Source organism: Mesorhizobium sp. M0751 (assembly GCF_040320265.1).
In the GTDB taxonomy this organism is placed as follows: domain Bacteria; phylum Pseudomonadota; class Alphaproteobacteria; order Rhizobiales; family Rhizobiaceae; genus Mesorhizobium.
The window spans coordinates 1-446,439 of the sequence record NZ_JAMYPH010000004.1 but is presented as its reverse complement, the minus strand read 5'-3'; the positions used below and the strand labels follow the sequence as shown (position 1 = coordinate 446,439).

General features: G+C 63.1%; 444 protein-coding genes, 3 tRNA genes, 3 pseudogenes and 1 riboswitch. Of the genes and pseudogenes, 221 read left to right on the top strand and 229 right to left on the bottom strand.

Annotation, left to right across the window (positions count from 1 at the left end; genetic code table 11):
• The first annotated feature begins 168 nt into the window (after window positions 1-168).
• From NKI19_RS09935 to NKI19_RS09885, 11 genes are all read left to right on the top strand, one after another.
• A complete protein-coding gene (locus NKI19_RS09935) occupies window positions 169-360 on the top strand; it encodes a DUF3606 domain-containing protein (protein WP_352482451.1) in 192 nt (63 codons plus the stop codon).
• A gap of 40 nt (window positions 361-400) precedes the next feature.
• A complete protein-coding gene (locus NKI19_RS09930) occupies window positions 401-730 on the top strand; it encodes a DUF6894 family protein (protein WP_352566427.1) in 330 nt (109 codons plus the stop codon).
• Window positions 731-1,384: 654 nt separating this feature from the next.
• Window positions 1,385-1,762 (top strand): VanZ family protein, encoded by a 378-nt coding sequence (locus NKI19_RS09925; protein WP_352566425.1) that lies wholly within the window; start codon window positions 1,385-1,387, stop codon window positions 1,760-1,762.
• A gap of 534 nt (window positions 1,763-2,296) precedes the next feature.
• Window positions 2,297-2,944, top strand: coding sequence for a GntR family transcriptional regulator (locus tag NKI19_RS09920; RefSeq protein ID WP_352488266.1), 648 nt, complete (start codon window positions 2,297-2,299; stop codon window positions 2,942-2,944).
• 84 nt (window positions 2,945-3,028) lie between these two features.
• Window positions 3,029-3,874 (top strand): transporter substrate-binding domain-containing protein, encoded by an 846-nt coding sequence (locus NKI19_RS09915; RefSeq protein WP_352488267.1) that lies wholly within the window; start codon window positions 3,029-3,031, stop codon window positions 3,872-3,874.
• A 69-nt stretch (window positions 3,875-3,943) separates the two neighbouring features.
• Entirely contained in the window at window positions 3,944-4,657 is a 714-nt protein-coding gene (locus NKI19_RS09910; protein ID WP_352488268.1) for an ABC transporter permease, read from the top strand.
• The gene (locus tag NKI19_RS09905) at window positions 4,654-5,373 is read left to right on the top strand and encodes an ABC transporter permease (RefSeq protein WP_352488573.1); all 720 of its coding nucleotides are present in this window, start codon (window positions 4,654-4,656) and stop codon (window positions 5,371-5,373) included. The genes NKI19_RS09910 and NKI19_RS09905 overlap by 4 nt, the downstream gene beginning before the upstream one ends.
• Before the next feature lie 21 nt (window positions 5,374-5,394).
• On the top strand, window positions 5,395-6,987 hold the full coding sequence (ggt, locus tag NKI19_RS09900) for a gamma-glutamyltransferase (RefSeq protein WP_352566423.1): 1,593 nt from the start codon (window positions 5,395-5,397) through the stop codon (window positions 6,985-6,987).
• A 352-nt stretch (window positions 6,988-7,339) separates the two neighbouring features.
• A complete protein-coding gene (locus tag NKI19_RS09895) occupies window positions 7,340-7,744 on the top strand; it encodes a hypothetical protein (protein ID WP_352488270.1) in 405 nt (134 codons plus the stop codon).
• Complete coding sequence (locus NKI19_RS09890) at window positions 7,741-8,496, top strand: AAA family ATPase (protein WP_352566421.1); 756 nt, start codon at window positions 7,741-7,743, stop codon at window positions 8,494-8,496. Before NKI19_RS09895 ends, NKI19_RS09890 begins: the two co-directional genes overlap by 4 nt.
• 13 nt (window positions 8,497-8,509) lie before the next feature.
• Entirely contained in the window at window positions 8,510-9,328 is an 819-nt protein-coding gene (locus NKI19_RS09885; protein ID WP_352488272.1) for a class I SAM-dependent DNA methyltransferase, read from the top strand.
• 195 nt (window positions 9,329-9,523) lie between these two features.
• Here the strand turns inward: NKI19_RS09885 and NKI19_RS09880 are convergent.
• From NKI19_RS09880 to NKI19_RS09835, 10 genes are all read right to left on the bottom strand, one after another.
• A tRNA-Phe gene (locus tag NKI19_RS09880) sits at window positions 9,524-9,599 on the bottom strand.
• Between the two features lie 308 nt (window positions 9,600-9,907).
• Window positions 9,908-10,099, bottom strand: a complete 192-nt coding sequence (gene yacG, locus NKI19_RS09875; RefSeq protein ID WP_352488273.1) for a DNA gyrase inhibitor YacG — start codon at window positions 10,097-10,099, stop codon at window positions 9,908-9,910.
• Complete coding sequence (locus tag NKI19_RS09870) at window positions 10,096-10,725, bottom strand: Maf-like protein (protein WP_352488274.1); 630 nt, start codon at window positions 10,723-10,725, stop codon at window positions 10,096-10,098. The genes yacG and NKI19_RS09870 overlap by 4 nt, the downstream gene beginning before the upstream one ends.
• 25 nt (window positions 10,726-10,750) lie before the next feature.
• A complete protein-coding gene (gene infA, locus NKI19_RS09865; protein ID WP_006200926.1) occupies window positions 10,751-10,969 on the bottom strand; it encodes a translation initiation factor IF-1 in 219 nt (72 codons plus the stop codon).
• Between the two features lie 89 nt (window positions 10,970-11,058).
• On the bottom strand, window positions 11,059-11,541 hold the full coding sequence (locus tag NKI19_RS09860) for an arsenate-mycothiol transferase ArsC (RefSeq protein WP_502899259.1): 483 nt from the start codon (window positions 11,539-11,541) through the stop codon (window positions 11,059-11,061).
• The gene (locus NKI19_RS09855; RefSeq protein WP_292663977.1) at window positions 11,529-12,014 is read right to left on the bottom strand and encodes a UPF0262 family protein; all 486 of its coding nucleotides are present in this window, start codon (window positions 12,012-12,014) and stop codon (window positions 11,529-11,531) included. Before NKI19_RS09855 ends, NKI19_RS09860 begins: the two co-directional genes overlap by 13 nt.
• A gap of 2 nt (window positions 12,015-12,016) precedes the next feature.
• Window positions 12,017-13,309 carry a histidinol dehydrogenase gene (gene hisD / locus NKI19_RS09850; protein WP_352488276.1) on the bottom strand — a complete coding sequence of 431 codons (1,293 nt, stop codon included), beginning with the start codon at window positions 13,307-13,309 and terminating at the stop codon, window positions 12,017-12,019.
• A gap of 4 nt (window positions 13,310-13,313) precedes the next feature.
• Window positions 13,314-13,748, bottom strand: coding sequence for a DUF2948 family protein (locus NKI19_RS09845; RefSeq protein WP_352488277.1), 435 nt, complete (start codon window positions 13,746-13,748; stop codon window positions 13,314-13,316).
• A gap of 93 nt (window positions 13,749-13,841) precedes the next feature.
• Window positions 13,842-15,134 carry a UDP-N-acetylglucosamine 1-carboxyvinyltransferase gene (murA, locus tag NKI19_RS09840; RefSeq protein WP_352566419.1) on the bottom strand — a complete coding sequence of 431 codons (1,293 nt, stop codon included), beginning with the start codon at window positions 15,132-15,134 and terminating at the stop codon, window positions 13,842-13,844.
• Window positions 15,135-15,292: 158 nt separating this feature from the next.
• On the bottom strand, window positions 15,293-15,538 hold the full coding sequence (locus NKI19_RS09835; protein ID WP_473559483.1) for a hypothetical protein: 246 nt from the start codon (window positions 15,536-15,538) through the stop codon (window positions 15,293-15,295).
• Window positions 15,539-15,673: 135 nt separating this feature from the next.
• Between NKI19_RS09835 and NKI19_RS09830 the strand changes: the two genes are divergently transcribed.
• The 4 genes from NKI19_RS09830 to NKI19_RS09815 all read left to right on the top strand — a co-directional run bounded on the left by NKI19_RS09830 (window position 15,674) and on the right by NKI19_RS09815 (window position 19,213).
• Window positions 15,674-15,748: transfer RNA gene (locus tag NKI19_RS09830), tRNA-Thr, on the top strand.
• A gap of 831 nt (window positions 15,749-16,579) precedes the next feature.
• Window positions 16,580-17,371 (top strand): DUF1194 domain-containing protein, encoded by a 792-nt coding sequence (locus NKI19_RS09825; protein ID WP_352566417.1) that lies wholly within the window; start codon window positions 16,580-16,582, stop codon window positions 17,369-17,371.
• 740 nt (window positions 17,372-18,111) lie between these two features.
• Complete coding sequence (locus tag NKI19_RS09820) at window positions 18,112-18,471, top strand: hypothetical protein (RefSeq protein WP_352488280.1); 360 nt, start codon at window positions 18,112-18,114, stop codon at window positions 18,469-18,471.
• A 271-nt stretch (window positions 18,472-18,742) separates the two neighbouring features.
• Window positions 18,743-19,213 (top strand): group I truncated hemoglobin, encoded by a 471-nt coding sequence (locus NKI19_RS09815; protein WP_352709464.1) that lies wholly within the window; start codon window positions 18,743-18,745, stop codon window positions 19,211-19,213.
• Window positions 19,214-19,311: 98 nt separating this feature from the next.
• On the opposite strand, the gene NKI19_RS09810 is transcribed toward NKI19_RS09815, so the two are convergent.
• The 5 genes from NKI19_RS09810 to NKI19_RS09790 all read right to left on the bottom strand — a co-directional run bounded on the left by NKI19_RS09810 (window position 19,312) and on the right by NKI19_RS09790 (window position 22,945).
• Window positions 19,312-19,905, bottom strand: a complete 594-nt coding sequence (locus NKI19_RS09810) for an SOS response-associated peptidase (protein ID WP_352488282.1) — start codon at window positions 19,903-19,905, stop codon at window positions 19,312-19,314.
• A 77-nt stretch (window positions 19,906-19,982) separates the two neighbouring features.
• A complete protein-coding gene (locus tag NKI19_RS09805) occupies window positions 19,983-20,240 on the bottom strand; it encodes a hypothetical protein (RefSeq protein WP_352488283.1) in 258 nt (85 codons plus the stop codon).
• A gap of 264 nt (window positions 20,241-20,504) precedes the next feature.
• Entirely contained in the window at window positions 20,505-20,981 is a 477-nt protein-coding gene (locus tag NKI19_RS09800) for a hypothetical protein (protein WP_352488284.1), read from the bottom strand.
• Between the two features lie 288 nt (window positions 20,982-21,269).
• Window positions 21,270-21,470 (bottom strand): CsbD family protein, encoded by a 201-nt coding sequence (locus NKI19_RS09795; protein ID WP_023719429.1) that lies wholly within the window; start codon window positions 21,468-21,470, stop codon window positions 21,270-21,272.
• 191 nt (window positions 21,471-21,661) lie between these two features.
• Window positions 21,662-22,945 carry an ROK family transcriptional regulator gene (locus tag NKI19_RS09790; RefSeq protein ID WP_352488285.1) on the bottom strand — a complete coding sequence of 428 codons (1,284 nt, stop codon included), beginning with the start codon at window positions 22,943-22,945 and terminating at the stop codon, window positions 21,662-21,664.
• A 196-nt stretch (window positions 22,946-23,141) separates the two neighbouring features.
• Between NKI19_RS09790 and NKI19_RS09785 the strand changes: the two genes are divergently transcribed.
• From NKI19_RS09785 to NKI19_RS09770, 4 genes are all read left to right on the top strand, one after another.
• Window positions 23,142-25,700: an ATP-binding cassette domain-containing protein gene (locus NKI19_RS09785; protein ID WP_352488287.1), complete on the top strand. Its 2,559-nt coding sequence runs from the start codon at window positions 23,142-23,144 to the stop codon at window positions 25,698-25,700.
• Window positions 25,697-26,686 (top strand): ABC transporter permease, encoded by a 990-nt coding sequence (locus NKI19_RS09780; RefSeq protein ID WP_352488289.1) that lies wholly within the window; start codon window positions 25,697-25,699, stop codon window positions 26,684-26,686. Before NKI19_RS09785 ends, NKI19_RS09780 begins: the two co-directional genes overlap by 4 nt.
• A 46-nt stretch (window positions 26,687-26,732) precedes the next feature.
• On the top strand, window positions 26,733-27,734 hold the full coding sequence (locus tag NKI19_RS09775) for a rhamnose ABC transporter substrate-binding protein (RefSeq protein WP_352488291.1): 1,002 nt from the start codon (window positions 26,733-26,735) through the stop codon (window positions 27,732-27,734).
• Window positions 27,735-27,817: 83 nt separating this feature from the next.
• Window positions 27,818-28,579 (top strand): glutamine amidotransferase, encoded by a 762-nt coding sequence (locus tag NKI19_RS09770; RefSeq protein ID WP_352488293.1) that lies wholly within the window; start codon window positions 27,818-27,820, stop codon window positions 28,577-28,579.
• Window positions 28,580-28,693: 114 nt separating this feature from the next.
• Here NKI19_RS09770 and NKI19_RS09765 read toward each other — a convergent pair whose 3' ends face one another.
• Entirely contained in the window at window positions 28,694-29,575 is an 882-nt protein-coding gene (locus tag NKI19_RS09765; protein ID WP_352488295.1) for a YihY/virulence factor BrkB family protein, read from the bottom strand.
• A 251-nt stretch (window positions 29,576-29,826) separates the two neighbouring features.
• Between NKI19_RS09765 and NKI19_RS09760 the strand changes: the two genes are divergently transcribed.
• A complete protein-coding gene (locus tag NKI19_RS09760) occupies window positions 29,827-33,660 on the top strand; it encodes a caspase family protein (RefSeq protein ID WP_352566415.1) in 3,834 nt (1,277 codons plus the stop codon).
• Between the two features lie 97 nt (window positions 33,661-33,757).
• Window positions 33,758-35,074, top strand: coding sequence for an NAD(P)H-dependent oxidoreductase (locus NKI19_RS09755; RefSeq protein WP_352488298.1), 1,317 nt, complete (start codon window positions 33,758-33,760; stop codon window positions 35,072-35,074).
• Between the two features lie 285 nt (window positions 35,075-35,359).
• On the opposite strand, the gene proC is transcribed toward NKI19_RS09755, so the two are convergent.
• Entirely contained in the window at window positions 35,360-36,175 is an 816-nt protein-coding gene (gene proC, locus NKI19_RS09750; RefSeq protein WP_352488299.1) for a pyrroline-5-carboxylate reductase, read from the bottom strand.
• A gap of 226 nt (window positions 36,176-36,401) precedes the next feature.
• On the opposite strand from proC, the gene NKI19_RS09745 reads away from it, so the two are divergent.
• The 4 genes from NKI19_RS09745 (at window position 36,402) to NKI19_RS09730 (ending at window position 41,043) form a co-directional block, all read left to right on the top strand.
• Window positions 36,402-37,139, top strand: coding sequence for a hypothetical protein (locus NKI19_RS09745; protein WP_352566413.1), 738 nt, complete (start codon window positions 36,402-36,404; stop codon window positions 37,137-37,139).
• A gap of 209 nt (window positions 37,140-37,348) precedes the next feature.
• The gene (folD, locus tag NKI19_RS09740) at window positions 37,349-38,248 is read left to right on the top strand and encodes a bifunctional methylenetetrahydrofolate dehydrogenase/methenyltetrahydrofolate cyclohydrolase FolD (RefSeq protein ID WP_352488302.1); all 900 of its coding nucleotides are present in this window, start codon (window positions 37,349-37,351) and stop codon (window positions 38,246-38,248) included.
• A gap of 16 nt (window positions 38,249-38,264) precedes the next feature.
• Window positions 38,265-39,263: a GlxA family transcriptional regulator gene (locus NKI19_RS09735; protein ID WP_352464953.1), complete on the top strand. Its 999-nt coding sequence runs from the start codon at window positions 38,265-38,267 to the stop codon at window positions 39,261-39,263.
• Window positions 39,264-39,375: 112 nt separating this feature from the next.
• Window positions 39,376-41,043: a vWA domain-containing protein gene (locus tag NKI19_RS09730; RefSeq protein WP_352566411.1), complete on the top strand. Its 1,668-nt coding sequence runs from the start codon at window positions 39,376-39,378 to the stop codon at window positions 41,041-41,043.
• Between the two features lie 105 nt (window positions 41,044-41,148).
• Here the strand turns inward: NKI19_RS09730 and edd are convergent, their stop codons facing one another.
• The 3 genes from edd to zwf form a co-directional block, all read right to left on the bottom strand.
• Window positions 41,149-42,972 (bottom strand): phosphogluconate dehydratase, encoded by a 1,824-nt coding sequence (gene edd, locus NKI19_RS09725; RefSeq protein WP_352488304.1) that lies wholly within the window; start codon window positions 42,970-42,972, stop codon window positions 41,149-41,151.
• A gap of 73 nt (window positions 42,973-43,045) precedes the next feature.
• Window positions 43,046-43,759 (bottom strand): 6-phosphogluconolactonase, encoded by a 714-nt coding sequence (gene pgl, locus NKI19_RS09720; RefSeq protein WP_352488306.1) that lies wholly within the window; start codon window positions 43,757-43,759, stop codon window positions 43,046-43,048.
• On the bottom strand, window positions 43,741-45,210 hold the full coding sequence (gene zwf / locus NKI19_RS09715; RefSeq protein WP_352488307.1) for a glucose-6-phosphate dehydrogenase: 1,470 nt from the start codon (window positions 45,208-45,210) through the stop codon (window positions 43,741-43,743). Before zwf ends, pgl begins: the two co-directional genes overlap by 19 nt.
• A gap of 274 nt (window positions 45,211-45,484) precedes the next feature.
• Between zwf and NKI19_RS09710 the strand changes: the two genes are divergently transcribed.
• Window positions 45,485-46,231 (top strand): SDR family oxidoreductase, encoded by a 747-nt coding sequence (locus tag NKI19_RS09710; RefSeq protein WP_352488309.1) that lies wholly within the window; start codon window positions 45,485-45,487, stop codon window positions 46,229-46,231.
• Between the two features lie 63 nt (window positions 46,232-46,294).
• Here NKI19_RS09710 and NKI19_RS09705 read toward each other — a convergent pair whose 3' ends face one another.
• The 4 genes from NKI19_RS09705 to NKI19_RS09690 all read right to left on the bottom strand — a co-directional run bounded on the left by NKI19_RS09705 (window position 46,295) and on the right by NKI19_RS09690 (window position 50,559).
• The gene (locus tag NKI19_RS09705) at window positions 46,295-47,071 is read right to left on the bottom strand and encodes an SH3 domain-containing protein (RefSeq protein WP_352566409.1); all 777 of its coding nucleotides are present in this window, start codon (window positions 47,069-47,071) and stop codon (window positions 46,295-46,297) included.
• A gap of 259 nt (window positions 47,072-47,330) precedes the next feature.
• Window positions 47,331-48,617 (bottom strand): NAD(P)/FAD-dependent oxidoreductase, encoded by a 1,287-nt coding sequence (locus NKI19_RS09700; RefSeq protein WP_352488311.1) that lies wholly within the window; start codon window positions 48,615-48,617, stop codon window positions 47,331-47,333.
• A gap of 89 nt (window positions 48,618-48,706) precedes the next feature.
• Window positions 48,707-49,075 (bottom strand): four helix bundle protein, encoded by a 369-nt coding sequence (locus NKI19_RS09695; RefSeq protein WP_352502066.1) that lies wholly within the window; start codon window positions 49,073-49,075, stop codon window positions 48,707-48,709.
• 50 nt (window positions 49,076-49,125) lie between these two features.
• The gene (locus NKI19_RS09690; RefSeq protein WP_352488315.1) at window positions 49,126-50,559 is read right to left on the bottom strand and encodes a glutamine synthetase family protein; all 1,434 of its coding nucleotides are present in this window, start codon (window positions 50,557-50,559) and stop codon (window positions 49,126-49,128) included.
• A gap of 169 nt (window positions 50,560-50,728) precedes the next feature.
• Between NKI19_RS09690 and NKI19_RS09685 the strand changes: the two genes are divergently transcribed.
• On the top strand, window positions 50,729-51,445 hold the full coding sequence (locus NKI19_RS09685) for an HAD family hydrolase (RefSeq protein WP_352488577.1): 717 nt from the start codon (window positions 50,729-50,731) through the stop codon (window positions 51,443-51,445).
• 32 nt (window positions 51,446-51,477) lie between these two features.
• Here the strand turns inward: NKI19_RS09685 and NKI19_RS09680 are convergent, their stop codons facing one another.
• Complete coding sequence (locus NKI19_RS09680) at window positions 51,478-51,867, bottom strand: ANTAR domain-containing protein (RefSeq protein ID WP_352488317.1); 390 nt, start codon at window positions 51,865-51,867, stop codon at window positions 51,478-51,480.
• Between the two features lie 431 nt (window positions 51,868-52,298).
• On the opposite strand from NKI19_RS09680, the gene NKI19_RS09675 reads away from it, so the two are divergent.
• Window positions 52,299-52,760 carry a RidA family protein gene (locus tag NKI19_RS09675; protein ID WP_352488318.1) on the top strand — a complete coding sequence of 154 codons (462 nt, stop codon included), beginning with the start codon at window positions 52,299-52,301 and terminating at the stop codon, window positions 52,758-52,760.
• 65 nt (window positions 52,761-52,825) lie between these two features.
• Here the strand turns inward: NKI19_RS09675 and NKI19_RS09670 are convergent, their stop codons facing one another.
• Together NKI19_RS09670 and aceA are read right to left on the bottom strand one after the other, a co-directional pair.
• On the bottom strand, window positions 52,826-53,068 hold the full coding sequence (locus NKI19_RS09670; protein ID WP_023719402.1) for an SMc00767 family acetate metabolism repressor: 243 nt from the start codon (window positions 53,066-53,068) through the stop codon (window positions 52,826-52,828).
• A gap of 61 nt (window positions 53,069-53,129) precedes the next feature.
• Complete coding sequence (gene aceA, locus NKI19_RS09665; RefSeq protein WP_352488319.1) at window positions 53,130-54,419, bottom strand: isocitrate lyase; 1,290 nt, start codon at window positions 54,417-54,419, stop codon at window positions 53,130-53,132.
• A gap of 239 nt (window positions 54,420-54,658) precedes the next feature.
• Between aceA and NKI19_RS09660 the strand changes: the two genes are divergently transcribed.
• From NKI19_RS09660 to NKI19_RS09630, 7 genes are all read left to right on the top strand, one after another.
• Window positions 54,659-56,110, top strand: a complete 1,452-nt coding sequence (locus tag NKI19_RS09660; RefSeq protein WP_352488320.1) for a helix-turn-helix domain-containing protein — start codon at window positions 54,659-54,661, stop codon at window positions 56,108-56,110.
• Between the two features lie 154 nt (window positions 56,111-56,264).
• Window positions 56,265-57,164, top strand: coding sequence for a DUF2167 domain-containing protein (locus NKI19_RS09655; protein ID WP_352488322.1), 900 nt, complete (start codon window positions 56,265-56,267; stop codon window positions 57,162-57,164).
• A gap of 165 nt (window positions 57,165-57,329) precedes the next feature.
• Window positions 57,330-58,277, top strand: a complete 948-nt coding sequence (locus tag NKI19_RS09650; RefSeq protein WP_352488323.1) for a DMT family transporter — start codon at window positions 57,330-57,332, stop codon at window positions 58,275-58,277.
• A 352-nt stretch (window positions 58,278-58,629) separates the two neighbouring features.
• Entirely contained in the window at window positions 58,630-59,727 is a 1,098-nt protein-coding gene (locus tag NKI19_RS09645; RefSeq protein WP_352488325.1) for a polyamine ABC transporter substrate-binding protein, read from the top strand.
• A gap of 73 nt (window positions 59,728-59,800) precedes the next feature.
• Window positions 59,801-60,940, top strand: a complete 1,140-nt coding sequence (locus NKI19_RS09640; protein ID WP_352488326.1) for an ABC transporter ATP-binding protein — start codon at window positions 59,801-59,803, stop codon at window positions 60,938-60,940.
• Between the two features lie 9 nt (window positions 60,941-60,949).
• Window positions 60,950-61,918: an ABC transporter permease subunit gene (locus NKI19_RS09635; RefSeq protein ID WP_352488328.1), complete on the top strand. Its 969-nt coding sequence runs from the start codon at window positions 60,950-60,952 to the stop codon at window positions 61,916-61,918.
• On the top strand, window positions 61,915-62,733 hold the full coding sequence (locus tag NKI19_RS09630; RefSeq protein WP_352464986.1) for an ABC transporter permease: 819 nt from the start codon (window positions 61,915-61,917) through the stop codon (window positions 62,731-62,733). Before NKI19_RS09635 ends, NKI19_RS09630 begins: the two co-directional genes overlap by 4 nt.
• A 7-nt stretch (window positions 62,734-62,740) precedes the next feature.
• On the opposite strand, the gene NKI19_RS09625 is transcribed toward NKI19_RS09630, so the two are convergent.
• Window positions 62,741-64,591: an AsmA family protein gene (locus tag NKI19_RS09625; RefSeq protein WP_352488329.1), complete on the bottom strand. Its 1,851-nt coding sequence runs from the start codon at window positions 64,589-64,591 to the stop codon at window positions 62,741-62,743.
• Window positions 64,592-64,773: 182 nt separating this feature from the next.
• On the opposite strand from NKI19_RS09625, the gene NKI19_RS09620 reads away from it, so the two are divergent.
• Window positions 64,774-66,732 (top strand): acetoacetate--CoA ligase, encoded by a 1,959-nt coding sequence (locus NKI19_RS09620; protein WP_352488331.1) that lies wholly within the window; start codon window positions 64,774-64,776, stop codon window positions 66,730-66,732.
• Window positions 66,733-67,011: 279 nt separating this feature from the next.
• Here the strand turns inward: NKI19_RS09620 and NKI19_RS09615 are convergent, their stop codons facing one another.
• Entirely contained in the window at window positions 67,012-70,758 is a 3,747-nt protein-coding gene (locus NKI19_RS09615) for a PAS domain S-box protein (RefSeq protein WP_352488332.1), read from the bottom strand.
• A 252-nt stretch (window positions 70,759-71,010) separates the two neighbouring features.
• On the opposite strand from NKI19_RS09615, the gene NKI19_RS09610 reads away from it, so the two are divergent.
• Both NKI19_RS09610 and NKI19_RS09605 read left to right on the top strand, forming a co-directional pair.
• Window positions 71,011-71,469, top strand: a complete 459-nt coding sequence (locus NKI19_RS09610) for a phasin (RefSeq protein ID WP_352488333.1) — start codon at window positions 71,011-71,013, stop codon at window positions 71,467-71,469.
• Window positions 71,470-71,814: 345 nt separating this feature from the next.
• Window positions 71,815-71,891: transfer RNA gene (locus NKI19_RS09605), tRNA-His, on the top strand.
• Between the two features lie 59 nt (window positions 71,892-71,950).
• Here the strand turns inward: NKI19_RS09605 and NKI19_RS09600 are convergent.
• A complete protein-coding gene (locus tag NKI19_RS09600; RefSeq protein WP_352488334.1) occupies window positions 71,951-72,859 on the bottom strand; it encodes a LysR family transcriptional regulator in 909 nt (302 codons plus the stop codon).
• 137 nt (window positions 72,860-72,996) lie between these two features.
• On the opposite strand from NKI19_RS09600, the gene NKI19_RS09595 reads away from it, so the two are divergent.
• The 4 genes from NKI19_RS09595 to NKI19_RS09580 all read left to right on the top strand — a co-directional run bounded on the left by NKI19_RS09595 (window position 72,997) and on the right by NKI19_RS09580 (window position 75,668).
• Window positions 72,997-73,749, top strand: coding sequence for an SDR family NAD(P)-dependent oxidoreductase (locus NKI19_RS09595; protein WP_352564864.1), 753 nt, complete (start codon window positions 72,997-72,999; stop codon window positions 73,747-73,749).
• A gap of 92 nt (window positions 73,750-73,841) precedes the next feature.
• Window positions 73,842-74,570 carry an SDR family oxidoreductase gene (locus NKI19_RS09590; protein ID WP_352488339.1) on the top strand — a complete coding sequence of 243 codons (729 nt, stop codon included), beginning with the start codon at window positions 73,842-73,844 and terminating at the stop codon, window positions 74,568-74,570.
• Window positions 74,570-74,914 carry an Atu4866 domain-containing protein gene (locus NKI19_RS09585; RefSeq protein ID WP_352488341.1) on the top strand — a complete coding sequence of 115 codons (345 nt, stop codon included), beginning with the start codon at window positions 74,570-74,572 and terminating at the stop codon, window positions 74,912-74,914. Before NKI19_RS09590 ends, NKI19_RS09585 begins: the two co-directional genes overlap by 1 nt.
• Before the next feature lie 499 nt (window positions 74,915-75,413).
• The gene (locus NKI19_RS09580; protein ID WP_352488342.1) at window positions 75,414-75,668 is read left to right on the top strand and encodes a hypothetical protein; all 255 of its coding nucleotides are present in this window, start codon (window positions 75,414-75,416) and stop codon (window positions 75,666-75,668) included.
• Window positions 75,669-75,732: 64 nt separating this feature from the next.
• Here the strand turns inward: NKI19_RS09580 and NKI19_RS09575 are convergent, their stop codons facing one another.
• The 3 genes from NKI19_RS09575 to NKI19_RS09565 form a co-directional block, all read right to left on the bottom strand.
• On the bottom strand, window positions 75,733-76,857 hold the full coding sequence (locus NKI19_RS09575; RefSeq protein WP_352488343.1) for a DmpA family aminopeptidase: 1,125 nt from the start codon (window positions 76,855-76,857) through the stop codon (window positions 75,733-75,735).
• Window positions 76,858-76,884: 27 nt separating this feature from the next.
• On the bottom strand, window positions 76,885-78,450 hold the full coding sequence (gene xseA / locus NKI19_RS09570; RefSeq protein WP_352488344.1) for an exodeoxyribonuclease VII large subunit: 1,566 nt from the start codon (window positions 78,448-78,450) through the stop codon (window positions 76,885-76,887).
• A gap of 74 nt (window positions 78,451-78,524) precedes the next feature.
• Entirely contained in the window at window positions 78,525-79,481 is a 957-nt protein-coding gene (locus NKI19_RS09565) for a LysR substrate-binding domain-containing protein (RefSeq protein WP_023716458.1), read from the bottom strand.
• A 178-nt stretch (window positions 79,482-79,659) separates the two neighbouring features.
• On the opposite strand from NKI19_RS09565, the gene NKI19_RS09560 reads away from it, so the two are divergent.
• Window positions 79,660-79,950: a DUF1127 domain-containing protein gene (locus NKI19_RS09560; protein ID WP_352488345.1), complete on the top strand. Its 291-nt coding sequence runs from the start codon at window positions 79,660-79,662 to the stop codon at window positions 79,948-79,950.
• Window positions 79,951-80,139: 189 nt separating this feature from the next.
• Here the strand turns inward: NKI19_RS09560 and NKI19_RS09555 are convergent, their stop codons facing one another.
• From NKI19_RS09555 to NKI19_RS09540, 4 genes are all read right to left on the bottom strand, one after another.
• A complete protein-coding gene (locus tag NKI19_RS09555; RefSeq protein ID WP_352564862.1) occupies window positions 80,140-81,198 on the bottom strand; it encodes a DUF937 domain-containing protein in 1,059 nt (352 codons plus the stop codon).
• Between the two features lie 102 nt (window positions 81,199-81,300).
• A complete protein-coding gene (locus NKI19_RS09550; RefSeq protein ID WP_352564860.1) occupies window positions 81,301-82,674 on the bottom strand; it encodes a glutamate--cysteine ligase in 1,374 nt (457 codons plus the stop codon).
• Between the two features lie 185 nt (window positions 82,675-82,859).
• Window positions 82,860-83,594 (bottom strand): 16S rRNA (uracil(1498)-N(3))-methyltransferase, encoded by a 735-nt coding sequence (locus NKI19_RS09545; RefSeq protein WP_352488578.1) that lies wholly within the window; start codon window positions 83,592-83,594, stop codon window positions 82,860-82,862.
• A 32-nt stretch (window positions 83,595-83,626) separates the two neighbouring features.
• Window positions 83,627-84,289: a hypothetical protein gene (locus NKI19_RS09540; RefSeq protein WP_352488348.1), complete on the bottom strand. Its 663-nt coding sequence runs from the start codon at window positions 84,287-84,289 to the stop codon at window positions 83,627-83,629.
• 74 nt (window positions 84,290-84,363) lie between these two features.
• Between NKI19_RS09540 and NKI19_RS09535 the strand changes: the two genes are divergently transcribed.
• Together NKI19_RS09535 and NKI19_RS09530 are read left to right on the top strand one after the other, a co-directional pair.
• The gene (locus NKI19_RS09535; RefSeq protein WP_352488349.1) at window positions 84,364-85,062 is read left to right on the top strand and encodes a type 1 glutamine amidotransferase; all 699 of its coding nucleotides are present in this window, start codon (window positions 84,364-84,366) and stop codon (window positions 85,060-85,062) included.
• 287 nt (window positions 85,063-85,349) lie between these two features.
• Window positions 85,350-85,490 carry a hypothetical protein gene (locus NKI19_RS09530; protein ID WP_292664785.1) on the top strand — a complete coding sequence of 47 codons (141 nt, stop codon included), beginning with the start codon at window positions 85,350-85,352 and terminating at the stop codon, window positions 85,488-85,490.
• Window positions 85,491-85,584: 94 nt separating this feature from the next.
• On the opposite strand, the gene NKI19_RS09525 is transcribed toward NKI19_RS09530, so the two are convergent.
• The 3 genes from NKI19_RS09525 to NKI19_RS09515 are packed head-to-tail and all read right to left on the bottom strand — an operon-like array spanning window position 85,585 to window position 88,386.
• Complete coding sequence (locus NKI19_RS09525; protein ID WP_352488580.1) at window positions 85,585-86,355, bottom strand: metallophosphoesterase; 771 nt, start codon at window positions 86,353-86,355, stop codon at window positions 85,585-85,587.
• Between the two features lie 38 nt (window positions 86,356-86,393).
• Window positions 86,394-87,530, bottom strand: a complete 1,137-nt coding sequence (locus NKI19_RS09520) for an alpha-hydroxy acid oxidase (protein ID WP_352475830.1) — start codon at window positions 87,528-87,530, stop codon at window positions 86,394-86,396.
• A 52-nt stretch (window positions 87,531-87,582) separates the two neighbouring features.
• Window positions 87,583-88,386: a FadR/GntR family transcriptional regulator gene (locus NKI19_RS09515; RefSeq protein WP_352488352.1), complete on the bottom strand. Its 804-nt coding sequence runs from the start codon at window positions 88,384-88,386 to the stop codon at window positions 87,583-87,585.
• 306 nt (window positions 88,387-88,692) lie between these two features.
• Between NKI19_RS09515 and NKI19_RS09510 the strand changes: the two genes are divergently transcribed.
• The 7 genes from NKI19_RS09510 to NKI19_RS09480 all read left to right on the top strand — a co-directional run bounded on the left by NKI19_RS09510 (window position 88,693) and on the right by NKI19_RS09480 (window position 96,784).
• A complete protein-coding gene (locus tag NKI19_RS09510; protein WP_352488354.1) occupies window positions 88,693-90,027 on the top strand; it encodes a DUF3422 family protein in 1,335 nt (444 codons plus the stop codon).
• Between the two features lie 294 nt (window positions 90,028-90,321).
• Window positions 90,322-91,818: an FAD-linked oxidase C-terminal domain-containing protein gene (locus tag NKI19_RS09505; protein ID WP_352488356.1), complete on the top strand. Its 1,497-nt coding sequence runs from the start codon at window positions 90,322-90,324 to the stop codon at window positions 91,816-91,818.
• 221 nt (window positions 91,819-92,039) lie between these two features.
• Window positions 92,040-93,296, top strand: coding sequence for an FAD-binding protein (locus tag NKI19_RS09500; RefSeq protein ID WP_352488357.1), 1,257 nt, complete (start codon window positions 92,040-92,042; stop codon window positions 93,294-93,296).
• Window positions 93,293-93,676 (top strand): DUF4870 family protein, encoded by a 384-nt coding sequence (locus NKI19_RS09495; protein WP_352564859.1) that lies wholly within the window; start codon window positions 93,293-93,295, stop codon window positions 93,674-93,676. Before NKI19_RS09500 ends, NKI19_RS09495 begins: the two co-directional genes overlap by 4 nt.
• 9 nt (window positions 93,677-93,685) lie before the next feature.
• A complete protein-coding gene (locus tag NKI19_RS09490) occupies window positions 93,686-94,435 on the top strand; it encodes an endonuclease NucS domain-containing protein (protein ID WP_352564857.1) in 750 nt (249 codons plus the stop codon).
• An 8-nt stretch (window positions 94,436-94,443) separates the two neighbouring features.
• Window positions 94,444-95,745, top strand: coding sequence for a glycolate oxidase subunit GlcF (glcF, locus tag NKI19_RS09485; protein ID WP_352488361.1), 1,302 nt, complete (start codon window positions 94,444-94,446; stop codon window positions 95,743-95,745).
• 31 nt (window positions 95,746-95,776) lie between these two features.
• Window positions 95,777-96,784 (top strand): hypothetical protein, encoded by a 1,008-nt coding sequence (locus NKI19_RS09480; RefSeq protein WP_352488362.1) that lies wholly within the window; start codon window positions 95,777-95,779, stop codon window positions 96,782-96,784.
• 9 nt (window positions 96,785-96,793) lie between these two features.
• Here the strand turns inward: NKI19_RS09480 and NKI19_RS09475 are convergent, their stop codons facing one another.
• Both NKI19_RS09475 and NKI19_RS09470 read right to left on the bottom strand, forming a co-directional pair.
• A complete protein-coding gene (locus tag NKI19_RS09475; RefSeq protein WP_292664484.1) occupies window positions 96,794-97,714 on the bottom strand; it encodes a bifunctional 5,10-methylenetetrahydrofolate dehydrogenase/5,10-methenyltetrahydrofolate cyclohydrolase in 921 nt (306 codons plus the stop codon).
• 281 nt (window positions 97,715-97,995) lie between these two features.
• Complete coding sequence (locus NKI19_RS09470; protein ID WP_352488363.1) at window positions 97,996-98,730, bottom strand: L,D-transpeptidase; 735 nt, start codon at window positions 98,728-98,730, stop codon at window positions 97,996-97,998.
• Between the two features lie 222 nt (window positions 98,731-98,952).
• On the opposite strand from NKI19_RS09470, the gene NKI19_RS09465 reads away from it, so the two are divergent.
• Window positions 98,953-99,588: a DNA-3-methyladenine glycosylase I gene (locus NKI19_RS09465; RefSeq protein WP_352488364.1), complete on the top strand. Its 636-nt coding sequence runs from the start codon at window positions 98,953-98,955 to the stop codon at window positions 99,586-99,588.
• Window positions 99,589-99,592: 4 nt separating this feature from the next.
• Here the strand turns inward: NKI19_RS09465 and NKI19_RS09460 are convergent, their stop codons facing one another.
• Complete coding sequence (locus NKI19_RS09460; RefSeq protein WP_352488365.1) at window positions 99,593-99,844, bottom strand: hypothetical protein; 252 nt, start codon at window positions 99,842-99,844, stop codon at window positions 99,593-99,595.
• Between the two features lie 208 nt (window positions 99,845-100,052).
• Between NKI19_RS09460 and hisS the strand changes: the two genes are divergently transcribed.
• From hisS to NKI19_RS09430, 6 genes are all read left to right on the top strand, one after another.
• Window positions 100,053-101,615: a histidine--tRNA ligase gene (hisS, locus tag NKI19_RS09455; RefSeq protein ID WP_352488366.1), complete on the top strand. Its 1,563-nt coding sequence runs from the start codon at window positions 100,053-100,055 to the stop codon at window positions 101,613-101,615.
• Window positions 101,616-101,793: 178 nt separating this feature from the next.
• Entirely contained in the window at window positions 101,794-102,912 is a 1,119-nt protein-coding gene (locus NKI19_RS09450) for an ATP phosphoribosyltransferase regulatory subunit (protein WP_352488367.1), read from the top strand.
• On the top strand, window positions 102,909-103,610 hold the full coding sequence (hisG, locus tag NKI19_RS09445; protein ID WP_352488368.1) for an ATP phosphoribosyltransferase: 702 nt from the start codon (window positions 102,909-102,911) through the stop codon (window positions 103,608-103,610). The genes NKI19_RS09450 and hisG overlap by 4 nt, the downstream gene beginning before the upstream one ends.
• Before the next feature lie 406 nt (window positions 103,611-104,016).
• Window positions 104,017-105,783: an AMP-binding protein gene (locus NKI19_RS09440; RefSeq protein WP_352488369.1), complete on the top strand. Its 1,767-nt coding sequence runs from the start codon at window positions 104,017-104,019 to the stop codon at window positions 105,781-105,783.
• A 60-nt stretch (window positions 105,784-105,843) separates the two neighbouring features.
• Complete coding sequence (locus NKI19_RS09435; protein WP_352564855.1) at window positions 105,844-106,065, top strand: cysteine rich repeat-containing protein; 222 nt, start codon at window positions 105,844-105,846, stop codon at window positions 106,063-106,065.
• Window positions 106,066-106,105: 40 nt separating this feature from the next.
• Window positions 106,106-107,209, top strand: a complete 1,104-nt coding sequence (locus NKI19_RS09430; RefSeq protein WP_352488372.1) for a calcium:cation antiporter — start codon at window positions 106,106-106,108, stop codon at window positions 107,207-107,209.
• Between the two features lie 293 nt (window positions 107,210-107,502).
• Here NKI19_RS09430 and NKI19_RS09425 read toward each other — a convergent pair whose 3' ends face one another.
• From NKI19_RS09425 to NKI19_RS09415, 3 genes are all read right to left on the bottom strand, one after another.
• Window positions 107,503-110,262, bottom strand: coding sequence for a hypothetical protein (locus NKI19_RS09425; RefSeq protein ID WP_352564853.1), 2,760 nt, complete (start codon window positions 110,260-110,262; stop codon window positions 107,503-107,505).
• 7 nt (window positions 110,263-110,269) lie between these two features.
• On the bottom strand, window positions 110,270-111,838 hold the full coding sequence (locus NKI19_RS09420; RefSeq protein ID WP_352564851.1) for a hypothetical protein: 1,569 nt from the start codon (window positions 111,836-111,838) through the stop codon (window positions 110,270-110,272).
• A 244-nt stretch (window positions 111,839-112,082) separates the two neighbouring features.
• Window positions 112,083-112,247, bottom strand: a complete 165-nt coding sequence (locus NKI19_RS09415; RefSeq protein ID WP_352488375.1) for a hypothetical protein — start codon at window positions 112,245-112,247, stop codon at window positions 112,083-112,085.
• Window positions 112,248-112,460: 213 nt separating this feature from the next.
• Here NKI19_RS09415 and NKI19_RS09410 point away from each other — a divergent pair, with 213 nt between their 5' ends.
• Window positions 112,461-113,063: a cupin gene (locus NKI19_RS09410; protein ID WP_352488376.1), complete on the top strand. Its 603-nt coding sequence runs from the start codon at window positions 112,461-112,463 to the stop codon at window positions 113,061-113,063.
• Window positions 113,064-113,225: 162 nt separating this feature from the next.
• On the opposite strand, the gene NKI19_RS32825 is transcribed toward NKI19_RS09410, so the two are convergent.
• From NKI19_RS32825 to NKI19_RS09400, 3 genes are all read right to left on the bottom strand, one after another.
• The gene (locus NKI19_RS32825; RefSeq protein WP_502899256.1) at window positions 113,226-113,930 is read right to left on the bottom strand and encodes a hypothetical protein; all 705 of its coding nucleotides are present in this window, start codon (window positions 113,928-113,930) and stop codon (window positions 113,226-113,228) included.
• A gap of 33 nt (window positions 113,931-113,963) precedes the next feature.
• Entirely contained in the window at window positions 113,964-115,211 is a 1,248-nt protein-coding gene (locus NKI19_RS09405; protein WP_352488377.1) for a coiled-coil domain-containing protein, read from the bottom strand.
• Window positions 115,212-115,522: 311 nt separating this feature from the next.
• Window positions 115,523-116,431 (bottom strand): hydrogen peroxide-inducible genes activator, encoded by a 909-nt coding sequence (locus tag NKI19_RS09400; RefSeq protein ID WP_352488378.1) that lies wholly within the window; start codon window positions 116,429-116,431, stop codon window positions 115,523-115,525.
• A gap of 139 nt (window positions 116,432-116,570) precedes the next feature.
• Between NKI19_RS09400 and katG the strand changes: the two genes are divergently transcribed.
• Window positions 116,571-118,769: a catalase/peroxidase HPI gene (gene katG / locus NKI19_RS09395; RefSeq protein WP_352488379.1), complete on the top strand. Its 2,199-nt coding sequence runs from the start codon at window positions 116,571-116,573 to the stop codon at window positions 118,767-118,769.
• 80 nt (window positions 118,770-118,849) lie between these two features.
• Here katG and NKI19_RS09390 read toward each other — a convergent pair whose 3' ends face one another.
• On the bottom strand, window positions 118,850-119,527 hold the full coding sequence (locus tag NKI19_RS09390; RefSeq protein ID WP_023677138.1) for an MIP/aquaporin family protein: 678 nt from the start codon (window positions 119,525-119,527) through the stop codon (window positions 118,850-118,852).
• A 290-nt stretch (window positions 119,528-119,817) separates the two neighbouring features.
• Here NKI19_RS09390 and NKI19_RS09385 point away from each other — a divergent pair, with 290 nt between their 5' ends.
• The 3 genes from NKI19_RS09385 to NKI19_RS09375 all read left to right on the top strand — a co-directional run bounded on the left by NKI19_RS09385 (window position 119,818) and on the right by NKI19_RS09375 (window position 122,505).
• On the top strand, window positions 119,818-121,107 hold the full coding sequence (locus NKI19_RS09385; protein ID WP_352488380.1) for an RsmB/NOP family class I SAM-dependent RNA methyltransferase: 1,290 nt from the start codon (window positions 119,818-119,820) through the stop codon (window positions 121,105-121,107).
• A 125-nt stretch (window positions 121,108-121,232) separates the two neighbouring features.
• A complete protein-coding gene (locus NKI19_RS09380) occupies window positions 121,233-121,691 on the top strand; it encodes a PaaI family thioesterase (protein ID WP_292654248.1) in 459 nt (152 codons plus the stop codon).
• Window positions 121,692-121,842: 151 nt separating this feature from the next.
• Window positions 121,843-122,505 (top strand): 5'-methylthioadenosine/S-adenosylhomocysteine nucleosidase, encoded by a 663-nt coding sequence (locus tag NKI19_RS09375; protein WP_352488381.1) that lies wholly within the window; start codon window positions 121,843-121,845, stop codon window positions 122,503-122,505.
• Here the strand turns inward: NKI19_RS09375 and NKI19_RS09370 are convergent.
• A complete protein-coding gene (locus NKI19_RS09370; protein ID WP_352488383.1) occupies window positions 122,477-122,803 on the bottom strand; it encodes a hypothetical protein in 327 nt (108 codons plus the stop codon). The genes NKI19_RS09375 and NKI19_RS09370 overlap by 29 nt on opposite strands.
• A 71-nt stretch (window positions 122,804-122,874) precedes the next feature.
• On the opposite strand from NKI19_RS09370, the gene NKI19_RS09365 reads away from it, so the two are divergent.
• A complete protein-coding gene (locus tag NKI19_RS09365; protein ID WP_352488384.1) occupies window positions 122,875-123,408 on the top strand; it encodes a MarR family winged helix-turn-helix transcriptional regulator in 534 nt (177 codons plus the stop codon).
• A 55-nt stretch (window positions 123,409-123,463) separates the two neighbouring features.
• Window positions 123,464-125,026, top strand: coding sequence for a glutamine-hydrolyzing GMP synthase (guaA, locus tag NKI19_RS09360; protein WP_352488385.1), 1,563 nt, complete (start codon window positions 123,464-123,466; stop codon window positions 125,024-125,026).
• Window positions 125,027-125,302: 276 nt separating this feature from the next.
• Here guaA and NKI19_RS09355 read toward each other — a convergent pair whose 3' ends face one another.
• The 4 genes from NKI19_RS09355 to NKI19_RS09340 all read right to left on the bottom strand — a co-directional run bounded on the left by NKI19_RS09355 (window position 125,303) and on the right by NKI19_RS09340 (window position 127,369).
• Window positions 125,303-125,821 (bottom strand): SRPBCC family protein, encoded by a 519-nt coding sequence (locus NKI19_RS09355; RefSeq protein ID WP_352488409.1) that lies wholly within the window; start codon window positions 125,819-125,821, stop codon window positions 125,303-125,305.
• On the bottom strand, window positions 125,802-126,164 hold the full coding sequence (locus tag NKI19_RS09350) for an ArsR/SmtB family transcription factor (protein WP_352488410.1): 363 nt from the start codon (window positions 126,162-126,164) through the stop codon (window positions 125,802-125,804). Before NKI19_RS09350 ends, NKI19_RS09355 begins: the two co-directional genes overlap by 20 nt.
• Before the next feature lie 105 nt (window positions 126,165-126,269).
• On the bottom strand, window positions 126,270-126,623 hold the full coding sequence (locus NKI19_RS09345; protein ID WP_352488411.1) for a hypothetical protein: 354 nt from the start codon (window positions 126,621-126,623) through the stop codon (window positions 126,270-126,272).
• 479 nt (window positions 126,624-127,102) lie between these two features.
• Window positions 127,103-127,369 carry a winged helix-turn-helix transcriptional regulator gene (locus NKI19_RS09340; RefSeq protein WP_352488412.1) on the bottom strand — a complete coding sequence of 89 codons (267 nt, stop codon included), beginning with the start codon at window positions 127,367-127,369 and terminating at the stop codon, window positions 127,103-127,105.
• Between the two features lie 206 nt (window positions 127,370-127,575).
• Here NKI19_RS09340 and NKI19_RS09335 point away from each other — a divergent pair, with 206 nt between their 5' ends.
• Complete coding sequence (locus tag NKI19_RS09335; RefSeq protein ID WP_352488413.1) at window positions 127,576-128,430, top strand: SDR family oxidoreductase; 855 nt, start codon at window positions 127,576-127,578, stop codon at window positions 128,428-128,430.
• Window positions 128,431-128,488: 58 nt separating this feature from the next.
• Here NKI19_RS09335 and NKI19_RS09330 read toward each other — a convergent pair whose 3' ends face one another.
• On the bottom strand, window positions 128,489-130,555 hold the full coding sequence (locus tag NKI19_RS09330) for a N,N-dimethylformamidase beta subunit family domain-containing protein (RefSeq protein WP_352564849.1): 2,067 nt from the start codon (window positions 130,553-130,555) through the stop codon (window positions 128,489-128,491).
• Between the two features lie 198 nt (window positions 130,556-130,753).
• Here NKI19_RS09330 and NKI19_RS09325 point away from each other — a divergent pair, with 198 nt between their 5' ends.
• The 9 genes from NKI19_RS09325 (at window position 130,754) to NKI19_RS09285 (ending at window position 139,592) form a co-directional block, all read left to right on the top strand.
• Window positions 130,754-131,527, top strand: coding sequence for an SDR family NAD(P)-dependent oxidoreductase (locus NKI19_RS09325; RefSeq protein WP_352488415.1), 774 nt, complete (start codon window positions 130,754-130,756; stop codon window positions 131,525-131,527).
• Between the two features lie 79 nt (window positions 131,528-131,606).
• The gene (gene hisD, locus NKI19_RS09320; RefSeq protein WP_352488416.1) at window positions 131,607-132,929 is read left to right on the top strand and encodes a histidinol dehydrogenase; all 1,323 of its coding nucleotides are present in this window, start codon (window positions 131,607-131,609) and stop codon (window positions 132,927-132,929) included.
• Window positions 132,930-132,944: 15 nt separating this feature from the next.
• Complete coding sequence (locus tag NKI19_RS09315; RefSeq protein WP_352488417.1) at window positions 132,945-133,967, top strand: zinc-dependent alcohol dehydrogenase; 1,023 nt, start codon at window positions 132,945-132,947, stop codon at window positions 133,965-133,967.
• A 31-nt stretch (window positions 133,968-133,998) separates the two neighbouring features.
• Entirely contained in the window at window positions 133,999-134,730 is a 732-nt protein-coding gene (gene hutC, locus NKI19_RS09310; RefSeq protein WP_352488418.1) for a histidine utilization transcriptional repressor HutC, read from the top strand.
• A 225-nt stretch (window positions 134,731-134,955) separates the two neighbouring features.
• Window positions 134,956-135,957, top strand: coding sequence for an ABC transporter substrate-binding protein (locus NKI19_RS09305; protein ID WP_352709013.1), 1,002 nt, complete (start codon window positions 134,956-134,958; stop codon window positions 135,955-135,957).
• 97 nt (window positions 135,958-136,054) lie between these two features.
• On the top strand, window positions 136,055-136,852 hold the full coding sequence (locus NKI19_RS09300) for an ABC transporter permease (RefSeq protein ID WP_352951116.1): 798 nt from the start codon (window positions 136,055-136,057) through the stop codon (window positions 136,850-136,852).
• A 10-nt stretch (window positions 136,853-136,862) separates the two neighbouring features.
• On the top strand, window positions 136,863-137,645 hold the full coding sequence (locus NKI19_RS09295; protein WP_352488420.1) for an ABC transporter ATP-binding protein: 783 nt from the start codon (window positions 136,863-136,865) through the stop codon (window positions 137,643-137,645).
• Between the two features lie 202 nt (window positions 137,646-137,847).
• Window positions 137,848-138,249 (top strand): YciI family protein, encoded by a 402-nt coding sequence (locus NKI19_RS09290; protein ID WP_352488421.1) that lies wholly within the window; start codon window positions 137,848-137,850, stop codon window positions 138,247-138,249.
• Between the two features lie 86 nt (window positions 138,250-138,335).
• A complete protein-coding gene (locus NKI19_RS09285) occupies window positions 138,336-139,592 on the top strand; it encodes an RNA polymerase sigma factor (RefSeq protein ID WP_352488422.1) in 1,257 nt (418 codons plus the stop codon).
• Window positions 139,593-139,678: 86 nt separating this feature from the next.
• On the opposite strand, the gene NKI19_RS09280 is transcribed toward NKI19_RS09285, so the two are convergent.
• The 4 genes from NKI19_RS09280 to NKI19_RS09265 all read right to left on the bottom strand — a co-directional run bounded on the left by NKI19_RS09280 (window position 139,679) and on the right by NKI19_RS09265 (window position 141,082).
• Window positions 139,679-140,059 (bottom strand): PIN domain-containing protein, encoded by a 381-nt coding sequence (locus NKI19_RS09280; RefSeq protein WP_502899254.1) that lies wholly within the window; start codon window positions 140,057-140,059, stop codon window positions 139,679-139,681.
• Window positions 140,060-140,075: 16 nt separating this feature from the next.
• Complete coding sequence (locus NKI19_RS09275) at window positions 140,076-140,306, bottom strand: AbrB/MazE/SpoVT family DNA-binding domain-containing protein (protein ID WP_023676182.1); 231 nt, start codon at window positions 140,304-140,306, stop codon at window positions 140,076-140,078.
• A gap of 108 nt (window positions 140,307-140,414) precedes the next feature.
• Complete coding sequence (locus tag NKI19_RS09270) at window positions 140,415-140,840, bottom strand: type II toxin-antitoxin system VapC family toxin (protein ID WP_352488424.1); 426 nt, start codon at window positions 140,838-140,840, stop codon at window positions 140,415-140,417.
• Entirely contained in the window at window positions 140,840-141,082 is a 243-nt protein-coding gene (locus tag NKI19_RS09265) for a type II toxin-antitoxin system Phd/YefM family antitoxin (protein ID WP_352488425.1), read from the bottom strand. Before NKI19_RS09265 ends, NKI19_RS09270 begins: the two co-directional genes overlap by 1 nt.
• Before the next feature lie 191 nt (window positions 141,083-141,273).
• Here NKI19_RS09265 and NKI19_RS09260 point away from each other — a divergent pair, with 191 nt between their 5' ends.
• From NKI19_RS09260 to NKI19_RS09235, 6 genes are all read left to right on the top strand, one after another.
• The gene (locus NKI19_RS09260) at window positions 141,274-141,597 is read left to right on the top strand and encodes an ArsR/SmtB family transcription factor (RefSeq protein WP_352488427.1); all 324 of its coding nucleotides are present in this window, start codon (window positions 141,274-141,276) and stop codon (window positions 141,595-141,597) included.
• Window positions 141,594-142,004 carry an SRPBCC family protein gene (locus NKI19_RS09255; RefSeq protein ID WP_352488429.1) on the top strand — a complete coding sequence of 137 codons (411 nt, stop codon included), beginning with the start codon at window positions 141,594-141,596 and terminating at the stop codon, window positions 142,002-142,004. Before NKI19_RS09260 ends, NKI19_RS09255 begins: the two co-directional genes overlap by 4 nt.
• Before the next feature lie 73 nt (window positions 142,005-142,077).
• Window positions 142,078-142,470, top strand: a complete 393-nt coding sequence (locus NKI19_RS09250) for a VOC family protein (protein WP_352488430.1) — start codon at window positions 142,078-142,080, stop codon at window positions 142,468-142,470.
• Between the two features lie 86 nt (window positions 142,471-142,556).
• On the top strand, window positions 142,557-142,787 hold the full coding sequence (locus tag NKI19_RS09245; protein ID WP_352488431.1) for a hypothetical protein: 231 nt from the start codon (window positions 142,557-142,559) through the stop codon (window positions 142,785-142,787).
• A gap of 4 nt (window positions 142,788-142,791) precedes the next feature.
• Window positions 142,792-143,277 carry a DUF1801 domain-containing protein gene (locus NKI19_RS09240; protein WP_352488432.1) on the top strand — a complete coding sequence of 162 codons (486 nt, stop codon included), beginning with the start codon at window positions 142,792-142,794 and terminating at the stop codon, window positions 143,275-143,277.
• 90 nt (window positions 143,278-143,367) lie between these two features.
• Window positions 143,368-143,766 carry a DUF1801 domain-containing protein gene (locus NKI19_RS09235; protein WP_352488582.1) on the top strand — a complete coding sequence of 133 codons (399 nt, stop codon included), beginning with the start codon at window positions 143,368-143,370 and terminating at the stop codon, window positions 143,764-143,766.
• Here NKI19_RS09235 and NKI19_RS09230 read toward each other — a convergent pair whose 3' ends face one another.
• On the bottom strand, window positions 143,767-144,675 hold the full coding sequence (locus NKI19_RS09230) for a dihydrodipicolinate synthase family protein (RefSeq protein ID WP_352488433.1): 909 nt from the start codon (window positions 144,673-144,675) through the stop codon (window positions 143,767-143,769). It abuts the gene before it with no gap.
• 265 nt (window positions 144,676-144,940) lie between these two features.
• Between NKI19_RS09230 and NKI19_RS09225 the strand changes: the two genes are divergently transcribed.
• From NKI19_RS09225 to NKI19_RS09200, 6 genes are all read left to right on the top strand, one after another.
• Window positions 144,941-146,038, top strand: a complete 1,098-nt coding sequence (locus tag NKI19_RS09225; RefSeq protein WP_352488434.1) for a Gfo/Idh/MocA family protein — start codon at window positions 144,941-144,943, stop codon at window positions 146,036-146,038.
• A gap of 11 nt (window positions 146,039-146,049) precedes the next feature.
• Entirely contained in the window at window positions 146,050-146,709 is a 660-nt protein-coding gene (locus NKI19_RS09220) for a ThuA domain-containing protein (RefSeq protein WP_352488436.1), read from the top strand.
• A gap of 136 nt (window positions 146,710-146,845) precedes the next feature.
• A complete protein-coding gene (uxuA, locus tag NKI19_RS09215) occupies window positions 146,846-148,045 on the top strand; it encodes a mannonate dehydratase (RefSeq protein ID WP_352564847.1) in 1,200 nt (399 codons plus the stop codon).
• Window positions 148,042-148,956: a PfkB family carbohydrate kinase gene (locus NKI19_RS09210; protein WP_352488438.1), complete on the top strand. Its 915-nt coding sequence runs from the start codon at window positions 148,042-148,044 to the stop codon at window positions 148,954-148,956. Before uxuA ends, NKI19_RS09210 begins: the two co-directional genes overlap by 4 nt.
• Before the next feature lie 98 nt (window positions 148,957-149,054).
• Window positions 149,055-149,837 (top strand): SDR family NAD(P)-dependent oxidoreductase, encoded by a 783-nt coding sequence (locus NKI19_RS09205; RefSeq protein WP_352488439.1) that lies wholly within the window; start codon window positions 149,055-149,057, stop codon window positions 149,835-149,837.
• A gap of 70 nt (window positions 149,838-149,907) precedes the next feature.
• Window positions 149,908-150,669 carry a GntR family transcriptional regulator gene (locus NKI19_RS09200; protein WP_352488440.1) on the top strand — a complete coding sequence of 254 codons (762 nt, stop codon included), beginning with the start codon at window positions 149,908-149,910 and terminating at the stop codon, window positions 150,667-150,669.
• Here the strand turns inward: NKI19_RS09200 and NKI19_RS09195 are convergent.
• Both NKI19_RS09195 and NKI19_RS09190 read right to left on the bottom strand, forming a co-directional pair.
• The gene (locus NKI19_RS09195; protein ID WP_352708937.1) at window positions 150,655-150,843 is read right to left on the bottom strand and encodes a hypothetical protein; all 189 of its coding nucleotides are present in this window, start codon (window positions 150,841-150,843) and stop codon (window positions 150,655-150,657) included. The two genes, NKI19_RS09200 and NKI19_RS09195, sit on opposite strands and share 15 nt — an antisense overlap.
• A gap of 143 nt (window positions 150,844-150,986) precedes the next feature.
• Window positions 150,987-151,199, bottom strand: a complete 213-nt coding sequence (locus tag NKI19_RS09190; protein WP_352488441.1) for a DUF2934 domain-containing protein — start codon at window positions 151,197-151,199, stop codon at window positions 150,987-150,989.
• Between the two features lie 219 nt (window positions 151,200-151,418).
• On the opposite strand from NKI19_RS09190, the gene NKI19_RS09185 reads away from it, so the two are divergent.
• The 6 genes from NKI19_RS09185 to NKI19_RS09160 are packed head-to-tail and all read left to right on the top strand — an operon-like array spanning window position 151,419 to window position 155,528.
• Entirely contained in the window at window positions 151,419-151,817 is a 399-nt protein-coding gene (locus tag NKI19_RS09185; protein WP_352488442.1) for a hypothetical protein, read from the top strand.
• Window positions 151,814-153,034, top strand: a complete 1,221-nt coding sequence (locus NKI19_RS09180; RefSeq protein WP_352488443.1) for an NRAMP family divalent metal transporter — start codon at window positions 151,814-151,816, stop codon at window positions 153,032-153,034. Before NKI19_RS09185 ends, NKI19_RS09180 begins: the two co-directional genes overlap by 4 nt.
• Window positions 153,034-153,396 (top strand): hypothetical protein, encoded by a 363-nt coding sequence (locus NKI19_RS09175; RefSeq protein WP_352488444.1) that lies wholly within the window; start codon window positions 153,034-153,036, stop codon window positions 153,394-153,396. The genes NKI19_RS09180 and NKI19_RS09175 overlap by 1 nt, the downstream gene beginning before the upstream one ends.
• On the top strand, window positions 153,396-153,734 hold the full coding sequence (locus tag NKI19_RS09170; protein WP_352488445.1) for a hypothetical protein: 339 nt from the start codon (window positions 153,396-153,398) through the stop codon (window positions 153,732-153,734). The genes NKI19_RS09175 and NKI19_RS09170 overlap by 1 nt, the downstream gene beginning before the upstream one ends.
• Before the next feature lie 34 nt (window positions 153,735-153,768).
• Window positions 153,769-155,055, top strand: coding sequence for an SDR family oxidoreductase (locus NKI19_RS09165; protein WP_352564845.1), 1,287 nt, complete (start codon window positions 153,769-153,771; stop codon window positions 155,053-155,055).
• Window positions 155,055-155,528: a DUF2269 family protein gene (locus NKI19_RS09160; RefSeq protein WP_352488448.1), complete on the top strand. Its 474-nt coding sequence runs from the start codon at window positions 155,055-155,057 to the stop codon at window positions 155,526-155,528. The genes NKI19_RS09165 and NKI19_RS09160 overlap by 1 nt, the downstream gene beginning before the upstream one ends.
• Window positions 155,529-155,567: 39 nt before the next feature.
• Here NKI19_RS09160 and NKI19_RS09155 read toward each other — a convergent pair whose 3' ends face one another.
• The 9 genes from NKI19_RS09155 to NKI19_RS09115 are packed head-to-tail and all read right to left on the bottom strand — an operon-like array spanning window position 155,568 to window position 164,110.
• Window positions 155,568-156,137, bottom strand: a complete 570-nt coding sequence (locus NKI19_RS09155) for a c-type cytochrome (protein WP_352488449.1) — start codon at window positions 156,135-156,137, stop codon at window positions 155,568-155,570.
• Window positions 156,118-157,002 (bottom strand): cytochrome c oxidase assembly protein, encoded by an 885-nt coding sequence (locus tag NKI19_RS09150; RefSeq protein ID WP_352488450.1) that lies wholly within the window; start codon window positions 157,000-157,002, stop codon window positions 156,118-156,120. Before NKI19_RS09150 ends, NKI19_RS09155 begins: the two co-directional genes overlap by 20 nt.
• Entirely contained in the window at window positions 156,999-157,340 is a 342-nt protein-coding gene (locus NKI19_RS09145) for a hypothetical protein (protein ID WP_352488451.1), read from the bottom strand. Before NKI19_RS09145 ends, NKI19_RS09150 begins: the two co-directional genes overlap by 4 nt.
• 1 nt (window position 157,341) lies before the next feature.
• A complete protein-coding gene (locus NKI19_RS09140) occupies window positions 157,342-157,947 on the bottom strand; it encodes a cytochrome c oxidase subunit 3 (protein WP_352488452.1) in 606 nt (201 codons plus the stop codon).
• A complete protein-coding gene (ctaD, locus tag NKI19_RS09135; RefSeq protein ID WP_352488453.1) occupies window positions 157,944-159,920 on the bottom strand; it encodes a cytochrome c oxidase subunit I in 1,977 nt (658 codons plus the stop codon). Before ctaD ends, NKI19_RS09140 begins: the two co-directional genes overlap by 4 nt.
• Window positions 159,917-160,933 (bottom strand): cytochrome c oxidase subunit II, encoded by a 1,017-nt coding sequence (gene coxB / locus NKI19_RS09130; RefSeq protein WP_352488454.1) that lies wholly within the window; start codon window positions 160,931-160,933, stop codon window positions 159,917-159,919. The genes ctaD and coxB overlap by 4 nt, the downstream gene beginning before the upstream one ends.
• A complete protein-coding gene (locus tag NKI19_RS09125) occupies window positions 160,930-161,463 on the bottom strand; it encodes a c-type cytochrome (protein WP_352488455.1) in 534 nt (177 codons plus the stop codon). Before NKI19_RS09125 ends, coxB begins: the two co-directional genes overlap by 4 nt.
• Complete coding sequence (locus tag NKI19_RS09120) at window positions 161,464-162,327, bottom strand: substrate-binding domain-containing protein (RefSeq protein WP_352488456.1); 864 nt, start codon at window positions 162,325-162,327, stop codon at window positions 161,464-161,466.
• Window positions 162,308-164,110, bottom strand: a complete 1,803-nt coding sequence (locus NKI19_RS09115) for a methanol/ethanol family PQQ-dependent dehydrogenase (RefSeq protein ID WP_352488457.1) — start codon at window positions 164,108-164,110, stop codon at window positions 162,308-162,310. Before NKI19_RS09115 ends, NKI19_RS09120 begins: the two co-directional genes overlap by 20 nt.
• A 321-nt stretch (window positions 164,111-164,431) precedes the next feature.
• Here NKI19_RS09115 and NKI19_RS09110 point away from each other — a divergent pair, with 321 nt between their 5' ends.
• The 3 genes from NKI19_RS09110 (at window position 164,432) to NKI19_RS09100 (ending at window position 166,226) form a co-directional block, all read left to right on the top strand.
• Window positions 164,432-165,262, top strand: coding sequence for an SIR2 family NAD-dependent protein deacylase (locus tag NKI19_RS09110; protein ID WP_352488459.1), 831 nt, complete (start codon window positions 164,432-164,434; stop codon window positions 165,260-165,262).
• 118 nt (window positions 165,263-165,380) lie between these two features.
• Complete coding sequence (locus NKI19_RS09105; RefSeq protein ID WP_352488460.1) at window positions 165,381-165,539, top strand: hypothetical protein; 159 nt, start codon at window positions 165,381-165,383, stop codon at window positions 165,537-165,539.
• A gap of 222 nt (window positions 165,540-165,761) precedes the next feature.
• Entirely contained in the window at window positions 165,762-166,226 is a 465-nt protein-coding gene (locus tag NKI19_RS09100) for a hypothetical protein (protein WP_352488461.1), read from the top strand.
• A 41-nt stretch (window positions 166,227-166,267) separates the two neighbouring features.
• Here the strand turns inward: NKI19_RS09100 and NKI19_RS09095 are convergent, their stop codons facing one another.
• The 3 genes from NKI19_RS09095 to NKI19_RS09085 form a co-directional block, all read right to left on the bottom strand.
• Window positions 166,268-166,567: a DUF982 domain-containing protein gene (locus NKI19_RS09095; RefSeq protein WP_352488462.1), complete on the bottom strand. Its 300-nt coding sequence runs from the start codon at window positions 166,565-166,567 to the stop codon at window positions 166,268-166,270.
• Between the two features lie 33 nt (window positions 166,568-166,600).
• Window positions 166,601-166,948 carry a DUF982 domain-containing protein gene (locus NKI19_RS09090; RefSeq protein WP_352488464.1) on the bottom strand — a complete coding sequence of 116 codons (348 nt, stop codon included), beginning with the start codon at window positions 166,946-166,948 and terminating at the stop codon, window positions 166,601-166,603.
• A gap of 126 nt (window positions 166,949-167,074) precedes the next feature.
• On the bottom strand, window positions 167,075-167,278 hold the full coding sequence (locus NKI19_RS09085; protein WP_352488465.1) for a hypothetical protein: 204 nt from the start codon (window positions 167,276-167,278) through the stop codon (window positions 167,075-167,077).
• A gap of 317 nt (window positions 167,279-167,595) precedes the next feature.
• On the opposite strand from NKI19_RS09085, the gene NKI19_RS09080 reads away from it, so the two are divergent.
• On the top strand, window positions 167,596-168,159 hold the full coding sequence (locus NKI19_RS09080) for a sigma-70 family RNA polymerase sigma factor (RefSeq protein WP_352488584.1): 564 nt from the start codon (window positions 167,596-167,598) through the stop codon (window positions 168,157-168,159).
• Window positions 168,160-168,627: 468 nt separating this feature from the next.
• Here NKI19_RS09080 and NKI19_RS09075 read toward each other — a convergent pair whose 3' ends face one another.
• The 10 genes and pseudogenes from NKI19_RS09075 to NKI19_RS09030 form a co-directional block, all read right to left on the bottom strand.
• Window positions 168,628-168,846: a hypothetical protein gene (locus NKI19_RS09075; protein ID WP_023676213.1), complete on the bottom strand. Its 219-nt coding sequence runs from the start codon at window positions 168,844-168,846 to the stop codon at window positions 168,628-168,630.
• A 195-nt stretch (window positions 168,847-169,041) separates the two neighbouring features.
• Window positions 169,042-169,773: pseudogene (locus NKI19_RS09070) on the bottom strand (class I SAM-dependent methyltransferase); the annotation flags it as partial.
• A 59-nt stretch (window positions 169,774-169,832) separates the two neighbouring features.
• Window positions 169,833-170,822 carry a GNAT family N-acetyltransferase gene (locus NKI19_RS09065; protein ID WP_352564843.1) on the bottom strand — a complete coding sequence of 330 codons (990 nt, stop codon included), beginning with the start codon at window positions 170,820-170,822 and terminating at the stop codon, window positions 169,833-169,835.
• Window positions 170,823-170,829: 7 nt separating this feature from the next.
• Complete coding sequence (locus NKI19_RS09060; RefSeq protein ID WP_352488469.1) at window positions 170,830-171,894, bottom strand: glycosyltransferase family 4 protein; 1,065 nt, start codon at window positions 171,892-171,894, stop codon at window positions 170,830-170,832.
• Between the two features lie 20 nt (window positions 171,895-171,914).
• Window positions 171,915-172,847: a glycoside hydrolase 5 family protein gene (locus NKI19_RS09055; RefSeq protein ID WP_352564841.1), complete on the bottom strand. Its 933-nt coding sequence runs from the start codon at window positions 172,845-172,847 to the stop codon at window positions 171,915-171,917.
• Entirely contained in the window at window positions 172,840-173,601 is a 762-nt protein-coding gene (locus tag NKI19_RS09050) for a TIGR04290 family methyltransferase (protein ID WP_352564839.1), read from the bottom strand. Before NKI19_RS09050 ends, NKI19_RS09055 begins: the two co-directional genes overlap by 8 nt.
• A gap of 2 nt (window positions 173,602-173,603) precedes the next feature.
• Window positions 173,604-174,404: a nucleotidyltransferase family protein gene (locus NKI19_RS09045; protein ID WP_352564837.1), complete on the bottom strand. Its 801-nt coding sequence runs from the start codon at window positions 174,402-174,404 to the stop codon at window positions 173,604-173,606.
• Window positions 174,404-175,507 (bottom strand): CgeB family protein, encoded by a 1,104-nt coding sequence (locus NKI19_RS09040; RefSeq protein WP_352564835.1) that lies wholly within the window; start codon window positions 175,505-175,507, stop codon window positions 174,404-174,406. Before NKI19_RS09040 ends, NKI19_RS09045 begins: the two co-directional genes overlap by 1 nt.
• A gap of 14 nt (window positions 175,508-175,521) precedes the next feature.
• On the bottom strand, window positions 175,522-176,118 hold the full coding sequence (locus NKI19_RS09035; protein ID WP_352564834.1) for a histidine phosphatase family protein: 597 nt from the start codon (window positions 176,116-176,118) through the stop codon (window positions 175,522-175,524).
• Window positions 176,115-177,218, bottom strand: a complete 1,104-nt coding sequence (locus NKI19_RS09030) for an inositol-3-phosphate synthase (RefSeq protein WP_352564832.1) — start codon at window positions 177,216-177,218, stop codon at window positions 176,115-176,117. Before NKI19_RS09030 ends, NKI19_RS09035 begins: the two co-directional genes overlap by 4 nt.
• A 159-nt stretch (window positions 177,219-177,377) precedes the next feature.
• On the opposite strand from NKI19_RS09030, the gene NKI19_RS09025 reads away from it, so the two are divergent.
• Window positions 177,378-179,210 (top strand): hypothetical protein, encoded by a 1,833-nt coding sequence (locus NKI19_RS09025; RefSeq protein ID WP_352564830.1) that lies wholly within the window; start codon window positions 177,378-177,380, stop codon window positions 179,208-179,210.
• Here NKI19_RS09025 and NKI19_RS09020 read toward each other — a convergent pair.
• Genes NKI19_RS09020 through NKI19_RS08980 form a run of 9 tightly spaced genes read right to left on the bottom strand, consistent with a single transcriptional unit; the run spans window position 179,147 to window position 188,424 of the window.
• Window positions 179,147-179,440 carry a hypothetical protein gene (locus NKI19_RS09020; RefSeq protein ID WP_352564828.1) on the bottom strand — a complete coding sequence of 98 codons (294 nt, stop codon included), beginning with the start codon at window positions 179,438-179,440 and terminating at the stop codon, window positions 179,147-179,149. The two genes, NKI19_RS09025 and NKI19_RS09020, sit on opposite strands and share 64 nt — an antisense overlap.
• Before the next feature lie 24 nt (window positions 179,441-179,464).
• Entirely contained in the window at window positions 179,465-180,511 is a 1,047-nt protein-coding gene (locus NKI19_RS09015; RefSeq protein WP_352564826.1) for a UDP-glucuronic acid decarboxylase family protein, read from the bottom strand.
• 23 nt (window positions 180,512-180,534) lie between these two features.
• Window positions 180,535-181,644: a CgeB family protein gene (locus NKI19_RS09010; RefSeq protein ID WP_352564824.1), complete on the bottom strand. Its 1,110-nt coding sequence runs from the start codon at window positions 181,642-181,644 to the stop codon at window positions 180,535-180,537.
• On the bottom strand, window positions 181,641-182,735 hold the full coding sequence (locus NKI19_RS09005; RefSeq protein WP_352564822.1) for a CgeB family protein: 1,095 nt from the start codon (window positions 182,733-182,735) through the stop codon (window positions 181,641-181,643). The genes NKI19_RS09010 and NKI19_RS09005 overlap by 4 nt, the downstream gene beginning before the upstream one ends.
• Window positions 182,732-183,862: a CgeB family protein gene (locus NKI19_RS09000; protein WP_352564821.1), complete on the bottom strand. Its 1,131-nt coding sequence runs from the start codon at window positions 183,860-183,862 to the stop codon at window positions 182,732-182,734. Before NKI19_RS09000 ends, NKI19_RS09005 begins: the two co-directional genes overlap by 4 nt.
• A 2-nt stretch (window positions 183,863-183,864) precedes the next feature.
• The gene (locus tag NKI19_RS08995) at window positions 183,865-184,968 is read right to left on the bottom strand and encodes a glycosyltransferase family 4 protein (protein WP_352564820.1); all 1,104 of its coding nucleotides are present in this window, start codon (window positions 184,966-184,968) and stop codon (window positions 183,865-183,867) included.
• Window positions 184,953-186,245, bottom strand: a complete 1,293-nt coding sequence (locus NKI19_RS08990; protein WP_352564818.1) for a TIGR04295 family B12-binding domain-containing radical SAM protein — start codon at window positions 186,243-186,245, stop codon at window positions 184,953-184,955. Before NKI19_RS08990 ends, NKI19_RS08995 begins: the two co-directional genes overlap by 16 nt.
• The gene (locus NKI19_RS08985; protein WP_352564816.1) at window positions 186,242-187,321 is read right to left on the bottom strand and encodes an NAD-dependent epimerase/dehydratase family protein; all 1,080 of its coding nucleotides are present in this window, start codon (window positions 187,319-187,321) and stop codon (window positions 186,242-186,244) included. Before NKI19_RS08985 ends, NKI19_RS08990 begins: the two co-directional genes overlap by 4 nt.
• Window positions 187,318-188,424, bottom strand: a complete 1,107-nt coding sequence (locus tag NKI19_RS08980) for an NAD-dependent epimerase/dehydratase family protein (RefSeq protein WP_352564814.1) — start codon at window positions 188,422-188,424, stop codon at window positions 187,318-187,320. The genes NKI19_RS08985 and NKI19_RS08980 overlap by 4 nt, the downstream gene beginning before the upstream one ends.
• 227 nt (window positions 188,425-188,651) lie before the next feature.
• On the opposite strand from NKI19_RS08980, the gene NKI19_RS08975 reads away from it, so the two are divergent.
• Window positions 188,652-188,921, top strand: coding sequence for a hypothetical protein (locus tag NKI19_RS08975; protein ID WP_352467978.1), 270 nt, complete (start codon window positions 188,652-188,654; stop codon window positions 188,919-188,921).
• 24 nt (window positions 188,922-188,945) lie between these two features.
• On the opposite strand, the gene NKI19_RS08970 is transcribed toward NKI19_RS08975, so the two are convergent.
• The gene (locus NKI19_RS08970) at window positions 188,946-189,542 is read right to left on the bottom strand and encodes a response regulator (RefSeq protein ID WP_352488487.1); all 597 of its coding nucleotides are present in this window, start codon (window positions 189,540-189,542) and stop codon (window positions 188,946-188,948) included.
• Window position 189,543: 1 nt separating this feature from the next.
• Window positions 189,544-189,741 carry a hypothetical protein gene (locus tag NKI19_RS08965; RefSeq protein ID WP_352488488.1) on the bottom strand — a complete coding sequence of 66 codons (198 nt, stop codon included), beginning with the start codon at window positions 189,739-189,741 and terminating at the stop codon, window positions 189,544-189,546.
• A 166-nt stretch (window positions 189,742-189,907) separates the two neighbouring features.
• On the opposite strand from NKI19_RS08965, the gene NKI19_RS08960 reads away from it, so the two are divergent.
• Both NKI19_RS08960 and NKI19_RS08955 read left to right on the top strand, forming a co-directional pair.
• On the top strand, window positions 189,908-193,012 hold the full coding sequence (locus NKI19_RS08960; RefSeq protein ID WP_352488490.1) for a CheR family methyltransferase: 3,105 nt from the start codon (window positions 189,908-189,910) through the stop codon (window positions 193,010-193,012).
• 8 nt (window positions 193,013-193,020) lie between these two features.
• On the top strand, window positions 193,021-193,368 hold the full coding sequence (locus NKI19_RS08955; protein ID WP_352488492.1) for a response regulator: 348 nt from the start codon (window positions 193,021-193,023) through the stop codon (window positions 193,366-193,368).
• Between the two features lie 68 nt (window positions 193,369-193,436).
• Here the strand turns inward: NKI19_RS08955 and NKI19_RS08950 are convergent, their stop codons facing one another.
• Window positions 193,437-195,737, bottom strand: a complete 2,301-nt coding sequence (locus NKI19_RS08950; RefSeq protein WP_352564812.1) for an FdhF/YdeP family oxidoreductase — start codon at window positions 195,735-195,737, stop codon at window positions 193,437-193,439.
• A 145-nt stretch (window positions 195,738-195,882) separates the two neighbouring features.
• On the opposite strand from NKI19_RS08950, the gene NKI19_RS08945 reads away from it, so the two are divergent.
• From NKI19_RS08945 to NKI19_RS08925, 5 genes are all read left to right on the top strand, one after another.
• Entirely contained in the window at window positions 195,883-196,101 is a 219-nt protein-coding gene (locus NKI19_RS08945; protein ID WP_254818791.1) for a hypothetical protein, read from the top strand.
• A gap of 27 nt (window positions 196,102-196,128) precedes the next feature.
• On the top strand, window positions 196,129-196,566 hold the full coding sequence (locus NKI19_RS08940) for a GFA family protein (RefSeq protein WP_352488494.1): 438 nt from the start codon (window positions 196,129-196,131) through the stop codon (window positions 196,564-196,566).
• 149 nt (window positions 196,567-196,715) lie between these two features.
• Window positions 196,716-196,874 carry a hypothetical protein gene (locus tag NKI19_RS08935; RefSeq protein WP_023716639.1) on the top strand — a complete coding sequence of 53 codons (159 nt, stop codon included), beginning with the start codon at window positions 196,716-196,718 and terminating at the stop codon, window positions 196,872-196,874.
• Window positions 196,875-197,010: 136 nt separating this feature from the next.
• Window positions 197,011-197,190: a hypothetical protein gene (locus NKI19_RS08930; protein ID WP_031193315.1), complete on the top strand. Its 180-nt coding sequence runs from the start codon at window positions 197,011-197,013 to the stop codon at window positions 197,188-197,190.
• A 3-nt stretch (window positions 197,191-197,193) separates the two neighbouring features.
• Window positions 197,194-197,412 carry a hypothetical protein gene (locus NKI19_RS08925; protein ID WP_352488495.1) on the top strand — a complete coding sequence of 73 codons (219 nt, stop codon included), beginning with the start codon at window positions 197,194-197,196 and terminating at the stop codon, window positions 197,410-197,412.
• A gap of 43 nt (window positions 197,413-197,455) precedes the next feature.
• On the opposite strand, the gene NKI19_RS08920 is transcribed toward NKI19_RS08925, so the two are convergent.
• On the bottom strand, window positions 197,456-197,731 hold the full coding sequence (locus NKI19_RS08920; RefSeq protein WP_352488497.1) for a hypothetical protein: 276 nt from the start codon (window positions 197,729-197,731) through the stop codon (window positions 197,456-197,458).
• 440 nt (window positions 197,732-198,171) lie between these two features.
• Between NKI19_RS08920 and NKI19_RS08915 the strand changes: the two genes are divergently transcribed.
• The 10 genes from NKI19_RS08915 to NKI19_RS08870 all read left to right on the top strand — a co-directional run bounded on the left by NKI19_RS08915 (window position 198,172) and on the right by NKI19_RS08870 (window position 206,004).
• Entirely contained in the window at window positions 198,172-198,363 is a 192-nt protein-coding gene (locus NKI19_RS08915; RefSeq protein WP_352564810.1) for a GntR family transcriptional regulator, read from the top strand.
• Entirely contained in the window at window positions 198,326-198,889 is a 564-nt protein-coding gene (locus NKI19_RS08910; RefSeq protein ID WP_352564809.1) for a GntR family transcriptional regulator, read from the top strand. Before NKI19_RS08915 ends, NKI19_RS08910 begins: the two co-directional genes overlap by 38 nt.
• Window positions 198,889-199,983 carry an LLM class flavin-dependent oxidoreductase gene (locus NKI19_RS08905; protein WP_352488585.1) on the top strand — a complete coding sequence of 365 codons (1,095 nt, stop codon included), beginning with the start codon at window positions 198,889-198,891 and terminating at the stop codon, window positions 199,981-199,983. The genes NKI19_RS08910 and NKI19_RS08905 overlap by 1 nt, the downstream gene beginning before the upstream one ends.
• A complete protein-coding gene (locus NKI19_RS08900; protein WP_352488500.1) occupies window positions 199,983-200,528 on the top strand; it encodes a flavin reductase family protein in 546 nt (181 codons plus the stop codon). Before NKI19_RS08905 ends, NKI19_RS08900 begins: the two co-directional genes overlap by 1 nt.
• Before the next feature lie 89 nt (window positions 200,529-200,617).
• Window positions 200,618-201,595: a TRAP transporter substrate-binding protein DctP gene (gene dctP, locus NKI19_RS08895; protein WP_352488501.1), complete on the top strand. Its 978-nt coding sequence runs from the start codon at window positions 200,618-200,620 to the stop codon at window positions 201,593-201,595.
• Between the two features lie 77 nt (window positions 201,596-201,672).
• Window positions 201,673-202,185, top strand: a complete 513-nt coding sequence (locus tag NKI19_RS08890; RefSeq protein WP_352488503.1) for a TRAP transporter small permease — start codon at window positions 201,673-201,675, stop codon at window positions 202,183-202,185.
• Window positions 202,186-202,188: 3 nt separating this feature from the next.
• Window positions 202,189-203,499: a TRAP transporter large permease gene (locus NKI19_RS08885; RefSeq protein WP_352564808.1), complete on the top strand. Its 1,311-nt coding sequence runs from the start codon at window positions 202,189-202,191 to the stop codon at window positions 203,497-203,499.
• 20 nt (window positions 203,500-203,519) lie between these two features.
• Window positions 203,520-204,233 (top strand): hypothetical protein, encoded by a 714-nt coding sequence (locus NKI19_RS08880; protein ID WP_352488505.1) that lies wholly within the window; start codon window positions 203,520-203,522, stop codon window positions 204,231-204,233.
• Window positions 204,234-204,276: 43 nt separating this feature from the next.
• Window positions 204,277-205,035: an HpcH/HpaI aldolase family protein gene (locus NKI19_RS08875; RefSeq protein WP_352488506.1), complete on the top strand. Its 759-nt coding sequence runs from the start codon at window positions 204,277-204,279 to the stop codon at window positions 205,033-205,035.
• 12 nt (window positions 205,036-205,047) lie between these two features.
• The gene (locus NKI19_RS08870) at window positions 205,048-206,004 is read left to right on the top strand and encodes a C-terminal binding protein (RefSeq protein ID WP_352488507.1); all 957 of its coding nucleotides are present in this window, start codon (window positions 205,048-205,050) and stop codon (window positions 206,002-206,004) included.
• Window positions 206,005-206,322: 318 nt separating this feature from the next.
• Here NKI19_RS08870 and NKI19_RS08865 read toward each other — a convergent pair whose 3' ends face one another.
• From NKI19_RS08865 to NKI19_RS08830, 8 genes are all read right to left on the bottom strand, one after another.
• A complete protein-coding gene (locus tag NKI19_RS08865; RefSeq protein WP_352488508.1) occupies window positions 206,323-206,802 on the bottom strand; it encodes a MaoC/PaaZ C-terminal domain-containing protein in 480 nt (159 codons plus the stop codon).
• 1 nt (window position 206,803) lies between these two features.
• Window positions 206,804-207,880 carry a Gfo/Idh/MocA family protein gene (locus NKI19_RS08860; RefSeq protein WP_352488510.1) on the bottom strand — a complete coding sequence of 359 codons (1,077 nt, stop codon included), beginning with the start codon at window positions 207,878-207,880 and terminating at the stop codon, window positions 206,804-206,806.
• Window positions 207,873-208,202, bottom strand: coding sequence for an L-rhamnose mutarotase (locus NKI19_RS08855; protein ID WP_023676093.1), 330 nt, complete (start codon window positions 208,200-208,202; stop codon window positions 207,873-207,875). Before NKI19_RS08855 ends, NKI19_RS08860 begins: the two co-directional genes overlap by 8 nt.
• A gap of 9 nt (window positions 208,203-208,211) precedes the next feature.
• Window positions 208,212-209,324, bottom strand: coding sequence for a mandelate racemase/muconate lactonizing enzyme family protein (locus NKI19_RS08850; RefSeq protein ID WP_352488511.1), 1,113 nt, complete (start codon window positions 209,322-209,324; stop codon window positions 208,212-208,214).
• A 3-nt stretch (window positions 209,325-209,327) separates the two neighbouring features.
• Entirely contained in the window at window positions 209,328-210,425 is a 1,098-nt protein-coding gene (locus NKI19_RS08845) for an ABC transporter ATP-binding protein (protein ID WP_352488512.1), read from the bottom strand.
• Between the two features lies 1 nt (window position 210,426).
• Window positions 210,427-211,293, bottom strand: a complete 867-nt coding sequence (locus NKI19_RS08840; RefSeq protein WP_352465970.1) for a carbohydrate ABC transporter permease — start codon at window positions 211,291-211,293, stop codon at window positions 210,427-210,429.
• A 2-nt stretch (window positions 211,294-211,295) separates the two neighbouring features.
• Entirely contained in the window at window positions 211,296-212,192 is an 897-nt protein-coding gene (locus NKI19_RS08835; RefSeq protein WP_352488513.1) for a carbohydrate ABC transporter permease, read from the bottom strand.
• A gap of 141 nt (window positions 212,193-212,333) precedes the next feature.
• Window positions 212,334-213,650, bottom strand: coding sequence for an ABC transporter substrate-binding protein (locus tag NKI19_RS08830; RefSeq protein ID WP_352488515.1), 1,317 nt, complete (start codon window positions 213,648-213,650; stop codon window positions 212,334-212,336).
• Window positions 213,651-213,807: 157 nt separating this feature from the next.
• On the opposite strand from NKI19_RS08830, the gene NKI19_RS08825 reads away from it, so the two are divergent.
• Together NKI19_RS08825 and NKI19_RS08820 are read left to right on the top strand one after the other, a co-directional pair.
• The gene (locus NKI19_RS08825; RefSeq protein WP_352488516.1) at window positions 213,808-214,596 is read left to right on the top strand and encodes an IclR family transcriptional regulator; all 789 of its coding nucleotides are present in this window, start codon (window positions 213,808-213,810) and stop codon (window positions 214,594-214,596) included.
• Window positions 214,597-214,663: 67 nt separating this feature from the next.
• Entirely contained in the window at window positions 214,664-215,500 is an 837-nt protein-coding gene (locus NKI19_RS08820) for an amidohydrolase family protein (RefSeq protein ID WP_352488517.1), read from the top strand.
• Window positions 215,501-215,506: 6 nt separating this feature from the next.
• On the opposite strand, the gene NKI19_RS08815 is transcribed toward NKI19_RS08820, so the two are convergent.
• Genes NKI19_RS08815 through NKI19_RS08780 form a run of 8 tightly spaced genes read right to left on the bottom strand, consistent with a single transcriptional unit; the run spans window position 215,507 to window position 223,044 of the window.
• The gene (locus tag NKI19_RS08815; RefSeq protein ID WP_352488518.1) at window positions 215,507-216,472 is read right to left on the bottom strand and encodes an ABC transporter permease; all 966 of its coding nucleotides are present in this window, start codon (window positions 216,470-216,472) and stop codon (window positions 215,507-215,509) included.
• 5 nt (window positions 216,473-216,477) lie between these two features.
• Window positions 216,478-217,428: an ABC transporter permease gene (locus NKI19_RS08810; RefSeq protein WP_352488520.1), complete on the bottom strand. Its 951-nt coding sequence runs from the start codon at window positions 217,426-217,428 to the stop codon at window positions 216,478-216,480.
• Window positions 217,425-218,168: an ATP-binding cassette domain-containing protein gene (locus NKI19_RS08805; RefSeq protein WP_352488521.1), complete on the bottom strand. Its 744-nt coding sequence runs from the start codon at window positions 218,166-218,168 to the stop codon at window positions 217,425-217,427. The genes NKI19_RS08810 and NKI19_RS08805 overlap by 4 nt, the downstream gene beginning before the upstream one ends.
• Window positions 218,161-218,898, bottom strand: a complete 738-nt coding sequence (locus NKI19_RS08800) for an ATP-binding cassette domain-containing protein (RefSeq protein WP_352488523.1) — start codon at window positions 218,896-218,898, stop codon at window positions 218,161-218,163. The genes NKI19_RS08805 and NKI19_RS08800 overlap by 8 nt, the downstream gene beginning before the upstream one ends.
• 57 nt (window positions 218,899-218,955) lie before the next feature.
• Window positions 218,956-220,143 carry an ABC transporter substrate-binding protein gene (locus NKI19_RS08795; RefSeq protein ID WP_352488525.1) on the bottom strand — a complete coding sequence of 396 codons (1,188 nt, stop codon included), beginning with the start codon at window positions 220,141-220,143 and terminating at the stop codon, window positions 218,956-218,958.
• A gap of 22 nt (window positions 220,144-220,165) precedes the next feature.
• A complete protein-coding gene (locus NKI19_RS08790) occupies window positions 220,166-221,308 on the bottom strand; it encodes an extracellular solute-binding protein (RefSeq protein ID WP_352488586.1) in 1,143 nt (380 codons plus the stop codon).
• 20 nt (window positions 221,309-221,328) lie between these two features.
• Window positions 221,329-222,489 carry a CaiB/BaiF CoA transferase family protein gene (locus NKI19_RS08785; protein ID WP_352488527.1) on the bottom strand — a complete coding sequence of 387 codons (1,161 nt, stop codon included), beginning with the start codon at window positions 222,487-222,489 and terminating at the stop codon, window positions 221,329-221,331.
• Window positions 222,490-222,492: 3 nt separating this feature from the next.
• Window positions 222,493-223,044 carry a MaoC family dehydratase gene (locus NKI19_RS08780; protein WP_352488528.1) on the bottom strand — a complete coding sequence of 184 codons (552 nt, stop codon included), beginning with the start codon at window positions 223,042-223,044 and terminating at the stop codon, window positions 222,493-222,495.
• A 190-nt stretch (window positions 223,045-223,234) separates the two neighbouring features.
• Here NKI19_RS08780 and NKI19_RS08775 point away from each other — a divergent pair, with 190 nt between their 5' ends.
• Window positions 223,235-224,332: a lactonase family protein gene (locus NKI19_RS08775; RefSeq protein ID WP_352564806.1), complete on the top strand. Its 1,098-nt coding sequence runs from the start codon at window positions 223,235-223,237 to the stop codon at window positions 224,330-224,332.
• A 7-nt stretch (window positions 224,333-224,339) separates the two neighbouring features.
• Here the strand turns inward: NKI19_RS08775 and NKI19_RS08770 are convergent, their stop codons facing one another.
• Window positions 224,340-225,053 (bottom strand): GntR family transcriptional regulator, encoded by a 714-nt coding sequence (locus NKI19_RS08770; RefSeq protein ID WP_352488530.1) that lies wholly within the window; start codon window positions 225,051-225,053, stop codon window positions 224,340-224,342.
• Window positions 225,054-225,311: 258 nt separating this feature from the next.
• Between NKI19_RS08770 and NKI19_RS08765 the strand changes: the two genes are divergently transcribed.
• The 6 genes from NKI19_RS08765 to NKI19_RS08740 all read left to right on the top strand — a co-directional run bounded on the left by NKI19_RS08765 (window position 225,312) and on the right by NKI19_RS08740 (window position 231,278).
• Entirely contained in the window at window positions 225,312-226,400 is a 1,089-nt protein-coding gene (locus NKI19_RS08765) for an ABC transporter ATP-binding protein (RefSeq protein WP_352488532.1), read from the top strand.
• A gap of 35 nt (window positions 226,401-226,435) precedes the next feature.
• Window positions 226,436-227,725 carry an ABC transporter substrate-binding protein gene (locus tag NKI19_RS08760; RefSeq protein ID WP_352488533.1) on the top strand — a complete coding sequence of 430 codons (1,290 nt, stop codon included), beginning with the start codon at window positions 226,436-226,438 and terminating at the stop codon, window positions 227,723-227,725.
• 236 nt (window positions 227,726-227,961) lie between these two features.
• Window positions 227,962-228,870, top strand: coding sequence for an ABC transporter permease (locus tag NKI19_RS08755; RefSeq protein ID WP_352488535.1), 909 nt, complete (start codon window positions 227,962-227,964; stop codon window positions 228,868-228,870).
• Between the two features lie 4 nt (window positions 228,871-228,874).
• A complete protein-coding gene (locus tag NKI19_RS08750) occupies window positions 228,875-229,693 on the top strand; it encodes an ABC transporter permease (RefSeq protein ID WP_352488537.1) in 819 nt (272 codons plus the stop codon).
• Between the two features lie 2 nt (window positions 229,694-229,695).
• Complete coding sequence (locus NKI19_RS08745; RefSeq protein WP_352488539.1) at window positions 229,696-230,436, top strand: aspartate/glutamate racemase family protein; 741 nt, start codon at window positions 229,696-229,698, stop codon at window positions 230,434-230,436.
• A 5-nt stretch (window positions 230,437-230,441) separates the two neighbouring features.
• On the top strand, window positions 230,442-231,278 hold the full coding sequence (locus NKI19_RS08740; protein WP_352488541.1) for a GNAT family N-acetyltransferase: 837 nt from the start codon (window positions 230,442-230,444) through the stop codon (window positions 231,276-231,278).
• 51 nt (window positions 231,279-231,329) lie between these two features.
• Here the strand turns inward: NKI19_RS08740 and NKI19_RS08735 are convergent, their stop codons facing one another.
• From NKI19_RS08735 to NKI19_RS08710, 6 genes are all read right to left on the bottom strand, one after another.
• Window positions 231,330-231,476, bottom strand: a complete 147-nt coding sequence (locus NKI19_RS08735) for a hypothetical protein (protein ID WP_023716676.1) — start codon at window positions 231,474-231,476, stop codon at window positions 231,330-231,332.
• Between the two features lie 76 nt (window positions 231,477-231,552).
• On the bottom strand, window positions 231,553-232,845 hold the full coding sequence (locus tag NKI19_RS08730; RefSeq protein ID WP_352564804.1) for an NAD(P)/FAD-dependent oxidoreductase: 1,293 nt from the start codon (window positions 232,843-232,845) through the stop codon (window positions 231,553-231,555).
• Window positions 232,842-233,825, bottom strand: coding sequence for a branched-chain amino acid ABC transporter permease (locus tag NKI19_RS08725; RefSeq protein ID WP_352564867.1), 984 nt, complete (start codon window positions 233,823-233,825; stop codon window positions 232,842-232,844). The genes NKI19_RS08730 and NKI19_RS08725 overlap by 4 nt, the downstream gene beginning before the upstream one ends.
• Window positions 233,822-234,730: a branched-chain amino acid ABC transporter permease gene (locus NKI19_RS08720; protein WP_352488543.1), complete on the bottom strand. Its 909-nt coding sequence runs from the start codon at window positions 234,728-234,730 to the stop codon at window positions 233,822-233,824. Before NKI19_RS08720 ends, NKI19_RS08725 begins: the two co-directional genes overlap by 4 nt.
• Window positions 234,727-235,476, bottom strand: a complete 750-nt coding sequence (locus NKI19_RS08715; RefSeq protein WP_352488545.1) for an ABC transporter ATP-binding protein — start codon at window positions 235,474-235,476, stop codon at window positions 234,727-234,729. The genes NKI19_RS08720 and NKI19_RS08715 overlap by 4 nt, the downstream gene beginning before the upstream one ends.
• Entirely contained in the window at window positions 235,473-236,270 is a 798-nt protein-coding gene (locus tag NKI19_RS08710) for an ABC transporter ATP-binding protein (RefSeq protein ID WP_352488546.1), read from the bottom strand. Before NKI19_RS08710 ends, NKI19_RS08715 begins: the two co-directional genes overlap by 4 nt.
• A gap of 125 nt (window positions 236,271-236,395) precedes the next feature.
• On the opposite strand from NKI19_RS08710, the gene NKI19_RS08705 reads away from it, so the two are divergent.
• From NKI19_RS08705 to NKI19_RS08680, 6 genes are read left to right on the top strand one after another with little or no spacing between them, the layout of a single operon-like run.
• Window positions 236,396-237,133 (top strand): GntR family transcriptional regulator, encoded by a 738-nt coding sequence (locus tag NKI19_RS08705; protein ID WP_352488547.1) that lies wholly within the window; start codon window positions 236,396-236,398, stop codon window positions 237,131-237,133.
• Window positions 237,130-237,618 (top strand): DUF3830 family protein, encoded by a 489-nt coding sequence (locus tag NKI19_RS08700; RefSeq protein ID WP_352564802.1) that lies wholly within the window; start codon window positions 237,130-237,132, stop codon window positions 237,616-237,618. Before NKI19_RS08705 ends, NKI19_RS08700 begins: the two co-directional genes overlap by 4 nt.
• Window positions 237,619-237,978 carry a TIGR04076 family protein gene (locus tag NKI19_RS08695; RefSeq protein ID WP_352488549.1) on the top strand — a complete coding sequence of 120 codons (360 nt, stop codon included), beginning with the start codon at window positions 237,619-237,621 and terminating at the stop codon, window positions 237,976-237,978. It abuts the gene before it with no gap.
• On the top strand, window positions 237,975-239,030 hold the full coding sequence (locus tag NKI19_RS08690) for an aldo/keto reductase (protein WP_352564800.1): 1,056 nt from the start codon (window positions 237,975-237,977) through the stop codon (window positions 239,028-239,030). Before NKI19_RS08695 ends, NKI19_RS08690 begins: the two co-directional genes overlap by 4 nt.
• A gap of 8 nt (window positions 239,031-239,038) precedes the next feature.
• The gene (locus tag NKI19_RS08685; RefSeq protein WP_352488552.1) at window positions 239,039-239,467 is read left to right on the top strand and encodes a DUF4440 domain-containing protein; all 429 of its coding nucleotides are present in this window, start codon (window positions 239,039-239,041) and stop codon (window positions 239,465-239,467) included.
• A gap of 48 nt (window positions 239,468-239,515) precedes the next feature.
• Window positions 239,516-240,775, top strand: a complete 1,260-nt coding sequence (locus NKI19_RS08680; protein WP_352488553.1) for an ABC transporter substrate-binding protein — start codon at window positions 239,516-239,518, stop codon at window positions 240,773-240,775.
• A gap of 72 nt (window positions 240,776-240,847) precedes the next feature.
• Here the strand turns inward: NKI19_RS08680 and NKI19_RS08675 are convergent, their stop codons facing one another.
• The 3 genes from NKI19_RS08675 to NKI19_RS08665 all read right to left on the bottom strand — a co-directional run bounded on the left by NKI19_RS08675 (window position 240,848) and on the right by NKI19_RS08665 (window position 242,991).
• Complete coding sequence (locus NKI19_RS08675; protein ID WP_352564798.1) at window positions 240,848-241,654, bottom strand: sigma-70 family RNA polymerase sigma factor; 807 nt, start codon at window positions 241,652-241,654, stop codon at window positions 240,848-240,850.
• Window positions 241,655-241,775: 121 nt separating this feature from the next.
• Window positions 241,776-242,315: a dihydrofolate reductase family protein gene (locus NKI19_RS08670; protein ID WP_352493477.1), complete on the bottom strand. Its 540-nt coding sequence runs from the start codon at window positions 242,313-242,315 to the stop codon at window positions 241,776-241,778.
• 136 nt (window positions 242,316-242,451) lie between these two features.
• Complete coding sequence (locus tag NKI19_RS08665) at window positions 242,452-242,991, bottom strand: Lrp/AsnC family transcriptional regulator (protein ID WP_352564796.1); 540 nt, start codon at window positions 242,989-242,991, stop codon at window positions 242,452-242,454.
• Between the two features lie 48 nt (window positions 242,992-243,039).
• Here NKI19_RS08665 and NKI19_RS08660 point away from each other — a divergent pair, with 48 nt between their 5' ends.
• Both NKI19_RS08660 and NKI19_RS08655 read left to right on the top strand, forming a co-directional pair.
• Window positions 243,040-244,221, top strand: coding sequence for an MFS transporter (locus NKI19_RS08660; protein ID WP_352493475.1), 1,182 nt, complete (start codon window positions 243,040-243,042; stop codon window positions 244,219-244,221).
• A 49-nt stretch (window positions 244,222-244,270) separates the two neighbouring features.
• On the top strand, window positions 244,271-244,702 hold the full coding sequence (locus tag NKI19_RS08655) for a GNAT family N-acetyltransferase (RefSeq protein WP_352493474.1): 432 nt from the start codon (window positions 244,271-244,273) through the stop codon (window positions 244,700-244,702).
• Here the strand turns inward: NKI19_RS08655 and NKI19_RS08650 are convergent.
• From NKI19_RS08650 to murA (NKI19_RS08610), 9 genes are all read right to left on the bottom strand, one after another.
• Window positions 244,699-245,829 (bottom strand): anhydro-N-acetylmuramic acid kinase, encoded by a 1,131-nt coding sequence (locus tag NKI19_RS08650; protein WP_352493473.1) that lies wholly within the window; start codon window positions 245,827-245,829, stop codon window positions 244,699-244,701. The two genes, NKI19_RS08655 and NKI19_RS08650, sit on opposite strands and share 4 nt — an antisense overlap.
• 5 nt (window positions 245,830-245,834) lie before the next feature.
• Window positions 245,835-246,836, bottom strand: a complete 1,002-nt coding sequence (locus NKI19_RS08645) for a serine hydrolase domain-containing protein (RefSeq protein WP_352493472.1) — start codon at window positions 246,834-246,836, stop codon at window positions 245,835-245,837.
• A gap of 70 nt (window positions 246,837-246,906) precedes the next feature.
• Window positions 246,907-248,655, bottom strand: a complete 1,749-nt coding sequence (locus NKI19_RS08640; RefSeq protein WP_352493471.1) for an ABC transporter ATP-binding protein — start codon at window positions 248,653-248,655, stop codon at window positions 246,907-246,909.
• On the bottom strand, window positions 248,652-249,491 hold the full coding sequence (locus NKI19_RS08635) for an ABC transporter permease (RefSeq protein ID WP_352493470.1): 840 nt from the start codon (window positions 249,489-249,491) through the stop codon (window positions 248,652-248,654). Before NKI19_RS08635 ends, NKI19_RS08640 begins: the two co-directional genes overlap by 4 nt.
• Complete coding sequence (locus tag NKI19_RS08630; protein ID WP_352493468.1) at window positions 249,491-250,450, bottom strand: ABC transporter permease; 960 nt, start codon at window positions 250,448-250,450, stop codon at window positions 249,491-249,493. Before NKI19_RS08630 ends, NKI19_RS08635 begins: the two co-directional genes overlap by 1 nt.
• A 33-nt stretch (window positions 250,451-250,483) precedes the next feature.
• Complete coding sequence (locus tag NKI19_RS08625; protein ID WP_352493467.1) at window positions 250,484-252,004, bottom strand: ABC transporter substrate-binding protein; 1,521 nt, start codon at window positions 252,002-252,004, stop codon at window positions 250,484-250,486.
• 99 nt (window positions 252,005-252,103) lie between these two features.
• Window positions 252,104-253,027: an N-acetylmuramic acid 6-phosphate etherase gene (gene murQ, locus NKI19_RS08620; RefSeq protein WP_352493466.1), complete on the bottom strand. Its 924-nt coding sequence runs from the start codon at window positions 253,025-253,027 to the stop codon at window positions 252,104-252,106.
• 185 nt (window positions 253,028-253,212) lie between these two features.
• Window positions 253,213-254,103, bottom strand: coding sequence for a glucosamine kinase nucleotide-binding domain-containing protein (locus tag NKI19_RS08615; protein WP_352493465.1), 891 nt, complete (start codon window positions 254,101-254,103; stop codon window positions 253,213-253,215).
• The gene (gene murA / locus NKI19_RS08610; protein ID WP_352564794.1) at window positions 254,100-255,356 is read right to left on the bottom strand and encodes a UDP-N-acetylglucosamine 1-carboxyvinyltransferase; all 1,257 of its coding nucleotides are present in this window, start codon (window positions 255,354-255,356) and stop codon (window positions 254,100-254,102) included. The genes NKI19_RS08615 and murA (NKI19_RS08610) overlap by 4 nt, the downstream gene beginning before the upstream one ends.
• Window positions 255,357-255,542: 186 nt before the next feature.
• On the opposite strand from murA (NKI19_RS08610), the gene NKI19_RS08605 reads away from it, so the two are divergent.
• Complete coding sequence (locus tag NKI19_RS08605; RefSeq protein WP_352493463.1) at window positions 255,543-256,391, top strand: MurR/RpiR family transcriptional regulator; 849 nt, start codon at window positions 255,543-255,545, stop codon at window positions 256,389-256,391.
• Between the two features lie 43 nt (window positions 256,392-256,434).
• Here the strand turns inward: NKI19_RS08605 and NKI19_RS08600 are convergent, their stop codons facing one another.
• Window positions 256,435-256,743 carry a FadR/GntR family transcriptional regulator gene (locus tag NKI19_RS08600; protein ID WP_352564792.1) on the bottom strand — a complete coding sequence of 103 codons (309 nt, stop codon included), beginning with the start codon at window positions 256,741-256,743 and terminating at the stop codon, window positions 256,435-256,437.
• On the opposite strand from NKI19_RS08600, the gene NKI19_RS08595 reads away from it, so the two are divergent.
• The 3 genes from NKI19_RS08595 (at window position 256,731) to NKI19_RS08585 (ending at window position 259,374) form a co-directional block, all read left to right on the top strand.
• Window positions 256,731-257,234 (top strand): zinc-binding dehydrogenase, encoded by a 504-nt coding sequence (locus NKI19_RS08595; protein ID WP_352493461.1) that lies wholly within the window; start codon window positions 256,731-256,733, stop codon window positions 257,232-257,234. The two genes, NKI19_RS08600 and NKI19_RS08595, sit on opposite strands and share 13 nt — an antisense overlap.
• Window positions 257,235-257,322: 88 nt before the next feature.
• A complete protein-coding gene (locus NKI19_RS08590; RefSeq protein WP_352564790.1) occupies window positions 257,323-258,432 on the top strand; it encodes a carbohydrate kinase in 1,110 nt (369 codons plus the stop codon).
• Between the two features lie 12 nt (window positions 258,433-258,444).
• Window positions 258,445-259,374, top strand: coding sequence for a pseudouridine-5'-phosphate glycosidase (locus tag NKI19_RS08585; protein ID WP_352493459.1), 930 nt, complete (start codon window positions 258,445-258,447; stop codon window positions 259,372-259,374).
• A 35-nt stretch (window positions 259,375-259,409) separates the two neighbouring features.
• Here NKI19_RS08585 and NKI19_RS08580 read toward each other — a convergent pair whose 3' ends face one another.
• From NKI19_RS08580 to NKI19_RS08550, 7 genes are all read right to left on the bottom strand, one after another.
• On the bottom strand, window positions 259,410-260,825 hold the full coding sequence (locus NKI19_RS08580) for an FAD-binding oxidoreductase (RefSeq protein WP_502899253.1): 1,416 nt from the start codon (window positions 260,823-260,825) through the stop codon (window positions 259,410-259,412).
• Window positions 260,826-260,906: 81 nt separating this feature from the next.
• Window positions 260,907-262,187 carry an amylo-alpha-1,6-glucosidase gene (locus NKI19_RS08575; protein WP_352489453.1) on the bottom strand — a complete coding sequence of 427 codons (1,281 nt, stop codon included), beginning with the start codon at window positions 262,185-262,187 and terminating at the stop codon, window positions 260,907-260,909.
• 32 nt (window positions 262,188-262,219) lie between these two features.
• The gene (locus NKI19_RS08570) at window positions 262,220-263,260 is read right to left on the bottom strand and encodes an ABC transporter ATP-binding protein (protein WP_352564789.1); all 1,041 of its coding nucleotides are present in this window, start codon (window positions 263,258-263,260) and stop codon (window positions 262,220-262,222) included.
• 21 nt (window positions 263,261-263,281) lie between these two features.
• Window positions 263,282-264,124: a carbohydrate ABC transporter permease gene (locus tag NKI19_RS08565; protein WP_352489455.1), complete on the bottom strand. Its 843-nt coding sequence runs from the start codon at window positions 264,122-264,124 to the stop codon at window positions 263,282-263,284.
• Window positions 264,121-264,966, bottom strand: a complete 846-nt coding sequence (locus NKI19_RS08560; protein ID WP_352489456.1) for a carbohydrate ABC transporter permease — start codon at window positions 264,964-264,966, stop codon at window positions 264,121-264,123. Before NKI19_RS08560 ends, NKI19_RS08565 begins: the two co-directional genes overlap by 4 nt.
• 73 nt (window positions 264,967-265,039) lie before the next feature.
• Window positions 265,040-266,308, bottom strand: a complete 1,269-nt coding sequence (locus NKI19_RS08555) for an ABC transporter substrate-binding protein (protein WP_352489457.1) — start codon at window positions 266,306-266,308, stop codon at window positions 265,040-265,042.
• 38 nt (window positions 266,309-266,346) lie between these two features.
• Window positions 266,347-267,390 (bottom strand): LacI family DNA-binding transcriptional regulator, encoded by a 1,044-nt coding sequence (locus tag NKI19_RS08550; RefSeq protein WP_352489458.1) that lies wholly within the window; start codon window positions 267,388-267,390, stop codon window positions 266,347-266,349.
• Between the two features lie 227 nt (window positions 267,391-267,617).
• Here NKI19_RS08550 and NKI19_RS08545 point away from each other — a divergent pair, with 227 nt between their 5' ends.
• The 10 genes from NKI19_RS08545 to NKI19_RS08500 all read left to right on the top strand — a co-directional run bounded on the left by NKI19_RS08545 (window position 267,618) and on the right by NKI19_RS08500 (window position 279,354).
• Window positions 267,618-268,592 (top strand): sugar-binding transcriptional regulator, encoded by a 975-nt coding sequence (locus NKI19_RS08545; protein ID WP_023676028.1) that lies wholly within the window; start codon window positions 267,618-267,620, stop codon window positions 268,590-268,592.
• Window positions 268,593-268,636: 44 nt separating this feature from the next.
• Window positions 268,637-270,082, top strand: coding sequence for an ABC transporter substrate-binding protein (locus NKI19_RS08540; protein WP_352489459.1), 1,446 nt, complete (start codon window positions 268,637-268,639; stop codon window positions 270,080-270,082).
• A gap of 152 nt (window positions 270,083-270,234) precedes the next feature.
• Window positions 270,235-271,158 (top strand): carbohydrate ABC transporter permease, encoded by a 924-nt coding sequence (locus tag NKI19_RS08535; protein WP_292653833.1) that lies wholly within the window; start codon window positions 270,235-270,237, stop codon window positions 271,156-271,158.
• A 9-nt stretch (window positions 271,159-271,167) separates the two neighbouring features.
• The gene (locus tag NKI19_RS08530; protein ID WP_023676025.1) at window positions 271,168-272,025 is read left to right on the top strand and encodes a carbohydrate ABC transporter permease; all 858 of its coding nucleotides are present in this window, start codon (window positions 271,168-271,170) and stop codon (window positions 272,023-272,025) included.
• A 4-nt stretch (window positions 272,026-272,029) separates the two neighbouring features.
• Complete coding sequence (locus NKI19_RS08525; protein WP_352489460.1) at window positions 272,030-273,148, top strand: ABC transporter ATP-binding protein; 1,119 nt, start codon at window positions 272,030-272,032, stop codon at window positions 273,146-273,148.
• Complete coding sequence (locus NKI19_RS08520; RefSeq protein WP_352489461.1) at window positions 273,145-274,269, top strand: ABC transporter ATP-binding protein; 1,125 nt, start codon at window positions 273,145-273,147, stop codon at window positions 274,267-274,269. The genes NKI19_RS08525 and NKI19_RS08520 overlap by 4 nt, the downstream gene beginning before the upstream one ends.
• Window positions 274,269-275,831 carry an FGGY-family carbohydrate kinase gene (locus tag NKI19_RS08515; RefSeq protein WP_352489462.1) on the top strand — a complete coding sequence of 521 codons (1,563 nt, stop codon included), beginning with the start codon at window positions 274,269-274,271 and terminating at the stop codon, window positions 275,829-275,831. Before NKI19_RS08520 ends, NKI19_RS08515 begins: the two co-directional genes overlap by 1 nt.
• A gap of 7 nt (window positions 275,832-275,838) precedes the next feature.
• Window positions 275,839-276,879: a 2-hydroxyacid dehydrogenase gene (locus tag NKI19_RS08510; RefSeq protein WP_352489463.1), complete on the top strand. Its 1,041-nt coding sequence runs from the start codon at window positions 275,839-275,841 to the stop codon at window positions 276,877-276,879.
• Window positions 276,880-276,898: 19 nt separating this feature from the next.
• On the top strand, window positions 276,899-278,416 hold the full coding sequence (locus NKI19_RS08505; protein WP_352489464.1) for a glycerol-3-phosphate dehydrogenase: 1,518 nt from the start codon (window positions 276,899-276,901) through the stop codon (window positions 278,414-278,416).
• Window positions 278,416-279,354 (top strand): sugar phosphate isomerase/epimerase family protein, encoded by a 939-nt coding sequence (locus NKI19_RS08500; RefSeq protein WP_352489744.1) that lies wholly within the window; start codon window positions 278,416-278,418, stop codon window positions 279,352-279,354. The genes NKI19_RS08505 and NKI19_RS08500 overlap by 1 nt, the downstream gene beginning before the upstream one ends.
• A gap of 43 nt (window positions 279,355-279,397) precedes the next feature.
• On the opposite strand, the gene fba is transcribed toward NKI19_RS08500, so the two are convergent.
• Complete coding sequence (fba, locus tag NKI19_RS08495; protein ID WP_352489465.1) at window positions 279,398-280,462, bottom strand: class II fructose-bisphosphate aldolase; 1,065 nt, start codon at window positions 280,460-280,462, stop codon at window positions 279,398-279,400.
• A gap of 253 nt (window positions 280,463-280,715) precedes the next feature.
• Here fba and NKI19_RS08490 point away from each other — a divergent pair, with 253 nt between their 5' ends.
• From NKI19_RS08490 to derI, 3 genes are read left to right on the top strand one after another with little or no spacing between them, the layout of a single operon-like run.
• Window positions 280,716-281,480: a DeoR/GlpR family DNA-binding transcription regulator gene (locus tag NKI19_RS08490; protein ID WP_352489466.1), complete on the top strand. Its 765-nt coding sequence runs from the start codon at window positions 280,716-280,718 to the stop codon at window positions 281,478-281,480.
• Between the two features lie 10 nt (window positions 281,481-281,490).
• A complete protein-coding gene (locus tag NKI19_RS08485) occupies window positions 281,491-282,249 on the top strand; it encodes a triose-phosphate isomerase (protein WP_352489467.1) in 759 nt (252 codons plus the stop codon).
• Between the two features lie 26 nt (window positions 282,250-282,275).
• Entirely contained in the window at window positions 282,276-282,740 is a 465-nt protein-coding gene (gene derI, locus NKI19_RS08480) for a D-erythrulose-4-phosphate isomerase (RefSeq protein WP_352489468.1), read from the top strand.
• Between the two features lie 43 nt (window positions 282,741-282,783).
• Here the strand turns inward: derI and NKI19_RS08475 are convergent, their stop codons facing one another.
• The 11 genes from NKI19_RS08475 to mtnK all read right to left on the bottom strand — a co-directional run bounded on the left by NKI19_RS08475 (window position 282,784) and on the right by mtnK (window position 294,502).
• Complete coding sequence (locus NKI19_RS08475; protein ID WP_352489469.1) at window positions 282,784-283,335, bottom strand: hypothetical protein; 552 nt, start codon at window positions 283,333-283,335, stop codon at window positions 282,784-282,786.
• Window positions 283,336-283,799: 464 nt separating this feature from the next.
• Window positions 283,800-284,438, bottom strand: coding sequence for a dihydroxyacetone kinase subunit DhaL (gene dhaL / locus NKI19_RS08470; protein WP_352489470.1), 639 nt, complete (start codon window positions 284,436-284,438; stop codon window positions 283,800-283,802).
• Window positions 284,439-284,447: 9 nt separating this feature from the next.
• Complete coding sequence (locus NKI19_RS08465) at window positions 284,448-285,455, bottom strand: dihydroxyacetone kinase subunit DhaK (protein WP_352489471.1); 1,008 nt, start codon at window positions 285,453-285,455, stop codon at window positions 284,448-284,450.
• 69 nt (window positions 285,456-285,524) lie between these two features.
• The gene (locus NKI19_RS08460; RefSeq protein WP_352489472.1) at window positions 285,525-285,998 is read right to left on the bottom strand and encodes a 6,7-dimethyl-8-ribityllumazine synthase; all 474 of its coding nucleotides are present in this window, start codon (window positions 285,996-285,998) and stop codon (window positions 285,525-285,527) included.
• Window positions 285,999-286,075: 77 nt separating this feature from the next.
• A riboswitch (FMN riboswitch) is annotated at window positions 286,076-286,222 on the bottom strand.
• A 127-nt stretch (window positions 286,223-286,349) separates the two neighbouring features.
• Window positions 286,350-288,659 carry a xanthine dehydrogenase family protein molybdopterin-binding subunit gene (locus NKI19_RS08455; RefSeq protein ID WP_352489473.1) on the bottom strand — a complete coding sequence of 770 codons (2,310 nt, stop codon included), beginning with the start codon at window positions 288,657-288,659 and terminating at the stop codon, window positions 286,350-286,352.
• Between the two features lie 96 nt (window positions 288,660-288,755).
• Complete coding sequence (locus NKI19_RS08450) at window positions 288,756-289,226, bottom strand: nuclear transport factor 2 family protein (RefSeq protein ID WP_352489474.1); 471 nt, start codon at window positions 289,224-289,226, stop codon at window positions 288,756-288,758.
• A gap of 71 nt (window positions 289,227-289,297) precedes the next feature.
• A complete protein-coding gene (locus NKI19_RS08445) occupies window positions 289,298-290,284 on the bottom strand; it encodes an FAD binding domain-containing protein (RefSeq protein ID WP_352489475.1) in 987 nt (328 codons plus the stop codon).
• 3 nt (window positions 290,285-290,287) lie between these two features.
• Window positions 290,288-290,947: a 2Fe-2S iron-sulfur cluster-binding protein gene (locus tag NKI19_RS08440; RefSeq protein WP_352489476.1), complete on the bottom strand. Its 660-nt coding sequence runs from the start codon at window positions 290,945-290,947 to the stop codon at window positions 290,288-290,290.
• A 126-nt stretch (window positions 290,948-291,073) separates the two neighbouring features.
• Window positions 291,074-291,958 (bottom strand): helix-turn-helix domain-containing protein, encoded by an 885-nt coding sequence (locus NKI19_RS08435; RefSeq protein WP_352489745.1) that lies wholly within the window; start codon window positions 291,956-291,958, stop codon window positions 291,074-291,076.
• Window positions 291,959-292,139: 181 nt separating this feature from the next.
• Complete coding sequence (mtnA, locus tag NKI19_RS08430) at window positions 292,140-293,234, bottom strand: S-methyl-5-thioribose-1-phosphate isomerase (RefSeq protein ID WP_352489477.1); 1,095 nt, start codon at window positions 293,232-293,234, stop codon at window positions 292,140-292,142.
• The gene (gene mtnK / locus NKI19_RS08425) at window positions 293,231-294,502 is read right to left on the bottom strand and encodes an S-methyl-5-thioribose kinase (protein WP_352489478.1); all 1,272 of its coding nucleotides are present in this window, start codon (window positions 294,500-294,502) and stop codon (window positions 293,231-293,233) included. Before mtnK ends, mtnA begins: the two co-directional genes overlap by 4 nt.
• 135 nt (window positions 294,503-294,637) lie before the next feature.
• Here mtnK and NKI19_RS08420 point away from each other — a divergent pair, with 135 nt between their 5' ends.
• From NKI19_RS08420 to NKI19_RS08410, 3 genes are all read left to right on the top strand, one after another.
• A complete protein-coding gene (locus tag NKI19_RS08420) occupies window positions 294,638-296,149 on the top strand; it encodes a sugar ABC transporter ATP-binding protein (RefSeq protein WP_352489479.1) in 1,512 nt (503 codons plus the stop codon).
• A gap of 80 nt (window positions 296,150-296,229) precedes the next feature.
• Window positions 296,230-297,225 (top strand): ABC transporter permease, encoded by a 996-nt coding sequence (locus NKI19_RS08415; RefSeq protein WP_352466051.1) that lies wholly within the window; start codon window positions 296,230-296,232, stop codon window positions 297,223-297,225.
• A 45-nt stretch (window positions 297,226-297,270) separates the two neighbouring features.
• Window positions 297,271-298,326, top strand: coding sequence for a substrate-binding domain-containing protein (locus NKI19_RS08410; RefSeq protein ID WP_352489480.1), 1,056 nt, complete (start codon window positions 297,271-297,273; stop codon window positions 298,324-298,326).
• 68 nt (window positions 298,327-298,394) lie between these two features.
• Here NKI19_RS08410 and NKI19_RS08405 read toward each other — a convergent pair whose 3' ends face one another.
• Both NKI19_RS08405 and NKI19_RS08400 read right to left on the bottom strand, forming a co-directional pair.
• Window positions 298,395-300,449: a bifunctional aldolase/short-chain dehydrogenase gene (locus NKI19_RS08405; RefSeq protein ID WP_352489481.1), complete on the bottom strand. Its 2,055-nt coding sequence runs from the start codon at window positions 300,447-300,449 to the stop codon at window positions 298,395-298,397.
• 84 nt (window positions 300,450-300,533) lie between these two features.
• Complete coding sequence (locus NKI19_RS08400) at window positions 300,534-301,499, bottom strand: sugar-binding transcriptional regulator (protein WP_352564787.1); 966 nt, start codon at window positions 301,497-301,499, stop codon at window positions 300,534-300,536.
• Window positions 301,500-301,646: 147 nt separating this feature from the next.
• Between NKI19_RS08400 and NKI19_RS08395 the strand changes: the two genes are divergently transcribed.
• The 7 genes from NKI19_RS08395 to NKI19_RS08365 all read left to right on the top strand — a co-directional run bounded on the left by NKI19_RS08395 (window position 301,647) and on the right by NKI19_RS08365 (window position 311,254).
• Window positions 301,647-301,892, top strand: coding sequence for a type II toxin-antitoxin system ParD family antitoxin (locus NKI19_RS08395; protein WP_352489483.1), 246 nt, complete (start codon window positions 301,647-301,649; stop codon window positions 301,890-301,892).
• 54 nt (window positions 301,893-301,946) lie between these two features.
• Complete coding sequence (locus NKI19_RS08390) at window positions 301,947-302,210, top strand: type II toxin-antitoxin system RelE/ParE family toxin (RefSeq protein ID WP_352489484.1); 264 nt, start codon at window positions 301,947-301,949, stop codon at window positions 302,208-302,210.
• 178 nt (window positions 302,211-302,388) lie between these two features.
• On the top strand, window positions 302,389-304,029 hold the full coding sequence (locus NKI19_RS08385) for an acyl-CoA synthetase (protein WP_352564785.1): 1,641 nt from the start codon (window positions 302,389-302,391) through the stop codon (window positions 304,027-304,029).
• A gap of 245 nt (window positions 304,030-304,274) precedes the next feature.
• On the top strand, window positions 304,275-304,883 hold the full coding sequence (locus tag NKI19_RS08380) for a TetR/AcrR family transcriptional regulator (RefSeq protein WP_352564783.1): 609 nt from the start codon (window positions 304,275-304,277) through the stop codon (window positions 304,881-304,883).
• Between the two features lie 62 nt (window positions 304,884-304,945).
• Window positions 304,946-306,094, top strand: coding sequence for an efflux RND transporter periplasmic adaptor subunit (locus tag NKI19_RS08375; protein ID WP_352489487.1), 1,149 nt, complete (start codon window positions 304,946-304,948; stop codon window positions 306,092-306,094).
• 206 nt (window positions 306,095-306,300) lie between these two features.
• On the top strand, window positions 306,301-309,435 hold the full coding sequence (locus tag NKI19_RS08370; protein ID WP_352489488.1) for an efflux RND transporter permease subunit: 3,135 nt from the start codon (window positions 306,301-306,303) through the stop codon (window positions 309,433-309,435).
• A 325-nt stretch (window positions 309,436-309,760) separates the two neighbouring features.
• Window positions 309,761-311,254: an aldehyde dehydrogenase family protein gene (locus tag NKI19_RS08365; RefSeq protein ID WP_352489489.1), complete on the top strand. Its 1,494-nt coding sequence runs from the start codon at window positions 309,761-309,763 to the stop codon at window positions 311,252-311,254.
• 212 nt (window positions 311,255-311,466) lie between these two features.
• Here the strand turns inward: NKI19_RS08365 and NKI19_RS08360 are convergent, their stop codons facing one another.
• From NKI19_RS08360 to NKI19_RS08285, 16 genes are all read right to left on the bottom strand, one after another.
• The gene (locus tag NKI19_RS08360; protein WP_352489490.1) at window positions 311,467-313,176 is read right to left on the bottom strand and encodes a trimethylamine N-oxide permease; all 1,710 of its coding nucleotides are present in this window, start codon (window positions 313,174-313,176) and stop codon (window positions 311,467-311,469) included.
• Between the two features lie 456 nt (window positions 313,177-313,632).
• The gene (locus NKI19_RS08355; RefSeq protein WP_352489491.1) at window positions 313,633-316,002 is read right to left on the bottom strand and encodes a trimethylamine N-oxide demethylase; all 2,370 of its coding nucleotides are present in this window, start codon (window positions 316,000-316,002) and stop codon (window positions 313,633-313,635) included.
• A gap of 320 nt (window positions 316,003-316,322) precedes the next feature.
• Window positions 316,323-316,952, bottom strand: coding sequence for a sarcosine oxidase subunit gamma (locus tag NKI19_RS08350; protein ID WP_352489492.1), 630 nt, complete (start codon window positions 316,950-316,952; stop codon window positions 316,323-316,325).
• Window positions 316,945-319,929: a sarcosine oxidase subunit alpha gene (locus tag NKI19_RS08345; RefSeq protein WP_352489493.1), complete on the bottom strand. Its 2,985-nt coding sequence runs from the start codon at window positions 319,927-319,929 to the stop codon at window positions 316,945-316,947. Before NKI19_RS08345 ends, NKI19_RS08350 begins: the two co-directional genes overlap by 8 nt.
• On the bottom strand, window positions 319,929-320,204 hold the full coding sequence (locus NKI19_RS08340; protein ID WP_352489494.1) for a sarcosine oxidase subunit delta: 276 nt from the start codon (window positions 320,202-320,204) through the stop codon (window positions 319,929-319,931). The genes NKI19_RS08345 and NKI19_RS08340 overlap by 1 nt, the downstream gene beginning before the upstream one ends.
• 17 nt (window positions 320,205-320,221) lie before the next feature.
• Entirely contained in the window at window positions 320,222-321,475 is a 1,254-nt protein-coding gene (locus tag NKI19_RS08335; protein ID WP_352489495.1) for a sarcosine oxidase subunit beta family protein, read from the bottom strand.
• Between the two features lie 36 nt (window positions 321,476-321,511).
• Window positions 321,512-322,819 carry a type III glutamate--ammonia ligase gene (gene glnT, locus NKI19_RS08330; protein ID WP_023673983.1) on the bottom strand — a complete coding sequence of 436 codons (1,308 nt, stop codon included), beginning with the start codon at window positions 322,817-322,819 and terminating at the stop codon, window positions 321,512-321,514.
• Window positions 322,820-322,852: 33 nt separating this feature from the next.
• On the bottom strand, window positions 322,853-324,181 hold the full coding sequence (locus NKI19_RS08325; RefSeq protein ID WP_352489496.1) for an FMN-binding glutamate synthase family protein: 1,329 nt from the start codon (window positions 324,179-324,181) through the stop codon (window positions 322,853-322,855).
• Window positions 324,182-324,187: 6 nt separating this feature from the next.
• Window positions 324,188-324,850, bottom strand: coding sequence for a GltB/FmdC/FwdC-like GXGXG domain-containing protein (locus NKI19_RS08320; protein WP_352489746.1), 663 nt, complete (start codon window positions 324,848-324,850; stop codon window positions 324,188-324,190).
• Window positions 324,851-324,944: 94 nt separating this feature from the next.
• A complete protein-coding gene (locus NKI19_RS08315) occupies window positions 324,945-325,838 on the bottom strand; it encodes a class II glutamine amidotransferase (protein WP_352489497.1) in 894 nt (297 codons plus the stop codon).
• A 90-nt stretch (window positions 325,839-325,928) separates the two neighbouring features.
• Complete coding sequence (locus NKI19_RS08310) at window positions 325,929-326,255, bottom strand: hypothetical protein (protein WP_352489498.1); 327 nt, start codon at window positions 326,253-326,255, stop codon at window positions 325,929-325,931.
• Entirely contained in the window at window positions 326,252-326,932 is a 681-nt protein-coding gene (locus NKI19_RS08305) for a hypothetical protein (protein WP_352564781.1), read from the bottom strand. Before NKI19_RS08305 ends, NKI19_RS08310 begins: the two co-directional genes overlap by 4 nt.
• A gap of 46 nt (window positions 326,933-326,978) precedes the next feature.
• Window positions 326,979-328,379 carry an APC family permease gene (locus NKI19_RS08300; protein ID WP_292653875.1) on the bottom strand — a complete coding sequence of 467 codons (1,401 nt, stop codon included), beginning with the start codon at window positions 328,377-328,379 and terminating at the stop codon, window positions 326,979-326,981.
• Window positions 328,380-328,394: 15 nt separating this feature from the next.
• Entirely contained in the window at window positions 328,395-328,556 is a 162-nt protein-coding gene (locus NKI19_RS08295; RefSeq protein WP_352489500.1) for a hypothetical protein, read from the bottom strand.
• 16 nt (window positions 328,557-328,572) lie between these two features.
• A complete protein-coding gene (locus NKI19_RS08290) occupies window positions 328,573-328,950 on the bottom strand; it encodes a hypothetical protein (RefSeq protein ID WP_023673992.1) in 378 nt (125 codons plus the stop codon).
• An 11-nt stretch (window positions 328,951-328,961) separates the two neighbouring features.
• Entirely contained in the window at window positions 328,962-329,249 is a 288-nt protein-coding gene (locus NKI19_RS08285) for a hypothetical protein (RefSeq protein WP_352476575.1), read from the bottom strand.
• A gap of 285 nt (window positions 329,250-329,534) precedes the next feature.
• Between NKI19_RS08285 and NKI19_RS08280 the strand changes: the two genes are divergently transcribed.
• Genes NKI19_RS08280 through NKI19_RS08265 form a run of 4 tightly spaced genes read left to right on the top strand, consistent with a single transcriptional unit; the run spans window position 329,535 to window position 333,291 of the window.
• Window positions 329,535-330,668: an aminomethyl transferase family protein gene (locus tag NKI19_RS08280; RefSeq protein WP_352489501.1), complete on the top strand. Its 1,134-nt coding sequence runs from the start codon at window positions 329,535-329,537 to the stop codon at window positions 330,666-330,668.
• 14 nt (window positions 330,669-330,682) lie between these two features.
• Window positions 330,683-331,279, top strand: coding sequence for a dimethylamine monooxygenase subunit DmmA family protein (locus tag NKI19_RS08275; protein WP_352489502.1), 597 nt, complete (start codon window positions 330,683-330,685; stop codon window positions 331,277-331,279).
• Window positions 331,276-332,241, top strand: coding sequence for a PDR/VanB family oxidoreductase (locus tag NKI19_RS08270; RefSeq protein WP_352489503.1), 966 nt, complete (start codon window positions 331,276-331,278; stop codon window positions 332,239-332,241). The genes NKI19_RS08275 and NKI19_RS08270 overlap by 4 nt, the downstream gene beginning before the upstream one ends.
• 9 nt (window positions 332,242-332,250) lie before the next feature.
• On the top strand, window positions 332,251-333,291 hold the full coding sequence (locus NKI19_RS08265; protein ID WP_352489504.1) for a heme-dependent oxidative N-demethylase family protein: 1,041 nt from the start codon (window positions 332,251-332,253) through the stop codon (window positions 333,289-333,291).
• Between the two features lie 134 nt (window positions 333,292-333,425).
• Here the strand turns inward: NKI19_RS08265 and NKI19_RS08260 are convergent, their stop codons facing one another.
• Window positions 333,426-333,797, bottom strand: a complete 372-nt coding sequence (locus tag NKI19_RS08260) for an endonuclease domain-containing protein (protein WP_352489505.1) — start codon at window positions 333,795-333,797, stop codon at window positions 333,426-333,428.
• A gap of 158 nt (window positions 333,798-333,955) precedes the next feature.
• Entirely contained in the window at window positions 333,956-334,675 is a 720-nt protein-coding gene (locus NKI19_RS08255; RefSeq protein ID WP_352489506.1) for a helix-turn-helix domain-containing protein, read from the bottom strand.
• 260 nt (window positions 334,676-334,935) lie between these two features.
• On the opposite strand from NKI19_RS08255, the gene NKI19_RS08250 reads away from it, so the two are divergent.
• On the top strand, window positions 334,936-336,294 hold the full coding sequence (locus NKI19_RS08250) for a trimethylamine monooxygenase (RefSeq protein WP_352489507.1): 1,359 nt from the start codon (window positions 334,936-334,938) through the stop codon (window positions 336,292-336,294).
• A 26-nt stretch (window positions 336,295-336,320) separates the two neighbouring features.
• Here the strand turns inward: NKI19_RS08250 and NKI19_RS08245 are convergent, their stop codons facing one another.
• Window positions 336,321-337,658: an aminotransferase-like domain-containing protein gene (locus NKI19_RS08245; protein WP_352489508.1), complete on the bottom strand. Its 1,338-nt coding sequence runs from the start codon at window positions 337,656-337,658 to the stop codon at window positions 336,321-336,323.
• Between the two features lie 107 nt (window positions 337,659-337,765).
• Here NKI19_RS08245 and NKI19_RS08240 point away from each other — a divergent pair, with 107 nt between their 5' ends.
• The 5 genes from NKI19_RS08240 to NKI19_RS08220 all read left to right on the top strand — a co-directional run bounded on the left by NKI19_RS08240 (window position 337,766) and on the right by NKI19_RS08220 (window position 342,555).
• Entirely contained in the window at window positions 337,766-338,740 is a 975-nt protein-coding gene (locus NKI19_RS08240) for a substrate-binding domain-containing protein (RefSeq protein WP_352564780.1), read from the top strand.
• A 72-nt stretch (window positions 338,741-338,812) separates the two neighbouring features.
• On the top strand, window positions 338,813-339,643 hold the full coding sequence (locus NKI19_RS08235; RefSeq protein ID WP_502899258.1) for an ABC transporter substrate-binding protein: 831 nt from the start codon (window positions 338,813-338,815) through the stop codon (window positions 339,641-339,643).
• A gap of 8 nt (window positions 339,644-339,651) precedes the next feature.
• The gene (locus tag NKI19_RS08230) at window positions 339,652-340,572 is read left to right on the top strand and encodes an amino acid ABC transporter permease (RefSeq protein ID WP_352489510.1); all 921 of its coding nucleotides are present in this window, start codon (window positions 339,652-339,654) and stop codon (window positions 340,570-340,572) included.
• Window positions 340,559-341,332: an amino acid ABC transporter ATP-binding protein gene (locus NKI19_RS08225; protein WP_352489511.1), complete on the top strand. Its 774-nt coding sequence runs from the start codon at window positions 340,559-340,561 to the stop codon at window positions 341,330-341,332. Before NKI19_RS08230 ends, NKI19_RS08225 begins: the two co-directional genes overlap by 14 nt.
• Before the next feature lie 41 nt (window positions 341,333-341,373).
• Window positions 341,374-342,555, top strand: a complete 1,182-nt coding sequence (locus tag NKI19_RS08220) for a M20 aminoacylase family protein (protein ID WP_352489512.1) — start codon at window positions 341,374-341,376, stop codon at window positions 342,553-342,555.
• Between the two features lie 123 nt (window positions 342,556-342,678).
• Here the strand turns inward: NKI19_RS08220 and NKI19_RS08215 are convergent, their stop codons facing one another.
• From NKI19_RS08215 to NKI19_RS08195, 5 genes are all read right to left on the bottom strand, one after another.
• Window positions 342,679-343,761, bottom strand: coding sequence for a calcium-binding protein (locus NKI19_RS08215; RefSeq protein ID WP_352564777.1), 1,083 nt, complete (start codon window positions 343,759-343,761; stop codon window positions 342,679-342,681).
• Between the two features lie 53 nt (window positions 343,762-343,814).
• The gene (locus NKI19_RS08210) at window positions 343,815-344,240 is read right to left on the bottom strand and encodes a hypothetical protein (RefSeq protein ID WP_352489514.1); all 426 of its coding nucleotides are present in this window, start codon (window positions 344,238-344,240) and stop codon (window positions 343,815-343,817) included.
• A gap of 137 nt (window positions 344,241-344,377) precedes the next feature.
• Complete coding sequence (locus NKI19_RS08205) at window positions 344,378-346,360, bottom strand: ABC transporter permease (protein WP_352489515.1); 1,983 nt, start codon at window positions 346,358-346,360, stop codon at window positions 344,378-344,380.
• Window positions 346,357-347,433, bottom strand: coding sequence for a quaternary amine ABC transporter ATP-binding protein (locus tag NKI19_RS08200; protein ID WP_352489516.1), 1,077 nt, complete (start codon window positions 347,431-347,433; stop codon window positions 346,357-346,359). Before NKI19_RS08200 ends, NKI19_RS08205 begins: the two co-directional genes overlap by 4 nt.
• 74 nt (window positions 347,434-347,507) lie before the next feature.
• A complete protein-coding gene (locus NKI19_RS08195) occupies window positions 347,508-348,479 on the bottom strand; it encodes an ABC transporter substrate-binding protein (RefSeq protein ID WP_352489517.1) in 972 nt (323 codons plus the stop codon).
• 562 nt (window positions 348,480-349,041) lie between these two features.
• Here NKI19_RS08195 and NKI19_RS08190 point away from each other — a divergent pair.
• Window positions 349,042-350,118 (top strand): D-alanine--D-alanine ligase family protein, encoded by a 1,077-nt coding sequence (locus tag NKI19_RS08190; protein WP_352489518.1) that lies wholly within the window; start codon window positions 349,042-349,044, stop codon window positions 350,116-350,118.
• A gap of 52 nt (window positions 350,119-350,170) precedes the next feature.
• On the opposite strand, the gene NKI19_RS08185 is transcribed toward NKI19_RS08190, so the two are convergent.
• From NKI19_RS08185 to NKI19_RS08165, 5 genes are all read right to left on the bottom strand, one after another.
• Window positions 350,171-350,956, bottom strand: a complete 786-nt coding sequence (locus NKI19_RS08185; RefSeq protein WP_352489519.1) for an SDR family oxidoreductase — start codon at window positions 350,954-350,956, stop codon at window positions 350,171-350,173.
• Window positions 350,957-350,964: 8 nt separating this feature from the next.
• Complete coding sequence (locus NKI19_RS08180) at window positions 350,965-351,729, bottom strand: SDR family oxidoreductase (RefSeq protein WP_352489520.1); 765 nt, start codon at window positions 351,727-351,729, stop codon at window positions 350,965-350,967.
• Window positions 351,730-351,848: 119 nt separating this feature from the next.
• Window positions 351,849-353,357, bottom strand: a complete 1,509-nt coding sequence (locus tag NKI19_RS08175) for a sugar ABC transporter ATP-binding protein (protein ID WP_352489521.1) — start codon at window positions 353,355-353,357, stop codon at window positions 351,849-351,851.
• A 33-nt stretch (window positions 353,358-353,390) separates the two neighbouring features.
• Window positions 353,391-354,329 (bottom strand): sugar ABC transporter substrate-binding protein, encoded by a 939-nt coding sequence (locus NKI19_RS08170; RefSeq protein WP_352564775.1) that lies wholly within the window; start codon window positions 354,327-354,329, stop codon window positions 353,391-353,393.
• Window positions 354,330-354,479: 150 nt separating this feature from the next.
• Entirely contained in the window at window positions 354,480-355,490 is a 1,011-nt protein-coding gene (locus tag NKI19_RS08165; RefSeq protein WP_352489523.1) for an ABC transporter permease, read from the bottom strand.
• Window positions 355,491-355,756: 266 nt separating this feature from the next.
• On the opposite strand from NKI19_RS08165, the gene NKI19_RS08160 reads away from it, so the two are divergent.
• Window positions 355,757-356,719: a sugar-binding transcriptional regulator gene (locus NKI19_RS08160; RefSeq protein ID WP_352466100.1), complete on the top strand. Its 963-nt coding sequence runs from the start codon at window positions 355,757-355,759 to the stop codon at window positions 356,717-356,719.
• Here the strand turns inward: NKI19_RS08160 and NKI19_RS08155 are convergent.
• The 4 genes from NKI19_RS08155 to NKI19_RS08140 form a co-directional block, all read right to left on the bottom strand.
• Window positions 356,716-358,212, bottom strand: a complete 1,497-nt coding sequence (locus tag NKI19_RS08155; RefSeq protein ID WP_352489524.1) for a xylulokinase — start codon at window positions 358,210-358,212, stop codon at window positions 356,716-356,718. The genes NKI19_RS08160 and NKI19_RS08155 overlap by 4 nt on opposite strands.
• A 21-nt stretch (window positions 358,213-358,233) precedes the next feature.
• Complete coding sequence (locus NKI19_RS08150; RefSeq protein ID WP_352489525.1) at window positions 358,234-359,556, bottom strand: NAD(P)H-dependent oxidoreductase; 1,323 nt, start codon at window positions 359,554-359,556, stop codon at window positions 358,234-358,236.
• A gap of 214 nt (window positions 359,557-359,770) precedes the next feature.
• The gene (locus NKI19_RS08145) at window positions 359,771-360,877 is read right to left on the bottom strand and encodes a mandelate racemase/muconate lactonizing enzyme family protein (RefSeq protein ID WP_352564773.1); all 1,107 of its coding nucleotides are present in this window, start codon (window positions 360,875-360,877) and stop codon (window positions 359,771-359,773) included.
• A 16-nt stretch (window positions 360,878-360,893) separates the two neighbouring features.
• On the bottom strand, window positions 360,894-361,652 hold the full coding sequence (locus NKI19_RS08140; protein ID WP_352489527.1) for a GntR family transcriptional regulator: 759 nt from the start codon (window positions 361,650-361,652) through the stop codon (window positions 360,894-360,896).
• Window positions 361,653-361,892: 240 nt separating this feature from the next.
• Between NKI19_RS08140 and NKI19_RS08135 the strand changes: the two genes are divergently transcribed.
• Together NKI19_RS08135 and NKI19_RS08130 are read left to right on the top strand one after the other, a co-directional pair.
• On the top strand, window positions 361,893-362,519 hold the full coding sequence (locus NKI19_RS08135) for a TetR/AcrR family transcriptional regulator (RefSeq protein ID WP_352489528.1): 627 nt from the start codon (window positions 361,893-361,895) through the stop codon (window positions 362,517-362,519).
• A 59-nt stretch (window positions 362,520-362,578) separates the two neighbouring features.
• Window positions 362,579-362,989 carry a cupin domain-containing protein gene (locus tag NKI19_RS08130; protein WP_352564771.1) on the top strand — a complete coding sequence of 137 codons (411 nt, stop codon included), beginning with the start codon at window positions 362,579-362,581 and terminating at the stop codon, window positions 362,987-362,989.
• Window positions 362,990-363,309: 320 nt separating this feature from the next.
• On the opposite strand, the gene NKI19_RS08125 is transcribed toward NKI19_RS08130, so the two are convergent.
• The 3 genes from NKI19_RS08125 to NKI19_RS08115 are packed head-to-tail and all read right to left on the bottom strand — an operon-like array spanning window position 363,310 to window position 367,929.
• Window positions 363,310-364,464: an efflux RND transporter periplasmic adaptor subunit gene (locus NKI19_RS08125; RefSeq protein ID WP_352489529.1), complete on the bottom strand. Its 1,155-nt coding sequence runs from the start codon at window positions 364,462-364,464 to the stop codon at window positions 363,310-363,312.
• Window positions 364,465-364,480: 16 nt separating this feature from the next.
• Window positions 364,481-367,660 (bottom strand): efflux RND transporter permease subunit, encoded by a 3,180-nt coding sequence (locus tag NKI19_RS08120; protein WP_352489530.1) that lies wholly within the window; start codon window positions 367,658-367,660, stop codon window positions 364,481-364,483.
• Window positions 367,654-367,929: a hypothetical protein gene (locus tag NKI19_RS08115; RefSeq protein WP_352489531.1), complete on the bottom strand. Its 276-nt coding sequence runs from the start codon at window positions 367,927-367,929 to the stop codon at window positions 367,654-367,656. Before NKI19_RS08115 ends, NKI19_RS08120 begins: the two co-directional genes overlap by 7 nt.
• A gap of 253 nt (window positions 367,930-368,182) precedes the next feature.
• Here NKI19_RS08115 and NKI19_RS08110 point away from each other — a divergent pair, with 253 nt between their 5' ends.
• The gene (locus NKI19_RS08110; protein ID WP_031211029.1) at window positions 368,183-368,764 is read left to right on the top strand and encodes a TetR/AcrR family transcriptional regulator; all 582 of its coding nucleotides are present in this window, start codon (window positions 368,183-368,185) and stop codon (window positions 368,762-368,764) included.
• Between the two features lie 547 nt (window positions 368,765-369,311).
• On the opposite strand, the gene NKI19_RS08105 is transcribed toward NKI19_RS08110, so the two are convergent.
• The 6 genes from NKI19_RS08105 to NKI19_RS08080 all read right to left on the bottom strand — a co-directional run bounded on the left by NKI19_RS08105 (window position 369,312) and on the right by NKI19_RS08080 (window position 375,493).
• Window positions 369,312-370,334, bottom strand: coding sequence for a LacI family DNA-binding transcriptional regulator (locus tag NKI19_RS08105; RefSeq protein ID WP_352489532.1), 1,023 nt, complete (start codon window positions 370,332-370,334; stop codon window positions 369,312-369,314).
• Window positions 370,335-370,391: 57 nt separating this feature from the next.
• Entirely contained in the window at window positions 370,392-371,186 is a 795-nt protein-coding gene (locus tag NKI19_RS08100; RefSeq protein WP_352489533.1) for an ATP-binding cassette domain-containing protein, read from the bottom strand.
• A 3-nt stretch (window positions 371,187-371,189) separates the two neighbouring features.
• Complete coding sequence (locus NKI19_RS08095; protein WP_352489534.1) at window positions 371,190-372,176, bottom strand: ABC transporter permease; 987 nt, start codon at window positions 372,174-372,176, stop codon at window positions 371,190-371,192.
• Between the two features lie 107 nt (window positions 372,177-372,283).
• A complete protein-coding gene (locus tag NKI19_RS08090; RefSeq protein WP_352489535.1) occupies window positions 372,284-373,216 on the bottom strand; it encodes a substrate-binding domain-containing protein in 933 nt (310 codons plus the stop codon).
• Window positions 373,217-373,467: 251 nt separating this feature from the next.
• Complete coding sequence (locus NKI19_RS08085; protein ID WP_352489536.1) at window positions 373,468-374,262, bottom strand: SDR family oxidoreductase; 795 nt, start codon at window positions 374,260-374,262, stop codon at window positions 373,468-373,470.
• Between the two features lie 73 nt (window positions 374,263-374,335).
• Window positions 374,336-375,493 (bottom strand): fumarylacetoacetate hydrolase family protein, encoded by a 1,158-nt coding sequence (locus tag NKI19_RS08080; RefSeq protein ID WP_352489537.1) that lies wholly within the window; start codon window positions 375,491-375,493, stop codon window positions 374,336-374,338.
• A gap of 226 nt (window positions 375,494-375,719) precedes the next feature.
• On the opposite strand from NKI19_RS08080, the gene NKI19_RS08075 reads away from it, so the two are divergent.
• The 7 genes and pseudogenes from NKI19_RS08075 (at window position 375,720) to NKI19_RS08045 (ending at window position 383,226) form a co-directional block, all read left to right on the top strand.
• Window positions 375,720-377,003, top strand: a complete 1,284-nt coding sequence (locus NKI19_RS08075) for an NAD(P)/FAD-dependent oxidoreductase (RefSeq protein WP_352564769.1) — start codon at window positions 375,720-375,722, stop codon at window positions 377,001-377,003.
• A gap of 84 nt (window positions 377,004-377,087) precedes the next feature.
• On the top strand, window positions 377,088-377,975 hold the full coding sequence (locus tag NKI19_RS08070; protein ID WP_352564767.1) for an ABC transporter permease: 888 nt from the start codon (window positions 377,088-377,090) through the stop codon (window positions 377,973-377,975).
• Complete coding sequence (locus NKI19_RS08065) at window positions 377,972-378,850, top strand: ABC transporter permease (protein ID WP_352564765.1); 879 nt, start codon at window positions 377,972-377,974, stop codon at window positions 378,848-378,850. The genes NKI19_RS08070 and NKI19_RS08065 overlap by 4 nt, the downstream gene beginning before the upstream one ends.
• Window positions 378,835-379,905 carry an ABC transporter substrate-binding protein gene (locus NKI19_RS08060; RefSeq protein ID WP_352489540.1) on the top strand — a complete coding sequence of 357 codons (1,071 nt, stop codon included), beginning with the start codon at window positions 378,835-378,837 and terminating at the stop codon, window positions 379,903-379,905. The genes NKI19_RS08065 and NKI19_RS08060 overlap by 16 nt, the downstream gene beginning before the upstream one ends.
• A gap of 176 nt (window positions 379,906-380,081) precedes the next feature.
• Window positions 380,082-380,690: a cupin domain-containing protein gene (locus NKI19_RS08055; RefSeq protein ID WP_352489541.1), complete on the top strand. Its 609-nt coding sequence runs from the start codon at window positions 380,082-380,084 to the stop codon at window positions 380,688-380,690.
• Window positions 380,680-381,765, top strand: a complete 1,086-nt coding sequence (locus NKI19_RS08050; protein ID WP_352564763.1) for an ABC transporter ATP-binding protein — start codon at window positions 380,680-380,682, stop codon at window positions 381,763-381,765. The genes NKI19_RS08055 and NKI19_RS08050 overlap by 11 nt, the downstream gene beginning before the upstream one ends.
• 34 nt (window positions 381,766-381,799) lie before the next feature.
• A pseudogene (locus tag NKI19_RS08045) lies at window positions 381,800-383,226 on the top strand (aldehyde dehydrogenase family protein).
• 122 nt (window positions 383,227-383,348) lie between these two features.
• On the opposite strand, the gene NKI19_RS08040 reads toward NKI19_RS08045, so the two are convergent.
• Window positions 383,349-383,834: an SRPBCC family protein gene (locus NKI19_RS08040; RefSeq protein WP_502899250.1), complete on the bottom strand. Its 486-nt coding sequence runs from the start codon at window positions 383,832-383,834 to the stop codon at window positions 383,349-383,351.
• Window positions 383,831-384,181, bottom strand: a complete 351-nt coding sequence (locus NKI19_RS08035) for an ArsR/SmtB family transcription factor (protein ID WP_352489544.1) — start codon at window positions 384,179-384,181, stop codon at window positions 383,831-383,833. Before NKI19_RS08035 ends, NKI19_RS08040 begins: the two co-directional genes overlap by 4 nt.
• Window positions 384,182-384,365: 184 nt before the next feature.
• Here NKI19_RS08035 and NKI19_RS08030 point away from each other — a divergent pair, with 184 nt between their 5' ends.
• On the top strand, window positions 384,366-384,707 hold the full coding sequence (locus tag NKI19_RS08030; protein WP_352489545.1) for an ArsC family reductase: 342 nt from the start codon (window positions 384,366-384,368) through the stop codon (window positions 384,705-384,707).
• Window positions 384,708-384,898: 191 nt separating this feature from the next.
• Here NKI19_RS08030 and NKI19_RS08025 read toward each other — a convergent pair whose 3' ends face one another.
• The 3 genes from NKI19_RS08025 to NKI19_RS08015 form a co-directional block, all read right to left on the bottom strand.
• Window positions 384,899-385,255, bottom strand: a complete 357-nt coding sequence (locus tag NKI19_RS08025; RefSeq protein WP_352489546.1) for a DUF488 domain-containing protein — start codon at window positions 385,253-385,255, stop codon at window positions 384,899-384,901.
• A gap of 57 nt (window positions 385,256-385,312) precedes the next feature.
• Window positions 385,313-386,569 (bottom strand): aminopeptidase, encoded by a 1,257-nt coding sequence (locus NKI19_RS08020; RefSeq protein WP_352489547.1) that lies wholly within the window; start codon window positions 386,567-386,569, stop codon window positions 385,313-385,315.
• 81 nt (window positions 386,570-386,650) lie between these two features.
• Window positions 386,651-387,565, bottom strand: coding sequence for a LysR substrate-binding domain-containing protein (locus tag NKI19_RS08015; protein WP_352489548.1), 915 nt, complete (start codon window positions 387,563-387,565; stop codon window positions 386,651-386,653).
• Between the two features lie 97 nt (window positions 387,566-387,662).
• On the opposite strand from NKI19_RS08015, the gene NKI19_RS08010 reads away from it, so the two are divergent.
• The 3 genes from NKI19_RS08010 (at window position 387,663) to sbmA (ending at window position 390,537) form a co-directional block, all read left to right on the top strand.
• Complete coding sequence (locus tag NKI19_RS08010; RefSeq protein WP_352489549.1) at window positions 387,663-387,866, top strand: hypothetical protein; 204 nt, start codon at window positions 387,663-387,665, stop codon at window positions 387,864-387,866.
• Between the two features lie 123 nt (window positions 387,867-387,989).
• The gene (locus NKI19_RS08005) at window positions 387,990-389,144 is read left to right on the top strand and encodes a YbfB/YjiJ family MFS transporter (protein WP_352489550.1); all 1,155 of its coding nucleotides are present in this window, start codon (window positions 387,990-387,992) and stop codon (window positions 389,142-389,144) included.
• 115 nt (window positions 389,145-389,259) lie between these two features.
• Window positions 389,260-390,537: a peptide antibiotic transporter SbmA gene (sbmA, locus tag NKI19_RS08000; protein WP_352489551.1), complete on the top strand. Its 1,278-nt coding sequence runs from the start codon at window positions 389,260-389,262 to the stop codon at window positions 390,535-390,537.
• A 26-nt stretch (window positions 390,538-390,563) separates the two neighbouring features.
• Here sbmA and NKI19_RS07995 read toward each other — a convergent pair whose 3' ends face one another.
• The gene (locus NKI19_RS07995) at window positions 390,564-391,556 is read right to left on the bottom strand and encodes a polysaccharide deacetylase family protein (RefSeq protein WP_352489748.1); all 993 of its coding nucleotides are present in this window, start codon (window positions 391,554-391,556) and stop codon (window positions 390,564-390,566) included.
• Between the two features lie 204 nt (window positions 391,557-391,760).
• Here NKI19_RS07995 and NKI19_RS07990 point away from each other — a divergent pair, with 204 nt between their 5' ends.
• Window positions 391,761-392,426 (top strand): tetratricopeptide repeat protein, encoded by a 666-nt coding sequence (locus NKI19_RS07990; RefSeq protein ID WP_023674063.1) that lies wholly within the window; start codon window positions 391,761-391,763, stop codon window positions 392,424-392,426.
• Window positions 392,427-392,432: 6 nt separating this feature from the next.
• On the top strand, window positions 392,433-393,866 hold the full coding sequence (der, locus tag NKI19_RS07985; protein WP_352489552.1) for a ribosome biogenesis GTPase Der: 1,434 nt from the start codon (window positions 392,433-392,435) through the stop codon (window positions 393,864-393,866).
• Window positions 393,867-393,896: 30 nt separating this feature from the next.
• Here the strand turns inward: der and NKI19_RS07980 are convergent, their stop codons facing one another.
• Window positions 393,897-394,079, bottom strand: coding sequence for a hypothetical protein (locus NKI19_RS07980; RefSeq protein ID WP_352489553.1), 183 nt, complete (start codon window positions 394,077-394,079; stop codon window positions 393,897-393,899).
• A 41-nt stretch (window positions 394,080-394,120) separates the two neighbouring features.
• Window positions 394,121-394,876, bottom strand: coding sequence for an SDR family NAD(P)-dependent oxidoreductase (locus NKI19_RS07975; RefSeq protein ID WP_352489554.1), 756 nt, complete (start codon window positions 394,874-394,876; stop codon window positions 394,121-394,123).
• Window positions 394,877-395,064: 188 nt separating this feature from the next.
• Here NKI19_RS07975 and NKI19_RS07970 point away from each other — a divergent pair, with 188 nt between their 5' ends.
• The 7 genes and pseudogenes from NKI19_RS07970 to NKI19_RS07940 all read left to right on the top strand — a co-directional run.
• Window positions 395,065-395,637 (top strand): L,D-transpeptidase, encoded by a 573-nt coding sequence (locus NKI19_RS07970; protein WP_352489555.1) that lies wholly within the window; start codon window positions 395,065-395,067, stop codon window positions 395,635-395,637.
• A gap of 199 nt (window positions 395,638-395,836) precedes the next feature.
• On the top strand, window positions 395,837-395,971 hold the full coding sequence (locus NKI19_RS07965) for an ABC transporter (RefSeq protein WP_352489556.1): 135 nt from the start codon (window positions 395,837-395,839) through the stop codon (window positions 395,969-395,971).
• Between the two features lie 148 nt (window positions 395,972-396,119).
• Window positions 396,120-396,692, top strand: coding sequence for a hypothetical protein (locus NKI19_RS07960; protein ID WP_352489557.1), 573 nt, complete (start codon window positions 396,120-396,122; stop codon window positions 396,690-396,692).
• A 200-nt stretch (window positions 396,693-396,892) separates the two neighbouring features.
• Window positions 396,893-397,480: a protein-S-isoprenylcysteine O-methyltransferase gene (locus NKI19_RS07955; RefSeq protein WP_352489749.1), complete on the top strand. Its 588-nt coding sequence runs from the start codon at window positions 396,893-396,895 to the stop codon at window positions 397,478-397,480.
• A gap of 11 nt (window positions 397,481-397,491) precedes the next feature.
• Window positions 397,492-398,271: a hypothetical protein gene (locus NKI19_RS07950; RefSeq protein WP_352489558.1), complete on the top strand. Its 780-nt coding sequence runs from the start codon at window positions 397,492-397,494 to the stop codon at window positions 398,269-398,271.
• Window positions 398,268-399,158, top strand: a complete 891-nt coding sequence (locus tag NKI19_RS07945) for an SDR family NAD(P)-dependent oxidoreductase (RefSeq protein ID WP_352489559.1) — start codon at window positions 398,268-398,270, stop codon at window positions 399,156-399,158. The genes NKI19_RS07950 and NKI19_RS07945 overlap by 4 nt, the downstream gene beginning before the upstream one ends.
• A gap of 39 nt (window positions 399,159-399,197) precedes the next feature.
• Window positions 399,198-399,428, top strand: a pseudogene (locus NKI19_RS07940) (ribosome biogenesis GTPase Der); the annotation flags it as partial.
• Window positions 399,429-399,657: 229 nt separating this feature from the next.
• On the opposite strand, the gene NKI19_RS07935 reads toward NKI19_RS07940, so the two are convergent.
• Entirely contained in the window at window positions 399,658-400,569 is a 912-nt protein-coding gene (locus NKI19_RS07935) for a LysR substrate-binding domain-containing protein (RefSeq protein ID WP_352564761.1), read from the bottom strand.
• A 120-nt stretch (window positions 400,570-400,689) separates the two neighbouring features.
• Between NKI19_RS07935 and NKI19_RS07930 the strand changes: the two genes are divergently transcribed.
• The 7 genes from NKI19_RS07930 (at window position 400,690) to NKI19_RS07900 (ending at window position 406,240) form a co-directional block, all read left to right on the top strand.
• Window positions 400,690-402,009 (top strand): MFS transporter, encoded by a 1,320-nt coding sequence (locus NKI19_RS07930; protein WP_352564759.1) that lies wholly within the window; start codon window positions 400,690-400,692, stop codon window positions 402,007-402,009.
• 107 nt (window positions 402,010-402,116) lie between these two features.
• On the top strand, window positions 402,117-403,301 hold the full coding sequence (locus tag NKI19_RS07925; RefSeq protein WP_352489562.1) for a cell wall hydrolase: 1,185 nt from the start codon (window positions 402,117-402,119) through the stop codon (window positions 403,299-403,301).
• A 255-nt stretch (window positions 403,302-403,556) separates the two neighbouring features.
• Window positions 403,557-403,955, top strand: a complete 399-nt coding sequence (locus tag NKI19_RS07920) for an AtpZ/AtpI family protein (protein WP_023716852.1) — start codon at window positions 403,557-403,559, stop codon at window positions 403,953-403,955.
• Between the two features lie 70 nt (window positions 403,956-404,025).
• Window positions 404,026-404,784, top strand: coding sequence for a F0F1 ATP synthase subunit A (locus NKI19_RS07915; RefSeq protein WP_352476629.1), 759 nt, complete (start codon window positions 404,026-404,028; stop codon window positions 404,782-404,784).
• Window positions 404,785-404,850: 66 nt separating this feature from the next.
• Window positions 404,851-405,075 (top strand): F0F1 ATP synthase subunit C, encoded by a 225-nt coding sequence (locus NKI19_RS07910; RefSeq protein WP_006206606.1) that lies wholly within the window; start codon window positions 404,851-404,853, stop codon window positions 405,073-405,075.
• Between the two features lie 81 nt (window positions 405,076-405,156).
• The gene (locus NKI19_RS07905; protein ID WP_352489564.1) at window positions 405,157-405,738 is read left to right on the top strand and encodes a F0F1 ATP synthase subunit B; all 582 of its coding nucleotides are present in this window, start codon (window positions 405,157-405,159) and stop codon (window positions 405,736-405,738) included.
• Window positions 405,739-405,748: 10 nt separating this feature from the next.
• The gene (locus NKI19_RS07900; RefSeq protein WP_023674071.1) at window positions 405,749-406,240 is read left to right on the top strand and encodes a F0F1 ATP synthase subunit B; all 492 of its coding nucleotides are present in this window, start codon (window positions 405,749-405,751) and stop codon (window positions 406,238-406,240) included.
• Between the two features lie 251 nt (window positions 406,241-406,491).
• Here the strand turns inward: NKI19_RS07900 and rnhB are convergent, their stop codons facing one another.
• Window positions 406,492-407,187, bottom strand: coding sequence for a ribonuclease HII (gene rnhB / locus NKI19_RS07895; protein WP_352489565.1), 696 nt, complete (start codon window positions 407,185-407,187; stop codon window positions 406,492-406,494).
• Window positions 407,188-407,353: 166 nt separating this feature from the next.
• On the bottom strand, window positions 407,354-408,508 hold the full coding sequence (locus NKI19_RS07890; RefSeq protein WP_254818651.1) for a PA0069 family radical SAM protein: 1,155 nt from the start codon (window positions 408,506-408,508) through the stop codon (window positions 407,354-407,356).
• A 151-nt stretch (window positions 408,509-408,659) separates the two neighbouring features.
• On the opposite strand from NKI19_RS07890, the gene NKI19_RS07885 reads away from it, so the two are divergent.
• Together NKI19_RS07885 and NKI19_RS07880 are read left to right on the top strand one after the other, a co-directional pair.
• The gene (locus NKI19_RS07885; RefSeq protein ID WP_352489566.1) at window positions 408,660-409,163 is read left to right on the top strand and encodes a glycosyltransferase; all 504 of its coding nucleotides are present in this window, start codon (window positions 408,660-408,662) and stop codon (window positions 409,161-409,163) included.
• A gap of 184 nt (window positions 409,164-409,347) precedes the next feature.
• Window positions 409,348-410,322: a phytanoyl-CoA dioxygenase family protein gene (locus NKI19_RS07880; protein ID WP_352489567.1), complete on the top strand. Its 975-nt coding sequence runs from the start codon at window positions 409,348-409,350 to the stop codon at window positions 410,320-410,322.
• 33 nt (window positions 410,323-410,355) lie between these two features.
• Here NKI19_RS07880 and moaB read toward each other — a convergent pair whose 3' ends face one another.
• The 6 genes from moaB to NKI19_RS07850 form a co-directional block, all read right to left on the bottom strand.
• Window positions 410,356-410,898, bottom strand: a complete 543-nt coding sequence (gene moaB / locus NKI19_RS07875) for a molybdenum cofactor biosynthesis protein B (RefSeq protein WP_352489568.1) — start codon at window positions 410,896-410,898, stop codon at window positions 410,356-410,358.
• Entirely contained in the window at window positions 410,885-411,787 is a 903-nt protein-coding gene (locus tag NKI19_RS07870) for a 4-(cytidine 5'-diphospho)-2-C-methyl-D-erythritol kinase (protein ID WP_352489569.1), read from the bottom strand. Before NKI19_RS07870 ends, moaB begins: the two co-directional genes overlap by 14 nt.
• Before the next feature lie 26 nt (window positions 411,788-411,813).
• On the bottom strand, window positions 411,814-411,999 hold the full coding sequence (locus tag NKI19_RS07865; RefSeq protein WP_292665400.1) for a hypothetical protein: 186 nt from the start codon (window positions 411,997-411,999) through the stop codon (window positions 411,814-411,816).
• A gap of 81 nt (window positions 412,000-412,080) precedes the next feature.
• Window positions 412,081-412,938: a S49 family peptidase gene (locus NKI19_RS07860; RefSeq protein ID WP_352489570.1), complete on the bottom strand. Its 858-nt coding sequence runs from the start codon at window positions 412,936-412,938 to the stop codon at window positions 412,081-412,083.
• A gap of 87 nt (window positions 412,939-413,025) precedes the next feature.
• Window positions 413,026-413,826: a tRNA1(Val) (adenine(37)-N6)-methyltransferase gene (locus NKI19_RS07855; protein ID WP_352489571.1), complete on the bottom strand. Its 801-nt coding sequence runs from the start codon at window positions 413,824-413,826 to the stop codon at window positions 413,026-413,028.
• The gene (locus tag NKI19_RS07850; RefSeq protein ID WP_023674082.1) at window positions 413,826-414,050 is read right to left on the bottom strand and encodes a putative signal transducing protein; all 225 of its coding nucleotides are present in this window, start codon (window positions 414,048-414,050) and stop codon (window positions 413,826-413,828) included. Before NKI19_RS07850 ends, NKI19_RS07855 begins: the two co-directional genes overlap by 1 nt.
• 160 nt (window positions 414,051-414,210) lie before the next feature.
• On the opposite strand from NKI19_RS07850, the gene NKI19_RS07845 reads away from it, so the two are divergent.
• Entirely contained in the window at window positions 414,211-415,227 is a 1,017-nt protein-coding gene (locus tag NKI19_RS07845) for a polyprenyl synthetase family protein (protein WP_352489572.1), read from the top strand.
• Between the two features lie 37 nt (window positions 415,228-415,264).
• Here NKI19_RS07845 and NKI19_RS07840 read toward each other — a convergent pair whose 3' ends face one another.
• Window positions 415,265-416,701 carry an MFS transporter gene (locus tag NKI19_RS07840; protein ID WP_352489573.1) on the bottom strand — a complete coding sequence of 479 codons (1,437 nt, stop codon included), beginning with the start codon at window positions 416,699-416,701 and terminating at the stop codon, window positions 415,265-415,267.
• A 104-nt stretch (window positions 416,702-416,805) separates the two neighbouring features.
• Here NKI19_RS07840 and NKI19_RS07835 point away from each other — a divergent pair, with 104 nt between their 5' ends.
• The 5 genes from NKI19_RS07835 (at window position 416,806) to NKI19_RS07815 (ending at window position 424,004) form a co-directional block, all read left to right on the top strand.
• A complete protein-coding gene (locus NKI19_RS07835; RefSeq protein WP_352489574.1) occupies window positions 416,806-417,411 on the top strand; it encodes a TetR/AcrR family transcriptional regulator in 606 nt (201 codons plus the stop codon).
• A 209-nt stretch (window positions 417,412-417,620) separates the two neighbouring features.
• Entirely contained in the window at window positions 417,621-419,396 is a 1,776-nt protein-coding gene (locus NKI19_RS07830; protein WP_352489750.1) for a tetratricopeptide repeat protein, read from the top strand.
• Window positions 419,397-419,461: 65 nt separating this feature from the next.
• Window positions 419,462-420,529 (top strand): glycine--tRNA ligase subunit alpha, encoded by a 1,068-nt coding sequence (locus tag NKI19_RS07825; protein WP_352489575.1) that lies wholly within the window; start codon window positions 419,462-419,464, stop codon window positions 420,527-420,529.
• A 447-nt stretch (window positions 420,530-420,976) separates the two neighbouring features.
• Window positions 420,977-423,565: a glycine--tRNA ligase subunit beta gene (gene glyS, locus NKI19_RS07820; RefSeq protein WP_352489576.1), complete on the top strand. Its 2,589-nt coding sequence runs from the start codon at window positions 420,977-420,979 to the stop codon at window positions 423,563-423,565.
• 109 nt (window positions 423,566-423,674) lie between these two features.
• On the top strand, window positions 423,675-424,004 hold the full coding sequence (locus tag NKI19_RS07815) for an ATPase (RefSeq protein ID WP_352489577.1): 330 nt from the start codon (window positions 423,675-423,677) through the stop codon (window positions 424,002-424,004).
• A 71-nt stretch (window positions 424,005-424,075) separates the two neighbouring features.
• Here NKI19_RS07815 and NKI19_RS07810 read toward each other — a convergent pair whose 3' ends face one another.
• On the bottom strand, window positions 424,076-424,507 hold the full coding sequence (locus NKI19_RS07810; RefSeq protein ID WP_352489578.1) for a hypothetical protein: 432 nt from the start codon (window positions 424,505-424,507) through the stop codon (window positions 424,076-424,078).
• Window positions 424,508-424,660: 153 nt separating this feature from the next.
• Between NKI19_RS07810 and NKI19_RS07805 the strand changes: the two genes are divergently transcribed.
• The 3 genes from NKI19_RS07805 (at window position 424,661) to NKI19_RS07795 (ending at window position 427,847) form a co-directional block, all read left to right on the top strand.
• Window positions 424,661-425,647 (top strand): L-threonylcarbamoyladenylate synthase, encoded by a 987-nt coding sequence (locus tag NKI19_RS07805; protein WP_502899249.1) that lies wholly within the window; start codon window positions 424,661-424,663, stop codon window positions 425,645-425,647.
• 18 nt (window positions 425,648-425,665) lie between these two features.
• Window positions 425,666-427,096: an FAD-binding oxidoreductase gene (locus tag NKI19_RS07800; RefSeq protein WP_352489580.1), complete on the top strand. Its 1,431-nt coding sequence runs from the start codon at window positions 425,666-425,668 to the stop codon at window positions 427,094-427,096.
• Between the two features lie 184 nt (window positions 427,097-427,280).
• Window positions 427,281-427,847 carry a DUF6101 family protein gene (locus tag NKI19_RS07795; RefSeq protein WP_352489581.1) on the top strand — a complete coding sequence of 189 codons (567 nt, stop codon included), beginning with the start codon at window positions 427,281-427,283 and terminating at the stop codon, window positions 427,845-427,847.
• Here NKI19_RS07795 and ubiA read toward each other — a convergent pair whose 3' ends face one another.
• Window positions 427,848-428,831, bottom strand: a complete 984-nt coding sequence (gene ubiA / locus NKI19_RS07790) for a 4-hydroxybenzoate octaprenyltransferase (protein ID WP_352489751.1) — start codon at window positions 428,829-428,831, stop codon at window positions 427,848-427,850. It abuts the gene before it with no gap.
• Window positions 428,832-428,987: 156 nt separating this feature from the next.
• Here ubiA and purD point away from each other — a divergent pair, with 156 nt between their 5' ends.
• Complete coding sequence (purD, locus tag NKI19_RS07785) at window positions 428,988-430,265, top strand: phosphoribosylamine--glycine ligase (protein ID WP_352489582.1); 1,278 nt, start codon at window positions 428,988-428,990, stop codon at window positions 430,263-430,265.
• Between the two features lie 21 nt (window positions 430,266-430,286).
• Here purD and NKI19_RS07780 read toward each other — a convergent pair whose 3' ends face one another.
• The 3 genes from NKI19_RS07780 to NKI19_RS07770 all read right to left on the bottom strand — a co-directional run bounded on the left by NKI19_RS07780 (window position 430,287) and on the right by NKI19_RS07770 (window position 432,370).
• On the bottom strand, window positions 430,287-431,444 hold the full coding sequence (locus tag NKI19_RS07780) for a glycoside hydrolase family 25 protein (protein WP_502899248.1): 1,158 nt from the start codon (window positions 431,442-431,444) through the stop codon (window positions 430,287-430,289).
• A gap of 138 nt (window positions 431,445-431,582) precedes the next feature.
• A complete protein-coding gene (locus NKI19_RS07775; protein WP_352489583.1) occupies window positions 431,583-432,074 on the bottom strand; it encodes a GNAT family N-acetyltransferase in 492 nt (163 codons plus the stop codon).
• An 8-nt stretch (window positions 432,075-432,082) separates the two neighbouring features.
• The gene (locus NKI19_RS07770) at window positions 432,083-432,370 is read right to left on the bottom strand and encodes a type II toxin-antitoxin system TacA family antitoxin (RefSeq protein WP_352564757.1); all 288 of its coding nucleotides are present in this window, start codon (window positions 432,368-432,370) and stop codon (window positions 432,083-432,085) included.
• A gap of 219 nt (window positions 432,371-432,589) precedes the next feature.
• Here NKI19_RS07770 and NKI19_RS07765 point away from each other — a divergent pair, with 219 nt between their 5' ends.
• Both NKI19_RS07765 and NKI19_RS07760 read left to right on the top strand, forming a co-directional pair.
• Entirely contained in the window at window positions 432,590-434,353 is a 1,764-nt protein-coding gene (locus NKI19_RS07765) for an acyl-CoA dehydrogenase family protein (RefSeq protein WP_352564753.1), read from the top strand.
• Between the two features lie 53 nt (window positions 434,354-434,406).
• The gene (locus NKI19_RS07760) at window positions 434,407-435,159 is read left to right on the top strand and encodes a crotonase/enoyl-CoA hydratase family protein (protein WP_352489586.1); all 753 of its coding nucleotides are present in this window, start codon (window positions 434,407-434,409) and stop codon (window positions 435,157-435,159) included.
• A gap of 71 nt (window positions 435,160-435,230) precedes the next feature.
• Here the strand turns inward: NKI19_RS07760 and NKI19_RS07755 are convergent, their stop codons facing one another.
• The 4 genes from NKI19_RS07755 to pdxH all read right to left on the bottom strand — a co-directional run bounded on the left by NKI19_RS07755 (window position 435,231) and on the right by pdxH (window position 437,060).
• The gene (locus tag NKI19_RS07755) at window positions 435,231-435,689 is read right to left on the bottom strand and encodes a hypothetical protein (protein WP_352489587.1); all 459 of its coding nucleotides are present in this window, start codon (window positions 435,687-435,689) and stop codon (window positions 435,231-435,233) included.
• Window positions 435,690-435,795: 106 nt separating this feature from the next.
• Complete coding sequence (locus NKI19_RS07750) at window positions 435,796-436,248, bottom strand: LysE family translocator (protein ID WP_352489753.1); 453 nt, start codon at window positions 436,246-436,248, stop codon at window positions 435,796-435,798.
• A 3-nt stretch (window positions 436,249-436,251) separates the two neighbouring features.
• Window positions 436,252-436,404 carry a hypothetical protein gene (locus NKI19_RS07745; RefSeq protein WP_352489588.1) on the bottom strand — a complete coding sequence of 51 codons (153 nt, stop codon included), beginning with the start codon at window positions 436,402-436,404 and terminating at the stop codon, window positions 436,252-436,254.
• 38 nt (window positions 436,405-436,442) lie between these two features.
• On the bottom strand, window positions 436,443-437,060 hold the full coding sequence (gene pdxH, locus NKI19_RS07740) for a pyridoxamine 5'-phosphate oxidase (protein WP_352489589.1): 618 nt from the start codon (window positions 437,058-437,060) through the stop codon (window positions 436,443-436,445).
• A gap of 39 nt (window positions 437,061-437,099) precedes the next feature.
• Between pdxH and NKI19_RS07735 the strand changes: the two genes are divergently transcribed.
• Both NKI19_RS07735 and NKI19_RS07730 read left to right on the top strand, forming a co-directional pair.
• Entirely contained in the window at window positions 437,100-437,561 is a 462-nt protein-coding gene (locus NKI19_RS07735; protein WP_352489590.1) for an RT0821/Lpp0805 family surface protein, read from the top strand.
• 100 nt (window positions 437,562-437,661) lie between these two features.
• Window positions 437,662-438,588, top strand: coding sequence for a DnaJ C-terminal domain-containing protein (locus NKI19_RS07730; RefSeq protein ID WP_352564752.1), 927 nt, complete (start codon window positions 437,662-437,664; stop codon window positions 438,586-438,588).
• 136 nt (window positions 438,589-438,724) lie between these two features.
• Here NKI19_RS07730 and NKI19_RS07725 read toward each other — a convergent pair whose 3' ends face one another.
• The 4 genes from NKI19_RS07725 to NKI19_RS07710 all read right to left on the bottom strand — a co-directional run bounded on the left by NKI19_RS07725 (window position 438,725) and on the right by NKI19_RS07710 (window position 443,836).
• The gene (locus NKI19_RS07725; RefSeq protein ID WP_352489592.1) at window positions 438,725-439,426 is read right to left on the bottom strand and encodes an adenylate/guanylate cyclase domain-containing protein; all 702 of its coding nucleotides are present in this window, start codon (window positions 439,424-439,426) and stop codon (window positions 438,725-438,727) included.
• 167 nt (window positions 439,427-439,593) lie between these two features.
• Window positions 439,594-441,141 carry a S8 family serine peptidase gene (locus tag NKI19_RS07720; RefSeq protein WP_352489593.1) on the bottom strand — a complete coding sequence of 516 codons (1,548 nt, stop codon included), beginning with the start codon at window positions 441,139-441,141 and terminating at the stop codon, window positions 439,594-439,596.
• A gap of 9 nt (window positions 441,142-441,150) precedes the next feature.
• A complete protein-coding gene (locus NKI19_RS07715; protein WP_352489594.1) occupies window positions 441,151-442,170 on the bottom strand; it encodes a phosphatase PAP2 family protein in 1,020 nt (339 codons plus the stop codon).
• A gap of 85 nt (window positions 442,171-442,255) precedes the next feature.
• A complete protein-coding gene (locus tag NKI19_RS07710; protein WP_352489595.1) occupies window positions 442,256-443,836 on the bottom strand; it encodes a hypothetical protein in 1,581 nt (526 codons plus the stop codon).
• Window positions 443,837-444,396: 560 nt separating this feature from the next.
• Between NKI19_RS07710 and fabI the strand changes: the two genes are divergently transcribed.
• Both fabI and NKI19_RS07700 read left to right on the top strand, forming a co-directional pair.
• Complete coding sequence (gene fabI / locus NKI19_RS07705) at window positions 444,397-445,215, top strand: enoyl-ACP reductase FabI (protein ID WP_352489596.1); 819 nt, start codon at window positions 444,397-444,399, stop codon at window positions 445,213-445,215.
• 31 nt (window positions 445,216-445,246) lie between these two features.
• Window positions 445,247-445,834 (top strand): histidine phosphatase family protein, encoded by a 588-nt coding sequence (locus NKI19_RS07700; RefSeq protein WP_352489597.1) that lies wholly within the window; start codon window positions 445,247-445,249, stop codon window positions 445,832-445,834.
• Window positions 445,835-446,150: 316 nt separating this feature from the next.
• Here the strand turns inward: NKI19_RS07700 and NKI19_RS07695 are convergent, their stop codons facing one another.
• The gene (locus tag NKI19_RS07695) at window positions 446,151-446,426 is read right to left on the bottom strand and encodes a helix-turn-helix domain-containing protein (protein WP_352951107.1); all 276 of its coding nucleotides are present in this window, start codon (window positions 446,424-446,426) and stop codon (window positions 446,151-446,153) included.
• Window positions 446,427-446,439 lie beyond the last annotated feature (13 nt).

The window sequence follows — 446,439 nt, the reverse complement described above, 5'->3', positions numbered from 1 at the left end:
CCGATCTTGGCTGTTTCCATTCCGATCGAACCCGGCATCTGCGCAGCCCTGTCCCTTCCTGCGCCGATAAGGGTTCGCGCGTCACTTTGTGGCGGGCGAACCCTCAAATTGCCTGCGTGCACCAAAGTTGATCCCCTGAAGCGAAGAGAAGGGGCGAGGAGAACAGAAATGGCCGACGACAAGACCAAGCGAGACTTCAGCGATCGCAATCGCGTTTCGGCGGATGAGTATTATGAGGTCGAATACTTCGCGCGGGAAAATGGTGTCTCGCCCAGCCAGGTGAGCAAGCTGATCAAAAGGACCGGCGGCGACCGGATGATCCTCTCGCAGGCGGTGAAGGCATTGCGCGAGCGCAAGTGAGATGGCGGCGAAGCCAACGGTGGAGAGGCACTGATCGCGATTGGCCGAGATCGCGGCCAGCTATCGACAACGTGCCCGGATGCCGCCGCTTCGGCCAAGCGCAATGCCCCGCTACTTCTTCGATTCCGATGAAGACGGAATCGTCTATTCCGACGATCAGGGAACGTTGTACGACGATTTCCCGCTGGTCAGGAAAGAAGCCCTTCGCACATTGGCCGAGATGGCCAGGGATGGCCTTCCTCACCGCAGGATTGCAGTCAAGGTCCGGGACGACTATGGCGGTCTGGTCCTTGACGTGGCTTTGACCTTTGCCGTCGAAACGCGGCATTTCGACGAGCGGATTTTCCAGATCGACTTGCTCACGAAGTGACGCCTCGATCGTCATCGCTCCGACCATGAGATTTCTGGTGCAGCCGGCATCTTCCCTAGACCGGAACATTAGAAGTCTCTAATTGTTATCCTAAGCAGCGGGGACCTCCCGGGTTTCTGCTGCAGATCGGGGTGCAACCCGGTCGGCCCGCGCCCTCCGCCAGAGGCGCGGGCTTCGTTTGTTTAGCCGATGCGCAACGCCGTTCGGCAGCAGCATATTGGATACCTGCGGGAGCACTCGTAACATCAGTCGCTACCGTGGCGCCCTGGCGCCCAGGCAACGGAGCCCGTCGTCCGACAGGGCGGCGGGCTTTGACGCGGGTCGCTCCTCACGCAACCGGTGGAATTCTGGCCGGCGCCGCTTCGGGTAGCATGGGGTAAGATGCCCTGACGCAGCGCCGGCCAAGCGGAAATCAGGTCCGCCGCAGCCAGATAGTAGCCGCACTGGCGCAACATGTAATTGCGTGATCGCGGAAGCTACACCAATGCAGAGCACTGCCAGCAGCCCCGGCCTGCCCAGCGGCTGAACCGTGGCATTCATTCATTCTGACGATGCATCGGACGCCCGGACGGCGGAAATTGGACGCCACGCTCGCTCTCGATTCAGCGGCCGGCGATGTCTCCTGCAGATTTCCGACGAAAGGCCATTCTATCCTTGTCGAGCCTGGATTCTTATCAGGTCGTGGCAAGGATTGCCTTTCCGGCCGCGTTTGCCGGCGTTCTGCTGTTCGCCCTTCTGCCGGAGCAGCTCCTGCAGGGTCTTGGCCTGTCTTTCACGTTTGATCACGACAAACTCAATCACGCCGGCGCCTTCGTCGTCCTTGCGGCTCTCGGAAGTCTCGGCTGGCCGGAACGCAAGGCGAAGCTGATCGCCCTCCTCGTTCTCACGGGCGCAGCTATCGAGGGTCTTCAGGCCGTGCAACTGATAGGGCGCGACCCGGATCTATTCGACTGGGTGGCCGACCGCGCGGGAATCGCGGGCGGGCTGACAATTGCAGGCTGGACAAAGCGGCTCGCCGGCGGATTGCCATAGCTCGAAAGCGCATGACAGAATCGGCGCGCCCGTGCCCCAATAAGGGGAAAATGGCCGACGCCACTTGGGGGGCGCGTTGGGGTAAGTTGCCTGATGGGGCGCCGGCCAGGCGGAAAAATCAGGTCCGCCAGAAAGTAACATAGCAGGAATGGCAATGCGCGGCACTAGCGTGATCGCGGAAGGTCCGCGTTCGCGTCTCCGGTGCGGTGACCCGTTTTGGATCAACAATTCTGGCACCTGAATTGCACTGTAGGCACTGCCGGTAACCCCGGCAATGTCCCCGAATATGGGGCCTCGCCGCTTCGCAAATGGGGCGGCGGGCCTTTTTGCAGGACGCCGCCAGGCGGCCGATCAGCGGCTTAGCCGATTACGGGTTTTGTCTGCCCGATTTTCCCTACCAAGTGCTTATTCTCACAACAGAAATTCTAACGCGCACAAGCATCAGTGCTTGACACACGTCGTGGCAACTGGATAAGTGGATACACAGATACGCTCTGATCGGACCCAGACATGGCAGCAGACGCAATCGAGCCGTTGGGCATCACGACCGCCGAGGAGGAGGCTTACCGCCATATTCAGCGGGCCCTGAGGATGGGGCGTTATCGGGCCGGGGACCGGCTGATCCCGGAAGAGATCGCGACGGAAATCGGCATGAGCCGCATGCCGGTTCGCGAAGCATTCCGCCAGCTGGCCGCGGAAGGTCTTGTGGTCATTCGCCCGAACCGTGGCTGCATCGTCGCCGGGCTTACCCTCGATGAGATCTACGAAACATTTGAAATACGCTCGGTGCTCGAAGGGCTGGCGGTGAGGCTTGCCATGCCGCACATCGATGTCGAAGTGCTTGAAGAACTGGAACGCCAGCTTGACCGCATGGAGCGCGCTAGCCAGACCGGCAGCAGCGACTGGGTCGTGCGCCACCAGGCCTTCCATCTGCAGATTTGCCAATTGAGCAACAGACCCAAGCTGGTCCGGCAGATTGCCAGCCTGCACGTCGTGATCGAGCCCTACCTGCGCATCTGGTTCGACTATGTCGACAAGCCCGCCAGCGCGCGTGCCGAGCACGAGATCCTGATTGAGGTGCTGCGGTCAGGTGATGCCGGCAAGGCAGAGATCGTCATGCGGGATCATATCGTCGAGACAGCGCCGCTTCTGGCCAACTTCGCAAGTCCCGGCCGCCGCTAGGAAATACCATCTAACTCGTTGAAGCCGGAAGATAATCCGGCGCGACGAAAGGGAACTGCCATACCGGCAAAAGAGGAGAATGACATGAAAATTAGCCGCATCGCAGCCATTGCGTCGGTCCTGTTCGGCCTGGTTCAGGCCGCCGTTGCGCAAGAAACACCAAAGGCAATTACCATTGCCACCGAAGGGGCCTACGCGCCCTGGAATTTCACAACAGCCGACGGCAAACTGGACGGCTTCGAAGTCGATCTCGCCAATGATTTGTGCGGGCGAATGAAGATCGAGTGCAAGATCGTCGCACAGGACTGGGACGGCATGATCCCCGCGCTGACCGTCGGCAAGTTCGACGTGATCATGGCGAGCATGTTCATCACTGAAAAACGTCTGAAAATCATCGACTTTACCCAGCCATATGCGGTGGATCCCTCAGGTTTCGCGGTTGCCAGGGATAGCGAACTGGGCAAGCTCGGCATTTCCAATGAGCGGTTCAAGCTGGAGAATGAAGCCTCTGCGCAGGCGGCAATCGACAAGCTCAAGCCATTGCTGAAGGGAAAGATCATTGGCGTTCAGGCCGCAACGGCGAACCTGGAATTTGTGAAAAAATACTTCTCGGACGTCGCCGAGATTCGCGAATACAAGACTACCGAGCAACACGATCTCGATCTCGCCGCGGGTCGCATCGACGCGCTCTTCGCACAGCAGACAGCGCTGGCCGCCACGCTGAGCAAACCGGAGTTCAGCGACTATACGCTTGCAGGACCAGGATTTGTCGGGGGTCTCTTCGGTCTTGGCTCCGGGGCCGGTATCCGCAAAGAGGACAGCAAGCTGAAAGACATACTCAACGGCGCCATCGACGCCGCGATCGCCGATGGCACGATCAAAACCCTGTCGCTTAAATGGCTCAAGAGCGACGTCACTCCAGTCAAGTAAGCGCTTGTCGGCGAACGGCCATTCCTGACCCGTTTCGGAGCTGAGCCGTTCGTCCTGCCGGGGGTACCAATGGTTGACGCATTCCGGCTGCTTGGTTTCCAGCACGGAGGTTGGGGGGCTGCTCTTCTCGTGGCGGCCTCGGTCACAGTGCTCCTGTCTGTGCTGGGCTTTGCGCTTGGCGCTGTGTTCGGTGGGCTGGCAGCGGCCGGGCGTCTGCGCAACTCCAAGGTATTGAGGTTCTTGGCCCTTGGCTATTGCACGGTTTTCAGGGGCGTGCCCGACCTTCTGACCATTTATCTGCTTTACTATGGAGGAAGCGTCGCCCTGACCTCGCTTGGTCATAGCCTGGGCGGATCTGGATTCGTCGGCGTTCCAGCCTTTGCCACTGGAACATTGGCCATCGCGATCATCTCGGGCGCCTATCAAGCCGAGGTCTATCGAGGGGGTTACCTCGCCATCGACCAGGGACAGCACGATGCCGCTTGCGCGCTTGGTCTCAACCGGCTGCAGCGGCTGCGACAGGTTATTTTTCCCCAGCTCCTGAGATACGCGCTGCCGGGTCTCGGCAATGTGTGGCAGTTGGTTCTGAAGGACTCCTCGCTGATATCGGTAATTGGCCTCGTTGAACTGATGCGCCAGGCACAGGTCGCTGCAGGTTCGACCCGTGAACCGTTCGTCTTCTACATTGCTGCAGCCTTGCTCTATCTGGCTATCGCTTCCGTCACCGGCCATGCCTTTTACCGTCTGGAACGAAAGGCGCCGTGGCGCGTCCGGTCGGCATGATAGATTTCAGTTTTTTCCTCGAGATCCTGCCGAAGCTCCTTGCCGGCCTGCCGCTTACGATGGAACTGGCCCTGACTTCCATTGTTGCCGGCTTCGTTCTTGCCGTCACATTGGCGCTTGCCCAGCAATCGGAATCGCCCTTCGTCGTCTTGCCGATCCGTGGCTTCGTTGCCGTGTTCAGGGGCACGCCTCTGCTGGTGCAGATTTTTCTGACCTATTATGGCCTTGGTCAGTTCCGGCACCAGCTGTCGGCAATTGGATTATGGGCCGTTTTCCGCGAACCCTACTGGTGCGCAATCATCGCGCTGACACTCAACACTACCGCCTATGGCAGCGAAATCCTCCGCGGCGCGATTCAATCGGTGCCACGCGGCCTTGTCGAGGCGGCCCGGTCTGTCGGCCTGTCCACCTCTCTGACCTATCGGCACGTTATCCTGCCGCTGGCCTTTCGCCAGGCGCTGCCGAGTTACGGCAATGAAATCATCCTGATGATCAAGGGCACGTCTCTGGCTTCCATCGTGACCTTGATGGAGGTGACCGGAATTGCCCAGGGATTGATCTCCCAGACCTACCGCGCCTTTGAAGTCTTCATCTGCGCGGGCGCCATTTATCTCACTTTGAACTTCGCGATCATCCGTGCCTTGGCGGCACTCGAATACTGGATGTCGCGGCATCTGCGGCACCGCCCCTCGACGATGAGCGACGCCGCCTCTTGATCACGATCAGAAGGGCATAGCATGCGAAATTTTGAGAAACCCACGCGCTCGGTCGTCGTTTCACGCGAGGCCATGGCCGCCACCTCTCATCCGTCGGCGACCCTGACGGCAGTCGAGGTCATGGCGGCCGGCGGCAACGCCATGGATGCCGCCATCGCAGCCTGCGCGGTGCAATGTGTCGTCGAGCCAGCCTCGACCGGCATTGGAGGCGATTGCTTCGCTCTTCTGTCGCGAAACGGATCCGGCGAGGTCATCGCCTATAACGGATCGGGCAGGACACCCGCCGCCCTCACAATTGACTGGTTCCTCGAACGTGGCATGGCCGAGGTGGCCCGCAATTCTCCTGGCTCCGTCACCATCCCGGGAGCGATCGATGCCTGGACCAGATTGCACGCTGATCATGGGCGTATGCCCTTCGATCAAATCCTGGCCCCCGCTATACGTTTCGCCGAGGAAGGCTACGCCATTTCACCGCGGGTCCATCGTGACTGGGCGTTGGAGGAAGAACTTCTGGCCTCCGATGTTACCGCGAAACGGATTTTCCTGCCAAACGGCCGCGCGCCACGCGTTGGCGAAGTACATCGCCAGCCTGAGTTGGCTGCAACGCTGCGGCTGATCGCCGAGAAGGGACGCGAGGCTTTCTACACCGGCCCAGTGGCCGAAGACATGGTCGCCTATCTTCGTGGGCTCGGCGGATTGCACACACTCGAAGATTTCGCCTCGGCAACAGGCGAATACGTGACCCCGATCAGCACGGCGTTTCGAGGCTGCGATGTGTTCGAATGTCCGCCGAACGGCCAGGGTGTGATCGCGCTGCTCATTCTAAACATCCTCTCGCGCTTCGAAGCCAAGGGGGACCCGCAATCCGCGGACCGGCTTCATCGGGAAATCGAAGCGACACGCCTCGCTTACGCCGCGCGTGACCTGCTCGTCGCCGATCCAGACACGTCCGAAGTCCCGGTGGCCGACATGTTGTCGAATGCCTGGGCCGATCGTCTGGCCGGCATGATTGACCTAAAGCGCGCCCGCGCGGATCTGCCGGCGTTCGATATGCCGCTGCACAGCGACACGGTCTATATTTCCGTTGTCGACAAGGATCGCAATGCGGTCAGTTTCATCAACTCGGTCTTCGACAGCTTTGGCTCGGGCCTGGTCTCGCCACGCTCCGGTGTCGTCTTGCACAATCGCGGGCAAAGCTTTTCGCTTGACCCCAGGCACCCCAATGCGGTGGCGCCGAACAAGCGGCCTTTGCATACCATCATACCCGGGATGCTTGCGAGAAGCGGCCGGGCAGAAATGCCTTTCGGCGTTATGGGTGGCTACTACCAGGCAATGGGCCACGCGCATCTGCTGACGAAGGTGCTCGACTTCGGCATGGATCTGCAGGAGGCGATTGATCTGCCGCGGGTCGCCCCCGTCAGCGGCACGATGAAGGTCCAGGCCGAACACGGGCTCGCTGGCGAAACCGCGACTGAACTTAGCCGACGCGGTTTCGAAATCATTCCTGCGACGGACCCGATCGGCGGTGCGCAGGCCATCCGCATCGATTGGGCAAACGGGACGCTGCTGGGTGGTTCCGAACCGCGCAAGGACGGCTGCGCCCTCGGTCTGTAGAGCGGTTGTGCCAGAGCGGGTTCCAAGATGCTGAAGACGTCTTCATCGACATTTGGCCGGCGAGCAGGGGTCGCTGGCGCCATGGTCCAGATAATTCTTGCACGCCGAACCACCGACACGCGGATTTTCAGTCCGCTGTCGGTGATTGATATTGTTCAGATTTTAGGCTGAATGTCGCGTTTGTGTCGCGTCAAGCCAAAAGCGCCCGCTCGGCCTGAACTCGTTGCCCTGTTCAGCGCCCAAACGCGCGTGCCGTGGTGCCGACAGTCATTCAGATGGATGATGGTATGGTTCGGCACTCACAGTAAGCTCCGATCCCCAGGCGTTTTTAGAGACTTTCTGAGGTCCATGTATGGGCGCAAGCGGCGCGACGACGGAGGTGTTGGCGCAGGCGCCGGGGTCGGCATCGTCGAGGCTCGCACGCCTGGAAGCCACCACGACCGACGTCGACCAACGGGCAACCGTGGGGCGCTCGATCGATCAGGAGATGGCACGGGCGATCGAGAAGCAATTGCAAGTTCTCAAGTCAACCGGCAACGCTGTCGCGGCTCAACAGGCGGGACTGCACGCCATGGAAAGGCAGTCTTCCGCCGCATCGCATCTCCTCCAAGGCTTTTTTCGGCGTCAGCAGGATGCCAGCGAGCGGGGTCAACTCGGCCAGGCGGATGCCAGAGTGTTTACGCTCGCTACACCGCTGGAGTGGGCGAGCTCGCTTCATCCGATCTTTCTGCTTCCTGTTCGGGAGATCCCTGCATGATTATCGAGTTGTTCGGTCCGCCTGGCGCAGGCAAGACGACCCTTCTCCGCGCCCTTTGCCGTGAGCTGGCGAAACACGACATCCGTGTGAAGACAGTCAATGGCTATCGCCGGATCGATTTTGTGTCTGTCGGCAGCGAAGTCGATTCGGTCGAGGATGAAGGCCCGGAGACACGCCATGGCATCCAGCGTCTGGTGCACAAGCTCGCCACCGCGAGTCCGGTCTTGTTCTCGACCCCGCCGAGCGAGGGGGCCGCTGCGCGGCTTTTGGCATCGATCCCTCCAAAAAGTCGAATATGGGCGTTGCGTCTGAAGATCGACGTCGTTTTGCTCTTCGAAGCCTGGAATACGGCGCAGGCCTCAGAAGGGTACTTCATTTTCGAAGAGGGCATCGTTCAGGCGTTGTGTGCGCTCGTCCTGTTGGGACGAGATCAAAGTATCGACATGGTTCGTAATTGCCTGACGTTCCTGCCGCGACCGGATCTCCTCATTCAAGTCGACGCGCCCGGGGAAACGCTGCGCCACCGCCTCATTGAGCGGTATGCGCGGCAGCCGTACCTCGAGCGCCTTCTCGAAGTCGGAGTGGTCAGGGGCCTGAAGCAAGCGGATATTGCGAGGGAGATCGGCCAATGCCTGCAAGACAAATGGCCGCTGATGCGTGTCGACGGCCTCGACCCACGCAATTTCGAACAGGTCGTCGCGCGCATCGTGGGACACGCATTGCCCGCGACGGCATGCGTCGGGCCAGACTAGAGGCGCGAGTTGCATGGTGCTCACGGTGAGATCGTTCGTTGGCATTCGCAGATTTCTGCGGGCGCAGTGGCGACCGGTAGGGAGCGTTCATGAGAACCGTGCACCCGCTCGTCCGGATTACCGCGCAAGCCACCAGACGGCTGGGTACGGTGCCCATTACTCCGACACGTTCCGGTCCGGCTACTATGCAGCTCTGTGGTCGGGTATCGAAAAGCCTTTGGTCGAACGTACTCTCCTGCCTGTCGGCGGGCCGAACCGGAAATGTCTGGACTTCGCATGCGGCACAGGTCGCATAGCAAATATCGCAGCTCAATTTTTTGGTGAAGTCGTCGGCGTTGACATCTCCCAATCCATGCTGGCTAGCGCACGGGTTCCGAAGAACGTGAAATTGGTCCGCGCGGATCTTACGTTCTCTCCGCTTGCCGAAAGGTTCGACGTTGTCACGGCATTCAGATTCTTCCTCAATGCTGACGATGAGCTCAGGAAGGATGCACTGTCGGCCATCAGCGCGCATTTGAACGAAGGTGGATTGCTGATCTCGAATATCCACATGAATGCGACCTCCCCAATAGGGCTGGTCTGCCGCATTCTGAACCGTTATGCAGGAGGGACAGTCCGCCACACTTTGAGCATTAAACGATACGAGCAGATGCTCATTGCAAATGGCTTTATTGTCGAGCGGATAGTTGGGTACGGTTTTTTGCCGCGACCCGGGAATTTGCTGCCAAGACTCTGCGAAATATTGATCGTGCCGTTTGAAAGGATCTGCGCAACTGCCAGGATTCCGGCGGGGCTTGCGCAGAATTTCCTGGTGGTTGCCAGAAAGCGGTAACGCCGGCGGGCAATTTGAAACCGAGCATTTGCCATGAGGCTGGTCTTTGTTGAAGCTATTGGCAGGAAAGTATCGAGTGTCGTTTTTGGCAGCGCTTCGCTTGGCTCAATCAGTTCCCAACACGGCGCGACATGAAATGCCGTAAGTCGCCAAGTTGGCGACACCGCGAGCCATTGATTTTATACGAGGAAGTAGTGGTGCCCAGAGGCGGATTCGAACCACCGACACGCGGATTTTCAGTCCGCTGCTCTACCAACTGAGCTATCTGGGCCTGCTCCGGCGCGCGGCAGTCTGCACACCGGGTTCATGAAAGCGCCGTCGGCACCCCTTGAAAGCGCGTGGGTTATAGCACGGGAATCCGGCCTGTCCAGCGCTTAGAGCATGATCCCGAAAAGTGGAATCCGGTTTTCGGAAAAGACAAAACGCCAGAACCTGTTCCATCCGATCTATCCGGATGGGAACAGGGCCTGGACATTGATTTCAGGCGGGAAACGAGAGGCAGTCGGCAAGGCCGATCATCGGTCACGATCGCGGCCGCGAAACCGTCCCAAGCTTGTGGAAAACCGCAGGCGGACGGCGCTATTTCTGGTCGTCGTTGTCGTCCTCGTCGTCGCGACCCGGGATGACGTAGACCCCCTTCAGCCAGCGGTTGAGGTCGATGTCTTTGCAGCGCTTCGAGCAGAACGGATAGGTTTCGCGCGCCGATGGCTTGCCGCATTCGGGGCAGGGCCGCTTGGGACGTAACGGCGTGACCTTGTCGTCCGGGCTCATATCCGCGCACCCGACAGCCAGTTGGTGTGCACCTTGAAGCCTTCGCCGCTCAAAAGCGCTACCGTCTCGTAGAGTGGCAGGCCGACGACGTTGGTGTAGGAGCCGACAAGCTTGACGACGAAGGCGCCGGCAAGCCCCTGGACGCCATAGCCGCCGGCCTTGCCGCGCCATTCTCCCGACGCGATGTAGGCCTCGATCTCCTCGCGCGGCAGCCGCTTGAAACGCACCCTGGTCTCCACCAGCCGCAAGCGCTGCTTGCCGCCCGGCGTGATCAGGCAGATGCCCGAATAGACCCGGTGCGAACGGCCGGACAAAAGCCCCAGGCAGTTGGCGGCGTCGTCGAGCGTCTCGGCCTTGGGCAGGATACGCCGCCCGACCGCAACCACCGTGTCGGCGGCCAGCACGAAGCTCGGCAGGTAGTCGGCTTCGGTCTTCAGCGAGGCCAGCGCCTTTTCGGCCTTCTGCGTCGCCAGGCGCTTGGCCAGCGAGCGCGGGTGTTCGGCGCGCAGCGGCGTCTCGTCGACATCGGCCGGCAGCACGCGGTCCGGCTCGATGCCGGCCTGCTGCAGCAGCTCGATCCGGCGCGGCGAACCCGAGGCAAGCACGAGCTTCTGCAAAATGCCCATCGCGATCCCGGCCGGGTCCTTGAACTTACTTGAAGCGGTAGGTGATGCGGCCCTTGGTCAGGTCGTAGGGCGTCATCTCGACCAGGACCTTGTCGCCGGTCAAAACGCGGATGCGGTTCTTGCGCATGCGGCCGGCCGTATGGGCGATGATTTCATGTTCGTTTTCGAGCTTGACCCTGAACATCGCGTTGGGCAGCAGTTCCGTCACGACACCCGGAAACTCGAGGACTTCTTCCTTCGGCATTCGATACCTTTGCTTGGATGGGTACTTCCAGCGCCCCGGCCGGAAAGTTGCGCGGAACCTATATGATAAACGTCCGCTTGTGAACATGCTTAATCCGCGGCGTTTTCAGCCCCGTTGCCGAGAAAACGGCGGCCGATCCGCGCCTTCAGCCGCTCGCGTACGTCGCGGTAGGCGGCCATGATCTGCTCGCGCGTGCCGCTGACGCCGGTCGGGTCGGGCATCGGCCAATACTCGACCTCGACGGCCAGCGAGCGGGTGAGCTCGAGCGCGGTGTGGTGGGCTTCCGGCGCCAGCGTCACGATCAGGTCGAAATAATCGTCCTCGAGGTCACCCATCGTTCTCGGGTGCCGTTCGCCGAGCGACAGCCCTTCTTCGGCCAGCACGGCATCGACGAACGGATCGCGTTCGCCGCCGCGCACCCCTGCCGAGGCGACGAAGGTGGTGGGCGGAAGCACCTTGCGCGCCAGCAATTCGGCCATCGGCGAGCGCACGGCGTTCATGCCGCAGACAAACAGGATCGAGCGGGGCAGGATCGGGCGGGGCAGCGGGGCGGCCAGTTTCAGCCTCGCCAGTGCAGCACGCAAACCAGCGTGAACAGCCGGCGCGCCGTGTCGAAGTCAATCTCGATCTTGCCGGCAAGCCGGTCCATCAGCGTCTGCGAGCCTTCATTGTGCAGGCCGCGCCGGCCCATGTCGATCGCCTCGATGTGGCTGGGCGTCGCGGTGCGGATGGCATCGTAATAGCTTTCGCAGATCATGTAGTAATCCTTGACGATGCGCCTAAGCGGCGTCAGCGACAGGATGTGGGTGACCACGGCTGCGCCGTCCTCGCGCGCCACCGCGAACACCAGCCGGGACTCGGCCAGCGACAGTTTTAGCCGGTACGGGCCGGCGCCGTCGTCATTGACCGGCTGGAAGCGGTTCTCCTCGATCAGGTCGAAGATCGCCACCGCCCGCTCATGCTCGACATCAGGCGTCGAGCGGCCGATCGTCTCGTCGAGCTCGACATCGATCAGCCTGGCGCGGGTTTGGTCGTAGTCGGACATTTCTACATGTTCAGCCGGATGGCGACGGAGCGTCCATGCGCATCGAGGCCTTCCGCCTTGGCAAGCGTGATCGCCGCCGGCGCCAGCGCCCGTAATTGCTCCGGCCCGAGCTTCAGGATCGACGTGCGCTTGACGAAATCGAGCACCGAAAGCCCGGACGAAAAGCGCGCCGAGCGCGCCGTCGGCAGCACGTGGTTGGAGCCGGCGACATAGTCGCCAATGGCTTCCGGCGTGTGGCGGCCGAGAAACACCGCGCCGGCATTGCGCATCCGCGCCAGGAAGGCCTCTGGGTCGTCGATGGCAAGCTCGACATGTTCGGCCGCGATGCGGTCGACCAGCGGCAATGCTGCCTCGATCGTCGGCACCAGGACTATGGCGCCAAAATCGCGCCAGCTCGCCGACGCGGTTTCTCCGCGCGGCAGGCCCTGCAACTGCCGCTCCACCGCCTGTTCGACCGCTGCGCCAAAGAAACGGTCGTTGGTGATCAGGATCGACTGCGCCGACACGTCATGTTCGGCCTGGGCGAGCAGGTCGGCGGCGATCCAGTCCGGGTCGTTGCTGCCGTCGGCCACGACCAGCACTTCCGACGGCCCGGCGATCATGTCGATGCCGACCGTGCCGAACACCTGGCGCTTGGCTGCAGCGACATAGGCATTGCCGGGGCCGACGATCTTGGCGACGGGCTTTATCGTCTCGGTGCCATAGGCAAGGGCCGCGATCGCCTGGGCGCCGCCGACGCGGTAGATTTCGGAGACGCCGGCAAGGTCGGCCGCCACCAGCACCAGCGGCGGCACCTCGCCGCCTGAGGCCGGCACCACCATGGCGATGCGCTCGACGCCGGCGACCTTGGCCGGCACGGCATTCATCAGCACCGAGCTTGGATAGCTCGCCGTACCGCCCGGCACATAGAGCCCGACGGCCTCTATCGCCGTCCAGCGCGAGCCGAGCTCGACGCCGGTGGCATCGGTGTAGCGGTCGTCCTGCGGCAGCTGCCGCTGGTGATGGGAGCGTATGCGCTCGCGCGCGAATTTCAGCGCCTCGACCGTCTGCGGATCCGCGGCTTTGTAGGCCTTGGCAATGTCATCCCTGGAGACGGCGATGCCGAGCCTGGCCAGGTCGCCGCCGCCGAACTTCTGCGTGTACCCGATAAGCGCCGCGTCACCCTCGGCGCGAACCTTGGCGATCATCTCGCGCACCACGGCGTCGACATCGGCCGAGACTTCCCGCTTGGTCAGCAGGAACGCGGCAAAGCGCTGCTCGAAATCGGGGTCGGACTGGCGAAGCGTGACAGCCATTGGCTCAAACCCTGTGGACCGGGCGCGACGTCGCTTCCCAGGCGCCGCCGACATCGGCAAGCCGTGCCTCGATGCATTCGACGTCGAGCATGATTGTGCCGCCGCCCGAAAAGATCAGCTCGACGATGCCGGCCGGCTTGTCGAGCGCGAGAAAGCTGATCGCCAGCAGCGACAGCACTTCGTCGGGCTTGTCGCGGGCAATGCCGCTGGTCTTGGCGCCGAGCACCCGGTCGAAATGCAGCACGGCCTGCCGCCGTTCATTGTGCTGGCGGAAGAAGCCGGATTTCGCCTCCCAGACGAAGCGGTTCATGGTCAGCACGAAGCGCTTTACCGAAGGCAGGTATTCGAGATCGCTGACCTTCATGACAGCATCCTGGACATGCGCCGAGATGATGCTCAGATCCTGATCGTCGAGCGCGACAAGCTTGAGGCCATTCATGCGGAATTCGCACCTGCGAAGGTTTACATTTGGCCTTCTGTTAGGCGGTCTTGGCGATCCGCGCAACCGGACCGCAAGCCTTGCGGAAAGGCTCTACCCCGAAATGCGCTCGATCTCCGCGCCGCAGCCGGAGAGCTTTTCCTCCAGCCGCTCGAAGCCGCGGTCGAGGTGGTAGACGCGGTTGACCGTGGTTTCGCCTTCGGCCGCAAGGCCGGCGATGACCAGCGACACCGAGGCGCGAAGATCGGTCGCCATGACCGGCGCGCCCTTGAGCTTCGCCACGCCGTCGACGATCGCCGTCTGGCCGGACAGCGTGATGTGGGCGCCGAGACGGGCGAGTTCCTGGACGTGCATGAAGCGGTTTTCGAAGATCGTCTCGGTGATGCGCGACTTGCCCTTGGCCATCGTCATCAGGCCCATGAACTGCGCCTGCAGATCGGTCGGGAAAGCCGGGAAGGGCGCCGTCGTCACGTCGACCGGCGAAATGCCGGCGCCGTTGCGCCTGACGCGGATGCCGGAATTGGTCTGCGTGATCTCGGCGCCGGTCTGCGAGATGATGTCCAGCGCCGTCTGCAACAGGTCGGGCCGCGCGCCTTCCAGCACGACGTCGCCGCCGGTCATCGCCACCGCCATCGCATAGGTGCCGGTCTCGATACGGTCGGGGATCACCCTGACGCGAGCGCCCGACAGCGCCTCGACGCCGTCGATGGTGATGATCGCCGTACCGGCGCCGGAGATCTTCGCGCCCATGGCGTTGAGGCATTCGGCGAGGTTGACGATCTCGGGCTCACGGGCGGCATTTTCGAGCACCGTCTCGCCCTTGGCCAGCGAGGCCGCCATCATCAGCACATGGGTGGCGCCGACCGAGACTTTCGGGAACACATAACGGTTGCCGACAAGCCGGCCGTTCCTGGTCTTGGCGATGACATAGCCGGTGTCGACGTCGATGTCGGCGCCCAGCGCCTGCAGGCCTTCGAGGAAGAGGTCGACCGGGCGCGTGCCAATGGCGCAGCCGCCGGGCAGCGACACCTTGGCCTCGCCCATGCGGGCCAGCAGCGGCCCGATCACCCAGAACGACGCCCGCATCTTCGACACCAGCTCGTACGGCGCCGTCGTGTCGACAATGTTACGGGCGGAGAAAGTTATGGTTCGCGAATAGCCTTCCTGCTGCTTTTCGCGGCGGCCATTGACCGAATAGTCGACGCCGTGATTGCCGAGGATGCGGATCAGCTGCTCGACATCGGCCAGATGCGGCACGTTTTCCAGCGTCAGCGTGTCGTCGGTCAAAAGCGAGGCGATCATCAGCGGCAGCGCGGCGTTTTTGGCGCCCGAGATCGGGATGCTTCCGGCAAGCTTATTGCCGCCGACAATTCTGATGCGATCCATGAAGAGCGTCCCCTCGGCGCCAAGGCCGGTTTAAATCGGTTGAGTCTGTTGCGGCCATCTAGACCATTGGCCGGCTTGGTTCAAGAAACAGGCTACTCCCCACTTTGGCCCACGCCGACTTTGGCCAAAGTACCGGCGCCAAACATAGCCGATTCGCGTTAATCTTTTTTCATCGCCGCCTGCAGCCCCTCTGGCCGCTCGTCGGCGTCGCCAGTCCTTCGCGAGCGCGATTGCGCCTTGCGCTTCTGCAGGTTGGCGCGCAGCTGCTCGGCCAGCCGGTCCTTGCGGCCCGTTCCGCCCTTTTTCGCTGAACCATCCTTCTCCGGTGATCCATCCTTGTTCGGAGAAACTGTCTTGCCGTTCATCGTTCCGTCCCCGGCCGGCGACCCGCCGGTGCGGATCAAGGGATAGCCAACATTGTGGCACGGCCATGTCCGCAACAACCGCCCGGTGCGGCCTTTCAACCCGGCCCCCGTTTGTGCCGCTTGTCTTGGCCTTGCGCTTGCCGGTTCGATATGGCAGAAGCCCCGCCATCGGCGGCTGCGGTAGCTCAGTGGTAGAGCACTCCCTTGGTAAGGGAGAGGTCGAGAGTTCAATCCTCTCTCGCAGCACCAGATTTTCGGTCACCGAGGATTTGTGTTGCGCCTGAATTTCATTGCCCTTTGACTCGCCGTGTCTTTGCGGCCTTTAGGGCGCCGACCCAGCATGCTCCTGGACCCGGCTTGCAGCGCCGTTCCCGCATCTCGCGATTTTTCGGACGCAGCGCCGCTCCCGGGTCACATGTCATCGGGTGGTGCAAGAAAACAGTTCTCATGCTCTTCGGTCGGATGAAGGCAAATATGATAATTGCCATCCTGCGACGGAATCTCATCACCATACGGAATGAAGTATCGCTGCTGCCGCGTGATCTTCCGATGATCCCCAGGCCTCAGGATGACAACCCAGCCACCGGGACGAACATGAACCGCCCGCGCTGGGATTCGCTGACACTCGCCGTGTTCCGCGTCGCCGTGACAGCAGGCCAGCGGGTAGCTCCACCCTGAGGGGGCATCATGCACCCTCGAGGGAACCAAAAACCCTGGCGACGAAAGTGCCGCAAGGACGACCGCGGCAGTGGCTCGGTGCCGCGCCATTCCCTTTTCCGGTTGCCACTTCGGCCACATGTTGAAGTGATCATATGCCTGCTAATTAGCACTAGCTAATAAAAAGATGCTGGAGCGTCCTCCTGTGCAGCCGTTCTCGCGTTCCGCTCCGGCATGCTGCCTACCCCGTGTCTCTCCCTCCATTTTGTTGACTTTTGAAATAGTCACAGCTAATATAGAGAAAGCTAATGTTAGGAGAGTAACCCCCTTTTATCTCAACTACTTGAGTTCCCTTCAGAATTAATAGAAGTCAGCGATCAACCGTCCCCCAGAGTTTCATAAGCTCATGAGGATAGATGGCAGATGCATGTCCTATCCTTTAGCGCACTGATCGCAGGATTGCTGAAAATTGTGCTGGTCTCTGTCCAGTATACTCACGCTAATCCTTATACGAACGGTCTCTCTCCTGATGAAAATCGCGAGAAGGTTGTCTTTGACGATCCGATTAACGAAGTCGACGTCGCAATCGTTCTTGCGGCCGACATGTCCGGCTCCATCAACCACATAGAGGCCAAGCTACAGCGCGAGAGCTATGCCGCTGCTTTGGAATCAGCAACCGTGCTTAACGTGATCAAAGAGGGTGTGCACGGCAAGATCGCCGTCACCTTTGTCGAATGGTCGAGCCGCGGCTCCTTGGAAACCAGGGTGGGCTGGACCATTCTTTCCGATGCAAATGATGCGGCCGTCATCGCTGAGGCACTCCGGAAGAAGTCGGAAAGGCGACGCTCTGGTCCGCGCGGATCGAATACGTCGATCTCATACGCGATCGACGCCTCTGTGGACGCCTTTGACAAACTGCCTGTCCCAACGTTGCGCAGAATCATCGATATTTCAGGCGACGGATCAAACAATGACGGAACGTCCGTCGAGGACAGCCGTCAGAGAGCACTCCAGAAAGCCATTGTAATTAATGGCCTTCCAATAGGCGCTGACGTTGAAAATGGTGAGACGACGACGGAATACTATTCGAGGCACGTGATCGGAGGACCCGGTTCGTTCGTCATTCCCGCCGACAGTGCCGCTGCCTTTCAATCGGCAATAATCAGGAAGTTAATTCGAGAAGTGAGTTCCGCCTCCGGCAAAGCACGTTCTTAGACGGATCCTGCAGTCTGCCCGACGAAGCTAAGAAAGGTTCGAGCGATTTTGGGGCGGTCCAAAAATCGGCCACGCTGATCTCGAAGCAAAACGGTAGTCGACGGCCCCGTTTAGGGTTCGAAGCAGTCTTGCCCCCGGGCTACTGTGTCTGACGTGAGTCCAACGGTCCAGCCGTCCAAAATCGGTCCGCGCATGGCAGCCAGAGCCGTTCGGGCGGGCGCTCGAAAATGCTGAGGTGCCAAGCATCTCGCCATGCCAGGAAAATGCCAAGATCGAGGCACAGCTCGCGCTCGCACGCGCCATGATGCGCGCGGGGAAGCATTCTGGTCTGCCCTGCCGCAGGCGGCTTAACAAAGCTCCAGTCGGGAACAATCACTCAACGACTCGCGTTTCTTGGTAGGGCGCGCATTTTGTGCACGGCAGCGGGCCTCGAAGGCTCGCAAATGTCGCGCCGGCGTTTCAATCGCACTCGCCTCAGCCCTCACGATTTGGCTATTTGTGAACGCGTGTTTGATCAGGTTTGCACAGATGAACACATTGACCCTTTAAGCCTGGATGCCGAAGCCTTAGCGGTGATGATCGTCGCAATCTTCCGAAACGTGACCACCAATGAGCGCGAACTGCTGGAGGAAGTTAGGTCTCTTCGTCGCTCAAAAGGCACAGAGAAGGCGCACTAGCTTGGCAGCGTTCCAAGGCGAATTGGTCTAGTCCCGCTTTGGCACGGCCGTCTGGCATCTGAATTGCTCATTGAAACTCGCCAGAGTGTAGCCACCGAGCTTGCGAAGGGGATGGAAATGGGCTTAGCCGAAGACTTATCGGATGTCGCGCTCACATTCGAATGTCCGGATTGCTCGCATCCGGCGGTAAGAAAGGGCTCTGCACTAAGAGCGATCGCGCACATCAAATGCGACGGGTGCAACGCGAAGGTGCGGATCACCTATCCGCAGAAGCTAGCGATCTTCGAAAAGCACAGGCTATTGGCCGCAGGCGACCGCCGCCAGCGAGGCCAGGAACACTACGGTGCCCGCAACATCGATCGGGCCGCCGATGCGGCCGAAGTGGCTTCGCGACCTCTGCCGCGGGTAGCGACGCGTGCTTAACCCTTCCTCATCCGCGCCGCCTTTGCCCTTTCTACGCATGTTGACCATGACAATGCGGCCAACCGGAATAATCCCGTCGCGGGGCTCGTTAGTTCATTAGACGATGCTAAATATGGCAAAGTGTCCGAATGTCACTTCATGAAGCCCGCCAGACCGGCTGCGGCTCGCTCTGGCCTAACCTCGAAGGGAACCAGGGATGAAAATTTCGACCTCTTTGACGAGACGAAGTGTTGTCGCCGGGCTGGCGCTGGCCGCCGCATCGACATCGGTATTGCCTGCCGACAAGGCGCTCGCGCAGACGAAGAAAACCACATCCGAGAAAAGTCTGTATGAGCGGCTGGGGGGTGTGTTCGCCATCGCAGCGGTGATCGATCATTTCAGCGACGCCGTCGTGAAGAACCCCATCGTCGGCCAGAAGTCCAAGAACCCACAATTGCGCAAATGGCACACCAAGAACCTTGAAAGGTTGCCCGGCCTCAAGTTCATGCGCACGCTGTGGGTCTGCGACGTTTCCGGTGGGCCCTTCAAGTTCGTCGCCACCAAGCCCGGCGCGACGCCGCTCGGCCTCGAGGAAGCGCATCGCGACCTGCGGATCTCCCCCGCGGAATTCGATGAGGTCGCAGCGGAACTCGGGCGGACCCTGGATCATTTCAAGATTCCGAAGCCTGAGAAAACCGAAGTCCTGGAAGCTTTCGCCGCCCACAAGGACGAGGTCACCGCCGGCTACGTCAAGCGGGGCTGAAGCGTCTATACCGTATGGGCATTCGTTCTGAGCATGGCGCGCGTCGCTGTGACTATGCAGCGCGGCCGCAGCTCAGCGGGCAATTATCCCGATGGTTCCTACTCCGAACCTGCCCGAGCTGTCTCCACTTGGAGCGATCCTTCCGGCAGCGGTCGCAGGAGTTCAGCCTCGGACCTCGTCAGGTGGATCCAGGCCGCCCAGTCCGATGGCCGCAGCACAACCACTTGCCGGTTGTGATATGGCGCGACATCCGGGCCTGGCTCGCTCGTCAGCATCGCGAACGTCGGCGGCTTGTTGCCGACACCCTCGCACCACAGCCCGGCAATCGCCATGAACGAATGGCCATTCAGCGTGAACCTGTGCTTGGTTTTTGGATATTTCGTTCCCGTGAATTCGAAGAATGCCGACGCCGGAACGAGACAGCGCTTGCTGTTGCCGAACTGCCGACCCTCCGAGCGAAAGTTGAATACAGGTCCGCCTTTTGGCCCGGCCGGGGGAAAGCCGAACGTCATCGACGCCAGTTCGATTGCGTCGCCGGCAGCCCGCATTACCGGCGCTGGGTCGTTGATGTGGATGTCATCCGCCTGCGGCAGATCCAATTCGGTTTGATGGCTGGGGATTTTGAGCGCCAGCGATTCCATCATCCGGCAATATTCGGCCCAGGCGATGTGCTGCTCGTAGTCATTGCACATGGAAGGGCTCCGCACGCTCGATCGAGATCAGTTCAATATAGCGTTTCGCGCCGATTGCTGGCGGATTTGATGTAAGCCTATTTGGGCCGGCGGGCGGCAGCGATGGCCTGCAACAGATTGATGCTGTTCACGTCGGGTTCACTGGATGCGGCAACGGCAAGTGCGGCGGCCTCGGCTATTTTCGCGACGTCGTTGCTGCTGATCGTTCCGCGCTTCTCCAGCAGATTTACAAGTTCGACAACGAGAAGAAAGGCGTTCACGCCATATCGTTCGGCTTTGAGCTCGAACTCGCCTCGAGCCAATTTCCCCGCGTCTCCTTCAGCCCGTTTGTCCACGTTGGCGTCCTCTCCTATGGCTACAAGCTATTAACGCTTAGCACGAATGGTTCAATCCTTCGAACTGGCCACACCTTCGCCAATTGCCGGGCATCGTGTCGCCGGTGGCAAGGGCATGGGTTCAGCCAAGGATGAGACCAACCAACAGAACAGTAAGAATAAAGGACAGCACGACGGCAAGTAGCCCGCATGCTTCCAAAGTGTTGGTTTGCCAAGCTTTCGTCGGGCGCCTCCGGTTTGAATTCCTGTTTCGCGAAACAAACTTCATCGGGCACCAGATCTGACGCGGAGCCGGCTTGAATTCGGCAAAGCGCTCCTCTTCATCGGCCCGGAAGGCATCTCCGCGAAACTCCGGAGCACCGTATGCGCGGCGCCGGCCTGCTTTTCATCGACGCGGGCCATCACCAGTACGACACCCTCTGCGATCTTCGGCTTGCGCGACTTCTGGGCAAAATCGGCAAAAGTTCCGAGAAGCACGCCGGCAAAGCCGCCCCACGCCGCACCGACCAGGGCCATCCCCGTCATCCCCGCAGGATCAACGCCTTGAGCTCCAAAAGCGCTTAAGCCGGCCAACAGACCGGCCGTCGCGCCAAGTGCGGCACCAGCAACCGCACCCCGCCAGAGAGCGCTCATCTCATCGTCGTAGTATCCAGCAACGCTGATCGGTTCATCATTGTCGTTGTAAGATCCGACGACGCTGATCTGGCGGCGGCGAATCCCGGCAGCCTGAAGTCTGGCCACGGCACGTGCTGCCTGGGCATGGGAATTGAACAGTCTGCTGATCGTTTGCATTTGCGCCCAGGCCCGACGCTCGTCAGGAGCGTCGGGCCTCTCCTCCCTGGCTTTGAACTCTTCCGTCCGGACGCATCTTCGTCGCGCCAAAGCTCACCACAACGTGAGCCAGCCGGCTACGTTCCTCGGCCGGGGCTTCGGTCCAATCCTGGAGTATCTTGCTTGGGACCTAAGTCTGACCTGCTTGAGTGCAACGTTTCGCCGGTGGTGAGCAGCAGACGGCCTTGCGTCCAAGGCTCAGCTGATGCTTCTGGACCAGTTATCAACCTGGCGCTCCGCCTCTTCCTTGGCGATGCCATATCGCTCCTGGATGCGTCCCAAGAGCTGGTCTCTATTGCCCTCGATACGATCAAGATCGTCGTCGGTGAGGTCACCCCACTGCTCTTTCGCCTTGCCCTTGAACTGCGTCCATTTTCCCTTGATTTGATCCCAGTTCATATGTTCCTCCTTGCTTCCTGGGCCCGCACTAAGCGGAGCGCGGACCGATCGGCATTTCAATGTTGGTGACGAATGAAGATTAGCAGCCGCTAAAAGTTCCGGTGCCGGCGCAAAAAGCCCGCCGTGCCCGTGCCGGACTGCGAGCTGGTATTGATGATGGCCGGAGCTTGATGCTCTCTTGCAGCGCCATCCTATCCCGTTGAAGTCGCTGAGCTTCTGCCAGGCTGGCTTTGGCTGGCGAGCCTCGAAAGGCTGCCCGGCAGCATTGTTCTGTCCTTGCCGATCATCAGCACGCCGCTGTCCGGGGCCAGCAGGGCCGAGAACGGCAGCATCGCCGCGCCGATCGGCGAGGCCTCGGGGCCGAATTGTCCAGAGACGATTTCCGGCGCCACGATGCCGATGGCGCTGATCCTGTTGAACTGGGTCTGCACCTTTGCCAGCAGCTCGAGATGGATCGGCCGCGGCAGGATGCTGTCGAGAACGATCGCCTCGATGTCGATGACCGAAGTGATGGCGATGATCGCCTCGACCAGCGCATTGGCACAATCGTCGATCCATTCGGACAACGGCTCGCGCGCCCCCGGCGGCAAGGGATCGAGCTCGCGCACGCGATTGATCTCGATGCCGCGCGATTTGAGATGATTGACCAGCACATAGATCGAAGCGCGATGCAGCAGGCTCTGGTAGCGCGCCGGCTTGGCCGCCACCGAATCGAGGCTTGAAGGCGAGACCGGCAAAGGACCAAGCGCGGCGCTGTTGCCGTGCGGCCCGGTATGGACCTTGCCGCCTTGCACCAGTCCGCCGCCGACAAAGGTATCGATCGAAATATGCATGAAGTCGCGGAAGCGCGCGCCGGTCCCCTGGATGAGTTCGGCGAGTGCGGCCGATGATGCGTCGTTTTCCACGAAGACCGGGGTCTTCGGCTTTGTGGCGAAGAACGTCGTCAGATCGATTGCTTCCCAGCGGCTGCCGAGATCGTCGGGAAAGCCGAGCTCTTCGCTCCAGCCGCCGAGGAAATATGGCGAGGCGATGCCGACGCCGACGATGCTGGCATCGCCAAGCCCCTCGAGCAGCTTGTCGAAATTGGCGAGCGACATGTTGCCGGCCTTGAGCACCATATCGGGATCCGGAAAGCGATATTCGTGCGACTCGCGCGAGCGGACCTCGCCGGCAAAGTCGACGAGCACGGCTTCCAGCGCGCGCCGGCCGATCTTGATGCCGACGCTGTAGATACGCTCCGGTGCAAGTCGGTAGAGAGTGGATGGCGATCCGCGTTGTCCGAACCTTTTTCCCACTTGCTTTACGAATCCGGACGATTCCAGCCCGTCGACAATGGTGGCGACCGCGGCCGGCGTCAGATTTGCGGCGCGCGCCAGATCGGACTTGGATGCCTCCTTCAGCCGGCGAATGGCATCAAGCACGAAGCGCTCGTTATAATGCCGCACCTTGACCGAATTGCTGCCTTTTCCGGACAAAACCGGCGCCTCCCCATTCATTCCCGCAGAGCCACTCCAGCCGCTTGCAGCCTTGAGGCTGCCGCGGGGTCGAGCACTCCACTCGCACCCGTGCGCGACGCGACAGTGCCCTTCGCGGCCATGGAAGTCAATTTTCCAGTTGCGGCATTCAGCCAATTAATATAGCAAATTGAAAAAACAGGACCAGGGAGGAAAGGTGCTGCACTTGGGCGCATTAGGCGAAGCCGATGCCGTGGTGAAGAGCGACGCGGCTGTCCCGGTTGCCCTGGTTCAGGCGACAAAGGCCTTCGGCGGCACGATTGCCCTAAAGGACGCGTCCTTTGAATTGCGCTCAGGCGAGGTGCTGGCTCTACTTGGCGAAAACGGCGCCGGCAAAAGCACCTGCGTAAAGCTGCTGGCCGGCGTGTATCTCCCGACCGGCGGCCATGTCGAAGTCGACGGCAAGCCTGTGGTCTTCCATTCGCCGCACGACGCCCAGGCTGCCGGCATCTCGGTCATGCACCAGCATCCCGGTCTTTTCCCGGATCTTTCGGTGGCGGAGAACATCTATCTCGGCCATATGCCGCGCGACCGCTTCGGCGGCATCGACAACGCCGCCATGCTTGCCGGCGCGCGCAGGGTGCTGGCGACAGTCGGCCTCGACGTGCCGGCCGAGACCCGGCTCGGAACGTTGCGCACCTCCGAACAGCAACTGGTCGAGATCGCCCGCGCCCTGTCGCTCGACGCGCGGGTGCTGATCATGGACGAGCCGACGGCCGCCCTGTCGCAGCGCGAGGTCGAGCGGCTGTTCACCGTCGTCGCCGACCTGCGGCTGCACGGCGTGGCGATGATGTTCGTCGGCCACCGCATGGACGAGATTTTCCGCATCGCCGACCGCATCGCGGTGCTGCGCGACGGGCGTCTCATTGGTGTCAAGCCGAAGGCCGAGCTTGGCCGCGCCGCCGCCATCGGCATGATGGTTGGCCGCGAGGTCACCGACCTCTATCCGCAGCGAAACCACGCCACCGGCGCACTGGTGCTGGAGGCGAGGGGGCTTTCACACGCCGGCGGCTTTTCCAATATCGACCTCAAGCTCCATGCCGGAGAGGTGCTCGGGCTCGGCGGCCTCGTCGGCAGCGGGCGGACCGAGATCGCGCGCGTGCTGTTCGGCATCGACCGGCCCGATGCCGGCGAAATCCTGATCGACGGCGAAGCTGTGCGCTTCGCGTCGGCACGCGACGCCATGGATGCGCGTATCGCCTATGTCTCGGAAGACCGCATGGGCCAGAGCCTGGTGATGGATTTTTCCATCCTCGACAACGCCGTGCTGCCCGTCCTCGACAAGGCAGCCCGCTCCGGCTTCTACGGCACGAACCGCGCGATCGATCTGGTTTCGGACTGGCTGAAGCGCATGAAGCTCCGCTTTTCCGGCTACGCGCAGCCGGTGAAGGAACTGTCCGGCGGCAACCAGCAGAAGGTGGTGTTGGCCAAGTGGCTGCGCACCGAACCGCGCGTCCTCATCCTCGACGAGCCGACGCAAGGCATCGACGTCGGCACCAAGGCGGAAGTGCATGCAATGATCGCCGACCTTGCCGCGCAAGGCATGGCGATCATCCTGATCTCCTCCGAAATGCCCGAGCTCATCGGCATGTGCGACCGCATCATCGTCCTGCGCGAAGGCCATCGGACGGCCGAATTCACCAGGGGCGAAGCCACTCAGGAAAAGGTGCTGGAAGCAGCGACCAAGGCCGGCGAAGGCGCCGATGCGGCGGCACAGGCCGCCGGCCAGGAGACAAGAAAAGGACCGCTCGACATACTGAAGCGGCGGGAGTTCGGCCTGCTCGCCGCGATGCTGGCGGTCGCCATCCCGGTAACCATCATCAACCCGCGCATGGTGAGCGCTGCAAACCTGACCGCCGTGTCGATGGATGCCGCCCTGCTCGTCGTTGCAGCACTCGCGCAGATGCTGGTGCTGATCACCCGCAACATCGACCTTTCGATCGCAGCGGTGATCGGCCTGTCGGCTTACATGGCGGCCAGCATGGTCCAGGCCTATCCGGGGCTCGACATCGGCATCGGCCTGATAACCGCATGCGCCGTCGGTGGCGTCGCCGGCCTGATCAACGGCCTCGTCGTCACCAGGGGAAAGATCCCGGCGATCGTCGTCACGCTGGCCTCGATGTCGATCTTCCGTGGCTTCAACTCGATCTGGGCAGCCGGCGACCAGATCAGCGCCGACGAAGTCACGCAAGCCTGGCTCGACATGACCGGCCTGAAGATCGCCGGCGTGCCGCTGATCGTCGTCATTGCGGTCGTCATCCTCTGCTTGGGCTACGTGCTGCTCTATCGCACCGCCATCGGGCGCGAATTGTTCGCCGCCGGCTCCAATCCCGACGGCGCGCGTCTCATCGGCATCCCCGTCGACCGGCGCATCCTGCTGGCCTTTGGCATGGCCGGCCTGCTCGGCGGCCTGTGCGGCGCGCTGTGGGCATCGCGCTATGCGACCATCGACGCCCGCGTCGCGCTCGGTTTCGAACTCACGGTGATCGCGTCGGCGGTGGTCGGTGGCGTCGCCATCCGCGGTGGTTCGGGCACGCTGCTCGGTATCATCCTCGGAGCCCTCACGCTGCTCGTCATCAAGAACGGGCTGACGCTGGTGCGCGTCGATCCGCTGTGGCTGCAGGGCGTCTACGGTCTGGTTATCCTGGTCGCCATCGGCATCGACACCTTCATCGTGCGGCGCGCCGAGCAGGCAAGACAGGCGAGGGCGCGGTGAAAAAGTTCCTCCGTTCGATCGACTTCTGGGATCTGCTGTTGGCGACCTCTTGCCTGGCCATCTTCCTCTATGCCGCGATCTTCGTGCCGAATTTCGTTTCCGGCTTCAATCTCTCGCAGCTCGCCGCCAGCGCCTCGGAAAAGGCATTGCTGATCCTGCCGATGACGCTGCTCATCATTACCCGCGAGATCGACCTGTCGATCGCCTCGCTGCTGGCGCTGACCTCCGTCGTCTTTGGCTTGCTGGTCCAGGCCGGTGTGCCGACGCTTGCCGCAATCCCGCTGACGCTCGCCATCGGCGGCCTGCTCGGTGCTTTCAACGGCTATCTGGTCTCGGGCCTTGGACTGCAGTCGTTGGTTGTGACGCTCGGCACCATGGCGCTCTATAGAGGCATTGGCTACATCCTGCTCGGCACCGGCTCGGTCAACATCCTGCCGCCCGCGGTCGTCGATTTCGGCATCAACAACCTGCCTGGCACCGAGATACCGTGGACCATCGTCCCCTTCATGGTGCTGGCGCCGGTTTTTGCGGTCGTGCTGCAGAAGACGCCGACCGGCAAGCGCATCTACGCGCTCGGCGGCAGCCCTGAAGTGGCGCGCTATTCCGGCATAAACACGCGCCGGATGGTGCTGAACCTGTTCGTCGTCTCGGGCGTCGTCGCGGCGATAGCCGGCATCGTCTATACCGCGCGCCTTTCCAACGCCCGCGCCAACAATGCGCTCGGCATGGAGCTCGACGTCATCACCATCGTGCTGCTTGGCGGCGTCAGCGTCTTTGGCGGCAAGGGCCGCCTGACCGGCGTCATGCTGGCACTGGTCCTGATCGCCATCATCCGCAACGTGCTGGCGCTGAACCAGATCGGTGGCGACGCGCAGGGCATGATTATCGGCCTGCTTCTGATCGGCTCGCTGCTGGTCGGCAATTACTGGCGCTCCACACAGGAGATGCTCAGCAGATCCCGCGCAATGCGCGAGACAAAGGGGTGATCTCGGGCCCCTTCCTTCAAGCCCGAATTTTGACGGAGGAGTCACAATGAAAGCGTTTAGATTAGCCCTGCTCGCATCCGCGGTTCTGCTTGCGCCAACGTCGCTGGCCTTCAGCCAGGAGTGCGCCAAGGAACCCGTAACGGTCGGTTTCCTGCCCAAGCTCGACACAGACCCCTACTTCAAAGTGGCCTTCGGAGGCGCACAAGAGGCAGCCAAGGAAATTGGCGGCACCGCTACCCAGGTCGCCCCATCGCAGGCGACCGCCGAGGCGCAGATCGAATTCATCAACAGCCTCGTGTCGCAGAAGGTCGGGGTCATCGCAATTGCCGGCAACGACGCCAATGCCGTTGCGCCTGCGCTGAAGCGCGCCGTTCAGCAGGGCGTCAGGGTGATTTCGTATGACTCCGATGTGGCCGCCGATGCCCGCGCGGCATTTGTCAATCAGGTGAAGGGCGACAGTCTGGCAGAAATGATGCTCGAAAGTGCATTCGCCCTCAGCGGCGGTGAAGGCGAATTCGCGATCCTGTCGTCGACGCCGACGGCAACCAACCAGAACGCCTGGATCGACTTCATGAAGGCGAAGATGGCGGCCGAGCCGAAGTTCTCCAAGATGAAGCTGGTGCAGGTCGCCTATGGCGAAGAAAGCGAACAAATCAACCAGCAACAGGCGTTGGCGCTGGTCCAGGCGTTTCCGGATCTCAAGGTGATCATCGTCCCGGCTGGCATCGGCCTTCCGGCGGCCGCGCGAGCACTCGAGGAGGCGGGCATGATCGGCAAGGTCAAGCTGACCGGCCTCGCGCCGGCCACTCTGATCTCGAAATACATCAAGGACGGGGCGGCTCAGGATATCTGGTGGAACGTCACCGATCTTGGCTACCTTACCTATCAGACGGCCCAGGCGCTTGCGCAGTGCAAGATCACCGGCAAGGAGGGTGAGAAGTTCACGGCAGGCAGGCTCGGCGAATACACGATTGGCGCCGGCGGCGAACTGATCCTTGGTCCGGCCAAGATCGTGACCCCCGAAAATCTGGCCGAGTTCAAGTTCTGATCCTATAGAGCTTGAATTCTAGGGGCGCCGGTCCATCCGGCGCCCTTCCTAAAACCTCTCGAATGAAAACAGTGCGGACGGCAATGAAGATATTGCTTGCAGGCGAAACCTTTGCGGCGACGACCTCGGTCGCCATCGGTAGTGATGTGCTTACAAGTGCGGCCTCGACAAATGGTGCAACGGCCTTCAATGCCGCGCTGGCCACTGAAGGCATCGCCGTCACGCAGATCGGCGGCGAGCGTTGCAGCGCGGAGTTTCCCTATGACCTCGATGGGCTCGCCCAATATCAGGCGGTGGTGATCTCCGATGTCGGCGCCCTGACATTGCTGGTGACGCCGGATGCCCGCGCCGGGCGTGTCGGCGTCAACCGCCTCGATCTGCTCAAAGCCTATGTCGAAGCTGGCGGCGGTCTGATGCTGGCCGGCGGCTATATGGGCTTTCAGGGCATGTTCGGGACAGCGCGTTTCCACGACACCCCGGTCGAGGACGTTCTGCCGGTCCGTTGCCTGCCCTACTGCGACGGCATGGAGGTGCCGCAAGGACTGCAGGCCTCCATCCTGCAGTCGTCACATCCGATTTTTTCCGGGGTGGAGGGGCCGTTGCCGCCGATTCTCGGCATGAACAAGCTGGAATTCAGGCGCGACAGTTCGTCCCGGCTTCTGGCGACCTGCCACCATCGCGGCACCGACTGGCCGCTCCTTGCCGTCGGCAGCCATGGCCGCGGCCGCACGATTGCCTGGGCAACCGATATCGGCCCGCATTGGCTCTCGCAGGATTTCCTCGGATGGCCGTTCTACGGAAGACTGATGGCGAACATGGTCCGTTGGCTCGCCGGCAATGAATGAGAAAGCTGGACACCAGGTTTGATCGGTGCAGTCCGCCTGCCGCTGCCTCCGCTGCCTCGCGAGGCGCCGGTGACCAGCACCACCTTACCGGCCAGGTCGAATATCGGCGTGAATTCATTTGTGATGCGATTCCACCTTGTTCTTCAAATCGGACCGGCTGCCGTGTCGAACCGAATAGGCTCGCGTGAATTCGGCGCCCAGCAGAAATATCTCCGCCGAATAATAGACCCATAACAGCACGACGAGCAGGGCGCCGGCCGCGCCGTATGATGATGAGATGGCGCTGGTTCCGATATACCAGCCAATCAGCGACTTGCCGATGGTGAACAGAAACCCGGTGACCACCGCGCCGATGCCGACATCGCGCCATTGCAGGCTGCGGTCGGGCAGCACCTTGTAGATCGCGGCAAACAGCAGCGTGATCAGGGCAAACGACACGATCCCGTTGATGGCGCTCAGGATGATGGTGCCGAACGGCAGATAGGCGTTGATGATGTCTCCGAGCGCCGAAATCACGGCGCTCACAACCAGCGACACCAAGAGCAGAAAGCCGAGGGCGGCGACCAGGCCCAGGCTTGCAATGCGTGCCCGGACCAGCCGTGAAATCGTTGCCCCGCTCGGTTTGACTTTCCAGATTTCGTTCAGCGCCAGCTGCATCTCGCCGAACACGCCGGATGCGGCAACGAACAGCGTGACCAGCCCCAGAATGCTGGCAACGGTTCCCGCTTCCTTCTGCGAAGCGTTTTCGATCGTCGCCTGCAGCAGCTCGGCACTTTGCGGCCCCATCAGGCCGGCGATCTGTGCCGAAAGCGCGAGTTGCGCCGCCTCGTGCCCGAAGGCCATGCCGGCGATAGCGACAATGATGAGCAGGATCGGCGCGAGCGAGGTCGTGGCATAAAACGCTATCGCCGCCCCATGGCTCAGCGCATTGTCATCAATGAAGCCGAGGACGCTCTGCTTGAGAAGCCTCCAGCCCTCTGCTGCCAAAATCCACATGTGGGCCTCGCATGCCTGTCAACAAACAAGTAGCGGCGGCGCAGCGCTGGGCGAGGGGCGAGAGGCCGGCGGGACAGGAGGGGGCGTGGAGCAGCATGACATTCCTGCCTCCCGTCCCCACGACAAGAACACCTCTTGCCCGAACACTTGCCACGCGCCGGCCATCATGATGCCATGCCGTTGCGGAAGATGGCGCGCTGGGTTTGGGGTGGGCGACGATGCTGTTTCCAGGGGCAACGGGGCGCATAAGCGTGGCGTTTGCCGCGCTGCTTGCACTTTTGTGCGCGCTGGTTCCTGCGCGGGCTGAAGAGCCGAAGGCGCTGAAAGGCGTCGCGCTCGTCATCGGGCAGTCCGACTATGAGCACGTCGGCAAGCTGCCCAATCCGGAAAACGACGCCCGCGCCATCGAGGAGATGTTCGACAGGCTCGGCTTCGAAACCGATGTCGCGACCAATCGCGACGCGCGCAAATTGCGGCGTGACCTCGAAGGCTTCGTCGACGATGCCGAGGGTGCCGACGTCGCCATTATCTACTATTCCGGCCACGGCATCGAAGCCGGCGGCGAGAATTTCCTGGTGCCGGTCGATGCCGACATTACAGCGCTCGACGATGCCGGCGAGAATCTGGTGCCGCTGTCGTCGATCGTGGCCGAGCTGAAGGCCAAGGTGCCGGTCACCATCGTGCTGCTCGATGCCTGCCGCAACGATCCGTTTCCACCGGGCACGCTTTTGAAACTCGAGCCGGGTGAAGCGGGCAAGCCGATCGGCGCCGGCGGCCTCGGCGAAACGCGCAGCGTCGTGGCGCTGAACGGCAGCGCGCCGGCCAAGGGTTCGGCCGATGACAGCCTGGGCCAGGTCATCGGTTTTGCCGCCGAGCCCGGCAAGGTGGCCCTCGACGGTCCCGCCGATGGCAACAGCCCCTATGCGGCAGCCATTTTGCGTCACATCGACACGATGGGCGGCGAGGAATTCGGCACCGTGCTGCGCATGATCGGCGAGGAGGTCTATCTCAAGACCGGCGGCCGGCAGCGGCCGTGGGTCAATGAGAGCCTGCGCCGGCTGCTCTATTTCGGTACGCCCGCCGAGGTGCCGAAAGGCGAGGAGGGCGAGATACTCAGCGAGCGCCGCCGGCTGCTGGTGACGATCTCGACGTTGCCCGACCCGCAACGCCGCCAGATCGAGACGATCGCCTGCGATGGCGGCGTACCGATGGACGCGCTCTACGCCATGCTGAAGACGCTGGGCACCGAGACACCCAGGGATGCGGCCGAACTCGACAAATTGCTGCGTGGCCAGACCGAGCGGCTGAAACAGGTGCTGGCCGAGCAGGCGACACTGAAGAGCCAGGATCCGGAAATCGTGCGGCTTTCAAGACTGGCCGAGCAGGCGGTGCAGGAAGGCGCACTCGAAACAGCGCAGAAAATCCATGAACAGGCCAAGGCCCGCGTTGGCGAACTGTCAAAGACCGTCGACCAGGCCGAAGCCGACCTCAAGGCGCGTCGTTTCGAGTTTGCCGAAGTCTTCGGCGACAGCGCCAAGACCTACGAAATTTCCTTCAGCTATCAGGCGGCAGCTCAGGACTATGCCAAGGCGTATGAGCAGGTCGAGAAATGGGACGACCATGAAGCCTGGTTCTACAAGGCAGCCGAGGCCCAGGCGCTCTCCGCGCACGGTTCTTTCTCTGGCGACAACGCCTTTCTGGCGCAGGCGGTCGCTGCCTATGAAAACGCGCTGACCTATGTGTCGCGCGAAAACAGTCCGCGGCAATGGGCGGCCACGCAAAACAATCTCGCCACCACACTGTCGACGCTGGGCGAACGCGAGGCCGGTCGCGAAAACCTCGACAGGGCGGCTGCCGCCTTCGACCAGGCGCTGAGCGTCTACACACGCGACGCCGATCCGGACGACTGGGCCTCGACGCTTGGCAATCTCGGCACCGTCTATTGGCGGCTCGGCCAGCGCGAGAATGGTACCGCACTGCTCGACAAGGCCGTCGCCTCCTTTCGCGCGGCGCTCGCGGTGCAAGGGGCCAAAAAAATGCCGCTCGAATGGGCGGCGACTGAGAATAATCTCGGCATCGTGCTATCCGAGATCGGCGAGCGCCAGGCCACGACCGACAGTTTCCGCGCTTCGATCGAAGCGCATCGCGCCGCGCTGACCGAATACCGCAGGGAGCGCGTCCCGCTCGACTGGGCGTTGAGCCAGGTCAATCTCGGCGCGGCCTTGTTTCGCCTTGGCGAGCGTGAAAAAGACGTGCCGACGCTTGAGCAGGCGGTGGCCGCCTATCAGGCTGCCACCGAGGAAATGACGCGCGAGCGCGCCCCGGCGCAATGGGCGACGGTCCAGAATAATTTGAGCTCGGCGCTGGAATCGATCGGCCAGATCAATGGCGACATCGCCACGCTGCAACGCGCTCGGGAGGCGGCAGAGGCGGCACTGACGGTCTGGACGCGCGAGCGTGCGCCGGCGAGCTGGGCGAACGGCCAGTTGACGCTTGGCAATGCCTTGCAGCGCCTGGGCGCCAGGCAGGACGGCAACGACGCGCTGCTCAAGGCGATCACTGCCTATGAGGCCGCACTTTCTGCATATCCGCGCGAAAAGCTGCCGCTCGACTGGGCCTCGCTGAAGCAGAATCTGGGCTCGGTCTATGCGACGCTTGGCGATCGGGACACCGGCATCGACTATCTCCGGAAGTCGGCGTCCGCCTATCGCGAGGCCTCGCAGATCTATACCGCCTCCGCTGCTCCAATCGAGTTTGCTTCAATCGAGCACAGTCTCGGCAATACGCTATCGACCTGGGGCGACCGTGCTCGCGACAAAACGGTCCTTGAAGAAGCGGTCGCCGCCTATGGTGCAGCGCTCACCGTGCGAAGCAAGGAGAGCGCCCCGAAGGACTGGGCGAAGACGCAGTACCGGCTGGGCGCAGCACTTTCCATGCTCGGCAAGGCCAATGGCGGTCGGGGCGAAGCGCTCCAGCGCTCGGCGGTGGCCTATCGTGCGGCGCTCGAGGTGCAGAGCCGCGACGGCGATCCTGACGCCTGGGCGGCAGCGCAATGGGGCCTGGGCCACGTACTCCTGGTGCTGGGCGACCGGACGCATGACGGCGAAGCGTTCCGCCAGTCGGCGACGGCGCTGCAAGCGGCGCTACCTTTCTACGACATCGCCACGGTGCCGGAAGATTACGCCCAGCTGCAGAACGAACTCGGCAGCGCCTATTACTACCTTGCCGACAGCGCCAATGACCCATCGCTCTACCAGAAGGCGGCAGCCGCGCATGAGAAGGCACTGGCCGTCTATGCCACGTTGCCCGACCGCTTGCTCTGGGCTTCGGCCGAAGGCGACCTCGGCAATGCCCGCATGATGCAGGCAAACGCCAGCTCCGACCCGGACGCCATGGCCAAATCGGTCCACGCCTATGAGGCGGCACTGACGGTGATGAGCCGCGACAGGGATGCCGACGAATGGCTGCGCAACCAGGCCAATCTGGCCAGTGCGCTGTCTACGCTGGGCTACTGGCGCGACGACGTCGCCCTGCTGAAGCGCTCGGCCGGCATCTATCGCTTGATCCAGAGCGTGCGCACGCGCGACCGCGCCCCCGAACCCTGGGCCAGCACGCAGGCAAGCCTGGCCAATGTGCTTGGCATGATCGGCGCGAAAGAGCCTTCGCCGGCTCTGTTCGCCGAGGCGGTCGCCGTCAACCGGGCGCTGGCAGATCAGGTCGGCCGCGACCGCGATCCCGACCGCTGGGCGAGCCTGCAAAACGAGATCGGCTATCAGCTGACGCTCGCCGGCCGTGCCGAAAACAACGTCGCCAAATTCGAGGAGGCGGTGCCGATCCTGCGCGAGGCCATCGTCGTGCAGAAGAAGATCGGTTCGGTGCTGGGCGTCGCCTTCACCGAGGACAGCCTGTGCGACGTGCTTACCGATCTGGGTGCTGCCCGCAAGCAGAAGGCAATGGCCGAGGAAGCAATCGCCGCCTGCCAGCACGCACTTGTCGTCTTCAGGGATCGAAAAATGGACGACCTTGCCGCCGGCTCCGCCAAGAACCTCGCCGAGGCACAAGCCTTGCTGGCCGAATTGCAATAGCGCACAGGAAAAGGCGGCCGCGGCCGGTTTCGATTGGCAATGGGTTGCCGTTCCCTGCTATTCCCGCTTCAAATCAAAAAGCAGTGGACGTTCCAGTATGACCAATGTCGCATTGACCGGGCTTGCCCGCGATCTTGCCAAGCGTGCCGCGGAAGGCCGCCCGGTGCGCATCGGCGTTATCGGTTCGGGCGAGATGGGCACCGACCTGGTGACGCAAGGCATGCTGATGCCGGGCATTTCGGTTTGCGCGATCTCGACCCGCCGGCCGCATACGGCGCGTGACGCCATCCGCATCGCCTATGGCGACGAGGCGATGGCAGCCGAAGCGGACAGCGCTTCGAAGGTCAGCCAGGCGATCGAAAGTGGCAAGATCGCCATCACCTCGAACGAAATGCTGGTCACCAATCCGCTTATCGATGTCGTCATCGACGCCACCGGCAAGCCCGGCGTCGCCGCCGATTTCGACCTGATGGCGATGCAGCACGGCAAGCATCTGGTGATGATGAATGTCGAGGCCGACGTCACCATCGGCTGCTATCTGAAGCAGCAGGCGGACCGGCTCGGCGTCGTCTATTCGGTCGGCGCCGGCGACGAGCCGTCGAGCTGCATGGAGCTGATCGAGTTCGCCTCGGCGCTCGGCTACACCATCGTCTCCGCCGGCAAAGGCAAGAACAACCCGCTCAACCACGACGCCGTTCCCGACGACTACCGCGCGGAAGCGCTGCGCCGCAACATGAACCCGCGCATGCTGGTCGAGTTCGTCGACGGCTCGAAAACCATGGTCGAGATGTGCGCCATTGCCAACGCCACCGGGCTGGTGCCCGACGTTCCCGGCATGCACGGGCCCAAGGCCGATCGCGACGAGCTGGTCAAGGTGCTGATCCCGCGCGAGCAGGGCGGCATCCTGTCGAAGAAGGGCGTCGTGGACTACACCGTCGGCAAGGGCGTGGCGCCCGGTGTCTTCGTCATCGTCGAGGCGACGCATCCGCGCATCATCGAGCGCATGAACGATCTGCATATCGGCCACGGCCCCTATTACAGCTTCTTCAGGCCCTACCATCTGACCTCGCTTGAAGTGCCGCTGACCGCCGCCCGTATCGCGCTTTACGGCAAGCCCGACATGGTGCCGCTGCCGCGGCCGGTGGCCGAGGTCTGCGCCGTGGCCAAGCGGGATTTGGCGGCAGGCGAGGTTTTCGACGCGATCGGCGAGACCTGCTACCGCTCCTGGACCATGACCGTCGAAGAGGCCCGCGCCCACCACGCCGTGCCGGTCGGTCTGCTCGAAGGCGGCAAGGTGCTGAAACCGGTGAGGAAAGGCGAATTGCTCACCGCCGACAATGCCGCGCCCGACCCGACGACCAGGCTGTTCGCCTTGCGCCGGCTGCAGGACGAGATGCTGTATGGGGCGGGGTAGGTGGGGTGCAGAAACTTTGACGTCGGCGGGACAGCGCCCCTCTCTGTCCTGCCGGACATCTCCCCCACATGGGGGGAGATCGGACGTCATGCCGGCTTTCGCCAATCTCCAACATCGCAGTTCGTGAGCGAAGCGCCCAACCTGCCAATCTCCCCCCTCGTGGGGGAGATGTCCGGCAGGACAGAGGGGAGCGCGAAGGATCGCTGCTTAGCGGCTTTTCTCCAGGTGGCCATTGCCACTGAAACGCATGATCGGCCTTCCGCCGACGGCTTCCAGCCCCGCCCCCTACTTCCCCAGCTCGATCGAGCGCAGCCGCGCCGCTTCCACCGCTTCGGTGAGCAGTTGCGTCAGCCGGTCCTCGCCCATCAGCACCGCAAGGGCGGCAGCCGTGGTGCCGTTGGGGCTGGTCACCTGCTGTCTGAGCACGCCCGGCTCCTCGCCGCTTTCGGCGGCCAGCGATGCGGCGCCGTAGACCGTCTGCATGGCCAGGAGCTTTGCGACCTTGCCAGGCAGGCCGGCCTTCTCGGCGGCCACCGTCAGCGCTTCGATGAAATGGAAGATATACGCCGGCCCCGATCCGGAGACTGCCGTCACCGCGTCCATCAGGCCTTCGTCGTCGATGTCGGCCACTTGCCCGCTCGCCGAAAGCAGGTCGGCGACAAGGCGTTTGGTGTCCTCGGAAACCAGGCTGTTGGAAAACACCACCATCATGCCCTTGCCGATCGCCGCCGGCGTGTTGGGCATGCAGCGCACGATCGGTGCGCGGTCGCCGAGAATGCCTTCGAACGTGGCGACCGGCGTCCCGGCGGCGATGCTGAGGAAAGTGGTTCGGCCATCGTTGAAGCGGATGTAGCCGGCGGTCACGTCGCGGATCACCTGTGGCTTGACCGCAAGGACGATGAGGGCGGGCACGGCGTCCGCCGGGATGGCACCGGCATCCGCGGCAGCAGAGCAGCCCAGCGCTTCGGCACGCTTACGCAACTCGGCATTCGGCTCGACCACGAACACCGCAGCCGGAGCGAGCTTGCCGGCTTTCAGCCAGCCCGAGAGCATGGCGTAGCCCATATTGCCGCAACCGGCGAGAACAAGCCTGATCGTCATCGAAAGCCTCCCATAGAGATGGCTTCCCCATAGACGTTCGCGGCAGGGCGGGGAAGCCCTGTTGGGACCGTGATCAGGCGGAAACCCGGACCTTGCGGTTGGGATGCGCATGTAGTCGCGCAGCCGCGCGGCGACCAAATTAACCTTTTATTTCCTATGCCTGTTTAGCATCGCTTAACCAGTGGCGGTCGCTACGTCCCAGCCCGAGGGGAAAGCTCCAGAAACCATGGCTTATAGGAATAATCGTGAACACTGGAGGAACGAGCAGTCCCTGCTGTCGTTCGTCGAGGCAGCGCGCGACGGGGACGAAGCGTCGCTGGTTTCGCTAGAGGACCGTGCAGGCCCGTCATGGCGCGAGGATGCCGCCACACGCCATCGTCTCGCCCGCTCGCGCCGCGAAGCGCGTGCCAGCCCGATCCTGTTGGCAGCCGCCGGTATCAGCCAGCCCGATCCTGATGAGCCAAAGGCCGGCACCATGCTGATGGAAGAGGCTGCAACGGCCGATCGGTTTTTCGATCCCGCTGGCTCCCTTGGCGGCCCCGATGCCGGTTCCGCCGATCACGCAGCATACCGGGCAGCGCCGCCTCCCGCTCTGCCGGTCGAGGTCGCGCGCACCAAACGTCCTGGTCCGATCGGTGCCGTGTTGTCGGCGCTGAGCCGGCTCATGCCTGGCAGAGCGCCGGAGGAGATGGCGTCCGGTGAGACTTCCGCCTCGACAAATTCCGGCGCAGCCATGCCGCCTGCGTTCCACCCGCAGCCGCTTTATGACGGTCGGGCACCTTATCCGCAGCAACCCACGCCGCCGCATTCGGCCCATACTCAGGCCTGGTCGAAGGCGGCAAATCAGGCTTCGGAAGCCTCCGATCAGCAAACCCAGATCGAGGAAATCCGCGCCAGCCTGCGCGAATTCCGCGAGGTCGTTCGCGAGCTCACCGAAAACCGCACGCGCCGCCGCTATTTCTAAGCGTCGAATAAAACATGCCGGTTTCGAGTTAACGGCATGGGACGGCGCATTGACGGGATTGCCCGGCTCGATTTTCGTGAAAATGCCGCGCTGCATGTCCGCCCGCCTGCGCATGGTTCTGGGCAACGGCCTGCATAAAAGATATCTGGAGCGCGCCGCATGGATGCTTTCACGCGGCAGGCTTACGCGATAGGCGTCGGGGGTGGTTCATGGCTGAGTTGATTGACGGAAAAAGCGTCGCCGAAGACGTGGTGCGGCGGGTCAAGGCCCTGACCGCTGAACTGGCGGAAAAGGGCGGACGGCAGCCCGGTCTCGCCGTGGTCATCGTCGGCGAGGATCCGGCAAGCCAGGTCTATGTCGCCTCCAAATCCCGCACCGCCAAGGAATGCGGCTTCCATTCGGTTCAGCACACGCTGCCGGCCGAAACCTCCGAGCCGGATCTGTTGAAGATCATCGGCCAGCTCAATGCCGATCCGGCCATCAACGGCATCCTGGTGCAGCTTCCGCTTCCCGGCCATATCGATGCCGGCAAGATCATCCAGACCATCGCGCCGGAGAAGGATGTCGACGGCTTCCACTTCATCAATGTCGGCAAGCTCGGCACCGGCGAACTCGAGACAGCCTTCGTGCCTTGCACGCCGGCCGGCTCGATGCTGCTGATCGAACGCGTGCGCGGCAAGGACCTGTCCGGTCTCAATGCGGTCGTCGTCGGGCGTTCGAACATCGTCGGCAAACCGATGGCCAATCTTCTGCTTGCCGCCAACTGCACCGTCACCATCGCACACAGCCGCACCAGGGACCTGCCGGCGCTTGCCCGCACCGCCGATATTCTGGTCGCAGCCGTCGGCCGGCCTGAAATGGTCCGCGGCGACTGGGTCAAGCCTGGCGCCACCGTCATCGACGTCGGCATCAACCGCATCGCCGCACCTGAAAAGGGCGAAGGCAAGACCCGCCTTGTCGGCGATGTCGCCTTTGCCGAAGCAGCAAAGGCGGCCGGCGCCATCACGCCGGTGCCTGGCGGCGTCGGGCCGATGACCATTGCCATGCTGATGGCCAACACGCTAGCTTCCGCCTACCTCGCAGCCGGGTTGAAACGGCCTTCCTTCTGACCAGAGAGCAGCGTCCTTGCCGAACCTCACTGTTCCCTTAGAGCGGCCGGTCACCAATGATCCCGTTCAGGGCGGCCGGCAGTTCGGATTTCTGCTGGTCGATAAGTTCTCCATGTTCTCGCTGGCCGCGGCAATCGACACGTTCCGGTCGGCGAACCGGCTGCTCGGCCGCGATTTCTATGGCTGGACGACGGTGTCGGCCGACGGCGATGCCGTCATGGCGTCCAACGGCCTGCCGCTCAAGATCGACTACGCCGTTGCCGATCTGCCGCCGGTCGACATCCTGTTCGTCTCGGTCGGGCTGACGACGGAATTTCCCGGCAAGAGCAAGGTGCTGGCAGCGCTGCGCAGCTGGGGCCGGCGCGGCAATGCGCTCGGCGCGCTTTCGGTCGGCTCCTATCTGCTTGCCGAGGCAGGCCAGCTCGATGGCTATCGCTGCACCATCCATTGGGAAAACCGCGCCGGTTTTCTCGAGCGTTTCCCGGAGATCAACTGCACCGGCAATGTCTTCGAGATCGACCGCAAGCGCTACACCTGCGCCGGCGGCACCACCTCGATCGACCTGATGCTGGAGATCGTGCGCGGCGATTTTGGCTCGAGCCTCGCCAATGGCGTCGCCAACCAGTTCCAGCATGAGCGCATCCGCTCGGCCGGTGACCGCCAGCGCGTCGGCCCGGAGCGCGACCTGACCGGCAAGTCGGAAAAGCTGCGGCGCATCGTCGAGCTGATGGCCGACCATCTCGACGAGCCGCTGTCGGCGGTACAGCTTGCCAAGTCGGCGGGCCTGTCGGTGCGCCAGGTCGAGCGCCTGTTCCTGCGCCATCTCAGCGTGACGCCCGGGCGCTATTACATGCGGCTCAGGCTTGAGCGGGCGCGCGAATTGCTGCGCCAGACCAACATGCCGATCCTCGACGTGGCGATCGCCACCGGCTTCACCTCGCATTCCTATTTTGCCCAGAGCTACCGGCTGCAATTCGGTCGGCCGCCTTCCGAGGAACGCCGCACGACCTATTGAGGGCTTTGCACAGAGGCGGCGCAGCTTCGTGCTCCGCCCGGGCTTGTGTCGCAACGCAGCGTCAAATAGCTTTCCGGCGCCGAGCGGCGGCGACTGATGGGGGAGATATTCAATGGCCGGATTCGTGCGGAGCGCCGCTGCGGCGGCCCTGCTGCTGTGGATGACGGGGTTCGGCTTCGCCGCCGATCGCGTCATCGTCATTCTCGATGCGTCCGGCTCGATGTGGGCGCAGATCGACGGCAAGCCCAAGCTCGAAATCGCCCGTCAATCGCTGCGGAACGTGCTGCAATCGGTCCCGGCCGACGAGGAAATCGGCCTCATGGCCTATGGCCATCGCGAGACGGCCAGTTGCGACGACATCGAACTCATCGTGCCGCCACAGGCCGGCTCGGCAAGTGCGATCTCAGCCGCGGCCGACAGCCTGAAATTTCAGGGCAAGACGCCGCTGACCGCCGCGGTCAGGCAAGCGGCGGAGGCGTTGAAATACACCGAGGACAAGGCGACAGTCGTTCTCATCACCGATGGCATCGAGACATGCAACGGCGACCCCTGTGCGCTGGGCAAGGAACTGGAGGCTGCCGGCGTCGGCTTCACCGTCAATGTCGTCGGCTTTGGGCTGACGGCTGCCGAAGGCAAGCAGATCGCTTGCCTCGCCGACAACACCGGCGGCAAATATATCGAAGCATCGGATAAAAAGGCATTGCACGACGCCTTGGTCGAGACCGTCGCGCCTCCGCCACCCGTCACTGAACCGGCTCCCGCCCCGCAGCCTGCTCCCCAGCCGGCGCCTGCCCAGCCGGCGGAGTCCAATTTCGTGCCCACCGTCGTGCTTGCCGAGGGTGGCGATCCCGTCACCGACGGCAATGCCTGGGAGATCTACAAGGCGAGTTCCGACGGCGCGCGCGGCGATCCCGTCACCACCGAATATGGCGCCTACAAAGGCAATCTGGAGCCGGGCGACTATATCGTCGTCGCGCGCGCCGGCGAGGCCAGGGCCGAACAGAAGATCAAGTTAGAGCCTGGCCAGATCGCCAAGCCGCACTTCAACCTGAATGCCGGCACGCTGGTCATCCACCCCCGGCCAAGCGAAGGGGCGGACGTTGATGATGGCGCGGCTGTCGTAATCGGCTATCCCGGCGTCGACACCCCGCCGACCTATTACGGTGACACGAAAGTCGTGCTGCCGGCGGGTGACCAGAAGGTAACGGTCACGATCGGCCAGGGGATGGTTACCGAGACGATCCCGCTTGCCGCCGGCAGGGTCATCGACAAGGACATCATCGTCGGCGTCGGGCGTATCGTCGCCAACGCCTATTATGCTGCCGGTGGCGACAAGGCCGAGGGTTCGGGCGTCGGCTTCAAGGTGCTTCAGGCGAAAAAGAACGTCGACGGAACCAGGCAGGAGGTGACTTATGCCTACGGTCCGGACAGCAAGTTCGATCTGCCGCCCGACGATTATGTAATGGTCGCGACGGTCGACCTTGCGTTGGCCGAGCAGCCGTTCAGTGTCAAAATTGGCGACCATCAGGATCTGAAGATCGCGATGAACGCCGGCATGCTGACGATAACCGCGCCAGGAGCCTCGAAGATCGAGATATTCGAGGCCAGGAAGGCCATCGACGGAACCCGCAAGTCGGTCGGCTACGCCTATGACCAGAAGTATGAAGCCACCCTGTCGGCCGGCGACTACGCGGTGGTTTCGGAGAAATCGGACAACAGCTCGAAAGAAGGCACGGTAACTGTCAGGGCCGGCGCGCGAGCCGAACTGACCGTTCAATAGATCCAGAGCAATTCCAGGAAAAGTGTGGAACGGTTTTCCGTCCGGAATTGCGCAGAAACAAAGAGGGAGAGCGGCCATCGGCCGCTCTTCCTCCTGGCCGAAAAGTCACGCCGTACCGAAGGCGCTGGCGCCATGGTCGGCGCGGCCTACCAACTGCCGGAACCCGGCGAAAAGCTCGCGGCCGAAGCCGAATTCATTGCCTATGAGGTCGCTGTCCGCGGGGCGGCGCAGTGCGAAATCGCCGGCAGGCACCAGTACTTCGAGCGTTCCGGCCTCCGCATCGAGCCTGATGATGTCGCCGTCATGGATCCTGGCGATCGGCCCGTCCTCCGCCGCTTCCGGCGTCACGTGGATCGCCGCCGGCACCTTGCCTGAAGCGCCCGACATGCGCCCGTCGGTGACCAGCGCCACATGCTGGCCGCGGTCCTGCAGGATGCCGAGCACGGTGGTCAGCCTGTGCAATTCCGGCATGCCATTGGCCTTCGGTCCCTGGAACCGAATGACGGCGATGAAGTCGCCGGTCAGCGACCCCGCCTTGAACGCCTCGTTCAGCCCTTGCTGGCTGTCGAACACCTTGGCCGGCGCCTCGATGATGCGCCGCTCCGGCTTGACCGCGGATGTCTTGATGACGGCGTGGCCGAGATTGCCTGAAAGCACTTTCAGCCCGCCGCTCGGCTGGAACGCCTTCTTGAACGGCGCCAGCACCTTCTCGTCGCCGCTCTGGCGCGGCGAGGCCTCGCGCACGACACCGCCGTCGGCGCCGAGCCTGGCCTCGACCGCGTAGGGGCGCAGCCCTTCGCCCCACACCGTCTGCACATCCTCGTGCAGGATGCCTGCGTCGAGCAGTTCGCGGATAAGGAAGCCGAGCCCGCCGGCGGCGTGGAAGTGGTTCACATCGGCAAGGCCGTTCGGATAGACCCGCGCCAGCAGCGGCACCGCTTCCGAGATGTCGGAAATATCCTGCCAGGTAATGGCGATGCCGGCCGCCGCTGCCATGGCGATCAGGTGGATGGTGTGGTTGGTCGAACCGCCGGTGGCGTGCAGGCCGGCGATGCCGTTGACGATCGAGCGCTCGTCGATCATCCGCCCGACCGGCGTGTAGGCGTTGCCGAGCGCGGTGATCGCCAGCGCCCGCTTCGTCGCTTCCCTGGTCAGCGCGTCGCGCAGCGGCGTGCCGGGATTGACAAAGGAAGCGCCAGGCGTGTGCAGGCCCATGATCTCCATCAGCATCTGGTTGGAATTGGCGGTGCCGTAGAAAGTGCAGGTTCCCGGCCCGTGATAGGATTTTGATTCGGCTTCGAGCAGTTCGGCCCGCCCCACCTTGCCCTCGGCATAGAGCTGGCGGATCTTGGCTTTTTCGTCGTTCGGAATGCCGGTCGTCATCGGCCCGGCCGGGATGAAGACCGCCGGCAGATGGCCGAAGGTCAGCGCCGCGATCACCAACCCCGGCACGATCTTGTCGCAGACGCCGAGATAGACGGCGGCATCGAACATGTTGTGCGACAGTCCGATTGCCGCGGCCATGGCGATCACGTCGCGCGAGAACAGCGACAGCTCCATTCCGGGCTGGCCCTGGGTGACGCCGTCGCACATCGCCGGCACGCCGCCGGCCACCTGGGCGATGCCACCGGCCTCACGCGCCGCGTCCTTGATCAGCGCCGGAAACGTCTCGAAAGGCTGATGTGCCGACAGCATGTCGTTATAGGAGGTGATAATGCCGAGGTTCGGCACCCGGTCGCCGCCAAGCGCTACCTTTTCGGAGGGACTGCAGACGGCAAAGCCATGGGCCAGGTTGCCGCAGGACAGCACGGCTCGGTTGGCGGTGCGGTTCGAGGCTTCGGCGATGCGGCCGAGATAGGCCTCGCGACCGGGCTTGGAGCGCTCACGGATGCGCTGGGTGATGGCTTCGATGTCGCGTCTTGCGGTCATGGCGGTCGGTCCTTTCAGGCGAGGTCCCGCAAACACCTTCCGGCTGTTGCCGGGACCTGCAGCCAAGTTGAGATCAGGGTGCCCAGAAAACCTCTACGGGCTTTTGAGTGGCATCGAGCACGGCGCGAATGGGCTTTCGTGTTCCAGCTCCAAGCGCGGCCTCGAATGCGGAGCGTTTTTCCGCGCCCTCGATGTGCAGCGCGATGAAGCCGGCATTGATGATCCGCGCCAGTGACAGCGTCAGCCGTGGCTCGCCCGCGCTTGCCGCGTGAACCGGAAGCACGATCCTTTGCGACGACGGGTCGAGCAATCTTGCCAGGTTATCGGCATCCGGAAAGAACGAGGCGGTGTGGCCATCAGTTCCCATGCCGAGCACAACGACGTCGAGTGGCCAGGGCAGCGCTTGCAGCGCCTTACTGTCGGAGACCGCTGCGCCCTCGATACTTGCCGCGTCATGATAGAGCCGCACGAATTTCGCGGCGACGGCGGCGTTCTGCAGCAGGTTGGCGGCAACCAGGCCGGCATTGGAGCGCGGCGATGAGGGCGGCACGAAGCGCTCGTCGACCAATGTTATCGTCACCTTTTCCCAGGCGACAGGAACGGTCGAAAGCGCCGCGAAGAATTTCGCCGGCGTCGTGCCGCCCGAGACCGCAAGCAGTGCCGTGCCGCGCTCGGTAATCGCCTTTGACAGGCGGCCGGCGACGTGGCCGGCAAGCGCTGTCGCCAATTCCTGGCGTCCGGCAAATTCGTGCCAGTTGTAGGCGCCGCCTAATTGCTCTCGTGCCATGTCCGCCCGTCGCGTTCGATCAGCGCAATCGAGGCCGAGGGGCCCCATGTGCCGGCGGTGTAGCCTTGCGCCTCTTGCCTGCCGCTTTCCCAGGCGTCCTGGATCGGGTCGATCCATTTCCACGCCGCCTCGACCTCGTCACGGCGCATGAACAGCGTCTGGTTGCCACGGATGACGTCCATGATCAGCCGCTCATAGGCATCGGGGGCGCGGCCGTCGAAGGATTGCGCAAAACTCATGTCGAGCGGAATCTGGCGCAGCCGCATGCCGCCCGGCCCTGGATCCTTGATCATGATGAACTGCTTGACGCCTTCGTCTGGCTGCAGCCTGATGACCAGCTGGTTGGCGGAAATCGGCCCGGCGCTCTCGCCGAAGATCGAATGCGGGATCGGCTTGAATTCGATGACAATCTCCGAAACGCGCGTCGCCAGCCGCTTGCCGGTTCGGAGGTAGAACGGCACGCCCGCCCAGCGCCAGTTGCCGATCTCGGCCTTGAGAGCAACAAAAGTCTCGGTGTTGCTGTTCTTGCCGAGTTCCTCGACATAGCCTTTCACCGGCCCGCCGGCCGAGGCGCCGGCGCGGTATTGCCCGCGCACCGTGTGCTTCGGCGCTTCGTTGCCGTTGATGCGCTTCAGCGCCCGCAGCACCTTCAGCTTTTCGTCACGGACGGCATCGGCATCCATCGACGACGGCGCCTCCATGGCGACGAGGCAAAGCAGCTGCAGCATGTGGTTCTGCACCATGTCGCGCAATGCGCCGGCCTTGTCGTAATAGGTGACGCGGTCTTCCAGGCCGACTGTCTCGGCCACGGTGATCTGCACATGATCGACATTGGCGGAGTTCCACAGCGGCTCGTAGAGCGCATTGGCAAAGCGCAGTGCCATCAAATTCTGCACCGTCTCCTTGCCGAGATAGTGGTCGATGCGGAAAATCTGGCTTTCATGGAAGTCGTCGCCGACCAGGTCGTTGAGCGCGCGCGCCGAAACGAGATCGCGGCCGATCGGCTTTTCCAGCACAATGCGCGAATTCGGCGTAATCAGCCCGTGCTCCTTCAGCTTGTGCGAGATGTCGCCGAACAGCGCCGGCGCCACCGCCAGATAGAAAGCGCGGATGTGTTCGCTGTCGCCGATCGCCTTCTTCAGCCTGTCGAAGCCGGCACCAGTTGTTGCATCTGCCGGGACATAGGAGAGCCGTGCGAGGAATGTCTTCAGTTCCGTGGCGTCGATATCTTCCGGCTTCACATGATCGGCAATCGCCTGCCTGGCGAAAGACTGGAACTCCTCGTCTGTCATCTTCGAACGTGATGTGCCGATGATGCGCGTCGGCTCGGAAAACTGGTGGTCGCGCTGGCGGTGGTACAGCGATGGCAGAAGCTTGCGTTCCGACAGATCGCCGGTGCCGCCGAAAATGATGAAGTCGAAAGGGTCGACGGGGATGATCTGGCTGGTCATGGTCTGTCCGCTCTGACGCCGGTCGCGATAACGCGGCTGATATAATCTAATCGATTTAAACTTGCCAGTGCCATTGCGTCACATCCGCGTGTGCTCTTGACACCAGCGATGGCCGGAGGCTTGTCGGCAAGCGATGCTTCCGGGAGCGTTCGCAGGTGCAGCATAGAGCGGGATCAAGGCGAAAGCCAAAGGAGAAATCGGCAATGGACACACATCTTTCGATGGCCATGGCCAAACGCGTCGTCGATCGCCTTCAATGATAAGTGAGAAAAGCATGCGCCTCAAAAACAAGGTCGCCATCATCACCGGCGCCGCCTCGGGCTTTGGCGAGGGCATGGCCAGGCGCTTTGCCGAGGAGGGCGCGCGGGTAGTCGTCGCCGATCTGAACGCCAAGGGCGCAGAGCGCGTCGCCGGCGAGATCGGCGAAAAGGCGATCTGGACCCAGACCGACGTCTCGCTGCGGTCCGAATTCGACGACATGGTCCGTGCTGCAATGAGCGCCTTCGGCCGCATCGACATCATGGTCAACAATGCCGGTTACACCCATCGCAACGGTGACATGCTGGAAGTCGATGAGGCGACCTTCGACCTGATCATTTCAGTCAACATGAAGGCGATCTACCACGCAGCACTTGCCGTGGTACCGGTGATGGAGCGGCAAGGCGGTGGCGTCATCCTGACGACGGCCTCCACGGCCGGTGTCAGGCCGCGGCCTGGCCTCACCTGGTACAACGCATCGAAAGGCTGGGCGATCACCGCGACCAAATCGATGGCGGTGGAACTCGCGCCGAAGAACATCCGCGTCAACTGCCTCTGCCCGGTTGCCGGCGAGACCGGCATGCTCGCGAAATTCATGGGCGCCGACACACCCGAGATCCGCGAGAAGTTCCGCGCGTCGATCCCGCTCGGCCGGCTTTCGACACCGCTCGACATAGCCAATGCCGCGCTTTGGCTCGCTTCGGACGAGGCGGCTTTCATCACCGGCGTGGCGCTGGAAGTCGATGGCGGGCGTTGTATTTGAACGGTCCAGTCATCCGGCGGAGGACGGGCTGATGGCGAGCGACCCCCGATTGCTCTGCCGGCCCTACGCCCCGGTTTTGACGTAGCTCTTGTAGACCCAGCCGCGCTTGCCGTTGTAGACGATCTGGCACCATTGCTTGCAGCTCATCACTTGCACCGAGGTCTTGGCCGGCACCGTGAGAATGGCGGCCGCATTCTTCTTTGGGCCGGTGCGCATGGTAACGGATCTCAGGATCCGTCCGGATTTTGCCTTGGTGCTGTTGTCGTCTTCGCTCGCGGTCTGCGCCGCCGGTTGCGGCTTGGGCGTGGGAATGGCGGCGGTCTGCGCGCCGTCAGGCCCTGTGTTCTTCGTCGAGCTGCCGGGAGCCGCCACCTTGGCAAACAATGCCGCAGCGTCGGGTTTTGCTGCCGGGTCGGCGAATGCCACCGAAGCAGACGATTTATCGGCCGCCTGCTCGGTCTGGCTTGCCAGCTGGTCGGATGCTGCCGTGGCGGCGGCCGATGCCGTCTTTGGCCCCGTCCAGCGCGGATCATTGGGAGCCAGCGCTGGTATCTCGGCTTCCGCTGCGGCCACCGCTGGGGAAACTGCATCTGCCTTGCCCGTCGTCCTCGGCGCCGCAGCAACCTTGGCAGGCATGATCTTCGTCGTCTTGACCGGGATGGTCGGAACGATCTGCTCAGGGCTTGCGGCCGCTTGTCGCTCATTTGCCGGCAATGCCAGCCACAGCGCCACAGCGGCAACGCCGAGCAGTGCGGCCGTGCCAAGCGCGGCGATTACCAGATGCGCGTTCGACCGGACCCCGTGCCAGAACGTCGGCCGCATATCGTAACCGAATTGCATCGCAAGGCGCCGTCGTTCCGGCGCGCCGAAACTGAAGGGCTCTCTCACTCTTGCTACCTCCATTTGCGGGCCGATGTTCTTACGACCGATGCCGGAGAGCCGGCATTTCGATCGGCATCGGTCCCAAACCAAAAGCGGGCAGGCCCGCAAGAATTCCCCGTTCAGCTGCCCACGAGCATCATCTTTCGCCCGCGATTGTGGCATCACTGCGCCCTTGGCGGGAATTCTGCGCCCTGGTTAAGGATTCTGCAACGTTTGGTTAGATTCTGTCCCGCAACGCGTACCAGTTGAGCGCAAGAAAGAGCAGTGGCGCGCGCAAACGCCGGCCGCCGGGGAAGGGTGGAATTTTCAGGTCCTCGATCAGCTTCAGCCGGTCGCGGTTGCCGGCGACCGTCTCGGCATAAAGCTTGCCGAAAAAGTTCGACAGCATGACGCCGTGGCCGGAATAACCGCCGACCGAGATCACATCGGGCATCACTTCGCGCACGAACGGCTTTCTCGGCACGGTGATGCCGACATAGCCGCCCCAGCCATGGGTGATCTCAACATCCTTCAGTGCCGGATAAATCTCTGCGATCTGCCGGCGAATGTGGATGTGGATGTCCTTGGGATCGTTGACCGCGTAGATCTCGCGCCCGCCAAACAGCAGCCGCCCATCCTTCGATTTGCGGAAATAGCGCACGACGAAGCGCGAATCGTCGACCGCCTCGCCACCCGGCAACACTTTGGAATCGGCTCCCAGCGGTACCGTCGCGCCGATGAACGAGCCGATCGGCATGATATGCGCGGCACTCACCGGTTCGAGCGCGCCGCCATAGGCATTGACCCCGATCAGGCATTTAGCGGCGGTGATCGTGCCCTTCGGCGTCACAACCCTGACCTTGCCGCCGCCGGAGGTGATGCCGGTCGACGGCGTCTGCTCGAAAAGCTTTGCGCCGGCCTGTGCTGCGACTTTCGCGGTGCCGATCACCAGCTTCAGCGGATGGATATGGCCGGTGCCGGTGTCGCGGGTGCCGCCGAAATAATGCGTCGAGCCCAGCCGCTCGGCTGTCTCCGCGGCATCCATGAATGAGATGTGCGGATAGCCGAAACGGCTCGCCATGATCTCGGCATGCGCCTTGTAGTCGTCGACATAGCGCTTCTTGTGCGCCACCGACATCTGGCCGGGCATATAGTCGATCTCGATCTGATGCACCGCGGCGAAATCGAGCAGATGCGCCTTGGCCTCTTCGGCCAGGTCGAACAGCGCCTTGGCGCGGGAAAAGCCGTATTCCGCTTCCAGCTCCTCTGCCCAGGCGCGCTGTCCGGTGCCGAGCTGGCCACCATTGCGGCCCGATGCGCCATCACCGAAACGATGGGTTTCGATCAGCACGACATCCGCGCCTGTCTTGGCGAGGTGAGCCGCCGCCGACAGGCCGGTAAAGCCGCCGCCGACAATCACCACATCGCATGTCCGGTCGCCGTCGAGCGCTGGATATTCGGGCCTCGGTCCGGCCGTGTCTTCATACCAGGAGCGGCCGGGGGAGATTGGGGATTGGTAAGTCATGATGCTCGGCTAGGGGAGTAGGGCAGTAGGGCAGTAGGGCAGTAGGGCAGTAGGGCAGTAGGGCAGTAGGGCAGTAGGGCAGTAGGTGTCTATTCAGCCGACAGCTTGCGGATCAGAAGCCGCAAGAGCTTTCCTACGCTCTCGCTGTGTGGCATCAATGACTCGACCGCCTCGCGAGAGGTAATTCCAACCCGTTGCGCGATTAGAAGGTGTGTCTCCAGTTCCTTGAGTGATCCCTGGGCGATCCTGAGAAACTGCTGGTAGGAAGCTCGGCTTTCTCGGCCGTAACCCTCGGCGATGTTGGCGGGCACCGACGTTGCTGCCCGACGCACCTGACCCGTCAGCCCGTAGATCTCGTCTTTCGGCCAAGTCCTTGTTACTTGGTAGATTGCAACTGTTAGGTCCATGGCTTGCTGCCAAACGATCAGATCCCTGTACGATGCGATCTTGTCCGTCATCCTTGCCCTACTGCCCTACTGCCACATTGCCCTACTCCCCTACTCCCCTACTACACGTTCAGCAGCAAATACTCCCTCTCCCACGGGCTGATCACTTCCATGAAGGTCTCGAATTCCGCTCGCTTGATCGCCGCATAGGTGGCGGCAAATGACTTGCCGAGCAGCGCGCAGAGTTCCTCGTCTGCCTCGAACAGGTCGACGGCTTCGAGCAGGCTGCGCGGCAGGTCGATCTGGTCCTCGTTGGCGGTCGTCAGAACCGGCGGCTCGGCCTGGATCTTGTTGATCATGCCGATCAGCCCGCAGGCGAGCGATGCCGCCATCGCAAGATAGGGATTGGCGTCCGAGGAGGGGATGCGGTTTTCGACGCGCCGCGCCGCCGGGTCGGAGCGGGGCACGCGGAAGGCCGTGGTGCGGTTGTCGTAGCCCCATTTGTTGTTGACCGGCGCCGAGGCCGACTGCGTCAGCCGCCGGTAGGAATTGACGTAGGGCGCAAACATCACCAGCGCGTTCGGCACATGTTTCTGCATACCGCCGATGAAATGGAAGAAGGCCTCGGTCTCCGAGCCGTCCTCCGCCGAAAAGACGTTCTTGCCGGTCTTCTTGTCGATGATCGACTGATGGATATGCATGGCAGAACCGGGCTGCCCCTGTATCGGCTTGGCCATGAACGTGGCGTAGATCTCGTGTTTCAGCGCCGCCTCGCGGATGGTGCGCTTGAACATGAACACCTGGTCGGCGAGCTCGATTGGATCGCCGTGACGCAGATTGATTTCGAGCTGGCCGGCGCCCTCCTCGTGGATCAGCGTGTCGATCTCCAGGCCCTGGCTTTCGGAGAAATGGTAGATGTCGTCGATCAGTTCGTCGAATTCGTTGACCCCGGCGATCGAATAGCCGGCGCCGCCGCCGATCGGCCGCCCGGAGCGCCCGACAGGCGGGGTGAGCGGGTAGTCCGGATCGGGGTTCTTGCGCACCAGGTAGAACTCGATCTCGGGCGCCACGACCGGTCTCAGCCCACGCTTGTCATAGGCGGCAAGCACGCGCTTCAGCACGTTGCGCGGCGTGAACTCGACCGAGCGGCCGTCCTGGTGGACGAGGTCGCAGATAACCGCCGCGGTAGGATCCTCCTCCCACGGCACCACCGTCAGCGTTGAGAGGTCAGGCATCAGCTTGAGGTCGCCGTCGTCCTCCGGATAGTGGAAGCCGTTGCCGTCCTCCGGATAGCCGCCGGAAATCGTTGTCATGAACACCGCCGAAGGCAGCGCCAGCGAGGTGTTGGAGGTGAACTTCTTCGATGGCATCATCTTGCCGCGCGCAACTCCGGCCTGGTCGGGTGTGATGCATTCGATATCTTCGATGCCGCGCCATTCCAGCCAGGCGCTGACTTCCTTCCAGTTCTTGACGCCACGTTGGTTTTTCACGAAGGCAGGCGTGCGGGCGCGTCCTCCGCGGCTCGACGGACGGACTTCCTTTTTTGCAGGCGGCATCAATCACCAGATTTGTTGCAGATTGTGGAGTATAGCCGTTGCCGACGACGAAAGGGAAGGGGAGCCGGCTGGCGTGCGCCTCGATAACCCCGGGGAACACAACGACTTCCGGATAAAAGCCTCCTGGTTTAGGGTCGGCCTCCCCGCAACGCTGCAATTAATGGGCCGCATGCAACACAGCCGCAAACTGACGACGATCGGCTTCGACGCCGATGACACGCTGTGGCAGAACGAACAGTTCTTCCGCGTGACCGAGAAGCGCTTTGCCGCACTGCTCGCCGACCACGCCGAGGCGGACCGGATCTCGGCAAGATTGCTGGAGGCCGAGAAGCGCAACCTCGCGGTCTACGGCTTCGGCATCAAGGGCTTCACGCTGTCGATGATCGAGACGGCGATCGAGGTCACCAACGGCCTGGTGCCGGCCTCGACTATCGCCGAAATTCTCGCCGCGGGCCGCGAGATGCTCAGCCATCCGATCGAGCCGCTTCCGCATGCGCGCGAAACCGTGGAAAAGCTGACCGGCGCCTACCGCCTGGTGCTGATCACCAAGGGCGACCTGTTCGACCAGGAACGCAAGCTGGCGCAATCCGGCCTGGGCGAGCTGTTTGATGCCGTCGAGATCGTCAGCGACAAGAGCGCGGCCACCTATAGCCGCATCTTCAGCCGCCACGGCGACGGCCCGGAAAAGGGCATGATGGTCGGCAACTCGCTCAAATCGGACGTCGTGCCGGCCATCGAAGCCGGCAGTTGGGGCATCCACGTTCCGCATGAGCTGACCTGGGTGCTGGAACATGTCGAGCCGCCGGTCTCGGCACCACGCTTTCGCCAGATAGCCAATCTCGGTGAACTGCCGGGCTTGATCGAGCATATCGGCGAGACTGATTGATCAGGTCTGCAGCCGAGGCATCGCGGTAGGCGTCAATTGCGGCTAATTGCGATCAGCCGGTCGATCACCGGCTGCAGCCGTTCGGTGGTGATCGGCTTGACGACCACTGCATCGATGACGCCGGACAGGCCCAGGCTCTCCGGAGTGCCGGTCTTGACTGAAAGCAGGATCACCGACGGAAGCGATCTGCCTGACGCCCTTCGCAGTGCATCGATACCCGACAGCAAGGCGTCGCAGTCCCCGTTCTCCGCACCGCCGTCGAGAACGACAGTCCCGGGAATCAGCGCGTGCAAGGCCTTTGCCGCGGTTTCGGGAGTTTCCGAGACCGGTTTGAGGCCGGACCGCTCCACGATCTTTGAAACCACGACACGGTTGATCGGTGATTTTCCGACCACCAGCACCCGCGAGAAATCCGGGAGCATCCGCGTCTCCATGTCCCGGCTAACGAAAGGCAGCTGTTTTGCAGTCTCGATATCGCGATTCGCTGGGCACATGGCGGGGGCAGGCCGTTGTTCAATGTTTCAATGCAGGGTTGAAACTTGAGAGGTAATTGGCGTGAGATCACTGCTCATGTCAAGCTCAAATGGCATATCAGGAGAATATCGCAAGAAACATTAAAATTAAAATTAAGTGCTTTTCTTTGCCGCCTCCCGAAGGAGAAGTTGTCACTACAACCGGGCAGGCTTCAGCGAAGTTTGGCTTTGCAGCGCGAACGACCAACTCGCAGCTGTAGCCGGTTTGACGTAAGGTTGAACGAAGGCGAGGCAGGTCTGTCGCGAGCTTGTCGTATCGCCTCGCCGGACTACCCTTCCTCGTTGGCTAGGCACGTCTCTTTGAGCGACGGGAGATGACAATGGAACTCGTGACTCACAAGAAATTCAAAAATGGCCGGTTGATGCCATGGGGAAAGGGTACGGTCGTTACCGGCGCAAAGGGGTTTGTCTACCTTTCCGGAAACACCGCGACCGCCGAGGACTACGATCCGATCGGCAAAAGCGGCGGCGGCACCGTTGGCGATGCGGCCGCGCAGTGGCGCGCAATTCTCACCAACATCAAATCAGATCTGGAAGAGCTTGGCAGTGCGCTCGACCATCTCATTAGGCTGACCTTCTTTGTTAAGGGGCCATTTCCCGATGGCGGCGTGCTGAGCTCGCCCAATTTTCGCCTGGACGTCTTGGACGAATTCTTTGCCGAGCACTGCCCGAAGCACTGCAGCTACAACAACCCGCCGCCCTCGGAAGTTATTGGCGTTGCAGCGCTTGCGCAGCCTGATCTTGTCATTGAAATCGTTGCATTAGCGGCTCTGCCGGATTAGGCAAAGCCGCTGCCTGCGAGGTGCGATAGCATGCGCTCAAAAGAGGCGCCGTGCTATCGAGTTCATCAGTCGTGGCTCCGCTGCGTGACGATGACCGGGATCAGCAGATCGCCCCAGTTGCCGTCGCCGCCATGGTGCCGTGCCGAGCGCACCAGCTCGACCGAGACCCCGGCCTCGACCGCCTTCATCACCGACTGATTGAGCCTGTGCAGATCGTTCGCCAGCATGCGGATGGTCGCCTGCTGGTCGACATTCATGCTGGTGGCCTGCTCTTCGGCCCGTTCCTTGACTCGGCTTATCGATGCCATTGGTCTTCTCCCTGTGTTGCCATGCCCGTTTGGGCGTTTCCTCAGTCTGTCTGCTGCCCTGCTATTCCGCCGCCGGCCTGAACTGGGCGTGCTCGGTCGATTCATGCATGGCCGTGGTCGAAGACTGGCCACCGGTGATCGCCATCGAGACGGCGTCGAAATAGCCGGTGCCGACCTCGCGCTGGTGCTTGGTGGCGGTGTAGCCATTGGCTTCCGCGGCGAATTCCGCCTCCTGCAGTTCCGAATAGGCTGCCATCTGCCGCTCCTTGTAGCCGCGGGCGAGCTCGAACATGCCGAAGTTGAGCTGGTGGAAGCCGGCCAGCGTAATGAACTGGAACTTGTAACCCATGGCGCCGAGTTCCTTCTGGAACTTCGCTATCGTCGCGTCGTCGAGATTCTTCTTCCAGTTGAAAGACGGCGAGCAATTATAGGCAAGCAGCTTGCCCGGATGATGCTTGCGCACGCCGTCGGCAAACGTCCTGGCCTGCGCCAGATCGGGCTTGGAGGTCTCGCACCAGATCAGGTCGGCATAGGGAGCATAGGCGACGGCGCGTGCAATGCAGGGCTCGATGCCGTTGCTGACATGGTAGAAGCCCTCCGCCGTGCGGCCGGCGCCATAATCGACGAAGGGCCTGTCGCGTTCGTCGATATCGGAGGTCAGGAGCTTTGCCGCTTCCGCGTCGGTGCGCGCCACGACCAGCGTCGGCGTACCCATGACGTCGGCGGCAAGCCGCGCCGCGTTGAGGTTGCGGATGTGTGCGGCGGTCGGGATCAGCACCTTGCCGCCGAGATGGCCGCATTTCTTCTCCGAAGCCAGCTGGTCCTCGTAATGGACGCCGGCCGCACCCGCCTCGATGAATGCCTTCATGATCTCGAAAGCGTTGAGCGGCCCACCGAAGCCGGCTTCGGCATCGGCGACGATCGGCGCGAACCAGGTGTCGACCGACAGCCCCTTGCCTTCCGAAATCTCGATCTGGTCGGCGCGCTGCAGGGTGCGGTTGATGCGCTTGACCAGTTCGGGCGCCGCATTGGCGGGATAGAGCGATTGGTCCGGGTACATGGCGGAAGCCGTGTTGGCATCGGCGGCGACCTGCCATCCCGACAGATAGATCGCTTTCAGCCCGGCCCGCACCTGCTGCATCGCCTGGTTGCCCGACATGGCACCGAGCGCATTGACGAAATCCTCTCCGTGGATGAGCTGCCACAGCCGGTTTGCGCCCATTTCAGCAAGGCTCTGCCGGATCTGCACCGAGCCGCGCAGCCGTTTCACGTCGTCCGGCGAATAGGGCCTTTCGATGCCATCAAAGCGGCCTTGCGGCGCCGACGGGACAAGGTTGTAAAAGTCGGTCATTGGTCACTCCAGGCCGTTTTGATGCCGATTTCGGAAGGCGTCACAGAGGGAAAATAACTGCGCCATATGTGTGACACCATTTACATGCCGGCACGATGCAAGCGAGGTAAAGCTTCAGATTGGTCAAAAAATAAGAGAAAACCTGTGTTGTGTTTGACTAATGAGAGCTGTAAATCTGTCATGATTGTAAAAGACCGCCATATCATTGGCGGATGTAAATTTCTGTCAAGGGCAGTCGATTGGCCGACCATAAAATCTTCGCCGGGCCGCGCATTCGCCGCATCCGCAACGCCAAGGGGCTGACCCAGACGGCGATGGCCGAAGGGCTCGGCATCTCGCCGTCCTATCTCAATCTCATCGAGCGCAACCAGCGGCCGCTGACGGTGCAACTGATCCTGAGGCTGGCATCCGTCTACAAGGTCGACCCGCACGAATTGCAGGGCGAGGCGAGGGGGTCGGTGGCCGATTTGAAGGAAGTGTTTTCAGATCCGTTGCTGGCCGGCGAACTGCCGGGCGACCAGGAACTCATCGAGCTTGCCGAGGCGGCGCCAAACGCTTCCGCCGCTGTCATAAAGCTGTTTCGCGCCTATCGCGAGCAGGCCGAGCGATTATCGGATCTCAACGAGCTGCTCGCGCGCGAGGGCAAGGCCACCGCACTCTCCGGTGCCAGGCTGCCGATCGACGAGGTGCATGAGATTTTCGAACGCCGGCCGAACCATTTTGCCGCGCTCGAAGAGGAAGCCGAGGCTTTCACGTCGGTGCTCGATCCCGGCGACGATCTGTTCAGTGCGTTGAAGGCCTGGCTGCGGCGTGAATTCGGCATCGTCGTCAAGGTACTGCCGGTCGCCACCATGCCCAACTGGCGCCGTCGCTATGACCGTCACTCGCAGCGCCTGTTCCTATCCGAGCGCCTGTCGCCATTCGATCAGCTGCGCGAGGTGGCTATGGAGGCCTGCCTGATCCGCATGAGCGTCGCTGTCGCCGCCGAGATCCAGGCGCTGAAGCTGACCACGGACGAAGCCCGCCGGCTGGCGCGTTTCGAGCTTGGCCGCTATGCCGCGCACGCTCTGATGATGCCCTATCAGCCTTTTCACACCGCTGCGGTCCGTGCCCGCTACGACATCGACATGTTGCGGTCGCGCTTCGGCGTTTCCTTCGAGCAGGCGGCGAACCGGCTGACCACCCTGCAGCGGCCCGGTGCGTCTGGCGTGCCGTTCTTCATGCTCGAGGTCGACAGTGCCGGCAATCGGTTCCGCAAGGCGGGCAGCCACGGCTTTCCGCAAAGCCGCTTCGGCGGCGGCTGTCCGAAGCTGCCGGTCCATGCCGCCTTCGCCCAGCCCGGCCAGATCCTGGTCGAGGCATTGGAGATGCCCGACGGTGCGGCGTTCCTGTGCATGGCCCGCACGCTCGAAGGTCCGCAGGGCTCGTTTGCCGAGCGACCGCGCCGCACGGCGCTGCTGCTCGGCTGCGACATCGGTTTTCGCGACGAGGTCGTCTATGGAGCGGCATTGCCGGGGTCGCCCGTCATCGGCAAGACCGGACAAAGCGCCGCTGCACCGGCGACGCCGATAGGCCCTGCCTGCCGGCTGTGCGAGCGCATCGGCTGCCTCGCCCGCGCCGAGCCACCCGTGACACGTCCGCTCGGCCTCGACGAGATGGTGACTGGGCTGTCGGCGTTCGATTTCCAGTAAGGCCGTGGCAGCTTGCTGGCCAGAGAAGATCATACGCGGTTTCACGGCAGGAAAATAACAAGCTGTCCCTTGGGACATTGATCGTCGAAGTATTGATTCAGCATCGGCCGTGAGATATCAAAAGACGAATTGGGCGACGATCGGGGGATCAGGGATGGGCAGGACTTTTTTTTGGCTTGGCTTGGTGCTTGCCTTTTCGATCTGCCCCGCATTTGCGGAAAAGTCCGCGGACTTCTTCAAATCCTATCAACAGTATAATGACGCCGGCAAAGCGTTCCTGGACAAGATCGATCCGAAGACTGGCGCGATAGACCTAGCCGAAGGCGTGCACCTGGACCTCAAGGACAAATTCTATTTTCTGAACAAGAAAGATACTGCCTCCGTCCTGACGGAGGCCTGGGGCAATCCACCCGACGCCGCTTCCGAATCGCTCGGTATGATCTTTCCAGTCAGCAATGACCCCATTGCCGAGAACAATTGGGGAATAGAGCTGAGATGGGAGAAGATAGGCTACGTCGACGACAGCGAGGCGGGATCCATCGACTACAATGAACTGCTGCGCAACATGCGGGCGGATACCTTGTCGGGCAACGATCAAAGGGTAAAGGACGGCTATTCGCCCATCACTCTGATCGGCTGGGCATCACCGCCCGTGTACGACGCAGTCAACAAGCGCCTGCACTGGGCCAAGGAACTGCAGTTCGGAAACGATGCAGTCCACACGCTTAACTACGATGTTCGCTTTCTCGGCAGGGAGGGCGTTTTCGTGATGAGCTACATCGCAACTGTGGACCAGTTGCCGGAGATCAAGCAGAGTCTCGATGAAGTGCTTGATCTTGCTGTCTTCAAGCCCGGCAAGACATATTTGGACTTCAGACCAGGCGTCGATACGGTTGCGGCGATTGGCATCGGTGGCCTCATTGCCGGCAAACTGGCGGCAAAGGCAGGATTTCTGGTGGTAGCGCTCATCGCGCTGAAAAAATTCGGTCTTATCCTGCTGATTCCCTTGGCAGGTCTCTGGCGCTTCATTCGCGGCAACAAGACAACCTCCTAGATCGATTTCATCGGCTCAACTCTCAGGCCTGCTGATAGCTGGGTGCCCCAAACGGAACACCGCGCTGGATCACGCCCGATCCCCGTCTTTGCGTTACGCGATTAAGGCACGTTTCTGTCGTCCGCTGTGCATCGTGCTGCCCCGAAATCGCCGACAGTCGTAGTCATGACCGACATATCATCACCGCAGATCGCCGTTTCGCCTCCGCGAAATGAGGAGCGTATCGGTTTCCTGCTGGTGTTCCTGTCGGCGCTGATGTGGAGCCTCGGCGGTACCATCGCCCGTTTCATCGAGGCCGGCGACAGCTGGACGGTGGTGTTCTGGCGCTCGGTCTGGGCCGCCGCCTTCCTGCTCTGCTTCATGGTCTGGCGCGACGGCTGGCGTGGCACGCTGAAGCTGTTTCGCGGCATGGGCCTGGCCGGTCTTGCGGTGGCGTTCTGCTTCGCCACGGCCTCGACCTCTTTCGTCGTGGCGCTTGCTTATACCACCGTCGCCAACATCCTGCTGATGCAGGCCGGCGTGCCGCTTCTGGCGGCGCTGTTTGCCTGGGCGCTGTTTCGCGAACGGGTGGCGGTGGCGACGTGGGTGGCGATTGCTGCCGTCATTGCCGGCGTCGCCATCATGGTGTCGGAATCGCTCGATGGCGCGGTGTCGCCGATCGGCGACGGGCTGGCGCTGCTCATCGCCGTCATGTTCTCGATCGCCACCGTCATCACGCGCCGCTTTGCCCATGTGCGCATGACCCCGGCGACCTGCCTCGGCACGATGCTGGCGGCCGCCTTTGCGGCATCGCAGGCGTCGGCGCTGGGCGTCTCCAGCCACGATATGGGCTTCCTCTTTGCCTTTGGCGTGATCAATCTGGGGCTCGGCCTCGCCTTCTTCGCCACCGGAGCGCGGCTTGTGCCGGCCGCTGTCGCGGCGCTGCTCGGCACGTTCGAACCGATCCTTGGCCCGATCTGGGTCTGGCTCATCCATTCCGAGGTGCCGTCAGCGCGCACCATCGTCGGCGGTGCGGTCGTCGTCACCGCGCTGCTCGTCCACATCGGGCTCGAGTTCAAGCGTCAGACGCGGCCCGAGCGAGCGGGCGTCACCGGTGTGCCGTCGCCTAATTGATGCAGCGCACGCGTCAAAGCGAGATGAACCATTGACAATGTCGCAGCCGCGCGGGCAGGCTGCGATCACGGCAACAACAAGACAGGCTTATCTTGCCAAGTCTCCATGCCGGCCGCATCGAGGCCGGACAACATCGTCGTCTTCCTGCCCGCGCCGTAGCGAAAGCTTCCGACGGCGCCGGAACACCACCAACGCCACGCCAGATCTTCACTGTCGGCTCGTCGACGGACCATAATGGCGCCGGCAATTCCCGCTTGTCGCCTGCCTGCAAGCCCAATACCCTGAAGCAAATGCCCAGCCGCGCGAACGCCGCGACGAGCTGGCGACGGAACACTCATCAAAGGAGAATAGCATGATCCGCAAAGCGCTCTGGCTTTCGGCGACTTCGGCGTTTTTGGCAGCTTTTACCTTGGGCGCGCATGCCGAGGATCGCGTCGTCAACGTCTTCAACTGGTCGGACTATATCGACAGTTCGATCATCGACGACTTCACCAAGGAAACCGGCATCAAGGTCGTCTACGACACTTTCGATTCCAACGAGATCCTGGAAACGAAACTGCTCGCCGGCGGCAGCGGCTACGATGTCGTCGTGCCCAGCGGCAATTTCCTTGCACGCCAGATCCAGGCGAATGTGTTCCAGAAGCTCGACAAGTCGAAACTGCCGAACATTTCAAACATGTGGGACACGGTCATGGAACGGACCGCCAAATATGATCCCGGCAACGAATATTCGATCAACTACATGTGGGGTACGGTTGGCATCGGCTACAATATCAAGAAGGTGCAGGCAGCGCTCGGCACCGACAAGATCGACAGCTGGGACGTGTTCTTCAATCCCGAAAGCTTGGCCAAATTGAAGGACTGCGGCGTCTATGTGCTGGATTCGCCGGCCGACATCATACCGGCAGCACTGAAATATCTGGGCCTCAATCCAAACAGCACGTCGCCCGATGAGATTGCCAAGGCCGAAGAAACCTTGCTGAAGGTCCGGCCCTATATCCGCAAGTTCCACTCGTCCGAATATATCAACGCCCTTGCCAATGGCGACATCTGCCTGGCGGTCGGCTGGTCGGGTGACGTCTTCCAGGCCCGCAACCGCGCCGACGAAGCCAAGCAGGGCGTCGAGATCGGCTATTCCGTGCCGAAGGAAGGTGCCCAGATGTGGTTCGACCAGATGGCAATCCCGGCCGATGCGCCGCATGTCGCCGAAGCGCATGAGTTCCTGAACTACATGATGAAGCCCGAAGTGATCGCCAAATCGTCGAACTATGTGCTCTATGCCAACGGCAACAAGGCTTCGCAGCAGTTCGTCGACAAGGCGATCCTGGAAGATCCGGCGATCTATCCGGACGCCGCCACCTTGCAGAAGCTCTACACCGTCTCGCCCTACGATCCCAAGACCCAGCGCATCATCACCCGCACCTGGACCAAGATCGTCACCGGCCAATAACAATCTGACCAGGCCCCGGCAGCCGGCTGCCGGGGCGCTTTCTCGTGGGGCAAGCAGCAGGACGGAGTGGGACATGAAATCGCTTGGCAGCATCCGCAGGGATTTCGCGCCATGGAACGATCCGAACGCCAAGCCATACATCCAGTTCGACAACGTCACCAAGAAATTCGGTGAGTTCACTGCGGTCAACAATCTGTCGCTGACCATCTTCGAACGCGAATTCTTTGCCTTGCTCGGAGCCTCAGGCTGCGGGAAATCGACGCTGCTCAGGATGCTCGCCGGCTTCGAGGAGCCGACCGCCGGCCGCATCCTGCTCGACGGCCAGGATCTGCGCGGCATTCCGCCCTACCGGCGGCCGGTCAACATGATGTTCCAGTCCTACGCCTTGTTTCCGCACATGACGGTCGAGAACAACATCGCCTTCGGCCTCAAGCAGGAAGGTATGGCCAAGGCCGACATCGAAAAGCGCGTCGCCGAGATGCTGAAGCTGGTCAAGCTCGAGCAGTTCGCCAAGCGCAAGCCGCACCAATTGTCGGGCGGCCAGCGCCAGCGCGTCGCGCTCGCCCGCTCGGTCGCCAAGCGGCCGAAAGTCCTGCTGCTCGACGAGCCGCTTGGCGCGCTAGACAAGAAGCTGCGCGAGGAAACCCAGTTCGAGCTGATGGATTTGCAGCAGAACCTCGGCCTCATCTTCGTCGTCGTCACCCATGATCAGGAAGAGGCGATGACGATGGCCGACCGCATCGCCATCATCGACAAGGGCGAGGTGATGCAGGTGGCGACGCCGGCCGAGGTCTACGAGGCGCCGGGTTCCCGCTTCGTCGCCGGCTTCGTCGGCAATGTGAATATGTTCGACGGCAAGATCGCGGCTGGCGAGGCTGGCAGTGCGAGCATCGATGCCGGCAACGGCATCACCATCCGGACCGAAAATGCCGGCAGTGCCGCCGCCGGAACATCCGTCACCTTCGCCATCAGGCCGGAGAAGATCAAGGTGTCCTCCACGAAACCGGCCGGTGCCGTCAACGCCATTGAGGGCGAGGTCTACGACATAGCCTATCTCGGCGACATGACCGTCTATCACGTCAGGCTGGATGACGGTCAGGTCGTGCGGGCGAGCACCATGAACGCGGCACGCCTCACCGAGGACCCGCTGACCTGGAATGACCGCGCCTGGGTTTCTTTCCGCCCCGACGCCGGCGTCGTCCTGACACGGTAGGGACTGATCATGTCCGCTGTCACCGCCGCAACAAGCTCTCCGGCAAGCGCTGCCGGCAAATCCGCCTTGGTCAGGCTGGGAGCGGCCTTCGTTAGCCGGCTCGTCATCATCGTGCCCTATCTCTGGCTGCTGTTCTTCTTTCTCGTCCCCTTCATCATCGTCTTCAAGATTTCGCTGTCGCAGACGGCGATCGCCATGCCGCCCTACACGCCGGTGCTCGATTTCCGCAGCGGCATTTCCGGGTTTGTCTCGGAATTCGGCGCACTGAATTTCGACAACTATACCTGGCTGACGCAGGACGCGCTGTATTTCAATGCCTATGTGACGAGCGTCATCGTCGCCGCCATCTCGACGGTCCTGACATTGCTGGTCGGCTATCCCATAGCCTATGGCATGGCGCGCGCCCCGGCGACGATTCGCCCGACCTTGCTGATGCTGGTGATCCTGCCGTTCTGGACCTCGTTCCTGATCCGTGTCTACGCCTGGATTGGCATCCTCAAGCCCGAGGGCCTGCTCAACCAGCTGCTGCTCGCCACCGGCATCATCAGCCAGCCGCTGATCATCCTCAACACCTATACGGCGATCTTCATCGGCATCGTCTACTCCTATTTGCCGTTCATGGTGCTGCCGCTCTATTCGTCCTTGGAGAAAATGGACCATACGCTGATCGAGGCGGCCAAGGATCTCGGCTGTCCGCCGACCAGCGCGTTCTGGAAGATCACCTTTCCGCTGTCGCTGCCCGGCGTCATCGCCGGCTGCCTGCTGGTGTTCATTCCTGCCGTCGGCGAGTTCGTCATTCCCGACCTGCTCGGCGGCTCGCAGACGCTGATGATCGGCAGGACGCTGTGGAACGAGTTCTTCGCCAATCGCGACTGGCCGGTGTCGTCCGCCGTTGCCGTCATCTTGCTGCTGCTGCTGATCGTGCCGATCATGCTCTTCCAGCGAGCCCAGGCGCGTGCCCAGGAGCAGGACCAATGAACGCGACCTGGAGCCGCTTCAACATCACATCGATCGTGCTCGGCTTTGCCTTTCTTTACCTGCCGATCGTCCTGCTCGTCGTGTTCTCTTTCAACGAGTCGAAGCTGGTCACCGTCTGGGGCGGCTTCTCGACGAAATGGTACGTGTCGCTGTTTCACAACCGGGGTCTGATGGACGCCACCTGGGTCACGGCCCGCGTCGGCGTCATCTCGGCCACCGTGGCGACCGTGCTCGGCACGCTGGCGGCGCTCACCTTGACACGCTACACGCGCTTTCGCGGCCGGCTGCTGTTTTCCGGCATGGTGTTTGCGCCGCTGGTCATGCCGGAAGTCATCACCGGCCTGTCGCTGCTGCTGCTCTTCGTCGCCGTCGGCCTCGACCGCGGCTTTCTCACGGTGACGCTTGCCCACACCACGCTTACCATGTGCTTCGTTGCGGTGGTGGTTCAGTCGCGCCTGATCACTTTCGATCGTTCGCTGGAAGAGGCCGCGATGGACCTCGGCGCGCCACCGGTGAAGACCTTCTTCCAGATCACGCTGCCGGTTATCATGCCGGCTATCGTCTCCGGCTGGATGCTGGCGTTCACCCTGTCGCTCGACGATCTGGTTATTGCCAGCTTCACCTCTGGACCCGGCGCCACGACGCTGCCGATGAAGATCTACAGCCAGGTTCGCCTTGGCGTGACGCCGGAAATCAACGCGGCCTGCACTATCTTGATCGCGGTCGTCGCAGTTGGCGTGATCATCGCTTCACTCGCAAACAAACGCCGCGAGGTGCAGCGCCAGCGCGACGAGCGGGCCGCGCAGCGAGGTTGAAGGCTCGCTACTCTCCCGAGACGCCGCGGCTTATCGGCGAGATGAACGGCGTGCTCCACGTGCCGCCGACGAAGAACGACGACTGCTTGGGCGCCTGGCCGTCCGTCTGCGTGGCAGCCTGGCTGGGCTGGACGATGCCGCCGGACAGCGCCAGCCCGCGTCCGGCATAGGATGCGATGCCGGAAAGCCAGATCTTGTATTGCGCGGAATTCACCTCGGCCTTGTCGATGCGCGCCACGCCGTTCGAAATGCTCGCCTTGAGCTCGGCCCCGTCGATCGGCAGCGTTCCGTCCGAGACGTCGTCCAGCGCGAAGAATCCGCCCTGTTCGGTGTGCTTGAGGAACGCCGGCAGGTTAAGCCGGCTCAGCGCACCCGCGCCGAACGTCGCGGACAGCGAGCCATTGGCGTTTTCGAAAATGGAGTCCCAGGTTCTGCCAGGCCCCTTGAGGATGACCGAAACGGTTCCATTGCCGATCGGCACCAGCCGCGTCATTCCGGCCGCGGTGCCGAAAGCGCCGCCGTCGATATCGGAAGCAAGCAGCCGGATCTCGACTTCCGTGCCGGCGGGCTTGCGGTCGAAACGGACGCTGCTCTGGACGTTGCCGCCAAAGGCGGATGCATCCGAGATGTCGAAGACGGCAAGGCCGTTCTTGACCTGGGCGGTGGCGGCGACGTCGGCAAGCTGGATGGCACCGGCGGTGGCATGCGCCGCCGACAGCCTGAGATCGAGATTGATCCGGTCGGCGAAGCTTGTGTCGATTTCGCCCGGACCGGTGCCGCCGGCGGATGGCACCGGGGTAAAGGCGGAGAGAAACGATCTGAGGTCGAGCGTATCGAAGGCAAGTGTGCCGGAGATCACCGGCAGTGCCTCACCATAGGTGAAGTCCAGCGCACCCATTCCGGGGTTGTTGTCGAGGGTCAGGGCCGTGTTTTCGAATTTGACCCGCCCGGCCGTCGCCGTGATCTTGCTTGAAACCGAGATCGAGCCGATTGCGGCACCGGGCGCGATGCCGGCCTGCGACCATTCGAGCACGCGTCGGAGCGAAGGTGCGGCGAATTTTGCCTGGCCGTCGAAATAGCCGTTCTCCGACATGCTGGCGCGGCCGTCGAACGAAAAACTGGCCGGTGCCGCCTTGAAGGAAAATGTGGCCGGTGCTGTGCCGCCACCAAACAGCACCAGCGGGTTCGGCGATGCGGCGTCGATGGCAACGCTTTCGCCGCGCCATATCCCGGTCGCCGACAGCGTCGCATTGCTGTTCATCGCCGCCCAGTTCGCCTGGCCGCTCAGGCTGCTCAATATCTCCTGGTCCTTGCCGCCTATGGCAGCCACCACGCGGCCGTCCCTGAACTCGACTGTGCCGAACGGATCTGTCGGCAGCTTGCCAAGATCCGGCTTGGCGGGATTTGTGTTGATCACCGCGCGGGCAGCATCGATCGAACGCGTAATGCGCCCGCCGCTGGGAATCGCAGGCAGGAAAAACCCGCTCGCGGTACGCTGGACCCTGATCGTCGGTCGCACCAGCCGCGCCGTCGAAAACACCACGTCGCCCCGCAGCGCCGCCATGGCCGAGAGGTCGACCTCGACCCGTTCGGCTTCGACCACGGGCGGCGCATCCGTCTCTGTCCATTGCGACAGCGTCACGTCGCTCAGGATCGCCCGGAAATTCGGCCAGACCTCGATCCGCGGTGCGCCGTCGATGGTGACGCGGAAACCGCTCCAGGCGCTCATTTCCCACGCGATGCGGTCACGCACGATGCGGGTCGAGGCGATCAATGGCAAGGCTGCGACAACCAGCGCGATGACGATGACGGCCGCGCCGATCGCCCATATTCCGCGTCGGATCAAAGGTGATGGCATATCGCCCCGTATGCTTCCATTCCGACAAAATCGCCCGACGGGTGTAACCGACGGCTGACGCATTTCAAGTCTTTATGGCCCGGCGATGGCATTTGCGCACACCCTGACCGGCACGGTCCAACAAAATCTTGCTCTGCTGCATCGCGATATGCATAAGCGATACAGGCTGCGGAGGAACAATGATGGCTGACGACGCACCGCTCTGGATCCCGACGCAAGAGCAGATCGACGCGGCGCCGATGACCGCCTTCATGAACGCCGCGGCGAGTATGGCCGGCGAGGCTTTGTCCTCCTATACCGACCTGCATCGCTGGTCGATCGATGACCGCGAGACCTTCTGGAGCCTGGTCTGGGACTTTTGTGGCATCGTCGGCGACAAGGGCGAACGCGTGCTGGTCGATGGCGACAAGATGCCCGGCGCGACCTTCTTCCCTGATGCGAAGCTGAACTTCGCCGAGAATCTCCTGAAGAAAACCGGGCTTGGCGACGCGATCGTCTTTCGCGGCGAGGACAAGGTCGAGCGGCGGCTGTCCTGGAACGAACTGCATGCGCTGACCTCGCGCCTGCAGCAGCTTTTCCTGTCGCTCAAGGTGAAGAAGGGCGACCGCATCGCCGCGATGATGCCCAACATGCCGGAGACGGTTGCGGCGATGCTGGCGGCCGCCTCGATCGGCGCCGTCTGGTCGTCCTGCTCCCCGGATTTCGGTGAGCAGGGGGTGCTTGACCGGTTCGGCCAGATCGAGCCTGTCATATTCATCGCGCCGGACGGTTACTGGTACAATGGCAAGGCGATCGAAGTCGCCGACAAGATCGCGGCCGTGGCGGGCAAGCTCGCCACCGTCCGCAAAGTCCTCATTGTCGACTATCTCGGCACCTCGTTCGACGTCGCGGCGACCATCGGCAAGGCGGCCGCGCTGGAAGATGCGCTGTCACCCTTCGCCGCTAAGTCCGTCGCCTTCGAAAGGCTGCCGTTTTCGCATCCGCTCTACATCCTGTTTTCGTCAGGCACCACCGGCATCCCCAAATGCATCGTCCATTCGGCCGGGGGCACGCTGATCCAGCACGTTAAGGAAGAACGGCTGCATGCCGGCCTGCTCGACGGCGACCGCTTCTTCTATTTTACCACCTGCGGCTGGATGATGTGGAACTGGCTGGTGTCGGGCCTGGCATCGGGCGCCACCTTGCTGCTCTATGACGGCTCGCCGTTCTACCCGGACGGCAATGCGCTGTTCGACTTCGCCGACGCCGAAAAGATGACCTATTTCGGCACCTCGGCCAAATTCATCGATTCCGTGCGCAAGGCCGGCCTGAAGCCGATCCGCACGCATGATCTTTCCAGCGTGCGCACCATCTCCTCGACCGGCTCGCCGCTATCGCCGGAAGATTTCCGCTTCGTCTATGACGGCATCAAGAAGGACGTGCATCTGGCTTCGATTTCCGGCGGCACCGATATCGTCTCCTGCTTCGTGCTCGGCGTGCCGATCGAACCGGTATGGACCGGCGAGATCCAGGGGCCCGGCCTCGGCCTTGCCGTCGATGTCTGGGACGATGACGGCCGGCCGCTCCGCCAGGAGAAGGGCGAGCTCGTCTGCACCAAGGCGTTTCCGGCGATGCCGATCGGCTTCTGGAACGACTCTGACGGCAGGAAATACAAAGCCGCCTATTTCGAACGTTTCGACAATGTCTGGTGCCACGGCGATTTCGCCGAATGGACCGCCCATGGCGGCCTGATCATCCATGGCCGTTCCGACGCCACGCTCAACCCGGGCGGTGTCAGGATCGGCACAGCGGAGATCTACAATCAGGTCGAGCAAATGCCGGAAATCCTCGAAGCACTATGCATCGGCCAGGATTTCGACAATGACGTTCGCGTCGTGCTGTTCGTGCGGCTGGCGGCCGGCGTCGAGCTCGATGCCGAGCTGGAAAAACGCATCCGCGCGAAAATCCGCACCGGGGCGAGCCCGCGCCACGTGCCGGCCAAGATCATCGCCGTCGCCGATATTCCGCGGACCAAATCGGGCAAGATCACCGAGCTCGCGGTACGCGACATGGTGCATGGCCGCGCCATCAAGAACAAGGAAGCGCTCGCCAATCCCGAAGCGCTCGAGCTGTTCCGCAACCTGCCGCAGCTTGCCGACTGACCCCGGGGTCCAAGGTCGGAGCCGTTTTGAGGTCTCCGGTAGCGTTAACAAATTATCTCTTCGGAATTTACCTAGATTTCATGAGTGGTACACATTGGTAAACTTTCCGGCGTGGCGGTAAGGTTTTGTTAAGGCCCGGCATCGATAGTCGTGCGTAACTTGAGGGAGAAATCCCGTCCTCCAGCCCCAGAGGATCTGATTCGCTCAAGCCCCGTTGTGACAGCAATTCTATCATTCAAGGCGTCCTGTTGGACGCCTTTTTTCTTTGCGCAACCATAGCTAACCGGCGAGCACGCGGGTCGAGGGAAAGGCGACTTCGACCAGGGTTCCCTCGCCGGGCGTCGAGTTGATGGTGAACCGGGCCCGGTTCGCCTCGACCATCGCCTTGGTCAGCGGCAGCCCGAGACCGGTGCCGTCGCCTCGGCCGCGCTTCAGCGCATTGATCTGCTTGAACGGCTTCAGCGCCTGCTCGATCTCGGACTGGCTCATGCCGATGCCGGTATCGCGCACGCGCATGACGACATCGCCGGAGATCTCGTAGGCCGTCGACACGATCACCTGGCCGCCGGCCTGCGTGTAGCGGACGGCGTTCGACAGGATGTTGAGCGCGATCTGCCGCACGCTGCGCAGATCGGCCACCACTTCCGGCAGCCGCGAGGCGAAGCTGGAGCGGATGATGACGCGTTCCCGGTTGGCTTGCGGCTGCATCATCGCCACGGTTTCGGCCAGCGTGTCGTTGAGCGACACCGCCTCGTAGGCCATCTCCTGCTGGCCGGCCTCGATTTTCGAAATGTCGAGCAGGTCGTTGACCAGATCGAGCACGTGGTTGCCAGAACGATTGATGTCGCGCAGATAGTCGCGATAGCGGTCATTGGCCACCGGCCCGAATTTCTCGTCGACCATCAGCTCGGAAAAGCCAATGATGGCGTTGAGCGGCGTGCGGATCTCATGGCTGATGCGGGCCAGAAAATCGGTCTTCTGCGACGAGGCGCGTTCGGCGACCGCGCGCGCCTGGGTCAGGTCCTCTTCGGCTCGCTTCCACTGGGTGATGTCGCGCACCACCGCGCAGAAGCCGCTGTCGTTGGGCAGCCTGCCGATGGTCATGAACAGCGGAATGAAGCGCCCCTGCGCCTCGCGTCCGATCACCTCGCGGCCATCGTTCATCACACTCGCAACGCCGGGCTCCGACAAGCCCTCGAGATAGTCACGCGCCGCGCGCTGGCTTTCGATCGCGAACAGCGAGACGAACGGTTTGCCGGTCACCTCGTCGCTGTCGAAGCCGAACAGCGCCTCCGCCGGACGGCTAATTGAACGGATCGTTCCGTTACGGCCGATCAGCACGACGCCGTCGGTGGCGGTGTCGATGATGGTGCGCATTTCGGCAATGCGTGCCTTGAGCTCGGAAACATCCGGCTGCGTCTGGTCGTCGGCGGCGCCATGTGGAATGGCTGCTGCCTCGTCGTCGCCGGAACGGCGTACGACCAGCATCAGCGCCTTGCCGTTTCCCCAGGGGACGGAGCGCAAAATCGCGTCGATCGGAAACTCCTGACCGTCGCGCGTCTTCAGCCGCAGAGCGCGGTCGCCGCCGTCCGAATTGCCGTCGTCCGCATAAGGGTCGGCAAACAGCGCGCCGAGCCCGCCGGCCTCGTCCAGGTCATTGAGCGTTGCATAGCCGGTCAAGCCGAGGAATTCGTCGTTCGCGTAATGCAGCTGGTCGCCGGAATGGATAAGCACCGGCACTGGCAGCTTGCCGAGGATCGAGGTATCCGGCCCCTTGTTGTCCTCTCCGGCAAACGCCGACGGCACGAAGCCGTCGAGTTTGAGCGGTGGTGCCTGCGGCCGCTCGCTGGGCGGCACCTGGCCGGCAATTTCGGCTGCGGCTGCGCCATCCTCGGACCAATCCTCGCTGTCCTCGGCGTCACGGAAATCTTCGGCCGTCATGCTGTCGTCGTCGCCATACTGCGGCGCTTCGGCGACGATCGTTCGACGGTTTGTGCTGGGCTCAACGCCTTCCTGCGCTTCATCGCTGGGTTCGCGGTCGGCATAGTCGAGCAGCGATCCGGAAACAGGGCGTGTGACGGGTTCGCCGGCTTGCGCCTCTGCTACCGCCTCATCGGGCTGCTCGCCGTCGAGCCGGGCAAGATCCTTCTGGTCTTCGGCATCGGCCTCGGGCGGTTCGGCGGCAGCCGCCCCGCTTTCCGGACCTTGTGCCGGCATCTCATCCTTGTCCGTCGGGCCGGCTTCTTTCGGCATTGGCTCGTCGGCCTTGCCGGCTGCCTCGACTTTCTCAACCGGCTTCGGCCTTCCGGCGCTGGGCTGTTCTTCGGGCGGGGTGCTGTCCTTCTTGAGACGCTCGCCAATCTCGCGAAAGGCGCTGCGTTCCAGCGTCGACAGGCCCTTGTCGTTGGCCGGCTGGCGGTGCTCGGCCAGCCGGATTACCTTGTCGGCAAAGCGCCGCTCGGGCTTTGGCACGATGGTCAATGCCGGAACTTCGCCCCTGAACGGATCGGCGGGTTTCGGTGTCTCGGGGAGAGGTTCGACGGCTTTCGGCCCGGCGGTCGCGGCAGGTTTCTCGTCGGCGACAAGGGCCATGCCGACGGCATCCGGATCGGCCACAGCATCGCCGCTGCGGGCGACGCCGAAACCGCGAAAACCTTCGAAAACGCGGCTGCGGCTGTAAACCGGGAGCGCCGCCAGATCGACCGGTATTTTCAGATCGGTGCCGGCGACCGGCCACAGCACGGAGCGGCCGGACCAGGTGTCGCGCCGCTCGAGCAGGCCGGCAATCTCGCCGGAAGCATCGAGGCCGTAGGCGGCCGAAACATCCTCGAAGCGGCGTCCGATCACGTCGGCGGCAGGCTTGCCGACGAGCTCGGCAAATTCCGGCGACAGGGCGCTGAAACGGCCCTCCGCGTCGGTACGCCAGACGAAACGCATGGGCGCGGCGGTGCGATCGATCGCCGAGGCGCGGCGTTCGGCCGGGGAGGCGGCCTTGGCGGCTTTTGCGGCGCTTTCCGGCGAAGCATCCGCACCGGCCTGCGAAGCGTCCAGACTGGTCTCGACTTGACCGGATGCAGCTGCCCCGGGCGGGACCTGCGCATCGTCGCCGGCATTGAAGTACCAATGGTCATGCTGCGTCGGCGCTTCGCCAGCCGCGTGCTGATCGTCAGCCGCGTCGGCAGGCTCGTGCTCCGCCGCTGCGGAGGTGCCTTCGATCGTTGAAAGGTCGATCTCCGCCGCGCCGGTGTCGGCGATTGGCTGCTCGTTGTCCTGATCCGTTGGCTGGGGAAGATCGCCACCGCTCGGTGCCGCTGCTGCCTCGTTTTCCCCGCCGGCGCGCTCGCCATCAGGGGCCTCGCCGTCAAGCCGGTCCTCGTCGATCACCACCAGCAGGTGCCGCTCGTCCGTCAGCCGGGCAAGGCCCGCCGGATAGGAGCTGGACCCACCCGGAACCAGGCGCTTGACGATGCGGTCGCTCTCGTTCGCCACGTCGGCGACAAGCGCGGCCAGCGTCTCGGGCCGGATGCCGAGCGCCGAAAAGCCGTCCGATGCGGCGTCGATATTGCCCTTGGCGTCGACAAAGGCGATGTAGTGGCCGTCTTCGGTAAAGCCACCGATGGCGCGATCGGCGATCTCGGCCGCGCTGCGCGAGCCGGTCTGCGCCGCCGGCAGCGCCAGCATGATTGCTTCCTCGCCATCGGGCATGGTCACCGCGCTGGCCAGGAAGCCGACCGCGCGGCTGGTCAGGCCGGTCGCCAGCCGGACCGTGATGGCACGGTCGCGGCCGATCCGCGGAAAGCCGCTGGTCGCCATGATCTGGCGCCTGGCGATCAGCGGCAAACCTGCCGAGGCGCCGATGATCGCACCGATGTCGGGATAGCCGAATACCGCTGCGCCGGGGCCGTTGGCCCAGATCACCTGCTCGAGATCTGCCGACAGAATGGCGATCGCGTCGCCTGCGGCGAAGCGCAGGCGGACGGCGTCGAGCACGGCGACATCGAGGAAGGAGTAGTTTTCAGCCGGCATGCGCTTGGCGACCCTCACAGAGCGGGCAATTTGCGGTTAACGCTTTGTTAATAAAAGCCGACGGCGCGAAGGTCCACAAGTCATAGCGTGCAAGCAATGGAATCTCTAGGCGCGTGGTTAACGCCACGAACAAATAATTTATGGTGCGATGCAACAAACATGTTGCATCGCACAAAAATTGCCTTTATATTGCCATGATACATGAACGAGACGGCTTTTCGTCAAAGTCGCTGCCGCTGAAAAGGATGGAAAATGTCCAGGACCAAGACCGCTGAAACGATTGAAAACGTTGAATTCCCGAGCTTCGACGCTTCCAAGGCCACCGACCAGATCCGTGCCTTCGCCGAAAAGGGCGTCGAGCAGTCGAAAGAGGCCTATGCCAAGCTGAAGACCGGCGCCGAGGAGACCCAGAAGGCTCTGGAGTCGACCTACGAGACCGCCAAGACCGCTTCCAGCGAGCTGTCGCTCAAGACCATCGCCGCCCTGCGCGCCAATGCCGAAGCCGGCTTCTCGCATTTCGAAGCCCTGATCGGCGCCAAGTCGCTGTCGGAAGTCGTCGAACTGCAGACCGCGTTCCTGCGCAAGGGCGTCGAAATGACCGTCGAGCAGGCCAAGGACTTCCAGGCGGTTGCTGCCAAGGCGGCCGAGGACGTATCCAAGCCGATCAAGACCGCCTTCGAGAAGGCCGTGAAAGAAATCAAGATCGCCTAATATTTGCGCACAAATTGACGATGCATCAAAAGGTCGCATTTCGTCAGACAAATAGGTGTGCGATATAGTGGTTTAAGTGAATACCCGGCGGGTGGAACCTCCTCCCTCTGCTCACCGGGATGACCAGCCAGCACCTCCTCCCGCTGGCTCGTAACAGGAAAAGGCCGGCACCTCCTCCCGCCGGCCTTTTTCTTTGTCCGGCGAAAATGATGCGATGCCGGAGCGATCTTTTGCTTTGCCAAAAGCCTTGAATTAAACTCCGATAGCCCGTATGGACGCATCGCCGAACGACAGAGCGGGTCCCGGAGAATGAACGTTCCGTCTGGATCTCGCTCGGGCAAGTGTGCCGTTGTAGCTCAGATGGTTAGAGCGCCGGATTGTGGATCCGGAGGTCGCTGGTTCGATCCCAGCCAACGGTACCATTCAGCTCAGCCAGGTTTCTGAGCAATAGCACCAAGCGATCTCTACGATCCCGTAGCGCTCACCCACGGTCCCGCGCCTGGCGCGCACCGTGCAGGTGATCCACGAGCGCTCGCAGGTTCGGCGCGATATTCCGTCGGCTGGGAAAATAAAGATAGAAACCCGCAAACGGCGAAAAATAGCCGTCGAGGATTGGCACGAGCTCGCCGCGGTCGATCCAGGGGCGGAATGTGTCCGCCATGCCGAACGTGATCCCGGCGCCTGCAACGGCCAGCCGGATCATCAGCCACATATCATTGGTCGTGATCTCGGGCGCAACCGCCACATCGAACTCGCGCCCGTCCTCGCCAAACTCCCACCGATAGGGCGAAACTCCAGGCGCCGGCCGCCAGCCGATACAGCGATGCGCCACAAGCTCGCGCGGATGGGCGGGTGCGCCGAACTTTTCGAGATAGCGCGGGGCGCAGACGGCCATCTGTCGCTGATCGCCTGAGACGGGCACGGCAATCATGTCCTGCTCGATCACTTCGCCGAGCCTCACTCCCGCATCATAACCTTCGGCGACGATGTCGAATTCCTCGTCGGTGACGACAATATCCAGATGCACCTCGGGAAACCTTTCTGCAAAGGACGCCAGCAACGGTCCTGACAGAAAGGCCTCTGCGATCGACGAAACTGCGATCCGCAGGCGGCCGCGCGGGCGGTCCAGAAACTCCGTGGTGGCTTCGATTGCCGCGTTCACGTCGGCGATCGCCGGTGCGACGCTCGCCAGCAGGCGCTCGCCCGCTTCCGTCAGGTTGACGCTGCGTGTCGTGCGCTGCAGCAAAGCGATGCCAAGGCGCTGTTCAAGCCTGAGGATGCTCTGGCTGACCGCTGAGCGCGTCACGCCCAGCCGGTCTGCCGCAGCGCGAAAATTGCGTTCCTCGGCCACCGCGACGAAGACGGCAATTGCATTGAGATCGATGTCCACTGGTTAGTAAAACTTACCATCGAGGTTAACAGCGGGCGGGTTATCGCGACAATGCCATGGCTCTATCTCTGTCGCAACGGCAAGAAGGCTTGATCCTCCCGATCCAAGCCGAAGCCGGCCGACAAAGGAGATATCCCATGACATCACTCCCTTCCTCCTGGGACCTGGATGGAAAAGTCGCCCTCGTGACGGGCGCGGCACGCGGCATCGGCCGCTGCACGGCGGAACTGCTGCGGGCGCGGGGCGCCCGGATCGTGGCAAGCGATCTCAGCAACAGCGTACGCGAATTGGAAGCCGAGGATGTGGCGATCTTGGTCGGCGATGTCGCCGACGAGGCTCTGGCCAGACGCTCGGTCGAACTCGCGGCGAAGCGCTTCGGGCGATTGGACATCGTCGTGAACAATGCCGGTCGCACGCTCAACAAGCGTCTGACGGAGACCTCGGTCGACGACTATGACCGCATCCTGCAGATCAATGCGCGCGGCAGCTTCGTCACCGCCCGTGCCGCAGTGGAATTGATGGTCGCCGGTGGAGGCGGCGCGGTCGTCAATGTCTCGTCGATCTCGGCGGTCGCGGCCTTCGAGACGCAGGCGGCCTATGCCTCCTCCAAGGCAGCTGTCGCACAGCTGACCAAGGTGATCGCGATCGAATATGGGCGCATGGGCATTCGCTGCAACGCCGTTGCCCCTGGCGTGATCGAAACCGACATCATGGAAGGCGTGGTGGAGAATGGCCGGGAGATGCTGCGCAGCTTCGGCGATGCGCATCCGATCGGCCGGATCGGCCAGCCGCAAGAAGTTGCCGAGGCAATCGCCTTTCTTGCCTCGCCGGCGTCCAGCTTCATCACCGGGGCCTTGCTTCTGGTCGATGGCGGCTACACCGCCCAGTGAGTCCCCAATAGGGCCAGCGCACCGCGGGAGCTCACCCGCACCCCATCCCTTCACATCGTGAAAATAATCACAGGACCAAAAGGATCAACTCGATGACCATGAACAAAGTTGTTCTGATCACCGGTGCCTCCAGCGGCATCGGAGCTGGCATTGCCCGCGAGCTTGGCGCGGCAGGTGCGAAGCTGATGTTCGGCGCACGCCGCACCGACCGCCTCGAAGCGCTTGCGGCCGAAATCGAGGCGGCTGGTGGAACGGTTCGCGTGCGAGCACTCGACGTCACCAGGAGGGCGGACGTCGCAGCATTCGCCGATGCCGCCCGGGCCGAATGGGGCCAGGTCGATGTCATCGTCAACAATGCGGGCGTCATGCCGCTGTCGGCCATGGCAGCCATGAAGGTCGACGAGTGGGAGCTGATGGTGGACGTCAACGTCAAGGGCGTTCTGTACGGCATCGCGGCGGTCCTGCCTGAGATGACGGCACGTGGCTCCGGGCATATCATCAATATCGGTTCCATTGGCGCACTGGCCGTCTCGCCCACGGCTGCCGTCTATTGCGCAACGAAATACGCTGTCCGCGCGATTTCCGATGGGCTCCGCCAGGAGAGTGACGGTATCCGCGTAACCTGCATTCATCCTGGCGTGGTGGAAAGCGAACTGGCGAACACGATTTCCGACGAGGCCGCTGCTGCCGCCATGAAAACCTGGCGTGCTATTGCCCTGCAACCCGATGCCATTGCCAGGGCAGTGCGCTACGCAATCGAACAGCCCGACGATGTCGACGTCAACGAGATCGTCGTGCGTCCGACGAAGGCGGCCCATTGATGCGATCCACTTTGGCCGCAGTGCTTACGGGTATTGCCCTTGCGGTAGCTCCAACCGGCCTGCCCCTTCCCCAAACTCCAATCCGTGCGGAGGAACCAATGACGCACCAAGATCATCCCTATGTCGGAATGTGGGTCACCGAGGATCGCCATATCAGACACGAACTCCTGCCGAACGGCCGTTATGACGAGGCGCGTGGTGACCGCGAGAGCGCCTACCGGGGACGCTATGAAGTACAGGGCAACCACATAGAATACTGGGACGATACGGGTTTTACCGCAGATGGTGAGTTCGTCGAAGGCGTCCTTTATCATGCCGGCATGATCCTTTACCGCCAGCGGTAGAGAGGCATCCTGAGACAAGCACTTCAGAGTTCCACAAGACGCTACTGCATGCCATGCATGAGGCGCTCCGCAGTTTGCACTGCAAGGTCCGTCACACCACATATCTCCCAGCAAGCGCGGCGGAAAGAAGCAGGACCGCGAGCAGAGTCGACATTGCAAATGGTTGTCACTATATAGCGGCGGCTTCGATGGCTGACCTTGAATTGTGCCGGCGAGAGCGCGGTAAACATTGCGACATCTATTGTGATCTAAAACGGCTTGAAAACCGAAAAAAAGCGAATAGAAACAATAGCGCGGGTCGAACGAGTTTCCTCGAGAGAATCAGTCCTCAAGAACTAGAACGTGCTCCTTGAACCCTCCATTCCCTTCAGCTCTGTGGACCTCGGACAAGTTCGGCTTGCCGGGCGAAGCCGACTCGGCTCGAATGGCAGCACGCATCTTTTCGAAGATGCCGACGTTTATGATTACCAACCGGCATAGCCGCTAGGGAAACAGCAGTATGAGTGAACACGCAATCGAGTTCCTGCGCGGGTGGATTGGCGAAAAAGTCCACTGCCAGCCCTCGCCAGCCAGGATCGAGAAGCAGGCCGAGACCCTCGCCAGGGAATGTGCGGCCAAGGCCGCCGAAGCCGGCATACCCCTGGAGGATATTCAGGAAGAAGTCGGCGACATCCAGGAGCTCATTGCTTCGAGGCTCGAAGAGGCGGCCGAGGCCGAGCAGGACGAGCTGCATTCGAACAAGCCTGCTGGCTGAAGGATCGCCCCGGCTGAACCCTGCCGGGCCATCAACGCCTGTCTGATGCAGTTGCGCGAGCGTATCACCGCGCAAGCTTGCCAAATCTCTCCTCGAGCCATGCTTTCGGCAACGTCGGCACGAAATTGCCGTCGCGCCCGGTCATGTCTTCATTGGCGACCAGAGCGTTGAGGATTGCTTCCTCCACGCTCTGAACCACGGCGTCGAAGAACGGGTTGATGTCGGCATCCGGTATATAGCCGGCGCTGGCCAATTTGCCGGCTGCACCGTGCGCCGCATCGGCATTGGCCGTGCTGAAGGCCAGAAAAATATCGCCGGACGAATTGTATCCATAGCCGCCGGTCAGCGCGACGCCGAGCGGCACGCGTTTCGCCAGCCGTTTCATCTGATGCGGCATGAATGGCGCGTCGGTGGCGACGATCGCGATGATCGAGCTCTTTTCCGCTCGCGGCGTGTTGTCCCGGATCGCCGGTTCGGCGAGTTCCGCTCCGGCCCTGATGCCACGGATCACGAGGTTTCGCCGTGCACCGAAATTCGACTGGACGAAGCAGCCGATCGTAAAACGCTCTCCGTTCCACTCGACGCTGCGCGAGGATGTGCCGGACCCTGCCTTGAAGCCGAAGGTGATCATGCCGGTGCCGGCGCCGACGCTGCCCTCTTCGATCGGCCCGGTTTCAGCCGTATCGAGCGCGGAAAACACGTGCTCGAAGCTTACATGGTGGCCGTTGATGTCGTTGAGAAAGCCGTCATAGGTCTCACCCGCCACCGGCAGCGCCCAGGCGCTGTCTAGCGCTTGCGGCAGCACCGTCTGCATCCAGCGCAGCGTTGCGTCGCGGCTGACGCCGCAGGAATGCGTGTTGGTGATGGTGATGGGAAGATTGAACGCTCCGAGCTCCTCTATCAGATGTGAGCCGGTCAGCTCGCCATTGCCATTGGCGCTGAACACGCCGGCAAACGCAGGGACGGCCAACTCGTCTCTGGGCCGTGGCAGGATCGCGGTCACGCCGGTGCGTACCGGACCCTTGCCGACGAGGAGCGGTCCGTCCCCCGAGACCAGCGTCGTATAGCCGACCGTCACGCCGGGCACATCGGTGATGGCATTGAAGCGGCCTGGCATGCCATCGAATGGGATCGCGAAGGCACGGGCGCGCAGTTTGCCCGAGGGCGTCGCAAGATGCGGGTCGGTCATTTCACCCTCAAAAAGTCTTGGTCTTCCTCAGAAAAGCGAACCTTGGCCGCCCGGTGCCTTGAGCTTGGCCGCGGGCTTGGCAACCGTCTTCGGCCGCGCCGTGCCACTGATGGCGACTGCATCGGCGGTGCCGTCGGCGAACTCCAGCGAAAGCGCCATTCCCGACGCGACTTCCGCCGCATGCTTGATCACCGCGCCGTCCGCATCTTTGACCAGCGCGAAGCCTCGCGCCAGCACGGCCTTGTGCGAGAGCGTCGCCAGTAGCCGGTCGGCCTGCGTCAGCTTTCCACGCAGCCGGTCCAGCCGCCGCGAAATCGCCTGGTCCTGCCGCCGTGTCAGTGCCAGCAGGGCATCGCCTTGCAGTTTCTGCCGTCTAGCGATCGGCGCCGGTGACAGTCTGGCCGCCGTGCGCGAAAACCGCGCCCGACGCTCGCGCACGATGGCGAAGAACGCCGCTTGCGCACGGGCAAGGTCGCGGCGGGTCAGCGTGCGCGCTTCATTCATGCGTCGCGACAAAGTCGCCGGCGTCAGCCGCTGCCCCAGAAGCCTGCCCCGCTTGCGCTCGACGCTGACCGACAGCGCCCGGCCGAGCCGGCTCGTCGCCTCGTCGAAGCGCCGCCGCGGCAGCGCCAGCAACTGGTCCGGCGAGGGCAGCGCCCGGGCGGCTGCGCGTGCCGCCTGCCGCTTGCGTTCGAAATTGCGCGACAGTGCGGTCTTCAACCGCGCGCCAAGGCCGGCAAGCGTTGCTTCGAGGTCGACCTTGACCGGCACGGCGATCTCGGCGGCGCCTGTCGGCGTCGGCGCCCGCACATCCGCCGCCAGATCGATCAGCGTCCAGTCGGTCTCGTGGCCGACGGCCGAAATCACCGGAATGCCCGAAGCGGCGACGGCCCGGGCGAGCGCTTCGTCGTTGAAGCCCCACAGATCCTCCAGGCTGCCGCCGCCGCGCGCCACGATCAACAGGTCGGGCCGCGCGATGGCGCCGTCCCATGGCAGTGCGTTGAAGCCGTTGACGGCAGCGGTCACTTCCGCACCCGCCGTCTCGCCCTGCACCCGCACCGGCCAGACCAGCACGTGCAGCGGAAACCGGTCCTTGATGCGGTGGATGATGTCGCGGATGACGGCGCCTGTCGGCGAGGTGACGACGCCAATGACGCGCGGCATGAACGGCAGCCGGCGCTTGCGCGCCGCGTCGAACAGGCCTTCGGCCTGCAGCCGGCGCTTGCGCTCGTCCAGCAGTGCCATCAGCGCACCGGCACCGGCCGGCTCGAGATTGTCGATGACGATCTGGTAGTTCGACTTTCCGGGATAAGTGGTCAGCCGGCCGGTGGCGATCACCTCCATGCCTTCCTCGGGACGGAATTTCAGCCGGCTCATCGTGGTCTTCCACACCACGGCGTCGAGCCGCGCGCGATCGTCCTTCAGGCAGAAATAGGCATGGCCGGAGGAATGCGGTCCGCGATAGCCGGAAATCTCGCCGCGCACCCGTACATTGCCGAAGACGTCCTCGACCGTACGCTTCAGCGCGCCGGAAATCTCGCTCACTGTATATTCGGTGGCGTTGGTGCGTGATTCGGATGCTGCGTCGCTCATCGGCCGATTGGGGGACGGTTGTTGCCCGCCGTCAAGGCGGCCGTGTTCGATGTCCGCCCCAATCGCGCGATCCCTCACCAGCCTGGCAGGATCTGGTTCGGTTTGGTCCGCTTCATCTTGGCGAAGGCGAGGGCGGCGAAGTCGAACGTGCCGGTCTCTTCGCCGAGCGGCACGGAAATGTTGTCGAGGCTTTCCGAAATGTGGCGCGCGAGCGCATCGACGATTTCCGGCCGCGAGGTCTGGCCGCGCATGATGCCGATGCGGCAATCGGGCAGGGCGCCGAAACCGTCGGCCTCGCCCAGCACCCGCATGCCGGGCCTGAGCGCGCATTCCGGCAGCACCGAGATCGCCAGGCCGGAAAGCACCGCGGCGGCGATGACGGTGGCGGAGAAGCTGGTGAACAGGATGCGGTAGTCGCGGTTCTGCTGGTCGAGCACGTCGGCGGCGGCGCGCCGCCAGATGCAGTTCGGCCGGCCGAAGGCCATCGGCAGGATCGGCTGCTCATGCGTCGCATGGTTGGCCGAGGTGACCCACAACAGCGGTTCGCGCCGCACCACTTCCGACTGGCCGCGCGCGTCGTTGTGCGTCACCAGCGCCAGGTCGAGATTGCCGCGCTTGATGTGTTCGACCAGTCCCGGCGTCGGCTCGCAGATAACGGTCAGTTCGACATGCGGATTGGAACGGGCAAACCGCGCCATGATCTCGGGCAGGAAGCGATCGGCATAGTCGTCCGGCGTGCCGATGCGGATGGTGCCTTCGAGCCGGCGGTCGTCGAATGCGGCCAGTGTTTCCTTGTTGAGATAGAGCAGCCGCCTTGCGTAGGAGAGCAGCCGGTCGCCTTCCTCGGTCAGCCTGTTGGTGCGGCCGTCTTTTTCGAACAGCGGCTTGCCGATCCGTTCCTCCAGCCGCCGCATCTGCATCGACACCGCAGACTGGGTCCGATGCACCGCTTCCGCCGCGCGGGTAAAGCTGCCGGTGTCGACAATCGAGATGAAGGTCTGCAACTGATCGAGATCGAGCGGCGCTTTCATCGGCCTAATCCATCATTGATGCTGATGCTAAAGATTAGAAACATTCGTTGGATTAATCAATCGCGCCGTGGCAAATTCGCATTGTCCACATGAAGGCATGTGAATCGAAGCCGGAACGGCCGCTGTCGCCAGCGCCCGATCGACCGGTTTCGCCCGTTTGAATGTGAAGGAGACCGACATGGCTACGTTTGATTTCGCTACCGAGACCTCGCGCATCACTTCGCGTCCGGCCGTTGCGACGCGCGTGGCCAATGCCGCTGCCAATGTTTACCGCGCCTGGAAAAACCGCCGCGCCTTTTATCGCCTCGGCGAGATGTCGGATGCCGAGCTCGCCGACATCGGCCTGACCCGCGCCGACCTGCATGTCGCCGTCGGTGTGCCCTTTGGCCGCGATCCGACCGAACGGCTTCGCGTTATCGCCATCGAGCGCGCCGAAAGGATCGAGGATCTTGCCCGCAAGGTGGCCTGATCGCACAACTTCGCGATTTTGGTCGCATTGAACCTTTTTGAGGCACGACGCCACCAAGTTACGCAGGCTCCCCACTCCCTGCCGGATCCCCCCGGCCAGCCTGCGCGCTGCCCGGTCCTCCCAGGACCGGGCTTTCTTTTTGGGCGACACTGACAGGCCGCATCGCGATTTTTATCGAGATGACAAGCCCTACCGCCGGCCCATGCCCTGCTTGAACTGGTCGAAGATCGACTCCATGCCTTTCTGGTAGTCGTCGCGCTGCTGGGCGCCCGTCTCGAACATCTTGCCGAACAGGTCGTCGAACGGATTTCTCGGCCTGCCGCTCGGATTGGCCTGCGGCTGCGGCGCCTGGGGTTGCTGCGGCGCCTGACGCGGCTGAGACTGCTGTGCGCCACCGCCGAACATGTCCTGCAGCACTTTGCCGAGCGGATTGTCACCATAAGGGTTCTGTGTTTGCTGGGGTTGGTTTTGCGGCTGCTCGGGCTGCTGTGCGCCGCCGCCGAACATATCCTGCAGCACCTTGCCGAGCGGATTGTCACCATAAGGGTTCTGTGTCTGCTGCGGCTGGCTTTGCGGCTGCTGCCCACCGCCGAACATGTCCTGCAACACCTTGCCGAGCGGGTTGTCGCCGTAAGGGCTCTGCGTCTGTTGCGGCTGCTGCCCGCCGAACATATCCTGCAGCACCTTGCCGAGGGGGTTATCCGTGGGGCCCGCAGGCTGAGGGGCCGGCGCCTGGCCGCCGCCGCCCGCCTGCCGCATCATCTGCTCGATGAGCTCGCCGAGCGGATTGCCGCCGCCGCCTGCCGCATGCATCTGTCCGCCCAGCTGGTTGGTGGTCTGCTTGAACAGCCCGCCCATCATCATCGAGGCGATTGCCGGCAGCATCTGCTGCAGGACCTGCTGGCTGACACCGCTCGCCTGCGCGGCTTGGCTGGCGACTGCGCGTGACAGGTCCTTCGAGCCGAACAGATGGCCGAGAATGCCGTTGCCTTCATCGAGACCCTGCGGCGAGAAGGCCCGGCTTGCATCCTCGAAATATTTGGCGTGCTGGCCGCTGGCCATCGCCGTCATGAAGGAGCCGAGTCCATAAGGATCCGCTGTGTTGCGCTTCAGTCCCTGCGAAAAGGCCGGCAGCAGCGCCGCGACCGCCGCCTGCGTCTGCTGCTGCGACAGCCCGAACTGCTGGGCCAGCGCCTGCATGCCGTTGCCGTTCTGGGACTGCGCCAGAATATCGAACAAGGAAGGCATTGTTTTCTCCTCCGGGAAAATCCTCGTTGGAGAAGCCTAGTTCGTTTCCATCACTGATTGAAGCGAATTTGCCGGACCACCGGCCAAGCGGATAGCGAAGCGTTAATACGCGTATTCCATGAACACAGGCTCGATCGAGCCGCCCCAGCGTGTGTGGTAGGCCGCCAGCATCTCTTCGGCGCTGGTCGTGCCGCGCGCGACGACCTCGTCGAGCGTGTTGAGGAACGACGTCTCGTCGTAGCCGTCGCGGTTCTTGCGGCCACGGTTCTTCAGTCCCATGCGCGAGATGACGAGCACGTCGCGGGCGATCTCGCGCAACGTCGTGTTGCGGAAGGGCGCCGAAATGCCGTGTTCCGGCACCGCGTTGCGCATTGCCAGCACTTCGTCGTAGCTCCAGCTCGAGGTCAGCGCCTCGGCGGCGTCGAGCGCCGCCGCATCGTAGAGCAGCCCGACCCAGAAGGCCGGCAGCGCGCAGATGCGCCGCCAAGGCCCGCCATCGGCGCCGCGCATTTCGAGAAAGCGCTTCAGCCGCACGTCCGGGAACAGCGTCGACAGATGGTTAGCCCAGTCGCCCATCGTCGGCAGCCCGTCCGGCAGTTCGTTGCGGGCGGCGCCCGCCATGAACTGGCGGAAGGTGATGTGCGTCATGTCATGGTACTGGCCGTCGCGGATGACGAAATACATCGGCACGTCGAGCGCCCATTCGACATAGTCGGCAAAGCCGAAATCGGGCGAGAAGCAGAATTCGAGCAGGCCGGAGCGCTGATTGTCGGTGTCGCGCCAGATCTCGCCGCGCCAGCTCTGCAAGCCGTTCGGCCGGCTTTCGGTGAAGGGCGAGTTGGCAAACAGCGCCGTCGACAGCGGCTGCAGCTTCAGCGATACCTGCATCTTGCGGCGCATGTCGGCTTCGCTCTCGAAGTCGAGGTTCACCTGGATCGTGCAGGTCCGGTACATCATGTCGAGGCCTTTGGTGCCGACCTTGGGCATGTAGCGGGTCATGATCTCGTAGCGCGATTTCGGCATCTTCGGCGTCTCGGCCAGCGACCATTTCGGGCTGCCGCCAAGGCCGAGAAAACGAATGCCCATCGGTTCGGCGATCTCGCGTACCTGCGCCAGATGCGCATTGCCTTCGCGGCAGGTCTGGTGGATCGTCTCCAGCGGCGCGCCGGACAGTTCGAACTGGCCGCCTGGTTCCAGCGAGATCGCGCCCTGGCCGGTCGGCTCGACCAGGCCGATAATGCGGCCGGCGTCCATGATCGGGTCCCAGCCGAGTTTGTCCTGCATGCCTTCGAGGATGGCGCGGATGCCGCGCTCGCCGCCATAGGGCACCGGCGCATTGCCGTCGACATAGAACGGGAATTTCTCGTGCTCGGTGCCGATGCGCCATTTGTCGCGCGGCTTGTTGCCTTCGGCCAGGTGCTCGACGAGTTCGTCGACGCCTTCGATCGGCCGGAAATCGGTAGTATCGCGCGCCATAATAGCCCTCCGCACATGACCCCGAAAACCGGCTTCGATTTTCGGAAGGGATCAGGTGCCCAATCAAATGCTACAGCGTCCTTTACGCGCCCGAAAGGACACGCGGCCACTGCCGGCGCTAGATGGACGAAATGTCAGTAGCCGATCAAGCGAAAAATCCTGAGCCAGAGGGTAACGGGAATTGATCACCAATCACCGATTGTCGCCTGGATCAGCGCCAAAGCTGCCACCGCCGCCGTATCCGCTCGCAGGATGCGCGGCCCGAGCGGAATGGCGGTAACGAAGGGCAGCGCTCTCAGCATCTTGCGTTCCTCGTCGGAAAAGCCGCCCTCCGGCCCGACCAGCAGCCCGAGCTTTCCCTCCCGGACCGCCTGCAATGCCGGTAGGGGATTGTTGGTCGATGCATCCTCGTCGCAGAAGATCAGCCGCCGCTCTCGGTCCCAGTTGCTGAGCAGGCGCTCGAATTTTTCCGCTTCGCGCAGCTCCGGCACCGCCAATATGCCGCATTGTTCGGCCGCCTCGACGACATTGGCGCGCAGGCGCTCGATGCCGGGTTTTGCCACTTGCGTATGCTGGGTGATGACCGGCTGCAGGATGCCGGCGCCCATCTCCACCGCCTTTTGCACGAGGTAGTCGAGCCGTCCTTGCTTCAGCGGCGCGAAGCAATAGACGAGATCGGGCAACGGCGGCTGCGGCCGCTGCAATGCCAGCACCTTCAGGCGCACCGCCTTCTTCGATTTTGCGGCGATTGCCGCCGACCATTCGCCGTCGCGGCCGTTGAAGACCAGAAGCTCGGCGCCTTCGCCGAGCCGCAGCACATGCGAGAGATAATGGCTCTGCTGCGAGCCGACGTCGAACTCGATGTCCGGTCCAAGCTCGTCCGGCACGAACAGCCGCTGCATCTTGTAATTGGCGCGCATCGCCGAGGAATGCGGCAACGTCACCCTCGGCGTCAAGCCTCGGCGGAAGGATGCCAGACAGGCTCGTAGCCTTTCTGCAGCACCGAAACAGTTGTCGCCGGCGTGAGCAGGCGGATTGGACTGTCGGTAAAACCGCCGAACCCCACCGGTTCGCCATAGCCGCCGAAACTCCAGGGCAGCGCGGCGCCGTCAAACAGGGCGTACGCCCTGTTTCCCGACGAGATCATCGTGCCGTCCGGCAAGTCCGCAAGCGCCTCCGGTTTCAGTCTCGGCGCCTGTCCGCCCGAGGCCAGGCGCTCCTTGTGCAGGCGCTTGTCGAGTTGCGGCGCGCGCGGCTCGGTAATGCCGAAGGCGTCGCCGAAACGCCGGACAAAATCCCTGGCCCGCTCGCGCCGGCAGAAGAAGCAGGGCCGGTGCCCGGCGGCAAGTGCCGTCACCTCGTCGAGGAAAAACAGCTCGGTCCAGCCGGCCTTGCCGCCCAATTGGTCGTCGCTTTGCCGGTTGCGCCCCATCGGCTCTCGCCGCACGTTGCGGTATTCGCAGACGCAGATGATCCAGGCTTGCAGCGCCCAGCGCTTCTTCAACAGCGTTCTCGTCTCGGGGTCGTGAATAATGCCGCGATTGCCCATGAACAGGCCGCGCTCCGGCACGGCATGGATGGCGCCGAACGGATCGACCCGGTTTTGCAGTGGCATAGGCGTTCCCTGTTGGCTGCAATGCTGGCGCCATGATATCGCTCGTTGCATCAATTTCATGTCAGCAGGTTTCGATGCGGGTCTTGGTGGTCCAGAACTTCGACAATGAGGGCCTTGGCCAGATCGGCGCGGCGCTGGTCGAGGCGGGCGCCGATATCGACCTGCGCCGGCCCTATCGCGGCGACGCGCTGCCGCAAGCTAGCGGCGGGCATGACGCCATGGTGGTGCTCGGCGGCGCCCAGAATGCGCTGGATGACGAGCTCTGCCCTTATTTTCCGGGCCTGCTCGACCTGACGCGCGACTTTGGCGAGAGGGATCGCGCGGTGCTCGGCATCTGCCTTGGCAGCCAGTTGGTAGCGCGCGCCTTTGGCGGCGAGAACCAGATAGGCGGTGCCTCGGAATTCGGCTGGCAGGAGGTCGCGCTTACCGCGGCGGCGCAGGCTGATCCGGTGCTCGCCGCCTTGCCCGAAAAATTTCCGATCTTCCAATGGCACGACGACACCTTTGTCTTGCCCGAGAGGGCCGTGCGACTGGCCGGCAACGCCGTCGCCGAGAACCAGGCGTTCCGCATCGGCCGCGCGGTCTACGGCTTCCAGTTCCATTTCGAGGCCGACCGGCCGATGGTTCGCGACTGGAGCACCTCCTTCGCACCGCTGATCGCCGAGCGGCATCCTGAATGGGCCGTCCGGCTCGACGATGAAATGGCCCGCAACGGACCGCAAGCCGATGCCGCCGGCCTGGCCATCGCCCGCGCCTGGGTGGCGACGATCTGACGGCTCATACAGTCAGCGTAGTTGGCGACGTTGCATATTTGGCACGCGGCGGCAAATCCTCCGGGGATAACGCGTTTCATCCTTGGCCTGTGTCTGTCGGCCAGCCTAAAAGGCGCCCGCTCTGCATCTTGCGTGCAACCGCGATGAACCTTTCCTGTGACCCGCGCGACACACCGCCGATACAGAACATGCCTAGAAGCGCGAAACCGTCAGACATTTGCGACGTGTTTTGCGTTTCAACGCATTGGTAACCCGCTCGTGCATAGATGCAGGAAGCTCAACAAGAGATGACGTCCGTGAAAGCAGCCTTTTTGTCCTTTGTCATGTTGTCGGCTATCGTGTTGTGCGGCCTCGGCATTTATTCCGCCGACGCGGCCAACGACCACAATGCCGTCGACGGCTACGGCGTCACCGCCGCGCTTCGCTAGCCTTCGTCGTCCAGCGCGCCGCGAACGCGAAGCGGAGCGCAGGCCCTGGGATCTCTGCCGTGACTCAAGCGTCGCGGCTTCGGCTGAATATCAACTAAGCCCGCTCACCCGTGACTGTCAGGATATGCTTGTCCGCACCGTCCACCACGAGTGCGGTGAGGTTTCCCGACTGCCAGGCGAGTGTGTCGACATTGACGCGGTTGCCGGTGATCTCGGCCTTGGGCACCGGCGTATGGCCGTGCACCACGATCTTGGGATGAAGACCGGTGTGGTCGTGGAAGACCTCGCGGATCCAGATCAGGTCCTGCCGGCTCTGGCTTTCCAGCGCAACGCCGGGCCTGATGCCGGCATGGCAGAAGAAGAAATCGCCGAACGTCACTGAGAAGGGCAGCGAGCGCAGGAACTCGACATGGTTCTGCGGCACCGCCTCGACCAGTGCGGCGTGCCCTTGCCGCAATGCCGCATCGGCGCGGCCAAACCAGGCGCTGCTCCCACTGAGCGACACGCCATAGGACAGCGCCGTCTGGATACCGCCATAGCGCATGAACAGACCGTCCGGGTCGGGGACATCGAGAAAATCGAGGAAGCCGAGATCATGATTTCCGGCCAGCATCAGGTGACGCGGATCGCGTCTTTGCGCGTCGATCAGGAAATCGATGACGCCCCTGGAGTCCGGGCCCCGGTCGACATAATCGCCGAGATGGATCACGCGCCAATCGACCGACGGCCGTTGACTGAGCTCCGCCTCGATCCGCCGGTGCATGGCGGTCAGCAAATCGAGCCGGCCGTGCACATCGCCGATCGCGTAAAGGCGCATGCCTTGCGGTCCGCGCGCCTCGTAGAAACTGATGCCGGGCTCCGTCAATGCCTGCGTCGCCTCCGTGGTCATGCCGCCACGGGACTTTAGCGCCGAAGCTGATCCTTGCCCATGTCGGTGACCAGACGCTTTCCGCACAGTGCCAGCGTTATGTCCATCTCCTTGCGGATGATTTCCAGCGCCTTGGTAACCCCTTCCTTGCCGAGTGCGCCGAGGCCGTACAGGAAAGGCCGGCCGATATAGGTGCCCTTGGCGCCGAGGCACAGCGCCTTGAGCACGTCCTGGCCGGAGCGGATGCCGCCGTCCATATGCACCTCGATCGTATCGCCGACGGCGTCGGCGATCTCTTCGAGTGCCATGATCGACGACGAGGCGCCGTCGAGCTGGCGGCCGCCATGGTTGGATACGATGATCGCGTCGGCACCCGTTCTGGCCGCCATCAGCGCATCTTCCTTGTCGAGAATGCCTTTCAGGATCAGCTTGCCGCCCCAGCGTTCCTTGATCCAGGCGACGTCCTTCCATGACAGATGCGGATCGAACTGCTCCTTCGTCCAGGACGACAGCGAGGCGAGGTCGCCGACGCCCTTGGCATGGCCGACGATGTTGCGGAAGCTCCGGCGCTTTGTCCCGGCCATGCCGACGCACCAGCGCGGCCTTGTCGCCATCTGCCAGAGGTGCTTCGGCGTCATTCGCGGCGGCGCCGAAAGCCCGTTGCGGATATCCTTGTGGCGCTGGCCGAGGATCTGCAGGTCGAGCGTCAGCACCAGCGCCGAACATTTCGCCGCTTTTGCGCGGTCGATCAAATCGAAGACGAAATCCTTGTCGCGCAGCACATAGAGTTGGAACCAGAACGGCTTCCTTGTCACCGAGGCCACATCCTCGATCGAGCAGATGCTCATTGTCGACAGCGTGAACGGCACGCCGAATTCTTCCGCCGCCTGCGCCGCCAGCATCTCGCCGTCCGGATGCTGCATGCCGGTCATGCCGGTCGGCGCCAGCGCAACCGGCATCGTCACCTTCTCGCCGATCATGGTTGATTCCAGCGAGCGGTTGTCCATGTCGACAAGCACGCGCTGGCGGAACTTGATCTTTTGGAAATCCTCTTCGTTGGCGCGGTAGGTGCTTTCGGTCCAGGCGCCGGAATCGGCGTAGTCGAAGAACATCTTCGGCACGCGGCGGCGCGCCAGGTCCTTGAGGTCGGCGATGGTGAGAATGCTGCTCATGGATCTTTTCCGTTGGTTCTTCGCTGGTCGTCGTTGAATTTCTGGCCGGTGCCTACGGCTGTTTTCTTGCCGGCTCGCCGTCACCGGGCTCGGAGCGCTGCCTGAGCCTCAGCCGCGACACGCGTTGCCAGTCGCCGCTGCGCTCGGCCTCTGCCATCGACCGTTCGACATAGGAGATGTGGTCCATCGCCGCCTGCCGCGCCGCGGCCGGATCGCCGGCCTTGACCGCGGCGTAGATTGCCCGGTGCTGCGAAAGCAGCGCCTCGCGCGCGCCCGGCACGCTGAACACCAGCCGCCGGTTCTGGAACACGCCTTCCGACAGCAGCCGATAGCAGGAGCGCAGCGTGTGCAGCAGGATGATGTTGTGCGCGCATTCGCAGATCGCGTGATGGAACTCGACGTCGATTTCCGCCTCGTCGTCGAAATTGCCGGTCCGGTGCGCCTCGTCCATACGTGCCATGATGCGGTCGAGCAGCGCCAGATCGTCCGATGTGGCGCGCCGCGCCGCATATTCCGCCGCCACCGCCTCGATCTCGCGGCGGTACTCCAGATAGTCGGTCACCGCCTTGCGATGCATAGAGATCAGGTCGGTCACCGGCTTGGTGAACAGCTGGCCGATGACATCGGCGACATGGGTGCCGCCGCCTGGCCGTGTCGTCAACAGCCCGCGCCCTTCCAAGGCTTTCAAGGCATCGCGCAGGATCGGCCGCGACACCTCGAACTGGCGGGCCAGCTCGCGTTCGCCCGGCAGCCGGTCGCCGGTGCGCAGGACGCCTTCGAGGATCAGGCTCTCGATCTGCTGCACCACCTCGTCGGCGGTGCGCGAATGCTCGATCCGGGAGAAAATGTCGCTCAAACGGGGGCCTGGGGGTTGAACCGATGTTGCGCAAGATAAAGCCAGCGTCGTCAACTGGTCAAATTATTTATCCAATTCGCCCGGCCGGGCCGGTTTCACAGCCGCGGCTTCATATCAGCTTCAGCTAAACTGGTGTTTGCGTCCCCTCGAGATTGCCTCTAGAGCAATTCCAGGAAAAGTGTGAAACGGTTTTCCGTCCGGAATTGCGCAGAAACAAAGAGATAGAGCGGTTCGGCGTTTCCGTGAAACGATGGACCCTCTAGGGACATCATTGCCAAAGGGCTCAGAGAAGCCCGGGGACCAGCCGTGCCAGACGCCGACCCTTCCAACCTCGAATTCCAGCTGCGCGCCAAAGGAGTGGGCGGCAGCGTCATGGGCTTTCCGGCGCATGAAGGTCGCCCCGGTGCGCTTGGCGAGGTCCACGCCCGGCCGCAGCCGCTGGTCGAAAAGCCGCGCGTGCTGGTGCAACTTTCCTTCATGACCGAAGCTGGATCCGGCGTCGATCAGGCCGTGCTTTCCGAATTGTCGCGACGCCTCGGCATCGCCGCGCCCGACCCTCACGCCCGCCACCACGCGATGAAATGGGGCAAGGGCTCGTTGCGCTGGGAACGCCACACGGAGTTCTCGACCTATCTCTGGGAAGGCCCGCTCGCCGAAAACGGCAGGGGGCAAGGAGACACACCCTTCGGCAACGGGTTTTCGCCGCCGGGCACGGTGATTTCCGGCATCAGGCTGGAAATCCGCAAATGGACGCCGGCGAACGAAAAACTGATCGCCGGTTTCGACCCGACCAGCCTGTGCTATTCGCTGGTCGAGCGCGGCAACGCGGCCATCGTCACCGATTTCCGTCAGGATGGCGACGGCTTGACCCGCATGCTGGTGCTCGACCGCGGCCTGACGCCGGCGCGCACCGGGGCGCTGTCGCAGCGGCTGATCGATATCGAAACTTACCGCACGCTGGCCATGCTCGGCCTGCCGCTGGCGCTGACGCTTTCGGGGCGGGCCCGCCGCATCGAGGACAGGCTGGCCCAGACCACGCTGGAAATGAAGGTCGCCGAGACCCGGGACAGCCAGACCTTGCTTGCCGACTTGACCGAGCTTGCCGCCGAGCTGGAGGCCGATGCCGCCTCCAGCCTCTACCGCTTCGGCGCCAGCCGCGCCTATGACGGCATCGTCGGCGAGCGGCTGGAGGCGCTCGAGGAAGAGGCGGTGCCCGGCTACGACACCTGGGGCGGTTTTCTTCAGCGCCGCGTCGCGCCGGCGATGCGTACCTGCCGTTCGGTCGAGGAGCGTCAGGCCAACCTGTCGACGAAGCTCACCCGTGCCACCACGCTGCTGCGCACCTGGGTGGACGTCGAGGTCGAGAAGCAGAACCGCGATCTTTTGGCATCGATGAACAATCGCGCCCGCCTGCAATTACGCCTGCAGCAAACGGTGGAGGGGCTCTCGGTCGCCGCGGTGTCCTACTATGTCGTCGGCCTCATCGGCTACGTCGCCAAGGGCGTCTCGATCTTCGGCCATGCCTTTGCGCCGGAAATGGTCACCGCCGCCTCGGTGCCGCTCGCCGTCCTGCTCGTCTGGTGGGGCGTGCGCCGCGTCCGCCGCATGCACTCCGAACCAGGCAAGCAGCCGGGCGAGTAGGCAGGTAATCTCCCCCCTTGAGGAGGAGATGTCGCCGAAGGCGACAGAGGGGGTCGCCTCGCGTGGAGCGCCAACGCTCTACCGACAAGAAATGACGTTGGCACTTTACGCGCCAGGACCCCCTCTGACCGCTTCGCGGCCATCTCCCCCTCAAGGGGGGAGAAAGCCAGCGGCAGATTGCCGCTGCGGAAGCCTGTCCCGGCCACAGGCCTTCCATCCCGGCCAAAGCGGCATTTGCAACCGACAGCCGTCGCTGGTAAAAGATTTTTACCAGTCGATCGAAGGAGGCTGTCGATGTCCGGCCTTGCCATGCCGAAACCAGACGAGGCCACGATGCGCCGGCGTGACGTGATCGTCGCCGATATGCGCATCATCGTGCCGGGCGAGGGCGTCGTCGACGCCGCCAATGCAATGCGCGCCTTCGAGAGCGACGGGCTCACCGCCTACCGGCAATTGCCGCTGGTCGTGGTACTGCCGCAAACCGTGGCGCAGGTCTCGCGCGTGCTGAAATATTGCAGCGACCGCAACATCCGCGTCGTGCCGCGCGGCTCCGGCACCTCGCTCTCCGGCGGCGCGCTGCCGCTCGAGGACGCGGTGCTGCTGGTGATGAGCCGCTTCAACCGCATCCTCGAGATTGATTTTCAGAACCGCATCGTCGTCGCCCAGCCCGGCGTCACCAATCTCGGCATCACGACCGCCGTCGAGCAGGAGGGCTTCTATTACGCCCCCGATCCATCCTCCCAGATCGCCTGCTCGATCGGCGGCAATGTCGCGGAAAATTCCGGCGGCGTGCACTGCCTGAAATACGGTCTCACCGCCAACAATGTGCTCGGCGTCGAGATGGTGCTGATGAATGGCGAGGTGGTGCGCCTCGGCGGCAGCCATCTCGACGCGGAAGGCTACGACCTGCTCGGCGTGATGACCGGCTCCGAAGGACTGCTCGGCGTCGTCACCGAGGTCACCGTGCGCATCCTGAAGAAGCCGGAGACGGCGCGTGCCCTGCTGATCGGCTTCCCGACCAGCGAGCAGGCCGGCCAATGCGTCGCCGACATCATCGGCGCCGGCATCATCCCGGGCGGCATGGAGATGATGGACCGCCCGGCCATCCACGCCGCCGAGGATTTCGTCCAGGCCGGCTATCCGCTCGATGTCGAGGCGCTGCTGATCGTCGAGCTGGACGGGCCGGGTGTCGAGGTCGATCACCTGATCGGCCTGGTCGAGGCCATCGCCTATAGGAACGGCTCGACCACATGCCGCATCTCGCAATCGGAACAGGAGCGGCTGAGCTTCTGGGCCGGCCGCAAGGCGGCCTTCCCGGCAGTCGGCCGCATCTCGCCCGACTATTACTGCATGGACGGCACCATACCGCGCAAGGAACTGCCGCGCGTCCTCGCCGGCATGCGCGAACTGTCGGAGAAATACGGGCTCGGCGTCGCCAATGTCTTCCACGCCGGCGACGGCAATCTGCATCCGCTGATCCTTTACGACGCCAACGTGCCGGGCGAACTCGACAAGGCGGAAAGCTTCGGCGCCGACATATTGCGGCTCTGCGTCAAGGTCGGCGGCGTCCTGACCGGCGAGCACGGGGTGGGCGTCGAGAAGCGCGACCTGATGCCGGAAATGTTCAACCAGATCGATCTCGACCAGCAGATGCGCGTCAAATGCGCCTTCGACCCCAACCATCTGCTCAACCCTGGCAAGGTCTTCCCGCAGCTGAGGCGATGCGCCGAACTCGGGAGGATGCACGTGCATCGCGGGCAGACGGCGTTTCCGGACATTCCGAGGTTTTGAGTGGAAGCGTTGGCGCTTGAACACCCCCCTCTGTCCTGCCGGACATCTCCCCCTCAAGGGGGGAGATTGGCAGCTTGCGCGCCTCGCTCTTTCTTGGAGGTTGAAGATTGGCGAAACCCAACGCCGCATTCGATCTCCCCCCTTGAGGGGGAGATGTCCGGCAGGACAGAGGGGGGCGCGAAGGAACTCGACTTATTTTCCTTCGAGGTGGTTATGTCGCCATGACCACCTTCACCCCCTCAACCGCCGCGGAAACCCTCTCCACCGTCGCCTGGGCAGCCGCGGAAGACTCCCCGCTCGAAATCCTCGGCCACGGCTCCAAGCGCGGCATCGGCCGGCCGCAGCAGAGTGAGCATACGCTCGACCTTTCCAAACTCTCCGGCGTCATGCTTTACGAGCCGGCCGAACTGGTGCTGTCGGCAAAAGCCGGCACGCCGCTGGCCGAGATCGAAAGCCTGCTTGCCGAAAACGGCCAGCAATTGGCCTTCGAACCGATGGATTACGGCCCGCTGCTCGGCGGTGAGCCAGGGCGAGGCACGATCGGCGGCGCACTCGCCGCGAACCTTTCCGGGCCGCGCCGGCTGAAGGCCGGTGCTGCACGCGACCACATTCTCGGCATAGCGGCCGTTTCCGGGCGCGGCGAGGCCTTCAAGTCCGGCGGCCGCGTGGTCAAGAACGTCACCGGCTATGATCTGTCCAAGCTGATGGCCAACAGCTGGGGCACACTGGCGGTGTTCACAGACGTCACCTTCAAGGTGCTGCCTTCAGCCGAGACCGAAGTCACGCTCGCGATCCGCGGCCTGCTCGACGATCATGCCGTCGCCGCCATGGCGCTGGCGCTCGGCTCGAGCGCCGAAGTGTCGAGCGCTGCCCATCTTCCCGAACGGGTCGCCGCGCGGGTCGCCGGCGGAAGTCTCGGCAGCGATGCTGCGACGCTGCTGCGCATCGAGGGCTTCGGCCCGTCGGTCGCCTACCGCATCGCCGCGCTGAAAGGCCTGCTGAAAAACGCCGGGCCGCTGCATGAGATTTCGGGTTCGGTCTCGTATTCGGTCTGGCGCGATATCCGCGATTGCGGGCCGTTCGCCGATGGCAGCGAAAGGCCGGTATGGCGCGTCTCGATGGCGCCGTCGCAGGGCCACCTTATGGTGCTGGCGCTGCGCATGCAGGCCGCGGTCGATGCCTTCTACGATTGGCAGGGCGGGCTGATCTGGCTGCGCATGCAGCAGGACGATCCCGAGGCCGGCCTGTTGCGCGGCCTGATCAAAAAACATGGCGGCGGCCATGCAACGCTGGTGCGCGCAACCCCTTCGCACCGCGCTGCGATACCCGTGTTCGAACCGCAAGCGCCGCAACTGGCTGCACTGTCGGCGCGGCTGAAGGCCGAATTCGACCCGAAGAATATCCTCAATCCGGGGCGTATGGTGCCGGGCGCAGGCTCTGCTACTCTTTCGCCGGCAACCGAGGGAGGAGCACAATGAGCGATCCAGGCCAAAACGGTACGTCACGCCAGACCGACCGCTGGCTGGAGCCCGGTCCGACCAATGCGCTGGTCATCTACATCCTCTATCTCGCCGGCCTAGCCATCGGGGTCAGCGACATTGTCGGCATCGTCCTGGCCTATATCAATCGCGGCAAGGCCGGCGGCTTCGTCGAGAGCCATTACACGTTCCTGATCCGCACCTTCTGGATCGGCCTGCTCTATGCGCTGATCTCGGCGCTGCTGATGGTCGTGGTCATCGGTGTCGTGCTGATGGTTGCCGTTGCCGTCTGGTTCATCGCCCGCTGTATTCTCGGCCTGCAGGCGCTACAGCGCGGCGAGCCGGTCAAGAACCCGGACAGCTGGTTTCTGGGGCAATGAGAGAAGATTATGAGACAAGATTATAAGGCATGGCTCGAAGAACAGAAATACGACTCAGGCACAATCACCGCCCAACTCCATCGTGTTGGGCGTGTGGAAAAATTCTACGGCGACCTCGATGCACATTTCGCCAACGGGACACTGCAAAACATTATAGATGAATTGAACTATTCGGCCGAAGACGGGCGTCATAATAAGCCCAATCCGTCTAAGATACAGATCGAAGGAAATATTCGGAATAATCTTGCCTCCTATAAGAATGCGGTGGTGAGATATCGCAAGTTTCTGACAGGTTGGGAGCGGTCTGATGTCGAAGCGCCGGTCATTTTAGGACCTGCCTCTATGCCAGCGCCGATCGAGGCCGAGGCCGAGTTTTTTCGTCAAAAACTCTCGCTTGAGCGCGATATGCAAGCCGCGTTGCGCCTCCGAATAGGACAGTTGGGCGCTACGCTCTCAATCATAGACGATGGCGCCGAACGATCAGTTGACTCGGGCTTGATCGATATCACTTGCATTGACAGCAAAGATGGCGCGCTGGTTGTGATCGAACTGAAAGCTGGGAAGGCGGACAGCCGTGCGATTGGCCAAATTCTAGGCTACATGGGGGATTTGGCAGAGGAAGAAGAAGAAGGCCGTGTCGTTCGTGGAATCTTAGTGGCCGACGAATTCGACAAGCGTTCCAGATCGGCGGCTAGGGTCGTGCCCGCATTGAAGTTGATGCGCTATGCGATCGATTTTCGCTTCGAGCCGGAAGAGTAGCGAAGTCGATGCAGACCAATTTCTCAGCTGCCCAGCTCGCCGATCCGCATGTCGCGGAATCGGAGAAGATCCTGCGCAAATGCGTGCATTGCGGCTTCTGCACGGCCACCTGCCCGACCTATGTGACGCTCGGCAACGAACTGGATTCACCGCGCGGCCGAATTTATCTGATCAAGGACATGCTGGAAAACGGCCGTCCCGCCGACAAGGAGATCGTCACCCATATCGACCGCTGCCTGTCCTGCCTCGCCTGCATGACCACCTGCCCGTCGGGCGTCAACTACATGCATCTGGTCGACCACGCCCGCGCCCATATCGAGGAGACCTACAGGCGTCCGCTGGCCGACCGCCTGACCCGCGCCATACTGGCCTTCGTGCTGCCCTATCCCAAGCGCTTCCGCGCCGCGCTCAAGCTGGCAAAGTTCGGCCAGCCATTCGCCGGTCTGTTCGAGAAAATCTCGGCATTGAAGCCGCTGGCGGCGATGCTGAAGCTGGCCCCGGCGTCGGTCCCGGCAGTTTCGCCGATGGCTTCGCCGGGCATCCATGCCGGGCAGGGCGCCCAGAAAAATGGCCGCGTCGCCATCCTCACCGGCTGCGCGCAATCGGTGCTCGATCCCGGCATCAACGACACGACGATCTCGCTGCTGACCCGGCTTGGTGTCGAGGTCGTGGTGCCTGAGGGCGAGGGCTGTTGCGGGGCGCTGGTGCATCACATGGGCCGCGAGGGCGCTGCCTTGGCCTCCGCCCGACGGAACGTCGACGCCTGGACGCGCGCCATCGAGCAAGGCGGGCTCGACGCGATAATCATTACTGCCTCCGGCTGCGGCACCACCATCAAGGACTACGGCTTCATGCTGCGCCTCGATCCGGCCTATGCCGACAAGGCGGCGCGGGTGTCGGCGCTGGCCAGGGACATCACCGAATATCTGGCCAGCCTCGACCTGCCGGAGCCGGTGCGCAAGCCGGGCACTATCGTCGCCTATCATTCGGCCTGCTCGATGCAGCACGGCCAGAAGATTACCCGCCAGCCGAAGGAGCTTTTGGTCAAAGCTGGCTTCGTCGTGCGCGAGCCGCGCGAGGGGCATCTCTGCTGCGGTTCGGCCGGCACCTACAACATCCTGCAGCCCGGGATTTCGGCGACGCTGCGCGACCGCAAGGTCAGGAATATCGAAGCGACCGGCGCCGAAATCGTCGCCACCGGTAATATCGGCTGCATCACCCAGCTTGCCTCCGCCGCCAAGCTGCCGGTGGTGCACACGATAAAGCTGCTCGACTGGGCTTATGGTGGCGAGCCGCCAAGAATGGGTTGATTGCTCTGCATTCGCTCATGAGAATAGGGCAATGTCCGATTTAGAATCACTAGAGATTGAAACCATCGTTCGGCTGTTGTCGAAGACGCCGCGCGCGACAATCCAGGCACGCTTTGAAGACTGCACGGCAATCGCGGCTCGGCATCTCAAGGACGGGTCCGAATTCCTATTTGCGCTGATAAAGGCGGCGGTAGCAGCCGACGTTCACCAGACCACTTTGATTGATGACGTGATTTCGTTTCTCGACGACGCGCATTTGGCTCGCCTGGCATTTTTCCTGCAAGAGGAAGTGAAACGCGGAATAGACGTGGAGGATCTGCTGGCTCACGTTGCCTTGCAGGCGCCGGAATTGTTTCCAGACAGCACGTTGGCTGACATTCCCGATTTCGCAGACTGGCTGACGCATGATGATCCTCGTTCGCCGCCGGCATGTCATCATTTCATCTTTGAGGAAGGCGCTCCGAGCGACATGTCTTTTCCGACGCATCGCAACCATCCCACTTGGCACCTGCCGGGGGCAGGACCGCCATTTACGGTTGGCGGCGAGGGATCGGCAGTGTGCCCGGCCTGTCGCGAGCGACTGATACATCTGGTTACTCTGGACAACCTTGGGAGCGAGCTGACGATGCGCATCCCCAGACTCCGTATCGAGACCTGTGCAAATTCTCTCCAACCGACCTATTATTCCCACGACGCTGCCGGTATGCTGACGCCGATCGCGCCTCTGCATTCGCCCTATATTGTGAGGCCTGCACAAGCCGCCGAGAAAAGAACTGTTCAGTTGGCACCGACCCCTAAACGATGGCTCAGGCAGTCGTACGGGATAAGCAATTCAAGGCAAAACCTGTTTCGGCTCGGTGGGTTGCCGTCGTGGATTCAGGGACCGCAGTTTCCAGTCGTTCCCGGAACGGAGCGGGAAATGAAATTTCTTCTTCAGTTCGATTCACTCGCTGGTTTCTTCTGGGGCAGCGGCGGCATGCTCTACGTCTTCTGGGATGACGAGTCCCGGATCACCTGCCATGTGCTGCAATACACGTGACGAAAGCGCCTACTCCGCCGCCAGCCTGTCCGCCGTGCCGTAGGTTGCCTGGTAGCGGGCGCGCTGGCGGCTGAGCGCCACCATCGTGTTGCGCAGCAGGATCGCCACGGTGATCGGGCCGACGCCGCCCGGCACCGGCGTGATCCACGACGCGACATGCCTGACGCTCTCGGCATCGACGTCGCCGACGATGCGGCTTTCGCCGTCCGGCCCGATCTCCGAATTGATGCCGATATCGATGACCGCCGCACCCGGCTTGACCATGTCGGCCTTGATCAGCCGCGGCTTGCCGACGGCGACGAACAGCGCGTCGGCGCGGCGTGCGTGTGCCGCCACCGAGCGTGTCATGTGATGGCAGACCGTCACTGTCGCGCCTTCGCTCATCAAAAGGAAGGCGATCGGCTTGCCGACGATCTCGGAATGGCCGACGACCACCACTTCGAGCCCCTTGAGGTCGAGCCCGGTTTCCCTGAGCAGTTCGACCGAGGCGGCGGCGGTGCAGGGCGCCAGGTCGAGCTGGTTGTAAACGATGTTGCCGATCGAGGCCGGATGCATGCCCTCGACATCCTTGAGCGGATGCACCGCCGCCTGCAGCGTCTTGATCGGAATGTGCACCGGCACCGGCCGCTGGATGATGATGCCGGTGACGCGCGGATCGGCGTTAAGCCCGTGGATCGCCGCTTCGAGTTCGCCGGCGGTGATGTCGGCGCGAAAACGCCTTTCCTCGAAGCCGATGCCGGCCAGCCCCGCCTTGGCGCGCTGGTTGCGGACATAGACATCGACCGCCGCGGTGTCGCCGACGGTGATCGATACCAGCTTGGGCGGAAAGCCTTCGGCTGTTGCGATCGCGGCGTCTTCGCGCACGCCGGCGATGATGCGTTGGGCAACCGGGCCGCCTCTGAGATAGCGGCTGTCATCGGAAAGGGACATCGGGATGGGGCCTTTATCTGGATTTTAGCCGCCACATAGCAAGGCAACGGCGAAAAGGCAGCGCGAAAAGCGAACCGCCATGCCGGTCGCGCGACGTGCTGGCGAAATCTTCCCGTCAATTCTTGCTGGCGCTGGCGCAAACAAAAAGGGCAGCACGGCTTGCCGCGCTGCCCTTTCGTGACTGGCCGCATCCCCACACGGCCCGTCCCCCGTTATTCATTCATCTGGCCTTAGAAAGCCAAAGCTAATGTCTTTCTAGACCAGGTGATTCGTTACCGCAACTATATCACCACCACCGTTGTTCCGATATTCACGCGTTCGTAAAGGTCGACCACGTCCTCGTTGCGCATGCGGATGCAGCCCGACGACACGGCGCCGCCGATCGTCCAGGGCTGGTTGGTGCCGTGGATGCGGTACTCGGTCGAACCGAGATAGAGCGCGCGTGCGCCGAGCGGGTTTTCCATGCCGCCGGCGAGATAGGTCGGCAGATAACGGCCCTTGGCGGCTTCGCGGGCGATCATCACCGCCGGCGGCCGCCAGTCCGGCCAGACGCGCTTGTTGGTGATCTTGTGGGTGCCGGACCATTCGAAGCCCGGCTTGCCGGTGCCGACGCCGTAGCGCCGCGCCTTGCCGTTCTTGCCGACCAGATAGAGGAAATTCTCTCGCGTATCGATGACGATCGTGCCCGGCTTCTGCGGGCCGTCATAGGCGACTTCCTGCGGCAGATACATCGGGTCGATCTGCCGCCGCATCACCATGCGCTTGGCCGGCGCCTGCACCGCTGCGGTGCGTAGCTGATCCGGTTCGGCCAGCCGCCGGTAACGCCGTTGCGGCTGCGCCTCTTGCCGGCTCTGCCGCACGATGCCCGGCGCATGGCCGAGCTGCAGCACCCAGGGCGCCGAAAGGTCGGGACTGACCACCACCGGCGGCCTCTCGGCATAGCGGTCGTTGGCATTGGCGGTGCCGGCCGCAAGCACGGCCGCGGCGCCGAACAGTGGGAACAAGAATATCTTCATCGCAACGCACCTTGATCGTCGAACATGCCGGGGTACAAAGCCTCCCCGATTTCGCCGACATTGAGCGCGAAGCGGCAACCGAAACATGAATCGGAATGCGTAAAATACCGATCTGTCAGTAAAGCTTTTGGTGTGGTTACCGCCAGGTTCAGGAATCTGGTAAAGCCGCGGTAAAGGCCGCGTCAAAACGCGTTAACGCCAGGACACGAACGGAATTCCGCCATGGACGAAAAGACAGGTCTGCTTGCCGGTCCCGACGGCGTCGCCCGCTGCTTCTGGCACGGCAATCTGCCGGATTATCTGCACTACCACGACCACGAATGGGGCCGGCCGGTCGCCGACGACCGCCGCCTGTTCGAGAAGATCTGCCTCGAAGGTTTTCAGTCGGGCCTGTCCTGGCTAACCATATTGCGCAAGCGCGACAATTTCCGCGAGGCGTTTGCCGGCTTCGATGTCGACAAGATCGCCGCCTTCACCGACCAGGATGTCGAGCGCCTGCTTGGCAATGCCGGGATCATCCGCCACCGCGGCAAGATCGTCTCGACCATCAACAACGCCAAACGCGCCCGCGAACTCATCGACGAGGCCGGCTCGCTGGCCGCATGGTTCTGGAAATTCGAGCCCGGCCCCGACGAGCGGCCCGAGATCGTCGATCTCGCCCATCTGCGCGCCAATCCGACGACGGCCGTCTCGGTCCGCATTTCGAAGGAGCTGAAGAAGCGCGGCTGGAGCTTTGTCGGCCCGACCACCGTCTACGCCTTCATGCAGGCAATGGGACTGGTCAACGACCATCTTGAGGGCTGCGTCTGCCGCGAGCCGGTCGAGGCGGAGCGGAAGGCGTTCAAGCGGCCGAAATAGCGGCTCAGGCGCCGCCGGCGCCGGCGAGGAAAAACCCGGCGAGGATGGCCGCCAGCGCGGCGAACACCGGATAGATCACCAGCAGGCCGGTCATCAGCACGTCGCGCATGGTCGGCCCGCTGCGCTGTTGCGCTGCTATCTCGAACGGTCCGGCGATTTGCTTCGTCTTCGGCGCATAACCATCGGCCGGCCGCAGCCGGACCGAGGCGTCACGTGCGCCGCTATCGATGATGTCGAACTTTTCTAGCGTGGCCATGGCCCCGAACCCCGTGTTTCGGCGCGCTTATCGGCCCGGATTGTGTCGGCACGATGCCGCGCGCATGGCGCAATTGTTTCAGCATCTTTTTCCTGCCCTCTCGCGCAGGGGGAGCAGGGAGAAGCGCACCCTTGCCTTCTCCGGGCTGCATCGGTAGGACACGCCGACCCGAAATAAGTCACCGATTACCTAGCAAAGTACCCATTCCATGGCCGACAAATCCGAAAAGATGAAAGCGCGGCTGCCGCGCGGCTTTGTCGACCGCGGCGCCGACGATCTGCGCGCCGTCGAGAAGATGATGGCCACGATCCGCTCGGTCTTCGAGCTCTACGGTTTCGAGCCGGTCGACCAGCCGCTGATCGAATACACCGATGCGCTCGGCAAATTCCTGCCCGACCAGGACCGGCCGAACGAGGGCGTGTTCTCGTTCCAGGACGATGACGACCAGTGGCTGTCGCTGCGCTACGACCTGACCGCGCCGATGGCGCGCTTTGTCGCCGAAAATTTCGAGCGCCTGCCGAAACCCTATCGCAGCTATCGCTCCGGCTGGGTGTTCCGCAACGAGAAGCCCGGTCCCGGCCGCTTTCGCCAGTTCATGCAGTTCGACGCCGACACGGTCGGCACGCCGGGCGTCGCCGCCGATGCCGAGATGGCGATGATGATGGCCGACGTGATGGAGGCGCTCGGCATCAAGCGCGGCGATTACGTCGTCCGCGTCAACAACCGCAAAGTGCTCGACGGCGTGCTGGAGGCGATCGGTCTCGGCGGCGACGAGAATATCGGCCGCCGGCTGACCGTGCTGCGCGCGATCGACAAGCTGGACAAGCTTGGTGTCGAGGGCGTGCGCCTGCTTTTGGGCGCGGGGCGCAAGGACGAGAGCGGTGATTTCACCAAGGGCGCCGGGCTGGACAATGCGCAAATCGACGTTGTCATCAGCTATTTCACAGTCATGGCGCAGCACGATCCCGAAAAAATTGTCCAGACACTGGGATCCATCAACCCCGGTCTCAGCAATCTTATCGAGGAAAGGAAACTCGAACATCTGGGCATCACGAACGCCTCGTTTGTCGAGGGCCTTGCAGAGTTGGAGCAGATAAGAACCATGGTCGCGCAAAGCGGCTACGGTGAGGATCGCATCCGCATCGACCCTTCCGTCGTCCGCGGCCTCGAATATTACACCGGCCCGGTCTACGAGGCCGAGCTGCTGGCCGAAATTCCCAACGAGGACGGCCAGATCGTGCGCTTCGGTTCGGTTGGCGGCGGCGGACGTTATGACGGTTTGGTCTCGCGCTTCCGCGGCGAGCCGGTGCCGGCTACCGGTTTTTCCATCGGCGTCTCGCGCCTGATGACGGCGCTGAAGAACCTCGGCAAGCTCGATACTTCCGATATCATCGCGCCGGTCGTCGTGCTGACCATGGACAAGGATACGGAAAGCCTCGGCCGCTACCAGAAGATGGTGGCCGAGCTGCGCGCCGCCGGCATCCGCTCGGAAATGTATCTCGGCGGCGCCGGCATGAAGGCGCAGCTGAAATATGCCGACCGCCGCGGTAGCCCGGTCGCCATCATCCAGGGCGGCGACGAGCGCGCCAAGGGCGAGCTGCAGATCAAAGACCTGATCGAGGGTGCGAAGATGTCGGCGGAGATTGTGGACAACGCCGAATGGCGCGCCGCACGGCCGGCGCAGGTGACCGTGGCGGAGAGTGGGCTGGTCGCCGAGGTGAAGAAGATACTGGCGGCGCAGGCGGCCGACCGGGCGAAAGGTGGCGCGTGAGCACCCCCCTCTGGCCTGCCGGCCATCTCCCCCTCAAGGGGGGAGATCAATCTCGCCGCCGCCATCGCCAAGTTTTCAAAATAGCAAGCGATGCGCCGACCGCGAAGCTGCCAATCTCCCCCCTTGAGGGGGAGATGGCCGGCAGGCCAGAGGGGGGTGCCTCGCGCCCTACATCCCCATGACCTCGCGCCCCGCCATCGCATCAGACATCGCGACGCTCTTCGCCGCGCGCAACACCCATGCGGTCGAGGTTGCCGTGCTGCAGCCGGCCGATCCGTTCCTCGACATGGCCGGCGAGGATTTGCGGCGCCGTATCTTTCTCACCGAGAGCGAGACCGGGCAGACGCTTTGCCTGCGGCCGGAATTCACCATTCCGGTATGCCTCGACCACATTGCCAGCCAGGCCGGCACGCCGCGCCGCTATTCCTATCTCGGCGAGGTGTTTCGCCAGCGCCGCGAGGGCGACAACGAATTCTTCCAGGCCGGCATCGAGGATCTCGGCGACCGCGACACGGCCGCCGCCGACGCGCGTTCGCTGGCCGATGCGCATGCGCTGCTGTCGCTGGTGCTGCCCGGCCGGGAGCTGGCGGTCACGCTCGGCGACCAGACCATATTCGAAGCGGTGCTGGCAGCGCTTGGCTTGCCGCGCGGCTGGCGCATGCGGCTGGCCCGTGCCTTCGGCTCGGCGCCGATGCTGGAGGCTGCCCTTGCCGACCTCGCCAATCCGCCGCGCAACAGCCAGCTCGCCGGCCCGGTCGCTACGCTGGTCCTCGACGGCGATCTTGACAGCCTTTCGGCCCATATCGCCGGCGGCATGGAACAAGCCGGCCTGTCGGCAACGGCGGGGCGTTCGCCATCCGAGATTGCGCGGCGGCTGATCGAGAAGGCCGAGCTGCGCAGCGTACGGCTGTCGAACGAGGCTTTCGCGGCGCTGAAGAGTTTCCTGGCGATCGATGTGCCGCTCGATAGCGCCGCCGGGGCGCTCGAAAGTTTCGCGTCCGATGCCGGGCTTTCGCTGGGCGCCGCGCTGGAGAATTTTGCCGCCCGCGCCGCGGCCATCGAAAGCCTCGGCCTGCCGATGTCTGAAATCCGTTACGACGCCGCCTTCGGACGGCCGCTCGATTATTACACCGGGCTGGTTTTCGAGATCGCGGCGCAGGGCGGCGACCGGCCGCTCGCCGGTGGCGGCCGCTACGACCGGCTGCTGACGCTGCTCGGCGCCAAAACGCCGATCCCCGGCGTCGGTTTTTCCGTCTGGCTCGACCGCATCGAGGCGCTGCGGGAGACGGCGCCATGATCACGCTGGCACTGCCGTCGAAAGGCCGGCTCAAGGAGCAGGCGCTGGAAATGCTGGCCAAGGCCGGGCTTGCCGTCAGCCTGCCCGGTGACGAGCGCAAATACCGCGCCCGCATCGACGGCCTGAACGGCGTCGAGATAGCGTTCCTGTCGGCCTCCGAGATCGCAGGCGAAATCGGCCAGGGCTCGGTCGATCTCGGCATCACCGGCGAGGACCTTTTGCGCGAAAACCTTGCCGATTGCGAGGCGCGCGCCGAAATCATCGGCCGCCTCGGTTTCGGCAATGCCGATGTCGTCGTCGCCGTGCCCGACATCTGGCTCGACGTCGATACCATGGCCGACCTCGACGACGTCGCCGCCGATTTCCGCCAGCGCCATGGAAGGCGGCTCAGGATCGCCACCAAATACTGGCGCCTGACCCAGCAGTTCTTTTCGCAAAAGCACGGCATCCAGGTCTACCGCATCGTCGAAAGCCTCGGCGCCACCGAAGGCGCGCCGGCGGCGGGATTGGCCGATATCGTGGTCGACATCACCACGTCAGGCGCGACGCTGCGCGCCAACCATCTTAAAGTGCTGGCCGATGGCGTGATCCTGCGCTCGCAGGCCTGCCTCGTAGCATCGAGGAAGGTGCGGGCGGCGGCCGACGAGGCGGCGTTGCGGGATATTGCGGGCAGGATGGCATCGGTGAACGCAGCTTGACGCTGCTTATCTCCCCCCTTGAGGGGGAGATGTCGCCAAAGGCGACAGAGGGGGTCGGTACGTCTTGACGCGACTCTCTTAACCGACAGAACAGGCAGGAGCTCCACGCGAGACGACCCCCCTCTGGCCTGCCGGCCATCTCCCCCTCGAGGGGGGAGATAAGCAGCTGCGCCGCTGGCGCCTGAAGCGATTTTCCTGACATACAGCAATTTTGTTCTTGCTTTGTGCCGGCAGCTATGCTACTAATCTCGCTATGGTGCCAATTGGCCCCGAAGACCCGCCCGCCGAGGCGGGTTTTTTATTTTTCGGCCCTGACCGGGCGAGTTCCAGCCCAGCCCTGCCATCGGCGGGATTTCCACCACCCCGCCGGGCTGATAGGCTCGGCCTGTCTGCGGAGGACACGGCGATGCCGATCAATCTCGACGAGTTGAAGAATGCAACCAGCCTGCGCGGCAAGCGCGAGGGCGGCTCGTTCATTGCGCCGGTCGACGGCATGGCGCATGTCTCGGGCGAGCGCAGCGTGCCGCTGCTCAACCTGACCATCCCGGCGCTGTTTGCCGATACGGTCGGCAAATACGGCACGCTCGATGCCGCTGTCTTCGTCGAGCAGGACAAGCGCTTTACCTGGGAGGAACTGTCGGAGACCGTCGATGCGCTCGCCGCTGGTTTCCTGGCGCTCGGCCTCGAGAAGGGCGACCGCGTCGGCATCTGGTCGCCGAACCGCTGGGAATGGCTGGTAACGCAATTCGCCACCGCCCGCATCGGCCTGATCCTGGTCAACATCAACCCGGCCTACCGGCTGGTCGAGCTGGAATATGCCTTGAACAAGGTCGGTTGCCGAGCGCTCGTCACCGCCGCCAAGTTCAGGAGCTCCGACTATCTCGGCATGATCGAGACGCTGGCGCCGGAGATCGCCAAGGCCAACCCCGGCAAGCTCGAAGCCAGCAAGCTGCCGGCGTTGAAGATCGTCATCCGCATGGACGAGGAGAGTTCGCCGGGCATGTTCAACTTCGCCGACGTGCTGGCGATGGCCGGGCGCGACGAGCATGACAAGCTCGACCGCATCTCGGACGGGCTGAAACCGGACGATGCCATCAACATCCAGTTCACCAGCGGCACCACGGGTGCGCCGAAGGGCGCGACGCTGACCCACAACAACATCGTCAACAACGGCAATTTCGTCACGTCGGCAATCAGGCTCACCGTCGACGACCTGCTGTGCATCCCGGTGCCGCTCTACCACTGCTTCGGCATGTCGATGGGCACGATGGGCTGCGTCACCAAAGGCGCGACCATGGTTTTCCCCAGCGAGGGTTTCGATGCCGGCGCCACGCTGAAGGCGGTGGCGACGGAACGCTGCACCGCGCTCTACGGCGTGCCGACCATGTTCGTCGGCCTGCTCGACCATCCGGAGTTCGCCTCCTTCGATCTCACCAGCCTGCGCACCGGCATCATGGCCGGTTCGCCATGCCCGATCGAGGTGATGAAGAAGGTGGTGTCGCTGATGCATATGGCCGAGGTGACCATCGCCTATGGCATGACCGAGACCAGTCCGGTGTCGTTCCAGAGCAGCGTCGACGATCCCCTGGAAAAGCGCGTCTCGACCGTCGGCCGCGTCCATCCGCATGTCGAGGTCAAGGCCATCGACACCGAAGGCGCCACCGTCGCGGTCGGCGCGCCGGGCGAGCTCTGCACGCGCGGCTATTCCGTGATGAAGGGCTATTGGGACGACGAGCAGAAGACCCGCGAGGCGATCGACGCCGACGGCTGGATGCACACCGGCGACCTCGCCACCATCGATGCCGAGGGCTATTGCAACATCGTCGGCCGGGTCAAGGACATGGTCATCCGCGGCGGCGAGAACGTCTATCCGCGCGAGGTCGAGGAGTTTCTCTACCGCCACCCCAAGGTCAAGGAGGTGCAGGTGTTCGGCATTCCCGACCCGAAATATGGCGAGGAGCTGTGCGCCTGGATCGTGCTGAAGCCCGGCCAGATCACCACGGAGCAGGAGATCAAGGCCTTCTGCGCCGGCCAGATCGCCCATTTCAAGATCCCGCGCTACATCCGCTTCCGCACCGAATTGCCGATGACGGTGACCGGCAAGCCGCAGAAATACCTGATGCGCCAGGCGATGATCGATGAACTGGGATTGGTGACGCAGAAGACGGCGTGAAAAGGCTTCCGTCTACGCGCGACGGAAGCGTTGTTTGGGCAACAGATTGAGGGGTGTTCCATGCGGTTTGGGTTAGGCGTGCTTTTCCTGGCAACTCAGGTGGCAGCCACCGCGGCGCTGGCGCAGACGGCGGCAGAGCGTGAGGCCTGCCAGGCGGATTACCAAAGATTGTGCAAGGGCGTGTTGCCGGGCGGCGGCCGCATCGTCAAATGCCTGGCCGGTCACATGAGCGAGCTGACGCCCGAATGCAAGAAGGTCGTCAAGGCCAACACGCCCGGCTAGCGCACGAGCTTCCCTGCGGGTGGAAGGCAAAAAAGTGACAATGAGTGGTTTCGCAAGATCGGCGGTTTCCTACGGCATACCGCTGGCCGCCCTGGCGATGGCTGTCGCGGTCAGGGCCAGCGGGGTATCGGTGGACGAAGGGTCGCTGGGCACTCGGATATTCATCGGCGCGCTGTCGAGCGCGATCATGTTCATCACCATTTTCGTGGTGCTCGACCACGCCGAGGCGGTGGCCAGGCGCGTAGGCGAGCCGTACGGCACGTTGGTGCTGACCATTGCGGTGACGGCAATCGAAGTGTCGATCATCGTTTCCATCATGCTGCACGGCGCCAACAACCCGACGCTGGCACGCGAATCCGTGTTCTCGACGGTGATGATCACCTCGACCGGCGTCGTCGGCATGTGCCTGACGTTTGGCGGCTGGCGCCATCGCAAACAGGCGATCGTCCGCCAAGGCACCAGTGCCTATCTGGCGGTTCTGGTCGCGCTGAGTGTCATGACGCTCATTCTGCCGACCTACACGATAACCACCGATCCCGGCACGTTCTCGGCGGCTCAGCTTGGCTTCGTCAGCGTGCTTTCAGTGCTGCTGTATGCAGGTTTTCTGTTCGCGCAGACCGTCCGCCACCGTGACGATTTCATCGACGCACAAGCACACGGCGCCGCAGCGCGAACCGACGCTCACGAAAGCCTCGCCGCCGGCGCAGTGCTCCTGCTGATCGGGCTGATCGGTATCGTCATGCTGGCCGAACAGGTCGCCGCAAGCGTCGAGGATGCGCTCGTCGCCTACGAGGTGCCGCAGGCCGACGCCATTGTCGGCGCAATGATCGCCGGGCTGGTTCTGATGCCGGAGGGGATTTCGGCGGTCCGCGCCGCCCTCAACAACGAGCTGCAGCGCGGCCTGAACGTCGCCATGGGTTCGGCCTGCGCGACGATCGGCCTGACAATACCGGGCATCGCCGCCGCCAGCCTGCTGACAGGAAGAGGGCTGACCCTGGGACTGCCGGCGACCGACACGGTGCTGTTGGTTCTGGCGCTCTTCATCTGCAATGTGAGTTTTAGCACGGAGAGGACGACGTTCCTGACCGGGCTGGTGCATCTGGTGGTGTTTTGCACGTATGTGTTTTTGATATTTGTGCCTTGAGGGGGGTGCGGGCGATAGGGAAATCGGGCGCAGACCCTTGAGGAACTAAGGAACCGCTGTGGATCGGGTTCAACGAGCAACCATCCGCTTTCGCATCGAGTTGCCGATGCCCGCAAGCCGCAGGAGTTCCTGATGTGCCAAAGCAATGGTCGAGGAACTGCGGCTCGTGACAGCTAAGGTGGTGTGAGCGTCGGAAGTTTACTGTGCCAGTGAGGTCAGGCTACTCTCACGAACTATTGTAGATCAGGGTAAAAGAGGCGCTGAAACTCTCGGAAACATGTCTCCTGCCCATATTAAGACATAGTCTCAGTGGCATCTACCCCCATACATGCGACCTCGATGGCGCCACTGCTGTTTTCAGTGATCCCACCGGCCGCTGTGTTGAGTATCAAGATTAGCTTCTCAAAACCGTGCCGTTCATTTGTTTGCGGATCGATCCAAATTCGTGATGCATGATTCGTGACGATCAGGATCCCGTGGCGACGCGTAGCGGGCTTGAGATAGTCCTCTGCGAGTTGAATACGCAGGGCGTGGTCGAGCTGGCGCATCGTCCAGCCCATACCGCCATGTTTGACTTCAATGGCGACCTCGCATTGAGCGGTTGTAGACGCGATGGCAATATCGGGCCGGTCTCTCAAGGCCACCTCGGCTTCCCGATAAGCATGAAACCGCCCCTTTGCCCGCAGCATTAGTTGTTCGGTCAACCAATTACGTGCTTCGTCTTCGTCCTTCGCTCGCTCCAGCAAGGGTCGCGAACTGACATCCCCTTTTTTCAATTGGAAGCAAATCTCATCTAAAACTGACATGACGACGCGCATCAAGTCGGCGCCAGTCTTGACCGGAGCCGTGTGCGTTTTTTCAAACTGCCGGACTTCGAGGGAGTCCCAGGCAGGCGGTTCACAATCCTTCTCCGCCTTGGCGTGCGCCAATTCACGAAACCGCTCAGCGCGATCCGCAAAGGCCGGATCCTCTTCCGGGAGCCGACGCACGCGCCAAAATGCATCAGGCCCGGGACGGTCAAGCAACTTTGATAGGATCGTGTTACGGGCGCTCTCCGCATGGTCGCGCGTGTTCGGCGAGAATGTTCCAATGTGATGGGCGTCATCTTTTGGCCGAATGTGTCGATAGGTAAATCTCAATAGTCGGTCGAGCGTGGCAACGCCGGCACGATCCAGAGCTGAGACGACCAGTCCGCGACGATGCCCGTCAAACAAGGTGGCAAGCACGAACGCGACGCGTGTATTGCCGGGCGCGGGCTCGTCCGATCCGATCCATTCATCGAGGCGCCCAACCGCCCAGTCTGGATCGATGACGAACAAAAGGCCAAGATTGGCAGTCGCGAAATCCCGCTTCGCAGCGGAGGCGCTTTGGGTAAACCTCGCGTCAATCTGCAGCCGCAAGCTGAGACGCGATCGGTCGTCCAGGATGAGCTTGCGAAGGATGGCGATCGCCCGCTCAATGTTATCAACGCGCCCAGCCTCGCGTTGAGCGACGGCTTTGAGCATTACCGCCTGGAGCGGTTGCGAGATCGGAGCCTCAGCCGATCCGTAGTAGTACAGGAAATCGGTACTGCCTTGCTCGGTCGAGCGCCACTCGCGGCCGACTTCGCGTGCAACGACAGGCAGCGCGGCCGTCGGATGGGCGAGCAGCAGTTTATCGAGCCACACAGGATATCCTTGCTCGGCAAAGCAGGCGTGGCGCGCGATACGTCCAGCATCCTCCGCGGTTAGGACCAGAGGCCAGTCGGGTTGCTCCCGCGCGGCGACTCCAATACCGGCGAAGGCCAAAATGTGGGTCCAGTTGATGGTGACCGCGCCTCCCGGCTTGCGTTGTGGACGCTTCGGCTTGACCGTGCGCCAGAGCGCCATCATCCCGTCGCGATACGCCTCTGCGACTTGGCGGCCAAACCCTTCTTCCAAAAGGCGCCACTCGCGGGGTGCGTCATGATCGGCAAGCCCGGTCTTGCGTTGCAGCCAGTGGGTCAGGTGATTGAGCCGGTATATACCGGTCTGCCACGACGCCAGATTCGCCGGCGCGCAGAGTTGGCCGGGATCGACACGCAGGGAATCAGCAAACCTCACCCAGGAGGCTTTGTCCTCTTCTTGCTGTTGGTTCCGCTTGCGTTGGTATGCTTCGCGCTCTGCGCGGTGCGTCCGGTCTTCCTCTCTTTCCACCGGCAGCGCATTATAAGCTGCTAGATCCTCAGCGAGGGCGGGTGCGGTCGCCGCGATCGCTTGTAGGCGTCCCTGTTCCGCCGTTTGCCATCCAGCATTCTTGAGCAGCGCGACGATGAGGCTCAGCGCGACACGCCGGTCATCGATTTCAGGCAACGCCAGAGCATCATCGAATAGCCATTCAAGGTCTCGTTCAGACGCACCCCACAATTGATTGCCCGACCCAAAGTAGACGTGCCAGTGCCGGTTAACCGCACGCTCAGTAGGCAGGGAGCGGGTATCTGCTACATCAGCCCAAAACAACGCTCGATTGAGCCTCGGATTCGCTTGCACCAACTCAGGGAGTGGTGGCTCGTCCTTTTCGAAGGAACAGCTCCGCTTAGCCCGCTCGATTGCCATCAGCAGCCGGACGAGGGCCTGGCTGGGCGTCTTTTCGCCGAGTGCCTTGATTTCGGCGGCGGCGATCGGCCGAAGGTGATCGGCGAGGTAGCCGTACTTCACGGATACACGATGATAAGAGTCAACGAGCGGCGGCATCAGGCAGAGGTCACCGATCCCCTTCACGACCTTGGCTCGGTCCTGCGGCGTTGCGGCCGATAGATAGAGTCCAGCGATGGCATAGGCGAAACCCTCAGTCGAATGTGGGCGCGGCAGCTTTGCTTCTGAGATGAGCCGCAGCAAATCGCCTGCGGTGAGAAATTCCGGATAAAGTGCTTGTGAGATCCCGGCCGCCACAGAGGCACTAAGCCTGCCGGGATTGGCCAGCGCGTCACCCACTATCTGTCGGCATCCGGCATGATCACCACACGCCTTCATCGCCTCAATAGCAACGATACGGCGATAATCTCTTGGCCCTTCGCTGCTCGCTGCTTTACGCAACAGCAGTTCACAACTTGGAATCGCCCCGTCGCGTATCAAGCGCAGCAGGATGAAGCGAAAGTCGTCGTGTTTGTTTTACCTCCCAAGCCTTGACAATGTCGGGAGCCAAGCGAGCATCGGCGAACATCGCAAAGTTGCGAGAATCCAAACTGGTATCCGCAATCTCGCCTTCTGCGTGCAAGTTCGCAAGCGCCGCAAGGACTCTGCGACGAGAGTCGATGTCGAGCGAACGCGGGTCGCCATGTTGCATCAGTACAATGGGCTCGCGGCGAATGATCTCGTCGCGAAAGTCGGCGTGCCACAATGCCAGCCAAGCGGCAGCCGGCCGCAGCGATGGCACGAGTGTCGCAACGCCATAACGGTCGGCAAAAATGAGATTCCAAATTTCAGCACGAGGACAACCGTCCCGTAGCAAACGGTCCAGCCATCGTGCGGTGAGATATTCTTGTGTTCCCCGATGGTGAAAGCGCACCCGGCCGAAGGTTGAGGGAGCAAAAATCCCCCGCCGCAGAAGCGCGTTACACTCCGCATCGCTCCATTCATCAAGCATGCGCGCCGGCTCAATGGCGCCTGCCATAAGGCTTGGATCGGTCTGTCCGCCTGGCGCACGCAGGGTGAAGGATTTACCTAGGCTTAGCGCCGCGGCCAGACTCTCGGCGCCGTGCCGTGCCTTGGCTGGCGCCAGTGAATCGTTATCGGGACGGTGCGGCTCGCGCTCTGCCAGCTTCCTTTCGATGCCATAGTCGACCATCGCAGCCAGACTGCCAAACTCGTTGCGTTCATTCCAGTAGGAGGCGAGATCGAGCACATCGCCGGGGCGCTGACGGAAGGCTTCGAGCCCAGCTTTCACAATCGCGGCAGCAAACGTCTCGGAATCGGCCACGCCTGCCGCCGACGCGAGCGCCGCCGACTGTTTTCCATCAAGGGGCACGATCTGCACCACAAGCAGTTCATGCGGTGCAGCTTCAGGCCTCTGTGGTAGCTCGGTCGTTTTGCGTTCATCGAAAAGCGGTTCGAGAAGTTTGGCTTCGTCGCCCTTGTCGACCGGAGCCTCTGCCTTCCGGTGCGCCGGCAGCCATTCCCTGATCGCGCGACGATCGTCATCATTGCGCCAATCGGTCACCCGGCACGAGATGAAGATATTGGCGCGTTCAAGCGCCGGACCGCTTTCTCGGGCAAGCCGCTTGAGCGCACTTTCGAAGCTCTTCCGATTGAGCCGCGCTTCATCGATTGAATCGAGAAAGAACCAACCTTCGGCGGGGCCAGTCCGCCATGCTTCGTATGAGTGTGCCTCGCCTGGACCGAGAGCAGCTTCAAAGCCCTGATCGGCGAGTTCTTCGATGCGAAGGTAAAAGGACGGCTTGCCCTGGAGGGATAACTGGCGCGCTTGATTTCGGAACTCCTCCGATTTGCCGCTGGCGGCTTCTGCAAGAACAACGACGCGGCACCGTTGTAGCAAACCCGACCAATCCAGCCAGCCTGAGAGCCGCGCGCCCCAGTGAGCCCCGTATTCAGGGTTGAGTTCCTGATCTTTGCTGATAGGCGCAAACCAGCGATGAAGTTCGACGAAATCCATGGATATCCAGTGTAATTACCCGACGACTCGGCGGCTATTTTAACCAAATCAGCGGTCCTCTCACACGGGTTCTGTGTTTAGCCACCGATTCATTCAATAAGAGCTCACCGAGCGTTAGGCGCTCACCGAGCGAGCCGTCTGCGGCCCGATGCCTCTTGGCCGAAATTTGATCATCATCTGAGCACACTCGTCATGCCGCATCCTGCTGCACCGCAGGTGAGGTAGATCGTGCGTTACTGCTGCGTTACCTGCGTACGGCACGATCCTCAGGTCGCGCATCGCGCTTGCCGACCGCGTGCGCCGCCATTTGCGACGGCGTCAGGTTGGTCGTGCCGCTTTGCCATCGCCACTCGCCGCACGCTGCCCGGAACGCCTGTTCGCGCGGGCAGTGGCGTTCCTCCAACAGCATTTTCGCTCCAGCGCAGGGCTTTCCGGCCGCGCCCGCGACAGTGATTGCTGGCCGGCATCGCCAGAAAGCACCGGTCGGAGAACAGCTCCTTGGTGATCAGGCCACGATGGTCGCCCGGCCGCATAGATCGCAAATCTCCGCGCTCAGCGGAACCGACCACCATGTAGCCGGTTAATTTCGGCAGAACCTTCCCAACCAACCCAGGGCCACACCATGAGCATCCTGCAAACCACGAAGAAAGCCGTCGAGCAGGTCACCGGTCTCGCCAGGCCCGGCAAGAGCGAGGTCGCCGATCTTGTGATGCAGCGCAAACCGAACGAGTTTCGCTTCAGCGATGATGGCCTCGTGCCCAACCATCCGTCCTGGCCGCTTGTCGTCTTTCGCGGCGCCGTGAAGCTGCCTGAGGAATTCGATCCGGCGGCGGTCATGGAGGCGCTTTTTGACGCTAATGGCTGGGGCGATAGCTGGCGCAACGGTATCTACGACTACGTCCACTATCATTCGCAGATCCACGAGGTGCTTGGTGTTGCGCGCGGCACCGCGAAAGTCCGCTTTGGCGGCAGCAAGGGACGAACGCTGTCGCTGAAGGCCGGCGACGTCGCGGTGCTTCCGGCCGGCACCGGGCACCAGCGTCTTTCCGCATCCGACGACTTTTTGGTCGTCGGCGCCTATCCTCCATCCGGCACCTATGACCTGTGTACGACCACTGCCGATCATGCCAAGGCAGTGGTGACGATCCCCAGGGTCGGCCGTCCGCGCAAGGACCCTGTTTACGGAGGCACAGGCCCGTTGCTCGCAGCCTGGAAAAGGGACTGAAGTCGTTCCTTTCGAAGGGGCTGCGGGTTGGCTTCAGGGCTCAAACCGAACCTTTGACCAACACCTACTGCGCCCCCGACTAAGAAGGCCGCTTTGTAGATAGATGGCGAAGCGGATCGTGCCGCTGTCGGCGTGCGGCAGCGCTGGCGATCAGGCTTGGTGCTATACTATTGCAGTGACCCTGCCCGACGCATTGAGGCGACAACTGACTTGCGCCTGCCGGACTTCGATGCCACCTTTTCCAGCGTAGTCTATTCGCACCTCGATCGGCGCCGTGAGTCCACCCCGACCTTGATGCAATGCGCCTGCGCTTACCGCGTGGACACGGACGGCGCCAAGTGGCGTCGCAGCGGCCAGGATCGCCGCGCGGCAGGCTCGCACGATCACAATCGGCGTACCGGGTTTCGCTGTCAGTGGTCCCGGAGATACAAAGGGATATCCCTTGGTGGAGTCACCCTCACCGGCTTTGGAAGGCCTGAGGACGGGTGGCAGGACGATGGATTGCCCAGCGGTCTTGGCAGAGGAAGGGGCTGTCACTGCAGTCGAACTGTCGGGTGCGGTTGCCGCTTCGTTTTCGGCGGACGGATCGTCGCCCACACTGGTACTTGTGCTTGTGTCACCAACGTTGCCGCTGGCACTAACGCCTGCGTCGACTGATCCGTCATCCGCCCCGACCGAAGCTCCAACATTTGCTCCGCCTACGCCGTCGACGCTCGTGCCCGCCCCCACGGATACGCCTTGCGAACCGGCGCTCACTCCAGCACCGACCCCGACACCGCCCGCCCTACCGCCCACGCCTGCTTCAAGGGCCGAGGCAGGCCCAACTGTGATCCCGATCGTCAACGCGGCCGCGACATACTTCTTCATTCGCGTCTCTCCTGCGGCATTACATTTCGCTCACTAGTCTTCACTGGCGCGGCTCGAGCTTTTTGATGGCCGTGTTGGAAGCAATGCTGCGGGAAGAGGTATGGTTGCGAGCAGAACGGTTTGCGGCGGCTTTTGGACCTTCATTTTCTGTTTTTTCGGCAAGCCCGGTTTACGGGCTGGTTGGGCGTCCGAACGCGATAACCTACTTGCAAGTGCACTCGCGGGGGTACGCGCTTTCGACGAGCGCTCCACAGCCGCAGTGCGACGCTTACCCTTGACGATATCAATTGCCTCACGCGCGGCACTGAGGCTGCGGGCTAGACCGATAGCCCTTTCACGCTCTTGCTCGAGCGCCGCACTCAATTCTGCCGAGTTCTGCTTTAAAGCATCGCGTTCCTGGCGAACAATATCGAGGTCACGCACTGCTGAATCTGCTCGTTCGCGTCCCAGCGCGAGTGTTTCTCGAGCCTGCTTTAGAGCGGCCTCGGCCACCTGTCGGTCCCTTATGGCGTTGGCCTGCTCGACGGCTGCCAGCTTTGCGCCTGCCTTAAGAGCATCGATAGTTTGGCGAGCCGTGGTAAGTTCTTGCTCCAAGAGCTCGACCTTGTGCCGCTCGTCATCAAGCGCTCGCTTCGCAGCAAGCTGGGAGGCGTCCATAGAGGGGTGCGCTCCAGGCGCGGCAGCCTCCTCGCTGTTCCAGAGACTGGCTTCGGCCCTGTAGCTTTCGATAACGCGCTGCGCCGTCTCCAGATCGAGCCCGAGCGCTTCCTCTGTTCGCTGCTGCTCTTTCAGGGTTTGTGCTTGCTGAGCCACCGTCTCTGCCAGTAGGTGTGCCTGGGCGCTTAGCTCACGGACGCCGCGCTGCATAACCTCTAGCTCCGCTCGTGCTGCGGCCAATTCGCGGCGTAAAGCCTCCTCATGCTCGCCGAGCGGCGTTCGCGCGCCCTCCTTGAGTGCCTGTGTTTCGCTGAGCACCAGCTCTCTAGATGTATGGGATCCGAGCGCGCTCGGTTGTGGCTTGCCCGGTTCTTTGCCGACCTCGGTGTGTTCGGAAACCACGACCGACGAGCTGTCGTTAGCTGTGGCAACCGCTGGCGCTTCGGGCGCCAACTGACCATTTGCCGGAAATGCCAACAGCAGAACGAAGCATAACGGAATGAGGGATGGCATGGCGTTGCACCCCATGCCGCCTATCTCGTGAAGTAAAATCAAGGGCCGTGGTTTAATAAAGGTGAAGTCACAGCGGAGGGATTTTGACCTGGTACTCTGCGCATGATTCATCACTGAACCTCACCGATCGCGGCCCTCACCGCTATTGTATTCTCCACTTACTGCACGCCGCGGCGCCGCGGATGCCGCACCAAAAAGTTCAATGCTAGTGAAGCACCCTCGGCAACGCCAAGCACGGAATTGCGCGCAAAGGCTGTTTCCTATTTCCTTAGTTGTCATCATTCGAACAAACGGAACTTTCGGCTTTCGGGATGACCATCTTCCCTACGGAACGGCTGTGATGCGGCGCAAAGCAGCCATTCAGGTCTGCGAAGGTCGACTTCGGGTCAACACCAAACTTCCGCTAGATGGTACAGCGTACCTCACCCAGCCAGCACCGCCGCATCCAGCCCGCGAATGATCTTGGCCAGCTCGACGCATTCGTCGTGACGGACCTTGTTGCGCCGCCAGGCGAGGCAGATCGTGCGCTGCGGCATTGGTTCCTGGAACGGCACGATCTTCAGATCGGGGATGGTGCTGGCCGGCCCTGCCGCCATTTCCGGGATAAGCGTGACGCCGAGCCCGTGCGCCACCATCTGTAAGAGCGTCGTCAGGCTGGTCGCGCCGTAGCTTGCCATCGCCACCGGCCGCACGCTGCCGCAAACGGCGAGCGCCTGTTCGCGCAGGCAGTGGCCTTCCTCCAGCAGCATCAGCCTTTCCAGCGCCGGGCTTTCCGGCGGCACCGGCGGCGAGGCGAAGGCGGGATCGCCGGCCGGCACGGCCAGGAAGAACCGGTCGGAGAAAAGTTCCTCGGTAACCAGGCCCGGGTAATCGAGCGGCAGTGCGGCGACGAAGGCGTCGAGCTTTCCCGAGCTGGTGTCCTCGACCAGCGACGCGGTCACCGCCTCGCGCAATTCGAGCTGCAATGCCGGGAAGTGCCGTTTCAGCTCCGGCAGCACATGCGGCAGCAGATAGGGCGCCACCGTCGGGATGATGCCGAGCCGGAAGCGTCCCTCCAGCGCCGGGCGGCCGCGCCGGGCCGTGGCCTCGACATCGCTGATATCGGCAAGAATGCGCTCGATGCGCGGCAGCAGGGCCTGTGCCTCGTCGGTCATCCGCACCGCCTTGCCGCCGCGCTCGAACAGCCGGCAATTAAGCCGCAGCTCCATCTCGGCGATCTGCGAAGACAGCGCCGGCTGGCTGACGCCGGCGAGTTTTGCGGCGCGGCCGAAATGCAGCGTCTGCGCCAGCGCTTCGAAATAATGCATCTGCCGGACGGTCAAGCCGATCATAAGGAAAACCTATCAGAATAAACAGCAAAGGCAATTTGTCTTTATCGGCTGGGCAGGCTAGTCTGGAACAGAATGGCGCGGCCGCTGGCCCTGGCCGGAAAATCAACAAATCCCAAAAATCAACAAATCGGAGGCAAAGATGGATGCGAAAACCGACGACAACAGCGCCGGCAAATGCCCGGTCCCACATGGATCGGCCAGGAGGAGCAACCGTGACTGGTGGCCAAACCAGCTCGACCTTGGCGTCCTCCACCAGCAGTCCAGCCTCTCGGACCCGATGGACGAGGACTTCGACTACGCCGAGGAATTCAAGAGCCTCGATCTCGATGCGGTGATCAGGGATCTGCACCAGGTGATGACCGATTCGCAGGATTGGTGGCCGGCCGATTTCGGCCATTACGGCCCGCTCTTCATCCGCATGGCCTGGCACAGCGCCGGCACCTATCGCATCGGCGATGGCCGTGGCGGCGCCGGCGCCGGCCAGCAGCGTTTCGCACCGCTCAACAGCTGGCCGGACAATGCCAATCTCGACAAGGCGCGCCGGCTGCTGTGGCCGATCAAGCAGAAATACGGCAGGAAAATCTCCTGGGCCGACCTGTTGATCCTCACCGGCAACGTCGCGCTGGAATCGATGGGTTTCAAGACCTTCGGCTTCGCCGGCGGCCGCGCCGATGTCTGGGAGCCCGAGCAGGACGTCGACTGGGGGTCGGAAACCAAGTGGCTCGCCGACGAGCGCTATTCCGGCGACCGCGAACTTCACGGCCATCTCGGCGCCGTTCAGATGGGGCTGATCTACGTCAACCCGGAAGGGCCGAACGGCAAGCCCGATCCACTGGCCGCGGCACGCGACATCCGCGAAACCTTCGCCCGCATGGCCATGAACGACGAGGAAACCGTGGCGCTCATCGCCGGCGGTCACACTTTCGGCAAGACCCACGGCGCCGGCGATGCCTCGCTGGTGGGCGCAGAGCCGGAAGGCGCCGGCATCGAGGCGCAGGGCCTCGGCTGGTCGAGCAAGCATGCCACCGGCATTGCCGGCGACGCCATCACCTCGGGCCTCGAGGTGACCTGGACCACGACGCCGACCAAATGGAGCAACAACTTCTTCGACAATCTGTTCGGCTTCGAATGGGAGCTGACCAAGAGCCCGGCCGGCGCCCATCAGTGGACGCCGAAGGGCGGCGCCGGTGCAGGCACCGTGCCGGACGCGCACGATGCCTCGAAGCGCCGCGCGCCGGCGATGCTGACCACCGATCTCGCGCTGCGGGCCGACCCGGCCTACGAGAAGATCTCGCGGCGCTTCCATCAGAATCCGGATCAGTTCGCCGATGCCTTCGCCCGCGCCTGGTTCAAGCTGACCCATCGCGACATGGGTCCGGCCGTCCGCTACCTCGGCCCGCTCGCGCCGAAGGAAGAGCTGATATGGCAGGATCCGATACCGGCAGTCGACCACGAGCTGGTCAGCGAACAGGACATCGCCTCGTTGAAGGCGAAGATCCTGGCCTCCGGCCTGTCCGTTTCCGAACTGGTCTCGACCGCCTGGGCCTCGGCCTCGACTTTCCGCGGCTCCGACAAGCGCGGCGGCGCCAATGGCGCCCGCATTCGCCTGGCGCCGCAGAAGGACTGGGAGGTCAACCAGCCAGCACAGCTGGCCAAGGTGCTCGAGACGCTCGAAGCGATCCAGAAGGGCTTCAACGCTTCGCAGACAGGCGGCAAGAAGGTCTCGCTTGCCGACCTGATCGTTCTCGGCGGCGTCGCCGCGGTCGAGAAGGCGGCCAAAGACGGCGGCCATGACGTCAAGGTGCCGTTCACGCCAGGGCGCATGGACGCCTCGCAGGAACAGACCGATGTCCAGTCCTTCGCCGCGCTCGAGCCGAAAGTCGATGGCTTCCGCAACTATGTCAGGGGCAAGCCGCCGATGTCGGTCGAAGCGATGCTGGTCGACCGGGCGCAGCTGCTGACCTTGACGGCGCCGGAGATGACGGTGCTCGTCGGCGGCTTGCGGGTGCTCGGTGCCAACACCGGCCAGTCGAAGCACGGGGTGTTCACCGACAGGCCGGGCACGTTGACCAACGATTTCTTTGTCAACCTGCTCTCCATGAACACGATCTGGGATCCGGCCGCCGGCTCCGATGAAGTCTACGAAGCGCGCGACCGCAAGACCGGGGCGGTCAAGTGGACCGGCACCCGCGCGGATCTGATCTTCGGCTCACACGCACAGTTGCGTGCGCTTGCCGAGGTTTACGGATCGGCCGACGCCGGGCAGAAGTTCGCCCGGGATTTCGCCGCTGCCTGGACCAAGGTGATGAACGCCGACCGTTTTGACCTTGCGGCCTGATCCGGGCACGCGAAGTTCTCGATGCAACAAAAAAGGCGCGGGCCTCGACCCGCGCCTTTTTCGTTGGGCTTGCGAAAAAGTCAGTCCTTCTCGAAGATGCCGGCCTTGGCGACGACGCCGGCGATAGCGCCGCCGATCAGCGGCGCGACGATGAACAGCCACAGCTGGCCGATCGCCGCAGTTCCCGAAAACAGCGCCGGTCCGATCGAACGGGCCGGGTTGAGCGATGTGCCGGTCACCGGGATGATGGCGAAGTGCAGTCCCGCCAGCGTCAGGCCGATTACGAGGCCGGCGAAGGCCGTGGTGTGCTTGGCGTTGGTTACGCCGAGGATGACCGTGACGAAGGTGAAGGTGCCGATCAGCTCCCACAGGAAGGCCGAGCTGACGCCCCATTTCGTCACGTCCCAGCCATTGGCGCCGAAGCCGCCGGTGTGGCCGCCGACCTGTCCGGAGACGATGATCCACAGTGCCAGCGACGCGATGATGGCGCCGATGACCTGCGCGATCCAATAGGGAATGACGTCCCTGGCCGGCATCCGCCCGGCGAGGAACACACCGAGCGTCACCGCCGGATTGAGGTGCGCGCCCGAAATCGGGCCGATCGCATAGGCCGCCGCGATCAGGCCGATGCCGAACGCCAGACCGATACCTTCCTGGCCAAGCGGCAGCGCGCCGCCGAAGCCGCCCGTCACCACCGAAGCCGTGCCGATGAACACCAATAGAAACGTGCCTAGAACTTCCGCCAGATAAGTTTTCATTGCCCTCTCCTCGTATCGACCCGCGGCTTCGCCTTTTTCTGCGACGCGAATCACCGCGCAAAGAGTATTCGCAACCGCAAAAGTTGCAAAGCAGAGCAGTTGCACCAGCCGGCGTGCTTGTGCGTGTCAGTTGCGCGCTTTAGAGCGGCATGCGTTCACTTGAGCGCACAATGCACACTCTGGCCACTCTGGAACCCACGTATCGTGCTTTCCGAAAATCGGTTTCCGATTGTCGGGCCGATGCGATAGAGCAGGGCCGGAATTAGTTTGCTGAGTAATGGAAGACGACAATGAGACTGGGCGGGCGGCTGGCTGCAGCCATCGAAGTGCTTGACGACATCGGCCGGCGCCACCGGCCGGTGGCCGATGCGCTGAAGGACTGGGGCCTGTCGCACCGCTTCGCCGGTGGCGGCGACCGCGCCGCGATCGGCAACATCGTCTATGACGCGCTGCGCCGCAAGCGCTCGGCCGGCTGGCTGCTCGGCGAAGACACGCCGCGCGCCATCGGCTTCGGCGCGCTGCTGCTCGAATGGGGCCAGACCGCGCAGTCGCTGAACGAGGCGCTCGAGGGCGACAAGTTCGCGCCGCCGCTGCTTACCGCCGACGAACTGACAACGCTGGCAGCTCGCCGGCTTGCCGACGCACCGCCGGCCGTCAGGGCAGACATCCCCGACTGGTGCATGCCGCTGTTCGAACGGGCGTTCGGCACGGCCTGGGTGGAAGAGGGTGCCGCGCTTGGCACTCGCCCGCCGCTCGACCTCAGGGTCAACACGCTGAAGGCCGATCGTGGCAAGGTGCTGGCGGAATTGGCGGAGACCGGCGCCAAGCCTGCGCGGCTCGCGCCGCACGGCATCCGCATCCCGCCGATCGAAGGCGATGGCAGGCACCCGAACGTACAGGCCGAGCCGGCCTTCCAGAAAGGCTGGTTCGAGGTTCAGGACGAGGGTTCCCAGATCGCGGCCGAACTGGCCGGCGCCGAGCCTGGAATGCAGGTGCTCGACTTTTGCGCCGGCGCCGGCGGCAAGACGCTGGCGCTGTCCGCGGCCATGGACAATCGCGGCCAGATCTTCGCCCACGACGCCGAGAAGGCCAGGCTGGCGCCGATCTTCGACCGCATACGCCGTTCGGAAAACCGCAATGTGCAGATCGTCACCAAGCCGGCCGAGCTCGCGCCGCTCGGCAAGCATATGGACATCGTCCTGATCGATGCGCCCTGCACCGGCAGCGGCACCTGGCGGCGCCGGCCGGATGCCAAATGGCGGCTGACGCAAAGGCAGCTCGACGCCCGCAAAAGCGAGCAGGAGACGATCCTCGATGCCGCCAAGGACTTCGTCAAACCCGGCGGCCTGCTGGTCTACATCACCTGTTCGATGTTCGATGAGGAAAATGGCGACCAGGTTTCGGCCTTCCGGAACCGCCATCCCGGTTTTGTCCCGGTCGATCACCGCCAGCTTTGGGACAGCCGTTTTGCGGGCCACGAGGCGGCAGTGCGTATCGGCGCTGCGGGCGGCATTTCGCTGTCGCCGTTGCTGAGCGGCACCGACGGCTTTTACTTCTGCGCGCTGCGCCGCGTCGGCTGAACCTTTGCCATGGACACAGAGCCGGGCAGAATGCTGCAGTGCAGCATTTGCGATTGCCTGCCGCCCACCCCTCTGCGATAAATGCCTTTACAATAAGATTTGCCGAGAAATGAAGGACGACGGCCATGGCAGCAAAGATCGTTCCTGCTCCCGATTATGAGGACCGCGTCAGGACGTCCTTTGCGCGCCAGAACGCGATGATGACGATTGGCGCCGAGCTGACGCTGGTGACGCCCGGCATTATCGAGATCGAAATGCCCTATTCGGCGGCACTGACGCAGCAGCACGGCTTTCTCCATGCCGGCGTCATTTCGACGGCTCTCGACTCGGCCTGCGGCTATGCGGCATTCTCGCTGATGCCGGAAAATTCCGGCGTGCTGACTATCGAGTTCAAGGTCAATCTGCTGGCGCCCGGCCGGGGCGAGCGCTTCCTGTTCCGCGGCTCGGTGACTAAGCCCGGCCGCACCATCATCGTCGCAGACGGACAAGCCTATGCGTTCGCCACCGACGGCGAGGCCAAGCTGATCGCCACAATGACCGGGACGATGATGACAGTGCTCGGCCGCGACGGTATCGAGGGGTGACGAGCGGTCCACGCAGCGGACGAAAAGCCGCTAAATGGGCTTTCGAGCGACGAACGCCCGGAGCCATAGCGAAGGGCCGGGGGCCGGTGAGGGCACGTCGCCCTTCTTACCTTCCGGCTCCGGTGGCAGGGCCAGAAAGGAGAAGATCGTCGTGACCGGTAAAGTGTCTCGCCTGTCCGGCAAGTCCGTGCTCTTTGTCATGGCGGCCGAAGCCGAATACGGTCCACATCTGCAGCGGCTGTTCACGCCGCTGATGACCGGCGTCGGACCGGTCGAGGCCGGCGTCGGGCTGAGCGCCGAACTGGCCCGGCGGGCGGCCGAAAACGCGCTGCCGGATCTCGTCGTGTCGCTCGGGTCGGCGGGCAGCCGGACGCTGGAGCAGACCGAAATCTACCAGGCCGTGTCAGTTGGCTACCGCGACATGGATGCCTCGCCATTGGGCTTCGAGAAGGGCGCCACGCCGTTCCTCGACCTGCCCGTCAGCGTGCCGCTGCCGTTCAGGATACCAGGCATCAGGCCGGCGACGCTGTCGACCGGGGCGGCAATAGTCACCGGCGCCGCTTACGACGCGGTCGCTGTCGACATGGTCGATATGGAAACCTTCGCCTGCCTGCGCGCCTGCCAGCTGTTCGGCGTGCCGCTTATCGGCCTGCGCGGCATTTCCGACGGCGCGGCCGATCTGAGGCATGTCGGCGATTGGACCGAATATCTGCACGTCATAGACGAGAAGCTGGCCGCGGCGGTGCAACTGCTGGAACAGGCGATCGCCTCCGGCGCGATCGACTTCAAGCTTGTTGGGGCGGCAGGCTCTTAGCGTTACCGAACAGCACGCCGATCATCCTGAAGCGAACGGCGTTGGCGCGATTGACGTAAGTGACTGACCCGGGCTCGTGATCGAGGGTCCAGCGTCCGGTCGCGCCGGTGTCCCAGTCGGCGACATAACCGTCATCGAGCATCCGCCAGCGCCCGCTTCGCGCCTCGCCATCGTCGAGCAGCATGTGCGCGGCACCCTCGCTTTCAAAATAGACGTAAGCCTCCTTGCCGTTTCGTTCCAACACATGGGTCATGCCCGGAATGAGCATCGCAAGGGTTTCCTTCTGAAGTGCTGCCATGATTTCCTCCTGAATTGAAGTCGCCGATTGCCTTGACCGGCATCGCCACTTAGAGTGAACTAGTAGTCAAGATGCTTGACTATGTATCGGGTGAGAAGAATTTGGTCAAGAGCCTTGACGAAAAATCCGAAACGCTGCCGGATCACATAGGCTGGCGGCTGTGGCAGGCGAGCCGCGCCTGGCAGACCGAATTCGCCGCGGCGATGCGCGCTGCCGGCCATCACTGGTTCACCGAAGCGCGTGCCGGCCTGCTTGGACACATCCCGCGCAGCGGCATGCGCCAGTCGGCGCTGATCGAGCGCTCGGCGATCTCAAAGCAGGCGGTTCAGCAATTGCTCGACGGCTTGGAGACGGAAGGTGTGTTGCAGCGTCTGCCCGATCCGCAAGACGGCCGCGGCAAGCTTGTTCGCTACACGCGCAAGGGCCTGGACGCCCTCCGCGATGGCGATCGCATCAAGCTGCAGATCGAACGGAGCTATGTTGCCCGCCTTGGCCATGAGCGTTTCGCAGCGCTGATGGGCGCCTTGCGATCACTCGATAGAACGCGAACTGATGCATTGGACAAAGCCTCTGGCGTTCAGGACGACGCGCCGGAATCGAAGTGACCGCGCGACCTCACAACCCATTGCGCCGACTCGTTTCTTTCTCTAAACGCTCGCCATGAAAACAGCCAATCATCCCGACACCGTCCTGATTGTCGATTTCGGCAGCCAGTTCACCCAGCTGATCGCCCGGCGCATCCGCGAGGCTGGCGTCTTTTCCGAGATCGTGCCCTTCCAGTCGGCCGAGGCGGCGTTCAAGCGCATCAATCCGAAGGCGGTGATCCTGTCCGGCGGTCCGGCCTCGACCGGCGACATCGGCAGTCCGCGCGCGCCGCAGATCGTCTTCGACGCCGGCGTGCCGGTGCTCGGCATCTGCTACGGCCAGATGGCGATGTGCGTGCAGATGGGCGGCGTCGCTGAAAGCTCCGATCATCGCGAATTCGGCCGCGCCTTCGTCGAGATCGCCAAGGACAGCCCGCTGTTCGAGGGCCTGTGGGCGCCCGGCCAGCGCCACCAGGTGTGGATGAGCCATGGCGACCGGGTTATCACCCTGCCGGAGGGGTTCGAGGTGCTGGGAAAATCGGAGGGCTCGCCCTTCGCCATCTTCGGCAATATCGAGCGCAAGATGTACGGCCTCATGTTCCACCCCGAAGTGGTGCATACGCCGGACGGCGCCAGGCTGCTACGCAACTTCGTCCACAACATCGCCGGCATCGAAGGCGACTGGACGATGCGCGCCTACCGCGAGCACGCGGTCGAGACGATCCGCAAACAGGTCGGCGAGGGCAAGGTGATCTGCGCGCTGTCGGGCGGCGTCGATTCCTCGGTCGCGGCCTTGCTGATCCATGAGGCGGTCGGCGACCAGCTCACCTGCATCCTTGTCGACCACGGGCTGATGCGCAAGGACGAGGCGGCCGGCGTCGTTGAGATGTTTCGCCAGCATTACAATCTGCCGCTGATCCTGGTCGACGCTTCGGACCGTTTCATCGGCGCGCTCGAGGGCGAGTCGGACCCCGAGAAGAAACGCAAGACCATAGGGCGGCTGTTCATCGAAGTGTTCGAGGAGGAGGCCGAGAAGCTCGGCGGCGCCGATTTCCTGGCACAAGGCACCCTCTATCCCGACGTCATCGAAAGCGTCTCTTTCAGCGGCGGTCCGTCGGTGACGATCAAGTCGCACCACAATGTCGGCGGCTTGCCCGAACGCATGAACATGCAGCTGGTCGAGCCGCTGCGCGAACTGTTCAAGGACGAGGTGAGGGCGCTCGGCAAGGAGCTCGGCCTGCCCGACAGCTTCATCGGCCGGCATCCGTTCCCCGGTCCCGGTCTTGCCATCCGCTGCCCGGGCGGCATTACCCGCGAAAAGCTGGAGATCCTGCGCGAGGCCGACGCCATTTATCTCGACGAGATCCGCAAGGCCGGCCTCTACGACGCCATCTGGCAGGCCTTCGCCGTGCTGCTGCCGGTGCAGACCGTCGGCGTGATGGGCGACGGCCGCACCTATGAATTCGTCTGCGCGCTGCGCGCCGTCACCTCGGTCGACGGCATGACGGCCGACTTCTACCACTACGACATGGCATTCCTGGGAGCAGCCGCCACCCGCATCATCAACGAGGTGCGCGGCATCAACCGCGTCGTCTACGACGTGACGTCAAAGCCGCCGGGCACAATCGAGTGGGAGTGAGAAACGGCGGCAACAGCGTTCGGTGGCAATTTTTCGCAAGCCGGTCTGCGCCCACTTTCAGGACGATGTAAAGTCGGTTCCGGAAGGCGGTAGTGCGCCAGCGTAGAATGGCGCGCAAAAAGGTGGATCGAGTCGGACGGGCACGACGAGACCACCTCGGTTGATCGCGTTGCCAATGGGTTTGATGATTGGCCCCGTCGGCGGCGGCCATCTCGTCGGAATTCTCTTCCGTCTAGTTGAAGATCCACGCGGCCGACCAGGAGATCGACGACTTCATCACCGTCGCACGCTCGCGCTCAGGGTGACGAGAAGCTCGTCCAGTTGCTCGAACTGCTCGGGCATCGCATCCGCCGCCCCGGTTCCGGCAGCGTCGAGAGCTTCCTTCGAGGGATAGAGCTCGTGCATGACCAGCAGCGTCTTGCCACCTTTTTCCTCGAAGGTCACCGTGGTGACGGGTCCACCGTCACCACCTTCGTCATTGGTCCAGACGAGGCGCGAGTGCGGTGTCACTTCGATGTACCTACCGAAGAACTCGTCAGGTTCTGAGGCATCGTGGCCGAACACCAAACGGTACCTGCCCCCGGCACGAACATCCATCTCGCAGGAACGCAGGAACATACCCATCGACTTCGGCGCCCACCACTGCTTGAACAGCTCGGGCTTGGTCCATGCCTCGAACACGATGCGCGCCGGGGCGTTGAAGGTTCGCGTAACGACTAGCTCCCGGTCGGACTTCCGTTCCACCGTCGTGCGGTTCTTCATGGGAGTGCGCTCATTATCTCTTCCTTCGTCCATCGACCTTCTCCTTCCGTTTCAGTTCCTCGACAACCTTGTCCAACTCGTCGAAACGTGCGTCCCAGATCTGGCGGTATCTCTCGATCCATGCCGCCTCTTCCTCCAGTCGGCGCAGGCCGAGCTTGCAGGTCCGCACGCGCCCGATCTTCTCCGTGGTGACGAGCCCCGCCTGCTCCAAGACGCCGACATGCTTCTTCATGCCCGTGAGGGTCATGTGGAACTTCTCGGCAAGCTCTGTGATCGAAGCGTCTGTACGTCCGAGCTGCTCCAGAACGCCGCGTCGGGTGGCGTCCGAGAGTGCGGCGAACGAGGCGTCGAGGCGGGTCTGGGTATACTGAACCATATGGTTCAGTATATAACAAACGGGTGGGCGGCGTGCAAGGGGGAGGCCGAGTGGGCTGCGTTGCCCGCCGCCCCTTCTGGTAGACCGCAAGCGATTAGCGGATGTTCAAGTCGGAGCAGGGTCGGTGAGGAAGGGCATGATGTCCACGCCGTCTCCCGGGAAGACCGTGAAATGCGGGTGGTTCTCGAACAGGCGGGCGGCGGCATCGATGGTATCGGCCTCGACGACAATATAACCGCAGAAAGGGTTCACGGCGTCGGCGATGCCGTCCCTGGTAACGCGCCTCGTCTTACCGACCATGCCGCCGCGATCGGGGAAAAATGCGGCATTTCTCTCCTCCCAGTCCGCCCACTGCTGTAAGCCGACGGCATCAATCGCATCCTGCTCGGGCTTAGGCAGGCTGCGAAAGCGGGCGAGGTCTTCGGGCTTCATGGTGTAGACGGCAAGAAAGCGGGGCATGCGGCAATCTTCGTGCTGACAGCAGGCATGCTAGCCTAGACTGCTGGGCGGCCGAAGTCACTGCGCATTACCACCCTCTAAATGCCCGCCAGCTATTTGCATCAGTCCTGTCGCTGCCTATCAGTGAGCGCAGGTCCGAGTTTATGGGGGCTGCCTTGTTCACTCTCGGCGATCGCTCCGGCGCGCTGGATTGCCGCAAACACACCTCGACCAGTCTTTGCTTGAGCGGAGCAACTCCTGATTTTCCGCTTCGGCGAAGTAATCCTCGCCACACTCTCCGATCTGCCAATTGCTGCGTCGGGCCGGTCTGAGGGGCATTCAGGCTAACGATGACCCGAGCTGAAGCTGGCCATCCACTTCGAACGCTGACATGCCGGCGGGCGGAACTGCTCCACCATCAGACCAATGGGCACATCAAGCGGCACCCTGTTCAGGGAAACGCCTGAATGCAGTCTGGCCGCCAAACGATGTGCTCACGATCATCTAGCCGAAGAATCGCGGAGCAGCAGGCGCGACCCGACGTCCACGATAGACCTGATAGCGGGAAGCAGTTCCTGTCCCAACGACGTCAATTCATACTCCACTGTCGGCGGCGAGGTCGCCATCACCTTGCGACCGAGGACGCCGCGCTCCTCGAGATCCCGCAGTCTGCTGGTCAGTACCTTCGCCGAAACGGCTGGGATATCGCGGCGGAGTTCCGAGAACCGACGCGGGCCTTCGCTCCTCGGGTGTCCAGCAGCCGCCAAGCAGCGCCATGCACCTCGACATGGGGCAGCCGGCGAGAGCCTTCACCTTTTTTCGCGTCTTGAGAACCATCGCGCACCCTTCTCGGGGGAGTTTCCAGTTGGTTACCGGAAAATTGCGGTAACCACAAGATACGTGGTTTCAAATGGTAACTAGGGCCGCTATTCGAAGGCTCTCCGATCCACGCAACCACGAAATGGGCTGAACGATGTACGCAATAACTGGAGCAACAGGACAGCTTGGCCGCCTCGTGATCGAGGCACTGGTGAAGACCATTCCGGCCGACCGGATCGTCGCGGCGGTCCGTAATCCGGCAAAGGCCAGCGATCTGGCGGAGCGCGGTGTGATCGTGAGGGAGGCGGACTACGACCGTCCCGACACGCTCGCCCCCGCCTTCGCCGGCGTCCAGAAACTGCTGCTGATTTCCTCGACCGAAGTCAGCGGCCGCCTGCCGAAGCATCGCGCCGTGATCGAGGCAGCCCAACGGGCCGGGGTTTCGTTGATCGCTTACACCAGCATGCTGCACGCCGACACGTCTCCCGCAACGCTCGCGGTCGAGCACCGGCAGACGGAGGAGATCATCGCGGCCTCCGGCGTGCCCGCCGCCATTCTGCGCAATGGCTGGTACATCGAAAACCACCTGCTGGCGCTCCCCACGGCTCTCGAGCATGGAGCCTTCGTCGGCGCCGCCAAAGACGGGCGTTTCTCGTCCACGGCGCGGCGGGACTATGCCGAAGCTGCGGCAGTGGTTCTGACCACCGACGACCAGGCGGGGAAGACGTACGAACTCGCCGCAGACCACGCCTTTGCACTCGCCGAGCTTGCGGCGGAGGTCTCGCGGGAGTCGGGCAAGGCTATTGCCTACGACAATCTTTCCCAAGCCGCCTATCAGGATGTGTTGACGGGGGCCGGGCTGCCGGCCGACTTCGCTGCGCTTCTGGCCGATACCGACGCTGCAGCCTCACGCGGAGCGTTGTTCGATGACGGAGGCGCCCTGGGGCGGCTGATCGGTCGTCCGACCACCTTGATGCAGAGCCTCGTCGCGGCCGCATTGCGCATTTAAAGCCGGGGCTCAGAACTCGACGTGCATAGCGCCGCCGGGCGAAAGCGGATACAGGTATTTATCGATTTTCTCGGCTGGGATTGAGTTCTCCTTTCGTAGCACCGAGGCGGTTGAGCAGATTGAGCGTGATCCTGCCGACGTCGTTCATGGCGCCTGCGGCTGGCAGCGCGCCGCACCAGGCAACCGAGCTTGCCGAAAAGATCAAGCCGCCTGCTGCGAGCTTTCGCAGGGTCATTTCGGCGCAGCGGCGGGCGATGCGTTGGGTATCCCCACCCTCATACCAGCGCGTCGGATCCTGGAAGAAGCTGTCGGGAAATCCGGTCGCACGCGCGACCACGACGGTGTCAGCGGACGTGCCGAGGGCTGGATCCGTCGCATCCACTTCGTAGCCCGCGGCACCGCCCAGCACGATGCCGTCCGTGCCGAAGGTCGCATTTTCAACGCCTTCGAACAGCCATGCGCATCCTGCTTCATGGCTTTCCTCAGTGCGCGTGAAGGGGTGCGCGCCTTCGAAGCCCATCAGTGAGATCGCGCCGCCGATCAGCGAGAATTCGCCTCGGCCGCGGGAGCGGAGATAGCCGCCTGGTTCGTTGGTGATCGACAGCGCCTGTTCGGCGACCGGGCCATCCCAGGTGCGGCCTGCCTCCAGCGGCGAGCGCCGCAGCTCCATCAGGTCATCCTTGAAAGCCACAGTGGCAGCGAAGCCGTTGCCGCCGAGATAGGCGAGGCTGCCGCCTTCGGCCACAAACTGCCGCAGTGCCTGCTCCATCTCGATCGACATATATTCGGGGTGGCTGCCGGTGACGACGGCCTGATGTCGACGCAGACCATCTATGCCGCATTCGTGCAAATCGTGATCGGTCATGACGTCAAACACGATTCCATTGTCGTGGCAGAATCGGAGGAAGTGCAGATCGACCGGCAAATTGTGTGGGCAGCCGCAGAGCGGATAATCGTAATCGTCCCTGAGCGTCACTTTCGGCTTTTTGTAGGAGCAGATGGAAACACCGCTAAGGTCGGAATGGTAGTCGTAAAGAGATTTCAGATTGTTGGCGATCGCGAAGCGATGTCCCCGGTCGTCGCCTTTCCATTCATAAAGATGATCGGGGAGATATTCGTCCGCATAAGCGAGATAGGTGGCCGTCGGCACGAGATACAACAGCGGCGACGAAACCTGTGAAGAGGTGACGAAGAACACCACGCGTTCGTAGCCACCATCCCATTCGATCTGGAACGCGTAGACGCCTGGGCGTGCGTTTTCCGGGATCGTCACGCGGTGCGATGCCGGCCACTCAAGCGGGCCGATGTCGTCGTCGTGGCAATGGATAGCGTCGTAGTGCGACGGCACGAAGCGAGGCTCGAAGCTCGATCCGTCCCAGCGTGCCGAAGTCACGCAGAAGGCTGGCTGATTGATCACGTCGAGGAGCAACGGATCGGCTCCGCCCGACGACAGGATCGGCTGCGCAGGTAACAGCGTCGGGAAATCCCAGGCAATGATCCCCTGTGGAGTATCGAGCCGGATAGCTGCAAATTTCGCGTTGAGGGTAGGTTGGTGGTGGGTAGCACCTGCGCCGAAATGGATGCTGCGCGCCTGGAGGTTCCGCGCCGGGCTGCCAAAACCTTCATGGAGTTCGTAAGGCGCGAGAAGATCATGGGATTTGATGCGCAGACGCGATTGCTCCTGCCGCAGATCCAACTCGACAGTGAGCCACACACCCGTTGGCGCCTTCTTCTCGACAAGGGTTTCGCCGCCGATTTCCACGACAAATGCGCCGTCGCGGAGGCGCAGCCCAAGGGCGCCTGCCTCCAGGATCGTGCGCGCACCTTCGTTGCGCGTGAGGAACAGCTCAAAACGTATGCCGTGGAGGGCTTGTACTTTGGCCAGTTCGCCGGCTCGCACGAACAGGAACGACCCCTGGTCGAAATGCCGATGCCGTGCTTCACCTATCGTTTCGATTGGCCAGGCGAGAAATTCCGGAGCCGGCTTGTCGAGCCGGCAAATTCGTGTGGCCTTTATCGGCCGATCACATGACAGGCTGAGGCTGATCCGCTGGCCTGCTTTGGCACTCCAGGGGGTGGTATAACCAACCACGCTCATCGCGTCGTGGTCTACTGCGCGCTTCATCTATCCCTCCCGATGAACTCCAGATGGGCTGGGGCGAACCGCGTAGACCGGTCCGATGTCGACCAATGCGCTGCCGCTCTGACAAGCAAAGTTTCGCATGGCGCACTACAGCCATGATGTACATGCTTGTATAGATAAGCTGCATTCGGATAGTCTCGACACGATCGGTCCAAGCGCGACATTACCAAGGAGGATGACATGCGCAACGCATCTCTCTTCGACCTGTCAGGCAGGAAGGCGCTTGTAACCGGCGCAAGCCGCGGCATCGGGCGCAGCATCGCCGAGGCGATCAGCGCGGCCGGCGCCGACGTCGCGGTCACGGCGCGCAGCGTCGCCTCGCTCGAGGAGACGATGGCCGCAATCCGCACTGCCGGCGGGGTCGCGCATGCCATCGCCCTGGACGTCACCGATGTCGACCGCTGCCGGGCGGCGACAGCCGAGGCCGGCAACCTGCTCGGAGGTCTCGATATTCTCGTCAACAATGCGGGGGTGGAAGAGGTCCGGCCTTCACTCGATGTCGACGAGGCCTTGTGGGACAGGATTGTCGATACGAATCTCAAAGGCGCCTTCTTCTGCGCCCAAGCCGCCGCGCGGCAGATGAGAGACGCCGGACGGCCCGGCGTCATTATCAATCTCTGCTCGTTGACCTCTGAGGTTGGGGTTCCCACGGCGGTGCCATACGGCTCGTCGAAATCAGGCCTCCTCGGCATGACGCGGGCGCTTGCGGCGGAGTGGGCCGATCTTGGGATCCGGGTCAACGCCATTGCGCCTGGCTATTTCAGGACAGCGATGACAGACGTGTTCTACAGCAACGAGGCATGGCAGCAATCGATGCTCGCCAAGATTCCGCAGCGCCGTTTTGGTGATCTCTCGGACCTGCACGGAATCGCGGTGTTCCTCGCTTCGGATGCGGCAGCCTACATAACCGGCCAGTCCATTCCCGTGGATGGAGGCTTTCTCGCATCGATTTGAAGGCTTCAGGGCCGGAGACGTATCCCAGAAGTGATCGACAAGCGCTAATCGTAATTGGGTCTCAAGAAAAGGAGCCGCCATGTCTGACGTCAGCTTCCACCGCCTGTCATCCCTCAGTGTCGATCAGCGGGCCAGTTTACTGAGACGCGCCGAGGGAGATCTGTCTTCCTTCATCGAAAAGGTCCGTCCAATCATCCAGGCCGTCAAGGATGAAGGTGACGCGGCCTTGCTCCGGTTTGCACGCGAGCTCGACAAAGCCGATGTTGCCGACGGTGGACTGAAAGTTTCGGAAGCGGAGTTCGACGCGGCATTCGACAAGGTCGACAAAGATGTCGTCGAGAGTATCCGGTTCGGCATCGAGAACATAAGGCATTTCCACGAGGAGCAGCGCCCGGAAACGATGTGGCTCAAGGAAGTTCGGCCGGGCGCCTATGCGGGTGACCGATACACACCAATCGCTTCGGTCGCGCTTTATGTTCCGCGCGGCAAAGGCGCCTTCCCTTCGGTGACGATGATGACGTCGGTTCCGGCGGTGATTGCCGGGGTTCCCCAGATCGCGATCGTGACGCCTGCGACTTCGGACGGTTCCGTCGACGCCGCGACGCTGGTTGCTGCCCGCATCGCCGGCGTGGAGACCGTGTACAAATGCGGCGGCGCCCATGCGGTCGCCGCCGTCGCCTATGGAACCGAGACCGTGAAGCCTGCCGTCAAGATCGTCGGGCCGGGGAGCCCGTGGGTGGTGGCGGCAAAGAGCGTGTTGTCCCCGATCATCAACACAGGTCTCCCCGCCGGTCCGTCCGAAGCGATCATCTTTGCCGATGACAGCGTCGACGGCGGCCTGGCTGCTCTTGACCTGTTGATCGAGGCCGAGCACGGGCCGGATTCCTCGGCCTATCTGGTGACGCACAGCCGCAAGGTCGCCGAAGCCGCGTTGATTGCGATACCGGAACACTGGTCCCGCATGAGCGAACAGCGTGTGGAGTTCTCGCGCGCGGTACTGACTGGAAAGCGCGGCGGCATCGTGCTGACCGAGTCGCTGGAGGACAGCTACCGCTTCATCAACGATTATGCACCGGAGCACCTCGAGATTCTGTCAACGGAGCCATTTGCGCATCTCGGACGCATTACAGAAGCCGCCGAGATCCTCATGGGACCGCATACGCCGGTGACCCTCGCCAACTTCGTCCTGGGACCCAATGCGGTGCTGCCGACCAGCCGGTGGGCGCGAACCTTTGGACCGCTTTCCGTGACGGATTTCGTCAAGAGATCGTCGGTCGGCTATGTGACCTCGGCGGCCTATCCGGAACTCGCCCTGCATGCGCGCAGGCTCGCCCGCTACGAAGGATTCAGCTCGCATGAGAACGCGGTTTCGGAGATCCGCGATCGCTATCTCGCCGGCTGAGCGGAAACGATGACGATGAGGGCGGCGCGACTCCATGGACCCGGCGACTTGCGTGTGGAGGATATCGCCGCACCAGGCGCTCCCGAGCCAGGCTGGGTGAAGCTGAGGGTCGATGCCGCAGGCATTTGCGGTTCCGATCTCCACAACTTCCGCACGGGCCAATGGATAAGCCGATCGCCTTCGACGGCTGGCCATGAGCTGACAGGCACGGTGATCGCCATCGGCGAGGGCGTGGACACCGTCGCTGTTGGCGACCGAGTGGTCGCCGATTCCCGTTTCTGGTGTGGAGAGTGTGCGCAATGCCATGCAGGCAGGCGGCACCTTTGCACGTCGCTGGGCTTCGTCGGCGAGATATGCGACGGCGGATTTGCCGAACAGGCGGTCCTGCCCGCACGCCTGCTGCACGTCGTCGATGCCGCGCTTGACGAACGGGTCGCGGCGATGGCCGAGCCGCTGGCTGTAGCGTTGCACGCAGTGCGGCGTCTGCCGAAAACGGCCGGCTCCGTTCTTGTCGTCGGCTGCGGGACTATCGGCGGGCTTGCCGCACTGCTGCTTTCCCGGACATTCGCAGGTACCGTGCTCGTCGCCGACCGCAATCAGGGCCGCTGCGCCCGCGTGGCGCGGGTCACCGGCGCCAGCATCGTCGACTTGAATCGGGACGCCATTGCCGCCGCCACCGCGGATACCGCCTTGCTCGCTGCCGTCGAAGCGACCGGCAGCATCGCAGCACTCAGCCAGTTGCTCGGCGTTCTGGATGCCGGCGGCACCGTTGCGATGGTCGGCATATTCCATGGGCGCCTCGATATCGATCCCAACATCCTGGTTGAACGCGAAATCGCATTGCTGGGATGCCACGCCTTTGCCGACGAGTTTCCCGACGCCATTCGGATGCTCGGCGAGTTGACCGAGCCCATGGTCGAACTGATCGACCGCGAGATCGGCCTGGATGATGTTCCCGCAGCCTATGAGCGGCTGCTGACGGGGCAGGGCGACGGCTTGAAAACAATCATCCGGATGCGGTCTGCCGGGCGCGTGTGATTTCCGAATCTTGCCGGAAAGGATTTTTGAAATGATCACTTTGCCCGACACCGCCAGCCCTCTTTACGAGAAGGTCAAGGACTACATCCTGACGAACATCGGAACGGGGCGATGGAGCAAGGACCGGAAGCTGCCGTCCGAAAATGAATTCGTGGCGACACTCGGCGTGTCTCGGATGACGGTCCATCGTGCCTTGCGGGAGTTGACCTCTGCGGGTTTTCTGATCCGGCTCCAGGGCGTCGGCACATTCATCGCGCCACCTCGACCGCAATCCGCACTGATCGAGATCAACAACATCGCGGCGGAAATTGTCGCGCGGGGAAACAGGCATCGTTCCGAGGTTATCGTCCTCGAAAAGATCACGCCGACAAAGGAGCTCGCGCTTTCGTTCGAGTTCGCAAAACGCGCGTCGCTCTATCATTCCATCGTCGTCAACTTCGAGAACGACCTGCCTGTGCAACTGGAAGAGCGCTTCGTCAACCCGGGCCTGATACCCGACTATGACAAGCAGGACTTTTCCAAGACAGCGACCTACGACTACCTCATGCAGAAAACCCCGGTGACGGAGGTCGAGCACATTATCTCGGCGACTCCTGCCGATGCAGAGACGGCGCGGTATCTGGGCATCGACGTCGGCAGCTGCTGCCTGTTTCTGCATCGCCGGACATGGACCGGCGCCGTCATTGCCACGATCAGCAAGCTGACTTACGTTGGCAGCCGCTACTCGCTTGGCAGTCGATATTCTCCATCCAAAAAAACCTGATCGCAGTGAAGCGAATCAGAGTCGGAAGGAGGGGTCCAACTTGTATATGCATGTATGTATTTAGCCTTGACATCCGCTGTCGCTGACGTTGAAGTGTCGTCGCACTTTCGTTGAACGGACAGCTAAGATGCCGAGGCACGGTGCCGCAAGAGCAGAAGCCCGCATTCTCACCAGGCCGGATGTTTGGTTCAAAAAAGCGGCCTGATCATCAAGGGGAACAAGATGATGCGTAACCTAGCAGGACAATTTCGGGCACTCGTCATGGCTGCTGCCGTCGGGTTTGCCCCGGCGGCCTACGCGGCCGACACGACAATTCCGGCGACGCCTGAGGCAGGAACATTCAAGATCGGCATCGAGCCATGGCTTGGCTATGGCCAGTGGCACGTCGCCGAGGCCAAGGGCCTGTTCAAGGCAAGCGGGCTGTCGGACGTGCAGATCGTGAACTTCGCCGAGGACAAGGACATCAACGCGGCCCTGGCCAGCGGCCAACTCGATGCCGCCAATATCGCGACCCACACGGCTATGGGCATGGTTGCGGCCGGCCTGCCGGTGAAGATCGTGCTTCTGCTCGACGTCAGCATGACTGCAGACGCCATGATCGCCGGCAAGGACATCGCCTCCGTCGCCGACCTCAAGGGCAAACAGGTCGCTTTCGAGGAAGGCACGACGAGCGACATCCTGCTCAAATACGCGCTCGCCAAGAACGGCATGTCCATCGCCGATGTCCAGCCGGTTCCAATGCCGGCGGCGGATGCCGGCAGTGCGTTGATCGCCGGCCAGGTTCCGGTCGCGGTGACCTATGAGCCCTATCTCACCGCGGCCAGGGCACAGAACAAGGACGTCAAGCTGCTCTTCACCGCAGGCGAAGATCCCGGCCTGATCAGCGACGTGTTTGTGGTGCGCGATGAGGTGATCAAGTCGCGTCCCGGCCAGGTGCTTGCCATGATCAAGACCTGGGATGCGGCCCTGAAGGCTTACAATGCCGACACGCCCGACGGCCGGGCGATCATCTCCAAGGCGGTCGGTTCGAGCGTCGAAGACCTCAACACCGCCTTTGATGGCGTGCGTTACTATACTCTCGCCGAAAACAAGGATGCGCTGACGGGCGAATTCTCCACCAAGATATTCGCCGACGTCGAGGCGGCCGCCAAGAACGCCGGGCTGCTTCAGGCGGACGTGACGCCGGAGCAGATGATCGACCCGTCATTCGTCAAGGCCGCGAAATGACGAGGGCCGGCTCGCGGTGGTGACGCAAATGTCCGAGCAGCGTGCGACCAAGCCAAGCCCGTCTCACGCAGTGCCGGGGCCGGTAATCAAACAGCCGATGCGCCGTCGCCCCTCCACCGGGATAGGCGCGCCCCTCGCACGCTCGCGCTTCCTGATGATAGCAGTGGCGGTTTTTGCCGGCCTCGGCCTTGCCTGGTGGGCGGCAACGGGGCTGGGGCTGGTAAAGCCGATTTTCCTGCCCTCGCCCGGGAGCGTGGTGACCCAGCTCGGCAAGCTCTCGGCTGACGGCACGCTGTGGCTGGATCTCAGGACCTCGATATACCGTATTTCTGTTGGCTTCCTCATCGCCTCGGCATTGGCGATTCCGATCGGCGTGCTGATCGGCAGCTTCAGGACCTGGGAAGCGGCGATCGAGCCGCTTGTGGATTTCATCCGCTACATGCCGGTGGTCGCTTTCGTGCCCCTCTCCATCCTGTGGTCGGGCACGGGCGATGCCCAGAAGTTCCTGATCATCTTCATCGGCACCTTCTTCCAGCAGGTGCTGATGATCATGGACAATGTAAAACGGGTTCCCGCTGATTTCATCGGCCTTGGCAGGACGCTCGGCCTGCCGGATCGCAGGATCCTGACGCGCATCGTGGTTCCCAGCGCCTTGCCAGGCATCTGGGATACGTTGCGCATTAGTCTCGGCTGGGCATGGACCTGGCTGGTGTTGGCGGAACTTGTCGCGGCGACATCAGGCCTCGGCTACCGCATCACCGTGTCCCAGCGCTATTTCCAGACAAACACCATCATCGGCTACATCCTGCTGCTGGGCGTGCTTGGCCTCATCACCGACCAGGTCATGAAGGCACTGGGAAAAGCGCTGTTCCGGCAGGAGGGTCACGTGCAATGAGGCCGGGCCGATGAGTTTGCCCAAACTGCGGATCGAGGGTCTCCACAAGAGCTTCGGCACGGGCGCGCGGCGCACGGAAGTGCTGCGCGATATCAATCTCGATCTTGCCGACAACGAGTTCGTCTCGCTGGTGGGCACGTCGGGTTGCGGCAAGAGCACGCTGCTGTCGATCGTTGCCGGACTGCAGGATTTCGACGCGGGAGATCTTGCCATCGATGGCGCGCCGATCCTGCAGCCGGGCCTCGACCGCGGCGTCGTCTTCCAGTCCTACACCCTGCTTCCCTGGCTGACGGCGCAGCAGAATATCGAGTTCGCGCTCAAGGCCGCGGGTCATGATCGCGCGACCTGCCGCAGGATAGCACGCGAGCATCTCGATTTGGTCAAGCTCCCTCACAGCGCCAATCGCTATCCGTCGGAGCTTTCGGGCGGCATGAAGCAACGGGTGGCCATAGCGCGTGCCCTTTCCTATCGACCCAAAATGCTTCTGATGGACGAGCCCTTTGGCGCGCTCGATGCCTTGACCAGGCATCAGATGCAGGAACTCCTGACGCAGATCTGGGAGGAGCACAGGCTCACCGTGCTCTTCGTCACCCATGATGTGGAAGAAGCCGTCTACCTGTCGGACCGCATCGTCGTGATGGGGATCGGCCCGGGACGCATCATGCAGACCTTCAATGTCGACATTGAGCGCCCGCGCCGGGAAGAGGTCATGGAAACCCGGGCCTTCATGGATTTGCAGCGCAGCGTGCACAAGGCGATCCGCGAGGCCTCAAAACGTCCCGAAATGGTTTAGGCGCCATTCAATTTACTTACAATTGGCGACCTGCGTTGCGCCAATCCCGATATCGCGCCATCGCGATCCCTGACCAGGGGCGCCGCGATCGGCGTCTTTCTCCTCAACCTCGAAAAAAATTTGCAGGACAATGTCGATTTCCTAAACTCCGTTCGTCGTTTCGATGCCGGCCGGTGAGGCCGGCTCAACAAGGAGACAGACGATGCGTGTGATGGTGCTCGTGAAGGCTACCGAGGACAGCGAAAAGGGCTTTCTCCCCACGCCCGAGGCGAAGGAGGCGATGGAGGCGATGGGCAGGTTTAACGACGAGCTGCGCCATGCCGGCATCTTGCTCGACGCCGACGGCCTCAAGCCCTCCTCGCAGGGCAAGCGCGTTGCGTTCGATGGTCCACGCCGGACGGTCATCGACGGACCTTTCGCCGAGACCCGCGAACTGGTCGCCGGCTTTTGGCTCTGGGAAGTCAAGGACATGGACGAGGCGGTCGCCTGGGTGAAGCGCTGCCCCAATCCCATGCCGGGACCGAGCGAGATTGAGATCCGGCCGCTGTACGAGATGGCTGATTGGCAATGGGAATCTGACGCCGGAGGTCACGGAAATCCATGACCGGACGCGCGAGAAGCTCAGCGGCAGCTGAACCTGTCGGCCGCAACCTGTTTTGCCTTCGTTTTGGCTTTGGCCGATAAGGCAGCATGACGGCAGGCGAGACGCAGCAGGCGATCGAGGCGATTTTTCGCATTGAACGGGCCAGGCTCATCGCGGGGCTGGCCCGCCTCGTGCGCAATGTCGATCTTGCAGAGGAACTGGTGCAGGACGCCCTCGTCATAGCCCTATCCGAATGGTCCAGGACCGGCGTTCCGGCCAATCCCGGCGCTTGGCTGATGACGGTCGCCAAACGCCGCGCCATCGACGCGATCCGTCGCGACAAGATGCGCGAGCGCAAACATGAGGAGATCGCGCGGGAGCTGGACGGCGAGTGCGATGGTACGGCCGCGGGAAACGAAACGGCCATGAACGACGATCTTGGCGACGAGCTGCTGGGCCTCATCTTCACAGCCTGCCACCCCATACTTTCGGCCGACGCCCGCGCGGCGCTCACGCTGCGTGTCATCGGCGGCCTGACGACGGACGAGATCGCCCGTGCTTTCCTGTCGAGCGAGGTGACGATCGCCCAGCGCATCGTCCGCGCAAAGAGGACGATCGGAAAGGCCGGGCTCAACTTCGAGGTGCCGCGCGGCGCCGAGCGTGCGGCGCGACTGTCCTCGGTACTGGAGGTCATCTATCTCATCTTCAATGAAGGCTATGCTGCCACGGCAGGCGACGACCTTGTCCGGCCGGGCCTGTGCCTGGAGGCACAACGGCTGGGCCGCATGCTGGCGGGGCTGATGGCCGAGGATGCCGAGGTGTTCGGCCTGCTGGCTCTGATGGAAATCCAGGCATCGCGCCTGCCGGCACGCATCGGGCCGGACGGCGGCCTCTTGACCCTGACCGAGCAAAACCGCGCGCGCTGGGACCAGCTGCTGATCCGCCGAGGCCTTGACGCGCTGGCCCGTGCCGAAGCCCTCGGGGGCGATGGCCCCTATGTGTTGCAGGCCGCGCTTGCAGCCTGTCACGCGCGGGCGCGCAGTCCGGCCGATACCGATTGGCCCCGCATCGCAGCGCTCTACGACCGGCTGCATGCAGTGATGCCCTCGCCGGTGGTCGATCTCAATCGAGCGGTCGCCCACAGCATGGCTTTCGGGCCCGAAGCGGGCCTGCGGCTGGTAGACGAGATTGCCGACGCCGCCGCCTTGCGCAATTATGCGCCATTGCCAGCGGCGAGGGGCGATTTTCTGTTTCGGGCTGGCCGGCTGGCCGAGGCCCGCGCCGAATTCGAGACTGCGGCCAAGCTCACCCGCAACGTGCGCGAAGCGGCCTTTCTCCTCGCCCGCGCAGATGCTTGTGGTTGACAGCATCGCTCTCCGTGCCTGACGCGCCGCTCGGCAACATCGAAAGCCGCCATTCGCTCCCGGCCAGCTCCCTTCAATGAGCGTGATCAGCTCGCAACGCGAAAGGGATTAACGATGCGCAAGCCTTCGTCGAGCGCCAATGCGTGCTGCATGTCCTCTGACCAAAGTGTATCGCAGCCAGCGTGAATCGCCGCGGAGGCGATCATCGCGTCATAGGTGGAAAGGCCGTACCGCTCGGCGAGCCTCAATCCTGTTTCGTGGGTCTCGAGCGTGAGCGGATGAACCGTCAACAGGCCGCGCAGCATGGTCAGCAGCGCATGCGTGTCGTCCCATGACATTTGCATCTTCCGACGCGCGACATTGGTGAGTTCATTGAGAACCTGCACGCTGATCGCCCCGCCAGCAGCGATGACCGCCTCGGCCCGATCCGCCTTCGCCGTATCGCCTGACGCGATGTAAAGAAGCACATTGGTGTCGAAAAAACTAACGGGCATTTGCCTCGTCCCGATCGAATTTGAAGTCAGCGGGAAGCCGACCGCGGAAGGCGCGGAGACGCTTCAGCAACTCCTCGCGCCCGGGCTTTCGCGCGACGCCAAGCTGGCGGGCGTCAGCGACATGGATTTCGATCTCATCGCCTTCCCTGAGTTCAAGCGCTTCGACCACAGCGGCGGGAAGGCGGACCGCAAGACTGTTTCCCCATTTGGCAACCTGCATACCACTTCCTCTCTTAGATATACGCTGGAAGAAATGTATATCCAGAAGTCCTCAAGGTCAAGAATTGCAGCCAATCGGTTTATTCATTTTGGAGGGAGAGGGCCTTGATCATGCCAGCAACTGCGTCGGCACGCCGAGAATCGGTCCTGCCTCGGCGAGCCGCTGGTCGAGGGTTCGCACCGTGGCGCCATGCTCGGATGCCGCCGCGAGGTGCAGGGCGTCGCCAGCACGAAGCCCCAGCGTATGCTGATCGGCGAATTTCGCGGCGACCCGAAAATGTCCGCCCGTCACCGGCAGCACGGTGAAGCTCTCAGCGACCAGCTTATTGAACATCGCGAGCGCTGCTGCGCGCTGCTCCAGGTCGATCTGTCCGGTCCGAAGCTTGATCGCCATGGCGGAGGACATCTCGGTGATGGTCCAGTCGCTGATCACAAGTTGCGCTGGGTCCTGCTCCGCCAGCCAGCCCTGAACGCGCGCGGTAATGGCTTCGTTGGATAGCGCCGCGACGATCAGCGAAGTGTCGAGGTAAAGCATCAGTAGCGATCGCCATCTCGCATCGACCGCACCAGATCGGCGGCAGCCTGAGCCTGCAGAGGCATGGTTGCGGTCAGGGATTGGAGCAGGACGGCGTCGATCCGTTTGCGAGGGCGGGCCACGGCCGTGAGCCTGGCGACCGGCTTGCCACGCCGAGTTATGTCGATCGAGTCTCCAGCCTCGACCCGGTCGACGAGCTCACTCAGATGTGCCTTGGCGTCCGCCAGATTGACCGCGTTCATGTCACGCTCCTGACCATGTAGATGGTCATGTAGCGCATAACACGTGACAATTCCAGTGCAGAGCACAGCGAATAAGCAACTGGCTGCGTGAGCGAAGCAGGTGACTAACGAGAATTATGCCGCTTCGCGCTTGACTCATACATATCCCGATGGTTATACATCGATCAATAGCCGAAGGGTTATCGATCCCAATGCCAAACGCTCACGATGTACTGTTCAGAACGCTTGCCGATCCGACTCGGCGCGCTATTTTTGAGCGACTGTGTCGTGAAGGAGAGCAGACGGTCGGGGCTCTGACGGCTCAGGCCGGGATCTCGCAACCGGCCGTGTCGAAGCATCTCGGCGTTTTGAGGCAGGCCGGGCTCGTGCGCGACCGCCATGCAGGACGGCAGACCCATTATAGTGCGCAGCTTGCAGCGCTTGCCCCCTTGCTCGACTGGACGAGCCAGATGACCGGATTCTGGCAGAGCCGGTTCGACGACCTCGAAGACCTGCTCAAAAGGATGGACCAGTGAACCGAACGTCGACCGAAACACTCTCCGTCGTTGTTGAACGGGAAATCGCTTATCCGCCTGAGAAGATCTGGCGCGCGCTCACCCAACCACACTTGATCGAGGAGTGGCTCATGAAAAATGACTTCAAACCTGTCGCGAACCACCGCTTCAATCTTCACGCAGACTGGGGCTTCGTCGAGTGTCAGGTGCAGACGGTCGAGCCGAACAGAACGCTGACTTACACGTGGGATACCAAGGATCTCAAGAGTGTCGTCTCCTGGACTCTCACCCCCACGAGCACCGGTGCCCGCTTGCGCATGGAACAGTCGGGCTTCCGGCCGGATCAGCAGCCCTACTTCCGGGGTGCCAAAGTCGGCTGGCCGAGGTTCTTTGACGATCTGGAGCAGGTTCTGGCGCGGACGGACTGAGATCCGCGGGCGCTATTCAAGCAGGGGCTCTGTTACAGAGCGGCAGATGGCGGGCGATAATGGAGGCAAGCCAATGAAGATCAAGTTGACCAAAGTATACGTGGATGACCAGGAAAAGGCTCTGGATTTCTACACCGAAACGCTCGGCTTTACAAAAAGGGCCGATTTCAGCAATGGGCCGTTTCGCTGGCTGACCGTCGCATCACCCGACGAGCCGGACGGGACCGAGCTGCAACTCGCGCTCAATGACAACCCGGCTGCAAAAGCCTACCAGCAAGCCATTTTCCAGCAGGGCCAGCCCGCGGTCATGTTCTTCACCGATAACGTCAAGAGCGATTACGAGCGCATCAAAGCGCGCGGCGCCGAGTTCACGATGCCGCCGACCGAAGTAACCGGCTCGATCATCGCCCAGCTGAACGACAACTGCGGCAATCTCGTTCAAATCACCCAGCTGGCGCGCTGGTAAGGCAAGCGTTCAGTGGCGTGGCTCCCTGGCGAGAGCCGCCAAACGGGCCGCCCGATCCGCTCGGTTCGTCTTCAGAGGAGGTCTCAATGGATTGGAACAAATGGGTTCGGCAGATCCACCGCTGGCTGTCGATTATCTTTGCGGCGGTCGTCGCCGCCATCTTCATCAGCCTGGGAGTAGGCAAGGAACCCGCCTACTGGGTGTACCTCTTGCCGCTGTTTCCACTCGGCTTGCTCCTGCTTACCGGTCTGTACATGTTCGTGCTGCCTTACGCTCCCAAGTGGCGCAACGCCGGGGGCTCAGGCGCCTTGGAGTGAATGCATGGCCGACAAGACGTCCATCAAGTCAGCGGCGGTCGTGAAGAAGCCCGCCGCCAAGCCTACAGCGGCCAAGCCTGCAGCCGCCAAGCCGGTCCTCCTCGCAGGCGGCAACCCGCAGATCCCGAAGGGTGATGGTGACGCTCCTGTGCAGGCCTACATCGCGGCCATGCCGGGCTGGAAACGCGACGTCGGGCGCCGCCTCGACGCACTCGTCGAGCGCAACGTTCCCAACCTGCGCAAGGCCGTCAAATGGAACTCGCCCTTCTATGGCGTAGAGGGTCAAGGCTGGTTCCTCAACTTCCATTGCTTCACGAAGTACATCAAGCTGGCTTTCTTCCGCGGTGCGTCGCTGCGTCCCGTCCCACCCGGCGAGTCCAAGCACAAGGACGTGCGCTACCTCGACATCCGCGAGGACGACCAGCTCGACGAAGCTCAACTCACCGACTGGGTAAAGCAAGCCAGCCAATTGCCTGGCGAGCGAATGTGAGCGGGAATGCCAGTCATTCCCGCAAATCCGGTGCCGACTAGGTATTCATGTGACGGGCGAGCGGCAACAACCCTAGGGAAAGCGACAATGATGATGAAGAGTGGCTCGATGGAAGGAAATGCAGAGAGCTCTCCCTCTCAGCTGATAGATGCGAGGATCAGTGAGCTGGGCGATTGGCGAGGCAAGACGCTTTCCCATGTCCGCGCTCTCGTCAAGCAGGCTGACCCGGAAGTGGTCGAGGAGTGGAAGTGGCGAGGCGTTCCGGTGTGGTCGCACGCCGGAATAATCTGCACCGGCGAGACCTACAAGAGCGTCGTGAAAGTGACCTTCGCAAAGGGCGCCTCGCTGCCGGACCCTTCAGGCCTGTTCAACTCCAGCCTCGAAGGCAACACCAGGCGCGCCATCGATATCCGTGAGGGCGAAGACATAGATGAGAATGCGTTCAAGGCGCTGATACGCGCTGCTGCCGCCCTGAACACGGCCCGATAGTCAGCTCCGGCCGATATGGTCGGCTAGCGGGCCGAGAGCGGCGAGCAAAGCTTCGCCGGTGGCTTGCGTCGCGTTCTCATGCGGCGCGCGCAGGTTCAGCCAGCGTCTGTCGCCGGACCGTACCGCCAGCACTGCCTTCATCGCAGCGATGAGGCCGGCGTCCTGGATGATTTTGCGGAACGCCTTGATGGCGGCATCCGCGTCAGTAATGTCCTCTCCCGCCAGCGTTGCGTCGTAGAGGGCCCGGATCGCTGCCGCATTCAGATTGACCGTCGCCGAGATGCACCCCGCAGCACCGTTGGCGAGGCCTTTCGTCAGCTGTGCTTCCGAGCTCGGAAACACCGCGACCCTTGGGGCTGCCGCAATGACCGCCGCGGTGTTGTTCCAATCGCCGGCGCTGTCCTTGTAAGCTACTACGACATCCGGAAACGCTTCGCTCAGCCGGGCGGTCAGCGCCGGGCTCACCGGTACGCCGGAATTCTGCGGGATGTGGTAGAGGATCATCCTCATCGCCGGGTTCGCCACCCGTTCGATCAGCTCGCCATAGTAGCGGGCCTGGCCGTTGTCGCCGGCGGCCGTATAGAAGAACGACGGCAGCACCATCACCCCGGCACAGCCGAGACCGACCGCATGCGCCGTCAGCTCGACGGTTTCGGCAAGTGCTGTGACACCGGTGCCGGGCATTAGACGGCTTGGCGAAATACCGGCCTCGACCAGCCACTCCAGCGCTTGCATGCGCTCGCGCAACGAGACGGACAAGGCCTCGCCCGTGGTGCCGAACGGCGACAGGAAATGCGCTCCCTGATCCAGCACCCACTTGGCGTGTGATATCCAGAGGTCGCGGGCAATACGGCCGTCGTTTTCAAACGGCGTCAGGATCGGTGCGATGGTTCCTTGTGGGCGGATCATGTGCGTCCTTCTACGGGTGAAAATCGGTGCTGTGCTCAAAGCCGGCATCAAGAATGTCGAGCAAGCTACATGAAGCAATGTTGCTGAGTACCGGCCGTTCGACCTCGAAAGCAAGCGCCTCGCGCATGGGCGCGCGATTGTGATCGGGCGGCGGTTCTGAGGCTCTCAAGGTAAATCCTTGTCACGGGAGAACCTCGTCCGGCCGAAAGGGGGGTGACAAACGAGTTCTGCTGTTTCATCAATGCCGCCTTTTGAGGAGAAGCCCATGCGGAGGATCGGTGTCGGCATTATCGGCTGCGGCAACATTTCGGATGCCTACCTGAAGGCATCGCCACAATTCCCGGTGCTCGATATTGTCGGCGTTGCCGACATCAACCCTACGGCGGCCGAGGCCAAGGCAGCGGCCTACGGCCTGGCTGCCATGCCGGTCGACGCGCTGTTGGCCGATCCGCGCGTCGAGATCGTGCTCAACCTGACGACGCCGCAGCATCATGTGCCGGTCGGCTTGCAAGCTGTCGGGCAAGGCAAGCACGTTTACTCCGAGAAACCGCTGGCAACGACGCTCAGTGACGCCGAGCGGCTGGTCGCGGCCGCGCGCCAACAGGGCGTGCGCATCGGCTGCGCACCCGACACCTTTCTTGGCGGCTCCCACCAGACGGCGCGGCGGCTGGTCGATGAGGATACGGTTGGGACCATCGTCGCCGGCTCTGCCTTCATGCAGGTGCCCGGCCACGAACTCTGGCATCCCAATCCGGATTTCTACTATCAGCCTGGCGGTGGGCCAATGCTCGACATGGGACCGTACTATCTGACCTGCCTGGTCAATCTCCTGGGTCCGGTAAAATCCGTGACCGGGCAGGCGAAGTCATCCTACGCCACCCGCACCATCGGTTCTGGACCGCGCCAGGGCGAAACCATCCGGGTCGAGATGCCGACCCATATTTCCGGCCTGCTCGCATTCGAGAATGGCGCCGCGGTCTCGATCACCACCAGCTTCGACGTCTGGAAGCATGAACACAATCACATCGAACTTTACGGAACCACGGGCTCGATGATCGTTTCCGATCCCAACCAGTTCCAGGGCGACATCAGGACCAGCCAGCGCAAGGGCGACTGGACGGTGGCCGATCAGATCCATTCCTATGGCGACGGCAACTACCGGGGCCTCGGCCTTGCCGACATGGCGCAGGCGATCGTCTCGGGCAGGCAACACCGCGCCAGTCTCGATCTTTCCCTCCATGTCCTGGAAATCATGGAATCGGTCATCTCTTCAGCAGAGACAGGGCAGCGTGTCGATCTCAGATATGGCTGCGCCCGGCCGGCACCGATGCGCGCCGACCTGCCTTTCGGAATTCTGGGATAGGGAATAATGCGATGAGCAAGACGGCACTGATTTTGTGGGGCGGCTGGGAAGGTCACACCCCGGCCCGAAGCGCCGAAATCGTCAAGGAGATGCTGGCCGGCAACGGCTTCGACGTGCAGCTGGAGCGGGGGACTTCAGCGCTTGCCGATCCGCAGCTGGGTAAGCTCGATCTCATTGTCCCGGTGATCACCATGTCGACCATCGAAAAGCCGGAGCTGCAAAACCTGACCAGCGCCGTCGGGGCCGGCACCGGCCTTGCGGGCTTTCACGGCACCATGTGCGACAGCTTCCGCAACGAACCGGAATATCAATTCATGACCGGCGGCCAGTGGGTTGCCCACCCCGGCAACATCATCGACTATCACGTCGACATCACCAGGCCAGACGATCCGCTCATGCAGGGCATCGACGGCTTCGCCTACCGTTCGGAGCAGTATTACATGCATGTCGATCCGACCAACGAGGTGCTGGCGACGACTACTTTCACCGGCGAGCATCTCGATTTCATCGCCGGCGTCGTCATGCCGGTTGTCTGGAAGCGCCGCTACGGCAAGGGCCGCGTCTTCTACAGCGCGCTCGGCCACACCGCCGACGAGTTCGCCGTACCGCAAATGCGCACGATATTCGAACGCGGCGCGATTTGGGCCAGCCGAAACGTGGACCTTGCGTAGCCGTTCAATCTGAACGCCACGTATCGTTGTATCCTTTCAAAGGGCGGCCGCCCGAACGCCGGCACGGGCACGATTGACTGCCATGGTAGCATCCAATACACAGCGGTCATCGGAAAATTGCGCAGCTGGAGGTCGAATGGAGCAGACGTGGCGATGGTTTGGTCCGAGCGACGCGGCAACGCTTGCCCACGCGAGGCAGGCCGGCGCAACCGGCATCGTGACGGCACTGCACGACATCCCTTACGGCGAAGTGTGGCCGATCGACGCCATCAGGCAGCGCCAGGCGCTTATCGAGGCGGATCCGGCGATGGGCCTGAAATGGAGCGTCGTCGAGAGCGTCCCCGTGCACGAGGACATCAAGCTCGGCCGCGGCGATCTCGACCGGCTCTACGACAATTTCAGGCAGACCTTACGCAATCTCGGCGCCTGCGGTGTGCGCACGGTCTGCTACAACTTCATGCTGATCCTCGACTGGACCCGGACCGACCTGGCTGCGCCGCTGCCGGGCGGCGGACGGGCGCTCCGCATGAACATGCACGAGCTTGCCGCGTTCGATTGCTACATGCTGCAGCGCAAGGGATCGGAGCGCGACTATGCGTCCGATGTTCTCCAGCGGGCGAGCGAATGGTTCGAGACGACGCCGGATACGTCAAAAGAGCGTCTGCTCGCCAACATTATGGCCGGCCTGCCGGGCGCCTTCAAGCGCTACGACATAGCGGAATTGCGCGAAGTAGTGGCCGAGCAGTCGAGCCTGTCGCACGACCGGCTGCGCGAGAACCTCGTCCGTTTTCTCGAAAACGTGCTGCCGGCGGCCGAAGAGGCGGGCGCCACGTTGGCGATCCACCCGGACGATCCGCCGCGCGATCTCGTCGGCCTGTGCCGCATCGTCAAGAACGCCGACGACATCGCCTTTATCCTGGACGCAGTGCCATCGGCCCATAGCAGCCTTACCTTGTGCACGGGGTCGCTGGGCGCCAACCCGGCCAATGACGTGCCCGCCATCGCCAGGCGCTTTGCGCACAAGATAAACTTCGTGCATCTGCGCAACGTCAGCAAGGACCCGGACGGCTCGTTCATGGAATCCGAGCATCTGAGCGGCGATGTCGACGTGGTGTCGGTGGTCTCGATCTTGCTCGACGAGCAGCAACGCCGCCGCGACGCCGGCGAACCGGCGGCGCTGCTGCCGTTTCGTCCGGATCATGGCCACGAGCTGATCGATGACGCTGCGCGGCACACCCATCCCGGCTACCCCGTGATCGGCCGGCTTCGCGGCCTTGCCGAATTGAGAGGCGTGATGACGGCGATTGCCCATCAGCGCGGCTACCGGCTGCAATGACGGCGCCCCGCCTGCTCTGCGTCGGCGCGCTCACCTACGACACGATCTTGCGCCTCGATGTCCTGCCCTCCGGCGCCGGCAAGTTCCTGCCGAGCGAGGCCGTGCAGATCGCGGCCGGCATGGCGGCAAGCGCCGCCGCGTCGGCCAGCCGCCAGGGCGGGCAGGTCTGGCTATGGGCAAGCGTCGGCGACGATGCAGTCGGCCGCGATGTCATCGGCCAGATGGAGGCGGAGCGGGTCGACTGTTCGCTGGTGCGCAGGGTTGAAGGTGGCCGCTCGGCCATTGCCACGATCCTGGTCGATGCCGCCGGCGAGCGTATGATTGTGCCCTTCTACGATGCCGTCACGCAAGCAGATCCGGACCGTCTTCCGCCGGCGGATTTTTCCCGCTTCGACGCCGTGCTGGTCGATGTCCGCTGGCCCGGAGCCGCCGCCCTGGCGCTGGCGAAAGCTCGTGAATACGGCATTCCGGCGGTCCTTGACGCCGATGTCGCATCGCGACCGGTGCTCGACCGGCTGCTGCCGCTCGCCTCGCATGTCGTTGCTTCACTGCCGGCGGCACGCATCCTGTGCGGTCCGGAGATATCCGCCGGTTCTGCCGTGGCCATTCTCGGCGAACGGATCGGCGCCTTCATGGCCGTCACCGATGGGGCGAACGGCACCGCGTTCCGGCACCCGGGCGGCAATGATGTCCGTCATCTGCCGTCGCCGCGCGTCGAAGCCGTCGACACCCTGGCGGCAGGCGACGTGTTTCACGGCACCTTCGCTCTCGGTCTGGCCGAAGGTTGGGACGAAGAGCGCGCCATAGCAGTGGCCAGCGCCGCCGCCGCCCTGAAATGCCTGCGCTTTGGCGGACGTCTTGGCGCACCGACGCGCGCCGAAACGCTGGCTTTCATGCAAGGATCGACATAATGCCGAACACGCTTGGGCCGGCTCGGTGGAAAGAGCACGTCAAGTGGCGCCGATCGACTACCATAGTAGTTACTGCGGAGCTGTTCTTGGGAGGATAAATGGCTGAGTTCAAAAAACGCGCACTGGTAACCGGGGCGGCCATGGGCATCGGCCGTGCTGTCGCCGAAAGGCTGGCCGAGCAAGGCGTCGACCTGATCCTGTTCGACCGGGCGGGCGATCAGCTGGATGAGGTCGCGGCGCAGCTTTCGGCGCGCGGCGTGACCGTGCGCACAGTGCTTGGCTCAACCGCCGACACCGAAGCGTGCGGCCGCGCCGTCGAGCTTGCCCGGTCCGCGTTCGGCGGGCTCGACATGCTCTCCCACAATGCCGGCATCCAGCGTTACGGAACGGTGGAGACCACGGACGAGGCGCTTTGGGACGAGGTGATGAACGTCAACCTCAAGGCTGCCTACCTGCTGTCGCGCGCGGCGATGCCGCTGCTGCGCGAAAGCCGCGGCGCCATCGTCCATATGAGTTCGGTGCAGGGCCTGGCCAGCCAGGAAGGGGTTCTGGCCTATGCCACGGCCAAGCACGGCCTGATCGGCCTAGTAAAATCGATGGCCGTCGACTATGCGCCGCTCGGCGTGCGCGTCAATGCCGTCGCTCCGGGCGCGGTCGACACACCGATGCTGCGGGATGCGGTCAAGCTCAACGATAAGCCCGACGAGATCCTGCGCATCCTCGACAACATGCATCCGCTCGGCCGTACCGCCCAGCCGCAAGAGATTGCCGCAGTCGTCGCCTTCCTGCTGTCTGACGATGCCTCCTTCGTCACCGGCGAGGTCGTGCGCGTCGATGGCGGGCTGCTGGCGCGCATCGGCGGTTCTCCGCGCAAGGAATAACGCCGGCGCTGCTGCTGCGCAGGCATTTCATGAACGGCTTGAAACTGCAGAGCCTTTAAGGGGATTGCCGATGGCAGGGCTTTTGGGAATGCGGACCATCACCGAGGGGCGGCTGGGCGAAACAAGCCCCGGCGTATCTGTCGCGGCGAGGACGTTCGAGGTTTTGCTCGACCAGATCCTGACCTTCCGCCTGAAGCCGCACGAGCTGATTTCTGAAAAGGCGATGTCGGAAGCCCTCGGCGTGAGCCGCACGCCGGTCAGGGAGGCACTCGCCCGGCTGGCCCGTCTTGGCTTGATCGACATCTATCCGCAGCGTGGCAGCATGGTGGCGCCGCTCCGGATCGCCGATCTCGAGAAATCGCAGTTCCTGCGCGAATCGCTCGAAGTCGGCCTGACCAAGCGCGCCGTCGAGAGCCCGCGCCGTGCCGAACTGCTTGCCATGCTCAAAGGCGAACTGGCGGTCCAGGAGACATTCGCCTCCATCGCGGACGACAGGCGCTTCTTCAAGTCGGACGAGCTGTTCCACCAGCACATCGCCAGCCATGCCGGGTTTCCCGGAATCTGGGCCGACATCAGCGCGGCGAAGCTGCAAATGGACCGCTTCCGCTTCCTGTCTTTTCCGCGCCTCGACAGCATGTCGGTGGTCCTCGGCCAGCATCGGCGGATTGTCGATGCGCTCGAGCAGGCCAACGCGCTTGCGGCGGAAGAAGCAATGCGAACGCATCTTCGCCGCATCTTCGAGGTGCTCGAAATCGTCCAGGAGCGCTATCCTCATTACTTCGAGGCAAACAGTAGCGTGAGCCCGCCGTCAGCCGGCTCAATCCAAGCCTGAGCCTTTCTTGCGCGCTTCCGAAGGCGTCTTGGTCTTGCTGCCGGATTTGTCGGAAGCTGGCTCGGCTTTGCGATTTTGGCCCTTGCCGCCTTGCTCCTTGCGGAGCTGCTTTTCCACTACCGATCGCGATCCTTCCGCCGGGTCTTGTTCAGGATGAGTATCGGTTCCCGTCATGTCGGCTCCTATCCATTTTGATCAATTGCATGCGGCGTGGGCTGACCTCCGCCGCCGGTCCTGTCGCGCCCGATCATCAGCCAGGCGGCGAACAGTACGACCAGTACGACAACGATCCAGGCGACGAGACGAGGCATCGGGCCTCACTTCCCCCGCCGCTTGCGGCCGCGTGCCTCCGGATCGGCGCCGGCCTCGACCGTTGGATCGGGCACGACCGGGCCGCGTTCGGCCTCGGAACCCTCAGCTTCGATCTCCTGCACGGCCTGATCCCAATGCTCGCGCTCGCGTCCTTGCGGACGGCCTTCGCGCTCCCAGATCTCATGGGCTCGCTGCCTGATACGCTCTTCCCTGTCCATGGCCTTTGCCTCCTCATCCCCTAATCCGGCGATCGCTGGTTTGTTCCGCGGTGCCAGCGCCGTTCATCGCGGTTCAGTTGACGTGATCACCCAGCGCTCTAGATCAAACTTCACGGCGAAGTCGCTTGGTGCGGGGAGAACAATCGTGTGGCAGCAAAGCTACGAGCACGTATTGTAAATGCCGTTACAGCCGTCGGTCTTCGACCAGGCCGCCCATGCTTGCTGCTGATAATGTTTGTACTGATGGCCTGCTCGCCTTCCGGCCAGGTCGAGCAGCAGTCGAAAACCGCGGCTTCCGCCACACAGACCGCATCGCTGGTCCTGGAGAGCTGGATCGCTGGGGAAGCCCCGTCGAGATACACGTTGCGCACTTTGCAATCGGTCGGCAAGGCGCTCGCCGATGCCGGTGCACAAATCCAGTCCGCCAAGTCCCCTGAGCCCAGCGAGCAAGCCGGTCTGACGATGGCGCTTGGACGGCTTTCGGCAACGGTAATGCGCGCGGCGACGGCCGTGCAGAACGGCAACCGCTCGGAAGTGGAACATGCGCAGCAGGATCTTCGGGCTGCTGCCGCCGATCTGAGCACGTCCTACGCGAAATATTTCGCGCCGAAATCATGAAGAAGCTGCTCGAAATATCGCTCGGCATCGTCACCAGCGTTGGCGGCTTTCTCGAGGTCGGATCAATGGCGACCGCAGCTCAGGCCGGCGCGGCGTTCAGGTTCCAGCTGATATGGGCCGTCCTCCTGGGCACGATCTGCATCATCTTCCTGGTCGAAATGGCCGGACGCTTCGCCGCCGTCAGCCATCACACCATCGCCGACGGAATCCGGGAACGGTTCGGCTTCAATGCTTTTCTGTGGCCGCTGCTTGCGACCTTGCTGGTCAACTTCCTGGTCATGGCAGCCGAAATCGGCGGTGTTGCCATTGCGCTCGAGCTCGCCACCGGCATCGGCTTTCAATGGTGGGCGCTGCCGGTCGCGTTTCTGGCATGGCTGTTCCTGTGGAAAGGCACGTTCGGATTCATCGAAAAAGGCGTCGCGATCCTCGGGCTGGTCACGCTGTGCTTCGTGGTTGGCGCAGTCATGCTGAAGCCCGATTGGGGGCAGGTCGCAGCCGGGGCCGTGCCAACACTGCCGGATCACGACGCGGCCAACTACTGGTTCATGGCGGTCAGCATTCTTGGTGCGTCGATCTCGCCCTATCTGTTCATGTTCTATTCGTCGGGAGCGATCGAGGACGAGTGGGATAAGAGCTATCTTGGAGCCAATCGGGCCATTGCCGGCCTGGGCATGAGTTTTGGCGGCACGATCGCTATCGGTGTATTGATTGTGGCGGCGCTCGTGCTGGCCGCGCACGGCATAGAGCAGGTCGATGACTACCACCAACTGCCGCTGATGCTGCTTCCGATCTTCGGTTTCTGGGGATTTGTCCTGTTCGTTGCTTCACTAGGCATTGCCTGCTTCGGTGCCACGCTCGAAATCGGCCTGCAGCAGGCCTATCTTGTGGCGCAGGGTTTTGGCTGGACCTGGGGCGAGAACCTGAAACCGCGCGACGACCCGGGTTTCAGCACCGTTTATACGATCTCGTTGTTTCTCGCCGCCATTCCGATCGCGCTGGGCCTCGATCCGCTGAAGCTCACCATCTTTTCCATGGCGCTGACGGCCGCCAGCCTGCCGTTGACAGTGGTGCCGTTCCTCTTCCTGCTCAATGACGAGCGTTATGTCGGCGAGCACCGCAATGGCACGATCGCGAATGCCGCGGTCATCTTCATCATCGCGCTCGGTTTCGTGCTCGCGATCGTGACCATTCCTTTGCAGATATTCGGAGGCACGTGATGGAGTTGCTGCGCGACATCCTGGACAAGCAAGTGGTCGACCGCGAGCAGGTCAAGATCGGCAAGGTTGACGGGCTGGTGGCCGAGCTCAGGCCAGGCAAGCCGCCTAAGATCGTTGCGGTCGAGCTCGGCTCGATCACGCTGGCGCGTCGGCTTGGCGAGCGGCCTGGCCGCTGGATGGCGCGGCTTGCGGCAAGGCTCGGCGGCAAGCGCCATGCCGAGCCGCACCGCATCGCCTGGAACAAGGTGCGCGACATCGGCGTCGACATCGAGTTCGATATCGACGTCCGCGAAACGGCGATTTTCGACTGGCAGGACTGGCTGCGCGACCGTGTCATTGGGCGTATTCCGGGAGCTGGATGATGGCCACTATCAATCTCGAGCAATTGGCTGGCAGGAATGTACTTTCGCAGCGCGGCAAAAGCATCGGCCGTATCGAGGAGATGCGCGCCGAACCGGATGGCGACGACCTGGTGATTACCGAGTACCATGTCGGCATCCACGCGGCCTTCGAGCGTCTGTCCGCTTCGGCCATCGGCATTGCGGTCCTCGATGTCTTTCGACTGCGCAGTCGCGACAGTATGTACCGCATCCCCTGGGACAAGCTCGACATCTCCGATCCGGCGCAGCCGCGGTTGTTATGCACGAAGGAAGAACTTTCCGCTATGAAGGGGAGCATCGAGGGCGATAAACCGGAATGAACGATACTTTCCCGCCATCGGAAAATGGGGTCCAGTGAAAGTCCTGGTTACCGGTGCCACCGGCCTGATCGGTGCCTCCGTCGTGGCACGCCTTCTTTCCGAAGGGCATGAGGTAATCGGAGTGGTCCGCAGCCCCGGCGCAAACCGGACCGGCAATTATCAATTGCTGGTGCTGGACATGGCGGTGGCGCTGCAGCCCGAAGACTGGCTACCGCATCTCAGGCGTATCGACGCCGTCGTGAATTGTGCCGGCGTCCTGCAGGACAGCCCCCGTGAAAAGACGCGCGAAGTCCATCGCGATGCGGCGGCAGCACTCTTTCTGGCCTGTGCGCGGGCCGGGGTTGCCCGGGTGATCCACTTCTCGGCGATAGGCGTCGATCGGGCGCAGCCTTCGACATTCTCGGCGACGAAACTGGCCGGCGACCAGGCGCTTATGGCGCTTGATCTGGATTGGGTGGTCCTGCGCCCGTCCGTGGTGCTCGGCCGGCCGGTGTTTGGGGCCAGCGCATTGTTTCGGGGTCTCGCCTCGCTGCCGGTGCTGCCCTCCATGCCCGGCACCGGCCGGCTCCAGGTGGTACTACTCGACGACGTGGTCTCAACAGTCGTCCTCCTTCTCGATCCCGCCAGTCCGTCTCGCGTCGTGCTGGAACTTGTCGGTCCCGAACAGCTGAGCATGGACGAGGTCGTCGGTAGCTATCGCCGATGGCTCGGTTGGGCTCCGGCAGCCAAGTTTGTCTTGCCGGCGGCTGTTGCAAAGCCTCTCTACCGCCTCGGCGACCTTGCCGCGATGTTCGGCTGGCGCCCACCGATGCGCACCAACGCGGCCAGGGAGATCGCCCGAGGAGCGGTTGGAGATCCCTCGGACTGGACCGCCGCGACCGGCATACGCCCGCAAACCCTGGCGGGCTTCCTCGCGCTCAATCCGGCAACGGTGCAGGAAAAATGGTTTTCCCGGCTGTACTTCATCAAGCCGGCGATCTTCGTCGTCCTGCCCGTCTTCTGGATCATGACGGGGATTGTGTCGCTGACCACCGGCTACGTCAGCGGCGTCGATCTGATGCAAAGCACGGGGGCCGGCATCTTGTCGGTGCCGACCGTGATAGCCGGTGCTCTTGCCGACATCGTCGTCGGCGCGCTCATAGCCTGGCGTCCGGCGACGCGAAAAGGCCTCTATGGCGGCATCGCGCTCTCGCTCTTCTACCTGGTCGTCGGAAGCTTCCTGAGCCCCGATCTGTGGAACGACCCGCTTGGGCCGTTCCTCAAGGTGTTGCCGATCCTGGTACTGCACTTTGTGGCCTTGGCAGTGCTGGAGGAGCGTTGATGCTCTATTTCCTGCTGAAATTTCTGCATGTCATCGGCGCATCCGTGCTGCTTGGTACCGGCGCCGGTATCGCTTTCTTCATGCTGCTCGCCCACAGGACCGGCAATGCCGCGACGGTTGCCGCGGTGGCGCGTATCGTCGTCGTCGCCGACTTCCTTTTCACCGCGACGGCCGTGGTCGCACAACCTTTGACCGGAGCCGCGCTCGCCTGGCAGGCAGGCTACTCGCTGTCGGCGGGCTGGATCGTACTTTCGATCGCGCTCTATATCTTCACCGGAATGTTCTGGCTCCCGGTCGTCTGGATGCAAATGGAGATGCGCAAGCTGGCATCGCAAGCCGCCGCTGCAGGCGCGCCGTTGCCGCCGCGCTATCACCGGCTCTTCTGGCTGTGGTTCGCCTTCGGCTTCCCCGCCTTCGCTGCCGTGCTCGGAATTTTCTGGCTGATGATCGCGCGGCCAGCCATCGACTGGTGAAGACAAGCCGCGTGCAGCTGCCGGGATGAGCGATGACTTTCATTTCAGCGAATAGAGATAGGCCGCAATATCCCGCGCCTCCTGCTCGGAAATTCTGGTCGAAGGCATTGCCGTGTGCGGATTGATCTCCCTTGCGGCGCGTATCCAACGGACCATGTTTCGCGGGTTGTTGGACAATACGCCGCCGATATAGACCCGGGTGGCCAAGCTGGCGTCGAGGCGTGGACCGACCAACCCTTGCGCGCTGGGAACGCCGGTGATCGTGTGGCATCCAGCACAGCCATTGGCCATCATGATGGGTATGGCGCGGGCGCCAACACCGCCGGTCGCATTGTCGGCCTTCTGCTCCACTCGACGGCTTTGCTCGAAGTACAACCCGATCCCGGCCAGGGCTGCAACGAGCACGACAATTGCCGCGGCGCCGAGGATGGGTCCGGACGGCGTGAAGCGCGATGTGGCGCGCACGCCGATGCTGCTGGTGGCATTGTCCGTCTTATGCGCGACCCTGATGAGGCGCTCCGGCCACAACGTCAGCGCCGCCCAAGCTGCGGCCAGCACGGCAATTGCCGTCCCGGCACCAATGACCAGCTTAGACAGCCTGGAGCGCATGCGACGTCTCCCTTCTTCTCTGTCCACTTGCGCGAATCCACAGACCGGCCAGCAGCAACGCGGCTCCGCCATAAATCAGGCCGGCCGGAACCCACATCACCAAGCCGGCGAGCTGCTGGTCCTCGAGCGGGCTAAGGCTCCACAATTCCGCGCCCGCGGCGTTTACCGGGTACCACAGCCTTGGCGAGACCAGCAGCAGCACGCCGAGCAGGCCGGTGTGCAGCGAGGTGAAGAAGAGGTGCATGACTGCGTTGCCATAGGCTTGTTCGCGGCCTGAGCGCGGCAGCAGCACCCACCAGAACAGCAGCCCCGTACCGAAGAAGCTGGCATGTTGCGCATAATGCAGGACACCCCGTGCAAGCGCCGCCTCGAACAGCACCGGAATGTGCCACGCCCATATCGCGACGCCGTGCAGGAAGGTCGCGGCTAGAGGGCGGCTGATGACGGCCCAAACAGTTCGAAGCACCTTCGCCTGTCCGGCTGCGCCAAGTGCCAGCCGCAGCTTGATCGGCAATGCCCACATCATCGCCGCCGCCGGACGGGAGGAGACCAGCAGGGGTGCCGCCACCGCCATCAACAGCTCGTGCTCGATCATGTGGGCGGTGAAGACGCGCTCACCCAATGCATGGAGCGGACTGACCAGTGCCGCTGCCAAAATGGCCCAGCCGGTCGCAAACAGCAGGGCTTGCCGCAGCCGCAACGGCCGGCTGCGGGCACTCCGCCGCCACAGCCGAAAGGCGCCTGCCGCGTAAAGCAGTGCGACTACGGTTAGCGGCAGCGTGATCGGCAACGCCAGCGTCCAGCCGGCCTGCGGGGCGCCGGCACCGTAGCAGATCGAGGTCGAGAAGAGCGCGTCGAAGCTCATCGCAGGCAGCCGTCAAGAATGAGCGAGGCGGCGCCTTGCATGACGATTACCAGCGCAAACAGCACCGCGCTGAGAATGCCGATATTGGCGACGAAATCCTCGGTGCCGCGCGTACGATCGGGCTTAAAGGCGGCGCCACCTTGCTGGCGCGCCCGCCACGACAGCGCGCCGCCGAGCAAGGCCAGCACTGTCAGCACCAGCGCAATGACCGGTATGACGGGAATACCGTGGGCGCACTGCCACTCCACGACCGCGTAATTCAGCTGCGTCGACACCGCCCAGGCCAAAGGCCCGGACAACAGCCCGCCCCATGATGTGCCCAAGCGAAGCGCACGCATCTCAGTCGAGCCTCGGCATCCAGTAGATCAACAGATAGATCGGGATCCAGGTCGCGACCACGAAATCCCAGTAGAAGACGTTGTCGCCAACGTCCCCGAAACGCCGGCCGCTATAGCCATGGCGCGTGAACATCAGGACCGTCAGCACCAGCGTGTCGCCGACGTCGGTGATCAGGTGTGTGGTGTGAAGGCCGAGCAGGACCCACAGCATTGAGCCGTACGCGTTGGTATCCCAATAAATGTTGAGGGCCGGAAATTCGAACCACCGCACGACAAGCGGCGCGATACCGAGCAGCGACATGACGATCAGGCCAATGCGCACGGGCACCATGGCACAGGCTTCGGCGTAGCGGTTCAGTATGTGATTGGGCACCACGCTGGCGAGCAGCAACAGTGTGACGATGGTGCCCGGCCAGTGGTTGGGCGGCGGCACGCCCAATGGCCATTTGGGCGACAGATAGGCGAGGTAAAGATAGGTGCCTGCGGCGAGCGCGAAGCCAGTGCCCTCCAGCGCCATGAAGGCGAGAGTACCCCACCAGGTCGGGCTGCGCGGTCCGATCCCGAAGGTCGGGAGTTTGGAAAGATCGGCGACAGGACGTTGTTTCATTCCTCGTCCTCCGGATCGCCTTTCGGCCAGAACCAGCCGATCAAGGTGATGGCGATCGGCCCGGCTCCCCAGACCACCGCCCACGGGCTGAAGATCGAATAGAGAAAGGTGGCGCCGACGGCGAGCGCGGCGAACAATGGCCAGATCGACGGCGTCGCCGACTTCTCGCGCACGTCGGGATGCGCCTCTGCCACGGTCGAAATGAGAAGTTCGCGCGCGTCGACGCGAAGCCCGGTCGCGACAGGCAGCGTGTCACGTTCGGCCCAGAGCGGCTCGGCGTCGGTAACCACCGGAATCCGGGCGAAATTATAGCTCGGTGGTGGAGACGTCGTCGCCCATTCCAGAGTGCCCGCATTCCAGGGATTGTCCCCGGCCGGGGCCCCCCTTGAGGCGCTGTACACCAGGTTTATGGTGAACAGAACGAAGCTTAGGAACAGGACGACCGCGCCGGCTGTGATGAACAGGTTGATGTTGCCCCAGCCGAGCTCCACCGGGTAGGTGTAGATCCGGCGCGGCATGCCCCACAGGCCGACAATGTGCATCGGAAAGAACGCCGCATTGAAGCCTATGAAAGCAAGCCAGAAGTGCCAGCGTCCGAGACGTTCGCTCATCATCCGGCCGGTGATCTTGGGGAACCAGAAATAGGTCGCGCCCAGCAGCGGGAATACCGACCCGCCGATCAGCACGTAGTGGAAGTGCGCGACCACGAAATAGGTGTCGTGTACTTGCAGGTCCAATGGCACCGACGCCAGCATCACCCCAGTCAGGCCGCCCGCGACGAACGTGAAGAAGAAGCCGAACACGAAAAGCAGCGGCGTCCTGATTATCGGGCGTCCGTCCCACAATGTCGCCAGCCAGCTGAAGATCTGCAGCCCGTTTGGGATGGCAATCAGCATGCTTGAGGCGGTGAAGAAGCTCGCGCCGAGCTTGGGCAGGCCGGTTGCGAACATGTGGTGAACCCATAGGCCGAACGATAGGAAGCCGACCGCAATCAAGGCCAGTACCATGCCCAGATAGCCGAATACCGGCCGCCGCGCGAAAGCGGCGATGATCGAGGACACCATGCCGGTAGCCGGGAGGAATATTATGTAGACTTCGGGATGGCCGAAAAACCAGAACAGGTGCTGGAACAGCAATACGTCGCCGCCCTCGGCGGGATTGAAGATATGGGTGCCGACCAGCCGGTCGAGGATCAGGAACGTCGACGTGATCATGACCGCCGGCATCGCGAACACGACCACGAAGGAGGTGACCAGCATCGCCCAGACGTAGAGCGGAATCCTGTCCAGTGACATGCCCGGCGCGCGTTGCTTCAGCACGGTGACGATGGTGGCGACCGCGACCGCCAGCGATGACACTTCGGTGTAGGTGATCATCTGCGCCCACACATCGGAACGCTTGCCTGGCCCGAATTCAGGACCGGACAGCGGCACGTAGGAGAACCAGCCGACGTCGGGCGCCATGTCGAGTGCAAACGACACCCAGGCGAAGAGGCCACCGGAGAGATAAATCCAGAAGCTGAATGCATTGAGGCGCGGAAAGGCGATGTTGCGGGTGCCGACCATCAGCGGCACGAGGTAGATGCCGGTCGCCTGAACGATCGGCACTGCAAACAGGAACATCATGGTCACGCCATGCATGGTGAACAGCTGGTTGTAGCGGTCGGGCCCGATCAGCCCGCGCTCCGGCCCCGACAGTTGGATGCGCATGGCAACGGCGCTGAGGCCACCGAGGCACAGGAAGGCGAAAGCGGTGATCAGGTAGCGCCGTGCGACAATCTTGTGGTCGACGCTCGAGAGCGCGCCGATGATGCCCGGCGCCGTCTGCCATGTCCGCGCCAGCCAGCGGTCAAGGCTGGCGTCGTCGAGGCCGGTATCGCGAGGACCGTCGCGCTCGGGGGCCAGGTCTCCTTTGCCGGCCGCTGCGCGCTCGCCGGCGAGCCGACGCTCACGGGCCACGTCGGCGCTGCTCATTTCAGGCCCTCGAGATAGGCGACGATCGCATTCAGTTCATCCCCGTCCAGTCGCACCACGGGCATGTGGGCGCCTGGCTTGATCCCCTGCGGATTGGCTATCCAGGCTGCGAGATTGCCGCGGCTCATTGTCAGCGTGCCGGCAGCGAGCGTTTGCCGGCTTGCGATATGGGTGAGGTTGGGGGCGACCGTGCCGCCGGCGATGGTGCCGCCGATTTTGTGGCACATCACGCATGGCCGTTTGAGGAACAGGTCGTGGCCGGTTTTGGCCTCGGCCGACACGGGGGCGGCCGCCGGTCGCAGCTGATCGTTCAGCCAAGCATCGAAGACGGGCCGGGGTTCGGCGATGATGAAGGTGCTCATATTGGCATGCTGCGCGCCGCAGAACTCGGCGCACTGGCCGCGATAGACGCCGGGCTTGTCCGCCTTCAGATCGAGAACGTTCTCGTGGCCTGGAATGAGGTCCAGCTTGCCCGAGAGGTTCGGCACCCAGAAGGAATGGATGACGTCGGTCGAGGTCACTATAAGCCGCACCGGCTCGCCCGCCGGGATGTGGATTTCATTGGCGGTCGTCAGGATGCGGTTCGGCTGATCGGTTTCATAGCGCACCTCCCACCACCATTGATGCCCGGTCACCCGGATCGTCAGCGCCGCATCCGAGCCGATGGCGGCGAGCGTCCGGTTAGCCAGGTAGCTCAGCAGCGTCAGGCCGACCAGGATCAGGGCGGTCGCGGCCAGTGCGGCGACGACAATTCGCATCTTGCTGCGCTCGGCGGCAGCGTCGAGGACAAGCGGATCGCCGACTGGCGCCGGGCGCCGGGCCAATGGCACGATCAGCACGGCCATCACCAGAAGCCAGACCACCGTGCAGAGTGCCGTGAAGAACCAGATCAGCCATGCGAGCTCGCTCGCGGCCGGGCCCTTTGGGTCGAGCGCGGATTGCCAGCCGCTGCATCCTGCGAGGAGCAGGATGCAGGCCGTGCACCAGCATACCCTACAGACGAGGCGGTTCACGGCGACTTCCCCAGCGTCGCGGCATCCGGCAGGCGATTTTCGGATGGATGGGGCATCATGTCGTCGTCGCGGCCGGGCGCGGCGGAGGACGGTGCGTTGCCGCTCAGTGCCCGGACGAAGGCAGCAAGCTCCCAGATCTGGTCGTCCGGGATCGTGTCGCGAAAGCTCGGCATGCCGTTTGGCCGGCCGTCCCTGATCGTGGCGTGGATGCTTTCGATCGAGCTGCCATAGAGCCACTTCTGGTCCATGAGGGCCGGCCCCATGCCGCCACCGCCATTGGCATGGCAGCCGGAACAGTTGAACCAGTTGAACAGACGCTTGCCCTCGCTGAGGTGGAAGGCGTTGGCCTCGAACACGCCGGCCTTGGTGTCGGACGAGGCCGACCGTTGGCCGCCCTGCGCGAGGGCCGTCACGGCTGCCGGTTGGTCGCCCGAGCCGAGCGCCGACTGTGGACGCGTGTCACGTTCCTCACGCTGGCACCCGGCAACCCCGAGGATTGCGAACACCAGCAAGGGAAGACCGCGCTTCATTCAAGGCGCTCCGACAGGATCGAGGCGGGGCACCTGGTAGGCCGCCAGGATCGCGTCGATCTCGGCGCGGTGTCTGGTCAGGGCGGCGTTCACCTCGCTGCGCAGCTTATCGTCGCCACGGCGCACGCCCATCGAGATGTCGTAGATCATCGGCAGTTGCGGGCCGTCCACGCGCGGCGAAACCGGCGTGATCCGCAGCGCCACCTTCTGCCTGGATGCGAAGTAGCCGGCCAGCGGTCCCCAGACCACGGCCATATCGATGTCACCATTCGCGACCGCCTCAATGATGCGCGCTGGCGGGTTCGGCGCCGAATAGTCGCCATAGACGGGGAAACCGATGAGATGGCCGACGATGCCGCGACGGCCAAGCGCCTGGACGGGCGGCGAGTTGGCGCCGTCGTCGCCGATCAGCTGGACGCCGATGTGCAGATCGCGCAGGCGAGGATCGTTGAAGGACGTGATTTCCGGCGCATCCTTGCGTGTCACGAACATATAGGAAGACCGGTAGTAGGGCGCGGTCGTGCGCAGCATCTCGAGATTGGCGGGCGTGCCGGGCACCAGATCGCACAAGCCGGCTTTCAGCGTGTTGCGGACGAAGCCGCGGCGCTGTGCCCACCATGTGTAGGAAACCGTTGCGCCAAGCTCCGTCGCGACGAGTTCGGCGATCTTGTTTTCAAAGCCCTGCCTGGCGGCATTGGAGAACGGCATGTTGTTGGGATCGGCGCAGATCCTCAATTCGCGCGCATCGGCAACGGCGGCGACAAGCGAGACCGCCAGTGCGCCGACCGCGGCGCCAAACCGCAGGGAAGATTTTCTCCGTGCGCGCGCAACTCGGCCGGTCGTCTCAAGGGAGCCGGAACACATACAGCGTACCTCCCGGCGTGGTTACATCCTTCAGATCCTTCATGACGTTGACGAAGCCGAGCGCGGCGGTGGCGTCGCGCGGATCGAGATCGCCGGATACGATCGCGCCGGCCCAGCCGCCGACGCCCGAAAGAATCGCGACATATTGGTGCCCGTCAGGGCCGCGATAGGTGATCGGCTGGCCGATGATGCCGGACGACGTCTTGAACTGCCAAAGCAGTTCGCCGGTCCTGGCGCTGACCGCCTTGAACCAACCTTCCATCGTGCCGTAGAACACGACGTTGCCGGCGGTGGCGACGGCGCCGCTCCACACCGGAAAATTCTCCTTCAGGCTCCACGCCGGCTTGGCAGCGGCGACATCCCAGGCAGTGAAAGCACCGCGATTGCCGCCCGGCCCGGGAATCATGCGCACGTTCATGCCGACATAGGGCGTGCCGGCGATGTAATTCACCTCGACGCCTTCCTCGTCCATGCAGAGATTGTTGTGCGGGATGTAGAGCAGGCCGGTCTTGGGCGAGAATGCCGAAGGCTGCCAGTCCTTGAGGCCGGACGCGGTCGGGCAGATGTCGCGGACGACCTTGCCGGTGCCGGTCTTCTTGTCCGGATTTTCAATCAGCCGGCCGGTCTTGAGGTCGACGCCCTTGCTGGAATTGACCGGCCCGAACGGCACTGCCGACAGGACCTCGCCCGTAGTGCGGTCCAACAGATAGACGTAGCCGTTGCGTTCGGGCCGCACCAGCACCTTGCGGGGCTTGCCTTGCCAGGTCATGTCGAGCAGCACCTGTTCGTTGATGCCGTCGTAGTCGTGCAAATCGTGCGGGGTCCATTGATAGAACCATTTGGCTGCGCCGGTGTCGGGATCGCGGGCAAAGATGCCGGCGGTCCATTTATTGTCGCCGGGCCGCAGATCCGGATTCCACGGACCGGGATTTCCGGTGCCATGGAAGATCAAGTTTAGGTCCGGGTCATAGGAGATCCAGCCCCATACATTGCCGCCGCCGATCTTCCAGGCGTCGGGCGGCCACGACGTGACGCCGAGATCCTTGCCCTTGTCCATGTCGTAATAGGGCTTGAAATCGGGGCCGATCAGCACCTCGGCGTCCGGGCCGGTATTGTAGGCCGTCCAGACGACGTGCCCGTCGCCGGCGTCGAGCGCCTTGATCCAGCCGCGTACGCCCATTTCGCCGCCGGAATTGCCGACCAGCACCTTGCCCTTCACCACCAGCGGCGCCATGGTGATGGTCTCGCCGATGTTGATGTTGCCGATATGGGTGTTCCAGACCGGTTTGCCGGTGGCCGCATCCACGGCGATGGCATGGCCGTCGAGCGTGTTGAAATAGATGCGCCCGTCGAAGAAGGCTGCACCGCGGTTGACCACGTCGCAACAGGCAACGCCCTGCGCCGCACGTTCGGGATTGGGCTCGAACTTCCACTTCATCGGCGCGCCAGGCTTGGTAAGGTCAAGCGCGTAGAGAATGTTGGGAAACGGTGTCACGATGTACATCGTGTTGCCGACGACCAAGGGCGCTGCCTCCTGACCCTTGTTGACGCCGGTCGAGAAGGTGAAGGCCACCTGCAGGTTTTTGACGTTGTCTTCGGTGATCTCCGCAAGTTCGCTGTAGCGGGTCGAAGCGTAGTTTTTCGCCGGCATCGCCCACTGGCCGTCGTCGGGCGGCGCAGCTGCGGCCGGCGGGTTTATCGCAGGGCCTGATTCGGGCTGAGCAACCGCCGCGGCGATCAGCGCGAAGCCTGCCAGCAGCGTCCATCCCAGCCTCGCAGCCATTGGCCTCTTTCCCCTTTTGCCAGGCACCCTATTTTTCGCCGCCACCAGTCGCGCTTGCCTCATTTGCTGTCGAGTTGCCGACGTTGGCGCAGAGCTCCAGTAGCTGCAGCTGCGCCGTGTTTGTTGAACACTCTCCAACGCGTGAGCGGCGCGGAAGTGCCAAATGCAACGAAATAAATGTCGGGTTCTGTTGGCCAAAAGCCGGCGGCTGGGCGCTCGGGACAGCCGATCTGAGTGTCCGCACTCAAGTCGGAATAAATCTATTCCGGCAGCGGTCCGGGCTCGGCTGGAACGGAGCGGCGCCTATCGCAGTTGTGTCGAATGCTGTCCGCAGTCGAGCAACTGGCTCAATCGGTGAAAGAGCGACGAGCGATCTTGTTCGTTGGAGCCGGGGTGTCGATGAGCGTCGGCTTGCCGTCTTGGCAAAAGCTCATCGAGCACATGCAAAACGAGCTCGGTCTCGACGAGGACATGATCGGCGCACCGGAGGCCAGCTATCAGGCCCTTGCTGAATATTACCGGCTGAAGCAGGGGAGCCTCGGCCCTTTGCGCAGCTGGATGGATCGTGAATGGAGCGTCTCGCGGGAAGAAGTGCAGCGCTCGGCAATCCACAAGCTGATCGTATCGCTCGATTTTCCGATCATCTACACCACCAATTATGATCGCAACCTCGAGGTTGCCTTCGAGATACATGACCGGCCTTTTGTGAAGGTGGCGAATGCAAAGGACTTGCCCAAGACGACCGGCGAGGTGACGCAGATCATCAAATTCCACGGCGATTTCGACGACGACAAGTCGCTGGTCCTGGCGGAGACCGACTATTTCGACCGGCTGTCGTTCGATTCGCCGCTCGACGTGAAGTTTCGCGCCGACGCGCTGGGGCGCACCATCCTGTTCATCGGCTACAGCATGTCCGACATGAATATCCGCCTGCTATTGCATCGGCTTTGGCAGACCTGGCGCCGCTCCGGCTACGAGAAGAGCCGCCCGAAATCCTTCATCTTCATGTCGCAGCCGAGCATCGTCCAGGAGGCTGTTCTCGGCCACTGGGGCATCGATATGCTGACCGAAGAGGCCGACGATCCTGAGGACGCGCTGCTCGCATTCCTGAACGAACTCAAGGACAGGGTCAGCCGGCCGAACGGCGCGTGAGAAAACCTGCGGAAGCAGATTGGTCAGGCAGTGGGAACCGGCTGGTCCGATGTGAGTTCGGGAGGATTAACGTATCCGGGACCGAGCCTGAATGGGTGCACGCAAACACAAGCGAAGAATGCATGCCAAACACGACCTGTCGGCCGAGTTGGCCTATGAGATCGATTTTTTTGCCCGCAGGTGCGGCCTGACGAGGGACGAAGCGCTCAAGATGATGCGAGATGCCGGCCGGTTGAAGGACGGCGCGAAGGCGTCTGGCGAATCCGGGCCGAAGTAGCCGCATGGGTTCCAGATAGCGGCGGCCGGGATGGTCATCCCGACACAGATGCTTCGTTGTCGGCCTCGGTATCCGCATGGCAGTCGGTGGTGGCGCGCACCGCTGAGGTCGAGCTATGCAGCGGCCGCCGCCGATGGAACATCCGTCGACAATTTTCGTTGACATGCTCCACAAGGCGAGAGGTCGAACATGTCGAACTTCCAAGCCGCCACCCCGGAGCGTTTGCAGCAGCTCAGGCTTGAGGCGACGGCGCATTTTGCGCCGCTCATATTGCGAGAGGCGTTGGTGCGTCTATGCCGGGCCTGCGGAAGCGATAGCCTTGAACGTTTCGAGAAGACGATGGTGGATCAAATCGAGGCATCGCGTGACGACAAAGCCGATTTCGATGCAATGAAGGAATTTGCCATCGAACAGCTCTATGGCTGGATTCGAGACGTCAAGTCTTCACCGGATATGACACAGCCGCTGGAGAACGTAGATACCCGAAGGACCCCCGGCCGCTCTGAAGAGCCGCAAACGCTGGAAGACCAGTTGCAGGCAGGCCTGGAAGATTCCTTCCCTGCGAGCGATCCGCCGGCCGTCGTCTCCACCACGATCTCCGGCGGATCGAAGAAGCTGGTCGGAACCGACGAAATCCTCAGGCAGCAGCGCGAGAAAAAGGCGGCCGACGCCAACCATTCGCAATAAACGGGGCTTTGGACGGAACTGCGGGGAGGCAGCCTGCCGGTTCACCCGCTGTCCGACATGAAGGCTGTCAGGCCACGCGCGTCATGCGGCTCGCCTTCGACAAGAATGTTCGCCTCCCAAGCGGCGTCGACAAATGCTTGCAGCGCTTTGGCGGCTGCGATTTCACCGGTCCGGGCGCGACTCAATACATCAGCGGCGGCCAGCGCCAGCGGGGCATTGCGCGCCGGCCATTTCTCGCTTTTCAGGCAATATGCTGCTTCGAAAACGGAACTGACCAATCGCGATCGCCCAGGCTTGCCGAAATAGATGCAAACAGGAGTATCGAACTCTATTCTCAGCACCTTATTCCTCCCGGTTCAAGCAAGCTGGCCGCTTCAAGTAAGATGGGTGTCTCCAGGGTCTACAGGGCCGTCCGATGGGCGCTTCAGCCAAACATCGTGGGCCTTCGCAGGTGTTGTGGCGCGTGCTGGTGTTTCGGCTGCGATATCGTAGGCCAGAATGCCCGCCTTGCGCGCGAATGTGTCGAACGCAGCGCGCACCGTCTCGGCATCGACCTCATCGGCCAACCCGGCGCGACAGGCGTCGAACGCCGCCTTGTGCGCCGGACCGCGGCTCGGCCATTCATTTAAGACGTCATAGGCCTGCCAGATGTTTTCGACATAGCGAGGGAAACCAAGGCCGACGAGAATTGGAACGGGGCGGCCAAACGATCTTTTTGTCATCTGTGTCTCCGCGAAAGAGCCTGTCGCATCAACGCCCGGGGCGGACACGAGGCCCATGCTCTTTAACGCGGGATTGCTGCACGGGTTGCAGCGGGTTTTTTCGATCGTGCGCAGCCGGTCCTGGCGTCACTTGTTGGTCCGCATCTTTTGCCGGGGATTGATACCGCCTTGCGGCGTGGTGTCGTTCTCGACATCGCCTTCGAACGTGTTGTTGCCCTGATCGAGCCGGTCGCCCTCCTTGATCGTGCCCTTGGAACTGCCGATGCCGGGATCGTTGGCAAGATCGCTATCGGCCGGCGTTTTGCCTTTGGCGTGCTTGTTTCCTGTCATGGACTCCTCCTGTCTATTGAGGTGGCGGGCCGTCCTTGAGGTCGCGGCCAAGGCTCGCTGCGAGATCGCATTTCGACGCGCCAAAAGGCGGCGCCCGAATTATCGGACGACCTTGATTTTGAACTCCGCGATACCGGTGGTTGTTCCGTCAAAAATACCGCCGTCGGCTGGGATTGCTCGGCCAAATCCTCTCCGGTTTCTGGAGCCGGGTGATTTTCGCCAACCGGAACGATCTTTCGCCCAATGCATTTAACTGGTCTGCGCTCACGAACTCATTCTGGACGGGAGCTGGACCATTGCCACCCACAGCCTACGCCTTGGCGACTCGCGAAACCGAAGAAGTTTCCATCGTCGACCTCATTCCCGCTTTGAGGGCTTTCGCCCGTACCTTCTGCCGCACACCCGATGATGCCGACGACCTGGTCCAGGAGACGCTGACCAAGGGCCTGGCCAACATCGACAAGTTCGAGGCTGGAACGCGCATGAAGTCATGGCTCTTCACCATCATGCGCAACACCTACTACACGCGTGTCAGGGCCGCGGTGAGGGAAGCGCCCGGCCTGCTCGACTGCGCTTCGCTGCGGCCGATCTCGGAAGCGACGCAGGAATGGTCCGTACAGGGCAAGGAAGTCCACCAGGCCATCCAGAGCCTTCCCGAGCACCAGCGCGAAGTTCTGATGCTGATAGGCGTGCTGGGCGTCAGCTATGAGGAAACGGCCGAAATATGCGGTTGCGCGGTGGGAACCGTGAAGAGCCGGCTCAACAGGGCACGCGCCGGCGTGCTGGAATACCTTGGCGAAAGTTCCTCGCAAACCCTGATGGAAAGGCGCAGCTATCTGTCAGAAGGACAACTGGACTTCGAAGCCGAGAGGCGCCGATAGAGCGGTTCATCGTTTCAAGGAAACGCCGAACCGCTCTATCCTTTTGTTTTGACGCAATTCCGGACGGAAAACCGTTTCACACTTTTCCTGGAATTGCTCTAATACACGTCACGTTAGTTACTGGTCTCGCGCAAGCGCCTTTCGACAAGCGCACGCTGCAAGTCGACCGCAAGTTTGGTCAGCCGGTCAGGAACCCTTTCCTGCTCGATTGCCGCAAGCAAGGAAGCGATTTCCCGGTCTATCGTCAGATCGGCACGCGCGCTGACGGAATCTTCCCTTGAGCGAGACATCGCGTTCTCTTGGCAAATGTTGGTCCCTTCACCTCACTCTGGTGGCAACAGTGCGAGTTTGCAAGAATTTGCAGGCTATCCATGCGACCGGCTTCGGTCCTTGCACAGCTTCCTCAGCAGTGGGCTCTCGCTGCGTTTCAATTGCTCGCCGGCTGCAAGCCACATGCTGCCGCAACGATCAGTCTTCAGGCCGCCGATCCGCTGAATGATCCTGGTACTGCTCGGATTTGACCCGATTGCCGTCGAGCCCACGCTCCTTGGTGTGCTGCTTCTTGTCTCTGTTGGACAGAACGGCGTTCTCTCCGATCTTGTCCTTGGGAAGATCGGTCATCGCGCCAGCGCCAGCGCCTTTGCCGTGACTGCCGCGACCGATGTGCTTCTTGCTGCCGGACGCCATCTTGTCCTCCTTCATACTGTCGAATAGCGGCTTATCCCGTTCGGCATCCGAACCGGCGTTGGGCCGCAATGTTCCGCCGGAAATCGTAAGCAGGAAGGCTTCGCCGTCCCAGTGCCGGAACGGCTTTTCGCCGTCGACGAGGACTTGCATGCCATTGGCATTGGCGAAGTCATGGACATCGGCGCGATCCAGCGCCGGCGATCCGCGATATGAATAATTCAAAAGCACGGCCATGCCCGGCCTCTTCAGCACGCGCGCGACTTCCACGAAATGCCGCTCCGCAAGGCCGGCCAGCACCAGATAGGGAAAGCTGTCGACGGCCAGCACGCGGTCGAAGCTGGCATCCCGGAAATCGGCAAGATCGAAACCGCGGGTAGAGCGGAATTCCACATTGCCGAGCCCGGCGCATCGCCGGCGGGCGATCGAGATCATCGCTGGGGATATATCGCTGCCGACGATCCGATGCGACAGAGTGGAGAGCGCCTGTTCGAACCGACCGATACCACAGCCGATATCCAGTATGTCGCGGCTGGTGCCGGTAAAGCCCCACCTCTCCAGCCATGCAACGATCTCAGCCGTCGCGGCCGAGAGCTTTTCCTCATTGCCCAGCGATGACAGCTGGACGCTCGCCGCCGGGGAGATCGCCGCCGCCGCGTCAAACCCGGCCGCCAGCCGCTTGACAACCGCATCGTCGGTCTCTCCCTCGCCGCGTTCGTGCCGAACGGCAGCACCCGTTTTGCGCAGCGTGGCGAAGATCTCGGGCCTGCGCTGAAGCAGGTCCGCAATCCGTTGCAGTTTTGCCGTCTTTCGCGGATCGGTCGAGTGTGTGTTTTGCGCAATCTTCGCCAGTTCTGCGGCTTCGATTCCTGTCTCGAAACGGAGAGCCAGCCTGGCGATGACGGCTTCGACGCCGGCACCGTCTGCCATGCAGTCCTCCAGCATCCGCCTTGCCGATGTCGACCGCCGAGATCCAGGCTGGGTCGCGCTCATCGCCCTTTGCTCCGCGTCCAGATCTTGCGCATCGTCCACCGGTCGACGGCGCCCCAGCTGTATTTGTAAGCCTCTTGTCCGCGCAGAAAATCGAACTCTTCCGCGCCTTCGCAGATCGCCTGCCTTATCGCCTGGCCGATGAGCAGCGCGCCGGGACTTTCCTCCGCATAGGCCGGATCGAAGCCACCGAGATAAGCGTAAGCGCGGCCACGATGATGGAACCCGTAATAGGCGCCCACGATCGCGTCACCGATCGTGATGAGCCAGCATCGGGCAAGCACTTGTGCGGCCAGCTGCGGCAGCGCCTGACGATGGAATTCTTCCACGCGGGTATCGGACAGAACGCCGTCGCCGTGTCCGGCCCAGCGCGCGCGGTGAAGGCGGATCAGGTGATCGAGGAATGTCTGCGGATCGGACAAAGCGGGTTCGATGGAGACCCGGCCGCGTCTCGACGCGGCCCTGTGGGCGCGCCGCAGTTGGCGCCTCCGCCGCGCCGGAACACAGCCTTGAAGCGTCTGGTCGCCGGCGAGAGCGAGCACCGGGCAAGCGGCGTGACCGACGGCTTGGCACGATTCGAGCGCGGCATGCCGGATGGCAAGGCCGGCGGCGCCCGGCGGCAAGTCCTGCAAGATCCACTGTGACCAGCCGACGGAAAGAACCATGTCGGCGATGGCGAGGGCGACCGGTTCGGCGGTTTCGGGAATGCAAAGGACATCCAGATAGTCGCTCAACGAAATCCCGAGCGGAAGCAATCGCGCGCCGGATTCCTGATGTTCCAGATAGAGTGGCGCCAGGCCGACCAGATCGTCGCCACTCCAGACGGCGACCGTCGCTAGCTCGCCGGGAGCGAATGTCCGCCACCACGGCATCAGCCATGCGGGAGACTGGAACGGCGTCGCCGAGGGACTGCGCGACCAAAGCTCCCACCAGTGCGGCTCGAGGGCTTCGAGGTCCGCCGGATCGTCGATGATCTCACTGCGGAGCATGTCCCCCTCACTTCGCCGTCGCGAGCTGCCCGCTGTCTGTGCCGAGCCGTGCCAGCGCCCGATAGGCGTCCATGTAGGAGGAAACCATGCGGTCGAGTGAAAAGCGCCGCCGCGCCTCGGCCCGGCAGGTCTCGGGGTTCAGGCCGGGTGCGGCAACGATGGCATCCGCCATCTCGTCGACATTCCCGACCAGATACCCGGTCTTGCCATGCTCGACCACATCCGGCATTGCGCCATTCGGGAAGGCCACCACGGGGGTGCCGCAGGCGAGCGCCTCCATGGCGACGAGCGAACTGGTTTCCGCGGCAAGGCTCGGGATGACCAGGCAGCGGGCTGTGTTCAGCAGGCGCCGCTTGGCGACAAAGCCGAGCGGACCAAGGAAGCGGCGCCGATCGTCCAGCCGGGGTTCGACCTCGTCGCGAAAATACGCTGTGTGGGTTTCATAGGGGTAGACTTTGCCGCCGATGACCAGCGGCACGCTGGCCTTCTTGGCTGCGTCCAGCGCCAGATGGATGCCCTTTTCCGGGCAGACGCGGCTGAGCACGAGCGCAAAGTCGCGCTTGGCCTGCGGCTCGCTCAGCGCGTCGATGTCCACTCCATTGGGGATCGGCCCGATCAGCCTGGCGCCCGGCGGCGCGGTTCTTTGCTGAGCCGCTGATACCGCATGCAGCCACAGGTCCCCCCGCGCCGGATTGAGAGCGTCGGCTGGATACCAGTCGAGCGGCAAATGCAGGGTCACCAAAGTCGGCCCGTCGCCCGGCAGATAGGCATCGAAATCGATACCGTGCAAATGCACCACGTCGATCGGCCAGCGAGCGCGCGCAGTGGCAATTGCGGCGCGATGAGCACGCTGCGCCCGGCGCTTCGCCGCTTCATCGAGCACGCCCGGTTCGGCCGGCGTCTCGATGAGGACACCCGCAGCGCTCGAGCCCTGGCAGCCGATCACGATCGAGCGGTGTCCGGCCTGTACGAGCGCCTGGTCGAGCATCGAAAGCACCTGCTCGGCACCACCGACCGCATCCGGCCCGACCGGGGCGAGGGGATAGGCGACGTTGAGGACGGTGAGCGTCATGGCTGGAGCGCCGAAGCTCCTCACGCCGCGGAGGCGCGCAGCCTGCCGACTGAAGGGGCAGCGATGCTGCCGGCATAGCGGCGCGTCATTGCCGCGCAGAACTCAGCGAACTCCTCCGGCACCAGCGGCGGACTGCTGTGGTGCGGCATCATTCCGCGATGTTCCGGCGTGAAGCAGAAAGTAACGGTCACGTCGAAGTCGGCCAACGCCTCCATCTGCCGGTCGAACCAGTCAAGCGCGTTGGGCCTGAAGCTGTCGGCCCAGGAAAGTCCGGTGCGCAGATTGGTGACGCCGAGCCGTTTCATCCAGGCAACGGCGTCGTCCAGCCGGTGATCTTCGAAATGGAACCACTGCACCAGTCCCATTGCCGGCGTGTGGTGCAGGAACTCCTCGAGCGCGGGCTTTGGTGTGCCGTCCTGGCGAAGCAGGCCCATGTAGAAATGGCGATAGTAAGACGAGCCTTCCGCCTCGCGATGGCGCGTCGTCGCTTCCCACTCGCGCGGCAGGTCGTAGAGGCTGTACCATTGGATGCGCGGTGCATTGCCGATCAGCAATTCCGCGGTCCGGCGCAGGCCCCAGACCTGTACCTCCTCGGCGCCGAAGGTCGATACGCCGACCTCGCTGACCCATACCGGAAGATCGGTAACGGCCGAGATCTCGCCGATCTTCTGCGGCCATTCGTGGATCTGCCAGAGGTTCCAGTCGAGCGGAAAGCCGTGCACGGCGACCGCGTCGACATGATCGAGCACGCCGAACTCCTTCATCCTTGTCATGAAGCCGGCATCGATCGGCGAGATGCCGCCAAGGACTTTGGTCAAGGCGGAATTCTCCGACGCGATCGCGTCGGCGGCCAGGATTGCCGTATTGGCGAAGCGGCTCCAGTCGGGGTCGAGCTCGGGATCCCAGTGGGATTTGTTGTTGGGCTCGTTCCAGATCATCGCGGCTTCAATCATTTATCTGTCCTTTCGACGGGTAGACGCCGCCGCCGCCGGCCGGTACGTCGGCGGTGCGGCAGAAATAGACCTCCTGCTCCGGTTGCAGCACGATCTCGAAGCCGGCGCTGCGCAGCATGGCTTCGGTGCAGGCGCGATTGGGAATCCACCAGTTGGTTGGGTCGTCGGCGTAACGATGCTCGATGAAATGCAGCTTTGGGAACTCCGGTCGGTCGAACAGGTCGTGGGTCCAGAAATGATAGTTCTGCTCGAGCGCCGGCACGTTGGTGCTGCCGCGCTGCATCGACTGGAAGATCATTAGGTCGTCGGCGACATGCTCCCGGATCAGATCGAGAGCGAGCAAGGGATGGCGCAAATGGTACAGCACGCCCATGAACAGCACGATGTCGAACCGCTCGCGCAACGCGCCAACGTCGTAGACCGAGAGCTGCCGGAATTCGATGTCGCAGTCCGCTACCTCAGCGGCAAAGCGCGCCTGCGCCAGGTAAGCCTCATCGAAATCGATGCCAAGCACGCGGCCGGCGCCGCGGCGTTTCATCTCGATCGAATAGAAACCCGCGTTGCAGCCTATGTCGAGCACCGCCTTGCCGGAAAGATCGGCGGGAATCGCGTCGGCGAATTTGCGCCATTTGATCAGCGGATAGTTGCCAAGGAAATGATCGGGAGCGGTTTCGATGCCGGCCAGTTCCATGTTGTGGAACCATGGGCCGAGCGCATCGATACGGCGGCGGATCTCGGCATCGGAATGCAGCATGGCTAGCCTCCTTCGCCTGCGAGGATAGGAACGTGCTGGTGGCCGGGCAGCGTAATGGCGGCTTGGTCGTCCTTGGTACCGGCGGCGCTTTCAAGCAGCCGCAGTGCGGTGCGGTAGCCGTTGAAGGTACCGACGTCGACATAGGCGGTGCCAGCCTTGATGCCATAGGCTTCGCCTCCGGCGGCGAGATAGGCGTTGACCAGCGTGCCGATATATTCGTCGCACCGGTCCCGTTCCCGCCACAGCGCGGCGAGCCGGTGAAGGGTGCGGCCGGGCATCTTGAACGCACCCCAGATCCAGTTCGATTGGGCATTCTGCTGCTTGACCTGGATTTGCTTCACCCGGTCGTCCTCATCGACAACGACGGCATCGAAGAACTCCGGCTGGTCCACCGGAAACAGCAGGAAGGACAGGCCGTCGTCCGGGAGGGCCAGGAAGCCGTCTTCGGGAAACCAGATCGTATCGGGCAGCCCGACCAGAACGGTCTCGTCGGCTGCGACGAGCGGCGCGGCGCGGAAGATGGCGTCGCAAAGGCCGACCGGAGAGGGCTGCACCACAAACAGTGCAGTCGCGTCGGCATAGCCGGCAGAATAATATTCGAGGATATCCGATTTACCCGAGCCGATGACGAAGCAGATCTTGTCGGCCCCCGCGCGCACCATGCGGCGCACCAGGTATTCGCTGACCGCGCAAGGCCGCTCGGTGTTGCCGTCGATGCGGCTGCCGACCGGCAGAAGCTCCTTCGAAAAGCCGAGCGGCTGGATGCGGCTTCCCCGTCCGGCTGCGGGCACGATGCCCAACATCAAACTGCCTCCTTCAACGGCTCGCCATGCTTGGAGCCGTGCAGTGCATCGGACAGGATGCGGTCGAATTCCTTCGCGCGCCGCGCCGAGGTGTGTTCGTCCAGCACCCGCTCGCGCGCCCGGCGGCGGATCGCGTCAAGCTCGGCGTCGGACAGTTCGAGTGCGGCAACCACGTCGTCGGTGCTGTTGGCCACGACGATCTCTTCACCGGGCCTGAAAAAGGCCTCCAGTCCGGGCCACGTGTCGCTCACCATCGCGGCACCGCAAGCAGCGGCCTCGAACAACCGGCCGGAAGGGCACCAGCCCCGTTCGGCCATCGCCTCGCGGGTCACGTTCAGGGTCAGTCGTGAAGATGAAAAGAAGGCGGGGTGGTCGGCCGGCGGCAGATGCCGGACGAAGAAGATATTGTCGCTCCACGGGAATTCTTGCGGATATTGTGCGCCGCCAATAATGAAACGGCGAACCGGCAGGCGCGCAGCTGGGCTGACCAGCAGCCTCTCGACTCCGGCCTGGCGGTCTGCCGCATAGGTCCCGAGATAGGAAAGGTCGCCGGCAAACTCCGGCCTGGGCGGGGCCGGCCGGTGTCGCTCTGGATCGACATGGCCGTAGAGCGGCATGACGCGGCGTGCACCCAGCATCGACCGCAATGCGTCTAAGGCGGTTCCTCCCGTGTAGCTCAGCACGAGATCGAAATCGCGAAGCCCTTCCGGCCCGAAATAGGCCGGAGGATCACCTTGTTCGATCCGCGCCAGCGTCACCGGCGTATCCAGATCGTAGAACACCTTCAGCCCGCGACAGGCCTGGTGGGCAAGGCGCGACGCGCTCACGGCATCGGGGCAATAGGAGGTTACGATGACCACATCGGCCTCATTCATCGCCTGCTCGGCAACGCGCTGGATGTCCTCCCAATCCGGGTAAAGGACAAGGCTGCCGCCATCCAACTGGTCGAGGTCGCGCGTCCCGGCATAATAGGGAGTGTTGCGTTCAAAGAAGGTGATGGACCAGCCCAGCCCGGCCATCGCCCGGATCAAGCCGCGCCACAGCGTGGCGTGGCCATTGCCCCACGACGATGTCACGGTAAGACCGAAAATGACCATGCGCATCCGGCAATTCCTCGTCAGGCAGCTTCGTTGAGTCTGATCAGCTTCGACCCCCAGTCTCCCAAAACAATCGTGGTGATCGACGCTGGGTCGATATCGAAGCGAAAGCAGTTTCCCAGCGACAGGCCGAGCACTTTGCACACCGCGGCCTTGATGACGTCGGCATGGCTGACCAGTGCAACGCACTGGTTCTGGTAGGTGCCGCGGACCTGCTCGATCAGCGAGACGACGCGTTGCTGCACGTCCAGCATGGTCTCGCCGCTCGGTGTTCTCGCCTGCTGGCGCTGGTCATTCCACACCCGCCAGTCGGCATCCTGGTTCAGCTCCTCGAAGGTCTTTCCCGACCAGGTGCCGAAGTCGATCTCATCGAGTTCCTCGCGGATCACGATTTCACCGGCATTGCAGGCGAGCGCCATCGGATTGGCCGTCTCCTGCGTGCGTTCGCGAGGGCTGCAGAAGATTGCCGCTATCGCCTCGCGTGCCATGCGGTCTGCCAGGTGCGAGGCCTGTGCCTTGCCGGCTTCGCCGAGGCACACGCCAGCAATCCGTCCGGCAAGGTAACGGCCGACATTATCGTGCGCGGCGTGGCGCACCAGAAAGAACGTCGTCGTCATTCCGCGGCATCGAGCATCGGCTCGTCCTTGCCGGCAATGAAAGAGAGCGTGCGCTGGCGGGCTTCCGCGTCGGTGAACTGCTCGGGCGGCGATTTCATGAAATAGCTGCAGGGACCGGTCAGCGCGCCCGCGATGCCGCGATCGAGCGCCAGCTTGGCGCAACGCACCGCATCGATGACGACGCCGGCCGAATTGGGCGAATCCCACACTTCCAGCTTGAGCTCGGCATTCAGCGGCACGCCGCCGAAGGTCGTGCCTTCGACCCGGATATAGGCCCACTTGCGGTCGGTCAGCCAGGGAACGTGGTCGCTCGGCCCGACATGAATGTTGCCGGGCTCCAGGGGAACGTCGAGCTGGCTGGTGACGGATTGGGTCTTTGAGATCTTCTTCGATTCCAGCCGCTCGCGCTCCAGCATGTTGAGGAAATCGGTGTTGCCGCCGAAATTGAGCTGGTAGGTGCGGTCGATGCGAACGCCGCGCTCGCGAAACAGGTTGGCGAGCAGCCGGTGGACGATCGTCGCACCGACCTGGCTCTTGATGTCGTCGCCGATCAGCGGCAGGCCGTGCTGCTCGAAGCGCCGGCGCCACTCCGGCCGCGAGGCGATGAAGACTGGTATGCAGTTGACGAAGGCGCAGCCCGCCTCGAGCGCGCACTCGGCATAAAAGTGCGTTGCCTCCTCCGAACCGACAGGCAGATAGGACACCAGAATTTCGGCGCCGCTTTCGGCGAGGATATTGCCGACATTTGCGACCGGCTCGTCGGCCTCCTCGATCTCGTCACGCAGGTATTTGCCGATGCCGTCCAGCGTTGGCCCGCGTTCAACGCGAGCGCCGGTGGGCGCCACATTGGCAAAGCGGAAAGTATTGTTCGGCGCGCTGTAGATCGCGTCTGCCACATCGCGTCCGACCTTGCCCTTGGCGACATCGAAAGCGCAGGCCACCTCGATATCCCTGACATGGTAGCCGCCAAGATCGGCATGCATCAGCCCGGGTATGGGCTCATTGCTCCTTGCGTCGCGGTAATAGGTGATGCCCTGAACAAGGGAGGAGGCGCAGTTGCCCACGCCGACTATTCCGATCCGAACTTTCTTCGATCCCACGAAACCGCTGCCTATGCTGTTGAAGGTAAGTTCTTCGTGCCAAACCACCTGCCTCGCTGATTGTTCCTTGCCGGCTGCAAAAATCGTGCAACCGATGGTGGATCAAAGTAGCGCTCGCCGAGTTGTGCAGCTGGGGGTGGGACCAACCCGGACGGGACAATGATCGTCTATGGCGACCACAAGCGAATTCAGAGCGCGCGAAATGTTCGCGCCTCGGCCTGCGACGCGGCCGGGCACATTGCGGACATGCCAAGCGGGATCGGACGGCACGCAGCACTGGTCGGCCTGTTCATCAAGGCTTCGGAACTGGTCCAGGGCCTCGCCGATGCTGAATTCGAGACCAAGGGCACGGATCGGAATTCCCCACAACGGATCGCGGGCGCGAACCTCCTGGTCGGCTTGGCGCGGGACGTGGGCAGATCGTGGGACGCCGAATACGCCATCGATGGGCCGGTCGATGCCGAAGTGCCGCGAATGCTGGCCGAACTGGATTGCGATGGCGAAATCCTGACCGGCACGGCTGAAGGATATGCCCACTATGCGCTCTATCCGGAAAGCTATTTCGTCGCCGCACGGCAGTCGGGTCTCGATGCGAACACATGCGTGATCGGCATCCGCAGCATCGGCATGGGACTGGCAGCGATGGTGGCGGCGGCCATCGGCGCACCGGCACCCGTCAGCGTCCGTCCGACCGGTCATCCGTTTCGCAGGCGGCTTGCCGCCGATCCGGAACTGATCAGCGGCTGGAGGACAAGGCCATCGGCCCATTTCGCTGTCGTCGACGAAGGCCCGGGCCTGTCAGGCAGCTCGTTCCACGCCGTCGTCGCATGGCTGCAAGCGCTGGGCATCGATGCCGGGCGCATCCATCTGTTCCCCAGCCATTTGGGTGGCCCGGGCCCCGAGGCATCGGCGGACAGTCGGGAGGCGTGGACGGTTTGCCAAAAACACACCGCGGATTTCGAACGGACTTTCACCGCTGGATCCGCTCTGCCGGCGCTGCGGGATTGGGTAGCCAGGACGATCGGCCGCACAGCGGTCAGCCTGACGGAAACATCCGCCGGAGAGTGGCGTCGCTTGCACTATGGCTCGCAGGATCATTGGCCACCCGTCCATCGCGGCTTCGAGCGGCGAAAGTTTCTTGCTTCTGCGGGCCGGGAAAAATGGTCGGTCAAATTCGTCGGCCTCGGTGAAATCGGAATGCACAAGGCCGAGACTGCCAGCAGGCTGCACGATGCACGGTTTGGCCCGGACGTCGCCGGGCTGTGCCATGGCTTTCTCGTTGAACGCTGGATCGACGGTACAACGCTGGACCGGGCAAGGCTTTCGAAAGAAAAAGTAGTCGCGCATCTCGGACATTATCTGGCCTGGCGCGCAGCCAATCTGCCCGCCTCCGAGCCGGGCGCCTCGCTGGAGGCGCTTGCCGACATCGCCCTGCAGAATACAAGTGAGGGGCTGGGCGAAAGCCGCGCGGCGGAGTTGCGGAACTGGTTCTCGAAACAGGTTCCACCCAAGACCATGCAGCGGGTCGAGATCGACGGGCGGCTTCATCCGTGGGAGTTCATCCTTTCGCGCAGTGGAACGCTGGTCAAGACGGACGCCCTCGACCATTGCCGATCGCACGATCTGATCGGCTGCCAGGATATCGCCTGGGACATTGCCGGCGCCCGTGTCGAATACAGCCTCTCCAATGCAGCGACTGCGGCGCTGTGCAAAGCTGTCGAGGCGACTACGTCTCGTCCGGTCGATGCCGATCTGGTCCGCTACTACGAGCCCTGCTATCTCGCCTTCCAGCTTGGCTTGTGGAGCATGGCTCAGCGATCGGGCGACGGTCGGGAACAGATCCGGCTGGCGGCCGCGGCAAGACGTTATGCGGCGATGTTGCTTCGTTTCCTGGAAAGCCAAGGCAACCTGCCGCCGCTCGACCAGGATCAGTCAAGCCGGCGAAGCATATCCGCTTCCTTTTCGAGGATGGCCGCTACCTCCTCGCGCTGAAGATGCGTCAGCATCAGGCTCACGCAACATTCCAGATAGGTGATGGAGGCGCGCCGCAGGAAGGCAGCCGTCTCTCTTGCGGCCATTTGTTCGATGTCTTTGGCGGATCGTTTGGGATGCACAATCGTCTCCATGCCGGTACCTTGGCAGAACCAGAAGCTGGACGGGTTGTTCCCGCGACGAGAAAAAGTGACCGAATCCGCAACGACCGCGCTTTCCGTCATGACCAAGCAGCGGCTGGACGCTCCCCGCTATCAGGCCGGCAGATTTTGCAGCCGGCCTGAAGCAGAACGCACGGTGGCGGCAATTCGACGTCTTCTGTCGATCATCTGCGCCGTCTCAAGCTCGGCAAAATAGTCGATCGTGCGCATCAAACCTTGCCTGAGCGGCACTTTTGGCGACCAGCCGAGAAGCTTCCTCGCGCGGGAAATGTCGGGTTGCCGACGACGAGGATCGTCTTGCGGCAGCGGCAGGAATCTCAGGCCCGATTTGGTTGCGGTCATGCCTCTCACCAGGCTCGCCAGTTGCAGGATGGTGAACTCCCCCGGATTGCCCAGATTGACCGGCTGGCGCGGATTGGGATCGACCTCCATCAACCGGATCAAGCCGTCGACCAGATCGGAAACGTAGCAGAACGACCTGGTCTGCAGCCCGTCGCCGAATATCGTCAGCGGCTGTCTCTCGAGTGCCTGCATGATCAGATTGGAAACGATCCGTCCGTCCGCAGGGTCCATCCTGGGACCATAGGTGTTGAAGATGCGCGCGACACGGATATCGGCTTTTCCCATTCTCAAATAGTCGAAACACAGGGTTTCGGCGGTGCGCTTGCCTTCGTCATAGCAGGCGCGGGGGCCGATGCAGTTCACGTGGCCGACATAGTCCTCCTTCTGCGGATGCTGTTCGGGATCGCCATAAATTTCGCTGGTGGACGCCTGCAGGAACCGGGCGCCATTACGAGCGGCGAGCTCCAGCAGATTGAGCGTCCCGATGACACAAGTCCGTGTCGTGTGGACCGGGTCGGCCTGGTAACGCGGCGGCGAGGCCGCGCATGCCATGTTGAAGATGTGGTCGACCGGTTCGCCAAGCTCCAGCGGCCGGCAAATGTCTTGCTTGACCAGCCGAAAATCCGGACGATCGGCGATCGATGCTATGTTCTCCATGCGGCCGGTAAGGAAATTGTCGACGCAGATCACGCGCCAGCCAGCCTGGAGCATTGTCTCGCAAAGATGCGAACCGAGGAAGCCTGCGCCGCCGGCGACAAGCACGGTCCTGGTCCGTTGCGCCTTTCTTGATAGCTGCATCTCTATCTTCTCCCGTCTGCGGGTCATGCTGCGCTCTCGACATCCAGATCGAGAACAGAACGTGGCGATTTGGCCTGCGCCACCAGCGAAACGAATTCGCGGGCTCTTGCGATGCTTGTGTGAGCTGCCAGGATGAGCACGCGCGCCTGCTTGGCCATGGCAAGCCGGGCGCCATCGGATTCCCCGGACAGGATACCGATTACGTCCTCGGTCCTGCGCGCCGTGTGGATCGTCCGCTCTGGAAACAGGCTGTCCAGTCCGGCCCAGCGATCGCTGATGATCGCCGTGCCGCAGGCGGCCGCCTCGAAGAGTCGCACGCTGGGCGACCAGCCGGCCGCGATCATGGAACTGCGCGTGACGTTCAGCGTGTAGCGTTGGCGGCTGTAAAAGGCCGCGTGATCTGCCGGCGGCAGGTGTTCGATGCGATCGACATTGTCCGGCCAGGCGATTTCGCGCGGATATTGCGAGCCGGCCACGACGAAGCGGCGCTCCGGCATGCGGCGCGCCGGTTCGAACAGGAGGGCCTCCAGCGTCGCCTGGCGGTCGAGGCTGTAGGTGCCGAGATAGCCGAGATCCCAGCGGATTGGATCGCCGGTTCCGTGATGCCGTTCCGGGTCGACGGAGCAGTAGAGCGGCTCGGCGCGCCTCGCGCCGAATTCCGCCGTCAGACGGGCAAGCGTCGGCCCGCCGGTGAAGGAGAAGTAGACGTCGAAATACGGGACCTGCCGCCTGGCAATATACTCGCAATCATCGCTTGAAAGCTTTGCCAGCGTGACCGGCGTGTCGATGTCGTAGAAGCAGAACTGACCCGTGCACAGCGATGCCACGACGTCGATGATTTCAGGGCCTTCCGGAACGAAGGAACCGACGACCACGATATCGGCCTCGCGCAGGCAGCGCGCAAAATTGCGGCGAAGATCATCGGTCGTTTCATAGTAGCGCAAGGCGCAGAAATCGGGATCGCGCAGATCCCGGTGACTTGCGTACCACGGCACGTCGCGTTCGAGAAAGGTGACGCGGTGGCCGAGTTCGTGGAGACCTTTAAGCAGCCCCCGGAAAGTGGTGGCGTGGCCGTTTCCCCAGGATGAGGAGAGCGACAGGCCAAGAAAGACGATGTCGAGCGGCTTCGTCATTCTGCCGCCTCCACGGTCGGACGCTCGAAATGGCGCCTGAAAATGGCGTCGGCCAAAACGGCACGTGTCGTATAGGTATGTTCGCCAAGCACGCGCCGAAGCGCAGATGCCCCGATCGCCTTGGCCCGTTCGGCGCTAAGGCTTTGCATGATCTCGCCGACATCGTCGCCATCGCGCGCGACCAGGATTTCCTCGCCGGGTTTCAGGAACAGGTCTACACCGAGCCAGGCGTCGGTGATGAGGCAGGCGCCGGCGCCCGCCGCTTCGAAAACGCGCGTCGCAGGTGAAAAGCCGTTGGCCGCCATGCTGTCGCGGCTGATGTTCAGCACCGCCTTGGCCGTGACGTTCAATGCATTGTGGTCGCGCGTGCCGACATGGCCGAGCCATCGGACGTTGGCGGGCATCTGCTTGTCGCCCCAGCCCGATCCTCCGAGCAGGAAGCGCTGATCGGCCGAGCGGCCGGCCGGGTCGAGGAAGAAGGCCTCGACGCGCGCCTCGCGGTCCGGCAACCGGTTGCCGAGAAAGGCGAGATCGCAGGCAAAGCGCATGTCCTTGCCGACCGGATGATGCGTTTCCGGATCGAGCGCGTTGTAGATCGGGACGCATTCGGCGGCCCCCATTGCCCGATAGGCCCAGACCACCGGGTCGCCGCCGCCATAAGTCAGCACGAGGTCGATTTCCTGCAGCGCGCGATGCAGCGGATGATCGGGCTCGTCGCGCAATTGGCCAAGCGTCGCCGGTGCGTCGACATCCCAGAATACGGTGAGCGCATCGGCACGGGCGTAATCGAGCACTGCCCGCAACAGCGCGTCGTCGGCGAAACCGACGCCGCTTGCCTTGACGACGATATCTGCCTCCGCCGCCCGCGCCGCCACCTGCATCATGGCATGCGGGGTGGCCTCGTAGACGACGACGGCACACCAGTCCGGCGCTTCGATGTCGCGGTTCTTCTGGCGATCGTAGACGTCCGGCTCGTAGAAGGTGATGTCATAGCCGAGCCTTGCCAGGGCCTTGAGCAGTCCGCGGTAATAGGTGGCCGCGCCGTTCCAATAGGACGACAGCAGGCTCGACCCGTAAAATGCGATCTTCATTCGGCGGCCTCCTTTGCAAGGATCGTGTCGGCGGCTTGGCGGTGCCCGCATTCGGCGAGCACGCCGAACAGTTCATCCGCCCGATGCCGGCATGTGTGCAGTGAGCGAATGGTCTCGAGGCCCGATGTCGCCAGAGATGCGGCGAGATCCGCGTCACGCAGCACGGCGCGAAGATGATGCCGCATCTCGAAGCCGGTGTTTGCAAACAGGAAATCGGTGCCGGGCCTGAACAAGCGTTCGACATCGGACCAGGGTGCCGAAACAAGCGGAATGCCGCAGGCGAGCGCCTCGAACATGCGGATGGTCGGGATGCCGGGCAGGCTTTCGCGGTATGGGCGCCGCGGGATGTGAACCGTGATGCGGCTCGCCGCGAATGCCTTCGGCACGTCGGCATTGGCGATCCAGCCTTCGTAGCGCAGGCCGGCGGCTGCAAGGTCGGCGAGCGCCTCGCGCGGATAGCGAACGCCGTGGACGGTGCCGCTCAGGCCGAGCTCACGCACCGGGCCGACCAGGAACTCGCTGATTTCGGCACTGCGCTCGTCGTCGCCCCAATTGCCGATCCAGATAAGGTCGGAACTCCGCTCGATTTCAGGATGGGGCTGGAACAGATGGTCATCGGCTGCCTCGTGCCAGGTGAAGACCCGCTTGCCCCATCCGGCGCGGAGATAGCTTTCCCGCAGCGCCTCGCCGAAGGCGAGCACGCCATCGTAATGTTCAAGCTGCAAGGCGGAAATCGCTTGCGTGGCCGAGATGGCGCGATGGTGCGTGTCGTGGAACAGCAGCGTGAAACGGCCGCCAATTGCTTTCGCCCTGCCTAGCCGCGCGACAAGGTCCGGCGCGGTCCACTCATGCACGATCACCACATCGGCATCGGAGATCCAGGCTTCGTGGTCGAATGCGGCGTCATAGGTGACCGGCATCAGCTCGGGAAAGTCCTTCCGGAATCGCTCGATTGCGAAGGACCCTTTCTCGGCCAGCAGGTTCGACCGGCTCCAGCCGTCGGCGGGCTCCAGCGCGATCGCCTGGTGCCCGCGCGCGACCAGCTCACGCATGATGCCGCGCAGGAAATGTGCGTTGCCGTGGTTCCAGTCGGAAACGATCGAATGGGTGTAGAATAAAAACCGCATAATCAACTATCCGCCATGGTGGCCAGGGCCGCCTTGTCGTAGACGCCGCGCATGGCGGTCGCCTGTCTTGCCAATGAAAATCTGCGGCTTCGGCGGGCGGCTGCCTCACCGAGCTCTCGCCGGCGCTGCGCGTCGCTGCAAAGGCTATTGATGCATCTGGCGAGATCGCCCGGATCGCGTGCGTCGTAGAACCTGGCCGCGCCGTCCCACAATTCGCGATAGGTCGAGATATCGGCGAGCACCAAAGGCGTCTTCGACATCGCGGCCTCCAGGGTGGCCAGGCCGAACGGTTCGTAGAGCGACGGCGATACGAAAATGCCGGCCCGCGCCATCAGCAAGCGCACTTCCTCATGCGGTACCGGCCCGAGCGGAACGGCGTGACTGAAGCCAACATGCTGGCCGTCCGGGCCTTGCAAGGAGCCGGCGACGAAAACCGGCCATTGCGTCAGGGAGGCGGCCCGGTCCAGCACCGCCGCATTCTTTCCTTCGTCCCACCAGCGCGCAGCCGCGAAGACGACCGATTCCCGCTTTTCGCTCTTCGGGCCGGGCCGCGCGCCGTTGCCGACGACGCTCAGGCGTGCGATCGGCCCGTAGCAGGTTTCGAGCATGTCGGCATGGCTGCGGCTCGGTGCAACGACCATGCCTGCTTTGTCGAAACCGCGCCGGTTGCGGTCCTTCTGCCAGGCCCATTCGCCGTCCGCCGCCTGTCCCTTGACGGCGTGGAACCATGTCACCACGCAGGAATGCGACACCGCCACGACCGGGCAGGGCACGTCGAGCCCCGCGGCCTGCGTCGGCGCGTTGAGATGGACGATTTCGATGGCGTAGTCACGGATGAGCGGGTGCAGCTCCTGCTGCAATGCGTCGAGGTCGTGCTCGTTGCGGGTCATCCAGTCAGGCGGCGTGTTGAGCCAGGTCAGCGCCGCGAATGACTGGGCCTCCTCGGCCTGCTGCCTGGACGGTTCCGGACCAAGCCCGGCAAGCAGGACGCTGTCGCCGCCGGCGACCAGTTGCCTGGCCAGATCGAGCGCATAGCGCCAGACGCCGCCAACGGCATCGACAGTCATCAGGATACGCCGCGGTGGCGGGCTCAGTGTCCGCAACATGTGGCCTCCAATTCGGCCAGCGGACGCGGACGCTTCTCCTGGATGTCGCTGAATGTTCGGAAGGATGCGAGGTAATGTTCATGCGCGCGCTCCCAGGCGAGATCGTCGGGCTCGCCCCAAAGTTCGCGATAGCTGGGCGAACTCGGATAGGGATAAAGCGGCACCGGCTCGTTGGCCCAAACGCCGTTGTCGATCAGGTGCTTTCGCCAATAGTCGACCAGCGCGGGGTCGTCCTCGACCACGCCGATCAGATTGGCCTGCACGAACGGCACGTGGCGCCTTGCATCGACCAGCAACGCGGCCAGCTCCTCGGTTCCCAGCCGGCAGCGTTTTGCCAGCATGGCGCGGCCTTCCACTGTCAGGCTTTCGAGGCCCGCCTCGATCGAGACGCAACCGGCGGCGCCGAGCAGCTTCAGCAGTTCCGGTTTCCAGAGGTCGATACGCGTCTGCACGCCGAACTTCACATCGCGATCGACCAGCGCTTCCAGCAATGCCTTTTGCGGCAGGAAGATCTCGTCGATGAAGTAGATGTAGCCGACACCCTGGGCGATCAGCCGGTCGATCTCGGCGATCACCGCCTCGTGGTTCCTGCGGCGGTAGGCATCGCGGAAATCGATCTTGGCGCAGAAGCTGCAATTATAAGGGCAGCCGCGCGACGCTTCGACCTCGGCTCCGAAACCGACCTGGTCGTCGTCGAAGCGGTGATGATGATGCTGATGCGCGGCAATCCAGTCCGATGGCCATTCGAGCGCTGGGTGATCGATGAACGAGCTCGCATGGACGCCGCCGTTCGAGACCAGTTTTCCATCCTCGAAATGGGCCGTGGACGGCACCGCACTCCAGTCGTCGCGCCGGGCAAGTTCCGCGACCACTTCCTCGCATTCGCCGCGCACGACGATGTCGACGCCAAGCTTGCGCAAAGTCGGCGTCGGCGTCGCCGAACCATGCGGCCCGACGGCGACGGTGCGGCCGCCGCGCCCGGCAAGATGGTTGAGGAAATCGGCCGGCACGCGCAACTCGGGCGGTGCGCAGCGCCAGAACAGGTAGGTCGGCGCGGTGCTGACGACGGTCATGTCAGGCTCGAAGGCGGCGACGCGATCGGCTAGCGCGGCGTTGTCGAGCTTCTGGATCTGCCCGTCCAGCATCAGCGCCTTATGGCCGGCGGCTTCGAGCAAGGCTTTCGAATAGCCGAGTTCGAGCGGCAGATGCGGCTGGCGGCAGCCGAAATAGATGCTGTCCTGGTACGTCCAGGACGGATTGACCAGAGCGACCTTCATGCCACGTACCTCGCCGGTTCGGGATGCGGGTCGAGGCGATGACGCTGCAGCCAGTCGGCGAGGTCGCGAATGCCGTTTTGCCACGAGACGTGCGCTTTCCATCCCAGCGCCGCCTCGATCGCGCGTGTGTCGGCGACAAAGAACGGTTGATCGCCGGTGCGTTCGCGGTCGTAACGGATCGGAACGTCCCGTTTCGTTAGGTCGCGAATCTCCTTCAGCAGCATGCGCAGGCTGACGGCGTTTTCCGGTCCGCCGCCGAGATTGAATGCCTGGCCCTTGACCGCCTCGATCCGGTCGAGCACGGCGCGGTAGGCCGAGACCGCATCGGCAACGTGGAGGATGTCGCGCACCTGCTTGCCGTCGCCATAGATGGTGATCGGCCGGTCGGAAAAGGCGCTGAGCAGGAAATGCGCGACCCAGCCCTGATCCTCCGTCCCGAACTGGCGCGGGCCATAGATGCAGCTCATGCGCAGCACCGCCGTCGGCAGATCGTATGACTTGGCGTAGTCGAGGACATACTGGTCCGCCGCGCCCTTGGAGCAGCCATAGGGCGTGCAGAAATCGAGGCCGCGCGTCTCATCGATGCCGTGCGCGCGGATGGCCGCATCGCAAGGCGCGTATTTGCCGTCCTCTTCGCGCATGGCGAGGTCGGCGAGGCGGCCATAGACCTTGTTGGTGCTGGCGAAAACGACGGGGATGCGCTTGCCGCTGCGGCGAGCGGCTTCCAGGACGTTGAACGTCCCGCGCAGGTTGACGTCGAAATCCTCGTCCGGCCGAACCAGGCTCGTGGTGACGGCGGTCTGCGCGGCAAGGTGGAAAACCGCCTTCGAACCAGCCACCAGCGGCATCAGCGCCTCGGCGTCGCGGATGTCGGCTATTTCGACGGTGAGGCGGCTGCCGTGCTTTTGCGTCAGCCATTCGAGGTTCTGCTCGACGCCGGGACGGCTCAGATTGTCGATGACCAGCACCGGTTCGCCATCCGACAACAGGCTGTCGGCGAGGTTGGAGCCGATGAAGCCGCTGCCGCCGATAATGGCGACGGGCGCTTCGCGAAAATTGCGTGAATCCGGTCTCATGATACCAGTCCTCGCGCTTCGAGTTCCCGCTTCATCTCGGCGCTGCGATCGATGGCGACCGTGTTGCGCACCCATGCCACGAAATCGCCGAGCGAATGCTCCAGGCGGTACTGCGGCTGGAAGCCGAGCAGTTCGCGCGCCTTCGAGATGTCGGCAAAGCAATTGCGGATATCGCCGGAGCGTGCCTTGCCGAGGATTTCCGGCTGGCGGCCAGGTACGCCCATTGCTTCGGCGAGCAGCCGGGCGACGTCGCTGACCGCGTAGGCTCGCCCGCTGCCGATGTTGATGACATGGCTGCGCGCCTGGGGCTGTTCCAGCGCCAGCCTGAAGGCGCGGGCAACGTCGCGTACATGCACGAAATCGCGCTGCTGTTCGCCGTCCTCGAAAATCAGCGGCCGCTGGCCATTGGCGATGCGCGAGGCGAAGTTCGCCAGGACGCCGGTATACGGGTTCGAGAGCGCCTGTCCGGCGCCGAAGACATTGAACAGGCGCAGCGCCACCGCGTCGACGCCATAGGCTTCGCCGAAGATCAGTACGGCGCGTTCCTGGGCGTATTTTGTCAGTGCGTAGATCGAGGTGAGGTCGACCGGTTTCTGCTCGTCGGTGGGCAGCGGCGACAGGACTTCACCTTCCGGCGACAGGGGATTCCATTGGCCGCTGCGGATGTCGTCCGGCTGCCGTCTTGCATTGTCGATGCGCCGGCCGTCTGGCGTGGCATAGAGACCCTCGCCATAGACGCTCATCGAGGAAGCAACGACGATCCGTTCGATCGGCCGTTTGATCAGTGCCTCCAGCAACGTGGCGGTGCCGAGGTCGTTGGCGCCGACATAGCGGGCGATCTCGTACATCGACTGGCCGACACCCACTTCAGCCGCCAGGTGAATGATCGCGTCGACATCGTCGACCGCCTCTGCGATGGCGTCGCGATCGCGAACGTCGCCTTTGATTAGCTTGGCGCCTGGCGGCAGGCTGATTGCCTCGCCGCCATGCACCTGGTCCAGCAGCGCATCGAGAATTGAAACCTCATAACCGTGTTCAACGAGTTCCTGGGCGACGTGGCGGCCGATAAAACCGCAGCCTCCCGTGACCAGTATACGTTTCACGACAACTCCTCATACGAATGGCTTTGCCGCCCCAAACTTCCGGGCGAAAGGTTTGTTCCCTTGCTTCAACAAAGTTCAGGAGGCTCGCCGGGGTAGGTTCAACCACGCGCGGGAACATCGAAGGCTGCTTGGTGTTAGGAGCCATGTTCGACCAACCGCGCGCGCATGCCGGGCAGGCCGGCAACGCGGGGTCTCGCGGCTTGCGGTGGAATCGAAGGGAGATTGCGATGTCTGAATCGAAGACGACCACCGATCATGACGAAATCCGCCGTTGGGCCGAGGATCGCGACGGGCGGCCGGCGGTGGTGCGCACCAAGGGCGAGGGCGGCATACTGCGCATCGACTTCGGCGAGCCTGAAGAGACGTTCGAGCCCGTCGAGTGGGACGAATTCTTCAGGATATTCGATGAGAACGAACTGGCCTTCCTCTACCAGGATGAGACCAGCGGCGGAAAAACCAGCCGCTTCAACAAATTCGTCGAACGCAGCCGGAAGTAGGGTCGCGGCAAACAGCGGCCGCGGTCAGTGCAGCAGGCTTGGCCCGCGTGCCCTGACGATGTTTCGCATGATGCCGTTGAGCCAGTCCTCCGTGGAGGAGCCGGACCGTCTCTTGTCGATTTCGCCGATGGCCTGTTCAAGCGTTCGCTCGACCAGCCGGTCGGAGGCCTCCACATCTCCCAGCAGCAGGCGCGCCGCGAGCCTGAGCTTAGGCAGCAGCGAAAACACGTCGTCCGAGGGCTCCGACGCTCGGCCTCCTTTCGATGCCGACGTCTCGGCTGGGAAGAGAGCATCGAAGACAGCCTGGCCGTTCGAGGATTTTCGAAGGCTGCTGGCATACCGAAGGCGCTCGGGAATAACGATGTCTTCATCGCCGCTGAAAAACACGAACGGCACGCCACGGCGCATCAACTCGTCGGCGATCGGGAATACCCGTCGTCCGTTGAGATTGACGTCCAGGATGGCGGCCTCCGCCTCGTCCGTATGTTTCGATGCCTGTTCGACAGTCGCTACTGGGCCAAGCACCACGGCGCCCATCTTGCTGAAATAACGTGCAAGATCGCCCGCCAGCATCCATTCGTCCTCGACGATCAGGATATGCAAGCCTTGCAGGTCGCGCACCTCATTGTTCCTTCTTCCTGCGGGATTTACGGCTGTCGGCGCGGACTTCTGCAAAGTGGCGAGCCAGGACCTCTTGCAACCGTTCCGCGAGCGCGAGCAGGCGAGGCGGAATATTTTCAGATACCGGGAACTTGGTCAGATCCGGCGAGGGCAACAGAATTCGCTTGGCCGGCTTTATTTCAGGTGGTCGTTTTGCCATTGGAACCGCCTCCAAAGTCAGATGTTAATGCCCACCGGCGGTGCTTTGTTCCGTTGGTGGACTATTTGCTGGCCTGAGGCTCGGCCCGGTCTTAGTCTCAGGCGCGATTTGGGTCTGAGGCCTGATTTGACGGCTTCGTGTTCGCGGCGGTTACCAGGGGCTTGGCGTGGCATCCGAGAATGGAAGATTTCCCATAGTCGGCATCGGCGCATCGGCCGGCGGCATTCCGGCGATGGAGGGCCTGTTCAAAGGACTGACCGACGGCACCGGCATGGCGTTTGTCGTCGTCACGCACCTCAGCCCGGAACGGGAGAGCCTGCTGCACGAGGTCATCCGACGTTACACCGAAATGCCGGTCGTCGTGGCCGAGGAGGGCGTGACGGTGCAACCGGACCAGGTCTATGTGATGCCGCAAAACGTCGTCCTCACCATCCGTAAGGGCGCGCTTTCGCTGCGCCGGCCGAACACGCTCAACCGCGAGCGCAAGCCGATCGACATCTTCTTCAGCGCATTGGCCGAGGACCAGGGCGAGTATGCGGTCGGCATTATCTTGTCGGGTGGCGATTCGGACGGCACGCTCGGCGCCAGGGCAATCAAGGAGCATGGCGGGCTGACCATAGCCCAGGCGTCCAACGGGTACGGCCCCCGCAACCCGGACATGCCGCAGAGTGCGATTTCGAGCGGCCTGATCGACATAGCGGCGCCCGCCGATCAGATCGGTGCAAAGCTTCAGGCATTTGCCCGCGGCTTCGAGGCGCTGAGCGGACTGGCCGAAGCGGACGACGAGCACAAGGCCGACCTGGATCGGGCCCGCGATGAAATCTATGCCATTTTGCGCAGCCATTCCGGTCACGACTTTTCCGGCTACAAGACCAAGACGTTCCTGCGTCGCGTGAAGCGGCGCATGCAGATCACGCAGCTGCAGTCGATCACCACCTACATAGAACGGCTGAAGAGGGATCCCGACGAGGTGGCGAAGCTGTTTCGCGACCTGCTCATCAACGTCACCAGCTTTTTTCGCGACGCCGAAGCGTTCAAATTGCTGGAGGAAAAGATCATACCGCAGATTTTCGAAGGCAAGAACGCCTCCGATTCGGTGCGTGTCTGGGTGCCCGGCTGCGCCACGGGCGAAGAGGTGTTCTCGATCGGCATGCTGATGCGCGAGCGCATGGACAAGCTTTCGGCTTCGCCGCGCGTCCAGATATTCGCGACCGACATCGACGAGCCGGCGCTCGCGGTGGCACGTGCGGCGCGTTATCCCGAAGCGCTGCTGCACGGGCTATCGCCACGGCGCAGGCAACGCTTTTTCCACAGCGACGGCGAGAGCTATGTACTGGGTCCAGAGGTGCGCGAGCTGTGCATTTTTTCACCCCACAGCGTTATACGCGATCCTCCCTTCTCGCGCATCGACATGATTTCGTGCCGCAACCTGCTGATCTATTTCGGCCTGCACATCCAGAACCGGGTCATCCCGATCTTCCATTACGCGCTGAGGCCGGGCGGTTATCTGTTCCTGGGCACGTCGGAAAGCATCGGTCAGCACGGTGACCTGTTTGCCACGGTCGACAAGAAGCACCGGATATTCCAGGCGCGGGAACATGCCACGCCGCGGCCGCCGGTCCTTGTCGGCAATGGCCGCACGGATCTCCGTCCGGTCGGACGCGGCGGCTCGAAGAACGACGCCGCCAGCCATTCGCTCCGCCAGGCGATCGAGGCTCAGGTGCTGGAGCGGTTTGCCCCGCCTCACGTGCTGGTCAATGGCGATGGCGACATCGTCTACTATTCGGCGCGGACGGGCAAATATCTGGAGGCGCCGCAAGGCGCCCCGAGCCGGCAGCTGGTGACCCTGGCCCGCCGCGGGCTGAGACTTGAGCTGCGCGCCGCGTTGCGGGAAGCAGCCACGACGCGCCGCACGGTCGTGCGGGAGAACATAGCCGTCGAGGAAGACGACGGACAGCTTCAGTTCATTACACTGACGGTCGAACCGTACACCGGGCACGGCAACGGCGAGCCCCTCTACCTCGTCCTGTTCAATCCGGTGGGACAGGCCCAGCTACGCTCCGAGCCGGCACGCGAAAGCCGCGGCACCGACGGCGCGTCCGATCTCGAACGGGAGTTGCGTGACACACGCGAGCGGCTGCAGTCGACCATCGAGGAATACGAAACCGCGCTGGAGGAGGTAAAGTCTTCGAACGAGGAACTCGTCTCCGTCAATGAAGAGGCGCAGTCGACCAATGAGGAGCTTGAGGCCTCGAAGGAGGAGATGCAGTCACTCAATGAAGAGCTCAACACCATCAACGCGGAGCTGACCGGCAAGATAGAGGAGCTCGACCGCGCCAACAGCGATCTCAGAAACCTGTTCGAAAGCACGGAAATCGCGACCATCTTCCTCGACCGCAACCTTGTGGTGCGGACCTTCACTCCCGCCGCATCATCTTTCTTCAACTTGCGTCCATCCGATGTCGGCCGGCCGCTGACCGATCTTTCGAGCCAGCTCGACTACCCCGAGCTGAAGCGGCACATCCAGGCTGTGTTCGAGACCGGAGAGACCCTGAACCATCATCTTGCGCGCGATGACAACGGCCGGTTTCACCTGGTTCGCATCAACCCCTATCGGGACAAGAGCGGCGGCGTCCAGGGCGTCGTCGTGACGCTGATCGACGTGACGACGCTGGCGCAGGCGGAAGAGCGTCAACAGGTGCTCATCTCGGAGCTGAACCATCGCGTCAAGAACATGCTGGCGGTCGTCGCCAGCATCACCAACCGGACACGCGAAAACTCGGCGTCGAAAGACGAGTTCGCCGACGCCTTGATCGGCCGGCTGCAGGCGATGTCACGAGCCTACAGTCTGCTCTCGCGAGAAAGCTGGACCGAAGCTTCCGTCGAGGAACTGCTGCGCCAGGAACTCGATCCTTTCGGGGCCGAACGGTTCGAACTCCATGGCAAACGGGTGAGCCTCAAGCCGGTACAAGGGCTTTCCTTCGGCATGGCAATCCATGAACTGGCGACGAATGCCGCCAAATATGGCGCACTGTCGAAACCTGCCGGCCGGATAGTCGTGAAATGGTCGGTGGCGGACGGAACCTTCAGGCTCACTTGGCGCGAGAAGGGCGGTCCCCGCATCAAGGAGCCAACCGACATCGGCTTCGGCCTAACCCTCCTGCGCGGAGAAATCGGCTACAGGCTGGGCGGAAAGGTTGAAACAACTTTCCACTCAAATGGTTTGGAGGCGGAAATTGCATTCCCTCTGACCCGCGAGGGCTCGTCGTGACCGGAAAGATGCGTGTGCTGATCGTCGAGGACGAATGGCTGATCGCCGACGACGCGGCCGCTTACCTGCGCAAAGCCGGCCATCAGGTGGTTGGGCCTGTTTCGTCGGTGACGGCAGCACTCCGGCTCGTTGGCGAAGGCGGCATCGACGCGGCGCTGCTGGATATCCAGTTGAACGACGAGACCAGCTATCCGATCGCGGAAGCGTTACGGACGCGCGGTGTTCCGTTCGCCTTCCTCTCCGGGTATGGCGAACGTGAAATTCCGGCCGGGTTCCGCACATGCAGGATCGTGCAGAAGCCGGCGAGCCAGAGTGCGATCCTGAATGCCGTGGATGAACTCGCGCGAGCCTGCTGAGGTCTCGATTTTGAAAGTCGTGCCAGGTCACAGCGGTGTGGTGCGTGCCTGCCGCGAACAACGAACGCCTATGGCAAGATCCGCACCGGTACCGATTTGACCGCCGGAACATGAGCCTTCTCGGCTCTGTGCCACAAAGGAACCAGCGGGTTGAGCTCGGGATAATAACCGGCGCAATTTCCCTCCGGCACCGAGAAAGGGGTGATGCGCAGCCCGTGCACGCGGCGCTCCACGCCATCATGCGCATTGGCTTCGAGATCGACCTCCTGTCCCGCGCTCAAACCGAGGCGCTGGATATCCTTTTCATTCATCAACAGCACCATGCGTGTGCCGCTGATGCCGCGCAGCCGGTCGTTGTAGCCGTAGACGGTCGTGTTGAACTGGTCGTTGGAGCGCACCGTGATCAGCGTCAGCACATCGCGGCCGGCGACATCGATGTCAGGGTCGGTTTCAAGGCCACTTGGCAGCTTGAAATTGGCCTTCTTGTTCGGCGTCTCCCACACCCGCTTGCTCGCCTTGATGTCGCGATGGAAGCCGCCGGGCGTCAGGAAACGCTCGTTGAAGTCGCGGAAATGTTGGGGGTAGCAGCGCTCGATTTCGTCGCGGATGCGGGAATAGTCCGCAATCCATTCATCCCATGGGATCGAACTCCTGCCCGGCACCGTCGCCTTGGCAAGCTCGGCGACGATCCTGGGCTCGGAAAGCAGATGTGGCGAAGCCGGAGGTCGCGAGCCGAAAGAGCCGTGGATACAGGCGGTGGAATCCTCGACCGACACTCTTTGGTCGCCGCTCGCCTGATGGTCTCTTTCCAGCCGTGACAGGCAGGGCAGCAAATAGGTTGTCCGGCCGGCGATCAGGTGGCTGCGGTTGAGTTTGGTCGCGATCTCGACATGCAGGTCGAGCCCACGCCAGGCTTTCTCGACCAGGCCGGTTTCCGGAACGGCCCGCACGAAATTGCCGCCGAGCCCGACGAAGCCCTTGACCGATCCGTCGATGACGCCTTCGCAGGTCTCGACCGTATCGAGACCTTTTTCGCGCGGCGGCTCAAAGGCGTAGAATTCGGCGAACTTGTCGAGCGGGACGAGCTCGGGCTTTTCCGATATGCCGACGGTGCGCTGCCCCTGGACATTGGAATGACCGCGCAGCGGCGAAATGCCGGCGCCCGGTTTTCCCATATTGCCGCGCATCATCAAAAGGTTGCACAGCATCTGGACGTTCTCGGTGCCGTGCCGATGCTGGGTCAGGCCCATGCCGTAATTGCCGATCACGGCGTTGGCATGGCTGTAGACCTCGGCGACATGCTCCAGATCGGTCTGCGCAATGCCCGATCGCGCGACGATATCGCTCCACTGCGTGTTGCGCAGGAAGGCTTCGAACTCGGCGAAGCCGTGCGTATGCTCGGCGATGAAAGCCGTATCGAGGACACGCGTCCTGCCGCTTTCGCGAGCGGCATCGTCGAGCGCCAGCAACGCTTTGGCGATGCCCGTCATCGCGGCGATGTCGCCGCCGGAACGAACCTGGAAGTAGTCGCTGGACATTTTGGTGCCCGGTCCGGGTGACAGCATGTCGATGGGGTTTTGCGGGTTCTTGAAGCGCTTCAGTCCCCGCTCGGGCAAGGGATTGAAAGTGAAGACGGGCACGTTGCGTTGGCGTGCCTCCTGCAGCGGATGCAGCAGGCGCGGCGCCGTCACCCCGGTATTGTGCCCGAAGAAGAACATCATGTCGCATTTCGCAAAGTCTTCGAGCTGCACGGTTCCAACCGGCGAACCGATCGATTCCGGCAAGCCGACCGACGTCGATTCATGACACATGTTGGACGAATCGGGCAGGTTCGAAGACCCATAGATCCGCGCAAAAAGCTGGTACATGAACGAGGCCTCGAGCGAGGCGCGGCCGGATGTGTAGAACACCACCGATTTGGGGTCGAGCCGACGCAGTTCGGCAGCTATGTCGCGGAACGCATCGTCCCAGGAAACCGGCTCGTAACGGTCGGTGGCGGCGTTGTAGCGCATGGGTGCGGTAAGCCTGCCCTGCTTCTCCAGATCGTGGTCCGGCCAATCGAGCAGTTCCGCCACCGAGTGCTCGGCGAAGAATGCGGGTTCGCAGCGCATCTTGGTCTGGTCCCACATCGTCGCCTTGGCGCCGTTTTCACAGAATTCGAAAGGCCTCGGCTGGGCTGGCTTTGCCCATGAGCAAGACACGCACATATAGCCGTCGGCCTTGTTCTGCTTGAGCAGCGTGCTCCATATCCCGGACAATAGCAGGCCTTCGCCTCGCGCCTTGCGGACCAGGGATTTGAGCGATCCCCAGCCGCCTGTCGGGTGGTCGTATTTCTTGGTTTCGATGCGATCGGTTACGGCGGGTCTCATGCAAGCCACTCCCTGTAGAAGAGCACTCATACGAACCCGCGGTGAGGCTGAATGTTCCCGGCCGGCTCCGTCCCGTCACGCCGTCCGTCTTACCGGAACCATTTCTGCCATCGTTTGTTCGGCTCGGAGAAAGGAGCCGTGCGAAATGGAGCGACGTAACGCGTTAATTGCAATGGTGATTTCGGCCATCATCATCGTCGGCTTTCTCATAGGCTTTTTGTACGGCGATATGGGCTGGCAAACCTCGCCGCTCAAAAGAGCCCCTGAGCAGAACCAGGGTGGCAATGCTCCAGCCGACACCTCGCCTGCCGCCGGCATCAAGAAGAACCCCAAGGAAAATACCGAAATGCCGGGCCAGCAATGAAGGCCGGTCCAGCAATGAAGTTAGCCAATGCTACGAACTGAGACGGGTTCCTGTTTTTGCGGCGCCATAACGGCGCAGATGGGCGGCGAGCCGTTCTGGGTTTGCTCCGATCATGATGACGACTGTCGCAAGGCGATAGGAAGCCCGCTAACGGTGTGGGTCGGCTATCGGCCCTCTGAATTCACCTTGCTCACCGGCACACCGAAGACCTTTTCGAAAACCCCCGGCGTGCTCCGGTCCTTCTGCGCGGATTGCGGAACATCGATCGGCTATGTCGACCAGGGCCTGCCCGACGAACTCTATCTGGCGATCGGCTTTCTCGATCACCCCGAACGGTTTCCGCCACAGGCCCACGCATATTGGAACATGAGGCTTCCCTGGGTCGAGTTTCCAGACGAGCTGCCGCGGGTCAGGACGTATTCGAGGCAGCGCGACCCGGCGTTCGGAAATCCGGCAGACCGCTAGCTTTCGATCCCCTCGCTGGTTGGAAAACGTGCCATTCGGGCTTGCGTACGAAAACGACGATTGGCGCGCGGCCGAAAACGCGCAATTATCGGCCGATGGGCCGCCGTTTGGATGACAAGCTCGATTGCAAGGCGTGCGGGACGATCCTGATGGAGATTCCCGACAACCCGAAGGATTCGACGCCGATCTATTGCAGCAATTGCGGCGCCTATCTCGGCGAATGGGGCGATCTGCAGGAGGATTTCTTCAGGCAGGCTTTCGGCGCCCAGGCCTTCGATCTGAACAACGGAAACATCATCAAGAAATAGTCCTGGATTGTGCCGGCCTCCCGCCGGCCAAGCCACGGCCTGTGGACCCGACTCGTTGCGGCAACCGCCCTTCGTATCGGACCCTCGGGAACCTTTCTCCCGAGCCGCTTGTTTGGGTTGCGGAAGGAGACACGCCATGAGCACAAAACCTCCCCCTGTGCCGCCGAAGAATCTGAGCCCGAAGGGCGCCGGCGACAAAAAATCGGTAGCGGCCGACCAGGCACCGCAATCCACCGTTCCGGATCCCGACAAGCAGGGCCAGCAAGGCAATACGAAGGTAAACACCACCCATCAAGGCAACGTCCAAGATCGCTAGGCCATGTCCACGTCGAAGAAAACTCCTGCCAGCATCCGCCAGGGCGGTCCTGGCGCCGCGCACGAAAACGCCAAGAAGCCGCTGAGCGTCGAAAAGCCGCCCGCCGCGCCCGACCGTCGCAGCCACAGCAAGGTCTCCGGCGGCGGCGGCGAACGCGACAGCCACCATACCCACGACCCCGAAAAGAAAGGCGACACCCGGCCCGCGCATCAGGACAAGTGAAGTCGGGCAGCGAGGCGGAGATCGGTAGAGTTCGAGCGAAATGTCAGCGGGGACGTCGCGCCAAGGCAATCGGCACGACATTGTCGACATTCACTACAGGGACCACTGGCAAGTCGAACAGCATCGCAAGCCCCCGCGTCGCGGCCATTTCCACGATCAGTTCCTCGATGGATTGATCGGTCAGGCGGGTCTCGATGCTCCGCCGGATCATCGCTGCAAGCTTATGGACTGGCACCGGCACCGACTTCGCCCGATCGTCGAGCAGCTTGCTGATCTCTATCACGACGTCAGCGTCGATATTCCTGGGCAAGTCTCGCATAAGCGCCTCCTCGCCAAACGAAAAGCCCGCCGCACCTTTCGATACGGCGGGCGATCCAGTAATGCGCACCGGCGAGGGGATCGGGTGGGCGTGCCGGCGCGCGCAGATCGCAAGTATTTTTAGTTAAATCCGCCAGCTTCGATGTGTCACGGGAAAACGTCTGTACGTTTTTAACCGAACCGCGCCGATCGTCAGCTGTCCCCGCCGTCGCACGGCGTGGCAGCACCGATGGCGCGCTCCGTACCGTCCCGACAGCGAACCCAAAACAGTATACACTATAAACTTAAAACATCTTGCCAGGCGATCCTGCCTGTGCTCCACTTCGCATTGAAACTTGGCCTGCAGGTCGAATTCTATCGACATGTGGCTGCATTTCAACGGATCACTGCGAGAAGACCAGCCTCAAACGATATACGAAATCTTCGCATGGGAAGGCGTGGATGACGGAAACGATAGAGCTCAAACGGGTTGGCGACGGCAATCTGCGTGCCCAGGTCTATCAACAAATCCGGCTGACCATACAGCATGGCGAATTGGCGCCTGGCCAGAAGCTCGTCGATGTCGACATTGCCGCCCAGCTCGGGCATTTCCAGAATGCCTGTCCGCGACGCCTTGATGCAGTTGGTGCATGAGGGCTATCTCGTCGGCACCACACGCGGCTTCACACTGCCCACGCTTACCGCGACGGATGTCGCCGACATCTTTGAGGTCCGCCGCTTGCTCGAGCCGCGTGCCGCCGCACACGCTGCGCGGACACTTGACGCCGCTGGCCTCAAGACGCTGGCAGCCGCGCTTCGGGAGGCCGAGGCTGCGGCCGCCGCCGGCGATGCCGACCGCTTTTTCCAGGCCAATTCGGCATTCAGGAATTGTTGGCTCGGTGCCGTCGAGAACGCGCGCCTTTCACAAACGATTGCCCGCTTCGCCGACCACGTGCTCGTCGTCCGTTTAAGGACGCTGTCGCACCAGCCGACACAGGCCGTCGTCGTGGCCGGCATGCGCGCCATCTACGAGGCATTCGTCAAGCGCGACGCCGTCGCCGCCTACGACCGCATGACGCACTTCATTCAGAACGCCGAGGAGCGTTTCATGAAGCTGAGCCCACCGGCTCAACATTCCAGCGGTGAAGGTGAGAGCATGTCGCAGCGGGGGAAATCATGATCAGGAAGCAGCACCCGCTGAAAGGGCCGAACCGGTTCAAGCTTGGCGTCTTTTCGATGAACGCCGATGGCGGCTTGGCAATGACCACCGTTCCCGAGCGCTGGCGTGCCCGCTGGGAAGACAACCTCAACTCCGCCTGCATCGCCGATCGCGCCGGCCTCGAGTTTCTGCTGCCGATCGCCCGTTGGCGCGGCTTCGGCGGTTTGACGCATGTGCGGGAATGGTCGTTCGAGACTTTCACCTGGGCGGCGGGCCTTGCCGTCGCCACGGAAAACATCGGCCTGTTCATGACGGTGCATGTGCCGCTGGTTCATCCGCTGCAGGCTGCAAAAGCGCTGGCGACGGTTGACCACATCTCCAACGGGCGTGCCGGCTTGAACATCGTCTGCGGCTGGAACCCGGACGAGTTCGCCATGTTCGGGCAGACGGTCGGCGAGCGGACCTACGATCAGGCCGAGGAATGGATAAACATCATCGTGCGCGCCTATCAATCTAGGGAGCCGTTCGACTTCAGCGGCGAGTTCTATGATCTGAAGGGGGTCGTCAGCCGGCCGCCAAGCCTGCAGGCGCCGCGACCGGTGACCATGAACGCCGCCTTCGGCGCGCCGGGGCGCAACTATGCGGCGCGCCACTGCGACTATCTGTTTTCGACTTTTTCCGAAATCGCCGACGGCCGTGCGCATGTGGTCGACATCACCAACCGAGCGGCCGAAGTCGGACGCGAAGTCGGCGTCTATACGGTCTGTCACGTCGTCTGCCGGGAGACCCAGCAGGAAGCCGAGGATTATTACCGGCACTACGCGCTGGAATGCGCGGACGAGGGCGCCGTCGACGAGCATATGCGCAAGAAGAAGGAATTCGCGAACTCGCATGATGCGAAGGCCTTCACCGAATATCGGCAAAGGTTCGCCGGCGGTGCTGGAACCTTCCCGCTCATCGGCACGCCGGAAAAGATCGTCGACGACCTCACCAAGATCATGGACCAGGGTTATTCCGGCGCCGCCCTCACATTCGTCAACTACACCTACGAACTGCCCTTCTTCTGCGACCGCGTGCTGCCGCTGATGCGCCAGGCCGGGCTTCGGGTAAATTGATGCCGGCGGGCGCCATTCCGAAGCCGTGGGTGGATGGGCACGACGCCATCAATCCGCGCGCCTTCAAGCAGGCGATGCGGGCCGTGGCTGGCTCCGTCGCCATCCTCGCCTCGGAGCATGACGAGATCGGCTTTTGCGGTATCACGGCGACGGCCCTCTGCTCGTTCAGTGCCGAGCCGCCGTCCCTGCTGGCCTGCGTCAACCGCAGCAGCACCTTTGCCTCGGCCATTCGCGAAGGCTTGCCTTTTTCGGTCAATCTGCCCGCCGGCGACCAGGAGAACGTTGTGCGCGCCTTTGGCGGCATGACCAAAGCCAGGGGCGCCGCGCGCTTCTCGGCCGGATCATGGGTACGCGGCGAAACCGGCGCGCCTCTGCTTGTCGGCGCGCGGGCGATGTTCGAATGCCGGGTCGCCGAAATCATTGTGCGGGCGTCGCACATGATCGTCATTGGCATCGTCTCAGGCGTTGCGCTGGACCGCGCCCACCGATCGCCGGTCTTCTACGCGCATGGGCGGTTCCTGACAGTAGGAGATGATGTCAACTAACCGCCGTTCGTGTGGCGGCGCAGCGTGCAATGTCAGATCGGCCCGATGATGGGCCCCGGCGAAGTGAATCTATCAGAGGGAGTACGGCAATGCGCATTTGGAAATCCCTTGTTCTGGCGGCACTCATGTCGGGTGTAGCGGGTATCGCCACGGCCGAAGAGGTCGTCCTCAATGCCGTGCATTTTACGCCGACGCAGAACGGCTACGCCCAGAGCTTCCTGAGGTTCGTTCAGAAGGTGAACGAAAAGGGCAAGGGCGTGGTCCAGATCAACGTGCGTGGCGGGCCGGAGGTCATTCCACCGATCCAGCAGGGCGCGGCGCTCAGGAGCGGCCTGATCGATGTGATCGACACACCGGCAGGGCAGTTCCTCGAGCTCGTGCCCGAAGGCGAGGTTTTCTCCGCATCGACGAAGACGCCGTGGGAGGTTCGCGAGAATGGCGGCTGGGACTTCATCAGCGGGATTTTCGAGAAGAAGGCCAATGCCCATCTGCTGGCGCATGTCGACGCGGGCTCGGGCTTCAACGTCTTCACCATCGATGAACCCAAGCTCAACAGCGAAGGCAGCATCGACTGGAGCAGCCTGAAGATACGTTCGTCGCCGCTCTATCGCGATTTCCTCGAATCCCTGGGTGCGACGGTCATCGTGCAAGCGCCGGGAGACGTCTACACTTCGCTCGAGCGCGGCGTCGTCAATGCCAACGCCTATACCGTATTCGGTTATGCGTCCTTCGGCTGGGACAAATTCACCAAATACCGTGTCGATCCGCAATTCTTCAAAACCGACGTGCTGATCTCGATCAACAAGGCCAAATGGGATACGCTGTCGCCCGAGGCGCAGAAGCTGCTTGCCGACACGGCCGTCGAATACGAGCGCGCGAGCTATGACGCCAACCTTGCCGAGTCCGAAAAGCAGGCACAGGCGATGATCGCCGGCGGGCAGAAGGTGATCAGCTTGACCGGCGCCGGCCGCGACAAATTCCTGGCGGCTGCCACGCAGGCGAGCTGGGCGAGAATGGCCAAACGTGATCCCACCAACATCGATCAGTTGAAGAAATTCTTCCAGTAGCCCGAGCCGAGGGTGCCTTGTGTGCCTCCATCAAAGCTGGGCCAAGGGGACGAAGGTGGACATGAGGGTCGTCGGGCATGGATAGATTGTTTGCAGCGATTGGGAGGCTGAGCCTGGCGTTGGCGGCGGCGGCAAAAGTGGTGCTTGGCCTCATCATCGTCGCGGTGGTTGCTGATGTATGCGTCCGCAATCTGGGCCTGAGGCCGCTTGCCTGGGCGGTGTCGGCGACGGAATACGGCCTGCTCTACGCGGCATTCCTGCCGATGCCCTGGCTGGTCCACAGCAAGGGCCATGTCTTCGTCGAGTTCCTGCGCAAGGCGCTGCCGGTGCGGGCACGGTCGGTGCTTGAAAAGCTGGTCTACCTCGCCTGCATCGGCGTCAGCCTCTACCTTGGCAGCGTCGCTCTGTCTTCCCTGACAAGTGCCGTTGCGGGCGGCGAATATGAAACGCGCAGTTTCGATATGCCGAAATGGCTGGTGTTTCTGCCCATCATGCTCGCCTTCTACCTCTCGGCGCTGGAATGGCTCAGATATCTGCTCGGCCGTGACACGCTGTACACGCTCGATCCGCTGGAAATGGAAGGGCTCTGACCGGTGGCCTGGCTGTTTCCATTCGCCGTGCTCGTTGGCACCATCCTGGTGTTGATGGGGCTTGGGCTGCCGGTCGCCTTCGCGTTCTTCGTCACCAACGTGATCGGGCTGTACCTGTTCTTCGGCGGTTCGATCGGCGTGACGCAGATGGTCGCCAACTTCTCCGACGCCGTCTCGACCTATGCGCTTGCTCCGCTGCCGATGTTTCTTGTCATGGGCAGCCTGTTCTTCCGCTCCGGCCTGGGCGAGAAGGTCATCTGCGCGCTCGACCTGTGCGTCGGCAATCTGCGCGGACGTCTTGCCTATGTCGTCCTCGTCGCCGGCACGATCTTTTCCGCGCTGTCGGGGTCGAGCCTCGCCAATACCGGCATGATGGGCTCGCTGATGGTGCCGGAGATGCTGAAGCGAGGCTACAAGCCGCACATGGCCTACGGCCCGGTGCTTGGCGCCGGAAGCCTTGCCGTCATCATCCCGCCATCCTCGCTGGCCGTCTTGCTCGGCTCGCTGGCCCAGATCGACGTCGGCGCGCTGCTCATTGCCGGGGCTCTGCCCGGACTGCTGCTCGTTGTCATGTACGCGGCGCTGATCTTCGCACAGACGAAGATCGATCCGGACGCCGCTCCGCACTATCCGGTGCCCGCCGTCCCTTCGGCCGAGAAGGTGAGGGCGGTCGCCGTCAACATCATTCCGATGAGCGTCATCGTGTTCATAGTGGTCGGCACGATCATCCTTGGCATAGCGACGCCGACGGAATCGGCGGGGCTTGGCTGTACCGCCGTCTTCGCCTTGTTGTTTGTCTACCGGCGGTTCAGCTGGTCGGTTGTCTGGAAGTCGCTGGACGATGCGATGAAGGTCACCGGCATGACCTTCCTGATCATCTCGGCTTCGACGACGTTCTCGCAGATATTCGCCTTCTCCGGCGCCTCCAACGGCTTTATCCAGTTCATCGTGGGCTACGATCTTGGACCGTATCCCATGCTGCTCATGATGGTGCTCGTCATCCTGCTGCTCGGCATGTTCATGGATCAGGTCTCGATGATGCTGATCACGCTGCCGATCTTCCTGCCGATCGCCCAGCAATTCGGCTACGAGCCGGTATGGTTCGGGCTGATCCTGCTGCTCGCCTACGAGGTCGGCTTCACCACGCCGCCGTTTGGTCTGCTGCTGTTCATCATGATCGGTGTCGCGCCGAAAGGCACATCGCTCAAGACCGTTGCCATGTCAGCGGCGCCTTACATCGCACTGACGCTTCTGCTGATCCTGCTGATTGTCCTCTTTCCGCAGATCGCTCTCTTTCTTCCGAATTTGATCTAGTCGAACCAGCAGGTGTCCACATGCGCTTTGCCTATCTTGCTTTCTTCCATGATGACCGCGAGGCGAATTTGGCCATCGCCGGTGAAGACGTTGACGCTGTGCGGCGTGTGATTGCATCGACGCCGGGCCTTGCGCTTGCAAACATCTATCTGCCCGAAGTGGCGACGGACATGTTCAACGACGATGGCCCACCGCCGGTCTTTGGCTTCCAGCTCTATTTCGACGAATTGGCGGACATGGAGGCGGCGCTGGCGCCGTCCGGCCATCTGCAGGCGCTTGCCGGACCGGGTATGCTGTCGAGCATCGCCGCTTCGAGGCCGACGCAACAGGCAATGTGCGTGCGTCCGTTTCCCGTCGATGACGCTGGCGTCAAGACGTCCGGGCTGCCCTGCAGCTATCTTGTCCACTATCCCGGGCCTGCCGAAGACATGAATGTCTGGCTCTACCACTATGTGACGCATCATCCGCAATTGATGCGGGGCTTCCCCGGCATTCGCCACATCGAGGTTCTGTCGCGACTGGATTGGTGCGGATCGCTGCCCTGGCCGCGGATCGACCATATGCAGCGCAATCGTGTCATGTTCGACAGTCCCGCGGCATTGACGCACGCGCTGCAATCGCCGGCGAGGCTGGAGATGCGCGCCGACTACAAGACATTCCCGCCGTTTTCAGGCGGCAGCCGGCATTTCCCGATGTCGACGGAAGCCGTGCATCCTTCGTCAAGGGCCACATAGCGCAAACAGGTTTTGCCGACGCCGAAAAATTTCTGGAGATTTCATGTACGACTTTCGCAAGAAATGTGTCTCTCTCGATCGCCTCATCGGCACCTTCTGCGCCATCCCGCACCCTGTGGCCGTCGAAGTGGCGGCCGCGAGCGGGGTCGATTTCCTGTGCATCGACTGGGAGCATTCGCAGATCGGCCGCGAACGGCTCGAGGATCTGGTCCGCGCCGCCGATGTCCACAAGGTTCCCGCGATGGTGCGCGTTCCCGGCCACACGCCGGAGTGGATGGCGGCCGCGCTCGACGCGGGCGCGTCGGGCGTCCTGGTACCGCGCGTCTCGACGGCCGAGCAGGCCCGCATGGCGGTCACGGCCTGCCGTTACCCGCCGGTCGGCGCACGCGGTGTCGGCCCAGGCCGCGCCGCCGGTTATGGCTACAAGATTCCGGACTACCTCAAATCGGCCAACGAGGTCCTGACGGTCGCCATCCAGGTCGAGACGGCCGAGGGCCTCGCCAATATCGACGACATCGTCCAGGTCGACGGCGTCGACGTGATCTTCATTGGCCCCGGCGACCTCTCGGTCTCGATCGACGCCTTGGGGCCGGCCGGCCAGGACAAGCTCAATGCCGCTATCGTCAGGATCGCGGCCGCAGCGCGCGCGACCGGCAAGGCCGTCGGCATCTTTCGCCCTTCGGCGGATGATGTCGGCAAATGGTCGCGGCACGGCATCAGTTTCTACATGCTGGCCAGCGACACGATGTTTCTCGGCGCCGGCCTTGCCGCCGGTGTCGTCTCGGCGCGCAGCGCCTCATAGCAAGAGTTTGCCATGAAGATCATCAAGACCGACGGCGTATTGTCAGTCGAGGAAGAGCAGCTGCGCTACCTCGACGGCTTGAGCGCCGAGTTTGTCGAAAAGACGCTGCTCACAGAAGATGCCTTGATCGAACACTGCCGCGACGCCGACGCATTGATGGTATTGCGAGAGCCGATCACGGCTCGCGTTTTGGCCGAACTGAAGAGGCTCAAGGTCATCGGGCGGTTCGGCGTAGGGCTCGACTCGATCGACGTCGAGGCCGCCAGCCGTGCCGGTGTTCAGGTAACCTACGTGCCGGATGCCAATCTGGTTGAAGTCAGCACCCACGCCATGGCCCTGATCCTGGCCTTGACGCGCAGGCTGAAGCAGTTCGACAGCGCGGTGCGCGCCGGCCGCTGGGCTGCAATGACCGACGGCGCCGGCATCATGCGGCCCGACAGGCAGATCCTCGGCCTGATCGGCTTCGGCCAAATCGGGCGGCTGACTGCCGAGCGGGCGCGGGTCTTCGGCTATCATGTCATCGCCTACGACCCGCATATGCCGGCCGAGCGCATTACGGCCGGCGGTGCCGAACCGGTCGGCTTCGACGAGCTGCTGGCCAGGGCCGACATCGTCTCGCTGCACGCTCCCGCGACACCGGAAACCAGAAACATCATGTCGGCACAAGCCCTGTCGCGGATGAAGGAAGGGGCGATACTCATCAACGTGTCGCGCGGCGGCCTGGTCGACGAGGTCGCCTTGGCGGATTTGATCCGGCGCGGCCATCTGGCAGGCGCCGGCATCGACACGTTCGAGCGGGAGCCGCCTTCGCCCGACAATCCGCTGCTGGCGCTGGATACCGTCCTGGTCAGTCCACACGCGGCGCACTACTCGACCCAGTCTTACGCCGAGGTTCGCAACAAGGTGTTTGCCGATGTCGCATCGGTCCTGCGCGGCGGCAAGCCGGCATATCCGGCCAACCGGATATGACCAATTCCCGAGTCGGCGCCGCCCCTCATCCGCCTGCCGGCACCTTCTCCCCGTATAGTGACGGGGAGAAGGGGCTGGTCGCAACCTTGGCGCGTTTTCTGCAACGTTGGAGACTAGCGAAATCCCTTGCGAAGGCGCCCTTCTCCCCGTCACTATACGGGGAGAAGTGCCCGGCAGGGCGATGAGGGGCAGCGCAACCCGTCGCGATTTGTCCAGATTGCCACATTTTGTTCTTGCTTTGTGCCGGCAGCTATGCTACTAATTTGGGTATGGTACTGATTCGCACCGAGGACCCGCCGCAAGGCGGTTTTTTTGTCTTTAGGTTTCAGCGCCACCCGTCGAGGCCCTGCTCGGCTTGTCGCGACGCTCGACGATGTAGATGTGGTCGGCGACCAGCACCACGTCGCCATGCTGGTTGATCACCTCGCAGCGCTCGACGACCCGGCCTGAATCAGGTCGCTTCGGGTCGTCTTCCTTGGCCGAGATGGTGGTGCGGGTCCTGATCGTATCGCCGATGAACACCGGCTTGATGAAGCGCAGCCGGTCGTAGCCATAGGAGAAGGCAACCGGGTTGACGACGCTTGCCGTCAGCCCGACGCCGACCGAAAAGACCAGCGTGCCGTGGGCAATGCGCTGGCCGAACGGCGTCGTCTTCATGAACTCGGCGTCCATGTGGTGGGGAAAGAAATCGCCGGTATGGCCGGCATGGACGACGAAGTCGGTCTCGGTGATGGTGCGCCCGCTGGTCATGCGCGACGAGCCGATCCGGTAGTCCTCGAAATAAACAGTCTGCTCCATGTCAGGGCCTCGCCGCGATCGGTGTTGCCGGCGCCGCGCTCGATTGATAGGCGGCTTCGACCAGCGCCATGGTGTTCCAGCCGTCCTCGACGGAACTGACAAGCTCGGCGTCCTCGCCTGACGCGTAGCGCTGGACATTGGCCATGCGGCCGGCAAAGGCGTCCGGAAACCATGCGCCGACGAGCGGAACCGCAATCCAGTCCGTGCCGCCTTTGGGGTAGATTTCGAGAATGTCCGGCTCGCCGCGCGGATAGTCGAGGTTGACGCCCAGTTTGAGGTAGGCGGCGCCTTCGGTGCCGCAGATGCGGAATTCGCAGGCCTGGTGTTTTCGACCGAACTTGTGATCGTGGTTGATCGACAGCGCACAGCGCACCGTGTCGCCATAGTCGAGGATCGCGCTGGTGCGCGTTTGCGCAACCTTATGGCCGGGGTGGCCGAGCGTCTTGGCGTGAACCCCCTTGGGGTCGCCGAGCAATTGCCGGATCAGGTCGAGATAATGGATCGAATGCATGGCGATCTCGACGCGCGCCGCCTGCAACAGGAATTCCCAGAGCTGCCAGGGTGTCGCCAGCGCCAGCCATGCGTCGAAATCGACCACGTCGCCCAGCCAGCCCTTGGCGATCGCATCCCTGAGCGCCAGCATCATCGGTGCGAAGCGCAGCTGGAAATTCACCGCCGCCTTGAGGTCTTTGGAGCGGCAGATTTCGAGGATCTCGGTCGCCTCGGTGAGATTGCTGCCCATTGGCTTCTGGATCAGCGCCACCGCACCATCGGGCAGCGCCCTGAGCACGCCGGCATGATAGGCCGGCGGCGTCGCCAGATCGAAGATGGCGTCCTTGATTGCAGCGGCTTCCCCGACCGACCGGTAAGCGGTGACGCCCCATTTCTGCGCCAGTTTTTCCGCCTTGGCCAGGTCGGGGTCGAAAAGCCCGGCAACCGGGAAACCGGCTTTCCCATAGGCCGGGAAATGCGCATCGCCGACGATCGAGCCGGCGCCGAATATCACGATCGGCCTGGGCTTTGATGGCTGTGCCCAGGCCTGGGAAAGCGAGGCAGCATCGAAAATGTCATCAGTCATAATGGAAGACTTCGTCCATCGACGCCCACCACTCGCCCTCCTTGCGGGTCGGCAGCGGCTCTTGGCACGGCATGCACAGCGCCCACCATTCCTGCGTCGTGGGATCGGCGGCCATCTTGGCCATGTCGGCGGCATAGTCGGTGCCGTGGTACTCGAAGGTGCTGAACAAAAGGTGCTCCGGCTCCCTCAGATAAATCGAATAATTCTTGATGTTGCAGGCGGAAATCATCTTGAGGACGTCTGGCCAGACGGCGGCGTGAAGCCGCACATACTCGGCGACTTTCTCCGGCTTGAGGCCGAGCACCATTCCCATTCGCTGCATGTCCGCCTCCTATTTCACTATCGTCGTGGTGAATTCCGCGATGCTCTTCGCCTTGATCGCATCCCAGTCCCAGTCGATGCCGATGCCGGGCTCGTCCGGCGCCAATGCGTGCCCGTCCTCGATACGCATTTTCTTGCCGGTCAGCTCGTCGAGCTGGGGAATATACTCGACATATCTGCCGTTCTGAACGGCGCATGTCAGGCTGACATGCAGTTCCATCAGGAAATGCGGGCAGACCGGTATGTCGAACGCCTCGGCTGCATGCGCCACCTTCAGCCACGGCGTGATGCCGCCGATGCGACCGACATCGACCTGCACGATCGAGCATGCGCCCTTTTGCATATATTCGCGGAAATGCCGGATCGAATAGAGCGACTCGCCGACGGCGACCGGCGTCGATGTGGCACTCGACAGCCGCACATGGCCGTCAATGTCGTCGGCCGGCAGCGGCTCCTCTATCCAGGCGAGGTCGAGTTCACGCAGGCGCTCGGCCCGGCGGATTGCCTCGTCGACCGTAAAGCCCTGGTTGCAGTCGGTCATGATCTCGTAGGCGTCTCCAACCGCCCGGCGCACCGCCGTCAGCCGGGCAAGATCTTCGGAACCGTGCGGCTTGCCGATCTTGACCTTCGAGCCGCGAAAACCCTTGGCCTTGGCGGCCAGCGCGTCCTCGACCAGCGCGTCGGTCTCGATATGCAGCCAGCCGCCTTCGGTCGTATAAAGCTGGCAGCGGTCCTTGGCGCCACCGGCCAGTTTCCACAGCGGCAGGCCCTGCTTCTTCGCCCGCAGGTCCCAAAGGGCAGTGTCGATGGCCGCGAGCGCGATTGCCGTGATCGCGCCGATCGTCGTGGCGTGGGTGGCGAATTCCAGCTCGTGCCAGATCGCCTCGATCATGTCGGCGTCGCGGCCGATCAGCCGCGGCGAAAGGTGGTCGGCAAGGAGCCGCATCACCGAGGAGCCGCCGGTGCCGATCGTATAGCTGTAGCCGGTGCCGACCGCGCCGTCGGCGTCGGTGATGGTGACGATCGGTGTTTCCTGGCTGACAAAACTCTGGATGGCATCGCTGCGCTTGACCTTCGGCACCAGGTCGACCATCCGCAGTTCGACCTTCTCGATCTTTGCCATGTTTTAACCTCGCAATGTCTTGCCGGTATCGGCAGAAAACAGATGGGCCTGCGACAGGTCCAGGCTCATCTTGACCCGGTCGCCGGCTTTGAGCGGCTTTGGATTGAGCATCCGAGATACCCAGTCGCTGCCGTTGAATTCGGCGAACACCAGCGTCTCGTTGCCGAGCGGCTCGGTGACGGTCACCGGCAACTCCACCTGGTGGACGTCGACCTCTTCGCCGGAGCTGATGCCGTGTCCGGTCGGATAGATGTCGTCGGGCCTGAGGCCGAACACGACCTTGTCACCAGTCCCGACGTTCGCCTTGAACTGGCTGGGCAGAGGCAATCTCTCGCCGCTGGCGAACAGCAGCTGTCCGTCGTCGACGACCGCCTCATGCAGGTTCATCGGCGGCGAGCCGATGAAGCCGGCGACGAAGCGTGTCTGCGGCCGTCGGAAGACCTCGTCGGGTGTGCCGACCTGCTCGATGAACCCGTCACGCATGATGACGATGCGGTCGGCCAATGTCATCGCTTCGACCTGGTCGTGGGTGACGTAGATCACCGTCGACCGGACCTTGGCATGCAGTTTCTTGATCTCGGTGCGCATCTGCGTTCTCAGCTTGGCGTCGAGATTGGAAAGCGGCTCGTCGAACAGGAAGACGTCGGGATCGCGCACGATGGCGCGGCCCATAGCGACCCGCTGGCGCTGTCCGCCGGACAGTTGCGACGGCCGGCGGTCGAGCAACTGGTCGAGGCCGAGAATGCCGGACGCCTCGGCAACGCGACGGTCCATTTCTTCTTTCGCGGCGCCGGCTATCTTCAGCGAGAAGCCGAGGTTTTCGCGCACCGTCATGTGCGGGTAGAGCGCATAGGACTGGAACACCATCGAGATGTTGCGCGAGCGCGGCGGCAGATCGTTGACCATGCGGCCGCCGATCTCGATGACGCCGTCGCTGATCGCCTCGAGGCCGGCGATCATGCGCAGGGTCGTCGACTTGCCGCAGCCGGACGGCCCGACCAGCGCGATGAACTCGCGGTCGGCGACCTCGAGGTCGATGCCGTGTACCACCGCCACCGGACCGTAGCTCTTGGTGAGTTTCTTGAGCGATACAGTTGCCATGTCAGCCTTTCACCGCGCCGGACGTGAGGCCGCCGACGAGGTGTTTCTGGACGATGAAGGTAAGCGTGAGCGCCGGTATGATCATGACCACGGCCAGCGCGCACATACCGCGCCAGTCGATGGTGAATTCGGCCGTATAGTCGAGCAGGCCGACCGGCAGGGTCTTGGAGTTGATCGAGCGTGTCAGCTGCGAGGCGAGCGCGAATTCGTTCCACGAGGTGAGGAAGGCAAAGATGCCGGCCGAGGCGATGCCGGGGCCGGCGAGCGGAAACTCGACCTGCCAGAAGGCCTGCCAGCGCGTGCAGCCGTCGATCTGCGCGGCTTCGGCGAGATCTTTCGGCACCTGGCGGAAAAAGCCGTCGATCAGCCAGACGGTGAAGGGCACGTTGAGCGCGACATAGACCAGGATCAGCCCAAAATGCGTGTCGATGATGCCGAGCCGCGCAAAGACGAAGAACAGCGGCAGCGACAGCGCAATGCCAGGTACCGTGCGAGTCAGCATCAGGCCGAGGAACATCGCCGACTTGGCGCGGAAGCGGTAGCGCGCAAAGGCATAGCCGCCGGCCATACCGATGACGATGGCGATCACCGTCGAGGTCACCGAGATGATCAGCGAATTGCGGAAGTAGTCGAGCACCGGAATGCCGCCCTGGCCGACGCCGCTGAACATGGCGATGTAGGCGTCGAGCGAGAGTTGCTGCGGGATCCACACCGGCGGCTTGGCCATGATCTCGACAGTCGGCCGCAGCGACGACAGCACGATCCAAATGCCGGGCAGGCAGATGACCAGCATGGCCAGGAACAGTCCGATGCCGTGAACGATGCCGAGCGCTTTGTTGCCGACGCGATGCAGGCTGTTCTGGTCCATCCTCACCACTCCGCCGCGATCTGCGTGCGCGCCGCGGCGAGCTTGCGGTAGAAATAGACGGTGAACAGGATGGACAGCAGGATCGAGAAATAGGCCATGGCATTGGCCATTCCCATCCTGGCGTCGCTGTAGGCGGTGCGGGCGACCAGCGTCCAGACGAGTTCGGTGCGGCCGGCAGGGCCGCCGTCGGTCATGATCTTGACGATGTCATAGGCGCGCGCGACGTCGAGCGAGCGGATGGTCATGGCGATGAAGGCAAACGGCATGATGAACGGCCAGGTGACATAGCGGAATGTCTGCCAAGGCGTACAGCCGTCGACGCGGGCGGCCTCGACCGGTTCGCGCGGCATCGCCAGCAGCCCGGCAAGGATCAGGATCGCGAACACCGAAGTCGACGACCAGATCTCGGCGATCAGGATAGCGATGAAGGCGAGATTGCCGTCGATCAGCCACGGGATGGCGCGGTCGGTCAGGCCGAGCCCCTGCAGGGCGTTGTTCACCAGTCCGATATTGTCGTTGAACATGAATTTGAACTGGAAGCCGACGAGGATCGGCGAAAACATCATCGGAAACATCATGATGGTCCGCAGGATCCGCTGGCCGCGCGATGCCTTCTCCACCAGCAGTGCAAGCCCGAGCCCGATCAGCATTTCCAGGTTGAGCGCCACCGTCAGCAGCACCACGGTGCGGGCAAAGGCGACCCAGAAAGCGCGGCTGGTCAGGATGGCGACGTAGTTGCGCGCGCCGATGAAGACCCAGAACGTCTCCGGCCTGGTCAGCCGGAACGGCGTGAAGCTGGAGTAGAGCGATAGCAGCAACGGCACTACCACCACAGCCGCCAGCACGATCACCGCCGGCAGCAGGAGCAGCAATGGCGGCGAAGGTCTCCAGCCTTTCATGGCGATCCGGTTCTGGTTGGTGCCCGGACACCGTAGGCCGCCATTGGCGAGCCGGGATCAAGACAAAGCGTTTTGCGCATGGTTCGTAAAAAGTTCGGGGGCGCCGCTCTTCGATGAGCGCGGCGCCCCTTGGGAGAATGGTCAAAGCTTGCCGGCGTCTTCAAGAATCTGGGTAGCCTTGGCGGCAGCGTCGTCCAGCGCCTGCTTGGAGGTCTTGTCACCAAGGATGGCGGCCTGCAGTTCGGGATAGACGGCGTTGGAGATTTCGATCCATTGAGGTGTCTGCGGCACGGCAAAAGCGTGCTTTGCCTCTTCCTGGAAAGCCGCCAGCACTTCCTTCTTGTAAGGATCGCTGGCCGCCTGCTGGATGTCCCAGTCCCACACCGCTGTGCGGGTCGGCAGTGGGCCGCTTGCCGCCTCGAGCTTCTGGCTGTCCTCATTGGTCAGGAACCAGACCAGCGACGCTGCAGCTTCCTTGCTGGCGCAGTTTTCGGTGACCGAAAATCCGTGGTGCCCCGACCAGCCGGTGCGAATGCCGGCCGATCCCTTCGGCGCCACCTTCACCCCGACATTGCCGGCGACCTTCGACGACTTCGGATCGTTGAAGAAGCCTGCCCAGCCCGGCCAGTCGAGGTTGATGGCGACGGTGCCTGAGGCAAAGCCCTGGCCGAGATCGTCCCACAGATAGTTGGTGGTGCCGGCCGGCACCGCCTTGGCCTTGTAGAGATTGACGAACCAGTCGAGCGCGTGCACGCCGGCTTCCGAGTTGAAGGCCGGCTTGCCATCCTTGTCGAGGTATTCGCCGCCGTCGGCGATGAGCATCTCGTAAAAGCGGCCGTTGATCGCCTCTTCCTTGCCGGCGAACTGGGTGCCGTAGAAATCGGGCGGGCTGGCGAAGAATTCCGCCTGCTGGGCGACCTCGTCCCAGGTGTCGGGCGGTGTCAGCTCCTTGCCGTACTTGGCCTTGTAGGCGGCCTTCTTGGCTTCGTCCTTGTAGAGGCTCTTCTGGTAATAGAGCGCCGAGACGTCGAACTGCGCGCGCGGCAGCATTACCAGCTTGCCCTCGAGCGTCGAGGCCTTGATCGTCGACGGCACGAAGGCGTCGATCTCCTCCTTCGGCAGCAGCTTGTTGAGATCGGTGTAGATATCAGGATATTGCGGCGCGAAGGACGAGTGGTTCGACCCAACGCACCAGTTGATGCTGCCGGAGGCGATGTCCGACTTGATTTCCTTGTCGAGCTCGAAGTGGTTTTTCTTCGAGATCACGTTGACCTTGGCGCCGGTCAGTTTTTCCCATTCGCCGATGCGCGCGTACAGACCTTCATATTGCTGGCCGCCGATCAGCTTGGCGTCGATGGTGACGCCGTCGAATTTGCCGGGCAGGTCGGCAGCAAGGGCACTCGCACCCAGTGCGAGCAGCGTTACGCCGGCCGACAGGCCGCAAAACAGTTTCGTCATTGGTATCCTCCCAAGAGTCTGCGTCGATCCATAGCGAGGGCTGATCGGCAGCTTCATTCATATACAAACAAAATATTTATAGGATCGTCAAGCCGAAAGTTCTTCCGGAAGCAACCGCTATGCGTATATGAAATGCGAAATTCACTGGAGAAGCCCAATGGCAGAGGACGAGGAAGACGAGCGCTATCGAGCCCCGGCGTTGGACAAGGGGCTCGACATCCTCGAGCTGCTGGCCGGCGTCGATGGCGGCCTGACGCAGGCGGAAATCGCCAAGAAGCTCGACCGCAGCCCGAACGAGTTCTATCGCATGCTGGATCGGCTGGTGCGGCGCGGCTACGTCACGCGGCCGGATGGCGACCGTTACTCGCTGACGCTCAAGCTGTTTGGCCTGGCGCAGCTGCACGCGCCGGTGCGCCGGCTGGCTTCCTATGCGACGCCGCTGATGCGCGAACTGGCCGAAACCACACAGCAGGCAAATCAGCTGGTCGTCTTCGACCGCGGTTCCGCGGTAGTGATCGCACAGCAGGAGGCGCCGGATTACTGGGGCATCTCCATCCGCGTCGGCTCGCATATCAGCCTGTTCGACACCGGGTCCGGCCATGTATTGCTGGCGTTCCGCCCGCCGGAAGAGCGGCAGATGATGATCTCAGAACATCTGCGCAGTACCGACAAGCCGCCGCAGTCGCCGGAATTCTTCGCCCGCCTCGACCAGATCAGGGAACGCGGCTACGAGATGATGGCGTCGATGCAGACGGCCGGCGTGTTCAATCTGTCGACGCCCGTTCTCGGCTCGGACGGCAAGGCAATCGCCGCACTGTCAATTCCCTACATAACCCTGGTCAACGCACCGAAGGCGCCCGACATCACCAGGACGATAGAGCTGTTGCTGGCAGCGACCGAAAAGCTGTCGCAACTGGCGGGATCGACCGTCAAGCAATCGCGATGAATTCTTATTTGAATGAAGAATTTCTCCGTGAGATGATCTCGAAGTCGCCAAGGAGGAGCGCGCCACCATGATCTTCGACACCCATCTGCACCTGATCGACCAATCGGCGCTGCGCTACCCCTGGTTGGCCGGCGTGCCGGCGCTCAACCGCGATTTCTCCTACGACGAATATGCGATCCAGGCCCGCCGCGCAGGCATCGAGGGCGCATTGCACATGGAGGTCGATGTCGATCCAGCCGACATCGAGGCTGAAACCAACCGTGTCAAAGCGCTATCGCGGCAAAAGGGTAGTTTGCTGAGGGGAGCGATTGCCTCCTGCCGTCCGGAAGAGCCCGGCTTTGCCGCCTATCTCGAGCGCCAGCGCGCCGATCCTTTCGTAAGGGGATTTCGCCGCGTGCTGCACGTCATGCCGGATGAACTGTCGGAAGGCGCGCTGTTCCGCGAAAACATCGAGCGGCTAGCCGGCAGCGGCCTGACCTTCGACCTTGTCGTTCTGCCACACCAGATCCCCAAGGCGATTGCACTCGCCGACCTCGCGCCGGACGTGCAGTTCGTGCTCGACCATTGCGGCGTGCCCGATATCAAGGGTGGTGCCGAGCACCCCTGGCGCGAGCACATGGCGGAGATCGCGCGGCGCCCGAATGTCGTCGGCAAAATTTCTGGTGTCGTCGCTTACGCAGATGCCGGATCCTGGACTGTTGATACGCTGCGTCCCTATGTCGAGCACACCATCGAATGCTTCGGCTGGGAACGCGTCGTCTGGGGCAGCGACTGGCCGGTCTGCACGCTTGGCGGCGGGCTTGCGACCTGGATTGCGGCGACGCACGCGCTGCTTGCCGGCGCAAGCGATGACGAACGGCAAAAGCTGTTGTCAGGCAACGCCAGGCGGCTGTGGAGTTTGTAGGCCGGCTCAGATCGTCGCCGACACGTGCCGCTCGCGGCCGTAGAGCGAAACCAGGAGCACGATGACCAGGCCAAGTGCCGCCTGCACGGTCGAGGGCCGGAAGCCGAGCCCGATCAGCAGCGTGTTGATCTCCGTCAGCACCAGCACGCCGGCAATGGTGCCGAAATAGCTGCCGCGGCCACCGACAAGGGCGGCGCCGCCGACCACCACTGCGGCAATCGTCTGGAACAGATAGGGCTGGCCGACATCGCCATAGGCCGAACCGGTGAAGCCGAGCAGCAGCACGCCGGCCGCGGCGGCAAAGAAGGCGCTCGCGGCATAGGTCACGGTCCACATGCCGACCGGATCGATCAGCGCCAGCGGCGCAGCACCTGGATTGCTGCCGAGGGCATAGAGACGGCGGCCGTATGGCGTGCGCGCCAGCACCAGCGCCACCAGCAAGGTCAGCACCGCGACGCATGGCACCAGCCCCGGCACCGGCAGCGGTCCGACCGAACCGCCGATCGAAACGAAGGCGGAAACCGCTGCAGGCGCCGATCCCGATGGAAAGCCGCCGGTCCACAACAGCACGGCGCCTTGCACGATCATGCCGACGCCGAGCGTGACAATCAGCGGGTGGATGTCGAGCCCGCGCGAGATCAGGCCGTTCAGCGCCCCGATCAGTATGGCGAGCGCGACGACGACCGCGCAGACAAGAGCAAAATTCCAACCGCCGCCGTAGAGCTGTGCGGCAACGACATTGGCAAAGCCGATGATGAAGGGGATCGACAGATCGATGCCGCCGAGAATGACGACGAGGGTCTGGCCGATCGATGCCACCGCCAGCAGCGAGGCGATCACCAACAGTGCCCGGATGGCGAAGGGCTGGGAGTAGCCCGGAATGAGCAAGGTGCCAAGGAGATGCAAGGCGACAGCGACGGCAAAGGCACCGGCGACGCGGGCATTGGTGGACTGGAACCAGGTCTGGCGCATGCTTCTCAGCCTTTCCGCCCTGATAGCCGCTCCTGCAGCGCCGTCATGATCACGGCCACAACCAGGATCGCACCATAGGCGATCTGCAGCACATAAGTGGAGACGTTGAAGGCGGTCAGCACGCTCTGCAGCAGGAAGATGTCGATGGCGCCGATCGCGGCCCCGGCGAGCCCGCCGCGCCCGCCGGCAAGGCTGACTCCGCCGAGCGCCACCGCGGCGATCGCGATCAGCGTGTAGGTTGGCCCGATATTGGGGTCGGCCGAGCCGATCAGCGCGGTCAGCATCAGGCCGGCACAGGCGGCGAGAATGCCGGTCATGACATAGGCGATGAAACGCACTTTCGTCACCGGAACGCCCGCCGTGTAGGCGGCGCGGTCGTCGCTGCCCACCGCCATCAGCTGGTCGTAATAAGGCGTCTGCCGCACCAGCCACCAGGACAGGAAGATCAGCGACAGCGGCAGTGCCGACCAGGGTCCGGCCATTGCCTTCAGCCAGCCCGGCGCCGGCCCGATCGGCGCCGGCAGGATGGTCAACGTCATGCCGGTGAGGATCAGATAGGTGCCGAGCGTCGCAACGATCGGCTGGATGCGGACGATGGTCGCCAGAAAGCCGTTGGCGGCGCCGACGATCGCGCCGATCAAAAGCGCCGCCGGCACAATGACCAGCGGCGAAGACATCCCAAGCCTGAGGAACAGCAGCTGGATCACCATTGCGTTGACGAAGCCCATCAATGGCCCGACGGAAATGTCGATGCCGCCGCGCCCGGCGAGGATCACTGGCGCCGAGGCGAGCGCTGCGCCAACCAGCGGCGCGGCGAGCCCGATCAGCGCGCCCCAGGCGGCAGGATGGAAGCGCGCCGGATTGAGCAGCAGATTGACCGCGATCAGGATCACCAACAGCACTGCCGCAAAGCCCGCGCCGCGCCATCGCGCCGCCATGCGCCGCAAGCCGCTCATGCGGCGCGTCCGAACATGGCGGCGATCACCGTATCGCTTTTCATTTCGTCTCCGGTGATTTCAGCCGCCACCTGCTGCTCGCGGAACACCAGCACGCGATGGCAAAGCAGCAAGATCTCCTCGATCTCGCTCGACAGGATGACAAGCGCCATGCCGTCCGCCGCCAGTCCACGAAACACATCGTAGAGGACATGGCGCGTCGCCACGTCGACACCGCGCGTCGGATCATTGAGCAGCAGGATCGCCGGTTCCAGCGCCAGTGCACGGGCCAGCAGCACCTTCTGCTGATTGCCGCCGGAAAGCGTGGTGATCGGGGCGTCCGGCCGTGGCGCGATGATCGACAGTCTGTCCCGGTAGCGCTCATAGCGCTGCCGCCGCGCGGCAAAGCTGAGCAGGCCGAAACGCATATCGCGCGACAGCGTCGAGACGGCAAAATTGTCGAGCACCGATTGGGTCGGAAAAATGCCGGTGGCGCGCCGGTCGCGCGGCAAATAGGCGATGCCGCCGGCGACCGCCTTGCGGAAATTGGTGATCGCGCGCGCTCCGGTGGGCGCCTCGACAGTCACCTCGCCGCCGGCCGGGCGTTCCAGGCCGGCCAGCACTTTCAGGAACCGCTCCTGGCCGTGGCCGTCGAGGCCGGCAAGGCCGACGATCTCGCCCGGCGCAATGGTTTGCGTCATGGGGCTTGCGCCCGGCGCGATCACCAGGCCGCGCACCGAAAGGCTGGCGCAATCAGCCATGCGCCAGCTCCGCCGCCGTGCGTGGCGCCATCGCCCTGAGAAGTTCGGATGCGGTGGACGTGCCGCGTTCCTCGGTCGTCACCACGCTGCCGCCGCGCAGCACGGAAATCCGGTCCGAAAGCGCCATCACCTCGTCCATGCGGTGGGTGATGAACAGGATCAGACAGCCTTCCGAGGCAAGCTTGCGCATCATGGCAAAGACCGCCTCGCGATCGGCAAAGTCGAGCGCCGCCGTAACCTCGTCGAGGATGAGAATGCGCGGGTTGCGGACCACGGCGCGGGCGAGCACCACCAATTGCTGAACCGCAAGCGGCAATTGCCCGGCCAATTGGTCGAGCGGGATCTCGGTCACCGCAAAGCGCTTCAGCACCGCTTGCGCGCGCTGCCGCCGCTCGGCGCGTGGCACGGTGCGCGTCAGCAGGCCGTCGAGGCCGAGCAGGATGTTGTCGGTCACCGAACGGTCAGGCGCGATCAGCACTTCCTGGAACACGGTGGCGAACCCGGCGCCGTGGAAGGCCGCCGGCGAGTGGCCGGTAAAGGGCGCTCCGTCGAGCAGGATCGCGCCGCTGTCCGGCTGCACGATCCCCGACAGCAGCTTGACCAGCGTGCTCTTGCCCGAACCGTTCTCGCCCAGGATGGTGTGGATCGTGCCGGCGCGGAATGCGATGGAGGCATTGGCCAGCGCAATCGTCTCACCGTAGCGTTTCGAGATGGCCTGGACTTCCAGCATGAGCAATCCTGATGGAGAAAGCCGGCACCGCCCCTGCGGAGCCGGCTTTCACTGGTCTTACTTGGCGCAGGCGTCCGGCACCTTAGAATAATCCCAGCCCTTGGTCGGTGCCGGATTGGCGAAGTAGGCATCGAGCCATTCCTCCGGCATCGGATCCTTCGGCGGGACCGGGAAGATCGAGACGGCGTCCGGCGTCATGCAGTCCTTGTACCAGGCACCGAGGTCGGCATTGTGCACCGGCGGAATCGGGATCAGCAGCGTGTTGAGCTTCGGCTTCTGCCCATCCAGCAAGCGCACGCCGACACGAAACAGCGTCTCGGCCGTCCAGTGCGGCAGAACCGCATGGCCTTCGAAGCGGTATTTGTCGGGATTGGCCTTCCAATAGCCGAGCGCATCGCCGGTGATCGAGCCGGTGATCAGCGGGGCAGGGCGGCCGGCCTCGGCAAAGGCCTCGGCAACGACGCGGCTTTCGCTGCCCGTCGTCCACACCGCATCGATCGGCGCCGGATTGGTGGCGATCGCCTGCAGCACCGCCGTCTTGGTGACGTTAGCGGTCCAATTGCCGTTGACGCTGCGCGAGACCTTGAGCTTTGAATTTTCGGCCAGGGCCTTGTCGGCACCCTGGCGCTCCTGCACGACGATCGGGTGACCGGCAATCCCTTCGACCAGAAGCACGCTGCCGCCGTCCGGCATTGCCTTGCCGATCGCGGTCATCATGTCATAGCCCCAGCGCGCATAGTTGGAATCGACGTTGATCGCATTCGGGCTGGTCACTGACCCAGCTGCCGTGATGAAGGGGATGCCGGCTTTGGCTGCGGCATCGATGGCATCGTCCAGCGCCGTCGCCGAGCCGGGGATCGAGGTGATGATTGAGCATTTCTTGTCGATGAAGGCGCGGATCTGGTTGATCTGCTGACTGGCGTCGTTGTTGGAATCCGACACCTCGAAGCTCGCCACGGTGCCGTCGGCGATCAGGCCGTCGACCAGCCGCTTCAACTCCTTGGTGACGGTGACGCGCCACGGATTGCCCTGGTAGGACTCAGAGTGGCACCATTTCCATGGCTTTGGCGGCGGCGTGAAATTATCCCAGGCCGACGGCAGCACCTTCTGAGGCGCGCCGTCATATTGCGCCTTCAGTTCGGTCGGCAATCCAGCAATCACGCCCGAAACGTCTTGAGCGCAGGCTATGGTCGTGACCGATGCAAGTGCGGTTGCGGCCATAAGGCCGCGGATCAGGCTGTTCATGTTCTCCTCCGTTCGCTTGTTTTCAGGCTCCTCCGCCGGCAACGCCGGACACCTGCGTCGAAAGGCTCTCCCGAAACAGGCGATTGAGATCGGCAACGACGCGAGCCGCATTGTGCCTTTCGCTCAGGCCGAGATTGATGCGATCGGACGCCGCCTGCTGGAACGCCATGTAGCCGTCGTGCCGCGGCCTGACCCAGGCACCTTCGAGCGTGGTTCGGGTGTTCTTGTAGAAATTGCCGGCGGCGGCATTGACGGCGGCATCCTCCCAGGCCGCGGCGTGGCCGGGCTGGCCGCCGGCCAAGGCGTAGGGGCCGCGCTGCACGTCGCCGCTGGCGATCCAGTAGGCGAAGTCGATTGCCTTCTGCCTCGCCTTCGAAAAGGCCGACACGGCGATGCCGGTCCCGCCGAGCGCCGAGCCTTTGGGGCCGGCATTGCCCGCGGCCGGGATATCCGCGAAAGCCAGGCGGTTGGGTCGAAACCCTGCAATGGCATAGGAGACGTAGCCATAGATCAGCGGCGCGCAGGCGATCCGTGATCCCGATCCGGCCATTTGGTCCAGAACCGCGATCGGATCCATGCCAAGACAGGCCGGGTCGACGAGGGCTGCGATCTCGCGCATCATCTCGAAGACCTGCTTGCCCGTTGCCGGATCGACATGGTCGCCAGGGCCTTCGCCGGCCGGCCGGCCGAGATTGCCGGCAAGCGTGTAGAACACCATCAGCGCATGCGGCGGCCTCAGCGGCAACAACACACGGCCTTGCCGCGCCAGATCGAGCGCATCGGCCCAGCTCGCCGGCGCAGCCGAAAGCATGTCGGGCCGCCATGCCTGCACCTGGCTCGCCGCGTCGATCGGAAACGCCCACTGCCGGCCTTGCCAGTTGTAGCTCGGAAAGGACCGGCCGACACTGCCCGCCGCAAGTGCCGCGCGTTCGGCTTCCCGGCCGGCGACATCGAGCGGCGTCAGGCAGCTCTCGGCGGTGATCTGGCCGACATGCGGATGGTCGATGACGATCAGGTCGTAGGCACGAGCCAGTTCCTCGACCGGGAAGGATTCGAAATCCTGCAGCGAGCGCTTGTCCCATTCGATTGCGACGCCGGTCCGTTCCTTCCACAGCGCCGAACAGGCGACCATCGGGTCATAGCCGCGCGGATGGCTCCAGGTCATGCCTTTGAGCGTGACGTCGCTCACAGCCCGAACTCCGCGCGGATCTTTGCGCTGTGCTCGCCGATGCGCGGCGCGGCCCGCTCGACCTTGGCGCGGATGCCGTCGACCCTGAGCGGCGAGCGCGTCGTGAGGATCGAAACGTCATCCTCGCGCGTCACCGTCTGCAGCATGTCGAGGACCTGGAAGCCTTCGCTGGCCATCATCTCCGGCCATGTCAAAACCTTGGCGCACCAGATGTCGGCAGGCTCGAGAATGCCGAGCCACTCCTCGACCGTCATGGTCGCGATCTTTTGCGCGATGATCGCCTTGATCTCGTCGCGGGCGGTGAACCAGGTCGACGGCTGGTCGCGGTAGGGCGCAAGTTCCTCGAGCCCGAGGAGATCGGCGAGTTTCGAGATCGGTGTCATCGCGATCGCCAGATAGCCGTCCTTGGCCGGATAGACGCCGTAGGGCGCCGACAGATAGGCGTGCGCGCTGCGGAAGGCTGACCGCCGCGGCAGCCGGCGCCCGTCATTGAGATGCGTGGTCAGCACCTCGAACTGGAAGTCGACCAGCGCTTCGAGCAGGCTGGTCTCGACATGGCTGCCCTTGCCGGTCACGCCGCGCCGCACCAGTGCCGCAAGAATGCCTTGCGCGGCGGCGGAACCCGCCAGCATGTCGGCGATCGCCAGCCCGAAGGGCACCGGCCCCTGGTCCTCGTCGCCGTTCAGCCACATCACGCCGGAGCGGGCCTGCGCCAGCAGATCCTGCCCGGGTCGCTTGACCCACGGGCCTTCCTCGCCGTAGCCGCTGATCGAGGCATAGACCAGGCGCGGATTGATCTTGCGCACCGCCTCGTAGTCGAAGCCCAGACGTTCGATGACGCCGGGTCTGAAATTCTGGATCAGCACGTCGGCCTTGGCCAGCAGGCCGCGCAGTGCCGCAAGATCGGCCTCGTCCTTCAGGTCGATGGCAAAGCTTTCCTTGGCGCGGTTGATCGCGTGGAAAATAGTGGAATCGCCGCCGATCTCGGTGTCGCTGAGATAGAGCCGGCGCGACAGGTCGCCGCCATCCGGCCGTTCGATCTTGATGACGCGGGCGCCGAGGTCGAGCAGTCTGAGCGAGCAGTAAGGCCCCGACAAGAACTGGCTCATATCGACAACGATGAGCCCGGTCAGCGGCAGTTCGGCAATGGCAGCCATTGCCTATTTCTCCGTCTTGCCGGCGAAATCGGCCGGATTGCGGTACTTAACCGTCTGCAGGTGCTCGCAATAAAGCACGAGCTCGCCTTGGCCCTTGAAGACTTCATAGCTGGCGCGGATCAGCCCCATTTCCTTGTATTTTGGCTTCTTGTCGAGGTTGGAGCGGATCGAATAAATCGTGTCGCCGATGAACACCGGCTTGATGAAGCGCAATTTGTCGTAGCCATAAGAAAAGGCGTTGATGCAGTTGGTGGCGACCAGCCCGAGCCCGGCCGAGAACACGAAGGCCCCGGCGACCAGCCGCTTGCCGAAAATGCCTTCCGTTTCGGCGAACATCTGGTCCTGCACGTATGGATGGATATCGAGTACCAGCGTGTTGAAGAGATGGCTGTCGCCCTCGGCAATGGTCCGGCGCAGCGAGCGGATCTTCTGGCCGACCGGCCAGTCTTCGTAGAACCAGTTCTCCGCGTTCCAGACGGGAAGGTCGGCGTGTTCCTTCGGCATATTGGCGGGGTGTGTCGATGCCACGCCCACGGTTGGCGCGAAACCGCTCATGACGGCTTCCCCGGGCAGCGGGAATCGTCCATCAGGGCGCGCCGCAGACCAGCGAAATGCATGATCGATCCTCCCGTCAATCTTCTTTTGTGAATAGTATTTTCACATATGGGGTTGTGTTGCAAGCGAGTCTCGGCGAAATTTTGCCTGCTCCGTCGCGGCCAATGCCGGCGGAACAAGGGAGGAAGTGATGCAGAATGCCTGTCTGGTTTTCGTCGGCAGCCTCAATCGCGACGCCCCGTATTTTCAAGGCGCGCGCGGTGTCGGGTTGGGTGTTTACAGTTTTGACGAGGGGACGCTGGAGACGAAGAAACTGGCCGAGACGGAAGACATCGACAATCCGACCTTCCTGTCGGTGACGCTGGACGGCTCCCACGTCTACGCCAATTCCGAAGTGTTCACCTGGCGCGAAGGCGTGGTCTCGGCTTACCGCTTCGACAGGCAGACCGCCACGCTGTCCTACATCAACAAGCAGCCGACGCTGGGCAGCATCACGGCGTACAACACCATCACGCGCGACCGGACGAAGCTGCTGGTCGCCAATTACGGCATGGGCGAGGGCGGCCCCGATCGCTCGGTCGTGGTCTTGGGGCTGCGCGACGATGGGGGCCTGACAGCGCCGTTGTCGAGCGTCGCCCACAGCGGGACCGGACCAGACCTCGCCCGCCAGGAGCGGCCGCATGCCCACAGCGTAACCGAGACGGTTGCCGGCGGCATGGCGATCGTCGCCGACCTCGGCATCGACCGGCTGGTGTCCTATCGGATCGGCTCAGACGGCAGCCTGACCAAACTGGCCGAGTCGGCGCTTGCGCCAGGCGCAGGTCCGCGCCATCTCGCACTGCATCCGGGCGGCCGCTTCGTGTTCGTCATGAACGAGCTGGATTCGACGGTCGTCTCGCTGGCGCTGGATGAAGCATCAGGCAAGCTTACGGTGATCGACAGCAAACCGGCCGTGCCGCCCGAGGCGCGCGACGGCAATCATTGCGCCGACATCCAGATTTCGCCCGACGGCCGCTTCCTCTATGGCTCCAACCGCGGCCATGACAGCATCGTGGTGTTTTCGGTCGACCAGCAAACCGGCAGGCTTGCCCTCGTCGACTATACGCCTTGCGGCGGCGCCACGCCGCGCAATCTGGCACTGACGCCCTCGGGCGGCCATCTGTTCTCGGCCAACCAGAATGCCGACCGCATCTCGATCTTCGCCCGTGATGCCGCAACCGGCCGGCTGACCGACACCGGCCGATCCATCGACATTGGTACGCCGATGTGCGTGAGGATCGTGCGTTGACGTGATCTCAGAACTCGAGCGCCTGCCTGAGTGCCGGGCCGCTCCTGACGCGCAGATCGAGGTCGGCCTCGATATGGTCGATGTGGTGCAGCATCAGCGCGCTGGCGCGTTCGGCATTGCCGTTCTCCAGCGCCTCGAGGATCTGCGTGTGTTCGTTGTGGCCGCAGCTCGAGATACCCGAGCGGCCATAGAGTGCTATCACCAGCGATGACCGAGCGACCAATTCCTCCATGAAACGCTGCAGGATGACGTTTCCCGCGACCGACGCCAGAAGCAGGTGAAAATCCCCCGACGCCTTGATCTCCGATCGCCTTGCGTTTGGTCCGCGTTCGGCGATGAAACGGCCTTCTTCGTCGAGCTGGGCCTTGAACGCCTCGATATGCCCCGGCGTCATCCGTCCGGCGGCGGCAATCGCGATGCCTGGTTCGATGAGCCGGCGCGAAGCAAAGACCTGCCGCGCTTCCTCCGGCGACGGATTAGCCACGAAGGCGCCGCGATTGCGCTCGGTGCGCACCAATCCCTCGAAGGAAAGCATCTGCAGTGCCGCACGCGCCACGGTGCGGCTGACATCGAACAGCGTGCCGACTTCGCCTTCGGAAAGCTTGGTTCCCGGCGCCAGCCGGCGATCGACGATCGCATCGCGCAACTGGTCGCGGATCGCCTGCGCGCGATCCTCGTTGGCGGCCTCGATAGCAGGGAAAGTCTGGTCGGCAATGTTCATGGCGGTGATCCTGCGTACTTCTACCCTGAATCGCATCGCTTGGACGAGAGACAAAGTGAATACAGGGATTAAAAAGATTGCATACGATTTTTGCGAGGATCGGCGGCAATCGCCTATAATTTGTGCATTGCACAAGGATGCCGTATCGGCAGCCACGTAGATACAGCCCCGATTTCTTCGAGGATTCAGTCGGTTGGTGCGGCGGCGCGCAACTGGCACGCATGATGCTTTGGCTAATCCGACCAAAGGGGAAGCTGGATGTCCAAAGCCGCCGAAATCGACATTGTGTCCGTTTCGAAAGTCTATGGCGCGACGACTGCCGTCGAAGGCATCAGCCTGAAAATCCCTGCGGGGACCTATTGCTGCCTGCTCGGTCCGTCCGGCTGTGGCAAGACCTCGACGCTGCGCATGATCGCCGGGCACGAGAGCATATCGAGCGGCGATGTGCGGCTCGGCAACACAGTGGTTACCGACCTGCCGCCGGCCAGGCGCGGCACTGCCATGATGTTCCAGTCCTACGCACTGTTTCCGCATCTCGACCTGATCGACAATGTCGCGTTCAGCCTGAAGATGAAAGGCGTGGGCAAGGAGGAGCGCCGCGCCAAGGCACTCGACATGCTGAAGCTGATGCAGATGGAGGCCTATGCCAGCCGTCGTCCGGCGCAGCTTTCGGGCGGCCAACAGCAACGCGTTGCTCTCGCCCGCGCACTGATCACCGATCCCGAGGCGCTGTTGCTCGACGAACCGCTATCGGCGCTCGATCCGTTCCTGAAAATCCGCATGCGGGCCGAACTGAAGAAGCTGCAGACGTCGCTCGGCATCACTTTCGTCCACGTCACTCACAGCCAGGAAGAGGCGATGGCGCTGGCCGACCTGATCGTGGTGATGAACGACGGCCGTATCGAGCAGGCGGCGCACCCCCGCATCGTGTTCGAGCGGCCGGCCACTGCCTTCGTCGCCCGTTTCATGGGCGACCACAATGTCATCTCCGGCCGCGTCACCGGCAGTCGCGACGGCATGGTCGTTTTCGATGTGTCCGGCGGCGTCACGCTCGCCGCCAGCGGGCAGGGCAGGGAGACCGGGGAGCCCATCGATATCGCCATTCGCACGGACCACGTGCGCATCGGCGAGCCGCCGGCAGCCGGGCTCGGCTTCACCGGCATCGTTTCAAACGTCGAGTACCGCGGTTCGACCGTGAAGCTCTCGGTCAATGGCGCCGGCATCGACGATTTCACGGTGATCGTCGACGACACCAGCTTCTTCGCCAGGCCGGTTGCCGTCGGCGACGCCGTGCAGATCGCCTGGGACGCTGAGGACGCGATCGTCCTTGGCCGTCTCCATTCCTGAATCCAGCATAACCAACCAAAACAGGGGAACTGAACATGACCAAGACCACCGACAAGAAGACTGGAATATCGCGACGTTCGCTGCTCAAGACAGGTGCCGCCGCCGTCGGTTTTGCCGCCGGTTCCGGCGCCATATCGGGCTTTCCGACCATCTGGGCGCAATCGAACATCACGCTGCGCCAGTTCGGCACCGGCGTGTCTAACCTCAATGCCATCGCCGACAAGTGCAAAGCCGATCTCGGCATCACGCTGGAGATGACGGCAACCGATTCCGACGCCGCCGCGCAGCGCGCCGTGACGCAGCCCGACAGCTACGACATCGCCGACATCGAATACTGGATCTGCAAGAAGGTGTTTCCGACAGGCGTCCTGCAGCCGATGGATGTCACCAAGCTGAAATACTACGACGAGCTGGTGCCGCTGTTCAAAACCGGCAAGCTGACGCCGGACAGCGTCATCGCCCAGGGCACCGCGCCGCACACGGTCGGTTACGTCGAGGCGCAGGACAGCAAGGCCTTCGCCAAGGCGCCGACCAATTGGTTCACCATGGTGCCGACGATCTACAATGCCGATACGCTCGGTATCCGCCCCGACCTCGTCGGCCGCGATATCACCACCTGGGCCGACATCATGGATCCGGCCTTCAAGGGCAAGACCGCCATCCTCAACATCCCATCGATCGGCATCATGGATGCGGCGATGATCATGGAAGCCACCGGCAATATCAAGTATGCCGACAAGGGCAACATGACCAAGGAGGAGATCGACAAGACGATCGATTTCCTCATCAAGGCCAAGGAGGACGGCCAGTTCCGCGCCTTCTGGAAATCCTTCGACGAGAGCGTCAACCTGATGGCTTCAGGTGAAGTGGTGATCCAGTCGATGTGGTCGCCGGCCGTGGCCGCGGTCCGCTCCAAGGGCATCGCGTGCCGGTTCCAGCCGCTCAAGGAAGGCTACCGCTCCTGGGGTGGCGGGCTTGGCCTGGCAGCCCACCTCTCCGGCGCCGAACTCGATGCCGCCTATGAATACATCAACTGGTACACGTCCGGCTGGGTTGGCGGCTATCTCAACCGCCAGGGCTACTACTCGGCCAACATGGTGTCGGCCAAGAAGTTCATGTCGGAGGACGAGTGGGGCTACTGGATCGAAGGCAAGCCGGCAAAGGGCGATATCCTGTCGCCGGACGGCAAGGTCATGGAAAAAGCAGGCGCCGTGCGTGACGGCGGCTCGTTCGAAGAGCGCATGGGCAAGGTCGCCTGTTGGAACTCGGTCATGGACGAGGACCGCTACATGGTGAAGCGCTGGAACGAGTTCATCGCTGCTTGATGCCAGGCGATAACTGAGATGTTGCATTCCTTCGCGCCCCCCTCTGTCCTGCCGGACATCTCCCCCACAAGCAGGGAGATCGGCTGTGGCTTTCTTCAGCACTCTTCGTCATACGGCGATGATTGGCGAAGGCCGGCTTGCAAGCCAATCTCCCCCCTTGTGGGGGAGATGTCCGGCAGGACAGAGGGGGGCGCGAAGGATCACAGCCCGGCAAAATACCACCGAGGCTGTTCCAGATGACAGTGGCACTCGATCAGCCCGCAACCATTGCCACAAAGCCGGCCAGACGTAAGCGCTCCTTTGCCGGCCTCGCACCCTATCTCCAGGCGGCACCGCTGGCGCTGATCCTCGGCGCGTTTCTCCTGCTGCCGATCCTGATGATCGCCGTGGTCTCATTCTGGGACTACGATTTCGCGGCGATGTACCCGGATTTCCTGACCACCAACTACGCCGACACGCTCGGCTCCTGGGTCACCTGGAAGACCTATCTGAACACGCTGAAATACGCCGCCATCGTTTGGGCGCTGACGCTGTTCATCGGTTTCTGGGTCGCCTATTTCCTCGCCTTCCATATCAGGACCACGGCCATGCAGATGGTGCTGTTCCTTGTCTGCACGGTGCCGTTCCTGACCTCCAACATCATCCGCATGATCTCGTGGATTCCGGTGCTTGGCCGCAACGGCCTGGTCAACTCGACGCTGGTGCAGATGGGGCTGCTCCCGAAGCCGATCGAATGGCTGCTCTATTCCGAATTCGCCGTGGTGCTGGCCATGGTGCATCTCTACACGCTGTTCATGGTGACGCCGATCTTCAACACGCTGATCCGCATCGACAAGTCGCTGATCGAGGCCGCGCGTGATGCCGGCGCTTCCGGCTGGCAGGTCCTGTGGAACGTCGTCATCCCGCTTGCCAAGCCCGGCATGGCGATCGGCACCATCTTCGTCGTCACCCTGGTGATGGCCGAGTTTTCGACGGTGCAGGTGATGTCCGGCGGCCAGAGCGCCTCCGTCGCGCTGATGATGAAGAACCAGATGTCGCTGCTGCAGTATCCGGCGGCCGCTGCCAACGCGGTCGTGCTGCTGGTACTGGTCCTGCTGATGGTCGCGGGCATCCTGCGCATCGTCGACATTCGCAAGGAGCTGTGAGATTTTGAGTCACGACAAGCGGACCCTCGAATTCTATGTGCTGGCGGCGTTCTTTGCGCTTTTCGTGCTGTTCCTCTACGGCCCGCTTTCGGCGATCCTGATCCTCTCCTTCCAGGGCGAGAATGGCGGCCTGACATTTCCGCTGAACGGCGTCTCGCTGCACTGGTTCGCCAATTTGTTCGAGCGCCAGGCGGTCGGCGACTTCGGCGGCAGTTTCAAACGCTCGCTCGTCCTTGGCCTGATGGTGATGGTGGTGACTGTCGCCGTGTCGCTGCTCGCCGGCCTTGCCTTCCGGCAGAAATTTCGCGGCGCAACCGCACTGTTTTATCTGGCCGTCGCCAGCCTCGTAGTGCCCTCGATCATCATCAGCCTTGGCATCGGCGTTGTCTTTCAGCAGATCGGCTTTCGTCCCGCCTGGTACACCTCTGCTTTCGGCGCCCATCTGACCTGGACGCTGCCTTTCGGCGTGCTGATCATGTTTGCTGTCTTCAACCGGTTCTCGCCGGCCTACGAGGAAGCCGCGCGGGATCTCGGAGCATCATCCTGGCAAACCTTCGCACATGTCGTCCTGCCGATGATCGCGCCCAGCCTGATCGGCGTTGGCCTGTTTGGTTTCACTTTGTCTTATGACGAGTTCGCCCGCACGCTGATGACCTCGGGCACGTTCAACACGCTGCCGCTGGAAATCTACGGCATGACGACCAATGTGACGACACCGGTGCTCTATGCGCTGGGCACCGTGACGACCATATTTTCCTTCCTGGTGATCCTGCTGACGCTCGGCGCGATCGTCTATGTCGGCCGCCGCCGCGAGCGTGCCTGACAGTGCAGATCCTCGTCGTCAATCCAAACACCACCGCCAGCATGACCGACACTATCGCAGCCGCGGCCCGATCTGTCGCCGGCGCATCGACGACGATCGTTGCGGTCACCTCGACGATGGGACCTGTGTCGATCGAAGGCTATTATGACGAGGCGCTTGCCGTGCCCGGCCTGCTGGTCGAGATCGCCGCCGGCGAACGCTCGGGCGCGCAAGCCGCGATCATTGCCTGTTTCGACGATACCGGCCTTGATGCCGCACGCGCCATGGCCAACATTCCGGTCATCGGCATCTGCGAGGCATCGCTCAGCACGGCCTCGTTCATCGCCCAGCGCTTCACCGTCGTCACCACCACCGGGCGCTCGCGCGTGCCGGTCGAAGGGCTGGTGCAGCGCTATGGCATGGCGGGGCGGGCGCGTGTGCGCGCCGCCGACATCCCGGTTCTTGCCCTCGAAGATCCGGCGTCCGACGCACTCCCCAGGCTGCGCGACGAGATCGCGCGCGCCATCGACGAGGATCGCGCCGAGGCGATCGTGCTCGGCTGTGCCGGCATGGCCGACCTGGCGGTGGCGCTGCAGCGGGAATTCGGGCTTCCGGTCGTCGACGGCGTCGGCGCTGCCGTGAAACAGGCCGAGGCATTGATCGCGCTTGGCCTGACGACATCCAAGCGCGGCGCCTATGCAAGCCCATTGGCAAAGCCCTATCATGGTGCGCTGAAATCCTTCGCGCCTGGTGCCGCCGATTGATCGCAATGCCCCGAATGATCCGAACGCTCGCACGTGAAGAAGTGGAAACCCTTGTCGATTGGGCGGCGGCGGAAGGCTGGAATCCCGGCCTCCGCGACGCCGCGCTGTTCCAGGCAGCCGACCCGCAGGGCTTCATCGGCGCCTTTGTCGACGGCGAACTGGCGGCCGGTATTTCGGCCGTTGCCTATGGCAAGGATTTCGGCTTCATCGGCCTCTACATCTGCCGGCCGGACAGGCGTGGCCAAGGCCACGGCAAGGCCGTTTGGGATGCCGGCATGGCGCGGCTCGGCAAGCGCACGATCGGCCTCGACGGCGTCGTCGAACAGCAGGCCAACTACCGCAGCATGGGCTTTGCGCCGGCCTACCGGACGATCCGGTTCATGGGGTCACCGAATGTCCCGGCAGCCGCCGACAACGACATTCGCGCCATAGGGCCGGAACTCTTGGCCGACATACTGGACTATGACCGCCGTTTCTTCCCCGGCCCGAGGCGATCATTCCTGGAACACTGGCTGCGCCCGCCGCATATCGCGCCTGCGATCCTCAAGCACGGCGCCATTGCGGGATACGGCGTCGCGCGCCAATGCCGGGACGGCTGCAAGATCGGCCCGCTCTTTGCCGACGATCTGGACGCGGCAAGCCATCTCTTCACCGCGCTCGCGCACATGTCCGGTCCAGGAAACGTCCATCTCGACGTTCCCGAAACCAGTGGACAATTTGCAGATTTGCTGTCGTCCGCCGGCCTTCAACCGGGCTTCGAGACCGCTCGAATGTACAAGGGAAAGGCGCCGCAGCTCATGCAGTCCGGGGTTTTTGCGATAACGACGCTGGAGTTGGGGTGAGGCGGTGCAAGCCGACTTCCAGCGCAAAGTCGGGCAACAGGAATATGTGATCTACTTTTCCTGAACTGAAATGCCGGAATCGTCGATACGAAGTTCCACGCCTTTCGGCTTAGTCTCCTCGCGATAAACGTAAATCCCCAACGCAATAACGGCGACGACCAAAGCGCCGATGATGAGATAAAGATAGTTCTGCTTCATCTGCTGTCGTTAACAACATGATGTGGGCGAGTCTAGCAGTTCGGGTATCAGGACGGCGGACGGACACGCACGTCGATCAGCGATCCAGCCGGTCGCGCAGCATGCTCCAGGGGAGGACCATGTTTGGTGCATGCCGCACCAGGCTGTGGAACGGGATCGGCGACGGCGGCGCAAACGGCAGCGGCAAATCCTGAGGCTTTGTTCGATCAACCCAATCTGCAAGCACCTTGCCCATGGCGGTGGTCATGGCAATGCCGCGACCGTTGCACGCGAAGCCCGCAATCAAGCCGGGGCCGAGATCGACGAGGTGGGGCAGGAAGTCGGGCTCGACGGCAGCCATCCCCGACCAGCTATATTCAAGCGGCGGGATTTCCGGGAGATCGAGATGCTTGGCGAGCCGTCGCCAGATCGCCCGCGGCACCCGCGTGTCGGCACCGGGGCCAAAAACATGCATGCCGCCGGTGATCAGCCTGTTTCCGCTGTCGAAGCGGAAGGTGAAAAGATTGCGCCTGGTGTCGCCGACGCCTTGCCCGCCCGGAAGCAACCGGGTGCGTGTTTCGCGCGGCAGCGGCGCCGTCGCGATCTGGAAGATTTTCAGCGGGAAATAGGTTCGCTGCAGCGCGCAATCCAGCGCGCCGCCATAGGCGTTGGTGGCGACCAGCACTTTTTCGGCACGCACCGAACCGGCGGCCGTCTTCAGAGCCCAGCCACCCCCTGTCCGGTCGATCGATTTAACCCGTGTATATTCGAAGATGCGGGCGCCGGCCTTTTCCGCCGAGTCGGCCAGCCCGCGCGCATATTCGACCGGATTGAGGACACCGCCCGACCTGTCCATCCAGCCGCCGAGATAGCCGCGAACACCGGTCAGCTCCTCGGCCGCCTGACTATCCAGCGCAACAGCCGGCCTTCCGCGTCGTGCCCATTGTTCGGCGCGCGATCTAGTTTTTTCCAAAGCGGCCGGCGAATGGGCGGGTTGTATCCAGCCGCTCTGGACTGCATCGCATTCTATGCCGTGCCGCTTGATCAGGTCGAAGACGAGGTCGGCGCCGCCGGCGGCGAAATCGACAAGGCGTTCGCCGCGTTCGGGCCCAAGCTGGGCAATGATATCGTCGGGGTCTCTTTTCGCGAAATTCGGCACGACAAAGCCGGCGTTCCTGCCGGTCGCGCCCCAGGCGATGGTTTCCGCCTCGAGGACGGCGACCGCGACGCCTTTCTCGACGGTGTGCAGCGCGGTGGAAAGGCCCAAGAATCCGCCGCCGACAATCGCCAGATCGACATCGAGTGCACCTTCGAGAGCCGGCCGGTCGCGGCGGTTGCGGCCGACCGCGTGCCATAGCGAAAGGCCGCGTGGCACGGCAATGCTGCTCATGACCTTGCAGCGCTCTCGTCTGGTGTCACTTTCGTGCTCTTGCCAAACCTCACACGCCGCGGCCTGTCGCCGAACAGGCCGTTCGGCCTGACCAGCAGGATGACGCACAGCATCACGCCGATCGCCACGATCTGCAGCGAGGCGGCGCGGGCCTGTTGTTCGGGCGAGAACAACACACTCGTCAAGGCTCCCGATCCGGCCCATATCGCCCAGACCAGGATGCTGCCGATGACGGCGCCGATGTTGCTGCCCGAGCCGCCGACGATCAGCATCACCCAGACCTGGAAAGTCAGCGCCGGCAAATAATTGTCCGGAGCGATGAAGCCGGTGAAATGCGCCTGCAGCGCACCGGCAAGCGCCATGATGGCGCCGCCGACGGCAAAGGCCTGGACGCGGTAGAACCGCGCGCTTTTGCCTAGGGATATCGCGGCCCGCTCATCCTCGCGAAGCGCCCTCAATACACGCCCCCACGGGCTGCGCGACAGATGCTCCAGCGCGAGATAGACGATCAGCGTCATCACCGAGACGATCGCAAGGTTCGAAAGGTTGAACAGCAACGGCGTTTCGGCAAGACCGCCGAACGGACGCGGAATGAAGCCGATGCCGAACGGGCCGCCGGTCAGCTTCTGGGCATTGAGCGCTACCAGTTGCACGACGACGGCGACGCCGAAAGTAGTGATCGCCAGATAGTCCGATCTCAGGCGCAGCGTGGCGATGCCGGTGATGGCGGCGGCGACACCGCCAACCAGCATGGCGCCGAGCCAGCCGACAAGGATCGGCAGACCGAAGCCGCCCAGTCGCGCGGCATCGTCGGGCGTGGTCAGCAGCGCCGAGGTGTAGGCACCGATGGCAACGAAGCCGGCGACCCCGACATTGAAAAGCCCGGTCAGCCCCCATTGCAAATTGAGCCCGAGCGTGACGAGCGAAAAGATCAGCGCGGTGGTCAGGAAGAAGGCGCCGTAGCCGAGCAGATCCATCAGCGTTCCCTCACTCCGAAAAGGCCGATGGGCCGCACGAACAGCACGGCCATCAGGATGATGAACGAGACGGCCGCCCGCCATTCGGCGCCGATCAATTGCACGGCACCCGCTTCGGCCATGCCGATGATCAAACCGCCGAGAACGGCGCCGGGCACGCTGCCGATGCCGCCGAGGATGGCAGCCGCGAACATCGGCAGCAGCATCTCGAAACCCATGAACGGGCGGATCTGGATGAGAATGCCGATCATGACGCCGGCGACGCAGGCCAGCGCGCCGCCGATGATCCAAGTGACGCGCATCACCCTGGCGACGTCGATGCCGACGATGCGGGCAAGTGCCGCGTTCTGGCTTAATGCCTGCATCGAGCGGCCGATCTGGGTCCGCGTCATCAGGAGATGCACGCCAAGCACCAGAATGGCGGTCAGCAGCAGCAGCGCCATCTGGTCCGGGGTGATGCGAATGCCGAAGCCTATCGGCATGGCGATCTGGATGGCCCGGCTGAAGTAGGTCGGCCGCGAGGTGAAGATGAATTCGAGCAGGCTTCTCAGCGCCATCGAGGCGCCGAAGCTCGCCATCACCACGATGATCGCCTGGCCCTTGGCGCGCAGCCGCGCGAACAGCACCATGTCGAGCGCCAGCGCCAGCAGGCCGGTGGCCGCCATGCCGATGATGAGCGCGACGATCAGCGGCCAACCGAAGGAGAGGGGCGCGATCGGCGCGATCTTGCCGAACATCGCGCCGATGGCGCCGACCACGGCCAGCGTCGCATAGGCGCCCCAGGCCATGAAGTCGCCATGGGCGAAGTTCGAGAACCGCAGGATCGAATAGGTGAGTGTCACGCCGATGGCGCCGAGGCCGATCATCGACCCTGCCAGCAGTCCGTCGACGACAAATTGCAGGTTCATGCCGCGCCTCCTTTCCCTAGCTCACGGCGGCGCTGGCCAAGGTAGAGCTCGGCGACGACCGGGTCGTTCCAGAGCTCGGAGGCGACGCCCTGGTGCCGGTCCTTGCCCTCGACCAGCACATAGGCGCGGTCGCCGATGGCAAGCGCTGCCTTGGCGTTCTGCTCGACCAGCAGGATGGTGACGCCGGACTTTCGGATGCCGGCCAGCATCTCGAACACCATCGATACGAATTTCGGCGACAGGCCGGCCGACGGCTCGTCGAGCACCAGCACCTTGGGATGGACGATCAACGCCCGGGCTACGGCCAGCATCTGCCGCTGTCCGCCCGACAGATTGCCCGCGGCCGTTCTGCGTTGACGGGCGAGATCGGGAAAGGCCGCATACATTTCCTCGATGCGGGCGGGGACCTCGCGCGGCCTCAGGATGCCGCAGGCGACCCTGAGATTGTCCTCGACCGACATCAGCGGGAAGATGTTCTCTGTCTGTGGCACGAAGGCAAGGCCAAGGCGGACCATGGTGTGGGCGGGCGACGCCGTGATATCCTTGCCGTCCAGCAGCACCGTGCCGCCGGTGATCGGGACAAGGCCGGCGATGGCCTTGATAAGGCTCGACTTGCCGGCGCCGTTGGGACCGAGAACGACGACGATCTCGCCCTGGTCGATGGTGATCGAAGCGCCGCGCACGATCGGAACGCCGGGCTCGTAGCCGGCTTCGAGATCGCGGACATCGAGTACCCTTTGGCTCATGCCGCGCCTCCGAGATAGGCCTCGATGACGCGTGGGTCGCGCGCCACCTCCTCCGGGGTGCCTTCGCACAGAAGCTGGCCGCTCGCCATGACCAGCACGCGGTGGCAAAGCCGCGCCACCATGTCGATATTGTGCTCTATCAGCAGGAAGGTGATGCCGCGCGCATTGATGTCGCGGATGCGGTCGATAATGATCTCGAGCAGGGTTGCGTTGACCCCGGCCGCCGGTTCGTCGAGCAGGATGATCGCCGGATCGGCCATCATCACGCGGGCCAGCTCGAGCAGCTTGCGCTGGCCGCCTGAAAGCACGCGCGCCGGCTCGTGTGCGAGGTGAGCGATGGTGACGAGTTCGAGTAGTTCGATGGCTCTTGTCTCGGCAGCCCTTTCTTCGGCAGCGACCCGCCGAGGGGTCAGGAAATTGGCGAGCAGTTTTTCTCCGGCCTGGCCTTGCGCGGCAAGCATGACGTTTTCGATCAGCGTCAGGTTAGGCAAGGGCCGGGGGATCTGGAACGTGCGGCCAAGGCCGCGGCCGATGCGGCGATGGGCAGCTTCCCCCGACACCGATACGCCGTTGAGAAGGATTTCGCCGCTGGTCGGCAGAATGCTGCCGGCCAGCAGGTCGAACATCGTGGTCTTGCCGGCGCCGTTCGGGCCGATGAGGCCAAGTATTTCGCCCGGCCGGACGTCGAACGAGACATTGTTGACCGCGACCAGGCCGCCGAAGCGTCTGAGGACGTTCTTGGCCGTGAGGACCGGCGTGCGGATCTCCTCCTGCCGTTCCGTCGTGTCGCTCATCAATCCCTCTGGCCGAAAGCGATCTTCGTCGCCTATGATTTGATTTGTGATCACACTTGCTTTGATCACGCTATTCGGCTTTAAATTCTTCCGCAAGCCGAAAACGGCCGGGACCAGGATTGCCGATGCAGAAGGCCGCCATCGAAAAGAACAATGAGCTGATCGCAGCCCAGCTTACGCCGGTCGGGCGCGAGACCGTGCAGGATCGCGTCTATTCGGAGCTGCGCCGCGCCTTGATCGGCGGCCTTTTCGAGCCGAGCCAGGTTCTGACTATCCGCGGCCTCGCCGACGCGCTGGTCACCAGCACCATGCCGGTGCGCGAGGCGCTCGGACGGCTGATCACCGAGAAGGCTCTGGAGGCGCTTCCCAACCGCTCGGTGCGTGTGCCGCCGATCACGCTGGAGCGCATCGACGACCTCTTGCGCGCCCGCTCCCTGATCGAGGGCGAAGCGATCGCTTTGGCCGCCACGCGCATGAACCCGCGCCAGATCGCTTCGGTCGAAGCCATGCTCGGCGAGTGGGACGAGATGCGGGCGCTGAAGCACAAGAAGGATATCGACCGCGAGGCCACCCTCAACCAGAGCTTCCATTTCGAGATCTACCGTTGCTGCGGTTCCGCCGTGCTGATCCCGATGATCGAGAGTCTTTGGCTGCAGTCGGGGCCATGCATCCGCGTCGCCATCTACGCTTTTTCAGACGCTGGGGAAGTGGATACGGCCCATTACCACCGCAGCATCGTCGCTGCGCTTTCCAGGCAGGATGCAAAAGCGGCGCGCGAGGCGCTGGTGGCCGACATCAGCCGGCCTTTCGCTTTCCTGCGCGACAAACTTCAGTCCACAAGCAAGGAAGGATTGAGGGCATGACGGCGCCTGGCATCAGCATCACCGAGCCGCGCTCACAGCTTTCCGTGACCGCGCTGCTGTTGCCTGAAAAGGCGCCTGACAACGCCGCCTTCCTGCTGGCCTATCTCGAGCAGCCGCGCGTCGTTGCCGGCATCCATGCGATGTGGACGGGGCCGGAAATCTCCTGCCCGGTTCCAGCAGCCGAACTTGAGGGCCAAACCTATGCCCGGCCCTTGCCGGCGGAGAACGCAACGCTGACGCCGCAGCCGGGCGACATCGTGTTGTCCTACGTGCCGCCGCGTATGTGGGGTGGCAACCCGAATGCCATCTTCGATATCAGTTTGTTTTATGGACAGGGTGCACGCCTGCTGTTCCCGATCGGCTGGCTTGCCGGAAGCGTCGTCGCGCAGGTGCTGCCTGAGGAGCGCGATAAATTCGCAGCCGCTTGTGGCGTGATCCGCCGCAACGGCGCCTGCGACATCACCTTCACCCGGGTGGAGATCTGAATGGCTGAGACCGACGACAGTTTCGAACTCTTCGACCTTCGCATCGAGGCGGTTATCCCCGAGGGCAAGCCGATCTATTGCGGCGCCAAGCCCGGCGACTATTTCGAGTTGAAGGGCGAGATGCTGTCGATGCCGGCGGGGCTAGGTTTCTCGATCTATTCCATCGCGGCCGTGTTGCCGCTGCTGGCCGCAAAGCAGCGCCCGACCCACAGGAACGACTGGATGACGTCGGATGCCGAGATCGCCTGTCCGGATCCCAATTGCGCCAGCCGGCTGCGGATCGTCAGGACCGGCAAGCGGCGGTTCAGCCATGCCGAAACGACGGCGGTGCCGCTGCCGAAGGAGAATGACCGGAGATGACCGCCAAGGCTTTCGAGCTCAGCCCCGGCTATACGATCTCGCGGGTCATTCGCGGCGGCTGGCAGCTTGCCGGCGGGCACGGCGCGATCGACCGCCAACAGGCGGTGACCGACCTGATCGCCACCTTCGACGCCGGCATCAGGACCTATGATTGCGCCGATATCTATACCGGTGTCGAAGAGCTGATCGGCGCGGCGCGCCTGCGCCTTGCCAATGAGCGTGGCCTCGACGCTACCGTCAAGATGAAGGTGCACACCAAGCTGGTGCCTGACCTCGAACGACTTTCCACGATCAGCCGCGACTACATCAGCAGCATCGTCGACCAGTCGCTGCGGCGGTTGAAGACTGAGCGCCTCGATCTTGTGCAGTTCCATTGGTGGGACTATTCGGTGCCCCGCTATGTCGATGCGATGGGCTGGCTCGACGAAATCCGCAGGGAAGGCAAGGTGCGCAACATCGGCACCACGAACTTCGATACGCCGCGGCTGGCCGAGATCCTGGCCGCAGGTGTGCCGCTGGTCAGCCAGCAATTGCAATACTCCGTGCTCGACCAGCGGCCGGCCAACAGCCTTGCAGCACTCGCCAGCCGGCATGGCGTCAGTTTCCTCTGCTACGGTTCGGTGGCGGGCGGCTTCCTCAGCGAAAAATGGCTTGGCGTTGCCGAGCCGCAGACGCCGCTCGAAAACCGGTCGCTGGTGAAATACAAGCTGATCATCGACGACTTCGGCGGTTGGGAGCTTTTCCAGGAATTGCTTCGCACACTGAAGGCCGTCGCCGACCGCCACGCCGTCGACATCGCAACGATCGCCAGCGCCTGGGTGCTGGAGCAGCCGCAAGTGGCGGCCGTTATCGTCGGCGCCCGCAACCAGGCGCACGCCCTTGCCAATGCCAGAATCATGGACATCGCGCTCGATGTCGACGACCGGGCGAGGATCGCTGCCGTGATCGCGCAAAGCCGTGGGCCGCTGGGCGACGTCTACACATTGGAACGCGACCGTCACGGCCGCCACGGCTCGATCATGCATTACAATTTGAATGCAGGCAGGAAATGAACGCGGCTATGGACGAAAAGCCCTCCTTGCTTTCCCGCGCCAGCGCCGAGGTGGTCGATCGCCACCGCTTCTTCGTCGACTGGTTCAATGCGGCGAGTGCGGACAATGCAGATTTCAGCCGCTTCGAGCGCGTCATGGGCGAAGGCTTCTGCATGGTTGCGCCGGACGGTCAGGTCCTCGATCGTGACGCGGTGCTCGACCATGTCAGGGCAAGCCGCGCCACCTCTGAGGGCGATTTCAGTATCTCGATCGAGGATATCCGGGCCGGCTGGCAACAAGGCGACACGATCGTCGTCTGTTACATCGAAGCACAGCAGCGTGCCGGCAAGCACAGCCGCCGCCGCTCGAGTGCGGTCTTCACCACCAGTTCATCGGCGCCCAACGGCGTCGAATGGCGACATCTGCATGAAACCTGGCTGCAGATGCCGGAAGACTGAACAGGCTCAAGGCGTCAATGAGAGTCATGTAACGAAAGGGGAACAACAATGAAAAAGACCATACTTCAGATCACCAGTGCGCTGGCTCTGGTGACAGCGGCCGGTGCAGCGCAGGCCGCCGATTGCAAGATCACAGTCGGCCTCGTCATGGAACTGACCGGTCCCGCCGGCGAATACGGCCAGGCCGGCGCCAAATCGGTCGAAATGGCCTTCCGCGATATCAACGATGCGGGCGGTGTGCGCGGCTGCGATCTAGCGACCGACACCCGCGACAGCCAGAGCCAGGGCAACATCGCGGTCGATGCCGCGACACAGCTCGTGCAGGTCAAGAAGGTGCCGGTCATCATCGGCGGCATCATTTCCTCGGTGTCGATCCCGATCCTGACCTCGGTCACCGCTCCGGCCAAGATCGTCCAGGTGTCGCCTGCTTCCTCGTCGCCGACACTGACGGCGCTTGGGCGCGACGGCAAGACCAACGGCATCTTCTTCCGCACCATCACATCTGATGCGCTGCAAGGCGTCGCCGCCGCCAAATACGCTATCGACAAGGGTTTCAAGAAGCTGTCGGTCATCCACGTCAACAACGATTTCGGCGTCAACATGGTGGCGGAATTCTCACGCGCCTATAAGGCGCTCGGCGGCACCATCGTCTCCGACACGCCCTACAATGAAAAGCAGTCGAGCTATGCCTCGGAAGTGACCGCGGCGATGGCCGGCGAGCCCGACGGGCTTTATCTCGTCAGCACACCTGTCGACGGCGCAACCATCGCCCGCACCTGGATTTCGCAGGGCGGCGTCCAGAAGTTCCTGCTCAATGACGGCATGAACAGCCCGGACTTCATCGAATCCGTTGGCGCGGATTACCTGAAGGATGCGTACGGTACTTCATCCGGCACCAGCCCGACCGCATCGACCGAGTATTTCACCAAGAACTACAAGGAATTTTCGGGCATCGAACCGTCCAATCCCGCAGCCGACCGGTCCTATGATGCCGGCGCCATTGTCGGCTTGGCAATCGCCATTGCAGGCTCCGAGGACCCGGCCAAAATCAAGGACGCAATGTACAAGGCGGTCGACCCGGCCGGTACGCCGATCTATGCCGGCAAGGACGAGTTCGCCAAGGCGCTCGGCCTGATCAAGGAGGGCAAGCCGATCCGCTACGAAGGCGTCATCGGTCCGGTCGCCTTCGATAAGTATGGCGACATCACCGGCCCGTTCCGGCTCTGGAAGATCGTCGACGGCAAGGTGACGACCGACGGCGAAATGACGACGGATGACGTCAACGCATTGCAGGCGAAGCTTCAGTAGACTGCCTATGTCTTGTCCGGCATCGATCCCCTTCCATTGAGGTCGATGCCGGACAGTTGCATGTCCTGCCGGTCAGGCCAGCCCGGAAACGACCACCGCCCCAACTGCCGGCATGATCCAGGGGCAGGCATAGTAATCGGTGATACGATTTATGATCCGGCCAGCGGCTTCGATCCGAACGGGATGGGCCGGCTTCCAACCGTCTTCGCCATGATGAAGCACAAGCAGCACTGCCTCGCCATCGATCTCGCCAATCGCCATTTTCCAGGTCGTTGAGGCACTTTCGTATTCGACGAAGTAAGGTGATTCCGACAGCCTGCCCTTGAAGCAATCCGCGACCCGCAATTGTGCGTCGGCGCTGGTCAACGCCCGTACCCCGTCCCAGTCGCGGCGGTTGAACAGTTCGACATAGCGCCTGAGCAATTCCAGAAGTTCCGGATCGCTTTGGCGCTCCGAACGCACGATCGGCTCGCCCGACAAGGCAGCCAATTTCGAGCGACCACGGCTCAACGCAGCCTTGACGCCACCCACGGTCGAGCCGACGAGATCGGCAGTCTCTTCCAGCGAATAGTCGAAGACATCCTTGAGCAGGACGCAGGCGCGCTCCTTGGGCGGCAGGTGGATCACGAGCCGTTCGATCGCGCGATCGGCACCTTGGCCCGCCGGCTCGACCAGCAGGATGATCTCATCCTCGGCGAAATTGGCCTCAGCCTGCTGGCGCACCTGCCGGCTTCGCAGGAAATCGATGCAGCGATTATGCGCGATGCGAAACAGCCAGGGGCGAAGGGCGCTCGCATCGTCCAGCGTCTCGATCTTCCGATAGGCCTCGAACAGCGCCTCTTGCATGACATCTTCGGCGTCGAGCGCCGAACCGGTCATGCGTGCGCAGTAGCGGTGCAGCCGGCCACGCAAAATGCGCGACCGTCTCCAGGAAGCCGGCGTAGCGGACGTCGAAAAGCCCTGTCGGGTCAAGTCTTGGCTGCATCTTTATGATACACGATCACAGCGGGACATAGGTCAGCGTAATGACGCCGTTCTTGAAGCGGTGCGTATCTATAAGCTCCAGCTTGACCAGGGACGGCTCGACATCCTGGAAAGCGCGTTTGCCATGGCCCACACGGGTCGGCACGATCGAGGGTTGATACTCGTCGACAAGCCTGTTGGCGAGCAGCGCCTGGTCGAGATTGCTCACTTCATACTTCAATATGTTGCCGCCGTTTTGCAGCTTGATCCCAGCGATTTCGGCAGCCACGTCGCCTTCGATCAGCGACGCGTTCCAGCTCACTTCCTTGAGGCTGCGCGACGCGACGAGCTTCTTCAGCCCGTTCATGCGGTCCATGTACTTGCTGCCTTTGACCTGCGGCCAACGCGCTGAAAACATTTCATAGGTGACGCGGCCGAGCAGGAAAAAATCCGCCTCGCCGGCCTTTTCATAGGAGTGCTCCTTCATCTCCTCGTCGAAGAAGGGCGAGGCCCATTCCATTGGCGCTTCGATGACGCCGTCCAGCGAAATGAAGCTGCCCACGATCAATTTTCTCATCGCGTGTCTCCGGTTGCGCAACAGACATCCCGTCGGACCCAAGGAACCCGGCGAAAACGAAACCGGCCCGATCCACAGGATGCAGTGCGTAAGACGTTCCCGGTTCGACTTTGGATACGCGTGAGGATCGTTTGAGTTAATAGAGCGGCTTGGCCATGTGCCGGGGCGTCGGCCACTCCGTCGTAATCCCCGGCTGCACCGGCCGCTCGAGATAGGTCGAGAGCACGACGTAGCTTCGCGTCGAGGTGACGCCGGGTGTTTCGTAGAGGCGCGACAGCAGGCCTTCGAGTGCTCGCGTGTCCTCGGTGCGGACCTTGATCAGCATGCATGTGTCGCCGGCCACGGAATGGATCTCCTCGACTTCGGGGTGTTCGGAAATTGCCATCAGCTCCGGCGTCTTTCCCCATCCCTTCGTGTCGATATGGACGAAGGCAAGCAGCGGCTTGTGCACCGCCTTGGGATCGATGATGACCGCGGTGTTGCGGATGGCGCCGCTGCGCCGGAGGCGCTTGACGCGTTCATGGGCTGCCGGCGGTGAAAGGCCGACGCGGTCGCCGAGGTCGGCATAGCTGATCGTGGCATCGTCGACCAGAACGCCTAATATTTTTCGGTCGGTTGCATCGATATCGCGGACGGCAGGCCTGTTCTGCGGAATGCCATCTGTTTCTTCATCCATATTAAAATTCCCGATTGATGCAGAATTTAATACGGCCATTATTGCCATATGTCGAACACTGATCAAGTCGCCACCTTCGCAGCGGCCCCCAAGCCGCCAATCCCGGCACTCGCTTACCTGCTGACCGGGTGCATTGCCGTGATCGGCTCGAACTCGCTGGTGCTCGGTCCGATCGCACCGGCTGTGGCCGCATCGTTCGGCACAAGCGTGCCGGCGGTTATGATCGCGTCCGCCGCGTTCGGGCTCGGTACGTCGGCAAGCGCCTTGTTCCTGGCGCGCTACATCGACCGGCTCGGCGCCCGCCGCATGCTGCAAGCGGCGTTGCTGCTGCTGGCAATTGCGCTCGTCGCCAGCGCCGCTGCGCCGACCGTGCCGGCGCTGATCGCGGCCCAGCTTCTCGCCGGCATCGCTGCAGGTGTCGCCATGCCGGCAATCTACGCCAGCTCCGCCGCGATTGCGCCGCCCGGTCGTGAAAGCGGCACCATAGGCGTCGTGCTGACCGGCTGGACGCTAAGCATGGTCGCCGGCGTTTCGCTGTCGGCCGTACTTGCCGACCTGGTGCATTGGCGCGCCGTTTTCGCGGCGGTCGCGGTGCTGGCAGCACTCGCCTTGGCCAGCCTGTCGCTGACGTCGTTGAGCGATGTCAGGAAGAGCGGTCCGGCGCCGACGCCGCTAGGCGCCTTGAGCGTTCCCGGCATCGTGCCGCTTCTGGTTGCCTGCGCCGCCTTCATGACCGCGTTCTACGGCGTCTACGGCTATCTTGGCGATCATCTTCACAATGGCTTGGGACGGCCGGTCAGTGCCAATGGGCTTGCCGCGCTCGCCTATGGCGCCGGCTTTGGTGCGGCGGCATTTCTTGATGGCGTAATCGACCGCCTGGGCCCGCGGCGTGTCATGCCGTTTGCCTACCTGCTCGTCGCGGTCGTCTATGTCGCGATTGCTGCGGCAAGTGGCAGCTTCGGCCTGACCATAGCGATGATAGCCGTCTGGGGCCTTGCCAATCATTTCGGGCTGAACGTCTTGGTGATGCGCCTCTCGGCGCTCGATCCTGCGCGCCGCGGCACGATCATGGGCTTGAACAGCGCGGTGACCTATCTTGCGGTGTTCGTCGGCACCACGGCGTTCGGGCCGCTTTATTCCACATTCGGTTTTGCGGCGTCGGCGGTGGTTGCAGCCTTGCTGATGCTGATCGCTGCTGCTGCGGCGGCGTGGCGTTCGCCGAAGCTATAGCGCAGCCAGGCTTGCGTCTCGGTCCGGTCCTTCGATAGATGCTTGATGGATGGACAATACGACGCTTGAGACAACCGCCAATCCCCTGCCGCAGGAACTGGCTTTTCTCGGGGAACGGCTTACGGCATTCAACGACAGTGATGTCGGCGCCTCCTGCAGGAAGGCATTGGCCGTGTTCGTGCGCGATGAGCACGGTGCTATTGTCGCCGGCATCTCGGGATATACCGCCTGGGGCTGGCTCTATGTGCAATGGCTCTGGGTCGATGAAAAACTGCGCGGCCAGCGCATGGCCGGCAGGATGCTCGAGGCGGCCGAGAGGGAGGCGATCGCGCGCGGCTGTCACGGCGCCTGGATCGACACGTTCAATCCCAAGGCTGCCAAGGCCTATGAGCGCCAGGGCTATCTGCCCTTCGGCGTGCTTGCCGATTTCCCCATTGGCCGCAGCCGTATCTTCCTGCAGAAGAAGCTGAAGCCTGACTAGCCGGCAAGGCGTCCGCCGCACATGGGCTGGGGCACGCCGGTCGTGCTGGGGAAGCTGATCGGCAAGCCCCTGAGCACGCGCACAGCCAGGAAGGCAAAACACTCGGCCTCCACCGCATCGCCCTTCCAGCCCAGCGCCTCGGCCGGCACGGCGTCGACACCGGCGCGGCTGGCAAGCATGGCCATGATCGTTGGGTTGTGTCGACCGCCACCGCTGACCACCAGCCGCTTCGGCCGGCGCGGCAGAAGATCGAGCGCCTTGCCGACGGCGGCCGCGGTGAAGGCCGTCAGCAGGGCTGCGCCATCTGCGGCGTTCATTCCGTCCGCCATCGAGGCGCCGAAATCGAAACGGTCCAGCGATTTCGGGTAGGGTTTGGTCAAATACGGATGCTGCAGAAGCTTGGCCAGCCGTGCCTCGTCGACCATCCCGACGCGAGCCAGCGCGCCGTCGCGGTCCATTTCGCCGAGCCCCTTCGACTTGATGAAATCGTTCAGCGGTGCATTGGCCGGCCCGGTGTCGAAGGCAACGATATTGTCCTTGCCGTCCCACCAGGTGATGTTGGCGACGCCGCCGAGATTGAGCACCGCCGTGTCGCCGCTGGCGTCGGCTTCGCGCAGCAGCGCGGCGTGATAGGCGGCCGAGAGCGGCGCACCTTGTCCGCCGGCGCGCATGTCGGCCGAGCGGAAGTCATAGGCAACTTTGGTGCCCAGGATTGCGTGCATCAGCTCGCCGTCGCCGAGCTGGCGGGTCTGGCCCAGTCGGCCCACTTGCGGGGCAAGGTGCAGCACGGTCTGGCCGTGGAAGCCGACGACGCCGATGTCGGCCATGGTCAGGCCGTGGCTTTCGACAAGATCCTTGACCGCTGCGGATTGGGCGCGCGTCAGCGCCTCCTCTGCTTCGTGGAAGATTGCCGGTTCCGGCCCGGTGAAGTTCCAGCTCCTTGCCTGCCGCAGCGTCTCTTCCAACAAGGTTCGGATCGACTGCGGGTAGGGGGCCAGCGTGTAGGTGCCGAAATCCGCGATCCGCTCGCCGTCGGTCTTGATCAGCGCGACATCGATATTGCCGTCCAGCACGGTGCCGGTCATCAGGCCGACGGCCCATATTGGTTCGCCATTTTTCGGATTCATGATTGTCAGGCTCCGTTGACGAGATCGCCGACCGATTGCCGTAGCGATGCGATCCCGCTGTTGAAATGACGTGTCGGATGAATCCGATTGGTGAGCAAGGTCCAGGCTCTGCCTTCGTCGAAATCAACCCACAGCCCGGTGCCGGTAAAGCCGGTGTGCCCGATAGTACCTGGGCTGCACAGCCGGCCGCCGGACCAGCCTTCGTAGGGCAGCTCCCAGCCATGGGTGCGTGTTGCCGACAAGGGCGTGCGCATCAGCGCTATCGAACTCGCGGATGCGCCGCTCCCGTCCAGCAGCCCTCGCGCAAAGTCGAGGACCGAAGCCGCCGTTCCGAACAGGCCGGCGTGACCGGCACCTTGCAATGCCGAGCAATTGTCGTCGTGGACTTCGCCGCAGAGCACGCGATGGCGCCATGTGCAGTCTTCTGTGGCCGCCGCTCGATCCGGTTCGGCGGAGAACGCGAAGCCCGGACCGGGATCCATGTCGCGAATCGTCTTGCCGGCCAGGCGCTCCAGAACAAAGCCGAGCAGAATGAAGTTAATATCGGAATAGACCGGCTCCCCGACCTGCCACTCGCGCTGCAGGATGAAGGCGCGCAGCAGCTCGGGGTCACGCCCATAGGTGTAGATCGGCGCGACGGCGGGAAACGGTGTCTGATGGCCGAGACACTGGCGAAACGTTACGTTCCGTTCCCAGGCTTTTTCGTCATATTGGCGGAGGTCAGGCAGGACCGAAATCAGTGGCGCGTCGAGGTCGATGACACCTTCTTCCGCCAGTGCCAGGATACGCGGCGTGGTGAAGATGACTTTGGTCAGGGATGCCAGATCGAACCAGGTCTCGGCATGCATCGGCCGCACCGTCGGCACGCGCTGGGCTGAGCCGATTGCCCGGACGATGCGTTGACCGTCCCGGTCGACCATGCCGAGCACGCCGCCCGGAATGCGCGACGCAGCCACGGCCGCTTCGAGCGGGGCGAATGCGCGGTCGAAGAGATCATGGTCGATCAATTGCGGCCTCCGTCTGAACGGCAGCGAGGAGGCTGTCGGCCTGACTCTGCATGCTTTCGGGTGATAATCATCACAAGTCCACCCGCGCTCTATGATCCGGCCCGAATTGCTGCCAATTGGCTGGGCCTGGCTCAAATCCCGGCGGACGCACGAGCGAGGGGACCTGGCGCGTGTCGAGCTCGAAACGTTCATGCCGCCGGTCTATGGAGGGAACGGCCGCGATAAGCTGTTTGGTATAGGAGTGCTTCGGCTCCGAGAGCACCGATCTGGCATCGCCGATCTCGACGATCTGGCCGGCATAGATGACCGCAATGCGATGGGCGATCCGCTCGACGACAGCCATGTCATGCGAGATGAACAGATAGGCCAGCCCGAATTCACGCTGCAGCTCGATCAAAAGCTCCAGCACCCTGGCCTGCACCGACACATCGAGCGCCGAAACCGCTTCGTCGAGGACGACAACCGAAGGATTGAGCATTAGCGCGCGAGCGATGCACAAGCGTTGCCGCTGGCCGCCGGAGAATTCGTGCGGATAGCGCTGCAGGCTGTTCTCCGGAAGGCCGACGCGTTTCAACAGCGCGGCCATTTTCGCCCTGGTTTCAGCAGTTATCCGTCCGCCGGTGGCGATCACCGGCTCTGCGAGGATGCTTTCGATGGTGAGTCTGGGATTGAGCGAGCCATAGGGATTCTGGAACACCATCTGCACGGGAAGCGCGCTCTGCCCGGCGGCGGCCTTGCGCGTGCTGGCCGAGATTGTGCCGCGCGTCGAGCGCACCAGCCCCAGAATCGCGCGGGCGGTGGTGGACTTTCCGGAACCGCTCTCGCCGACGACCGCCAATGTCTCGCCCGGCATCAGCTCGAAATCCACACCGTCCACCGCATGGATGGCACCGCTGGTACGACTGAGAAAACCACCCTTGACCGGAAATCGCACTACGAGGCCATCGACCTTCAGCGCCGGCTCGGCAGCTTTTTGCTTTTCACGTTGCGCGTCCCTGCGTGTCGCACCGCCGCCGGCGAAATGCGGCACCGCATGCAGCAGATGCCGGGTATATGGATGCCGCGGATCGTCCAATATCTGGTTCAACCCGCCCTGCTCGACAGCTTCTCCGCTTTGAATCACCATGATCTTGTCGGCGATGCCCGCAACCAGACCGATGTCGTGGGTGATGAAGATCATCGACATCCCGGTTTCCTGCTTCAACTCCGCGAGCAGCGCCATGATCTGCGCCTGCACAGTAACATCCAGCGCCGTCGTTGGCTCGTCGGCAATGAGCAGGCGCGGGTTGCACGCGAGCGCCATGGCGATCATCACCCGCTGCAGCATGCCGCCCGAAAGCTGATTGGGCGTGTATTTCAGCCGCCGTGCAGCGTCGGGAATACGCACGCGGTCGAGCGCGTCCTTGGCCGCCGCCGTCGCTTGCCGGCCGGTCAGGCCGCGATGCAGGCGAAACGATTCCTCGATCTGCCTGCCGATGGTCAGCACCGGATTGAGCGAGGTCATCGGCTCCTGGAAGATCATGCCGATTTCGCCGCCGCGGATCTTCGTCAGTTGCGGCTCGGCCGCGGCGGTCAGGTCGAAAATGCTGTTGTCGGCCCGTCTCAGCTTGATCGAGCCCGCGGTGATGCGGCCGCCGCCATAATCGACAAGGCGATTGATCGACAGCGCCGTGACCGACTTGCCCGAGCCGCTTTCGCCGACGATGGCCAGCGTTTCGCCGTCGGCGAGATCGAAGCTGACGCCGCGCACGACCTCATTGGCTTTCGGGTTGCGGCCGAAGCCGACGCGCAGATCGCTGACGGACAGCAGCGGGATCATGCGATCGATCTCCGCATCTTCGGGTCGAGGACATCGCGCAAGGCATCACCGAGCAGATTGAAACCGAGGATGCTGATCATGATCGCCACCCCCGGGAAGATCATCAGCCAGGGCGCTGTCTCCATCAGATTGCGGCTGTCGCTCAGCATCAGGCCGAGCGACGCGGCGGGCGGCTGCGTGCCGAGCCCGAGGAAGCTTAAGCCGGCTTCGGTCAGTAATGCCCAAGCCAGCGCCAGCGTCACCTGAACCGTCAGGGGCGCTACCAGGTTGAGCAGCAGATGCCGTGTCACGATGTAGCCCGCACTGCTGCCGAACGTGCGGGCCGCGTCGACGAACTCGCGCGCCTTGAGCGACAGAGCCGGACCTCGCACGACGCGGGTGAAGATCGGCGTGTAAACGATGGCGATGGCAATGACGCTGGTCGAGGTTCCCGGTCCCGCAACCGCGACGATCAGCAGCGCCAGCAGGATCGCCGGAAACGCCAGCACAACGTCCATGATGCGCATCACCAGGCCGTCCCAGCGGCGCCCGAACCAGGCTGCCGCCAGCCCGAGCACGGTGCCGGCCAGTGTCGCGAAGGCGACCGAAAAGAAGGCCACGATGAAGGACTGGCCGATCCCGGTCATCAGCCGGCTTGCGACATCGCGGCCGAACAGATCCGTGCCCATCCAGTACGTGCTGTCAGGCGCATGCAGCCGCTCGACCCGGTGCTGCGTCAGCGGATTGTGCGGCGTCAGCCCCAGCATGCCAAGTACGGCAAGCAGCAGATAAAGCGCAACAATGGCACCGCCGATGCGGCCGCTGGTGTGCGCAAGTATAGCCCGCAATGTCGCCATCAGTCCTCGCTTAGCCGAATACGCGGGTCGAGCGCGACATAGGCGAGGTCGACGAGGAGATTGACGATCATGAAGTTGAAGGCGATGAACAGTACGCTTCCCTGCACCAGCGCATAGTCGCGCTGCAGGATGGCGTCCAGCACCATCCGGCCGAGACCGGGCAGCGCAAAGATCTGCTCGACGATGACTGCCCCGCCCAGGAGATAGCCGAACTCTATGCCGCTCAGCGTCACGACCGGGATGAGCGCGTTGGGCAAAGCATGCCGCCAGATGACGCCGCGCGCCGAAACGCCCTTGCTGCGCGCCGTCCTGACATAGTCGTCGCTGAGCACATCGAGCATCGCCGAACGCGATATGCGGGTCACCGAAGCCGCGAAGGCAAATCCAAGCGTGACCGCAGGCAGCAACAGCTGGCCGAGATTGCGCAGCGGATCCTGCCACAGCGGCGAAAACTCGCCCATCGCCGGCAAAACGCCAAACCCCGCCGACAGCGTGTAGATGATCAGCAGGGCAAGGACGAAGTTCGGCGTCGACTGCCCGATCATTGCGACAACGCGCACGCCGAGGTCGGACAGCTTTTCATTATGGGTGGCGGCAAAAATCCCGGCCGGTATGCCGACAACCAGGGCGATGACCATCGACAGCAGGGCGAGCTCCAATGTTAGCGGGAAACGCTCGAGGATGACGTCGAGCACCGGCCTGCCATAGGTGGACGAAATGCCGAGATTACCTTGGAAAAGACCAAGCAGCCAGCGCCAGTACTGGATGAACCAGGGCTGGTCGATGCCGAAATAAGCTGCAAGCGCATCGCGCTGCTGCGGCGTCAGCAGGCCGGCTTCGGTCCCCAGCATTGCCGTGATCGAATCGCCCGGAACCATCCGGATCGCCAGAAACACCACGATGGACACGCCAAGCAGGACGAGAGGGAAGGTCGCCAGTCGCCGCATCAGATAGTTCACGCGAAGAACATCCTCTCGTCCGGCATCAAAGAGCTACTGGATCGTCACCTTGGCGAGGCTGAACAGCGAACCTGTCGGCACCGGTTCGAATCCTGCGATATTCTTCTGCTGTGCCGTGTAGCTGTAGGACGTGTAGAGCCAGATCCAGGGCGACATCTCAGTGATGTGCCTCTCGAAGTCGGCGAAGATCGCTTTGCGCGCTGCCGGGTCGGTCTCGGTGCGGCCCTTCTGCATAAGGCTGTCCAGCGTGTCGTCGATATAGTTCGCGACCTTCTGCAGATTGCCCGTCTTGGTCCAGTAGCGGTTGTACATAGTGTAGGGATCAGCCCTGCCGCCGTTCAGCGCGACGGCCATGTCGAAATCACCCTTCAGCCAGGCATCGACATAGACGTTGAGCTCCATCATCTTGATGTCGAGCTTGACGCCGATTTCTGCGAGTTGCGACTGGATGACCTGGGCTTCCGCCGCTGCCGTCGGCGGCTCGCCGGTGGCGCCGATCACGGTCGCCGAAAAGCCGTCGGCGTAGCCGGCCTCAGTCATCAACTGCTTGGCCTTCTCAATGTCGCGCTTATAGCAGAACAACTTGCTTGGATCGGTCGCCAGCGCCGGGATGGTCAGCGGGCCGGTGACCTTGCCTTCGCCGAGCGAGGCGGTGTCCAGCACTTCCTGCCGGTCGATGGCGCAGGAGATCGCCTGACGCACCTTGAGTTCGGTCATCGGCTTGCGGGAAGGATTGAGCTGCAGCACGTGATAGGCAAGCACCGGCACGCGGTTCAACTGCAGGCTGGCTTCCTTGGGCACCAGCGTGGCGACAAGCGGGTCGTTGAGCAGGGCAAAATCGATCTGCTTGGTGCGCATCGCTGCCAGGATCGCCGTCTCGTCCGGCAGCACGCTGATCTCGATGCCGTCGACACCGATCGTGCCGCCCGCCCAATCCTTGTTGGCGACAAGCACTTCCTTGGAATTCGGATCCCATTTCTCGAGCTTGAAAGGACCTGAGCCGATCGTCGTCGTGCCAATCGAGCCGGCCGTGATTTCGCTTGCCGGGACGATCGCCGCATTGACGTCGCTCATCGCCGTCAGGATCGGCACATCCGGCTGCGAGAGGTGGAACACGACGGTGGCTGGATCGGGCGTGTCGATGCTGGCGATCGAGAGAAAGTTGGCGCGCGCCGCAGCACCCGTCTTCTCGTCGAGTATGCGCTCGAACGATGCCTTGACATCGGCCGAGGTCACGGCGGCGCCGTTCTGGAATTTTGCTTTCGGATTGAGCTTGAAGCTCAGCTCCTTGCCGTCCGGCGAGAACTGCCATGAATCGGCAATCGCGGGCGTGATTTGCAGGTTTGCGTCGAGCCGCACCAGCGGTTCGTAGATCAGCTCCAGCAGCCGCAGTGAGGAGAATGCCGTCTGCTTGTGGGGATCAAGACCGGTGGCGTCCTGCGACCACGCCATGTGCAGCGTCGCCGCACTCGCCTGCACCGGGATCGCGGCGATGCCAATCATTGCCGCGAGCGTCATGCCGGAAAGCAGTTTCTTGCCAATGTGCCGTACCATTGTCGTCTCCCATTATTGTTAAACGTGATGCCTTGCAGTTCCCCGGACCGCTTCAAAGGAACACATGCCCCGGAACATCGGCCCAGTATCCATGCGGCCTTACACCGTCTTTTCGCCTATCGCCTTGCGCAGGAAACCTCCCGCGTTGGCAAGCGCCTTACGTGCTTCTTCGACACCCATGCCGGTGATCGTCACCAGGATTGCCAGTTTTACATCATTGCCGGTCTGGTCGAGTGCCTGTCGTGCCTGCTGTGCCGCGCAGCCGGTCGTCTGCATCACGATCCTGACCGCCCTGGCGACAAGCTTCTTGTTGCTTGGATTGAGATCGACCATCAGGTTCTGATAGCTCTTGCCGATGCGGATCATGCTGGCGGTAGACAGCATGTTGAGCACCAGCTTTTGCGCGGTTCCCGATTTCAGCCGGGTCGAGCCGGTGAGGACCTCCGGGCCAACCACCGGAGAGATGGCAATATCGGCAATGCCGGCAATGGTCGATCGAGGATTGCAGGACAGCGCCACGGTGGTGGCTCCCACCTGCTTGGCATAGGTCAAGCCGCCGATGACATAGGGTGTGCGTCCGCTGACAGCGATGCCGACCACCACGTCGCCGGCGGTCAGCTTGATGTCCTGCAGCGCCTTTATTCCCTGTTTCGGATCGTCCTCGGCGCCTTCCGCAGAGTGCACCAGTGCGTCGACACCGCCGGCGATCAGGCCCACCACCATGTCCTCGGGTACGCCGAAGGTCGGCGGACATTCCGAGGCGTCGAGGACGCCGAGCCGGCCGCTGGTGCCGGCGCCCATATAGACAAGGCGTGCACCCTTCTGGAACGCGCTCACGATCCGGTCCACGGCCGCCGCAATGTCGGGGATGACCTTCTCGACGGCTGCCGCAACGCCTTTGTCCTCGTCATTGATCTTGCGCAGCACCTCGAGGGTCGGCAACAGATCGATGTCCATCGTCTTCGGGTTCCGGTCCTCGGAAACCAGCCGCTCCAGCTCCGACATCAAGCCTTGTTCGACCACTTCGCTTACCTTCAAATGCGACTGCGAGCAGGACTGTGATGCCCGCGGCAAGCGGCGTCCAGTGCCTGCACCTGGCCGTCGACTCCGTACCGGCTGCGCCGGTTCTGTTTCGTTAACTTTTTAGAATTCGATATTCCCTCTGTCAACGGAAAGCAGGAATATTATATTCCTTGCCGAGCAAGGCATCACTGGCGGCAGAGCGATTTTCTGGCCAGGATTATGGCTCCCGAAACCGCGTCGCCGTCGGCCGGCTTCAGCCGTCGGCGGACGTCGGGAGCGAGCCATGGCTCAAGCGGGCTGGACAAACCTCCGAGCAGCGTAGTCCGCGGCGCGCCTTTTTCGAACAGCACCCGCACGAACGTGTCGATCTGCTCGGCAGCGCCCTGCGCGATCCGCCGACCGGCCGGATCGCCCTGGTCGGCATGGCGGATCACCATCGGCGCCATGGCGGCATAGTCGGTCGCGCTGGCGCGGTCCATCCAGGCCACCGCCTCGAACGGATCGTCCTTGAAGCGCTGCATCACCTCGGCCAGCAGCGCCGTCCGCTCATGCCGGCCGTCATGGGCTCGCAAGGCAAGCTGCACTGCCTTCAGTCCGAGATCGGCGCCGCTGCCCTCGTCGGAAATCGGAAAACCGTAGCCGCCGACGCGCAGGTCTCGCCCTTCGACAAAGCCGAGCCCGATCGAACCGGTCCCGGCTATGACGATAGCGCCGTCTTGACCCGAATGCGCGCCAAGGCAAGCCGCGATGCCGTCGCTGACGAAGTCGATGGTCGCAAAGGGATGTTCGATGCCACGAAACGCCTCGAGCGCACCCTTACGGCCGATACCGGCAACACCGACACCGGCGCGGATTCTGGCGATTTCCGCCGCCGCGAACCCTGCCTCTTCGATCGCCGCGCCAAAGGCTTTGGCAATCGAGGCCCAGGCCGCCTCTATACCGAGCCGCGTTGTCGCCGGGCCCGACAGGCCTTGCCCGAGCACGGTTCCTGCCTCGTCTTCGACACGCGCCCGGCAGCCGGTTCCGCCGCCATCGACGCCCAGGAAATAATGCGGAGACGCCGTACGGGTACTCATTGCCTTATTCGTTCGATCTGGGCGCCACACAGCCGAAGCTTGCGGTCCAACTGCTCGTAGCCGCGATCGAAATGATAGACGCGGTTGATCGTCGTCTCGCCCTCCGACACCAGCGCTGCCAGCACCAGCGAGACTGAGGCGCGCAGGTCGGTCGCCATCACTTGCGCGCCCTTCAGCTTCTCGCCTCCGCGCACCAGCGCCATGGTGCCTTGCAGCTTGATGTTGGCGCCGAGCCGCATCAGTTCGGGCACATGCATGAAGCGGTTCTCGAAGATCGTCTCGCGCAACAGCGAAGCGCCCTCGGCACAGCACATCAACGCCATGAACTGCGCCTGGAGATCGGTCGGAAAGCCCGGATAAGGTTCCGTCGTCACGTCGACCGCCTTGAGCGACCCGTCTCTCGAGACGATCAGCCCGCGGTCGCCCGGCCATATTTTCACACCGGCTGCTTCGAGCAACTGGACGACGGATGCCATGTGCTCGAGCCGCGCATGGGTCAGCTCGAGCTGGCCGCCGGTGATAGCCGCTGCGACGGCATAGCTGCCGGCCTCTATCCGGTCCGGGATGATGTCGTGCGTGGCGGCGCGCCAGTCTGTGCTGCCCGCGATCAGGATGCGGTGCGTGCCGGCGCCCTCGACCCGCGCGCCCATGGCGTTCAGGCAGGCGGCAAGATCGGCCACCTCCGGCTCGCGCGCCGCGTTGAGGATCTCGGTTTCTCCTTTTGCCGTCGTCGCCGCCATCATCGCCGTTTCGGTCGCGCCGACCGACGGCGAGCTCAAAACGATGCGCGCGCCTTTCAGTCCGCCCGGCGCCGACGCGACGATCAGTCCGTTTTCGATCGCGATATCGGCGCCAAGTGCGGCAAGTGCGGCGACATGCATGTCGACCGGCCGTGCGCCGATCGCGCAGCCGCCAGGCAGCGAGACCCGGGCATGGCCGAAGCGGGCAAGCAGTGGACCGAGAACCAGCACCGTCGCGCGCATGCGCCTGACTGTATCGTAGCTTGTCTCCCTGGAGACGGCAGCACTGGTATCGATTGTGGCGGCATGCGCCGATCGGGTGACCTCGGCCCCATGAAGCCCGACGACGCCAAGCATGTTGTCGACATCCGTCACCTCAGGCAGGTTGGTCAGCTGCAGCGGATAGGGGCTAAGCAACGCCGCCGCTATTTGCGGCAAGGCCGCGTTCTTGGCGCCGGAGATCGTCACCGCGCCCTCAAGCCTGTGCCCGCCGACGATCCGCAATTTGTCCATGGCTCTGACCTAATCCCGAGCTGTCGCCGAGTCTACGATCTTTCATCTCCGAATCGTCGACGTGCCCGAAGGCTGGGCCGAAACCGCACCGGTCGAGATTTGATGGTTCATTCTTGGCTGTCAATCAGAGACGGAATAATTTATTCCTTGGCTTGGCATTGTCGATGACAGGCAACGGGGGAACGCATGTCCGTCCTGAAGAAGATCGAGGCCAAGCTCGAAGTCATGGCGCCCGGCGACCGCGAGATCGGGCGCTATATCGTCGACAATCCCGACCAGATGCTCCGCCTGTCGACGGCGGGGCTTGCCGCCGAGATCGGCCGCAGCCAGTCGAGCGTCGTCAAGTTCAGCCAGAAGCTCGGCTATGCCAGCTATCAGGAGCTCAAGCTCGCCGTCAGCGAGGCCAAGTCGCAGGATTGGCACGTGCCGGCCGGCATGATCCACGGTTCGATCGAGGTCGGCGACAGCTATCTGGTCATCCTGCGCAAGCTGATCGGCAGCAAGCTTTCGTCGATGCAGCAGACCGTCGCGGCCAACACCGAACAAGAAATCGGCAAGGCCCTTGAAGCCTTGAACGGTGCGCGCCGCATTCATTTGGCTGGCGTCGGCGCCTCCTCGCTGGTGGCGCGCGATTTTTCCTACAAGCTGATGAAGCTCGGCCGCAACGTGCTGCACGACAGCGACAGCCATGTGCAAATGGCCAACGTCTCGACGCTTGGACGAGGTGACGTGCTGTTCGCGCTCTCCTATTCCGGGGCGAGCATCGAAACCCTGCGGATAGCCGAACTCGCTCGCAAACGTGGCACCACCGTTATCGCCGTCACCGGACTTCGCGACAATCCGCTGATCCGGGTTGCCGACATTCGCCTCTACACGATCGCCGATGAAGAGCGCGCGCGCTCTTCATCGATAACCGCGCGTGATGCACAACTGACGCTAACCGACCTGCTGTTCATCCTGCTCGTGCAGAAGCAGCCCGACGCCAATGAATACGTCCACAACAGCGAATTGGCCGTCTCGGTGCTGAAGGCTTAGTCGTTGGACGCGTCTCACCCGCCCTCCTTGACCAGTGCGTTTACTAGCGGCCCAGAAGGTTGCGCTCGACTGTCTTGAGATGGGCGAGCATCGCCTGGTTGGCGCTTTCCGGATCACGGCGCAGCAATGCGTCCAATATCGCCTGATGCTCGTCGCAATAAACGCGCCTGCGCTCCTCCGAGAATGAGCGCTTTTTCATTTCGAACCAAGGCGATTGGTTGCGGATCGTGCGCATGAGATTGTGGATCTCTTTCAGGAAGCCATTACGGCAGCAGGCGAAGACGCGGTGGTGGAACTCGGCATCCCAATGCCGGCGCCGGCGGCATCGGCCAGCTTTTGGTGCAATGGGCACGCCATCTCGGCGCAACGGTCATTGCAACGGTGTCGAGCGACGACAAGGCGCGCATTGTCGAACGCCTTGGCGCGCATCATGTCATTGTCTATTCGCGCGAGAATTTCACTGAGGCCGTCATGCGGCTGACGGGAGGCGTCGGCGCCGATGTCGTCTACGATGCGGTCGGCAATGATACGTTCGGCGGCTCGCTGGCGGCGCTTCGCATTCGCGGTCACCTCGTCAGTTTCGGTCAGGCGTCAGGGCCGATCGGCAATTGGGACATCGGCCGCTTTGCATCGAAGTCGATCACCATATCGCGTCCCAACTACACGCATTACACCGACACGCCCGAAAGACTGGCCCCGCACGTCGAGCGGTTTTTTGCCGCGCTACGACAGGGTGTCGTCAGGATTGAACCGCCCAAGCGCTACAGCCTATTCGATGCCGGCGACGCTCACCGCGACCTCGAAGCCAGGCGAACGACGGGCGCATTGGTGCTGGTGCCGTAGCCGACACTCGGTCGAAACAAATGTTGACAATGTCATCTGTTGTTGCGACAGCGTTCAGCCTCGAATTTGACGGGCCCGGATAGGACAAATGGACGACCTTGGAGCACAAGAACAAGCGGTTCTCGACCTCATTGCGGCGAACCCGTTTGCCGGCCAGCAGGACATAGCAACCGCGCTCGGCATCGCCCGCTCGACGGTCGCGGCCCACATCGTGCAACTCGTCAACAAGGGCTACATTCTCGGCCGTGGTTATGTCTTGCCGACGTCCAAGCGCATTGTCTGCGTCGGCGGCGCGGTGCTCGACCGCAAATACCACGCCAGGAAGGATCTGATTTTCGAGACGTCGAACCCGGTCGACGGCTATCGCAGCTTCGGCGGGGTTGCCCGCAACGTCGCCGAAAACCTTGCCCGCCTCGGCGTCGACATAAGCTTCGTCTCGATCGTCGGCGACGATGAAACCGGCCGCTCGCTGGTGCGGCACCTGCGCGATCTTGGCGCCGATGTCAGCCAGGTCATCACCACCACGGAGCGGCCGACGGCGGAATACGCGGCCATCCTCGACCGCAACAACGATCTCGTGCTCGGCATTGCCGACATGGAGATCTTCGATCTGTTTTCGTCGTCCTATCTCGACCGCTTCTGGCCGCATCTGGCTTCGGCGACATGGGTGTTCATTGACTGCAATCTGCCGGCCGCGACTATCGCAGCACTGATGTCGCGCAAGCAGGGTGCGCGCTTCAAGCTCGCAGTCGACACGGTATCGGCGCCGAAATCAGCGCGCCTGCCGAAGGACCTGACCGGCATCGATCTTCTGTTCACCAATCATGACGAGGCCAATACGATGCTCGGCATGACAGATGCCGACAGGCGGCTGACGCCGGAGGAGGCAGCGGCAGCGCTGCGCGCGGCCGGCGCCGGCGAGGTGATCGTGACCGTGGGCGCGCATGGATTTGCCGTTGCGACCGAGAGCGGTGTGACGACCATGCACTCCGTCCCGGCGCAGCCCGTCGATATCACCGGCGCCGGTGACGCGATGATTGCCGGCACTCTGTACAAGGTGCTTTCGGGTGAGCCGGTCGCTCATGCCGTGCGCACCGGCGCGCTGCTTGCCACACTGACCACCGAGAGCGAATCCAACGTCCATCCCGATCTGTCGCCGCGCTTCCTTGCCGCCGGCATGTATCGCGTTCCTGCCTGAAAGCGAGATGATATGAAACCTTCCCTTGTCCACTTGAACGACGAAGTCGCTACGGCGCTTGATGAAGGCCGCGCCGTGGTGGCACTGGAATCGACGATCATCACCCACGGCATGCCCTATCCGGCCAATCTGGAAACTGCTCGCGGTGTCGAGACCGTGGTGCGTGAAAACGGCGCCGTTCCCGCCACGATCACGGTGCTCGCCGGCAAGATCAAGGTCGGACTTGACGACAATGAACTGGAAGAGTTGGCAGCGGCAAAGGGCGTGGTCAAGGCTTCCGGGCGCGATCTCGCCGCCATCATGGTGCGCGGCGGCTCGGCCGGAACCACCGTCTCGGCGACGATGCGGATTGCCGCTTTAGCCGGGATCGGTATTTTTGCGACCGGCGGCGTCGGCGGCGTGCATCGCGGCGCCGAAGCCACTTTCGATATCTCCGCCGACCTGACCGAACTCGGCCAAACCGGCACGACCGTTGTCTGCGCCGGAGTCAAGTCGATCCTCGATATTGCGAAGACGCTGGAATATCTGGAAACGCAGCGCGTGCCGGTGATCGCATACCGGAGCGACGATTTTCCGGCCTTCTACACCCGCTCCAGCGGGCTCAGGGCCGATCATCGCCTCGACACGCCCGACGAGATCGCGCGAGCCATGCTGCTGCATGACGAGATGGAATCCGGCACCGGCATTCTCGTCGCCAACCCTATCCCAGAAGCGGACGCGCTCGATCCGGCGTTCATCGACGGCACGATCGCAGCGGCCGTGGCTGAGGCCGAGAAGCGCGGCATCGGGCGCAAGGAGCTAACGCCGTTTCTGCTCGCACGCATCAATGAGCTTTCGCAGGGCCGCAGCCTGAAGGCCAACATCGCGCTGGTCCGCAACAACGCCGCGCTTGCTGCCCGCATCGCGGTTGCGCATGCGGAATTAAAGGGCGCGACCGGATAGAGGCAGCACCCGGCCAGCGCTACCTGCCTTCGATTTCAGCCCGGTGCGAGGTCGAATATGCGCCCGGCATTGAGGATGTTGTTCGGGTCGAAGGCTGCTTTCAGGCGGCGCATGGCCGCGATCTCGGCGTCGCTGCGCACAAGGTGCAGCCATTCCTTCTTGTCGAGGCCGATGCCATGCTCGGCCGAGACGCCGCCGCCGGCGGCGGCAACACCGCGGTACACGACGCCGTATGCGGCCGCCGGATCCGCGGTGCGAACCTGATAATGCAGATTGCCGTCGCCGAGATGGCCGAAGACGTAGATGTCGGCGCCAGGGTCGGCGGCCCTGATGGCGGCTTCTGTTTCGCGCAGGAAAGTCGCCATTCTCGCCAGTGGGATGCTGACATCGACGCCAATCAGGCCTGCCATCGAAAACAGAAAACGGTTGGCCTCCTCGCGCACCGCCCAGAGCGCCCGGAATTCGCGCGGCGATTGCGAGACGACCACGTCGTCGATCACGCCATCTTCAACCGCCTGCATCAGCACCGCGGCAAAACGTTCGCCGTCGCGGTCGGGCTCGCTGCCCTGTATCTCGGCAAGCACATAGACGGGCGAGCCGGCGGGCAGCGGCGCCGGCGCCTCCATGCCGGCGATCATGGCGCCATAGAGCGGTGCGAAATTCACCTCATAGGCCGACAGCAAGGGCCCGAGCTTCCGCCTGAGCAGCGCAAGCAACGTGATCGCTGCGTCCAGCGAAGCGAGCGCGCAGAAGGCGTTGATCTCGGTGGCCGGCTTCGGATGCAGCCGCAGGCATGCGCGCGTGACCACGCCGAGCGTGCCCTCGCTGCCGATGAACAATTGGCTGAGGTCGTAGCCGGAGTTGTCCTTCGCCAAACCCTTGAGCGAGGTCAGGATACTGCCGTCGGCAAGCACCGCTTCCAGCCCAAGCACCTGCGCCCGGTACATGCCGTAGCGCAGCACGCGGATGCCGCCGGCATTGGTGGCGACATTGCCGCCGACGGTGGCCGTTCCGCGCGCTCCGATGTCGACGCCGAACAGCAAGCCGGCCTCATCGGCGGCGTCCTGCACCGTTTGCAGCGGCGCGCCGGCCTCGGCGATGATGGTCGCCGCCTCGCGGTCGAGGGCTTCAACGGAAGTCATGCGCTCCAGCGACAGCACAGCTTCGCCGGGTTGGACGCGAGCGCCGCCGGCGAGCCCGGTCCGGCCACCTTGGATCACAAGCCTCTGCCCGATTTCATTGCACAGGCGCAGTATGTCCGACACCTCGCCGGCAGTGCGCGGTCGCAGCACGACCTCCGGCCGCGCACCGGTCTTGCCGTCGGGGTCTTCCCTGTAACGCGGCCCGGCCTCATCGGCCGAGACGATCGCCGACCGATCCAGCCGACCCTCAAGTCGCGACAGAAGCTCGGCGGTCAGCGGGGACAGAGCGCTCACGGATGTTGTCGTCATGCGCCGCTCCTGCAACAGGCCGACGATAGACACGGACTGCTGTTTGTCAAACCTGTGCGGGACTGCCAATCGTGGACGGCCTCAGGCTCTGCCTTTCAGGAACTCGATCACCATCGCTGCGGTCCAGGTGAAGCGATTGCCGCCGAGCGGCTCGCCACTGAGGGGATCGTAATATTCGGCAAAACCGCTCTCGGCGATCAGCTCGAGACTGGATTGCGTGATCCGTTGTGCGATTTGGCTGTGGCCGGCGGCGGCAAGGCCGTCGGCGATCATGTAATTGACCACCAGCCAGACCGGGCCGCGCCAATAGCGCTTGGCATCAACGCGGGGATCATCGAGATCGTGCGAGGGGACGATGTAACGCGCCTTGCCGGCGATGCGCTCGATCGTTGCAGCGATGGTCGCTGCCCGGCTTTCCGGGATGGCCGAAAACACCGACAGAATGCCGCCGACCGACGCGCTGTCAACGAGCTTTCCGGCCACTCGGTCGAAACAAATGTACTGGCTATGCGCGTCGCTCCACAGCCGTTCCATTGCCGAAAGCCCCTTTTCGGCACGGGCGCGGTTGGCCTTGGCGATCTCCATTTCGCCAAGTGTCTCGGCGAGATCGGCAAGATCGGCAGCGGAACGGATCAAGATGGCGTTGAAGCCGGGATCGACGACCTGGAATGGCGAGGCATCGTGCAGTCTGGCATTCTCCCAGCCAAGCCCGCGGAAATGCTGCAACAGCCAGATATAGCGGTCATACTGTGCCTCGGTTGGACGATGCGCCGGATCGGCGTGCAGGATGTCGCGGCGGGTGTAGGGCTCGACGCCTTCGGTCGGCACGCGCTCGAAGGCGTCGTCCCAGTCGATGGAATTGTCGCGGCCGGACTCCCATGGGTGGATTATGGCGACCAACCCTTCGCCGTTCGGGTCGCGATTTTCGTAGAACCAGCGGTGCCAGGCGTCGATTTTTGGCAAGAGCGCACGGGCGCGCTCGGCTGCCAGTCTCTTGTCCTTTCCCCGGTCGAACAGGCGGCGCACGGCAAAGCCGGCGACCGCCGGCTGGGTGATGCCCGAGGTGGCGGTCGGGCGGTCCGTTCGCCAGACCTCAGGTCCGGGGAAATAGCCGTCGCTCCAGACATGGAACACGATGTGCGGCACCATGCCGTCTGGCCACTGGTGGGCGAACAGCGTGTCGATCTCAGTCCAGGCCCGGGCCTCGTCATAGTGGGCAAGACCGAGCGCGGTCAGGCAGGAATCCCAGTTCCACTGAAACGGATAGAGGCCCTTGGTCGGTATGGTATAGGTGCCTTGGTCGTTTTCCCTGAGCACCTCGACGGCGCGGGCGATGGTTTCGTCGACAGCAAGAGATATCATCGGGGCGTTCGTACTTTCAGAATCGAATGGGATCAAAGAGCTTTGGTGGTTTCGGGATCGAACCAGCGGATGCGGTCGGGTTTGGGCGAAAGCCGCAGGTGATCGCCGACTGCGACCGTGGCATTCGATTCGAGGATGGCGCGGAACAGGCCGCCCCCGACATCGCAGGTGACCAGCGTGTGCGGTCCGAGCGGCTCGACAACGCGCACGGTGGCGTGCAGTCCTTCGGTGCCGGCGTCGACATCCTCGGGGCGAATGGCGAATTCTATCGTCTGCTTGTCCGATTTCGGGCCAGGCAGCGTCAGCCCGGCGACGGTCCAGCTGCCGTCTGCCGCCTTCGTCGCCGGGATGAAATTCATCGGCGGGTTGCCAATGAAAGAGCCGACGAAGCGGGCCGCCGGATTGCGGTAGACCTCTACCGGCGAGGCGGCCTGGACGATACGGCCCTCGTGCATGACGGCGATGCGATCGGCGAGGCTCATCGCCTCGACCTGGTCATGGGTAACGTAGATGGTGGTGGTCTTGGACGCAGCGAGCACGCCCTTGAGCTCGGCGCGCATTTCGAGCCGCAGCAGCGCATCGAGGTTCGACAGCGGCTCGTCCATCAGGATCACGTCCGGCTCCATTGCAAGTGCCCGAGCGACTGCCACGCGCTGGCGCTGGCCGCCGGAAAGCTGGCCCGAATAGCGCTTCAAAAGCTGCTCGATATGCATGAGCTCTGCAGTGCGGTTGACGCGCCCCTCGACCTCCTGCTGCGGCAGCTTCTTCATGCGCAGGCCGAAGGCGATGTTCTCGAACACGGTCAGGTGCGGAAAGGCGGCGTAATTCTGGAACACCATAGCGATGCCGCGCTCGCGCGGCGGCAGATGGTCGATGCGGCGCCCGCCGATCCAGACTTCGCCCTGGCTTGGCGTTTCCAGCCCGGCGACGATCCTCAGCAACGTGGTCTTGCCGCAACCCGAGGCGCCAAGCAGCACCATGAATTCCTGGTCGGCGATGGTCAGGTCGATCGAATGCAGTGCGGTGAAGCTGCCGAAACGCTTTGCCACCTGTTTGATGGCGATCTCAGCCATCGGCGTTCTCTTTTGTGCGCGTCATCGGTTGGCGATCCCCCACATGGCGAACAGATATTTGCGAACGGCGAAGATGAAGATCAGCGCCGGGATGACCAATGCCGCGCCACCGGCGAATTTGAGGTAGAGCGGCGATTCGCCGAGGCTCTGCAGCAGAAAGGCGGTCAGCGTCCGGTTGTCGATGGTGAGCACGGCGGCGGCAAACACCTCGTTCCAGGAGATGGTGAAGGCAAATACCGCCGATGCCGCGATACCCGGCAGCGCCAGCGGTAGAATGATTTTTCGGAATGCCTGCAATCTCGTGCAGCCGAGCGTCCAGGCCGCTTCTTCCAGCTCGACGGGAATGCCGGAGAACAGCGAGAAGGTGATCAGCACCGCAAACGGCAGCGCCAGCGTGGTGTGGACCAGCGCCAGCCCGATCGCGGTATCGTCGAGGCCGGTGCGGATGAACATCACCGCCAGCGGTAGCGCCAGCAACGGCAGTGGGAAGGCGCGGGTCATCAGCACGAGGAAACGGAACGTCTCCTTGCCCGGGAATTCGAAGCGCGACAGCGCGTAGCCGGCGGGTGCGCCGAAGCCGATCGAGAGGAGCATCGTCAGCGTGGCGACGAGGACGGAGTTCCACAGCGCCCTGGCGACGCCGGCGAAATTGATGAAGAAAGAAAGGCTGCCGAAATCGAATGACGGGAAGAAGCGCTTGGGAAAGGCGGTCACCTCTTCCGGCGACGACAGTGCGTTGACGATCAACAGATAGATCGGCAGCAGCACCCAGACGCAAAGCAGGATGACGGTGGCGACCAACAACCAGTTGCCGGCTTTGCGGGCCTCAGGCGCGGCGATCGAGAGCTCCGCGACGGTGCTCATATCCGCGCCTCCTTCGGCACACGCAGCACCCGCAGGAAGAACAGCGTGAAACCGATCGAGATGGCGAGGATGAACAGCGCCATGGCGGCGGCGACATTGCGGTCCTGCAGCGTGAACTGCCAATTGTAGGTCTCGCCCATCAGCACCGGCAGATTGGTGCCGCCGAGTGCTGCAACTACGGCAAAGACCTCAAAGGCAAGGATGACGCGCAGGATGATCGCCGTCTGCAGGCTGGGGCGCAGCAGAGGCAGCGTGATCTTGATGAAGCGCTTCCACGGACTAGCACCAAAAACCTCCGCCGCCTCGTAGTATTCCCGGGGGATCAGCCCCATGCCGGCGACCAGAATGACCATCATGATGGCGGTCGCGCGCCAGATCTCGGCCAGCGCCACGGCAATGAAGATCGTCAGCTTGCTCTGGTAGCCGAGGAACATGACCGGCCTGTCGATGACGCCGAGATTGGAGAGCAAGGTGTTGAGGAAGCCGGACTGGTCGAAGATGGCGAGCCAGATCAGCCCAGCGGCGAGATCGGAGATGCCAAGCGGAATAGCGAAGATGTAAAGCGCAGCGCTGCGCCCGGCCGCAAGTCGCGACACCATCGTTGCCATCAGCAGCGCCATGACCAGCTGGATGGGCACGACGACGGCGCTGAGAAGCAGCGTGTTGCGAACAGTGACCGGAAACTTCCAGCTGCCCGCCATGGTGCGGAAGTTGTCGAGCGTAAAGCTGCCGTCGCGGGTGAACGCCTCGAAGGCGACCAGCGCGAACGGGTAGAGGAAGAAGACGCAAAGGAACAGCGTCGCCGGCATCAGCAGCAGATAGGGCAGGGCCTTGCCGTGCATGGAGCGCTCTCTGTTCGACGCTTGAAAAGGGTGGGCGCCCAGAGCGCTAAAGTCCGGACGCCCGGGAGGATTCTTAATCGACCGGGCAGGCGCCTTGCGATGGCTTGTCGGGCGCCCAGCACGGCGCCTTCGCCTGGTCGATGATCGCCTTCAGCGCCGCTGCCTGTTCGTCGAGTACGCCGCGCACATCCTCGCCACCCAGCACGATGCGCTCGAAGCTGTCGGTGTAGATCTGATTGAACTTGCCGCCGAGGCCGCCAAGTCCCATCGGCAGCAGCGCCGGCAGCGCATCCGGGGCACCGGTCATGGTGGCGATCACTGGGCTGAAGGCCTTTATCGAGGCCGGCATGTCGTCGGGCAGCTTGACGTCGACGATCGGGAAGAAGTTTGTCGCCTTCAGCGTCGCGATCTGGGTTTCCGGTTTCAGCATATAGGCGACCAGCGCCTTGGCCTTGTCCATGTCGGGCGAGGTCCTCGGGATAGCGACGCCGGCCACCACTGGCATGTAGCCGCGGCCTGCCGGGCCAGCCGGCGCCGGGAAGGCGACGAAGTCATCGGGTCTCTGGTTGAAGGCGTCGGCGAGGCGCGCGACGTGATCGAATGCCACCCAGACTTCGCCGGTCAGCAGCGGCTCCTGCATGAAGGCATAGTTGGTCGAGTTCGGGTTGGTGTATTGCCATAGTTCCTTGAACTTGTTCCACGCCGTCTCGGCCTCCGCCGAGCGGAACTTGGTCACCATCGAGCCGGTATACGATGGAAGGAGAAAACCCTCGAAGAAACGGTGCTTCAGCCCTTTCGGGCCGGCCGGAAAACCGAATTTGGGCGAACCGGTCTTTTCAGCGATGTTTTTCGCCCACTCGATCAGTTGGTCATAAGTGATGGTGTTGAGATCGGTGCCGGCCGGCAGATATTGCAGCGCCTGCTTGTTGGCCGCCATCAGAAAGGTGGCCTGCATCCATGGCAGGTACTTCTGCTCTCCGGTGCCGAGCATGCCGAGCTTCTTGTAGGTTTCGTTGACCTTGACGCCACCGAGATCGACGCCAGAGAGATCGACAAGGTTCGCGCCGACGGTGGAGAAGTCTCCGTGCAGGCCGCCGAGCACGCCTATGGTCCCGGAGCCGGCCTGCAGTTCGGCCTGAAGGCGGGTGAGCCAGGGCCCGTCCTCGGCGACCTGATAGTCGACCTGGCCATCAAACCCCTTCAGCACTTCGCCGCGCATTTTTTGCGTCTCTTCCACAGGTCGCGCCTGTGTCGACCAGAACAACACCTGCTGGGCTTGCGCTGCACCGGCAGCGAGCGACAGCGCCAGCATGGCGCCGGCCAATATCCGCAAAGCATTCATCGTCATCTTCCTCCCTGGGTTGCGCCGCGAAGCGGGCGTCAGTTCTGTCTTGTGGGTGCCGGGCCATGGCTTGCCCGCGAGACAAGTGTCGGCCGGACCAGCCGTGTCAGTGGCGCGTCCGGCCTGTCGCCGATGACGGTCAGCAGCATCTCGCCGATCTCGCGCGCGCACTGGCGGATCGAGGCGTCGAAAGTGGTTAGCCCCGGCGGCGCATAGGCTGAGGCGGCTATGTTGTCGAAGCCGATCACCGAAAGGTCGCGAGGAACGGCAAGGCCGGCGCGGGCAGCCTCTTGCATCACCGTCAGCGCCAGCTCGTCGAACAGCGCGACAATGGCCGTCGGCCGCTCGGTGGCGTGCAGCAGCCGGTTGATTGCCTGGATGCGGGCACCGCGATCGAACCGCGGCGCCGTCGCCACATCGAGCCTGACCGACGGGTCGCCTCGGCGGGCGATCGCGGCAGCGAGCCCATCCTGCCTGAGATGGCGAAACGTCATCGGCTCGGAAATCGTCACCAGGCCGAAATGGCGGTGTCCGATATCGTAGAGCATGTCGAAGGCCTCGCCGAATGCGTGCGCGCCATCGGTATCGAGCCAATGATAGGCAAAGTCACCGTCGAGCAGCCGGCCATGCGCGACGAACGGAAAATTGCGTTGACGCAGATAGGCAAGCCGCTCGTCGACCTCTGCGATGCGGGTGACGACGACGCCATCGGCGCGTCCGGATTCGACGACATGGCGAAGTACGGAAAGTTCCGACTGGCCCTGCGCCGCTGCGGCCAGGATCAGGTCGGAGCCGTGCGAAACCAGCCCTTCGCCGAGCCCTGTGACGAATTCGCCGAGGAAGGAATCGACCAGATTGGGGCCGCGGATCGGCAGCACCATGCCGACAAAACCGCTGCGGCCGGAGACCAGCGTGCGGGCTGCCGTGTTCGGCACATAGCCGGCCTGGCGCGCGGCCTCGGTGACACGTTGGCGCGTTTTCAAGGCGATCTGCTCGTGGCCGGCAAGGGCGCGCGAAACGGTGGTAATCGACAGGCCGAGCTGCGCGGCAAGTTCCTTAAGGGTCGTAACGCGGGCCGGCATCGTTCCTCCCGAACGAAGTTTGAAACGTTTGTAATGCGTCCAAGCGAAATTGCAAACGTTTTAAATGCGAATGGTCGGTGTTGTTTCTTGCCGGTTGGTTCGCGTGGCTCCTGTTCGGCCCCGACCGGCTGGCTCCCGGACAGCGATTTAAACGCAGCGGTTGCTTGACTCGGGCGATGCCTTGTGAAAAATTTTGCAGCAACTGATAAAAATATCAAAGGGCGGAAATGGTTGGTTTTGGTAACGGCCTGCTGCGCGACGATGAGACAGGTATGGCAGCCCGTGCCGCCTGGCTTCACTATGCCGGCGGCCTGACCCAGTCGGAGGTCGCCAAGCGGCTCGGCCTGACCAGCCTCAAGGCGCATCGCCTCATCACGAAGGCCAATCAGGAAGGCCTGGTCAAAGTCTACATCGACGGCGAAGTCTCAGAATGCGTGGAACTCGAGGACGAGTTGTCCGGCCGTTACGGTCTCGACTATTGCGAGGTAGTTCCGGACTTCGATGCCGAAGACCTGCCGCTCAAGGCGCTCGGCATCGCCGGCGCGCAGTTTCTCAAGCGCGAGATCGAACGCGGCGAGGAGGCGCTGATCGGCGTCGGCCATGGCCGCACGCTTGCCGCCTGCGTGGAATATCTGCCGCGCATATCGGCCGGCAGGATCCGTTTCGTCTCGCTGCTTGGCGGCCTGACGCGCAAGTTCTCGGCCAATCCGCATGACGTCATCCACCGCGTCGCCGAACGGACCGGTGCGGAGGCCTATGTGATGCCCGTACCGATGTTCGCCAACACGGTCGAGGATCGAACCGTGTTGCTCGGGCAGAAAGGCGTCAGCGATGTCTTCGACCTCGCCAAGTCCGCCGACTTGCTCATCGCCGGCATCGGCACCGCCGAGCGTGAGGCCTCGCTTGTCGCCACCGGTATGATCGAGAAGGGCGAGATGGAGGAGATCCGCCGCAACGGCGGTGTCGGCGAACTGCTCGGCCATTTCTTCGACGATGCCGGAAAGGCCGTTGCGACGACGCTTTCCGACCGGGCGCTGGCACTGGCGCGCGAAGACATCAGCAACCGCAGGATTGTCGCCGTCGCCGGCGGCAAGGTGAAGGTTCGCGCCATCAAGTCAGTGCTGGAGGGCCGCTATCTCAAAGGCTTGATAACCGACGAGCGGACGGCGCGATCGCTCGTGGAACAGACGCCGGTCGGGTAGCCGGCAACCATTTCGTTGAAACTACCCTGTGGAGGAGAAGAGAAATGCATGAGAAAGAGAAAGACCTCATCGACGCATTCCTGCGTGGACAAGTCGACCGCCGTGGGCTGATCAAGGGCCTCGGTGCAATGGGCCTTGCCGCCAGCACCGCCGGTACACTGCTCAATTTCGGGCAGACCCGCGCCCTGGCGGCTGATTTCGACTGGCAGGCGCACAAGGGCAAGACCATCAAGCTGTTGCTCAACAAGCATCCTTACGCCGATGCGATGATTGCCAACCTCGACAATTTCAAGAAGCTGACCGGCATGGAAGTCGTCTATGACGTGTTCCCCGAAGACGTCTATTTCGACAAGGTTACCGCCGCGCTGTCGGCCAGCTCGCCCGAATACGATGCCTTCATGACCGGCGCCTACATGACCTGGACCTACGGCCCGGCCGGCTGGATCACCGACCTCAACGAATGGATCAAGGATCCGGCCAAGACCAACCCGAAATATGCCTGGGACGACTTCCTGCCAGGCGTCAAGAATTCCTGCGCCTGGAACGGCCAGCCGGGCGGCGCGCTCGGTTCGGAAGATGCCAAGCAATGGTGCATTCCGTGGGGCTTCGAGCAGAACAACATCACTTACAACAAGGGCATGTTCGACAAGGTCGGCGTCAGCGTTCCCGGCAATATGGATGAGATGGTCGCTACGGCGGCGAAACTTACCAAGGATGTCGGCGGTGGCGTCTACGGCATCGGCGTGCGCGGCTCGCGCTCCTGGGCAACGATCCACCCGGGCTTCCTGTCGGCCTACGCCAATTTCGACCAGAAGGACCTGAACGTCTCGGCTGACGGCAAGCTGTCGGCCGCGATGAGCACCGCCGAATCCAAGGCTTTCCACAAGCAGTGGGTTCAGATGATCCAGGAGAGCGGCCCGAAGGACTGGTCGACTTACACCTGGTACCAGGTCGGCACCGATCTCGGTGCAGGTGCCTCGGCGATGATTTACGACGCCGACATCCTTGGTTACTTCATGAATGGCGGCGACAACAAGATGGCCGGTAAGCTCGCCTTTTCGGCATTCAAGGCCAATCCTGCCGCCAAGGCGCCGACGCCTAACATCTGGATCTGGTCACTGTCGATGTCCAACTTCTCGAAGGACAAGGACGCCACCTGGTACTTCATGCAATGGGCATCCGGACCCGAGCACGCGTTGTTCGGTGCGACCAAGATGGACTTCGTCAATCCGGTTCGTCAGTCGGTCTGGAACGACCAGATGTTCCGCGACAAGCTGAACAAGAGCTATCCGGGCTATGTCGAAATGTTCGACGTCTCGGCGCCGGGCGCCAGCATCAAGTTCACTCCGCAGCCGCTGTTCTTCGATCTCACCACCGAATGGGCGGCGACGCTGCAGAAGATGGTGGCCAAGGAAGTGCCGGTCGACGAGGGCCTCGACAAGCTGGCCGAGAGCATCAACAGCCAGCTCAAGGAAGCCGGGCTCGGCTAGGCCGCAGCCAAGGCTGACCCGTCCGCGGGCCAGCCTTTGAGATGTGATACGTTTGCGACGCGGTCCCGAAAGGTGCCGCCTGCTCGCCCGACCGGCCGCCTTGCTCCCTTGGGCGGCCGGGACGGCGAAGCAACAGGATGACGGAGCAGCCGATGACTGCGGCAACAATACAAAGAAACAGGCCGTCGGGCTTCAGGATCAGCAAGCGGGTGCTGCCCTATCTCCTCAGCTTGCCGGCCCTGCTGGTCTGCATCGGCATCCTGATCCCGTTCTTCACATCGGTGGTCTATTCGTTCCAGCGCTACCGGTTAAGCCAGCCCTGGGCGCGGCAGTTCAACTGGGGCGACAACTATATCTCCTTCTTCACGGACCCGAAGTTCTGGAACACGCTGGAGATATCGCTGCTCTACGCCGGCATCACCGTTGTGCTCGAACTGCTTCTCGGTCTCGGCATCGCCATGCTGCTGCAGAAGCGCTCGACGCTGAACAACTTCATCTCGATCATGCTGTTGATGCCGCTGATGACGGCACCGGCGCTCGCCGCGCTGATGTGGAAGCTGATGACCAACCCCGGCTTTGGCGTGCTCAGCTATCTTGCCAGCCTGATCGGCCTGCAGGATTTCCGCTGGGCCTCGTCGCCGTCGACGGCGCTGCTCACCGTCGTTCTCGTCGACATCTGGGTTTACACGCCTTTCATCATGATCCTGCTGCTTGCCGGCCTGCGCAGTCTGCCGACGCAGCCGTTCGAGGCGGCAGCACTCGATGGCGTGCCACGCAGCTTCGTCTTCTTCCGCATCACACTGCCGATGCTGACGCCCTACATCCTGACGGCGACTTTGTTCCGCCTGCTCGATTCCATCCAGCAGTTCGACATCATCTACGCCATGACGCAGGGCGGTCCGGGCGATACGCTGACCGTGTTCCAGGTCGAGGCCTATCTCAACTTCTTCCAGTCGACCAATGTCGGCCGCTCGGCGGCGCTGATGATCATCCTGTGGGCGATCACCTATTTCCTCTCGAACATTTTCATCAAGAACTGGCTGCGGCTGCGCGAACGCGCCCGCGGCCAGGCATAGGAGGCTGGCGTGGAACACACCTCGCTTCTCGAACGCATCCTGCGCGGCATTGCCCTGGCGCTGGTCGTGATCTTCTTCATGTTCCCGATCGTCTGGATCCTGATGATGTCGTTCCAGACCAATGAGACAATCCTGCGGATTCCGCCGCAGCTTGTCTTCGAGCCGACGCTCGCCAACTACACTGCCTTGATCACCGGCAAGCTGATGACGGCAGCCGGCACGCTCGACATCGCCTTCATGCGCAATCTTTGGAATTCCGTCTTCCTGTCGGTCACCTCGGTTGCCGTCGCGTTGCTGCTCGGCGTTCCGGCGGCCTACGCCTTTGCGCGGCACAAATTCCGCGGCTCGGAGGACATTGCCTTCACGCTGCTGTCGTTCCGGTTCGCGCCGGCGCTGCTGGTGCTCCTGCCGCTCACCCTCTATTTCCAGAAGCTTGGGCTGGCCAACACCTATATCGGGCTGATCTGGGTCTATCAACTGATCTGCCTGCCGTTGATCCTGTGGATCGTGCGCGGCTATTTCGAAGACATTCCCGCCGACATCGAATACGCCTACCGCATTGCCGGACATTCCTGGTTTGCCACCTTCCGCAAGATCGCGCTGCCGCTCGCCGGCCCAGGCATTGCCGCTGCCGGTCTGCTCGCCTTCATCTTTGCCTGGAACAATTTCGTTTTTGCATTGGTGCTCGCCTCGGCCGACAAGCAGCCGGTGACGGTCGGCGCGCTCGCCTTCATCACCTCCTCGGGCATCCAGTATGGCCAGATCTCGGCGGCGATCGTGCTGTCGATCACGCCAACGCTGGCGCTCGCGCTCTATGCGCAACGCTATCTCGTCGAAGGCCTGTCGCTTGGCGCGGTGAAAGGATAGTCCGATGGCAAGCCTCGAACTGCGAAACATCGTCAAGCGCTATAAAAGCCAGACTGTTCTCGACAATCTGTCGCTGACCGTCGCCGACGGCGAAACGCTGGTCCTGTTCGGGCCGTCCGGCGCCGGCAAGACCGTGCTGCTGCGGCTGGTGGCCGGCGTCATCGACCCCGACGAGGGAAAGATCCTCATCGGCGGCGAGGACATGACCGATCTCGACGCCGAGTTCCGCGGCGTCGGCATGGCCTTCCAGAACTTCGCGCTGTTCCCGCATATGACAGCGTTCGATAACATTGCGACGCCTCTGCAGGCGAAGCACTCGTCGCAAGGAACGATAAAGACGGGCGTCGAGAGCGTCGCCAAGCTGTTGAAAATCGGCCATGTGCTCAGCCACAAGCCGCGGGCGCTGTCCAACGGCCAGAAGCAACGCACCGCGCTTGCCCGTGCGCTGGTCGGCTCGCCGCCGCTTCTGCTGCTCGATGACCCCTTGCGCAACGTCGATGCCAAATTGCGCTTCGAGATGCGCCTCGAACTGCCAAGGCTGCTCGCCGATCGTGGCGCGACCGTCATCTACGTCACCCAGGACTATAAGGAGGCAATGGCGCTCGGTGACCGCATCGCGGTGATGTCGCAGGGCGTCGTCAAACAGCTCGGCACGCCCGAACAGATCTATCGCGAGCCGGCCAATGTCGAGATTGCCCGGCTGTTCGGCGACCCGACCATCAACCTTCTGGACGTCAAGCCGTCGCGGGACGCCAAAGGCATCTATGTCGGCCTGTCCAACGTCCAGGTCCATCTTGCCGGCGCTCACGAGGCGGCGGTCGGCCGCGACTGCGTGATCGGTTTGCGGCCGGAGGCGCTGGCGTTTGTCGATGAAGGCACGCCCGGCGCCATCCCGGTGACGGTTGAGGCCGAGACGCCGCTCAACGAGAAGATCGTCACGCTGGTGCGAACCGTGCGCGGCCGTGAAATCCTCGTCTCGCGTCCTTCCGGGACGCCGGGCCAATCCGAGGGCAAGGTCCACATTGCCGTCGACAGCAAAAGCGCCCTTTTGTTCGATCGGACAAGCGGCGAGCGCATCGGCTCGAAAAACGTCGTCAATTTGCGCAGTGGAGAAGCGGCATGAGCCCAAGCGCAATTACCTTATCAGGTGTCGACAAGTTCTATGGCCCGATCGACCGCGGCGTGCATGCGGTCAAGAACCTGACGATGGAAATCGCCAAGGGCGAGATCGTTGCGCTGCTCGGCTCGTCCGGCTGCGGAAAGACCTCGACCTTGCGCATGATCGCAGGCTTCGAAGAGGTCTCGCGCGGCACGATCTCGGTTGCCGGCCGCAAGGTGCACACGTTGCCGCCGGTCAGGCGCAACGTCGCAATGGCTTTCGAGGGCTATTCGCTCTATCCGCCGCTGACCGTGCGTGAAAACATGGCCTTCGCCCTCAAGGCCGCCAGGCTGGCGAAGAGTGCGGTCGATGCAAAGGTTGCCAACATCGCCAAGCTGCTCGAGATCGAGGACATTCTCGAGCGCTATCCGAGCTCGATCTCCGGCGGCCAGCAGCAGCGCGCCAGCCTCGGCCGGGCGCTGATCCGCGAGGCCGACCTGCATCTGCTGGACGAGCCGATGGGCCAGCTCGAGCCGCAGCTTCGCGCCGTGCTGCGCGGCCGCATCAAGCATTTCATCAAGGAGCGTGGCCTGACCGCGATCTTGGTCACGCACGACCAGACCGAGGCCAATGCGCTGGCCGATCGCATCGCTGTCATGGAGGGCGGCGTGCTGCAGCAGTTCGACACGCCTGACAGGCTCAAGGAGCGGCCGGCAAACCTGTTCACCGGCACCTTCGTCGGCGAGCCGCCGATGAATGTGTTCGAGGCCTATGTCGGCACGGCTGCCGGCAAGATCAGTCTCAAGCTGCCCGACGGGCTTTCGCTCGACTACGACAAGGATGCGTTCAGCGGCCCGGTTCGCGACGAATTGCTCAACCGGCAGCGCGTTGTCATCGGCGTCAGGCCCTATGCGGTCCGCCGCTCGAAGGATGGTGTGCCGGCGACGGTTTCGGCCAATCAATGGCTCGGCGACCAGACCCATATCGCCGCCGATTTCGCCGGCGGTTCGCTGGTCCTGGTCGAACATGACCGAACCCGTCTGGAGCTTGGCGCGCCGATCAAGATCAGCATCGATCCAAAAAACCTGCACGTCTTCGATCAGGCGAGCGGCAATGCCATTTCGCACGGCACGGAGCTTGCCTGATGCAGGATGTGCTGATCGGCATCGACGCCGGCACGTCTGTCATAAAATCCGTCGCTTTCGACACGGCGGGCCGGCAGATCGCGGCCGCCGCGCTGCCCAATAAATACGAGACACTGCCGGGCGGCGGCGCCGAGCAGGACCTGACACGCACCTGGGCCGATACCGCGACGACCTTGCGGGAGCTTGCCGACAAGGTGCCGGATCTCGCCGGTCGGACCATTGCCATCGCCGTGACCGGGCAGGGCGACGGTACCTGGCTGATCGACAAGGATGGTGAGCCGGTGGCCAAGGGCTGGCTGTGGCTCGACGCGCGCGCTGCCGCGGTCGTCGAGGAGATCCGCGCGCGGCCAGAGGACCGGCTGCGCTTCGAAAAGACCGGCAGCGGGCTCGCTGCCTGCCAGCAGGGATCGCAGTTCGTGTTCATGAAGCGCCACATGCCCGCGATGCTTGCCAATGCAGCGACGGCGTTCCACTGCAAGGACTGGCTCTATTTCAAGTTGACCGGCCACCGCGCCACCGACCCGTCCGAGGGCACCTTCACCTTCGGCGACTTCCGCACGCGCGGCTATTCAGATGATGTGCTCGAGGTACTCGGCGTCACCGATCTCCGGCATCTGTTGCCGCCCATCGTCGATGGCACAAGGCAAAGCACCTCGCTGTCGGCGGCAGCAGCCGATGCGACCGGCCTGCTCGCCGGCACACCGGTCGTTCTGGCCTATGTCGATGTCGCCTGCACGGCGCTCGGCGCCGGCCTGTTCGATCGCGAGCGCAAGCCGGGATGCTCGATCATCGGCTCCACCGGCATGCATATGCGGCTCGCCGAAACGCCGGACGAGGTTCTGCTCAACGAGGCTGCAACCGGCTACACGATGACGATGCCGGCACCGGGCGTCTTTGCGCAGATGCAGTCGAACATGGCGGCAACGCTCAATATCGACTGGGTCCTTGGCCTCGCCTCCGGCATTCTCGCCTCGCAAGGCATCACGCGGACCAATGGCGAGATGATCGCGCTGGTCGACCAGTGGATATCGTCGTCCGAGCCAGGCTCTCTGCTCTACCAGCCCTATGTCTCGGAGGCAGGCGAGCGCGGGCCATTCGTCGATGCCAATGCCAGGGCAGGCTTCGTCGGCATTTCGTCCAGGCACGGCTATGCCGACATGGTCCGCGCGGTGTTCGAGGGGCTGGCTTTCGCGGCACGCGATTGCTACGCCGCCATGGGGCCACTGCCCAAGGAAATCCGCCTGACCGGCGGAGCGGCCAGGAGCCCGGCGCTGCGCAAGATCTTGGGTGCTGCGGTCGGCGCCGACATTCGCACCAGCGAGCGCGAGGAGGCTGGTGCTGCGGGCGCTGCAATGATTGCTGCGGTCTGCGTCGGCCAGTACGCATCGATGGACGATTGCGTCAGTGAATGGGTCACGCCTTTGCTCCGTGCGGCCGAGCCCAGCGACCGGAAACTTGCCGTCGCCTATGAGGCGATGGCTCCGTCCTACACATTGGCGCATGAGGCGCTGCGGCCGGTCTGGCGTTCGATGGCTGCGTCCAGGCAAACCGACGTGAATTGAGAAGAGCATGCGCAAAAAGATTGCGATCATCGGCGACCGCTTCATGCTTCCGGAAGTGTTTCGCGAGAAAATCGAGGCGGCCTGCGGCGACGACCTCGACATCCGCACCGTTGAGACCGCTTGGCCCGACGAGCCAATGCAATTCGGCAATGCCGCGCTTGGTCTGGACAAGGTCAAGGAGTATTTCGGCGATCCCGACGAGGTGGTGGACTTCATCGGCGACGCCGAAATCTTCGTCACCCAGCTTGCGCCGCTCTCCGAAAGCATGATGCAGCGCCTGCCCACGCTCAAGCTGGTTGCGGTGTCGCGCGGCGGGCCGATCAACATCGACATGGCGGCCGCCAAGGCCCATGGCATCACGGTGGTCAATGTGCCCGGTCGCAATGCCAGCGCCGTGGCCGAGTTCACCATCGGCGCCATTCTCGCCGAGACGCGGCTGATCCGCGTCGGTCACGAAGCCTTGCGCAAGGGCGAGTGGCGCGGCGATCTCTACCGCGCCGACCGCACCGGCCGCGAGCTCAACGAAATGACCGTCGGCGTCATCGGTTACGGCAATATCGGCACCAGGCTGGTTCGCCTGCTGCGCGCCTTCGGCTGTCGCATCCTGGTCTGCGATCCCTATGTGCAATTGAGCGCCGAGGACCGCAATGCCGGCGTCGAACTGGTTGCGCTGGACGATCTTCTGTCGCGCTCCGATGTGGTCACGCTGCACTCCCGGGTCACCGAGGAGACGCGCGGCCTGATCGGCAAGGACGCCATAGCCCAGATGAAACCCGGCGTAATCTTCGTCAATACCGCGCGTGGACCGCTGGTCGACTACGATGCGCTCTACGAGGCGCTCGTCTCGGGGCACATCGGCAGCGCCATGCTGGAGACGTTCGCCGTCGAGCCGGTGCCTGCCGACTGGCCGCTGTTGCAGCTGCCGAACGTGACGCTGACGCCGCATATCGCCGGCGCGTCGGTACGCACCGTGACCTACGCGGCCGAGCAGGCGGCGGAGGAAGTGCGCCGCTTCATCGCCGGTCTGCCTCCGGTCAATCCATGCTGACGACAGGGCATAGAGCGAGATGAGCGGCGACACAGAAATCGTCGATCTGTTCGTCATCGGCGGCGGCGTCAATGGCGCCGGCATCGCGCGCGATGCGGCGGGCCGCGGGCTGTCGGTCATTCTTTGCGAGAAAGATGATCTCGCTGAGGGCACCAGTTCGCGATCGGGAAAGCTCGTTCATGGCGGTTTGCGCTATCTCGAATATTACGAGTTCCGCCTGGTGCGGGAGGCGCTGATCGAGCGCGAGGTGCTGCTGGAATCCGCGCCGCACATCATCTGGCCGATGCGCTTCGTGCTGCCGCACAGCCCCGACGACCGGCCGGCCTGGCTGGTCCGGCTCGGCCTGTTCCTCTACGACCATCTTGGCGGCCGCAAGCGGCTGCCGGCCACGCGCACGCTCGACCTGCGCACCGCACCCGAAGGCGCGCCGATCAAGGACGCCTTCAAGCGCGGCTTCGAATATTCCGACTGCTGGGTCGATGACGCTCGCCTGGTCGTCATAAACGCGCTCGACGCCGCTAAGCGCGGAGCCAGGATATTCACCCGCACCGCCTGCATTGCCGCCCGTCGCGAAAACGGCCTGTGGTCGGTGGAGATGCGCGACGGTCGAACCGGCGTCAGGACCACAGTTCGGGCACGGGCGCTGATCAACGCCGCCGGACCCTGGGTCAACGACGTCATCAACCGCGTAGCCGGCCAGAATTCCAGGCGCAACGTGCGCCTGGTCAAGGGCAGCCACATCGTCGTGCCGAAATTCTGGGAAGGGCGGCAGGCCTATCTCGTCCAAAACAGCGATAAGCGGGTGATCTTCATCAATCCCTATCAGAACGACCTCGCGCTGATCGGCACCACTGACATTCCCTATGAAGGGCGGCCGGAGGACGTGACCGCCGATGCGAGCGAGATCGATTACCTGATCAAGGCAGTCAATCGCTACTTCAAGCGCCAGCTCGCACGAAGCGACGTCGTCTACTCGTTTTCCGGCGTCAGGCCGCTCTATGACGACAATGCCGACAATCCGAGCGCGGTGACCCGCGACTACATATTCGAACTCGACGCACCGGCTGGGCAGGCGCCGCTGCTTTCGGTCTTCGGCGGCAAGATCACCACTTTCCGCAAATTGGCCGAGCACGCGCTCGACCGTATCGCCCCGTTCTTTTCGAAGATGGGCAAGCCGTGGACCTCGAAAGGGCACCTGCCGGGCGGCGATATCGCCAATGCCGATTTCGAGCAGTTTCTGGGCGACCTTGGCCATGAATTCCCCTGGATGCCGGCATCGCTGGTCAAGCATTACGGCAGGCTCTACGGCACAAGGACGCGCGATCTGGTCGGCGCGGCCAGTTCGCTCGCCGAACTGGGCCGGCGCTTCGGCAAGGATTTTTTCGAGCGCGAAGCCAATTACCTGTTCGAGCATGAATGGGCCGAGACCGCCGCCGATATTCTCGAAAGGCGCACCAAGCACGGCCTGCATCTGTCCGCCGCGGAAAGAGAAGCCTTCGAGGACTGGTGTTCGAGCCGGCTGGCGAAGGCCGGCTGATGGCCTTTACGCTGTCCCTCAATACCAATCCGCTGGTCAACCGCTTTGCCGAGCCGGACGACCTGATCGATACGATCGCCTACCAGATCGGTATCAGGGACGTGCAGCTCACGCATGAATTCGTCAATCCCGGCTGGCCGGCGGCGACGATCGCCAAATTCGTCCGCCTGTTCCGTACCGCGCTAAACCGCACCGGCGTGCGCGTGACCTCCGCGATGACCGGCCCTTACGGCCGGCTCAATCATTTCGGCCATCCCGATGCCGACGTGCGGCGCTACTACGTCGACTGGTTCAAGACCTTTGCCGAAATTACAGCCGAGTTCGGCGCCGCGGGCATGGGCACGCAATTCGCAATCTTCACCCATCGTGACTACGATGATCCCGAGCGTCGCGCGCGGCTTTTCGACATCGCGCTGCAATGCTGGCGCGAGGTCGCCGAGCATGCCAAAGCAGCCGGCTTGACCTATCTGTTCTGGGAGCCGATGTCGGTCGGCCGCGAGTTCGGCCATACGATCGAGAGCTGCCGGACACTGCAGAGCGAAATCGATGCGGCAGGGATGGCGATCCCGCTCAAAATGATGGTCGACATCGACCATGGTGACGTGACGTCGAGCAATCCGGACGACATCGACCCCTATGCCTGGGCTGAAGCCTTTCCAAAGGAATCGCCGATCATCCACGTCAAGCAGTCGTCGATGAACAAGGGCGGCCATTGGCCGTTCACTGCGACCTACAACAACGACGGCCGTATCACGCCGGAAAAGCTCCTTCAGACGGTGCGTCGCGGCGGCGGCGTCGACAACGAGATCTGCCTCGAACTGTCGTTCCGCGAGCGCGAGCCGGTCGACCATCAGGTCGTCGCCATGATCCGCGAGTCGGTCGACTACTGGGCACCATTTATCGAGACTGGCAGGGCCGATCTCTTGCCGCGAGCATGATCGGATGAGCAGGAGCCGAGGCAGCTCCTGCTCATCCAGAACGTCAGCCAAATTTCGGATCAAGACTGCCCGACTTGTAGCGCTTGGCCATTTCCGACAGCGGCAGCGGCTTGATCTTCGGTGCGTTGCCGGCGGTGCCGAATTGCTCGAAGCGCTCCTTGCACAGCTTTCGCATGGCGGCCATTGCCGGCGTCAGATATTTGCGCGGATCGAATTCGCTCGGGTTCTCGGTCAGCACCTTACGGATCGCGCCGGTCAGCGCCATGCGGTTGTCGGTATCGATGTTGATCTTGCGCACCCCGTGCTTGATGCCGCGCTGGATTTCCTCGACCGGCACGCCCCATGTCGGCTTCATCTGGCCGCCATATTTGTTGATGATCTCCTGCAGCTCCTCCGGCACCGAGGACGAGCCGTGCATGACGAGATGCATGCTCGGCAGGCGGCGGTGGATTTCCTCGATGACGTTCATGGCCAGCACGGCGCCGTCCGGCTTGCGGCTGAACTTGTAGGCGCCGTGGCTGGTGCCCATGGCGACGGCCAGCGCATCGACACGGGTGTCGCGCACGAATTGTTCGGCCTGCACCGGGTCGGTCAGCAGCTGGTCGTGGCTGATGACGCCCTCGACGCCATGGCCGTCTTCCTGTTCGCCGCCGCCCATCTCCAGCGATCCGAGAACGCCGATCTCGCCTTCCACCGAGACGCCGCCCCAATGCGCCATGTCGACGACGCGGCGGGTGATGCCGGAATTATAGGCGTAGTCGGCCGGCGTCTTGCCGTCTTCCTTCAGCGATCCGTCCATCATCACAGAGGTGAAGCCGTGCTGGATCGCGGTGACGCAGGTCGCTTCGTTGTTGCCATGGTCGAGATGCATGCAGACTGGGATATCGGGATGGATTTCGACCAGCGCGTCGATCAGCTTGGCCAGCACCACGTCGTTGGCGTAGGCTCGCGCGCCGCGGCTCGCCTGCAGGATAACCGGCGATTTGGTCTCCTCGGCTGCCTCCATGATAGCGAGGCCCTGTTCCATATTGTTCATGTTGAAGGCAGGCACGCCATAGCTGTATTCGGCGGCATGATCGAGCAATTGTCTCAGTGTGATGCGAGCCACTCGGTAGTCTCCCGTATCCGGTTTCGAGCCAGTGTTTGCGGGCAGTCGGTTGTCGTCGAGCCCCTGATGCTTCTGGCCGGATTTCCGCGGCACCGCAACCGCTGGGCGCTCGGACGGCAGCAATTCTTGTTACAGCACGCGACCGGAAGCGTCATGCTATCCCATAGAGATATAACATTATCACAAAAAATGTGGTGGCTTGTACGACGTTTGCTGTTATATCGGAGCCGGGTTGCACGGGAAAGCCGCGGGAATGAAGAGCGACGGCCGTCGGCAAGGCATCATGGATTTTCTGATCGACACCGGCACCGCCAGTGTCGACGATCTTGCTTCGCGCTTCGGCGTGTCGAAGATGACTGTCCACCGCGACCTCGACGAGCTCGAGGAAAGCGGTTTTCTGCGCAAGGTGCGCGGCGGCGCCTCGATCCAGCCGAGCAGCCTTTTCGAGAGCGATTTCCGCTATCGCCAGCGGCTGGCCGGCGACGAGAAGAAGCGCATCGCCGCCGCTGCCGTGACGATGATCGAACCGGGCCAGACGGTGATCATCGACGACGGCTCGACCGCGGGCGGCGTTGTTCGGCACCTTGCCGATCTGCGTCCGCTGACGGTGATCTCGAACAATCTGGCCGTCATCCAGGATTTGGCGGGCGTTGCCGGCATCAACCTGATTGCGCTTGGCGGCCAATACAGCAAGAAGTTTCACGGTTTCTTCGGCCTGCTCGCCGAAGACACGCTGAAATCATTGCGCGCCGATGTCGCCTTCCTGTCGTCGTCGGCCGTCCATGGTGCCTCTGCCTTCCATCAGGATCAGGAAGTGGTCCAGACCAAACGTTTGATGATGGCCGCAGCGGCGCGCAAATATCTGCTGGTCGATCATGGGAAATTCGGCCGCACTGCCTTGCACTTCCTGACCGATCTCAAGGCCTTTGACACGGTATTCACCGGCCGCGAGCCGCAACCGCAGATGCGCGCCGCGCTGGATGGTGCCGGCGTTTCGCTGACGGTGATCGCAGAGTAGGAGGGCACGTATGGTTTATTGGGTCGGCACCAGCTGGAAAATGAACAAGACGCTCGCCGAGGCGATGGCTTTCGCCGAGGCGCTGGCGGAGTTCGTCCCCGGTTTCGACGAGCGCATCCAGCCTTTCGTCATCCCGCCCTTCACGGCGATCCGCGAGGTCAAGAAAGCGCTGTCCCCGACGCGCATCAAGGTCGGCGCGCAGAACATGCATTGGGCCGACGCCGGCGCCTGGACCGGCGAGATCTCGCCGATAATGCTGAAAGACTGCGAACTTGATATGGTAGAGTTGGGCCACAGCGAACGGCGCGAGCATTTCGGCGAGACCGACAAGGCTGTCGGGCTGAAGACTGCGGCCGCGGTGAAGCACGGCTTGGTGCCGCTGATCTGTGTCGGCGAGACCCTGGCACAGCGCGACAGCGGGCAGGCCGCTGCGGTGCTGGCCCTGCAGGTGCACGGCGCGCTGCAGTTTCTCGAAGGCGCGGCGAAGGCGGCGACGATCCTGTTTGCCTATGAGCCGGTCTGGGCGATCGGCGACAAGGGCGTGCCGGCCAGTTCGGACTATGCCGACAGGCAGCAGGCGCTGATCAAGAAAATCGCCCGCGACCTGCTGCCGGTGGTGCCGCCGGTGCTTTATGGCGGCAGCGTCAATCCGCAAAATGCCGCCGAACTGGTCGGCCAGCCCAATATCGACGGCTTGTTCATCGGCCGCTCGGCCTGGCAAGCGGACGGCTATATCGACATCCTCAAGCGCGCCTCGGCGGCGATCTGAAGCATCGAACAGGAAGGAAACCGAACATGAAAATAGCCATTGGAGCCGACAGCGCCGGCAAGCCGCTGCTCGACGTCATTGCCGCTCACCTCGCCACCAAGCCCGGCCTCACGGTCAGCGACCTCAGCCAGGCGGGCTACTATGCCGACCTGTCGCAGAAGCTCGCCCAGACGATCCTGGACGGCGAAAACGACCGCGGCATCCTGTTTTGCGGCACCGGCATCGGCGTATCCATATCCGCCAACAAGGTCGCCGGCATTCGCGCCGCACTCACCCACGACACCTATTCGGCCGAGCGCGCTGCAAAATCCAACAACGCCCAGATCATCACCATGGGCGCGCGCGTCATCGGCCCGGAACTGGCCAAGTCGATCGTCGACGCCTGGCTCGCATCGGAATTCGATGAGAAGGGACCATCGGCCGGCAATGTCCAGGCCATCGACAGGCTCGACGCGGCGAAGCGGGTTAGGGTCAAAAACTCAGTCGATTAGTTAGTGATAGGTGAAGAGCGGTCCTTCTAACCCTGTCGGCCGGTTACTGCACACTTGATCGTCCCAACGACACAAGTCTCTTCAGCGCCTCACCTATCAGCCACTGATCAGTCGCGGCAATCTTGCTACGTGCGGTCAGCAGCAGCCGAAGCACGGGGTCACTCAGAAGCCACCGCCTAACGAGGTGAAGTGTCGTTTCGTCTACATAGCTCCAGTATGCCCGTTCGTTGATATCGTCTTCAAACATCGATGCTGCATGCGCCGCGAGGAATTCTGCCAGTTGCATGGCTGCGTTGAGCGAAGGCTCCGCTAGCCATTTTTCCAGCATGGTCGGTACATCAAGATTGAGAATCGCTGCGCCGCATGTCCACACTTCGGCGTCAACATCATCCGGATGCTCCTGGACTGACTGCGTCCATGCCTCGACAAACAGAGTCCGGATCGCTGCTCGCTCCGAAGATGGCCAATCAAGCCAATTGGCCATCTTAAGCCGAACAGCAATGATCGGCGGATCCGTGCCCATCCATTCCGGCTGCCTAATCGCTTGCTCAAGAATTCGCGGCAGGAAGTGTTTATAGTCCTCGACGTCACCCACTGTCGTGATGGCATAACCCGCGTAAGGCCCGATTTGTTTGCCAGTCAGTTCTCGTAACGGCGCTGATGTCAGTGTCCTTAAGATTTGGGCAGGATTGCGAAGGGGAGAGGCATGAAGAGCCAGAGGGCGTGGGTATCGTGCAAACAGATCGTAACAAATCTCTATTGCGTTCTGAAGCGAATCGTTAGGCTGCATGACAACAGTAAATAGCGTCGTCGCACTGATGTCTGCAACGGGTGGAAAGCTGAGATATCGCCGACGTCATTTGTCGTTGTACCAATATCTGGAGGAACGCTGCTTTCAAAAGCAAATCCGACTCTCGTACGCGCAGCTACGCATCGGACGGCAGGATCTTCGATTGCATTAGGCTCGACCAAATGGAAACTGCTTAGGTGGTTGAGCAATACGCCCGAGCGCCATCTGCTTCTCGGCGCATAGCAAGTTCAATTTAAACAAATCCCGCTCTACGCAAGACTGTCCCGCATCGCCCCGATGATCGTCACGGCCGATGCGGCGCCGGGGTCCATGTGCCCCAACGAGCGCTCGCCGAGCCGCGACGAACGACCCTTGGCGGCGATCATGTCCTTGGTCGCCTCGGCACCTCGTTCGGCCGCCGCAAGTGCGGCCTCCAGGCTCTCGGACAGGCTCTTGCCGGCTTCCCGCGCGGCACAAGCTGCCTGCGCTGCCGGCAACCAGGCGTCGACCATGGTCTTTTCGCCGAGCTCGGCCTTGCCGCGATCCTGGATGCCTTGCGCCATCGCCCGGAACATGGCGACGACGTCTGCGTCCTCTAGAATTGCCTTGCCTTTGACGGCGACGGCACCGCGCATGAAGGCCGTCGCATAGAGCGGGCCTGACGAGGCGCCGACGGCGTTGAGGAAGGATTTCGCCGCGATGTTGAGCAGCGCCGTCGGCTCGGTCGCCGCGAGGTCGAGTTGCGCCAGTGCATCGCGCGCAGCAGTGAAGCCTAGTGCCATGGCGATGCCATGGTCGGCGTCGCCGATGACGCCGTCGAGCCGGCAGAGCCGGTCCTTGTCGGCGTCGATCGCCGCCGCGATCGCATCGAACATTCTTTTCAAGCCGGCTGAGTCGATCGAGGTCATGACGCCCTCTCAGCCGGCACGGAACATGGCGCAGTCGCAAGGATGGTCGAGCATCGCCTGCAACTCGCCGTCGAGATGCATCAGCGTCACCGAGGCGCCGGCCATTTCGAGCGAGGTGCAGTAATTGCCGACCCAGGTCGCGTGGACGGAAACGCCGATGTCGTCGAGCCTCTGCTTGACCCGCCGGTTCATGATGTAGAGTTCCATCAGCGGCGTCGAGCCGAGCGAATTGACCAGCACCGCGACCTTGTCGCCGCGCGCCGGCGCCATCTCGTCGAGGATCTTGTCCAGCATCTCGTCGGTGATCTCGTCGGCGGTTTTCAATTTTCCGCGCGCGATGCCTGGTTCGCCATGAATGCCCATGCCGATCTCCATCTCGTCCGGTCCGATCTCGAAATTCGGCCGGCGGGTCTGCGGCAGCGAACAGGGCGACAGCGCCACGCCCATGGTGAAGGTGTGGTCGTTGGCCTTCCTGGCGATGCGCTCGCATTCATCGAATGACAGCATCTGGTCGCAGGCGGCACCGGCGGCCTTGAAGATGAAGAAATTGCCGGCGACGCCGCGTCGCTTCTGCCTCTGGTCGCGTGGTGCCGAGGCGACATCGTCGGTGGTCAGCACGGTACGCACCTCGATGTCGTCCATTGCCGCCATTTCGGCTGCCATGTCAAAGTTCATCACGTCGCCGGCATAGTTGCCATACATGAACAGCACGCCCGCGCCGCCGCTGGCCGCCTTGGCGCATTCAAGGATCGGGTCCGGCGGGGGCGAGGCGAAGACGTTGCCAATCGCCGCCGCGTCGGCCAGCCCCTTGCCGACGAAGCCGAGGAAGGTCGGCTCATGACCCGAGCCGCCGCCGATGACAAGGCCGACCTTGCTGGGGCGTGGGCCGTCGCGGGCAATGATGGAGCGGGGGCTTCCGTCCGCACGCCTGAGATGGCGCGGATGCGCGGCCAGAATGCCCTCCAGCATCTCGTCGACGGAGCGGTTGCCGTCATTGATGATCTTCTTGGTCTGCACCGGCATCCTCCCTGGTTTTCGTGAGATACTACAGCGCCTTACCGGGATTTCCACCCGGAGACGGAGATTTCACGCCGCGATGCGTTCGCGTGCCGCCAGCAGTTGCACGCAGGCACTGGCGGCCTCTTTGCCCTTGACCCTGAAATGCTCGAAGAAGAAGCGGTGATGGTCCGCGCTGTCATGGTAGTTGTGCGGCGTCAGCACCGCCGAAAGCACCGGCACACCAGTCGACAGTTGCACGTTCATCATGCCGTCGAGGACCGCGCTTGCCACAAACTCGTGCCGGTAGATGCCGCCATTGACGACAAATGCCACGCCGAGGATCGCTGCATAGCGGCCGGTCTCGGCAAGCGTTTTTGCATGCAGGGGAATCTCATAGGCGCCCGGCACATCGAAGACATCGACGGCAAAGCGTTTCTCTCCGAGAACCGCCAGGTCCGCCCCGAACGCTTCAACGCATTGGTCGAGGATATCGGCGTGCCAGCGCGCCCGAATGACGGCAACGCGGGTCGTTTCATAGTCGTTGTGGGAATGCTGATTCATGGGTCCATCCTTCCGTTTCGAACCAGAATCAGGACGCACGATACGGAGTCCGAACCGCGAAAGCGGATCGTCTTCCATTTCGTCCTCTTCCATCCGGACTGTGACCGTCGGCTCCGGAATCGCACCGGATCTGCTGACCCCTCCGGCTAACCGGAAAGCGCTCGCGGGCTTGGGCCGAGACCCTTACCGCCGGTGGGGACTTTCACCCCGCCCTGAGAACATTGACGGCGTTTGTATGGAAGGGCCGGAAAGCGCTGTCAACCACCGGCGTCGTCGCGGATGGCGCAGAAATTGCCATCCGTTCCGACTTAGTACCCTTGAGTGCGAGGGAGGCGCTGATAAATTGCAGCATCAAATAGCGATCACGGGCAAGGCAGGCAGCACCTTGTCCAAGGTGATGGGAAATTCACGCACTCGCGCGCCGGTCGCGTTGTAGATGGCGTTGGCGACAGCAGCCCCCGCACCGCACACGCCGAGCTCGCCGAGACCCTTTGCGCCAAGTGGGTTGGCCTTGTCGTCGTCTTCCTCGAGGAAGACGACCTCCATCGCGGGGACGTCGCCATTGACCGGCACATGATACTCGGCAAGATCGTGATTGACGAAGTGGCCGTAACGCGGGTCGAGCACCGTCTGCTCCATCAGCGCTGCACCGATCCCCCAGATCATGCCGCCGATGATTTGCGAGCGCGCGGTCTTGGCGTTGAGGATACGGCCCGCGCCGATCACAGTCAGCATCCGGCGCATGCGGATTTCACCAGTATCGCAATCGACAGCGATCTCGGCGAAATGCGCGCCATAGGAATGCTGCGAGTAAGTCTTGTATGACTGGGTGGTGGCGCCCGCGGCTACGGAGCCTTCGGCCTCGAACCCGTCGGGAGCGATCCCTCGGATGAGATCGGCCAGGCTCGCTGATCGCTGGCCGACCCTGACCTCGCTATCGGCAAAGCTTGCCTCGGTGGCGTTCGCGCCGCGCAACGGCGAGGTTTTGCTCGACTGCGCCGCCTCCAGGATCCGTTCCTTGAGGGCGTTGCACGCATTATACAAGGCCGAACCCGCGCTTGCTGCGCCCCAGGACCCGCCGGAGCCGGCGGTACGCGGGAAGCGGCTGTCGCCGAGCTCCACCTTGACGGACGAGATCGGCAGGCCGAGGCTCTCGGCGGCAATCTGGGTCAGGATCGTATAGGTGCCGGTGCCAATATCGGTCATGTCGAGCCGCGCCGTAACCCGAGCGTCCCGGTCGATCGCAACCCGCGCCGTCGCCGCGCCGATGTAGTTCGGACGGATCGCCGCCGCCATGCCGTGGCCGATGAGCTTGCGGCCCTCCCGGGTTCGGCCCGGTATCGGGTTTCTCCGCTCCCAGCCGAAACGGCGGGAGCCTTCCTCCATGCAGGCGACGAGATTGCGGGTGGAGAACGGCACGCCGCGCTCGGGATCCTGTGCCGGTTCGTTGCGGATCCTGAGTTCGATCGGGTCCAGGCCGACCCGCTCGGCGAGTTCATCCATTGCGCATTCGAAGGCCAGCATGCCGGGCGCTTCGCCGGGCGAGCGCATCCATTCGCCGCGGTTGATGTCCAGCGGAACCAGGCGATGGCGGGTGAGACGGTTCGGCGCCGCATAGAGCGAGCGCGCAAAAACCGCCGTTTGTTCGCAGTACTCCTCGAAGCTGGAGGTTGCGGACCAGACATCGTGCGCGATCCCGGTGAGCCGCCCGTCGGCGTCCGCGCCGAGACGTACCTGTTGGACCATCTCTGCGCGATGACCGGCATTGGCGAACATCTGTTGTCGCGTCAGCGCGATCTTCACGGGGCGCTGCAGCACCTGCGCTGCAAGCGCGGCCAGGATCGTATCGGCATGGACAATCAGCTTGGACCCGAAGCCTCCGCCGATGAAGGGGCTCACGATGCGCACCCGCTCGGGCGGGATGCGAAGCGTGCTGGCGACCCCGGCCCGGAAGTTCGCAAGGGTCTGCGCCGATGTACGGATCGTCAGCTCGTTGCCCGACCAGGCGGCGAGCGTCGCATGCGGCTCCATCGGATTGTGATGTTCGAAGGGGGTCCGGTAAGTGGCATCGATCTTGACCGGGGCGGCCGCAAAGGCGCTCTCGAAGTCGCCTACCGCGCTGTCGGTCTCGAAGCCGGCATTTGTCCGCTTTGGTGCATAGGCATCGGCCTGATGGCCCGTTAGATCGTAGAGGCCCGGCTCCTTGTCGTAGCGTATTCTGATGAGGCCGGCAGCAGCGCGTGCCGCCTCGAACGTCTCCGCAACGACCAGCGCGACGGGCTCGTCGTAATACCGCACCCGATCGCTGTTGAGCGCGGGCCGGGCGCGGGTGAAGACCTCCGGCACCGTCGGCGTGACCGATGGGCCGAAATCCGGCTGGGCCGGCGCATTGCGGTGCGTCATGACGAGCAACACCGCCGGCGCCCGTTCGGCTTCGGTCGTGTCGATCTCGGCGATGCGGCCCTTGGCGATGGCGGCGCCGCGAATGTAGCCATAGGCTGTGCCATCCAGCTCATTCTCGTAAGCGTATGTGGCGCCGCCCGTCACTTTGAGCGGACCGTCGATGCGGTCGATCGGCCGCCCGATGACGCCGGCATCGGGACGAGGTTTCACCCTTGAATGGGTGGCGGAGCCGGGTAGTCCGGGTATGGTCTCGCTCATAAGTCACCTAAAGATTTTCATTTGGAGTTCGGAAGCATCGAGGCCGCGACGACGCCTCTTCCTTGCACCTTCATGTTCGTCGCGCGGCGGCCGAGCTCACGCGGCGATCTCGCCGAAATACTCGCGAAACTCGACCAGCCTCCCTGTCGGGCCGGCCCGCATGAAGATCGCATGCAGGCCAGTGTAGGGCGCGCCACTGATTGTCCCGCTCCCGCGATCGCAGACGATGACCCAGTCGGCCGCGAAGAGCTTGAGATCGACGGTCGATTTCGTAATCCTGTTTCCCTGCGCTTGATGCGCGGCGGTCCAGGCTGCGAGTGCCCGCTTGCCTTCTGGCGGTCCGTGTCGGCCTCGTTGCTCGCCGACAGGGAATTGGAAGGTCATCGTCTCATCGCAACAATCGAGGAATGCCGTCCAGTCGCCAGAGGCCCAGCCGGCGAAGAAGGCGTCAACGGCCGCCTCGAGCACGTGCCGAGCTCCCGGGTCGGATGTGGCGCCCCAGGCTGCGGCAGCAGAAACAAAAAGGCCGCCACCCGCGGCGGCAACGGCGCGTCGCGTGAGGTTCATATCGATCTCCTGCTCGGCGCCTGCATCCGGGAACCGCTGTTCGGGGTCGTCGTCTCTGTCATCGTGTCACCTCACGCACTCTCGACGGCAGCAGCGAGCGTGTGGCGCATCGTCCGTTTCGCCAGCGGGATCTTGAAATCATTGCCGCCATGCCCGACGGCTCCGGCGAGTGCGACTTCGGCCGCGTTGGTAAAGGCAGCGTCGGACGCCGACGCTCCTGCGAGCGTGCGCTCCGCCTCGGTCGCGCGCCAGGGCTTCGCGGCCACGCCGCCCATGGCGATCCGAGCGCTTCGGATACGATCGCCGCTTTTCTCGACGATTGCTGCCACCGACACCAGCGCGAAGGCGTAGGAAGCACGGTCGCGCACCTTCCGGTAAAGCTGCCGGCCGGGCGGTGGCGGCGGCAGGGCAACCGCGACGACCATTTCGCCGTGGCCGAGCACGGTCTCCACATGGGGCATCGTCTCGGGCAATCGATGGAAATCGTCGATCGGGATCGTGCGGGTCTCGCCGCCGGGCGAGACGGTCTCGATCCTGGCGTCGAGCCCGGACATGGCGACCGCCATGTCGGAAGGATGGACCGCGATGCAGGCTTCGCTCGCGCCGAGTACGGCGTGCATGCGGTTGAAGCCTTGAAGCGCCGCGCAGCCCGAACCCGGCTGGCGCTTGTTGCAGGGCATGTTGCGATCGTAGAAGTAGGGGCAGCGCGTGCGCTGCAGGAGATTGCCGCTGGTCGAGGCCTTGTTGCGTATCTGGCCGGACGCTCCCGCCAGCAGCGCTTGTGTGAGCATCGGGTAGCGCGACCTCACCCGCGGGTCGGCGGCAAGATCGCTGTTGCGGACCTGGGCGCCGACCCGAAGCCCGCCTTCCGCCGTCTCCTCGATCCGATCAAATGGCAGCCGGCTGATGTCGACGAGATGCGCCGGGCGCTCGATATCGAGCTTCATCAGGTCGAGCAGGTTGGTGCCGCCGCTGATGAACTTGGCGTCCGGCCGGGCCGCGACCGCGGCGGCCGCCTGCTGGGCACTCGTCGCACGTTCATAAGTGAAGGACTGCATTGCTCATGCCTCCTCTGCCGCGTCGCGGATTGCAGCGACAATGTTCGGATAGGCGGCGCAACGGCAGATGTTGCCGCTCATCCGCTCGCGGATCTCGACATCGGTGAGCGCGACGGAAGCGGCCGACACGTCGGCACTCGCATGGCTTGGCCAGCCGGCCCGCGCCTCGCCCAGCATGCCAACCGCCGAGCAGATCTGGCCTGGCGTGCAGTAGCCGCACTGGGAACCGTCGCGGGCGATGAAGGCGGCCTGGACCGGATGCAGCCGGTCGCCCTCGGCAAGGCCCTCGATCGTGGTGATCTCGTCGCCCTCATGCATTGCGGCAAGCGTCAGGCAGGAATTGATCCGGCGCCCATCGACGAGCACCGTGCATGCGCCGCACTGGCCGTGGTCGCAGCCCTTCTTTGAGCCGGTGAGGCCGAGATGGTTGCGCAGCGCGTCGAGCAGCGTCGTCCGTGGGTCGAGCTCGATGGCAAGATCCTTCGCGTTGATCCGCAACGATATCGGCATCGTCGGTACCGGCGTGGCCGATGTCGCCGCCGTGACGGTCTCGGCCGGCTCGGCGTCAACTGGCATTCCGGTAGCCAGGAGCACCCCGGTCGCAACACCGCCTTCCAATACCATCCGACGCGTCGGCCCGCTCGTGTTGTCCGTTTTGGCCATGCATGATCTCCCAGTCGCAATGAAGCGCAGACGGCAACCCCGAGCGAACCCTCGGGTTCTGTCACCCAACGACACTGGAGGTGGGAGTGCGGGCGGCGGCTTTCTTTCAAGAAACCGGCGGCACTATCAGGATTCTGGAGAAGAATTCACCCGATAGGCACGAGGCGTCATGCCCCTCAGACGTCGGAAGGTCGTGGTGAAGTGGCTCTGGCTTGAGAAGCCGAGCCGAAAGGCAATGATACCGATCGACAAACCCGTCTCGCGCAGCAGCGCCTCCGCTTGCCGCACCCTTTCCTCGATCACATAGGCATAGGGTGGAAGGCCGGTCGTCGCCTTGAAGCGACGCGCAAAACTGTCGACGGCCATGCCCGCGACGGCTGCCAGCTCGCTTAGCGAAATGTCGGAATTCATATGCGTATCGATGTAGTCCCGAACGCGACCAAGTGCCCGGCGGCTGAGACAGCCGTGACGTACAAACCGCTGTTGCTCCCGGCTCAGGTTGGCCACGCGGAGACTGACGAGGGCGACCAGATGCTCGACATAGGCAGTGTCCGGCTTGTGGCCGAGTGCCATCTCGTCACGAAGCGAACTCAGCAGCGCGGCGACGACCGCGTCTTTCTTGTTTACCAGTATAGGCAGGTTCCTCAGGCGTTCGCATCCGGGAAGCCCGATATCGGGATCGATCCACAGGGCTGAATAGGAGAGGTTTACATCTCGATAGAAGCCGTGTCGCTCCGCGCCTGCCGGGACGAAGGTGAGGGCTCCGGGACGGTCCCTTCCGTCGTAAAGGGATCGTGCCCCGTGCCGGATGGATGTGTGGGACGTGCCGCCTTCTTCGGTCAGCACGATCAGATGATGAGGGGCTGTCCAGCGGAGCTCCGCCTCCCGGCACGCCCACCGCCGATTGTCGAAAACGATCGAGGAGCTGACCCATGACGCGGTTTGCAGGGGCTCCGACTTCTCCTCCTGGCTCCGAATCCGTCCGTCACCAAGCAACGGTCTGAATGACATCGCGGCATCCCGCTGGTTCACTCGCCGGCCCGTGGTCAGCCCCGGCTTCGAGCGTTGGGCGCCGCCCCGCCGCTACGCATACGGCCGTCCATGTGGGACAGGCAGCGGGCGTTTTTAACCGTGCCGTGTTCAAGAAATCGTGAGATCAGGCAAATCCAGAGCGCCCTCCCGGCAAAGCGGATCATCCGCGCTCGGGAAACATCGCCTTCAGGCCTTCGCGCGAGGCCGTGGCGACACCGCGTTCGGTGATCAAGCCGGTGACCAGCCGCGCCGGCGTCACGTCGAAGGCCGGATTGGCCGCCGGCGTCGCTTCCGGCGACACGCGGACCTGGGCGATCTCGCCGGAAGCGGTCTTGCCCCAGACCAGCGAGACCTCGTCGGGTGAGCGCTGTTCGATCGGGATTTCGGCCAGCCCGTCGCCCACCGTCCAGTCGATCGTCGGCGACGGCAGCGCGACATAGAACGGCACGTCGTTGTCGTGGGCCGCCAGTGCCTTGAGATAGGTACCGATCTTGTTGCAGACATCGCCGTCGGCGGTGGTCCTGTCGGTGCCGACGACGACCATGTCGATCTGGCCGCGCTGCATCAGATGGCCGCCGGCATTGTCGACGATCAGCGTATGCGGCACGCCGTGGCCGGCCATCTCCCAGGCGGTCAATTGGGCACCCTGGTTGCGGGGTCGCGTTTCGTCGACATAGACATGGACTGGAATGCCGGCTTCCGTCGCCAGATAGATCGGCGCGGTTGCGGTGCCGTAGTCGACCGTGGCCAGCCAGCCGGCGTTGCAGTGGGTCAGGATATTGACCGGTTCGCCCGGCTGCTTGCGCACCGCGATCGTCTTGATGATTTCGAGCCCATGGGCGCCGATGGCGCGGTTGAGGCCGACATCCTCGTCGGCGATCTCGCCGGCACGCCGATATGCAGCCGCGGCACGTTCTGCCAAGGGAAGCGTCAGCAGGAAGCGCTGCATTTCGTTCAGCGCCCAGCGCAAATTGATCGCCGTCGGGCGCGTTTCGTGCAAGGTTGCCCAGACGGCGTCGAGTGCCGCATCCGACGGATCATCGGCCATCTGCATGGCGACGCCATAGGCAGCGGTGACGCCGATCAGCGGCGCCCCGCGAACCCACATGTCGCGGATTGCCGTGGCGATGCCGGCGACGGTATCGATCTTTTCGATGCGGAAATCATGCGGCAGCCAGCGCTGGTCGATGATCTCCACCGAACGCCCGTCGTCACTCGGCCAGATGGTGCGGTAGTGGCGGTCGCCGACGTTCAAATCCTGCTCTCCCGTTCGATCAGCGCGGCCAACCGGTTGACCTCGTCGATGCTGTGGATCTGGCGCCGGTTGACGGCGAGGTGACGGCCGAATTTCAGCGCCTTTGCTTCACATCTGGCGCGCAGATCTGGATCGGCAATGGTCTCGAAATCAGCATTATGGGCAAGGCCGAGAATGCGCCGGTGAACCTCGACGCCGGCAAAGCCGAGCAGATCGGTCCAGATCGACTGCAGCATGTGGTCGAGCGCCTGCTCGGCGCCAAGCCTGTCGCCCTGATCTTCGAACAGGCTCTTCTGGTAGAGCATGCCGGTACGCTCCGTCCGCCACAGATGCGAGAACTCGGCGCGGAATACCGACCATGTCTCGACCGTAACGCCGAGTAGATAGTCGCGCATGGCACCGCGGCTTCCGCCCCGTTCATGGCCGCGCTGCGAGAAGAACGCCATCCAGAAATTGGCGAGCAGCATGCCGACGTCGAAGGCGATCGGCCCGTAGAAGGCGAATTCGGGGTCGATCATCCGCGTTTCGGTGTCGGTGACCATGATCGAGCCGGAATGCAGGTCGCCATGCAGCAGCGTCTCGGCATTGGCGGCGAAGATGTGTTTCATGCGCTGCGCCTCGACCTTGAGGTCGCGGTCGGCACGCAGCTCGGCGACAATGCCGTCGAGCTGTGGGCTGGTGTGCCGGTTCATCTTGGCATCGAAATACGGATCCGAGAAAACCAGGTTCTCGGTGATGTCGCAGAGTTCGACATTGTCGGCGAACAGCGCCAGATCGGCCTTGCGATCCCTGGTCGCCATATGCAGGTCGGAGCCGCGAAACAACGTGCGGGCCATGAACAAGCCGATGTCTGTCGCGATGTTGGGCAATTGCCGGCCCTCGATCAGCGCCCGCCGCAGGATAATGTGCGGCGACAGATACTCCATAATGATCAGCGCCTGGCCTTCGTCGAAGTGATAGATATCGGGCACCGAACCCGGCGCCCGCGCCTGTTGCCGCGTCAGCGCATGGTATTCGAAGAAGGAACGCTTCAACGGCAGCGGCCAGCTGTCGCCGACCAGCCGGACGTAGGGCAGGGCCTGCTTGACGACGGCCGCACCCTCAGCACCTTCGACGATGAACACAAGGTTCAGATTGCCGTCGCCGACTTCACGAACCTTCCACTGGCCCGTATCCTTGCCGATTTGCGAACACAGGGCCTCGTTAGCACCGAGACGGCCCGCCAGTGTCTCGACAGACATTGCTTCGAACGGCGATTTCCCAGTCATCCTCACCTCCCGCTCATGTGCTCCGATGATAGCGGAGCCAACGCGGTCGGGCCAAGCTAGGAAGCCTGCTGGCAATTGTCAATCGTGTTGACAATTGCCGATATAGCCCATAGCGTCACGGTCAGGGAGGAACGAATGGGCAATGATGCCGTGTTCCGCGTCGACGGCCTGAGGAAATCCTTTGGCCATATCGAGGTGCTTGGCGGCGTCTCGCTCGAATTGCATGCCGGCGAAGCGACCGTGCTGATGGGCGCCAACGGCGCCGGCAAATCCACCCTCGTCAAGATCATCAGTGGCGTCTACGACCATGGCGGCGGCTCGATGTCGCTTGCCGGTCATGAGTTCGACCCGAAAACGCCGGCGGAGGCGATCCGCGCCGGCGTCGTTACCGTCCACCAGAACATCAATGACGGTGTCGTCGCCGACCTCGACGTCGCCACCAATCTTACCCTCGACAGGTTGAGCGGCAGCGGCGTACCGACCCTGTTCAATCCAGGCCGGGTGCGTCGCGAGGCAAAGGCGGTGGCCGACCGCATGGGACTGGCCATCGACCTCAAGGCCCGGATCAGCGATCTCTCTCTGGCCGACCGCCAGATGGTGGCGATCGCCCGCGCCATGGCGCACCGGCCGAAAGTGCTGATCCTCGACGAGCCGACCTCCTCGCTGTCCAGCGCCGAGGCCGACCGGCTGTTCGCATTGCTCGACCGGCTCCGCCAGCAAGGCGTGGCGATCCTCTACATTTCGCACCGTATGTCTGACATCAGGCGGCTTGCCGATCGCATCATTTCGATGCGCGATGGGGTTATCTCAGGTATCTTCGACAAGAAGCCGCTGGATTACGAAGGTGCGGTCAACGCCATGCTCGGCCGTAAGATCCAGCTCGAGCGGATCGTCGCCAGGAATTCGGCCAAAGCAATTTTCACTGCCGACGCGCTACGGATTGCCGAAGGCGCCAGGCCGATTTCGCTGACGCTCGGCGATGGCGAGGTCGTTGCCATCACCGGCCTTGTCGGCGTCGGCAAGACCGCGCTCGCCGAGACGCTGTTCGGCCTGCGCCAGCCGCTGGCCGGCACCATGATGCTGAACGGGAAACCCTATGCGCCGGGGTCGACCGGCGAAGCGATTGCCGCCGGTGTGTTTCTCGTCGCCAAGGACCGGGGCGAAAACGGCATCGTCGGCGACTTCAACATCCAGGAGAATATCAGCCTGCCGTTCCACAGGCGCATGTCGCGTCTCGGTGTCCTCAAACGCCGTATCGAACGCGCCATTGCCCGCCAGCAGATTCAGGAGCTCGGCATCGTCTGCCGCTCGGAAAAGGACGAGATGTCCGCCCTTTCCGGCGGCAATCAGCAGAAGGTGATGGTCGCCCGCTGGATGTCGCAGGCGGCAAGGCTTTTCATCCTCGACGAGCCGTTTCAGGGCGTCGACATTTCGGCCAGGCGCGACATCGCCGCCAAGCTGCGGGCCAGCGCCCATGGCCGCGCGACACTGCTGTTCGTCACCGAACTCGACGAAGCCCTGGAGACGGCCGATCGCATCCTGGTGATGTCGGAGCAGACGATCGTCGGCGAGCACCGCAATACCGATGTCGATCTCGAGCGTCTGCTGGCCGAAGTGGCGGGCGGGCCGTTGCACAGCGTAGCCTGACGGCGGGAAGATGGGAATTGGAATGGTGAGGGCATGAATTCGGGTTGGGTAAAGACGTTGCCAGCGGGCAGGAGCGCTGAATGATCCTGCGCGACAATGCTATTCGCTACGGCTTCATCGTTCTGTTGTTCGGGCTGATCGCCTATTTCGCTGTTGCCGCTGATGGTTTCGTCTCGCCGCAAAGTGCTGTCTTCATCTTCCAGTCGGTCGCCATCACCGGCGTTCTGGCGCTCGGCGTCACTGCCACGCTGGTCGTCGGCGGCTTCGATCTGTCGATCGGCTCTGTCGCCACGAGCGCCATGATGGCGGCTGCCTATGTCATGGTGGTGCTGGAGCAGAACGCAGTCGTGGCGGTCGTCGTCTGTCTTGTGATCGGCGCCGTCGTTGGCCTGATCAATGGCTGGCTGATCGTCTATATGCGGGTGCCGGACCTCTTGGCGACGCTCGGCATGATGTTCCTGCTTGTCGGCCTGCAGCGCATACCGACCGAGGGCCGTTCGATCGCCACCGGCATGACCATGCCCGACGGCTCGGTCGCCAACGGCAGCTTCGGCGCCGCCTTTCTGGCGCTTGGCCGCCATCGCTTCGATTTCTTCATCCCGAACCTCATTCCGGTGTCGGTCGTCGTCCTGCTCGTGCTGGCGGTGCTGATCTGGTTCTTTCTCGAATACACCCGTTTCGGGCGCATGATGTACGCCGTCGGCAGCAACGAACGCGCTGCCGAACTCGCCGGCGCGCCTGTCAAGGCATACAAAATCTGGGCCTACGTTATTTCTGGGGTTTTTGCCTCGATCGGCGGCATTTTGCTGGCGGCCCGGCTTGGACGCGGCGACATCGCCTCGGGTAATAATCTGTTGCTCGACGCGGTGGCTGCGGCACTCATCGGTTACGCGGTTCTCGGCGCCGCCAAGCCGAACGCCTTCGGCACGGCTGTCGGCGCGGTGTTTGTCGGCGTGCTGCTGCAGGGCCTGACGATGATGAACGCGCCTTACTACACGCAGGATTTCGTCAAGGGCGTGGTTCTCGTGGTCGCCCTTGTCTTCACCTTCGCCCTGTCCGGCAGGGGCAGGAGATAGGTTTCGACCGGTTACATTTTGGGTTCAACAAGTGGAGGAAGCGACGTGAACATCACAAGAAGATTTTTGGGGAAGGCAGCGCTCGGGCTTGCCGGTGCAACATTGCTGATGCAGTTGCCAGCGATGGCGCAGGATCGGCCGGCGCCGTTCGACAAGCCGGGCGGCGTCAAGATAGCGCTGGTCCGCTATCTCTCGACCGGCGACTTCTTCCAGGCGTATTTGTCCGGCGTCGAAGCGCAGGCCAAGGCACTCGGCGTCGACCTGCGCGTGCTCGACAGCCGCCAGGACGCGGCGCTTCAGGCGGACATGGTCGACCAAGCCATCGCGCTCGGCGTCCAGGGCATCATCATCCAGCACGGCTTGACGGAATCGATGAAGGACGCCGCCCAGCGTGCCGTTGATGCCGGCATCAAGGTCGTCGCCTTCGACGTCAATGTCGAAAACCCCAAGATCCCGCAGATCGAGCAATCCGACCGCGATCTCGCGCGCCTGGCGCTCGAACAGGCGGTCAAGGACAATGGCGAGAGCTGGAAGGCCGGCTATGTCTATGTCGCCGGCATCGCGCCGCTCGATCGCCGCAACGAGACCTGGGTCGAGTTCAAGAAGAAATATCCGGGCATCAACGAAGCCGCCATGTTCGGCACGCTCGACAACCCGATCGCCAATTCGGTCGCCAACCAGGCCCGCTCGGTGTTGTCGGCCCACCCCGACATCAAGGTGATGTTCGCGCCCTATGACGAATTCGCCAAGGGCGTGAAGATCGCCGTCGACGAGGCCGGGCTAAACAAGGACATCAAGATCTATTCGGCCGACATCTCGACCTCGGACATCGCCGCGATGCGCGAGCCCGACAGCGCCTGGGCGGCAACCGCCGCCACCAACCCGGCCGTCGTCGGCCAGGTCTCGGTGCGTGCCCTGGCGCAGCTTTTGGCCGGTGAAGACCCGGGCCACAACGTCATCGTGCCGCCGACGCTGATCACCCAGAAGGATCTGCTCGACAAGGACATCAAGAACATGGAGGATCTCTCGGCCAAGCTGCCGCAATTCGCCCATGCCGATGTCGCGATGCCGGCCTGGATGCCGAACCCGAACGCGAAGTAGTCTTTCACTATTGGCAAAGGAAAAGAGCGGCTCGCGGGCCGCTCTTTTTGTTGGTCCGGTGTTTAGATCTACCTCAACGCCGCCGCGATGTTGCCACCGTCCACCGTCGTCACGTCGGCGGTGGTCCGCTCGGCCAGCGCCTGATGCAGGAAGGCCTGGGCGACGTCTTCGGCCGTCACTTCCTGCCCGAGCAGGTTGCCGGACATGTAGTCCTTCTCCGACACGCCGCGCGCGCCCGAGCGGCTGGCGATCATGGCATCGGTCAGCAGCCCCGACCGGATGCGGTCGGCGTTGACGGCATTGGAGCGGATGCCATTCGCGCCGTAATCGAGGGCATATTGCCTGGATAAAAACAGCGTTGCCGCCTTGGGAATGCCATAAGCGCCGAACTTCGGCCCCGGATTGACCGCCTGCTTGGAGGTGTTGAACAACAGCACGCCGCCGGTGCCCTGTTCCAGCATGATGCGCACGGCATTCTGCGCCGCCGACTGATGGGCAAAGAAATTGAGTTCGAAGCTCTTGCGCAAGGTGGCGTCGTCGAGCTCGCCGATCCGGCCCTCCCAGGCAGCACCGGCATTGGAGACGAGAATGTCCAGGCCGCCGTAGACGGCGACCGCTTTGTCGAACGTAGCGCGCATCTGCGCCGGATCGGTGATGTCCGCGCCAATGCCGATCGAATTGTTGCCGGCCTTTTTTGCCGCCTCGGCAGCCTTTGCCGCATCGAGATCGACGACGACGGCATGGGCACCGTTGTCGGCGAACAGCTTTGCCGTGGCAGCACCGATCGCGCCGGCGCCGCCGGTGACCAGCACCACCTGGCCGGTCAGCGGCTTCGGCTTGTTGGCGGCGAGCTTGGCCTGTTCCAGCGACCAGTATTCGAGCGGGAACAGGTCGGCTTTGGAGAGCGGGCGGAATTCTCCGACGGCTTCGGCGCCGCGTACCGCCTCGATCCACATTTCGCCGACGTCAGAGGCGATCTTCGCGTCCTTGAGCGTGCGGCCGTGGCCGAACATGCCGAGGCCGGGCACCAGCGTCAGCCGCGGCATCGGGTCGAGCATGGTGCGCTTCACGTCGTCGAGCGCATCATTGGTTTCGAAATAGGCGCGATAGTCCTTGGCGAACGCCTCGACATGCTGTCGGATGACGGATTTGTAGTCGCTGACCTTGTCAGCGTCGGGCGCCGGCAGTGCCATCGGTCCGGTCTTGATGCGGATCGACAGGTCGGGTGTCGACACGCCGCGTCCGGCATAGTCGGCAATTTTCGCTGAATTGATGAAATCGACGATCGCATCCGAGGTGCGGAAATCGCTGATCATCCGATCGAAGCGGCCTTCGCCGCGTGCCACCGCCACCGCGCCGCGCAGCATCGGCGCAATCTCCGCGGGCTTCGCCAGCCTGGCCGGCAGTGCCACTTTTTCGGTGCGCGGCTTGCCGTTCCCGGCGATGAAATCCTCGGCGACGTTGACGTAATGGATCATTCGGTCGTAGGCCTGCCTGGCATCGTCGCCGAAGGTGAAAATGCCATGCTTGTCGAGGATCAGGCCCTCGACCGTCGGATCGGCGTCGAAAACATCAGCGGCCGCCTTCGCCAGATCGAAGCCCGGCATGATGTAAGGCACAAAGCCCATCTTTTCGCCGAACACCTTCCGGCTCAGCGCCTCGCTGTCCTCCTGGTCGACGATGGCGAGGATTGCGGTCGAATGCGTGTGGTCGACGAATTTGTGCGGCAGGAAGGCGTGCAGCAGCGTCTCGACCGACGGATTGGGCGAGGACGGATCGATGAGGTTCGCCCGCTGCAGCGCGACCATGTCCTCGTCGGAGAGCTTCTTCAGCGACCGCGCCTTCAACAGCGCGCCGAGCTTGACCGCCGGCAGGCCCTGCGGTTCGATGACGCCCATGTCCCAGCCGCTGCCCTTGACGCAGAGCACGTCCCATTCGTCGCCGACAAGATCGGTGGCCTTGGTCTTGCACGAGGTGTTGCCGCCGCCATGCAGGACGAGCCGCGGCTCGCCGCCCAGCAGCCTGGTCGTGTAGACGCGCAGCGCCAGGTCGCGGGCCACACCCTTCTTTGCATAGTCGGCGACCAGCTTCTCCGCCTCGCCGTCATTCCACAGGTTCTTCATGTCAGCTTCGTCCGATTTCTCTTTGTTGTGAACAGGAATGCCGCGACGCTTTGATGACAATGCACCGGCGGCTGGAATTAACTATCAGGCGACCTTCTCTGCTGCCGCTCCGGCATTGTCGAGCAGCCGTCGCGCCATGCGCGCGCCGACGACGAGATGGGTGCAGAGCCCGCCGGCGATCGCCGCGACGAGCGGTTCGAATTTGCTCTCTTCCTGCACTACCACAAGGCGCTTTTCGATCTGGCGCAGCGATGACAGCTCTGCCGAAATCAGCCGGCGGTTGTAGCTGCAGTCGAGCGCCTGGCCCTGGGCGTCGATGATCTGTCCGGCAATGACGCCGGCCGCACCCACTTTGCGCAATACAGCCATTTCGCTTGGCGTCAGCGCGCCGCATTTGACCAGGTGGCTGTCGGTGTCCACCGAGCCGACCGAATACAGCGCCAGGTCGCATTCGCCGATGCCCGACAACTGCTCGCGGATCACCGGCTCGGCGCGCAGGCCGCGTGCCAATTCTTCCGTCGTCAGCACCAGCGGCGCGTAAAAATTCAGCCCCTTGGCATTGAGCCGGCGTGCGATTTCCATCGTACATTGGTCCGGCCGGTACGAATAGGGGGCGCCCAGATTGCCGCAGAGCTGCACCACGGTGACGTCCTGCAGATCGGCATAGGACATGATGTCGGCGATGGTGTAGATCGTCCGCCCCCAGGCGACGCCGATGCGGTCGCCCTTCCTGACCAGTTCGAGAAAGACGCTTGCGGCCAGCACGGCAATGTCGGTCGAGGGGTCGGCGACATAGCCGTTTTCCGGCGCGATCCAGACCGCGTCGAGCTTCAGCGCGTCTTCCAGCTTGCGCGCCAGCACGTCGTCGGTGAAAAGCTGGGTCGAGGTCGAGATGTTGACGATGCCGGTCTCGCGCGCCTTGCGCAGATACATCGCCACCGAGGCACGGGAAATCTTGAGCTGGCTGGCCACCTGGTCCTGGCGCAGGCCGTGTGCGTAGTAAAGCCAGGCGGCCTTGTGGATAAGCTGTTCTGCCGGTCGGATCGCCATGCCATCTCCTCGCTGACATTATTCACAGCTCTCGACAAAAGTCAAATTGAGTGAGGAGGCATGATATGGCATGGGAGCATTGCCGATGTCAGTAATTGCACATTTATTGTTATTGCGGTACCATTTTATCAGACAGGAGATCCGAGAATGAACGTATCGTTGGGAGAGCGATGGGAAACCTTCGTGTCCAATATTGTCAAACGCGGCCGCTACGGCTCTGCCAGCGAAGTCGTGCGAGAGGGCCTACGCCTGGTCGAAGAACGCGAGGAAAGGTTGAAGGCGCTGCGTGCCATGGTGGACAAGTCGTTTGCTGAAGGCGGCGAGGCCACTGAGCAGGATATTGACGCGGCCTTGGAAGGCAAGGCCAAGCAACTCGCAAGGGAAGGCTTTTAGGGGTGCCACGGCTGCGCATGCTGCCGTCAGCACAGACAGATTTGGTCAATATCCTTGAATACATCACCAGCCAAAGCGGCAAGCCTGTTGATCGGCCGGCGCTTTGTGGATGCGTTGCGCCAGAAATGCCGCGATCTGGCGAGCTTGCCCGCGACGATCGGTCGTGCTCGTCCCGAACTCCGGCCGGCCGTCCGAAGTTTCGCTTTCAGGGGGTATGTTATTTTCTTCCGTTACAATAGCGATTTCTTCGAGGTGGCGAACATTGTGGAAGGGCATCGGGACATCGATGCTTTGTGGCCAGAGGGTGAAGGCGAGTAGGGTTCCCAGGTAAATAGGCGAAGCCGCATACCACTGAGGTGGCTTCGATGAGATATTCACCAACAGCGGGCGCTTGCATCGCGAAAGACGGTTGCGACAGACTGGCGATGCACAAATCCTACACCGTGTTCAAAGCCAGGTGGTAAGAAGGCCTAATAACTCATTTGGGGAGGACGGGATGGGCAATTCCTACGAACAGGACCTCGATCGAAACCCGGCCAACCATCAGCCGCTGACGCCGCTGACCTATTTTGAGCGGGCGGCAAAAACCTTTCCCGACCAGACCGCCATCATCCATGGCCGCCAGCGTACGACCTATCGCGATTTCTGGAAGCGCTCGCTGAGGCTTGCCTCGGCGCTGGCGAAGCGCGGTATCGGCAAGGGCGACACCGTCACCGTCATGCTGTCCAACACACCGCCGATGCTGGAAGCGCATTTCGGCGTGCCGATGACCAAGGCGGTGCTGCACTCGCTCAACACCCGCCTCGACGCCGCCGTCATTGCCTTCCAGCTCGATCACGCCGAAAGCAAGGTGCTGATCGTCGACCGCGAATTCGCCGGCGTGGTTCGGCAAGCGCTGACGCTGGCCAAGGTCAGGCCGCTGTTGATCGATTACGACGATCCCGACTATGCCGCCGATGCGCCCTATCCCAAGGGGGAGCGGATCGGCACGCTGGACTATGAGGCGTTTGTTGCCGACGGCGACGAGGATTTCGCCTGGTCGATGCCGGACGATGAATGGGATGCTATCTCGCTCAACTACACCTCCGGCACGACAGGCAATCCGAAGGGCGTCGTCTGTCACCATCGCGGTGCGGCACTCATGGCCTATGCCAACACCATCCATGCCGGGATGAGCAAGCACCCGGTCTATCTGTGGACGTTGCCGATGTTCCACTGCAACGGCTGGTGCTTTCCCTGGACGCTTGCCGTGCAGGCCGGCACGCATGTCTGCCTGCGTTGGGTGCGGCCGAAGCCGATCTACGACGCCATAGCCGATCACGGCGTCACCCATGTGTGCGGTGCACCGATCGTCATGTCGGTACTGATCAACGCCAGGGACGAGGACAAGCGGCAATTCCCGCAGACCGTCACCTTCAATACCGCCGCGGCGCCACCGCCCGAGGCGGTGCTGTCGGGCATGGCCGATGCGGGCTTTGCCGTCACCCATCTCTACGGCCTGACCGAAACCTATGGCCCGGCCGTCGTCAACGAATGGCATGGCGAGTGGGACCGGCTGGAGAAAGGGGCAAGGGCGGCGAAGAAGGCCAGGCAAGGCGTGCGCTATGCCGCGCTCGAAGGCCTGACGGTGATGGACCCGCAGACGATGCAAGAGACGCCGGCCGACGGTGAGACGATCGGCGAGGTGATGTTCCGCGGCAATATCGTCATGAAGGGCTATCTGAAAAACCGCAAGGCGAGCGACGAGGCCTTCGCCGGCGGCTGGTTCCATTCGGGCGACCTCGGCGTCATGCATCCGGACGGCTACATCCAGCTCAAGGACCGTTCCAAGGACATCATCATCTCCGGCGGCGAGAACATCTCCTCGATCGAGGTCGAGGAGGCGCTCTACAAGCATCCCGCCGTCGGCTCCTGCGGCGTTGTCGCCCGATCCGACGACAAATGGGGCGAGGTGCCGGTCGCCTATGTCGAGCTGAAGCCGGGCAAGGCGGCGACCGAGGCGGAGGTAATCGAGCACTGCCGCGCGCTGCTCGCCCGCTTCAAGGTGCCGAAAGCGGTGATCTTCGCGGAAATCCCGAAGACCTCGACGGGCAAGATCCAGAAGTTCCGGCTGCGGGAGATGGCAAAGCAGCCTTAGCGCCTGATCCGAAAACGGAACCGATTTCGGAAAGCATCTTTTCAAGATTCTTCGCGAAAAAAGACGGGCGGCTTGCAGGCGCGCCCGGCGGAAACCACATGCGTTTCATGGGCCAACTCCGTCCAGAGATGTCACCATCTGTCATCAGGGGCACCGGCTGGCGAAAATCGCGCCTTGACAGGTGATGGTTTTCAATTTACGAGTGACGAAATTCTAAATTCGTCATTCGTAAATTGGCCAACGAGATGCTTGAAACCCTAGACACCACCGCCGATTCTGCCCGCCAGGAAAATGTCACGCGCATCCTGGATTGCGCGGAGCGACTGTTCCGCCACTACGGCTACGGCAAGACCAACGTCGCCGACATAGCGCGCGAACTCGGCATGTCGACTGCCAACATCTATCGCTTCTTCGCCTCCAAGGTCGAAATCCACCAAGCAGTTTGCGGCCGTATGCTCGAGACCTGCTATCGGTTGACCTACGAAGCCTGCCATGGCCCCGGCACGGCCAGCGAAAAACTCCGCCGCTATGTGCATACGCACTATCAGTGGACGCTCGAGACCATGATCGACCAGGAGAAGGTGCACGAGATGGTCATCGTCGCCATCGAGCGCGACTGGCACGTCATCGAAAAGCACATCGACAGCATCCATGAACTGGTCGCGGAAGTGATCCGCGAGGGCATCGCCACCGGCGAGTTCATCGATCAGGATCCGGTGATCGCTTCCCGGTGCTTCGGCGCCGCCATCATCAGCCTCTGCCATCCGCAGATGATGGCCCAGTGCCTCGCCAAGAAGAACCGGGCGACGCCGGACGAGCTGACAGAGTTTGCCATCAGAGGCTTGAAGAAATGACCGTTGCCGCCCGTCGGGCGGCGATTCCGAGAATTCATCCCCATAGTTCGGGAGTACGAAAAGTGTCTTTGTCCAAGTCCATCACCTACAGGCGACCGGCCGCCGGCCTGGCACTGATTATCGTTGCCGCTCTCGGCCTCGCCGGCTGCTCGCAGGAGAAAGCCGAGGTCACCGAGATCATCCGCCCGGTCAAGGTGGTCGAGATCGCCAAGGCGAGCGATACCCGGCAGCTTTCCTATTCCGGATCGGTGCGTGCCCGCACCGAGATGAATCTCGGCTTTCGCATCAACGGCAAGATCACCGAGCGCCTTGTCGACATCGGTGACCGCGTCAAGCCCGGCGACGTTCTCGCCCGCATAGATCCCACCGACTACGAGCTTTCGGTGAGAAGCGCTCAGGCCAGCCTCGATGCCGCCGACCGTCAGGTCGAGACAGTCGAGCTGACGCGCAAGCGCGCCGAACAGCTCTACGCCAAGAATTTCGCGCCGAAGTCGCAGCTCGAGCAGGCGACGCTCGCCTATAACCAGGCGGTCGCCACGCGCGATTCCGCCCGCTCGCAGCTTGCCCAGGCCCAGAACCAGGTCCGCTATACCGATCTCAAGGCGGACAAGAACGGCATCGTCACTGCCGTTGCCGCCGATGTCGGCCAGGTGGTCGGCTCCGGCACGCCGGTGGTGACCGTTGCCATCGACGGCGAGAAGGAAGTCCTGATCGCCGTTCCGGAAACCGATATCGCCGAATTCAAGCCGGGCAAGACCGTCAAGGCGGGCTTCTGGTCCGATGAGGCGCTGACGCTCGACGGCAAGGTCCGCGAAGTCGCTGGCAGCGCCGATCCGCAATCGCGCACTTTTGCCGTTCGCGTCAGCCTGCCCAACGATCCGCGCGTGCTGCTGGGCATGACCGCCTCCATCGAAGCCGCGGCGGACAACCGGCAGCAGCTGGTGTCGATCCCGCTGGCCGCGTTGGCGCAAAAGGACAGCCAATCGATCGTCTGGACAGTCGACCGCAATGGCGGGACCGTCCATGCGCATCCGGTCAAGGTCGCCGCCTTCACCCCCGACGGGGTCAGTGTCGCCGACGGGCTGAAGCCGGGCGACGTGGTCGTCGCCGCCGGCACGCAGTTCATGACCGAGAATCTGAAAGTCAAGCTGACCGGTGATGCAGCGCAACAGTCGGCATCGGCCGACGACGCTGCAAGGCGCTTGCGCTGACGGCCAGGCAATTCACGGTTTCCGGGCGGCAGGCGCCCGATTGTCGAGATCTCAGGTCGATGTAACCCCCACGTCGATCCTCGCGTCCCACCGCGATGTAGATCTCTCGACTCGGAAAGCCCCGCCGCCCGGAAGCCCACATCGGAAGTTCCTTGGGCATGCGAAAGCGCGTGCTCTCTTGATCAAATTGAAACGGACTGACGCCGATGACCATCGACACCAATGAAAAGCGGTCTTTCAATCTTTCGCGCTGGGCAATCGGCCATCCGAGCATTGCCCGCTTCCTGTTCGGGCTGATCATCGTCGCCGGTGCGCTCGGCCTGATGCGCATGGGCCAGAAGGAAGACCCCGATTTCACCTTCCGCGTCATGGTCGTCCAGGCGATCTGGCCAGGCTCCTCGATCAAGGAGATGGAGGACCAGGTCGTCAACAAGATCGAGCGCAAGCTGCAGGAAACGCCGCATCTCGATTTCGTTCGCTCCTACACCCGCGCCGGCAGCGCCATCATCACCTTGCAGGTCAAGGGCGATACCAATCCCGCACAGGTCGCCGATGCTTTCTATCAGGTGCGCAAGAAGGTCGGCGATATCGCCAATGAGCTGCCTCAGGGGCTGCTCGGGCCCTACTTCAACGATGAATTCGGCGACACGTTCATTACCCTGCATTCGATCAGCGGCGACGGCTACAGCTATCCCGAGCTGAAGAAATTCGCCATCCAGGCGCGTGACATGCTGCTGACGACGCCTGGCGTCGAGAAGGCCGTGATCATCGGCGACCAGCCGGAAAAACTCTACATCGACGTTTCATCCAAGGCGCTTGCCGAACGCGGCCTGACGTTGACCGACCTGCAGAATGCGATCCGAGGCCAGAACAACGTCGACCCGGCAGGTTCGGTCGACACCGGCCAGCGTTCGGTGCGCATTTCGGTCGAGGGCGATGTCACCAGGGCGGCCGACATCCGCGAGCTTCGCCTGCGCGCCGGCAACCAGGTGACGCGCCTCGGCGACATCGCCACCGTGACCTCCGGCCTCGAGGATCCGTACCAGCGCAAATACCGTTTCAACGGTCACGACAGCGTCCAGCTCGGCGTCGTCATGGCCAAGGGCTTCAACGTCACCGACGTCGGCAAGGACGTCGAAGCAACCTACAAGCGCTTCGAAGAGGCGCTGCCCTATGGCGTTTCGGTCAATCAGATTTCCGACCAGCCGCACGTTGTGAAAGAGGCGGTGAGCGAGTTCATGGAAGCGCTCGGCGAAGCGCTGCTGATCGTGCTTTTCGTCTCGTTCCTGTCGATCGGCTGGCGTTCTGGCCTGGTGATCGCGATCGTCATTCCGCTGGTCCTGGCGGCTACATTTGCCATCATGTACGAGCTCGGTATCGACCTGCAGCGCATTTCGCTCGGTGCGCTGATCATCGCCCTTGGCCTCTTGGTCGACGACGCGATGATTGTCGTCGAAATGATGGAGCGAAAGCTCGAGGAAGGATTGGTCAAGGTCGAGGCGGCGAGCTTCGCCTACTCCTCGACCGCCTTCCCGATGCTGACCGGCACGCTGATCACCACAGCCGGCTTCATCCCCGTCGGGTTCGCTGCCTCGACCGCCGGCGAATATGTGCGCACCCTGTTTTACGTCGTCGGCATCGCGCTGATCGTGTCCTGGTTCGCGGCGGTCTATTTCACGCCATGGCTCGGCCACATGATCCTGAAGCAGCGCAAGCACGCCGGCAACCATCACGATGTCTTCGACACGAACTTCTACCGCCGTCTTCGCTCGACCGTTGCATGGGCGGTGCGCCATCGCATCATCGTCCTGGTGATGACGCTGATGACGTTTGCCACCAGCCTGTGGGCGTTCCAGTTCATCCCGCAGAATTTCTTCCCGCAATCGTCGCGTCCGGAAATCCTCGTCGATCTCTGGCTGCCGGAAGGCACCAGCATCAAGGAGGTCGAGACGCAGGCCAAGGCGCTCGAAGCCAGGATGATGGACGACAAGGACAAGCGCTTCATCGCCACCTATATCGGCGAAGGCGCGCCGCGCTTCTTCCTGCCGCTCGACCAACAGCTTCGCAATCCGAACTTCGCCCAGCTTCTGGTGATGGCCAATGACGAACCGGCCCGCGAGCGGCTGATCGTCAAGCTGCGCACCATCCTGGCCGAGGATTTCCCATCGATCCGCGCCAAGGTCGATCGCCTGTTCCTCGGTCCGCCGACCGGCTGGCCGGTGCAGATGCGCGTCATGGGTCCGGATCGCCAGGAGGTGCGCCGCATCGCCGACGAGGTGAAGGCGAAGTTCCAGGCAAATCCGCTGCTCGGCGCCATCCACGACGACTGGCTGGAGCCGGTCCCGGCGATGAAGCTGGTGATCGACCAGGATCGCGCCCGTGCGCTCGGCGTCACCTCGCAGCGCATCCGCCAGATGCTGCAGGCAAGCATGTCGGGAGCACCGCTCGATGACTTCCGCGACGGCGAGGAGACGGTTTCGATCGTCGCCCGCGAACCGGAGGCAAGCCGTCACCTGCTGTCGGCGGTCGACTCCGTCTATATCCCGACCGATTTCGGTGGCTCCGTGCCGCTGTCGCAGGTCGCCAAGATCGTCCCGGTGCTGGAGCAAGGCGTTGAATGGCGGCGCGACCGCTTGCCGACCATCAGCGTACGCGCCACGCTTCCGGACGGCGTGCAGCCGAACGATGTCGCCATGAAGATGTACAGCGACATGCAGGGCCTGCGCGCCGGCCTCGCCCCCGGCTACAAGATCGAGATCCAGGGCGGCGCCGAGGATGCGGCCGAAAGCCAGGCCTCGATCGCGGCGAAAGCGCCGATCATGCTGGCCGTCATCGTCGTGCTGCTGATGATCCAGCTGCAGCACTTCGGCAAGGCGATGCTGGTGCTGGCGACCGGTCCGCTCGGCATCATTGGCGCGGCGGCGGCACTTTTGATCAGCGGCGCGCCGTTCGGCTTCGTCGCCATCCTCGGCGTCATCGCCCTGCTCGGCATCATCATGCGCAACTCGATCATCCTGGTCGACCAGATCGACCAGGACATCGCCGCCGGCGTGGAGCGCTCCGAGGCCATCATCGGCTCGGCGGTCCGCCGGTTCCGGCCGATCGTGCTGACGGCGTTGACCGCGGTGCTGGCGCTGATCCCGATCTCGCGCGGCGTCTTCTGGGGGCCGCTCGCCTATGCCATGATGGGCGGCATTCTCGTCGCCACGGTGCTGACCATCCTTGTCCTGCCGGCAGCCTATGCGCTGTTCTTCGGCAGGGAGCCCAAGAAGGTGGTGGAGCAGGCGGCCGAGACGGAAGAAAAGAACGAAAGGCCGCAACTGGCCCTGGCGGCCGAATAGCGGTCGAGGCAATCGCGCAGGTTGGCGCCGCCCCTCATCTGCCTGCCGGCATCTTCTCCCCGTATAGTGACGGGGAGAAGGACGCCTCGCCAGGATTTCGCCAATGTCCAGCGCTGCAAAAGGGCACTGAGGTTGCGGCCAGCCCCTTCTCCCCGTCTCTATACGGGGAGAAGTGCCCGGCAGGGCGATGAGGGGCGGCGCCGAGATCGACAATTGGTCTGAAGCGATTCCACTTGGCGTGATACCGATCACGCCTCTTGGCGATACCAACAAATTCGTTACAGATCACCCAACAGAGACTAGCGTGCTTGGTTGGAGGACCGTCATGACCATGGCTCAGACAAAGGCACCGCTGCGGCTGCCGATCGACGGGCGCCATCGCCAGATGTTCGTCGGCGGTGGCTGGGTCGATGCCCGCTCCGGCCGGACCATGGAGAGCCGCAACCCCGCCACCGGCGCGGTCATCGCCACGGTGCCGCGCGGCGACCGCCAGGACGTCGACTTGGCGGTGACTGCTGCCCGCAATGCGTTCGAGGGCCCGTGGAGCCGGTTCAAGCCTTATGAGCGGCAGGTGCTGCTGCTGAGGATCGCCGACCTCTTCGAAAAGCACTGGGAAGAGATCAGCCTCTCCGACACCACCGACATGGGTATGCCGATCGTGCGCACCCGCGCCAATCGCAACCGCGTCATCGGCATGCTGCGCTATTATGCAGGCATGGCGACGGCGCTGCACGGCGAGACGATCGAAAACTCGCTGCCCGGCGAAATCGTCTCCTTCACCCGCAAGGAGCCGGTCGGCGTCGTCGGCGCCATCATCCCGTGGAACGCACCGACGGCAGCGTCGATCTGGAAGATCGGCCCGGCGCTGGCGACCGGCTGCACCATCGTGCTGAAACCGTCGGAAGAGGCGCCGCTGACGCCACTTTTGATCGCCGACATCATGAACGAGGCCGGCGTGCCGGACGGCGTCGTCAACATTGTCACCGGCACCGGCGCGGAGGCGGGCGCGGCACTCGCCGAGCATATGGGCGTCGACAAGATCGTCTTCACCGGCTCGACGGCAACCGGCCAGTCGATCGTGCGGGCCTCGGCCGGCAATCTCAAGCGCGTCTCGCTGGAGCTCGGCGGCAAATCGCCGGTCATCGTCTGCGCCGATGCCGATCTCGACAAAGCGGTGCCGGTGGCGGCGATGTCGGTGTTTGCCAATTCCGGCCAGATCTGCATTGCCGGTTCGCGCCTGTTTGTCGAACGCGCCGTCCATGACGAGTTCGTCGAGCGGCTGGCGGCATATGCCAAGGGTCTCAGGGTCGGCGACGGCATCGACCCGGCGACCGAGATCGGTCCGCTGGTCTCCGAAAAGCAGCTGCAGCGGGTCACTGGTTACCTCGAAGCCGGCACCGCGGAAGGGGCGAAACTCGTCACCGGAGGCACCCGGCTTGTGGAAGGCGCGCTTGCCGCCGGCAATTTCGTCGCTCCGACTGTCTTTGCCGACGTCTCGGACGAGATGAAGATCGCCCGCGAGGAGATCTTCGGGCCGGTGATTTCAGCCTTGCCGTTCGACACCCTGGACGAGGCGGTCGAGCGGGCCAACAACACGCCCTACGGCCTGGCTGCAGGGGTCTTCACCCAAAATCTCGCCACCGCCCACCAGCTGTCGCGCAAGATCCGCGCCGGCTCGGTCTGGATCAACACCTATCACGCCATCGATCCGGCCGTGCCGTTCGGCGGCTACAAGATGAGCGGTTACGGCCGCGAGGGCGGCGCCGAGCACCTCGACGAGTATCTCAACACCAAGGGCGTGTTCATCAAGATCGACTGAGCCTTGCGCCAAACAGGGTCAGAAACGAAAAACCCGCCCTGGAGGGGCGGGTCTTTTGGAGCCAGTTAGCACCATAACCAAATTAGTAGCATAGCTGCCGGCACAAAGCAAGAACAAAATAGGGCTATGCCTCAAATAATCGACGTGCCGGGCGTCTCGATGTTCCGGCAGGGGATCGGGCGCATGGCGCACCCGATCCCTCAAGGCAAGCCTCAGATGACGAACAGCCAGTTGGCGAGCAGCATCACCGCGACGCCGGCGACCAGCGTCAGATAGGGCAGCATGCCTGCCTTTCGCACCGTAAGGTCGGACGAGCTCATGCCGAGATCGGCCAGCATATGGTCGGGGAACTTGCCCTTGTCCTGGATGTAATGCCGGAAGCAGAACACCGGGATGATCAAGGCTGCAGTGATCAGCCCGGCCCACAATGCCATCGGGTTCCAGACCTTGGCGCCGGCGCCCATGAAGACCGCGTTGACATAGGCAAAGATAGCGCCGAGGCCGAGCAGCCAGCTCGGTGCCCTCCATGGCCGCGCGATGTGGCCATTGTCGATGCGATGGATCCAGCCGGCATTGAGGTTGAGGAAGTTGAAGATGATGTAGCCGCAATTCGACACGGCGAGGATGAAGAAGAAGCTCGTCGCGTCGGCCGAGGCGATGGCCAGCACGATCAGGTTGAAGACCAGGTCGGTCCACATCGCCCGCGTCGGCGCGCCGTGCTCGTTGACGTGGCTGAGATAGCGCGGCAGCCAGCCGTCGACCGAACCCTGGTAGAGCGTGCGCGAAGAGCCGGCCATCGCCGTCATGATGCAGAGCACCAGCGCCAGTATCATCAGCATGACCAGCAGGCTGTGGATCAGCTGTCCGCCGCCGACCATGCCGGCCAGCGCATCGGCAACGCCGGAGCCGTCGACGATCGGCGTCGCCAGCATGCCGTTCAAGCCGAGCACGCCCTGGAAGGTGAACGGCACCAGGATGAACAGCAGCATGCAAAGCAGGCCGGAGTAGAAGATCGCCTTGAAGGTATCGGTGCCCGGGTTCTTGAATTCGGAGGTGTAGCAGACGGCGGTCTCGAAACCGTAAGTCGACCATGCCGCGATGAACATGCCGCCGAGCACCAGCGTCCAGCCGGCGATGTTCCACGCACCGGGCTCCGGCGCATAGGCTGCCGCAAGCGGCACCAGCGGCGAGAAGTTTGTCCAGTTGATCTGGCCGGTGACGATCGGCACCACGCCGACGATCAGCATCGGGATGATAACCAGCAGGCCGATATATTTCTGCACATTGGCCGTGCCCAGGATGCCGCGATGCTGGATCGAAAAGATGATCAGCATCAGCACCGCACCGATGAAGAAGGTGGCGTTGAAGGTGAAGGAAACCGGGCCAAGCGTGTGGCCGTAGAGCGTCCAGCTGCGGATCGCCGGCGTCGCCGCCGCGGTGACTGCGGTGATGGCGTCGGCGGCGCTGGTTCCGGCATGGGCCGCGATATAGGCGGCGACTTCCGGCGAGGTGTCGGTGAACAGCGGCACCGGCGCCAGTGCGTTGAGCATATAGGCCGCCGCGATCGAGCAGCCGAGCGACAGCACCGGCGACCAGGCGAACCAGTTGCACCAGACCGAAAGCGGCGCGATGAACTTGGAATACCGCAACCATGCGGTGGCGCCGTAGACCGAGGCGCCGCCGGATTTGTTCGGGAACAGCCCGGCGATCTCCGCATAGGTGAAGGACTGCAGGAAGCCCATGATCATGGATGCGGTCCAGATCATGAAGGCCAGCGTTCCGGTGGTGCCGGCAATGCCGCCGATCGAAAACAGGACAAGGGCCGGAACGCCGCTTGCCACCCAGAAGGCGCCGCGCCAATCAATGTTCCGGTGCAGCTGCCCTTCGGCAGGCGGCACCAGGGTGGTGACTATCGTGCTCATTTACGTGGATTCCCCATTTTTGATGTTCCCCATCGGCAACAGCCGCAATCTCGCGAGGCGTCATCGACGCTCACGTTGACCGGCCCAGGCGTTTTCCGCTCAGTAGTATTTTATTCTTAGCAGTGAAGATTGACCCAACGCGCTTTCACGTCAAGCGCTTTGTGACGCTGTGCACATTGCTGTGAAGCACGTGAGCTTTCACGACTGATGGCAGCGCAAGTGGGCATTGCTTGGAGGCTGCCGCCGAAAGTCGGCGCCGCCCCTCATCGCCCTGCCGGGCACTTCTCCCCGTATAGTGACGGGGAGAAGGGGCTGGCCGCGGTGTCGACGCCATCTCTTCAACGCTGGTGATTGGCGAAACCGTCGATGAGCGCCCCTCTCCCCGTCACTGTACGGGGAGAGGATGCCGGCAGGCAGGTGAGGGGCGGTGCCAACGCCTGGAAGGGGCAGCGTCGATCAGGAGCGCGGCCTGGTCTTTTGCGGGTCGTAATGGGCAAAGGCGACGACGCGCGCCGGCAGCCGCTTGCTGTGGCCGTCGAGCTTGCCGATCTCGACCTCTGTGCCGATCGCCGAATGCGCGACGTCGAGCCTGGCCAGCGCGATGGTCTTGTTCAGCACCGGCGAGCGCATGCCGGAGGTGACGACGCCGACCTGGGCGCGGCCGACATGCACACAATCGCCGTGGTCGACCGCGACATTGGCGTCGATGTCGAGGCCGACCAGCTTTCTCTGCGGGTTTTCCTTGCGCCGGATCAGCGCCTCGCGGCCGATGAAATCGTCGATCTTGGTCTTCAGCGGCACGGTAAAGCCGATGCCGGCCTCGAACGGGTCGGTCTGGTCGGAGAACTCGTAGCCGGCAAAGATCAGCCCGGCCTCGATGCGCACCATGTCGAGCGCCTGCAGCCCCATCGGCTTCAGGCCGTGCGGCTGGCCGGCCTGCCAGATCGCGTCGAACACCTTTTCGGCGTCGCGCGGATGGCACCAGATCTCGTAGCCGAGCTCGCCGGTGTAACCGGTGCGCGAAACCACGACCGGAATGCCGTTGCCGCCGCCGATGCGGGCGACCGCGAAACGGAACCATTCAAGCTCGTCGATCGACGGCTGCAGCGGCGAGGTCCAGATGATCTGCCGCAGGATGTCGCGGCTTTTCGGTCCCTGCACGGCGACGTTGTGCATCTGGTCGGTCGACGAGCGCACCAGCACGGTGAGGCCGAGTTTTTGCGCCGTTTCCCGCAGCCATTCGCCGGATAGATCGTCGCCGCCAACCCAGCGGAAATTATCCTTGCCAAGCCGAAGCAGCGTGCCGTCGTCTATCATGCCGCCATGCTCGTAGCACATGGCGGAATAGACGACTTGGCCGACGCCGAGCTTCTTGATGTCGCGGGTCAGCGTGTATTGCAGCAGCGCCTCGGAGTCCGGCCCGGTGACCTCGAACTTGCGCAGCGGCGACAGGTCCATGATCACGGCGTCCTGCCGGCAGGCCCAGTATTCGTCGATCGGCCCTTGCCTGGCGAAGGAATTGGCCAGCCAATAGCCCTTGTACTCGACGAAGTTGCGGGTGTGCTTGGCAAAGCTCGAATGAAAGGCGGTCTCGCGGGTCATTTTCGGTTCCGAATCGGGCGTCATGCGTCTGGCGATCGCTCGCGAGAATTTGTGCTGGCCGGAATATGTTCGCACATGGATGTCGGTCAGGTTCCAGCCATTGGCCGGCGTCGTATCGTCGGGGCAGGCGGACGAGACGCAGACGATGTCGGTCAAGGCGCGCAGCAGCACATAGTCGCCCGGCCGCGACCACGGCTCGTCGGAAACCACGACGCCATGCGCGTCGATCGCCGTGTTGAAGAAGAAGTTGATCGCCATCCAGCCGGCGCGGGGCGTCACACCCTTGTCGGCTAGCGCCCGGTTGAAATTCTCCGAGCAGTTGGGATGGCCGGGGTAGCCGATGTCGTCGTAATATTTGGCGGCGCAGGCGAGCGCGAATGCATCGTGCCGGCCGCAAGTGTCCTGGATAACCTCGACCAGCGGCTCCATGTCCTGGTCATAATATTTCGAATGCAGGCCGGGCATTGGATAGCTCGAACCCATCAGCGTGCGCGTCGTCGTCACGTCGAGCGGATGATCGCGTCCCTTGTCCAACTTGCGCGCCGAAAAGCACTGGAAATCTGTACATTGGCGCCCGTCGACATCGATGATCTGCAGATAGTCGCCGGCTTTGACGAAATAGGCCTCCGCCGTCGCCGAATGGACGCGCAGGTCGAGCACGGGATCGGCCAGCGGGTCGGCAAGCCTGGATTTCGCCGCCGGGCGGATGGTGGCGCGCCGTACGATGACGCTGAGCGGCGTCGCGGTATCGTGGCCGTCGACCAGCATCGGCCCGCCCGGGGCGGCTATGAGCATCGACCCGTCGCGGGCGACGGTAAAAGCCTGTTCGGTACCGGCAGGGGTGGCGCCGCCGAAGACGCGAACCGCCTTTGCCTGGTCGAGCCGCACCTGGCGTCGCTCGAGCCCCCGGCGCAAGGAAGCGAGGCTGTCGTCGCCCTCGGCCAGCAGCGCCTTGATGCCGGCGGCATTGCTGTTCGATTTTTCGCCGAGAATACCGGGATCGGTTACGCCGCTGCTGTCCCATACCAGCAGTTCGCAGGCCTGCCCGCCTTCGACATTGCGCACGCTGATCATATCCCCGGCCTCGATCTCGATCAGCACCGCGCCATTGCCCTGAACCGAATGGCGCTCCATCCCGGCCGGCAGCGCGATTTGGCCTGGCCGCAAGATCAGGCTCGGCCGCGGCGGTCCGGCGGCGATTACGGGGTAGGGCGACTGGCTCATCTCAACCCTGTGGTCCGAGAAACAAGTTTGCCTGTGTGTGAAATTATTTTAGCGGGAAGAATAGGGCAGAAGAGCCGGAGTTGGCAAGGTGAAGGTGGGGCAGCTCGGCCTTACCTTTCCGACGTCGGCCCTGCCCCTCATTGCCCTGCCGGGCATTTCTCCCCGTATAGTGACGGGGAGAAAGATCCTGTCACCAACGATTTCGCCAATTATCGGCGTTGCAGGAAAGGCGCAGCCGTCGCGGCAAGCCCCTTCTCCCCGTCACTATACGGGGAGAAGATGCCGGCAGGCAGATGAGGGGCGGCGCCGACGCAGATAGTTTACCCCAACTCCTCGGAATGCCCGATGTCGACGCCATATTCCGCGGCGGCATCGAGCATCGTGTGCCACAGGCTTTCGGCAAACGTCGCGAACACCAGAAGGTTGAACACCGCCCGTCCGTCCGGCCGGTCATTGCCGCGCCAGGAATTGATGCTGGTATGGTCGATCGATGTCGCGGCAGCGGTGCCGGCCGGGAACGCCGCGGGGTGCAGGTCCAGCGACGACAGTTTGGCCAGCATCGCGCGTGCCTTTTCTCCCGAAACGCCGATCAGCACGCGGGCATGCGACTGGTCGGACAACGAGGCGGATTGCGCAAACGCCTGGCTCAGCGGTTCGATCGCGTGCTTGCCGCCATTGGACAGGACCAGGAACTGATCCGGTCCCGACCAGATCAGCGTAGCGTCGGGAGCTCGGACCGCCTTGGGCGTTTCCGGGGCGGCAACGCCGAAGCGGGTTTCGGCAGCCTTCGCCAGTTCCGCCGCTTTGCCGCGCCGCGCCATCACCTGGATCAGGTCGAAATTGCGGATTTCGGTGAGCGATACGCCGGCCGCCATGCCGCGCGCGCCATAGCCGCCGACAACAAGCGCTTTCTCCAGCGGACTGCGGGCAATCCAGGAAAACTCAGCCACGCTGGCGCCCTCCATCCGGATCGTAGAAGACGGGACTGGACAGCTCGACGTCGTAATCTTCGCCGCGCAGCGGGTCATGCGCATGGACGATCTCGCCGATGCGCTCGCGGCCGCGCTCGACCAGGCCAAGCCCGATCCACTGGTCGAGCACCGGCGAAAAGCAAACCGAGGTGACGTAGCCCTGGTCGTTGTCGGGACCGGGTGTCTTGTCCTTCGGGATGATATGCGCGCCGGAGCGCAGGCGGCGCGTCTTGTCCGTCGGCTTGATGCCGATGACGACCTGCCGGTCCGGCGCAATCAGCGCCTCGCGCCCGGCCATGACGCGGCCGATGAAATCCTTCTTGGTCGACATCATCTTGCCGAGACCAAGGTCGGCGACGGTCGTCGTGCCGTTCAGCTCCGGCCCGGCGACATGCCCCTTTTCGATGCGCATGACGCCGAGCGCCTCGGTACCGTACGGCGTCACGCCGAACGGCTTGCCGGCCAGCATCAAATTGCGCACCAGCGCGTCGCCATAACGCGCCGGAACCGAGATCTCGAACGCCATCTCGCCGGAGAACGAGATGCGGAACAGCCGCGCCTTAATGCCGCCGCGCAGCGCCACTTCGCGCGCGCCCATGAAGGGAAAGCCCTCGTTCGACAAGTCCTCGGCAGGATCGACGATTTCCCGAAGCAGGTCCCGCGTCTTCGGCCCGGCGATCGAGAATTGCGCCCACTGGTCGGAGACCGAGGTCAACTGCACGTCGAATTCGGGGAACAGCACCTGCCGGCAGAATTCGAGATGCTGCATCACCAGCCCGGCCTTGGCGGTTGTGGTGGTCAGGAAATAGTGGTTCTCGGCCAGCCGCGACGTGGTGCCGTCGTCATAGACGATGCCGTCCTCGCGCAGCATCAGCCCGTAGCGGGCCTTTCCGACAGCAAGATTGGAGAAGGTGTTGATGTAGACGCGGTCGAGGAAGGCGCCGGCATCCGGGCCGTGTACGTCGATCTTGCCGAGTGTCGAGACGTCGCAGAAGCCGACGCCGGAGCGCACCGCCTTGACCTCTCGGGTGACCGCTTCCAGCCAGTCCTTTTCGCCGGCGCGCGGATACCATTGCGCGCGCTTCCACAGGCCGGTGTCGACGAACACCGCGCCCTGTTCGGCTGCCCAGTGATGCGACGGCGTCAGCCTTGTCGCATGGAAGTTCTCGTCGCGATGATGGCCGGCGAAGGCGCCGATGGCGACCGGCACATAGGGCGGGCGATAGATCGTCGTGCCGGTTTCGGGGATCGATTTGCCGCTGATTGCCGCCATGATGGCGAGACCGGCGACGTTCGAGGTCTTGCCCTGGTCGGTGGCCATGCCGAGCGTCGTATAGCGCTTGAGATGCTCGACCGATTCGAAACCTTCGCGCTGCGCCAGTTCGATGTCGGACGCGGTCACGTCATGCTGGTAGTCGACGAAGGCTTTCCCTTTGCCGGCGACATGCCAGAGCGGCGTCAGCGAAAAGGCTTCTTCGTCGGCGACCGGCGGCGTGCCGGCATTGCCGCCGCGTCCGGCGCCTTGTGCTGCTGCCGATCCGGCGGCAAAGCCCTGGCGCAGGCAGTCGCCCAACCCGAAGGCGCCGTTGGCGGCGCCTGCGGCCACCATGCCGGGTGGCGCACCGTCCGGCACGAAGGCTGCGATGTCGTCCTGCCATTTCGGCCGGCGGCGGTGATAGGAGGTCAGCCCGATCGCCGGATTCCAGCCGCCCGAGACGGCAAGCCCGTCGGCTTCGACCTCCGCCCGTGCGCCGCCGGTCAGCGCCACCGCGATTTTCCGGACCCCGTCCTTGCCGCCTTCGACCCCGCTGACCGAGCCGTTGAGCACGGCAAAGCAGCCCTTGGCGGCGAGCGCGCGATGCGCGGCGGAGACGTCCGGGCGCGCATCGACGACCGCCGCGATCTGCAAGCCGGCGCCAAGCGCGGTCTCGACGGTGCGCCAGCCGTCCTCATTGTTGGTGAACAGTGCGATCCGCTTTGCCGGCGTCGCCGCGTAGCGCGCGACATAGGTCCGCATAGCCGAAGCCATCATCACGCCGGGCGTATCGTTGCCGGCAAAGACGATCGGCCGCTCGATGGCGCCGGCGGCGACGACGCAGTGCTTGGCCACGATCCGCCACAGCCGCTGGCGCACCTGGTGCTCGGGCGGCGAGGGCAGGTGGTCGTTGACCCGCTCGATGGCGCCATAGGTGCCGCCATCATAGACGCCGAACAGTGTCGTGCGGTTCATGATGCGGACATCGGGGAGCGCGGCGAGTTCCCCCAGCGTGCGCGTAATCCATTCGGCTGCCGGCTCGCCGTCGATCGTGCCGCCGTCGGCAAGCAGACGGCCGCCGAACGCAAAATCTTCCTCGCACAGGATGACGTGGGCGCCGCTGCGCCCGGCCGCCAATGCCGCCGCAAGCCCGGCCGGGCCGGAACCGGCGATCAGCACATCGCAATGCGCCCACGCCTTGTCGTAATGGTCGGGATCGGCGACGCCGGCAGCGCGTCCGAGGCCGGCGGCGCGGCGGATCGCCGGCTCGTAGACCGCTTCCCAGAATTTCGCCGGCCACATGAAGGTCTTGTAGTAGAAGCCGGCGACGAAGATCGGCGCAAACAGCTGGTTGACCGCCATCAGATCATGGCGCAGCGACGGCCAGCGGTTCTGGCTGGCCGCTTCGAGCCCGTCATAAAGTTCGGCTGTGGTCGCCTTGGTGTTCGGCTCGCGCCGCGCGCCGCTGCGCAGTTCGACCAACGCGTTGGGCTCTTCGGATCCAGCGGTCAGGATGCCACGCGGCCGATGGTATTTGAAAGAGCGGCCGACCAGCTTGACGCCATTGGCGATCAGCGCCGAGGCCAGCGTGTCGCCCTGGAATCCGGCAAAGCTCTTGCCGTCGAAGCGGAAGCCAAGCGGCGCGGCGCGGTCGATGAGACCGCCGCTCTCCAGCCGGTGTGTCTGCGCAGGGCCAACCATCAAGCGCCCACCTTGGCGGCACCAACGCCCGCCGCCGGCTCGACCGAGGAAATCTCATGCGTCAGCGTGTTGCGGGCGACCTTCAGCCAGGCCCGGCAGCCGCCGCCATGGTACCAGTATTCGCTCATCGGCCCGGCGACATTGTCGCGCAGATAGACGTAGTCGAAGACCTCGTCTTCGGTGGCGCCGGCCGCCGGACGCGCCGGCTTGGCGTCGCCCAGATAGGTGAACTCGCCGAGTTCGCGTTCGCCGCAGAAGGGACAGACAATGCGCATGCTTCTTCAGCCAGCCTTCAATGCAGGTTCGGTTGGGCGCCCTGGCCCTTTTCGTCGATCATCGCACCCCGCCGGAAGCGGTCGAGGCGGAAGCGCGCCGCCTCCTTGTGCGGCTCGTCGCGCGCCAGCAGATGGGCAAAGACCAGGCCGGAGCCGGGCGTCGCCTTGAAGCCGCCATAGCACCAGCCGGCGTTGAGATAGAGCCCGTCGACCGGCGTTTTGTCGATGATCGGCGAACCGTCCATCGACATGTCCATGATGCCGCCCCACTGACGCAGAAGCCGTATCCGGCCGATCATCGGCATCAGCGCCATGCCGCCCTCGCAAACGTCTTCCATGACAGGCAGATTGCCGCGCTGGGCGTAGGAATTGTAGCCGTCTATATCGCCGCCGAACACCAGCCCGCCCTTGTCGGACTGGCTGACGTAGAAATGGCCGGCGCCGAAGGTCATGACATTGGGGATCAGCGGCTTGATCGCTTCCGAGACGAAGGCCTGCAGCACATGGCTTTCGATCGGCAGCCGCATGCCGGCCATCGCCGCGACGCGCGACGAGGAGCCGGCGACCGCCATGCCGACCTTGGCGGCACCGATCCTGCCGCGCGACGTCTCGACGCCGGTCACCTTGCCGCTGCCGTCGCGGACAAAGCCGGTCACCTCGCAATTCTGGATGATGTCGACGCCGAGCGCGCTCGCCGCGTGCGCATAGCCCCAGACCACGGCGTCGTGGCGTGCCGTGCCGCCGCGCCGCTGCAAAAGCCCGCCCTGCACCGGAAAGCGCGCATTGTCGAAGTTCAGGAATGGCATCATCTTCCTGACCGCCGCGAGATCGAGCAGTTCGGCATCGATGCCGTTGATGCGCATGGTGTTGCCGCGCCGTGCGTAGGCGTCGCGCTGCGCGTCGGAATGGTAGAGATTGATGACGCCGCGCTGGCTGACCATGGTGTTGTAGTTGAGGTCCTGCTCCATCCGTTCCCACAGCTTCATCGACAGCTCGTAGAAGCCGGTATTGCCGGGTAGCCCGTAATTGGAGCGGATGATGGTGGTGTTGCGGCCGGCATTGCCGGAGCCGATCCAGCCCTTTTCCAGCACCGCGACATTCCTGATGCCGTATTCGCTGGCGAGGAACCATGCCGTCGCCAGGCCATGGCCGCCGCCGCCGATGATCACCACGTCGTAGTGGCTCTTCGGGCTGGCGTCGCGCCAGGTGCGCTGCCAGTTCTTGTGGCCGGAAAATGCCGCCCGGGCGAGGGAGAAGATCGAGTATTTCATGAACCTGTTTCGCGCCGGGCGTGCAACAATTCCGGATCAGATGTCGAGCGTGTGGTCGCGCTCCCACTGGGTGAAGTGGGAAGCATAGGAATTCCATTCCTGCTGCTTGAGCTTTAGATAAGCCGACGAGAATTCCTCACCCAGCGCCGCCTTGAGCGATTTGTCGTTGTCGAACTCGCGCAATGCGTCGAGCAGGTTGAGCGGCAGCTTCGGCGCGCCCTCCACCGTATGGCCGAACTGGTACATGTCGATGTCGTAGCGCCGGCCGGGATCGGCCTTCGAGCGGACGCCGTCGAGACCGGCGGCGATGATCACGGCCTGCAGCAGATACGGGTTTGCCGCGCCGTCGGGCAGGCGCAGCTCGAAGCGGCCGGGACCAGGCACGCGCACCATGTGGGTTCGGTTGTTGCCGGTCCAGGTCACCGTGTTCGGCGCCCAGGTGGCGCCAGAGATGGTGCGCGGCGCGTTGATGCGCTTGTAGGAATTGACAGTCGGGTTGGTGATCGCGGCAAGGGCGGAAGCATGTTTCATGATGCCGCCGAGGAAATTCCGGCCCTTTGCCGACAGGCCGAGCTCCATCGCATTATCGGCAAAGACATTGGTCTTGCCGTCCTTGTCCCACACCGAGATGTGGGCATGGCAGCCATTGCCGGTCAGGCCCTGGAACGGTTTCGGCATGAAGGTCGCGCGCAGGCCGTGCTTTTCGGCGACCGATTTCACCATGAATTTGAAGAAGGAATGCTTGTCGGCGGTCGCCAGCGCATCGTCGAAGGCCCAGTTCATCTCGAACTGGCCGTTGGCGTCCTCGTGGTCGTTCTGGTAGGCGCCCCAGCCGAGCGCCAGCATGTGGTCGCAGATCTCGGCGATCACGTCATAGCGGCGCATCACCGCCTGCTGGTCGTAGCAGGGCTTCGACGCCGTGTCGTATTCGTCGGAAATCGTCTTGCCGTCCGGCGAGATCAGGAAGAACTCGGCCTCGACGCCGGTCTTGATGTGCATGCCGTCGCCAGCGGCCTCCGCGATCAACCGCTTCAGCGTGTTGCGCGGCGCCTGCTCGACCGATTTGTCGTCCATGATGCAGTTGGCGGCGACCCAGGCGACTTCGGGCTTCCAAGGCAACTGGATCACCGAGGCGGGATCGGGCACCGCCAGCATGTCGGGATGCGCCGGCGTCAGGTCGAGCCAGGTGGCAAAACCGGCAAAGCCGGCACCGTCCCGCTGCATGTCGGCGATCGCCTGCGCCGGCACCAGCTTGGCACGCTGCCCACCGAACAGGTCGGTGTAGGATATCATGAAATATTTGACGCCCTTCTCCTTGGCGAAGGCGGCGAGATCGTTCCCCATTATAGTTCCTCGCTTACTGGCATTTGGTTTCTTTTAGAAGCCGTTCTTGCCCGGTATCCAGTTGGTGCCGGCCAGCGGCACGCCGGCCATGGCGGCGGCTTCGATCGTCAAGGCCACAAGATCCTCGGGCTCGAGATTGTGCAGGCTGTTCTTGCCGCAGGCGCGGGCGATTGTCTGAGCCTCAAGTGTCATCACCTTAAGATAATTCGCCAGCCGTCGTCCGGCCGCAATCGGATCGACCCGTTTCATTAGCTCGGGATCCTGCGTGGTGATGCCGGCCGGGTCGCGACCCTCATGCCAGTCGTCATAGGCGCCGGCGGTGGTGCCGAGTTCGTTGTATTCCGCTTCCCAGCGCGGGTCATTGTCGCCGAGCGCGACAAGCGCTGCCGTGCCGATCGACACCGCGTCGACGCCGAGCGCCAGCGCCTTGGCGACGTCGGCGCCGTTGCGTATGCCGCCCGAGACGATCAGCTGCACCTTGCGGTGCATACCGAGATCCTGCAGCGCCTGCACGGCCGGCCTGATGCAGGCAAGCGTCGGCTGGCCGACATTTTCGATGAACACTTCCTGGGTAGCCGCCGTGCCACCCTGCATGCCGTCGACGACGATAACATCGGCGCCCGATTTCACCGCAAGCGCGGTATCGTAATAGGGCCGCGCGCCGCCGACCTTGACGTAGATCGGCTTTTCCCAGTCTGTGATTTCGCGCAGTTCGAGGATCTTGATCTCGAGGTCGTCCGGCCCGGTCCAGTCGGGGTGGCGCGAGGCCGAGCGCTGGTCGATGCCTTTCGGCAGCGTGCGCATTTCAGCGACACGGTCGGAGATTTTCTGGCCGAGCAGCATGCCGCCGCCGCCGGGCTTGGCGCCCTGGCCGACGACAACCTCGATCGCATCGGCGCGGCGCAGATCGCGCGGGTTCATGCCGTAGCGCGACGGCAGATACTGGTAGACCAGCGTCTTCGAATGGCCGCGCTCTTCCTCGGTCATGCCGCCGTCGCCGGTGGTCGTCGAGGTGCCCGACAGCGTCGCGCCACGGCCGAGCGCCTCCTTGGCCGGGCCGGACAGCGAGCCGAAGCTCATGCCGGCGATGGTGATCGGGATTTTCAATTCGATCGGTTTTTTCGCATAGCGCGAGCCGAGGACGACGCTGGTGTCGCAGCGCTCGCGATAGCCTTCGAGCGGGTAGCGCGAAATCGAGGCGCCGAGGAACAGAAGGTCATCGAAATGCGGCAGCTTGCGCTTGGCGCCGGCGCCGCGGATGTCATAGATGCCGGTCGCCGCGGCGCGGCGGATCTCGGAAAGCGTGTAGTCGTCGAAGGTCGCGGATTTGCGCGGCGTCGTCGGCGGGTTGCGATAGGTCATTGAGCCTCAATACGCGTCGGCGTTGTCGATATTGAAATTGTAAAGCGTGCGCGCCGAGCCGTAGCGCTTGAACTCCGCCGCCTTGACGCCGGTCACGCCGGCGCGGTCGAGCAGGTTTTGCAGCAATTCGAGATGCTCGGGCCGCATCTCCTTGGCGATGCAGTCGGCGCCGAGGCTTTCGACCTTGCCGCGCACGAAAAGCCGCGCCTCATAGATGGAATCGCCGAGCGCATCGCCGGCGTCGCCCAGCACCACGAGGTTGCCGGATTGCGCCATGAAGGCCGACATGTGGCCGATATTGCCATGCACGACGATGTCGATGCCTTTCATCGAGATGCCGCAGCGAGATGACGCGTTGCCTTCGATGACCAGCAGCCCGCCCCGGCCGGTGGCGCCGGCATACTGGCTGGCGTCGCCTTTGACGATGATCTGGCCGGACATCATGTTTTCGCCGACGCCGGGTCCGGCCGAGCCATGCACGGTGATGGTGCCGCCGTCGTTCATGCCGCCGCAATAATAGCCGACGCTGCCGCGCACATCGATGGCGACCGGCTGGTCGACGCCGACGGCGACCGAATGGCTGCCTCGCGGGTGCAGTACTTCCCATGCGGTTTCGTTCGAACCGGGCGCCAGATCGTGCAGCGCCTGGTTGAGCTCGCGCAGCGACATTTCGGCCAGGTCGAAGACCCTCGACGCCTGGCCCGGCTCTCGCGCGGCCTTGGAGAGGTTGCCCGTATTTAAGGCGTTGATTGCCGGCATCAGATCAATGCTCCCAGAAATAGACGGTTGCGGGCTCGGGTTCCCAGACCTTCGCATTGTCTATGCCGGGCAGTTTGGTGAGCGCTCGATATTCCGAGCCGAAGGCGACATACTGGTCGGTTTCGGCCATTACGGCAGGCTTGCAGGCGATCGGATCGCGCACCACGCCGAAACCGTTCTTGGTGCCGACGACGAAGGTGAAGAAGCCGTCGAGGTCGCTCAGCGTACCTTCCAGCGCCTCGCCCAGGTTCTTGCCATGCGCCATTTGCGAGGAGAGATAGGCGGCAGCGACCTCGGTATCGTTCTCGGTCTCGAATGTCATGCCTTCGAGGATCAGCTCGCGCCGGACATTGTTGTGGTTGGACAGCGAGCCATTGTGCACCAGGCACTGGTCGGCGCCGGTCGAGAACGGATGCGCGCCCATCGTCGTCACCGCCGATTCGGTCGCCATGCGGGTATGGCCGATGCCGTGGGTGCCGGTCATCTCGCGGACACCGAAACGGTCGACGACCGCTTCCGGCAGGCCGACTTCCTTGTAGATTTCGACGACGTCGCCGGCCCCCATGATGCGGATGTCGGGACGCAGCGCCTGGATCGCCTCGCGCGCTTGGTCGATCTTGGCAGGCGTCGTCCGGACCACCGCATGCGTCGACTTCGCAGCAATGCTCACCGGCGCGCCGATTGCCTTGGCGAGTTCGGCGTCGAGGCCGCGGAAATCGCGCTCCGGCTTGGCCGACTGGATGGTGATCTTGGCTTCACTGGAGGGCGCGCCATAGATGGCGATGCCGGCGCTGTCGGGACCGCGATCGCTGAGCGAGATCAGCATCTCCGACAGCATCGCGCCAAGCTGGGGCTCGAGCGACTTGTCCTTCAAAAACAGTCCGACGATTCCGCACATGTCAGGCTCCCGAGATTGTTCCCTTGGAGATGTATAGAATGAGTCCGGGGAATTCAATTGGTATGAAAAAAATTTTCCTGTCGTTATACATCAGCCTGGGGCGCGGCCGGGCGCACTATCGCCGCGCCCGCCGCGATTGTGAACCCATTTGGCATAGCGGATGCGGGCGATCTTATAGGCATCCAGGATCGACAGGGCATAGATCAGGAAGCCGCCGGCATGGCGTCCGACGAAGCTGGCGTCGGGCGGCGCGATCTTGGCGGTGACCCAGGCCAGGATCACCATGAAGAACAGGAATTGCAGGCCGCGCACCGGCACGCCGAGCACGACATGCCCGCTCGCGGGCAAGACGATCGCAGCGCCCAGAACCAGATAGGGGCTCGGTGGTGCGGGGGAGGTGGTGATCTGGCTGGTCATGCCGCCTGCCGTTCGCTTTGATTGATGGCATCGCGCAGCGCCGAAGCCGACGACAGCAGCCTCTCGATCAGCCCCGGATCGAGCCTGACCGTGCCGAATTCGGCTTGCCGGAATACGCCGTAGCGCGCCCGCTCGGCCTCGGCCAGCAGCCAGACGATGCGCACGCCGTTCGGCGTGATTAGCAATTCCTTGGCGCGCCCCTCGGCAAAGATGTCGAGGTGACCGGCGATAAGGGCCTCGGGAAAGCGCACGCCCTTGCGGTCGGTCCGCAGCACCGCCTCGGCCGGAAATCCCGCCGCCGTCTGCTGCGTGTGGTCGAGATGATCGAAATTGGAAAAAGTCGTCGGCGATCCCGGCCGCATCATCAAATCGAAAGTGCCTGGTATCGCGACCTTTTCGGTGATCGAAACGCTCAGCCAGCGCGCCGGCAGTTTCCTGATCGCCAGCGTGTCGACGATGGTCCGCACCTGCACCCGCCGGCCGTTCCACGAGCCGGCGAAGGTGACGACGCCGGCAGTGCCATCCGAGATGATGGCCACGTCGGGGATGATTTCGCGAAGCCCCGCTTCGTCGGCGGCAAGCGCGGTCGAAGCCTTGGCGCGGTTCGAGCGCGCAAGCCAGGTTATGTGGAGGACGAGAGCCAGGGCAATCGCCCCGGCGAGCAACGCTGAGATCACCTAACGCACCTCGTCACGCAAATGCCCGCCCAGACCGGGCGCGCCGTCAGTACCCCTGCGGCTTCGGCCACGGCATGGTGAACTGGGCACCACGGCGCACGAATTTGTAGCGGTAGAAGTGGAACCACAGCGAGATCAGGAAGTAAAAGGCGACCATGGCGATCAGCTGCGAGCCGAAGCCGAGGAAGATCGCAAAGAAGGTGACCACGCAAAGGCAGAACAAGACGATCGCCGGCAGCGGATGGAACGGATGGGTGTAGCCGCGGCGGATCGAGCCGAGCGGCCACTTCTTCCTGAACATGATGATGTTGATGCTCATGAAGGTGTACTGCAGCACGCCCGACAGGATCGAGAAGGTGATCGCCTGGTTGAGGTCGGCGATGAAGGCAAAGGCGAGCGCGATCGGCAGCAGGAACAGGATCGAGCGATAGGGCGTGCGGTATTTCGGATGCACCGCCGAGAACCACGTCGGCAGATAGCGGTCGCGGCCGAGCGAGAACCAGGCGCGCGCGGCGTCGTTGATGCAGCCATTGGCGGAGGCGAGTGCGGCAAGCAGCGTCGCGATAAACAGCAGGTTCTCCAGCAGCGCGCTGCCGGTCAATTTGCCCGCGTCCCAGAGCGGATAATAGGTGATGCCGAGATATTCCCACGGCATCAGCGAGGCGCAGACATACCAGGTCATGGCGGCCGCGATCAGAAGCGTGATCATGCCGGCCATGGTGCCGTAAGGCAGCGAGCGCGCCGGCGAGCGCACTTCCTCGGCTGCCTGCGTGGTGCCTTCGATGCCGAGATAATACCAGATGCCGAACTGGAAGGCAGCGATGACGCCGATCCAGCCATAGGGCAGGGCGTTGCCGGGGGTGACCAACTCGTTCAGCTTCAGCACCGCGCCTTGCGTCCACGGGCTGACCGAGAAGAACAGGATGACGATCGAGACATAGGCGATGGCGGTGATGACGAAGTTGACGTTGAGCGTCATCAGCACGCCGCGATAGTTCAGCCATGCCAGCACGACGATGGTCGCGGCGATGAAGGAATTGTGGTTGAGGCCCTCGACGCCGGCCTTGGCGACGATCGTGTCGCCGAGCAGGATAGCGTCCGACACTTCGAGCATGGTATAGGCAAAGACCAGGAAAAGCGCGACGTTGAAGGCCATCAGCGGCCCGACAATGTGCTTGGCCTGGGCATATTGGCCGCCGGCGGCAGCGACCGTCGAGGTGACTTCGGAATCGATCATCGCGACCGACGTGTAGAGCAGCCCGACGATCCAGCAGACGATCAGCGCCGCCAGCGCGCCGCCCTTGTCCGCCGCGAAATTCCAGCCGGTGAATTCGCCGACCAGAACGATGCCGACGCCGAGCGCCCAGACATGGGCGGGGCCGAGCACCCTGAGCAGTGAAACCCTGTCGCCTTGCACTTGCACCGCTGGTTCAGCCGTGATCGTCATCGCTCAATCCCCCACTCAGATCCGGTGTTGTTCGGACACGGCTTCAAGTTCGCCTTCCCTGGACGAGGTCAGCATCTCTTCGGAATAGGTCGTGTCGATCTTGAACCAGTCGTAGAGCATCCACAGCGCGAGCACGATCGAGATGCCCCAGCATGCGTAAGAGAGTGCCACCCACATGACGATGCTTCCCTATCTATTTGTCGCCGAACTTTTCGTCGATGACGTCGCGGTATTCGCGGTCCGATGCGCGGAACAGAAAGATGAAATAGCCGATCAGCACCGCGGCCATGATGATCAGCGTCGGCCAGTCGATGATGTAGTGGAACCGGTTCTGGATGATGTCGTGCGCGGTTTCCGGCGTGTAGCCGAGCTTTTCCCAGATCGAGGCCATGGTCGGGTTTTGTCCGAGCGCTTCCCACGTCTTGGCGTCGAGCGCGTCGATGGATTTTGCCGCCCCTGCCAGCCCTAGTTTCAGCGGCAGCCACAGTGCGACGAAAATCGCGACCACGACGACGGCGATATCGAAAACCTGTCCGGCCTTGCTCTGTTCGGGCGGTGTGTAGCGGGCCATGCGTCTCCCCCTCAGGACTTGCGGTTGCGGTAGGCGTCGGCATTCTTGATGTCGAGCCCGTAGATGAAGTCCTTGTCTTCCTTGTAGTGGTTGACCATCGCCAGGATCGCGGCCGTGTTGAAGATCAGCACGGCGGCGGCGGCGACCGCGACGACGAGCTTGATGCCGGCGTCGGGGATGTACGGCCATGTCATGAACAGGACGAAGAGGATCGTCGCCCACAGGCAGACGATCAGGAGCATAGATCCACGCACGTCGGAACGGTACAACGCTTCCACGCGCTGTTGCAGGTCGGACATCGGCTTTCCCCTTTTTCAACGCCGGTCCAGATTGGCCGGTCATTGCCCTCTTTCAAGAGAGTGAAATTTTTTTCATAAAATCCGGCCGAATTCTGGAATTGTCAAGACGATTTTACGCGACGTTAACCGTTTGTTTGGGCTCGCCGGATTTGCCTGACAATGAAATTATTTGCTTACGGGTATTGCAGGCTTCCGGCGTTTGCGATCAATATTCAAGGCAACGCTCCCGCCTGTGTGCAGGGAGCAGGGGAAAGCAAAAAGTTCTTTCGAACGGAGGACCAGCGGATGACGGCATCCTGGAGATTTTCGACGCTTGCGGACCGCCATCGGGCGCTCGGCTCGAAGCTCGAGGACTGGAGCGGCATGGGCACCGCCTGGACCTACGACAAGGACGCCGACGAAGAGTATATCGCCATCCGCACCAAGGCCGGCCTGATGGACGTGTCCGGCCTGAAGAAGGTCCACATCACCGGGCCGCACGCCTCTCACCTGATCGACCTGGCGACGACGCGCGACGTCGAAAAGATCTATCCCGGCAAGTCGGCCTATGCCTGCATGCTCAACGAGGCCGGCAAGTTCACCGACGACTGCATCCTCTACCGCACCGGCCCGAATTCCTGGATGGTCGTGCATGGCTCGGGCACCGGCCATGAAGCGCTGCAGCGCGCGTCGGTCGGTCGTGACGTGTCGCTGCGCTTCGACGACAATCTGCACGACCTTTCGCTGCAAGGGCCGCTAGCCGTCGACTATCTGGCAAAGCATGTGCCGGGCATTCGCGACCTCAACTATTTCCATCACATGCAGACGCAGTTGTTCGGCTTCCCGGTGATGATCTCGCGCACCGGCTATACCGGCGAGCGCGGCTACGAGATATTCTGCCGCGGCCAGGACGCCGGCACGATCTGGGACAGGATACTCGACGAGGGCAAAAGCGCCGGCATCATCCCGTGCCGCTTCACCACGCTCGACATGCTGCGCGTCGAGAGCTACCTGCTGTTTTACCCCTACGACAATTCGCAGAAATACCCGTTCGAGAACGAGGGCCCCGGCGACACGCTATGGGAGCTCGGCCTCGACTTCACCGTCAGCCCCGGCAAGACCGGCTTTCGCGGCGCCGAGGAGCACTACCGGCTCAAGGGCAAGGAGCGCTTCAAGATCTTCGGCGTACTGCTCGAAGGCAGGGAGCCGGCCGATGAGGGCGCACCGGTCTATCGCGACGGCAAAAAGGTCGGCGTGGTGACCTGCGCCATGTATTCGCCGCTGGTCAAAAAATCGATGGGCATCGCCCGGCTCGACGTCGACTGCGCGGTGCAGGGCACCAGGCTCGAGATCCGCAACAAGAGCGGCGCCATCAGCGCAACCGCCGAGCCGCTTCCCTTCGACGATCCGAAGAAGACCAAGCGCACGGCGAAAGGCTGAGGCATACTGCGGGTATGGCAGCGAAAAGCATCATCAGCCGGCCGGTCTATGGGACCCTGTCTCCGCAGCTCGGCAAGCATCATCTTTTCATAGCGGATGCAGAGGGAGCGCTGGCCATTGCCGATCTGGCCGCCAAGGCACCGGCGGATTTCTTCGGCGGCGCCCACATCATCTTCATTCCCGGCCGCGACGGCAAATATGCCGATGCGCTCGAAGCCCTGAAGCCGGCGCAGTTCTACCTCGGCCATTCCTTCGCCAGTGCCCTGCCGCGGCTGAAGCAGACCCTGGCCAACGCGCATATGGGCCTCAGGCTCTATCTCGCCGGCACCGAAGGGCTGATCGGCCAGGCCATGCAGGCGGCGCTCGAAGCCGGCATCGATCACACCTCGATCCAGACCGAGCATCGCGGCTCGCTGGCGCGCCGCATGCAGTGCGTCCACTGTAAGGGCATCACCGAGAACGTGACGACGCAGCCGGCGACCTGTTCGCATTGCGGCCTGCTGCTTCTGGTGCGCGATCATTATTCGCGGCGCCTTGCCGCCTTCCAGGGCGTCTGTATCAACGCCGAGGACCGCAGCGAAATTCCTCCGATCGAGGAGGTCTTTCGATGAGCACCGGCACAACCAAGCTCGACGTCATCGTCAGCGATGTCGTTCCGGTCAACGAGTTGGTGACGCGCTTTCACTTCCGCAGGCGCGACGGCGAGCTCTTGCCGACCTTTTCCGGCGGCGCCCATGTCGTCGTCGAGATGCGCGATGGCGAACGCACCAGGCTCAATCCCTATTCGCTGATGGGCTCGCCGCTCGATACCCGCGAATACACCATCTCGGTTCGCCGCGACGACGCCGGCCGCGGCGGCTCGCTGTTCATGCACAGGCAGGTCAGGCCCGGCACCGAGATGGTGGTCAGCTATCCCGTCAACCTGTTCTCGCTCGATCTGCGCGCCAGGAAGCATCTGATGCTGGCCGGTGGCATCGGCATCACCCCGTTCATGGCGCAGACCGCGCAGCTGGCGGCGGAAGGCGGCAATTTCGAGTTGCATTGCACCTGCCGCACCGCCTCGCTCGGCACCTATGCCGACCTGCTCAGGGAGCGCTACGATCGCCGGGTCAGGCTCTATCACGACGACCGCGACGAGCGCGTCGATCTCGACCGGCTGCTGTCGTCGCAGCCGCTCGGCACGCATCTCTATGTCTGCGGCCCGTCGGGCATGATCGGCTGGGTGCGCGAGCGCGCCGCCGCTCTCGGCTGGCCGGCGGAAACCGTGCATTTCGAGCATTTCGCGGCGCCGCAGCCCGGCGCGCCGTTCGACGTGACGCTGGCTGTCAGCGGCAAGACCATCCGTGTCGACGAGCAGCAGAGCCTGCTCGAGGCGATCGAGGCGGCCGGCGTCGATCCGCCCTATCTCTGCCGCGGCGGCGTCTGCGGCCAGTGCGAGACCAATGTCATTTCGCATGACGGCAAGTTCATCCACAACGACCACTGGCTGAGCGAGGAAGACCACCGTTCGGGCTGCAAGATCATGCCCTGCGTGTCGCGCTTCGAGGGCCGGTCGCTGGTGCTGGAAAGATAGGAGGCGAGCTTGGGCATTACCTTTCGCAAGGAAACCTTCCGCGACGACTTCACCTTCAGGAACAGCCCCGAGCACATCAGGCGGTTTCCGTTCCCGTTCCATGAAGACGGCTACATGTATGCGGTCAACATCGAGCCGCATGTCGTCGGGCCGAAGGGCAGCGTGCTGGAGAATCTGATCGACGTCGACGAGCACTATGTCGCCGAGATGCAGGACCGCGCTTTGGTGCTGGCCGAGGATCCGCTGCGCTGCCAGTCGCTGCCGCATATGACGCTGGCCGGCTGGGATCTGCTCGAGCTTTTGATGGAGCAGCAGGCGCTGGGCTATCCCGAGCATTTCACGCTGATCCGCGACGGCGACCGCTGGCGCTGGATCAACCGGCCGCTCGGCATCGACGACAGCTTCACCTTCGGTGACGTCTCGACGCTGCCCTATGGGCCGATGGAATACATAACGCGCCAGAGCCAGGGTGACTTCTGCATCCTCGACCAGCGCGACGGCAATCTGTGGATGGATGCCGGCATGGTCACCACCCAGGCCGACTGGTCGCTCGATTTCGACATCGGCATGAACTTCTTCGAATGGCACGCGCCGGTGCCGCTGGCGCATGAGAAGGGCATATTCGTCCGGGCGCTGAAGTTCCTCACCAACATCCAGCAGGGCAAGCCGGCACGCCGGCTGAACTGGACGATGACCATCAATCCGCGCCTCGATACCAGCCCGGAAAACTACCACAAATGGGGTCCGGACCGCGCCACGGTGACGCCGGAAAATGTCGGCGACAAAGTGCATCTGCGCGTCGAGCTGCAGAGCTTCTGGCGGCTGCCGCGCTCGAATGCGATCGTCTTCCCGATCCGCTGCTACCTGATCAAGATGGACGAGCTGGTGACGCAGCCGAAATGGGCTCGGCGCCTGCACCGCGTCATCCGCGACCTGCCCGAGGAACTCGCCAATTACAAAGGTCTGACGCGCTACCGGCCGACGCTGGTCCAGTGGCTGTCGAAATTGGATGACGGCAGTGCGACGTCGCCGGGGTTCGGGCCGGATTGAGTTTTCTTTGCGCGGTGGCGCTACCCCTAAAGCAGCCAATCTCCCCCCTTGAGGGGGAGATGCCCGGCAGGGCAGAGGGGGGCGCCGTGGAGCGCCGGCCTTGCCCAATGTCCACTCCAGCGCCTCCGCGAAGCTCACGACGCGCCGCCCAGCCCAGCCACGATCACGACATGCTGGCAGACATTGTCGATATCGCGAATGACATCGTCGTTCCAGAAGCGCAGGACTGTCCAGCCCAGCGCTTCGAACTTGGCGGTTCTTGCAGCGTCCGATTCCGATGTTTCGGCCTGGCCATGCTGGGAACCATCAAGCTCGACGATCAGCTTTTTGTCCGGGCATGCAAAATCGACGACATGGCCGGCGATAGGCATCTGGCGCCGAAACCCCAGTCCCATCAGCCTGTGTGCCCTGATCTCATTCCAAAGCTTGAGTTCGGCATCGGTCATCACCTTGCGCATCCTGCGCGCATTGCGGCGGTTGTTGGCGGATACTAGATTATGCGTCATCGCGGTTCGCCCCCCTCTGTCCTGCCGGACATCTCCCCCTCTAGGGGGGAGATCGAATGTCACTTCGGCTTTCGCCAACTACCAATGCTGCAAAAGAGTAGCCGTCGCGAAGCCGCCGATCTCGCTCACAAGGCGACCAAGGGGGAGACAGATCTCCGTTACCCCGCGCTTTGCGGGTAGCAGATGATCGAGAGATAGCGCATCGGCAGGACGCTCAGCACTTCCGGTCCGTGCGGCGCGTCTGCGTCGAAGAACAGGCTGTCGCCGGGTTTCATCGGGTAGAGATTGCTGCCGTGCCGGTAAACCACCTCGCCTTCGAGCATATAGAGGAATTCCATGCCCTCGTGCTGGAAGGTCGGGAACACGTCGGAATCCTCGGTCAGCGTGATCAGATAGGGTTCGACGACGACGCCGCTGGTGTTGGAGCCGATATGGCCGAGCAGATTGTACTGGTGGCCGGCGCGCGTGCCGCGGCGCTCGACGTCGAGGCCTTCGCCGGCCTTGACGAAGACGGCGCTGCGCTCCTCCTCGAAGCGGCGGAAGAAGGCGGTGACGGGAACGCCGAGCGCCCGCGACAGTGCCTGCAAGGTGGTCAGCGACGGTGAGGTGATACCGTTCTCGATCTTCGACAGCATGCCAAGCGAAATGTCGGTGGCGGCAGCCAGATCGGCGACGGTGATGCCGAGCTTCTTGCGGAATGCCCGCACCTCGCGGCCAATTGCGACCTCCAGCACTTTTTCGCGGGTGTCGCGAATGGCGTGCGGGTTCTGGGTGAGCGGCGCGCGTATCTTGCGCGGATCGATTGCAGCGACCGACGGCTTGGCTTTGGCGGCGACGACGGCCGCAGCAGGCTTCAGACTGGATGCTTTTCTCGCCATTTCGCCACCCCGGACCTTGCCGATTCATTTCACTCACGGTGAACATATTCGGTGCCGATACAGAAGCGCAACTGCTACGGCAAGCCACTTGTGGCGAATTGTCAGCGGTCCGGATTTCTCCCGAGGTCGGGCCTCGCTTGGAAATCCAGCGTGGTGAAACGAGGGTTTCGCGACAAGCCCTGTTGACAGCATCGAAGGGGCAATTACTGTCCTGTCAGTGAAATTTGTTTCGTTAGAGAAATGAGATCGGGAGGCCCGCAATGAAAGATCGTGTTGCCGTCATCGGAGCCGGGCCGTCCGGCATGGCCCAGCTCAGGGCCTTCAAGTCGGCTGCCGACAAGGGCGCCGATATTCCCGAGATCGTCTGCTTCGAAAAGCAGTCCGACTGGGGCGGCCTGTGGAACTACACCTGGCGCACCGGCCTCGACGAGCACGGCGACCCGGTGCATGGCTCGATGTACCGTTACCTCTGGTCGAACGGCCCGAAGGAATGCCTGGAATTCGCAGACTATACGTTCGAGGAGCATTTCGGCCGGCCGATCGGCTCCTATCCGCCACGCGCCGTCCTGTGGGACTACATCAAGGGCCGCGTCGAAAAATCCGGCGTGCGCCAATGGGTGCGCTTCAACAGCCCGGTGCGCATGGTCACCTTTTCCGACGCGACGAAGAAGTTCACCGTCACCGCGCATGATCGCACCAACGACGTCACGTACTCGGAAGAGTTCGACAATGTCGTCGTCGCTTCGGGGCATTTCTCCGTGCCCAACGTTCCCTATTTCGAGGACTTCTCGACCTTCAATGGTCGCATCCTGCACAGCCACGATTTCCGCGACGCGATGGAATTCAAGGGCAAGGACATTTTGATCATCGGCCGTTCCTATTCGGCCGAGGACATCGGCTCGCAATGCTACAAATACGGCGCCAAATCGATCACCTCCAGCTACCGCTCGAAGCCGATGGGCTTCAAATGGCCGGAGAACTGGAAGGAAGTACCGCTGCTGCAGAAGGTCGTCGGCAAGACGGCGCATTTCAAGGACGGCAGCACCAAAGACGTCGACGCCATCATCCTGTGCACCGGCTACCTCCATTCCTTCCCGTTCCTGACCGAGGATTTGAAGCTGAAGACCGCCAACCGCATGTGGCCGGACGGGCTCTACGAGGGCGTCGTCTGGGAGAAAAACCCGAAGCTGTCCTATATCGGCATGCAGGACCAGTTCTACACCTTCAACATGTTCGACGCGCAGGCCTGGTTCGCCCGCGACGTCATCATGGGCCGCATCAAGCTGCCCTCGGCCGAAGCGATGGCCGAGCACGGCAAAAAGTGGCGGGCACGCGAGGAAACGCTGGAAGACGCCGAGCAGATGATCTGGTTCCAGGGCGACTACACCAGGGAGTTGATGGAGCAGACCGACTATCCCGGCTTCGATGTCGAGGCTGTCAACCAGACCTTCATGGAATGGGAGCACCACAAGGCGGAAGACATCATGGGCTTCCGCGACCATTCCTATCGCTCGCTGATGACCGGCACGATGGCGCCGCTGCACCATACGCCCTGGCTGCAGGCGATGGACGATTCTATGGAGAGCTATCTCGAAGTGAAAGGCGTGGCGGCGGAGTAGGCAGTCCGAACGACGATTGCCTTGCCTCAGATAACTTCCCGCGCCGGGTTGGCTGCCAGCGCCAGGGAATTTGCGACGTGCTCGAGGTGCTCCTCGTCCAGGATGCTGGTCGCGACGCGGACAGCGTTCGTTTTTCCTGTCGAAAACTTCGCTCCGGCATGGACCGCGATGCCGTGCGCGGCCAGCGTGACCATCGCGTAAGGTTCCGAAGCAACCGGAATGAGGACGCTGAGACCATATCCGGCGTCGATCGCGACATCGCGTTTCGCCAATTCGCCGGCGAGCCGTTCGCGGCGGTGGCTATACACCTCCTTCGCCTGCTCAATGAGGGCAGCCGTGGCCGGGTCTTGCAGCAGCCAGGCGGTGGCGGCCTGCAGGATACGGCTGGTCCATCCCGAGCTGAAGCTGCGATAGGACTGGATCTGCTCGACGATCGTCGCCGATCCGGACAGGACGGCGAGCCGCAGGTCCGGGCCATGGGTCTTGGAATAGGACAGGATATGGACGACGCGGTCGGGAAAACGCCGGCCCAGCGAAATGCGCGGCGCCGAGGCAATATCGCCGACGCCGTCATCTTCGACGGTCAGTACGTCGGTGCCGGCGAGCAGGTCGCCGATGACTTCCAGCCGCGCCGACGACATGCAGGCGCCGGTCACCGAATGGACGCGCGGCTGGAACAGGAACGCGACAGGCCGCTGCCGCAGAGCGTCGGCAAGTGCATCCGGCAAGGGGCCTTCACTGTCGCAGTCCACCGGAATGATCGGCACGTCGAGATCCTCGAGGATGTCGAGCAGGCGAAGCGCCGTCGGGTTCTCGATGGCCACCGGCGCTCCCGGCGGGACCAGCGCATGCAGCAAGGTGTAGATGGCGTTGTAACCGCCATTGGTGGCCAGGAACGCGCCGGGATCGTACGGCCATGACGGGCGCACTGCGGCCTCCAGCTCGGGCAGGATGCGCACCCGCTCGTAGCTGTTGAGCTTTTCGGCGCGCGCGCCATGCGCCAGCGCGATGCCGAGCGGCGGCAAGAGCTGCACATCGGGCTCCGCGATCGCCAGGTTCAGAACGTCGTGTCCGTAATTGCCGCCGCTCATGTGGCGCTCCGGCCGGGCGGCAAAGCGGTTGCCCATGATCCAGGTGCCGTTGCGCCCGCGGCCGCCGATGATCTTGTAGCGCCGCAGTTCGCTCCACGCCTGCGAGACCGTCGCCGGGCTGACGCCGAGCACATAGGCCAGATCGCGCACCGGCGGAAGTTTTGCGCCAACAGGCAGCGCGCCGCTTCTGATTAGCGCACTGGTCTCGCGCGCGATGCCGCGCATCGTGCGGTCGCCAAGGCGTTCAGCGAACCATCCTGCATCGAAATCCATCGGCACCCGCGACCGTTAAAGCTAATGTTCAATAACATAATAACATTTGATCGGCCAAAAATAAACATTTACCAATCGCCGGTCAAACAGCTTTGAAGTTCGTGCCGATGCCCGTCTCCATCACCATAGCCACCCGCGATTGGGACTATCTCACGCCCTTGGTCCTGGGTGACGTCACGTCGAGCCGCCTGTCGGTGAAGGTTGACCGCGTCGCCACGCTGATCGCGGATCTCGGCACCGATCCGAACTACGATGCGGCGGAGGTCTCGTTCAGCCGTTATGTGTCGGCCATGGCTTCGGGCTGGGATACGGTGGTTGGACTACCGTGCTTCATCATGCGCGGCTTTCGCCATCGCTGCATCATCACGGTCGAGGCCAGCCCGCTGGAACGGCTTTCCGACCTTGCCGGCAAACGAATCGGCGTGACCGGCTGGCGCGATTCCGGCAACACATGGACACGCGCGGCGCTTCGCCGGGAAGGCATCGGCGTCGAGGATGCCTATTGGTTCGCCGGCAGGCTGACATCCGAGCACCCGATCGCCGACCGCCTCGACGGATTCGGTAGGCCGGGGCGCATCGAAGCGGCACCGGGCGAACGCCCGATGATGGAGCTGCTGGCGCAAGGCGAGCTCGACGCCGTTTTCACGCCCTTCATGCCGGACGGCTTTTTCGACCCGGCTTCCGGCTTCCGGCAAGTGCTGCGCGATTTTCGCGCGGCCGAACGCGCCTATTTCGCCGACGTCGATTATGTCCCGGGCATGCATCTGGTCGCCGTCAAGGCCGCTCTGGCCAGGGAGCATCCCTGGCTGCCTCACGAACTCGCCAGGCTGATCGACGAAAGCCAGCGCGTCTGGACGGCAAAGCGCCGAAAATATGCCGACACCTCGCCCTGGATCCTCGAGGAGCTGCTTCATGCGGGGCGCGACCTGCCTGCCTCCTGGAACGCCAGCGGCCTGCCTGCCAACCGGCGCATGATCGAGGATTTCGTCACCGAGCTCCATGCCCAGGGCATTCTGACGGAACCGATTTCCGCCGAAGCCTTGTTTCCTTTCGAAGCCAGGTCGCGGGCCACCGCAGCGTGACAACGCGCAACGAAGAACACGAAGGAGAATGCCATGAGGACAATCAGCTTCATATTCGCCTCGCTCGTCACCATGCTGGCGCAGGCCAGCTTTGCCCAGGATATCCAGAAGCAATCGGTGAACGAAGACTTGCGCGCCCGGCTGCCGGAAGAGATCCGCACGGCGGGAAAGATCACCGCCGTCAACAACGGCTCGTTCCCGCCCTATGAGATCGTCACCGGCACCGAACTGTCGGGGGCGACCAGGGACATTTCCGACGCCATCGGCCAGCTGCTCGGTGTTGAGGTCGATCACGCCTCGGTCGCCGGCCTGCCGGCTTTGCTGAGCGGCATCAATGCCGGCCGTTATCAGTTCGCGATGGGGCCTGTCGGCGACTATCCCGACCGGCAGAAATCCAACGACTTCGTCGATTGGGTGCGCGAATACGTCGTCTTCGCCGTCGAGAAGGGCAACCCGCAAGGCATCACCTCGCTCGACACCGCGTGCGGCAAGCGCATTGCCGTGATGTCGGGTGGCTCGGCAGAAAAGGTCATCAAGCAGCAGGCGCAGAAATGCAGCGAGGGCGGCAAGCCGGCCGTCGAGGTGCAATCCTTCACCGACCAGCCGAGCTCGATACTGGCCGTCCGGTCGAAACGCTCTGACGCATTCTTTTCCTCGCAGGCGCCGCTGACCTTCTTCGTCGAGCAGGCGAAGGGCCAACTGGAACTTTCAGGTGTCGGCCAGGCCAATGGCTTCAAGGACATCTATCAAGGCGCCGTCGTCAAGAAGGGCTCGCCGCTGGGCGGTGTACTGCTCGACGCCTTCAAGATCCTGATGAAGAACGGCACCTATGCTACGGTGATGAAGAAGTGGGGCCTCGAGAAGAACATGATCGACGCGCCCGGCATCAACCAGGGCCAGTAGAGGCTGCAATGACCGACGCGACCGCTGCCTACGCGGCCGGGGTGCCGCGACGTGCCGACGACGCGCTGCGCGACGTCAAACGAGCCCACCGGCCATTTCCGCTCGTCCGGCTGGCGCTCTGGGCGTTTACCGTCGCGGTGGCCGCCGGCTTCGCCTATATCGTTGCGGTCAACCCGAATTTCGGCTGGCCTGTGGTCGCCCAGTATTTCTTCGATCCGACAGTCATGCAGGGGCTTTCCGTAACGCTCGGCCTGACGGTCGTGGCGATGATCCTGGGTATCGTGCTCGGTCTGCTGCTCGCAATTGCGCGCATGTCGAAGGACAGGCTGGCATCTTTTCTATCCGGACTCTTCATCTGGTTCTTCCGGGGAACGCCGCTGCTGGTGCAGCTCATCCTGTGGTACAATCTTTCGACGCTGTTTCCGCGCATTTCCATCGGGTTCGCCAGCTGGAACACCAACGACCTGATCACGCCTTTGACGGCCGCGGTTCTTGGTCTGGCGCTGAACGAGGCCGCCTACATGGCCGAGATCATCCGTGGCGGGCTGCTGTCGGTGGACAACGGACAGGCCGAAACGGCTGAAGCCTTCGGCATGACGCGCGCGCGAGCCTTGCGGCGCATCATCATCCCACAGGCGATGCGGTCGATCGTCCCGCCGACCGGCAATCAGCTGATCAGCATGATCAAGGCGACGTCGCTTGTCAGCGTCATCGCCATGGCCGACCTGCTCTATTCGGTGCAGTCGATCTACAACCGCACCTTCGAAATCATTCCGCTGCTGATGGTTGCAGTGCTCTGGTATCTGCTGATCACCTCGGTTCTCAATGTCGCGCAAGGCGCGATCGAGCGCCACTACAGCCGCGGCGACCGCGGCGCCCGCGAGAAGTCAGCGACCGCCACCCTGGAGGCCGCCAATGAGCGCGCATGACACGCCCCTGGTCCGGGCGCGCAACGTTCACAAGGCGTTCGGCCCGCTCGAGGTGCTGAAGGGCATCGACCTGGACGTCGCGCCTGGCGAGGTGGTGGTCATTCTCGGACCGTCCGGCTCGGGAAAGTCGACCTTCCTGCGATGCATCAATCATCTGGAGGCGATCGATCAAGGGTCGATCGAGGTGGACGGAGAGCAGATCGGTTACCGGTTGCACGACGGCCGCCTCGACAAGCTTTCCGAGCGCGCGATCGCCGCGCAGCGGCGCAAGATTGGCATGGTGTTCCAGCAGTTCAATCTCTATCCGCACATGACGACCCTGCAGAACGTCATCGAGGCTCCGGTCGGCGTTCACCGGGAGAACCGCAAGGAGGCGATCGGCTACGCCCGCGAACTGCTGACCCGTGTCGGCCTCGCCGACAAGATCGATGCCTATCCGCGCCAGCTTTCGGGCGGCCAGCAGCAGCGCGTCGCCATCGCTCGGGCGCTCGCCATCCGCCCGAAATTGATGCTCTTCGACGAGCCGACGTCGGCGCTCGATCCGGAACTGGTCGGCGAGGTGCTCGCCACCATGCGCGATCTCGCCAGGCGGGGCTTGACCATGATCGTGGTCACGCATGAGATCGGTTTCGCCCGCGAAGCGGCGGATCGGGTGGTGTTCATGGACGACGGTAATGTGATCGAGGCCGGGCCTCCGGACGAGGTTCTCGCCAAACCCAGGCACCCGCGCACGCGGGCTTTCTTGAGCCGTTTCATCTAAAGCAAAGCCGGCGAGATTACGTGCTCGGCAAAGGACCCCCCATGCCAAAGACCTCCAACCAGTTCGCCGATATTTCCGACCTCGCCGACAAGGCCGCCGAGCTTGCAGCGGCTCGCCAGCACCTGCACGCGCATCCCGAGCTTTCATTCCAGGAGTACGAAACGGCAGCATACGTTGCCGAACGGCTCGAAAGCTGGGGCTACGAGGTGACGCGCAATGTCGGCGGCCTCGGCGTCGTCGGCCGCTTGCGCCAGGGCAGCGGCCGCAGCATCGCCATCCGTGCCGACATGGACGCCTTGCCGATCACCGAAGCGACCAATCTCCCTTATGCCAGCCAGGCCAGCGGCAAGATGCACGCCTGCGGCCATGACGGCCATACCACGATGCTGCTCGGCGCGGCCGAATACCTGGCGCGCACAAGGCACTTCAATGGCACGGTCAACCTCATCTTCCAGCCGGCCGAGGAAGCCGGCAAGGGAAGCGGGGCGCAGGCGATGATCGCCGACGGCCTGTTCGAACGCTTTCCCTGCGATGCGATATTCGGGCTGCACAACCATCCGGGCGCGCCGGCGGGTTCATTCCTGATGCGCGCCGGGCCGCTGATGGCGGCGAGCGATACCGTCACCATCAGGATCGCCGGGCGTGGCGGCCACGCCTCGCGTCCGCACCTGACGGTCGACCCGATCGTCGCTGCCGCCAATATCGTCATGACCCTGCAGACGGTTGTGTCGCGCAACGTCAACCCGATCGAGACGGCTGTCGTTACCGTCGGCACCATTCACGGCGGCACGGCCTCCAACGTCATCCCGGAACACGCCGAGATCACGCTGAGCGTCCGCTCCTTCTCGGCCGAGATCCGCGACACGCTCGAGCAGCGTATTCGCAACATCGCAGAACTTGTGGCGCAGGCGCATGGCGCAATGGTCGAGATCGATTACGAGCGCGGCTACCCGGTGGTGATCAATTCCGAGGGCGAGACGTCCTTTGCGACAGACGTCGCTGTCGAACTCGTCGGCGAGGATAAGGTGTCCGTCTGCCCGTTGATCCCCGGCAGCGAAGATTTTTCTTATTTCCTCGAACACAAACCCGGTTGCTTCCTGCGCCTCGGAAACGGCGAGGATTCAGCTATCCTGCACAGCTCGAAATATGATTTCAACGACGGCAATTTGACCGTCGGCGCAGCGCTCTGGGCTCGATTGACCGAGAGATTTCTGGCCGCTTGAGCCATACCTGCGGCTTGCATTGTCGATCGGCCGGTCGAGCAGAATTGGGGCGACCGGCCGCGCGACGATGCTCAACGAATTCTCACGCATTCCCCCTCTACGAATGCGATAAGAGCTTCACTTTCAGACGAACAAAAAGTCACTCGTCGTCAGCGGGCTTGTAAAGTTTGCGAGTGTAACTTGATCGACTCCTGCGGTAATGATGGTGTCGGTTCCACTTTGGGCAATTGTGAGATCATCGAACGATTGCACGCCCTCCACGCCACTAAACACAATGGTGTCGCCTTGAGTCTGGCTGAAGTCGTAGATGGTGTTTTGGGTTCCGACCGTCATTGAACCATTGTCCTTGAATATGAATTGGTCTCTGCCGCCCTGAGCCAACTCGCTCAGTTGTCCGTCACCCCACATGTCGTTGATGACCGTGCAGCCGGGTGCCGCACTCCCGGCGTACAGGGTATCGTTTCCACCCTTGGCCGAACCGGACATTTGCTGTGCGTCGCCGCACAGGAAGTTGCGGACCTGGCCGCTTTCGTTGTTGTGGCCTCCGGTAAGAATGTCGTTACCGGCCTGGGCGGAACCGGACATGGCGAATGCGTCGCCATACAACTCGCTCAGAACATCCGGACCGGAGCTCCTGTCGCCGCCAGTCAGGGAATCATTGCCGCCCACAGCGCTGCCGAGCATCGTGCCCGCATCGCCATACCCTAAATTATGAGTGCCTTGCAGCACGGCCGTGTCGTCGCCGCCGCGAGCGTGGTCGGACATGTTGGCGCCCGCGTCACCGTAGAAACTTGTCTGGGACCCACCAGCGCTCGTGAAGTTGTCGTTGCCGCCTTTGGCAAAACCGGAAAGATCCCCGCCCGCGTCGCCAAAGAGGGTTTTGTTCGGGATCGCCCCACCCAGATCCGTGTAATGGTCGTCGCCGCCCTGAGCATGGTCCGACATGTCACCGCCGGCATCGCCGAAGAAAGTGCTGGTGGAAAAGAAGGCGCCCGTGAACGTGTCGTCGCCGCCCTGAGCATGGTCCGACATATCGCCGCCGGCATCGCCGTAGAAAGTGTTGAGCGAGTCGGTCCGGCTCGTATAGCTGTCGTCGCCGCCCTGGGCATTGCCGGACATGTTGCTGCCGGAGTCACCGAAGAAGGTGTTCGTGGCCTGCCTGGAGCCCTGGAAGGTGTCGTTGCCGCCCTTGCTGTGATCCGACATTTCGCCGCCGGCATCACCGTAGAAGGTGTGGGTAGCTCCTTGTACAGTGCTGGTCAGGAAAGTGTCATCCCCGCCCGGGCATAGCCGAACATCTTGCCGCCGGCGTCACCATAGAAGGTATCGACTACCTGCCTTGCCACTCCACTGTTGAAGATATCGTTGCCGCCCCTGCTATGGTCCGACATATCGTCGCCCGCGTCACCAAAGGCAGTGGTGGTGGAGGATGACAGCCCCGTGGTGAAGGTATCGTCACCGCCCCGAGCAAAATTGAACAAGCTCCGAGCCGCGTCGCCGTAGAAGGTGTAGGTCGACGGTGCGGTTTCCGTAAAGGTGTCGTTGCCGCCTCTTGAGAAATCGAGCAGGCTGCCGCCAGCGTCGCCGGTCAAGATATTCGTATTCGGATCGCCTGTGAGGGCGTCATCGATGCCCCACTGATGATCTGCTAGATCACCGGTAGTAAAGGGAACGCGTTTAGACATTATCCGCTCTCCTGCTGAGCCTACCCGTCCCATGACAGCCGTACGATGTGAGGCTAGAGCGAGCAATAATCCCGAAGGGCTATGTCTTTGGGCGTAGGGGTCGGTAACTCATCACCGGCGCGCCATTACATCCCGGACTATCCCAGCCTTGCCCGAGCCTTCGCCGTCCAGGCGTTGAACAGCCGGTCGGCGACGATACCGATGAAGGCGATGGCCAGGCCGGCGACGATGCCGCGGCCGGAATCGGCCTTGGACAGGGCGATGAACACCTCCTGGCCGAGATCGCGGGTGCCGACCATGGCGCAGATGATGATCATCGCCAGCGCCATCAGGATGGTCTGGTTGACGCCGAGCATGATCTCGGGCAACGCCAGCGGCAGTTGCACGCGAAAGAAGGTCTGCCGCCTGGTGCAGCCGGAAACCTTCGCCGCCTCGATCAGCGCCGGCGGCACCTGCCGGATGCCGTGATTGGTGTAGCGGATCGCCGGCACCACGGCGAAGGCGACAGTGGCGATCATCGCGGTGACGTCGCCGACCCTGAACAGCATCACCACTGGAATGATGAAGCAGAACGACGGCAGCACCTGCAGTGTGTCGATGACCGGCGTGACGATCTTTTCGAAGCGGTTGCTGCGCGATGCCATGAGCCCGATCGGGATGCCGATCAGGCAGGCGATAAAGGCCGAGATGCCGCACAAATATACCGTCGCCATGGTCTTTTCCCAAAGTCCGGTGACGGCGCAGAACGCTGTCAAAGCCGCGACCAGGGCGGCGAGGCGCAAGCCGCCGAGCTGGTAGCCGGCAAGGCCGAGCAGACACACCGCGCCCAGCCACGGAAAACCCTCGCAGAAGGCGCGCACCGGGTTGAGCACATTGAGGATAAGCGCCACCCGGAACGCTTCGATCGTGTCGAAGAAGTTGATGGTGATCCAGTTCACCGCCGCCTTCCACAAAGGCGCGGTGGTGAAGGTGATCGCTTTCGGCACGGCGGCGAAGGCCGGCACGAACAGGCCGAGCAGCGTGGTGACGGCGAGGATGGCAACGGCCAGCGTCAGATTGGGATAGCGCCGCCAGAACCTGGTGCTGGCCTGATGGCGGACATTGCCCTTGGCGTGATTGTGCGCGATCGCCTGGCTCAGCCGGTCGAGTGCAATTGCCAGCGCGACAATGGCGAGGCCAGCTTCCATCGCCTCGCCGACCTTGAGCGCGCGCAACGCCAAAAGCACGTCATAGCCGAGCCCGCCGGCGCCGATCATCGAGGCGATGATCACCATATTGAGCGCCAGCATGATGACCTGGTTGACGCCGACCATCAATGTCGGCCGCGCCGACGGCAACAGCACCCGCCACAGCTTCTGCCGAGCCGTGCAGCCGGCCATCTCGCTGAAATCGTCGATCTCCGACGGCACCCGCGACAGGCCGAGCATCGTCGCCCGCACCATTGGCGGCGTCGCGAAAATTGCCGTCGCGATCATTGCCGAGACTGGGCTGTTGCCGAACAGAAGCAGCATCGGGATCAGATAGGCGAAGGTCGGGATCGTCTGCATCAGATCGAGGGCAGGGGAGATCAACAGCCTCTCCGCCCAAGGCTTGCGCCATGCCCAGATGCCGGCGAACAGCCCGGTGACAATGCAAAACGGCACGGCGATCGAGATCAGGCCCAGCGTCAGCATGGCGCTGGTCCACTGCCCGAACAGCGCGATGTAGAGAAAACAGCCGCCGACCAGCGCACCCAGCTTCCAGCCGCCGGCGGCGCGCCCGGCAAGGTAGGCGGAAGCGCAGACGCCGACCCAGGACAGGCGCGGCAAGACGATCATATCCGCGCCATGGCCGATCTTGAAATTCTTGGCCAGAAGACCGAGCGCGAAATCGAGCGGTACGCCGAGCACCGCGGTGATCGAGCGGGTCAGCCAGGAGAAGTTCGACTTCAACCAGTTCATCAGCGCACTGACCCAGTCGGCGACAGGAACGGTCGCGCCGGCCGGGTAATTGACCGCCCAGGGCAGGCTTTCCTGCAGCCGGAAGACAATAAGCACGGCGGCGAGCGCACAGGCCCAGATCGCCAGCCAGGTTTGAACCGGCCGGGGCCTCGCTGCGCTGGCGCTTGCCGCGACCGTCATGCGCCGGCCCCACGACGTTCTATGCCGGCGAGAAGATCGATCACCGCCTGCGGCGTGACTTCGCCGATCGGCTTGCCGGTGCCGTTGACCACCGCGAAGGGCTTGCCGGCAGAGACAATATCTGCAGAGAAACTGGCAATCTTGGCATCCGGCGCGACCGTGCCGCCGTACTCGGCGCCGTCGCAGGCGCGCATCAGGCTGCGCGCCGAGATCACCTTGGCGCGGTCGACGTCGCGGGTGAATTCGGCGACATAGGCGGTCGCCGGATTGACCACCAGCTCTTCCGGCGTGCCGATCTGGATGACCTCGCCGTCCTTCATGATGGCGATACGATCGGCCAGCCGGATGGCCTCGTCGAAATCATGGGTGATGAAGACGATGGTCTTGTGCAGCATGGTCTGCAGCCGCATCAGCTCGTCCTGCATCTCACGGCGGATAAGCGGATCGAGGGCCGAGAACGGCTCGTCGAGGAACCAGATTTCCGGCTTCGTGGCGAGGCTGCGGGCGATGCCGACACGCTGCTGCTGTCCGCCGGAAAGCTCGCGCGGATAGAAATGCTCGCGGCCGCGCAAGCCGACCAGCTCGATGACCTCGCGAGCCCGCTTTTCGCGCGTCGGCCGGTCCTGCCCCTGGATGCCCAGGGGAAAGGCGATGTTCTCCAGTACGTCGAGATGCGGCAGCAAGGCAAAATTCTGGAACACCATGCCCATGCGGTGGCGTCGCAGCTCAATCAGCGCGGCATCGGAAATCTTGAGCAGGTCCTTGCCCTCGAACTCGACCTTGCCGTGGGTCGGCTCGATCAGCCGCGACATGCAGCGCACCAGCGTCGACTTGCCTGACCCCGAAAGTCCCATGATGATGAAGATCTCGCCTTGGCGGATTTCGAGATCGACGGCGCGCACCGCGCCAACCAGTCCGGCCGCAGCGATGTCCGCCAGGCTGGCCCTGCCGTCGCGCCGGCGGATGAAGTTGGCGGCGTCCGTCCCGAACAGCTTCCAGACATTGCGACAGGCAAGCTTTATCGGGCGGGCATCGTTGCCCGATTTCGCCGCCTGTTCAATCGTATCGGTCATGCGATCGTCCTTCTGGAACACGGGATCGAGACCCGGCCACGAATGGCCGGGTCGTCGGATTTCCAGTTAGACGGTCATTCGGCCCAGGCTTTCCAGTCGGCTTCGTGGGCGGCGATCCAGGCGGCGGCGACGTCTTCCGGCGTCTTGCCTTCGAGATCGATCTGGCCGCTCATCTTGTTGAGCTCGTCGGTATCGACCGTGTAGTTTTTCGCGACCTTGTAGGCGACAGGCCATTTGTCCTTCATGCCGGCCCAGGAATATTTCCAGATCTCGCCATGCGGCTTGCCGCAGTCATATTTCGCGTCGGGGTTCACACCCCATTTCGGGTCGGTGTAGCACTCTGTCGTATAGTCGGGGAATTCGACCCATTCACCCTTGTATTTGGCCGGCGCCCAATGCGGCGAATAGATCCACAGCATGATCGGCGCCTTGCGCTGATAGGCCGAGTCCAGTTCGGCGAACATCGCCGCATCGGTGCCGGCATGGATGACGGTGAAGGGCAGTTTCAGCGCCTCGACGCGTTCGTCGTCAAAACCTTCCCATGTCACAGGTCCGCCGAGATAGCGCCCCTTCGGTGTGGTTTCGGCCGTCGAAAAGGCCTCGGCGCATTTCGGGTCTTTCAGCGCTTCCCAGTTCGGCAGGCCGGGGCATTTCTCTTTCATGTATTCGGGAAACCACCATTCTTCCTTGGCCTTGGGCCCGAGCTTGCCAAGGCGTTCGGTCTGGCCCGTCGCGTCCGAGGCCTTCATCGCCTCGCCGGCCGTCGTGTCCCAGAATTCCAGGCCGACATCGATGTCGCCATTGGTCAGGCCGGTGGTCAGGCTGGAGAGATAGTCGGCGGTCGGATATTCGACGGTATAGCCGAGCTTTTCGAGGATGCCGCCAAGGATCTTGGCGTTCAGATTGACGCTGGTCCAATCGAACAGTGCGATCTTGATCGGGTCGTTGGATTCCGGCGCTGCCGCATAGGCCGAAGATGTCAGTGCGGCTGCGGCAAGTGTTAAGGCTCCCATTGAGAAATTCGAAATCATGCTCCGAAGTGACATGCTTGTTCTCCTGTCAAGCTCTGGTGGAAGTTATCGTAGTTCCCTTCTTGCGTCTTTTTTTGATTGTGTTGGAAAAGCTGGTCGTTGCGCAAGGCCGTAGGCGCCACAATGCTGCCGAAGCGGATGCCGGCGCAAAACGGGGTGGTGCCCAAATTGGTGAAGATGTGGCGGGACCGGCCGCGTCATGATTGCCGAAGGATTGCTGCCGAAGCAGTCATCCACGGATCGATCGCCGGTCTTGAGGGGCAAACCATCAAAGTCCCATGACCTCGGCTGTTGGCTCGGCAACTCGACCAGAGCCACTTTCATGAGATGAAATTATATATACCAACGTTCACGTCGCGCAACGATTAACGCCGGTGCCGATTTCAAGGCCGTCTTTTTGCATGGACCCGTGGACCGGTTCGAAAAAAGCCAAGGTTGCCAGTCATCGGGTTATCAGCCGCGACGACACAATGCGGCAGACCAAAGCGCTTTACTTCAGCCGATGGGAAACACCTGAGATGACGGTATCGCCGTCGGCTTCTGACCGTTTCAACACCAGATCATATCTGAGGCTTCCATGACCTCTTCCTTGAACAGACTGCGTATTGCCGTGCTCTTTGGCGGACGTTCCGCCGAGCATGACGTTTCGGTGCTTTCAGCAACCAATGTCATGCGGGCGCTGCTGCCCGCCAAATACGATGCCGTCCCAATCTTCGTCACACGCGAAGGACAGTGGCTGTTGAGCAGCTTTGAGGATGGTACGCTCGCAAAACCTGCGGGCGGCACGGAAGTTTGCCTGGTTCCGGGTGGGTGCGGACGGATGATGGCGATCCCGGCCGACGGCACACCCTATGATCTGCAGAAGATCGACATCCTGTTTCCGGTCCTGCACGGCCTCCACGGCGAAGACGGCTCGGTGCAGGGGGTGGCCGAGGTAGCTCGAGTGCCGCTCGCCGGCTGCGGCATCCTTGGTTCGGCAACCGCGCTGGACAAGGACGTCGCCAAGCGGCTCCTGAAAGCGGCGGGGCTGCCAATCGCGCGCTCAGTGACGATTCATGAAGGTGCGGCGCCCGCCCTCGCCACACTGGAAAGCGAACTCGGCCTGCCGCTCTTCATCAAACCGGCGCGTCAGGGATCGTCTGTCGGCGTCAGAAAAGTCCATGCCAGTCAGGAATTCGATGGAGCGCTTGCTGAAGCCTTCCGGCACGATTGCAAGCTGTTGGCCGAGGAATTCATTCGTGGGCGCGAGATCGAATATAGCGTGCTGGAGGATCCGGCAGGCGACTTGTTCGTCTCGCGGCCAGGCGAGATCGTGCCGGCGGAAAGCCACGGTTTCTACAGCTATGATGCCAAATACGTCGATGAGAGCGGCGCGGCGCTTAAAGTGCCGGCCGAACTGCCGCCGGAGGTCGAGGCAGGCATGCGGGACGTGGCCGCACGGGCTTTCAGAGCCGTCGGCTGTGACGGGATGGCGCGCATCGACTTCTTCCTGACGCCGGACATGCAATTCCTGGTCAATGAAATCAATACCATCCCCGGCTTCACCGATATCAGCATGTATTCCAAGGCAATGGCGGCAAGCGGCGTCAGCTATTCCGAAATCATCGACCGGCTCGTGGAACATGGATTGGCACGGGCCGGCCGAGCAGCCTGAACGCAGCGAAGCGGCTTTCATATCCGGTCGATGGTACGTTGGCCCGCGCCGCTCACGACATGATCAGGCCGCCATCGACATTGATGGTCTGGCCGGTGATGTAGGCCGCATCGTCGCTGGCGAGAAAGCTGACCAGACCGGAGACATCCTCGCCGCTGCCGGCGCGGCCCATCGGGATATTCTTCACCCATTCGGCCATCAACTCGCCGGGCTTGTAATCGCCCATCAACTTGCCCCACGCGGCATCGTTATAGGCCCACATGTCGGTGTCGATGATGCCGGGGCAGATCGCGTTGACGGTGATCTTCTCCTTGGCCACTTCCTTGGCCAGGCTCTGGGTGATGCCGACGACGCCGAATTTCGAGGCCGCATAATGCGGCGTGTAGATAAAGCCCTGCCGCGCCTGGCCGGATGCGGTGTTGATCAGCCTGCCGCCATCGCCATGCTTGCGGATCCGCGCGATCGCCTCCTGGCAACACAGGAACACCCCCTTGGTGTTGACCGCCATCACCTTGTCCCATTCGGCCTCGGTCATCGCCTCGACCCTGGCGATTGTGATGACACCGGCATTCTGTACGGAGATGTCGACGCGGCCGAACTCCTGCTCGGCCAGGTCATAGAGGGCGACGACCTCGTCCTTCCTGGTCACGTCCATGCGCAGCGATGCGACCCTGGCGCCCGCAGCCTTGAGATCGGCGGCGACCTCGTCGACGCGCGCGTCGATTGCGCTGACGACGACCGCAGCACCTTCCGCCGCGAAGCGCCTGGCCATTGCCGCGCCGATGCCGCCGCTGGCGCCGGTGATCACCGCCGTTTTTCCCTGGAATCGCTTCTGCATCTTTTCTCCTACCAGCAGACGAAGCCGCCATCGACGATCAGGTCGATGCCGGTGACGAAACTCGCGGCGCGGCTGGCCAGGAACACGGTCGGGCCGACCATCTCTTCCGGCGCCGCCATGCGGCCCATCGGCGTGTCGCGCTCGAAGATCCTGACCTGGTCGGCGACCTCCGGCCGCTTGTTCATCGGCGTCAGCGTGTAGCCGGGGCTGACGACGTTGACGCGCAGGCCGCGATCGGCCCATTCCATGGCGAGGCTCTTCGACATGTGGATGACCGCGGCTTTCGACGAATTGTAATGCGCCTGGGTCAGGCCGCGATTGACGATCGAGCCCGACATCGACGCGATGTTGATGATCGAGCCCTTGCGCCGAGTCAGCATGGCGCGGGCCTCGGCCTGGCAGGACAGGAACACGCCGCTGACATTGACGTCATAAAGCTTCTGCCATGTCTCCAGCGACAGCGTCTCTGCCGGCTCAGCTCCGGCGACGCCGGCATTGTTGACGGCGATAGTCAACGCGCCGAGTTCCGCCTCCGTACGCTCGATCGCGGCCGCGAGATCGGCCTCTGAAGTCACCGTGCCGTTCAGCACCAGCGCCTTGCGGCCCAATGCCGTGATCCGGTGCGCGGTCTCCTCCAGCCCACCTTTCGAGGCGTGGCCGAAGCAGGCGATGTCGGCGCCGGCCTCGGCCAGCCCAATGGCGATTGCTTGCCCGATGCCGCTGCCGGCGCCTGTCACAAGTGCCACGTCACCATGAAGTTCGAATAGTTTCATCGTCGGTCCCTCTCCTCCGACCGCCGTCCTCCGGAAATGAAGGGGCGCCAACTCTGTTGCTGGCGCCCCGCGCGGTCTGGTGCCCGGGAGGATACCACCTGCTGCGCTTTGTTTCGATCCTAGCTTGTGGCAAGTTCCATGACGGCGACGTTGCTCGCATCGCTGCGGTCGAGAATGCCGCGTTGCCGGCCGCGGCTCAGCACCAGCACACGATGCGACAGGCCGAGAACTTCCTCGAGGTCGGAGCTCACCACCACCACCGCCATGCCGGAGCGGGCAAGGTCGGCGATGACATCATAGATCGCGGCGCGTGCACCGACGTCGATGCCACGCGTCGGCTCGTCCAGGATGAACACCTTGGGCGGGCGCGACACCCATTTGGCGATGATCACCTTCTGCTGGTTGCCGCCGGAGAGCTTGCTGACCGCCTGGTTCGGCCGGCCCTTGACGCCGAGCCGGCGAATACCGGCCTCGGCGAATTTCTGCACCGCCTTCGGGAACACCCAGCCATTCGGCGCAACATGGTCGAAATTGCCGATCGCCAGGTTCTCGCCGATCGTCTGGTCGAGCACCACGCCTTGTGCCTTGCGGTCTTCCGGCACCAGAACGACGCCGGCCTTGATCGCCGCCGCCGGGCCATTGAGATGCACCGGCCTGCCGGCGACGCGTACCGAGCCGGATGAAATCGGATCGGCACCGGCGATCGCCCGCACCAGCTCCGTGCGTCCGGCGCCGATCAGCCCGGCAATGCCGAGGATTTCGCCGGCCCGCACCGAAAAGCTGACATTTTGAAAGCTGCGTTCCGGCGAGGACAGGTTCTCGACTTCGAGCAGCGTGTCGTTGCGGGGCGCCGACAAAGTCGGGAACATCCGCTCGACGCTGCGGCCGACCATCTGCTCGACGACAGTGCGCACCGGAATATCGGCGCGCTCGTGCCGGGCGACGATGCGCCCGTCGCGCATCACCACCACGCGGTCGGCGATCTGGGCGATCTCGTCCAGCCGGTGGCTGATATAGATGAAGGACATGCCTTCCGCCTTGAGCTTGCGGATCTGCTGGAACAGGAGCTCCGTTTCCTCGCCGCCAAGGGCGGCCGTCGGTTCATCGAAGATCAGCAGCTCGGCATTGAGCGTCAGCGCCTTGGCGATCTCGACCTGCTGCTGGGCGGCGATACGCAGCGTGCGCACCTTGCGCTCGGGCGAGACATCGAGGCCGAGACGTCTCAACTGGGCCGATGCCCGTGCATTCATTGCCGCGCGGTCGATGCGGCCACCACGCATCGGCAGGCGCCCGACATAGACGTTTTCGGCGACCGACAGATCGGGCAAGAGCTTCAGCTCCTGGTGGATCATGCCGATGCCGGCGTCGATCGCCGCGGCGGGATTGGCGGGGGAATAAGCGTTCCCCCGCCAGCTGATGGTGCCTGCGTCGGGTTTCGTCGACCCGGCGATGATGTTCGAGACGGTCGACTTGCCGGCGCCGTTTTCGCCAAGCAGCGCCACGACCTCACCCGGCCGCACTTCGAAGCTCGCATCGGCCAGGACCTGTACCGGCCCGTAGCTCTTGCAGAGGCCGCTGACGACGAGCCCGTTATGGGGGCTGTGCGTGTGGCGAGGATCGGTGGACATCGTTGCGCTCGTCGACTGCCGGACTGGTCTCAATCAGGGATGCTTGGCGATGAACTGCTCGACATTGTCCTTGGTGGTCAGCGTCGCATCCTGCAGCTGTTCGGCGGGAATGGTCTCGCCGGCCACCAGCTTGATTGCTGCATCGACGGCAAGCCGGCCCATGCCATGGGTCTGCTGCGTCGCGGTCACGTCGAAGACGCCGTCCTTCAGTGCCTTGAGCGCCGCCACGTCGCCGTCGAAGCCGGCAACCCAGACCTTGTGGCCGGGATTGGCGACCTTGACGGCCTGCGCCGCACCGAGCGCCAGTGCGTCGGCCTGGCCGATGACGATCGACACGTCGGGGTGCGACTGCAGCAAATCCTGCGTCAGCTTGAAGCCTTCGTCCTGGTGCCAGCCTTCGCTCCACAATTCGCCGACCACCTTGATGTCGGGATAGCCCTTCAACGCTTCGCCGCAGCCCTTCGAGCGGTCGACCTCGGGCGTCGTACCCTTCTGGCCGTGGATGATGATCAGCTCGCCCTTGCCGCCGGCCTGCTTGGCGATGTAGTCGCAAACCGCCTTGGCCGAGGCCACGCTGTTGGTGGCGATGAAGGTGTCGCCGGGCGCGCCGTCGGCGTTGCGGTCGACATTGATGACCGGGATGCCGGCAGCCTTGGCGGTCTTGGTCGGCACGGTAGCGGCGGTGGCGCCGGCCGGAATGTAGATCAGCGCATCGATGTTCTGCGTGATCAGGTCCTGCACCTGGCTGACCTGGGTCGCCGAATCGCCTTTGGCGTCGACGGTGACGACCTCGATGCCCTTTTCCTTGCCGTAGGCTTCGACGGACTGCTTGATCTGGTTGAAGAAGTCGGCCTGCAGATTGGCGACGGCGAGGCCGAGCTTCTTGGCCTCTTTGGCCGAGGCCATGTCGGACAGGCCAAGCAGCGGGATGACGGCCGCTGCGGCAAGCAGCAATGAACGTTTGGTCAGCATGTTTATTCCTCCGTTGATGTTCAATCTGTCCTGCCCGCGCATCGCGGCGCCCCTTGGCCGAACAACTCCCAGTTTCGGATCACCGATCCGTTTTCGCCCGAATATCCGGGTGAATCTCGTTGAGCCCGATTCTTCATTGTGCCCCATTCTTCATTGTGCTCGGCGCCGCCAGGTGTCGGTGGCCACCGCCAGCGCGATCACCACGCCGATAACCACTTGCTGGATGAAGGGCGAGACGCCGAGCAGGTTCAGCCCGTTGCGCAGCACGCCGATGATGAGGACGCCGATGGCGGTGCCGCCGATCGAGCCGACGCCGCCCGACAGGCTGGCGCCGCCGATTACCACCGCCGCGATGGTGTCGAGTTCGTAGCCGAGGCCGGAGCTCGGCTGGACGGAATCGAGCCGGGCGGCAAGCACGATGCCGGCGAGACCGGCCAGCACTGCGCAGATCGCATAGACCCAGTTTGTCAGCGACTTGACCGGTATGCCGGACAGCCGGGCGACTTCGGCACTGCCGCCGATTGCGTACAGGCTACGGCCGGTGGTCCGGTAGTTCAGGAAGATCGCGAAAATGACGGCAAGCACGATCATCAGCCCGACAGTGACCGACAGGAAGCCGAAATGGCGGATGATCGACAGGCTGGTGAACCAGTCGGGAAAGCCGACGATCTGCGAGCCGTCGGTGATCATGTTGGCGAGGCCGCGCGCCACCGACATCATCGCCAGCGTGGCGATGAAGGGCGGCAGCTTTGTGACCGTCACCAGCAGGCCCGAAACCAGCCCGCAAAGGCCGGCGACGACGAGGGCTGCGGCGATGCCGGCCGGCAGGCCGAGATTGAGATAGTCCGGATGGGCGACGAAGCCCATCACCATGGAAGCCAGCGCCAGCACTGAGCCGACGGACAGGTCGATGCCGCCGATCAGGATGACCAGCGTCATACCGATCGCCATGATGCCGAGCACGGTGACCTGGTCGAGCACATTGAGAATGTTGCGGACAGTCAGGAAGGTGTCGGTGGTCAGCGAGAGCGCCAGGCACAGCAGAACCAGCCCGATCAGCGGACCCATGCTTCCGGCAAAGACAGCCGAAAACTTTGCGCCCGCCGTAGCCTGCGCACCAGAGCCTGCTTTCAACTCGCTTGCGTCGTTGCTCACAGCCACTTTGTCTCCTCCACAGCAATCCGGCGCTGCATCACCGGGCCACTTTGTTCACCAGGCCCCTCCCTGTGAACAATTTATCTTTAGTATGCAATTTTGTTCAGCTAAACTGTTCGTCGGAAAATTGTCAAGGCCTGCCGCTTCATTCGACGACGGGTTTGCGCTGTCCGCCGGTTTGCCTTACGCAAGGTCTCCGAAATCTTGGGCATTTCGAAGTCGCCGGATTGGAATATCATGAGCAGAGCCGGCGGCTGCGGCAAGGCAAACAGATGACGATCGTAGAGAACGAAAGAGCCTCGCGCTTCCCAGACGCCGAACTCAAGGCCCGCGCCGCCTGGCATTATTATGTCGAGGGCCTTACACAGGAGCGGATTTCCGAAATTCTCGGCGTCGGCCGCATCAAGGTGCATCGCATTCTCTCCGCCGCCCGCGAAGAGGGTGTCGTTCAGTTTCGCATCCGCGACAGCGTCGTCGAATGCGTGGTTTTGGAGGAAAGCCTCAAGCAGCGGTTCGGCCTCAGCCAGGCCGTGGTCGTGCCGTCCGCGGCCGACCGAAGCAACGCGCCGCTGATGATCGGCCACGCCGCCGCCGCCTATCTGGCCGACCATGTGAATGCCGGCGATGTCATCGCACTCGGCTGGGGGCGGACACTGAAATTCGCCATCAATGAATTGCCGCGGCGGCCCATCGCCAGGACGACGGTGGTTTCGATGCTTGGCGGCCTTACCCATGCACAGCCGCTCAACCCGACAGAAAGCGCCTGGGATTTCGCCGAAAAGATCGGTGCGGAGTGCTTCCTGCTGCCGGTGCCGGTCTACGCCGACAGGCCGGAGCAGCGCGACGCTTTCATGAGCCAGCGCAGCGTTCAGGATGTCGTTTTCCGTGCACGCCGGGCAAACATCGCCGTGCTCAGCGTCGGCTCGTTTTCCAATGACAGCCCGATCGCCAATTACGGCTTCATCAAGCCAAGCGAACTCGAGGAACTGCAGGCGGCCGGTGCCGTCGGCGATATTCTGTGTCATTTCATCGACGCCGAGGGCCGGCCGGTCGACCACGAGGTCAACCGCCGCGTCTGCGCCTATCCGCTGCAGGATCTGTCGGATATCCCGAGCATCATCCTGGTGTCGGGAGGCAGCGAGAAGGTTGCGGTGATGCGGGCGGCGCTCGCCAACACCAAGGTATCGGTTCTGATCACCGACGAAGACGCGGCCAAGGGCCTGCTGGGCCGCTAGATTTCGCTGAGAGCGCCGAGGCGGGTGTGGATGTCGCGCGTCGCCTGATAAAGGTCGCGGTAGATTGCCTTGCGGTCGCGATAGCCGGCGACAAGTCCGTCGACCGGATCGACATGCCTGGTGGGAGCGGCAGCCATTACTTCTGCGGCGGCTTCCGGCGAGGCAAACCAGCCGATAGCCGAGGCCGCCAGCATGGCAGCGCCGAGCGCGGCGGCTTCGTTGACCGGCGAAACCGAGAGCGGCCGCTCGAGCACGCTTGCCATAATCTGCATGAGCAGCGCGCAATTGGTGCCACCGCCGGCGGCAATCATCGCCGTCGGTCTGCTGCCGGCCTGGGCTTCCATGGCCTCGGTGGCGACGGCCTGCTCGAAGGCGATGCCTTCCAGGACAGCGCGGAAGAGATGCTCCGGCCGGTGATCGAGCGACAGGCCGACAATGGCGCCGCGCGCCGCACCATCCCAATACGGACTCATGACGCCGGCCCAATAGGGCATGATGAGCAGACCCTCGCTGCCTGCGGCAACGTCCAGCGCCGCTTTCTCCAGCGCTGCCGCTGACGGCGAACCTGTCGTGCGAACGATCCAGTCGACCAGTTGCATGCCCGAGCGCAGCACGGTCTCAAGCATGAAACCGGAGCCGGTCGGCGAGACCAGCGTGCGAAAGGCGTCCGAGGTTTTCACCTTGCCGCAATAGCAGCCGCTGACCACGCCGGAGCCGAGCGAGAGGTAGCTCTTGCCCTCGCCGTAGACGCCCATGCCGAGACCCATAGCTTGCCCGTCACCGGCTCCTGCCACAACCGGCGTGCCAGCCTTCAGGCCGGTCAGTTGCGCCGCGGTTGTGGAAAGCCCGCCGCAAATTGCGCCCGGCGCGACCAACTCGGGCAATTGCTCCATCTGCAGTCCGGCGGCCGCAACGAGACGGGGATGCCAGGTACCTTTCTCGACGTTGAGCAGCCCGAGCGGATCCGCGCTTGCGGTGCTGGTGACCAATCGCCCGGTCAGCCGCTGAACGAAGAAGCCGTGCACGTCGACCAGCGCCGCTGCCTGGTGAAGCACCTGCGGCTGGTGTTCGGCAAGCCAGGCGATGGCGTAGAGCGCCGGCGTCGGGTCCGGCGGCTTGCCGCTCCAGTCGCGGATCGCCTCGCGGCCGAGTTCGGCCGAAAGCCTGATAACCTGCGGCCGGGCGCGTTCGTCCAGCCACAGGATCGCCGGGATGAGTGGTTTGCCGGCGCTGTCCACCAGCGTGAAGGTCTCGCGTTGGTGAGCGATGCAGATCGCCGCCACCCGCGCCGCGCCGACCGCCTCGGTGACCTGCTTCAGTGCCCCAAGCAGCGCCGTCCACCAATGTTCGGCGTCCTGCTCGAAATGGCCGGGCTTCGGATTTGAAAGCGGATAAGTCTCGCGCGCCTGGAACAGCTCCGCGCCGGCGCGCGTGAAGGCAATCGCCTTCACGGCCGTGGTCGAGGCGTCGATCCCGATTACGACATCGTCCATCAGGCGGAGATCCGGCGGGGGTCAGGCTGCGTTTGTAACGAACCGCCCGTCCGACTGGTCGAGACGGCGGCGGATCTGGGTTATCACCATCGAATCGTCGGGTACACAATTTTCATAGGTCAGGAAGTCGCCTGTCTTGAGCGGCTTGACCACCTTGGCGCGTTCGGCAAGGCCAAGCGGCAGGGCGCCGCGGGCGCGTGCATCGTCCCAGGTCATGGCGAAGCCGCGATAATCGTTTTCGCCGATCATACCGAGCGACTGGCCAACGCCAAGATCGCTCTTGGCGACGGCAACCGCCTCGGCCACAGGATGGTCGAGCGGCTCCATGTCGGCGCGCTTGTAGACCACCGCGCGCGCCGCCGACAGCGGCACTTCCAGGCTGGTCAGATGATAGGGCCGGAAGATCGTGAAATAGGGGCCTTTGCCGACCTTGAGGTCGATCATGCGCTCCAGCACGCGCGGATGCCGGGTCTCGATGATGCAGAACACGCCGGGCGCGACGCCCTTGCCGATGGAATAATCGACCACGCCCTTGCGGTGCAGCACGCCGCCATCCTCGCGTGGGCAGAGCACGCTGGCCAGTTCCTCCAGCGTCGCGGTCGGGCCATGCATGCCCGGCACGTCGGGCACCAGGCCGGTCGCATTGGCGATCGCCACCATCTCGATGGCCGTCTTCGAGCCGTCGACGAATTCGACCAGCATGCGCGCATTCATGTTGCGCTCGGCCGCCTCCTTCTCGTAGTCGGCCGGCATGGCGTCGATCTTCAGCGGATTGTTCTTGCCCTTGCCTGCGGCGATGATGTTGAAGCCGAGGCTTTTGGCAAAGCCGATGATCTCCAGCGTGCAGGCCGGCTCGTCGCCGGCGGCACCGGTATAGACGACGCCGGCCTTGCGCGCTTCGTCCTTGAGGAAACGGCCGATGGTGATGTCGGCCTCGACATTGAGCATGACGATGTGCTTGCCGTTCTTCATCACTTCGAGCGCAAACAGCGTGCCGATATTGGGATTGCCCGTCGCGTCGATGATGACGTCGATACGGCCGGCCGCCGCCAGCGCGTGCAAATCTTCGGTCACCGCGATCTTGCCGGCCTCGATGGCGCGGTCGATCGCCGCGGCATTGCCGGCCTGGACGATGTCGGAACGGTCGTGGCCGGCGAGCAGCGCCGCGTCGATCGCTGCCTGCGGCCTGACTTCGGAAATAGCGCCGATCCGCATGCCCGGCATCAGCGCGACCTGGACGACGATGTCGGTGCCCATCTGTCCGGCGCCGGCAAGCCCGATGGTGATCGGTCCCTGCTGTTCAGCGCGCTGCAGAAGTTCCGCTGCAAATTGCGGATGGGACATGTCGCTTCCTCCAGTTCCTGACGCGCCGCAGCGTCCAAATCAGCGTTTTGAACATTTCTATTTCCAAATGAAAAATATTTCAACCGGCAATTGGGCATTGTCGCTCTGCAATCGGCCGAAGACGATTGGATGAGCGATCAATCCACACTGCCGTGCCTCTGCAGTCAGAAGGACGCGGCAAATTCAGGTTGATTGGGTGCAGCGTTATTGCAGCTCAGCTGCCGATCTCGAAGAAGGGCGCGCCCAGCAGGCCGGGAACGACATCGATGCCAAGTCCCGGCCCATCCGGAATGCCCATGCGGCTGCCCGAAACCGGCGGCATGTTGGATGCGGTGCGCACCGTCACCCATTCGTGGAAGGCGATGGCATGCAGTCGGCGCTCCTCCGGCGTCGACAGCGACAGATGCGCCATGGCCGATGTGTCGATCTCGGCGCCGCCAGTGTCCTCGACCGTGATCATGAAGCCGAGGTCGACGGCGAGGTCGCGGATCAGGCGCGTTTTGGTGACGCCGCCGAGGCGCGAGATCTTCAGTGTCAGCCCGTCGGCCGCGCCCTTGCGATGGATGTCGAGCATATCGTCCAGCGACGCGACGGACTCGTCGAGCACCATCGGCTTGTCGAGCGAGCGGCGCACCGACATGCATTCGTCGATCGTCGTGCAGGGCTGCTCGAACGTATAGTCGATGTTGCGCGTCGCATCGGCGAACTGGCGCGCCTGGTAAGGGGTCCAGCCGGCATTGGCGTCGCAGAAGATGACGGTGCCCTTCGGCACCGCGGCGGCAACGGCGGTGACGCGTTCGATGTCGTCATGGACGTTGCCGCCGACCTTGACCTGAAGCCGGCGAAACCCTTCCCCGACGATGCGCTTGGCGAGTGCGGCCATAGCATCGACCGTGCCGTGGGTGACGACCTTGTAGAGTTCGGCCGTCTCGCTCTCGCGTCCGCCAAGCAGGGTGACCAGCGGCACGTCGGCGGCGCGCGCCGCGAGGTCCGAGCAGGCCATGTCGAGCGCCGACTTGATGTAGGGATGGCCCTTGAACACCGTGTCCATCAGCCTGTTGATACTGGCAAGCCCGCGCGGGTCATGGCCGACAAGATACGGCGCGATCTCGACGACGCCGGCGCGAGCACCGGCGGCGAAGGCCGGCGAATAGAAATTGCCGAGCGGCGCCATCTCGCCCCAGCCGGTGAGCCCGCTGTCGGCGGTGACGGCGACGATCACCGCGTCGAACGCATCGGCGACGCGCCCCTTGGACATGCGATAAGGCCCGTCAACGAAGGGCTGCACGACATGGTGGGCTTTGATGGTTTTGATCTGCACGTTTTCTGTCCGTTGCCTATTTTTCGGGATGACCGCCAAACTTGTCTGGCTCAGCCGCCTTTAGGCGACCGGCACGATTGGCGCCGGCGCCATTTGGGCCACGTCGCTCCAGCCCGCGCGCATAGACGAGCAATGCTTCGAAATCGAAATCGATGTGCTCCTTGGCATGGCGCTGTGCGGCGCGCATGTCGCTGCCCTTGAGCAGCCGCACATAGGTCTCGTGAGCATCTTCCGCAGGCACCGGCTCGTTGCGGGCCCGCTGGTGCAGCGCGAAATACATCTGCAGCCGGCTGGTCAGCCGTTGCCACGTTTCAAGCAGCACCGAATTGTCGGCCCATTCGTGGATCAGGCCATGCAGTTGCAGCGCCGTCTCGATCTGCCGCGTCGTGTCCAGTTCGCGCGTCGCCTGCTTCACCGCCGCATGGCGCCGGTCGAGTTCGTCGAAGAACCGCTGGTCGCGAAGCGGCCAGGTCCGCGCGATGGCGAACTCGTCCAGCACCTTGTTGAGCGAATAGGCATCGTCGATGTCCTTGGCGGTAACGTCGATAACGAAGGTTCCGGCGTAGGGGATGCTGGTCAGGATGCCTTCCTGCACCAGTTCGCGCATCGCCTCTCGCAGCGGCGCACGGCTCACCCGCATCTGCTCGGAAATCCTGAGTTCGTTGAGCTTCTGCCCCGGCTCCATCTGGCCGGTCAGGATCGCCCGCCGGAGCAGCGCCACGATCTCGGCCCTGCGTGTCGTATCCGCGATCGGATTGAAATCCAGCTTTGCCATCTGGCTGCTCCAGGAGACCAAAAGCAACAGAAGCAGGTTGTCGACAATCTAACAAGACTAATTTCCGGATTCTCAATCCTGCATCACATTGGCGCCCTTCCGACCTCGGCCAGCCCTGGCCACGCAAGCCTGCGCTCCCTCGCTGAGCGGCAGCTGGCTTCTGGCAGCGCGAAACGGACTGGTGCGTAGGCTTAGCAATGTCCATTGACGACTAAGAAATTTTGTGTCACTAGCAGTGACATGAATTCACAAGTGATGACTCAGAAATACGATAGCCCGCTGCGGGCAGAGCAGGCGCAGGCCACGCGCGAACGCATCCTCGCGTCCATTCGAACGATCCTGGAGCAAAATCCGTACAGCCTCCTTGGCTTCGATGAGGTCGCCGAGGTTTCGGGCGTAAACCGAAGGACGATCTTCCGCCACTTCCCGACGAAGGAAGCGCTTTTGGAAGCTTTTTGGGCCAGCACCAATGCCTCCCTGGGAGTGCGGTTCTGGCCTGAGCGGGAGCAGGATCTGATCGATCTTCCTCCCGACCTTTTCGCCTCGTTGGACGCAATCGAAGGCGTAGTCAGGGCCTCGCATGCGAGCGCTACCGGGCGCGAGATGCGCCTGCAAGCCAACGGTGAGCGGCAACGTGCCTTTCGGAGCAGCCTTTCGCAAATCGTAAACGGAATGGACCCGAAGGCGGCGCGCCAGCTTGAGGCCGTGATCCAGCTTCTGTTCAGCGCCACTGCCTGGCAGACAATGAAAGACTACTGGGGTCTTACCGGCCGTGAGGCGGGAGAGGCAGCCGCCTGGGCAATTCGCGCCTTGCTCAATGCGGCAAAATCGCAGCAGGGCGCCGTTCAAAAGGGAAAAAGCAAGTGACTTGGCATAAGACGAAAGCGACGGTCCATCCGGCCGATTCGGTTCAAGGCTTCTGGGTGATGGGCGATCAGGTCGCTGTCCGGGCAAAGCTCGCTGGGACGGCACTCAACGTGATCGACGTCACGGTACCTCCTGGAAGCGGCACGCCGCCCCACACGCATCCTTCCGCGGAAATTTTCCGCATTCTCGAGGGCACCCTCACGATATGGACAATGATCGATGGTGTCGGGCAAGAATATGAGGTGGAACCCGGTGACGTCGTCACCATTCCGGGCAACGCGCCCCATGGCTATCGCAATGCTGGTCCCGTGCCGGTTATGTTCATGGCGATCGTCGACGACGAGATGATCGCATTCTTCGAAGAGGCTGCATCCAAGGACGCGCCCTCCGGCCCGCCGACCGCCGACATGATTAACCGCGTGATCGAGCTTACCGGACGGCACGGAATCCAGATCCTGCAGGCGGCCTGAGCGGCGAAACCGTTGCTCAGGCTCGGGACTTGACCTGGAGGACGGTGCCTTATGCCGCCTAAATCCAGCAGTCCATCCATCCAGGGTCGAAGCGGGCCTTCGCGCGAGTGATACGTGCAGCCGCGATAAGCCGTCGGCTGGACGGATGTCTCGTGCTGATCCACAAACTGCTTTCACAGCTAGAGCGCGCCTCTATGCTGCCATTGTCGCCAGAGCCGCCGCTTGCACGGCTTGAATCGACCGTGTCGAAACTATCAGCAAAAACGGCGCCCTTGGCGTGGGAGCCGAGGGCGCCGCGGGACCGGACCTGATGGGGGTTATCAGGTGGCCGGTTTCTCGGGCAGCGGCGAGATCGGCATTCCCGGGCCGATCTTCTGCAGATTGCCGGTAATCACCCGGTCGCCTTCGACCACACCGCTCAAGATGGCAACCTGATCGCCGTTGGTCGGTCCGAGCGAAACGATGCGCTGGTCGACGGTGTTGTCCTTGCCGACGACATAGAGGTATTTGCCGAGTTGGCCCGAGCCGAGTGCCGTCTGCGGCACCATCAGCGCATCGGGCTGCTCTTTAACGTGCAGCCGGACGCGGACATATTGGCCGGGCAGCAGCGTGAACTTGCCGTTGCCGATCGTCGCCCGTGCCGTGATCGTGCCGGTCGAGCGATCGATCGTGTTGTCTATGAAGGTGAGATCGCCCTTCTGGCGCGGTTCCGTTTCACCGGGAAGCAGGACGTCGACACTGATCGGTCCAGCGGCGCGGGCCTCCTCGATCTGCGTCAGGTCCGTCTCGCTCGGATTGAAGGTGACGTAGATCGGATCGAGCTGCACCAGCGAGTTGAGCACGGTGCCGGCAACGCTGACCAGCGTTCCGACGGAAGCCTGGCTGCGACCAATGCGTCCCGCGAACGGGGCACGGATTTCGGTATAGCTCAAATTGAGCTCGGCGGTCCGCAAGGCGGCCTGGTTCACGGCGAGCGAGGCCTGAGCCTCGCGCAAGGTGCTGGTGCGCTGGTCGAACACGTCCTTGGCGAGATAGCCGCTCTTGGCGAGCTCGCTGCCGCGCCCGAGATTGGAGCGCGCATAGTCGAGTGTTGCCGTGTCGCGCTGGATAAGCGCCTTCGCCTGCTCGAGGGCAGCCTGGAAATCCTCCGGGGCGATCTTGTAGAGAAGGTCGCCCTTCGCAACATCGCTGCCGTCGGTGGCGACCTGCTCCTGCAGATAGCCCGGCACGCGCGCCTGCAGCGTAATGCTGCGGATCGGCTCTACCCGGGCGGCATAGTCGAGATAGATCGGGATCGTCTTCTTGACGACGCTCACCACCGGCACCGGCATGACAAAGGCTTCCGGCTTGGGTGTCGCCGCCCCGGCCGTGCCGGCGTTGAGGCTGAGGCTGCCCATGTCGAGCAGGTGAACGCTCGCCACTGAAATCGCCCCAAGGGCGACGGCCGTTCCCAGCGCGATTTTCCATTTACGCATGATCAATTCTCCAGTCCTATTCAGCCGCTTCGGCCAATGGCTCGAAGGCGGGTTCGGCAGTTGGTTGTTCAGTCGCTTCGGAGACCGGTTCGCTCTCGCTACGGCGCTCGCGCAGCTGCTCGATCACCGCATAGAAGACCGGCACGAACACCAGCGACAGGATCGTCGCCGCGACCATGCCGCCAAAGACGGTGGTGCCGATCGACTGCCGGCTCGCGGCACCCGCACCTGTGGCGAACATCAGCGGCAGCACGCCGAGGATGAAGGCGAAGGCGGTCATCAGGATCGGTCGCAGCCGAAGCCGCGCCGCTTCCATCGCGGCGTCGACGATGCTGAGGCCTTCTTCGCGCCGGCGCCGGGCAAACTCCACGATCAGAATCGCGTTCTTGGCCGCCAGTCCGATCAGCATGACGAAGCCGATCTGCGAATAGACGTCGATCTGCATGCCGCGCAGCCACAGCACGACGAACGCACCGAACAATGCAAGCGGCACCGCCAGCAGCACCATGAACGGCATCGCCCAGCTCTCATATTGCGCGGCGAGGATCAGGAAGACGAAGACGATCGCGAGACCGAAGACGACGGATGCGATCGATCCCGCCTTGAGCTCCTGATAGGTGATGCCGGTCCATTCGTAGCCGAAATCTCTCGGCAACGCCGTGGCAGCGGCACGCTCCATTGCCGCCACCGCCTGGCCGGACGAAAAGCCGGGGGCGGCGCCGCCATTGATCAGGGCCGATGCATTGTTGTTGTAATGCGGCACGGTCTCGGGGCCGACGATAGGCACAAGCTTGCCCAGCGTGCTCAGCGGCACCATGCCACCCGACGCATTGCGGACATAGAGCCGCGAAATGTCGGCCGGACCCGCACGAGAGTCCTTGTCGGCCTGGATCGTCACCCGGAAGGTGCGGCCGAACAAGTTGAAATCGTTCACATAGAGCGAGCCGAGATAGATCTGCAGCGTATTGAAGACGTCCGGCAGGTTGAGCCCGAGCAGCTTCGCCTTGGCGCGATCGAGATCGTAGTTGAACTGCGGCGTCGAGGTAGAGAAGGACGAGAACAATTGCTGCGGGTTGAGCTCCGGCTGCTTGCGCGCCTCGGCAATCACGGCTTGTGTCGCATCGTTGAGCGCCACGCTGCCGCGGCCCGTCAGGTCCTCGACCTGGAACTCGAAGCCACCAGTGGTACCAATGCCCGGGATCGACGGCGGGTCGAAGCTCAGCGCAAAAGCTTCCGGAATTTGCAGCAGCTTGTTGCGCACGTCGGCGACGAGCTTCGAGGCGCTCTGATCGGGGCCGCGTTCGTCCCATGGCTTCAGGATGGCGAATTCGACCGCCGAGTTCGACTGCGCGGCACTGGTCAGGAAGTTCAAGCCGCTGATCGAGCCGACAATATCGACGCCAGGCGTATTCTGCAGGATGTCGCGTGCCTTTTGCGCCACCGCGTCGGTACGTTCCAGAGAGGCCCCGTCGGGGAGCTGGATGACGACGAAGAAGTAGCCCTGGTCCTCGACCGGAAGGAAGGTCGAGGGCAGCCGCTGCCAGACGAAATAGGTCGCGACAAGTCCGGCCGCGAACACGCCGAGCATGATCCAGCGCAGGCGGATGAGAATACGGACCCCATTCGCATAGGCATGCGCCAGCCGTTCGAAACCCATGTTGAACCAGCGGAACAGCACGAACTGCGTTTCCGGCCGGTGGCGCAGGAAGGCGGCGCTGAGCGACGGGGTAAGCGTCAGCGAGACGAAGGCCGAAATGCCGAAGGAGATCGCCACAGTCAGGGCAAACTGGTTGTAGAGCCTGCCGGACACGCCGGGAATGAAGGCGACCGGCACGAACACCGCCATCAGAACGGCGGTCGTGGCGATGATCGGGCCGGTGACCTCCGCCATCGCCGTGCGCGTGGCAGCCAGCGGTTTGAGGCCGGCCTCGAGCTGGCGTTCGACATTCTCGACGACGACGATGGCGTCGTCGACGACGAGGCCGATCGCCAGCACCATGCCGAGCAGGCTGAGCATGTTCAGCGAGAAGCCAAGCATATGCATGACGGCCAGCGTCGCCACCAGCGACACCGGAATTGCGATCGTCGGGATGATCGTGGTGCGCCAGCTTTGCAGGAAGATGAACACCACGGCGACGACCAGGACCAGCGCTTCGCCGAGCGTGATCAGCACGTCGTGCATCGAGGCCGAAACGAAACGTGTCGTATCGTAATGCATGGCGTAGCTGACGCCCTTCGGGAAGCGGGCCGACAGCTCCTGCATCTTGTCCTTGACGCGCTGCTGCAGATCGAGCGCGTTGGAGCCCGGCATCTGATAGACCGCGAGCACCACCGTCGGATCCTTGCCGAAGAAGGCCGACGACGAATATTGCAGCGCGCCGAGTTCGATGCGCGCAACGTCGCGTAGCCGGACCAGCGAGCCGTTGGCGGTATTGGCCCGCACCACGATGTCGCCAAACTCCTTGGGATCGCTCAGCCTGCCGACGGCGTTGACCTGCATCTCGAAGGCGGTGCCGGCCGGAGCCGGCGACTGTCCGATCTTGCCGGCCGCCACCTGGACGTTCTGCTCGGCGACGGCGTTCTGCACGTCGACGGCAGTAATGCCGAGATTGGCGAGCTTGTCGGGGTCGAGCCAAATGCGCATCGAATAGCGCCGCTCGCCGAAGATCTGCACGTCGCCGACGCCGGGCAGGCGCTTCAGCGGATCGACCACCTGCAGATAGGCGAGATTGCTCAGCGCGACCGGGTTGACGGAACCGTCCGGCGAGGTGAGGTCGACGATCAGGACGAAGTTCGGATTCTGCTTCTTGATCGTCACGCCGCCCTGGTTGACGATGGCCGGCAACGAGGAAGCCGCCTGCGAAACGCGGTTCTGGACGTCGACGGCCGCCGTGCTCAGGTCGTAGCCAACGTCGAAGGTGATGGTGATCGTCGAGGAGCCGTCATTGGAGCTCGACGACGACATATAGGTCATGCCCTGGACGCCGTTGATCTGCTGTTCGAGCGGCGTCGTCACCGTGTCGGCGACGACCTGCGCGCTGGCGCCCGGGTAGTGGGCGCTGACCACGACCTGGGGCGGCGTGATGTCGGGAAATTGCGAGACGGGCAGGAGGAAATAACAGATCCCTCCGGCGAGCACCATGATGATGGCGATCGCCGACGCAAAGATCGGACGATGAATGAAGAAGTTTACCATGATATGCACGCCTCGCCCGATGCTCTGGCCCGGCCAAAGGCCCTGGCTACCCTGGACAGCCGCCGGCTGCGCGTTGAGCCGGAATCTTCGAGAAAGCCGAAATCTTCCACAAGGCGGCGCGGCGCATTGCGGCGCTCGGCCTGCTCGTCAGCCAGCGCACGCAGCATCGCCTCGAAAGACCGCGGGTCGACGCGGTCGGCCTTCATCAGCATGCGGATCATCGGATCCCTCACGACTTCATCGATCGTCAGATCATTGCGCTGCGACATCGAAGCGGCTCCTGGTTTTTGGCGATCCGCGGCAAGCCGCGGATCGGGTGTACTCTTGCTCGCCGGCCGAGGCCGTAAGGTGCGGTTCGTCCCCTTGCCGATCGGGGCGAGGTTGATGGCCGGCACTTGCGAATTTGACATGATGCAATGCGGGTGTTACAGGTAAGTAACATCTCTAAAGTTACAGACCGGTAACACCCTAGTCAAGAGGTGCACCGAGGGAATTTCGGGAAACGCAATCACGGAGGTTTTGATGACAGACGGTGTTGTGGAGCGTGTTCGCCCCCGGGACAGGATCCTGGAGACGGCACGGGACATGTTTCACAAGCATGGCATTCGCGGCGTCGGCATCGACGCCATCACCGAGGCCGCCGGCACCAACAAGATGACGCTCTACCGGCATTTCGAGTCCAAGGACGACCTGATCATCGAATGCCTGCGGGCGACCGCCTGCAGCGCCAACGCGATGTGGGAAAAGTTCGAGGCCGAGAATCCGGGCGACAAACTGGCGCAGCTGCACGCCTGGGTGCGGATGGCGGCCGATTGCCTGATGTCGGATCGTCGCGGTTGCGACATGGCCAACGCCGCCATCGAGCTGAGCGAGGCCGATCATCCGGCAAGGCAAGTGATCAAGGAACTCAAGGAAGCGCAGCGCGAGCGGCTGGTCTCCCTGTGTCGCGATGCCGGCATCGGACAGGCCGAACTTCTTGCGGACACGCTGTCGCTGTTGCTCGAGGGCGCCCGTGTCAGCCTGCAAAGCGTCGGCGCCGAGGGCCCGAGCGCGCAGTTCGTCCGCATGGCGGAAGGCCTGATCACTTCTTTCAGGGCCAGATAGTCTCGCAAGCGGCGAAACGATCCGTGGCGTTTCGATTGCGCGCCGCGCCGCTGGGTAATGTCTCGTCCCATCGCGATGTGCCATCTCGCGTCTCCCTTGCCGATCCTCCGCAGCAGCATTGCCGGCGCGGCGTTGTTTGCTGGTCGTGAGGCAGGATAGGGCCGCCGGCGAACCGGTGGGAGTGACAAGTGTGACAGGATTCTGCCCGACAAGCCGCAGCGATCGCAGCCAAGCTCACAGACCCGCGGATCAACAGTCGTGTCCTGGTCACGACCCCAAGCATCGGCCGCTATCCCGGAGCCGGAACAAAAAAAGCCCGCTGCCGGGAGGAGGTGGCAGCGGGCTCGATTTCGAATACGGCACGGGAGGAGGTGTACCGCACTCAGCGTCGGCATCGCATCTGGGAGGAGTAGATGGCCGACACCTGCGAAACTATCGATTGCCCAATGATTCGGCAACAACAAAAGTTGCATAGCTGATGTGCAGATTTGCGGTATCAACCGAATTTTAACGATCGAGGCCCGAGCGACCATCGCCTCGCGCGGCATCACTGCACCGGGACATTTTCTTTGAAGATCAGGCGCGGCTCGATGAATTTCCGCGTCAGATAGGGCGCCGACGAGGCGATCGAGCCGAGCAGGCGAATGACCGACTGTTCGGCGATCAGCCGCGCATTCTGGTCGATGACGACGTCGAGCAGATCGTCGACGAGATAGCCGCGCGTCTCACGCGTCAGATCATGGCAGATGAACACCGGCTTCTTCTGCGGTCTGACTTCGCGCAGCGCCTTCGCCACGCCCGAGCGCCCGGCCCCGACACAGTAGATGCCTAGCAACTCCGGCTCGTTGTGCAGCGCCTTCATGGTCGCGGTATAACTGACCTCCGGTTCGTCGTTGATCTCGACGGCGCTGGTGACGGCCAGGTTCGGAAACTCCTCGCCGAGCACGGAGCGAAAGCCCATCTCGCGTTCCTCATGGCCTCGATAGGAGCGTGAACCGACGACCATCGCCAGATGGCCCTGGCGGCCGCCGAGGAACCGTCCCATCAGCAGCGCCGCCGTACGGCCGGCCACCCGGTTGTCGATGCCGACATAGGCCGAGCGGGGCGCGCCGGGAACATCGGACACCAGTGTGACCAGGCGAATGCCGGCCTCGACGATCTCGCGCAGGATGTTGCGCGTTCGCGGATGGTCGATGGCGATGACGCCGACCCCGTCCGCCTTGAGCGAGAGGTTTTCGACGGCCGCCTGCAAGGCACTCGGCGAGATGCCGGCGAGCTTGTGGATGCGGCAGGAGGCGACCAGCGGCAGGCGCGCCGCATAATCCTCGATATGCCTGGCCAGATCGGCCATGAAGGCATTGCTGCCGATCGGCAGGAAGAATTCGAGATGTGCCGGCCGCGAGGGCAACGCGACCTGGTCGACGACCGGCAGATAGCCGAGCTGCTTGGCCGCCTCCATTACGCGCTGCCGGTTGGCGGCACTGGCTCCCGGTCGGTTGTTGAGCACACGGTCGACCGTCGCGGTCGACAGGCCGCAGCTTCTGGCAATATCCGAAACGGTGGCTTTCATATCGCAACCATGTGGCGATGCGATCCAGTGCCTCGACGATAAGCCCGGCCCGGCTGCTCAGCCGGGCCGTTGCGTGCCCTCGACCAGCGCGTCATGGATCTCCTTGTCCGACATGCCGGTGATGACGCGTTCGACTTCGGCGACGCTGGTCTTCTTCGGGTCGATATCGTCGGCGACCACCTTGCCGCGGCGCATGACGACGATGCGGTCGACCACCTGGAAGACATGATGGATGTTGTGGGCGATGAAGATGCAGGAATGGCCGGAATCGCGGGCGTTGCGCACGAAGCTCAGCACGCCTTGCGTTTCGGCGACGCCGAGATTGTTGGTCGGTTCGTCGAGGATGATGAGGTCGCTGTCGAAATGCATGGCGCGCGCAATCGCCACCGCCTGCCGCTCGCCGCCGGAGAGCGAGCCGATCGGCGTCGTCGGCGGGATGTTCTTCGAGATGCCGACCTGCTTGAGCAGGTCGCGGGCAACCACGTTCATCGCCTCCTGGTCCATGCGGTTGAGGAAACGCGGCGGCCTGATCGGCTCGCGTCCGAGGAACAGGTTGCGGGCGATCGACAGCTGCGTCACCAGGGCCGAGTCCTGGTAGATCGTCTCGATGCCGTGGGCGATGGCGTCGCTGGTGCTACGCAAATTCACCTTCTTGCCTCGGATGAAGATGTCGCCGCTGGTCAGCGGGACCGCGCCCGATAGCACCTTGATCAGCGTCGACTTGCCGGCGCCGTTGTCGCCGAGCAGCCCGACGATCTCCCTTTCGTTGACATGGAAATTGGCATCAACCAGCGCCTGTACACGGCCATAGGACTTGCGGATGTTTTCCATGCGGACAAGCGGTTCGGCCATGGTTCAAGTCCCTGCCTGATGCCGGCGTTCCAGCCATGAGTGGAGCGCCATCATGCCGAGAATGATGGCGCCGATGAAGATATTGTAGGCAAGGCCGGGCACGCCGATCAGCACGATGCCGTTGCGCATCACGCGCAGGATCAGGATGCCGAGCACAGTGCCGATGATTGTGCCGCGCCCACCGGTCAGCGCTGTGCCGCCGATCACCACCATGGCGATGACTTCGAGCTCGTAGCCGGTGCCGCTGTTGGGGTTGGCCGCCGAGGTGCGTAGCGAGGAGATGACGCCGGCAAGCGAGGCCAGGATCGACGACAGGATGAACAGGCCGATCTTGACGCCGCTGACATTGACGCCGCGCGCCCTTGCAGCACTCGGGTTGCCGCCGGCCGCCTGGATCCAGTTGCCTGTCCGGCTTTGCGTCAGCACGTAGCCGAGCGCGATCGCGGCGGCGATGAACCAGAACAATGACATGTAGATACGGAACGGCCCGATGAAGAAATCGCCGACCAGCGCTTCCGCCAGCCAGCTGCCCTCGGCGCTCCAGGTCCGCTGCGGAAATCCGTTGGTGACGAACAATGCGGTGCCGCGCACCACCAGCAGCATGCCCAGCGTCACCAGGAACGACGGGATCTTGAGCTGCGTCACGAACCAGCCATTGACCAGTCCAATGAACGCAGCGACCACCAGCGCGATGACGAAGGCGGCTTCGAGCGAGGCGACGCCGCTGTTGAAGAGGGTCCACATCAAGACCGGCGAGAAGCCGAACAGCGACCCGACCGACAGGTCGAATTCGCCCGATGTCATCAACAGCGTCATCGCCAGCGCGATCAGCCCGAGCTCGACCGTGAACGCCAGCGTGTTCGAGATGTTTTGCGGCGACAGGAAGTCGTGGTTGATGCCCCAGAACACAGCGATCTCGACGACGAGCAGCACGAACGGCCCGAACTCGGGCCGCGCGATCGAGCGTTGGATAAGAGAACGATTTTCCACCTTGGACCCGCGATAGGATTGGATTTGGCCGAGACCGCAACCGGCTTCGGCGGAATGATGAGACGGTCACGGCCGCCGAAGCGGCCGTGACCAACTCGATCGCGGATTTATTTGCCGGACAGGATCTTGTCGTAGACTGCCGCGGTGTCCTTCTCGTAGAGCGCGCCGGTGATCACGTCGAAGCCTGGCGGAATACCGCTTGCCGCCATGTTGGCGAGCGAGAGCGCGACATAGCTGGTCGCCTGCGGATCCTGCCACTGGCCGGCATTGACGTAGCCGTTCAGCACCTCCTGGGTTGTGTCGAGCGAGTTGCCCCAGCCGACGACCGGGATTTCGCCCGGCTTGACGCCGACCTGGTCGAACACCCGCTTGATCGAACCGGTGACAAGGTCGCCGAGGCCGATAACCGCCTTGACCTTGGCCCTGTTGGCGGTGAGGTAATCGACCATGCGGTTGATCACTTCGGCCTGGTCGAGCGTCGCTTCGGTGATTTCGTAGGTGATGCCGAGCGGCTCGAACACGCTCTTGATGCCTTCCTCTTCCTGGACGCCATAGGTGGCGCCGGGAATTTCGACCGGCATCCAGACGAAGTCGCCCTTCTTCACCAGGCCCTTATCGACCAGATATTGCGCCCAGTGCTTGCCGAAGGTGACGTTGTCGCCACCGACATAGGCGTTGAAGTCCGCCTTCGGGTCGGGCGTGTTGAAGTTGATGATCGGGATGTTCGCCGCCCGCGCTTCCTTGACGATCTCGACAAGGCTGCCCGGATCGGGGCTGGTCGTGGTGATGCCGTCGGCCTTGGCGGCGATTGCGGCGCGGACGGCTTCCTGTTGCGACGCCACGTCGCCGTTGTGGAACGAGGTGTTGACGGTATTGCCGGTGTCCGCCGCCCATTGCTTGGCACCGGCAAGGAAGTAGGTCCAGACCGGATCGGCCGGGCCGCCATGCGAAATCCAGTAGAACGTCTTGGCCTGTGCCGCGGCCGGAATGGCCAGCGCCATCACCAAGCCAAGTACAAGCAGTCTTAGCCTCGTCAGCATTTGATTTCCTCCCATTTGAACCGAACTCCTCCTCCGACGACGATCACCGCGAAAAGCCGTGCGCGGCCAAAACGGTGGTCGCATTTTGCCAGCGTCGACCTGGACGCATTAGAGCATTCCCTTTTTCGATCGATGGCAAGCCTCGATTGCCAATGGACGTTGGCGCAAGGCACCACGCCATCAGCAATCCCATCAGATTGCATCAGTTTGGCTGATATTTTCCAGGCGGCCGACGATCGGCCTTGCGACCGTCATGCAATGCCGCGCGGCGGCGCGCCGAGCACGGATTGCTCTAGGTCGATAAGCGTCCCGGTCATCAGCCCGGAGGCGTCGCTGAGCAGGAACAGCGTTAGCTGGGCGACTTCGTCCATGGTCAGCAATCGACCAAGCGGCAGGCCGGCGGCGGCGATCTTTGCCCAGTTTTCGCCCTTGCCCAGCGTGCGCGCCTGCATCTCTTGTTCGGCCGGCGTCGCTACCCAGCCCATGTTGATGCCGTTGACGCGGATACGATCGGAGAGATGCGCGTTGGCAATGTTTCTGGTCAGCGTCGAAAGCGCGCCCTTGGTTGCGGAATAGATGGCAAGGTCCGGCGCACCGCAATGCGCATTCACCGACAGTATGTTGACGATGGCGCCCGCCGCCCGCCGTGTCTTGATGTCGGCTACGGCCGCCTGCATGAGGAAGAACGGCGCGCGCGCATTGACGGAAAACAACCTGTCCCAGTCGTCGATTGTGCCAGTTTCCAGCGAGGCCCGGTCGGTGAGGGCCGCGGCGTTCACCAGACAATCGATGCGGCCGCGTCTTTTGATCGCTTCCGCCATGACAGCTGCAGGCGCGGCCGGATCTCCAAGGTCGGCCTGGATGAAGACGACGGGCCGGCTTGGTCGTGAAAGCTCTTCGGCGATGCGTCTGCCACGCTCGGCGTTGCGGCCGACAATGGCGATCCCTTCGCCGCCGCCGGCTGAGGCCAGCCGGGCGATGGTCTCGCCAAGCCCTTGCGTCCCGCCGGTAACGACAAGGGTCTTGCCCTCAAGAGCGACGATCAATGGACTCTCCCGAATGCCGACGAGCAGGTAATTTCCAATCAGAGAATTCTAGAATCTATCGGATGTTGGGCTGTTAGATGAGGTCGGCCCTTGCGAGGTCGCGCATCAGATGGCTGGCGCCGTAGGTCCAGTGTGGGCAGTCGGGCGACAGCCGCACGCGGTTGACCAGGGCACCGAACTTCTCCGACGAGATGGTGACGATGTCGCCGACCTTGTGGGTAAAGCCCTTGCCTTTTTCGCCGCGATCCTTCGACGGCACGAACATCGTGCCGAGATAGAGCGCCAGCCCGTCCGGATACTGGTGGTGCGGCCCCATGGCGGCGGCGACCAGCTCTTCCGGCGAGCGGCTGATCTCGGCCATCGAACTGGCGCCCTCCAGCGAGAACCCATCCTCACCCTCGACCTTCAACCGTACGATCGCCTGCTTCACGTCGCCGATGGAAAACGCCTCGTCGAACAGCCGGATAAAGGGGCCAAGTGCTGCCGAGGCGTTGTTGTCCTTGGCTTTGCCGAGCAGCAGCGCCGAGCGCCCCTCGACGTCGCGCAGATTGACGTCGTTGCCGATCGTCGCCCCGACAATCCTGCCGCTGCTGGCGGCAATCATGGCGATCTCCGGCTCCGGATTGTTCCATGTCGAAACCGGATGCAGGCCGACATCGGCGCCGAAGCCGACCGAGGCCATCGGCTGGCATTTGGTGAAGATCTCGGCGTCGGGGCCGATGCCGACTTCGAGATATTGCGACCAGGCGCCGCGCGCAATCAGCTTGGCCTTGATCTCCATTGCTTCCGGCGAGCCGGGCTTGAGCTTCGACAGATCGTGGCCGATCAGCCCGGCGATGTCGGCGCGAATGGCGTCGGCCTTTTCCGCCGAACCGCGCGCCTGCTCCTCGATCACCCGTTCGAGCAGGCTGACGACAAAGGTGACGCCAGACGCCTTGATCGCCTGCAGGTCGACGGGGGACAGCAGGTACGGTTTCCCCGGATCGCGCGCTGTCTCGAAACTGTTGGCGGCAATGGCATCGAGCGGGCCGATCGGCCACCCCTTGGCCGAGCGGACGTGGCCCGCCGGATCCGGCAATTCGCAAACGTCGCGTACGGTCGGCGCCACATTTGACGTGATGTCGAAGACCGTGCCGTCACGCACCGTGACCACCAGCGGATGGGAAGCATCGCTCGCCCGGGCGCGGCCTACGAAGAGGCCTTCGGCGGGCAAATGTGTGGCGTTCGTCATGGCTTACATTTCCTGCTTTCTTGTCCTTCGGCCGCGGCACTTTCAACAAATTCCCGCCAAAGGTCTATCCCGCTTGCAGGGGCGAGCTTTGTCAATTCTTTCAACCAGTCTTCGCATCGCTGGACCTTGATCGAGGCTGACGTGCGCCAACGGCGAGGGAAAACGCTCTTTCAAAATAATGAAACCGTCGCTAGGGTTTTCACCTACTGAAATCTCCAGGTGACGCTTGCTCCTACGGTTTTCCGATCCAATCTGGCAGAAGCCGCGGACAGCCACCGCCTTCCAGTCGCTTTTTCCAGCCGGCCAATGCGTCGATGTCGTCATCGTCGGCGGCGGCATTCTGGGTCTGTCAACGGCCTTGCACGCTGCCCGGCTCGGCCTTGCCGTCCAGGTGCTGGAGGGCGGCGAAATCGGCAGCGGCGCGTCCGGTCTGAACGGCGGCCAGGTCATTCCCGGCCTGAAATACGATCCGGACTGGCTGCTGGAGCATTTTGGTCTCGAGCGCGGCGAAGCGCTCGTCAACTTTGCCGCCTCGACGGCGGACGCCGTTTTCGAATTGATCCGCGACGAAAGAATGGCGGTGCCGTTCGTCCGCAATGGCTGGGTCCAGGCCGCGCATACCGAGACCGCGCTGAAAGCGGCGGCGAACCGGGATCGGCAGTGGCGCGCCCGCGGCGCCGATGTCCGGCTGCTGAGCGCGACGGAGATCGCGACGATGACCGGCGCGCAGGGCTATCTCGGCGGCTGGCTCGACCGCCGTGCTGGTGTCATCGATCCGCTCGCCTACACATCGGAACTGGCGCGCGTCGCTGCAGCGGTGGGCGTAAAGATCGCCGAGCGCCAGAACGTGATGCAGATCAGCAAGGATGCTGGCATTTGGCACGTTTCAACCGAAAGCGGCGCCGAACTGAAGGCCAAGGCGGTCGTCCTGGCGACCAACGCCTATACAGGCGGCCTGCTCCCCGGCCTCGCCGAGACGATCGTTCCGCTGCATTCCTTTCAGATCGCGACAGCACCGCTATCGTCCAATCTCGCGGCGGCGATCCTGCCGGACGGGCAGGCGGTTTCGGATTCGCGCCGCATCCTCGTCTATTATCGCAAGAGTGCCGACGGTCGGCTGGTGCTTGGTGGGCGCGGCCGCATGACTTTGCCGAACGGCCCGGCGGACTGGGCGCATCTTGAACGCGCGCTGCTGCGGCTCTACCCGGCGCTGTCCGATGTGGCCATTGAAAAGCGCTGGTTCGGCCGGGTGGCAATGACGCCGGACCATCTCCCGCATATCCACGAGCCAGAGAAGGGTCTGCTGGCGGTCGTCGGTTGCCAGGGCCGCGGCATCGGCCTGATGACCGCGCTTGGCGAGCGCATCGCCTCCTATCTGTCGAGCAGCGACACCAGGCAATTGCCGTTCCCGATATCGCCGATCCGGCCGATCCCGTTTCACGCCTTTCGACAGGTCGGCGTTGCCGCGACCATCGCCTGGTACCGGACGCTGGACGCCTTCGAGCGCTGACGTTCATGCCCAAGTGTGAAACAGCTTGACAGCTTCACGAATATGAAAAAAAGCTTGGTCGATTTCAAATTGTGATGGGCCTCGATGTCGACTATCGCCGCAACGCAGCCGCTGCCGGAAACCCGGTCTTCGCCGGGTTTTCGCTTCGCCATGCTGCTTCCCGGCGGGCTGGTTACCTTTCTACTGATCCTTTTCGCGCTTGGCCTGGTGTTCTTCCTGGCCTTTCGCGGCAATGACGGCTCGCTGCTGGGGGCCGGTTTCACCCTCGCGAACTTCGTCACGGTGGCCACCGATCCGCTGTACTGGACGGTGACATTGCGCTCGCTGGGCATCGCCGGCCTGGTGACGCTGGCAACCGTCGTCACGGCATATCCCGTTGCCTACTACCTGGCTTTCCATGCCGGGCGGCGGCGCGGGCTGCTGCTGTTCCTGCTGACCCTGCCGTTCTGGACCAGCTATCTGCTGCGCGTCTTCGCCTGGAAGATCGTGCTTGCCTATAATGGCGTGCTCAACTCGGCATTGATCGAAAGCGGCATCTGGTCGGAGCCGACATTGGCGTTCTTGAATACGCCGGCAGCGGTCGTCGTTACGCTTGCCCACGCTTATGCCCCGTTCGCCATCCTGCCCATCTATGTGGCGCTGGACACCATCCCGAAATCGCTGCTCGAAGCCGCTTCCGATCTCGGCGCAAAACCGTTCACCAGCTTTCGCCGCGTCGTGCTGCCCAATTCGATGCCTGGCGTGCTGGCGGCGGCCCTCGTCGTCTTCGTGCCGACCGTCGGCGACTATGTCACGCCGGCGCTGGTCGGTGGCCCGGCCAGCACCATGATCGGCACGCTGATCCAGGCCGAGTTCGGCAAGGCCAATGACTGGCCATTCGGCGCCGCACTTGCCGTCGCCGTCATGCTGGTCATTCTCGCCGTGGTGCTGGTGGTGCGCTTCGCCGACCGCCGATACGGCAGCCGCACATGAACACGGCGCGTATCGATGCAAGGCAGGGCGGCGGCTGGCTGGGAGCCTACGTCCTTGCCTATCTGGTGTTCCTGTATCTGCCGATATTGCTGATCTCGCTGTTTTCCTTCAACAATTCGATCCAGGCGGCATTTCCCCTGCAAGGCTTCACACTGGAATGGTATGGCACGCTGGTCGGCAATTCGACGTTGTCCGGTGCGCTTGCCACCAGCCTCGTCATCGGCGCCATTGCCGCCACCGGCGCAACACTCTGCGGCATCACCGTGTCCTATATGGACCTCTACGGCCGCTCGCCGCTGGCCGCAACCATCAGTGCCATAGCCCGGCTGCCGATCCTGATCCCCGGCGTCATCATTGGCATCTCGCTGCTGATCCTGGTCAATCTCGCCGGTTTCGGGCCGTCGCGCATTGCCATTGTGCTCGGCCACATATTGGTGGCGCTGCCGACGACGGTGGTGATCATGAAAAGCCGCTTCGCCGCTATCCCGAAGACCATCCGCGAGGCCGCGCTCGATCTCGGCGCTTCCGACTGGACGACCTTCAGACGGGTGATGCTGCCGCTCAGCCTGCCCGCCATTATTTCGGCGTTCATGCTGGCCTTCCTGACCTCCTTCGACGAGTTCATCGTCGCCTTCTTCCTTGCCGGCACCGAGCCGACGCTGCCGCTTTATATCTGGAGCCAGCTGCGCTTCCCGAAATCGCTACCGACCGTCATGGCGCTCGGCACCGCGATCCTGGCCGTGTCGTTCCTCATCGCCGCACTCGCCGAAATCCTGCGCCATCGCGGGCTTGCTGCCACCCGGCGGTCAGCGCCCGCCGACCTGCCAAAACCACAAGAAACCGAAAGAGGAGAACTGCAATGGCATTCGACCTGAAATCGATAACGGCAAAGACAGCGAAAACCGGACTGGCTGCCTTCGCGCTGGCGCTTGCGTCGACTGTCGCCTTTGCCGGCGACAAGCTGCAATATTTCACCTGGTCGGGCTATGAACTGCCCGACTTCAACGAGAGCTTCCTCGCCGCGCACCCCGATGGTGTCGAAGCCTCGATGTTCGGCGACGACGACGACGCTTTCACCAAGGTCAAGGCCGGCTTCCGCCCCGACATCGCGCACCCCTGCTATGACAAGGTGGCGCGCTGGAACAAGGAAGGCCTGCTGCAGCCGATCGACACCAAGCGCATCAAGAACTGGGATTCGATCTTCCCGGTCTTCAAGAACCTGCCCGACCTGCAGGCCGGCGACGGCAAGGTCTGGATGGTGCCGTGGGACTGGGGCAACACCTCGATCCTCTACCGCACCGATCTGGTGAAGAATCCGGAAGCCAGCTGGAACCTGCTCTGGGACAAGCAATATGCCGGGCGCATGGCGACCATCGACGCCGTCCACGACACTCCGGTGGTGGCGGCCCTTCTTGCCGGCGTCAATCCATTCGACATGACGCCGGAGCAGATGGACAAGGTGGCGGAAAAATTGCGCGAGCAGCGGCCGTTGCTCTCCAACTACACCACTGACATGACCTCCGTCGAGCAGGCGCTGGCGAGCGGCCAGCTGGTCGCCGCAATGACCTGGAACGCCTCGGCCACCTCGCTGAAGAAGCAGGGCGTGCCGGTCGAGTTCATGAAACCGAAGGAAGGCATGCTGACCTGGGCTTGCGGTTTCGTCATGCTCAAGGACGCCAAGAACGTCGACCTTGCCTATGACTTCATCAACAGCCGGCTGGAGACGGATTCCGGAAAATACCTGATCCAGGCCTACGGCTATGGCAGCTCGACCAGCTCGGCTTTCGCGGCCGTGCCGAAGGAGGAGTTGGAGAAACTGCAGCTGCCTTCCGATCCCGAGGTGATGCTGAAGACCACGATCTTCACCGGGCCGATGAAACAGAATGACGAACTCGCCAAGATGTTCGAGAAGGTCAAGGCAGGCGGCTGAGCCTGGTTCTTCCTTCTCCCCTTGTGGGAGAAGGTGTCGCCGAAGGCGACGGATGAGGGGTGTTCCAGAGACACCGACGGCACTCCGGCCAGCCCCTCATCCGTCTCGGCGCTTCGCGCAGATCCACCTTCTCCCACAAGGGGAGAAGGGAAATCTTACCAAACAAGGACGAACGAATGGACATGCTGGACGAAACGGCTGAGAAGCCGAAGGACGACGCCGACGTCAGGGTCGGCCGGCGCGTGCGGGCGCTCAGGCTGGAGCGCAATCTCTCGCTGGCCGAACTTGCCGCCAAAGCCGGCGTGTCGATCGGTGCGCTGAGCCAGATCGAGCGCGGCATGTCGTCATTGCGGGTGCGCGTGATCTGGCCGCTTGCCGCCGCCCTCGACATCGAGCCGTCGGCGCTCATCGTTGACGGCAACGATGTCGGCAACGACCTCTATTGCGTGCGCGCCAACAGCCGGCGTCAGATCCCGGTCAAGTCGGAAGGCATCGCCAAGGCGCTGCTGTCGCCGCCGGCCGCCACGCTGACTGGCATGCTGGTGACGGTGGAAGCCGGTGGCGGCACCGCCGAAGCCTACGCCCATGCCGGCCATGAATTCGGCTTCGTCCTGTCGGGCGAGGTCGAGCTGGTGGTCGATTCGACCAGATACGGGCTGAAGACCGGCGACAGCTTCGCCTTCAAGAGCACGTTGCTGCATGCCTTCCGCAATCCGGGCAGTGAGCGCTGCCAGATCCTGTGGGTCAACACCACCAAACCGTCCGAGGTTCGCGATGGCGCCTGATCCGCTCGTCCGGCTGGACAAGGTCTCCAAGATTTTCCCCGGCGGCATCGTCGGGCTCGACACCGTCGATCTCGACATTTCGCGCGGCGAGTTCCTAACCCTGCTCGGACCGTCCGGCTGCGGCAAGACCACCAGCCTGCGGGTCATTGCCGGCTTCGAGAGCCCGTCGAGCGGTAGGGTCCTGCTCGAAGGGCGCGACATCACGGCGCTCAGGCCCTTCGACCGCCCGGTCAACACCGTATTCCAGGACTACGCGCTGTTCCCGCACATGAACGTCGCCGAAAATGTCGGCTTCGGCCTGTCGCTGCGCAAGCTCTCCGGTGCCGAACAGGCAAAGCGCGTCGGCGCAGCGCTCGACATGGTCGGCCTTGCCGAAAAGCTCGGCGCCCGCGTGTCCGAATTGTCGGGTGGCCAGCGCCAGCGCGTCGCGCTTGCCCGCGCCATCGTCTGCGAGCCGCGTGTGCTGCTGCTCGATGAGCCGCTATCGGCGCTCGATGCGCATCTGCGCGAGCAAATGCAGGTCGAATTGAAGCGGCTGCAGTCACGGCTTGGCACCACTTTCGTCATGGTCACGCACGACCAGACCGAGGCGCTGTCGATCTCTGACCGCATCGTCGTCATGAACAAGGGCCGCATAGAGCAGATTGCGCCGCCGGCGACCCTTTACGACCGGCCCGCCACCAAGTTCGTCGCCAGCTTCATTGGTACCATGAACCTTTTGCAGTCGCGCTTTGTCGGCCGTGACGGCGAGCGCTTGCGGTTCATCGCCGGCGCTCTGCCGCTGGAAGCGATTTCGGAAAAAGGCGAGCTGCCTGGCGAGGGCACGGTGCGCACCATCGGCGTGCGTCCGGAGGACCTTTTGGCCACGACCGAGGCCGCGGCCGGTACTGCACCGGTGCGGGTGAACAGCATCGTCTTTCACGGCCGCACCTTGCGCCTTCATGCAGAGCTCGGGCAGGGGACACAGGTGGTGATCGACGCACCACGCCGGACAGAGGGTTTTCAATTCAGCGTCGGCGACGTGGCGCATATCAGCCTGCGCCGCGGCGCCAACTGCCCTATGCTGCCCAGCTAGTCTGACTCATTTCCAGAAAACCGGAGCACGGCCCATGAGCAATCATCTCAATTTTTTCATCGGCGGCAAATGGGTCGGCCCCGTGGTTCGGCAACGCTGGATGTGATCGATCCGTCCACTGAAGAGGCCTACACCAAAATCTCGGTCGGCTCGAAAGCCGATGTCGACAAGGCCGTGGCGGCAGCCAAGGCGGCATTCCCGGCCTTCTCGCAAACCAGCAAGACCGAGCGCCTGAAGCTACTGAAGCGCATCCTCGAAGTCTACAATGAGCGCTACGAGGACATCGCCCAGGCGGTCAGCCAGGAAATGGGTGCGCCGATCAGGTGGGCGCGCGAGGCGCAAGCCTGGGCGGGCAGGGCGCATATGGAAGCTACCATCAAGGCGCTTGAGGATTACGAATTCAGCGAGAAGCGCGGCACCACCATGGTGGTCAAGGAGCCGATCGGCGTCTGCGCGCTGATTACACCGTGGAACTGGCCGCTCAACCAGATAGTCTGCAAGGTGGCGCCGGCCATCGCCGCCGGCTGCACCGTCGTTTTAAAGCCTTCCGAAATCGCGCCGATCAGCGGCATCATCTTTTCCGAGGTGATGGACGCCGCCGGCACGCCGAAGGGCGTCTACAATATGGTGAATGGCACCGGTCCGGATGTCGGCCAGGTCATGGCCGGCCATCCCGATGTCGACATGGTCTCGTTCACCGGGTCGACCCGGGCTGGCATCATCGTCGCCAAGACGGCGGCCGAGACCGTCAAGCGCGTCGCGCAGGAGCTGGGCGGCAAATCGGCCAACATCGTGCTGCCCGACGCCGACTTCGAGACGGCGGTGCGCAAGGGTGTCAACGCCTGCTTCGGCAATAGCGGCCAGTCCTGCGATGCGCCGACCCGCATGCTGGTGCCGGCCGCCCGTCACGACGAGGCGCTGACCATCGCCAAGAAGGCCGCCGAACGGCACAAGGTCGGCGACCCACGCTCCGAGGAGACCAAGCTCGGGCCGGTGGTCAGCAACATCCAGTTCGACAAGATCCAGCGGTTGATCGAGGCAGGTATCGCCGAGGGCGCGACGCTGGTCACCGGCGGCCCCGGCCGGCCGGAGCACCTCAACCGTGGCTACTATGTGCGGCCGACCGTTTTCGGCCACGTCAGGCCCGGCATGACCATCGAGAAGGAGGAGATCTTCGGGCCGGTCCTGTCGGTCATCTCCTATGATGACGATGATGATGCGGTGAAGATCGCTAACGACACCGTCTATGGGCTGGCCGCCTATGTGCAGTCCCGGGATATCGAACACGCCCGCAACATTGCCAGCCGGCTGCGTGCCGGGCAGGTCTCGATCAACTATCCGGAATGGGACACGTTCGCGCCCTTCGGCGGCTACAAGCAGTCCGGCAACGGCCGCGAATACGCCGACTGGGCGATCCACGATTTCCTCGAGATCAAGGGCATCATCGGATACGGCGCCTGAGCCTCGACATTGGCATTACGCAAGTCGAGTTTATTGCAATGGTTGGTGCCTTCGGCACCGGCGTTCGCTTGAACGGCCATGACGATTCCATGGCCGCAATGTGAGTGCGAAGCAGGGTCGCCTCAGATCGTCTTGACGTAGCCGGCCAACTGATCCGCCACCGTGCCCCAGCCGTCGTAGAAGCCCATCTCCTCGTGGCTGTTGCGCGTGGCTTCGTCGCGGTGGATGGCGGTGGCGGTGTAGCGCGTCGCCTCGCCCTGCGATTGCAGCGATATGACCGCTGTAATGAATGGATCGCCTGACGGCCGGTAGCCTGGCAGCAGCGCATCGGTCCACACCAGCCGCTCGTTCTGGACGATCTCGAGGTAGCAGCAACGCCTGTCGTTGATCTCCTTGCCGTCGGGCGACTGCATGCGGGTGCGGAACAGGCCGCCGGGCCGCAGGTCGATCTCGCAATCGGTGATGATCCACGGCTTCGGCGTGAACCATTGTCGGACATGCTCGGGCTTCGTCAAGGCCGTCCACAGCAGTTCCCGTGGCGCCTCGATCGTCCGTTCGAGCACGAGGTCGAGCTTCGGATCGGGCTGGAACAACGGCACCATATTCATCTGTCTGTCTCCTTGAGTTTCAGCACGTAATCGTCGAACTGGTCGAGACGGCGCTCCCACAGCGCACGCTGCTCGGACAGCCAGTTTTCCGCGAGCTTTAGCGGCTCCGGCGCAAGCCGGTAGGTCCTGACGCGGCCTGCCTTCTCCGAATGCACCAGCCCGCAGCCTTCCAGAACCCTGAGATGCTCGATGAAGGATGGCAGGGCCATCTCGAACGGCTGCGCAAGCTCGCTGACCGAGGCGGGGCTTCGGTTCAGTCGCTCGACCACGCGTCGCCGGGTCGGATCGGCGAGCGCCCGGAAAACGCCGTCGATCGGCTGGGGGCTTTCGGTCTGCAGGCTCGTCATGGTCGTTTCCTTGCCTCGGCCATTCCGCGTGACAGAGTTGGCTTAGAAAACACTTAGGGAAATTCCTTACTATTGGCAAGCGCGAAAATCGCAGATGCCCGGCGAGGCCGCTGGAAAACCGAGAGGCGCGGTTTTAGGGTGCCGTCAGATTCGACTGGTCCGAGGACGCGTTTTGACGATCACCATGTACGGCATCACCAATTGCGATACGGTCAAGAAGGCGCGTGTCTGGCTGGCGAGTCATGATGTTGCCTATCGCTTTTACGACTACAGGGCAGACGGGCTTGACGCGGATCGGCTGAACGGCTGGTCAGGCAAGGTCGGCTGGGAAATCCTGCTCAACAAGGCGAGCACAACGTTCCGTGAACTGTCGGAGGAGGACAGACTGGGCCTGGACGAGAACAAGGCCAAGGCGCTGATGCTGGCCAAACCAACGATGATAAAGCGACCGGTGCTGGAAATCGGCGACAGGATTCTCGTTGGCTTCAAGCCTGATGTTTATCAGCAGGCGGTGAGTGGGAAATAGGACCGACCCGCCGCGATCCGTCGCGCCCCCCTCTGTCCTGCCGGACATCTCCCCCTCAAGTGGGGAGATTGGCAGCTTCGCCGAAAGCGCCCTTCGTTGGAGACCAGCGAAAGCCGAAGTGACATCCAATCTCCCCACTAGAGGGGGAGATGGCCGGCAGGCCAGAGGGGGGCGCTGTCCCGCCGGCGTGACTAATTGATCCCACGCAAATAGCTCGCCAGTGCCACCGCATTATTGTGGGCCTCGTCATGGGCGCCGTAGAGCAGCGTCACCCGGCCTTTGCCCAGCAGAGCGCGCAGTTCCGCCACCGCCTCGCCGTTCCGGTCGAGCTCATCGCGGTATCGCCGCTGGAACTCCGCCCAGCGCGCCGGCTCATGGCCGAACCATTTGCGCAACCCATCGCTTGGCGCGATGTCCTTCAGCCATAGCGCCAGTGCCGCGTCCTCTTTGCGGACGCCGCGCGGCCATATGCGATCCAACAGCACCCGCTGCCCGTCATCGGGCGACGGCGGCTCATAGATGCGCTTGACCGCGAGCTCCATTGCCAACTCCGCATGGGCCAGCAGGCGACGCTGCTTGCCGGCTTTCGCTTACAGATCCCCGGCCTAAACCCACTCGCCCTTGCGCATCACCGGCACGCGGCTGCCGTCCTTATGGACGCCGTCTATGTCGATCTTGTCCGAGCCGATCATCCAGTCGATGTGGATGAAACTCTTGTTGCCGCCGCGCGCCGCGATCTCGTCCTGGCTGAGCGAGGCCCCGTCGACGAAGCACTTCGAATAGCACTGGCCGAGCGCGATGTGGCAGGCGGCGTTCTCGTCGAACAGCGTGTTGAAAAACAAGAGCCCGCTCTTTGCGATCGGCGAGGAATGCGGCACCAGCGCCACCTCGCCGAGACGGCGCGAGCCTTCGTCGGTATCCAGCACCTTTTGCAGCACATCCTCGCCCTTCGTGGCCTTGGCCTCGACGATACGGCCCGCCTCGAAACGCACCGCAATGCCGTCGATCAGAGTACCCTGATAGGACAGCGGCTTGGTGCTGGTGACATGACCCTCGACGCGCCTTGCATGCGGCGTGGTGAAAACCTCTTCGGTCGGGATGTTGGGGTTGCAGGTGATGCCGTTCTTGGCGGTCGAGGCGCCGCCCATCCACTCGTGGCCATCGGCCAGCCCGACGGTCAGGTCGGTGCCGGGGCCGGTGAAATGCAGTGCGTGGAAATTGTGGCCGTTCAGCCATTCGGTGCGGCTCTTCAACGCCGCATTGTGCGCCGTCCAATTGCCGATCGGGTCTTCGACATCCACCCGCGAGGCGGCAAAGATGGCGTCGGCAAGCTTGGCCACGGCGACGTCTTCGGCGTCGTCCGAGAAAACCTGCTTGGCCCAGGCCTGATCGGGATAGGCGACGATGTTCCAGTTGATGTCGAAACCGGTGATCTTCTCCAGCGCCGGCTGGTAGGCCATCGAATTCGCCTTGTTGGCACGCGCTACCTTTGCCGGGTCCTGCGCCGAAAGCAGCGACGGATCCTCACCGCGCACGGCAAGCCTCGCCGCATTGTTGGCGAAGGCTTTTGCCATGCCTTCATAGAGCCAGCCGGCGGCGCGGTCGAAACCGGCGTCGGCGCCGTAGCGGAAGCGTGCCAGAGTGATCTCGTCGTCGTTGAAGATCGGCGTCACCAGGCCGGCACCTGCCTTGTAGGCGTGCTCGACGATCCGCCGCGTCAAAGGCAGCGCTGCAATAGACGAGGTCAGCACCAGATCCTGCCCCGGCTGCAATTGCAGCCCGACCTTGACGGCGACCTCCGCCAGCCTGTCGAGCTTCACCGGGTCGATGGTTGCGGAAACGCCGCGCGAATGTGTGGTCATGATCCTGCCTGCCGTGATTGGGGACTGTTTCTTACATAGACCGGCGCTACCGACCTTTCCACCGTGATGATGCCGGCAGTCTTAGCTGGCACTCTCGAGCGACCTGAACTGCGCCATCGTCGCCTCGATCTCTTCGCGCACCCAGATCTTGAAATCCCTGACCTTGCGGCTTTCGCTCTTACTGGCCGAGGTCACCAGCCAATAGCCGAGCCCGCTCTGGGCGCGTATGCCGAACGGCGCAACGAGACGGCCGTCGGCCAGCGCGTCGGCGGCTAGCAACTGCCAGCCGAGCATGACGCCGTGCCCGGCAATCGCCGATTCCAGGCACAGCATCGGATCGGTGAAGCGCGCGCCTTTCATGAAGGTGACCGGCTTCACCCCGGCCGCTTCGAACCAGCTCTCCCAACTGATCATCGATCTTTCGTCGGTGATCGCACAGGTCAAAGCAAGGTCCTCGATCGATTTCAGCTTGCTGGCGATCACCGGTGCACAGACCGGAAACACCTCCTGCGCCAGCAGCAATTCGGCCCGCCCGCCGGGCCATTTGCCGTCGCCGAGCCGGATGGCGACGTCGATGTCCGAACGATCGAGATCGGCAAGCCGCACCGAGGCATCGATGCGCAGGAGCACGTTCGGATGCCGGGCAAAATGCCGCGACAGCCGCGGCAGCAGCCATTTCGAGGCGAAAGCCGGCGCCACCGAAACCACCAGCGTGCACTCCGAGCTTTCATCGGCAAGCGCTACCGCCTGTGCGAGCTCGCGAAATCCGGCGCTGAGCCGCGCGGTAAAGACCGTGCCGAACTCCGTCGCCACCAGGCCAGCTGGCGTTCGTTCGAACAGCGCCCGGCCGAGCTGCTTTTCTGTCCGGTTGATCTGCTGGCTGACGGCGCTGACAGAGACGTTGAGCTCGCCGGCCGCCGCTGCGAGCGAGCCCAGGCGGGCGACGGCTTCGACGGCGCGCAAGCCGTTGAGATGGACGCGGTTCAGCATAGCCATACAGTTTTTCTAAACTCGAACGGCTGAAATCTCAATTGCCAGACACTCCCGGATGCCGGATTCTAAGTGGGTTACTCAGAGTGAGGAGGCAAACCTGATGAAGATTTTATCATGGCTCAGCGCCTTTTCCCCGATCGGAACGCAGCCACACTGGCATGACAGCGAGGCCACCAGCTGGGTGACCGATCCGCTGTCGCATCCGGTGCTCGACACCATGTCGGAGCGCGAACTCGCCGACATGCCGTTCAGGCTGACCGCGCGTCGTACCCGCTTCGAGACGGCATCGACCTGCTGCGGCTGAGTTCCTGAACGAGGATCGTGCTTGGCACCTCAGGCGAGCCGGCCGCCGACGTGGCTGCGCAACCCTTCTGGCCCAACAAAAGGCGGATTGTCTCACCGGCAGGCGCACCTATGGTGCACCGCGATGAACATCGCTTCACCCTTGCGCCTGGCAATCGCCGGCATGATTGCCCTGGCCGTCGCCATGGGCATCGGCCGCTTCGTCTATACGCCGATCCTGCCCGGCATGATGGAAGAGCTCGGCCTGTCGCCGGCTGATGCCGGCTGGATCGCATCGGCCAATTATCTCGGCTACCTCGTCGGCGCACTTGCCGCCACCGGCGGCTGGGCGCAAGGCCGCGAGCGCCAGCTGATGCTGGCCGGCCTTGCCGCCACCGCAATCCTCGCCGGCCTGATGGGCCTGACCGGCACCATGCCCGCCTTTCTCCTCATCCGCTTTCTTGCCGGCGTTGCAAGCGCCTTTGTCCTGGTCTTCATGACCAGCATCGTTTTCGGTCATCTCGCCGCGGCCGGGCGAAACGACCTGCAGGCGCTGTATTTCGGCGGTGTCGGCCTCGGCATCGCAGCGTCCTCGGCGCTGTTGGCGCTCCTCGTCACCGAACATGCCGGCTGGGCCGCGGGCTGGCTGTGGTCCGCGGTGATTTCGGCCTGCGGCTTTGCCGCCGTCGCCTTGCTGGCCGGCGGCACCTCGGCCGCGAACAGCACCACAGGGAGCGAGCCGGCATTGCCGAAAAACCGGTCGCTGGTGAAGATCATTATCGCCTACGGCCTGTTCGGCTTCGGCTACATCGTCACGGCAACGTTCCTGGTCGCCATCGTCCGCCAGGGCGGCGGCGGCCGCGTCTTCGAGGCGGTGGTCTGGATGGTCACGGGACTTGCCGGTTTTCCCTCGGTCTGGCTGTGGCAGAAGCTCGCGGCCAGGATCGGGCTCTATGCCACCTACGCCTTGGGGTGCCTGGTCGAGGTAGTCGGCGTCAGCGCCAGTGTCGTCATGGGCGGGCGCACCGGGCCGCTGCTCGGTGGCCTTCTCGTCGGCGGCACCTTCATCGCCATCACCGCGCTTGGCCTGCAGACGGGCAGGCAGCTTGCTCCGCAATCACCACGTCGGATGCTGGCGATCATGACTGCCGCCTTCGGCCTTGGCCAGATCATCGGCCCGATCGTCGCCGGGCTGCTTGCGCAGGCCTCGGGTAACTTTTTCCTTGCCTCGATCGTGGCCGCCGCCGTCCTGCTGGCCTCGGGTGCGATCGCCTGGTCGGCTGCGCCAAAATCGCCATGATTATGGTCTTGCTCGACACCGGGCGTCGGGTAGCGGGCATTTTCTTTCCCACTAATGTGTGACTTTATGCGCGCTGAACCCGCTGATTTGCGCATCGACCGAGGATTTTCCCACAGTGTTTGTATCGTTTTTTCCGCAGCCGAAGCTCTTCTTCTCTTCGGTAGCCGTCTGGAGCCTTGCCGCTATCCTGTTCTGGTTTTTCGGTGGCGAACAGCTGGGCGCTGTGTTCGGCTTGCCGCCGGCTGCGGCTGATGCACCGCCCATTATCGGTATCACCGTACTCTGGTCGAACCCGTTTCTGTGGTTCTATCTCTATTTCGCTTTTTGCGTTGCCGTCTTCTATGCATTCTGGAGCTGGTATGCACCGCATCCGTGGCAAAACTGGTCGATATTGATCAGCGCGGTCATCCTGTTCCTCATCTACTTCAATGTGCAGGTCAGTGTAGCGGTCAACGCCTGGTACGGCCCTTTTTATGACTATATCCAGGGACTTATGTCGGGGACTATCAAGTCGACCGCCGGAGAGTTTTATGCCGGGCTAGGCAGTTTCGCTTGGCTTGCGCTGGTCGGGATGAACGTGCAGGTGGTCAACGCCTTCATTGTCAGTCACTGGATTTTCCGCTGGCGAACGGCGATGAACAATTACTTCATTGAGAACTGGAGCAGGCTTCGCCACATCGAAGGCGCCTCTCAGCGTATCCAGGAAGATACGATGCGGTTCTCGCAGATCATGGAGGATCTGGGCTCCAGCTTTGTCCAGTCGATCATGACCTTGATTGCATTCCTGCCGGTGATGATTCAACTGCAGAGCCACATTAGCGAATTGCCGATCGTCGGTGCCATCCCGCAGCCATTGGTCTTTGCCGCGCTTGCCTGGTGCCTGTTCGGAACGATTTCGGTCATGGTTGCAGGTCTGAAGCTGCCTGGGTTGCAGTTTCGCAACCAACGTGTCGAGGCTGCCTATCGCAAGGAACTTGTCTACGGCGAGGATCATGCGGACAGGGCCCAACCGGCAACCACTTCGGAGTTGTTCGCCAACGTTCGTCACAACTACTTCAGACTGTATTTTCACTATATCTATTTTAATGTGGTCCGTTACACCTATCTGCAAGCCGACGGTATCTTCTCAATGTTGATCCTGGGGCCGTCCTTTGTGGCTCATAAGATAAGTTTCGGGGCGTTTAGCCAGATTTCCAACGCGTTCGGCCGAGTGACCGGATCGCTCCAGTTCCTGCTCACATCCTGGTCGACCATCGTTGAATTGCAGTCGGTGCACAAGCGCCTGCGCGCCTTCGAGGCGACGCTGGAAGGGGAACCGCTGCCTGAAATCGACCAGCGCTATCTGGAACGTGAGCAAGCCGGCTTGCGCCCTGAGGACCAGCCGGTAAGCTGATGATGGCGGGCGGCGATCACTTGGGCTCAGCCGCCCACCGCCGCCTGCCGTTCGCCTCGCCGCGAAACATAGTCGCGAAAGCTGATACACTCGACTTGTTTCATCACGCAGACCTCGCCGGCAAAGCGTTCCAGCGCGTTCCAGTAGGCGCCGTCGTTCATCAGCGTGAAGTGGAAGCCGAGCTCAAGCGGGATGCGCTTGCCATGGTATTGCGCATCGAAGGCGGCGCGAAAGGCTTGATAGGTCCGCTCAGTGAACTCTTCCGCCATGCTCGGCCGCTCGAAGCCGCCGGAATGCCTGACATAGAGATTGTAGTCCATGGCGATCACCCGCCTTGAGCTCGGCCCTTCCGGGATCTGCGGCAGCGAAAAGCGGGTGACGCCCTTGACGGTCGGCGGCTCGACCGGCCCACGCGAGACGCCGCTTGCGTCGAGCAGGAAGCCGGCCGCGGGCAGCGCCTCGTAGAGCGCCTTGTTTGCCGACAGGTAGGGCGCGCGAAACCCGACCACCGATTTACGTGCGAAATCGCGCCAGCCCTTCGGTTCAGGAGCAATGCCGTTGATCGAATAGGCGTTTTCGAGAATACGCTTGAATGAGCCGAACTCGCTCAGCCAGTCGGCCTTGCTCCAGTCCTTGCCGTCGAAATGGCCGCAGCCATGGCTGCCGATATCGTGGCCTTCCGAGGCGGCGAGGTTGATCTGCTCGAGCCGGTCGGCGACTTCCTGTCTGGAGGCGGCGAAGCCGATATTCGATTTGCCCTCTGTCTTGCCTGGCGCGGTGTATTGCTTGCGTGTCTCGGGCGACAGCAGAAACACGCAGGAGACGAAATAGGTGAAATGCGCACCTGTGCGCGCGGCCAGCGCCCGGCTGCGCTGCCACTGCGAAATGTCGCGGGCGCTGTCGAACGAGATGATGACGACCTGTTTCGGTTTTGCCGGCGCCGCCGGCGGGTCGGCAAAAGCCGTGCCCGCCGCAAGCGACGCGATCGAAAACGCAATAACGCGGGACAAACGGGGCAAAGGCATCTGACTGGATTGCGGAACGTAGAAGCACCGCCTACCGGCGAAATATGGCACAGGTACGATCGACCTGTGCGGCCGCCTTTGGCGGCGACTGCCTCGTGAATAGGCGATTTTCCTGCCGAACCCCTTCCATGCCGGCAAAATTTCGCTAAAACGCGGGCTCATCAACCGCCCCGGCCGGGGCATGAATGGTTTTGATCCATGTCGGACGACAGTTTTATCCGCGAAGTCAACGAAGAGATTCGTCGCGACCAGGCGCATGCGCTGTGGGACCGTTTCGGGCCCGCCTTGCTCGTGCTGGCCGTGCTGGTGGTGCTCGGCACTGCTGCCGTCGTCGGCTACCGCTATTGGGACGAGACCCGCGCCAACCGCTCGGGCGACGCCTTCTCGCAGGCGCTCAAGCTCGCCAATGACGGCAAGAACGACGAGGCGCTTGCCGCTCTGGAGGCGTTGGAGAAGGACGGCTACGGCGCCTATCCGCTGCTCGCCCGCATGCGCGCGGCAACCGTCAAGGCGGACAAGGGCGACGTCGACGCCGCCGTCAAGGATTTCGACGAGGTCGCCGCCGACACCAAGATCCCCTCCGGCATTCGCGACATGGCGCGCCTCAGGGCCGCTCTGCTTCTGGTCGATCACGGCTCTTTCGCCGATGTCTCCAGCCGCGTCGAGGCGCTCACCGCCGACACCAACACGCTTCGCCATACGGCGCGCGAAGCGCTTGGCCTTGCTGCCTGGAAGGAAGGCAAGGCGGCGGATGCATTGAAGCTGTTCGACCAGATCGCCGCGGATGACGGCGCCCCGCGCAACACGCGCGAGCGGGCGACGTTGATGTCCGAGCTGATCCGCGGCTCGGGCGGCGTGTCGTGATATTCCATGACCTTCAAAGTCGCCATCATCGGCCGGCCTAACGTCGGCAAATCGACCCTTTTCAATCGGCTGGTGGGAAGGAAGCTGGCGCTTGTCGACGATACGCCGGGCGTCACCCGCGATCGACGCGTCCATGCCGCAAAACTCTACGACCTGCATTTCGACGTCATCGACACCGCCGGCTTCGAGGATGCGGCCGCCTCGACATTGCCCGGCCGCATGCGTGCCCAGACCGAGATCGCCATCCGCGAAGCCGACCTGATCTTTTTCACGATCGACGCCAAGTCCGGGCTGATGCCCGACGACAAGACCTTCGCCGAGATAGTGCGCAAGTCCGGCAAGCCGGTTGTTGTCGTTGCCAACAAGGCCGAGGCGCGCGGCGCCCAGGGCGGCATGCTGGAGGCCTGGGAACTCGGCCTTGGCGAGCCGATCCCGGTCTCGGCCGAACACGGCCAGGGCCTGCCCGATCTGCGCGACGCGGTGATCGCAGCACTTGGCGAGGCGCGCGCCTTCGGTGAGGACGAAGAGGCCGGTGAGGAGGAGATCGCCGCCAGCGAGGTGCTGATCGGCGAGGACATCACCGATCCTGACGCCGAGCCGAGCTATGACGACACCAAGCCGATGCGTATCGCCGTCGTCGGCCGCCCCAACGCCGGCAAGTCGACGCTGATCAACGCGCTGATCGGCGAGGAGCGACTGTTGACCGGCCCCGAGGCCGGCATTACCCGCGATTCCATCTCGGTCGACTGGGACTGGCATGGCCGCCGCCTAAAACTGTTCGATACCGCCGGCATGCGCCGCAAGGCCAGGATCCACGAAAAGCTCGAAGTGATGTCGGTGCAGGACGGCTTGCGCGCCATCCGCTTTGCCGAGATCGTCATCATCGTGCTCGACGCGACCATTCCCTTCGAGAAGCAGGATCTGCAGATCGCCGATCTGATCATCCGCGAGGGCCGTGCCCCGGTGATCGCCTTCAACAAATGGGACCTTGTCGATCATCCCCAGGAGCTGCTGGCCGAGCTGCGCGAGAAAACCGAGCGGCTTCTGCCGCAGGCGCGCGGCATGCAGGCGGTGCCGGTGTCGGCCGAAACCGGGCGTGGCCTCGACAAGCTGATGGATGCTGTCATCAGGACGCATCGAGTTTGGAACAGCCGTGTCTCGACCGGCAAGCTCAACCGCTGGCTGGAGGGCATCCTGGCGCATCATCCGCCGCCCGCCGTCGCCGGGCGCAGGCTGAAGATCAAATATGTCACGCAGGCCAAGACGCGGCCGCCGGGCTTCGTCGTCTCCTGCTCACGCCCCGATGCGATGCCGCAATCCTACGTTCGCTATCTCTCGAACAGCCTGCGCGAGGCTTTCGACATGCCCGGCGTGCCGATCCGCATCGCCTTGCGCACCTCGGACAACCCGTTCGCCGGCAGGGCGAAGAAGCGCCACTGAGCTGCACGTCTTCTGGGCGCCGGCATCACGCTACGCTCCGCAGGCCGCTCGCTCACGGGCAGCGCCTGCACGTTTTCGGGTAGGCGATTCCACCGCCACCTGCAGCAGGATGTCGGCAAGTCGCGCCGCCACCGGGTCTGGCTCGGCCTTCCTTGCGATGCGGAACAGCCCCATCTCAGGCAGTGCCGGCAGCCCGGCGATCTGCGGCGTCATCGCCCCGACGGTAGCCAGCGCGGGTGGGGGCAGCCTCTGCACTAATGGGCGGTGTAAGCTCCGTCCACCAGATGGTAGCTCCCAGTGATAAAGCTGGCCTGGTCGGACAACAGGAAGCACACAAGAGCCGCTACCTCTTCCGGTTTCCCGCGCCTGCCCATCGGCTGAAGACCCGCCATGCGCCGGCTGGCTAATGCCTCCATTTGCTCCGATAAAAGAGGCGTTTCGATCCAGCCGGGGCCGACGACATTGATCCGGATGCCCATCCTCGCATATTCAATCGCCGCAACCTTGGTTAATCCGACGACCCCGTGTTTCGCTGCCGTGTAAGCGGACGCAGTTGGCAAGCCGACGGAACCGAGAACGGAGGATATGTTCACGATGGCGCCTCCGCCTCGATGCAGCATCGCGGCGATTTCGTACTTCATGCTGTAGAAAACGCCATTTAGATTGACGTTTATCAGCTTGTGCCAGTTGTCGAGCGGATAGTCTGCCGTTGCTTTTCGAACGCCGTCGATACCTGCATTGTTTACCGCCATATCCAGTCCGCCGCATTTCTGGACAGTGAACTCGATCAGCTTTTCCACGGCTGCCGCATCCGTGACATCTACCGCAAAGTCGTAGGCCCTGCCGCCTTGCGAGCTTATTTCTGCGGCTCTGCAGTGCGCTGCCTCGGCATCAAGGTCGGCGACAACAACCTCGGCTCCTTCTTGCGCGAGTTGCCGTGAAACAGCCGCCCCTATTCCGGAGCCTGCGCCGGTCACAATCGCGACTTTACCATGGAAGTCAGGCTTCATCGTCTCTGTCCTATGCCCATTTTGACATACCCGAACAGAGGCAGCTGGTTGTCGCAAGAAGTTTCGCTTCAGTTCGCTTGTCAATCCTGTGAATTCATTTTGCCACCACACAGCGAGACTTGGCCCGCAGCCCTTGGAATGGTAGAGACGAGGGCGGCGGTAGATGACCAGTTTCCTAGCAGGTACAAATGGAAGAACACCACATTGCGCGCCGGGGGCTCGTGCTGGGTAGTCTGGCTCTGATGGTCTCCGGATGTACGTCGATTTCATCCGCGTTCGGACCAAGGCGTGGCCTGAATCCTCGTTACCGACGGCAGCATGTGCGGTACGACGGAAACGAGCCGGCCGGAACGATCGTCGTCGATACTTCGCAACGTTTTCTCTATGCCGTCGAGACGGACGGGTGGGCGACGCGCTACGGCGTTGGCGTCGGCGAGCAGGGACTTTCGTTCAAGGGTACAGCGACCGTCGGCCGCAAGGCGGACTGGCCGTCGTGGACACCCACCGCCAGCATGATGCAGCGCAAGCCGCGCCTGGTGCAGTATGCAGGGGGGGTCCCTGGCGGACCAAACAACCCGCTTGGTGCGCGTGCCCTTTATCTCTATCAAGACGGGCGCGACACCCACTTCCGGATACATGGTACAAACGAGCCATGGACGATAGGCACAGCGGTATCGAACGGGTGCATCCGTATGATAAATGACGACGTCATTGACCTCTACGACCGTACTCCTTTGGGCACGACGGTGGTGGTTGTTTGATGGTGGGCAGGCCTGATCTCCGTTGGATGGTGAACCCTGCCAGCACGTCACCGCAAAGGTACCGCCAGCAACCGGGTGCCAACTGTGTCATTTCTGCACTAGGCGTTGGTGTAGATCGCAGCTAACTTGGTGGCGCTGCATATCGTTTTAGTTGTGGCGATTCTATAGGCTATTCCGTCCCCGGGGAAAGGATTGCTTGATGAACAGGATATTGATTGCAATGGTTGCTGTGCTCGCCGTTGCCAGCCTGAGCGGCTGCGCGAATGGCATGATCGGCAAAGGAAAGGGTAAGGCTCCGGCCCCCGCTCCGGTAGAGGAACCAGTGATTAAGTAAGGACCGGCTTGTATGGGGAAGGGGTGCCAAGCCCTTCCCCATACATACGCAGCCGGGGCTTTGGCCGGCTTCATAGCCTACGGCGCGGTTGGCGGGCATAGGCTGTTATTAGGTCTGTGCTTTGTGAAGTTCGGGAATGGACGCGCCAATGACGCTTGTAAATAGCCGTCTCTTGCTTGTGGCGTTGGTGGCCCTCCCGGCAGCGGCATGTCAGACGAAAGATCTGCCGCCCCAGCCGAATTTCGTATCTTCTGCCGATGGCGGAGCTGCGCCTCAAAACAAGGACGGGCGGTACTTCATCGAATTCCGCTCCCGCTACGCGCTAAGCTACGGCCACACCTACGCAGTTTTTGGGCGCCTGGACCGGGCCGGGAGAATGATCGATCCCCAAGTCGCCGGCCTTCACCCGGCTTCGAACAGTGCGGTTCCCTATGTTCTGGGCCATGTCGTGCCGGTGCCAGCCGAAACCGGGTGGAGCGACGGTGATCTGGAAGAACCATACAGATCCGCAAGCTGGCAAATCATATTGACCCGGGCCGAATACGACAAAGTCGTTGCCTACATCCGCAAGCTGCAGGCGAGCTCGCATGTCTGGCAGGCGACGGTCTTGAACTGCAACGGCTTCGTGGCTGACATCGCGCGTTCCATGGGATATAAGACTCCCGCCATTCAGCTCCGGCCGCAACAATTCATAACCGAGCTTCGGGAGATGAATACATAACCAAGATTCGAGGGATGAATGGGACCGAATGCGATCGGTACTGCCCCTCCGGCTTTCGCGTCTGCGGACTAACTCGGAGAGGATCGCTGCGCCTGAAGGTCGGCCGGTGACGAAATCGAGGCGATGGGTGAAGTGGCCATACTCAGGGGCAGCTGCTACAGTCGCGATCGCAGAAAGGGCGCTGGTGACCTGAAGTGAGCATTGCGGCAGCCTCACTTGGCGAGGTCATCTGGGTGATCGGCATCGTTGCTTGGTACGTGATCCGGTATCCCTTCGAGCGCCGGGCAAGGCGCGTGCGAATTGTAACTGGCTACCGCTCACGTTCCGACATCGTCGGGCTTGCATCTGCTCTGTTTGGCCTCGCAATCCTGCCTGCCTTCTATGTTGTCACCGGCATGCCCGCAGCGGCTGACCACCCGGCCAGCGCGTGGGCCGTGGCTCTCGGCACAATCATCTTCTGCTCCGCGCTATGGGTTTTTCGCAGGTCCCACAAGGAACTTGGCCGTAACTGGTCGATTACGCTGGAGATCCGCGAACGGCATGAACTCATCTGCGCCGGACCATACGCTTTGGTCCGCCACCCGATGTATACCTCGTTCCTGCTCATGGGCCTCGGCCAGCTCTTTCTGCTGCCGAACTGGGTTGCGGGCATATCGGGTTTGATTGGGTTCGCAGTCCTTTTCCTGCTGAGAGTGGACGAGGAAGAGCGTATGATGCTGGAGAATTTCGGCCCGCAATACCGTGCCTATATGGAAAAGACCAAGCGAATATTCCCTTATCTTTATTAGAGGTACGTTTGATGCGAGGCCGAGCCCTCAAGCTTTCCGCGCCCCGGCGCCTTGTTGGCGATCTGATGAGGTTTTCGATCGGCGTGCCACGGGTCGCGGTGCAGCGTCAGATGAACCTCGGCCCACTCGTAAGGGCTAGAATGGCGCAGCAGACCAGGCCCTCGTGGACCGCGATCTTCCTGAAAGGATATGCGCTTCTTGCCCTAGAGATGCCGGAGCTGCGGCGCGCCTATGTCAAGTTGCCCTGGCCGCAGCTTTACGAGTATCCGGCAAGCGTAGCCTCGATTGCCCACGAGCGCGAATATGATGGCGAGCCGGCCGTTCTGCTGAGCTGCATCAAGCGCCCGGAGCGCTACTCCATTACGGAACTTGAGGGATCCATCCACGCGGCTCGATCACGGCCGATCCTGGAGGTCCCGGAGTTCCGGCGTGCCTTGCGGATGGCAGGTGCGCCCGCGCCAGTCAGGTGGCTGCTTATGTGGCTAGGGTTGAACATCGCCCGGCAAAGGTCAAATTACTTCGGTACCTTCCAACTGTCCGTCTATTCTGGTCTCGGTGCGGAATCACTCAACCCGCTGACACCATTGACCACGCTTCTCAACTACGGTCCGATCGGCAAAGACGGATCGGTGAATGTCCGCATCCACTACGATCACCGGGTCATGGATGGAGCGAACGTCGCACGTGCACTGGAGAGATTCGAAAAGATCCTGAACGGCACTGTCGCCAACGAAGTGATGCTGCTCGGTCAAGGTGTTTCCGCTCCTGCAAGACAGAGGAACGCGACGTGATTTCGCATGGTGAATTCCGGCCAGCCGTCGTCGTGATTGGCGGCTCGGGTGGAATTGGCCGGGCGATTGCGAGCGTCGCTGCACAGGAGCGCGGTGCGGTTGTGCTGGTTGCCCGCTCGCCCGAGGGTTTGGCCGCTGCGGCGTCTGAGGTTCGGGAGAGGGGTGGCGAGGCATTCACGCTGGAGTTGGATCTCGTGGCAGGCGATGCGCCAACGCGCCTGGAGGGCTTCCTGTCCGCACACGGCCTGGTCTGTGATGTCCTGGTCAACAGCGCCGGCTATGGCCTGCGGGGCGCGACGACGGCGCTGCCTATTGATGGTCAACTGGGCATCATCGATCTCAACATACATTCCCTCACAGAACTGACCCTCCATTTTCTGCCGGAAATGGTGGCGCGCCGACGGGGCGGGGTGCTCAATCTCAGTTCCGTGGCCGGGTTCGTTCCCGGGCCTTATATGGCTCTGTACTTCGCTAGCAAAGCTTTCGTGCGCTTCTTCTCAGAGGCGCTTCACCAGGAATTGCGCCGAACCGGTGTGACGGTCACATGCGTTGCACCAGGCCCGGTGTCGACGGAGTTTCTCGCAAGGTCAGGCGCCAATCAGACGGTGCTCTTCAACATCTTGCCCAAGGTGGATCCGGAGTATGTGGCCGAACGGGCGTGGCGAGGGTTCAAATCCGGTCGTCGCCTCGTCGTACCGGGAATCTCGGCCAAGTTGGCTGCCCTTGCGGCAGCGCTCCTGCCTTCCGCAGCGCTGCTGCCCCTGGTAGGCCGGCTACAACGCGGCGGCAATGATCAATGTCCTTGCGGTTCAGGTATGAAGTTCAAGAAATGCTGCGGTACCCGCCAGATTCAGCTACGCCGGGGCCCTCGGGGAATTAGCCCCTGACCGCAGCACGCCACCGAAAAACCTCATTGAAGCAAGAGACCGCTCGCCGATGACGGGCGTCGGCTGAAGATCAAATATGTCACGCAGGCCAAGACGCGGCCGCCCGGCTTCGTCGTCTCCTGTTCACGCCCCGATGCGATGCCGCAATCCTACGTCCGCTATCTGTCGAACAGCCTGCGCGAGGCTTTCGACATGCCCGGCGTGCCGATCCGCATCGCCTTGCGCACCTCGGACAACCCGTTCGCCGGCAAGGCGAAGAAGCGCCGCTAGATCATCGCGGAACCTTGCGAGACGTCGGCGGGACAGCGCCCCCCTCTGCCCTGCCGGGCATCTCCCCCACTTGGGGGGAGATTGGCCGTCCTCTCCGCTTTAGCCAATCTCCAGCGCCGAAAGACGGGTGGGACGGCGAAGCTGCTAATCTCCCCCTCGTGGGGTCCTCGTGGGGGAGATGTCCGGCAGGACAGAGGGGGGCGCGAGGGATCGCCAGCGCTCGTCTGCGCTAAGCCGCTTTCCTCAGACCATCCGCATCGCCCGGCAACGCTTCCAGCGCTGCCTGCAGCAGGATGTCGCCAAGCCGCGCCGCCACCGGGTCGGGCTCGGCCTCCTTGCGATGCAGGAACAGCGCCATCTTGGGCAAGGCGGGCAGCCCGGCGATCTCCGGCGTCATCGCCCTGACGCTGGCCGGCAGGCCGATATCGGTGCGGATCGTCAATCCGAGCCCGGCGGCAACGGCTGCCCAGATGCCGCCAAGGCTTGGGCTGGAGAAGGCCATCCGCCATGCCAGGCCGGCGCGGTCCAGCGTTTCAGTCGCCACGCTGCGCAGCAGGCACGGCGCTTCGAGCGCCACCAGCGGCAACGGCTCGCCATCGCGCAGACTGGTCTCGATCTGTTCTGCCGGGCCGACCCAGCGCATCTGGACGTCGGCGACATGCCGGCTGTAGGGCAGCGTCGCGCCATTGTGCCAGGCAAGCGCGATATCGAGGTTGCCCGAAATGATCCGTTCGGCAAGCTCATGGCTGCGTGCGATCCTGGCCTCGATCTTGACCTTGGGATGGGCGCGGGCGAAGCGCCCGAGCACCTCCGGCAGCACCGCCTCGCCGAAATCCTCCTGCAGCCCAAGCCGCACCCAACCCTCCAGCTCGACATCGTGGATGGCGGAGGCGGCCTCGTCATTGAGCTCGATCAGTCGCCGCGCGTAGCCGAGCATGGTCTCGCCCGCGTCCGTCAGCGCCAGGCCGCGCCCCGATTTGCGGAAGATCGGCGTCGCCGCCTGCTCCTCCAGCTTCTTCAATTGCGCACTGATGGCCGAGGTCGAGCGGCCGAGCCGGTCGGCGGCCTTGGCGAAGCTGCCCAGCTCCATGCCGGTGACGAAGCTGCGCAGGACGTCGAGATCGAAAGTCACGCGTCGCATGGCAATAATCCTGATATTTGGGACATTACGTCAAAAACTTCCTGATATTCAGTACGAAGCTATGGCGGTAGAGACAGCGCGTCAAGACCGAATGCGGCCGACCCATGCAGGAGCTGAACCATGTCCGCTGTCGCCACACGAGCAGATTGCAAACCGCTTCGCCCGGGCGCCGTTGCCGCCCCGTCGGAAGCGGCGGCACGTCGAGCCAACCATCGCTGGAAGGTGCTGGGCATCGGCGTCGCCGCCAATGCGTGCTTTTCCGCAACCTTCTCCGGCATTCCGGCGACGGCGGTGTTCCTGCGCTCGGGCTACCATCTCTCCAATGGCGAACTCGGCCTGGCGCTTGGCCTTCTCGGCCTGGGCGTGGCGCTGAGCGAATTGCCGTGGGGGCTGCTGACCGATCGCTGGGGCGACCGCCGCGTGCTGCTGACAGGGCTCGGCGCAACCGCGGTTTGGCTGCTTGTCATGGCCGCGCTGATTGTGCCGTCACCAGACCACATTCCCGGCATCGCGCTTCTCGCCGCTGCCCTGCTGGTCACCGGATTGCTGGGCGGCAGCGTCAACGGCTCCAGCGGCCGCGCCATCATGGCCTGGTTCGGGGAAGGCGAGCGCGGCTTTGCCATGAGCATCAGGCAGACGGCGGTGCCGCTTGGCGGCGGGCTTGGCGCGCTCGTGCTGCCGTCGCTTGCTTCAGCCCATGGCTTCACGGCGGTCTTCGGACTTCTGGCGGCTGCATCCGCCCTCTCGACCTCGCTCGCCTGGCGCTGGCTGCATCAGCCACCGGCGCATGACGATGCCAATTCGGCCAGCACGGCAAAGCCGGCCGGCCCGGCGCCGCTGCGCAACCCGGCCGTCTGGCGCATCGCAACAGCCATCGGCCTGCTGTGCTTTCCGCAGGTGGCGGTGCTTACATTTGCTTCCGTCTTCCTCCATGATTTCGCCGGCATGGGAACAGCCGTGATCAGCGCCAGCCTCGCTGCCGTGCAGGTCGGCGCCATGGTCATGCGCGTCTGGAGCGGCCGCTACACCGATCGTCACGGCAACCGCCGGCCGTTCCTGCGTCTGTGCAGCGCGCTGAGCGTGGCCGCCTTCACCGTGCTTGCGGCGCTCGTCCTGTTTTCGGCCCAATTCTTGTCAGGCCAAGCGCCGATGCTTTCGCCGGTAATCGTTGCGGTGCTGGTCGTGGCCGGCATCTGCGTCTCCTCCTGGCACGGCGTCGCCTACACCGAGCTTGCGACGCTAGCCGGCGCGAGCCAGGCCGGAACGGCGCTCGGCCTCGCCAACAGTCTGGTTTTCATCGCCTTCTTCCTGGTGCCGATCGCCATTCCTGGGCTGCTCGTCCTCTGCTCGTGGGCAGGCGTCTGGCTGGGTGCGGCTATTTGCGCGCTGGTCGCCTGGCCGATCTTTCTTCCGTCAATTGATGGCCGCAAAAGCGCCTGACTTCGACACGAGATGGGAAAACAACGTTCTAAGCTGTTAACGCCCCATCAAGGTTAATGCATCATTGTAGCTCTCCAGTGGGGTCCGTCGCGTTTCTGGAGAGTTCCGTGCATCGACGTGTTTTGACGCGGCTTGTCGCCGCCGCCGGTGAGAAAAAGCGTTCGTTCCTGTCTCCGCTCGTTGTTGGCCTTGGTATCTGGATCGGCTTTCCGAGTGTCGTTGCCTATCAGGACATGACCAGCTTGGTCTCCGGCCTGGAGGCGCCGAGCGTCCGCTGGAACGCCTATGTCGAGAAATCCGTCGCCGGCTCGGTTCACGCCGCCGAAATGCCCTTCCTCGATTCAAGCAGCACCGGCTCGCTCTCCGGCTCGGGTGTCCAACTGCCCGGCATCGGCGCCGTTTCGTTTCGCGGCAAGGGCAGCATCGCCGGCACGACGCCGGACGAGGACCGCATCATGCGGGCCGACAAGAAGGGCCGCATCATCCAGGTCTCGCCCGTCTCGCCGCCGAAGAACTTCAACGCCGGCTCGATCTTCGAGCGCACCTCTTCGCTGCTCCGCCCAAGCATGGACAGCGGCCTGAGGATGGCCTTCGCCAAGCCCGAGATCAAAGGCAAGGAAATCCAGATCGCCGCCGCCTTCCACGCGCGCGTCGACAAGAAGCCGGATCCCGGCGTGCCGGCGATGCTTGCCGCGCTGGTCAACAACGATCATCCCGACGTGCTGGCGACCGCCTATGCATCGTCCGCTCCCGATTACGCACAGGCGTCGCCTTTCGAGGCCTTGCTGCAGGACGAGGACCCGAACGATGGCCGCTTCATCCCGCCGCTGAGCAAGGGCGATCATTCGTGGATGCAGACGCCCCTGCCGGCGAGCGTCTTTTCCAAGCCGGAGCAGGCCTGCCTCGCCAAGGGCATCTATTTCGAGGCGCGCGGCGAATCCGTACGCGGCCAGGCCGCCGTCGCCCAGGTCATCCTCAACCGCGTCCGCAACCCCGCCTATCCCAGCTCGATCTGCGGCGTCGTCTACCAGAACGACAACTGGTTCAACCGCTGCCAGTTTTCCTTCGCCTGCGACGGCAGGAAGAAGCGCATCGACAACCCCGCCGCCTATCAGACCGCCCAGGATGTCGCCATGGCCGTCACAGCCGGCAAGATCTTCATTCCGGAAGTCGGCTCGTCGACCCATTATTACGCCAACTACGTCCATCCGGGCTGGGCGCGGACGATGCAGAAAATGACCAGGATCGGTCTGCACATCTTCTACCGCACCTATGGCGGCGGCTGGAGCTGAGTGCTCGGGCAGCGCTTGCGTCTTTCCCGCGAGAGCGGCCGATCGAAGACCCATCGCCGCGGGGATTCGGCCACGGCCCGCCAGAGACTGTGTCGGGCACGATGTCGCACCCGGGCAAGTAGCTGATTTATAACGAAAAAATACTTGAGCTTGAACGTCCGCCCGTGGCTTGACGGGCGCGGACCCTCTAACTATGTTGCCGGCGACTTTAAGAAGCGGACGGACGGTGACGGTCTGACCGGGCAGGGGGGTTGCGTGGCCGACAAGAATGGGCCAGACGGAACCGGCAAAACCGGCCGCGGCAAGCAGCATGAAGCCGACATCCGCGACGACGATCTTGAGCGCCGCCGGCGCGACCTTGAAGCATCGCTTGCGACAAGGCGGCCGGATCGGCTCGAGGGGAAAGACGACGCGAAAGCGGGCAGTGTGGCCGGGTACGGCCAGGCCCTCAAGCTGTCCAGCGAGTTCATCGCCGGGATAGTGGTCGGCGCGGCTCTCGGCTGGTTTATCGATCGCGTGGCGGGGACATCGCCATGGGGTCTGATAGTCGGGCTGCTGCTGGGTTTTGGCGCCGGCGTGCTCAATGTCCTGCGTTCAGCCGGGCTTGTGTCGGAATTCGGAACGGGCGACAAGCCGCGCGATCCGAAAGAATGAATTGAGGCGCCGCATGCCGGCGCATTGAACAGGATACTGAAGCCGTCTGCGGCTTTGATGGGGATTTAAAGTGGCTGCTGACAAGGTCGATCCGATCCACCAGTTCCAGATCCATCCGATCATTCCGATTCACATCGGCGGCTACGACCTGTCTTTCACCAATTCGGCTCTGTTCATGCTTGCGACGGTTGCTGTCGCAGCGGCGTTTCTCTACCTCAGCACGTCGAGCCGCAGCCTGGTTCCGGGCCGCCTTCAGTCGGTCTCGGAAATGGCCTACGAATTTGTCGGCAATATGCTGAGGGACGCCGCGGGCACGCAGGGCATGAAGTTCTTCCCCTTCGTGTTCTCGCTGTTCATGTTCGTGCTTGTCGCCAACCTGCTTGGCCTGTTCCCGTATTTCTTCACCGTCACCAGCCACATCATCGTCACCTTCGGCCTCGCTGCGCTGGTGATCGGAACGGTCGTCGTCTACGGCTTCACCAAGCACGGCCTTGGCTTCCTGAAGCTGTTCGTCCCGCATGGCGTGCCGGTCTACCTGTTGCCGCTGGTGGTGCTGATCGAGGTGATTTCCTTCGTCTCGCGTCCGGTCAGCCTCTCGGTTCGTCTGTTCGCCAACATGCTCGCCGGTCACATTACGCTGAAAGTGTTCTCGGGCTTTGTCGTCAGCCTGAGCGCGCTCGGCGCGGTCGGCGTGGCGGGCTCGGTTCTGCCGCTGGCGATGGCCGTGGCGCTGACGGCGCTGGAGCTGCTGGTCGCGTTCCTGCAGGCCTACGTCTTTGCCGTGCTGACCTGCATGTATCTCAACGACGCCCTGCATCCCGGGCACTGACAAGGTTTCCGGCATTGCCGCCGGATGGAATCGCAACGGAATTTTAGATCCAAAGGAGTTGAATAAATGGACGCAGAAGCAGCAAAGTACATCGGCGCCGGCATCGCATGCCTCGGCATGGGCGGCGCGGGCATTGGCCTCGGCAACATCTTCGGCAGCTATCTGGCGGGCGCGCTGCGCAACCCGTCGGCCGCCGACGGCCAGTTCGGCCGCCTGATTTTCGGCTTCGCCGTGACCGAAGCGCTTGGTATTTTCTCGCTTCTCATCGCGCTTCTCGCCCTGTTCGGCTGAATACTTGTTCGGCTGAACATTGGGAAGAATTGAACAGGCCGGCCGCGATCCTGCGGCGGGTCTGAATTTCGGGGATAGTCCATGTTCGTGACATCTGCCTTTGCGCAAGAGTCCGCGCCCGCCGCAACGGAAGGCGAAACGCACGCCGCCACCGGCGTGCCTGCCGAGGCGCATGGCACGTTCCCGCCATTCAATCCGGCGACGTACCCGTCACAGCTGCTGTGGCTGGCAATCACTTTCGGGCTGTTCTACCTCTTCTTGAAACGGGTAGTGATGCCGCGCGTCGGCGGCATCATCGACGTTCGCAACGACCGCATCACGCAGGATCTCGATCATGCTGCCCGGCTGAAAAGCGAGGCCGATGCCGCCGTTGCCGCCTATGAGCAGGAATTGGCGGAAGCCAAGGGCAAGGCCAACGCGATCGGCCAGCAGGCCAACGATGCGGCCAAGGCGGACGCCGAAGCTGCCCGCAAGACGATCGAGGCAGCGCTTGACCAGAAGCTTGGCGAGGCCGAGGCGCGCATATCTTCCATCAAGGCCAATGCCATGAAGGAAGTCGGCACCATCGCCGAGGACACCGCTTCGGCCATCGTCGAGGCGCTTGTCGGCGGCAAGGCCAGCAAGGCCGAAATCGCGGCCGCGGTCAAATCCGTGGCCGGGTGAGGAGCGCATCATGGACGCCACATCTCTCGCGACGCTTTGGGCAACGGTTGCCCTCGTAATCTTCCTCGGCATTGCCATCTACATCAAGGTGCCGGGCATGATCGCCAAGGCGCTCGATGCGCGTGCCGACAAGATCAGCTCCGAGCTCGAGGAGGCGCGCCGGTTGCGCGAAGAGGCCCAGCAACTGCTCGGCCAATACCAGCGCAAGCGCAAGGAAGCCGAGCAGGAGGCCGCGGCCATCGTCGCCGCCGCCAAGCGCGAAGCCGACATGCTTGCCGCCGAGGCGCACAAGAAGACCGAGGACTATGTCGCCCGGCGTACCGCCTTGGCCGAGCAGAAGATCGGCCAGGCCGAGCGCGAAGCAATCGGCGAAGTGCGCGCCAGCGCCGTCGACATCGCGGTCGAAGCCGCGCGCGCGCTGCTGGCCGGCAAGATCGACGCCAAGGCCGGCGCCGACCTGTTCAACGCCTCGCTGCAGGATTTGAAGTCGAAGCTGAATTAAGCTACTTCGTCGGGAAATTCATGGAAAGCCGCTTGGGCAACCTGGCGGCTTTTTTGTTAGCGAAAGCGGCAGAGCGCGTAATCTCCCCCCTCGAGGGGGAGATGGCCGGCAGGCCAGAGGGGGTCGCCGCGCGTGGAGCGCCAGCCTTTTCTGTCGTTCAACATGGTGTCGCGCCAGGACGTACCGACCCCCTCTGTCGCCTTCGGCGACATCTCCCCCTCGAGGGGGGAGATAACGCCTGGCCGGATCGCTCAATCCAGGTCCGAAAAACCCTCTTCCTCAAGCACCTCGATGCCGCCGAACCGGAACGGCGCGAAGGAGGCGCGGTGTAGCCGTGCCACTGGCCCGTGCAGATCGATCGCCGTCCGATGGCGCACAGTGGCGTAGCCCATATGCAGTTCGAAGCCGTAACGCGCATGATGGCTGCCGCAGCCGCACATCATGCGGTCGCGCAACACCTTGGCGACGATCGAGGCTGCGGCGATCGACTGCGAGCGCTGGTCGCCCTTGATCAGGGCTTTGCCCTCGCAGGGCAGGCCGGGCGGCACGTCGCGGCCGTCGGCCAGCGCCAGCTTCGGCCGGATCGACAGGCCGGCCACGGCACGGCGCATCGCCTCCAGGCTGGCCTTGAGGATGTTGGAGGCATCAATGCCTTCGGCGCTGACCGAGGCCATCGATACGGCGAGTGCGGAGCCGAGGATTTTCAGGAACAGCGCCTCACGCTGCAAATGCGTCAGCCGCTTGGAATCGTCGAGGCCGTCGGGGATGTTGGCGGGATCGAGCACCACCGCTGCCGCCACGACCGGCCCGGCGAGCGGGCCGCGGCCGGCCTCGTCCGTTCCCGCCACCGGCCACAGGCCCTCAGTCATCGCCTTCGTCTCGAACGAGAAGTCGGGTTTCTCGACGATTTCGAAGAGAAGCGGAGAATCGGAACGCGGGCGAGCCATGGTGCGGCGAGGTTCGCATCGGCTCCGATTCTCCGCAAGTCCCTCCGGGTCGGGCGGGGCACCGGACCAGGAGGGGCTACCGTCTGCAAGCCCGGGGACAGGACAGGCCGGACGGGATTTTTCGCCTGTTGCCGGCCGCTTCGAGCGGCTGGCGCGAGACGCTTTGTCACAGCAACATCAGCTGCTCTGTTGCCTTGGCAGCCGGGACGAACTGGTCGGTCCTGAGCGAGCGCCGCTCGGCATTGAGGCCGAGCCGTTTGGCGGCGATCTCGAAGCGCCGGCCGATCTGCCAGGCATAGGGGCCGGAGCCTTTCATGCGCTTGCCCCATTCCGAATCGTAGTCCTTGCCGTCGCGCATCGAACGGATCAGCGACATGACGTGGCGATAGCGGTCGGGATAGTGGCGCAGCAGCCAGTCCTTGAAGATCGGCGCGACCTCCAGCGGCAGGCGTAGCAGCACATAACCGGCCTCGCGCGCACCCGCAGCCTGCGCCGAATCGAGGATGCGCTCCATCTCCGGGTCGGTCAGTCCGGGGATGATCGGCGCGACCATCACCGAGGCCGGAATGCCGGCGTCCGAAAGCTGCCTGATCGCCTCCAGCCGCTTGGTCGGCGTCGACGCGCGTGGCTCCATGGTGCGCGCCAGCATGCGGTCGAGCGTCGTCACCGACAATGCCACCTTGGCCAGCCCGCGTTCGGCCATGCGTGACAGAATGTCGATATCGCGTGTCACCAGCGCCGACTTGGTGACGATGCCGACCGGATGCCCGCGCGCCTCTAGCACTTCGAGGATCTCGCGCATGATCCGGTATTGTTTCTCGATCGGCTGGTACGGGTCGGTGTTGGTGCCGATGGCGATGGTGCGCGGCTGGTAATTATCCCTGGACAATTCCTTGTCGAGCAGCCGCGCCGCATCCGGCTTGGCAAACAGCTTCGATTCGAAATCCAGCCCCGGCGACAGGCCCATGAAGCTGTGCGTCGGCCGCGCGAAACAATAGACGCAGCCATGTTCGCAGCCGCGATAGGGATTGATCGAGCGGTCGAAGGAGATATCGGGCGATTCGTTGCGGGTGATGATGGTGCGCGGCTTCTCGACCTGTACCTCGGTCTTGAACGGCGGCAGCTCCTCCAGCGAATTCCAGCCATCGTCGAACACATGCCGGCTGACCGGCTCGAAACGGCCGGACGGATTGATGCCAGCCGACCTGCCGCGATTGCGGTCCGGGCGGACGCGCATGCCGCTCTGCTCGATCATCGCATTCGCCATCTCGGCCCTGCCAGCGCCGAAAGCGGCAATGTCGGCACGCACGATCTGTTCCATTTTGGCCCTTTCCCAGGGACTGTCCGCCCGCTGTCGAATCGCTCTGCTCATGAATGTATTCCTATCGTATCGATGAGAACAAAGCAAGAACTTTCTTGCGGTGCGCGGCAAAAACTGGCGCTGCCCACTGCTTTCCGCTATTCGGCTAAACATGCTCAGCGTCCTGATCGAAACCCTGAATGACGAGGAGGGCCTTGCCCGCACGCTCGCCTCGCTGATCGGCGGCGCGGTCGAAGGCGTGGTGCGCGACGTTCTCGTCTGCGACACCGGCTCGACCGATCAGACGCACCGCGTCGCCGAACATGCCGGCTGCCACTATGTCAGCGGCGGCATCGGTGCCGGCATCAGGCAGGCCAAGGGCGACTGGCTGCTTTTGCTGGAACCGGGCGCGCGGCTGGGGGAGGGCTGGATCGACGAGGTCGTCGCCCATACCGCCAGGCAAACCATGGCGGCGCGGTTCTCGCGGGCACGCGGCAGCCGCGCGCCGTTCCTGTCGCGCGTCTTTGCCGGAAATCGCGCTCTCGCCGAAGGCCTGGTGATCAGCAAGCGTCAGGCCGCGGCGCTGTCGAAGAACGCCCGCAGCGCCGAAGCGATCGCCCGCGGCCTGGCGACCAGGAGGCTCCAGGCCGAGATCTGGGTCGCTCCGCGGAAGTGACGGCTTACCGTGACGGTTCAGGGGCTCAAGCAAATTTTCTGGCGGGTCGCCGTTTATTGTGCATTGCACAAAATCTGCCCGGGGGTTACCATTCCCAGCGATACGGGCGAATGGGTTTGGGGTGTGCCGGAGCGGTGACGACGACTGTCGTCGATGCTGTTCCCCCGACATTTTGAGGACCCCGATGACCCTTTCAAGCCCTGACAAGTCCGGCGCTGCAAGCCTCGAGGCGATCGCACGCAACGGCGGTACGCTGCGCCGCATCGCCGCCCGCATCCCGACCTATCTTTCCGACCTTCGCGAGAATCCGGCATGGCTGCCGATGTTCATGCTGGCCCGCACCATGCCGGCGCGACGCCTGCACTGGCGTGGTGCGAAGCCCGTTCCGCCGGCGCGCAATGTCGGTGAAACGATGTTCGCCGGCGTCGATCGCGATGCCGTCGTCGGCGCGCTGCGGACGGAGGGGCTCTATTCGGGCCTGATGCTGCCAGCCGCCATCCATGAGGAGATTGCCCGCTTCGCCGAGCGCACGCCATGCTTCGGCAATTTCGACCGCCGGCTGGAATTCCTGCCGGAAAAACACGCAGATGCCGAAAAGCACTTCGGCCGCCCGCTGCTCAGCGGTCACTACTTCGAACGGGTCCTCGACTGCAACGCTGCGGTCGCCGTGCAGCGCGATCCGCTGCTTCTCGATATCGCAGCGCACTATCTCGGCAGCCAGGCCAAGCTGATCACCACCCGCATCTGGTGGAGCTTTCCGACCGGTGGCGTCTCGGACGCCGACAAGAACATGGCCTCGCTCGGCAAATACCATTTCGACCTCGACGACTGGCGCATGCTGAAGTTCTTTTTCTACCTGGTGCCGGTCGACGCCGACACCGGGCCGCATGTCTATGTCCGCGGCTCCCACAACCGCCGCATCCTGAAGCACCAGCTGACGCTTCTGGTCGGCCATTCGGCGGAAGAGGTGCTGGGCGTCTATGGCGAGCAGAGCCCGGTCACGCTGACCGGGCAGGCCGGTCTCGGCTTTGTCGAGGACCCGTTCGGCTTCCATATGGGCACCGTGCCGACGCGCACGCCGCGGCTCATGATGGAAGTCGGCTTCGGCGTGTCACCGCCGTCGCGCCGCCGGTTTCACGGCGAGCCGGTCATTCGCTGAGGCGGGATCGCCCGGCTGACGCCTCGCTCCGTCTCAGCCGCGGCGCAAATGCTCGTCCAGGCGCGGCATGATCTCGACGAAGTTGCAGGGCATGTGCCGATAGTCGAGCTGCGGCTTCAAGATGCCGTCCCAGGCGTCCTTGCAGGCGCCGGGCGAGCCCGGCAGCACGAAGACGAAGGTGGCGTTGACGACGCCGCCAGTTGCCCGGCTCTGGATCGTCGAAGTGCCGATCTTATCGTAGGAGATGCGGTGGAACACTTCGGAAAAGCCGTCCATGCGCTTTTCGAAGATCGGCTCCAGCGCTTCCGGCGTCACGTCGCGGCCGGTGAAGCCGGTGCCGCCGGTGGTGATGACGACATCGATCGCTTCGTCCCTCGACCAACCCAGGACCTTGTCGCGGATCTTGTCGCGATCGTCGGTGACGATGTCGCGGGCGGCCAGGACATGGCCCGCCTCGGCAATGCGGTCGGCCAGCGTCTGCCCGGATTTGTCATCGGCGAGGCTGCGCGTATCGGAAACGGTCAGTACCGCGATGCGCACGGGAACGAAGGGGCGGCTCTCGTCAATCCTGGCCATGGGCATCAGCCTCCGATGTCACGCTTCGCGTCGCTGCGACAAACCAGTCAGGATGGCGGCCGCGGATATCGACGGCCGCGCGCTTGGCCACATTGCCGGTCTCGAACAGGCCGAAGCAGGTGGCGCCGGAACCCGACATCCTGGCAAAACCGGCTCCGGCCTTGTTCAGCACGGAAAGCGCCTTGCCAATGGCGGGCTGGATTGCTCGCGCCGCAGGCTCGAGATCGTTGCGGGTGATCTCCAGCCAGTCGCGGATGCCGTGGAAGTCTAGGTTGCGCGGCAGCGGCGGCAGCCCCGCATTGTCGCGGCGGCCAAGCGCCTCGAACACGTCGGCCGTCGAGACGGCAGTGCCGGGATTGACGAGCACCAGACCCAGCGCCGGGAAACCCGGCACGAGCGTCAGCTCGTCACCGATGCCACGGGCGATCAGCGGCCTGGCGGCGAGGCACATCGGCACGTCGGCGCCGAGCGACAGGCCGATCCGCGCCAGTTCGGCATCGCCGACATCAAGTCCCCAGGTCTGGACCAGGGCGCGCAGCACCGCCGCCGCGTCGCTCGATCCGCCGCCGACGCCGGACGCGACCGGCAGGTTCTTTTCGAGCCTGATGGCGACAGCCGGCGCCTGCTGGAGACCGGCCTCGCGCCGTAGCGCGTCGCGCGCTTTCACGACCAGATTGCCGTCGTCGGCTGGTACTGCGGAGGCGTATTTGCCGGACACCGAAAACCCATCGCTGTCGGCAAGTTCCGTCTCGATGCGGTCGCCAAAGCGCGTGAACACAGCCAGGCTTTCGATCGTGTGATAACCGTCGGCGCGCCGGCCGGTGACGTGCAGCGCGAGATTTATCTTGGCGTGCGCATGCGACGCCCGAATGCTGGCCCCGGAATTCATTGGCTCGGCCGCGAGGAGGACGACGGTCAATCCTTGGCCAGACGGTATTCGCCGGTCTTCGGATCCTTGACCAATGTTCCCATCGTGCCGTTGGCCGTCTGCTTTTCGGCCCGACGTACCTTGGCGGTCACCCGCTCGGCTTCCCTGACGAAGGAGCGGTAGCCGAAATAGGCGGCAATGCCGACGACGGCGAAGAAAATGATCTGCGGCATGTCAAACTCCTCCCTCGCAAGGCCGGCAAGGCGGCCGGTCGGGTCGGTTGATGATTTATGCTAGACGTTTTCACCGGCTTTTCAAAGCCCGAAGCGCGCCCACAGCGCGCGCTCTTCCGCCGCATCGATGACGCCGCTTGCCGCGGCGGCGGCGATATCGGGCGCCCAAAAGCTCGAGCCGAACAGGCCGAAGCGGCCGAACAGGCCGCGCGGCGCGGTGATCAGCTTGAGCTGGGTCTTCGGCCCGAAACGGCTCTTCAGCACGCTGCGCATGTCGCCGAGCGCATCGACCAGCCCGAGCTCGAGCCCCTTCTTGGCTGTCCAGAAAAGTCCGGTGAACAGGTCGGGATCGTCCTTCAGCTTGCTGCCGCGCCTTTCCTTGACGAGATCGATGAAAGTCTCGTGGACCTCGAGCTGCAGCGCCTTCAGGCGCTCGACGTCTTCCTTCTTTTCCGGCTTGAACGGGTCGAGCACCGCCTTGTTCTGGCCGGCGGTGTGGACGCGACGCTCGACGCCGATCTTCTTCAACAGCTCCGGAAAGCCGAACGAGGCCGACACCACGCCGATCGAACCGACGATGGAGGACGGGTCGGCAAAGATCTCGTCGCCGGCGACCGCGATCATGTAGCCGCCCGATGCCGCCACGTCCTCGACGAAAACCAGGACCTTCTTGTTCTTCTCGCTCGCCAGGTCGCGGATGCGCCTGAAGATCAGCCGCGACTGCACCGGCGAGCCACCTGGCGAATTGATCGAGATGGCGACTGCCGGCGCGTCGAAGGAAAACAGCTTTTCGAGAAGACCGGCGGTCGACGCCAGCGACAGGCTGGGCCGGAACTGGCCGCCGCCGGGCATGATGGTGCCGTGCAGCCGGACGACCGGAATGGTGACGACGGCGGAGCGCCAGGATTTCGGCAGCAGGCGGTTGAAAAGGCGTTTCACGAGGGGGCTGTCTCCGGTCGATTTGCTTGAGGCATGTAGGAATTCGCCGGCCAACGGCAATGCCGTCACCGCGGCAATCAAGATGGATCAGTCTCCGAACAGCGACGCCAGCCCGTTATTGATCAGCTCTGCCCGCTCCGAAGAACTATTGCCCGAGTAGGCATGCAGCATCAGCGGCGGCTGGATCGACAGTTTGCCGCGTGCGCCGAGTGCTGCCCGCACGACGATGCGGATCGCTGCCGCTTCGGGGCGAGGGTGGACGGCCAGCACCTCGGCGTCGCCGAAGCGGCCGGCAATGGCATCGAGGATGGCGCCGAGCTGTTCCGGCCGGGCGATGACGGCGAGCCCGCCGCCCGGTCTGACCACCGCGGCCGCGCTGCGGATCCAGCTGTCGAAAAGCCCGTCCTCCGAGACATGCGCGGCCTTTCTCAGCGGATCGGGCGTCGCGCGATCCACGGCGGCATTGAACGGCGGGTTCATGATAACGAAATCGAAGCTGTTGTCCTCGAGGCCGGCGGCCGTTCGCGCCCGGCCCGACAGCGCGACATCGGCGACGAGCACCGAGGCACGGTCGCTGAGATGCGCATTACCGGGATGGGCAAGCGTGGTGGTGGCGAAGGCCGCCATTTCCGGGGAACGCTCGACAAGCACGGCCTCGGCACCGGGGCAGCGCGACAGTACCGCCAGGCCGGCGGCACCGGCGCCCGCGCCAAAGTCGGTAAGCCGCCCGGCGAACGAGGACGGCACCGCAGCCGCCAGCATCATCGCATCCATGCCGGCGCGGTGGCCCGCCTTTCTCGGCTGCACCAGCCAGAAGCGACCGCGATGAAAGGCATCGACCGTATGAGCCGGCATGTCCGGAACAAGGGCAGCGGGCGACGCGGACATTATTTTTGGCGGATCTCGTTGGCGATGCCGGCATCCGTCAGGATGCGCCGTGCCGCATCGGCCTTGTCGGCGTCCACCATGACACGGCGGGGCAGGATGCCGATCGAGCCGTCGAGCACGCTCATGTTCTGGTCGGCGACGAAACAGCCGATGCCGGCATCGCGCATCAGCGATTCGACAAACGAAATGATGACGGCGTCGTTGGTGCGGATGAGCTCTATCATCGGATGAAACTCGCAGTTTGCGGCGTTGATGTAAACGTAGGCGTGATCATGTACCAGAGCCGGCGCGCCAATTCGCCTCTTGCCGCGCCGGTGGGTGACACCCTAGAGTCTGTCCAGGGACCATGTTGCCGTCGTGCATATCGAGGTTGGGAGTTTTGCCGTGGGTGTCGTTCTCAACATTGAAAACGGGAAGCGCGAAGCCGCCTCGATCAAGGACCTCATCGACCTGACTGCTGCCGATATGGGGCGCGTCAACAAATTGATCCTGTCGAAGGCCGGCTCCGATGTCGAGATGATCCCGGAGATTGCCAACCATCTGATCTCGTCCGGCGGCAAACGGTTGCGGCCGATGCTGACGCTCGCCGCCGCCCAGATGTTCGGCTATTCCGGCGACGGCCATGTCAAGCTCGCCACATCGGTCGAATTCATGCACACGGCGACACTTCTCCACGACGACGTTGTCGACGAAAGCGGCATGCGGCGCGGCAAGAAGACGGCGCGCATGATCTGGGGTAACCAGGCCAGTGTTCTGGTCGGCGATTTCCTGCTCGGCCAAGCCTTTCGCATGATGGTCGATGTCGGCTCGCTGGAGGCGCTCGACATCCTGTCGAGTGCGGCCTCGGTGATCGCCGAAGGCGAGGTGATGCAGCTGGCCGCCGCCAAAAACCTCGAGACCACCGAAGACGAGCATTTCGCGGTGATCAAGGCCAAGACCGCGGCGCTGTTCTCAGCCGCCGCCGAAGTCGGCCCGGTCATCGCGCTGGCGACGCGCAACGACCGCGCAGCACTCCGCTCCTACGGCATGAATCTCGGCCTTGCCTTCCAGCTGATCGATGACGCGCTGGATTATGGCGGCACCAGCAAGGATCTCGGCAAGAATGTCGGCGACGATTTCCGCGAGGGCAAGGTGACGCTGCCGGTGATTCTTGCCTATCGGCGCGGCACCAAGGCCGAGCGTAGCTTCTGGAAACGCGCCATCGAGGACAATGCTGCCGACGATGCCGGGCTGGAAAAGGCCATCGGCCTGATGCTCCGCCACGGCGCGATTGCCGACACCATTGGGCGCGCCCGCCATTTCGGCGAAATCGCCCGCGACGCGCTGGCGCCGCTCGAGGCGACGCCGCAGAAATCGGCGCTGATCGACGTCATCGATTTCTGCATCAGCCGGGTGAACTGAGAGGCGTCGGCGCCGCGACACCGGGGAGGGGCCGTTCTCATCGCGCCTTTGCCGGAAGCACCATTGCTGCGAGCAGGCTGACGACGATGCCCGCCGCCGCGAGCCAGAAGGCGACGCGGATGCCGTCGGCGACGGCGATTTTCAAGGCACCGCCGGACAGTTCGCCGATTTGGTTGTTCGCAATCGCAATCAGCACGGCCATGCCGATGGCGTTGCCGACATTGAGCGTCGTCGAAGCCATCCCCGAGGCGACGCCTTGCTGGTCATGGGCAACGCCGGAAGCGGCGGCAATCCACATTGCGGTCCAGACGATGCCTTGTCCGACGCCGGAGACGATCAGGCCGGGTACGAGGGACAGATAGCTGCTCTCTGCGGTCGCGCCTGATACCATCAATGCTGTGCCTACCGCGCCGACGATCATGCCGCCGACCAGCGTGCTGCGCGTCGAAAAGCGCGTCGCCAGACGCTCGCCGGCTTGCGTGCCGGTGGCGATGGCGACCGACGGCACGAGAAAGGCGAGGCCCGTCTGCAAGGCAGTGAAGCCGTGCACGTTCTGCAGCAGCACGGTGAGGAAGTAGGGCAGCGCTCCGAAAGTGGCCATGTAGAGGAAGGTGATCGTCATGCCGGCGACGAGGCTGCGGTTGTGGAACAGGCGCAGCGGCATCAGCGGGTCGGCGCTCGTCGCCTCGATCACGGTGAAGGCGATCAGGAAGAATGCGGCCAGTGCCGCGCTGACGATGATTGCGGTCGATCCCCAGCCATATTCGGGCCCCTGAACCAGGGTGAAGACAAGCAGCGTCGCGCCGGCGGTGACGGTCAGTGCGCCCGGAAGATCGAAGCTGCGGTGCTCGTGCCGCTTGCGATCGCGCGGGATGATGGCGAAAGCCGCGATGATGGCGATCCCGGCCAACAGCACGTTGACGTAGAAGACCGACGGCCAGCCGAAGGCGCTGGTCAGAAACCCGCCGGCAAGCGAACCGAGCGTGAGGCCGCTGGCGCCTGCGCCACCCCAGACGGCGAGCGCCCGGTTGCGTTCCGGCCCTTCGGCGAACAGGCGGTTGATCAGTGACAGCGTCGCCGGAAACAGGAACGCGGCGCCGATGCCTTGCACGGTGCGGGCCGCAATGATGATTTCCGGCGACCAGGCGAGGCCGCCGACCAGAGATGAGAGCGCGTAGAGCCAGAGCGCGAAGATGAAGACGCGGCGCTGGCCGATCAGGTCGGCGGCCCGGCCGCCGAACAGCAGGAAGCCGCCGGTGAACACGGTGTAGGCGCTGACCACCCACTGCAGGGTCTGGCCGGAAAATCCGAGGCCGGCGCCGATCTCCGGCAGCGCCACGAAGACGATGTTGAGGTCGAGCGAGATGATGAGCTGCGCGAAGGCGAGGAGCGCCAGCGTTGCGCCATGTTTCGCTCTGCTTGCTCCTTGCGCTGCCATTGCCCCGAGCGGCGCGCCTTGATCCAGTGAACTCATGTGGGACTCCTTGTCGATAATTATTTAATGATCGACAAAGAATTGAGATTTGCAATCCGAAGTCAAGCGGATTATTTGTTGATCGACAAAAATTGGAGACCGCCATGGCAGGCAGGCCAAGGGAGTTCGATCGCGACCATGCCTTGGAGAAAGCCCGCGACGCTTTCTGGAGGCGCGGCTACGAGGGCACTTCGATGGCCGATCTCGTATCGGCGCTTGGCCTCGCATCGGCGCGCATTTATGCCGCCTTCGGCTCGAAGGAGGACCTGTTTCGCGAAGCGGTGGCGCTTTACGAAGCCAATGAGGGCGGCTTCGCCACGCGGGCGCTGGAGCAAGAACCAAACGTCCGGCGCGTCATCGAGCGCATGCTTCGCGACGCCGTCGAAATCTATACCAGGCCGGGACGGCCGCAGGGCTGCATGGTGGTGACGGCCGCCACCAATTGCGCCGTCGAAAATGACGCCGTGCTGCAATGGCTGGCGGAGCACCGGCTGGCGCGCACCGCATCGATCATCGAGCGGTTGAAGCAAGCGGTTCGCGATGGCGAATTGAAGCCGGACACCAACGCCGAGACGCTGGGTGACTATTATGCCACGCTGATGCACGGCCTTTCGGTGCAGGCACGCGACGGCGTGCCGAAAAAGCGGCTGCACGATCTTGTCACCGTTGCCATGCAGGCGCTCGATGCAAGCCTTTCGCAAACGTCCTGAGTTCGGGGCCGTGACGCCGGTCTCCCATTGCCGGATTGTCGCAATGCGGTCGTGCGACCTCTTTCGGCATGGTTTATTAATTGCTTGACCCGATTGTGAATTCGGGCCGGGTTGAAGCACGACCCCAAAAAGGCCATGCTTTACCTGTAAAGATCGAGTCTACGGCGATCCCGCTGACGCGGAGATGGCGCTTGGCTGAAAGGGATATGATGCGGCAAGGATATGCGCGCTGGCTGACGGGGCTGGCAATCGCGACGGGCATGGCGATCTCGGCTTTGCCGGCGCATGCCAAACAGACCGCCGAGCCGGTCAGGATCACGTCCTTCTCGGGGGCCTATCTTGCCGCCAGGATCGCCGAAGGCGACAACGACCTCGACAGCGCGATCTCCTATTATAAGCAGGCGCTTGCCTTCGATCCGAACGATACGGGACTGCAGCAGAGTCTGATGCTGTCGCTGATCGCGCAGGGGCGTTTCGATGAATCCCTGGTCTATGCCGACAAGCTCAAGGCGGTTCCCGACGTCGAGCGCTTCTCGCGCCTGGCGCTGGCCGTCGATTCCTTCCACAAGAAGGATTTCTCCAAGGCCGAATACTGGCTCAAGCTGTCGCTCGAATCCGATCTCGACCGCCTGATCTCCGGCGTCATGACCGGCTGGGCCAAGCAGGGTGCGGGTGACGCCGGCGAGGCCATGGCTTCCATCGACAAGCTGCAGGGCCCCGACTGGTTCAGCCTGTTCAAGTCGTTCCACCGCGCCTTGATTGCCGACGCCTCGGACCTGCCCGACAGGGCGGATGCGCTCTACACCGCCACCGTGCAGGACACGGCGGCAGGCAGTGCGGCCCCCGAAACATGGATCCGCAACGCGCAGGCCTACGCCTCTTTCCTCGCCCGCAAAGGCGACAAGGCCAAGGCACTGTCGGTGCTCGACAAGGCCGAGGCGTTTGCGCCCGGCAAGGTCGAGATTGCAGCCCTTCGCGACAGGATCAACAAGGGCGAAAAGATCGAACCATTCGTTGCCGGTCCGTCGGACGGCGCCTCGGAAATCCTGCTCGATCTCGCCACCGCGCTCAACCGCGGCGGCGGCGAGCCGTTCGTGCGGCTTTATCTGCAATATGCGCTGGCGCTGCGGCCCGACAATGACGCGGCGCTCGTTCAGCTTGCCGCCGTTGCCGAGCAGTTGAAGGACGGCGAGGGCGCCATCGCGCTCTATCGCCGCATTCCCGCCGCCTCGCCGCTGAAGGAGCTTTCGGACCTGCAGCTTGGCCTCAACCTTGCCGATCTCGACCGCAACGACGAGGCGATCACCCACCTCAAGGCAATCGTCGATGCGCATCCCGACGACATGCGCGCCTATCTGGCGCTCGGCGGCGTCTATTCCTCGAAGGAGGATTTCCGCTCCGCCGCCAATCTTTACGACAAGGCGGTCGAGGTGCTGAAGACGCCGACCGCCGCCAACTGGAACATCTTCTACCAGCGCGGCATCGCCTATGAGCGGCTGAAGGAATGGCCGAAGGCCGAGCCGAATTTCCGCAAGGCGCTGGAGCTCTACCCCGACCAGCCTCAGGTTCTGAACTATCTCGGCTATTCCTGGGTCGACAAGAACATGAACCTCAAGGAAGGCCTCGCGATGATCCAGAAGGCCGTCGACCTGAGGCCGAGCGACGGCTACATCGTCGACTCGCTGGGCTGGGCCTATTACCGCCTTGGCCAGTTCGACGACGCGGTGCGCGAAATGGAACGGGCCGTTTCGTTGAAGCCGGAGGATCCGGTGCTCAACGATCACCTCGGCGACGCCTACTGGCGCGTTGGCCGCAAGCTGGAAGCCACCTTCCAGTGGAACCAGGCCCGCGACCTGAAGCCGGACCCGGACGTGCTTGCCGCCTTGCAGCAAAAGCTGATGAAGGGCCTGCCGCCGATCGAGTCCAACACGGCGCAGGAAACCCCCAACGTGAAGCCCGTGCCGGCGCCCGCGCCGAAGGGGTGACGGGCGTCGCCTTGACGGTCGCGGAGCGGCACTCTACGAGGTGCCGCATCCCGCCGGAGGCCGCCGTGACCGTTGATATCCCTGCCCACATGCATCCCAGCCGCTCGTTCCAGGGGCTGATCCTGACCTTGCATAATTACTGGGCGGACTATGGCTGCGTCGTCCTCCAGCCTTACGACATGGAAGTCGGCGCCGGCACCTTCCATCCGGCAACGACGTTGCGCGCCCTCGGCCCAAAACGCTGGAACGCGGCTTACGTCCAGCCCTCGCGCCGCCCCAAGGACGGCCGCTATGGCGAGAACCCGAACCGGCTGCAGCACTATTACCAATACCAGGTGATCCTGAAGCCCAATCCGCCCAATCTGCAGGAGCTTTACCTCGGCTCGCTGGCCGCGATCGGCATCGATCCGCTGCTGCATGACATCCGCTTCGTTGAGGACGACTGGGAAAGCCCGACGCTGGGCGCCTGGGGGCTGGGCTGGGAGTGCTGGTGCGACGGCATGGAGGTGTCACAGTTCACCTATTTCCAGCAGGTCTGCGGCATCGAATGCGCCCCGGTGGCGGGCGAGCTCACTTACGGGCTGGAACGGCTGGCCATGTATGTGCAGGGCGTCGACAACGTCTACGACCTCAACTTCAACGGCCGCGAAGGCGCCGACAAGGTGACCTATGGCGACGTTTTCCTGCAGGCCGAGCAGGAATATTCGCGCCACAATTTCGAATTCGCCAACACCGCGATGTTGCTGCGCCATTTCGAAGACGCCGAAGCCGAGTGCAAGGCGCTGCTCGAAGCCGGCGCGCCTATCTCCCCCCTTGAGGGGGAGATGCCCGCGAAGCGGGCAGAGGGGGTCGCCTCAGAAGGCACCACAAGCCAGGCGTCGAGCACTGCACGAGCGACCCCTCCCGGCCAGACTTTGTCTGGCCACCCTCCCCTCAAGCGGGAGGGATACCACCGCCTGGTCTTCCCCGCCTACGATCAGTGCATCAAGGCCAGCCACGTCTTCAACCTGCTCGACGCCCGAGGTGTGATTTCGGTCACTGAGCGCCAGAGCTACATCTTGCGGGTTCGCAATCTGGCCAAGGCCTGCGGCGAGGCGTTTCTGCTGACGCAGGCGGGTGGAATGGCGGCTTAGCTCCAGGCGATTTCGACAGGGGCGCTGATTGGCAACGTGCCTTGGCCGCTTGCACCCGCTATTGTCCGCAGCGCTTGCCTGACCCCCGGCATCGTGAACGTGCCATGGGCCTGCGCTGCAAAACAGGCGCTTAGCGCGAGGATCTGCAGGAATGTCGATGCCGTTTTCATGCTCGTTCAGCCAATAGCTCTCTGCCTGAGCGTTGGCCGCTTCAGCGCTGCGTTGGGTTCATGGAAATCTTTGATCCAAGGACGGGCGGACCGGCGCGTGTCCGACAGGCGGCTGAATTTTTTCGGAAATCGCCGTTGGACGCATTGATCGTGCTGGCCCGATCTTGCTGGGAAGGGTGACAGCGGCCGGCCGAGTTGCTATGCCCCGCTTACCTCCCCCTCGATCGGGGAGGACGCCGCCAAGCGGCGGCTGTTTTTTGTCGCGTGAGCTCTTTCAATGCCTGACCTGCTTCTAGAACTTCGTTCCGAGGAAATCCCCGCGCGCATGCAGCGCAAGGCGGCCGGCGATCTCAGGAAGCTGCTGACCGACGGTCTGGTCGAAGCCGGGCTGACCTATGAGGCTGCGCGCGAATATTGGACGCCGCGCCGGCTGACGCTCGACATTCGCGGCCTGACCGCCCGCTCGAAGGACATCAGTGAGGAGATCAAGGGCCCCTCGACCAAGGCGCCCGAGCAGGCGGTGCAAGGTTTTCTGCGCAAGGCCGGCCTTGCCTCGATTGGGGAGGCGCATGTTCATTCCGATCCGAAGAAGGGCGACTTCTATGTCGCCCATATTTCCAGGCCGGGCAGGCCGGCAGAGCAGATCATCGCCGAGCTGGTGCCGGGCATCATCCGCAACTTTCCCTGGCCGAAATCGATGCGCTGGGGGCCGGCTTCGGCCAAGCCCGGCTCGCTGCGCTGGGTGCGGCCGCTGCAATCGATCCTGTGCACCTTCGGCCCCGAAACCGAGGAGCCGGTGGTGGTCGATTTCGAGATCGACGGCATCCGCTCCGGCAACGTCACCTACGGCCACCGTTTTCATGCGCCGGGCGCCATCACGGTGCGCCGCTTCGACGATTATGTCGCGAAGCTTGAGGCGGCCAAGGTCGTGCTCGATGCCGACAGGCGCAAGGAGATCATTCTTGCCGATGCCAGGAACCTCGCCTTCGCCAGCGGGCTCGACCTCGTCGAGGACGAGGGGCTGCTGGAGGAAGTATCGGGCCTGGTCGAATGGCCCGTCGTGCTGATGGGCGAATTCGAGCAGGCTTTTCTGGCCATTCCGGCCGAGGTGATCCGGCTCACCATCCGCGCCAACCAGAAGTGTTTTGTGACGCGGCCGCACGGCGCGGGCGAAGAGCTCTCCAACCGCTTCATCCTGACCGCCAATATCGAGGCCAAGGATGGCGGCAAGGAGATCGCCCACGGCAACGGCAAGGTGGTGCGCGCGCGCCTGTCCGACGCGCTCTATTTCTGGAAGACCGACCAGGGCGACCTGCCGGATCTCGACCAGCTGCAGGCATCGGCGGAAAAGTTCGGGCTTGAGTTGAGCAAGCCACTCGACCAGCGCATGGCCCGCCTCGACCACCTCGGCGTCACCTTCCACGCCAAGCTCGGCACGCAAGGCGAGCGGGTGGAGCGGATTGCGCGGTTGGCCGAAGAACTGGCACCAATCGTGGCGCAGTCGATCTCCCCCCTTGAGGGGGAGATGGCCGGCAGGCCAGAGGGGGTCGCCTCGGCTGCCGCGACGCGACCTGACGTTTCGAAGCAAGAGGAAGTTGGCGCTCCACGCGAGACGACCCCCTCTGTCGCCTTCGGCGACATCTCCCCCTCGAGGGGGGAGATTCCCGCGCTCGCCCGCCGCGCTGCCGTGCTCGCCAAGGCCGATCTCACCACGGAGGTGGTCGGCGAGTTCCCGGAACTGCAAGGCGCCATGGGCCGCAAATACGCGCTGCTGCAGGGCGAGCATCCTTCCGTCGCCGCCGCGATCGAGGAACACTACAAGCCGCAGGGACCGTCAGATCGTGTTCCCACCGATCCGGTTTCGGTGGCCGTGGCGCTCGCCGACAAGCTGGATACGCTGGTTGGATTCTGGGCAATCGATGAAAAGCCGACCGGATCGAAAGATCCCTATGCGCTGAGAAGAGCGGCGCTGGGGGTAACGAGGATACTGATTGAGAACGGGATTAGGTTGTCCCTAAAATCTGTGGCCAATGTCGCGTCCGAAGATATTGCAGATCACATACGCGATCCCAAACTCGACCGGCAGTTCGAAATTGCTGCGGAGCTAGAGCAGCAACTCGGCGGGGATTCGCTTACCGATCTCGTCATCGAACGCGATTCCGCAATCTCAAACAACTCCTTTGAGCGTTCCGGAGAAAGGCAGCAGCAAGAGATCAAGGACCTCCTCGCCTTCTTCCACGACCGCCTCAAAGTCTATCTCCGCGACCAGGGTGCACGGCACGATTTGATTGACGCGGTGCTGGCGGGTGGCGCTGCCCCCTCATCCGGCCCTGCGGGCCACCTTCTCCCCGCTGGGGAGAAAAAGCTGGCACCGGCGTTGGCGACCTCTTCTCCCCTCGGGGAGAAGGTGGCCGCGAAGCGGCCGGATGAGGGGGCTTCGCAGAACGACGATCTGCTGCAAATCGTCCGCCGCGTCGAAGCGCTCGGCTCATTCCTTGACACCGAGGACGGCAGGAACCTGCTTGCCGGCACCAAGCGTGCCGCCAACATTCTCTCCGCCGAGGAGAAGAAGAAAACGACGATCGCCGACCATGTTGAGCCGGCTCTATTCCGGGAGGACGCAGAAAAAATACTGTTCGCGGCGGTGAATCAGGCCGAGAGGCAAGCCGGCGAAGCAATTCAAAACGAAGACTTTTCCGCCGCCATGCTGGCGCTTAGCGTGTTGCGCGAGCCGGTTGATTCATTCTTTGAGAAAGTCCTCGTAAACGATGAGGACCAGGCGGTGCGCGCCAATCGCCTGGCATTACTCGCCCGCATCCGCGCGGCGACCGACCGGGTCGCGGACTTCTCGAAGATAGCCGGCTGACATTCGCGAAAAAATCGTCGCTGCCGGCCATTCGAGCCGGCTTACCGTCATATGCCGATGATCTCAGCGTGGCAAAAGGGACATGTTCCCAAACCCTACGGAGGCTCCAATGAATTCCGCTCACGACATCGAAGTGACAGAAGAGACCAAGACGCTTGAACCCACCTCCGAAACGACGCTCGACGAGGCCGCTGCCGTTGTGGTCGAGGCTGCCGATCTGTCGGATGACGAGGACGGCGACGACGAAGACACCGACGAGGAAGCTGCTGAAGATGATAAGTCGGCTACCCTCTCCGACGACGAAGAAGAAGACGAAGACGAACATGACGAGGAAGACGACGAGGACAGCGTGAAGGCCGAAAGCGCCGCCGGCGAAAAAGACGCTGACGACGAAGAATCGGACGACGCCGACGATACGGACGAAGAAGAAGCAGCCTGAGACTTCACTGCGCTTCAGTCCATGAACCAGGGCGGCGCACTCGCGCGGCCCTGGTTTCCGGCGCTCAGGCCCTATTTGGGCTGGTCGGGAGCTGCTAGCGGTGTAGGCTGCGGCGCTGCGGGCTCGGGAGTTTTGCTGGCGACCTTTGGGTCGGCTTTGCTGTTCGCGGCCGGCGCGGCAGCGGTGGCCGGCGCGGCTTTGGGGGCGGGCGTTGCAAAGGCATCGCCGACGATACCGCCGCGAATGATCATCGGGCTTGCGGTGAAGCCATGACTCGGCTGGCTCGGGATGGCCGCGACCTTTTCATCGGTGACGGTTTCATTGACGTTGGGCAACTTCTCGCCGAGCGCGACGATCGACGGTGTTTTCGCGCGCTCGACCGCGCTGGCACTTACCACCGACGGCGTCGCCGTCGTCTGCCCGAGAATAACGAGCGACGAGGCCTGTGCCGTGCCGGCCATAAACGCCAGACCCAGCGCTCCAAAGATACGCATCGAAAGCATGACAATTCCCCTTGCCCAACAAGACAGCACCTTTAGCCGAGGGCAATTGATGCCGGCTTGCGGGGAAACATAGCATTTTAACGACTTGCGATTCGCCAACGCCGGGCTTGCTCGCCCGGCGTCGCCGTATTAGGCAGCCGCATCCGTGAGGTGATGACAGTGGCTGAAATTCGTGCCGTCGGCGAGGCGATGGAAAGGGCGTTGGCGCTGCTCGAGAGCGGCGATGTCGTCGCCATCCCGACCGAGACCGTCTATGGGCTGGCCGGCGACGCGACCAATGGCGTTGCCGTGGCTCGTATCTTCGAAGCCAAGGGCCGACCTCGCTTCAACCCGCTGATCGCCCATATAGCCGATCCGGCTATGGCCGGGCGCATCGCGCTGTTCGATCCGCTGTCGGAAAGATTGGCGCAGGCATTCTGGCCGGGGCCGCTGACGCTGGTGCTGCCGCAACGGCCCGGCAACGGCATTCATCCGCTGGTCACCGCAGGGCTGGACACCATCGCGCTGCGCATGCCGAAAGGCTTTGGCGGCGAGCTGATCGCCAGGTTCGGCCGCGCTCTTGCGGCGCCCAGCGCCAATTCCTCGGGCAGGATCAGCGCCACGACGGCGGAAGCCGTGGCCGCCGACCTCGGTCCCAGGATCAAGCTTGTGGTCGATGGCGGCGCGACGCCGGTCGGGCTGGAATCGACCATCGTCAAGGTCGAAGCTGGAAAGCTGCGGCTGCTGCGGCCGGGCGGCATTGCCGCCGAAGAGATCGAAGCGGTCGCCGGGGTGAAGTTGCTGCGCGGCGCTTCGGTCATCGAGGCGCCCGGCATGCTTGCCTCGCACTATGCACCAGGTGCGGCGGTGCGGCTCAATGCTGCGGAGGTCGCACCGGGCGAAGCCTTGCTGGCCTTCGGCCGCAGCCGTGCCGAAGGCTGGCGCGATGCAGCCGCACTGCGCAATTTGTCGCAGACCGGCGACGTGCGCGAGGCAGCAAGCAATCTCTTCGCTCATCTGCAGGATCTCGATCGCAGCGGCGCCAAAACCATCGCCGTCGAGCCGATCCCGTTCGACGGGCTGGGCGAGGCGATCAACGACAGGCTTTCGCGCGCCGCCGCCCCGCGTGACAAGATCGCCCCGCGTGACAAGATGGATTGAGCACCATAGTTTCCACCCATGAACGACATTTCCCCCGACCTCGACCCCGCCGTCGTCGCGCGCTTTGCGGCAATCGTCGGTGACAAATATGCGCTGCGCGACCAGCAGGACATCGCGCCTTACCTTACCGAGCGGCGCGGACTTTGGCACGGCAGGACGGCCCTGGTGCTGAGGCCGGGCAGCGTCGAGGAGGTCAGCCGCATCATGCGGCTGGCGACCGAAACCGGCACGCCCATCGTGCCGCAAAGCGGCAACACCGGGCTGGTTGGCGCCCAGGTGCCGGACGCATCCGGCCGCGAGATCGTGCTGTCGCTGTCGCGGCTGAACCGCATCCGCGAGATCGATACACTGTCCAACACGGTGACGGTCGAAAGCGGCGTCATCCTGCAGACGCTGCAGGAAGCGGCCGATGCCGCCGACCGGCTGTTTCCGCTGTCGCTTGCCGCGCAAGGCTCCTGCCAGATCGGCGGCAACCTCTCCTCCAACGCGGGCGGCACCGGCGTGCTTGCCTACGGCAATGCGCGCGAGCTCTGCCTCGGCGTCGAAGTGGTGCTGCCGACCGGCGAAGTGTTCGACGATCTGCGCAAGCTGAAAAAGGACAATACCGGTTATGATCTGAAGGACCTGTTCGTCGGCGCGGAAGGCACGCTCGGCATCATCACCGCCGCCGTGCTCAAGCTTTTCCCCAAGCCCAAGGGGCGCGAGGTGGCGTTTGCCGGCCTGTCATCGCCGGAGGCGGCACTGTCGCTGTTCAGCCTGGCGATGGACCGTGCAGGGGCAGCGCTCACCGCCTTCGAGCTGATCGGCCAAAGGCCCTACGCCTTCACGCTTGCCCACGCACAAGGCGTGGTGCGGCCGCTGGCCGGCGATTGGCCGTGGTATGTGCTGATGCAGATCTCGTCGGGCCGCTCGGCCGAGGATGCACGGGCGCTGATCGAAGAGGTGCTGGAGGCAGGCCTCGAGCAAGGGATCGTCGGCGATGCGGTGATCGCGGCAAGCATGGCCCAGGGCGATGCATTCTGGAATTTCCGCGAGGTGCTGCCCGAGGCGCAGAAGCCGGAAGGTGCCTCGATCAAGCACGACATCTCGGTGCCGGTGGCGTCGATCCCGCCCTTCATCGAAAAGGCCGCCGGCGCCGTGCAATCGGTCAGTCCCGGCGCACGCGTCGTCTGCTTCGGCCACATGGGCGACGGCAACCTGCACTACAACATCTCCCGGCCGGTCGACGGCGATGACGAGGCGTTTCTCGGCCTTTACCACGTCATGAACAAGGCCGTGCACGACGTCGTGCGCTCGTTTCACGGCTCGATCTCGGCCGAGCACGGCATCGGCCAGTTGAAGCGCGACGAATTGATCGCGACGGCGCCGCCGATGGCGATCGAGCTGATGCGCAGGGTGAAGGCCGCCTTCGACCCGGCCGGCATCATGAATCCGGGTAAGGTTATCTGATCCTTTCGCCGGCAGCGCCGGTTGGCATTCCGATAACCATCCGCCCCGGATCAGCAAAATTTAACCGACTTTCTTAAGCGCGAGGATAAGAAGCTCGCGCTAATGTTTCTCCACAACGAGGCTGGGAAAACCGGCCCGGAGAACCGGAAACACCGGCTCTCAGGAGAAACAGGAAAGGCACGATATGAACACTGGACTGAAGCCAGTCTGGGCCGGCCGCAATATGCGTCTCGACCCATTCCGCCTGCCGCAGGTGGTGAGCTACGCCACGCGCGACGACTATGGCGACGTCACCTTCACCATCGACCAGCGCGGCGCGGTTATCCGCCGCACGCTGGAGATGAGCGGCGTGCCGGCGATCATCGCTCTGCCCGCCAACGCGTTTCGCGGCGTCGCCGCCCGCGCCATGGAGGATCCAGATGGCAATGTCACAGTGACGCTTGAGCTTCTGCACAACGACCCGATGCTGTCGGTGCCGCTGCTGGTCGCCGACGATCTCGACGACGTCGCCGCCGACTGGCGCGCCTGGGCCGATTCCTACCGCCTGCCGATGCTGCTGATCGAGGCCGACGGCATTGCCCGCACCCTGGAAGAATCGCTTGGCGCTGCCATCAAGGCGCTCCCGGCGCAGGACCGCCGCAAGGGCCGCGTCTCGACCATGCGCCGCCCGCGCTTCCTCGCCCGCCGCCGCGCCGGCGACCTCGGCCTCAGGCTGGTCGTCGGCGGCGAGGAGCTCATTTCGCGGGAGTAGCTAAACCAGCGGCTTCAGCGCCACCCAAGCCGCGCCGCCGATCAGGCCGAGGAAGATCAGCCAGCCGACCTGGTTGTTCGATCTGAACAGCCTTAGGCACTGGTCCGGATCATCGATGTCGAGCACGGCGGTCTGCCGTGCCATATGCGCGCCGGCGGCGATCAGCCCGGCGAGCGCCGGTACCGGTGCCTGTGCCGAGGCGAAAGCAATGGCGAAGCAGACCAGCGCTCCGCCATAAAGCCCGGCCAGCCAGGCTTTGGTGTTGTCGCCGAACAGGCGCGCCGTCGAGCGCACGCCAACGATGGCGTCGTCTTCCTTGTCCTGATGCGCATAGATCGTGTCATAGCCGATCACCCACAGGATCGAGCCGATGTAGAGCATGATTGCCGGTCCATCGAGATCGCCGAACTCGACCGCCCATCCCATCAGCGCTCCCCAGGAAAAGGCAAGGCCGAGAACGAGTTGCGGCCAATTGGTGTACCGCTTCATGAATGGGTAGACGGCGACGATGACCAGCGAGCCGATGCCGAGCGAGATGGCGAAGCTGTTGAACTGCAAAAGCACGGCAAGGCCGACCAGAGCCTGCACGACAACAAACATCCAGGCCTGCCGGCGCGTAACCTTGCCGGCCGGCAGCGGCCGCGAGCGTGTGCGTTCCACCTGGTTGTCGATGTCCTCGTCGACCAAATCATTGTAGGTGCAGCCGGCACCGCGCATGGCGAACGCACCGAGAAAAAACAGCAGCAGATACCACGGCGACGGCAGCAGCGAGAGCAGCGGATCCGTCGGACGCGGATAGGCGCTCGCGGCAAGGGCAGCCGACCACCAGCATGGCCACAGCAGCAATTGCCAGCCGATCGGCCGGTCCCACCGGGCAAGCTGCGCATATGGCCACAGCCCCCGCGGCAGCGCGCGATAGACCCAGTGGCCGCTCGGCGCATCGGCGACGCGGCCCTGGGCCGCTTTCGACTGGACGGTTTCCATTTTGCTGGAGTGGCAGCAGAGGCGAATGCCGTCAAGCGTCAAGCAGGCCCCGCACGCTCGCCACGCGCAATCGGCGCTTCGCCAGCCAAATGTCTTGACCCGTCGCGCGCGGCGCAATAGCGCAGTCCTGGTCTTGGAATGACGAGGAATCTGGGCATGCGTGTTTTGTTGATCGGCTCCGGCGGACGAGAACATGCGCTTGCCTGGAAGATCGCGGCGTCGCCGCTGCTGACCAAGCTCTACGCGGCTCCCGGCAATCCGGGCATCGGCCGCGAAGCCGAACTGGTGAAGCTCGATACTACCGATCACGCAGCGGTGGTCCGGTTTTGCCGCGGGAATGAAATAGACCTCGTCGTGGTCGGGCCGGAAGGGCCGCTGGTCGCCGGCATTGCCGACGACCTGCGCGCCGAGGGAATCCGCGTCTTCGGCCCGTCAAAGGCAGCGGCACGGCTGGAAGGCTCGAAAGGTTTCACCAAGGACCTCTGCGCCAGATACGGCATCCCGACCGCCGCCTATGGCCGCTTCGGCGATCTGGCTTCGGCCAAGGCCTATGTCGAGAAGACGGGTGCGCCGATCGTCATCAAGGCCGACGGCCTCGCTGCCGGCAAGGGCGTCACCGTCGCCATGACGCTTGACGAGGCGCTGGCCGCGCTCGACGCCTGTTTCGACGGCTCCTTCGGCCAGGCCGGCGCGGAAGTGGTGGTCGAGGAGTTTCTCATCGGCGAAGAAGCAAGTTTCTTCTGCCTGTGCGACGGCACCACCGCGCTGCCCTTCGGTACCGCGCAGGACCATAAGCGCCTCAGTGACGGCGACACTGGCCCGAACACCGGCGGCATGGGCGCCTATTCGCCGGCCCCGGTGATGACGCCGGAGATGATCGACCGCACCATGCGCGAGATCGTCGAGCCGACCATGCGCGGCATGGCTGAAACAGGCGCGCCGTTTTCCGGCGTGCTGTTCGCCGGGCTGATGATCACCGACAACGGGCCGAAGCTGATCGAATACAACACCCGTTTCGGTGATCCGGAATGCCAGGTGCTGATGATGCGGCTGAAGGACGATCTGCTCGTCCTGCTCAACGCCGCCGCCGACGGCCAGCTGGCGCATACTTCGGTGCGCTGGCGCGACGAGGCGGCGCTCACCGTGGTGATGGCAGCCAGGGGTTATCCCGGCACGCCGGAAAAGGGCTCGGTCATTCGCGGCGTCGAGGCGACGGCAGGTGAGGGCGTCGAGATATTTCATGCCGGCACCGCCATCAACGGCGGCGCACTCGTCGCCAATGGCGGTCGCGTGCTCAACATCACGGCGACCGGCCGCACCGTCGGCGAGGCGCAGAAGAAGGCCTACGCCGCGCTCGACCGGATCGACTGGCCGCAAGGCTTTTGCCGCCGCGACATTGGCTGGCTGGCAGTGGCGCGCGAGCAGTCGAACTGACGCTTGAGGCGGCCCTCGAGCTCAATGCAGGCCCCGATCGAATCCGGTCGAGACGCTGCTGACCGCATCGGCGGTGGGGGCAATTCCAGACACCGATGCCAGGCGCTCTTCGTTTCGCGTCCAGGCGACATATTCGGCAATCCCGCGCGGAAGGCTCGGTGCCGTCTTGGCCGTAGACATTTGAAAGCCGCTGCTGAATTTGGCCAAGCGCCTTCTAAATACCGCGACCAGTTGCTCGAGGCTCGGGGGTGCTGCCACGGTGGCGTAGGTCATGGCAGTGCCGGCGAGCCCCGCCTCGCGTGAGAGCGGCACCGGTATCAAGGCGAGATAATCCGGCTGCACGTCGATCAGGCTGCCGAACGGCCACTGCGCGCGCAATTCCGTCGCGTTCATCGGCGCGACGCTGACGTCGATATCGTTGGGTGTGCCCGCGACCCTGTAGGGACAGCGGAACCGGCCGCAATTTGCTCGCGCCGAAAACTGCCAGAGCGCATAACCCTGCCAGTTGCCCATCGGAAAATGCACGCCGATGTCTGGCTTGTAGCGCGCATACCACAGCGGCAGCCGGGACAGGAGCGGGTATTTATACTGGTTGCCGGCGATATGCCTGGCTGTCGTGCCGTTGGTGTAGAGCACCGGAAAGCGGCCAACCCGACGATGCACATGGCGCACGAATTCCTCGGCATCCTCGAGCGACATCCACTGCGTCGGATCATCGTCCTCGATGTCGAGGGCAAGCAGGTCATCCGGCCCGGGTTTCACGAAATTGATGAAATTATTGGCCTGTCCCACGGGGTTGCCGGGGCGAGCGAGATGATAGGCACCCCATTTCAGGCCCAGCGCCTTGGCCACCACCTTGCGCGTCTGGAACAGTTCCTGTGCCATCGCATGGCGCTTCCAAAGCGTCTTGCATAGCCGCATCTCGGTCTCGTCGCCGAAACAGAAATAGGGTGGCGGCATTCCGTCGGATGCCTTGTTGATGAAGCCGACAAGACGCTTGTCGGCGGCCAGCCGGGTCCAGTCGATGGAATTGTATTCGTAGGCGTCGACGACCAGCGCCCGGTCCGCATCCTTCCACGGTTCGGAGAAATCCGAGGCCTTTGCCGGCGTCAGCGCCAGGGTCATCGCGGCGACAAGGAGAAGCGCTGAGCGGACAAGGGGATGCGCCGGCGTTTTCAAACAGCAGGTCCTTGCTGGCCAAAGCCCAATCCTGAGCCGCCATGGTTAAGGAAATGCTTCGGGTGCCGAGGGGGCGAGTTGGAGCGCAGGCGAAGCGACCCTTGGTGCTCCTCTAGAGGAAAGCGATGGTTGCGATTGTCAGCCAAATAGTTTCAACGCTGTTGCTATGGGCAGGAACAGTGATGGCGGGCGGCTCTGAAATGAGGTGAAGCCATGTTTGCGATAAAACGCGACCGCCTGGTCATCCTTTGCATCGACAATCAACACGAAGGCTGCCGGGGCAGCGCCAACGCTGCGTCGTAGCGCATCCACGATCAGCGCCGACCCGATCCGCCGCCCCTGGTATCGGGCATCGACGGCCAGCCTGCCGACCAATATCGCAGGCAGGACCGGGTAGCGTGGCAGATGTCTTGTCTGTTCGTCAGGCAAGGACGCGATTGGTATGCTCGACGCCGCCAAAGTGTAGTATCCGGCGATCGCGCCGTCATCGCGATCCACGGCAACGAAGCAATTGCCGACTCGGCGTTTGACATCTTGGCTGGCTTGCTCCCGGATATAACGGTCGAGCGCCGACACCCCACAACTGAAAGCCTTGCGATCATGCGATCCGCCGAGCGGTTCGATGATCACGGCGAAATTCACCGGGATTCGATGACAAGGCGCTTGTGGGCGTCGGCAGCTTTGCGCAGTGCTTCATTGGGCTCGGGCGGATTGAGAATTGCCTCCATCATGGCGCGCTGATCCTTGACGGAAATACGCATGATGGTGGTGCTCTCGATGGTACGCTGAGCCGCCTCTTGAGCGGCAGCGACCACGAAGTCGCTGACGCTGCGGCCCTGGATTTCGGCGGCGCGTTTCACCACGTCCAGAATATCCGGCGAAATACGAGCTTCGAGACGAGCGGTACGCGTCTGTTGGTTTGGCATTATCGTCACCCCTGATGGACGACTTGTACGGGAATTAGCCGTACAGATCAAGTGCGTCGTCCGACTTGTAATTTTGAGGCGAGGCAGCAACTGCAAAATCCGCGTGACAAAAGTTGACGTTTACGTAAAAAGAAGATGGGCTGGGAATTCCAAAAGCAGATGGTTTTGCGTCGGCGCGGGTCTTAAGTTGACCCGCTGGGCTGAGGAGGAGCGAACGCCATGTATCGGGCACCGGTCGAGGAAATCGCCTTCACCCTGAAACATGTCGCCGGCCTGAAGCCGGCGCTCGATGCCGCCATCTTTGGCGAACTCGGCGAGGACCTCGTCGACGCCATTCTGGCAGAGGCCGGCCGCTTCGCCAGCGAGGAGGTGGCGCCGCTCTATACGGTCGGCGACCGGCACGGCGCGGTGCTCAGCGGCGCTGCCGTCACTACCCCGCCCGGCTGGAAAGAACTTTATCGCCGCTGGATCGGCGGCGGCTGGAACGCGCTGTCCGCGCCGGAAGCGTATGGCGGCCAGGCGCTGCCGGCCATGCTCGGCGTCGCCGCGCTCGAAATGTGGAACTCCGCCTCGATGGCGTTCGGCATCGCCCCGACGCTGACCATGGCCGCGGTCGAAGCGCTCGACAAGCATGGCTCGCCGGCACTCAAGGCCAGATATCTGGAAAAACTGGTCTCCGGCGAATGGATGGGCACCATGAACCTGACCGAACCGCAGGCAGGCTCGGACCTGAATGCCGTGGAAACCCGCGCCGAACCGGCCGGCGACGGCACCTACCGCATCTTCGGGCAAAAGATATTCATCACCTATGGCGAGCACGATTTCACCGACAATATCATCCATCTGGTACTGGCGCGGCTGCCGGACGCGCCGCCCGGCACGCGCGGCCTGTCGCTGATCCTGGTGCCGAAATTCCTGGTTGGCGACGATGGCGCGCCGGGCGCACGCAACGACGTCTTCTGCTCCGGGCTGGAGCACAAATTGGGCATCCACGCTTCGCCGACCTGCACCATGATCTATGGCGATGGCTTCGAAGGCAGCAGGCCCGGCGCGATCGGCTGGCTGGTCGGCGAGGAGAACAAGGGCCTCGCCTGCATGTTCACCATGATGAACAATGCGCGCCTTGCCGTCGGCATACAGGGCGTCGCGGTCGCCGAGGCGGCGACGCAGAAGGCGCTCGCCTATGCAAACGACCGCCGGCAGGGCAAGGCGGCGAGCTATCGCGGTGCCGGCATGGCGCCGATCGTGCATCACCCCGACATCCAGCGCAGTCTTCTGACCATGAAGGCGCTGACCCAGATTGGCCGCGCCATCTGCTATTCCTGCGCCCACGCCATCGATCTCGCGTCGCGGAGCGAGGATGCAAAGCACTGGCAGGAGCGCGCCAATCTTTTGACGCCGCTGGCCAAGGCGTTTTCCACCGATGTCGGCGTCGAAGTCGCCTCGCTTGGGCTGCAGGTGCATGGCGGCATGGGGTTCATCGAGGAGACGGGGGCCGCAGCGCTTTATCGCGACGCGCGCATCGCGCCCATTTACGAAGGCACCAATGGCATCCAGGCGATCGATCTGGTGACGCGCAAGCTGCCGCTCGGCGGCGGCCGGCATGTGCATGGCTATATCGCCGAACTCAAGGCCGTCGCCGATGCGGTGCGAGCGTCGAACCTCGAAGGCTTCGGCCGCACCGCCGATCGCCTCGACCAGGCGCTCGACGACCTGTCACAGGCGAGCCGTTTCCTGCAAGACCTGCAAGCCGAAGGCCGTTCGGACGATGCGCTGGCCGGCGCCACACCCTATCTCAGGCTGATCTCGCTTGCCGCTGGTGGGACCTATCTGGCACGCGGCGCGCTTGCCGACCAAAGCCGCATCGCGCTGTGCCGTTTCTTCGCCGAGAACCTGCTTGGCGAAGCGGGCGCGCTGAAGGAGCGCGTCATCGGCGGCGCCGACAGCCTTGCCGTTGCCGCCAAGGCGCTGATTTCAGCCTGACGTTCGCAACGCCCGAAATTCACAACGGCCCGAAATTCGCAAAGGACCAATCCGTGACAGACCAAATCCTCGTCGAACGCCAGGGCGCCATCCAGATCATCCGTATCAACCGTCCGGACAAGAAGAACGCCCTGACCCGCGCCATGTACGCGACGATGTCTGCGGCTCTTGCCGGCGGCGACGCCGATCCGGCGATCCGCGTCCATGTCTTTCTCGGCGTGCCCGGCGCCTTCTCGTCCGGCAACGACCTTGCCGATTTCATGGTCGTCGCCTCGGGCGGCGAAGGCGGTACCGAGGTCTGGGATTTCCTGATGGCCCTGGCCAAGGTGGAAAAGCCGATGGTTTCCGGCGTCGACGGCATTGCGGTCGGTATTGGCACCACGCTCAACCTGCATTGCGACCTGACCTTCGCCACCCCGCGCACGATATTCCGGACGCCCTTCGTCGATCTCGGCCTTGTGCCGGAGGCAGGATCGAGCCTGCTCGCACCGCAGATCCTCGGCCGGCAAGGCGCCTTCGCGCTGCTTGGCCTCGGCGAGGGCTTTTCGGCCGAGCGGGCGAAGGCCGCCGGGCTGATCTACGAGGTGGTCGGGGAGGGGGAACTCGAAGCATCGGTATTGACGGCGGCGGGCCAGATCGCGGCCAAGCCGCCGCAAGCGCTGAAGATCGCGCGAGACCTGATGCGCGGCTCGCGCGAGGCCCTTGTCGAGCGCATCGGCCAGGAAAGCCAGCATTTCCGCGAGCGGCTCAAATCCGACGAGGCCCGCGCGGCCTTGACGGCCTTCATGACCAGGAAAAAGGCCTAGACCATCTGGCCTTGTCCGGCATCGTGGACCCGCCGGCAGCAACCGGCGGGTTTCTTGCCATGATCTCTTTATCACATCGCCATTTTTTTACATTCGGCCTGGGCCTTTGCCGAAGACGTGTCGATCATGAATGTCTTGCCTTTGGCGTCGGTCATCAACATCATGCAATGCTTGATCGGTTTCGCCATTTTCATCATTTCGGCGCTCATCTTCGCGTCGGGCATCATGGTGCCCATATGTCCATCGGGCATGATCGCCATGACCTCCCCACCCTTCATCACTGTCATTGTCCCCATCGCGTCCTCCGCAAAGGCTTGCGAAGCGAAAAGGCAGGCAAGACCGGCCATCGTGACCAACCTGAGTGAATGCATTGCTTCCTCCTGAATTTGCGCCAGCGGCGCGTTGAGCCCTTCCCTGGTTCGTTCCGGCATGCTGGAACGTTTCACGCACACGAGATCGTGATAGTGGGAATTGGAAGCACAAGGTCTCTGTAGCCCGGGGAGTTCTGGGTTGTTCTGCGCAGGCGCCATGGCCTGACCTGGGTGCCAAGCGACTCACAAGGCCTGGGGCCACCGCTGGGCGGCGTGCACATTCCCTTGGTTCACTATGCATGGTTCGTCAGGAACCATTCAACCGTCACCGGTGCTCGGTCGCGATCCGGATGCCGAGCCCGATCAGCACCATTCCGGTCACGCCCTCGATGACGCGGCGGATCGACGGCCGGCGCAGGAAATCGCCTGCCTTGGCGACGACCGTTGCGTAAAGCGTCAGCCAGGCAAAGGTCATGACGGCGAAGACTGCCCCCAGGCCGAGCAGCGCAGTGAAGGTCTCTCCACCGGGGGGCACGAATTGAGGCAGGAGGCTGGCGAAGAACACGGCCATCTTCGGATTGCCGAGATCGCTGGTAAGGCCTTGGCGAAAGGCGTTTGCTGTGGTGAAAGCCGCCTCGTGCTGTTGGGGCGGCCGCAACGCCTCCTGCAGTGCCTTGACGCCAAGATAAACGAGATAGGCAGCACCGGCATATTTGACGGCAAGAAACAGTGGCTCCGAAGCGACAAGCAGGGCGACGATACCGGCGCTGGTGGCCAGTGCTCAGATCGTCTGGCCGCTGGAGATGCCGAGCGCCGTGAACACGCCGCCTGCGCGTCCGCCAAGCAGCGCGTTGCGAATGGTGATGGCGGTATCCGGCCCGGGTGTTGCGATGACAACAAACGAGACGCCAAGAAATGCCAGGAACAGGCTCATGGGTCACTCCTGCGATTGGAACAGCGCGGCGTCGTCCCCTAGGGATAAAGCCTCACCTTGTCCCAGCCGCTCTCGGCGTTGCGCGAAAACACGACACGGTCGTGCAGCCGGAACGGACGGTCATGCCAGAACTCGATGGTCTGCGGCACGATGCGGAAGCCCGACCAGTGTTTTGGCCGCGGGATGTCGCCGATCGCGTGGCGCGCCGTATATTCGGCGACCGCCTTTTCCAGCGCGAAGCGGCTTTCCAGCGGCCGCGACTGTTTGGAGGCCCAGGCGCCGATGCGGCTGCCGCGCGGACGGGTCGTGTAATAGGCATCGGCTTCGGCGTCTGTGACGATCTCCACCGGGCCGCGCGCCCGCACCTGCCTGCGCAACGATTTCCAATGGAAGCAAATCGCCGCTTTCATGCTTCCAAGAATCTCGCGGCCCTTGGCGCTCTCGAGATTCGTGTAGAAGACAAAGCCGCCCTCGTCGAAGCCCTTGAGCAGCACCATGCGCACGTTCGGCATGCCCTCGGCGTCGACCGTCGCCAGCGCCATTCCGTTGGGGTCGTTGATCTCGCTCTTCGTAGCGTCGTCGAGCCACGCCGCAAAAAGCCGGAACGGCTCCGCCGCCTCGGTAAAGTCACCGCTTGTTAACCCGGTTTCGCTCATAGTTTTCCCAAATTTGTCGCCGGTTGGGGAGATTGCCGATTGTCGCGTATCGCGCAAGCTTTTGACAGTGGGCAATGGAGCGTTATCGCTTCGGCCAGCGTCAAAGCCATGATCGTGACAATCATTCTTCCGCTTGCCGCCTGTGGCGGGGGCGGCTTCAGCCTGGAGCAGGCGGAGGTGGACCGCTCGATACTGACCTCGAGCACGCCGGCCTCGGTCACGCCGCTCGATCAGGACCGCGCCTCCGACCAGGCCACGATCCGCAACGCCGTGTCCTCGGCCGACGTCGAGCAACTGGCCGGGCAGGCCGTTCCCTGGGCGAATGCCGACACCGGCTCGCGCGGCTCCATCACCGAGCTCGCGGAATTCAGGGCTAACGGCGAGACATGCCGCCGCTTCACTGCGTCACGCGAAAGCTTCGACGGCGTCGCGCTGTTCAAAGGCGAAGTATGCCTGGCCGGCGGCAGCGCCTGGCGAATGCAGGATTTCGAAGCGCTCTGATTTTCCGCCGGTGACATAGTGGTAAGCCACTGGAATTTCTTCCTATGCAAGCGCATATAGGAGGCGATCATGGAACCACTCCTTCTCCAGGGCAGTAAGCATGCGCGACCCCTATGAGGTGCTGGGCGTTGCCAAGAACGCATCGGCCAAGGACATAAAATCGGCGTACCGGAAGCTCGCCAAGAAGTATCATCCGGACCAGAATCCGGATCCCAAGGCAAAGGAGCGTTTTGCCGCCGCCAACCAGGCCTACGAGATCGTCGGTGACGAGAAGAACCGGGTGGCTTTCGATCGCGGTGAGATCGACGCCGAAGGCAAACCGCGGTTCCAGGGGTTCGAAGGCGCGGCCGGCGGCGCCGATCCTTTCGCCGGTTTCCGCCGGCAGCAAGGGCCGGGCGGCGCGCATTTCGAATTCCGCACCGGCCGTCCCGGCGGTGATCCGTTCGACGGCAACAGCGACATCTTCAGCCAGATCTTCGGCGATGCTTTCAGCCAGCAGCGCGGTGCCGGCATGGGCGCCGGCCGCCGGATGCCGACGGCAGCCGACCTCAACGTGACGCTGGACGTCACCATCGAGGAGGCCGCAACCGCGGAGAAGGTGACGGCGATGTTCCCTGACGGCCGCAAGATGGCGGTCAAGTTGCCGGCCTATGTCGAGGACGGTCAGACCATCCGGTTGAAAGGCCAGGGTGAGCAAGGACCGGGGCAGCCGGGCGATGCACTGGTCAAGATCCGCTTCCGCCGGCACCCGCGCTACCGCGTCGAGGGCCGCGACCTGCATGTCGACCTGCCGGTGGAACTGGCCGATGCGGTGCTTGGCGCCAAAGTGGCGGTCGAGACCCCGACCGGCAGGATTGCGGTCAACGTCCCCCCTTGGTCGAGCTCGGACAAGGTTCTGCGGCTGAAGGGCAGGGGCCTGCCGGAAAAAGCCGGCGGTCACGGCGACCTTTACGCGCATGTGCGGCTGATGCTGCCGGGAGGCGGCGACGCCGAGCTCGAGGCGCTGATGCGCCGACGAAAGGGCTGACGGTCGAAAGGCCAGCGCTTGATACCATGTGTGGAAAGCGGACATGAGTTTCATGCCGTCGATTATCGACAGGAAACGAGCAACCAGCGCCAGGAGCCGCCATTTGGCCGAAGTAGGTTCAACGTCAGCTAACGCCTCAAAGGCCGACATTTGCACGCGCCATAGTTCTGCTTCGCGAACACGGCCGACGCCAGTCGACCGACTGGCGATGAGCCAGTTCGGCGGGGGTTAGCCGCACAAGCTTGTAGGGGTCGATCGATGCAGTCGCCAGGCCAGCAAGGTGGAGGGTCGCACCGCTGACCATCACCAGCGCGTCGACGCCTGCGCCATTCTCCCTCTTGCCAGCCTGCTCGACGTGGCGGGCGAAATTTACCTCCGAGCCGACCAGAAAAGAGAAATCCCACTGGCGATCGTTGACGAACATCACCTCGCCGGAGTGTAGGCCGATCCTGATGCGGCGCGACAGGGAGCCCATTGAGCGCTTCCAAGCGTTGCCGAGTGAGATTTCCGGTACCAGTTCCGCGACGGCGGCCAGCGCCTTTAGCGCCGTTTCGCTGGGCGTCATTTCGCTCCCCAGCCAGAGAGCTAGCACGCCGTCGCCTGTAAAGTTTTGGACGATCCCCCCTTGGGCCACCACGACCTGGCGGGTCAACGTGAAGTGCTCGATCATGAATCGCGTGGTTTCGACCAGGCCAAGCGCGCTCGCCAAGCCGGTCGAGTCCTCCACGTCGGTAAACATGATCGTGGCGATGGCGCGCTGGAATTTCGTTTCACCCATGCCGAATGACGGGAGCACGCGGTCAGTCTGTGAATTCGTATAGGCAGTGATCGGATGCATTGGAGTCCGGTCCCCGAGCGGTTTCAAACGTCGCTCGAATATGACTGGACGGCGTAGGCGGATCGTAAGCCCGCCGTGGCAGGCACGTCAGAATTGCGTCAGAAATCCATTCGGTCCCGGCTTTAGCGGCTTGCAGCCGACCTTTTTAGTCAAATTCGGCGGGACCCTCAACTCAGCAACTTACGGAGGTCAAGCAGCCCCGCTCCAAACTGCTGATCGAACGAAGGCACCCTTCTCTCGCAATTAGGGCTGTCCGGTAGAATCGGAACGTCAGCTTTTTCAAGCCAAGCCCATGAAACCTCCTTTGCGCCCGACTGGGTCATCTTCGCCTTAACCTCTATGCCGTTGAGCGGCCTACCTGTGGATCGATGTTTCGACTGCAACAAAGCGGCTGCTCCCGCGACGATGGCCGAGGCTGCAGATGTTCCGCCAAATACCGTGTAGAGCCCGGCGCGGTCTCTGCTTTCGACGCGCGGTGGCTGGATCCCTTCCAGCTGTCCGCCGGAATAGCCGTGGTGGCCCGGGATGTCGGTGGTGAGCACGCCCTGCGGCGCGTATTCAACCTGGGGGAGCTTCTCGTAGATCTCGAAATTGTGGTCACGTGAACGCGGCGACTCACGGTCCAGCCGTATTTGGCAGCGCGTACACACCTCCTGGTCGTCGGACGGCGCGGAAATGGTGACGGAATTGTCGGTCGGATCGCCGCTGTAGTTGGAATATGCTGAACGTCTCGCCAGATAGGTGGCGGCCGCCACCGCAACCACGCCGTTGCTTTCGCCCGCCTTGCTCGCCGGGTAAATCAGATGGTCGTAGCCATTGTTGCCGGCTGCGCAGATGATGGGGATTTCCTCGCTGATCGCCTCGAAAACCTTCTCGAAATAATCCCAAATCGGCTTTGCCTGTTCGACCGAAGTATATCTGCTGTCGCCATATCCAGAATACGAACGGTGCGCTCGCCATGGATCGGGTACTTCCCGGGGAAAGTGTATGACTGAAACCTTCTGGTCGCGGGCATAGAGGAACGCCAGAATGAGCTGCGCTGCGTCGGGCCGTGCTGAAATCTCGATCGGCAGGAGTTCAGCGCCTGGGGCGACCCCCCAATAAGGTATTGCGCCTTCACCGTTGCTAAATTGCCTCAACTTCGCGGGCGAGGCCGCAGGGGCGCCGACCATCAGCCCAGCGCAGGCGGTCCCGTGCGCTGAGTAGCGCATACGCGAGGTCTCAGCAGTCTCCTGAATTACGCCGCGCCCATCTTTCAGTGCTCGAAGCAGCGATTTCTGAACCTCGACTTCCTGCGCATTGTTTCTCGATTTGATCAGGCCTGCCGCCCATGCCCAGGTATCGTCGCCCACAAAGCTCTTGCTCTGCTTTTTTTCCGGCCCTCGCAAGACGGGCGGTTGCTGCTTGGGTGTGACGTAACTCAATCCGAAAGGGTGAGCGGCGAAGCTGACCGCAGCACGGATACGAGGCTCGAGATTGGGATGGCTTGAGTTCACCCCCGTATCGATCTGGGCAATAACCTCGCCGTAACCGGGCTTGTCAGTACCCAACAAATCCCAGGCGTCGGCCTCCAGCAGGTATGCGGCCTCGTGCGGCAACCGCGCTTCAGGGATGCGCGGACGATCACGTAAGGCGCCGATTGCGATCAGGTGCCACAGGTAGTGATACCAGTCATAACAAAGATGGCCTTCGCCCTTCTTGATGTCGTCCGTCATGGCACCCACCTACCATTCGCTCTGGGCGCGTCGGATCGTTTCATCCATCGCGTCCACCAAGTATGGAGAAATGCGCGCAGCCAATTCCTCGCCGGCATCGGTGTCGCTGGCGTAGTGCAGCCCGGCCCATTCCCTGTTCTCGGCCACCCGGCGGGCGCGCTCATAAAGCGCGGTTACGCCGGCGTGCTCGGGCAACATCCGTTGCAGAACGTTCGCCACCGCAAATGACTGAAATGAATGGTTGGACGGGTAGGAAGCGTGCGAAGGAACCGGAAGCGCCGGCCGCAGCCTCGGCTCAATGATGTTGGGCCGTGGCCGATTGAATCGATCTTTGTAGTTGAGCCCGATCTCCTCCGTGAGTTCAAGGATCGCAACAATCAATGCGCATGTCCCCTCGAAGCCCGCGAGAGTGTCTATTCCGAGTGGTGCCGTGTAGTCCAAAATCCCGAACGATGCCTGGCGGACGATCTCCTCGCGCCGCAGCGGGTCACCTTCCCTCCTCTTCTGCAGATCGATAAGCGCTTCTGTCTCCCTGAGGCTCTCTGAAGGTCCGGGCGGGGGATCAATAAGAATGTCCTCCCAGATCGCGCCGAGATATTTGTCGGCGACGCTTAGTCCGATCCTGTGCAAGGCACGCTTGTCGTGCCACGCCGGCAAAGCCTCCTCGCCAGTTTCGAAAGCCGTTTGCCCCCTGCCGCGTGCCCGTCCTCGTCCGCGCCCTCTGCCCCTGCCTCGACCTCGACCTGCGCTCGGCCCCGCCCGGAAGGCTGGCGAAAGGCGCATGATACCCTCCACAGGGTCATCAGAAATCGTTATCACGATCTGCTCTTCTTGAATTGACAGAACGCTGCTCTTGGTCATCATAGACACGAAAGGATGCAGTTTTTCGCCGCCTTTATTTTTGATGTATTCCTCAAGAGATTTTTCGGGTTTTGCGTCACCCAATATCAGCGGATATTGCCTTATGTCCGATCCACTGACTAAGAAGCGGGCGTTAAACAACTTGTTATTAAGATCAATTATCGACATTATGTCCACCCTCAACCAAAGCTTCTAATTCGATCCGCGCCAACTGGTGGTCGGAGCCTTGACGCAACGCCCGCGGTACGCAACGCTAGGGTGCGTACCTTGGCAGCGTTATCCGCGACAGACCGCTCTTGATAACCGAAACTCCGAGTACGCCTGCAATTGGATAATTCTCCTCTGAAAGCAGCTCGAGCGAGAAATCCGGCTCCCAGGCGCGCAAGCGTTCGACAGTTCGAACTGCTTCCACAGTCTGCCCCAGATGCCCGTGGCAGGCAGCCGAGTATCTCAAAGCGGGTAGGTATGTGGGTTGCTGCGCAAGGACACGCTCGCCGTGACGTATCCCCTCCTCGAAGCGCCCGTTCAGAGTTGCCAAGATGCAGCACGTGGTATCGATGCAGTAACGATACAGGGGAGGCCCGCCCAGTGCACGTGCGCGCATCGCATCCTCATAGCCACGCGTCACCTCGCCGAGATAGCCGAGCGTCAAGGCACGCATGTCCCAGCAAATGGCTTGTAGCGGGTTAGCGGCTATCGCTCGATCGGCGAGTTCCAGTGCCTGTGCGTATTCACGAAAGACGAACGAATGGGCATGAGCGGCCAACGCTAGGGTGATAGGATTGAAGGGGGCCACTTCGACGGCGCGACTGGCGCATTCCCGAACCTGATCGTGAAAGGTGTCCGAGCGGCCGACCCGTCTCTCGCCAAAGCGGGTGACAAACACAAACAGCTGCCACCCCAGATACGTGCTACGCGGGTCGAGCTCATATGCTTCAGCGAGCATGCGCTCCGCCGAATCTAGGTCCGTATCGCGCATGCGGAATACCTGTCGCAGCGCCGTCAATGCAAGCCGAGACGCCCGGTGTCGGGGCTCGTCGCGGATGGACTTAGGATCGAGAACGAATTCGAGGATCGAAAACACGATCTGATTGACCAACGACATCAGCTTCAGGCTCGCCGGGCCAGTCAGGTCGGCCAGCTCGAGAAAATCCGTATGCGACCACAAGAGCCGGCTGTCACCGGGCGCAATTAATGCAAATGTCAGGCCCACGCTGTCGCCCACCACCGTTGCCCTGGTTTGCAACAGCCAGTCTGGTAGCGCAGTGTCAGGCGCTTGGGTCAGCGGTCCCTGCGCTTGAAAATCCACGACGTCGACCACTTCGAAATTCAGGATGGATCGAACCACCAGATCCAGGACAAGGTCGCTGACGGCCCTGTTAGCGGAGCCCTCCGTCCACCTGGCATCGCGAAGCAGGCCCAAGCATAGCCGCGACGAATTCAGAAGTGAGGCGCTTCGCTGTCCGGACAACTGATCTGCCGCGGCAACAGGAGAGACGTTTGCTGGCACTGTGCGAGGCCGGGGCCATTGGCTTCTTTGCTCACGAAGCCAATCCTCGAACTCTGGATCGCGAATATCGAGGCCCTCAAGCAGATCACGCGTGGCAGAGCCTTCGGGCGGATCGTTCAAATCGATGCCGATCGAAGCGACGTCGAGTCGAACCACATCACGATCGGTCGAGATTAGATCAAGGCCGGCGCTGCGGAGCGACTTCCGAACCTCGGACAGTTCCTGCCGCAAGCTTGCTGCACCCTGCTCCTCGCCGCGAGTGCTCCAGAGCTTGCTTTGCAGCCATTTTCGGCTCCGCGTACCGTTGGGTGCCAGGGCGAGCATGGCCAAGAGCGCTTTAGACCGTCTGCCATGCGGCGTGACGTCAGCGCCGTCCGCGCTCTCAATCGCGAATGGCCCAATCAATCTAAGGAAAGGATGGCCATCCGAGTACACTAGCGGCCCCTCGCGTCCCCGTACCCTAATATATCATCCGCTAATATAAGTCTATCTGTAATTCTCGGCTTCCGTCAGGTCAAACCTACACGTGGCAAAGGATTCGAGACGGGATTTCTGCTGCGAACGGAAGGACTCGGTAGCGACATCAAGCGGTCGTTCGATGTAGGCGGTCCCATTGTCTGAGTTTGGGTCATGAGCGTGACTTCGGCCACGGGGCCAAAGGGTCATCTTCCGCCGTGCCACACCGATACCAAGTGTCCGATCTTTCCACTGGCCCATGACTGCAAGGTCAACGTGCTACAGCATTCTTTGCGCGTCCAAAGGATGCGCGGCTCTGTAGACCAACAGCTTTGTCCCCCGAACTGTCCGCTTTGAACGCTTGAAGGGGCACTGTGGCTGTGCGATAGGCACTCCACGAAGTAGAGAACCTTGCGGAGAGCGCTGACATGGCGGGTGGACGGGGCCTTATGGCCGGCAAGCGCGGCCTTATCCTTGGCATCGCCAACAATCGCTCGATCGCTTACGGCATCGCCAAGGCCTGTGTCGATCACGGCGCCGAGATCGCGCTGACCTATCAGGGCGAGGCGTTCAAGAAACGCGTTGAGCCGCTCGCCGCGGAACTGGGCGCGCATGTCGCCGGCCATTGTGATGTGACCGACCCGGCCAGCCTCGATGCGGTGTTCGCCGACATCGCCAGCCATTGGGGCAAGCTCGATTTCCTCGTCCACGCCATCGCCTTTTCCGACAAGGACGAGCTGACCGGCCGCTATGTCGAGACGACGCGCGACAATTTCCTGCGTACCATGGATATTTCGGTCTATTCCTTCACCACCATCGCCAAACGTGCCGAGGCGCTGATGACCGAGGGCGGCTCGCTGCTGACGCTGACCTATTACGGCGCGGAAAAGGTAATGCCGCACTACAACGTCATGGGTGTCGCCAAGGCGGCGCTCGAGGCCAGCGTGCGCTATCTGGCTGTCGACCTCGGCGCCAAGAAGATCCGCGTCAACGCGATCTCCGCCGGCCCTATCAAGACGCTTGCCGCATCCGGTATCGGCGACTTCCGCTACATCCTGAAGTGGAACGAATACAATTCGCCATTGAAGCAGACGGTCACGCAGGAGGAAGTTGGCGATTCCGGCGTTTATTTCCTGTCCGACCTTTCGCGCGGCGTCACCGGCGAGATCCATCATGTCGATTCCGGCTATCATGTTGTCGGCATGAAGGCGGTCGACGCGCCGGATATTTCGACGGTCAAGGACTGACGCCACCGCCTGACCTCTTCCGGAAGACCTAATGTACCCGCTCGTCTATATCGTGCGCCACGGCCAGACGGCGTGGAACGCCGAGGCCCGGCTGCAGGGGCAGGCCGATACCGACCTCAACGAGCTTGGCCGCGAGCAGGCTAGCCGCAACGGGCGCAGGCTGGCCGAACTCATCGACAAGCCCGACGATTTCGACTTTGTCGCCAGCCCGATGCGGCGCACGCGCGAGACGATGGAGCGCCTGCGCGCGGCGATGAAGCTCGATCCGCACGCCTATCGTACCGAGCCGCTGCTCGTAGAATTGAGCTTTGGCGACTGGCAGGGTTTCACCTTTGCCGAACTCGAGGCGAACAATCCCGGTTCGACCAGGCAACGCCGCCTCGACAAATGGAATTTCCAGCCGCCGGGCGAGGGCGCCGAAAGCTATCAGATGCTGCTCGAACGGGTGAAGCCGTGGTTCGACGCGCTCGATCGCCAGACGGTCTGCGTGACCCATGGTGGCGTCATGCGCGCGCTGTTCCGCTTCGTGCTGGGGATGCCCGAACAAGATGCGGTCAGCATGGAAGTGCCGCAGGACCGCCTGCTCAGGCTGGACGGCCGGCGCCTGGAGTGGCTTTGAGCGGTCAAACTCTTAACGATCAGCCCCTTCTCAGGCATTGAAGGCAAGTCGGAACGATGCAAGGTGACCCGACCTCCATATGGCGAGCCGCGAATAGCCGCTTTGCGCCGCATATCAGCCGCTCAGCATCCCCTCGCCATTGCCTGAAAGCGGACATCGTCGACAGTGAAGTTCCGTTCGAGGGAACGCAAGGAGCGGCACTCGGTCTCAACTAATCGGGCGACTGCTGCCAGTTGGATTGCCTTGGCCCGTTCCATTTGCCGCTGCCCGCCAGGTCCAGCAGAGTTTCACGGCATAGGCCTCGACCGTCAGCGATTCAGCTGGCAAGTATCATTCTGTCATTTTGCGGCATCAAGCTCGGCGGGAAAGAGCTAGTTCGGCTGATGCGTGTCTTCTGCGGTGTGCGACCATACGCCTCTCGGTATACCTTCGAAAAATGCGATGCCGATACAAATCCGCACGCGACAGCGATATCGACAATCGGCAGTTTGGTCTGAATAAGGTAAGCGCCAAGCTGACCCCATCTGGCGCGGCTTGAGGTGATGAGCGAGAGATAGTGACACTGAAGGAGCTGAGGAGCTTGCAGTGTCAATTTCTATGTCTGC

Excerpts from the sequence above, each read along its gene's own strand:
- NKI19_RS09150 (WP_352488450.1), bottom strand. The coding sequence starts at position 157,002 with ATGAGCTTCGACGCGCTCTTCTCGACCTCGATCTGCTACGGTGCCGGC.
- NKI19_RS09250 (WP_352488430.1), top strand. The coding sequence starts at position 142,078 with ATGAAGATCAAGTTGACCAAAGTATACGTGGATGACCAGGAAAAGGCT.
- NKI19_RS07710 (WP_352489595.1), bottom strand. The coding sequence starts at position 443,836 with ATGCTCGCCCTGGCACCCAACGGTACGCGGAGCCGAAAATGGCTGCAA.
- NKI19_RS08445 (WP_352489475.1), bottom strand. The coding sequence starts at position 290,284 with ATGCAGTCCTTCACTTATGAACGTGCGACGAGTGCCCAGCAGGCGGCC.
- NKI19_RS08935 (WP_023716639.1), top strand. The coding sequence starts at position 196,716 with ATGGAGATTCCCGACAACCCGAAGGATTCGACGCCGATCTATTGCAGC.
- NKI19_RS08870 (WP_352488507.1), top strand. The coding sequence starts at position 205,048 with ATGAAGATCATCAAGACCGACGGCGTATTGTCAGTCGAGGAAGAGCAG.
- NKI19_RS09090 (WP_352488464.1), bottom strand. The coding sequence starts at position 166,948 with ATGACAAAAAGATCGTTTGGCCGCCCCGTTCCAATTCTCGTCGGCCTT.
- NKI19_RS08340 (WP_352489494.1), bottom strand. The coding sequence starts at position 320,204 with ATGCGCATTGTCTGTCCCTTCTGCGGCGAACGCGAACTCGGCGAGTTC.
- yacG (WP_352488273.1), bottom strand. The coding sequence starts at position 10,099 with ATGAGCCCGGACGACAAGGTCACGCCGTTACGTCCCAAGCGGCCCTGC.
- NKI19_RS08170 (WP_352564775.1), bottom strand. The coding sequence starts at position 354,329 with ATGCTGACCAAACGTTCATTGCTGCTTGCCGCAGCGGCCGTCATCCCG.
- NKI19_RS09315 (WP_352488417.1), top strand. The coding sequence starts at position 132,945 with ATGAGGGCGGCGCGACTCCATGGACCCGGCGACTTGCGTGTGGAGGAT.
- NKI19_RS07720 (WP_352489593.1), bottom strand. The coding sequence starts at position 441,141 with ATGACGGACGACATCAAGAAGGGCGAAGGCCATCTTTGTTATGACTGG.
- NKI19_RS08635 (WP_352493470.1), bottom strand. The coding sequence starts at position 249,491 with ATGGCGACATTGCGGGCTATACTTGCGCACACCAGCGGCCGCATCGGC.
- NKI19_RS09040 (WP_352564835.1), bottom strand. The coding sequence starts at position 175,507 with ATGCGCATGGTCATTTTCGGTCTTACCGTGACATCGTCGTGGGGCAAT.
- NKI19_RS09620 (WP_352488331.1), top strand. The coding sequence starts at position 64,774 with ATGGCTGACGACGCACCGCTCTGGATCCCGACGCAAGAGCAGATCGAC.
- NKI19_RS09110 (WP_352488459.1), top strand. The coding sequence starts at position 164,432 with ATGCTGTCCGCAGTCGAGCAACTGGCTCAATCGGTGAAAGAGCGACGA.
- NKI19_RS08955 (WP_352488492.1), top strand. The coding sequence starts at position 193,021 with ATGCGTGTGCTGATCGTCGAGGACGAATGGCTGATCGCCGACGACGCG.
- NKI19_RS08675 (WP_352564798.1), bottom strand. The coding sequence starts at position 241,654 with ATGACCGGTTCGGCGCTCGACGCCGAAGATGTCATGCAAGAGGCGCTG.
- xseA (WP_352488344.1), bottom strand. The coding sequence starts at position 78,450 with ATGAGCGACGCAGCATCCGAATCACGCACCAACGCCACCGAATATACA.
- NKI19_RS09205 (WP_352488439.1), top strand. The coding sequence starts at position 149,055 with ATGGCTGAGTTCAAAAAACGCGCACTGGTAACCGGGGCGGCCATGGGC.
- NKI19_RS08140 (WP_352489527.1), bottom strand. The coding sequence starts at position 361,652 with ATGGCAAAGCTGGATTTCAATCCGATCGCGGATACGACACGCAGGGCC.
- NKI19_RS09890 (WP_352566421.1), top strand. The coding sequence starts at position 7,741 with ATGATTATCGAGTTGTTCGGTCCGCCTGGCGCAGGCAAGACGACCCTT.
- NKI19_RS07715 (WP_352489594.1), bottom strand. The coding sequence starts at position 442,170 with ATGTCGATAATTGATCTTAATAACAAGTTGTTTAACGCCCGCTTCTTA.
- NKI19_RS08805 (WP_352488521.1), bottom strand. The coding sequence starts at position 218,168 with ATGGCTGATTGCGCCAGCCTTTCGGTGCGCGGCCTGGTGATCGCGCCG.
- NKI19_RS08130 (WP_352564771.1), top strand. The coding sequence starts at position 362,579 with ATGGGCGATCAGGTCGCTGTCCGGGCAAAGCTCGCTGGGACGGCACTC.
- NKI19_RS09615 (WP_352488332.1), bottom strand. The coding sequence starts at position 70,758 with ATGCCGGCTGAAAACTACTCCTTCCTCGATGTCGCCGTGCTCGACGCC.
- uxuA (WP_352564847.1), top strand. The coding sequence starts at position 146,846 with ATGGAGCAGACGTGGCGATGGTTTGGTCCGAGCGACGCGGCAACGCTT.
- NKI19_RS08030 (WP_352489545.1), top strand. The coding sequence starts at position 384,366 with ATGTACGGCATCACCAATTGCGATACGGTCAAGAAGGCGCGTGTCTGG.
- NKI19_RS08280 (WP_352489501.1), top strand. The coding sequence starts at position 329,535 with ATGACGGCATCCTGGAGATTTTCGACGCTTGCGGACCGCCATCGGGCG.
- NKI19_RS08200 (WP_352489516.1), bottom strand. The coding sequence starts at position 347,433 with ATGACCGATACGATTGAACAGGCGGCGAAATCGGGCAACGATGCCCGC.
- NKI19_RS08740 (WP_352488541.1), top strand. The coding sequence starts at position 230,442 with ATGCCCCGAATGATCCGAACGCTCGCACGTGAAGAAGTGGAAACCCTT.
- NKI19_RS09370 (WP_352488383.1), bottom strand. The coding sequence starts at position 122,803 with ATGGCAGCACTTCAGAAGGAAACCCTTGCGATGCTCATTCCGGGCATG.
- NKI19_RS09035 (WP_352564834.1), bottom strand. The coding sequence starts at position 176,118 with ATGACGACGACGTTCTTTCTGGTGCGCCACGCCGCGCACGATAATGTC.
- NKI19_RS08705 (WP_352488547.1), top strand. The coding sequence starts at position 236,396 with ATGCAGAAGGCCGCCATCGAAAAGAACAATGAGCTGATCGCAGCCCAG.
- NKI19_RS09240 (WP_352488432.1), top strand. The coding sequence starts at position 142,792 with ATGGCCGACAAGACGTCCATCAAGTCAGCGGCGGTCGTGAAGAAGCCC.
- NKI19_RS08875 (WP_352488506.1), top strand. The coding sequence starts at position 204,277 with ATGTACGACTTTCGCAAGAAATGTGTCTCTCTCGATCGCCTCATCGGC.
- NKI19_RS08695 (WP_352488549.1), top strand. The coding sequence starts at position 237,619 with ATGGCTGAGACCGACGACAGTTTCGAACTCTTCGACCTTCGCATCGAG.
- NKI19_RS08345 (WP_352489493.1), bottom strand. The coding sequence starts at position 319,929 with ATGGTTGGCCCTGCGCAGACACACCGGCTGGAGAGCGGCGGTCTCATC.
- NKI19_RS08155 (WP_352489524.1), bottom strand. The coding sequence starts at position 358,212 with ATGGACGATGTCGTAATCGGGATCGACGCCTCGACCACGGCCGTGAAG.
- NKI19_RS08525 (WP_352489460.1), top strand. The coding sequence starts at position 272,030 with ATGGCAAGCCTCGAACTGCGAAACATCGTCAAGCGCTATAAAAGCCAG.
- NKI19_RS09195 (WP_352708937.1), bottom strand. The coding sequence starts at position 150,843 with ATGACGGGAACCGATACTCATCCTGAACAAGACCCGGCGGAAGGATCG.
- NKI19_RS08770 (WP_352488530.1), bottom strand. The coding sequence starts at position 225,053 with ATGAACATTGCCGACCAGACTTTCCCTGCTATCGAGGCCGCCAACGAG.
- NKI19_RS07810 (WP_352489578.1), bottom strand. The coding sequence starts at position 424,507 with ATGCTTTCGATGCGTATCTTTGGAGCGCTGGGTCTGGCGTTTATGGCC.
- purD (WP_352489582.1), top strand. The coding sequence starts at position 428,988 with ATGCGTGTTTTGTTGATCGGCTCCGGCGGACGAGAACATGCGCTTGCC.
- NKI19_RS07850 (WP_023674082.1), bottom strand. The coding sequence starts at position 414,050 with ATGATAGAGCTCATCCGCACCAACGACGCCGTCATCATTTCGTTTGTC.
- NKI19_RS08965 (WP_352488488.1), bottom strand. The coding sequence starts at position 189,741 with ATGGCAAAACGACCACCTGAAATAAAGCCGGCCAAGCGAATTCTGTTG.
- NKI19_RS09810 (WP_352488282.1), bottom strand. The coding sequence starts at position 19,905 with ATGTGCAATGACTACGAGCAGCACATCGCCTGGGCCGAATATTGCCGG.
- NKI19_RS07890 (WP_254818651.1), bottom strand. The coding sequence starts at position 408,508 with ATGGAACAGATCGTGCGTGCCGACATTGCCGCTTTCGGCGCTGGCAGG.
- NKI19_RS09645 (WP_352488325.1), top strand. The coding sequence starts at position 58,630 with ATGATCCGCAAAGCGCTCTGGCTTTCGGCGACTTCGGCGTTTTTGGCA.
- NKI19_RS09655 (WP_352488322.1), top strand. The coding sequence starts at position 56,265 with ATGGGCAGGACTTTTTTTTGGCTTGGCTTGGTGCTTGCCTTTTCGATC.
- NKI19_RS07930 (WP_352564759.1), top strand. The coding sequence starts at position 400,690 with ATGTCCGCTGTCGCCACACGAGCAGATTGCAAACCGCTTCGCCCGGGC.
- NKI19_RS09565 (WP_023716458.1), bottom strand. The coding sequence starts at position 79,481 with ATGAAAGCGCCGCTCGATCTCGATCAGTTGCAGACCTTCATCTCGATT.
- dctP (WP_352488501.1), top strand. The coding sequence starts at position 200,618 with ATGCGCATTTGGAAATCCCTTGTTCTGGCGGCACTCATGTCGGGTGTA.
- NKI19_RS08505 (WP_352489464.1), top strand. The coding sequence starts at position 276,899 with ATGAGCGGCGACACAGAAATCGTCGATCTGTTCGTCATCGGCGGCGGC.
- NKI19_RS08655 (WP_352493474.1), top strand. The coding sequence starts at position 244,271 with ATGGACAATACGACGCTTGAGACAACCGCCAATCCCCTGCCGCAGGAA.
- NKI19_RS08435 (WP_352489745.1), bottom strand. The coding sequence starts at position 291,958 with ATGTCATTCAGACCGTTGCTTGGTGACGGACGGATTCGGAGCCAGGAG.
- NKI19_RS08710 (WP_352488546.1), bottom strand. The coding sequence starts at position 236,270 with ATGAGCGACACGACGGAACGGCAGGAGGAGATCCGCACGCCGGTCCTC.
- der (WP_352489552.1), top strand. The coding sequence starts at position 392,433 with ATGACCTTCAAAGTCGCCATCATCGGCCGGCCTAACGTCGGCAAATCG.
- NKI19_RS08275 (WP_352489502.1), top strand. The coding sequence starts at position 330,683 with ATGGCAGCGAAAAGCATCATCAGCCGGCCGGTCTATGGGACCCTGTCT.
- zwf (WP_352488307.1), bottom strand. The coding sequence starts at position 45,210 with ATGACCAGCCAGATCATCCCCGTCGACCCTTTCGACTTCATCATTTTC.
- NKI19_RS08115 (WP_352489531.1), bottom strand. The coding sequence starts at position 367,929 with ATGTCGCAGCGCAATGATCTGACGATCGATGAAGTCGTGAGGGATCCG.
- NKI19_RS07965 (WP_352489556.1), top strand. The coding sequence starts at position 395,837 with ATGAACAGGATATTGATTGCAATGGTTGCTGTGCTCGCCGTTGCCAGC.
- NKI19_RS08565 (WP_352489455.1), bottom strand. The coding sequence starts at position 264,124 with ATGAGCACCGTCGCGGAGCTCTCGATCGCCGCGCCTGAGGCCCGCAAA.
- NKI19_RS08080 (WP_352489537.1), bottom strand. The coding sequence starts at position 375,493 with ATGACGAACGCCACACATTTGCCCGCCGAAGGCCTCTTCGTAGGCCGC.
- NKI19_RS08930 (WP_031193315.1), top strand. The coding sequence starts at position 197,011 with ATGAGCACAAAACCTCCCCCTGTGCCGCCGAAGAATCTGAGCCCGAAG.
- NKI19_RS08060 (WP_352489540.1), top strand. The coding sequence starts at position 378,835 with ATGGCATTCGACCTGAAATCGATAACGGCAAAGACAGCGAAAACCGGA.
- NKI19_RS09670 (WP_023719402.1), bottom strand. The coding sequence starts at position 53,068 with ATGGCATCGATAAGCCGAGTCAAGGAACGGGCCGAAGAGCAGGCCACC.
- NKI19_RS07950 (WP_352489558.1), top strand. The coding sequence starts at position 397,492 with ATGCGAGGCCGAGCCCTCAAGCTTTCCGCGCCCCGGCGCCTTGTTGGC.
- NKI19_RS08715 (WP_352488545.1), bottom strand. The coding sequence starts at position 235,476 with ATGAGCCAAAGGGTACTCGATGTCCGCGATCTCGAAGCCGGCTACGAG.
- NKI19_RS09085 (WP_352488465.1), bottom strand. The coding sequence starts at position 167,278 with ATGACAGGAAACAAGCACGCCAAAGGCAAAACGCCGGCCGATAGCGAT.
- NKI19_RS09405 (WP_352488377.1), bottom strand. The coding sequence starts at position 115,211 with ATGAATCATGCGCAGAGTACCAGGTCAAAATCCCTCCGCTGTGACTTC.
- hisG (WP_352488368.1), top strand. The coding sequence starts at position 102,909 with ATGATCACGCTGGCACTGCCGTCGAAAGGCCGGCTCAAGGAGCAGGCG.
- NKI19_RS09415 (WP_352488375.1), bottom strand. The coding sequence starts at position 112,247 with ATGCTGTTGGAGGAACGCCACTGCCCGCGCGAACAGGCGTTCCGGGCA.
- NKI19_RS08230 (WP_352489510.1), top strand. The coding sequence starts at position 339,652 with ATGACCGACGCGACCGCTGCCTACGCGGCCGGGGTGCCGCGACGTGCC.
- NKI19_RS08005 (WP_352489550.1), top strand. The coding sequence starts at position 387,990 with ATGAACATCGCTTCACCCTTGCGCCTGGCAATCGCCGGCATGATTGCC.
- NKI19_RS09895 (WP_352488270.1), top strand. The coding sequence starts at position 7,340 with ATGGGCGCAAGCGGCGCGACGACGGAGGTGTTGGCGCAGGCGCCGGGG.
- NKI19_RS08650 (WP_352493473.1), bottom strand. The coding sequence starts at position 245,829 with ATGAATCCGAAAAATGGCGAACCAATATGGGCCGTCGGCCTGATGACC.
- NKI19_RS08800 (WP_352488523.1), bottom strand. The coding sequence starts at position 218,898 with ATGCTGGAAGTCCAGGCCATCTCGAAACGCTACGGTGAGACGATTGCG.
- aceA (WP_352488319.1), bottom strand. The coding sequence starts at position 54,419 with ATGACCGACTTTTACAACCTTGTCCCGTCGGCGCCGCAAGGCCGCTTT.
- NKI19_RS09200 (WP_352488440.1), top strand. The coding sequence starts at position 149,908 with ATGGCAGGGCTTTTGGGAATGCGGACCATCACCGAGGGGCGGCTGGGC.
- NKI19_RS08310 (WP_352489498.1), bottom strand. The coding sequence starts at position 326,255 with ATGACCAGCCAGATCACCACCTCCCCCGCACCACCGAGCCCCTATCTG.
- NKI19_RS09710 (WP_352488309.1), top strand. The coding sequence starts at position 45,485 with ATGCGCCTCAAAAACAAGGTCGCCATCATCACCGGCGCCGCCTCGGGC.
- NKI19_RS08730 (WP_352564804.1), bottom strand. The coding sequence starts at position 232,845 with ATGAGCAGCATTGCCGTGCCACGCGGCCTTTCGCTATGGCACGCGGTC.
- NKI19_RS09025 (WP_352564830.1), top strand. The coding sequence starts at position 177,378 with ATGATCGTCTATGGCGACCACAAGCGAATTCAGAGCGCGCGAAATGTT.
- NKI19_RS08385 (WP_352564785.1), top strand. The coding sequence starts at position 302,389 with ATGGGCAATTCCTACGAACAGGACCTCGATCGAAACCCGGCCAACCAT.
- NKI19_RS09595 (WP_352564864.1), top strand. The coding sequence starts at position 72,997 with ATGACATCACTCCCTTCCTCCTGGGACCTGGATGGAAAAGTCGCCCTC.
- NKI19_RS09700 (WP_352488311.1), bottom strand. The coding sequence starts at position 48,617 with ATGACTTACCAATCCCCAATCTCCCCCGGCCGCTCCTGGTATGAAGAC.
- NKI19_RS08685 (WP_352488552.1), top strand. The coding sequence starts at position 239,039 with ATGGACGAAAAGCCCTCCTTGCTTTCCCGCGCCAGCGCCGAGGTGGTC.
- NKI19_RS09350 (WP_352488410.1), bottom strand. The coding sequence starts at position 126,164 with ATGGTTCAGTATACCCAGACCCGCCTCGACGCCTCGTTCGCCGCACTC.
- NKI19_RS08700 (WP_352564802.1), top strand. The coding sequence starts at position 237,130 with ATGACGGCGCCTGGCATCAGCATCACCGAGCCGCGCTCACAGCTTTCC.
- NKI19_RS08220 (WP_352489512.1), top strand. The coding sequence starts at position 341,374 with ATGCCAAAGACCTCCAACCAGTTCGCCGATATTTCCGACCTCGCCGAC.
- NKI19_RS08485 (WP_352489467.1), top strand. The coding sequence starts at position 281,491 with ATGGTTTATTGGGTCGGCACCAGCTGGAAAATGAACAAGACGCTCGCC.
- NKI19_RS09680 (WP_352488317.1), bottom strand. The coding sequence starts at position 51,867 with ATGCTCCCGGATTTCTCGCGGGTGCTGGTGGTCGGAAAATCACCGATC.
- derI (WP_352489468.1), top strand. The coding sequence starts at position 282,276 with ATGAAAATAGCCATTGGAGCCGACAGCGCCGGCAAGCCGCTGCTCGAC.
- NKI19_RS09460 (WP_352488365.1), bottom strand. The coding sequence starts at position 99,844 with ATGGCCACGCTAGAAAAGTTCGACATCATCGATAGCGGCGCACGTGAC.
- NKI19_RS08915 (WP_352564810.1), top strand. The coding sequence starts at position 198,172 with ATGACGGAAACGATAGAGCTCAAACGGGTTGGCGACGGCAATCTGCGT.
- NKI19_RS08500 (WP_352489744.1), top strand. The coding sequence starts at position 278,416 with ATGGCCTTTACGCTGTCCCTCAATACCAATCCGCTGGTCAACCGCTTT.
- NKI19_RS07900 (WP_023674071.1), top strand. The coding sequence starts at position 405,749 with ATGGACGCCACATCTCTCGCGACGCTTTGGGCAACGGTTGCCCTCGTA.
- NKI19_RS08830 (WP_352488515.1), bottom strand. The coding sequence starts at position 213,650 with ATGACGAAACTGTTTTGCGGCCTGTCGGCCGGCGTAACGCTGCTCGCA.
- NKI19_RS08235 (WP_502899258.1), top strand. The coding sequence starts at position 338,813 with ATGCTGGCGCAGGCCAGCTTTGCCCAGGATATCCAGAAGCAATCGGTG.
- NKI19_RS08035 (WP_352489544.1), bottom strand. The coding sequence starts at position 384,181 with ATGACGAGCCTGCAGACCGAAAGCCCCCAGCCGATCGACGGCGTTTTC.
- infA (WP_006200926.1), bottom strand. The coding sequence starts at position 10,969 with ATGCCGAAGGAAGAAGTCCTCGAGTTTCCGGGTGTCGTGACGGAACTG.
- NKI19_RS08605 (WP_352493463.1), top strand. The coding sequence starts at position 255,543 with ATGTCCGTCCTGAAGAAGATCGAGGCCAAGCTCGAAGTCATGGCGCCC.
- NKI19_RS09290 (WP_352488421.1), top strand. The coding sequence starts at position 137,848 with ATGCGTGTGATGGTGCTCGTGAAGGCTACCGAGGACAGCGAAAAGGGC.
- NKI19_RS08880 (WP_352488505.1), top strand. The coding sequence starts at position 203,520 with ATGCGCTTTGCCTATCTTGCTTTCTTCCATGATGACCGCGAGGCGAAT.
- edd (WP_352488304.1), bottom strand. The coding sequence starts at position 42,972 with ATGACCGCAAGACGCGACATCGAAGCCATCACCCAGCGCATCCGTGAG.
- NKI19_RS08065 (WP_352564765.1), top strand. The coding sequence starts at position 377,972 with ATGAACACGGCGCGTATCGATGCAAGGCAGGGCGGCGGCTGGCTGGGA.
- NKI19_RS09545 (WP_352488578.1), bottom strand. The coding sequence starts at position 83,594 with ATGCGCGCCAATTACAAGATGCAGCGGCTGTTCGTGCCGGACGAGCTT.
- NKI19_RS08360 (WP_352489490.1), bottom strand. The coding sequence starts at position 313,176 with ATGAGCACGATAGTCACCACCCTGGTGCCGCCTGCCGAAGGGCAGCTG.
- NKI19_RS08240 (WP_352564780.1), top strand. The coding sequence starts at position 337,766 with ATGCCCGTCTCCATCACCATAGCCACCCGCGATTGGGACTATCTCACG.
- NKI19_RS09190 (WP_352488441.1), bottom strand. The coding sequence starts at position 151,199 with ATGGACAGGGAAGAGCGTATCAGGCAGCGAGCCCATGAGATCTGGGAG.
- NKI19_RS09935 (WP_352482451.1), top strand. The coding sequence starts at position 169 with ATGGCCGACGACAAGACCAAGCGAGACTTCAGCGATCGCAATCGCGTT.
- NKI19_RS07865 (WP_292665400.1), bottom strand. The coding sequence starts at position 411,999 with ATGCCGCAGATCATTTTCTTCGCCGTCGTCGGCATTGCCGCCTATTTC.
- NKI19_RS09885 (WP_352488272.1), top strand. The coding sequence starts at position 8,510 with ATGGTGCTCACGGTGAGATCGTTCGTTGGCATTCGCAGATTTCTGCGG.
- NKI19_RS08840 (WP_352465970.1), bottom strand. The coding sequence starts at position 211,293 with ATGGACCAGAACAGCCTGCATCGCGTCGGCAACAAAGCGCTCGGCATC.
- NKI19_RS08535 (WP_292653833.1), top strand. The coding sequence starts at position 270,235 with ATGACTGCGGCAACAATACAAAGAAACAGGCCGTCGGGCTTCAGGATC.
- NKI19_RS09495 (WP_352564859.1), top strand. The coding sequence starts at position 93,293 with ATGAGCGATCCAGGCCAAAACGGTACGTCACGCCAGACCGACCGCTGG.
- NKI19_RS08760 (WP_352488533.1), top strand. The coding sequence starts at position 226,436 with ATGACCAAGACCACCGACAAGAAGACTGGAATATCGCGACGTTCGCTG.
- NKI19_RS07885 (WP_352489566.1), top strand. The coding sequence starts at position 408,660 with ATGCTCAGCGTCCTGATCGAAACCCTGAATGACGAGGAGGGCCTTGCC.
- NKI19_RS08455 (WP_352489473.1), bottom strand. The coding sequence starts at position 288,659 with ATGAGCGAGACCATACCCGGACTACCCGGCTCCGCCACCCATTCAAGG.
- NKI19_RS08440 (WP_352489476.1), bottom strand. The coding sequence starts at position 290,947 with ATGGCCAAAACGGACAACACGAGCGGGCCGACGCGTCGGATGGTATTG.
- glcF (WP_352488361.1), top strand. The coding sequence starts at position 94,444 with ATGCAGACCAATTTCTCAGCTGCCCAGCTCGCCGATCCGCATGTCGCG.
- NKI19_RS09505 (WP_352488356.1), top strand. The coding sequence starts at position 90,322 with ATGTCCGGCCTTGCCATGCCGAAACCAGACGAGGCCACGATGCGCCGG.
- NKI19_RS07935 (WP_352564761.1), bottom strand. The coding sequence starts at position 400,569 with ATGCGACGCGTGACTTTCGATCTCGACGTCCTGCGCAGCTTCGTCACC.
- NKI19_RS08810 (WP_352488520.1), bottom strand. The coding sequence starts at position 217,428 with ATGAGCGGCTTGCGGCGCATGGCGGCGCGATGGCGCGGCGCGGGCTTT.
- NKI19_RS08325 (WP_352489496.1), bottom strand. The coding sequence starts at position 324,181 with ATGACCTATCGCAACCCGCCGACGACGCCGCGCAAATCCGCGACCTTC.
- NKI19_RS07835 (WP_352489574.1), top strand. The coding sequence starts at position 416,806 with ATGGCAGGCAGGCCAAGGGAGTTCGATCGCGACCATGCCTTGGAGAAA.
- NKI19_RS09560 (WP_352488345.1), top strand. The coding sequence starts at position 79,660 with ATGGCTACGTTTGATTTCGCTACCGAGACCTCGCGCATCACTTCGCGT.
- NKI19_RS09430 (WP_352488372.1), top strand. The coding sequence starts at position 106,106 with ATGAGTGGTTTCGCAAGATCGGCGGTTTCCTACGGCATACCGCTGGCC.
- NKI19_RS09795 (WP_023719429.1), bottom strand. The coding sequence starts at position 21,470 with ATGAACTGGGATCAAATCAAGGGAAAATGGACGCAGTTCAAGGGCAAG.
- hisS (WP_352488366.1), top strand. The coding sequence starts at position 100,053 with ATGGCCGACAAATCCGAAAAGATGAAAGCGCGGCTGCCGCGCGGCTTT.
- NKI19_RS08405 (WP_352489481.1), bottom strand. The coding sequence starts at position 300,449 with ATGAAGAACCTGTGGAATGACGGCGAGGCGGAGAAGCTGGTCGCCGAC.
- NKI19_RS09115 (WP_352488457.1), bottom strand. The coding sequence starts at position 164,110 with ATGGCTGCGAGGCTGGGATGGACGCTGCTGGCAGGCTTCGCGCTGATC.
- NKI19_RS09075 (WP_023676213.1), bottom strand. The coding sequence starts at position 168,846 with ATGGCGTCCGGCAGCAAGAAGCACATCGGTCGCGGCAGTCACGGCAAA.
- rnhB (WP_352489565.1), bottom strand. The coding sequence starts at position 407,187 with ATGGCTCGCCCGCGTTCCGATTCTCCGCTTCTCTTCGAAATCGTCGAG.
- NKI19_RS08010 (WP_352489549.1), top strand. The coding sequence starts at position 387,663 with ATGAAGATTTTATCATGGCTCAGCGCCTTTTCCCCGATCGGAACGCAG.
- proC (WP_352488299.1), bottom strand. The coding sequence starts at position 36,175 with ATGACGATCAGGCTTGTTCTCGCCGGTTGCGGCAATATGGGCTACGCC.
- NKI19_RS08100 (WP_352489533.1), bottom strand. The coding sequence starts at position 371,186 with ATGGCCGAACCGCTTGTCCGCATGGAAAACATCCGCAAGTCCTATGGC.
- NKI19_RS08040 (WP_502899250.1), bottom strand. The coding sequence starts at position 383,834 with ATGAATATGGTGCCGTTGTTCCAGCCCGATCCGAAGCTCGACCTCGTG.
- NKI19_RS08940 (WP_352488494.1), top strand. The coding sequence starts at position 196,129 with ATGCTACGAACTGAGACGGGTTCCTGTTTTTGCGGCGCCATAACGGCG.
- NKI19_RS09000 (WP_352564821.1), bottom strand. The coding sequence starts at position 183,862 with ATGCGGTTTTTATTCTACACCCATTCGATCGTTTCCGACTGGAACCAC.
- NKI19_RS08590 (WP_352564790.1), top strand. The coding sequence starts at position 257,323 with ATGGACGACCTTGGAGCACAAGAACAAGCGGTTCTCGACCTCATTGCG.
- NKI19_RS08580 (WP_502899253.1), bottom strand. The coding sequence starts at position 260,825 with ATGACGACAACATCCGTGAGCGCTCTGTCCCCGCTGACCGCCGAGCTT.
- NKI19_RS09010 (WP_352564824.1), bottom strand. The coding sequence starts at position 181,644 with ATGACGAAGCCGCTCGACATCGTCTTTCTTGGCCTGTCGCTCTCCTCA.
- NKI19_RS08615 (WP_352493465.1), bottom strand. The coding sequence starts at position 254,103 with ATGAGTACCCGTACGGCGTCTCCGCATTATTTCCTGGGCGTCGATGGC.
- NKI19_RS08175 (WP_352489521.1), bottom strand. The coding sequence starts at position 353,357 with ATGTCCACCGATCCTCGCCACACGCACAGCCCCCATAACGGGCTCGTC.
- NKI19_RS09045 (WP_352564837.1), bottom strand. The coding sequence starts at position 174,404 with ATGTTGGGCATCGTGCCCGCAGCCGGACGGGGAAGCCGCATCCAGCCG.
- NKI19_RS07800 (WP_352489580.1), top strand. The coding sequence starts at position 425,666 with ATGAACGACATTTCCCCCGACCTCGACCCCGCCGTCGTCGCGCGCTTT.
- NKI19_RS07990 (WP_023674063.1), top strand. The coding sequence starts at position 391,761 with ATGTCGGACGACAGTTTTATCCGCGAAGTCAACGAAGAGATTCGTCGC.
- NKI19_RS08090 (WP_352489535.1), bottom strand. The coding sequence starts at position 373,216 with ATGCTGACGAGGCTAAGACTGCTTGTACTTGGCTTGGTGATGGCGCTG.
- NKI19_RS08550 (WP_352489458.1), bottom strand. The coding sequence starts at position 267,390 with ATGCCGGCCCGCGTTACGACCCTTAAGGAACTTGCCGCGCAGCTCGGC.
- NKI19_RS08765 (WP_352488532.1), top strand. The coding sequence starts at position 225,312 with ATGTCCAAAGCCGCCGAAATCGACATTGTGTCCGTTTCGAAAGTCTAT.
- NKI19_RS07970 (WP_352489555.1), top strand. The coding sequence starts at position 395,065 with ATGGAAGAACACCACATTGCGCGCCGGGGGCTCGTGCTGGGTAGTCTG.
- NKI19_RS08640 (WP_352493471.1), bottom strand. The coding sequence starts at position 248,655 with ATGATCCCGCTGCTGTCCGTCAGCGATCTGCGCGTCGGCTTCGGCCGC.
- NKI19_RS08020 (WP_352489547.1), bottom strand. The coding sequence starts at position 386,569 with ATGACCACACATTCGCGCGGCGTTTCCGCAACCATCGACCCGGTGAAG.
- NKI19_RS08055 (WP_352489541.1), top strand. The coding sequence starts at position 380,082 with ATGGACATGCTGGACGAAACGGCTGAGAAGCCGAAGGACGACGCCGAC.
- NKI19_RS07805 (WP_502899249.1), top strand. The coding sequence starts at position 424,661 with ATGACAGTGGCTGAAATTCGTGCCGTCGGCGAGGCGATGGAAAGGGCG.
- NKI19_RS09055 (WP_352564841.1), bottom strand. The coding sequence starts at position 172,847 with ATGATTGAAGCCGCGATGATCTGGAACGAGCCCAACAACAAATCCCAC.
- NKI19_RS07840 (WP_352489573.1), bottom strand. The coding sequence starts at position 416,701 with ATGAGTTCACTGGATCAAGGCGCGCCGCTCGGGGCAATGGCAGCGCAA.
- NKI19_RS08365 (WP_352489489.1), top strand. The coding sequence starts at position 309,761 with ATGACCATGGCTCAGACAAAGGCACCGCTGCGGCTGCCGATCGACGGG.
- ggt (WP_352566423.1), top strand. The coding sequence starts at position 5,395 with ATGCGAAATTTTGAGAAACCCACGCGCTCGGTCGTCGTTTCACGCGAG.
- hutC (WP_352488418.1), top strand. The coding sequence starts at position 133,999 with ATGATCACTTTGCCCGACACCGCCAGCCCTCTTTACGAGAAGGTCAAG.
- NKI19_RS09470 (WP_352488363.1), bottom strand. The coding sequence starts at position 98,730 with ATGAAGATATTCTTGTTCCCACTGTTCGGCGCCGCGGCCGTGCTTGCG.
- NKI19_RS09910 (WP_352488268.1), top strand. The coding sequence starts at position 3,944 with ATGGTTGACGCATTCCGGCTGCTTGGTTTCCAGCACGGAGGTTGGGGG.
- ubiA (WP_352489751.1), bottom strand. The coding sequence starts at position 428,831 with ATGGAAACCGTCCAGTCGAAAGCGGCCCAGGGCCGCGTCGCCGATGCG.
- NKI19_RS09555 (WP_352564862.1), bottom strand. The coding sequence starts at position 81,198 with ATGCCTTCCTTGTTCGATATTCTGGCGCAGTCCCAGAACGGCAACGGC.
- NKI19_RS09745 (WP_352566413.1), top strand. The coding sequence starts at position 36,402 with ATGGCTTATAGGAATAATCGTGAACACTGGAGGAACGAGCAGTCCCTG.
- NKI19_RS08670 (WP_352493477.1), bottom strand. The coding sequence starts at position 242,315 with ATGAGAAAATTGATCGTGGGCAGCTTCATTTCGCTGGACGGCGTCATC.
- NKI19_RS08355 (WP_352489491.1), bottom strand. The coding sequence starts at position 316,002 with ATGAGCCAGTCGCCCTACCCCGTAATCGCCGCCGGACCGCCGCGGCCG.
- NKI19_RS09105 (WP_352488460.1), top strand. The coding sequence starts at position 165,381 with ATGCATGCCAAACACGACCTGTCGGCCGAGTTGGCCTATGAGATCGAT.
- NKI19_RS08270 (WP_352489503.1), top strand. The coding sequence starts at position 331,276 with ATGAGCACCGGCACAACCAAGCTCGACGTCATCGTCAGCGATGTCGTT.
- NKI19_RS09690 (WP_352488315.1), bottom strand. The coding sequence starts at position 50,559 with ATGCCGCCTGCAAAAAAGGAAGTCCGTCCGTCGAGCCGCGGAGGACGC.
- NKI19_RS08925 (WP_352488495.1), top strand. The coding sequence starts at position 197,194 with ATGTCCACGTCGAAGAAAACTCCTGCCAGCATCCGCCAGGGCGGTCCT.
- pdxH (WP_352489589.1), bottom strand. The coding sequence starts at position 437,060 with ATGAGCGAAACCGGGTTAACAAGCGGTGACTTTACCGAGGCGGCGGAG.
- NKI19_RS08225 (WP_352489511.1), top strand. The coding sequence starts at position 340,559 with ATGAGCGCGCATGACACGCCCCTGGTCCGGGCGCGCAACGTTCACAAG.
- guaA (WP_352488385.1), top strand. The coding sequence starts at position 123,464 with ATGAAAACAGCCAATCATCCCGACACCGTCCTGATTGTCGATTTCGGC.
- NKI19_RS09390 (WP_023677138.1), bottom strand. The coding sequence starts at position 119,527 with ATGAAAACTTATCTGGCGGAAGTTCTAGGCACGTTTCTATTGGTGTTC.
- NKI19_RS08105 (WP_352489532.1), bottom strand. The coding sequence starts at position 370,334 with ATGAAAGCCACCGTTTCGGATATTGCCAGAAGCTGCGGCCTGTCGACC.
- NKI19_RS07905 (WP_352489564.1), top strand. The coding sequence starts at position 405,157 with ATGTTCGTGACATCTGCCTTTGCGCAAGAGTCCGCGCCCGCCGCAACG.
- NKI19_RS09905 (WP_352488573.1), top strand. The coding sequence starts at position 4,654 with ATGATAGATTTCAGTTTTTTCCTCGAGATCCTGCCGAAGCTCCTTGCC.
- NKI19_RS08950 (WP_352564812.1), bottom strand. The coding sequence starts at position 195,737 with ATGAGACCCGCCGTAACCGATCGCATCGAAACCAAGAAATACGACCAC.
- NKI19_RS08210 (WP_352489514.1), bottom strand. The coding sequence starts at position 344,240 with ATGTCTAAACGCGTTCCCTTTACTACCGGTGATCTAGCAGATCATCAG.
- NKI19_RS08585 (WP_352493459.1), top strand. The coding sequence starts at position 258,445 with ATGAAACCTTCCCTTGTCCACTTGAACGACGAAGTCGCTACGGCGCTT.
- NKI19_RS09345 (WP_352488411.1), bottom strand. The coding sequence starts at position 126,623 with ATGCCCCGCTTTCTTGCCGTCTACACCATGAAGCCCGAAGACCTCGCC.
- NKI19_RS09465 (WP_352488364.1), top strand. The coding sequence starts at position 98,953 with ATGGACGAAAAGACAGGTCTGCTTGCCGGTCCCGACGGCGTCGCCCGC.
- NKI19_RS08775 (WP_352564806.1), top strand. The coding sequence starts at position 223,235 with ATGCAGAATGCCTGTCTGGTTTTCGTCGGCAGCCTCAATCGCGACGCC.
- NKI19_RS08245 (WP_352489508.1), bottom strand. The coding sequence starts at position 337,658 with ATGGATTTCGATGCAGGATGGTTCGCTGAACGCCTTGGCGACCGCACG.
- NKI19_RS09580 (WP_352488342.1), top strand. The coding sequence starts at position 75,414 with ATGAGTGAACACGCAATCGAGTTCCTGCGCGGGTGGATTGGCGAAAAA.
- NKI19_RS09480 (WP_352488362.1), top strand. The coding sequence starts at position 95,777 with ATGTCCGATTTAGAATCACTAGAGATTGAAACCATCGTTCGGCTGTTG.
- NKI19_RS09550 (WP_352564860.1), bottom strand. The coding sequence starts at position 82,674 with ATGGCGCGCGATACTACCGATTTCCGGCCGATCGAAGGCGTCGACGAA.
- NKI19_RS08985 (WP_352564816.1), bottom strand. The coding sequence starts at position 187,321 with ATGAGACCGGATTCACGCAATTTTCGCGAAGCGCCCGTCGCCATTATC.
- NKI19_RS08370 (WP_352489488.1), top strand. The coding sequence starts at position 306,301 with ATGACCATCGACACCAATGAAAAGCGGTCTTTCAATCTTTCGCGCTGG.
- NKI19_RS08255 (WP_352489506.1), bottom strand. The coding sequence starts at position 334,675 with ATGGCGAGAAAAGCATCCAGTCTGAAGCCTGCTGCGGCCGTCGTCGCC.
- NKI19_RS09325 (WP_352488415.1), top strand. The coding sequence starts at position 130,754 with ATGCGCAACGCATCTCTCTTCGACCTGTCAGGCAGGAAGGCGCTTGTA.
- NKI19_RS08920 (WP_352488497.1), bottom strand. The coding sequence starts at position 197,731 with ATGCGAGACTTGCCCAGGAATATCGACGCTGACGTCGTGATAGAGATC.
- NKI19_RS09825 (WP_352566417.1), top strand. The coding sequence starts at position 16,580 with ATGCATGTCCTATCCTTTAGCGCACTGATCGCAGGATTGCTGAAAATT.
- NKI19_RS08150 (WP_352489525.1), bottom strand. The coding sequence starts at position 359,556 with ATGTCCCATCCGCAATTTGCAGCGGAACTTCTGCAGCGCGCTGAACAG.
- NKI19_RS08125 (WP_352489529.1), bottom strand. The coding sequence starts at position 364,464 with ATGCGTAAATGGAAAATCGCGCTGGGAACGGCCGTCGCCCTTGGGGCG.
- moaB (WP_352489568.1), bottom strand. The coding sequence starts at position 410,898 with ATGGCCAGGATTGACGAGAGCCGCCCCTTCGTTCCCGTGCGCATCGCG.
- NKI19_RS08135 (WP_352489528.1), top strand. The coding sequence starts at position 361,893 with ATGAATTCACAAGTGATGACTCAGAAATACGATAGCCCGCTGCGGGCA.
- ctaD (WP_352488453.1), bottom strand. The coding sequence starts at position 159,920 with ATGAGCAGCGCCGACGTGGCCCGTGAGCGTCGGCTCGCCGGCGAGCGC.
- NKI19_RS08560 (WP_352489456.1), bottom strand. The coding sequence starts at position 264,966 with ATGCACGGCAAGGCCCTGCCCTATCTGCTGCTGATGCCGGCGACGCTG.
- NKI19_RS09155 (WP_352488449.1), bottom strand. The coding sequence starts at position 156,137 with ATGCGCTCCAGGCTGTCTAAGCTGGTCATTGGTGCCGGGACGGCAATT.
- NKI19_RS07975 (WP_352489554.1), bottom strand. The coding sequence starts at position 394,876 with ATGAAGCCTGACTTCCATGGTAAAGTCGCGATTGTGACCGGCGCAGGC.
- NKI19_RS09650 (WP_352488323.1), top strand. The coding sequence starts at position 57,330 with ATGACCGACATATCATCACCGCAGATCGCCGTTTCGCCTCCGCGAAAT.
- NKI19_RS08215 (WP_352564777.1), bottom strand. The coding sequence starts at position 343,761 with ATGTCGGATCACAGCAAGGGCGGCAACGACACCTTCCAGGGCTCCAGG.
- NKI19_RS08510 (WP_352489463.1), top strand. The coding sequence starts at position 275,839 with ATGCGCAAAAAGATTGCGATCATCGGCGACCGCTTCATGCTTCCGGAA.
- NKI19_RS07755 (WP_352489587.1), bottom strand. The coding sequence starts at position 435,689 with ATGGCGCCTGCGCAGAACAACCCAGAACTCCCCGGGCTACAGAGACCT.
- NKI19_RS08825 (WP_352488516.1), top strand. The coding sequence starts at position 213,808 with ATGGCAGAGGACGAGGAAGACGAGCGCTATCGAGCCCCGGCGTTGGAC.
- NKI19_RS07730 (WP_352564752.1), top strand. The coding sequence starts at position 437,662 with ATGCGCGACCCCTATGAGGTGCTGGGCGTTGCCAAGAACGCATCGGCC.
- NKI19_RS07815 (WP_352489577.1), top strand. The coding sequence starts at position 423,675 with ATGAATTCCGCTCACGACATCGAAGTGACAGAAGAGACCAAGACGCTT.
- NKI19_RS08295 (WP_352489500.1), bottom strand. The coding sequence starts at position 328,556 with ATGTGGGTGGCACTCTCTTACGCATGCTGGGGCATCTCGATCGTGCTC.
- NKI19_RS08250 (WP_352489507.1), top strand. The coding sequence starts at position 334,936 with ATGAAAGATCGTGTTGCCGTCATCGGAGCCGGGCCGTCCGGCATGGCC.
- NKI19_RS07700 (WP_352489597.1), top strand. The coding sequence starts at position 445,247 with ATGTACCCGCTCGTCTATATCGTGCGCCACGGCCAGACGGCGTGGAAC.
- NKI19_RS09160 (WP_352488448.1), top strand. The coding sequence starts at position 155,055 with ATGCTCTATTTCCTGCTGAAATTTCTGCATGTCATCGGCGCATCCGTG.
- NKI19_RS09590 (WP_352488339.1), top strand. The coding sequence starts at position 73,842 with ATGACCATGAACAAAGTTGTTCTGATCACCGGTGCCTCCAGCGGCATC.
- NKI19_RS08900 (WP_352488500.1), top strand. The coding sequence starts at position 199,983 with ATGCCGGCGGGCGCCATTCCGAAGCCGTGGGTGGATGGGCACGACGCC.
- NKI19_RS09410 (WP_352488376.1), top strand. The coding sequence starts at position 112,461 with ATGAGCATCCTGCAAACCACGAAGAAAGCCGTCGAGCAGGTCACCGGT.
- glnT (WP_023673983.1), bottom strand. The coding sequence starts at position 322,819 with ATGGGGAACGATCTCGCCGCCTTCGCCAAGGAGAAGGGCGTCAAATAT.
- NKI19_RS09775 (WP_352488291.1), top strand. The coding sequence starts at position 26,733 with ATGAAAGCGTTTAGATTAGCCCTGCTCGCATCCGCGGTTCTGCTTGCG.
- NKI19_RS09270 (WP_352488424.1), bottom strand. The coding sequence starts at position 140,840 with ATGCTTTACCTCGACACTTCGCTGATCGTCGCGGCGCTATCCAACGAA.
- NKI19_RS09520 (WP_352475830.1), bottom strand. The coding sequence starts at position 87,530 with ATGAGCAGCATTCTCACCATCGCCGACCTCAAGGACCTGGCGCGCCGC.
- NKI19_RS08315 (WP_352489497.1), bottom strand. The coding sequence starts at position 325,838 with ATGTGCGGAATCGTCGGACTGTTTTTGAAGGACAAGTCGCTCGAGCCC.
- NKI19_RS09695 (WP_352502066.1), bottom strand. The coding sequence starts at position 49,075 with ATGACGGACAAGATCGCATCGTACAGGGATCTGATCGTTTGGCAGCAA.
- NKI19_RS08785 (WP_352488527.1), bottom strand. The coding sequence starts at position 222,489 with ATGGCTGCCATTGCCGAACTGCCGCTGACCGGGCTCATCGTTGTCGAT.
- NKI19_RS07830 (WP_352489750.1), top strand. The coding sequence starts at position 417,621 with ATGCGGCAAGGATATGCGCGCTGGCTGACGGGGCTGGCAATCGCGACG.
- NKI19_RS09640 (WP_352488326.1), top strand. The coding sequence starts at position 59,801 with ATGAAATCGCTTGGCAGCATCCGCAGGGATTTCGCGCCATGGAACGAT.
- NKI19_RS08110 (WP_031211029.1), top strand. The coding sequence starts at position 368,183 with ATGACAGACGGTGTTGTGGAGCGTGTTCGCCCCCGGGACAGGATCCTG.
- NKI19_RS09170 (WP_352488445.1), top strand. The coding sequence starts at position 153,396 with ATGGCCACTATCAATCTCGAGCAATTGGCTGGCAGGAATGTACTTTCG.
- NKI19_RS07910 (WP_006206606.1), top strand. The coding sequence starts at position 404,851 with ATGGACGCAGAAGCAGCAAAGTACATCGGCGCCGGCATCGCATGCCTC.
- NKI19_RS09540 (WP_352488348.1), bottom strand. The coding sequence starts at position 84,289 with ATGCCACTGCAAAACCGGGTCGATCCGTTCGGCGCCATCCATGCCGTG.
- NKI19_RS08855 (WP_023676093.1), bottom strand. The coding sequence starts at position 208,202 with ATGCAGCGAATGGGAATGGTGCTCGGCCTCAAGCCGGAGAAAGTCGCC.
- NKI19_RS08285 (WP_352476575.1), bottom strand. The coding sequence starts at position 329,249 with ATGTCCGACCTGCAACAGCGCGTGGAAGCGTTGTACCGTTCCGACGTG.
- NKI19_RS09050 (WP_352564839.1), bottom strand. The coding sequence starts at position 173,601 with ATGCTGCATTCCGATGCCGAGATCCGCCGCCGTATCGATGCGCTCGGC.
- NKI19_RS08555 (WP_352489457.1), bottom strand. The coding sequence starts at position 266,308 with ATGAATGCTTTGCGGATATTGGCCGGCGCCATGCTGGCGCTGTCGCTC.
- NKI19_RS09225 (WP_352488434.1), top strand. The coding sequence starts at position 144,941 with ATGCGGAGGATCGGTGTCGGCATTATCGGCTGCGGCAACATTTCGGAT.
- NKI19_RS09475 (WP_292664484.1), bottom strand. The coding sequence starts at position 97,714 with ATGTCCCTTTCCGATGACAGCCGCTATCTCAGAGGCGGCCCGGTTGCC.
- NKI19_RS08520 (WP_352489461.1), top strand. The coding sequence starts at position 273,145 with ATGAGCCCAAGCGCAATTACCTTATCAGGTGTCGACAAGTTCTATGGC.
- NKI19_RS09355 (WP_352488409.1), bottom strand. The coding sequence starts at position 125,821 with ATGGACGAAGGAAGAGATAATGAGCGCACTCCCATGAAGAACCGCACG.
- NKI19_RS08335 (WP_352489495.1), bottom strand. The coding sequence starts at position 321,475 with ATGAAATACTCGATCTTCTCCCTCGCCCGGGCGGCATTTTCCGGCCAC.
- NKI19_RS08450 (WP_352489474.1), bottom strand. The coding sequence starts at position 289,226 with ATGAACCTCACGCGACGCGCCGTTGCCGCCGCGGGTGGCGGCCTTTTT.
- NKI19_RS08910 (WP_352564809.1), top strand. The coding sequence starts at position 198,326 with ATGCCTGTCCGCGACGCCTTGATGCAGTTGGTGCATGAGGGCTATCTC.
- NKI19_RS09585 (WP_352488341.1), top strand. The coding sequence starts at position 74,570 with ATGCGATCCACTTTGGCCGCAGTGCTTACGGGTATTGCCCTTGCGGTA.
- hisD (WP_352488416.1), top strand. The coding sequence starts at position 131,607 with ATGTCTGACGTCAGCTTCCACCGCCTGTCATCCCTCAGTGTCGATCAG.
- NKI19_RS08975 (WP_352467978.1), top strand. The coding sequence starts at position 188,652 with ATGTCTGAATCGAAGACGACCACCGATCATGACGAAATCCGCCGTTGG.
- NKI19_RS08755 (WP_352488535.1), top strand. The coding sequence starts at position 227,962 with ATGACAGTGGCACTCGATCAGCCCGCAACCATTGCCACAAAGCCGGCC.
- NKI19_RS09770 (WP_352488293.1), top strand. The coding sequence starts at position 27,818 with ATGAAGATATTGCTTGCAGGCGAAACCTTTGCGGCGACGACCTCGGTC.
- NKI19_RS09265 (WP_352488425.1), bottom strand. The coding sequence starts at position 141,082 with ATGAACGCGGTCAATCTGGCGGACGCCAAGGCACATCTGAGTGAGCTC.
- NKI19_RS09870 (WP_352488274.1), bottom strand. The coding sequence starts at position 10,725 with ATGGGCATTTTGCAGAAGCTCGTGCTTGCCTCGGGTTCGCCGCGCCGG.
- NKI19_RS08570 (WP_352564789.1), bottom strand. The coding sequence starts at position 263,260 with ATGGCTGAGATCGCCATCAAACAGGTGGCAAAGCGTTTCGGCAGCTTC.
- NKI19_RS07745 (WP_352489588.1), bottom strand. The coding sequence starts at position 436,404 with ATGAGCCTGTTCCTGGCATTTCTTGGCGTCTCGTTTGTTGTCATCGCA.
- NKI19_RS09440 (WP_352488369.1), top strand. The coding sequence starts at position 104,017 with ATGCCGATCAATCTCGACGAGTTGAAGAATGCAACCAGCCTGCGCGGC.
- NKI19_RS08415 (WP_352466051.1), top strand. The coding sequence starts at position 296,230 with ATGATCCTGCGCGACAATGCTATTCGCTACGGCTTCATCGTTCTGTTG.
- mtnK (WP_352489478.1), bottom strand. The coding sequence starts at position 294,502 with ATGACTGGGAAATCGCCGTTCGAAGCAATGTCTGTCGAGACACTGGCG.
- NKI19_RS08260 (WP_352489505.1), bottom strand. The coding sequence starts at position 333,797 with ATGACGCATAATCTAGTATCCGCCAACAACCGCCGCAATGCGCGCAGG.
- NKI19_RS08185 (WP_352489519.1), bottom strand. The coding sequence starts at position 350,956 with ATGCAGAAGCGATTCCAGGGAAAAACGGCGGTGATCACCGGCGCCAGC.
- NKI19_RS09730 (WP_352566411.1), top strand. The coding sequence starts at position 39,376 with ATGGCCGGATTCGTGCGGAGCGCCGCTGCGGCGGCCCTGCTGCTGTGG.
- NKI19_RS09365 (WP_352488384.1), top strand. The coding sequence starts at position 122,875 with ATGCTTGACTATGTATCGGGTGAGAAGAATTTGGTCAAGAGCCTTGAC.
- katG (WP_352488379.1), top strand. The coding sequence starts at position 116,571 with ATGGATGCGAAAACCGACGACAACAGCGCCGGCAAATGCCCGGTCCCA.
- NKI19_RS09295 (WP_352488420.1), top strand. The coding sequence starts at position 136,863 with ATGAGTTTGCCCAAACTGCGGATCGAGGGTCTCCACAAGAGCTTCGGC.
- murA (WP_352566419.1), bottom strand. The coding sequence starts at position 15,134 with ATGGATCGCATCAGAATTGTCGGCGGCAATAAGCTTGCCGGAAGCATC.
- NKI19_RS09705 (WP_352566409.1), bottom strand. The coding sequence starts at position 47,071 with ATGCAATTCGGTTACGATATGCGGCCGACGTTCTGGCACGGGGTCCGG.
- NKI19_RS08850 (WP_352488511.1), bottom strand. The coding sequence starts at position 209,324 with ATGGCAAAGATCGAGAAGGTCGAACTGCGGATGGTCGACCTGGTGCCG.
- NKI19_RS08490 (WP_352489466.1), top strand. The coding sequence starts at position 280,716 with ATGAAGAGCGACGGCCGTCGGCAAGGCATCATGGATTTTCTGATCGAC.
- NKI19_RS08320 (WP_352489746.1), bottom strand. The coding sequence starts at position 324,850 with ATGTCGCTGCGCGAGCTCAACCAGGCGCTGCACGATCTGGCGCCCGGT.
- NKI19_RS32825 (WP_502899256.1), bottom strand. The coding sequence starts at position 113,930 with ATGAAGAAGTATGTCGCGGCCGCGTTGACGATCGGGATCACAGTTGGG.
- NKI19_RS08790 (WP_352488586.1), bottom strand. The coding sequence starts at position 221,308 with ATGACCTGGAGCCATCCGCGCGGCTATGACCCGATGGTCGCCTGTTCG.
- NKI19_RS08575 (WP_352489453.1), bottom strand. The coding sequence starts at position 262,187 with ATGATATCTCTTGCTGTCGACGAAACCATCGCCCGCGCCGTCGAGGTG.
- NKI19_RS08690 (WP_352564800.1), top strand. The coding sequence starts at position 237,975 with ATGACCGCCAAGGCTTTCGAGCTCAGCCCCGGCTATACGATCTCGCGG.
- NKI19_RS08625 (WP_352493467.1), bottom strand. The coding sequence starts at position 252,004 with ATGGTACGGCACATTGGCAAGAAACTGCTTTCCGGCATGACGCTCGCG.
- NKI19_RS08945 (WP_254818791.1), top strand. The coding sequence starts at position 195,883 with ATGGAGCGACGTAACGCGTTAATTGCAATGGTGATTTCGGCCATCATC.
- NKI19_RS07855 (WP_352489571.1), bottom strand. The coding sequence starts at position 413,826 with ATGTCCGCGTCGCCCGCTGCCCTTGTTCCGGACATGCCGGCTCATACG.
- NKI19_RS07870 (WP_352489569.1), bottom strand. The coding sequence starts at position 411,787 with ATGAATTCCGGGGCCAGCATTCGGGCGTCGCATGCGCACGCCAAGATA.
- NKI19_RS09530 (WP_292664785.1), top strand. The coding sequence starts at position 85,350 with ATGACGTCCGTGAAAGCAGCCTTTTTGTCCTTTGTCATGTTGTCGGCT.
- NKI19_RS09145 (WP_352488451.1), bottom strand. The coding sequence starts at position 157,340 with ATGCGTGCGCTTCGCTTGGGCACATCATGGGGCGGGCTGTTGTCCGGG.
- NKI19_RS09535 (WP_352488349.1), top strand. The coding sequence starts at position 84,364 with ATGCGGGTCTTGGTGGTCCAGAACTTCGACAATGAGGGCCTTGGCCAG.
- NKI19_RS09210 (WP_352488438.1), top strand. The coding sequence starts at position 148,042 with ATGACGGCGCCCCGCCTGCTCTGCGTCGGCGCGCTCACCTACGACACG.
- NKI19_RS09175 (WP_352488444.1), top strand. The coding sequence starts at position 153,034 with ATGGAGTTGCTGCGCGACATCCTGGACAAGCAAGTGGTCGACCGCGAG.
- NKI19_RS09610 (WP_352488333.1), top strand. The coding sequence starts at position 71,011 with ATGTCCAGGACCAAGACCGCTGAAACGATTGAAAACGTTGAATTCCCG.
- NKI19_RS08160 (WP_352466100.1), top strand. The coding sequence starts at position 355,757 with ATGACGATCGTAGAGAACGAAAGAGCCTCGCGCTTCCCAGACGCCGAA.
- NKI19_RS08420 (WP_352489479.1), top strand. The coding sequence starts at position 294,638 with ATGGGCAATGATGCCGTGTTCCGCGTCGACGGCCTGAGGAAATCCTTT.
- NKI19_RS09275 (WP_023676182.1), bottom strand. The coding sequence starts at position 140,306 with ATGCAGGTTGCCAAATGGGGAAACAGTCTTGCGGTCCGCCTTCCCGCC.
- NKI19_RS09230 (WP_352488433.1), bottom strand. The coding sequence starts at position 144,675 with ATGATCCGCCCACAAGGAACCATCGCACCGATCCTGACGCCGTTTGAA.
- NKI19_RS08015 (WP_352489548.1), bottom strand. The coding sequence starts at position 387,565 with ATGGCTATGCTGAACCGCGTCCATCTCAACGGCTTGCGCGCCGTCGAA.
- NKI19_RS09385 (WP_352488380.1), top strand. The coding sequence starts at position 119,818 with ATGAGACTGGGCGGGCGGCTGGCTGCAGCCATCGAAGTGCTTGACGAC.
- NKI19_RS08195 (WP_352489517.1), bottom strand. The coding sequence starts at position 348,479 with ATGTCACTTCGGAGCATGATTTCGAATTTCTCAATGGGAGCCTTAACA.
- NKI19_RS08890 (WP_352488503.1), top strand. The coding sequence starts at position 201,673 with ATGGATAGATTGTTTGCAGCGATTGGGAGGCTGAGCCTGGCGTTGGCG.
- NKI19_RS09305 (WP_352709013.1), top strand. The coding sequence starts at position 134,956 with ATGCGTAACCTAGCAGGACAATTTCGGGCACTCGTCATGGCTGCTGCC.
- NKI19_RS07795 (WP_352489581.1), top strand. The coding sequence starts at position 427,281 with ATGAACACTGGACTGAAGCCAGTCTGGGCCGGCCGCAATATGCGTCTC.
- NKI19_RS09435 (WP_352564855.1), top strand. The coding sequence starts at position 105,844 with ATGCGGTTTGGGTTAGGCGTGCTTTTCCTGGCAACTCAGGTGGCAGCC.
- NKI19_RS09500 (WP_352488357.1), top strand. The coding sequence starts at position 92,040 with ATGACCACCTTCACCCCCTCAACCGCCGCGGAAACCCTCTCCACCGTC.
- NKI19_RS09380 (WP_292654248.1), top strand. The coding sequence starts at position 121,233 with ATGGCAGCAAAGATCGTTCCTGCTCCCGATTATGAGGACCGCGTCAGG.
- NKI19_RS09285 (WP_352488422.1), top strand. The coding sequence starts at position 138,336 with ATGACGGCAGGCGAGACGCAGCAGGCGATCGAGGCGATTTTTCGCATT.
- NKI19_RS09490 (WP_352564857.1), top strand. The coding sequence starts at position 93,686 with ATGAGACAAGATTATAAGGCATGGCTCGAAGAACAGAAATACGACTCA.
- hisD (WP_352488276.1), bottom strand. The coding sequence starts at position 13,309 with ATGGCTGTCACGCTTCGCCAGTCCGACCCCGATTTCGAGCAGCGCTTT.
- NKI19_RS09140 (WP_352488452.1), bottom strand. The coding sequence starts at position 157,947 with ATGAAACAACGTCCTGTCGCCGATCTTTCCAAACTCCCGACCTTCGGG.
- NKI19_RS09685 (WP_352488577.1), top strand. The coding sequence starts at position 50,729 with ATGCAACACAGCCGCAAACTGACGACGATCGGCTTCGACGCCGATGAC.
- murA (WP_352564794.1), bottom strand. The coding sequence starts at position 255,356 with ATGGACAAATTGCGGATCGTCGGCGGGCACAGGCTTGAGGGCGCGGTG.
- NKI19_RS09005 (WP_352564822.1), bottom strand. The coding sequence starts at position 182,735 with ATGAAGATCGCATTTTACGGGTCGAGCCTGCTGTCGTCCTATTGGAAC.
- NKI19_RS08995 (WP_352564820.1), bottom strand. The coding sequence starts at position 184,968 with ATGTTGCGGACACTGAGCCCGCCACCGCGGCGTATCCTGATGACTGTC.
- NKI19_RS08735 (WP_023716676.1), bottom strand. The coding sequence starts at position 231,476 with ATGAAGCAGAACTATCTTTATCTCATCATCGGCGCTTTGGTCGTCGCC.
- NKI19_RS09300 (WP_352951116.1), top strand. The coding sequence starts at position 136,055 with ATGCGCCGTCGCCCCTCCACCGGGATAGGCGCGCCCCTCGCACGCTCG.
- NKI19_RS09845 (WP_352488277.1), bottom strand. The coding sequence starts at position 13,748 with ATGAATGGCCTCAAGCTTGTCGCGCTCGACGATCAGGATCTGAGCATC.
- NKI19_RS08545 (WP_023676028.1), top strand. The coding sequence starts at position 267,618 with ATGGTTGGTTTTGGTAACGGCCTGCTGCGCGACGATGAGACAGGTATG.
- NKI19_RS08660 (WP_352493475.1), top strand. The coding sequence starts at position 243,040 with ATGTCGAACACTGATCAAGTCGCCACCTTCGCAGCGGCCCCCAAGCCG.
- NKI19_RS08460 (WP_352489472.1), bottom strand. The coding sequence starts at position 285,998 with ATGAATCAGCATTCCCACAACGACTATGAAACGACCCGCGTTGCCGTC.
- NKI19_RS08300 (WP_292653875.1), bottom strand. The coding sequence starts at position 328,379 with ATGACGATCACGGCTGAACCAGCGGTGCAAGTGCAAGGCGACAGGGTT.
- NKI19_RS09625 (WP_352488329.1), bottom strand. The coding sequence starts at position 64,591 with ATGCCATCACCTTTGATCCGACGCGGAATATGGGCGATCGGCGCGGCC.
- NKI19_RS08120 (WP_352489530.1), bottom strand. The coding sequence starts at position 367,660 with ATGGTAAACTTCTTCATTCATCGTCCGATCTTTGCGTCGGCGATCGCC.
- NKI19_RS08515 (WP_352489462.1), top strand. The coding sequence starts at position 274,269 with ATGCAGGATGTGCTGATCGGCATCGACGCCGGCACGTCTGTCATAAAA.
- NKI19_RS09420 (WP_352564851.1), bottom strand. The coding sequence starts at position 111,838 with ATGGATTTCGTCGAACTTCATCGCTGGTTTGCGCCTATCAGCAAAGAT.
- NKI19_RS09450 (WP_352488367.1), top strand. The coding sequence starts at position 101,794 with ATGACCTCGCGCCCCGCCATCGCATCAGACATCGCGACGCTCTTCGCC.
- NKI19_RS07980 (WP_352489553.1), bottom strand. The coding sequence starts at position 394,079 with ATGACGCCGCAGATCGCCGGGCTGCCGGCACTGCCTGAGATGGGGCTG.
- NKI19_RS08205 (WP_352489515.1), bottom strand. The coding sequence starts at position 346,360 with ATGACGGTCGCGGCAAGCGCCAGCGCAGCGAGGCCCCGGCCGGTTCAA.
- pgl (WP_352488306.1), bottom strand. The coding sequence starts at position 43,759 with ATGGCACGAGAGCAATTAGGCGGCGCCTACAACTGGCACGAATTTGCC.
- NKI19_RS07725 (WP_352489592.1), bottom strand. The coding sequence starts at position 439,426 with ATGCATCCGATCACTGCCTATACGAATTCACAGACTGACCGCGTGCTC.
- NKI19_RS08990 (WP_352564818.1), bottom strand. The coding sequence starts at position 186,245 with ATGAAGGTCGCTCTGGTCAATCCGTCCTGGACGTACCAGGACAGCATC.
- NKI19_RS09675 (WP_352488318.1), top strand. The coding sequence starts at position 52,299 with ATGGAACTCGTGACTCACAAGAAATTCAAAAATGGCCGGTTGATGCCA.
- NKI19_RS08835 (WP_352488513.1), bottom strand. The coding sequence starts at position 212,192 with ATGAAAGGCTGGAGACCTTCGCCGCCATTGCTGCTCCTGCTGCCGGCG.
- NKI19_RS08865 (WP_352488508.1), bottom strand. The coding sequence starts at position 206,802 with ATGGAGCAGACTGTTTATTTCGAGGACTACCGGATCGGCTCGTCGCGC.
- NKI19_RS09060 (WP_352488469.1), bottom strand. The coding sequence starts at position 171,894 with ATGACGCTCACCGTCCTCAACGTCGCCTATCCCCTCGCCCCGGTCGGG.
- NKI19_RS08720 (WP_352488543.1), bottom strand. The coding sequence starts at position 234,730 with ATGAACCTGCAATTTGTCGTCGACGGACTGCTGGCAGGGTCGATGATC.
- NKI19_RS08380 (WP_352564783.1), top strand. The coding sequence starts at position 304,275 with ATGCTTGAAACCCTAGACACCACCGCCGATTCTGCCCGCCAGGAAAAT.
- glyS (WP_352489576.1), top strand. The coding sequence starts at position 420,977 with ATGCCTGACCTGCTTCTAGAACTTCGTTCCGAGGAAATCCCCGCGCGC.
- fabI (WP_352489596.1), top strand. The coding sequence starts at position 444,397 with ATGGCGGGTGGACGGGGCCTTATGGCCGGCAAGCGCGGCCTTATCCTT.
- NKI19_RS09630 (WP_352464986.1), top strand. The coding sequence starts at position 61,915 with ATGAACGCGACCTGGAGCCGCTTCAACATCACATCGATCGTGCTCGGC.
- NKI19_RS08845 (WP_352488512.1), bottom strand. The coding sequence starts at position 210,425 with ATGGCAACTGTATCGCTCAAGAAACTCACCAAGAGCTACGGTCCGGTG.
- NKI19_RS09120 (WP_352488456.1), bottom strand. The coding sequence starts at position 162,327 with ATGTGTTCCGGCTCCCTTGAGACGACCGGCCGAGTTGCGCGCGCACGG.
- NKI19_RS09335 (WP_352488413.1), top strand. The coding sequence starts at position 127,576 with ATGTACGCAATAACTGGAGCAACAGGACAGCTTGGCCGCCTCGTGATC.
- NKI19_RS08290 (WP_023673992.1), bottom strand. The coding sequence starts at position 328,950 with ATGGCCCGCTACACACCGCCCGAACAGAGCAAGGCCGGACAGGTTTTC.
- NKI19_RS09575 (WP_352488343.1), bottom strand. The coding sequence starts at position 76,857 with ATGACCGACCCGCATCTTGCGACGCCCTCGGGCAAACTGCGCGCCCGT.
- NKI19_RS08540 (WP_352489459.1), top strand. The coding sequence starts at position 268,637 with ATGCATGAGAAAGAGAAAGACCTCATCGACGCATTCCTGCGTGGACAA.
- NKI19_RS09330 (WP_352564849.1), bottom strand. The coding sequence starts at position 130,555 with ATGAAGCGCGCAGTAGACCACGACGCGATGAGCGTGGTTGGTTATACC.
- NKI19_RS08795 (WP_352488525.1), bottom strand. The coding sequence starts at position 220,143 with ATGAACAGCCTGATCCGCGGCCTTATGGCCGCAACCGCACTTGCATCG.
- NKI19_RS09765 (WP_352488295.1), bottom strand. The coding sequence starts at position 29,575 with ATGTGGATTTTGGCAGCAGAGGGCTGGAGGCTTCTCAAGCAGAGCGTC.
- NKI19_RS09125 (WP_352488455.1), bottom strand. The coding sequence starts at position 161,463 with ATGAAGCGCGGTCTTCCCTTGCTGGTGTTCGCAATCCTCGGGGTTGCC.
- NKI19_RS08860 (WP_352488510.1), bottom strand. The coding sequence starts at position 207,880 with ATGACTGATGACATTTTCGATGCTGCCTCGCTTTCCCAGGCCTGGGCA.
- NKI19_RS09915 (WP_352488267.1), top strand. The coding sequence starts at position 3,029 with ATGAAAATTAGCCGCATCGCAGCCATTGCGTCGGTCCTGTTCGGCCTG.
- NKI19_RS08400 (WP_352564787.1), bottom strand. The coding sequence starts at position 301,499 with ATGGCGATCCGACCGGCAGAACAGCTTATCCACAAGGCCGCCTGGCTT.
- NKI19_RS09260 (WP_352488427.1), top strand. The coding sequence starts at position 141,274 with ATGCCAAACGCTCACGATGTACTGTTCAGAACGCTTGCCGATCCGACT.
- NKI19_RS07960 (WP_352489557.1), top strand. The coding sequence starts at position 396,120 with ATGACGCTTGTAAATAGCCGTCTCTTGCTTGTGGCGTTGGTGGCCCTC.
- NKI19_RS09220 (WP_352488436.1), top strand. The coding sequence starts at position 146,050 with ATGAGCAAGACGGCACTGATTTTGTGGGGCGGCTGGGAAGGTCACACC.
- NKI19_RS07770 (WP_352564757.1), bottom strand. The coding sequence starts at position 432,370 with ATGCCAAACCAACAGACGCGTACCGCTCGTCTCGAAGCTCGTATTTCG.
- NKI19_RS09755 (WP_352488298.1), top strand. The coding sequence starts at position 33,758 with ATGACCAATGTCGCATTGACCGGGCTTGCCCGCGATCTTGCCAAGCGT.
- NKI19_RS09180 (WP_352488443.1), top strand. The coding sequence starts at position 151,814 with ATGAAGAAGCTGCTCGAAATATCGCTCGGCATCGTCACCAGCGTTGGC.
- NKI19_RS09635 (WP_352488328.1), top strand. The coding sequence starts at position 60,950 with ATGTCCGCTGTCACCGCCGCAACAAGCTCTCCGGCAAGCGCTGCCGGC.
- NKI19_RS09065 (WP_352564843.1), bottom strand. The coding sequence starts at position 170,822 with ATGCTCCGCAGTGAGATCATCGACGATCCGGCGGACCTCGAAGCCCTC.
- NKI19_RS09400 (WP_352488378.1), bottom strand. The coding sequence starts at position 116,431 with ATGATCGGCTTGACCGTCCGGCAGATGCATTATTTCGAAGCGCTGGCG.
- NKI19_RS08190 (WP_352489518.1), top strand. The coding sequence starts at position 349,042 with ATGACCTCTTCCTTGAACAGACTGCGTATTGCCGTGCTCTTTGGCGGA.
- NKI19_RS07880 (WP_352489567.1), top strand. The coding sequence starts at position 409,348 with ATGACCCTTTCAAGCCCTGACAAGTCCGGCGCTGCAAGCCTCGAGGCG.
- NKI19_RS09855 (WP_292663977.1), bottom strand. The coding sequence starts at position 12,014 with ATGTCCGACTACGACCAAACCCGCGCCAGGCTGATCGATGTCGAGCTC.
- NKI19_RS08680 (WP_352488553.1), top strand. The coding sequence starts at position 239,516 with ATGAAAAAGACCATACTTCAGATCACCAGTGCGCTGGCTCTGGTGACA.
- NKI19_RS08395 (WP_352489483.1), top strand. The coding sequence starts at position 301,647 with ATGAACGTATCGTTGGGAGAGCGATGGGAAACCTTCGTGTCCAATATT.
- NKI19_RS09245 (WP_352488431.1), top strand. The coding sequence starts at position 142,557 with ATGGATTGGAACAAATGGGTTCGGCAGATCCACCGCTGGCTGTCGATT.
- NKI19_RS08820 (WP_352488517.1), top strand. The coding sequence starts at position 214,664 with ATGATCTTCGACACCCATCTGCACCTGATCGACCAATCGGCGCTGCGC.
- NKI19_RS08815 (WP_352488518.1), bottom strand. The coding sequence starts at position 216,472 with ATGCGCCAGACCTGGTTCCAGTCCACCAATGCCCGCGTCGCCGGTGCC.
- NKI19_RS09015 (WP_352564826.1), bottom strand. The coding sequence starts at position 180,511 with ATGCAGCTATCAAGAAAGGCGCAACGGACCAGGACCGTGCTTGTCGCC.
- folD (WP_352488302.1), top strand. The coding sequence starts at position 37,349 with ATGGCTGAGTTGATTGACGGAAAAAGCGTCGCCGAAGACGTGGTGCGG.
- NKI19_RS08665 (WP_352564796.1), bottom strand. The coding sequence starts at position 242,991 with ATGGATGAAGAAACAGATGGCATTCCGCAGAACAGGCCTGCCGTCCGC.
- NKI19_RS09235 (WP_352488582.1), top strand. The coding sequence starts at position 143,368 with ATGATGAAGAGTGGCTCGATGGAAGGAAATGCAGAGAGCTCTCCCTCT.
- NKI19_RS08050 (WP_352564763.1), top strand. The coding sequence starts at position 380,680 with ATGGCGCCTGATCCGCTCGTCCGGCTGGACAAGGTCTCCAAGATTTTC.
- NKI19_RS08180 (WP_352489520.1), bottom strand. The coding sequence starts at position 351,729 with ATGAAACTATTCGAACTTCATGGTGACGTGGCACTTGTGACAGGCGCC.
- NKI19_RS08780 (WP_352488528.1), bottom strand. The coding sequence starts at position 223,044 with ATGAGCGGTTTCGCGCCAACCGTGGGCGTGGCATCGACACACCCCGCC.
- dhaL (WP_352489470.1), bottom strand. The coding sequence starts at position 284,438 with ATGACCTCGATCGACTCAGCCGGCTTGAAAAGAATGTTCGATGCGATC.
- NKI19_RS07765 (WP_352564753.1), top strand. The coding sequence starts at position 432,590 with ATGTATCGGGCACCGGTCGAGGAAATCGCCTTCACCCTGAAACATGTC.
- NKI19_RS08070 (WP_352564767.1), top strand. The coding sequence starts at position 377,088 with ATGTCGACTATCGCCGCAACGCAGCCGCTGCCGGAAACCCGGTCTTCG.